421 protein-coding genes, 6 tRNA genes, 7 pseudogenes and 3 riboswitches (2 of these 437 running past the window's edge) are annotated in these 454,927 nt (G+C 71.7%); of the genes and pseudogenes, 164 read left to right on the top strand and 270 right to left on the bottom strand.

The genetic code is table 11. The features are described 5' to 3' along the window. The 5 genes from O7635_RS05045 to O7635_RS05065 all read right to left on the bottom strand — a co-directional run. On the bottom strand, positions 1-1,811 hold the 5' portion of the coding sequence (locus O7635_RS05045; protein ID WP_278079236.1) for a DNA-directed RNA polymerase subunit beta. It extends 1,621 nt beyond the left edge of the window; the window shows 1,811 of its 3,432 coding nt (coding positions 1-1,811); the start codon lies at positions 1,809-1,811; its stop codon lies off the left edge, out of view. Positions 1,812-2,250: 439 nt separating this feature from the next. Next, positions 2,251-2,640, bottom strand: a complete 390-nt coding sequence (rplL, locus tag O7635_RS05050; RefSeq protein ID WP_278079237.1) for a 50S ribosomal protein L7/L12 — start codon at positions 2,638-2,640, stop codon at positions 2,251-2,253. 42 nt (positions 2,641-2,682) lie between these two features. Continuing rightward, positions 2,683-3,237 carry a 50S ribosomal protein L10 gene (rplJ, locus tag O7635_RS05055; RefSeq protein WP_278079238.1) on the bottom strand — a complete coding sequence of 185 codons (555 nt, stop codon included), beginning with the start codon at positions 3,235-3,237 and terminating at the stop codon, positions 2,683-2,685. 238 nt (positions 3,238-3,475) lie between these two features. Further along, positions 3,476-4,132, bottom strand: a complete 657-nt coding sequence (locus tag O7635_RS05060) for a hypothetical protein (protein ID WP_278079239.1) — start codon at positions 4,130-4,132, stop codon at positions 3,476-3,478. Then, the gene (locus O7635_RS05065) at positions 4,132-4,860 is read right to left on the bottom strand and encodes an ABC transporter ATP-binding protein (protein WP_278079240.1); all 729 of its coding nucleotides are present in this window, start codon (positions 4,858-4,860) and stop codon (positions 4,132-4,134) included. The genes O7635_RS05060 and O7635_RS05065 overlap by 1 nt, the downstream gene beginning before the upstream one ends. 108 nt (positions 4,861-4,968) lie before the next feature. On the opposite strand from O7635_RS05065, the gene O7635_RS05070 reads away from it, so the two are divergent. Together O7635_RS05070 and O7635_RS05075 are read left to right on the top strand one after the other, a co-directional pair. Next, a complete protein-coding gene (locus O7635_RS05070) occupies positions 4,969-5,730 on the top strand; it encodes a hypothetical protein (protein ID WP_278079241.1) in 762 nt (253 codons plus the stop codon). Further along, positions 5,727-6,137 carry a GntR family transcriptional regulator gene (locus O7635_RS05075; RefSeq protein WP_278079242.1) on the top strand — a complete coding sequence of 137 codons (411 nt, stop codon included), beginning with the start codon at positions 5,727-5,729 and terminating at the stop codon, positions 6,135-6,137. Before O7635_RS05070 ends, O7635_RS05075 begins: the two co-directional genes overlap by 4 nt. A 234-nt stretch (positions 6,138-6,371) precedes the next feature. Here the strand turns inward: O7635_RS05075 and rplA are convergent, their stop codons facing one another. From rplA to O7635_RS05135, 12 genes are all read right to left on the bottom strand, one after another. Beyond that, positions 6,372-7,079 carry a 50S ribosomal protein L1 gene (gene rplA, locus O7635_RS05080; protein WP_278079243.1) on the bottom strand — a complete coding sequence of 236 codons (708 nt, stop codon included), beginning with the start codon at positions 7,077-7,079 and terminating at the stop codon, positions 6,372-6,374. 64 nt (positions 7,080-7,143) lie between these two features. Next, entirely contained in the window at positions 7,144-7,575 is a 432-nt protein-coding gene (rplK, locus tag O7635_RS05085) for a 50S ribosomal protein L11 (RefSeq protein WP_278079244.1), read from the bottom strand. A gap of 105 nt (positions 7,576-7,680) precedes the next feature. Beyond that, positions 7,681-8,424, bottom strand: a complete 744-nt coding sequence (nusG, locus tag O7635_RS05090) for a transcription termination/antitermination protein NusG (RefSeq protein WP_278079245.1) — start codon at positions 8,422-8,424, stop codon at positions 7,681-7,683. A 42-nt stretch (positions 8,425-8,466) separates the two neighbouring features. Next, positions 8,467-8,850, bottom strand: a complete 384-nt coding sequence (gene secE / locus O7635_RS05095) for a preprotein translocase subunit SecE (protein ID WP_278079246.1) — start codon at positions 8,848-8,850, stop codon at positions 8,467-8,469. Positions 8,851-8,985: 135 nt separating this feature from the next. Next, positions 8,986-9,058: transfer RNA gene (locus tag O7635_RS05100), tRNA-Trp, on the bottom strand. Between the two features lie 81 nt (positions 9,059-9,139). Continuing rightward, complete coding sequence (locus tag O7635_RS05105; RefSeq protein ID WP_278079247.1) at positions 9,140-9,541, bottom strand: MaoC family dehydratase; 402 nt, start codon at positions 9,539-9,541, stop codon at positions 9,140-9,142. Positions 9,542-9,544: 3 nt separating this feature from the next. Then, positions 9,545-9,991: a MaoC family dehydratase N-terminal domain-containing protein gene (locus tag O7635_RS05110; protein ID WP_278079248.1), complete on the bottom strand. Its 447-nt coding sequence runs from the start codon at positions 9,989-9,991 to the stop codon at positions 9,545-9,547. A gap of 95 nt (positions 9,992-10,086) precedes the next feature. Further along, entirely contained in the window at positions 10,087-10,254 is a 168-nt protein-coding gene (gene rpmG, locus O7635_RS05115; RefSeq protein WP_278079249.1) for a 50S ribosomal protein L33, read from the bottom strand. Between the two features lie 105 nt (positions 10,255-10,359). Further along, positions 10,360-10,432, bottom strand: a tRNA-Met gene (locus O7635_RS05120). Positions 10,433-10,445: 13 nt separating this feature from the next. Further along, positions 10,446-10,518 (bottom strand) — tRNA-Thr (locus O7635_RS05125). 92 nt (positions 10,519-10,610) lie between these two features. Beyond that, positions 10,611-13,091, bottom strand: a complete 2,481-nt coding sequence (locus O7635_RS05130; protein WP_278085372.1) for a bifunctional diguanylate cyclase/phosphodiesterase — start codon at positions 13,089-13,091, stop codon at positions 10,611-10,613. Positions 13,092-13,197: 106 nt separating this feature from the next. Continuing rightward, the gene (locus O7635_RS05135) at positions 13,198-13,326 is read right to left on the bottom strand and encodes a hypothetical protein (protein WP_278079250.1); all 129 of its coding nucleotides are present in this window, start codon (positions 13,324-13,326) and stop codon (positions 13,198-13,200) included. A 282-nt stretch (positions 13,327-13,608) separates the two neighbouring features. On the opposite strand from O7635_RS05135, the gene O7635_RS05140 reads away from it, so the two are divergent. After that, positions 13,609-14,070, top strand: a complete 462-nt coding sequence (locus O7635_RS05140; protein ID WP_278079251.1) for a hypothetical protein — start codon at positions 13,609-13,611, stop codon at positions 14,068-14,070. 135 nt (positions 14,071-14,205) lie between these two features. Here the strand turns inward: O7635_RS05140 and O7635_RS05145 are convergent, their stop codons facing one another. Both O7635_RS05145 and O7635_RS05150 read right to left on the bottom strand, forming a co-directional pair. Beyond that, entirely contained in the window at positions 14,206-14,631 is a 426-nt protein-coding gene (locus O7635_RS05145; protein WP_278079252.1) for a VOC family protein, read from the bottom strand. Positions 14,632-14,709: 78 nt separating this feature from the next. Then, positions 14,710-14,793, bottom strand: a tRNA-Tyr gene (locus O7635_RS05150). Between the two features lie 148 nt (positions 14,794-14,941). On the opposite strand from O7635_RS05150, the gene O7635_RS05155 reads away from it, so the two are divergent. Then, positions 14,942-15,439: a YajQ family cyclic di-GMP-binding protein gene (locus O7635_RS05155; RefSeq protein ID WP_278079253.1), complete on the top strand. Its 498-nt coding sequence runs from the start codon at positions 14,942-14,944 to the stop codon at positions 15,437-15,439. Between the two features lie 162 nt (positions 15,440-15,601). Here the strand turns inward: O7635_RS05155 and O7635_RS05160 are convergent. The 17 genes and pseudogenes from O7635_RS05160 to O7635_RS05240 form a co-directional block, all read right to left on the bottom strand. Beyond that, a pseudogene (locus O7635_RS05160) lies at positions 15,602-16,600 on the bottom strand (IS481 family transposase). A 122-nt stretch (positions 16,601-16,722) separates the two neighbouring features. After that, positions 16,723-17,982: an MFS transporter gene (locus O7635_RS05165; protein ID WP_278079254.1), complete on the bottom strand. Its 1,260-nt coding sequence runs from the start codon at positions 17,980-17,982 to the stop codon at positions 16,723-16,725. An 89-nt stretch (positions 17,983-18,071) separates the two neighbouring features. Further along, a complete protein-coding gene (htpX, locus tag O7635_RS05170; RefSeq protein ID WP_278079255.1) occupies positions 18,072-18,959 on the bottom strand; it encodes a zinc metalloprotease HtpX in 888 nt (295 codons plus the stop codon). A gap of 332 nt (positions 18,960-19,291) precedes the next feature. After that, a complete protein-coding gene (locus O7635_RS05175) occupies positions 19,292-20,017 on the bottom strand; it encodes an SRPBCC family protein (protein ID WP_278079256.1) in 726 nt (241 codons plus the stop codon). An 87-nt stretch (positions 20,018-20,104) separates the two neighbouring features. Beyond that, positions 20,105-21,592 carry a proton-conducting transporter membrane subunit gene (locus O7635_RS05180; protein WP_278079257.1) on the bottom strand — a complete coding sequence of 496 codons (1,488 nt, stop codon included), beginning with the start codon at positions 21,590-21,592 and terminating at the stop codon, positions 20,105-20,107. Next, complete coding sequence (locus O7635_RS05185; RefSeq protein ID WP_278079258.1) at positions 21,589-23,106, bottom strand: NADH-quinone oxidoreductase subunit M; 1,518 nt, start codon at positions 23,104-23,106, stop codon at positions 21,589-21,591. Before O7635_RS05185 ends, O7635_RS05180 begins: the two co-directional genes overlap by 4 nt. Further along, positions 23,103-24,962, bottom strand: a complete 1,860-nt coding sequence (locus tag O7635_RS05190) for an NADH-quinone oxidoreductase subunit L (protein WP_278079259.1) — start codon at positions 24,960-24,962, stop codon at positions 23,103-23,105. Before O7635_RS05190 ends, O7635_RS05185 begins: the two co-directional genes overlap by 4 nt. Next, complete coding sequence (nuoK, locus tag O7635_RS05195; RefSeq protein WP_278079260.1) at positions 24,959-25,303, bottom strand: NADH-quinone oxidoreductase subunit NuoK; 345 nt, start codon at positions 25,301-25,303, stop codon at positions 24,959-24,961. Before nuoK (O7635_RS05195) ends, O7635_RS05190 begins: the two co-directional genes overlap by 4 nt. Then, positions 25,300-25,803, bottom strand: a complete 504-nt coding sequence (locus O7635_RS05200; RefSeq protein ID WP_278079261.1) for an NADH-quinone oxidoreductase subunit J — start codon at positions 25,801-25,803, stop codon at positions 25,300-25,302. The genes nuoK (O7635_RS05195) and O7635_RS05200 overlap by 4 nt, the downstream gene beginning before the upstream one ends. A gap of 29 nt (positions 25,804-25,832) precedes the next feature. Further along, a pseudogene (locus O7635_RS05205) lies at positions 25,833-26,339 on the bottom strand (NADH-quinone oxidoreductase subunit I); the annotation flags it as partial. Positions 26,340-26,456: 117 nt separating this feature from the next. Then, positions 26,457-27,206, bottom strand: coding sequence for a hypothetical protein (locus tag O7635_RS05210; RefSeq protein ID WP_278079263.1), 750 nt, complete (start codon positions 27,204-27,206; stop codon positions 26,457-26,459). A 96-nt stretch (positions 27,207-27,302) separates the two neighbouring features. Further along, positions 27,303-28,025, bottom strand: a complete 723-nt coding sequence (locus tag O7635_RS05215; RefSeq protein WP_278079264.1) for a response regulator transcription factor — start codon at positions 28,023-28,025, stop codon at positions 27,303-27,305. Next, positions 27,995-29,125 (bottom strand): hypothetical protein, encoded by a 1,131-nt coding sequence (locus O7635_RS05220; protein WP_278079265.1) that lies wholly within the window; start codon positions 29,123-29,125, stop codon positions 27,995-27,997. The genes O7635_RS05215 and O7635_RS05220 overlap by 31 nt, the downstream gene beginning before the upstream one ends. Beyond that, positions 29,115-30,398 (bottom strand): ATP-binding protein, encoded by a 1,284-nt coding sequence (locus O7635_RS05225; RefSeq protein ID WP_278079266.1) that lies wholly within the window; start codon positions 30,396-30,398, stop codon positions 29,115-29,117. Before O7635_RS05225 ends, O7635_RS05220 begins: the two co-directional genes overlap by 11 nt. 47 nt (positions 30,399-30,445) lie before the next feature. Continuing rightward, complete coding sequence (locus tag O7635_RS05230) at positions 30,446-30,853, bottom strand: ester cyclase (protein ID WP_278079267.1); 408 nt, start codon at positions 30,851-30,853, stop codon at positions 30,446-30,448. Further along, positions 30,850-31,809, bottom strand: a complete 960-nt coding sequence (locus O7635_RS05235; protein ID WP_278079268.1) for a complex I subunit 1 family protein — start codon at positions 31,807-31,809, stop codon at positions 30,850-30,852. Before O7635_RS05235 ends, O7635_RS05230 begins: the two co-directional genes overlap by 4 nt. Further along, the gene (locus O7635_RS05240) at positions 31,809-32,378 is read right to left on the bottom strand and encodes an NADH-quinone oxidoreductase subunit C (protein ID WP_278079269.1); all 570 of its coding nucleotides are present in this window, start codon (positions 32,376-32,378) and stop codon (positions 31,809-31,811) included. The genes O7635_RS05235 and O7635_RS05240 overlap by 1 nt, the downstream gene beginning before the upstream one ends. Before the next feature lie 22 nt (positions 32,379-32,400). On the opposite strand from O7635_RS05240, the gene O7635_RS05245 reads away from it, so the two are divergent. Next, positions 32,401-33,378, top strand: coding sequence for a 2-oxoglutarate and iron-dependent oxygenase domain-containing protein (locus tag O7635_RS05245; RefSeq protein ID WP_278079270.1), 978 nt, complete (start codon positions 32,401-32,403; stop codon positions 33,376-33,378). 14 nt (positions 33,379-33,392) lie between these two features. Here the strand turns inward: O7635_RS05245 and O7635_RS05250 are convergent, their stop codons facing one another. Next, positions 33,393-33,569 (bottom strand): hypothetical protein, encoded by a 177-nt coding sequence (locus tag O7635_RS05250; RefSeq protein ID WP_278079271.1) that lies wholly within the window; start codon positions 33,567-33,569, stop codon positions 33,393-33,395. A gap of 107 nt (positions 33,570-33,676) precedes the next feature. Here O7635_RS05250 and O7635_RS05255 point away from each other — a divergent pair, with 107 nt between their 5' ends. Both O7635_RS05255 and O7635_RS05260 read left to right on the top strand, forming a co-directional pair. After that, the gene (locus O7635_RS05255; RefSeq protein WP_278079272.1) at positions 33,677-34,174 is read left to right on the top strand and encodes a SigE family RNA polymerase sigma factor; all 498 of its coding nucleotides are present in this window, start codon (positions 33,677-33,679) and stop codon (positions 34,172-34,174) included. Further along, positions 34,167-34,922, top strand: a complete 756-nt coding sequence (locus tag O7635_RS05260; RefSeq protein WP_278079273.1) for a hypothetical protein — start codon at positions 34,167-34,169, stop codon at positions 34,920-34,922. The genes O7635_RS05255 and O7635_RS05260 overlap by 8 nt, the downstream gene beginning before the upstream one ends. On the opposite strand, the gene O7635_RS05265 is transcribed toward O7635_RS05260, so the two are convergent. Beyond that, on the bottom strand, positions 34,915-35,829 hold the full coding sequence (locus tag O7635_RS05265; protein WP_278079274.1) for a helix-turn-helix domain-containing GNAT family N-acetyltransferase: 915 nt from the start codon (positions 35,827-35,829) through the stop codon (positions 34,915-34,917). The genes O7635_RS05260 and O7635_RS05265 overlap by 8 nt on opposite strands. A gap of 90 nt (positions 35,830-35,919) precedes the next feature. On the opposite strand from O7635_RS05265, the gene O7635_RS05270 reads away from it, so the two are divergent. After that, the gene (locus O7635_RS05270) at positions 35,920-36,966 is read left to right on the top strand and encodes a glucose 1-dehydrogenase (protein WP_278079275.1); all 1,047 of its coding nucleotides are present in this window, start codon (positions 35,920-35,922) and stop codon (positions 36,964-36,966) included. Here O7635_RS05270 and O7635_RS05275 read toward each other — a convergent pair. Continuing rightward, entirely contained in the window at positions 36,956-38,200 is a 1,245-nt protein-coding gene (locus tag O7635_RS05275) for a glutamate-5-semialdehyde dehydrogenase (RefSeq protein ID WP_278079276.1), read from the bottom strand. The genes O7635_RS05270 and O7635_RS05275 overlap by 11 nt on opposite strands. 24 nt (positions 38,201-38,224) lie before the next feature. Then, complete coding sequence (proB, locus tag O7635_RS05280; protein ID WP_278079277.1) at positions 38,225-39,334, bottom strand: glutamate 5-kinase; 1,110 nt, start codon at positions 39,332-39,334, stop codon at positions 38,225-38,227. A 60-nt stretch (positions 39,335-39,394) separates the two neighbouring features. Between proB and O7635_RS05285 the strand changes: the two genes are divergently transcribed. Further along, positions 39,395-39,706 (top strand): MGMT family protein, encoded by a 312-nt coding sequence (locus O7635_RS05285; protein ID WP_278079278.1) that lies wholly within the window; start codon positions 39,395-39,397, stop codon positions 39,704-39,706. Between the two features lie 47 nt (positions 39,707-39,753). Here O7635_RS05285 and O7635_RS05290 read toward each other — a convergent pair whose 3' ends face one another. Then, complete coding sequence (locus tag O7635_RS05290; RefSeq protein WP_278079279.1) at positions 39,754-41,151, bottom strand: gamma-glutamyltransferase; 1,398 nt, start codon at positions 41,149-41,151, stop codon at positions 39,754-39,756. 146 nt (positions 41,152-41,297) lie between these two features. On the opposite strand from O7635_RS05290, the gene O7635_RS05295 reads away from it, so the two are divergent. The 19 genes from O7635_RS05295 (at position 41,298) to O7635_RS05385 (ending at position 59,164) form a co-directional block, all read left to right on the top strand. Continuing rightward, positions 41,298-42,716, top strand: coding sequence for a recombinase family protein (locus tag O7635_RS05295; RefSeq protein ID WP_278079280.1), 1,419 nt, complete (start codon positions 41,298-41,300; stop codon positions 42,714-42,716). A 233-nt stretch (positions 42,717-42,949) separates the two neighbouring features. After that, positions 42,950-43,141: a hypothetical protein gene (locus O7635_RS05300; protein ID WP_278079281.1), complete on the top strand. Its 192-nt coding sequence runs from the start codon at positions 42,950-42,952 to the stop codon at positions 43,139-43,141. Beyond that, complete coding sequence (locus O7635_RS05305) at positions 43,141-43,404, top strand: hypothetical protein (RefSeq protein WP_278079282.1); 264 nt, start codon at positions 43,141-43,143, stop codon at positions 43,402-43,404. The genes O7635_RS05300 and O7635_RS05305 overlap by 1 nt, the downstream gene beginning before the upstream one ends. Continuing rightward, on the top strand, positions 43,401-43,592 hold the full coding sequence (locus O7635_RS05310; protein ID WP_278079283.1) for a hypothetical protein: 192 nt from the start codon (positions 43,401-43,403) through the stop codon (positions 43,590-43,592). Before O7635_RS05305 ends, O7635_RS05310 begins: the two co-directional genes overlap by 4 nt. Next, positions 43,589-45,685 (top strand): bifunctional DNA primase/polymerase, encoded by a 2,097-nt coding sequence (locus O7635_RS05315; RefSeq protein ID WP_278079284.1) that lies wholly within the window; start codon positions 43,589-43,591, stop codon positions 45,683-45,685. Before O7635_RS05310 ends, O7635_RS05315 begins: the two co-directional genes overlap by 4 nt. Before the next feature lie 592 nt (positions 45,686-46,277). Continuing rightward, entirely contained in the window at positions 46,278-46,706 is a 429-nt protein-coding gene (locus O7635_RS05320; RefSeq protein ID WP_278079285.1) for a hypothetical protein, read from the top strand. After that, the gene (locus tag O7635_RS05325) at positions 46,684-47,439 is read left to right on the top strand and encodes a hypothetical protein (protein WP_278079286.1); all 756 of its coding nucleotides are present in this window, start codon (positions 46,684-46,686) and stop codon (positions 47,437-47,439) included. Before O7635_RS05320 ends, O7635_RS05325 begins: the two co-directional genes overlap by 23 nt. After that, positions 47,360-48,223: a terminase TerL endonuclease subunit gene (locus O7635_RS05330; RefSeq protein ID WP_278079287.1), complete on the top strand. Its 864-nt coding sequence runs from the start codon at positions 47,360-47,362 to the stop codon at positions 48,221-48,223. The genes O7635_RS05325 and O7635_RS05330 overlap by 80 nt, the downstream gene beginning before the upstream one ends. Positions 48,224-48,352: 129 nt before the next feature. Next, a complete protein-coding gene (locus O7635_RS05335; protein WP_278079288.1) occupies positions 48,353-51,379 on the top strand; it encodes a phage portal protein in 3,027 nt (1,008 codons plus the stop codon). Between the two features lie 92 nt (positions 51,380-51,471). Beyond that, positions 51,472-52,068: a hypothetical protein gene (locus O7635_RS05340; protein ID WP_278079289.1), complete on the top strand. Its 597-nt coding sequence runs from the start codon at positions 51,472-51,474 to the stop codon at positions 52,066-52,068. A gap of 20 nt (positions 52,069-52,088) precedes the next feature. After that, complete coding sequence (locus O7635_RS05345) at positions 52,089-52,409, top strand: hypothetical protein (protein ID WP_278079290.1); 321 nt, start codon at positions 52,089-52,091, stop codon at positions 52,407-52,409. 4 nt (positions 52,410-52,413) lie between these two features. Further along, a complete protein-coding gene (locus O7635_RS05350) occupies positions 52,414-52,818 on the top strand; it encodes a hypothetical protein (protein ID WP_278079291.1) in 405 nt (134 codons plus the stop codon). Further along, positions 52,818-53,117, top strand: coding sequence for a hypothetical protein (locus tag O7635_RS05355; protein ID WP_278079292.1), 300 nt, complete (start codon positions 52,818-52,820; stop codon positions 53,115-53,117). Before O7635_RS05350 ends, O7635_RS05355 begins: the two co-directional genes overlap by 1 nt. A 126-nt stretch (positions 53,118-53,243) precedes the next feature. Then, positions 53,244-53,729: a hypothetical protein gene (locus tag O7635_RS05360; RefSeq protein WP_278079293.1), complete on the top strand. Its 486-nt coding sequence runs from the start codon at positions 53,244-53,246 to the stop codon at positions 53,727-53,729. Further along, positions 53,729-55,552, top strand: a complete 1,824-nt coding sequence (locus tag O7635_RS05365; RefSeq protein ID WP_278079294.1) for a hypothetical protein — start codon at positions 53,729-53,731, stop codon at positions 55,550-55,552. The genes O7635_RS05360 and O7635_RS05365 overlap by 1 nt, the downstream gene beginning before the upstream one ends. Beyond that, a complete protein-coding gene (locus tag O7635_RS05370) occupies positions 55,552-56,793 on the top strand; it encodes a hypothetical protein (protein WP_278079295.1) in 1,242 nt (413 codons plus the stop codon). The genes O7635_RS05365 and O7635_RS05370 overlap by 1 nt, the downstream gene beginning before the upstream one ends. Next, positions 56,790-57,875, top strand: coding sequence for a hypothetical protein (locus O7635_RS05375; protein ID WP_278079296.1), 1,086 nt, complete (start codon positions 56,790-56,792; stop codon positions 57,873-57,875). Before O7635_RS05370 ends, O7635_RS05375 begins: the two co-directional genes overlap by 4 nt. Then, the gene (locus tag O7635_RS05380; protein ID WP_278079297.1) at positions 57,872-58,594 is read left to right on the top strand and encodes a hypothetical protein; all 723 of its coding nucleotides are present in this window, start codon (positions 57,872-57,874) and stop codon (positions 58,592-58,594) included. Before O7635_RS05375 ends, O7635_RS05380 begins: the two co-directional genes overlap by 4 nt. Positions 58,595-58,597: 3 nt before the next feature. Then, positions 58,598-59,164: a hypothetical protein gene (locus tag O7635_RS05385; protein ID WP_278079298.1), complete on the top strand. Its 567-nt coding sequence runs from the start codon at positions 58,598-58,600 to the stop codon at positions 59,162-59,164. A gap of 58 nt (positions 59,165-59,222) precedes the next feature. On the opposite strand, the gene O7635_RS05390 is transcribed toward O7635_RS05385, so the two are convergent. Beyond that, positions 59,223-59,444, bottom strand: a complete 222-nt coding sequence (locus tag O7635_RS05390; protein ID WP_278079299.1) for a hypothetical protein — start codon at positions 59,442-59,444, stop codon at positions 59,223-59,225. Positions 59,445-59,458: 14 nt separating this feature from the next. Beyond that, on the bottom strand, positions 59,459-59,611 hold the full coding sequence (locus tag O7635_RS05395) for a hypothetical protein (RefSeq protein WP_278079300.1): 153 nt from the start codon (positions 59,609-59,611) through the stop codon (positions 59,459-59,461). A 161-nt stretch (positions 59,612-59,772) separates the two neighbouring features. On the opposite strand from O7635_RS05395, the gene O7635_RS05400 reads away from it, so the two are divergent. The 6 genes from O7635_RS05400 (at position 59,773) to O7635_RS05425 (ending at position 65,782) form a co-directional block, all read left to right on the top strand. Then, entirely contained in the window at positions 59,773-60,012 is a 240-nt protein-coding gene (locus O7635_RS05400) for a winged helix-turn-helix domain-containing protein (protein ID WP_278079301.1), read from the top strand. 47 nt (positions 60,013-60,059) lie between these two features. Further along, on the top strand, positions 60,060-61,433 hold the full coding sequence (locus O7635_RS05405) for an MFS transporter (protein WP_278079302.1): 1,374 nt from the start codon (positions 60,060-60,062) through the stop codon (positions 61,431-61,433). Positions 61,434-61,443: 10 nt separating this feature from the next. Then, positions 61,444-62,913: an aminotransferase class V-fold PLP-dependent enzyme gene (locus O7635_RS05410; RefSeq protein ID WP_278079303.1), complete on the top strand. Its 1,470-nt coding sequence runs from the start codon at positions 61,444-61,446 to the stop codon at positions 62,911-62,913. 10 nt (positions 62,914-62,923) lie between these two features. Next, positions 62,924-63,457: an NADH-quinone oxidoreductase subunit B gene (locus O7635_RS05415; protein ID WP_278079304.1), complete on the top strand. Its 534-nt coding sequence runs from the start codon at positions 62,924-62,926 to the stop codon at positions 63,455-63,457. A gap of 184 nt (positions 63,458-63,641) precedes the next feature. Further along, positions 63,642-64,430, top strand: coding sequence for an SDR family NAD(P)-dependent oxidoreductase (locus O7635_RS05420; protein ID WP_278079305.1), 789 nt, complete (start codon positions 63,642-63,644; stop codon positions 64,428-64,430). A 38-nt stretch (positions 64,431-64,468) separates the two neighbouring features. After that, complete coding sequence (locus tag O7635_RS05425) at positions 64,469-65,782, top strand: DUF2252 domain-containing protein (RefSeq protein ID WP_278079306.1); 1,314 nt, start codon at positions 64,469-64,471, stop codon at positions 65,780-65,782. On the opposite strand, the gene O7635_RS05430 is transcribed toward O7635_RS05425, so the two are convergent. From O7635_RS05430 to O7635_RS05455, 6 genes are all read right to left on the bottom strand, one after another. Then, positions 65,775-66,596, bottom strand: a complete 822-nt coding sequence (locus O7635_RS05430; protein WP_278079307.1) for a prenyltransferase/squalene oxidase repeat-containing protein — start codon at positions 66,594-66,596, stop codon at positions 65,775-65,777. The genes O7635_RS05425 and O7635_RS05430 overlap by 8 nt on opposite strands. Before the next feature lie 133 nt (positions 66,597-66,729). Further along, on the bottom strand, positions 66,730-67,911 hold the full coding sequence (gene moeZ / locus O7635_RS05435) for an adenylyltransferase/sulfurtransferase MoeZ (RefSeq protein ID WP_278079308.1): 1,182 nt from the start codon (positions 67,909-67,911) through the stop codon (positions 66,730-66,732). A gap of 98 nt (positions 67,912-68,009) precedes the next feature. Then, positions 68,010-68,849, bottom strand: a complete 840-nt coding sequence (locus tag O7635_RS05440) for a DUF3152 domain-containing protein (protein ID WP_278079309.1) — start codon at positions 68,847-68,849, stop codon at positions 68,010-68,012. A gap of 47 nt (positions 68,850-68,896) precedes the next feature. Then, positions 68,897-69,664 carry a DUF3152 domain-containing protein gene (locus O7635_RS05445; protein ID WP_278079310.1) on the bottom strand — a complete coding sequence of 256 codons (768 nt, stop codon included), beginning with the start codon at positions 69,662-69,664 and terminating at the stop codon, positions 68,897-68,899. Between the two features lie 291 nt (positions 69,665-69,955). Continuing rightward, positions 69,956-70,906, bottom strand: coding sequence for an alpha/beta hydrolase (locus tag O7635_RS05450; RefSeq protein ID WP_278079311.1), 951 nt, complete (start codon positions 70,904-70,906; stop codon positions 69,956-69,958). A 31-nt stretch (positions 70,907-70,937) separates the two neighbouring features. Further along, positions 70,938-75,284, bottom strand: a complete 4,347-nt coding sequence (locus O7635_RS05455; RefSeq protein WP_278079312.1) for a hypothetical protein — start codon at positions 75,282-75,284, stop codon at positions 70,938-70,940. A 149-nt stretch (positions 75,285-75,433) separates the two neighbouring features. Between O7635_RS05455 and O7635_RS05460 the strand changes: the two genes are divergently transcribed. Continuing rightward, entirely contained in the window at positions 75,434-76,102 is a 669-nt protein-coding gene (locus O7635_RS05460; RefSeq protein WP_278079313.1) for a TetR/AcrR family transcriptional regulator, read from the top strand. Between the two features lie 92 nt (positions 76,103-76,194). Continuing rightward, positions 76,195-76,419, top strand: a complete 225-nt coding sequence (locus O7635_RS05465) for a DUF3107 domain-containing protein (RefSeq protein WP_278079314.1) — start codon at positions 76,195-76,197, stop codon at positions 76,417-76,419. A gap of 6 nt (positions 76,420-76,425) precedes the next feature. Here the strand turns inward: O7635_RS05465 and O7635_RS05470 are convergent, their stop codons facing one another. Next, positions 76,426-77,100 carry a ferritin-like fold-containing protein gene (locus O7635_RS05470; RefSeq protein WP_278079315.1) on the bottom strand — a complete coding sequence of 225 codons (675 nt, stop codon included), beginning with the start codon at positions 77,098-77,100 and terminating at the stop codon, positions 76,426-76,428. A gap of 250 nt (positions 77,101-77,350) precedes the next feature. Between O7635_RS05470 and O7635_RS05475 the strand changes: the two genes are divergently transcribed. Beyond that, positions 77,351-79,003, top strand: a complete 1,653-nt coding sequence (locus O7635_RS05475; RefSeq protein ID WP_278079316.1) for a DEAD/DEAH box helicase — start codon at positions 77,351-77,353, stop codon at positions 79,001-79,003. 68 nt (positions 79,004-79,071) lie between these two features. Here the strand turns inward: O7635_RS05475 and O7635_RS05480 are convergent, their stop codons facing one another. Then, the gene (locus O7635_RS05480; protein WP_278079317.1) at positions 79,072-79,836 is read right to left on the bottom strand and encodes a hypothetical protein; all 765 of its coding nucleotides are present in this window, start codon (positions 79,834-79,836) and stop codon (positions 79,072-79,074) included. A 1,359-nt stretch (positions 79,837-81,195) separates the two neighbouring features. Continuing rightward, positions 81,196-81,834 (bottom strand): biliverdin-producing heme oxygenase, encoded by a 639-nt coding sequence (locus O7635_RS05485; RefSeq protein WP_278079318.1) that lies wholly within the window; start codon positions 81,832-81,834, stop codon positions 81,196-81,198. Positions 81,835-81,923: 89 nt separating this feature from the next. Here O7635_RS05485 and O7635_RS05490 point away from each other — a divergent pair, with 89 nt between their 5' ends. Together O7635_RS05490 and O7635_RS05495 are read left to right on the top strand one after the other, a co-directional pair. Then, positions 81,924-82,907 (top strand): MBL fold metallo-hydrolase, encoded by a 984-nt coding sequence (locus tag O7635_RS05490; protein WP_278079319.1) that lies wholly within the window; start codon positions 81,924-81,926, stop codon positions 82,905-82,907. Positions 82,908-82,909: 2 nt separating this feature from the next. Further along, on the top strand, positions 82,910-84,052 hold the full coding sequence (locus O7635_RS05495) for an SAM-dependent methyltransferase (RefSeq protein WP_278079320.1): 1,143 nt from the start codon (positions 82,910-82,912) through the stop codon (positions 84,050-84,052). Here O7635_RS05495 and O7635_RS05500 read toward each other — a convergent pair. After that, positions 84,049-84,444, bottom strand: coding sequence for a hypothetical protein (locus tag O7635_RS05500; RefSeq protein ID WP_278079321.1), 396 nt, complete (start codon positions 84,442-84,444; stop codon positions 84,049-84,051). The genes O7635_RS05495 and O7635_RS05500 overlap by 4 nt on opposite strands. A 347-nt stretch (positions 84,445-84,791) precedes the next feature. Between O7635_RS05500 and O7635_RS05505 the strand changes: the two genes are divergently transcribed. Beyond that, complete coding sequence (locus O7635_RS05505) at positions 84,792-85,199, top strand: helix-turn-helix domain-containing protein (protein ID WP_278085373.1); 408 nt, start codon at positions 84,792-84,794, stop codon at positions 85,197-85,199. Between the two features lie 54 nt (positions 85,200-85,253). On the opposite strand, the gene O7635_RS05510 is transcribed toward O7635_RS05505, so the two are convergent. From O7635_RS05510 to O7635_RS05520, 3 genes are read right to left on the bottom strand one after another with little or no spacing between them, the layout of a single operon-like run. Further along, positions 85,254-86,246, bottom strand: a complete 993-nt coding sequence (locus O7635_RS05510; RefSeq protein WP_278079322.1) for a hypothetical protein — start codon at positions 86,244-86,246, stop codon at positions 85,254-85,256. Continuing rightward, the gene (locus O7635_RS05515; protein ID WP_278079323.1) at positions 86,239-86,457 is read right to left on the bottom strand and encodes a heavy-metal-associated domain-containing protein; all 219 of its coding nucleotides are present in this window, start codon (positions 86,455-86,457) and stop codon (positions 86,239-86,241) included. The genes O7635_RS05510 and O7635_RS05515 overlap by 8 nt, the downstream gene beginning before the upstream one ends. Positions 86,458-86,500: 43 nt before the next feature. Then, complete coding sequence (locus tag O7635_RS05520) at positions 86,501-86,812, bottom strand: metal-sensitive transcriptional regulator (RefSeq protein ID WP_278079324.1); 312 nt, start codon at positions 86,810-86,812, stop codon at positions 86,501-86,503. A gap of 88 nt (positions 86,813-86,900) precedes the next feature. Between O7635_RS05520 and O7635_RS05525 the strand changes: the two genes are divergently transcribed. Beyond that, positions 86,901-87,869, top strand: coding sequence for a C40 family peptidase (locus O7635_RS05525; protein WP_278079325.1), 969 nt, complete (start codon positions 86,901-86,903; stop codon positions 87,867-87,869). Here the strand turns inward: O7635_RS05525 and O7635_RS05530 are convergent. The 9 genes from O7635_RS05530 to O7635_RS05570 form a co-directional block, all read right to left on the bottom strand. Continuing rightward, the gene (locus O7635_RS05530) at positions 87,866-89,968 is read right to left on the bottom strand and encodes a DEAD/DEAH box helicase (protein WP_278079326.1); all 2,103 of its coding nucleotides are present in this window, start codon (positions 89,966-89,968) and stop codon (positions 87,866-87,868) included. The two genes, O7635_RS05525 and O7635_RS05530, sit on opposite strands and share 4 nt — an antisense overlap. Positions 89,969-90,008: 40 nt before the next feature. Continuing rightward, positions 90,009-91,601, bottom strand: a complete 1,593-nt coding sequence (locus O7635_RS05535) for an asparagine synthase-related protein (protein WP_278079327.1) — start codon at positions 91,599-91,601, stop codon at positions 90,009-90,011. 9 nt (positions 91,602-91,610) lie between these two features. Next, positions 91,611-92,516: a DUF5715 family protein gene (locus tag O7635_RS05540; RefSeq protein ID WP_278079328.1), complete on the bottom strand. Its 906-nt coding sequence runs from the start codon at positions 92,514-92,516 to the stop codon at positions 91,611-91,613. Positions 92,517-92,654: 138 nt separating this feature from the next. Then, the gene (locus tag O7635_RS05545) at positions 92,655-93,770 is read right to left on the bottom strand and encodes a branched-chain amino acid ABC transporter permease (RefSeq protein ID WP_278079329.1); all 1,116 of its coding nucleotides are present in this window, start codon (positions 93,768-93,770) and stop codon (positions 92,655-92,657) included. Next, a complete protein-coding gene (locus tag O7635_RS05550) occupies positions 93,767-94,657 on the bottom strand; it encodes a branched-chain amino acid ABC transporter permease (protein ID WP_278079330.1) in 891 nt (296 codons plus the stop codon). Before O7635_RS05550 ends, O7635_RS05545 begins: the two co-directional genes overlap by 4 nt. Then, positions 94,657-95,385 carry an ABC transporter ATP-binding protein gene (locus O7635_RS05555; RefSeq protein ID WP_278079331.1) on the bottom strand — a complete coding sequence of 243 codons (729 nt, stop codon included), beginning with the start codon at positions 95,383-95,385 and terminating at the stop codon, positions 94,657-94,659. Before O7635_RS05555 ends, O7635_RS05550 begins: the two co-directional genes overlap by 1 nt. Next, entirely contained in the window at positions 95,382-96,134 is a 753-nt protein-coding gene (locus tag O7635_RS05560) for an ABC transporter ATP-binding protein (protein ID WP_278085374.1), read from the bottom strand. The genes O7635_RS05555 and O7635_RS05560 overlap by 4 nt, the downstream gene beginning before the upstream one ends. A 16-nt stretch (positions 96,135-96,150) precedes the next feature. Then, positions 96,151-97,356: a substrate-binding domain-containing protein gene (locus O7635_RS05565; protein ID WP_278079332.1), complete on the bottom strand. Its 1,206-nt coding sequence runs from the start codon at positions 97,354-97,356 to the stop codon at positions 96,151-96,153. A gap of 120 nt (positions 97,357-97,476) precedes the next feature. Further along, complete coding sequence (locus O7635_RS05570; RefSeq protein WP_278079333.1) at positions 97,477-98,601, bottom strand: glycerophosphodiester phosphodiesterase; 1,125 nt, start codon at positions 98,599-98,601, stop codon at positions 97,477-97,479. A gap of 68 nt (positions 98,602-98,669) precedes the next feature. On the opposite strand from O7635_RS05570, the gene O7635_RS05575 reads away from it, so the two are divergent. Both O7635_RS05575 and O7635_RS05580 read left to right on the top strand, forming a co-directional pair. Then, complete coding sequence (locus tag O7635_RS05575; RefSeq protein WP_278079334.1) at positions 98,670-100,004, top strand: potassium transporter TrkG; 1,335 nt, start codon at positions 98,670-98,672, stop codon at positions 100,002-100,004. Beyond that, positions 99,997-100,665, top strand: a complete 669-nt coding sequence (locus O7635_RS05580) for a TrkA family potassium uptake protein (RefSeq protein ID WP_278079335.1) — start codon at positions 99,997-99,999, stop codon at positions 100,663-100,665. The genes O7635_RS05575 and O7635_RS05580 overlap by 8 nt, the downstream gene beginning before the upstream one ends. On the opposite strand, the gene O7635_RS05585 is transcribed toward O7635_RS05580, so the two are convergent. The 7 genes from O7635_RS05585 to O7635_RS05615 all read right to left on the bottom strand — a co-directional run bounded on the left by O7635_RS05585 (position 100,662) and on the right by O7635_RS05615 (position 109,102). Beyond that, positions 100,662-102,290 carry a serine/threonine-protein kinase gene (locus O7635_RS05585; protein ID WP_278079336.1) on the bottom strand — a complete coding sequence of 543 codons (1,629 nt, stop codon included), beginning with the start codon at positions 102,288-102,290 and terminating at the stop codon, positions 100,662-100,664. The genes O7635_RS05580 and O7635_RS05585 overlap by 4 nt on opposite strands. Before the next feature lie 54 nt (positions 102,291-102,344). Further along, complete coding sequence (locus O7635_RS05590; protein WP_278079337.1) at positions 102,345-103,886, bottom strand: fused MFS/spermidine synthase; 1,542 nt, start codon at positions 103,884-103,886, stop codon at positions 102,345-102,347. Positions 103,887-103,904: 18 nt separating this feature from the next. Further along, complete coding sequence (locus O7635_RS05595) at positions 103,905-104,933, bottom strand: hypothetical protein (protein ID WP_278079338.1); 1,029 nt, start codon at positions 104,931-104,933, stop codon at positions 103,905-103,907. Between the two features lie 99 nt (positions 104,934-105,032). Beyond that, positions 105,033-105,839: an inositol monophosphatase family protein gene (locus tag O7635_RS05600; RefSeq protein WP_278085375.1), complete on the bottom strand. Its 807-nt coding sequence runs from the start codon at positions 105,837-105,839 to the stop codon at positions 105,033-105,035. A 10-nt stretch (positions 105,840-105,849) separates the two neighbouring features. Beyond that, positions 105,850-106,302: a response regulator gene (locus O7635_RS05605; protein WP_278079339.1), complete on the bottom strand. Its 453-nt coding sequence runs from the start codon at positions 106,300-106,302 to the stop codon at positions 105,850-105,852. Continuing rightward, positions 106,299-107,924 carry a sensor histidine kinase gene (locus O7635_RS05610; RefSeq protein WP_278079340.1) on the bottom strand — a complete coding sequence of 542 codons (1,626 nt, stop codon included), beginning with the start codon at positions 107,922-107,924 and terminating at the stop codon, positions 106,299-106,301. Before O7635_RS05610 ends, O7635_RS05605 begins: the two co-directional genes overlap by 4 nt. After that, the gene (locus O7635_RS05615) at positions 107,921-109,102 is read right to left on the bottom strand and encodes a fused response regulator/phosphatase (protein ID WP_278085376.1); all 1,182 of its coding nucleotides are present in this window, start codon (positions 109,100-109,102) and stop codon (positions 107,921-107,923) included. Before O7635_RS05615 ends, O7635_RS05610 begins: the two co-directional genes overlap by 4 nt. 196 nt (positions 109,103-109,298) lie before the next feature. On the opposite strand from O7635_RS05615, the gene O7635_RS05620 reads away from it, so the two are divergent. Continuing rightward, a complete protein-coding gene (locus O7635_RS05620; RefSeq protein WP_278079341.1) occupies positions 109,299-111,692 on the top strand; it encodes a M28 family peptidase in 2,394 nt (797 codons plus the stop codon). A gap of 60 nt (positions 111,693-111,752) precedes the next feature. On the opposite strand, the gene O7635_RS05625 is transcribed toward O7635_RS05620, so the two are convergent. The 4 genes from O7635_RS05625 to O7635_RS05640 form a co-directional block, all read right to left on the bottom strand. Next, positions 111,753-113,027 (bottom strand): hypothetical protein, encoded by a 1,275-nt coding sequence (locus tag O7635_RS05625; RefSeq protein WP_278079342.1) that lies wholly within the window; start codon positions 113,025-113,027, stop codon positions 111,753-111,755. Between the two features lie 78 nt (positions 113,028-113,105). After that, positions 113,106-113,360, bottom strand: coding sequence for a Smr/MutS family protein (locus O7635_RS05630; RefSeq protein WP_278079343.1), 255 nt, complete (start codon positions 113,358-113,360; stop codon positions 113,106-113,108). After that, on the bottom strand, positions 113,357-113,722 hold the full coding sequence (locus tag O7635_RS05635) for a tetratricopeptide repeat protein (RefSeq protein ID WP_278079344.1): 366 nt from the start codon (positions 113,720-113,722) through the stop codon (positions 113,357-113,359). The genes O7635_RS05630 and O7635_RS05635 overlap by 4 nt, the downstream gene beginning before the upstream one ends. 17 nt (positions 113,723-113,739) lie before the next feature. Next, positions 113,740-114,492 carry an ROK family protein gene (locus O7635_RS05640; protein ID WP_278079345.1) on the bottom strand — a complete coding sequence of 251 codons (753 nt, stop codon included), beginning with the start codon at positions 114,490-114,492 and terminating at the stop codon, positions 113,740-113,742. 80 nt (positions 114,493-114,572) lie between these two features. Between O7635_RS05640 and O7635_RS05645 the strand changes: the two genes are divergently transcribed. From O7635_RS05645 to O7635_RS05665, 5 genes are read left to right on the top strand one after another with little or no spacing between them, the layout of a single operon-like run. Next, positions 114,573-116,195 (top strand): ABC-F family ATP-binding cassette domain-containing protein, encoded by a 1,623-nt coding sequence (locus O7635_RS05645; protein WP_278079346.1) that lies wholly within the window; start codon positions 114,573-114,575, stop codon positions 116,193-116,195. Positions 116,196-116,232: 37 nt separating this feature from the next. Then, complete coding sequence (locus O7635_RS05650) at positions 116,233-116,568, top strand: metalloregulator ArsR/SmtB family transcription factor (protein WP_278079347.1); 336 nt, start codon at positions 116,233-116,235, stop codon at positions 116,566-116,568. Positions 116,569-116,622: 54 nt separating this feature from the next. Next, on the top strand, positions 116,623-117,195 hold the full coding sequence (locus O7635_RS05655) for an NAD(P)H-dependent oxidoreductase (protein WP_278079348.1): 573 nt from the start codon (positions 116,623-116,625) through the stop codon (positions 117,193-117,195). 39 nt (positions 117,196-117,234) lie between these two features. Continuing rightward, positions 117,235-118,245: an ATP-binding cassette domain-containing protein gene (locus O7635_RS05660; protein WP_278079349.1), complete on the top strand. Its 1,011-nt coding sequence runs from the start codon at positions 117,235-117,237 to the stop codon at positions 118,243-118,245. Beyond that, a complete protein-coding gene (locus O7635_RS05665) occupies positions 118,242-119,090 on the top strand; it encodes an ABC transporter permease (RefSeq protein WP_278079350.1) in 849 nt (282 codons plus the stop codon). Before O7635_RS05660 ends, O7635_RS05665 begins: the two co-directional genes overlap by 4 nt. A gap of 389 nt (positions 119,091-119,479) precedes the next feature. On the opposite strand, the gene O7635_RS05670 is transcribed toward O7635_RS05665, so the two are convergent. Together O7635_RS05670 and O7635_RS05675 are read right to left on the bottom strand one after the other, a co-directional pair. Further along, on the bottom strand, positions 119,480-122,887 hold the full coding sequence (locus O7635_RS05670; protein WP_278079351.1) for an AAA family ATPase: 3,408 nt from the start codon (positions 122,885-122,887) through the stop codon (positions 119,480-119,482). Between the two features lie 45 nt (positions 122,888-122,932). Beyond that, positions 122,933-124,156: a hypothetical protein gene (locus O7635_RS05675; protein WP_278079352.1), complete on the bottom strand. Its 1,224-nt coding sequence runs from the start codon at positions 124,154-124,156 to the stop codon at positions 122,933-122,935. Between the two features lie 76 nt (positions 124,157-124,232). On the opposite strand from O7635_RS05675, the gene O7635_RS05680 reads away from it, so the two are divergent. The 5 genes from O7635_RS05680 to O7635_RS05700 all read left to right on the top strand — a co-directional run bounded on the left by O7635_RS05680 (position 124,233) and on the right by O7635_RS05700 (position 130,475). After that, positions 124,233-125,522 (top strand): citrate/2-methylcitrate synthase, encoded by a 1,290-nt coding sequence (locus O7635_RS05680; protein ID WP_278079353.1) that lies wholly within the window; start codon positions 124,233-124,235, stop codon positions 125,520-125,522. A gap of 114 nt (positions 125,523-125,636) precedes the next feature. Beyond that, positions 125,637-127,313, top strand: a complete 1,677-nt coding sequence (locus O7635_RS05685; protein ID WP_278079354.1) for an ABC-F family ATP-binding cassette domain-containing protein — start codon at positions 125,637-125,639, stop codon at positions 127,311-127,313. A 91-nt stretch (positions 127,314-127,404) separates the two neighbouring features. Continuing rightward, complete coding sequence (locus O7635_RS05690) at positions 127,405-127,800, top strand: helix-turn-helix domain-containing protein (protein WP_278079355.1); 396 nt, start codon at positions 127,405-127,407, stop codon at positions 127,798-127,800. 58 nt (positions 127,801-127,858) lie between these two features. Further along, the gene (locus tag O7635_RS05695; protein ID WP_278079356.1) at positions 127,859-129,871 is read left to right on the top strand and encodes an FAD-dependent oxidoreductase; all 2,013 of its coding nucleotides are present in this window, start codon (positions 127,859-127,861) and stop codon (positions 129,869-129,871) included. A 10-nt stretch (positions 129,872-129,881) separates the two neighbouring features. Beyond that, the gene (locus tag O7635_RS05700) at positions 129,882-130,475 is read left to right on the top strand and encodes a TetR/AcrR family transcriptional regulator (RefSeq protein ID WP_278079357.1); all 594 of its coding nucleotides are present in this window, start codon (positions 129,882-129,884) and stop codon (positions 130,473-130,475) included. Positions 130,476-130,687: 212 nt separating this feature from the next. Here O7635_RS05700 and O7635_RS05705 read toward each other — a convergent pair whose 3' ends face one another. The 3 genes from O7635_RS05705 to O7635_RS05715 form a co-directional block, all read right to left on the bottom strand. Then, positions 130,688-131,470, bottom strand: a complete 783-nt coding sequence (locus O7635_RS05705; RefSeq protein WP_278079358.1) for an SAM-dependent chlorinase/fluorinase — start codon at positions 131,468-131,470, stop codon at positions 130,688-130,690. A gap of 91 nt (positions 131,471-131,561) precedes the next feature. Then, positions 131,562-133,154, bottom strand: a complete 1,593-nt coding sequence (locus O7635_RS05710) for an MDR family MFS transporter (RefSeq protein WP_278079359.1) — start codon at positions 133,152-133,154, stop codon at positions 131,562-131,564. Continuing rightward, a complete protein-coding gene (locus O7635_RS05715) occupies positions 133,154-133,789 on the bottom strand; it encodes a TetR family transcriptional regulator (protein ID WP_278079360.1) in 636 nt (211 codons plus the stop codon). The genes O7635_RS05710 and O7635_RS05715 overlap by 1 nt, the downstream gene beginning before the upstream one ends. A gap of 152 nt (positions 133,790-133,941) precedes the next feature. Between O7635_RS05715 and O7635_RS05720 the strand changes: the two genes are divergently transcribed. The 3 genes from O7635_RS05720 to O7635_RS05730 are packed head-to-tail and all read left to right on the top strand — an operon-like array spanning position 133,942 to position 135,593. Then, the gene (locus tag O7635_RS05720) at positions 133,942-134,295 is read left to right on the top strand and encodes a hypothetical protein (RefSeq protein WP_278079361.1); all 354 of its coding nucleotides are present in this window, start codon (positions 133,942-133,944) and stop codon (positions 134,293-134,295) included. Positions 134,296-134,326: 31 nt separating this feature from the next. After that, positions 134,327-135,289, top strand: a complete 963-nt coding sequence (locus tag O7635_RS05725; protein WP_278085377.1) for an ATP-dependent DNA ligase — start codon at positions 134,327-134,329, stop codon at positions 135,287-135,289. Position 135,290: 1 nt separating this feature from the next. Then, complete coding sequence (locus tag O7635_RS05730) at positions 135,291-135,593, top strand: DUF1905 domain-containing protein (protein ID WP_278079362.1); 303 nt, start codon at positions 135,291-135,293, stop codon at positions 135,591-135,593. A gap of 54 nt (positions 135,594-135,647) precedes the next feature. Here the strand turns inward: O7635_RS05730 and O7635_RS05735 are convergent, their stop codons facing one another. Continuing rightward, entirely contained in the window at positions 135,648-136,493 is an 846-nt protein-coding gene (locus O7635_RS05735; protein WP_278079363.1) for an aldo/keto reductase, read from the bottom strand. Positions 136,494-136,560: 67 nt separating this feature from the next. Between O7635_RS05735 and O7635_RS05740 the strand changes: the two genes are divergently transcribed. Beyond that, positions 136,561-137,013, top strand: coding sequence for a hypothetical protein (locus tag O7635_RS05740; RefSeq protein ID WP_278079364.1), 453 nt, complete (start codon positions 136,561-136,563; stop codon positions 137,011-137,013). Positions 137,014-137,277: 264 nt separating this feature from the next. On the opposite strand, the gene O7635_RS05745 is transcribed toward O7635_RS05740, so the two are convergent. The 4 genes from O7635_RS05745 to O7635_RS05760 all read right to left on the bottom strand — a co-directional run bounded on the left by O7635_RS05745 (position 137,278) and on the right by O7635_RS05760 (position 140,616). Beyond that, entirely contained in the window at positions 137,278-138,066 is a 789-nt protein-coding gene (locus tag O7635_RS05745) for an aldo/keto reductase (RefSeq protein ID WP_278079365.1), read from the bottom strand. Between the two features lie 918 nt (positions 138,067-138,984). Then, complete coding sequence (locus O7635_RS05750; RefSeq protein ID WP_278079366.1) at positions 138,985-139,521, bottom strand: hypothetical protein; 537 nt, start codon at positions 139,519-139,521, stop codon at positions 138,985-138,987. Between the two features lie 117 nt (positions 139,522-139,638). Then, entirely contained in the window at positions 139,639-140,166 is a 528-nt protein-coding gene (locus tag O7635_RS05755) for a hypothetical protein (protein ID WP_278079367.1), read from the bottom strand. Between the two features lie 36 nt (positions 140,167-140,202). Then, complete coding sequence (locus O7635_RS05760) at positions 140,203-140,616, bottom strand: MerR family transcriptional regulator (RefSeq protein ID WP_278079368.1); 414 nt, start codon at positions 140,614-140,616, stop codon at positions 140,203-140,205. Between the two features lie 54 nt (positions 140,617-140,670). On the opposite strand from O7635_RS05760, the gene O7635_RS05765 reads away from it, so the two are divergent. Together O7635_RS05765 and O7635_RS05770 are read left to right on the top strand one after the other, a co-directional pair. After that, positions 140,671-141,363, top strand: coding sequence for an SDR family NAD(P)-dependent oxidoreductase (locus O7635_RS05765; protein ID WP_278079369.1), 693 nt, complete (start codon positions 140,671-140,673; stop codon positions 141,361-141,363). Positions 141,364-141,888: 525 nt separating this feature from the next. Then, positions 141,889-142,917 carry a hypothetical protein gene (locus tag O7635_RS05770; RefSeq protein ID WP_278079370.1) on the top strand — a complete coding sequence of 343 codons (1,029 nt, stop codon included), beginning with the start codon at positions 141,889-141,891 and terminating at the stop codon, positions 142,915-142,917. Between the two features lie 53 nt (positions 142,918-142,970). Here O7635_RS05770 and ahcY read toward each other — a convergent pair whose 3' ends face one another. The 3 genes from ahcY to O7635_RS05785 all read right to left on the bottom strand — a co-directional run bounded on the left by ahcY (position 142,971) and on the right by O7635_RS05785 (position 146,317). Then, positions 142,971-144,419, bottom strand: a complete 1,449-nt coding sequence (gene ahcY / locus O7635_RS05775; RefSeq protein WP_278079371.1) for an adenosylhomocysteinase — start codon at positions 144,417-144,419, stop codon at positions 142,971-142,973. A 15-nt stretch (positions 144,420-144,434) separates the two neighbouring features. Then, positions 144,435-144,515: riboswitch (S-adenosyl-L-homocysteine riboswitch) on the bottom strand. Between the two features lie 18 nt (positions 144,516-144,533). Beyond that, entirely contained in the window at positions 144,534-145,196 is a 663-nt protein-coding gene (locus O7635_RS05780; RefSeq protein ID WP_278079372.1) for a response regulator transcription factor, read from the bottom strand. Next, positions 145,193-146,317, bottom strand: coding sequence for a sensor histidine kinase (locus O7635_RS05785; RefSeq protein WP_278079373.1), 1,125 nt, complete (start codon positions 146,315-146,317; stop codon positions 145,193-145,195). Before O7635_RS05785 ends, O7635_RS05780 begins: the two co-directional genes overlap by 4 nt. 110 nt (positions 146,318-146,427) lie before the next feature. Here O7635_RS05785 and O7635_RS05790 point away from each other — a divergent pair. Further along, positions 146,428-146,503: transfer RNA gene (locus O7635_RS05790), tRNA-Arg, on the top strand. A 232-nt stretch (positions 146,504-146,735) separates the two neighbouring features. Here O7635_RS05790 and O7635_RS05795 read toward each other — a convergent pair. Beyond that, positions 146,736-147,275, bottom strand: a complete 540-nt coding sequence (locus O7635_RS05795) for a TetR/AcrR family transcriptional regulator (protein ID WP_278079374.1) — start codon at positions 147,273-147,275, stop codon at positions 146,736-146,738. Between the two features lie 72 nt (positions 147,276-147,347). On the opposite strand from O7635_RS05795, the gene O7635_RS05800 reads away from it, so the two are divergent. Both O7635_RS05800 and O7635_RS05805 read left to right on the top strand, forming a co-directional pair. Next, complete coding sequence (locus O7635_RS05800) at positions 147,348-147,812, top strand: nuclear transport factor 2 family protein (protein WP_278079375.1); 465 nt, start codon at positions 147,348-147,350, stop codon at positions 147,810-147,812. A 526-nt stretch (positions 147,813-148,338) separates the two neighbouring features. Beyond that, complete coding sequence (locus O7635_RS05805) at positions 148,339-148,992, top strand: NUDIX domain-containing protein (protein WP_278079376.1); 654 nt, start codon at positions 148,339-148,341, stop codon at positions 148,990-148,992. A gap of 19 nt (positions 148,993-149,011) precedes the next feature. Here the strand turns inward: O7635_RS05805 and O7635_RS05810 are convergent, their stop codons facing one another. Further along, positions 149,012-149,608: a hypothetical protein gene (locus O7635_RS05810; protein WP_278079377.1), complete on the bottom strand. Its 597-nt coding sequence runs from the start codon at positions 149,606-149,608 to the stop codon at positions 149,012-149,014. A 684-nt stretch (positions 149,609-150,292) separates the two neighbouring features. Then, positions 150,293-150,991 carry a VOC family protein gene (locus tag O7635_RS05815; RefSeq protein WP_278079378.1) on the bottom strand — a complete coding sequence of 233 codons (699 nt, stop codon included), beginning with the start codon at positions 150,989-150,991 and terminating at the stop codon, positions 150,293-150,295. Between the two features lie 84 nt (positions 150,992-151,075). Here O7635_RS05815 and O7635_RS05820 point away from each other — a divergent pair, with 84 nt between their 5' ends. From O7635_RS05820 to O7635_RS05845, 6 genes are all read left to right on the top strand, one after another. Continuing rightward, complete coding sequence (locus O7635_RS05820) at positions 151,076-151,423, top strand: hypothetical protein (protein ID WP_278079379.1); 348 nt, start codon at positions 151,076-151,078, stop codon at positions 151,421-151,423. Between the two features lie 122 nt (positions 151,424-151,545). Then, positions 151,546-152,706 (top strand): RNA ligase RtcB family protein, encoded by a 1,161-nt coding sequence (locus O7635_RS05825; RefSeq protein WP_278079380.1) that lies wholly within the window; start codon positions 151,546-151,548, stop codon positions 152,704-152,706. Then, positions 152,703-153,308, top strand: coding sequence for a peptide chain release factor H (gene prfH / locus O7635_RS05830; protein ID WP_278079381.1), 606 nt, complete (start codon positions 152,703-152,705; stop codon positions 153,306-153,308). Before O7635_RS05825 ends, prfH begins: the two co-directional genes overlap by 4 nt. A gap of 39 nt (positions 153,309-153,347) precedes the next feature. After that, entirely contained in the window at positions 153,348-153,683 is a 336-nt protein-coding gene (locus O7635_RS05835; RefSeq protein WP_278079382.1) for a DUF488 family protein, read from the top strand. A 10-nt stretch (positions 153,684-153,693) separates the two neighbouring features. Next, positions 153,694-154,668 carry an asparaginase gene (locus O7635_RS05840; protein ID WP_278079383.1) on the top strand — a complete coding sequence of 325 codons (975 nt, stop codon included), beginning with the start codon at positions 153,694-153,696 and terminating at the stop codon, positions 154,666-154,668. Between the two features lie 76 nt (positions 154,669-154,744). Then, complete coding sequence (locus O7635_RS05845) at positions 154,745-155,896, top strand: hypothetical protein (RefSeq protein ID WP_278079384.1); 1,152 nt, start codon at positions 154,745-154,747, stop codon at positions 155,894-155,896. Positions 155,897-155,941: 45 nt separating this feature from the next. Here the strand turns inward: O7635_RS05845 and O7635_RS05850 are convergent, their stop codons facing one another. The 7 genes from O7635_RS05850 to O7635_RS05880 form a co-directional block, all read right to left on the bottom strand. After that, the gene (locus tag O7635_RS05850; RefSeq protein WP_278079385.1) at positions 155,942-157,951 is read right to left on the bottom strand and encodes a glycosyl hydrolase family 28-related protein; all 2,010 of its coding nucleotides are present in this window, start codon (positions 157,949-157,951) and stop codon (positions 155,942-155,944) included. Positions 157,952-158,211: 260 nt separating this feature from the next. Continuing rightward, the gene (locus O7635_RS05855) at positions 158,212-158,694 is read right to left on the bottom strand and encodes a hypothetical protein (RefSeq protein WP_278079386.1); all 483 of its coding nucleotides are present in this window, start codon (positions 158,692-158,694) and stop codon (positions 158,212-158,214) included. Between the two features lie 10 nt (positions 158,695-158,704). Continuing rightward, complete coding sequence (locus O7635_RS05860; protein WP_278079387.1) at positions 158,705-159,202, bottom strand: hypothetical protein; 498 nt, start codon at positions 159,200-159,202, stop codon at positions 158,705-158,707. Further along, positions 159,195-159,689 carry a hypothetical protein gene (locus tag O7635_RS05865; protein WP_278079388.1) on the bottom strand — a complete coding sequence of 165 codons (495 nt, stop codon included), beginning with the start codon at positions 159,687-159,689 and terminating at the stop codon, positions 159,195-159,197. The genes O7635_RS05860 and O7635_RS05865 overlap by 8 nt, the downstream gene beginning before the upstream one ends. A gap of 3 nt (positions 159,690-159,692) precedes the next feature. Then, entirely contained in the window at positions 159,693-160,022 is a 330-nt protein-coding gene (locus O7635_RS05870; RefSeq protein WP_278079389.1) for a hypothetical protein, read from the bottom strand. 5 nt (positions 160,023-160,027) lie between these two features. Next, positions 160,028-160,420, bottom strand: a complete 393-nt coding sequence (locus O7635_RS05875) for a YbaB/EbfC family nucleoid-associated protein (RefSeq protein WP_278079390.1) — start codon at positions 160,418-160,420, stop codon at positions 160,028-160,030. 106 nt (positions 160,421-160,526) lie between these two features. Next, the gene (locus tag O7635_RS05880) at positions 160,527-162,581 is read right to left on the bottom strand and encodes a phospholipase C, phosphocholine-specific (protein WP_278079391.1); all 2,055 of its coding nucleotides are present in this window, start codon (positions 162,579-162,581) and stop codon (positions 160,527-160,529) included. Positions 162,582-162,717: 136 nt separating this feature from the next. Between O7635_RS05880 and O7635_RS05885 the strand changes: the two genes are divergently transcribed. Together O7635_RS05885 and O7635_RS05890 are read left to right on the top strand one after the other, a co-directional pair. After that, positions 162,718-163,653, top strand: coding sequence for a helix-turn-helix transcriptional regulator (locus O7635_RS05885; RefSeq protein ID WP_278079392.1), 936 nt, complete (start codon positions 162,718-162,720; stop codon positions 163,651-163,653). A gap of 27 nt (positions 163,654-163,680) precedes the next feature. Next, complete coding sequence (locus O7635_RS05890; protein ID WP_278079393.1) at positions 163,681-165,048, top strand: alpha/beta hydrolase; 1,368 nt, start codon at positions 163,681-163,683, stop codon at positions 165,046-165,048. 117 nt (positions 165,049-165,165) lie between these two features. Here the strand turns inward: O7635_RS05890 and O7635_RS05895 are convergent, their stop codons facing one another. Next, positions 165,166-167,379, bottom strand: a complete 2,214-nt coding sequence (locus O7635_RS05895; RefSeq protein WP_347405259.1) for an EAL domain-containing protein — start codon at positions 167,377-167,379, stop codon at positions 165,166-165,168. A 518-nt stretch (positions 167,380-167,897) separates the two neighbouring features. Between O7635_RS05895 and O7635_RS05900 the strand changes: the two genes are divergently transcribed. From O7635_RS05900 to O7635_RS05925, 6 genes are all read left to right on the top strand, one after another. Continuing rightward, positions 167,898-169,505 carry a DUF4331 domain-containing protein gene (locus O7635_RS05900; protein ID WP_278079395.1) on the top strand — a complete coding sequence of 536 codons (1,608 nt, stop codon included), beginning with the start codon at positions 167,898-167,900 and terminating at the stop codon, positions 169,503-169,505. Between the two features lie 64 nt (positions 169,506-169,569). Next, complete coding sequence (locus tag O7635_RS05905; protein WP_278079396.1) at positions 169,570-170,874, top strand: tetratricopeptide repeat protein; 1,305 nt, start codon at positions 169,570-169,572, stop codon at positions 170,872-170,874. Beyond that, entirely contained in the window at positions 170,871-172,217 is a 1,347-nt protein-coding gene (locus O7635_RS05910; protein WP_278079397.1) for a sulfite exporter TauE/SafE family protein, read from the top strand. The genes O7635_RS05905 and O7635_RS05910 overlap by 4 nt, the downstream gene beginning before the upstream one ends. Before the next feature lie 77 nt (positions 172,218-172,294). Then, complete coding sequence (gene sigK, locus O7635_RS05915) at positions 172,295-172,909, top strand: ECF RNA polymerase sigma factor SigK (RefSeq protein WP_278079398.1); 615 nt, start codon at positions 172,295-172,297, stop codon at positions 172,907-172,909. After that, on the top strand, positions 172,906-173,628 hold the full coding sequence (locus O7635_RS05920) for an anti-sigma factor (protein WP_278079399.1): 723 nt from the start codon (positions 172,906-172,908) through the stop codon (positions 173,626-173,628). The genes sigK and O7635_RS05920 overlap by 4 nt, the downstream gene beginning before the upstream one ends. A 27-nt stretch (positions 173,629-173,655) precedes the next feature. Further along, a complete protein-coding gene (locus O7635_RS05925; RefSeq protein ID WP_278079400.1) occupies positions 173,656-174,087 on the top strand; it encodes an HAD family acid phosphatase in 432 nt (143 codons plus the stop codon). Positions 174,088-174,241: 154 nt separating this feature from the next. Here O7635_RS05925 and O7635_RS05930 read toward each other — a convergent pair whose 3' ends face one another. The 6 genes from O7635_RS05930 to O7635_RS05955 all read right to left on the bottom strand — a co-directional run bounded on the left by O7635_RS05930 (position 174,242) and on the right by O7635_RS05955 (position 180,918). After that, positions 174,242-174,655, bottom strand: a complete 414-nt coding sequence (locus O7635_RS05930; protein ID WP_278079401.1) for a hypothetical protein — start codon at positions 174,653-174,655, stop codon at positions 174,242-174,244. Between the two features lie 552 nt (positions 174,656-175,207). Further along, positions 175,208-176,518 carry a histidinol dehydrogenase gene (hisD, locus tag O7635_RS05935; protein ID WP_278079402.1) on the bottom strand — a complete coding sequence of 437 codons (1,311 nt, stop codon included), beginning with the start codon at positions 176,516-176,518 and terminating at the stop codon, positions 175,208-175,210. A 21-nt stretch (positions 176,519-176,539) separates the two neighbouring features. Next, positions 176,540-177,373, bottom strand: a complete 834-nt coding sequence (locus tag O7635_RS05940; RefSeq protein WP_278079403.1) for a PIG-L deacetylase family protein — start codon at positions 177,371-177,373, stop codon at positions 176,540-176,542. A gap of 58 nt (positions 177,374-177,431) precedes the next feature. Continuing rightward, entirely contained in the window at positions 177,432-178,520 is a 1,089-nt protein-coding gene (locus O7635_RS05945) for an alanine racemase (protein ID WP_278079404.1), read from the bottom strand. Further along, positions 178,517-179,350, bottom strand: coding sequence for an amidohydrolase family protein (locus tag O7635_RS05950; protein ID WP_278079405.1), 834 nt, complete (start codon positions 179,348-179,350; stop codon positions 178,517-178,519). Before O7635_RS05950 ends, O7635_RS05945 begins: the two co-directional genes overlap by 4 nt. After that, positions 179,347-180,918: a D-aminoacylase gene (locus tag O7635_RS05955; RefSeq protein ID WP_278079406.1), complete on the bottom strand. Its 1,572-nt coding sequence runs from the start codon at positions 180,916-180,918 to the stop codon at positions 179,347-179,349. The genes O7635_RS05950 and O7635_RS05955 overlap by 4 nt, the downstream gene beginning before the upstream one ends. Before the next feature lie 34 nt (positions 180,919-180,952). Between O7635_RS05955 and O7635_RS05960 the strand changes: the two genes are divergently transcribed. After that, positions 180,953-181,330: a RidA family protein gene (locus O7635_RS05960; protein WP_278079407.1), complete on the top strand. Its 378-nt coding sequence runs from the start codon at positions 180,953-180,955 to the stop codon at positions 181,328-181,330. A gap of 8 nt (positions 181,331-181,338) precedes the next feature. Here O7635_RS05960 and O7635_RS05965 read toward each other — a convergent pair whose 3' ends face one another. The 9 genes from O7635_RS05965 to O7635_RS06005 form a co-directional block, all read right to left on the bottom strand. Beyond that, a complete protein-coding gene (locus O7635_RS05965; protein ID WP_278079408.1) occupies positions 181,339-182,190 on the bottom strand; it encodes an IclR family transcriptional regulator in 852 nt (283 codons plus the stop codon). 11 nt (positions 182,191-182,201) lie between these two features. Next, positions 182,202-183,197: an oligopeptide/dipeptide ABC transporter ATP-binding protein gene (locus tag O7635_RS05970; protein ID WP_278079409.1), complete on the bottom strand. Its 996-nt coding sequence runs from the start codon at positions 183,195-183,197 to the stop codon at positions 182,202-182,204. Further along, the gene (locus tag O7635_RS05975) at positions 183,194-184,228 is read right to left on the bottom strand and encodes an ABC transporter ATP-binding protein (protein WP_278079410.1); all 1,035 of its coding nucleotides are present in this window, start codon (positions 184,226-184,228) and stop codon (positions 183,194-183,196) included. The genes O7635_RS05970 and O7635_RS05975 overlap by 4 nt, the downstream gene beginning before the upstream one ends. Beyond that, positions 184,225-185,103, bottom strand: coding sequence for an ABC transporter permease (locus O7635_RS05980; RefSeq protein ID WP_278079411.1), 879 nt, complete (start codon positions 185,101-185,103; stop codon positions 184,225-184,227). The genes O7635_RS05975 and O7635_RS05980 overlap by 4 nt, the downstream gene beginning before the upstream one ends. Beyond that, positions 185,100-186,059 carry an ABC transporter permease gene (locus O7635_RS05985; RefSeq protein WP_278079412.1) on the bottom strand — a complete coding sequence of 320 codons (960 nt, stop codon included), beginning with the start codon at positions 186,057-186,059 and terminating at the stop codon, positions 185,100-185,102. The genes O7635_RS05980 and O7635_RS05985 overlap by 4 nt, the downstream gene beginning before the upstream one ends. A gap of 81 nt (positions 186,060-186,140) precedes the next feature. After that, the gene (locus O7635_RS05990) at positions 186,141-187,754 is read right to left on the bottom strand and encodes an ABC transporter substrate-binding protein (protein WP_278079413.1); all 1,614 of its coding nucleotides are present in this window, start codon (positions 187,752-187,754) and stop codon (positions 186,141-186,143) included. A 25-nt stretch (positions 187,755-187,779) separates the two neighbouring features. Then, complete coding sequence (locus tag O7635_RS05995) at positions 187,780-188,625, bottom strand: fumarylacetoacetate hydrolase family protein (protein ID WP_278079414.1); 846 nt, start codon at positions 188,623-188,625, stop codon at positions 187,780-187,782. A 6-nt stretch (positions 188,626-188,631) separates the two neighbouring features. Continuing rightward, complete coding sequence (locus tag O7635_RS06000) at positions 188,632-189,504, bottom strand: Gfo/Idh/MocA family oxidoreductase (protein WP_278079415.1); 873 nt, start codon at positions 189,502-189,504, stop codon at positions 188,632-188,634. After that, positions 189,501-190,493: a Gfo/Idh/MocA family oxidoreductase gene (locus tag O7635_RS06005; RefSeq protein ID WP_278079416.1), complete on the bottom strand. Its 993-nt coding sequence runs from the start codon at positions 190,491-190,493 to the stop codon at positions 189,501-189,503. The genes O7635_RS06000 and O7635_RS06005 overlap by 4 nt, the downstream gene beginning before the upstream one ends. 165 nt (positions 190,494-190,658) lie before the next feature. On the opposite strand from O7635_RS06005, the gene O7635_RS06010 reads away from it, so the two are divergent. Beyond that, a complete protein-coding gene (locus tag O7635_RS06010) occupies positions 190,659-191,966 on the top strand; it encodes an aspartate aminotransferase family protein (RefSeq protein ID WP_278079417.1) in 1,308 nt (435 codons plus the stop codon). Positions 191,967-192,021: 55 nt separating this feature from the next. Here O7635_RS06010 and O7635_RS06015 read toward each other — a convergent pair whose 3' ends face one another. The 3 genes from O7635_RS06015 to O7635_RS06025 all read right to left on the bottom strand — a co-directional run bounded on the left by O7635_RS06015 (position 192,022) and on the right by O7635_RS06025 (position 195,699). After that, positions 192,022-193,563, bottom strand: coding sequence for a PQQ-dependent sugar dehydrogenase (locus O7635_RS06015; protein ID WP_278079418.1), 1,542 nt, complete (start codon positions 193,561-193,563; stop codon positions 192,022-192,024). Positions 193,564-193,699: 136 nt separating this feature from the next. After that, the gene (locus tag O7635_RS06020; protein WP_278079419.1) at positions 193,700-194,884 is read right to left on the bottom strand and encodes an MFS transporter; all 1,185 of its coding nucleotides are present in this window, start codon (positions 194,882-194,884) and stop codon (positions 193,700-193,702) included. After that, on the bottom strand, positions 194,884-195,699 hold the full coding sequence (locus tag O7635_RS06025) for an alpha/beta hydrolase (protein WP_278079420.1): 816 nt from the start codon (positions 195,697-195,699) through the stop codon (positions 194,884-194,886). Before O7635_RS06025 ends, O7635_RS06020 begins: the two co-directional genes overlap by 1 nt. A gap of 83 nt (positions 195,700-195,782) precedes the next feature. Here O7635_RS06025 and O7635_RS06030 point away from each other — a divergent pair, with 83 nt between their 5' ends. Further along, the gene (locus O7635_RS06030; protein ID WP_278079421.1) at positions 195,783-198,488 is read left to right on the top strand and encodes a LuxR family transcriptional regulator; all 2,706 of its coding nucleotides are present in this window, start codon (positions 195,783-195,785) and stop codon (positions 198,486-198,488) included. 41 nt (positions 198,489-198,529) lie between these two features. Here the strand turns inward: O7635_RS06030 and O7635_RS06035 are convergent. Continuing rightward, a pseudogene (locus O7635_RS06035) lies at positions 198,530-200,649 on the bottom strand (PhoX family phosphatase). A 162-nt stretch (positions 200,650-200,811) separates the two neighbouring features. On the opposite strand from O7635_RS06035, the gene O7635_RS06040 reads away from it, so the two are divergent. Continuing rightward, positions 200,812-201,225: an RbsD/FucU family protein gene (locus O7635_RS06040; protein ID WP_278079422.1), complete on the top strand. Its 414-nt coding sequence runs from the start codon at positions 200,812-200,814 to the stop codon at positions 201,223-201,225. On the opposite strand, the gene O7635_RS06045 is transcribed toward O7635_RS06040, so the two are convergent. From O7635_RS06045 to O7635_RS06055, 3 genes are read right to left on the bottom strand one after another with little or no spacing between them, the layout of a single operon-like run. After that, positions 201,203-202,072, bottom strand: coding sequence for an alpha/beta hydrolase (locus O7635_RS06045; protein ID WP_278079423.1), 870 nt, complete (start codon positions 202,070-202,072; stop codon positions 201,203-201,205). The two genes, O7635_RS06040 and O7635_RS06045, sit on opposite strands and share 23 nt — an antisense overlap. After that, positions 202,069-202,572 (bottom strand): maleylpyruvate isomerase N-terminal domain-containing protein, encoded by a 504-nt coding sequence (locus tag O7635_RS06050; protein ID WP_278079424.1) that lies wholly within the window; start codon positions 202,570-202,572, stop codon positions 202,069-202,071. The genes O7635_RS06045 and O7635_RS06050 overlap by 4 nt, the downstream gene beginning before the upstream one ends. A gap of 54 nt (positions 202,573-202,626) precedes the next feature. After that, complete coding sequence (locus O7635_RS06055) at positions 202,627-203,625, bottom strand: DUF5937 family protein (protein ID WP_278079425.1); 999 nt, start codon at positions 203,623-203,625, stop codon at positions 202,627-202,629. A 90-nt stretch (positions 203,626-203,715) separates the two neighbouring features. On the opposite strand from O7635_RS06055, the gene O7635_RS06060 reads away from it, so the two are divergent. Continuing rightward, positions 203,716-205,173: an MFS transporter gene (locus O7635_RS06060; RefSeq protein WP_278079426.1), complete on the top strand. Its 1,458-nt coding sequence runs from the start codon at positions 203,716-203,718 to the stop codon at positions 205,171-205,173. 3 nt (positions 205,174-205,176) lie between these two features. Beyond that, positions 205,177-207,132: an amino acid transporter gene (locus O7635_RS06065; protein ID WP_347405260.1), complete on the top strand. Its 1,956-nt coding sequence runs from the start codon at positions 205,177-205,179 to the stop codon at positions 207,130-207,132. On the opposite strand, the gene O7635_RS06070 is transcribed toward O7635_RS06065, so the two are convergent. Further along, positions 207,129-208,553, bottom strand: coding sequence for a hypothetical protein (locus O7635_RS06070; protein ID WP_278079427.1), 1,425 nt, complete (start codon positions 208,551-208,553; stop codon positions 207,129-207,131). The two genes, O7635_RS06065 and O7635_RS06070, sit on opposite strands and share 4 nt — an antisense overlap. Positions 208,554-208,961: 408 nt before the next feature. Between O7635_RS06070 and O7635_RS06075 the strand changes: the two genes are divergently transcribed. The 8 genes from O7635_RS06075 to O7635_RS06110 all read left to right on the top strand — a co-directional run bounded on the left by O7635_RS06075 (position 208,962) and on the right by O7635_RS06110 (position 214,588). After that, the gene (locus O7635_RS06075) at positions 208,962-209,537 is read left to right on the top strand and encodes an RNA 2'-phosphotransferase (protein WP_278079428.1); all 576 of its coding nucleotides are present in this window, start codon (positions 208,962-208,964) and stop codon (positions 209,535-209,537) included. Between the two features lie 22 nt (positions 209,538-209,559). Further along, positions 209,560-209,811 (top strand): hypothetical protein, encoded by a 252-nt coding sequence (locus tag O7635_RS06080; RefSeq protein WP_278079429.1) that lies wholly within the window; start codon positions 209,560-209,562, stop codon positions 209,809-209,811. Positions 209,812-209,999: 188 nt separating this feature from the next. Beyond that, positions 210,000-210,485 carry a MarR family transcriptional regulator gene (locus O7635_RS06085; protein ID WP_278079430.1) on the top strand — a complete coding sequence of 162 codons (486 nt, stop codon included), beginning with the start codon at positions 210,000-210,002 and terminating at the stop codon, positions 210,483-210,485. Next, on the top strand, positions 210,482-210,997 hold the full coding sequence (locus O7635_RS06090; protein ID WP_278079431.1) for a DinB family protein: 516 nt from the start codon (positions 210,482-210,484) through the stop codon (positions 210,995-210,997). Before O7635_RS06085 ends, O7635_RS06090 begins: the two co-directional genes overlap by 4 nt. 36 nt (positions 210,998-211,033) lie before the next feature. Beyond that, on the top strand, positions 211,034-211,309 hold the full coding sequence (locus O7635_RS06095) for a hypothetical protein (RefSeq protein WP_278079432.1): 276 nt from the start codon (positions 211,034-211,036) through the stop codon (positions 211,307-211,309). 22 nt (positions 211,310-211,331) lie between these two features. After that, on the top strand, positions 211,332-212,852 hold the full coding sequence (locus tag O7635_RS06100) for a phospholipid carrier-dependent glycosyltransferase (protein ID WP_278079433.1): 1,521 nt from the start codon (positions 211,332-211,334) through the stop codon (positions 212,850-212,852). A gap of 151 nt (positions 212,853-213,003) precedes the next feature. Then, positions 213,004-213,480, top strand: coding sequence for a SigE family RNA polymerase sigma factor (locus O7635_RS06105; RefSeq protein WP_347405261.1), 477 nt, complete (start codon positions 213,004-213,006; stop codon positions 213,478-213,480). Positions 213,481-213,697: 217 nt separating this feature from the next. Continuing rightward, entirely contained in the window at positions 213,698-214,588 is an 891-nt protein-coding gene (locus O7635_RS06110) for a hypothetical protein (RefSeq protein WP_278079434.1), read from the top strand. 8 nt (positions 214,589-214,596) lie between these two features. On the opposite strand, the gene O7635_RS06115 is transcribed toward O7635_RS06110, so the two are convergent. Both O7635_RS06115 and O7635_RS06120 read right to left on the bottom strand, forming a co-directional pair. Further along, positions 214,597-215,397 carry an IclR family transcriptional regulator C-terminal domain-containing protein gene (locus O7635_RS06115; RefSeq protein WP_278079435.1) on the bottom strand — a complete coding sequence of 267 codons (801 nt, stop codon included), beginning with the start codon at positions 215,395-215,397 and terminating at the stop codon, positions 214,597-214,599. Between the two features lie 3 nt (positions 215,398-215,400). After that, on the bottom strand, positions 215,401-216,825 hold the full coding sequence (locus O7635_RS06120) for an amidohydrolase family protein (RefSeq protein ID WP_278079436.1): 1,425 nt from the start codon (positions 216,823-216,825) through the stop codon (positions 215,401-215,403). A gap of 179 nt (positions 216,826-217,004) precedes the next feature. Between O7635_RS06120 and O7635_RS06125 the strand changes: the two genes are divergently transcribed. The 6 genes from O7635_RS06125 (at position 217,005) to O7635_RS06150 (ending at position 221,400) form a co-directional block, all read left to right on the top strand. Further along, positions 217,005-218,153: a CaiB/BaiF CoA-transferase family protein gene (locus O7635_RS06125; RefSeq protein WP_278079437.1), complete on the top strand. Its 1,149-nt coding sequence runs from the start codon at positions 217,005-217,007 to the stop codon at positions 218,151-218,153. Next, positions 218,135-218,923, top strand: coding sequence for a citryl-CoA lyase (locus tag O7635_RS06130; RefSeq protein ID WP_278079438.1), 789 nt, complete (start codon positions 218,135-218,137; stop codon positions 218,921-218,923). Before O7635_RS06125 ends, O7635_RS06130 begins: the two co-directional genes overlap by 19 nt. A gap of 12 nt (positions 218,924-218,935) precedes the next feature. Further along, positions 218,936-219,799, top strand: coding sequence for an extradiol ring-cleavage dioxygenase (locus O7635_RS06135; protein ID WP_278079439.1), 864 nt, complete (start codon positions 218,936-218,938; stop codon positions 219,797-219,799). Beyond that, positions 219,796-220,158, top strand: coding sequence for a hypothetical protein (locus O7635_RS06140; protein ID WP_278079440.1), 363 nt, complete (start codon positions 219,796-219,798; stop codon positions 220,156-220,158). The genes O7635_RS06135 and O7635_RS06140 overlap by 4 nt, the downstream gene beginning before the upstream one ends. Next, complete coding sequence (locus O7635_RS06145) at positions 220,155-221,123, top strand: zinc-binding alcohol dehydrogenase family protein (protein ID WP_278079441.1); 969 nt, start codon at positions 220,155-220,157, stop codon at positions 221,121-221,123. The genes O7635_RS06140 and O7635_RS06145 overlap by 4 nt, the downstream gene beginning before the upstream one ends. Positions 221,124-221,211: 88 nt before the next feature. Further along, a complete protein-coding gene (locus O7635_RS06150) occupies positions 221,212-221,400 on the top strand; it encodes a hypothetical protein (protein ID WP_278079442.1) in 189 nt (62 codons plus the stop codon). On the opposite strand, the gene O7635_RS06155 is transcribed toward O7635_RS06150, so the two are convergent. The 3 genes from O7635_RS06155 to O7635_RS06165 all read right to left on the bottom strand — a co-directional run bounded on the left by O7635_RS06155 (position 221,397) and on the right by O7635_RS06165 (position 224,048). After that, the gene (locus tag O7635_RS06155; protein ID WP_278079443.1) at positions 221,397-222,002 is read right to left on the bottom strand and encodes a TetR family transcriptional regulator; all 606 of its coding nucleotides are present in this window, start codon (positions 222,000-222,002) and stop codon (positions 221,397-221,399) included. The two genes, O7635_RS06150 and O7635_RS06155, sit on opposite strands and share 4 nt — an antisense overlap. Beyond that, complete coding sequence (locus O7635_RS06160) at positions 221,992-223,533, bottom strand: DHA2 family efflux MFS transporter permease subunit (RefSeq protein ID WP_278079444.1); 1,542 nt, start codon at positions 223,531-223,533, stop codon at positions 221,992-221,994. The genes O7635_RS06155 and O7635_RS06160 overlap by 11 nt, the downstream gene beginning before the upstream one ends. Before the next feature lie 92 nt (positions 223,534-223,625). Continuing rightward, positions 223,626-224,048, bottom strand: a complete 423-nt coding sequence (locus O7635_RS06165; protein WP_278079445.1) for a YccF domain-containing protein — start codon at positions 224,046-224,048, stop codon at positions 223,626-223,628. An 83-nt stretch (positions 224,049-224,131) separates the two neighbouring features. Between O7635_RS06165 and O7635_RS06170 the strand changes: the two genes are divergently transcribed. Further along, the gene (locus O7635_RS06170; protein WP_278079446.1) at positions 224,132-226,246 is read left to right on the top strand and encodes a TRAP transporter fused permease subunit; all 2,115 of its coding nucleotides are present in this window, start codon (positions 224,132-224,134) and stop codon (positions 226,244-226,246) included. Next, complete coding sequence (locus O7635_RS06175) at positions 226,243-227,253, top strand: TAXI family TRAP transporter solute-binding subunit (protein ID WP_278079447.1); 1,011 nt, start codon at positions 226,243-226,245, stop codon at positions 227,251-227,253. The genes O7635_RS06170 and O7635_RS06175 overlap by 4 nt, the downstream gene beginning before the upstream one ends. A gap of 80 nt (positions 227,254-227,333) precedes the next feature. Here O7635_RS06175 and O7635_RS06180 read toward each other — a convergent pair whose 3' ends face one another. The 9 genes from O7635_RS06180 to O7635_RS06220 all read right to left on the bottom strand — a co-directional run bounded on the left by O7635_RS06180 (position 227,334) and on the right by O7635_RS06220 (position 235,956). Further along, positions 227,334-228,740 carry an FAD-binding oxidoreductase gene (locus O7635_RS06180; RefSeq protein ID WP_278079448.1) on the bottom strand — a complete coding sequence of 469 codons (1,407 nt, stop codon included), beginning with the start codon at positions 228,738-228,740 and terminating at the stop codon, positions 227,334-227,336. A 13-nt stretch (positions 228,741-228,753) separates the two neighbouring features. After that, a complete protein-coding gene (locus tag O7635_RS06185; RefSeq protein WP_278079449.1) occupies positions 228,754-229,869 on the bottom strand; it encodes a geranylgeranyl reductase family protein in 1,116 nt (371 codons plus the stop codon). Positions 229,870-229,880: 11 nt separating this feature from the next. After that, positions 229,881-230,831: a YafY family protein gene (locus O7635_RS06190; RefSeq protein ID WP_278079450.1), complete on the bottom strand. Its 951-nt coding sequence runs from the start codon at positions 230,829-230,831 to the stop codon at positions 229,881-229,883. A gap of 22 nt (positions 230,832-230,853) precedes the next feature. Continuing rightward, positions 230,854-231,642, bottom strand: a complete 789-nt coding sequence (gene erm, locus O7635_RS06195; RefSeq protein WP_278079451.1) for a 23S ribosomal RNA methyltransferase Erm — start codon at positions 231,640-231,642, stop codon at positions 230,854-230,856. A gap of 177 nt (positions 231,643-231,819) precedes the next feature. Next, the gene (locus O7635_RS06200) at positions 231,820-232,491 is read right to left on the bottom strand and encodes a FadR/GntR family transcriptional regulator (protein ID WP_278079452.1); all 672 of its coding nucleotides are present in this window, start codon (positions 232,489-232,491) and stop codon (positions 231,820-231,822) included. A 24-nt stretch (positions 232,492-232,515) separates the two neighbouring features. Further along, a complete protein-coding gene (locus O7635_RS06205) occupies positions 232,516-233,364 on the bottom strand; it encodes an amidohydrolase family protein (protein ID WP_278079453.1) in 849 nt (282 codons plus the stop codon). Further along, complete coding sequence (locus O7635_RS06210) at positions 233,361-234,311, bottom strand: aldo/keto reductase (RefSeq protein WP_278079454.1); 951 nt, start codon at positions 234,309-234,311, stop codon at positions 233,361-233,363. The genes O7635_RS06205 and O7635_RS06210 overlap by 4 nt, the downstream gene beginning before the upstream one ends. Further along, positions 234,308-235,060: an SDR family oxidoreductase gene (locus O7635_RS06215; protein WP_278079455.1), complete on the bottom strand. Its 753-nt coding sequence runs from the start codon at positions 235,058-235,060 to the stop codon at positions 234,308-234,310. Before O7635_RS06215 ends, O7635_RS06210 begins: the two co-directional genes overlap by 4 nt. A 32-nt stretch (positions 235,061-235,092) precedes the next feature. Next, complete coding sequence (locus O7635_RS06220) at positions 235,093-235,956, bottom strand: hypothetical protein (protein WP_278079456.1); 864 nt, start codon at positions 235,954-235,956, stop codon at positions 235,093-235,095. 155 nt (positions 235,957-236,111) lie between these two features. Here O7635_RS06220 and O7635_RS06225 point away from each other — a divergent pair, with 155 nt between their 5' ends. Both O7635_RS06225 and cydB read left to right on the top strand, forming a co-directional pair. Then, entirely contained in the window at positions 236,112-237,521 is a 1,410-nt protein-coding gene (locus tag O7635_RS06225; protein WP_278079457.1) for a cytochrome ubiquinol oxidase subunit I, read from the top strand. 13 nt (positions 237,522-237,534) lie between these two features. Beyond that, on the top strand, positions 237,535-238,524 hold the full coding sequence (gene cydB / locus O7635_RS06230; protein ID WP_278079458.1) for a cytochrome d ubiquinol oxidase subunit II: 990 nt from the start codon (positions 237,535-237,537) through the stop codon (positions 238,522-238,524). Here the strand turns inward: cydB and O7635_RS06235 are convergent. Together O7635_RS06235 and O7635_RS06240 are read right to left on the bottom strand one after the other, a co-directional pair. Next, positions 238,511-239,272, bottom strand: a complete 762-nt coding sequence (locus tag O7635_RS06235; protein WP_278079459.1) for a glucose 1-dehydrogenase — start codon at positions 239,270-239,272, stop codon at positions 238,511-238,513. The two genes, cydB and O7635_RS06235, sit on opposite strands and share 14 nt — an antisense overlap. 14 nt (positions 239,273-239,286) lie before the next feature. Continuing rightward, positions 239,287-239,565, bottom strand: a complete 279-nt coding sequence (locus O7635_RS06240; protein WP_278079460.1) for an acylphosphatase — start codon at positions 239,563-239,565, stop codon at positions 239,287-239,289. Positions 239,566-239,603: 38 nt separating this feature from the next. Here O7635_RS06240 and O7635_RS06245 point away from each other — a divergent pair, with 38 nt between their 5' ends. The 3 genes from O7635_RS06245 to O7635_RS06255 are packed head-to-tail and all read left to right on the top strand — an operon-like array spanning position 239,604 to position 243,556. Next, positions 239,604-240,185 carry a class I SAM-dependent methyltransferase gene (locus O7635_RS06245; protein WP_278079461.1) on the top strand — a complete coding sequence of 194 codons (582 nt, stop codon included), beginning with the start codon at positions 239,604-239,606 and terminating at the stop codon, positions 240,183-240,185. After that, positions 240,182-241,480, top strand: a complete 1,299-nt coding sequence (locus tag O7635_RS06250) for an MFS transporter (RefSeq protein ID WP_278079462.1) — start codon at positions 240,182-240,184, stop codon at positions 241,478-241,480. The genes O7635_RS06245 and O7635_RS06250 overlap by 4 nt, the downstream gene beginning before the upstream one ends. A gap of 9 nt (positions 241,481-241,489) precedes the next feature. Then, complete coding sequence (locus O7635_RS06255; protein ID WP_278079463.1) at positions 241,490-243,556, top strand: alpha-galactosidase; 2,067 nt, start codon at positions 241,490-241,492, stop codon at positions 243,554-243,556. Here O7635_RS06255 and O7635_RS06260 read toward each other — a convergent pair. Both O7635_RS06260 and O7635_RS06265 read right to left on the bottom strand, forming a co-directional pair. Continuing rightward, on the bottom strand, positions 243,553-244,197 hold the full coding sequence (locus O7635_RS06260) for a response regulator transcription factor (protein ID WP_278079464.1): 645 nt from the start codon (positions 244,195-244,197) through the stop codon (positions 243,553-243,555). The two genes, O7635_RS06255 and O7635_RS06260, sit on opposite strands and share 4 nt — an antisense overlap. Beyond that, positions 244,185-245,423 (bottom strand): sensor histidine kinase, encoded by a 1,239-nt coding sequence (locus tag O7635_RS06265; RefSeq protein ID WP_278079465.1) that lies wholly within the window; start codon positions 245,421-245,423, stop codon positions 244,185-244,187. The genes O7635_RS06260 and O7635_RS06265 overlap by 13 nt, the downstream gene beginning before the upstream one ends. 109 nt (positions 245,424-245,532) lie before the next feature. Between O7635_RS06265 and O7635_RS06270 the strand changes: the two genes are divergently transcribed. Genes O7635_RS06270 through O7635_RS06280 form a run of 3 tightly spaced genes read left to right on the top strand, consistent with a single transcriptional unit; the run spans position 245,533 to position 248,999 of the window. Next, on the top strand, positions 245,533-246,303 hold the full coding sequence (locus O7635_RS06270; protein WP_278079466.1) for an ABC transporter ATP-binding protein: 771 nt from the start codon (positions 245,533-245,535) through the stop codon (positions 246,301-246,303). Then, a complete protein-coding gene (locus tag O7635_RS06275; protein ID WP_278079467.1) occupies positions 246,303-248,669 on the top strand; it encodes an FtsX-like permease family protein in 2,367 nt (788 codons plus the stop codon). The genes O7635_RS06270 and O7635_RS06275 overlap by 1 nt, the downstream gene beginning before the upstream one ends. 57 nt (positions 248,670-248,726) lie before the next feature. Further along, positions 248,727-248,999, top strand: a complete 273-nt coding sequence (locus O7635_RS06280) for an STAS domain-containing protein (protein ID WP_278079468.1) — start codon at positions 248,727-248,729, stop codon at positions 248,997-248,999. Positions 249,000-249,064: 65 nt separating this feature from the next. On the opposite strand, the gene O7635_RS06285 is transcribed toward O7635_RS06280, so the two are convergent. Together O7635_RS06285 and O7635_RS06290 are read right to left on the bottom strand one after the other, a co-directional pair. Further along, the gene (locus tag O7635_RS06285; protein WP_278079469.1) at positions 249,065-250,666 is read right to left on the bottom strand and encodes an ABC transporter permease; all 1,602 of its coding nucleotides are present in this window, start codon (positions 250,664-250,666) and stop codon (positions 249,065-249,067) included. Then, a complete protein-coding gene (locus tag O7635_RS06290) occupies positions 250,663-251,559 on the bottom strand; it encodes an ABC transporter ATP-binding protein (RefSeq protein ID WP_278079470.1) in 897 nt (298 codons plus the stop codon). Before O7635_RS06290 ends, O7635_RS06285 begins: the two co-directional genes overlap by 4 nt. Before the next feature lie 94 nt (positions 251,560-251,653). Here O7635_RS06290 and O7635_RS06295 point away from each other — a divergent pair, with 94 nt between their 5' ends. After that, a complete protein-coding gene (locus tag O7635_RS06295) occupies positions 251,654-252,151 on the top strand; it encodes a MarR family transcriptional regulator (RefSeq protein ID WP_278079471.1) in 498 nt (165 codons plus the stop codon). 197 nt (positions 252,152-252,348) lie between these two features. Here the strand turns inward: O7635_RS06295 and O7635_RS06300 are convergent, their stop codons facing one another. Further along, complete coding sequence (locus O7635_RS06300; protein WP_278079472.1) at positions 252,349-253,038, bottom strand: TetR/AcrR family transcriptional regulator; 690 nt, start codon at positions 253,036-253,038, stop codon at positions 252,349-252,351. Between the two features lie 111 nt (positions 253,039-253,149). On the opposite strand from O7635_RS06300, the gene O7635_RS06305 reads away from it, so the two are divergent. Continuing rightward, entirely contained in the window at positions 253,150-254,070 is a 921-nt protein-coding gene (locus tag O7635_RS06305) for an NAD-dependent epimerase/dehydratase family protein (RefSeq protein ID WP_278079473.1), read from the top strand. Positions 254,071-255,124: 1,054 nt separating this feature from the next. Here O7635_RS06305 and O7635_RS06310 read toward each other — a convergent pair. The 4 genes from O7635_RS06310 to O7635_RS06325 form a co-directional block, all read right to left on the bottom strand. Continuing rightward, entirely contained in the window at positions 255,125-256,195 is a 1,071-nt protein-coding gene (locus tag O7635_RS06310) for a hypothetical protein (protein ID WP_278079474.1), read from the bottom strand. 77 nt (positions 256,196-256,272) lie between these two features. Then, positions 256,273-256,917: a response regulator transcription factor gene (locus O7635_RS06315; protein WP_278079475.1), complete on the bottom strand. Its 645-nt coding sequence runs from the start codon at positions 256,915-256,917 to the stop codon at positions 256,273-256,275. Further along, the gene (locus O7635_RS06320; RefSeq protein WP_278079476.1) at positions 256,914-258,125 is read right to left on the bottom strand and encodes a histidine kinase; all 1,212 of its coding nucleotides are present in this window, start codon (positions 258,123-258,125) and stop codon (positions 256,914-256,916) included. Before O7635_RS06320 ends, O7635_RS06315 begins: the two co-directional genes overlap by 4 nt. 125 nt (positions 258,126-258,250) lie before the next feature. Then, the gene (locus O7635_RS06325) at positions 258,251-259,129 is read right to left on the bottom strand and encodes a trypsin-like peptidase domain-containing protein (protein ID WP_278079477.1); all 879 of its coding nucleotides are present in this window, start codon (positions 259,127-259,129) and stop codon (positions 258,251-258,253) included. 139 nt (positions 259,130-259,268) lie between these two features. Here O7635_RS06325 and O7635_RS06330 point away from each other — a divergent pair, with 139 nt between their 5' ends. Genes O7635_RS06330 through O7635_RS06350 form a run of 5 tightly spaced genes read left to right on the top strand, consistent with a single transcriptional unit; the run spans position 259,269 to position 264,306 of the window. Continuing rightward, on the top strand, positions 259,269-259,997 hold the full coding sequence (locus O7635_RS06330; protein WP_278079478.1) for a DUF2470 domain-containing protein: 729 nt from the start codon (positions 259,269-259,271) through the stop codon (positions 259,995-259,997). Positions 259,998-260,043: 46 nt separating this feature from the next. Then, a complete protein-coding gene (locus O7635_RS06335) occupies positions 260,044-260,598 on the top strand; it encodes a hypothetical protein (protein WP_278079479.1) in 555 nt (184 codons plus the stop codon). Then, on the top strand, positions 260,595-262,016 hold the full coding sequence (locus O7635_RS06340; protein ID WP_278079480.1) for a PrsW family intramembrane metalloprotease: 1,422 nt from the start codon (positions 260,595-260,597) through the stop codon (positions 262,014-262,016). Before O7635_RS06335 ends, O7635_RS06340 begins: the two co-directional genes overlap by 4 nt. A 14-nt stretch (positions 262,017-262,030) precedes the next feature. Then, on the top strand, positions 262,031-263,272 hold the full coding sequence (locus tag O7635_RS06345; protein WP_278085380.1) for a sigma-70 family RNA polymerase sigma factor: 1,242 nt from the start codon (positions 262,031-262,033) through the stop codon (positions 263,270-263,272). Further along, positions 263,269-264,306, top strand: a complete 1,038-nt coding sequence (locus O7635_RS06350; RefSeq protein WP_278079481.1) for a DNA polymerase IV — start codon at positions 263,269-263,271, stop codon at positions 264,304-264,306. The genes O7635_RS06345 and O7635_RS06350 overlap by 4 nt, the downstream gene beginning before the upstream one ends. On the opposite strand, the gene O7635_RS06355 is transcribed toward O7635_RS06350, so the two are convergent. The 6 genes from O7635_RS06355 to O7635_RS06380 are packed head-to-tail and all read right to left on the bottom strand — an operon-like array spanning position 264,296 to position 270,981. After that, positions 264,296-265,144 carry an LLM class flavin-dependent oxidoreductase gene (locus tag O7635_RS06355; protein ID WP_278079482.1) on the bottom strand — a complete coding sequence of 283 codons (849 nt, stop codon included), beginning with the start codon at positions 265,142-265,144 and terminating at the stop codon, positions 264,296-264,298. The two genes, O7635_RS06350 and O7635_RS06355, sit on opposite strands and share 11 nt — an antisense overlap. Positions 265,145-265,163: 19 nt before the next feature. Next, positions 265,164-265,688: a YbhB/YbcL family Raf kinase inhibitor-like protein gene (locus tag O7635_RS06360; protein ID WP_278079483.1), complete on the bottom strand. Its 525-nt coding sequence runs from the start codon at positions 265,686-265,688 to the stop codon at positions 265,164-265,166. 14 nt (positions 265,689-265,702) lie between these two features. Next, positions 265,703-266,860, bottom strand: a complete 1,158-nt coding sequence (locus O7635_RS06365; protein ID WP_278079484.1) for an AAA family ATPase — start codon at positions 266,858-266,860, stop codon at positions 265,703-265,705. Between the two features lie 9 nt (positions 266,861-266,869). Beyond that, entirely contained in the window at positions 266,870-268,189 is a 1,320-nt protein-coding gene (locus tag O7635_RS06370; protein ID WP_278079485.1) for a maltokinase, read from the bottom strand. Then, positions 268,186-270,003 (bottom strand): maltose alpha-D-glucosyltransferase, encoded by a 1,818-nt coding sequence (gene treS / locus O7635_RS06375; protein WP_278079486.1) that lies wholly within the window; start codon positions 270,001-270,003, stop codon positions 268,186-268,188. The genes O7635_RS06370 and treS overlap by 4 nt, the downstream gene beginning before the upstream one ends. A 60-nt stretch (positions 270,004-270,063) precedes the next feature. Continuing rightward, a complete protein-coding gene (locus O7635_RS06380) occupies positions 270,064-270,981 on the bottom strand; it encodes a glycosyltransferase (RefSeq protein ID WP_278079487.1) in 918 nt (305 codons plus the stop codon). A gap of 278 nt (positions 270,982-271,259) precedes the next feature. On the opposite strand from O7635_RS06380, the gene O7635_RS06385 reads away from it, so the two are divergent. Then, positions 271,260-272,567: an ABC transporter ATP-binding protein gene (locus tag O7635_RS06385; protein ID WP_278079488.1), complete on the top strand. Its 1,308-nt coding sequence runs from the start codon at positions 271,260-271,262 to the stop codon at positions 272,565-272,567. A gap of 55 nt (positions 272,568-272,622) precedes the next feature. Beyond that, positions 272,623-273,549 (top strand): hypothetical protein, encoded by a 927-nt coding sequence (locus tag O7635_RS06390; protein ID WP_278079489.1) that lies wholly within the window; start codon positions 272,623-272,625, stop codon positions 273,547-273,549. A gap of 161 nt (positions 273,550-273,710) precedes the next feature. Here O7635_RS06390 and O7635_RS06395 read toward each other — a convergent pair whose 3' ends face one another. Further along, a complete protein-coding gene (locus O7635_RS06395) occupies positions 273,711-274,295 on the bottom strand; it encodes a MarR family transcriptional regulator (protein ID WP_278079490.1) in 585 nt (194 codons plus the stop codon). Then, complete coding sequence (locus tag O7635_RS06400) at positions 274,292-274,696, bottom strand: DUF3224 domain-containing protein (RefSeq protein ID WP_278079491.1); 405 nt, start codon at positions 274,694-274,696, stop codon at positions 274,292-274,294. Before O7635_RS06400 ends, O7635_RS06395 begins: the two co-directional genes overlap by 4 nt. A gap of 147 nt (positions 274,697-274,843) precedes the next feature. On the opposite strand from O7635_RS06400, the gene O7635_RS06405 reads away from it, so the two are divergent. Genes O7635_RS06405 through O7635_RS06415 form a run of 3 tightly spaced genes read left to right on the top strand, consistent with a single transcriptional unit; the run spans position 274,844 to position 279,455 of the window. Continuing rightward, positions 274,844-276,301, top strand: coding sequence for a multicopper oxidase domain-containing protein (locus O7635_RS06405; RefSeq protein ID WP_278079492.1), 1,458 nt, complete (start codon positions 274,844-274,846; stop codon positions 276,299-276,301). A 23-nt stretch (positions 276,302-276,324) separates the two neighbouring features. Then, positions 276,325-277,077 carry a beta-phosphoglucomutase family hydrolase gene (locus O7635_RS06410; RefSeq protein WP_278079493.1) on the top strand — a complete coding sequence of 251 codons (753 nt, stop codon included), beginning with the start codon at positions 276,325-276,327 and terminating at the stop codon, positions 277,075-277,077. Then, positions 277,074-279,455, top strand: a complete 2,382-nt coding sequence (locus tag O7635_RS06415; protein ID WP_278079494.1) for a glycoside hydrolase family 65 protein — start codon at positions 277,074-277,076, stop codon at positions 279,453-279,455. The genes O7635_RS06410 and O7635_RS06415 overlap by 4 nt, the downstream gene beginning before the upstream one ends. Here O7635_RS06415 and O7635_RS06420 read toward each other — a convergent pair. Then, positions 279,452-280,498, bottom strand: a complete 1,047-nt coding sequence (locus O7635_RS06420; protein WP_278079495.1) for a hypothetical protein — start codon at positions 280,496-280,498, stop codon at positions 279,452-279,454. The genes O7635_RS06415 and O7635_RS06420 overlap by 4 nt on opposite strands. Before the next feature lie 2 nt (positions 280,499-280,500). Then, positions 280,501-280,633, bottom strand: a riboswitch (cyclic di-AMP (ydaO/yuaA leader). Between the two features lie 377 nt (positions 280,634-281,010). Here O7635_RS06420 and O7635_RS06425 point away from each other — a divergent pair. Next, on the top strand, positions 281,011-282,246 hold the full coding sequence (locus O7635_RS06425) for a glutamate-cysteine ligase family protein (protein WP_278079496.1): 1,236 nt from the start codon (positions 281,011-281,013) through the stop codon (positions 282,244-282,246). Between the two features lie 130 nt (positions 282,247-282,376). Here O7635_RS06425 and O7635_RS06430 read toward each other — a convergent pair whose 3' ends face one another. Further along, on the bottom strand, positions 282,377-283,273 hold the full coding sequence (locus O7635_RS06430; protein WP_278079497.1) for a diacylglycerol kinase family protein: 897 nt from the start codon (positions 283,271-283,273) through the stop codon (positions 282,377-282,379). Between the two features lie 11 nt (positions 283,274-283,284). Then, positions 283,285-285,156, bottom strand: a complete 1,872-nt coding sequence (locus tag O7635_RS06435; protein WP_278079498.1) for a glycosyltransferase — start codon at positions 285,154-285,156, stop codon at positions 283,285-283,287. 98 nt (positions 285,157-285,254) lie between these two features. On the opposite strand from O7635_RS06435, the gene O7635_RS06440 reads away from it, so the two are divergent. After that, entirely contained in the window at positions 285,255-286,883 is a 1,629-nt protein-coding gene (locus O7635_RS06440; protein WP_278079499.1) for a glycosyltransferase, read from the top strand. Between the two features lie 8 nt (positions 286,884-286,891). On the opposite strand, the gene O7635_RS06445 is transcribed toward O7635_RS06440, so the two are convergent. The 6 genes from O7635_RS06445 to O7635_RS06470 all read right to left on the bottom strand — a co-directional run bounded on the left by O7635_RS06445 (position 286,892) and on the right by O7635_RS06470 (position 295,719). Further along, on the bottom strand, positions 286,892-288,631 hold the full coding sequence (locus O7635_RS06445; protein WP_278079500.1) for a glycosyltransferase: 1,740 nt from the start codon (positions 288,629-288,631) through the stop codon (positions 286,892-286,894). A 2-nt stretch (positions 288,632-288,633) separates the two neighbouring features. Further along, the gene (locus tag O7635_RS06450; protein WP_278079501.1) at positions 288,634-290,826 is read right to left on the bottom strand and encodes a bifunctional glycosyltransferase/CDP-glycerol:glycerophosphate glycerophosphotransferase; all 2,193 of its coding nucleotides are present in this window, start codon (positions 290,824-290,826) and stop codon (positions 288,634-288,636) included. Next, positions 290,793-292,601 carry a DUF5941 domain-containing protein gene (locus tag O7635_RS06455; RefSeq protein ID WP_278079502.1) on the bottom strand — a complete coding sequence of 603 codons (1,809 nt, stop codon included), beginning with the start codon at positions 292,599-292,601 and terminating at the stop codon, positions 290,793-290,795. Before O7635_RS06455 ends, O7635_RS06450 begins: the two co-directional genes overlap by 34 nt. Further along, on the bottom strand, positions 292,598-293,344 hold the full coding sequence (locus O7635_RS06460; protein ID WP_278079503.1) for an ABC transporter ATP-binding protein: 747 nt from the start codon (positions 293,342-293,344) through the stop codon (positions 292,598-292,600). Before O7635_RS06460 ends, O7635_RS06455 begins: the two co-directional genes overlap by 4 nt. Continuing rightward, positions 293,344-294,162, bottom strand: coding sequence for an ABC transporter permease (locus O7635_RS06465; RefSeq protein ID WP_278079504.1), 819 nt, complete (start codon positions 294,160-294,162; stop codon positions 293,344-293,346). Before O7635_RS06465 ends, O7635_RS06460 begins: the two co-directional genes overlap by 1 nt. Before the next feature lie 189 nt (positions 294,163-294,351). Continuing rightward, complete coding sequence (locus O7635_RS06470) at positions 294,352-295,719, bottom strand: L-serine ammonia-lyase (protein WP_278079505.1); 1,368 nt, start codon at positions 295,717-295,719, stop codon at positions 294,352-294,354. Positions 295,720-295,882: 163 nt separating this feature from the next. Between O7635_RS06470 and O7635_RS06475 the strand changes: the two genes are divergently transcribed. Further along, complete coding sequence (locus O7635_RS06475) at positions 295,883-296,086, top strand: PspC domain-containing protein (protein ID WP_278079506.1); 204 nt, start codon at positions 295,883-295,885, stop codon at positions 296,084-296,086. 51 nt (positions 296,087-296,137) lie between these two features. On the opposite strand, the gene O7635_RS06480 is transcribed toward O7635_RS06475, so the two are convergent. From O7635_RS06480 to pdxH, 7 genes are all read right to left on the bottom strand, one after another. Continuing rightward, positions 296,138-296,878 (bottom strand): DUF4230 domain-containing protein, encoded by a 741-nt coding sequence (locus tag O7635_RS06480; RefSeq protein WP_278079507.1) that lies wholly within the window; start codon positions 296,876-296,878, stop codon positions 296,138-296,140. Between the two features lie 51 nt (positions 296,879-296,929). Next, entirely contained in the window at positions 296,930-298,099 is a 1,170-nt protein-coding gene (locus O7635_RS06485) for an acyl-CoA dehydrogenase family protein (RefSeq protein ID WP_278079508.1), read from the bottom strand. A gap of 10 nt (positions 298,100-298,109) precedes the next feature. Further along, positions 298,110-298,409 (bottom strand): type II toxin-antitoxin system VapB family antitoxin, encoded by a 300-nt coding sequence (locus O7635_RS06490; RefSeq protein ID WP_203707577.1) that lies wholly within the window; start codon positions 298,407-298,409, stop codon positions 298,110-298,112. An 82-nt stretch (positions 298,410-298,491) separates the two neighbouring features. Then, positions 298,492-299,091, bottom strand: a complete 600-nt coding sequence (locus O7635_RS06495; protein WP_278079509.1) for a nitroreductase family protein — start codon at positions 299,089-299,091, stop codon at positions 298,492-298,494. Between the two features lie 34 nt (positions 299,092-299,125). Continuing rightward, positions 299,126-300,055 (bottom strand): aldose 1-epimerase family protein, encoded by a 930-nt coding sequence (locus tag O7635_RS06500; protein ID WP_278079510.1) that lies wholly within the window; start codon positions 300,053-300,055, stop codon positions 299,126-299,128. Then, positions 300,052-301,362: an MFS transporter gene (locus O7635_RS06505; RefSeq protein ID WP_278079511.1), complete on the bottom strand. Its 1,311-nt coding sequence runs from the start codon at positions 301,360-301,362 to the stop codon at positions 300,052-300,054. The genes O7635_RS06500 and O7635_RS06505 overlap by 4 nt, the downstream gene beginning before the upstream one ends. Next, positions 301,359-301,985 (bottom strand): pyridoxamine 5'-phosphate oxidase, encoded by a 627-nt coding sequence (pdxH, locus tag O7635_RS06510; RefSeq protein WP_278085381.1) that lies wholly within the window; start codon positions 301,983-301,985, stop codon positions 301,359-301,361. Before pdxH ends, O7635_RS06505 begins: the two co-directional genes overlap by 4 nt. 202 nt (positions 301,986-302,187) lie before the next feature. Between pdxH and O7635_RS06515 the strand changes: the two genes are divergently transcribed. The 4 genes from O7635_RS06515 (at position 302,188) to O7635_RS06530 (ending at position 306,732) form a co-directional block, all read left to right on the top strand. Beyond that, entirely contained in the window at positions 302,188-303,291 is a 1,104-nt protein-coding gene (locus O7635_RS06515; protein WP_278079512.1) for a citrate synthase 2, read from the top strand. Between the two features lie 126 nt (positions 303,292-303,417). Next, positions 303,418-304,545: a phosphoserine transaminase gene (gene serC, locus O7635_RS06520; RefSeq protein ID WP_278079513.1), complete on the top strand. Its 1,128-nt coding sequence runs from the start codon at positions 303,418-303,420 to the stop codon at positions 304,543-304,545. Positions 304,546-304,670: 125 nt separating this feature from the next. Next, positions 304,671-305,708: a septation protein SepH gene (gene sepH / locus O7635_RS06525; RefSeq protein WP_278079514.1), complete on the top strand. Its 1,038-nt coding sequence runs from the start codon at positions 304,671-304,673 to the stop codon at positions 305,706-305,708. A gap of 37 nt (positions 305,709-305,745) precedes the next feature. After that, a complete protein-coding gene (locus tag O7635_RS06530; RefSeq protein ID WP_278079515.1) occupies positions 305,746-306,732 on the top strand; it encodes an aldo/keto reductase in 987 nt (328 codons plus the stop codon). 282 nt (positions 306,733-307,014) lie between these two features. Here the strand turns inward: O7635_RS06530 and O7635_RS06535 are convergent, their stop codons facing one another. From O7635_RS06535 to O7635_RS06560, 6 genes are all read right to left on the bottom strand, one after another. After that, complete coding sequence (locus O7635_RS06535) at positions 307,015-307,659, bottom strand: 2'-5' RNA ligase family protein (RefSeq protein ID WP_278079516.1); 645 nt, start codon at positions 307,657-307,659, stop codon at positions 307,015-307,017. Then, entirely contained in the window at positions 307,656-308,156 is a 501-nt protein-coding gene (locus O7635_RS06540; RefSeq protein WP_278079517.1) for a hypothetical protein, read from the bottom strand. The genes O7635_RS06535 and O7635_RS06540 overlap by 4 nt, the downstream gene beginning before the upstream one ends. Positions 308,157-308,231: 75 nt before the next feature. Then, positions 308,232-308,978, bottom strand: coding sequence for a maleylpyruvate isomerase family mycothiol-dependent enzyme (locus O7635_RS06545; RefSeq protein WP_278079518.1), 747 nt, complete (start codon positions 308,976-308,978; stop codon positions 308,232-308,234). Positions 308,979-309,016: 38 nt separating this feature from the next. Continuing rightward, complete coding sequence (locus O7635_RS06550) at positions 309,017-310,306, bottom strand: MFS transporter (RefSeq protein ID WP_278079519.1); 1,290 nt, start codon at positions 310,304-310,306, stop codon at positions 309,017-309,019. Positions 310,307-310,373: 67 nt separating this feature from the next. Beyond that, positions 310,374-310,823 (bottom strand): MarR family transcriptional regulator, encoded by a 450-nt coding sequence (locus tag O7635_RS06555; protein ID WP_278079520.1) that lies wholly within the window; start codon positions 310,821-310,823, stop codon positions 310,374-310,376. Positions 310,824-310,876: 53 nt separating this feature from the next. Then, positions 310,877-312,352 carry an NCS2 family permease gene (locus O7635_RS06560; protein WP_278079521.1) on the bottom strand — a complete coding sequence of 492 codons (1,476 nt, stop codon included), beginning with the start codon at positions 312,350-312,352 and terminating at the stop codon, positions 310,877-310,879. Between the two features lie 89 nt (positions 312,353-312,441). Between O7635_RS06560 and O7635_RS06565 the strand changes: the two genes are divergently transcribed. Next, complete coding sequence (locus O7635_RS06565) at positions 312,442-312,708, top strand: DUF2530 domain-containing protein (RefSeq protein WP_278079522.1); 267 nt, start codon at positions 312,442-312,444, stop codon at positions 312,706-312,708. Here the strand turns inward: O7635_RS06565 and O7635_RS06570 are convergent. Further along, complete coding sequence (locus O7635_RS06570) at positions 312,672-313,418, bottom strand: DUF3027 domain-containing protein (protein ID WP_278079523.1); 747 nt, start codon at positions 313,416-313,418, stop codon at positions 312,672-312,674. The two genes, O7635_RS06565 and O7635_RS06570, sit on opposite strands and share 37 nt — an antisense overlap. A 78-nt stretch (positions 313,419-313,496) precedes the next feature. Here O7635_RS06570 and O7635_RS06575 point away from each other — a divergent pair, with 78 nt between their 5' ends. The 3 genes from O7635_RS06575 to O7635_RS06585 are packed head-to-tail and all read left to right on the top strand — an operon-like array spanning position 313,497 to position 316,695. Further along, positions 313,497-315,206 carry an MFS transporter gene (locus tag O7635_RS06575; protein WP_347405262.1) on the top strand — a complete coding sequence of 570 codons (1,710 nt, stop codon included), beginning with the start codon at positions 313,497-313,499 and terminating at the stop codon, positions 315,204-315,206. A 29-nt stretch (positions 315,207-315,235) separates the two neighbouring features. Beyond that, the gene (locus tag O7635_RS06580; protein ID WP_278085382.1) at positions 315,236-315,856 is read left to right on the top strand and encodes a futalosine hydrolase; all 621 of its coding nucleotides are present in this window, start codon (positions 315,236-315,238) and stop codon (positions 315,854-315,856) included. Between the two features lie 5 nt (positions 315,857-315,861). Next, complete coding sequence (locus O7635_RS06585) at positions 315,862-316,695, top strand: 1,4-dihydroxy-6-naphthoate synthase (protein WP_278079524.1); 834 nt, start codon at positions 315,862-315,864, stop codon at positions 316,693-316,695. Here the strand turns inward: O7635_RS06585 and O7635_RS06590 are convergent. Further along, positions 316,656-317,042, bottom strand: coding sequence for a cold shock domain-containing protein (locus O7635_RS06590; RefSeq protein WP_278079525.1), 387 nt, complete (start codon positions 317,040-317,042; stop codon positions 316,656-316,658). The two genes, O7635_RS06585 and O7635_RS06590, sit on opposite strands and share 40 nt — an antisense overlap. Before the next feature lie 35 nt (positions 317,043-317,077). Then, positions 317,078-317,695 carry an HAD hydrolase-like protein gene (locus tag O7635_RS06595; protein ID WP_278085383.1) on the bottom strand — a complete coding sequence of 206 codons (618 nt, stop codon included), beginning with the start codon at positions 317,693-317,695 and terminating at the stop codon, positions 317,078-317,080. Between the two features lie 62 nt (positions 317,696-317,757). Here O7635_RS06595 and O7635_RS06600 point away from each other — a divergent pair, with 62 nt between their 5' ends. Then, positions 317,758-320,175, top strand: a complete 2,418-nt coding sequence (locus O7635_RS06600) for a helicase-associated domain-containing protein (protein ID WP_278079526.1) — start codon at positions 317,758-317,760, stop codon at positions 320,173-320,175. 317 nt (positions 320,176-320,492) lie between these two features. Here O7635_RS06600 and O7635_RS06605 read toward each other — a convergent pair whose 3' ends face one another. The 4 genes from O7635_RS06605 to O7635_RS06620 all read right to left on the bottom strand — a co-directional run bounded on the left by O7635_RS06605 (position 320,493) and on the right by O7635_RS06620 (position 324,260). Continuing rightward, a complete protein-coding gene (locus O7635_RS06605; RefSeq protein WP_278085384.1) occupies positions 320,493-322,373 on the bottom strand; it encodes an ABC transporter permease in 1,881 nt (626 codons plus the stop codon). A gap of 12 nt (positions 322,374-322,385) precedes the next feature. Further along, complete coding sequence (locus O7635_RS06610; protein WP_278085385.1) at positions 322,386-323,120, bottom strand: ABC transporter ATP-binding protein; 735 nt, start codon at positions 323,118-323,120, stop codon at positions 322,386-322,388. A 79-nt stretch (positions 323,121-323,199) separates the two neighbouring features. Further along, positions 323,200-323,415 carry a hypothetical protein gene (locus O7635_RS06615; protein WP_278079527.1) on the bottom strand — a complete coding sequence of 72 codons (216 nt, stop codon included), beginning with the start codon at positions 323,413-323,415 and terminating at the stop codon, positions 323,200-323,202. Between the two features lie 32 nt (positions 323,416-323,447). Further along, positions 323,448-324,260 carry a L,D-transpeptidase family protein gene (locus O7635_RS06620; protein WP_278079528.1) on the bottom strand — a complete coding sequence of 271 codons (813 nt, stop codon included), beginning with the start codon at positions 324,258-324,260 and terminating at the stop codon, positions 323,448-323,450. 165 nt (positions 324,261-324,425) lie between these two features. Here O7635_RS06620 and O7635_RS06625 point away from each other — a divergent pair, with 165 nt between their 5' ends. Both O7635_RS06625 and O7635_RS06630 read left to right on the top strand, forming a co-directional pair. Then, positions 324,426-326,066, top strand: a complete 1,641-nt coding sequence (locus O7635_RS06625; protein WP_278079529.1) for a DNA repair helicase XPB — start codon at positions 324,426-324,428, stop codon at positions 326,064-326,066. Between the two features lie 39 nt (positions 326,067-326,105). After that, the gene (locus O7635_RS06630; protein ID WP_278079530.1) at positions 326,106-329,465 is read left to right on the top strand and encodes a serine protease; all 3,360 of its coding nucleotides are present in this window, start codon (positions 326,106-326,108) and stop codon (positions 329,463-329,465) included. Here the strand turns inward: O7635_RS06630 and O7635_RS06635 are convergent. Both O7635_RS06635 and O7635_RS06640 read right to left on the bottom strand, forming a co-directional pair. Then, a complete protein-coding gene (locus tag O7635_RS06635; protein WP_278079531.1) occupies positions 329,455-329,961 on the bottom strand; it encodes a hypothetical protein in 507 nt (168 codons plus the stop codon). The genes O7635_RS06630 and O7635_RS06635 overlap by 11 nt on opposite strands. Next, on the bottom strand, positions 329,961-330,674 hold the full coding sequence (locus O7635_RS06640; RefSeq protein WP_278079532.1) for a hypothetical protein: 714 nt from the start codon (positions 330,672-330,674) through the stop codon (positions 329,961-329,963). Before O7635_RS06640 ends, O7635_RS06635 begins: the two co-directional genes overlap by 1 nt. A 60-nt stretch (positions 330,675-330,734) precedes the next feature. Here O7635_RS06640 and O7635_RS06645 point away from each other — a divergent pair, with 60 nt between their 5' ends. Both O7635_RS06645 and O7635_RS06650 read left to right on the top strand, forming a co-directional pair. Continuing rightward, positions 330,735-331,163, top strand: coding sequence for a hypothetical protein (locus tag O7635_RS06645; protein ID WP_278079533.1), 429 nt, complete (start codon positions 330,735-330,737; stop codon positions 331,161-331,163). Continuing rightward, positions 331,160-332,005, top strand: a complete 846-nt coding sequence (locus O7635_RS06650) for a pentapeptide repeat-containing protein (RefSeq protein WP_278079534.1) — start codon at positions 331,160-331,162, stop codon at positions 332,003-332,005. Before O7635_RS06645 ends, O7635_RS06650 begins: the two co-directional genes overlap by 4 nt. Here O7635_RS06650 and ligD (O7635_RS06655) read toward each other — a convergent pair. Together ligD (O7635_RS06655) and ligD (O7635_RS06660) are read right to left on the bottom strand one after the other, a co-directional pair. Then, positions 332,002-332,970 (bottom strand): non-homologous end-joining DNA ligase, encoded by a 969-nt coding sequence (ligD, locus tag O7635_RS06655; RefSeq protein WP_278079535.1) that lies wholly within the window; start codon positions 332,968-332,970, stop codon positions 332,002-332,004. The genes O7635_RS06650 and ligD (O7635_RS06655) overlap by 4 nt on opposite strands. Next, positions 332,963-333,907, bottom strand: a complete 945-nt coding sequence (gene ligD, locus O7635_RS06660) for a non-homologous end-joining DNA ligase (protein ID WP_278079536.1) — start codon at positions 333,905-333,907, stop codon at positions 332,963-332,965. The genes ligD (O7635_RS06655) and ligD (O7635_RS06660) overlap by 8 nt, the downstream gene beginning before the upstream one ends. 115 nt (positions 333,908-334,022) lie before the next feature. Between ligD (O7635_RS06660) and O7635_RS06665 the strand changes: the two genes are divergently transcribed. Next, positions 334,023-334,988 carry a Ku protein gene (locus O7635_RS06665; protein ID WP_278079537.1) on the top strand — a complete coding sequence of 322 codons (966 nt, stop codon included), beginning with the start codon at positions 334,023-334,025 and terminating at the stop codon, positions 334,986-334,988. A gap of 4 nt (positions 334,989-334,992) precedes the next feature. On the opposite strand, the gene O7635_RS06670 is transcribed toward O7635_RS06665, so the two are convergent. From O7635_RS06670 to O7635_RS06710, 9 genes are all read right to left on the bottom strand, one after another. Beyond that, the gene (locus O7635_RS06670; protein ID WP_278079538.1) at positions 334,993-335,382 is read right to left on the bottom strand and encodes a type II toxin-antitoxin system VapC family toxin; all 390 of its coding nucleotides are present in this window, start codon (positions 335,380-335,382) and stop codon (positions 334,993-334,995) included. Further along, positions 335,379-335,654 (bottom strand): type II toxin-antitoxin system prevent-host-death family antitoxin, encoded by a 276-nt coding sequence (locus O7635_RS06675; RefSeq protein ID WP_278079539.1) that lies wholly within the window; start codon positions 335,652-335,654, stop codon positions 335,379-335,381. The genes O7635_RS06670 and O7635_RS06675 overlap by 4 nt, the downstream gene beginning before the upstream one ends. Before the next feature lie 33 nt (positions 335,655-335,687). Next, the gene (locus tag O7635_RS06680) at positions 335,688-336,206 is read right to left on the bottom strand and encodes a GNAT family N-acetyltransferase (RefSeq protein ID WP_278079540.1); all 519 of its coding nucleotides are present in this window, start codon (positions 336,204-336,206) and stop codon (positions 335,688-335,690) included. Then, on the bottom strand, positions 336,203-336,490 hold the full coding sequence (locus tag O7635_RS06685) for a DUF1778 domain-containing protein (RefSeq protein ID WP_278079541.1): 288 nt from the start codon (positions 336,488-336,490) through the stop codon (positions 336,203-336,205). Before O7635_RS06685 ends, O7635_RS06680 begins: the two co-directional genes overlap by 4 nt. A 42-nt stretch (positions 336,491-336,532) precedes the next feature. Continuing rightward, positions 336,533-338,152: a long-chain fatty acid--CoA ligase gene (locus tag O7635_RS06690; protein WP_278079542.1), complete on the bottom strand. Its 1,620-nt coding sequence runs from the start codon at positions 338,150-338,152 to the stop codon at positions 336,533-336,535. A gap of 39 nt (positions 338,153-338,191) precedes the next feature. Next, positions 338,192-339,799, bottom strand: a complete 1,608-nt coding sequence (locus tag O7635_RS06695; RefSeq protein WP_278079543.1) for an MDR family MFS transporter — start codon at positions 339,797-339,799, stop codon at positions 338,192-338,194. Between the two features lie 61 nt (positions 339,800-339,860). Continuing rightward, positions 339,861-340,397: a type 1 glutamine amidotransferase domain-containing protein gene (locus tag O7635_RS06700; RefSeq protein WP_278079544.1), complete on the bottom strand. Its 537-nt coding sequence runs from the start codon at positions 340,395-340,397 to the stop codon at positions 339,861-339,863. Between the two features lie 15 nt (positions 340,398-340,412). After that, entirely contained in the window at positions 340,413-340,901 is a 489-nt protein-coding gene (locus O7635_RS06705) for an Hsp20/alpha crystallin family protein (protein WP_278079545.1), read from the bottom strand. A gap of 36 nt (positions 340,902-340,937) precedes the next feature. Then, positions 340,938-341,014: transfer RNA gene (locus O7635_RS06710), tRNA-Thr, on the bottom strand. Positions 341,015-341,184: 170 nt separating this feature from the next. On the opposite strand from O7635_RS06710, the gene O7635_RS06715 reads away from it, so the two are divergent. Next, positions 341,185-342,882 carry a metallophosphoesterase gene (locus O7635_RS06715; RefSeq protein WP_278085386.1) on the top strand — a complete coding sequence of 566 codons (1,698 nt, stop codon included), beginning with the start codon at positions 341,185-341,187 and terminating at the stop codon, positions 342,880-342,882. A 16-nt stretch (positions 342,883-342,898) separates the two neighbouring features. On the opposite strand, the gene ricT is transcribed toward O7635_RS06715, so the two are convergent. Beyond that, positions 342,899-343,738: a regulatory iron-sulfur-containing complex subunit RicT gene (ricT, locus tag O7635_RS06720; RefSeq protein WP_278079546.1), complete on the bottom strand. Its 840-nt coding sequence runs from the start codon at positions 343,736-343,738 to the stop codon at positions 342,899-342,901. A gap of 364 nt (positions 343,739-344,102) precedes the next feature. Between ricT and O7635_RS06725 the strand changes: the two genes are divergently transcribed. Continuing rightward, positions 344,103-344,393, top strand: a complete 291-nt coding sequence (locus tag O7635_RS06725; protein WP_278079547.1) for a hypothetical protein — start codon at positions 344,103-344,105, stop codon at positions 344,391-344,393. Between the two features lie 504 nt (positions 344,394-344,897). Here the strand turns inward: O7635_RS06725 and O7635_RS06730 are convergent. After that, complete coding sequence (locus O7635_RS06730) at positions 344,898-345,629, bottom strand: helix-turn-helix domain-containing protein (RefSeq protein ID WP_278079548.1); 732 nt, start codon at positions 345,627-345,629, stop codon at positions 344,898-344,900. Positions 345,630-345,720: 91 nt separating this feature from the next. Here O7635_RS06730 and folE point away from each other — a divergent pair, with 91 nt between their 5' ends. Next, the gene (folE, locus tag O7635_RS06735; protein ID WP_278079549.1) at positions 345,721-346,314 is read left to right on the top strand and encodes a GTP cyclohydrolase I FolE; all 594 of its coding nucleotides are present in this window, start codon (positions 345,721-345,723) and stop codon (positions 346,312-346,314) included. Between the two features lie 14 nt (positions 346,315-346,328). After that, positions 346,329-347,528: an FAD-dependent oxidoreductase gene (locus O7635_RS06740; protein WP_278079550.1), complete on the top strand. Its 1,200-nt coding sequence runs from the start codon at positions 346,329-346,331 to the stop codon at positions 347,526-347,528. A gap of 67 nt (positions 347,529-347,595) precedes the next feature. On the opposite strand, the gene O7635_RS06745 is transcribed toward O7635_RS06740, so the two are convergent. The 5 genes from O7635_RS06745 to tmk all read right to left on the bottom strand — a co-directional run bounded on the left by O7635_RS06745 (position 347,596) and on the right by tmk (position 352,469). After that, positions 347,596-348,234, bottom strand: a complete 639-nt coding sequence (locus O7635_RS06745) for a hypothetical protein (protein ID WP_278079551.1) — start codon at positions 348,232-348,234, stop codon at positions 347,596-347,598. After that, positions 348,231-348,659 (bottom strand): hypothetical protein, encoded by a 429-nt coding sequence (locus tag O7635_RS06750; protein ID WP_278079552.1) that lies wholly within the window; start codon positions 348,657-348,659, stop codon positions 348,231-348,233. The genes O7635_RS06745 and O7635_RS06750 overlap by 4 nt, the downstream gene beginning before the upstream one ends. Continuing rightward, positions 348,656-348,982 carry a YbaB/EbfC family nucleoid-associated protein gene (locus O7635_RS06755; RefSeq protein WP_278079553.1) on the bottom strand — a complete coding sequence of 109 codons (327 nt, stop codon included), beginning with the start codon at positions 348,980-348,982 and terminating at the stop codon, positions 348,656-348,658. Before O7635_RS06755 ends, O7635_RS06750 begins: the two co-directional genes overlap by 4 nt. A 99-nt stretch (positions 348,983-349,081) precedes the next feature. After that, positions 349,082-350,266: a DNA polymerase III subunit delta' gene (locus O7635_RS06760; RefSeq protein WP_278079554.1), complete on the bottom strand. Its 1,185-nt coding sequence runs from the start codon at positions 350,264-350,266 to the stop codon at positions 349,082-349,084. Beyond that, the gene (gene tmk / locus O7635_RS06765) at positions 350,259-352,469 is read right to left on the bottom strand and encodes a dTMP kinase (protein ID WP_278085387.1); all 2,211 of its coding nucleotides are present in this window, start codon (positions 352,467-352,469) and stop codon (positions 350,259-350,261) included. The genes O7635_RS06760 and tmk overlap by 8 nt, the downstream gene beginning before the upstream one ends. Before the next feature lie 281 nt (positions 352,470-352,750). On the opposite strand from tmk, the gene O7635_RS06770 reads away from it, so the two are divergent. Continuing rightward, positions 352,751-353,956 carry an amino acid deaminase/aldolase gene (locus O7635_RS06770; protein WP_278079555.1) on the top strand — a complete coding sequence of 402 codons (1,206 nt, stop codon included), beginning with the start codon at positions 352,751-352,753 and terminating at the stop codon, positions 353,954-353,956. Here O7635_RS06770 and O7635_RS06775 read toward each other — a convergent pair. Next, the gene (locus O7635_RS06775) at positions 353,953-354,582 is read right to left on the bottom strand and encodes a TetR family transcriptional regulator (RefSeq protein WP_089252532.1); all 630 of its coding nucleotides are present in this window, start codon (positions 354,580-354,582) and stop codon (positions 353,953-353,955) included. The genes O7635_RS06770 and O7635_RS06775 overlap by 4 nt on opposite strands. A gap of 178 nt (positions 354,583-354,760) precedes the next feature. Here O7635_RS06775 and O7635_RS06780 point away from each other — a divergent pair, with 178 nt between their 5' ends. Beyond that, a complete protein-coding gene (locus O7635_RS06780) occupies positions 354,761-356,083 on the top strand; it encodes a D-arabinono-1,4-lactone oxidase (protein WP_278079556.1) in 1,323 nt (440 codons plus the stop codon). On the opposite strand, the gene O7635_RS06785 is transcribed toward O7635_RS06780, so the two are convergent. Beyond that, positions 356,080-356,790 carry a protein phosphatase 2C domain-containing protein gene (locus tag O7635_RS06785; protein WP_278079557.1) on the bottom strand — a complete coding sequence of 237 codons (711 nt, stop codon included), beginning with the start codon at positions 356,788-356,790 and terminating at the stop codon, positions 356,080-356,082. The two genes, O7635_RS06780 and O7635_RS06785, sit on opposite strands and share 4 nt — an antisense overlap. Positions 356,791-356,855: 65 nt before the next feature. Here O7635_RS06785 and O7635_RS06790 point away from each other — a divergent pair, with 65 nt between their 5' ends. Both O7635_RS06790 and O7635_RS06795 read left to right on the top strand, forming a co-directional pair. After that, entirely contained in the window at positions 356,856-357,848 is a 993-nt protein-coding gene (locus O7635_RS06790; protein ID WP_278085388.1) for an AAA family ATPase, read from the top strand. Positions 357,849-357,964: 116 nt separating this feature from the next. Beyond that, positions 357,965-361,072 carry a M14 family metallopeptidase gene (locus O7635_RS06795; RefSeq protein WP_278079558.1) on the top strand — a complete coding sequence of 1,036 codons (3,108 nt, stop codon included), beginning with the start codon at positions 357,965-357,967 and terminating at the stop codon, positions 361,070-361,072. Positions 361,073-361,210: 138 nt separating this feature from the next. On the opposite strand, the gene O7635_RS06800 is transcribed toward O7635_RS06795, so the two are convergent. The 8 genes from O7635_RS06800 to O7635_RS06835 form a co-directional block, all read right to left on the bottom strand. Continuing rightward, positions 361,211-361,573: a DUF1801 domain-containing protein gene (locus tag O7635_RS06800; protein ID WP_278079559.1), complete on the bottom strand. Its 363-nt coding sequence runs from the start codon at positions 361,571-361,573 to the stop codon at positions 361,211-361,213. 26 nt (positions 361,574-361,599) lie between these two features. Further along, positions 361,600-362,400 (bottom strand): GNAT family N-acetyltransferase, encoded by an 801-nt coding sequence (locus tag O7635_RS06805; RefSeq protein WP_278079560.1) that lies wholly within the window; start codon positions 362,398-362,400, stop codon positions 361,600-361,602. A gap of 10 nt (positions 362,401-362,410) precedes the next feature. Beyond that, positions 362,411-365,233 (bottom strand): type I DNA topoisomerase, encoded by a 2,823-nt coding sequence (gene topA / locus O7635_RS06810; protein ID WP_278079561.1) that lies wholly within the window; start codon positions 365,231-365,233, stop codon positions 362,411-362,413. Between the two features lie 186 nt (positions 365,234-365,419). Beyond that, positions 365,420-366,007: a hypothetical protein gene (locus O7635_RS06815; RefSeq protein ID WP_278079562.1), complete on the bottom strand. Its 588-nt coding sequence runs from the start codon at positions 366,005-366,007 to the stop codon at positions 365,420-365,422. Next, the gene (locus O7635_RS06820; RefSeq protein WP_278079563.1) at positions 365,998-366,519 is read right to left on the bottom strand and encodes a hypothetical protein; all 522 of its coding nucleotides are present in this window, start codon (positions 366,517-366,519) and stop codon (positions 365,998-366,000) included. Before O7635_RS06820 ends, O7635_RS06815 begins: the two co-directional genes overlap by 10 nt. A 75-nt stretch (positions 366,520-366,594) precedes the next feature. Then, a complete protein-coding gene (locus O7635_RS06825) occupies positions 366,595-368,967 on the bottom strand; it encodes a sodium-translocating pyrophosphatase (RefSeq protein ID WP_278079564.1) in 2,373 nt (790 codons plus the stop codon). 200 nt (positions 368,968-369,167) lie between these two features. Beyond that, positions 369,168-369,605, bottom strand: a complete 438-nt coding sequence (locus tag O7635_RS06830) for an ATP-binding protein (RefSeq protein ID WP_278079565.1) — start codon at positions 369,603-369,605, stop codon at positions 369,168-369,170. Beyond that, the gene (locus O7635_RS06835; protein ID WP_278079566.1) at positions 369,602-369,949 is read right to left on the bottom strand and encodes an STAS domain-containing protein; all 348 of its coding nucleotides are present in this window, start codon (positions 369,947-369,949) and stop codon (positions 369,602-369,604) included. The genes O7635_RS06830 and O7635_RS06835 overlap by 4 nt, the downstream gene beginning before the upstream one ends. Positions 369,950-370,066: 117 nt before the next feature. Between O7635_RS06835 and O7635_RS06840 the strand changes: the two genes are divergently transcribed. Continuing rightward, positions 370,067-372,643 (top strand): DEAD/DEAH box helicase, encoded by a 2,577-nt coding sequence (locus O7635_RS06840; RefSeq protein WP_278079567.1) that lies wholly within the window; start codon positions 370,067-370,069, stop codon positions 372,641-372,643. Here the strand turns inward: O7635_RS06840 and O7635_RS06845 are convergent. After that, positions 372,606-373,444: pseudogene (locus O7635_RS06845) on the bottom strand (IS5 family transposase). The gene O7635_RS06840 and the pseudogene O7635_RS06845 sit on opposite strands and share 38 nt — an antisense overlap. A gap of 663 nt (positions 373,445-374,107) precedes the next feature. On the opposite strand from O7635_RS06845, the gene O7635_RS06850 reads away from it, so the two are divergent. After that, positions 374,108-375,163, top strand: a complete 1,056-nt coding sequence (locus O7635_RS06850; RefSeq protein ID WP_278079568.1) for an aromatic ring-hydroxylating dioxygenase subunit alpha — start codon at positions 374,108-374,110, stop codon at positions 375,161-375,163. Positions 375,164-375,168: 5 nt separating this feature from the next. Here O7635_RS06850 and O7635_RS06855 read toward each other — a convergent pair whose 3' ends face one another. The 7 genes and pseudogenes from O7635_RS06855 to ssd form a co-directional block, all read right to left on the bottom strand. Then, positions 375,169-375,534 (bottom strand): Rv3654c family TadE-like protein, encoded by a 366-nt coding sequence (locus O7635_RS06855; RefSeq protein WP_278079569.1) that lies wholly within the window; start codon positions 375,532-375,534, stop codon positions 375,169-375,171. 110 nt (positions 375,535-375,644) lie between these two features. Then, a pseudogene (locus O7635_RS06860) lies at positions 375,645-375,992 on the bottom strand (TadE family type IV pilus minor pilin); the annotation flags it as partial. Positions 375,993-376,114: 122 nt separating this feature from the next. Then, positions 376,115-376,282: a DUF4244 domain-containing protein gene (locus O7635_RS06865; RefSeq protein ID WP_278079570.1), complete on the bottom strand. Its 168-nt coding sequence runs from the start codon at positions 376,280-376,282 to the stop codon at positions 376,115-376,117. 21 nt (positions 376,283-376,303) lie between these two features. Next, positions 376,304-376,972, bottom strand: a complete 669-nt coding sequence (locus tag O7635_RS06870; protein WP_278079571.1) for a type II secretion system F family protein — start codon at positions 376,970-376,972, stop codon at positions 376,304-376,306. A 40-nt stretch (positions 376,973-377,012) separates the two neighbouring features. Further along, entirely contained in the window at positions 377,013-377,900 is an 888-nt protein-coding gene (locus O7635_RS06875; protein WP_278079572.1) for a hypothetical protein, read from the bottom strand. An 88-nt stretch (positions 377,901-377,988) separates the two neighbouring features. Then, entirely contained in the window at positions 377,989-379,197 is a 1,209-nt protein-coding gene (locus O7635_RS06880) for a TadA family conjugal transfer-associated ATPase (RefSeq protein ID WP_278085389.1), read from the bottom strand. Positions 379,198-379,202: 5 nt separating this feature from the next. Beyond that, positions 379,203-380,243 carry a septum site-determining protein Ssd gene (gene ssd / locus O7635_RS06885; RefSeq protein WP_278085390.1) on the bottom strand — a complete coding sequence of 347 codons (1,041 nt, stop codon included), beginning with the start codon at positions 380,241-380,243 and terminating at the stop codon, positions 379,203-379,205. Positions 380,244-380,772: 529 nt separating this feature from the next. Between ssd and O7635_RS06890 the strand changes: the two genes are divergently transcribed. Beyond that, positions 380,773-381,573, top strand: a complete 801-nt coding sequence (locus O7635_RS06890; protein WP_278079573.1) for an HAD-IB family hydrolase — start codon at positions 380,773-380,775, stop codon at positions 381,571-381,573. Positions 381,574-381,829: 256 nt separating this feature from the next. On the opposite strand, the gene O7635_RS06895 is transcribed toward O7635_RS06890, so the two are convergent. Beyond that, positions 381,830-382,579 (bottom strand): oxidoreductase, encoded by a 750-nt coding sequence (locus tag O7635_RS06895; RefSeq protein WP_278079574.1) that lies wholly within the window; start codon positions 382,577-382,579, stop codon positions 381,830-381,832. 216 nt (positions 382,580-382,795) lie between these two features. Here O7635_RS06895 and acs point away from each other — a divergent pair, with 216 nt between their 5' ends. The 5 genes from acs to O7635_RS06920 all read left to right on the top strand — a co-directional run bounded on the left by acs (position 382,796) and on the right by O7635_RS06920 (position 390,380). Continuing rightward, a complete protein-coding gene (gene acs, locus O7635_RS06900) occupies positions 382,796-384,760 on the top strand; it encodes an acetate--CoA ligase (protein WP_278079575.1) in 1,965 nt (654 codons plus the stop codon). Between the two features lie 257 nt (positions 384,761-385,017). Continuing rightward, positions 385,018-387,417 (top strand): immune inhibitor A domain-containing protein, encoded by a 2,400-nt coding sequence (locus O7635_RS06905; RefSeq protein ID WP_278085391.1) that lies wholly within the window; start codon positions 385,018-385,020, stop codon positions 387,415-387,417. A 111-nt stretch (positions 387,418-387,528) separates the two neighbouring features. Further along, the gene (locus O7635_RS06910; protein ID WP_278079576.1) at positions 387,529-387,921 is read left to right on the top strand and encodes a hypothetical protein; all 393 of its coding nucleotides are present in this window, start codon (positions 387,529-387,531) and stop codon (positions 387,919-387,921) included. Between the two features lie 72 nt (positions 387,922-387,993). Next, entirely contained in the window at positions 387,994-388,914 is a 921-nt protein-coding gene (locus O7635_RS06915) for a helix-turn-helix transcriptional regulator (protein ID WP_278079577.1), read from the top strand. 107 nt (positions 388,915-389,021) lie between these two features. Further along, entirely contained in the window at positions 389,022-390,380 is a 1,359-nt protein-coding gene (locus O7635_RS06920; RefSeq protein WP_278079578.1) for a vanadium-dependent haloperoxidase, read from the top strand. On the opposite strand, the gene O7635_RS06925 is transcribed toward O7635_RS06920, so the two are convergent. Beyond that, the gene (locus O7635_RS06925) at positions 390,377-391,492 is read right to left on the bottom strand and encodes a C45 family peptidase (RefSeq protein ID WP_278079579.1); all 1,116 of its coding nucleotides are present in this window, start codon (positions 391,490-391,492) and stop codon (positions 390,377-390,379) included. The two genes, O7635_RS06920 and O7635_RS06925, sit on opposite strands and share 4 nt — an antisense overlap. Before the next feature lie 81 nt (positions 391,493-391,573). Between O7635_RS06925 and O7635_RS06930 the strand changes: the two genes are divergently transcribed. Next, entirely contained in the window at positions 391,574-392,494 is a 921-nt protein-coding gene (locus O7635_RS06930) for an alpha/beta hydrolase (protein WP_278079580.1), read from the top strand. A 47-nt stretch (positions 392,495-392,541) separates the two neighbouring features. Here O7635_RS06930 and O7635_RS06935 read toward each other — a convergent pair whose 3' ends face one another. The 6 genes and pseudogenes from O7635_RS06935 to eccB form a co-directional block, all read right to left on the bottom strand. After that, positions 392,542-392,907 (bottom strand): hypothetical protein, encoded by a 366-nt coding sequence (locus O7635_RS06935; protein WP_278079581.1) that lies wholly within the window; start codon positions 392,905-392,907, stop codon positions 392,542-392,544. Next, positions 392,904-393,875: pseudogene (locus O7635_RS06940) on the bottom strand (SseB family protein); the annotation flags it as partial. The pseudogene O7635_RS06940 and the gene O7635_RS06935, both read right to left, overlap by 4 nt. Positions 393,876-397,433: 3,558 nt before the next feature. Beyond that, positions 397,434-397,718 (bottom strand): annotated as a pseudogene (locus O7635_RS06945) (SseB family protein); the annotation flags it as partial. Between the two features lie 488 nt (positions 397,719-398,206). Next, positions 398,207-398,500, bottom strand: a complete 294-nt coding sequence (locus O7635_RS06950; protein WP_278079582.1) for a WXG100 family type VII secretion target — start codon at positions 398,498-398,500, stop codon at positions 398,207-398,209. An 11-nt stretch (positions 398,501-398,511) separates the two neighbouring features. Then, positions 398,512-398,829 (bottom strand): WXG100 family type VII secretion target, encoded by a 318-nt coding sequence (locus O7635_RS06955; RefSeq protein WP_278079583.1) that lies wholly within the window; start codon positions 398,827-398,829, stop codon positions 398,512-398,514. Between the two features lie 132 nt (positions 398,830-398,961). After that, on the bottom strand, positions 398,962-400,305 hold the full coding sequence (gene eccB, locus O7635_RS06960) for a type VII secretion protein EccB (RefSeq protein WP_278079584.1): 1,344 nt from the start codon (positions 400,303-400,305) through the stop codon (positions 398,962-398,964). A 77-nt stretch (positions 400,306-400,382) separates the two neighbouring features. On the opposite strand from eccB, the gene O7635_RS06965 reads away from it, so the two are divergent. From O7635_RS06965 to rarD, 4 genes are all read left to right on the top strand, one after another. Then, a complete protein-coding gene (locus tag O7635_RS06965) occupies positions 400,383-402,488 on the top strand; it encodes a hypothetical protein (RefSeq protein ID WP_278079585.1) in 2,106 nt (701 codons plus the stop codon). Between the two features lie 86 nt (positions 402,489-402,574). Continuing rightward, positions 402,575-402,961 (top strand): phage holin family protein, encoded by a 387-nt coding sequence (locus tag O7635_RS06970; protein ID WP_278079586.1) that lies wholly within the window; start codon positions 402,575-402,577, stop codon positions 402,959-402,961. Between the two features lie 180 nt (positions 402,962-403,141). After that, on the top strand, positions 403,142-403,588 hold the full coding sequence (locus O7635_RS06975; RefSeq protein WP_278085392.1) for a GNAT family N-acetyltransferase: 447 nt from the start codon (positions 403,142-403,144) through the stop codon (positions 403,586-403,588). Continuing rightward, the gene (rarD, locus tag O7635_RS06980; RefSeq protein WP_278079587.1) at positions 403,585-404,499 is read left to right on the top strand and encodes an EamA family transporter RarD; all 915 of its coding nucleotides are present in this window, start codon (positions 403,585-403,587) and stop codon (positions 404,497-404,499) included. The genes O7635_RS06975 and rarD overlap by 4 nt, the downstream gene beginning before the upstream one ends. A 10-nt stretch (positions 404,500-404,509) precedes the next feature. Here rarD and O7635_RS06985 read toward each other — a convergent pair whose 3' ends face one another. The 23 genes from O7635_RS06985 to mqnC form a co-directional block, all read right to left on the bottom strand. Then, positions 404,510-405,235: a zf-HC2 domain-containing protein gene (locus O7635_RS06985; RefSeq protein WP_278079588.1), complete on the bottom strand. Its 726-nt coding sequence runs from the start codon at positions 405,233-405,235 to the stop codon at positions 404,510-404,512. Continuing rightward, complete coding sequence (locus tag O7635_RS06990) at positions 405,232-405,726, bottom strand: sigma-70 family RNA polymerase sigma factor (protein WP_278085393.1); 495 nt, start codon at positions 405,724-405,726, stop codon at positions 405,232-405,234. Before O7635_RS06990 ends, O7635_RS06985 begins: the two co-directional genes overlap by 4 nt. A 95-nt stretch (positions 405,727-405,821) precedes the next feature. After that, complete coding sequence (locus O7635_RS06995) at positions 405,822-406,616, bottom strand: IclR family transcriptional regulator C-terminal domain-containing protein (RefSeq protein ID WP_278079589.1); 795 nt, start codon at positions 406,614-406,616, stop codon at positions 405,822-405,824. 159 nt (positions 406,617-406,775) lie between these two features. Continuing rightward, complete coding sequence (locus tag O7635_RS07000) at positions 406,776-407,792, bottom strand: polyprenyl synthetase family protein (protein WP_278079590.1); 1,017 nt, start codon at positions 407,790-407,792, stop codon at positions 406,776-406,778. 171 nt (positions 407,793-407,963) lie between these two features. After that, positions 407,964-409,526 carry an NADH-quinone oxidoreductase subunit NuoN gene (nuoN, locus tag O7635_RS07005; protein ID WP_278079591.1) on the bottom strand — a complete coding sequence of 521 codons (1,563 nt, stop codon included), beginning with the start codon at positions 409,524-409,526 and terminating at the stop codon, positions 407,964-407,966. Then, entirely contained in the window at positions 409,523-411,058 is a 1,536-nt protein-coding gene (locus O7635_RS07010) for an NADH-quinone oxidoreductase subunit M (protein WP_278085394.1), read from the bottom strand. The genes nuoN and O7635_RS07010 overlap by 4 nt, the downstream gene beginning before the upstream one ends. 2 nt (positions 411,059-411,060) lie before the next feature. Next, the gene (gene nuoL, locus O7635_RS07015) at positions 411,061-412,980 is read right to left on the bottom strand and encodes an NADH-quinone oxidoreductase subunit L (protein WP_278079592.1); all 1,920 of its coding nucleotides are present in this window, start codon (positions 412,978-412,980) and stop codon (positions 411,061-411,063) included. Between the two features lie 13 nt (positions 412,981-412,993). After that, entirely contained in the window at positions 412,994-413,293 is a 300-nt protein-coding gene (gene nuoK / locus O7635_RS07020) for an NADH-quinone oxidoreductase subunit NuoK (protein WP_278079593.1), read from the bottom strand. Then, positions 413,290-414,051: an NADH-quinone oxidoreductase subunit J gene (locus O7635_RS07025; protein WP_278079594.1), complete on the bottom strand. Its 762-nt coding sequence runs from the start codon at positions 414,049-414,051 to the stop codon at positions 413,290-413,292. Before O7635_RS07025 ends, nuoK (O7635_RS07020) begins: the two co-directional genes overlap by 4 nt. Beyond that, entirely contained in the window at positions 414,048-414,629 is a 582-nt protein-coding gene (nuoI, locus tag O7635_RS07030; RefSeq protein ID WP_278079595.1) for an NADH-quinone oxidoreductase subunit NuoI, read from the bottom strand. Before nuoI ends, O7635_RS07025 begins: the two co-directional genes overlap by 4 nt. A 1-nt stretch (position 414,630) precedes the next feature. Continuing rightward, positions 414,631-416,016 (bottom strand): NADH-quinone oxidoreductase subunit NuoH, encoded by a 1,386-nt coding sequence (nuoH, locus tag O7635_RS07035; protein ID WP_278079596.1) that lies wholly within the window; start codon positions 416,014-416,016, stop codon positions 414,631-414,633. Continuing rightward, the gene (locus O7635_RS07040) at positions 416,013-418,451 is read right to left on the bottom strand and encodes an NADH-quinone oxidoreductase subunit G (RefSeq protein WP_278079597.1); all 2,439 of its coding nucleotides are present in this window, start codon (positions 418,449-418,451) and stop codon (positions 416,013-416,015) included. Before O7635_RS07040 ends, nuoH begins: the two co-directional genes overlap by 4 nt. After that, positions 418,451-419,770: an NADH-quinone oxidoreductase subunit NuoF gene (nuoF, locus tag O7635_RS07045; RefSeq protein ID WP_278079598.1), complete on the bottom strand. Its 1,320-nt coding sequence runs from the start codon at positions 419,768-419,770 to the stop codon at positions 418,451-418,453. The genes O7635_RS07040 and nuoF overlap by 1 nt, the downstream gene beginning before the upstream one ends. Beyond that, positions 419,767-420,597 carry an NADH-quinone oxidoreductase subunit NuoE gene (gene nuoE, locus O7635_RS07050; RefSeq protein ID WP_278079599.1) on the bottom strand — a complete coding sequence of 277 codons (831 nt, stop codon included), beginning with the start codon at positions 420,595-420,597 and terminating at the stop codon, positions 419,767-419,769. The genes nuoF and nuoE overlap by 4 nt, the downstream gene beginning before the upstream one ends. Continuing rightward, positions 420,594-421,919 (bottom strand): NADH-quinone oxidoreductase subunit D, encoded by a 1,326-nt coding sequence (locus O7635_RS07055; protein ID WP_278079600.1) that lies wholly within the window; start codon positions 421,917-421,919, stop codon positions 420,594-420,596. The genes nuoE and O7635_RS07055 overlap by 4 nt, the downstream gene beginning before the upstream one ends. Further along, positions 421,916-422,617, bottom strand: coding sequence for an NADH-quinone oxidoreductase subunit C (locus O7635_RS07060; RefSeq protein WP_278085395.1), 702 nt, complete (start codon positions 422,615-422,617; stop codon positions 421,916-421,918). The genes O7635_RS07055 and O7635_RS07060 overlap by 4 nt, the downstream gene beginning before the upstream one ends. Before the next feature lie 128 nt (positions 422,618-422,745). Beyond that, on the bottom strand, positions 422,746-423,420 hold the full coding sequence (locus tag O7635_RS07065) for an NADH-quinone oxidoreductase subunit B (protein ID WP_278079601.1): 675 nt from the start codon (positions 423,418-423,420) through the stop codon (positions 422,746-422,748). Positions 423,421-423,436: 16 nt separating this feature from the next. Continuing rightward, positions 423,437-423,802 (bottom strand): NADH-quinone oxidoreductase subunit A, encoded by a 366-nt coding sequence (locus tag O7635_RS07070; RefSeq protein ID WP_278079602.1) that lies wholly within the window; start codon positions 423,800-423,802, stop codon positions 423,437-423,439. A gap of 105 nt (positions 423,803-423,907) precedes the next feature. Beyond that, positions 423,908-425,188, bottom strand: coding sequence for a geranylgeranyl reductase family protein (locus O7635_RS07075; RefSeq protein ID WP_278079603.1), 1,281 nt, complete (start codon positions 425,186-425,188; stop codon positions 423,908-423,910). Between the two features lie 187 nt (positions 425,189-425,375). Next, on the bottom strand, positions 425,376-426,068 hold the full coding sequence (locus O7635_RS07080) for a demethylmenaquinone methyltransferase (protein ID WP_278079604.1): 693 nt from the start codon (positions 426,066-426,068) through the stop codon (positions 425,376-425,378). Positions 426,069-426,131: 63 nt separating this feature from the next. Beyond that, positions 426,132-427,256, bottom strand: a complete 1,125-nt coding sequence (locus O7635_RS07085; protein WP_278079605.1) for an LPXTG cell wall anchor domain-containing protein — start codon at positions 427,254-427,256, stop codon at positions 426,132-426,134. A 224-nt stretch (positions 427,257-427,480) separates the two neighbouring features. Continuing rightward, entirely contained in the window at positions 427,481-428,647 is a 1,167-nt protein-coding gene (locus tag O7635_RS07090; RefSeq protein ID WP_278079606.1) for a cell wall anchor protein, read from the bottom strand. A gap of 302 nt (positions 428,648-428,949) precedes the next feature. Continuing rightward, positions 428,950-430,140, bottom strand: a complete 1,191-nt coding sequence (gene mqnC, locus O7635_RS07095; protein WP_278079607.1) for a cyclic dehypoxanthinyl futalosine synthase — start codon at positions 430,138-430,140, stop codon at positions 428,950-428,952. A gap of 82 nt (positions 430,141-430,222) precedes the next feature. On the opposite strand from mqnC, the gene O7635_RS38115 reads away from it, so the two are divergent. Further along, a complete protein-coding gene (locus O7635_RS38115; RefSeq protein WP_347405263.1) occupies positions 430,223-434,344 on the top strand; it encodes an SNF2-related protein in 4,122 nt (1,373 codons plus the stop codon). After that, positions 434,344-435,171 (top strand): SWIM zinc finger family protein, encoded by an 828-nt coding sequence (locus tag O7635_RS07110; RefSeq protein WP_278079608.1) that lies wholly within the window; start codon positions 434,344-434,346, stop codon positions 435,169-435,171. Before O7635_RS38115 ends, O7635_RS07110 begins: the two co-directional genes overlap by 1 nt. On the opposite strand, the gene paaE is transcribed toward O7635_RS07110, so the two are convergent. From paaE to paaA, 5 genes are all read right to left on the bottom strand, one after another. After that, on the bottom strand, positions 435,159-436,265 hold the full coding sequence (paaE, locus tag O7635_RS07115; RefSeq protein WP_278079609.1) for a 1,2-phenylacetyl-CoA epoxidase subunit PaaE: 1,107 nt from the start codon (positions 436,263-436,265) through the stop codon (positions 435,159-435,161). The two genes, O7635_RS07110 and paaE, sit on opposite strands and share 13 nt — an antisense overlap. 2 nt (positions 436,266-436,267) lie before the next feature. Continuing rightward, positions 436,268-436,732, bottom strand: a complete 465-nt coding sequence (paaD, locus tag O7635_RS07120) for a 1,2-phenylacetyl-CoA epoxidase subunit PaaD (RefSeq protein ID WP_278085397.1) — start codon at positions 436,730-436,732, stop codon at positions 436,268-436,270. Then, positions 436,726-437,430 carry a 1,2-phenylacetyl-CoA epoxidase subunit PaaC gene (paaC, locus tag O7635_RS07125; RefSeq protein ID WP_278079610.1) on the bottom strand — a complete coding sequence of 235 codons (705 nt, stop codon included), beginning with the start codon at positions 437,428-437,430 and terminating at the stop codon, positions 436,726-436,728. Before paaC ends, paaD begins: the two co-directional genes overlap by 7 nt. Beyond that, entirely contained in the window at positions 437,427-437,708 is a 282-nt protein-coding gene (gene paaB, locus O7635_RS07130) for a 1,2-phenylacetyl-CoA epoxidase subunit PaaB (protein WP_278079611.1), read from the bottom strand. Before paaB ends, paaC begins: the two co-directional genes overlap by 4 nt. A gap of 70 nt (positions 437,709-437,778) precedes the next feature. Continuing rightward, positions 437,779-438,831, bottom strand: coding sequence for a 1,2-phenylacetyl-CoA epoxidase subunit PaaA (paaA, locus tag O7635_RS07135; RefSeq protein ID WP_278079612.1), 1,053 nt, complete (start codon positions 438,829-438,831; stop codon positions 437,779-437,781). Positions 438,832-439,160: 329 nt separating this feature from the next. On the opposite strand from paaA, the gene O7635_RS07140 reads away from it, so the two are divergent. From O7635_RS07140 to O7635_RS07150, 3 genes are all read left to right on the top strand, one after another. Then, positions 439,161-440,126 carry a hypothetical protein gene (locus tag O7635_RS07140; protein WP_278079613.1) on the top strand — a complete coding sequence of 322 codons (966 nt, stop codon included), beginning with the start codon at positions 439,161-439,163 and terminating at the stop codon, positions 440,124-440,126. Positions 440,127-440,130: 4 nt separating this feature from the next. Beyond that, a complete protein-coding gene (locus O7635_RS07145) occupies positions 440,131-441,078 on the top strand; it encodes a serine hydrolase (RefSeq protein WP_278079614.1) in 948 nt (315 codons plus the stop codon). A gap of 148 nt (positions 441,079-441,226) precedes the next feature. After that, positions 441,227-442,108 (top strand): serine hydrolase, encoded by an 882-nt coding sequence (locus tag O7635_RS07150; RefSeq protein ID WP_278079615.1) that lies wholly within the window; start codon positions 441,227-441,229, stop codon positions 442,106-442,108. Here the strand turns inward: O7635_RS07150 and O7635_RS07155 are convergent. Genes O7635_RS07155 through O7635_RS07175 form a run of 5 tightly spaced genes read right to left on the bottom strand, consistent with a single transcriptional unit; the run spans position 442,105 to position 445,558 of the window. Further along, positions 442,105-442,953, bottom strand: coding sequence for a menaquinone biosynthesis protein (locus tag O7635_RS07155; RefSeq protein WP_278079616.1), 849 nt, complete (start codon positions 442,951-442,953; stop codon positions 442,105-442,107). The genes O7635_RS07150 and O7635_RS07155 overlap by 4 nt on opposite strands. 21 nt (positions 442,954-442,974) lie before the next feature. Then, entirely contained in the window at positions 442,975-444,213 is a 1,239-nt protein-coding gene (locus tag O7635_RS07160) for an MFS transporter (protein WP_278079617.1), read from the bottom strand. A gap of 49 nt (positions 444,214-444,262) precedes the next feature. Next, complete coding sequence (locus O7635_RS07165; protein ID WP_278079618.1) at positions 444,263-444,841, bottom strand: winged helix-turn-helix domain-containing protein; 579 nt, start codon at positions 444,839-444,841, stop codon at positions 444,263-444,265. A 40-nt stretch (positions 444,842-444,881) separates the two neighbouring features. Then, positions 444,882-445,199: a helix-turn-helix transcriptional regulator gene (locus tag O7635_RS07170; RefSeq protein WP_278079619.1), complete on the bottom strand. Its 318-nt coding sequence runs from the start codon at positions 445,197-445,199 to the stop codon at positions 444,882-444,884. Next, positions 445,196-445,558, bottom strand: coding sequence for a type II toxin-antitoxin system RelE/ParE family toxin (locus O7635_RS07175; protein ID WP_278079620.1), 363 nt, complete (start codon positions 445,556-445,558; stop codon positions 445,196-445,198). Before O7635_RS07175 ends, O7635_RS07170 begins: the two co-directional genes overlap by 4 nt. Before the next feature lie 194 nt (positions 445,559-445,752). Between O7635_RS07175 and O7635_RS07180 the strand changes: the two genes are divergently transcribed. Next, a complete protein-coding gene (locus O7635_RS07180) occupies positions 445,753-447,822 on the top strand; it encodes an AAA family ATPase (RefSeq protein WP_278079621.1) in 2,070 nt (689 codons plus the stop codon). A 43-nt stretch (positions 447,823-447,865) separates the two neighbouring features. On the opposite strand, the gene O7635_RS07185 is transcribed toward O7635_RS07180, so the two are convergent. From O7635_RS07185 to O7635_RS07210, 6 genes are all read right to left on the bottom strand, one after another. Continuing rightward, complete coding sequence (locus tag O7635_RS07185; RefSeq protein WP_278079622.1) at positions 447,866-448,885, bottom strand: oxidoreductase; 1,020 nt, start codon at positions 448,883-448,885, stop codon at positions 447,866-447,868. A gap of 32 nt (positions 448,886-448,917) precedes the next feature. Further along, on the bottom strand, positions 448,918-449,493 hold the full coding sequence (locus O7635_RS07190) for a hypothetical protein (protein WP_278079623.1): 576 nt from the start codon (positions 449,491-449,493) through the stop codon (positions 448,918-448,920). Positions 449,494-449,560: 67 nt separating this feature from the next. Beyond that, positions 449,561-450,349 carry an ABC transporter ATP-binding protein gene (locus O7635_RS07195; protein ID WP_278079624.1) on the bottom strand — a complete coding sequence of 263 codons (789 nt, stop codon included), beginning with the start codon at positions 450,347-450,349 and terminating at the stop codon, positions 449,561-449,563. Next, positions 450,346-451,389 (bottom strand): iron ABC transporter permease, encoded by a 1,044-nt coding sequence (locus O7635_RS07200; RefSeq protein ID WP_278085398.1) that lies wholly within the window; start codon positions 451,387-451,389, stop codon positions 450,346-450,348. The genes O7635_RS07195 and O7635_RS07200 overlap by 4 nt, the downstream gene beginning before the upstream one ends. Beyond that, positions 451,386-452,330, bottom strand: coding sequence for an ABC transporter substrate-binding protein (locus tag O7635_RS07205; protein WP_278079625.1), 945 nt, complete (start codon positions 452,328-452,330; stop codon positions 451,386-451,388). Before O7635_RS07205 ends, O7635_RS07200 begins: the two co-directional genes overlap by 4 nt. 106 nt (positions 452,331-452,436) lie before the next feature. Then, positions 452,437-452,503, bottom strand: a riboswitch (cobalamin riboswitch). A 125-nt stretch (positions 452,504-452,628) separates the two neighbouring features. Continuing rightward, the gene (locus O7635_RS07210) at positions 452,629-454,500 is read right to left on the bottom strand and encodes a M14 family zinc carboxypeptidase (RefSeq protein ID WP_278079626.1); all 1,872 of its coding nucleotides are present in this window, start codon (positions 454,498-454,500) and stop codon (positions 452,629-452,631) included. Between the two features lie 141 nt (positions 454,501-454,641). On the opposite strand from O7635_RS07210, the gene O7635_RS07215 reads away from it, so the two are divergent. Then, positions 454,642-454,927, top strand: partial view of a hypothetical protein gene (locus O7635_RS07215; RefSeq protein WP_278079627.1) — the 5' portion only. The gene runs 23 nt beyond the window's last position; 286 of the gene's 309 nt are visible here — the first part of the coding sequence; the start codon lies at positions 454,642-454,644; its stop codon lies beyond the right edge, outside the window.

The raw sequence follows: 454,927 nt of genomic DNA on the forward strand, positions 1-454,927 counted from the left end.
ACCGCGGCACGGTATTCCATGCCCGTGCCGACCAGTGGCGACTCGGCCTTGACCAGCGGCACGGCCTGACGCTGCATGTTGGCGCCCATGAGCGCGCGGTTGGCGTCGTCGTGCTCGAGGAACGGGATCATCGCGGTGGCGACCGAGGTCATCTGCCGCGGCGACACGTCCATGTAGTCGACGGCGGCACCGGCCACGAAGTCGACCTCACCGCCCTTTCGACGGACCAGGACGCGGTCGTCGGCGAAGGTGCCGTCGCTGTTGAGAACAGCGTTGGCCTGCGCCTTGACGAACCGGTCTTCCTCGTCGGCCGTCAGGTAGTCGATCTGGTCGGTGACCCGGCCGTCCTCGACCTTGCGGTAGGGCGTCTCGATGAAGCCGAACGGGTTGACCCGCCCGAACGTCGAGAGGGCGCCGATCAGGCCGATGTTGGGGCCTTCCGGCGTCTCGATCGGGCACATCCGGCCGTAGTGGGACGGGTGCACGTCGCGGACCTCGAAGCCCGCCCGCTCACGGGACAGACCACCCGGGCCGAGCGCGCTCAGCCGGCGCCGGTGGGTGAGACCCGCCAGCGGGTTGGTCTGGTCCATGAACTGCGAGAGCTGCGAAGTGCCGAAGAACTCCTTGATCGCCGCCACGACGGGACGGATGTTGATCAGGGTCTGCGGCGTGATCGCCTCGACGTCCTGGGTCGTCATCCGCTCGCGGACGACGCGCTCCATGCGGGACAGGCCGACCCGAACCTGGTTCTGGATCAGCTCGCCAACCGTCCGCAGGCGCCGGTTGCCGAAGTGGTCGATGTCGTCGGCCTCGTAGCCCTCCTCACCGGCGTGCAGCCGGCAGAGGTATTCCACGGTGGCGACGATGTCGTCCTCGGTCAGCGTGCCCTTGTTGATCGGGACGTCGACTTCGAGCTTCTTGTTGAACTTGTATCGACCGACCTTGGCGACGTCGTACCGCTTCGGGTTGAAGAAGAGGTTGTCGAGCAGGGTCTGCGCGTTCTCCCGCGTCGGCGGCTCACCCGGCCGCAGCTTGCGGTAGATGTCGAGCAGCGCCTCGTCGATGCCGGCGATGTGGTCCTTCTCGAGCGTGGTCATCATCAGCTCGGACCAGCCGAACCGCTCACGAATCTGCTCGTTGGTCCAGCCGATCGCCTTCAGCAGGACGGTGACGGCCTGCCGACGCTTGCGGTCGATGCGGACGCCGACGGTGTCGCGCTTGTCGATGTCGAACTCCAGCCAGGCGCCCCGGCTCGGGATCACCTTGACGCTGGAGAGGTCGCGGTCGGAGGTCTTGTCCGGCTGCTTGTCGAAGTAGACACCGGGCGAACGGACGAGCTGGCTCACCACGACGCGCTCGGTGCCGTTGATGATGAACGTGCCCTTGGGCGTCATCATCGGGAAGTCACCCATGAACACGGTCTGGCTCTTGATCTCGCCAGTCGTGTTGTTGGTGAACTCCGCCGTCACGAAGAGCGGTGCGCAGTAGGTCAGGTCCTTCTCCTTGCACTCTTCGATCGAGGCCTTGACCTCGTCGAAGCGGGGCGCGGAGAAGGAAAGGGACATGGTGCCAGAGAAGTCTTCAATCGGACTGATCTCATCGAGAATCTCTGCGAGACCCGAGCGGGCGTGCGGATCATCAGCCGACCGGCCCTGCCACGCCTCGTTGCCGACCAGCCAGTCAAACGACTCGGTCTGGATGGCGAGGAGGTTGGGGACCTCGAGGTGTTCGGTGATCCGGCCGAAGGAAATTCGGCGGGGAGCGAAAGCGCTCGACGTACGACTGGTCTTCGCAGGGCGGGAAGCTGCCAAGATGCGTCCTTCCGAGGACCGGTGTTGCTAAACGGCCGTTGTTCGTGCAGTCCGACGGGCCCTCCCCGCAAACGTCCAGTTGGACATTACGGACAGGGTCAAAGACGGAAGACACGGCAAACTAGCAGTGTAGCCGAATGGCTAACCGCTGTCCAGCCCGTGGCGCAGGAGGCCGCGGAGCGTGTCTCAGGGCGCTGGAAAGGCGCCAAACTGGCCGCTCAGAACGCGTCTTCTGCACCTCAATCAGGTCTGGTGTCCCATACCCAACCGGTGGCTGTTGCAAGCGCGGAAGGTCTTGCTGATGTCAGCGTGCCTGTCAGCACACTCCGCGTCAAGGGTTATGACGCGGGTCGGACCAGGTCTTTGAACTAGATCCGGATCCAGCGTACGCCGACGGGCGGCAACCGTGTCCTGGTCGCCGCCCGTCCGGTGTCCGTACTTACTTCAGGGTGACCTTGGCGCCCTCGGCCTCGAGCTTGGCCTTGGCCTTCTCCGCGGTCTCCTTGTTGGCCTTCTCGACAACGGCCTTCGGCGCGCTCTCGACCAGGTCCTTGGCCTCCTTGAGGCCCAGGCCGGTCAGCTCGCGCACGACCTTGATGACCTGGATCTTCTTGCCGCCGTCCGCGTCGAGGATGACGTCGAACTCGTCCTGCTCCGCGACCTCTTCGGCCGGGGCGGCAGCGCCACCGGCGCCCGCCGCCGCGACGGCCACGGGGGCGGCGGCCTTGACGTCGAAGGTCTCCTCGAACTGCTTCACGAACTCGGAGAGCTCGATCAGCGTCATCTCCTTGAACGCGTCGAGCAGCTCGTCGGTGCTGAGCTTCGCCATGTTTCCTTACCTCTTTTGGTAGATCGTGGGTCGGTGATGCGCTCAGGCCGCGTCGGCGACCGGGGCGCCTTCCTGCTCGCGCTTGTCCTGCAGAGCGGCGACCGTGCGAACGGTCTTCGACAGCGGCGCCTGGAACAGGGCCGCGGCCTTGGCCAGGTTGGCCTTCATGCCGCCGGCCAGCTTGGCCAGCAGCACCTCGCGGGACTCGAGGTCGGCCAGGCGGTTGACCTCAGCGGCCGTGATCGCCTTGCCCTCGAAAACGCCGCCCTTGATGACGAGAAGCGGGTTGGCCTTCGCGAACTCGCGCAGGCTCTTGGCCGCTTCCACGACGTCGCCGGAGACGAAGGTGAGCGCGGTAGGACCGGAGAACAGCTGCTCGAGGCCGTTGATACCTGCCTCCGACGCCGCCCGCTTCGCCAGCGTGTTCTTGGCGACCGAGTAGGTGACCTCCTTGCCGAGCGAGCGCCGCAGCTGGGTCAGCTGCGACACCGTCAGGCCGCGGTACTCGGTCAGCACGGTGGCGCCGGAGCTACGGAACTGCTCGGTGAGCTCGGCGACGGCGGTGGCCTTGTCGGCCCGAACCGGCTTGTCCGCCATGTCCCTCCTTCCAAATGCTCGAAGCTGGTCGGTGCTCGGCTCCGGCAAACGAAAACGCCCCGGCGCAGGGCGCACGGGGCGGGAGGGCGGCTTGCGGCCGCGGGCTCACGATCCGTCCAACCTGCGCGGGCCGCCCGTTGTCTGCAGGGCCTTCGACCGCGCCTCGCGGCGCGATGACCAGCGGTCTCTGGTGGAACTTCGCGGCAAAGGTTACGCGACGCGGCCGGTCGGTGCCAAATCAGCTCCGGGTACGGCGGAACCGGGCATAGCCGGTGATCACCACGGCGGCCCAGAGCGCGGCCTGCACGGTGAGGGCCGGGATGCCGGTGCTGCCCCGGCGGTCGGCCAGGGTGCGGGCGGCGGCCATGAGCGGCGGGGCGAGCCACGGGACCGCCGAGCCGTCGAGACCGAGGACGATCGCCAGCACCGAGCCGGTGACCAGGACGGCTATGCCGTACAGCGTCGATCTGGTGATCGGGCGGCTGGCCAGGGCGCCGAGGCCGACGGCCGCGACCAGGCTGGCGGCGTGGGCCCAGAGGCCCGGGCCGATGCCGGCCGGGTGCTCGATGCCGCCGACCAGCCAGGGCAGCACCATCGCGAGCGCCACCGTCGCGCCACCGACCACGGCCGCGGCGGCCAGGCCGGCGGTCACCTCGCGGCGGAGGCCGACCGCGGTGATCGCGAGCCGGCGCTGGACGTCGGGTTCGGTGTCGAGGAGCAGCTTGACCTGCCAGGCGATGACCGGGAAGAGGGCGACGGCGGAGAAGCCGTAGGCCTCGGCCGCGTCGGACCGGCCGCCGCCGTAGATGGTGCCGACGACGACCAGGGTGCCGAGCAGGCCAGGCAGGGCGCGGCCGCTGCGCAGGAAGGCGGTCAGGCGCATCCGGACCAGCATCAGACCCTCGCCTTCGTACGCACGGCGACGACGTCGTGCCCGTCCGCCCGCAGCGCCTCGGCGGTCGCTTCGGCGGTCGCGGCGGGCACCTGGATCTCGATGATCGCGGTGTCGTCCGGTGTCGCCTCCTGTGCGGTGACCGTGCCGTCGGCGACCGTCACGGTGGTCGCGCCGGGGAGGCGGCCGGTCTCGCCGCGGTGGTCGCTGACCAGCACGATGCCGCCGGCGCCGACCACCTCCGCGACGATCCCGGGCACGAGGTCGCGGGCCGCGGCGTCGAGGCCCTCCCAGGGCTCGTCGAGGACGAGCAGCTTCGGGCCGGGGATCAGGGCCTGGGCCAGGCCGACCTTCTGCGCGGTGCCCTTGGAGAGCTCGGCGAGCCGGGTGCCGCGGTAGGGCTCGAGGCCGAGCCGGTCGACCCAGGCGTCGATGGCGTGCCGGGCCGCTCCTGGGTGGAGCCGGGCCATCGCGGTCAGGTAGCCGGCGACGGTGAACGGCTGGTCGGCTGGGAAGCGCTCGGGCACCCAACCGACCGGCGTGGGTCGATCATGGACGCGGCCACGGCTGGGTCGCAGGACGCCGGCGACCAGTTGGAGCAGCGTCGACTTGCCGACGCCGTTGCGGCCGAGCACGACGACCGTGCCGCCCGGCGGCAGATCGAGACAGATGTCGCGCAGCACCCACCGACCCTGCCGCCCGTAGCGGTAGGAGACCCCGTCCAGACGCACGCCGTGACTCTTCCATGGCCGGCCGGGAAACGGAACCTTTGCATCAAGCGCTTGATACAAGCACTCGTCATTTGTGACAATCGGCCGATACAAATGAGGAGGGCGCGCATGGAGCTGTTCCGATTGGCCGGCCTGATCGCGGGGGTCCTGGCCGCCTGGGTGTTGAGCGTCTGGGGCGAGCCGAACATCGCGCCGGCGCTCGCGGTGCCGGCGCTGGCGGCGTCGCTCGCGGCCGGCCTGTGGCTGGCGGACCGGGCGGTGCCCCGGCCGGCCGGCGCGGGTGTCCGGACCGCCCGCCTCGTCCCGCGCCGCACCCTCGACCTGGTGCCGGCCGGTCCGGCGGCCGGCGTGGTGCTACTGACCGTCGCCCTCGGCGGCCTGCTCGGTGTCACCGGGCCGGCGTCGACGGCGCACACCCGGTCGACGGTCATGCCCAACAACCCGCTCGACGGCCGGCACATCGGCTGCGTCTCGGGCGGCGTCGGGCAGCAGGGACCGTGGCCTGGTTGGTTCTACGCGATCACGATCGGCGCCACGCTGGCTCTGGTCGCGGCCGGCACGGTGGTGGTGCTGCGCCGGCTGGTCACCCGACCGGTCGACGACGCGGACCGCCGGGCGACGGCGAACGGCGTCGTGTCGGCGCTCGGGGTGCTGACCGCGGTGACCCTGGGCGGCTGCGCCTATTTCACCCATTCGATCCTGGGCCAGCCGGGCGTCTGCGAGAGCCCGGTGGCGACGTCCACCCGCCCGTGGCTGCTCGCCCCGATGCTCGTGGCGCTAGCCGCCGGCGGCTACTACGCGGTCCGTCTGGTCCGTCCACCGTCCAACCCGGAGGCCCGCCGCGTCGGCGCGGTCGTCGCGGCCCGATGACCGCCGAGCCGCTGATCACCGTCGACCCGGCCGCGCCGGTGCCGCCCTACGTGCAGATCCGCGACCAGATCGCCGACCTGGTCAGCACCGGTGGACTGACCGCGGGCACCCGCCTGCCGCCGGTGCGCCAGCTGGCGGCCGACCTGGGCCTGGCCGCCGGCACCGTGGCCCGCGCCTACCAGGAGCTGGAGGCCACCGGCCACCTGGAAACCCGCCGCGGCGGTGGCACCCGGGTGGCCGCCCAGGCCGGCGATCGCCGGGACGCCGTGCTCCGGCAACACGCCGCGGACTTCGCCGCCATCATGCGCCGCCTCGGCGTGCCACTCGACGAGGCCTTGACGGCCGTCACCGACGCCTTCGCCGACTCGACCGCGACCGCCGGGCTACCGGGCCGGCGGCCGTCCTGATCGAAGGGGACCGCCGGACCACGGGGCGTCCCGCTCGGACGAGACCGCCGGACCACGGGACGTCCCGCTCGAAGGAGACCGCCGGACCACCGGGCGGCCGACCGTCCTGATCGGAACCGACGGCGGACGCCGAGCTCTGGCGGGAGCGGCGGTCGTGCCCACGACGGGCCCGAGCAATGAAAATCGCCCGTCACCCTCGAACGGAGGGTGACGGGCGATTCTTGGCGCTGAGGGTCAGCTCTCCTCGCGGAGGTTCTTGACCACCTTGGGGTCGACCGGGACGCCCGGGCCCATCGTGGTGGTGAAGGTGACCTTCTTGAGGTAGGTGCCCTTGGCCGCGGACGGCTTGGCCCGGAGGACCTCGTCGAGCACGGCGGCGTAGTTGTCCACCAGCTGCTCCTCGGAGAACGAGGCCTTGCCGATGATCAGGTGCAGGTTGGAGTGCTTGTCGACGCGGAAGGTGATCTTTCCGCCCTTGATGTCCGAGACGGCCTTGGTCACGTCCATGGTGACGGTGCCGGTCTTCGGGTTCGGCATCAGGCCGCGCGGGCCCAGGATCCGCGCGATCCGGCCGATCTTGGCCATCTGGTCCGGCGTGGCGATTGCCGCGTCGAAGTCGAGCCAGCCCTCCTGGATGCGGGCGACCAGGTCGTCGGTGCCGACGGCGTCGGCGCCGGCCGCGGTGGCCTCGTCGGCCTTGGCGCCGGCCGCGAACACGATGACGCGCGCGGTCTTTCCGGTGCCGTGCGGCAGGTTGACCGTGCCGCGGACCATCTGGTCAGCCTTACGCGGGTCGACCCCGAGGCGCATCGCGACCTCGACCGTGGGGTCGAACTTGACCGTGGTGGAACCCTTGGTGAGCTTGACGGCTTCGGCCGGGGTGTAGAGCTTGTCCCGGTCGATCTGCTCGGCCGCCTTGCGGTAACTCTTGCTGCGCTGCATGTCGGTAGATCTCCTGTGGTAGTTGGCGGACCGCCACGTCCAGGGCGGCCCTCCCACGAATAGGTCAGTCGCGGACCGTGATGCCCATCGAGCGGGCGGTGCCGGCGATGATCCGCTCGGCGTGCTCCACGTCGTTGGCGTTGAGGTCGGCCATCTTGCGCTCGGCGATCTCGCGGAGCTGGGCGCGGCTCACCGAGCCGACCTTGGCCGTGTGCGGGGTGCCGGAGCCCTTGGGCACGCCGGCGGCCTTGATCAGCAGGCGCGCGGCGGGCGGGGTCTTCAGCACGAAGCTGAACGAGCGGTCCTCGAAGACGCTGATCTCAGCCGGGACGATGTCGCCCCGCTGCTGCTCGGTCTCCTTGTTGTACTGCTTGCAGAACTCCATGATGTTCACGCCGTGCTGGCCGAGGGCCGGACCGACCGGCGGCGCCGGGGTCGCCTGGCCCGCGGGCAGCTGCAGCGTGAAGGTCTTCACGAGCTTCTTCTTCGGAGGCATGTCACTTCCTGGGCTTCGGGTGGATTCGACCGGCCGATCAGCCGGAGCCCGCGCACGGTCAAGCGCGGCCCCGGCGGGCCGACGTACAAGCGTAACTCAGCGGTTTTAGATCTTCGCGACCTGGTTGAAGTTGAGCTCCACCGGCGTCTCCCGACCGAAGATCGAGACGAGCACCTTGAGCTTCTGCTGGTCGGCGTTGATCTCACTGATCGTCGCGGGCAGCGAGGCGAACGCGCCGTCGGTGACGGTGACGGAGTCGCCGACCTCGAAGTCGAGCACCTTGACCTCGACCTTGGTCTTCTTGGTCTCGGCGGTTTCGACCGCGGGCGCCAGCCACTTGAGCACCTCGTCGAGCGAAAGCGGCGCGGGGCGGTCGGCCCGGTCGGTGGCGCCGACGAAGCCGGTGACACCAGGCGTGTTGCGCACGCAGGAGTACGACTCCGGGGTCAGCTCCATCCGGACCAGGATGTAGCCCGGGAAGACCTTGTTCTGCACCTGGAGCCGCTTGCCGTTCTTGACCTCGACCTCTTCGCGGGTCGGCACCTCGACCTGGAAGATGAACTCCTCCATGTCGAGGCTGGTGATCCGGGTCTCGAGGTTGGTCTTGACCTTGTTCTCGTAGCCGGCGTACGAGTGCACGACGTACCAGTCGCCGGGCGCGTAACGCAGCTTCTGCCGCAGCTCGGCAACCGGGTCGTAGTCTTCGTCGGGCTCGACCAGCGCGGTGTCGCCGGCCTCGTCGCTGGTTTCGGTGTCGTCGGTCGCGGCCTCGATCGAACCGTCGGTGTCCGCCGTGGCCACCGACGACTGCTCGTCGATGATCTCGCCGGTCTCGTCGTACTCAGGCACGCTCATTCACTTCCGTCTGTGTGTGGGTCGGCTCCGCCGCCCTCAGTTGCCGAAGACCGCCAGGACGCCCTTGGCGAAGCCGAGGTCGAGCAGGCCGACGATCGCCAGCATGAACGCGACGAACACGACCACGACGGCCGTGTAGGTCAGCAGCTCCTTGCGGGTCGGCCAGATGACCTTACGCAGCTCGGCGACGACCTCGCGGAAGAACCGGGCGATCCGCCCGAAGAACCCCACGCGACCCGTTTCGGTGCGCTTGGTCTCGCTCTTCTCGCCGGCCTTGGCGACGCGGGAGCGCGTCGCGGTGCCGCCGCGGGAAACCGGCTCGTCCTCATCGGTGGCGTCGTCGTCGACAGCGTCGTCGAACGCCTCGTCGTCAAGGCGGTCGTCGGCGAACTCGTCGTCGCGCCGATTCTTCTCGGCCACTTCGCCCTCCGTCGCGGTCGCGTGGTGCTTCGGTCACCCGACCTTAGCCGCTCGACGGGGCTGGCTGAACGATCGCCGGCAGGGCCCCCTGCTCGGCGAAGCCAATCCCTAGTCAAGCCGGTCAGGCCATGGGCGCAGGGGTGACAGGACTTGAACCTGCAGCCTGCGGTTTTGGAGACCGCTGCTCTGCCAATTGAGCTACACCCCTTTGCGAGGTGCAACCCCACGAGCGCAAGCAGCGTCGCAGGGGTCACGGACCCCACGGCGGACCAGTGTACGGGTAGCCGCCCTACTTTCCCAACCGGGAGGTTCGCACCGTCGCCTTCGCCTGCGACAGCACCTTCTCGCCGCGGCAGGTGGCCGTGATGGCCAGCACGGTGTGACCTTCGTCGGTCGTGCCCTTCACCTCGGCGGACACCTCGACCTCGGTGCCGGTGTCGTCGTCGGGCACCGGCACCGGGCGGCTGAACCGCACCGAGAAGTCGACGACCGCGTCGGGCGCGCCGGCCCATTCGGTGACCGCGCGACCGACCAGCGCCATCGTCAGCATGCCGTGGGCGATCACGCCCGGCAGGCCCACCTTGGTGGCGAACCGCTCGTTCCAGTGGATCGGGTTGAAGTCACCGGACGCGCCCGCGTAGCGGACGAGGTCGGCCCGGGTCACCGGGTAGGTGCGCTTCGGCAGGTCCATCGGTCAGCCCTCCCCACGGATGACGAGCTTCGACCAGGCGGTCGCCACGGGCTGGCCCGCGGTGTCGCTGATGTCGGTGCGCGTGGTGATGAAGTCGTGGCCGCCGCGCGAGATGATCTCCTCGATCGTCTGCACGCCGACGAGCTCGTCGCCCGCCACGATCGGCCGGGTGTAGTGGAAGCGCTGGTCGCCGTGCACGACCCGCGAGTAGTCGATCGCCAGGTCCGGGTCGTCGACGACGTCGTTGTTGGACGCGAACGAGACCACGGTCGGGAACGTCGGTGGCGCGATCACGTCGGCGTAGCCGAGGGCGCGGGCCGCCTCCGGGTCGTGGTAGGCGGCGTCGGTGGCGCCGATCGCCTTCGCGAACTCACGGATCTTCTCGCGGCCGACCAGGTAGGGCGGGGTGGGCGGGTAACTGCGGCCTACGTACGACGGGTCCAGAGGCATGCGCTGATGGTAAGCGCCCGGGGCCGGGTGCAGCACAACGGCCGGCCCGCCGTGTTGGCGGTGCCGGCCGAGTGAAGCCTGAACGGAGCGCTGGGTCAGCGGGTCTCGCGGTGGACCGTGTGGCGGCCGTCGCGCGGGCAGAACTTGCGCAGCTCGATGCGGTCCGGGTCGTTACGCCGGTTCTTCCGCGTGATGTAGTTGCGCTCCTTGCACTCCGTGCACGCCAAAGTGATCTTGGGACGGACGTCGGTCGCCTTGGCCACGGCGGGGTGCCTTCCTCGTAACGGGTGTGAACCTACCGGCCGACCAGATTACCTGGCCGTGCGGTCATTCAGCAAAACGGGCGCCGGTGGCGCCCGAATCAACAGTAGCGGTGGCCGGACTTGAACCGGCGACACAGCGATTATGAGCCGCTTGCTCTGCCAACTGAGCTACACCGCCGCGGGTGGAACAGAGCCCCCTTACGGAATCGAACCGTAGACCTTCTCCTTACCATGGAGACGCTCTGCCGACTGAGCTAAGGGGGCGCGCGATCTAGCTCGCTGACGCGCAGGGGTAAGAGTACACGGCCGTTGTCAGGCCACGAAATCGGGATACGCGTGCCGTCCGGGCGAGTATGTCAGGTGACCGCGCGCAGTCTGCGGACCTCGCCGGCGGCCGTCGAGTCGGCCTCCGTCTGCGCCGCGAACCAGGCCTCGAGCCGCTCGTAGGGCAGTGGACGGCTGAACAGGAAGCCCTGGCCGACCTCGCAACCGATGTCCTGCAACAGCTCCAGCGTCAGCTCGCTCTCGACGCCTTCGGCGACCACCGTGAGGCCGAACTGCTGCGAGAGCGTCACGACCGCGTTGACGATCGCGAGGTCGGCCGGGTCGGTCGCCATGCCCTGCACGAACGAGCGGTCCACCTTGACCTCGTGCACCGGCAACCGGCGGAGGTACGACAGCGACGAGTAGCCGGTGCCGAAGTCGTCCACCGACAGGCGTACGCCGATGTCGCGCAACCGGCGCAACGTGGGCATCGGCCGGTCGGTGCCGTCCAGGACGCCCTCTTCCTTGATCTCGAAGGTCAGCCGGTGCGGGGCGACGCCGTACTCGCCCAGGAGCTCCTGGACACGGGTCGGGAAGTCGGCGTCGATCAGCGTACGGGCGGAGAGGTTGACCGAGATCGACAACGGGTGGTCGGTGGCGGCCCAGTCGCGGCAGCGCTTGAGACCCTCCTTGAGGACGGCCTCGGTGAGCCGGCCGAGCTGCCCGGTGTGCTCGGCGACGGCGACGAAGTCCTCCGGTGGCACGGCGCCGTGGGCCGGGTGCTCCCAGCGGGCGAGGCACTCGACACCGATCAACCGGCGGTCGGTGAGCGTGACCTTGGGCTGGAAGTAGACCTCGATCTGGTCGTCGTCGAGGGCCTGGCGCAGGTCGCCGGCGAGCGAGAGGCGGCGGACCGAGCGCGATTCGAGGCCGGCGTTGAAGAGCTGGATGCTGCCGGGCACGGTCTTGGCCGCGGTGGCGGCGAGATCGGCCCGCTGCAGCAACGTGGCCGCGTCACTCCCGTGATCGGGATGCACGACGATCCCGACGGCGGTCTCGACGTCGACCGTCAGGGAACCGAACACCATTTGATCGCGGATCTGCCGACGCATCTGCGCGCCCAGCGCCTCGGCCGCTTCGGGACTCTCGACCCGCAACGTCACCGCGAACTCGTCGCCGCTGGCCCGCCCGACGAGCGCGCCAGATGGCGCATGCCGACGCAGGCGCCGACCAACCTCGGCGAGGACCTGGTCGCCCGCACCGTGGCCGAGCGACTCGTTGACCTGACGCAGGCCATCCACATCGAACAGAAGCAGCGCGACCTGTTCGCCAGGCGCACGAACGCCCACTGATTCTTCGATCGCTGCGGTGATCCGCCGCCGATTGGGCAGGCCGGTCAGCGAGTCGTGGTTGGCGTCGTGGCGCAGGCGATCAACCAAGCGCGAGTTCTCGACCGCAACGGCCGCATGAGCCGCGATGGTCTCCAGCAACCGCGCGTCGCCGGGACCCAACGTGGCGTTGTCACCCAGCCGGTTGGCCACCTCGAGCGTGCCGATGACCGCCGAGCCTGCCCGCAACGCTACGACGATGGCATCCTTCGACCCCACCGCGGCCAACTCGGCGCGCAAGTCCTCACCGCCGAGGCGGTGACCGATGGCTATCGTCTCCCCGCTCTCCCGAACACGATGACGGATCGAATCGGGCACCCCGGTGAGATCGACCAGCCCCGAGTCGTCGATGCGGGCGCTAAGCAGAATTTCCGGGTAGCGCCCTAGCGCGGGCAACCACAGGGTGGCGTATTCGACTTGGAGCAACCCCCGCACCTGCTGCAACAGGACGTCGGTGAGACGGCCGTCGTGCGGAGTGTCAGCGATGGCGCGGGTCAGGTCATAGATTTCGCTGAGGGTGCGGTGCTGACGCACGAACTGGGTATACGAGCGGTAGGCGGCGACGAAACAGATACCCAGGGCCGCCAACAAGGCAACTGCCCACGGTCCCTGCTGGATGATCACCAGCGTGACGAGACCGATCGTGAGATTGATACCGCTGACGATGTGACCGGGTGTGGCGATCTGCACCAGCGTGCGGGTGGAGATGCGGCCCTGCACGAGGGTGATGACGCCAACCGTCGCGGCCAGCGTGAAGGTCGCGTAGCCGAACACCGCGACGGCGATGACGGCCCACTCGAACGGGCCGGCTTCCTTGGGCATGCCCGGCGCGTGCAAGGGCCCGAACGCGAAGACCAGCAGGCACGCCAGCGCCGTTCCGGCCGCGTTGCTGGCGACGTTGAACCAGAGCTTGACCGGCGATGAACGGTGGACCTGGCGCGAGATGAGGATCGCCAGGACGCGAGCGACGATCAGCGTTAGGGGCGGGACCCAATACAGCGCCAGTACCAGCGGGATCTCTGTTAGAACGATCTTGAACGCTTGACGACGAACCTGGAAGACGAGTGGCGTCAGGTCGGCCGTGACGAACAGACCCAGGAAAAGCAGGCCGAGAAGCCAGCTACCGGCGAAGTCCCTCTGGTTGAGGCAGATGACCAGCGTGACCAGGACAGCGAACAGCGCCATCGGCGCGGTCAGCAGCCAGGCAAGATCTTCTGAGCGACGAACGTTGCTGCGGGCAGCGGTCACCGGTTCACGCTCTCACTATGGGCGCGACGCCGCGCCGTCCCTGTCAGCCCCAGTCGTAACTGAAGGCGGTGAACGCGGACTCGGACGCGACGTTCGACACCACGGAGCCGACACCCGAGACCTCGGCGCGGTCGACGTAGGCGTCGGCCGACGCGACACCTCCTGCGACCAAGGCTCCAAAACCGAGAACGGCAAAGATGGCGGCCCGACCGACCCAACGGCCGAACAAGCGTGCGCGCATCTGGTTGCTCCTGTCACAAGGTGGGGCGGTGGTGAGTAAGAAGATGGTGCCACATCATGCACGGCCAAGCACAGGGCATCAGGCCGGGCCCGAACCATCGGCAGATGAAAACCCAACCAATCGTATGAGCCCAACCTTAGACGTCCCTTTGCAAGGTCGCATTTGTCCAGTGGCCGGCTGACCGTTCCGGTCCACTGCGGTGACAATCCGGTGATGACCGGACGACCCCGAACGGTGGACGCCCCGCCCCCGCGCACCCGCATCCTGGCCGAGTGCGACCGCCGTGGCCGGGATGCGGTGATCGATGGCTGCCTGACCCTGTTGTCCGGTGGGGACGACCGGGACCCCGCTCTCCTGCTGGTACTCGGCGGTCCGGCCACATCGTGGGCACTCGATCCGGAGCAGGGCGGTCCGGGATCTTCGCGCTGGTACTGGGTCCGCGTCTGGGCGGCGCGCGGGTTGCTCTGGGCGTGGGACGAGCGGGCCACATCGACGATCATCACGGCCCTGGCCGACCCGGAATGGCGCGTCCGCGAGATGGCCGCGAAGGTCGTCGCCCGCCATCTGGTCGGTGACGCATTGGCAGCGGTCACTGTGTTGCGAGCGGACCCGGTGCCGCGGGTGCGGGCGGCGGCGCAGCGGGCCGTGGTCGTCCTGACCGCCGCGGGCGCCTGACCACCCACTCGCCAGACTTTGATCTAGAAGATGCGGACATGCTTCTTCTTGCGGATGGCGCACACCCACCGCCAACGCCAGGACCCCAGGCTTCCACGACCGTGTTGGTTCCGCGTTGGACCGACGCGCGTTGCCTCAGGCGGTCGGTGCCGGTCGCGGCGGCCAGTGCCGGTGCTCGTCGTCGCTCGGACTCATCAACCCGATCTGATGCCCGTCCGGATCAGCGACGATCGCGTACCGCGACCCCCAGAACGCGTCGAACGGCACCTGACGGCTCTCGTACCCGGCCTCCGTGATCTTCCGCCACACCGCGTCCACCTCCTCGCGGCTCGGCAACCGGGTGCTGAGCACGCCGCTGCCCGCCGACGCCGGAGGCGAGCCGCTGTTCCACAACGCGACCGACCCGATCTCGTCGAGCTCGACCGACAGCCCGTCCGGGAACGCGAACTCGACATGTGGCCCGGTCGGCTCGCCCACCCACCCGAGCAGGCGATAGAAAGCGAGACTCGCCGCGAGATCGCGCACGAGATAATTCACCTGCGCCGGCACCGGGGGCGTCATTCGCACAGCGTGCCACGAACGCACACACGAAATTGGCCCCCGCCCGCGTTTCCGCTGGTCAGGGGCCGCTCTCAACGCTGGTGGCGGGTGAAGGATTCGAACCTTCGTAGCTTTCGCGACGGATTTACAGTCCGCTCCCATTGGCCGCTCGGGCAACCCGCCAGGGCGTGCCGCCACACCGGATGCGGCAGCGGAAGCAAGGATAGCGGTAGCACCGGCCCGCAACGCAACCGGGTACGGTCGGCATTGTTCGCGCCGCCGTGCCGGCGCGTAAACCGCCAGAACACCGCACCGACGCAGGAGCATGATCATGGCAGCGAACCCGTCCTTCGACGTCGTCAGCAAGGTCGACCACCAGGAGGTCGACAACGCCGTACGCCAGGCCGAGAAGGAACTCTCCACCCGCTTCGACTTCCGCGGCACCGGTGCGGAGATCACCTGGGCGGGCGGCGACGCGGCGGTCAACGTCAGCGCCGAGACCGAGGAGCGCGTCAAGGCCGCCCTCGACGTCTTCAAGGAGAAGCTGGTCAAGCGCAACATCTCGCTCAAGTCGCTGGACGCCGGCGAGCCGCGCCAGTCGGGCAAGACCTACAAGATCGACGCGAAGATCGTGCAGGGCATCGACTCCGAGAAGGCCAAGGCGATCAGCAAGATGATCCGCGACGAGGGCCCGAAGGGCGTCCAGGCCCAGATCCAGGGCGACCAGCTCCGCGTCACCGGCAAGAAGAAGGACGACCTCCAGGCCGTCATCACCCTCCTCAAGGGCGGCGACTTCGGCATCGCCCTGCAGTTCACGAACTACCGCTAGATCAAGAGCCAGAGCCGGTCCCGGGTCCGCCGGCGGCACGACCGTCGCTCCCGCCGGGGACCGCTCGCTCCGCTTCGCTGCCAGGCCCGCGCCTCACAACCTAGAGGCGCGGGCCTCGCGCGGCGTGCCTCATGCGGGGCCGAAGGCTCGCACGCCGGCGCACTAGGTGTGCTGCCCAGCGAGGTTGGTCAACCTGGTGATGGGTGGTAGGCCGCCGATCGCGGTGTGGGGTCGGTGGTGATTGTAGTGATGCAGGAAGGCCGGTAAGGCCTTCCTGCGGGCCTGTTCGCTGGTGTAGAGCCGGGCCAGTGCCCAGCCGTCGGTCATCGTGCGGTGGAACCGTTCGACCTTCCCGTTGGTCTGCGGCCGGTAGGGGCGGGTCTTGCGTGGGCGGATGCCCAGTTGGATGCAGGCGTCGCGCCAGGCGTGGGACTTGTAGGCCGATCCGTTGTCGGACAGGACCCGTTCGACGGTCACACCGCGGGCGGCGAACCACGCCACCGCGTGGCGCAGGACGTCGATGGCGGTGGCTGCCTTCTCGTCGTCGCGGATCTCGGCGTAGGCGACGCGGGAGTGGTCATCGATGACGGTGTGGACGAACGCGGTCCCGACTCTCGGTTCCCATTTCGCGTTACGGACCCCGGTGCGCTGGGCGGTGGCCTCGCGGTTGCGGTCGCCCTGGCGGCGCCCGACGAAACGCCAACCGCCCCCGTCGGGGACGTTCCCGTACTTCTTCACATCGACGTGCAGCATCGCCCCGGGATGATCGTGTTCGTAACGGCGGACAGGTTCCCCGGTGACCCGATCTATGTGGGTCAGCCGGTTGACCCGGCAGCGGACCAGGACCGCCTACACGGTCGAGGCCGCCATCGCCAGCTTGGCGGCGATCTGGACCGGTCCGAGACGGCGTTTCAACCGCAGGTGCACGATCGTGCGGACCAGCGGCTGCGGCGTGCGCGTCGGGCTGCGGTGCGGCCGGCTCGAGCGGTCCTGCATACCGGCCTCACCCGCGGCGTGGTACCGGTCAACCCACCGTTTCGCGGTCCGGTACGACACGTCGAACCGCCGCGCGGCCGCGGCGATCGTCCAGCCCTGCTCGACCACCAGCCGGGCCAGTTTCAGACGTGCTATCGGAGTCAAAGCTGCGTTAGCGTGTGCCACGAGGCCTCCAGTCAACGTGAAGCGGTTCTTCGACAGCTCCACTTCACGACCGGAGGCCTCACCCGTTCAAGACCTAAATCGTCTCGTCACACAACCTTGACCAACCTCCCCGAACAGCACAACTAGGCCGGGTCGGGGGTCAGGGCGTTCTCGAGGCGTAGGTCCGCGTGTTTCTCGGCTCGCCGGATCGGGCCCCTCGCCGGCGCCGCGACCGCCGCGCCCACCGCCACCGCGACCCCCGCGAACACGAACGCCCACGGCGCCCCCGCCCGGTCGACGAGCCACCCCGCCACCGCACCGCCCACGGCCGACGCCGCCACCGACACGGTAACCACCCAGGTATAGGCCTCGTTCAGCATCGACCCGGGCGCGATCCGGCCGACCATCGTGTTCTCGACGGTCAAGCCGGGAGCGATCACGACGCCGCCGAAGACCAGCGCGATGCCGAGGAGGAGTGGCGTAGGCATCACCGCGTACACCGCGAAGGTCGCCGCCAGCAGCGTCAACAGGAAGGCGAACTGGCGGGTCATGTTGGCCGCCGGCCGGCGGGTGCCGAACCAGAAGCCGCCGACCGCGCTGCCGACCGCCCACACCGCGAGCAGGATGCCGGCCAGGCTCTCGGGGTCGGCCACGCCCTCCGCGGCCGCGAACGCCGGCACCGTCACGCCGGTCGCGCCGAATGCCGTGCCGAGGCCGAACACGCAGACCAGCAGCGCCGGGAAGCCGCCGACCCGCAGCGGGCCCAGGCCCTTCGCGTGTGCCGACGGCGGGTGCGGTTGCCAACCCCGCATGACCTTGCCCAGCGCGACCACGACCGTGCCGACGAGGGTGACCACGCCCGCGCCCAGCAGGGCCGCGGTGGCGTCGGCGAACAGGAGGAAACCGGAGACCAGCAGCGGGCCGAGCACGAAGACGAGCTCGAACACCGCGGTCTCGGCGGCGAGGGCGAGGTTGCGCAGCGCGAAGCGACCGGTGGACGGCGCCGTGATGTCGTTCCAGGCGCCGCGAAGGGCGGCGGACAGCGGCGGGTACGTCGCGCCGGCGAGCGCCGTCGTCGCGTAGATGACGCCCAGGCCGTGGCTGTGCGCCAGCACCAGGGCCAGCAGCGCCAGCGGGTGGGCGATGCCGGTGGCCAGCAGAACCGGGGTCGGGCCGATCCGGTCGGCGATCCGGCCGGCGAGCGGGCTGAGCACGGCGCCGGACACCGCGTAGATGCCGCCGGCCACGCCCGCCGGGCCGAAGCGGCCGGTGACGCCCTGCACCACGAGCAGCAGGGCGAGCGGCGTCATGCCGATCCCGAGCCGGCCGATGATGCCGAAGACGAACAGCGCCGGTGCGCCGGGGATCCGCCAGACCACCAGGTACTGCCGAAGCGCTGCCACGAACGAGACACCCCCGTAACGACCGGAAGACCAGCCGAACCTAACGGTCGACTGGTCTTCCGGCCTACTTGTTTACGTGGTGACGCGGGTTACTGGAACTGCACCGGCCCCACCTCGCGCGGGTTGCGCGCCATCTCCTCCAGCCGCCGGACCCGGTCGGCCATCGGCGGGTGGGTGGAGAACAGCTTCGCGATGCCCGCACCGCTGAGCGGGTTGGCGATCATGAGGTGCGCGGTCCGGGTGTACTGGTTGTCAGCCGGCAGCGGCAGCTGCCGCGCGCCGGCGTCGATCTTCCGCAGCGCGCTGGCGAGGGCCAACGGGTCGCGGCTGAGCGCGGCGCCGGAGGCGTCGGCCTGGTACTCCCGGTTGCGGCTGATCGCCAGCTGGATGATCGACGCGGCGAACGGGCCGAGCACCAGCATCGCCAGGAACACCGCCGGGTTCGGGGCGTCGTCATCGTCGCCGCCGCCCAGCGGCACGAACCAGGCCAGGTACGCCAGGAACGTGATCATGCCGCTGATCGCCGCCGCGACGCTGGAGATCAGGATGTCGCGGTTGTAGACGTGCGACAGCTCGTGGCCGATCACCGCCCGCAGCTCGCGGTAGTCGAGGATCTGGGTGATGCCGGTCGTGACGCAGACCGCGGCGTGCTGCGGGTTGCGCCCGGTGGCGAAGGCGTTGGGCTGCATGGTCGGGCTGACATATAGCCGCGGCATCGGCTGCCGGGCGTCCGCGGCCAGCTCCCGCACCATCTGGTAGAGCGCCGGGAACTCCGCCTCGCTGACCGGCTGGGCCCGCATCGACCGCAACGCGATCTTGTCAGACCAGAAGTAGCTGGCACCGTTCATCAACAGCGAGATGATGAGCGCGATGATCAAACCGGACGTGCCGGAAACCGCGAAGCCGATGCCGAGAATGAGCGCTGTGAGCAGGCCAAGAAGCGCGGCCGTCTTGAGGCCGTTGTAATGCCTGTGCAACGCGTCCCTCCTTCAGAACGCGGGTGGGGTGAAACCCGCTGACCAGTGCAACGTCCCCATGCCATCGACCATGCCCGGAGCGGCTGTGAGTTAGCTGAAGGCGAACACCAGAAAACCTCCAAAGACCAACAAAAGCGGACAAAGATTTCCCGAGTCCGCGGTGGTCCGGACCGTCGCTCCCGCCGGGGACCGCTCGCTCCGCTTCGCCGCCAGGCCCGCGCCACCAGACCAGGCGCCGCCGCCGGCGTTAGGAACGGTCCGTTCTTCCGCGGAAAGCGTTGGTAACGGACCGTTCCTTACACCGGTCGAGGTCCGCGCGGGACGGCCCGCCGCTAACGATCGGCGTTCGGCAGCGGCGCGGTGCGCAGCAGGGATCGGACGGTCGAGGAGCGGCGGCCCGTTTCCGCTGATCTCACGTGCACGCGCCGGTCGCGGACGGCGACCGCGACCGCGGGCGCCGCCCGGCGCCACCACCCTCCGCGGCGGCGCACCAGCGCGGTCCAACCGCGCGGATCGACCGGGTCGCCCGGTAGCAGCGCCGTCATCCAACATTCCTGATGTGGGCCGTCGCACGCCTCCACCCAGCGCCCGCGAAGCCGGCGCCCGAGACGGCGCACCAGCGGTCGGGTTCGCTGCACGCGCCGGGCCGAGCCCGTCAGCGACCGCTCGACGTGATCGAAGACGTCTTCGACGGTCGCGTCGTGCAGTGCGACCAGCAACGGACGCAGCAGCGTGAAGGCGCCCTCCGTGGCGACGACCAGGCGATGCCGCACGAGGCAACCGTCACCCCGATCGACGATCTCGAACGCGTGATGGCCGCGCATACCGTGACCTGGCTCGAAGTCGAACCGCACCCGTCGACCGGGCACGTAGTCGGTCACCCGGTAGCGAACCGGACCGTGGCCACCCGCCGCTCCCACGCCGATGGGCTGGTCCAGCCACATCGGCTCCGCCACGTCGGTCCGCCACATGCGGTCATCAGCCGAGCCCAGCGTCGCCAGAAGCGCGCCGACCCGATCAGCCGGCGCCGCGACCACCCGCTCATGAGTGATGATCACTCTTCCAGTATCGCCTCGCGGCCCGCCCGGCGGACCCGACCGCGCGGATCCGGCTCGAGTCGAGGGCCGGCAGGGATGCGTTCAGTGTCAGCGGGCGGACCAGTCCAGGACCAGTTGGGGGGCGAAGCCGATCGCCACCGCGAAGGCGGTGGCGATCAGGAGCACGCCGGCCACCGGCCAGGCCACCGGGCGCGAGGGGCGGTTCAGGGGGTCGGGCGCATAGAGGAGAGCGGCCACCCGGACGTAGTAGGCCAAGCCGATCACCGCGTTCAGGGCGACCACGACCGCGAGCCAACCCGAGGAGCCGGTGAGCAGCGAGCGGACCACGGCGACTTTCGCGAAGAGTCCGGCCAGGCCCGGGGGCAGCCCGGCCAGGCCGATCAGGGCCAGCGCCAGCGCCGCACCGATCCAGCGGTGCCGGCGGGCGGCGCCGCGGTAGGAGTCCAGGCGGCCGCCGTCGGCGGTGGGCTCGCGGAGGGCGACCACGGCCGCGAACGCCGCCAATTCGAGGACCACGAAGAAGACCGTGTAGGCCACCGCCGCGGTGACCGCCGTCGAGGACGCCGCCGGAGTGCGGCCCGAGGCCAGCGCGAGCGCGCCCAGCGGCGCCAGGATGTAGCCCGCCTGGGCCACCGACGACCAGGCCAGCAGCCGGGTCATCCGGATCTGTCGCAGCGCCACCAGGTTGCCGACCGTCATCGTCAGCACGGCCAGCGCCGCCAATAGCGGGCCGGTCACCGCCGGCGGCAGCGCCACCGTCACCACCGCCAGGATGGCGACCACGCCGCCCAGCTTCGACGCCGTCGACAGGTAGGCGGCCACCGGCAGCGGCGCGCCGTCGTAGGTGGCCGGCGCCCACGCGTGGAACGGCACCGCCGCCACCTTGAAGGCCAGCCCCAGCACCAGCAGCGCGATGCCCACCGAGGTCAGCGGCAGGTCCAGGGCGCGCACGGGAGCACCGCCGGCCAGCGAGACGTCGCCCGTCAGGGCGGGAAGCAGGGCGGCCAGGTGGAGGCGGCCGGTCACCGCGTAGAGGATGGCGGCGCCGAGCAGGGAGACCGCCGTCGCGACCACGCTGACCACGAAGAACGTAACCGCGGCCGCCGCGCTCTCCATGGTCTGCCGGCGCAGGCCGACCAGGACGTACAACGGGAGGGTCAGGGTTTCGAGGGCGACGATCAGCGTGATCAGGTCGCCGGCCGCGGCCAGAACCACGCCGCCGGTCATCGAGCACGCCAGCAGGAAGCAATATTCGCCCGTGGGCGCCACGCCCGCCCGCAGCAGCGGCGCCGACAAGCCGAGGACGCCCAGGGTCAGGAAGCCGAAGACGGCGGCGACCAGGGCCGACCGGTTGGTCAGCAGGTAGGAGCAACCGTCCGGCAGGCAGAACGTCGACCTGTCGCCGCCGGCCCCGACGACGATCGCGACCACCGCGGTCGCCAGCGCGCCACCGGCGGCCACCGCGAGCGTCACCACCCGCCGCGCCACGAACAGGTCGGCCAGCAGGACCAGCACCGCCGTACCCGCGGCCAGGTAGCCCGGCAGCAGCGCGACGTTGTCGACCGCCTGGGTCACCGCGTCACCGCCTCGATCAGGGCCTGCACCGGCGCCTCGGACAGGCCGAGCACGAGCGCCGGCACCAGGCCGACGACGAGCGCGAGCACGACCAGCGGCGACCAGGCCACGAGTTCCATGCCGCTGAGCCGGACCGGCGCCGCGGACGAAACCGCGGGTGAGGCCGCGCCGTGGGTGACCTTGCGGAGCAGGCGCAGGAAGTACGCCGCGGTCAGCGCGCCACCGATCGCCGCCAGCACGCCCAGCGTCACCCAGCCGGCGCCGCCCCGTTCGAACGCCGCGACCACCGCGAACGCCTCGCCCCAGAACCCGGCCAGCCCGGGCAGCCCGAGCGACGCGATCGCGGCGAAGGCCAGCAGCCCGGACAGCCACGGCGACCGCTCCCGCAGCCCGCCGAGCACCGCCAGGTCACCCGTGTGGAACCGGTCCTTGACCGCCCCAGCGAGGAAGAACAGCAGGCCGGTGATGATGCCGTGCGCCACGTTGCCGATCAGCGCGGCCTGGATGCCGGTCGCGGTCAACGTCGCGACGCCGAGCAGCACGAAGCCCATGTGGCCCACGCTGGAATAGGCGATCAGCCGCTTGAGCTCGGTCTGCGCGAGGCACACGAGACAGCCGACCAGGATCGCGGCGACGGCCAGGGCCCCCAGCAGCGGCGACGCCCACCGGGCGCCCTCGGGCGCGACGCCGACCGCCACCCGGATCAGCCCGTAGGTGCCCATCTTCAGCAGCACGCCCGCCAGCAGCACGCTCCCCACGGTCGGGGCCTGGGTGTGCGCGTCGGGCAGCCAGGTGTGCAGCGGCCACAGTGGACTCTTCACCGCGAACGCGATCGCCAGCAGCGTAAAGGCGGCGAGCTGGGTGGTGCGGCTCAGCGTGACCGCGCCCGAGGTCAGCGTGACCAGGTCGGCGGTGCCGGCCGCGGCGACCACGGTGAACACGCCGACGAGCAGCAGCACCGAGCCGAACAGGGTGTAGAGGGCGAACTTGCGGGCCGCGTGCCGCCGCTGGTCGCCGCCCCAGCCGGCGATCACCGCGTACATCGGCAGCAGCACGACCTCGAAGAACACGAAGAACAGCACCAGGTCGAGGGCGAGGAACGTGCCGAGCATGCCGACCTCGACGACCAGCAGGAGGGCGACCAGCGTGTTGCCCCGGCCGCCGGACGGCACATGCCAGAGCGTGTAGAGGCAGCAGAGCAGGGTCAACAGCGTGGTCAACACGACCAGGGGGTACGAGACGCCGTCGACGCCGAAATGCAGCCGCAGGTCGAGCGCCGGCACCCAGGACGCGTCGACGGAGGCCCATGGCACGATCGGCGGCGCGTTGACAGTCGGCATGTAGCTGAACCAGGCGCTCGGGTGCGACAGCGCGCCGAGCAGCACGCTCGCCACCAGCGCCAGCGCGGCGAACCCCGCGCCGCACCACCGGCCGGCCCGGTCGGGCAGCAGCGCCGCCCCCACCGCGCCGGCGGCCGGCAGGGCGAGCACCGCGACCAGCAGAGCGTCGCTCATGTCGCACTCCCGTAGAGCGCCGCCGCGAGCCCGAGCACGAGCACGCCGGCCAGCAGCGCCGTCGCCGCGCGCGGCAGCCCGGCCCGGTGCCAGGCCGCCAACCGGTCGCCGGCGTCCGCGGTGCTCTGGCCCGTGCCTTCCACCGCCCCGTCGACCACCCGCTGATCCGTGGCGGACACACCCCGGGCGAGCGCCACGACGGGCCGCACGACCAGCCAGGACTGCACGTTGTCGAGCCAGAACGCGTGGTCGAACGTCGACCGCAACGGGCCGAGATAGCGGGCCGGGTCGGCCGCGGTGTCGCGCCGCCACAGCGCCCACACCAGCCCGACCCCGACCACCAGCATCGCCAGCGGCAGTGCGGTCTCGGCGCCGAGGTGGGCCAGCGACGTCTCCGGCAGGTCGACCACCAGCGGGGTGAGCCGCTCACCGAACCCGTCGGCGAACGCCAGCAACCCGAGCAGCGCGCTGGGCACCGCCAGCACGAGCACCGGCACCGCCATCGGCCACGGCGGCTCGTGGGCCGACTCCGCGCCGGCCGAACGGGGCGCGCCGAAGAACGTCCGCAGCCAGAGGCGGCCCGCGTACCAGGCGGTGACGAGGACCCCGGCGACGCCGACGCCGTAGACCACGCCCGGCAGCCAGCCCGCGTCGGCCGACGACGCCGCGTGCAGCACCGCGTCCTTGCTCCAGAACCCGGCCAGCGGCGGCAGCCCGATCAGCGCGCCGAGCCCGATCGTCATCGCCCAGAACGTCCCCGGCATCCGGCGCCGCAGGCCGCCCATCGCCGACATCGAGTTGCTGCCCACGGCGTGGATCACCGAACCGGCCCCGAGGAACAGCAGCGCCTTGAACGCGGCGTGGGTGAGCAGGTGGAACAGCGCCACCGCGGGCGCGCCGACGGCCAGCGCGGCCGCCATGTAGCCGATCTGCGAGACCGTCGACCAGGCCAGCACCCGTTTGATGTCGTCCTGCGCGGTCGCGGCGAACGCCCCGATCAGCACGGTGATCACGGCCATGACGCCGAGCACCACCAGCGCCGGGTCGCCGAGCACGAACACCGGGTAGAGCCGGGTCACCACGTAGATGCCGGCGGCCACCATCGTGGCCGCGTGGATCAGCGCGGAGATCGGGGTCGGGCCGGCCATCGCGTCGGGCAACCAGGTGTGCAGCGGGAACTGCGCGCTCTTGCCGGCGACCCCGGCCAGCAGCAGGAGCGCGGCCGCGGTGACGGTGGCGGCAGGCAGGCCGGGCAGCGCGACCAGCACCTGCGTGATCCAGAAGCTGCCGGCGTTGACCCCGAGCAGCACGATGCCCAGCAGGAAGCCGATGTCGCCGACCCGGGTGACCAGGAACGCCTTCACCGCCGCCCGGGGCGCCTCGGGCAGCCGCCGGTCGTGGCCGATGAGCAGGTAGGAGCAGATGCCCATGACCTCCCAGCCGACCAGCAGCAGGATCAGGTCGCCGGCCACCACGACCAGCAGCATCGCGGCGGTGAAGAGGCTGACCTGGGCAGCGTACGGCGGGTAGCGGTCGTCGTCGTGCAGGTAGGTCGTCGAGTAGACCTGAACGGCCAGCGCGACCACGCCGACCGCCACCGCCACCAGTGCCGCCGCCTGGTCGATCCGCACACCCGCCGTGACCGACAGGTCGCCGATGCGGACCCAGTCGACGACCGTCTCGAACGGCTCCCCGACCCGCACGGCCAGCAGGATCGCGACCACGAGGGCCCCGGCCGCGCCGGCGATGCCGACGGAAGCCGCCGCGGTCCGGGACCGCAGCGGCAGGAGGAAACCGGAAAGAGCCGCCACCAGGGGTACGACGGGCAGCAGCGGCCCGAGCACGTCGAGGCTCATCGGCCCACCCGGGGTTCGTCGAGCTCGCTGGCCGGCGCGGCGTCGAGCCGCACGGTGTCGACCGCGACGCTGGCCCGCAGCCGGTAGAGCTGGAGCACGATGGCCAGGCCCACGCCCACCTCGGCCGCGGCGAGCACGATCACGAACAGGGCGAACACCTGCCCGCCGTGCGGCAGCGTGGCCCGGACCGTGGTGTCGGCGGTGACCAGGATCAGGTTGACCGCGTTGAGCATCAGCTCGACGGCCATCAGCACCAGCACCGCGTTGCGCCGGCGGAGCACGCCGTAGACGCCGGCGCCGAACAGCAGCGCGGCCACGACGTAGGGGATGACGGGTCTCATCGCCGGCTCCCGATGTCGGGCCGGGACACGATGATGGCGCCGACCAGCGCTGCGAGCAGGAGCACCGAGAGCACCTCGAACGGCAGCACCCAGGAGCGGAACAGCTCGGTGCCGATGGCCTCCGCGGTGCCGGGGGCCGGCAGGTCGACCGACGACCAGCGGAACGCGTCGGCGAACAACGCGGCGAGGCCGAGCCCGGCGCCACCGCCGATCAGCGCGGCCGGCAGGCCCGGCCGGTCGAGGTCGGGCGAGCGGCCGATCGGCGCGCGGGTCAGCATCACCGCGAACAGCAGCAGCACCACGACCGCGCCGACGTAGATCAGCACCTGGACCCAGGCCACCAGCTCGGCGGTGAGCACGAGGAACAGGCCGGCCAGCGCGCCGAGGCAGACCACGAGGTAGAGGCCGGCCCGGACGAGCTGGTCGGTGGTCACCACGAGGACGCCGGAACCCACTGCCACCGCCCCGAGGGCCAGCAGCAGCACGTCGGCGCCGGTCACCTGGGCGCCCTGGAGGGTGGCTCACCGCCGGCGCGCTTGGCCGCGGTCGCCTCCTCCTTGGCCGGTTCGCCGTTGGGGTCGTGCGCGGGCGGCGGCGGGACGGTGTCCATCCACTCCCCGAGCCGGTCCTTGTCGTGCAGCAGGTCGCGGATGTCGTATTCGGCGTACTCGAACTCGGGCGACCAGTAGAGCGCGTCGAACGGGCACGCCTCGATGCAGATCCCGCAGTACATGCACAGTGAGAAGTCGATGTCGAACCGGTCGAGCACGTTGCGCTGCCGGGCCCGGGCGGCGCCCGGCACGACGACCTCTTCCTTGTGCGAGTCGATGTAGATGCACCAGTCGGGGCACTCGCGCGCGCACAACATGCACACCGTGCAGTTCTCGGTGAGGAGGGCGATCACGCCCCGCGAGCGTGGCGGAAGGTCAGGCGCCACGTCCGGGTACTGGTGGGTGTGCGAACGGCGGGTCATCGTCTTCAACGTGACGGCCAGCCCCTTCGCCAGCCCTTCGCCGGGTACGCCCATGCCTGACATCCTGCCGCTAACGCGACGCGAGCGCGAGACCGGATCGATCTATCGGCGGGCGCGCCACGCAAACAGGACGCCCGGATGGGGCGTCCTGTTTGCCGGGGAGGGTTGGTGCCAGCGACCTCAGGCGGGGCCGCCGCCAGTCAGGCCCCATTGCTCTTGGACCGGGGCCGGATGGTAGTAGTCGTCACGGTTGACGAATTCGACCGGCAGGCCGCCCGGGAGGGCGACGCCGCGCTGCGGGTCGGTCAGCTCGTCGAGCAGCAGGGCCGAGCCGGCCCGCAGCTGCAGCGCGTCGCGGTCGCGCGGCGAGAGCTCGACGATGTCGGGGTTGGTCAGGCGGAACCCGGCGATCGACCGGCGGATGCTGAGCGCGAGCTCACGCCCGTCGCCGGCGACGCCGCCGGAGAGCATCAGCGCCGGGCGCCGGTTGGAGCGCATCGAGTCGCAGACGATCAGCACGCCCTGCGGGCCCGGGGCCGGCAGCAGGTGCAACCGCCATGGCCACTGCCAGAGGATCTGGCCGGTGGCCACCCGGGTCCCGCCGCCGAGGGCGGGGCGCCGGCGGGGCCGCGGACCGAACGACACCGAGCGGTGCCGCGGGCCGCCGACCCGGGCGAGGTCCCAGTCGTCGCAGACGTAGGCCAGCCGGCGGTCGGTGATGGTCACGTCCGCGTGCCGCGGCAGCGTCCACCGGCGCTCGGCGTGCCCGCCGGACGCGATCAGGTAACCGGCGACGTTGACCTGGCCACGCCAGAGCGGCTGCTCGCCGGGCTCGAGGACGACGGCGCGGTGCCGGTCGAGGACGGGACCGCTGTCGTCAGTCGGGTCGTCGAACCGGTACGGCTGGATGAAGAAGGGTGTGGCGGTCATCGGGACGGGGCCTCCAGGGTGAGGAACCTGTCACCATGTTGGCTTCGCCGCCACGCTGTGTCATGACAGTCAACCGGGGGTCGGTCGATCGGCGGGTTATTGCGATGGCCGATCGGGTGACGCGTATGACCGGTACGTCCCGATCTCCTCGGGCCGGATCAGCCCGTCCTCGATTGCCCGCGCGAGCAGCGCCGACTTGGTCGCCGCCGGCCGGCCGGCGCGGGCGTACTTGATCCGCGCCCGGTCCACGTACTGCTTGACGGTGTGCTCGCTGATCTGCATGCGCTTGGCCACCGACGCCTTCGACATCGACTGGAACCAGAGCAGCAGCGCCTCACGCTCCTTGTCGGACAGTGCCGGCCGGGTGCTGCGCCGGTCACCGACCATCGCGCCGGCCAGCGACGGCGGCACGTAGGGCCGGTCGGCCGCCGCGGCCAGCACCGTCTCGACGCAGTGGTCGCGCCCCTCGTGCTTGGCCAGGAAGGCGACCGCGCCCGCGTCGAGCACGGCCAGGATCGTCGACGGCTCGTGGTGCTCGGAGTAGACCACCACCCGCTGGCCGGCGGCGCTCAGCTCGCTGACCTTGTCGACCACCATCCGCCCGTGCAGGCGCAGGTCGAGCAGGATCACGTCGGCCGGGCCGGCGGTCAGCACGGCGTCGACGTTGTCACCGGTCGCGACCACCTCCAGCCGCGGGTCCGCGGACAACCAGGAGCGGACGCCTTCGAGTACGACGGGGTGGTCGTCGACGATCGCGACCGCGACCCGTGCGCCTCCCAGCCCGTACGTCATGCCGCCCGCCATCGTGTCTGCGCCCATAGAAGTTCCTCGTCCCGCTCGTACCAGTAATCCACTGTGCCGTTCATGTCCCAGGAGAAGGACTCCTTGGCCGGTCCGGCCGTCGCCGGGGTGGTGAGGCTGACCACCACCTCGTCGGGCTGCGCCACCACCGTCACCCGGGCCCAGTCCCGCGCCGTCGCCAGCGTCGCGGCCAGCGGCTCGGCCAGCCGGCGGCGGATCGCGACGTCGAGCTCGGGCAGCTCGCCCACGGCGATCAGGTCGACCGGCACGCCCTGCCGCTCGGCCACGTCGACGCAGGCGCGCAGCTCGTGCAGCAGCGGGTCGGGCACGTCGTCGGACTCGGCGATCAGGCGCCGGAGCCGGGCGGCGGCCAGCGCGCAGGCCCGCTGGACGTCGGGCTCGGCCGGGTCGGCGCGGCCGGTGGCGAGGTCGTGCAGCAGCGCCCCGGCGGCCTCGGAGACGATCCCGAGCCGCTCCTGGCGTTCCCGTTGGGCCTGCACCGCGCCGAGGCGCTCGGACTCGAGGGCCGCCCGCTGCGCCTCCTGCGCGGCCGCCCCGCGTGCGGTCTCGCGCAGGGCGCCCATCGCGGCGACCAGCGCGATCGGCAGGACACCGGTGCCGTAGATGTACATCACGAACCGGCTGAGGTCGATCGCGCCCTCGCCGTCGGCGCTGGCGTTGACGACGCCGATCAGGCTGACACCGGCGTTGGCGACGAGCACGCCGACGAGCTGGCCGACGCCCTTGTCGTAGAGCAGCAGCACGGCGAACCAGCCGATCGTGCCCCACGCCCAGTTGCCGCTGTGGAAGATCAGGTCGCCGGGGCTGACGGCGATGACCAGCACGTCGACGATCAGCAGCACGGCGAGCAGCGGGTAGACCGGCACCGCGAACCCGTAGAAGAGGCGGGCCGTGGCGAGCACCCCGACAACGATGAACAGCACCCAGCCGGCGGCGGACGCCCACGGCACCGTGTAGTCGGTCCAGGCGCCGGCGATGCCTGGCACGTTGACCGCGAAGTGCCAGCCGAACGCGATGCCCACGGCCGCGAGGCGGCCACCCCGGTCGGCGGTGGTGACCACGGCGGCCCGCGCGGTCAGCAGCCGTTCAGTGGACATCGACCCACTCCAGCTGGATGCGGGTGCCGTTGCCGGGTGCGGTGTCGATCCGGGCGGTGGCCCCGACGGACGCCATCCGCGCCATGATCGACTCGCGGATGCCGTAGCGGTAGGGCGGGATGGCCGCCATGTCGAAGCCGGGGCCCACGTCGATCACCTCGACGACGACGGACTCCCGGGTGCGGTGCAGGCGCAGCCAGGCGACGGCGCCCTCGGCGTGCCGGACCACGTTGGACAGTGCGGCGTCGGCGCTCTCGGCGATCGCGTCGGCCACGGCCGAGGGCACCAGGCACGGCTCGAGCGCCGCGGTCAGCGGGTAGCCCTCGAAGCGCTCGACGATCACCCGGAGCCGCTCGTCGAGGGAGATCTTGGCGCCCGGGTCGAGCGGCGTGCGGCGGGCCGGATCGAAGAGGGTACGCAGATCGCTGGCCGCCCGGGCCCGCAGCATCGCCGACTGGGTGGCGACACCGCCGAGGCCGACCATGGTCAGGGTGGACAGGACCGTGTCGTGCAGGTCGCGGTTCTGCTTGCGCTCGGCCTCGCGGGCGGCCCGCGAGATCACCGCCTCCCGGTGGGTGGCCTGGTAGGCGGTGAAGACGCTGTCGGCCGCGCGGGCGCTGCGCCGCGTCAGGTAGACCAGGCCGGCGGCCATGAACGTCTGCACGACCAGCACGACCGAGTGGCTGATGGCCTCGCCGGTGTCGCCCGCGAGCAGGGCGCCGGTGCAGTACGCGATCGCGATGACGAAGCCGAGCAGCATCCCGTGGACGACCCGCAGCGCGAACTGCGCGGTGATGATCGAGGTGCTGGCCAGCACCGCAACCCAGCTCACGCCGCCGGGCATCACATCCGGCGAGACCAGGACCCGCATCGCGAGGCAGGCGACGATGGTCAGCGCCACGTCGATCAGCACCGTCCGGGCCTGGATGCCGTTGTCGACGGTCTGCCGGTAGAACACGTAGGACCAGATGGTCAGCGCCACGACGGCGATCGCGAGCGGCACCGCCTGGACCGGCGGCTCCCGCACGGCGAGCGCGACCACCGCGACGGCGATGCCGCAGCTGAGGCGGATGGCCGCGGGAAACAGCGCGTAGACCCGGGCCAGGGCGACGCCGGCGGGGTTGAAGGTCGGAGCGGCCGGCGGCGGCTCGGGCAACGGCGCCAGTGGGATCGGTTCGGGCCTCAGCCACGGCCGGTCGGGCGGCCCGGAGTGCGGCCGCCGGAGGCTGTGGTTGGGCACCGACGCACCCAGACGCGTGTCGATGCGGGCCATTCAACCACGCAATGCGAGCGTCCGGTCGCCGCAGGGTTGCCTAAAAATCAGGCAGGAGGCAACATTTCGACGCCTAGCTGCTGGAGCAGCTGGAACAGTTCGTTGACGCTCCAGACGTCGGCGATCAGGCCGTCGGCGTCGAAGCGCAGGAAGGTCGCGCCGGAGTAGCTGACGACCGTGCCGGTCGGGGGGACCGGGCCGAACTGGCCGAGCTGCGTGCCGGCGGCCCGCCAGTGCACGGCCGCCCGGTCGGCGCTGACGACGAGGTCCACGATCTTGTAGCGGAGGTCCGGAAAGGACGCCCGGCGCTCCTGGTGCCAGGCGAGCACGCCGACCGGGCCGCTGGCGCCGAGGCCCGGGCAGTCCGGCGCGATCAGCTCGTACGCCGTGGCCTCGTTGGCGCCGTTCCAGACGTCGGCGATCAGCCGCCGGACGGCGGACTCGTGATCGCTCACAGCGCCACCCGGACGGCGGCGGTGAGCACCAGCTGGCCCAGCGACACGGGCACCAGGACGAGCCAGCACAGCCGCTGGAGCTGGTCCTCGCGCAGCCTCGGGTAGGCGACCCGGAACCAGATCACCACGAACGCGACCGCGAAGATCTTGACCAGGGTCCACAGCCAGCCGAGCTGGTCGTCGAACGGGCCCTTCCAGCCGCCGAGGAACAGCACCGTGGTCAGCGCCGCGATCACCACGATGCCGACGTATTCCGCGAGCAGGAAGAACGCGAACCGCAGGCCGGTGTATTCGGTCATGTAGCCGAACACCAGCTCCGAGTCGGCGATCGGCATGTCGAACGGTGGCCGGCGGATCTCGGCGAGCCCGGCCACGAAGAACACCACCAGCGCCGGCAGCTGCCAGAGCAGCCACCACGGCCGCCAGGCCTCGACGATGCCGGTCAGGCTCAGCGTGCCGGCCGCCATCGCGACGCTGGCCGCGGCGAGCACCATCGGCAGCTCGTAGCCGAGCAGCTGGGCCGCGCCGCGCAGGCCGCCGAGCAGGCTGTATTTGTTGGCCGAGGCCCAGGCCGACATGAGCACCGCGACCACGCCGACGCCGAGCACGGCCAGCACGAAGAACAGGCCGACGTCGAGGTTCTGCCCGACCAGGTCGCCCGGCCCGAGCGGCACGACGAGCAGCACCAGCAGGTAGGGCACCAGCGCGACGAGCGGGGCCAGCCGGAACACGGCACGGTCGGCGGCGGCCGGCGTGACGTCTTCCTTCTGCACGAACTTGATGCCGTCGGCGATCAGCTGGGCCCAGCCGTGGTAGGCGCCCGCGTACATCGGGCCGAGCCGGCCCTGCATGTGCGCCATCACCTTGTGCTCGGTCTGGCCGACGACCAGCGGGAGGACCAGGAACGCGGCGACGACGCCGACCACGCGCACGAGGACCTCGAGCCAGAGTGGCATCAGGCCGGCCCCCATTCACCCGGAGCGGGTACGCCCGGCGGCCGCATCGGAGCCCGCTTGCTGGTGCCGGCCTCGCTCTCCCCCGGCTCCTTGGCGCCCGGCCAGGCCTTGGCGACCCGGGCCGCGAGCACGAACTCCTTGCGCAGCGGATGGCCCTCGAACTCGGGCGGCAGCAGCAGCGGCCGCAGGTCGGCGTGGCCGGCGAAGTCGACGCCGAACATCTCGTGCGTCTCGCGCTCGTGCCAGGCGGCGCCCGGGAAGATCGGCACGACCGTGTCGACCACCGGCTCGGTCCGCGGGACCCGGGTGCGCAGCAGCACGCCGTGCTTGTGGGTGGTCGACCAGAGGTGGGCGACGATCGCGAAGCCCTCGTCGAGCTCGTCGACGGCGGACAGCCAGTCGAAGAAGTCGCAGGCCAGCGCGGCGTCGTCGCGGGCGACCCGAGCCGCCTCGGCCCAGCCGGCGGCCGGCACGTCGACGGTCGCCCGGGCGTGGTCGTTGCCGCCCGAGACGGAGGCCTCGCCGGTGACCAGCTCGGTCAGCCGGGCTCCGATCTCCTCCGGGGTCATGCGGAGATCCTAGGCTTTCGGCATGGCATCCACGAGGCTCCCCGTGATCGATGTAGGTCCACTGCGGTCGGGCACTGACCCGGAGCGCGTGGCCCGGGAGATCGAGTCGGCGTGCCGGGACACCGGGTTCTTCTACGTGACCGGCCACGGCGTGCCGGCCGCGCTGCTGGCCCGGATGGACGCGGCGGCCCGCACGTTCTTCGCGCTGAGCGAGGCCGAGAAGATGGCGATCGCGATGCCGCACGCCGGCCCGGCGTGGCGCGGATATTTCCCGCTCGGCGGCGAGCTGACCGCCGGCCGGCCGGACCGCAAGGAGGGCATCTACTTCGGCGAGGAGCTGGCCGACGGGGACCCGCGGGCGGGGCTGCCGCTGCACGGGCGCAACCTGTTCCCGGCCGCGGTCCCGGAGCTGCGGGCCGCGGTGCTCGACTACGTGACCGCGCTGACCGGGCTCGCCCAGGACGTCATGCGCGGCGTGGCCCGCAGCCTCGACCTGCCGGCCGACTACTTCGCCGCGGGCTACACGCGGGTGCCCACCGTGCTGTTCCGGATCTTCCACTACCCGCCGCAGCCGCCGGACACCGATGAGTGGGGCGTCGGCGAACACACCGACTACGGGCTGCTCACGCTCCTGGCGCAGGACCAGAACGGCGGCCTGTCCGTGCGTACGCCGGGCGGGTGGGTGGATGCGCCGCCGCTGCCCGGGACGTTCGTGTGCAACATCGGCGACATGCTCGAGCGGCTCACCGGCGGGTGGTACCGGTCGACCGTGCACCGGGTGCGCAACGTGAGCGGCAACGAGCGGCTCTCGTACCCGTTCTTCTTCGATCCGGACTTCAGCGCGGAGGTGCCGCCGCTGCCCGGCCGGGCGCGCACGACCGCGACCGGCGAGCCGCGCTGGGACGGCGCGGATCCGGTCGCGTTCACCGGCACCTACGGCGACTACCTGACCGCCAAGGTGGCCAAGGTCTTCCCCGAGCTGTTCGAGGCGACCCGCTAGTCGGTTTCGGGGCGTCAGTCGGTCTCGGGGCGTTCGTCGAGGCGGTGGGTGCGGGCGGGCAGGCGGCCGGTGCGCCGCACCCGCTCCGCCTGCGCGGGGTCGCCGTAGCAGCTGGGGCAGCCCTCGTCGTCGCACGGGTCCTGGACCAGCCGACGGGATTGCGAGCCGTTGATTTGTCGCGATCGCGTCATGGCTCTCAGTTTCACCCCAACAACGCCTCGGTGTCGGCCGAATTACGACAATGAGGCGGGCGGTATCGACCGGCTACTGTGTTAGTGCCGTCCACCCCGGGAGAGCAGTGGCCGACAAGCTCGACTTCGCGGAGTTCTACGCCGCGTGGTTCCGTCCGCTGACGCATCAGCTGTTCGCCCACACGGGCGATCTGGCCGAGGCGCAGGACGTGGTGCAGGAAGCCTTCTGCCGGGCCTGGCCCCGCTGGTCCACACTGGACGACCCTGGCGCCTGGGTGCGGCGGGTGGCGTGGAACCTCGCCACCAGCCGCTGGCGGCGGGCCCGCCGGCTGCTCCACCTGACCCGCGCGGTGCGCGAGGAGCACGCTCCGGGGCCCGGCCCGGACGCGGTGGCGCTGCGGGCGGCGCTGGCCACGCTGCCGGAACGCCAGCGCCAGGCGGTGGTGCTCTACTACCTGGCCGACGTGTCGATCACCGAGATCGCCGAGCTGACCGGCGCCGCCGAGGGCACCGTCAAGTCCTGGCTGCACCGCGGCCGGGCGACGCTGGCGTTGCGGCTGGCCGACGACGACGTCACGACCGGATCGGGGGTGCGCAGTGCTTGACCATCAGCCCTGCGACCGCGTCCGGATCGCGTTCGACGAGCTCACCGACTCGGTCGACCCACACGTCCGCCCGCCCGGCGCCGACTCCGTGCTCGCGACGGTCCGGCGTCGCAGGCAGCGCCGGTTGGCCGGCTCCACGGCCGCCGCGCTCGCCGTCGTCGGTGTGCTCGCGCTGGTCCGGTTGCCGCTGGCCGACCGGCCCACGGTCGACCAGGCCGAGCCGGCGCGACCCGCGGCCACGACCCAGGGACCGCTGCTGCCGCCGTTCGCGCCGCCGACGGCGGTGACGCCGAGCCCGCCGGCCGCCACCGTCACGGTCGTGCCGTCGGACGCGCCGTCCGAAGGTGGCGCGACGCGGACCGCGCCACCGCCGCCGGACCGCCCGACCGACGACGCGGTGGCACCGGCCGCGCCGTGCGTTTCCAAGGTGACCGCCGCGGCCACCGGCGGCACGCTGGTGTTCTCCGCCGGCCCGGTCTGCCCCGGGGCCGGGATCGTCGTGTCCTGGGCGACCTATGAGACGCAACAGGACGGGTCGCAGCAGCTCTTCGCCTCCGGGCGGCGCACGTTGACGCCGGACGATCCCCGCTGGACGGCCACGTTGCGCGAGTCGCCGACCTGCGTCGGACCGTGGTACGCCCTGCGGGCCGACCCGCCCATCCCCGCCACGATCGCCGCCGACGTGGTCGAGCCGTTCCCCGGCGGCACGGTGCTGGCCAGGGAAGACGGCGAGATCTGCCTCAACTGACGAGGTCCATCGACCAGGACTCGTCGATCAGGTCGGCGCCGAACTCGCGGACGGGCTCGGCGCGGTCGAGGTGGAAGCCCGCCCGCTGGTAGATCCGGCGTGCCTCGGCCATCGCCTCGTAGGTGCTCAGCACGATCCGGCGGTAGCCGGCCCGACGGGCGAAGCGCAGACACTCGTCGACGAGGCGCCCGCCGAGCCCGAGCCCGCGGGCGGCCGGCTCGACCAGCAGGACCCGCAGGCGGGCGGTCTCGTCGTCGTCGCGCGCGCACATGATCGAGCCGACCGGCACGCCGTCGGACTCGGCGATCCAGAGCGCCTCGCGGGCCGGGTCGGGGCTGGTGCCGAACTCGCCGACGATCCGGGCGACGTAGGCCTCGAAGCGGGCGTCCCAGCCGTGCGCCGCCGCGTAGAGCTCGCCGTGCCGGCGCACGATCCAGCCCAGGTCGCCGGCGACCGGCGGGCGGAGCACCACGAGCCCGGGCGGCGCCGCCGGGTCGAGCACCTGCTCGATCGCGTCCATCGCGCCGAGCAGCCGGCGGCGCTGGCCGTCGGGCAGCGGTTCGAGCAGCGCGCCGACGTCGGAGCGGGAGCGGGCGTCGAGATCGCGGGCGGCGGCCCGGCCGGCCGCGGTGAGCGACACGACCTGCCGCCGGCCGTCGCTGGCCGATCGGGCCCGCTCGGCGAGCCCGTCGCTCTCGAACCGGCCCAGCACCCGGCTGAGGTAGCCGGCGTCGAGACCCAGCGAGCGCCGCAGGTCGACGACCTCGACCCGGTCGGCCTGCGCGAGCTCGAACAGCACCCGGGCCTCGGCCAGCGAGTAGGGCGTGTCCAGCAGGCTCTCTCCGAGCACGCCGATCACGCGGGTGTAGAAGCGGTTGAAGGCCCGGACGCGCGCGATCGGTTCCATGCCCACCTCAACTAAATCTTTGACTTTGTCAAAGACTAGGCGGGCGCCGTTTCCGCGCGCAATACCGGGGCAGACAGCAAGATGGTTCCTATGCGGGCGCTGACCGTGACACCGGGCACGAAGGACACCCTCCGGCTCGACCAGGACTTCCCCGAGCCCGATCCGCGGGAGGGCGGGCTGCTGGTGGAGGCCGTCGCCGTCGGCGTGTGCGGCACCGACCGAGAGATCATCGCGGCCGACTACGGCGAGGCCCCGCCCGGCGCGGAGCGGCTGGTGATCGGCCACGAGTCGCTCGGCCGGGTGGTCGAGGACCCGTCCGGCCGGCTCGCCAAGGGTGACCTGGTCGCCGGCATCGTCCGGCACCCCGACCCGGTGCCCTGCCCGAACTGCGCGGCCGGGCAGTGGGACATGTGCCGCAACGGTCAGTACACCGAGCACGGCATCAAGGGCCTCGACGGCTTCGCCCGCGACCGGTGGCGGATCGAGCCCGAGCACGCGGTCAGGCTCGACCAGTCGCTCGGGCTGCTCGGCGTGCTGCTCGAACCGACGAGCGTGGTCGCCAAGGCCTGGGAGCTGATCGACCGCTTCATCGAGCGCGACCCGTGGAAGCCGGCGAACGTGCTGATCACCGGGGCCGGCCCGATCGGCCTGCTGGCGGCACTGCTCGGCCAGCAGCGGGGCCTCGACGTGCACGTGCTCGACCTGGCCACCGACGGCCCCAAGCCGCAGCTGACCCATGACCTCGGCGCGACGTACCACAGCAAGCCCGTGCACGAGCTCGGCTTCGAACCCGACCTGGTGCTGGAGTGCACCGGGGCGCCGCCGGTGGTGTTCGGCGTGATGGACGCGGTCGGACCCTGCGGCATCGTCTGCCTGACCGGCGTGTCCACCGGCGGGCACCAGATCCCGGTCGACGCGGGCGCGCTCAACCGGGCCCTGGTGCTGGAGAACAACGTGGTCTTCGGCTCGGTCAACGCCAACGCCCGGCACTGGCAGGCGGGCGCCGAGGCGCTGGCCGCCGCCGACCGCGACTGGCTCGGCCGGCTGATCACCCGCCGGGTGCCGGTCGAGAACTACACCGAGGCGTACGCGGCCCAGGCCGGCGACATCAAGGTCGTCGTGGAGTTCAACCCCTGAGCTGGCCGTCGCCGGTCACGACGTACTTCGTCGAGGTCAGCTCCGGTAGGCCCATCGGGCCGCGGGCGTGCAGCTTCTGCGTCGAGATGCCGATCTCGGCGCCGAAGCCGAACTCGCCGCCGTCGGTGAACCGGGTCGATGCGTTGACCATCACCGCGGCCGCGTCGACCGCCGCGACGAACTCGCGGGCGGCGGCCAGCGACTCGGTGACGATCGCCTCGGTGTGCTGCGTGCCGTAGCGGCGGATGTGGTCGACCGCGGCCGACAGCGACGGCACCACGGCGGCGGAGATGTCGGCCGAGAGGTATTCGGTGGCGAAGTCCTCGTCGGTCGCCGCGACCACGGCGGCGGAGTGCGCGGCCACCTCAGGCGACCCGTGCACGGTCACGCCGGCCTCCGCGAACGTGGCCAGCACCCGGGGCAGGAACGCGTCGGCGACGTCGGCGTGCACCAGCAGCGACTCGGCGGTGTTGCAGGTGGACAGCCGCTGGGTCTTGGAGTTGAGCGCGATGGCCACGGCCTTGTCGAGGTCGGCGGCGGCGTCGACGTAGACGTGGCAGTTGCCGACGCCCGTCTCGATCACCGGCACGGTCGACTCCTCCACCACGGCGCGGATCAGCGACGCGCCGCCGCGCGGGATCAGCACGTCGACCAGCCCGCGGGCGCGCATCAGCTCCTTGACCGAGTCGCGGGACGACGAGTCGAGCAGCTGCACCGCGTCGGCCGGCAGCCCGGCCACCTCGAGCGCCTCGCGGAGGATCTCGACCAGGGCCGCGTTGGAGTTGGCGGCCGAGGACGAGCCGCGCAGCAGCGCCGCGTTGCCCGACTTGAGGCAGATGCCGGCGGCGTCGACGGTGACGTTGGGCCGGCCCTCGTAGATCATGCCGACCACGCCGAACGGGACGCGGATCTGCCGCAGCTCGAGGCCGTTGGGCAGCGTGGAGCCGCGTACCACCTCGCCGACCGGGTCGGGCAGCGCGGCCATCTCGCGCAGGGCGCCGGCAATCGCGCTGACCCGGGGCGCGGTCAGCGCCAGCCGGTCGAGGATCGCGTCGGATAGGCCCGCCGCGCGCCCGGCGGCGAGGTCGGCGGCGTTGGCCTCGAGCACCTCCGGCGCGCGGGCGACCAGCGCGTCGGCCATGCCGAGCAGCGCACGGTCCTTCACCGCCCGCGGCGTCGCCGCGAGCGCCACTGCCGCCACCCGCGCCCGCTCGGCCTGCTCCCGCACGCTCATCCCGTCCTCCTCTGAAAGGAACGCCTACAGCAACACCAGGTCGTCGCGGTGGACGACTTCACGCTCGTAGCCGGGGCCCAGCTCGGCGGCCAGGTCACCGGTGGATCGGCCGAGCAGCGCCGGCAGCTCGACCGCGTCGTAGTTGACCAGCCCGCGGGCGACCGGCTCGCCCGCGCTGTCGACCAGGTCGACCGGGTCGCCGGCGGTGAACACCCCGTCGACGGCGGTGATGCCGGCCGGCAGCAACGACTTACGGCGGGCCACGACGGCCTGCACGGCGCCCGGGTCGAGGTGCAGCCGGCCGCGTGGCGCGGTCGCGTGGGCCAGCCAGAACAGCCGGGCCGCGGGCCGCTGGGCGACCCGGTGGAACAGGGTGCCGACCGGCTCGCCGGCCAGCGCCGCGGCCGCGTGGGGCGCCGCGGTCAGCACGACCGGGATGCCGAAGCCGGTGGCGATCCGGGCCGCCTCGACCTTGGTGACCATGCCGCCGGTGCCGACGCCGGCGCGGCCCGCGCCGCCGATCGTGACGCCGGCCAGGTCGTCCTCGCCGCGTACCTCGTCGATCTTGCGGGTGCCGGGCCTGCGCGGGTCGCCGGTGTAGAGCGCGTCCACATCGGAGAGCAGCACCAGCAGGTCGGCCTGGACCAGGGCGGCGACGAGCGCGGCCAGCCGGTCGTTGTCGCCGAACCGGATCTCGTCGGTGGCCACGGTGTCGTTCTCGTTGACGATCGGCACGGCGCCGAAGTCGAGCAGCTTGCGGAGGGTCCGGTAGGCGTTGCGGTAGTGCGCCCGCCGGGTCACGTCGTCGGCGGTCAACAGCACCTGGCCGACGGTCAGGTCGTGGCGGGCGAACGCGGCTGCGTAGCGCCCGATCAGCAGGCCCTGCCCCACGGAGGCGGCGGCCTGCTGGGTGGCCAGGTCGCGGGGGCGGCGCGGGATGCCGAGTGGGGCGAGACCGGCGGCGATCGCGCCGGACGAGACCAGCACCACCTCGCGGCCGGCGCGGGCGGCGTCGGCCAGCACGTCGGCGAGGGCGTCGACCCGGGCCGCGTCGAGGCCGCCGTCGGCGGTGGTCAGCGACGACGAGCCGATCTTGACGACGATCCGGCGTGCCGTCGTGACTGCTTCGCGCACGGGTCCATTCTGCGCGGTCGGTCACCCAAGATCACTTTTAGATCCCATAGTGTGGCCGGCGTGGACCCGGAGGAGTACGTGGAAGAGGTGCTCGCCGTGGTCGAACGCATCCCGGCGGGGCGGGCGATGTCCTACGGGGCGATCGCGGACTACCTGGCCGACCGCTCGGGCCGGTCCTCCGCCCGGCTCGTTGGTTCGATCATGGCCAAGCACGGCGGCAGCGTGCCCTGGCACCGCGTGGTGGCCGCCAACGGCCGCGTGGTGCCGGGCCACGAGGGAGAAGCCCTCGCGCGGCACGTCGCCGAGGCGACCCCGCTGCGCAACGGCCGCGTCGACCTCTCCCGCGCGGCCTGGTGGCCCGACGAGCGTTAGGAACGGCCCGTTGTTATGCGGAAACCGTTAACAACGGGCCGTTCCTTTCACAGAAGTTGGCCCGTGCCGCCGCGGCGGGGGTCGCCGCCCGCGCCGGCCACGCCGACGGCGCTGACGCCGCCGAAGAAGTGGTTCAGCTCGTCCCACTGCACGATCGTGTAGCCCGCGTCGGCCAGGGCGGCCAGCTCGTCCTCGGGATAGCCGAGCTCCGCGTGCACCGCGTTGTCGACGACGTGGAACCGCGGCCGGGCCACGGCGGTCTCGGTGTCGAGGCCGTCGACCAGCACGCCGAGCAGCGTGTCGACCAGCGCGGTGCGGATCCGGGACGCACCGGCCGAGCCCGCGGCCAGGACCAGGTCGCCGTCGTCGCCGACCACCACCAGCGGGCACATCATCGACTGCATCCGCTGGCCGGGCGCCATGTCCTCGGTGATCAGCTCACCTTCGCCCAGCATCGAGTTGAGGTTGATGCCCAGCCCCGGCAGCCAGACGCCGGCGCCGATGCCGAGCGTCGTGGTGATCACGCAGGCGTTGCCCTCCTCGTCGACCACCGAGACGTTGGTGGTGTCGCCGATCTTGGGCCGGCCGTACTCGCGCAGCGCGTCGGCCACCGCCACCGCCCGCTTGGGGCGGGTCAGCGACTGGATCGGCTCGGGCAGCGCGCTGATCGTCGCGATGGTGCCGTTGAGGTCGGTGCGGGCGTAGACGTTGTGCCCGGCCAGCCGCGCCTGCGCCACCGGCAGCTCGAGCACCTCGTAGGCGGCCAGGTCGGCCGGGCCGATCGCGCCGCCGGCCGCCCGTACGGCCTTGACCAGCAGGTCGCCGTAGCGCCCGGTGTAGAAGATCGCCGGACCGTCCTGGGCCAGCCCGTCGAGGGCCTTGTCGAGCCCCGGGTGGTGCAACGTCTCGCCGCCGCGCAGCAGCCGGCCGCCCGGCGCGTAGATCTCGCCGCCGTCGCTCGGCGTCAGCGCCGGCGCGACGCTGACCAGCGTGCGGGCCTGGGCCTCGGGCAGGGCGACGCCGGCCCGGGCCAGCAGCACGGCCGGCTCGACGACCTCGTGCCAGGGCAGCTTGCCCCACCGCCGGTGCACCTCGCCGCAGCCGGCCGGCACGCCGGGGATGCCGACGCTCGGCCCACCGATCGAGTACGGCATCGGCACGCCACCGAAGGTGACCTCGATCGGCAGCATCGGCTGCGGCGCCACGTCACCGTCGAGGCCCGGGATCGAGCAGAAGAAGTCGAGGCAGGTCACCGTGCGGGTGGCGGCGTCGTAGAACGTCGCGAACCCGCCGCCGCCGATCCCGGTCAGCACGCTCTCGGACGCGGAGCAGGCCAGCACGGCGGCGACCGCCGCGTCGGCGGCCGAGCCACCCGAGGCCAGGATCCGCAGTCCCACCTCGGTGGTTGCCGGATGCCCGGCTGCCACACCGGCTTTCACCGGCATCACCCCTTTTACGGCCGATAATCCCCGCTCGCGCCGCAGCGTAGAGGTAAACCTCCCGCTCGCGCGCCCGGATGGCTAACATCCCGCCTCATGGACGCGCAGCCGGCCCAACCGGCGATCAGTCATTGGTTGGTACTCTACCGACTATGACGACGTTCGCCGGCATCTATGCCCGGATCAGCGACGACCGCGAGGGCCTGGCCCACGGCGTGGACTCCCAGCTCCAGGACGGCCGGGCGCTGTGTGAGCGCGAGGGCCTCGCGATCTACGACACGTACGTGGACAACGACCTGTCCGCCAGCACCAAGGCCCGCCGGGAGCGGCCGGACTACCAACGGCTCCTCGCGGACGCTCGGGCCGGCCGGGTCCAGGTGATCGTCTCGCTGTCCTCCTCCCGGCTCACCCGCACCCCGCGCGAGCACGAAGACCAGATCGAGCTGGCCCAGCGCCACGGCACGCGGTACCTCTTCGGGAAGTCCCCGGCGCTGGACCTGAACACCGCCGACGGTCGGATGGTCGCCCGGATGCTCGCGAGCACCGACGCGGCCGAGGCCGAGCGGACCCAGGAGCGGGTGCGGCGCGAGGCCCGGCGGCGGGCCGAGGCGGGCGAGTTCCACGGCGGCCGGCGCGGCTACGGGATCACCGCCGACGGGACCGGGGTGGTGGAGGACGAGGCCGAGCGGATCCGCGAGTGGGCCGAGCACGTGATGGCCGGCGGCGCGCTGGAGACCCTGGCCCGCCGGCTCAACGACGCGGGCCAGCGGACGCCAGCCGGCGCGACGTGGCGGGCCAACGTGATCCGCCGGACGCTCCTCGCGCCCCGGGTGGCCGGCCTGCGGGTCCTGGACGGCGCGGAGTTCAAGGCCCCGAACCCGGCCATCCTGACCCCGGAGGTGTGGCGCGCGGTCGTCGCCCGGCTCACCGACCCGGCGCGGCGGACCAACCGACGCGGCACCGCGCGGGCCCACCTCGGGATCGGGCTCTACCGGTGCCAGCGGTGCGACGCGCCTGTGCGGACCGACTACCACCGCAACGGCTCGCGCATCTACAAGTGCCGCCAGTGCTCGCGGTCGTGGTCGGCCGAGCGGCTGGACGCCTTCATCCTCAAGGCGGCCGAGGCGGAGCTGGCGCGCGAGGACACCCGTAAGCGGCTCCTCCCCGAGACCGAGGGGCGGGGGGACCTCACGGCCCTGCGGATCGAGGCCGACGCCATCGCTGAAAACCTTGCTGTCATTGCTGTTGACGCCGCGACGGCCAAGAACCCGCGCGTGATCGCGGCCCTGCGCAAGGGGATCGCCGAGGGCGAGGAGCGCTTGGCCGAGATCGAGGCGATCCTGACCGCCGCCGCGAGTACCGATGGCCTGGCCGGGATCCTGCGGGCCAAGGACCCGGTGGCCGCGTTCCGTGCCCTGGACGACCTCGGCCGGCGGCAGACGGTGATCCGGGCACTGATGGAGGTGTGGCTGGGCCAGCCGGTGCGCGGCCGGACCGACCCGGCGGCCTACCTCGGTGGCTCGCGCTGGACCGGTGACACGGCCACGTGGGCGGATCACTGGCAGGGCTGACACTTCACTGTCATGACGGCAAGGAAACCGTTGTGGCACAAGGGGAAGAGCAACTTCCCAGGCGATAGGGGTAGTCACTATCGTTGCTACTACCGCGAGGGTTTCCGGCCTGGGGAACGAGGCTCGCGAGGCTAAGGCGCACAGCGCGCCCCACCGTTCGGCCCCAGAGGGCGAGTCCGGAACCCGGTCAGGTCTCAACCCGGGGAGCGGCACAGAGGGCTTGAGGAGCCGCTGTGTCCGTGCTCACCGGCAAGAATGCCGATCCGGAGTTCCGCAAGGAGCGAGCCAGGCGGGCCGTTGCCGCCTCGCGCTCGATCGAGCGCCACTCCGATGATGAGCTGATCGCCGCTCTGGTCCGCCGTGCGCCGGCCTGGACCGACCAGAAGCGCGCCGAGGTCGTCCGCGCGCTGGGTGGCGGTGCCTGATGACTGACCAGAACGTGAAGAACGGCCCCGGTCCGAAAGCCGAGGCCGCTCCTAGCGAGTTCCCGTTCGCTAGCAACGATTCTACGCCCGCTGGCACCGCGTGTGAACACCTCGCGCGGGCCGAGCACTGGCTCCGGATGGCCGAGGCTCAATGGCTTTCCGACGGCCGGATGAGCGCCGCCGCCGCGCGGATCGCGGAGATCCACATCATGCTCGCGGACCGCGCCGAGATGCGCGACGGATGCACCGGGGGGACCGAATGAGCGAGGACATCCTCAACCAGATCAACGGCCCCGGTGTCCGGGACTACCTGATGCGCCGGCCGTGCACGGCCTGTGGCTGCGCCCTGGGCGTCATCAAGCGCAAGGCCGGCCAGGACGTGGTGCGGTGCCAAGGGTGCAACCGGTACCAGTACTGCGCGCCGCGATCCGAGACGGGGCTCCCAGCATGAGCGACAGCATGACCTGGCGCGAGGCGGCCAAGCTGGCGATGGGCTACGCCCAGGCCGGTATCCCGGCCGGCCCGATTGCGATCTCGTGGGACGCGGAGAAGGGCGGCACCAACAAGCGACCCCTGAACGGCAACGGGCACAACGGGTTTTCCACCGACCCCCGCGTGGTCGCGCAGATGTTCAAGGACGCGCGCCACCGGGGCAAGCCCACCAATGAGGTGTGGGGGGTCGGGCTCCGGCCCGGACCCGCCGGCTACGTCGTGGTTGACGTGGACACCAAGGGCGCGCACGACGGGGATGCGGCGCTCAAGGCGCTGGAGGCCGAACACGGCGCGCTCCCGGACCGCCCGATCGTCAACACCGCGAGCGGCGGTAGGCACGAGTGGTTCAGCAAGGGCGACGCCTATGTGGGCAACCACGGCCTTGCCCCCGGGATCGACATCCGGGGCGATGCCGGCTGGGTGGTCGCGCCAGGCGTGGTGACGCCGTGGGGCTCCTGGGAACTCCAGAACGGCCACCAGCTCACCGACGCGCCGGACTGGGGGTGGCTCTCCACCCGGCTCCAGAGCGAGCGGCCGGCGGAGCGGCCGGACGCGGGTGGCTGGTCCGAGTTGGACCGTACCGCGATGCGTCCGGACGAACTCGCGGCCCTGGAGGCGCTGGAGGCCCTCGGGGGGCACTCGGCGTTCCGGCACTCGGACGGCACGATCCGTGTCACGCGGCCAGGGAAGGACTACGGGACCTCAGCCCAGATCAGTTGGAACGGCCCGGGGGTCGTCCAGGTGTTCAGCTCCGATTGGGATGGTCTGCCCAAGGCCACGTACGACGCCGAGGAGCTGGCCCAGATCGTGGAGCTGAACGCGATGGTCGATGGGGAGTCTGGGGGGACCGAGGTCACCGCGGATTCCGGCCCCTACGCGGATTTCCAGGCGCGACTGACCGCGCTTGGCCTGCCCAAGCCGCTCCGCGAAGAGGTGACCCGCGAGTGGGTACGCGCTGAGGCCCGGCGCACGCTCGCGCGGATGGACGCGCCTGACCCGGCCCCGCCGACCATGGGCACGCTGGCCGCGCTCCTGGCCGAGCCGGACGACGAGGCCCAGTACCGCATCGGGGGCCTGTGGCCGGTCGGCGGCAACGTGGTGCTGGCCGCCCAGCGCAAGGCCGGCAAGACCACGCTGGTGGGCAACCTCACGCGGTGCCTGGTGGACTGGGAGCCGTTCCTGGTGGCCGATGGTGAGGCCCCGGGCGACATCGGCAAGGTGACCCCGCTCATGGACGGTGAGCGCGTCGCGATCCTGGACCTGGAGCTGGACCGCCGGATGATCCGGCGCTGGCTGCGGGACCAGGGCATCACGAACACCGAGGCCGTGCTGGTGGAGTCGTTGCGGGGCCGCGTCGGGGAGTTCGACATCCTGAACCCGACCCGGCGCGCGGCCTGGGCGACGTACCTGGCGGAGCACAACGTCAAGGTCCTGATCCTGGACCCCCTGGCCCCGCTCCTGGCGTTCTACGGTGCGGATGAAAGCTCCAACTCCGAGGTCGCGCCGATCCTCCTCGCCCTGGAGAACCTCAAGGCCGAGGCGGGGATCGAGGAGCTGTTGGTGGTCCACCACATGGGGCACTCGGCAGAGCGCACCCGTGGGGCCTCCAGGCTCCGCGACTGGCCGGACGTGGAGTGGCGGCTCATCTACGACGATCCGGACCAGCCGAACGCGGAGCCCTCGCCGAACGCGGCGCGGTACTTCGTGGCTGCCGGCCGTGACGTGGCGGTGGAGGAGCGCCAGCTCCGCTACAGCCCCGAGCACCGCCGGCTGAGCCTCGCTGAGACCGAGGGGGGTCGTAGGCAGGCCCGCGCGACCAAGGAGGAGGACCGGCTCCTGAAGGCGATCGAGGCGACCCCGGGAGCCGTTGGGACGGACCTGACCAACAAGAGCGGGTCCGCTCAGCGCGCGCTCAAGGCGCTCATCGGTCGGGGGGTGGTCCACACACACAAGGGCGCACGTAGGGCTGTCCACCACGTCCTGAGCGACGGATGCGGGACGCCCATGGAGTGCCCCACGGCCAAGGCGGCCATGGAGGCGAGAGGCCAATGAGGTCAGTGCGCCAGTGCGCCCTAGTGCGCCCGGCGCACTGGCGGAGTAGTAGTGCGCCCGCCCTTATAGGGCGCACTACTCCACTACTCCAGGGCGGGGTGGTGGATGACCAACGAAAGGAGGCGCACTCGATGCGCTACCGACCCCACCGGATCCACGACCTGACCATGTGCGCGCTCATGGTCCTGGCCCTGATCGTCACTCGATAGGTGGTACCCCGTGCCCGGCCACGCCCTCTACGTCAACGCCCACGCGCGGGTGGCGAAAGAGCGTGGCCGGGCACGGACGTACCGATGCGCACACTGCCCACGCCAGGCGGACCACTGGGCCTACGACCACAAGGACCCACACGCGGTCACTGGCCCCACCGCACGAGGACGCATCGTCACGTTCAGCCTGGACCCAGCCCACTACTTGCCGCTCTGTCGCTCGTGCCACATCAAGTTCGATCACAAGAAGGTGCGCGCACCCGGCCAGCCCAAGCCCACGCCGCCGCACAAGATCGCGCAACACTGGTGACTGGTTCTTCCCAGCCAGGACCCCCAATGACCCACGCCCCTGTCGATGTTCGTCCCCCTGAGAGGTTGGAGCGATGCCCAGACGGCCTGTAGGCCCGCTGGAGGAGGCCGTCACGGCCGCCCTGGCCGACGCCCCGACTCAGCCCCGCGACGGCGCTACGCGCGCTCTGGCGGCCGAATACGCCCGCCTCATGGACGACGCCGCGCCGGCAGCGAAGTACGCCGAGCCTCTTCGGGTCCTCGGCGGCCTGGCGCACGACGACGCGGCGGTCAAGGCGCTCCGCGTGATCGAGCTGGCCCTGGCCCAGCACTCGGTGGCGAGCGACCTCGGTCCGAAGCTCCTCGCGGCCATGACGGCGCTCCTGATGACCCCTGCCGCCCGCGTGACGGCGCTCAAGCCCGGTGAGAAGGGGGGTGCCCGCGATGTCCCGAGCAAGCTCAACGCTCTCCGAGACGAGGTTGCCGCTCAGCGTCGAAAGCGTGCGGGGGCGGACGGAGCCTAGGATCGCGACTCCCCCGCTCGTCTCCGGCGCCCCAGGGCCGTGTGGGTGCGGCTGTGCGCTCACGCCCGAGACCTCGTACGGCTTCGCGGCCGACACGTTCGCTCGGGAGATCCTCCTCGCGCCGCTGGACCCGTGGGAGCGGTACGTGGCGATCCACGGCGGGGAGCTGCTGCCCGACGGGTCCCCCCGGTTCGCCACCGTGCTTGTGCTCGTGGCGCGGCAAAACGGCAAGACCCACCTGTTGGTCGTGCTCACCCTCTTCTGGCTATTCATCGAGCGGATCGAGCTGATCCTGGGCACGAGCACGAAGCTCGACTACGCCAAGGAGAGCTGGCTCAAGGCCGCGAAGCTGGCCCGCCGGATCCCGGAGCTGGCCGCCGAGATCCCGTCGCGCGGCGGCATCCGGAAGACCAACGGCGAACAGGAGATGGTGGTCTCGGCCGAGGGCGACGCCGACGACCCGGACGCGGTCCGCTACAAGATCGCGGCCTCGAACAACGAGGGCGGCCGGTCGCTCTCCGTCGGCCGGCTGATCCTGGACGAGTTGCGCGAGCACACCGACTACAGCGCCTGGGGAGGCCAGCGAGCCCACCACGTCGGCGGTCTGGGGCTCCCAGATCTGGGCGCTGAGCAACGCTGGCTCGGACAAGTCCGTGGTGCTCAACGACCTCCGCAAGTCGGCCCTGGCGTTCATCGCGACCGCCGAGGGCGACGACGATCTGGGCATCTTTGAGTGGAGCGCCCCCGAGGGCGCGGACCCCGAGGACCTGGCCGCCCTGGCGATGGCCAATCCCAACCTGGGATACCGCAAGGACGCCAAGAAGCTCCTGGCGAACGCTCGGCGGGCCAAGGAGCGTGGCGGCGCGGCCCTCGCGAGCTTCCGCACCAACCACATGTGCCAATGGGTCAAGCTCGATGACCCGGCGATCGACGCGGGCGCGTGGGAGCGCACGGCGGTCCCCGATGCTCCGATCGAGGGCGCGTCGCGCTGGGCGATGGCGATCGACCTCTCCGCCGACGGCCGGCACGCCGCCGTGGTGGCCGCCTGCCGCCTGCCCGGGGAACGGCTGCGGGTCCAGGTCGCGGACTCCGGCCCGACGGCCGAGGTCCGCAAGCGGTTGCTGGCGACCATCTCCACCGTCAAGCCAGCGAAGTTCGGTTGGCTCCCGTACGGTCCGACGGCCGCCCTGGCCGCCGACCTCAAGGACCGCAAGAGCGTGCGCTCGTGGCCGCCGGCTGGCGTGGAGATCGAGGAGCTGACCGGCGAGGCCGCCGCCGTCTGCATGGGTTTCGCTCAGATGGTGGGCGAGGAGCGGGTGGAGCACCTCCAGGGCGACGAGTTGCTGGACGACCACGTGACCGGTGCCGAGAAGCTCAAGAAGCCCAACGACACGTGGATCTTCAGCCGCAAGGGCGAGGGCTACGTGGACGCGGCGTACGCGGCGGCCGGCGCGGTGCACCTCGCCCGGACGCTGCCCGAGCCGATCGGCAAGCCCCGGCTCCGGGCGGTCGAATGAACCAAGCTGTCATGACTGTCTAGTTAGTACGGTCGGTTCCAGTCGGTTGCCGTCGATTCGTTGTCACACAACGGATCGGCGGCAAACCTGACAATGACAAGACGCGATCTCACCAGCTACATTTGCTGCGTGGCAGGCTTCTGGCGTAAGGCGGGCGAGTGGCTCGGCTTTGTCTCCGAGCCGGACGCCACGTTCTCCAGCACCGCCGAACTCCGGCTGTTCTCCGCGATGCACGCGCTTAAGAGCGGCCAGGGCGTCATCGACCGCGACACCGCACTGTCCGTGCCGGCGGTCCTGCGAGGTCGGAACCTGATCTGCGGCTCGATCTCCACGTTGCCGCTCACGGCCGTGGACGACAGCAACCGCAGGCACCGGGTGGACCTGCTCCAGCAGATCGACCGGTCGGTGAGCAACGTCGCCACGCTCGCGATGACCATCGAAGACTTGATCTTTGACGCCATCGCATGGTGGAGGGTGACCGACTGGGACCCGTTCGGCTTCCCCGCCAAGGCGATGCGGCTCGACCCGGGCACCGTCTCGCTGGTCCCGCCCAAGGGCAAGACCGCCAGCCCGAGCCCGCTCCCATCCGGCATCGACCCGCGATACGGCGTCGTCTGGATCGACGGGAAGCCGGTCAGCGGACGCGACTACATCCGGTTCGACAGCCCGAATCCGGCTCTCCTGACCGCCGCCGCTCGCACGATCCGCCGGGCGTTGCTGCTGGACGAGACCGCCGAGATGTACGCGGACAACCCCCGGCCGCTCGACTACCTCAAGCCGGTGGAGGGCGCGACCAGGCTGTCCAATGACGAGGTTGACGAGTACCTGTCAAAGTGGCAGGACTACCGCAAGCGCCGCACCACAGCGTGGCTGGAGGGCGCGGAGTACGGCGCGGTTGACTCCCCGACTCCGGCGGACCTCACGCTCCCCGACCTCGCCCGCCAGGTACACCTCGAACTCGCGAACGCGATGGGACTGGACCCCGAGGACCTCGGCATCTCCACGACCTCGCGGACGTACCAGAACGCCGTCGATCGCCGCCGCGACCGGATCAACGACACGCTGTCGTCCTACATGCGGGCGATCACCGACACGTTGACCATGCGCATGCCCGGTGACCTCCGCGCGATCTTCGACCTGGACGACTACCTCCGGGCCGACCCCCGCACGCGCGCCGAGGTGGACGAGATCCGAATCAGGACCGGCGTCATCGTCCCGTCAGAGGCCCGCCAGGAAGAGGGATACGCCGACATGACCCCCGCACAGCGCGCGGAGCTGAACGCGTCCCAGCGGGCCGCTGAGCCCCGGCGCGAGCCGCTCCGCGTGGCGGCCACCGTCGGCGCTCCGGCCCTGGAGATGGATGCCCCCGTGAACCTCACGTTCGACAGCGAGGCGTCCGTCCAGGGCGTCGACACCGAGGCCCGCACGATCACCGCGCTGTTGGTCCCGTACGGCGAGGTCGCGAGGAACCGCGGCCGGCTCTGGCGGTTCGAGCGGGGCTCGCTGCGGTTCGTGGACGTGGGCCGCGTCAAGTTGCTCCGCGACCACGACAAGACCCAGGCTCTCGGCCGGGCGGTCCGCATCGAGGAGACCCCCGCCGGCCCGGTCGGCACGTTCCGGGTGGCCTCGGGAGCCGAGGGCGACCGTGCCCTGGCCCTGGCCCAGGAGGGCGTGCTGGACGGGGTTTCCGTCGGCATCGACATGCCGCTGGCGGGCGACTACGCCGCCGACCCGCTCAACAAGGGCGTGACGCTCGTGCGCCGCGCCGACCTCCGCGAGGTGAGCCTCACCGCGCTCCCCGCGTACGACAGCTCTCGCGTGCTATCCGTGGCCGCGAGCCAGGAACAGGAGTCAGACATGCCCGAGGCGACCGAGCCGCAGGCTCCCGCCGCTCCGGTCGCCCCGGAGCAGACCCACACCGTCACCCTGGACAACGGTGACGGAACCGTGACCTACACGAACTCGAACGACCTGGCTCAGTTCCAGGCGTTCCAGGCGTGGCAGGCCACCCAGACCGCCCAGCCGGCCCAGGAGCCGGCGGTGGTCAACGTCAACCGCCAGACCGCCGTGACGACCGTCCGTGAGGCGCTCCCGTACCGGTTCACCTACACGGGCTCGCGCCACGTGTTCGCGGCCGACGCGGAGCACGACTTCTCGTCCGACCTGTTCGCGGCGATCAACAGCAACGGCGCGGACCAGGGCGCGCTCAACCGCGTCAACGGCCTCATCTCGGCCGCGTTCGACGTGGACCGGGCGGACACCGCCGCGCTGAACCCGAACGCCTACCGGCCAGACCTGTGGCAGCCCCAGATGGACTACGCCACGCCGCTCTGGGACATGATCGCCTCGGGCACCACCGACGGCCGGTCGTTCGACGTGCCCAAGTTCAACAGCGCGTCGGGCCTCGTGGGCGCTGCCACTGAGGGCACCGAGCCGTCGCCCGGCTCCTTCACGGTGACCGACCAGACCGTCACCCCGACCCAGGTCTGGGGCAAGGTCGAGATCACCCGGCAGGCCGCGCGGCGCGGCGGTAACCCCCAGCTCTCCGGCATCATCTGGGACCAGATGCTCCGGGAGTACTACGAGGACCGGGAGGCCGCCGTGGCCACGTTCCTCAACACCCTGACCGCCGCGACGGACATCGCGCTGGCCGGCACCCCGGCCAGCACGCCGAGCAACGACGACGACCGGGCCACCGCCGACTCCCTGGAGCAGGCCATCGCGGGTCTCCAGTTCGTTCGGGGTGGCAACCGGTTCCGGGCGTTCGCCGTCCACCAGGACCTGTTCGAGGTGCTGGCCCGGGTGAAGGACGCGAGTGGCCGGCCGCTGTACCCGATGCTGGCTCCGGCCAACGCGAACGGCACCGCCGCCAACCTGTTCCGCACGCTGAACATCGCGGGCACCACCGCCGTCCCGGCGTGGGCGCTCGGTGCCGGCGGCCAGACCACCGCCACCAACTCGTGGCTGTTCGACCCGGCCAAGGTTCGCGGCTGGGCGTCGGCTCCGGAGCGGCTGGACTGGAACTTCGGCGCGACGGTCCAGAGCGGCAACATCGCCCAGCTCGCGCACGTGACCATCGGCATCTACGGCGATGTGGCGTTCGCGAACCTGGACATCAACGGCGTCCGCCAGGTCACGTTCGACCCGTCGGTCTAAGAACTTCCGGGGCGGGGGCCGAAACGGCGCGACTACCCCGCCCCGGGAACCAACCATCCACAACCGACTGACAGCGAGAGGAGGTGATGGTCATGACGGTCCGGGCATGCTCGCCCATAGGGCAGGAGCTACCGGTCAATGGCGTGTGGGTCATCGACGTGGCCGTGCGCGACGCGGACGGCGCGCTGGTCGATGTGGCACCGGTCGTGACCATCACCCTCCCCGCTGGCTCCACGGCCACCCCGACGCCCGAGGCGCTGTCCACGGGCGTCTATCGGGTGCTGCACACGGTGTCCTCCGCCGGCCGGTACATCGCCCGCGCGGTGGCCGCCGGCTACGGCGCGGCCGACTTCGCGGCCCAGGTGGACGGCGTCACCGCCGGCACCGGGATGCCGTCCCCGGCCGACCTCTCCGACTACATGGGGCCGAACAGCCACACGGAAGAGGACATGCAATCGGCGCTGGACGCCGAGGCCGCTTCACAGCGGGCGGTCTGCCGCGTCGGCGCGGTCTACCCGGCCGACCTCCGGGAGGCGCTGCTCCGGCGCGCCGCCCGCAACCTCGCGCTGCGCAGCCTGCCGGCCGCGATGGAGACCGGTGACGGCCAGGTCCCGACGCCGTACCCGATGGGCTACGACCCGGAGATCCGCCGGCTGGAGCGCCCCCACCGAAAGCTGAGGGCGATGTGACCAGCGCATACCGCCAGGCCGTGGCCGACGCCCTGTCCGCCGTGGATGGCGTCACCGGCTACCCCAAGCGGCCCAGCGTGCCCAAGGCAGGCGACGCGTGGCCGCTGGTCGGCTCCCTGGACCACGCCATCGGGTCGCATTTCATGGTCTCGTGGCGCGTGGTGGTCGTCCTTCCCCAGCAGGGCGAGGAGGCGGCTATGGACTTCTTCGACGGCGCGTACGCCGAGATCGTGGACGCCTTGCTCCCCGTAGGTTTCGTGACCCGCATCGAGCCGTTCGCCTTGCCCATCAACAACGGCCAACTGATGGCCGTCGAATTCACTATGAACGAACAGGGGTAGAGCCGTGTCCTCCATCATGTTCCGAGACGCGACGCTCGAAATCGGCGGCGAGACCTACGAGGGTGCCGTCGGCCGGGCGCGTCTCGTCCCGACGACCGAGACCGTGGAGTACCCGACCATCGACGGCGGGAACATCGTCCACAGCGGCGCGCCCCGCTGGCGGTTCGAGATGTCCGCGATCCAGGACTGGGCGCTGGACGGCATCAGCCGTGCCATCAACGACGCCGCCGTCGCCGGGGACAACCTCCCGGTGACGCTCCAGCTCAAGGCCGGCACTGGCCAGCCGGACGCGTCGTTCGTCATGGTCCCTGTGGCCGTGCCGTTCGGTGGCGACCAGGGCCAGATCCTCCAGTGGGAGCAGGACTTCGCGGTCGTGGACCAGCCGACGATCGGGATCGCGAGTTCCTGATGCGGTTCAACGTCGAGGTGACGCCGGACAACGGCGAGCCGTTCATCGTCCTGGCGACATCGCGCGACGTGCGCGCCTGGGAACGGGTCCAGCCGCTGACCGCCAACGGCCGCACCATGACCTGGGCGCACGTGGAGAGGCTCGGCGGCATGCCGGCCGAGGCTATGTACGGCATCGCCTACCAGGCGGCCAAGCGGGCCGGGAAGTTCAACGGCACCGAGGACGAGTTCACGGCCACGACGGACGTGGACCTCGTGGCCATGGACGCCCAGCCGGACCCTACGAGCCCGGGAGCCTGAGCCGCCACCTGCTCTGGGTGGAGTGGAAGACAGGCATCCCGGTGGAAGTGCTGGAACAACGCGACGAGCGGGACATCGTGACGATGCTGGCGATCCGGGGATTGCTGGACGAGTGAGGAGGGCGACATGGCCAAGCGCACGCTGACCGTCAACCTCCACATCACCGGTGCCCGCGAGACCATCCGGGCGTTCGGCAACCTGGGCAAGGACGCCAACAACGAGCTGCGGGCCGCGTCGCTCACGCTCTCGCGCACGCTGGCCGCCCGGATCCAGCTCGCGGCGCGGCGGGAGGGCGGCGCGGCCGGCCTCCTCGCCCGGACCGTCAAGGCCCGCCGGGACCGGGTTCCGGTCGTGGTGGCCGGCGGCTCCACTCGGGTCGGCCGGCACCGCACGGCCGCCGGCCGCATCCTGTTCGCGGCTGAGTTCGGCGCGAACGGCCGCTACGGCTGGTACGGCCGCCCCCGGTACCGGGAGAGCGACGGCCGCCAGTTCAAGCCGCACAGCGGGCAGGAAGGCTATTGGTTCTTCCCCACCGCTCGCGCGTACCAGCCCGAGATCGACGCGGAGTACAACGACACCGTGGACGACCTCCTTCGTAGGTGGGCCGCCTGATGCCGGGTTCAGAGCGCACGATCCGGACCAAGTTCGACGGTGACGCGGACGGCCTGGCCGCCGCCGGCCGGCGCGGTGAGCGGGTCATCAGCGACTTCGATCGCTCCGTGCGCAAGTCGGGTGCGGGCCTCGGAAAGCTGGGTGCCGGCGCGGCCGACGACTTCGTGGGCGCGTTCGGTAACTCGCTGCGCTCCGGCCTTCCTCGCGTCCTCGCCTCCCCGCACGTGACCGCCGGCCTGGCCGGTGTCGGCGTGGCTCTCGCCCCGACCCTGGGAGCGGGGCTTGCGGGCGCTGTGGTGGGCGGTGCGGGCGTCGGCGGCGTCGTCGGTGGTCTGCTCCTGGTCAAGGGGAACCCCGAGGTCCAGAGCGCCGCTCGGGGCCTCAAGGAGGAGATCGGCTCCACGCTGCGGGACGCGGCCCAGCCGTTCGTGCCCGCGACCGTGCAGGCGCTCGACACGGCCCGCCAGGAGTTCCGGGCGGCTGATGGCGACTTCCGCCGCATCTTCGCGGACAGCGCGGAGTACCTGGACCCGCTGGCGTTCGGCGCGGCCCGGGGTGCGCGCCTGGTCGTCTCCGGCATCGCGGACGCGGTGGAGAAGGCCGGCCCGGTGATCCAGGTCTTGGACACCTCGTTCCAGAAGATCGGCGGGGCCGTCGGCAAGGCGTTCTCCACCCTGGCCGACGACGCCGAGGCCGGCGCGTCCGGCGTGGAAGACCTCACCAGCGCGGCGATCCACCTCGTGGAGGCGACCACCCTCGTGGTCGATGGCCTGGCCAAGGCCAAAGGCGCGACTGACGAGTTCGACGCGGGGATTGACCGCGTCCGCTACTACCTGGAGGACGGGGCCAGCAAGAGCCACGCGTTCGCCAAGGGGCTGGACCTCACCGCCGACGGGTTCAAGAAGGGCACCCCCGAGGCCGAGGCGTACCGCCGCGAGACTTTGGGCGTGGCCACCGCCGCAGACCGGGCGCTCCTCGCCCAGGCGGCGCTGACCGACGAACAGCGCGCCGCCCAGGCCGCCGAGAAGCAACTGGCCGAGACCACCAAGATGGTCAGCGACGCGGCCAACCAGGCGACCCTCCAGGCGACGCTCTACGCCTCGGCGGTCAACACGGCCGCCGGTAACGCCCTGTCGGCCGCCGAGGCGAACCTGTCGTTCCGCCAGGCGGTCGAGTCGGCCAAGTCCGCTGTGGACGGCAAGCGAAAGGTGACCCTCGGCGAGGAGCAAGCGCTCCTCGGGTTGGTCCGCGCGGCCAACTCCAGCACCGAGGCGATGGAGGCCAGCGGCGCGACGGCCGAGGAGGCCAGCGCCGCCTACTCGCGCCAGCGGAACCAGCTCATCGCGGTGGCCGAGAAGATGGGCATGTCCCGGGGCGAGGCCCGCCGGTACGTGGACCAGCTCCTCCAGATCCCGAAGAACGTCAACACGAAGGTCAACCTAGACAGCAAGTCCGCGATCACCGGGGCGACCAACGTCCAGCGAGCGATCAACAACATCAAGGGCAAGACGGTTTACGTCAACGTTGCCCGGTCTGGTGAGTACGGGGCCGACGACCAGGGCGCGATGCACGGCCCGAGCCGGCGCGCCGTCGGTGGCCCGGTCTTCTCCGGCCGGGACTACCTCGTGGGCGAGCGCGGCCCGGAGCTGCTCCGCATGGGCGGCGGCGGCTCCGGCACGGTGATCCCCAACGGCTCGATCGGTGGCGGCACCCCCAACGTGACCGTCTACCTCGGCACCGCCCAGATCACCGACATCCTGGACGTGCGGGTGGACCAGGCGAACCGCAGTGCCCGGCACGCCGCGAAGTACGGAGCACGCTGATGCCTGTCGCGATCACCGCCACCGAGCAGAACGTCTACCCGCCTCGGGTCCAGATCGTCGTCACCGGCTTGACCCTGGGCGACAACGTGGAGATCTACCGCGTGGTGGACGGCCGGGACTCCCTGGTCCGGGCCAGCACCCGCGAGGACATCACCGACACCAGCTTGGCCGTCATTGACGCGGAGCTGCCGTTCGGCGTGCCCGTCTCCTACTTCGCGTACGTCAACGGCTCCAAGGCCGTGTTCGGGACCACCCGGAACACCTTCGATGCCACCGCCGAGAGCTGGGCAGGCGAGGGCTCCACGGCCGTCGCCCGCGTGACGACCGCCGGCCTCGTGCACGACGGTGCCGGCTCGCTGCGGGCCACGAAGACGATGGGCTCGGGCCTGGACTCGATCCGCTTCAACGACGCCCAGGGGACGCGGAACCTCTCGGCCGCCGGCCCGACCCTGGCCGTGTGGGCGCTCGTGCCCTCCGGCGCCCCAGGGACCGGTTGGGCGGCGCACATCGAGCTACAGGACAACGCGTTCGCCTGGCACGCGGGCGACGATGTGGGCCTGGTCCCCGGAACGTGGGCTCTGCTCACCCTCAACCCGGACCCGGCGGTCCTGGCCAACTGCCGCTCGATCGGCCTCCAGTTCACCGCGACGGGCGTCAACGGCTCCCAGGCCGTCTACATCGACACCGTCCGCCAGGGCACTGGCCCGATCCAGACCGCGCCGGCCACGTACGCCCTGTCGGGCCACCAGGTGCTCTCGGACGCGATCACCGGCCTGTCCGCCGCCGTGCGGGTGGAGAGCATCGGAGACAAGCTCCTGGACGCTCGGGCCACGGTGTTCCCCGTCGGCGGGCGCAACGTCGTGGTCTCGATGCCGGTCGGCCAGCCCACCTATGAGGTCGTCGTGCACACGGCCACCGCCGAGGCCCGGGAGGCGTTCCGCGAGCTGCTGGCCAACGCGACCTCGGGCATCATCCAGCTACGCCACGGTGGCGGCTTGGACGACGTTGACTCTTACCTGTCAATCCTCACCGCGACCGAGGAGCGGGTCTCCAACCGGGGCGTGGTGGAGGGCCGGCGCTGGACCCTCAAGGCGGCCGAGGTTGACGGCTGGGCGTCCGCCCTGGAGGCGCGCGGCTACACCTATGCCGACCTCGCCAACGCGTACCAGGGCTTGACGTACGCCGATCTGGCGAGCGACTACCCGACGTACCTCGCGCTTATTCAGGCGGACCTCTCATGATCGAGCTGTCGGACACCGCCACGGCGGTCCTGGCCGGGCCGGGCATCGTCCGCTACCTCCGCGTGGAGTCGTGGCTGGGTGACGAGCTGCTGGCCGACGATGTGCCGGTCACCTCGGCCGTGGAGGTCGTGGACCGGGCCGTGGCCGTGCCCGATCGGGTCACCCTGACCGTGCCTCGGCTGGCCGGCGGCCGGTCGTGGGCTCCCGTCGGGGACCGGCACCCGCTCGGCGCGGACGGCCAGCGGCTCAAGGTGTCCCTCGGCGTGGGCGTCGGACCGTCCGGTGTGGAGTGGTTCACGCGCGGCTGGTACGTCATCGATGACGCCCGCAAGCAAGGCGACGCCGTGACGGTGGAGGCCGTGGGTCTGCTCCACCTGATCCACGAGGCCCGCATGGTCACGCCTTTCCAGCCGTCCGGCACCCTGGCCAGCACGTTGCGGGGCCTCGTGGAGCCGGCGCTCACGGTGGACATCGACCCGGCCCTGGTGGACCGCGCGGTGCCGTCGGGGATCAACTGGTCCGAGGACCGCCTCGGCGCGGTCAACGAGGTGTTGGACGCCTGGGCGGCCGAAGCGTACGTGCACGAGGAGGGCTACCTGGCCGTCCTGCCGGCCAACCGGACCCAGGACCCGGTGCTGACCCTGACCAACGGGACCGGCGGCACGGTGATCGAGGCGACCGGGAGCAGCACCCGCGAGGGCGCGTACAACGTGGTCGTGGCCAAGGGGACCGCCGCCGACGGTGGCGAGGTCCAGGGCGTCGTCTACGACACGCTCGGGCCCAAGGCGTACGGCGGGGACTTCAACCCGCTGGCCGTGCCGTTCTTCTTCTTCTCGCCGCTGTTGACGACCAAGGGCGAGTGCCTGGCCGCCGCGACCACGATCCGCGACCGGAAGCGCCGCGAGGCGGGCCGGTCCTTCACCGCCGAGATCGTGCCCCACCCGGGCCTCCAGGCCGGGGACCGGGTGGTCGTGACCACCGACGACTACGCAGACCTCCTGTGCTCGATCGAGGGCCTCAGGCTGCCCTACACCGCCGACGGCGGCGCGATGGGCCTGTCCCTGCGGGAGGTGCTGGAATGAGGCTCGCGACGGCCTTGGGCACCGTCTCCGGCTCCACCGTGTCCGCCTCGGTCAACGGCGAGACGGTCACGATGCAGGTGGCCCGCCAGATCGGCACCATCGCCGCGAACGACGTGCTGGTGGTCGATCAGGTCGGCGCGCTCTGGGTCGTGATGGGGATCCTCTACACGACCGCGCCGGCCGCGCCGGACAACCCCGCCCCGCCGCCCACCAAGCCGACGGTGACGACCGGGAAGACCGTCTTCGCGCCGGTCGAGACCCGCACCTGGCGGGCCTCCACCGGCTGGCGCACTGAGACCACAGACATGTATCAGGGCAACTGGGCGAATTCCTCGTGGGGCAACAACACGGGCGTGGCGTTCTACGGGAACAGCGTGGCCCAGCGGCTCGGCGGCGTGACCGTCACCTCTGCCACGATCCGAGTCAAGCGGCAGTCCAGCGGCGGCATCACGGCCGCCCAGGCGACCACGCTCTACCTGGTCACCCAGAAGACCCGGCCGGGCGGCTCGCCCACGCTCACCTCGTCCACCTCCGGCCCGAGCCTCAAGTGGGGCCAGGAGACCACGTTCACGATCCCCGACTCGTTCGCCCAGGCCATGGTGGACGGCACGGCCGGCGGCCTGGCGATCCACCGGGCCAGCGAGGACCCGTACGTGATCTGGGAGGGCCGTGGCAACTGGGGGCCATCCATGACTATGACTATCAACTGGAGAAGGTGAACCATGCCTCAGACCGCTAGCGGGATCGTCTACCCGACCTCGGCCGACAACGTGGACCCGCCCGGCGACATGCAGGCCATGGCGAACAGCCTGGAGGTCATCGTCTCCGCGCTGCTCACCCCGCCGGCCGTACGGGCCTACAACAACGCGGGCCTGTCGATGGCCAACAACACGCTGACCGTGATCCCGCTCCAGGCTGAGTCCAGCGGCATGAAGACCGTCGCGTCCATGCACTCGACGTCCAGCAACACGTCGCGGCTGGTCGCGCCCGAGAACGGGGTCTACACGCTCTCGGCGATGATCAGCTACGCCGCGAACGCCACCGGCCGGCGGGTCTGCCAGGTCCGGAAGAACGCGGCCGGCTCGGGCCTCGGCGGTACCCAGCTTCACTCGGTCAACATCGGGCCTGGCCCGACCTCGGGCACGGTCGTCACGTTCTCGGATGACATCGCCCTGTCCGCCAACGACTACGTGGAGATGTTCGGGTACCAACTCTCCGGCGGTGCGCTCAGCGTCGATGCCGGTGAGTTCAACACCGCGATGAGCCTGCACCTGGTCCGCTACACGTAGGCCCAGACAGCGAAGAACCCCCCGACGCTCCCGGCGGGGGGTTCTTCGTGCTCGGGGGTCAGAGGGCGTCCGCCGGGTGGTACGGCGCGCTGTAGGGGCTCAGGCCCCGGTTGATCAGGACCCGGAGCGCCCGGCGGAAGCGGGCGCACACCTCGCTGTCGTCGGGCGGACAGTCGGCGCACCGCCAGGGCGTGTCCACGTGCATCCCGACCTCGCGCCGCGCCAGCCAGATGTGGTCCAGGGCGTCCTCGGGGACCCGGAACCATCGGTAAGGGCTCATCGCGGTCATGGCGGCTACCGGGCGTGCGGACCGATGACGCCGACTACGGCCATGAGGATCAGGAATGCGCCCCCGGCGATGACGACGATCGCGCCCTGACCGGGGACGGTCTTCCACCAGTTGGTCGGCTTCTCCTTGGCCGGGGCCTCGGCGAACGGGATCTTCACGGTTCCTCCTTGACGTAGTGGGCACCCCGGGACGCGGCTGGGGGTTTCGGGTCGCGGCACGCCCCGGGGGCATAGCTCGCACTTTACAGGCGGTAGTCCACGGTGGTCCATGGTCTGCCATACCAGAATGTGGCGGCGCGGTCACGGCTACGGTCGGCCTCATGGAGCTGGAGATCGACTACGACGGACCCGTACCGGTCTATCGCCAGCTCGTGAACGCGATCAAGGCCGGCATCGAGTCGGGCGAGTTCGAGCCTGGCCGGCCGATCCCGAGCGTGGCGCGGCTCCAGCAGGAGACCGGACTGGCGCGCGGGACGATCCTCAAGGCCGTAGCGGCCCTGGAGGCCGAGGGCCTGGTGGAGGTCGTGCAGGGTCGCGGTACCTACGTGACGCGGGCTTGACCTTTAACTGTCAAACTCCGGTGACCCCTCACGGAGGACAGACGGTAGTGAACGATCGACCGACCACCCGATCGGGTACCCAGCTCCCCCGCCGGGTGCACGCCGGATACGCCCTCGGTTCGCTGGTGACCGGCGCTTTCGGCACCGTGCCGGGCCTGCTGCTGGCCCCCTACCTCACCGACACGCTCGGCGTGGCGGCCTGGCTCGCCGGCGTGCTCGTGTGGGCCCCGAAGGCCTGGGACGTGCTGGTCAACCCGGTCGCCGGCCGGATCTCCGACCGCACCCGCAGCCGGTGGGGCGCCCGCCGCCCGTACCTCCTGGTGGGTGGTCTGGTGCTCGCCGTGCTGTTCGCGGCGATCTTCGCGGCGCCGTTCGGCTCCGGGCAGGGCGCCTACGTCGCGCTGGCGTTCCTGCTGGCCGCGACGGCGTACGCCTTCTTCCAGGTGCCCTATGTGGCGATGCCGGCCGAGCTGACCGACTCCTACAGCGAGCGGACCCGGCTGCTCACCTGGCGCGTCGCGGTGCTGGCGATCGCCATCCTGGTCTCCGGGGCGATCGCGCCGCTGGTGGTCAACGCCGGCGGCGACGGGATCCCCGGGCACCGCTGGATGGGCGTGTTCGTGGCCGGCCTGATCGTCATCGGCACGATCGCGGTGTTCGCCGGCACCGCCAAGGCGCCGACCGGCACCGTCCTCGAGAGCGAGCCGACGCTGAAGGCCCAGCTCGCGGTCGCCTCCCGCAACCGGCCCTTCCGGCTGCTGCTGATCTGCTTCGTCATCCAGGCGGTCGGCATCGCGATGATCCTCGCGGGAGTGCAGTACTTCGCCGACCACGTGCTCTACTCCCCCGACACCGGCCCGACCATCCTGTTCGCCTGCTTCGTCGGGCCGGCGCTGCTGGTCATGCCCCTCTGGAGCCGGGTGGGCGCCCGCGTCGGCAAGGCCCGGGCGTACGTGCTGGCGTCGCTGCTGTTCGCCGCCGGCGCGGTGCTGCTCGTGCTGGCGCCGGTGCTCCCCGCCGTGCTGATCTACCTGCTGGTCGCGGTCATGGGCGTCGCGTACGCCGGTCAGCAGGTGTTCGGCATGGCCATGCTCCCGGACTGCATCGCATACGACACGGCGCGCACCGGCAAGCGGCAGGCGGGCGTGTTCACGGGGCTGTGGACCGCCGGCGAGACGTTCGGCCTCGCCCTCGGGCCGGGCATCTACCTGCTCGTGCTGCAGGTCTTCGGCTACGTCTCGTCGTCGTCCGGCGAGTCGGCGCCACAGGACGACACCGCGCGACTGGGCGTGCTGCTGGGCTTCACGCTGCTGCCGGGCCTCATCGTGGGGCTGGCGGTGCTGCTGATGCGGGGGTACGACCTGACCGAGGCGAAGCTGCGCTCGGCCACCGACGAGCTGGCCGGGGCGGCGATCAACTAGCGTCTCGGCCATGGTGGAGGCGTTGCCGCGGCACGGGGTGCCGGCTGACCAGGTTCTCGACGAGCTGCGGGCGTTGCGCGCGGCCGACCAGCCCACGCACGGCGGGCGGCTGTTCGCCTACGTCTACGACTCCGGCGTGCCGGGGCTCGACGACCTGGCCAACGCGGCGTACGCGATCTCGGCGTCGGTCAACGGCCTCGACCCGACCGCCTTCCCGTCGCTGCTGGCGATGGAGAACGCGTTGGTCGGCGCGGCTGCCCGGCAGCTCGGCAGCGGGCCCGGCACGGCGGCGCCCGAGGTCGTCGGCAGTGTGACCAGTGGCGGCACCGAGTCGCTGATCCTGGCGGTGAAGGCCGCGCGCGACGGCCGGCCCGACGTGACCGCGCCGCGGATCGTGGTGCCGGTGACCGGGCACGCCGCGTTCGCGAAGGCCGCGCACTACCTCGGCGTGGCGCTCGACGCCGTGCCGGTGTCGCCGTCGACGCTGCGGCCCTCGGTGGACGACATCGCCGCCGCGATCACGCCGGACACCGTGCTCGTGGCCTGCTCGGCGCCGTCGTACGCCCACGGGGTGATCGACCCGGTCGCCGAGATCGCGGCCGTCGCCGCCGCGGCCGGGGTGCGCTGCCACGTCGACGCCTGCTTCGGCGGGTGGACGCTGCCCTACCTGCGCCGGCTCGGTGTCGACCTGCCGGCGTTCGACTTCGCGGTCCCGGGCGTCACCTCGATCTCGGTGGACCTGCACAAGTACGCGTACGCGCCCAAGGGCACCTCCGTGCTGCTGCACAGGGATCCGGCGCTGCGGGCGCCGCAGTACTTCGCGTTCGGCGACTGGCCCGGGTACACGATGATCAACTCGGGCGTGGCGTCGACGCGGTCGGGCGGGCCGATCGCGGCTGCCTACGCGACCCTGCGGCGGATCGGCGACGACGGCTACCTGCGGCTCGCCTCGATCACCCGTGATGCGGTGGCCGGGCTCGCGGCCGCGGTCGAGGCGGTCGACGGGCTGCGGTTGATGGCGCCGGCGATCGGCACGGTTGTCTGCTTCACCGCCACGCCCGGTGGGCCCGACCTGTTCGTGCTGGCCGACGAGCTGACCGCGCGGGGATTCCACACCCAGGCGCAGCTTCGGTACGGAGACCTGCCGGCCAGCATCCACCTGACGGTGACCGCGTCGGTGGCGCCGCACGTGGCCGAGTTCGGGACGGCCCTGACTGATGCGGCCGCGGCGGCCCACGCGCACGGGCCGGCGGCGCTGCCGGCCGAGGTGCTGGCCATGGTCGGGGCGCTCGATCCGGCCGCGCTGACGCCGTCGGTGGTGGCGGGGCTGGCGGCCGGCCTCGGCCTGGGCGGTTCCGGCTCGCCTTTGCCGGCGCGGATGGCGGCGGTCAACACGCTGCTGGACGCGGCGCCCGTACCCGTGCGGGAGCGCCTGCTGGTCGAGTTCCTGGGTCTGCTCCAGCGGCCGGCCTTCGACTAGCCTGGGGATCGTGGAACTGCCCGCCGTGCTCGGAGAGCCGATCCGGTTCGTGCTCAACTGGGGTCGGCGCTACTCACTGTGGGTCTTCAACTTCGGGTTGGCCTGCTGCGCGATCGAGTTCATCGCGAGCAGCATGGGCCGCCACGACTTCATGCGGCTCGGCGTGATCCCGTTCGCGCACGGCCCGCGCCAGGCCGACCTGATGGTCGTCTCGGGCACGGTCACCGACAAGATGGCGCCGGCGATCAAGCGGCTCTACGACCAGATGCCGGAGCCGAAATACGTGATCTCGTTCGGCGCCTGCTCGAACTGCGGCGGCCCCTACTGGGACTCCTACTCGGTGACCAAGGGCGTCGACCAGATCATCCCGGTCGACGTCTACGTGCCGGGCTGCCCGCCACGGCCGGAGGCGCTCATGCACGGCATCCTGCGGCTGCAGGACAAGATCGCCGGCGAGAAGGCCGGCCCCGGTGGGGTGTCGCGTCCGGACCCGCTGGCCCTGACCGCGCCACTCGTGCCGCCACCCAACGGCACCCGCCGCTGATGGCCCGCGCCTCCGACCGGCTCGGCCACCGCTCCTCCGTCGCTCTCCGACCGGCCCAGCCGTCGCTCCCTGCCCGCGTCGCTTCGCGACCGGGTCGGCCGCCCGTCGCGGGCCAAGTCGCTTCGCGACCGGGTCGGCCGCCGCTCGCGGCCCGCGTCGTTCTCGACCGGCCAGGCCCGCGCTGATGGCGCGCGTTCTCATCACCGGTGCGTCCGATGGGCTCGGTCGCGCCCTCGCCCTCGCCCTGGCCGAGCAGGGGCACGAGCTCGTGCTGCACGGCCGGCACGCCGGGCGACTGGCCGAGGTGGCCCGCGCGACCGGCGGCGTGGCGCTGCGCGCCGACCTAGCCGAGCTCGCCGAGGTGCGCCGGCTCGCGGCCGAGGTCACGGACCGCTACGACACCCTCGACGTGCTGGTCAACAACGCGGCGGTCGGCTTCGGGGCGCCCGGCTCGCCACGCGAGCTGACCTCGGACGGCATCGAGCTGCGGTTGGCGGTCAACTATCTGGCGCCCCGCCTCCTCTCGCGGTTGCTCCTGCCCCTGCTGCGCAAGCCCGCGCGGGCGCGCATCGTCAACGTCGCGTCGATCGGGCAGGCCGACATCGACCTCGACGACCTGATGATGGCCGACGGGTACGACGGAATCCGCGCGTACCGCCGGGCGAAGCTGGCCATGATCTGCGACACCTTCGACCTCGCGGCGGAGCTGGCCGGCACCGGCGTCGCGGTCAACTGCCTGCATCCGGCGACGCTGATGCCGACCACGCTCGTGCGGGTCGCCGAGTTCGCCCCCGTCTCGACCCTCGAGCAGGGCCTGCGCGCCACGCTGCGGCTCGTCGTGGACCCGGCGCTCGACGGCGTCACGGGTCGCTACTTCGACGGCGAGCGGGAGGAGCGGGTCCGGGCGCAGGCCTACGACCCGGCGTTCCGGGCCGCGCTGGCCGCCCGGGCCGCCGCCTTGACGGATAGCTGACATGACCATGCTGGCGCCGGAGGTCTAGCGTTCGGCTCATGAACGACGAACGGCGCTCCGGCCAGCTGCTGGACGTGTTGACCACCGAGTTCGGCCAGCTGATGGCCCTCGACCCCGCCGCCTTCCGGCGCAAGTTCCGCAAGATGGCGGCCTCGCCGTTCGCGTTCTACCGGGGCAGCGCCGCGGTGTTCTACGCGGACCTGACGGGCGACTTCGCCGACGACCGGTTCCTCGACGAGCGCACGAGCCGGGTCTGGATCCACGGCGACCTGCACGCCGAGAACTTCGGCACCTACATGAACGGCTCCGGCGAGCTGGTGTTCAACGTCAACGACTTCGACGAGGCGTACGTCGGGCCGTTCTCCTGGGACCTCAAGCGGTTCGCGGCGAGCATCGCGCTGATCGGCTACGCGAAGGCGCTCTCCGACGAGGTGATCAGCGACCTGGTGGGCCGGTTCGCCGACGCCTACCTGACGGAGCTGCGGGCGATCGCGGCCGGCGGCGACGACGCGATCGGCTCGATCACCCTGGCCAACGCCGACGGCGTGCTGCGCACCGTGCTGCAGCAGGCCCGGTTGAGCACCCGCGTGGCGATGCTCGACACGCAGACCACGATCGACAACTACGAGCGCCGGTTCGCGGTCGGCGACGGGGTCTTCGAGGTCGACGAGGCCCGGCGCGCGGCGGTGGTGGAGGCGTTCGACCGCTACCTGGGCACGCTGCCCGAGCAGCTCGCCGCGCACCGCCCGGTGGCCACCCGGATCAAGGACGTGGTGCTGCGCAAGGGCGTCGGGATCGGGTCGGCCGGGCTGCCGTCCTACAACCTGCTGCTCGAGGGGCACACGCAGGCGCTGGAGAACGACGTCGTCATCTACATGAAGCAGGCGCAGGTGCCCGCGGTAGCCCGGCACATCACCGACGGTCGCGTGCACGGCTATTTCCAGCACCAGGGGCACCGGACGGCCGAGTCGCAGCGGGCGCTGCAGGCGCACGCCGACCCGTGGCTCGGCTTCACCGAGCTCGACGGCGTGGGTCAGCTGGTCGCGGAGGTCTCGCCGTACGCCGCCGACCTGGACTGGTCCGACGTCAACGAGCCCGAGGAGCTGGCCGGCGTGGTCGGCGACCTGGGCCGCGCGGTCGCCCGGATGCACTCCGTCGCCGACGACGAGTCGAGCCACGACCTGGTCGACTTCTCCACCGAGGAGGCGATCGTGGCGGCCGTCGACAAGGACGAGCGCGGGTTCGTCGGGCACCTGGTCGAGTTCGCCCACGCGTACGGGGTGCGGGCCCGCGAGGACCACCAGCTCTTCGTCGACCTGTTCCGCAACGACCGCGTGCCCGGCCTCACCTGAACGCGCGGATCGCCGCCAGGGTCGTGTGCACGTCGAAGGCGTCGCCGTCGTCGCTGGCCCAGCCGCCGTCGCTGCGCTGGGTCTCGCCCAGGCGGCGGCGGGCGGCGGCGAGCAGGGTGTCGTCGGTGGACAGGCCGACGCGGCGCAGGGCCGAGGCCATCGCGGTGGTGTCCGACGGCGTCATGTCGCGCACCCGCTCGGTGAGCACCACCTGGATGCGGGCGGACTCGTAGTACATCTCCTGCCGGTACAGCACCGCGGCGCCGAGCCAGCCGGCGGCCAGGAACGACGGCCAGGTGCCGTCGGGGTTGAGCGCGGCCGCGAAGGCGTGGGCGGCGCCCTGGACCACCCCGGCGTACGCCCCGCCCGGTCGGTGGTCGAAGGGGCCCGCGGCCCGGGCGTCGTGGCCGGCGACCGTGAGCCAGAAGCCGGCGTTGGCGGTCAGGTAGAGGCGGGCCTCCGGGTCGCCGGGGGTCGCCCACGGCGGCGCCCAGCCGGACAGCGACGGGTCTTCCTCCCAGGTGCCGTCGGGCCGCTGGCAGGTGGCCAGCCAGTCGAGGGCCCGGCGGGCCGCCGGGCGGCCGAGCGCGCCCAGGTCGTCGAGCTCGGCGAGGCGGAAGCAGGTCGCGTCGACAGACGCGACGCCGCCGCCCCAGATCGCCGGCCAGCCGCCGTCGGGGGCCTGGCCGACCTCGGCGTCCTCGAGGATCTTGGGTTGGGGTGGGGCGCCGATGCGCAGCCAGGACAGGCGGGCGCGGTCGACCGCGTCGCCACGGGCGACCACGAAGCCGATCGCCGCGTCCAGATCCACCACGGCCGACACGGTACCGCCGTGAAGGCGAGACCGCTTCACGCAGTTGGCCAAGGTCAACGACCCGACAGAGTGGTTTAGAACCGAGAAACGACAAAATCCGGGCACCCCGCGGGGTGCCCGGATCTCGCGCGGCTCAGTACGCCGGCAGGCTCGGGTCGATCTGCTTGATCCAGGAGAGCACGCCGCCCTGCAGGTGCACGGCGTCCTTGAAGCCGGCCGCCTTGACCGCCGCCAGCGCCTCGGCCGACCGTACGCCCGACTTGCAGTGGAGCACGATCTGCCGGTCCTGCGGCAGCGCCGACAGCGCCTCGCCGGAAAGGATCTCGCCCTTGGGGATCAGCGTGGAGCCGGGGATCCGGACGATCTCGTACTCGGCCGGCTCGCGCACGTCGACCAGGAAGAAGTCCTTGCCGGCGTCCTGCCACTCCTTGAGCTCCCGGGCGGTGATCGTCGCGTCGACGGTCGCCTCCTGGGCCTCGACGGAGACCGCGCCGCAGAAGTCCTCGTAGTCCTCCATGAGGTCGGTCAGCGTCGCGTTGGGGCCGCAGAGCACGCAGTCCGGGTCCTTACGAACCTTGATCTTGCGGTACGACATCTCCAGCGCGTCGTAGACCGTCAGCCCGCCGACCAGCGGCTCGCCGATGCCGGTGAGCAGCTTGATGGCCTCGGTCACCTGGATCGAGCCGATCGACGCGCAGAGCACGCCGAGCACGCCGCCCTCGGCGCAGGACGGGACCATGCCGGGCGGCGGGGGCTCCGGGTAGAGGCAGCGGTAGCAGGGGCCGTGCTCCGCCCAGAACACCGAGGCCTGGCCGTCGAAGCGGTAGATCGAACCCCACACGTAGGGCTTGCCGAGCAGCACCGCGGCGTCGTTGACCATGTAGCGGGTCGCGAAGTTGTCGGTGCCGTCCACGATCAGGTCGTACTGGGAGAAGATCTCCTTGACGTTGTCGCGGTCGAGCGCCGTGTTGTGGATGACCACGTTGACGTACGGGTTGATCTCCTTGACCGTCGCCGCGGCGGACTCGGCCTTGGGCCGGCCGATGTCGGACTGGCCGTGGATGATCTGCCGCTGCAGGTTGCTCTCGTCGACCGTGTCGAACTCGACGATGCCGAGCGTGCCGACGCCGGCGGCGGCGAGGTACATCAGGGCGGGCGAGCCGAGCCCGCCCGCGCCGACACAGAGCACCCGGGCGTTCTTGAGCCGCTTCTGCCCGGTCACCCCGACGTCCGGGATGATCAGGTGGCGCGAATAGCGGCGGACCTCGTCGACGGTGAGCTCGGCGGCGGGCTCGACGAGCGGGGGCAATGACACGATGAGTCTCCCCGGGGAATCTGATCGGATCGATGTGGTGGTGCCGAGCAATTGTTGCTCGCGACACGCACCGCTGCCATGACCCCCGCCACGGGTGGTCAGGGAATATCCGGGCCCGTGTGGCGCCGGCCGTCGAGATAGGGCCAGCCGTACGGGAGGCAGCCCCGCATGCCCAGCGTCTGCTGCTGCATGACCGGCGCGGCCGCGCCCGGCGACGGGCACGCCTCGTGCCCATGGCCCAGCTCGTGGCCGACCTCGTGGTTGATCGCGTACGCCTGGTACTCGGCCAGCGGCGCCTCGAACTCCGGCACCGCACCGACCCAGCGGTCGGCGTTGATGATCACTTGGCCGGCCAGCTGGCAGGAGGTGTAGGCGTCGGTGTCCAGACCGCCCTCGGCGCACATCCGCTCCGAGGTGCCGGCGCTGGCCAGATAGATGGTGAAGTCGGCCGGCTGGTCGGCGCGGACGCGGCGCATTCGGAGCTCGCCGTCGGCGATCCAGCTGCGGGGGTCGCCGAGCACCTCGTCGACCTTCGCCGCGAACGGCGTGACGTCGAGGCCGATGCCCTTCTCCACCGCGACGTGGAAGCGGCGCAGGTCGCTGCCGCGGCCGAGGGTCGGGCCGCCGGTGCGGGCGGTGCTGAAGGTGCCCTGTCCCTCGTGCGGCGGACTGGGGCGCGGTGGGCTCGGGGTGGGCGCCGTGAAACCCCGGATCGAGCCCGGCGGCGGGGAGCTCGGGTCGGCGGTGCGTTGTCCCTGGCTGTCGCCGGGGGTGCGGCGGGCCTCCTCGACGGCCGCGAGCAGGAACGCGATCGAGATCAGCGCGAGGACGATGGCCGCGACGCGGCGTCTGCGGTCGGGCGGCTCGGTCTGCGGGATTGCTGGATCTGCTGGATCTGCTGGATCACGGAGCGGGGTGCCTGGAATCGGCGTCGCCATGAGGGACCACGATGCCAGAGCATTTGGGACATTGCTCGCTTATCCGCTCAGAGTGGCGGGCCGGTGTTGAGCTTTCCGTCCACGTACGGATAGGGATTGGCCCTGCAGCCGTTGAGGAACAGGGTCTGCTGCATCATCACCGGGGCGGGCTTGCCGCTGCCCGGGCACCGCACGTGCGAGTTGCCGAGCTCGTGACCCGTCTCGTGGTTGACCACATAGGTGCGATAGACGGCCAGCGGGATCTTCGCCTTGACGAAGTGGTCGACCGACATGTTCCAGCGGTCGAGGTTGATGATCACTTTCCCGACCGCGCGACAACTGGTGTACGGCTTGCCGTTCACGTTGGTGTTGGTGCCGCCGCGGGCACACATGTCGTGCGAGGTGGTCGCGGTGGCGAGGTAGATCGTGAAGCTGAAGGGCTCACCCTCGGCCACCCGCTGCAGCCGGACCCGACCGCCGGCCGGCCAGCTCCGCGGGTCGCTGAGCGCCGCGTCGACCTGGTCGCCGAACTTCTCGACGTCCTCGTCGGAGCCGTTCTCCACCGCGATCCGGTACCGCCGCAACGTGCCCGACTTCCCGGCGACCTTCCCGGTCGTCTGGCCGTAGCGGAAGGTGTTGTCACCCTCGGACGGTGGTTTGCCGGCGAGCCGGTAGACGGGCGGCGCGGCCTTGGTGGGCGCGGCCGTGGTCGGCGCCGCGGTCGCCGAGGTGGTGGCGCTGGGTGCGGAGTGCGTGGGCGCGGCCGAGGAGCCACCGCTGCCGCCCCTCAGCGGAAGCCCGAACCACATGAGACCGAGCCCGACGACGAGCGACAACCCGGCGACGGTGAGTATGCGAGCAGTGCCGCGACCACCCCGCGACCGTCGTTTGCGGCTCCGGCCATGGGGGTGAGGATGGCTCGCGTTGATCATTCTGGGCCTTACCCTGCCATACGGACCGGGTCCGTGGTGCCCCTGGTCAGCCCGACGCGCATTCGGGCGCGCTCTCACCGGGCCCCCGACTCAGCCCCGCCCGCCTTGTTCTTCGGCTCGCATTCGGACCGTGACCCACGCGCATCCGGGCATAGCCGCGGTTACTTCCTAGGCGTGGCCGCGAGAGCGCGCCGGTCAGGCCGCGGCGTATTCGTCCAGCAGGGCGGCGACGCCGCGGGCGACGATTCGGGGCACTTCCATCTGGGCGACGTGGCCGACGCCGTCGAGGATCAGGAGGCGGCTGTCGGGGATGGCCTTGGCGACCTGGGGCGGCACCCGGATGTCGACCAGGCGGTCCTGGCGGCCGCCGACGACCAGGGTCGGCGCGGTGATCTGGCTGGCGATCTTCCACATCGAGTTGGCGCCCGGCAGGTAGGCCCGCAGGAAGCTGGTCACCAGGCCGCGCAGCGAGCGCACGTAGGCGTCGGCGTAGTGGGCCGCCTCGTACCGAATCTTGATCTCTTCGATCGCCTCGCGGCGGCGCTGCTCGCTGACCCGGCTGACGTCGTTGAAGCACGACTCGATGACCTGCGCGGCCATCTCCTCGGGGGCGAGGCGGGCCATCATCCACGCGGCTAGCCGGTCGGCTCGCGGGAGGGCGAGCAGCGGGACCACCCGGCCCTGCAGGGATCGGCGCGGGTCGAGGAACGGCATGGCCGGCGAGACCAAAGTGAGCGTGCGGATCAGGTCGGGGCGCAGGCCGGCCACCCGGACGCAGACCGCGCCGCCGAGCGAGTTGCCGAACAGGTGCACCGGGCCGCGGTCGCTGACCTCGATGTAGCGGATCATGCGGTCCGCGAACGCCTTGATCGTGTAGTGCTTGGTCGGGTCGCTACGCCCGAAGCCCGGCAGGTCGACCGCCTGGCCGTCGAGCCGGTCGGCGAGCAGGTCTGCGAGGTCTGTCCAGTTCTGGGATGATCCGCCCAGGCCGTGGACGTAGAGCGCCGGCTCCGCGTCGGGCCGGGTGGCGGGTGTGTCGCGCACGAAGAGCTGCTCGCCGTCGATGACGGCCATCCGCCCGGGCCACGGAGGCGGCATCCGATCCGGGCCGAAGGCCTCGTCGGCGCCGAGGAGAGCGCGCTTCATGAATTTATTGTGCCCGGCATCGGGCCTTTCATCAGTCGGAGAGCAGCGCTTCCAGACGACGATTTACGGCCGCAAGTGTCGCACGTACGACAGCTTGCCGCGGATCCCCCGAAACCAGGGCAGAGCCGGCAAGCTGCTCAACCCACCCGCCACAGACGAGGAGTACGACGACCACCGCGACCTCGCAGTTGCCGAACGGCAGCACGGCCGCGTGCTCCACGAAGCAGCGCCCGCGCTCGTCGGCCCGCGTCGCCGTGCGCAGCAGCTCGTCGACCGCCGAGGCGGCGGAGACGGCACAGAGGCGCAGCACGTAGCCGTCGACCGCCGGCCCCGTCGCCAGCCCGTTGGCCACCTGCTTACCGGCCGCGAGCCGGGTCTCGACGGTAGCGTCCAGGCCGAACGTGCTGACCTGCACATGGTCGATGACCACCCGGGGCCCGGGGTTGGCGCCCGGGTTGAGCGGCCGCGAGGGCGCGGACTCGGTGGTGCTGATCTGCCCACCGGAGTACGCCGTCGCCGCCGCCATCACCGGATGGCCACCCACGCTGCCGATGATGCCCGCGGCGCTGCCCGGCTCGGGGAACCCCGGCGGCGCCGTCTCGGCCGCCGGCCGGGCACCGGCCGCCTGACGCGCGGCGTGCTGCCGGCCGCCGTCCTGGCGGGTCGCGCCTTGGCGCACGCCGTCCTGGCGGCTCGCCCCTTGTGGCGCACCATCCTGGCGAGTCGGCCCTTGAGGCGCGCGATCCTGGCGAGTCGCCCCTTGAGGCGCGCCATCTTGGCGAGTCGGCCCTTGAGGCGCGCGATCCTGACGGATGGTCTCCCGGCGCGGCGCCTCATCGGCGGCGCGATCCTGGTCCGCGCGGTCCGCGCGGACCTCGCTCTGGCGCATCGCAGCCGGCTCACGGCGAGTGGCGTCCAGGCGACTCGTCTCCTGCCGCGCGTCGTCGCTGCCGCTCGAGTCCTGCCGTGCCGTGCGTGCCGGCTCTTGCCGCGTGGCGGCGGGTGTCGCTACCGACCGCGCGCCATCCGCGTCTTGGCGTGACGCCTCTGCACGCGCCGACTCGCCGCGCGGGGCGTCCGCCCGGGACCGGTCCTGCCACGCACCGGCCGGCGCCTGACCCAGCGCGCCCGAGCCCACCGACTCCACGCGCGCGGCGTCACGGGTCCGGTCCTGCCACGCGGTGGCCAAGCCCTGACCCAGCGGCCCAGAACCCGCCGACCCTTCGCGCGCAGCGTCCCTGGTCCGGTCCTGCCACGCGCCAGCCGCGGCCTGGCCCGGCGCGTCAACGCCCGCCGACCCCTCCCGGGGCGCATCCCCACGGGTCCGGTCCTGCCACGCGCCAGCCGAGGCCTGACCCGACGCGTCAACGCCCGCCGACCCCTCCCGCGGCGCATCCCCACGGGTCCGGTCCTGCCACGCGCCAGCCGAGGCCTGACCCGACGCGTCAACGCCCGCCGACCCCTCCCGCGGCGCATCCCCACGACTCGGGTCCTGCCACGCACCAGCCGCGGCCTGGCCCGGCGCGTCAGCCCGCGACGGCTCGTCGGCCGAGGCGGCCTCCCGGGCCCGGTCCTGCCACGCACCGCCAGAGGCCTGGCCCGGCGGGTCAACGACCGCCGACCCTTCGCGCGGCACATCCGCACGGTTCCGGTCCTGCCACGCGCCGGCGGTGCGGGCCGGCTCGTCGGGCGAGGCAGCCGCCCGTGTCCGGTCCTGCCAGGTGCCGCTCGCGCTCGCAGATTCCTGAACGCCCGGGCGCGCCGCGTCCGTCGAAGCCGAATCGCTGTCACCCTGACTCGGTGTGTCCTGGCTCGGCGTCTCGCGGCGGCCGCCGTAGACATGCCCACGCTCGGTGTCATCAGCACCGTGCCGATGGGACGTCGCCGCGCCGTCGGCGGCCTCCGGCGGAGGCACGACGGCCCGCGCCGCCAGATCACGGGTGTCCACACCGGACTGCTGCCCGACGGGCGCCCGGCCGCGATGCGAAGCCGACGGCTCCGCCGCATCCGGCGGCGGCTCGAAGCCCGGCGGCTGCGCCGGGACCGACGGCTTCGGCTCGCTGTCGACCTGGTGCGCGCCCGCCGCGGCGGCGATGGGACGCGCGCTCACGTCTTCACCCGGGGTCGGATCCGCCGGGCGCGGCGGCTGGACCACTGGCTCGGCCGACCGCGGCGCCGCCGGCGGCGGCACGTAGCCGCCGCTGCGGCTGAACCCGGTCGGCGGAGTGTCGCCGCCGATTGGTCCGGACATGCCCGGCAAATTCTGGGGCGCGGCCGCGAGGCCCATGCGCTCCTGCAGGAGGCGGGCCACGTGCCGGCTCACCTCGGCCGCGTCGGCGCCGTCGGACAGATCCAAGCGCAGGCTGTGCGCGCCGGCCGGGGTGGTCCGCACGGAGGCGTCCTTGACCCCGGACACCCCGCGCACCGCGGCGACGATCGCGTCGACGTCGAAGCCGTCCGGCCGTTCCTGCACCTCGGGCGAGTCGGGCCGGCGCAGGTGGGTGGCGATCCGGGCCAGTTGCGGCGGATCGGCCGGCGCGTCCGACGGCGGCTCGGGAATGGTCGGCACGTCCGGCTCGGCCGGTACGCGCTGCGGCAGGCCCGACAACTCGTCGATCATGTCGTCGACCACGGACCGCTGCTCGACCGGCGTGCGGTTGATGCCCCGCCGGGTCAGCGGGATGGGGGCCGGCGGCTCGTCGCCGTGGGCGCCGTTGGTGCCCTCGGTGGCCCGCCGCTCCTCGGCGAACGGCCCGGCCGGCCGCTTCTCGCCGAACCCACCGCCGCCCAGACCGACTCGACCCGGCTCCGGCCGAGCGCCGCCACCCCCGTCGGCATTCGCCTCGCCGCCCGACCCGGCCTCCGCCGCGGGCTCACCGCCGGCCGGCACCCCACCGTCCGCCGACGCGCGCTGATCCGAGCCCGAATCAGCCGGTCCAGCACCCGCGCCGCGGGTCGATACGGCCTCTTCGATGGGGAACCCGCCGCGCGCGACGCCGTCGGCCGGCCTGCCGCCGGAGCCGTCACGCGGCCCGGCCGCGTCATCGCCATGGAAAGCCGCAGGCCCCTCGGGCCGCGCCCGGTTGTCGACGACCGCATCACCGTTGCGACTGGCCAGCCGCAGCGGCGGCCGAGCCTGGACGCCCTCATCCGCGCGCCGACCAGAAAGGTCGGTCGGCCGCTGCGGCCGCGTCGCCTGATCGCCACCGGGGAACGCGCCGGTCAACGACGCGCTCGGCGGCGGCGGCGCCTCACTGCCACCAGGAAACGCCCGGGTCAGCCGGCTCGGCGTCACCGGCGGATCGGTCGGCTGACTGGCCGGAAAGTTGCTGGTCAACCCGGCCGACCGCCGATCGACGACGGGAAAATTGCCGGAAGGGGTACGAGCGTCGGCCCCCCGATCCGGCGGCGGCACGGTGGGATGACTGCCGGTGGTGAACCGGGACTCGTCACCGGACGCCCCAGCGCCGCCGCGGATGTAACCCGGCAACGTGTTGCGTACCCCCGGCTGGTTGGCGCGCCGACTCGGCAGCACCTCGTCCTCGGCAGCTTCCGGACCCGCCGGTGCCGTCGGCCGGGGCGCAGGCATCGAAAGCCGTCCAGCCCCTGACGTCGGCGCGGGCGGCGCCGGCGACCAGGGCCACTCCGGCGCCCAGTCCTGGCGACCGGCGGGCGCAGCCGGAGGCGGCGGCTGACCGCGATCCGCCGGATAGGGATCAGCCTCGGTCGGGGTCCCAGGCGGCGCGCCCTCGGTAGGCGCGCCGGCCGCCACGGACCCGATCGGCGGAAACGATCCCGCGTCGTCCGGACGCGGGCGGAACCGCACGGGAGGCGGCGGGGCCGGCTCGTCGAACCGCGGCGGCGGAGGCGGCGGAGGCGGGAACGCGGACGGGAACGGCCCGGGAACGGCCGCGTCGGGCGGCGCAGGAGCGGGCGGCGGCGTCTGCGCCCAGCCGGGCGCCCACGGCGACGGCGGCTCGGGCAGCGGCTCGTCGGCGGCCGGCGGCGGCGCCCAGCCACGCCAGTCGGGGTTGGCCGCACCGGGTGAGACGGGGGCGGGCGACTGCGGCCAAGGCGGCGGCGTCTGCGAGCCGGTCTGCTGGGTCGGTATCCCCGACCGGGCGGCGTCTTCCAGATCACCCTCATAGGGGTACGGCGGCGCGCTCGCCGAGTGCACCGCACCGGAACCGTTGACCTGCTGCCGTGGCTGCCGGGAGGCCGGCACGACGGGCGTCAGCAGGTTGGCGTAGCGGGAACGCTGCCACCCGGATCGGGCGGCGGACTCCTCGTCGCGGGCGGCCCAGGCGTCACCGTCACGCGCCGCCGGCGGGTTGCCGCCGCCGCCCGGTGCGTCCCCGGGTTGACCTGAATCATCCACCGTGCACTCCTCGGTCGCCCTCGCTGAGGCTACCGTGTGCTCACGGTCGCGATAAGTTGCAATCGCGGTCCAATTCAGCGACCGATGCGATCGGCGCCGATTGGATCCGCACGAACCGGTCGATGTGTCGCGGGATTTCGGAGGTAACCATGGTGGCGGCTTCGGGCGATGCCCAGCCGGACGGACGGCCGACCCGGCTGCCCCGGTCTGCGCGCCGCAAGCAGCTGCTCGCGGCGGCCCAACAGGTGTTCGTCGCGCAGGGCTACCACGCGGCCGCGATGGACGACATCGCCGAGCGGGCCGGCGTCTCCAAGCCGGTGCTCTATCAGCACTTTCCGGGCAAGCTCGAGCTCTACCTGGCGCTGCTCGACAAGCACTGTGACGCGATCGTCGCCAATGTGCGGACGGCGATGGAAGCGACCAACGACAACAAGGAACGGGTACGCGGCGCGGTCACGGCGTACTTCGACTTCGTCGACCACGAAAGTGAGGCGTTCCGCCTGGTCTTCGAGTCGGACCTGCGCAACGAGCCGGCCGTACGCGAACGGGTCGAGCGGGTCGAGCGGGGCTGCATCGCCGCGATCACCGACACCATCATCTCGGACACCGGCGTCAGCAAGTCCCGGGCCGAGCTGCTGGCATCGGGCCTGGTCGGGGCGGCCGAGACCGCGGCGCAGTTCTGGCTGGCCGGCGGTCGGCAGGTCCCCAAGGCCGAGGCCGAGGCGCTGCTGGCGGCCCTGTCGTGGCGCGGCATAGCCAGCTTCCCCCTGCAGGGTGAACCCCAGGAAGGCGCCTGGGCCGAAGGCGAACCCGTCTGACACGCAAGCCGCCGTCGTCGTTCGCGACACGAATCGGATAGCCTTCCCAGCGGCGCCGGTAACGATCGCGCGCCACGACGAGGAGGGCTTCTGTGGAGGTCAAGATCGGCGTGCAGTACGCGCCGCGCGAGCTGGTCATCGAGAGCTCGCAGTCGCCGGCCGAGGTGGAGAAGGCAGTCACCGAGGCGATCGCGAGCGAGGGCACGCTCTCCCTGGTCGACGAGAAGGGCCGCCGGCTGATCATTCCGGTCGACAAGCTGGCCTACGTCGAGATCGCCGAGGCGGCTCGCGGCACCGTCGGTTTCACCGCCCGCTGAGCGCGGCTAGTTGTTGAGGCCCACCGCCGACATGCGGGCGCCGTGGGCGATGGTCATCCGGCGGAACAGGGCCTGAACGGCCGCCTGGTCACCGCCACTCGCGACGATCAAGGTGGTCAGGGCCGCGCGTTGGCCCGCCACCCGGGTCGCCTGCGAGAGCACCTCGCCGACCAGGCGGCGGGCCCACATCGACAGGCGGTGCTTCGTCTTCGGGTCGGCATCGATCGCCGCCCGGATCTCGGTGACCGCGAACTCGTCGTACCTCTTGTCATGAATGACGTCGAGGACGAGCTGGCGGTCCGGGTCGTCGATCAGCTTGGCCATCTCGTGGAAGAAGTCGTCGGCCACGCCGTCGCCGACGTAGGCCTTGGTCAGCGCCTCGAGCCAGTCGCGCGGCTCGGTGGAGTCGTGGTACGCCTGCAACACGTCGACATAGGGCGTCATCGCGACCTCGGGATCGGCGCCGAGCTCGGTCAGCCGGGCCGCCAACCGGCCGTAGTTGGCGATCTCGACGGCGGCCATCTCGCTGAGCGCCGCCCGGTGCCGCAGATCCGGGGCAAATCGGGCGTCGGCCGCCATCCGCTCGAACGCCGACAGCTCGCCGTAGGCCACCATGCCGAGCAGGTCGACCAGGGCTTCCGCCGCAGTCGCGGGCGCCGGCGCCGCAGCTGATCCAGTCACGCCCGCAGGTTACTCCGGGTGGCCGGGCGGCGAGAGTTGCGCCACACGCCTGGCCCCACCGGGCGCATTCGCCTCACGTTCGGCACCGTTGCCTGGGCAATCCGGTAACATGGTCACGTTAGCCGTGGGCGGACTTGACCCCCCGGCACGCGTGTGCGGCCCGCGACTCCTTCGCGTGTGGCCCGCGCGATTCCATATCGCGCCCTACGACACGACGGGGCGCACCACGAGAGGGCACCCCGACAACCACATGAGTGACTTGATCGAACCCGCGGGCGACGCGCTCGTCCCGAACGCGCCGACCCGATCCGACTCCCCCACCTTCGCCGAGCTAGGCGCCCGCCCCGAGACCGTCGAGGCGCTGTCCGCCGCCGGCATCACCCACGCTTTCGCCATCCAGGAGTACGCGCTTCCGATCGCGCTCCGCGGCACCGACCTGATCGGCCAGGCCCCCACCGGCACCGGCAAGACCCTCGGCTTCGGCGTGCCACTGCTGGAGCGGGTCTTCGCGCCGGGCGAGGGCTCCGACGGCGTGCCGCAGGCCCTGGTCGTCGTACCCACGCGTGAACTTGGTCTGCAGGTCGCCAAGGACCTCGCCGCCGCCGGGCGCACCCGCGGCGTCCGGGTCCTGCCGATCTATGGCGGCGTCGCCTACGAGCCGCAGATCGAAGCCCTGAAGAGCGGTGTCGAGATCCTGGTCGGTACGCCCGGCCGGCTGCTCGACCTGGCCAAGCAGAAGCAGCTCCGGCTCGACCGGGTGCACGCGCTGGTCCTCGACGAGGCCGACCGCATGCTCGACCTGGGCTTCCTCGACGACGTCGAGAAGATCCTCGCGATGCTGCCCGAGGACCGGCAGACGATGCTGTTCTCCGCGACCATGCCGGACCCGATCGTGGCACTGTCGCGGCGGTTCCTGCGCCACCCGGTCACGATCCACGCCGGGCACACGGCCGAGACGGGCCCGTCGCCGCAGACGCAGCAGCTGGTCTATCGCACCCACTCGCTCAACAAGAGCGAGGTCGTCGCCCGCATCCTGCAGGCACAGGGCCGGGGCCTGACCATGATCTTCACGCGTACGAAGCGAGCGGCCGACCGGCTGGCCGAGGACCTCGACTTCCGCGGCTTCGCCGTCGCGGCCGTCCACGGCGACCTCGGCCAGGGCGCCCGCGAGCGGGCCCTCCGCGCCTTCCGCGCGGGAAAGATCGACATCCTGGTCGCCACCGACGTCGCGGCCCGCGGCCTGGACGTCTCGGGCGTCACCCACGTGATCAACTACGACTGCCCGGAAGACCAGGACACCTACACGCACCGCATCGGCCGCACAGGCCGCGCCGGCGCCACCGGCGTAGCGGTCACGTTCGTCGACTGGGACGACATGCCGCGCTGGCGGATCATCGACAAGACCCTCGGCCTCGACATGCCGGAGCCGCCGGAGACCTACCACACATCGGCGTGGCTCTACGAGGACCTCGACATCCCGACCGACGTGACGGGCACGCTCCCGACGGCGGAGCGCACCCGCGCCGGCCTGTCGGCGGAGAAGGAAGAGGACCTGGGCGGCGGCCGCCGCCGGGGCCCAGCCGCCCGCACGGAACGCCCGGCCCGCAGCCGCTCCCGCTCCCGCCGCCGCGGCGCGGACTCGCCCGCGGACAGCGGCGACACGGTCGTGGCCGACACGGAGGACACGCAGACGCCGGCGGACCGCCGCCCCCGCCGCCGCCGCCGCGCCGGCCAGGTGGTCTCGGGCGATGCGGCCGCAGCCGCAGCCGCATCCGCCGACGAGCCGTCAGGCGTCGCGGTAGCCGAAGCGGACGGTGCCGACCCAGCCGCCAAGCCACGCACCCGCCGCCGCCGCCGCGCCCGCGGCAACGGCGGCGCCGCAGCCGCCAACACGGAGGCCTGAGCGCCGTAACGAAGCGAGGCAAGGGCAAGCCGCCCTTGCCTCGCTTCGTCTTTGCCGGCCGACCCCGCTCAGCCGCAGGCGTGGCTGTGTGCGAGGTCGACCAAACTGGCCGCTCCTGCCGGGCAAGGTCTCGCGGGCTGACCAATGCCGACCGGGCTGACCGCCTCTACAACGGCCATAGTCCCGGACCGGTCCGCCGTCGCCTCGCCGACCGCCGTCATGAACCGGACAGCAGCCGCCCCCGCGAACGCCGTCACGATGCGGCCCGCGGACGCCAGCCCTACCGCCGACACCAGCGCGACCGCAGCCGGAAACGGGAACGCGCGCGCGAACCGGACCGCCGTCGCGAGCCATACCGGGTTCACGAACCGGACCGCAGTCACGAACGTGACCGCCGTCGCCACCCCGAGGATCGCCGCGAACGGGAACGCCCGCGCAAACCGGACCGCACTCACCAACATGACCGCCCCCGCCACCCCGACCGCCGCCGCTAACCGCTGCGCCCACGCACACCAGACCGCACTCACCAACATGACCGCCCCCGCCACCCCGACCGCCGCCGCTAACCGCTGCGGCCGCGCGAACCGGACCGGCAACACCAGCCGACCGCCGCCGCGAACGGGGAACGCACTCGCGAACGGGCACGTTCTGGCGAACCGGACTGTTGACGCGAGCCCTACCGCCGTCGCGAACCGGACCGCAGTCACGAACCGGACCGCGCTCGCGAACCGGACTGCCGAAACCAGCGCGACAGCCGCCGCGAACGAGAGCGCCCTCGTGAGCCGGACCGCCGTCGCTGGCTGGACCGCTGTCGCCAGCGCGACCGCCGTCACGAACCTGACCGCCGTGGCCGGCACGACCGTCGCCGGCCCCGCCGGCGTGGCCGGCGCGACCGCTGTCGCCAAACGGACCGCTGGCGCGAGCCGGGGCCGCCGTCGTTAGTGGCGTAACAGCTTCGGCAACGATCAGCGGGCCGGGCTGAGAAGTAACTTCGCCTAAGCCCGCCGACTGCGGCCTGGTGGCGGCAACGGCCTCGGTCACCCTCGCGACCGGGCTCACCGTCTCGACCGAAGTAGCGACCTCGACATCAGCCGCGGTGTCGACCGCGCTCGCCCTATCGGCCGGGCTTACCGCTTCCAGCGAAATCGCCGAGCTCGTCGACTCGGGATTTAAGCCACACCGTGGCCTAGGCGCGTGCCGACCTGCCGGGGAAAGCCGAGCGACGTCAGCCTGCGGGGCACTGAGCCATTGTTCCGGACCTCTGCTCTCGCGATTCCGGCGCAGTTTTTCCGCGTGGCGTTGCGCCAAACCCCATGCCCGATGACGTTGATGCGCACGGCGAAAATGCTCTCGCTCTGGGGAGAAGTTGCGGGATCTGGTTCGATCGCGCATAACAGCCAACTCACCGCTGGTGAACAACTGGAGCTGCCGCATATCTCCATTGTCCTCGCTCGAGCCGGCTCGTAATATAGTTGCGAGAGAATTAGGTGTGCCAATCTTAGTATTCCAAAAAGTATCCAGCCGACTTCGAGCAGGCCGTGGCAGTGGGTTGGGATCTGACCGGCCGATCGGCTGCTGCAGCGTTGATCAACCACGTGCGCCATGCGCGTCAAGCCGGCAATCCAAACTGACCAGCCCTTCGGCCCAGCGTGCTATGAGTCGCAGTTGCAACAACCGCCACCATGGCTAACCAGCGTCGAGGTCGCAGTCGTCGCTTCGCTCCCGAAAGTTCGACTACCGGGGCGTTCCGCCGTGCGATGCGCCGAATGGCCTAACTCAGGCCGCGAGATATCCGAAAACGGCGCGGTTGTGGCGGAAGTCAGAAGTAAAGCCCCAGGGTTCCCGGAGGAGACGCCGTTTGTCGCGGAAAGGCCTAGCGCCAGATCGCGACGCTTCCGAAAGAGGCGCCGTTTGTCGCGGAAAGGCCCAGCAACCACAACCGCAAACACTTCCGAAAGAGGCGCCATTTGTCGCGGAAAGGCCCAGCGCCACACCGCAACGCTTCCGAAAGAGGCACCGTTTGTGGCGAAGCGGCCTAGAGCCAGGCCGCAAGGTCATCAAGACGGCGCTTGTGACGGAAAGGTCTAAAGTCAGCCGCGAGGCTTCCGAAGAGGGCGCCGTTATAGCGGAAGAACCAAAGTCAGGACGCGAGGCTTCCGAAGAAGGTGCGGTTGTAGCGGAAAGGCCCACAGTCAGGCCGCGAGGTTTTCGAAGACGGCGCGGTTGTGGTGGAAGGCTTGCTTTACCTCCGAGATGAAGCGGTTCTGCTCCGCAGCCGACCACGGTGCCGCGTCGAGTAGTTCGCGGTAGCGGCGCTTTACCGCGCCAGCCGCCACCCCCGGGAATTCGTAGAAAGACGTGCCCGCGGCGCCCACGCCGTATTCGCGGCGGAGGGCTCGCTTGACCATCTGGCCGCCCGACAGGTCGCCCAGGTAGCGGGTGTAGTGGTGGGCGACGAACGACGGCGCGTCCGTGAAGGCCACCTCCCGTAGCCGCGACAGATAGTCGCGGGTCGCCGGGAGCGGTGAGATCTCCGTGCGCCAGCCCGACCCACGCAGATGGTGCAGATCAGCGCACAGGGCCGGCAATCGGTCAAGGCCGAAGGCGACAAACGACCCCGCCACCGGATCCGAGCGCAGCGCCGCCGCGGCCTGCTCCAGGGTCTCGTAGATGAAATAGTGCTGGCTCGCCAGCCGCGCATAAGCCCCGACGTCCAGGCGCCCCGCCATCAGGTCCGTGACGAACGGCGTTGTCTCGGCCGCCTCGTGGTCGGCGCGGGTCAGGGACCGGACCCGGGCCGCGAGGCCCACCTCCGTGTCGGCGTTGATCATGGCGCCTCCGAACGAGCAGAACCAGCCGGAGCCTGAGCTTAGGTCACCCTAACTTGACGGTCCAGTGGTGTCCCGCCGACGGTGGGTACATGTTCGATCCGAACCGGGTGCGCCGCCGCCTGGAAGCAGCCCGCCGCAGCGCGCGCGACTGGCCGCCCTCCTTCGCCGACCGGCTGACCGCCCCGCTGCCCAGCGGCCGCGACGTCGCGAGAATGGCGCGCGAGAAGCGGCCCGACGCAGCCAGCCGCCGACGCGCCGGGCGCGCGATCGCCCAGCAGCCACAACCAAAGCTCCACGAGCCCGACCCGAACACCACCGCCGTGACCTGGATCGGGCACGCCAGCTTCGTCCTGCAGACCGGCGGCCTCACCATCCTCACCGACCCCGTCTGGTCGCGGCGGATCCCGCCGTTCATCACCCGCTACACCGCCCCGGGCGTGGCCTGGGAAGGCCTGCCGAGGATCGACGCGGTGCTGATCTCCCACAACCATTACGACCACCTCGACGCCCCGACCATCAGCCGGCTGCCCCGCGACACGCCGATGCTCGTACCCGCGAATCTGGGTTGGTGGTTCCGCCGCCGCGGCTTCCGTGACGTGACCGACCTCGACTGGTGGGAGGTCCGGCGGATCGGCCCGGTCACGTTCACGTTCGTCCCGGCGCACCACTGGAGCCGCCGCAGCCTCGCCGACACCAACAAGAGCCTCTGGGGCGGCTGGATCATCGCGGCCGAAGGCCAACCCAAGATCTACTTCGCCGGCGACACCGGGTACGGCAGCCGGTTCGCCGAGATCGCCGACCGCCAGTCCGGCATCGAACTGGCTTTGCTGCCGATCGGGGCGTACGAGCCGCGCTGGTTCATGCGCAACCAGCACATGGACCCCGAGGAGGCCGTCCAGGCGGCCGCCGACCTCGGCGCGCGCCGCGTATCCGGGATGCACTGGGGCACCTTCGTCCTCAGCACCGAGCCGCTGTTGGCGCCGGTGGAGCGGCTCGCCACCGCCTGGCACGCGGCCGGACGTGACGCTGACGACCTGTGGCGGCCGGCGATCGGCGAGACGCGGACAATGTAGGCATGCCCGAAGACCTCTCCACCGCCCTCGCCGAGGTGCGCGGCCTGCTGCTCGACCCCGGCCTCACCCGGGCGGTCGCGGCCGGCCGGCGCCGGGGTGCGACGCCGTCGGTGGTCCGGGCCGAGCTCCGCCCGGTCGCGCTCAAGGCCGGCCGCCGGCTGCAGATCGTCACCAACGACGGCGCCCGCCCGCACACCCGCAACGTCGCCCCGGGTCGCGAGGCCGACGAGGCCGTCGACGCGCTGCTCGCCGAGCCGTTCGGCAACTGGCACGTCGAGAGCGCCGGCACGACCGTGCAGCTGCGGGTGACCAAGAAGGGCGACGCCCAGGTGCACCGCCAGGCCGCCGCGACCACCCCACAGACCCACGACCACGATCGCGTACGCCAGCACCTGCTCGACCCCGGCGACCCGCTCTGGGAGGTGATCGGCGGCACCGCGGCCAAACGCCGCCAGGTCGACGCTTTCCTCCGCGCCCTCGCCGCCACCCTGCCCACCGACGGGCTGCCGCAGCCGTTGCGGGTCGTCGACCTGGGCTGCGGCAACGCCTACCTGACGTTCGCGGCCTACCGCTACCTGACCGCGGTGCGCGGGCTCGAGGTCGAGATGACCGGTGTGGACGTACGCGAGGACCAGCGCGACCGCAACACCCGGCTGGCCGCCCATCTGGGCTACGCGGGCCCGCTGCGGTTCGCCGCCGGCACCATCCTGGACGCGGCGGTCGACCCCGCGCCCCACCTCGTGCTCGCGCTGCACGCCTGCGACACCGCCACCGACGAGGCGCTGCACCGCGCCGTCGGCTGGGGCGCCGAGTGGATCCTGGCCGCGCCCTGCTGCCACCACGACATCGCCGCGCAGCTGCGGCGGCAGCCCGCGCCGGGGCCGTACCAGCTGATCACCGGGCAGGGCATCCTGCGCGAGCGCTTCGCGGACGTCCTCACCGACTCGCTGCGCGCCGCCCTGCTCCGCGAGCGGGGCTACCGGGTCGACGTGACGGAGTTCATCGACTCCGCGCACACGCCGCGAAACCTGCTGCTGCGGGCCCGCCGCACGGGCCAAACCGGGCCGAGCCACGAGTACGAAGAGCTGGTCACCGCCTGGCAGGTGCGCCCGAGGCTGGCGGAGCTCCTCGCCGACCGAGGCTAGCGACGGCGCTCGGGGCCCTCGCGGCTCGGCCAACCGCCGGAGTCGTCCGGCACCGCGCTCGGAAAACGCACGACATTGTCGGAGTCGTCGTCCTGGTGGGCCAGGAACGCGGTGTTCCAGGAAATCTCGACGAGGGTCTTCTTCAGCTCGGCGTGCCGATCGGCGGCGTTGGCCTGCAGGGCGATCCGGATGCCCAGAATCACGCCGACGAGCGTGGTGGTAATCGCGCCGGCGGCCGCGAACAGACCCCAACCGGTGAGCGGCCCATCCTGTATGGCGAGGACGAGCAGCCAGATCCAGAAGGCCAGCGCGAAAATCGCTGCCTTGATGACGAAGAACAGGCTTATGACGCCGGGTCGATAGGGAACCGGGCGGTCTTCTGGTTGGGCCATAGTCGCATCCCGTCGTTCTCCACTCTCGGGGCGTGAGCATAGACGATGGGTAACGGTCTGGTAAGTCACCGGAGTGGGCGCACGCTGACGGTGTGGTGTCCCGCCGACCCCCCGCCGGCGGGACACCACACCGGCACCACGGGCCGAGGGCTCGTGGACGCAACGCGGACGGTGCGCGGTCGGACACTGTGGGGAGGGTCCCACGCACGGGTCCCGGTGCGGTTCTGGACCGACTGTAGGGCAGTCCCGCGGACGGGACTAATAGGCCGAACGGCCCGTTGCATTCTCGGCCCCACGGGTTACCCTTTCCGGTGACGATTCTCGACCGCGGGGAGGGCGACCGGCCGATGGCCACGGATGACTCGCCGCAGGCAGCGTTCGCACGCTTCGTCCGGCGGGCCGTTGACGACGCGAAGAATGCCCGTGGCTGGACGGTCAACGACCTCGCTTCGGAGACCGGCGTCGGTCGATCGACCCTTTTCCGCTGGCTGGCCGGCGACTGGCACGACTATCCCGAGCTCGCCAAGGTGCAAAACTTCTGCGCGGCGCTCGACGTGCCCGTTTCGGCGGCGTTCCGGGCGCTCAACATGCCGGGCCGCGCGCCGGGCACGACCGCCCGGCCGAGCCGGGTCGACAAGGACCTCCAGGTCATTCTCGACCGGCTCACCGACCCGACCGTTTCCGCGGCGGAGAAGCGGCACATCCGCGAAGCGCTGCGCCGCCTCGCCACTCGCCCGATCCGAAAGACGGCTTAGGGCCGACCGACGCGGCCGGGCCCGGCCGCCGCCTGGCGGCGGCCGGACGGGGCACTAGCCGACGTTCACAGTGAACTCGGCCGTGTGCACCTGGCCGGCCACCTGGAAGTCGAAGTACGCCCGGTAGTTGCCCGGGCTCGGCACCGCCAGCCAGAACTTGACCGTTCCCGGCGTCCGCTGCTCGTCGGGGTGGACGTGTAGGTAGCCGAGGTCGTTCTCGCGCAGCACCACGAGATGCCCGAAGGACCCCAGGTAGGGCTGCAGGTCGGTGACCGGGGCGCCGTTGCGGAACACCCGGAACTGCAGCGGCTGGGTCGCGCCGACCGTCGGGGTGCCCTCGTAGGTGACGGTGAACTCGCCCGTCGTCGCCTCGCGCGCCGGGGCGGGCAGCGCCCGGGGCGCGTAGTCGCCGGCCACGACCAGGTCGGCGCCGAGGGTCGCGGCGATCTGGGCGCCGGCCGAGTCGACGATCGTGAAGTCCGCGACCGCTCGCCACAGCCCCGGCTCGCCGAGGGTCAGCGGGATGCTCCAGGTGCCGTCGGCGGCCATCGTCGGGTGCAGGTGCTGATAGCCGGAGAGGTCGCGCCGGGCCACGATCAGGTGGAGCTGCTTCTCGTGGACGACCGCGAACTGGGTGACCGGCTGCCGCTGCGGCCCCTGCACGGTGAACCGGAAGTCGGCCGGCTTGCCCGCGGTGAACGTGGTGGCCGCCGGCACGAGCGTGTAGCCGCTGCCGCTCAGGCTCAGCCCGCCGAGCTCCGCGCCGGCCGTCGCGGTCATGCCGCTGCTGCCGTGGTCGTGCTCGCCGGTGCCGGGCGCGTGCGCGTGGCCGGCGTTGGGATCGGCGGACGGCATCGCCATCCCGCCGGCCGCGGCGGCGCCGTCGGCCGGTTGCGCGTCGCCGCCGGTCAGCTTGCCGAGGCCGAAGCCACCGACCAGCGCGAAGACGAGCCCAGCGACGAACAGGCCGAGCCGCAACCCGGCGCGATCCGGCCCAGGGGGCGCGGCGGCGGCCGGGCGGCTCTTGGTGCGCGCGGCCTCAGGCATCGGCGGCGGCCAGCTCGTAGCCGGCCTCGTCGACCGCGGCCCGCACGTCGCCGGCGGCCAGCGGCGCGTCGCTGGTCACCGCGACCGCACCGGTCGCCAGGTCGATCCGCACGTCGGTGACGCCCGGCAGGGAACGCAGCTCGCCGGTCACCGCGTCGACGCAGTGGGCGCAGGTCATGCCGGTCACGGTGTAGGTGGCGGTGCTGGACACGGGGTTACCTCCGGACGGGGACGGGATCAGGAGCCGGACGGGATCAGGAGCGGACGAGCCGGGCGATCGCTTCCGACGCCTCTTTCACCTTGGCCGACGGGTCGGTGCCGTTCTCGGCGGCCTCCATGACGCAGTGGGCGATGTGCCCCTCGAGCAGCCCCACGGCCACGGCCTGGAGCGCCTTGGTCGCCGCGGAGATCTGGGTCAGCACGTCGATGCAGTAGGTGTCGTCTTCGACCATCCGGTGGACCCCGCGAACCTGACCCTCGATGCGCCGGAGGCGACTCAGCAGGGCCTGCTTGTCGGCGGCGTACCAGTAAGGGCCGTTGCCGGCGGTCTCGTCGTTGACGGTCATGCGCTCGAATATACCCCCCGGGTGTATCCGCGCCTAGTCGGATTTGCCCGCATAGTGGCTTACGCCCCAGCCGACTCGTTAACCGATCGTGCCGATCATCACACGAGGCGCGCACCGCACGTTGACCGCGGCGGCCGCCCTGCTCGCCGTGCTCGGTCCGCTGGCCGCGCCGGCCGCCGCCAACCCGTCCGCCGACGAGGTCAAGAAGCGGCTCAAGAGCGCCACCCACCAGCTCGAGGTGGTCGTCGAGCAATACAACGACCTGAAGTTGGAGGTCAAGCGCGGGCGCGCCGAGGCGGAGCGGCTCCGCACCGGGATCGCGCCGCTGGAGGCGGTCGCGCAGGCCCGCAGCGCCGAGGTGGGCACGATGGCCGCGGCGGCGTACCGGACCGGTCGGGCGGCCAACGTCATCGGGCTGCTGCATTCCGGCTCGCCGCAGGCGCTCGGCAACGGGTTGGCCATGCTGGAAGCCCTCGGCACCCAGCGCGGCCGCGCGATCGAGGCGCTCGAGGCGGCCAACGCCAACGTGGCCGCCGCGCAGGAGTCACTCAACGCGCTCGCCGCCCGCGAGAAGGTCCAGGGCGCGAAGCTGCTGTCGAAGAAGCGGCACATCGAGGGCGAGATCGCGAGGCTCGACGCGCTCCGCTTCGACCTCGGCGTCACGGACCTGCCGCCGGTGCTCGAGGACCCACCGCCGCTGCCGCCGGGCGCCGCGAGCGCCGCGGTCCGGTTCGTCTACGCCCAGCTCGGCAAGCCCTACGTGTGGGGCGCCTCCGGACCCGAGGGCTACGACTGCTCGGGCCTGACGGCGGCCGCCTGGCGGGCCGCCGGCGTCGACCTGCCGCACAACGCCCGAGCCCAGTACGGCGCCGTCGCCCACGTCGGCCGCGGCCAACTGCGCCCCGGCGACCTGGTCTTCTACTACGGCAACATCCAGCACGTCGGGATGTACGTCGGCGCGGGCCGGATCATCCACGCCCCCCAGCACGGCGAGCGCATCAGGTTCGACCGGGTCGACTACCAACCCGTCCACGGGTACGGGCGACCGCGCCGCTAACCGGCCACGCCCAACGCCAACGGCAACACCGACGGGGCGCCCGCCGCCCGCAGGTCGCGCGCGACGATCGTCATCGTCCAGCCGGAGTCGACCAGGTCGTCGACCAGCAGCACCGGGCCGTCCACTGCGGACAGTGCGGCGGCCAGGTCCGGCGGGAGCTGGAACGCTCCGTGCAGGGCGCGTACCCGCTGCGCGCTGTTGCCGCGGGCGCCGCCACCGGACGGCGGCGCCTGCGGGCCCGGCTCGACCAGCCCGAGCAGCGGCAGCCGGCCGATCTCGGCGATCCGGGCGGCCAGCGACCCGACCAGCTGCGGCCGCCGGCGGGACGCGATGCCGACCACCGCCACCGGTCGCCGGGCCCACGGGTCGTCGCCCCGCGACCAGTCCTTGAGCACCTCGACGACCGCCCCGGTGACGTCGTCGGGCAGTGGGCGGTCGGGGGCGTCCGGGCTCAGCAGGTCGCGCAGGCGGCTGCCCCAGCCCAGGTCGGAGAGGCGTCCGACGGCCCGGCCGGGGGCGGCCTGCTCGTCGGCGCTCAGCTTGCCGCGCACCTCGGAGAGGCCGGTCGGCCAGAGCTTCTTGGGCGCGATCCCGACCCCGGCCCGGCCGAGGAACGCCTCCGCGGCGGCCAGGGCCGGCCCGGACACCTCGGCGGGCGCGAACGGCCCGGCGCAGTTGTCGCAGCGCCCGCACGGCGCCGCTCCGGGATCGTCGAGGCTGCGCCGCAGGAACTCCATCCGGCAGCCGGCCGTCGCGACGTAGTCGCGCATGCTCTGCTGCTCGGTCTCGCGAGCGGCGGCGACGCGGCGCAACCGGGCGGTGTCGTAGACCCACGGCTCGCCGGTGGACACCCAGCCGCCGCGAACCCGGCGCACCGCGCCGTCGACATCGAGCACCTTGAGCATCATCTCGAGGCGCGTGCGGCGCAGGTCGACCATCGGCTCCAGCGCCTGGGTCGACAGCGGCCGGCCGGCGGCGTCGAGGGCGTGCAGCACGTCGCGCACCTGCTGCTCGGGCGGGAAGGCCAGCGAGGCGAAGTAGCGCCAGATCGCCGCGTCCTCGCGGCCCGGCAGCAGCAGCACGTCGGCGTTGCGCACGGCCCGGCCGGCCCGGCCGACCTGCTGGTAGTAGGCGATCGGCGAGGGCGGCGCGCCCAGGTGCACGACGAAGCCGAGGTCAGGCTTGTCGAAGCCCATGCCGAGGGCCGACGTGGCGATCAGCGCCTTGAGCTTGTTGTCGAGCAGGTCCTGCTCGGCCTGCTGGCGGGCCGCGTCGTCGGCCTGGCCGGAGTAGGAGGCCACGGGGAAGCCGCGCTGGCGCAGGAAGTCGGCGGTCTCGGTGGCCGCCGCCACGGTCAGCGTGTAGACGATGCCGGAGCCGGGCAGCGTCTCGAGCTGGTCGGCCAGCCAGGCCAGCCGATGCGCCGGCGAGTCGAGCGAGACGACGCCGAGGCGCAGCGAGTCGCGCTCCAGGGAGCCGCGCAGCACCAGCGCGTCGCCGAGCTGGTCGGCCACGTCGTCGGTGACCCGCTGGTTGGCCGTGGCGGTGGTGGCCAGCACGGGCGTGCCGGGCGGCAGCTCGGCCAGGAACGTGCGCAGCCGCCGGTAGTCGGGGCGGAAGTCGTGGCCCCAGTCGGAGACGCAGTGCGCCTCGTCGACCACCAGCAGGCCGGTGGTCGAGGCGAGCTTGGGCAGCACGTTGTCACGGAAGTCGGGGTTGTTGAGCCGCTCGGGACTGATCAGCAGAAGATCGACGCTGCCCGCGACCACGTCGGCGTGGATCGCGTCCCACTCGTCGAGGTTGGCGGAGTTGATCGTGTGGGCCCGGATGCCGGCCCGCTCGGCCGCCTCGACCTGGTTGCGCATCAGCGCGAGCAGCGGGGAGACGATCACGGTGGGCCCGGCGGCGCCGGAGGCTCGGAGCAGCGCGGTGGCGACGAAGTAGACCGCGGACTTGCCCCACCCGGTGCGCTGCACGCAGAGCACCCGCCGCTTCTCCTCGACCAGGGCCGAGATGGCCCGCCACTGGTCGTCGCGCAGCCTCGCGTGCTCCCCCGCGAGCCGGCGCAGGATCTCCTCTGCCCGCTCCCTCACCCGCACAGTTCTACCAGGGAGGGCCCCGAAGAGCCCTCCCACAGCGTCAGTACGGCGCCCGGGCGCCGGTGAACCAGCGCAGCGCCCCCGCGAAGTCGCGGGCGTGCTCCAGCAACGTGTAGTCCTGCCGGACGGCAGCCTCGCGGATCGCCGCGTCGAGGTCGTTGCCGCACTTCATCAGCACATGGTCGAAGTCGCGGCGGAGCGGTTCCAGCAGCCCGTACCCGAAGGAGTGGTGCACCCCGGCGAACCGCGCCTTGTAGAGCCGGGCGCGCTCGTGCAAACCCGACGAGTAGGACATCGGATTCTTGGGCCGCTGCCGGATGTAGTCGGGCAGGATGTCGGCGAACGCCTCCCGCACGATCCACTTCTCCTTGCCGTTGCGCATCTTCAGCGACAGCGGCATCCGCATGGCCAGCTCGACGAGGGCCAGGTCCAGGAACGGCACCCGGGCCTCGACGCCCTGTCCCATGCTGGTGCGGTCGACGCGCTGGAGCTCCGTACGACACAGGTTGCGGATCTTGTGCAGGAACAGCCGGCGGGCCGCGGCCGGGCCGACCTCGTGATACATCGGGTAGCCGCCGAACAGCTCGTCGGAGCCGTCGCCGGTGAGCACCACCTTGACGCCGGTCTCGTGCACCCGGCGGAACAACGGCACCGACACCACCGCGTTGATGATGTCGCCGTACTCGGACAGCTCGCCCATCCGGATCGCTTCCCGGATCTCGCCCATCCGGATGTCCCGGGGCCGCAGCTCGACGACCTCATGGTGTACGCCGAGGTCGCGGGTGAGCCGCTTGGCGTAGTCGAGGTCCGGGCTGCCGGGCGCGCCGACCGTGAAGGCCACGCAGTCGGGGTGCATCTCGCGCACCTGGAGCAGCGTGAGCGAGCTGTCCAGGCCGCCGGAGAGCACGACGCCGACGGTGAGGTCGGTGTCCACGCGTACCCGGATGCTGTCCTGCAGTGCCGCCCGGACCAGCTTCGCCGCCTCGTCCGCGTCCTCGATCGGCACCTGGTCCTCACCGAGCCGGAGCAGGTCGACGTACGGGTTCAGCCGCGGCCCGGTGACCGGGGTGGCCCAGCCGTGGTGGCCGGGCGGCACCTCGGCGATCCGCGCACCGACCGGCACCAGCGCCTTGACCTCCGACGCGATGTGGAGACGGCCGCCGCGGCGGGACCAGTAGAGCGGCTTGACGCCCAACGGGTCGCGGGCCACGAAGACCCGCCCGGTGGCCCGCTCGACGATCGCGAACGCGAACTCGCCGCGCAGCTTGCCGACCGCGGCCTCGCCCCACTCCAGGAACGCCTCGAGGACGACCTCGGTGTCGCTCTCGCTGTGCAGCTCTCGGCCGGCGGCGATCAGCTCCGCCCGCAGCTCGCGATAGTTGAAGACCTCACCGTTGTAGCAGAGGACCCAGGCGTCGTCGGGTGAGACCCACGGCTGCACCGCGCGGTCCCGGTCGACGATCCGCAGTCGCTGGGTGCCGGCGAGCAACCCCGTCGCCGGCCCCCCGCCGATCGTCCGCAAACTCTCCGGCAGCTCCTCCTGGACGTCGCCGCGCGGCGTCAGGGACTCCAGCATCCGCCGGAAGAGCGCGGGGTCGGCATCGTTGCCGACGATGAGCGCGATACCGCACACGGTGTCGGGTCACCTTCTCCCGGTCTCGTACCTGGTGGCGAACTCCCTTTGCAGTTCAGCGACCGCGACGGGGCTGACGCAGACGTGCCAGGCCTGCCCCTCGTCGATCACGTTGACGTCGCCGGCGGCTTGCCGCTCGAGCAGCACCTTCTCCAACGCCGTGCGCGCGGAGAACCGCTCGAACCAGGCCATCTCCACGTCGACGGCCCAGCCCACGCAGTGCGCGCTGGGCGACATCGCGGCGTAGCCGAGGTCGCGCAGGTGCTGCTGGTGGCGGACGCTGCGGGTCATGCTCGTGACCCAGAGCGCCGGCGTGCCGTGCGGCGCCTGCCGCTGGAAGTCGGCGGCGACCTGCCCGAGCAGCGCGATCGTCTCCGGCCGGCTGTAGGTGAACCGCAGGCCGGCCGTCCGCGGCCAGCGGTCCGGCGCGACCCGGCGGGCCAGTGCCCGCGCCGCGCGGGTCGCGAACGTGCGCGGCTGCCGCCGGTAACGGAACGGGAGCAGGCCGGCCCGCCGCAGCTTCTCGATGTCGATCAGGTCGGGCGAGGTGAGCACGTCGTCGGTCGTCGCGAACGGCGTGGTCTGCCCCCACCACATCGCCTCGACCTGGGCCAGCAGGAAGATCCGCACCTGGGCCGCCAGGTCGGCGGCGGAGCTGCGGCTGCTCGGCTTGTAGTTGCGGACCTCGTTGAGCAGCCATTCCACCGTTCCGGTGAGGCCGCGGGGCGTCACCGAGAGCACAGCCGTGAAGTTGGGCTCGACGAGCCGTTCGATGAGAATGGTCTCGGCCTTCGCGGTGTCACCGGGCTCGACGCCCGGTCCACTGTGTCCGGCGAGTTCGATGAGCAGGCTCTCCACGGCTTCGCGATAGGCGACCAGGTCGGGCCCGTTCACCGCGGGCCGTGGCGTAGGCAACCGTTTTCGCTGCTCGTTCTTGACGGCGTTCGCGGGTATCCGAGTCGTCATGTGGGCCCCCCGTCCTTCCCCCGTAACAGGCGGGTATTCCGGATCCGAGCCTAATGACGGTTTCGACCGGAAGAGGGCGAATGACGCTTATGACACCGTTTCACCTTTTCTGCGCGAGTCCAGGGCCGCGCGGAGCGGCGCGACGCGGGACTTGAGGCTGGCGAGGCCGCCGGGGAAGAAGTAGACGGCCAGGATGAAGATGACGCCCAGCACGAACAGCGGCTGGCCGAGCGGGCCCGGCAGGTCGGCGGACAACGACGTCAACCGGTGGTCCAGATACATGTAGAGGATGCCGCCCAGCACCGGACCCCAGCGCGTGCCCGGTCCGCCGAGCACGACCATCACCAGCAGCGAGAGGGTCAGCTCGGAGCTGGTCACGTGCGGCGAGGCGCCGCCGACGACCAGCACGTAGACCACGCCGCCGAGGGCCGCCAGCGCGCCGGCCAGGGTGAAGGCGACGAGCTTGTAGCGATAGGGATCCAGGCCGAGCACGCCTACCCGGCGCTCGTCGTCGCGCAGGCCGGCGAGCACCCGGCCGGTCGGCGAGGCGGCCACCCGGGACACCACGAGCACGACCACGGCCAGGTACGCCAGCGCGAGCCAGTAGAGGTTGACCGTGTTGGCCACACCGAGCAGGAAGTCGGGCAGGCCGTCGGTGGCCAGCGGCAGGCCTTCCTCGCCACCGGTCAGGCCACCGAAGTCCCGGGCCACCAGGATCGCGCCGACCTGGGCGAAGGCGAGCGTCACCATGGCGAACGCGATGCCGGTCGTCCGCAGCGCGATCGCGCCGAGCAGGGCCGCCAGGGTGGCGCTGCCGACCAGCGCGAACAGCGCCGCCGACCACAGCGGCAGGCCCGCCCGGGTGACCAGCACGTCGGTGCCGTAGATGCCGGCCGCGAAATAGAGCGCGTGCCCGAACGAGAGCAGGCCCGTGCGGCCGAACAGGAGGTCGTAGCTGGCCGCCAGCCCGCCGAAGACCAGACAGATCGCGAGCAACTGCAGGTTGCCGTACGAGTTGAACGGGCCGTCGAGGATGCCCGGCACCGGCAGCCGGAAATAGGGCAGGATGGCCGCCACCAGCAGCGCGACCAGCGGGCCGAACGCCAGCAGTCGGCGCCAGCCGGGCTGGGCCGGTGCCGTGTCGAGCTCCGGCGGCGTGGCCGCGGGCGGCGCCTCGGCGCTCACCGGGACAGCCTGGGTCATGCCGTGACCGCCCTTCCGGCGATGCCCTGCGGCCGGACCAGCAGCACGATCGCGAGCAGCGCGACCACGCAGATGTCGCCGAGCCCGGCGGTGCCGTAGTAGTTGACGAACTGCTGCAGCAGGCCGACCGCGACCGCTGCGTAGGCGGAGCCGACCACCGATCCCATCCCGCCGATCACCACGACGATGAACGCGAAGATCAGCAGCGAACCGCCCTGTGCCGGCGACACGGATCCGAAGTAGACACCGCCCAGCGCGCCGGCCAGCGCCGCGGCCGCACCGCCGATCGCGAACACGAGCGTGAACGCCTTGCGCACGTCGATGCCGAGCGCGGTGACCATCTCCCGGTTCTCGACACCGGCCCGGATCACCAGGCCCACGCGGGTGAACCGCAGGAACAGCAGGAGCAGCGCCAGCACGGCGGCGGCGGCCAGCACCAGCAGCAGGGAGGCGTTGGGGATGTTGGCGCCGCCGATGCCGGTGACGCCGCGGGTCCACTCCGGGCGCGGGAACGGCCGCGGGTCGGCGCCCCAGGTCGCCTGGAGCAGCGCGACCCCGGCCAGCGACAGGCCGACGGTGACCAGCACCTGCTCGATCGTCCGGGAGTAGAGCGGCCGGATCAGCACGAGCTCGACCAGGGCCGCGACCACCGCGCCGGCGACCACCCCGAAGGCGGCGGCGAGCACGAAGCCGAACCCGGTCGGCCCGGCGCCCGGCAGATGGCCGGCGGCCCACCAGGTCGCGTACGCGCCGACCGAGAGGAACAGCCCGTGCGCGAAGTTGAGCACGTCGGCCAGCCCGAAGACCAGCGACAGCCCGGACGCCACGAGGAAGTAGAGCGCGGCCAGGCCCAGCCCGGTCAGCGTGAGCAACACGAACGTCGACATCAGGCGTGCACCCCAGCACTTCCGACGCCCAGCAGCGCCTTGGTCAGCTCCGGCTCGCCGAGCAGCCGGTCGGCCGGGCCGGTCCAGGCGACCCGACCGGCGGCGAGGACCACCGCGTCGTTCGCCAGGCGCCGCACCACGGCCAGGTTCTGCTCGACGAGCAGCACCGGCACCTGTTCGGCGACCGCCGCCAGCGCCTCGGCCACCTCCGTCACCACCCTCGGCGCCAGGCCCTTGGTCGGCTCGTCGACCAGCAGGAGCGTGTTGTCGGCGAGCAGCACCCGGCCGATCGCCAGCATCTGCTGCTGCCCGCCGGAGAGGGTGCCGGCCCGCTGCCGGGCCCGCTTCTTCAGTTCGGGAAACAGGTCGAACACGCGGTCGTACGCCGGCGCGGCGCCGGCCCGCTCAGCCAGCCGCAGGTTCTCGGCCACCGTGAGGCCGGCGAACACGCACCGGTCCTCGGGCACGTAGCCGAGGCCGGCCCGGACCAACCGGTGGGTCGGCGTGCGCAGCGCCTCGACGGCGCCGAAGCGCGCGGAGCCCGACACCTCGCCGCCGCGCGGGGTGAGCCCGACCAGCGCCCGCAGGGTGGTGGTCTTGCCGACGCCGTTGCGGCCGAGGAGGGCGGTGACCCCGGTGGGCGCCACGGCGAACGAGACGCCCTGGAGGATGTGCAGCCCCGCGATGCGTACGCTCAGATCGGCGACCCGCAGGATCGGCTCGCTCACAGGCCCTCCCCCAGGTATGCCTCCTGGACGCCCTGGTGCGCCATCACGGCGTCGGGGGTGTCGCAGGCGAGCAGCGCGCCGTGGTGCATGACGGCGATCCGGTCCGCCAGCTCGAGGATCACGTCCATGTGGTGCTCCACCATGAGGACCGACCGGCCAGTGGCTTCCGCACCCCGGGTCAGGCCGCGGATGACCGCGACCAGCTCCGGCACGTCCTCCGCGCTGACACCGGCCATCGGCTCGTCGAGCAGCAGCACGGTGGGCTCCGCGGCGAGCAGCAGCGCGATCTCCAGCTTGCGCTTCTCGCCGTGCGCGAGCGTGCCGGCCAGGGCGTCGCCGCGGCCGGTGAGGCCGACCCGGCCCAGTGCCTGGTCGGCCGCCTCGGCGACGTCGCGGAAGGCGGCCGCCCGGCGCCACAGGGCCAGCGAGCCGCCACGGTGCGCCTGGACGGCGAGCCGCACGTTCTCGCGTACGGACAGCGAGCCGAACACCGACGACGACTGGAACGTGCGACCCAGGCCCCGCCGCGCCCGGCGGTGCGGCGGTAGCCCGGTGACGTCGTCGCCGCCCAGCCAGACCGTGCCCGCGGTCGGCTTGCGCAACCCGCTGACCAGGTTGAACAACGAGGTCTTGCCGGCGCCGTTGGGCCCGATGACGCCGAGGAACTCGCCGGGGGCGAGGGCGATGTCGACACCGTCGACGATCGCCACCTCGCCCACCCGCCAGGTCAGCCCCTGGGTGCGCAGCACCGGCTCGGCCAACTCCTCAGCCCTTCATCGCGGCCGCCGGCGGGGCGACCTCCTCGGGGGTCAGCGTCTTCTCGAGCTTCGCGGTCAGCTGGTCGCCGCTGCCGGTCAGCGTGGCCTGGAACATCGGCTGCAGCAGCGCGTGGTCCTCGGCGCGGACGGTCACCTTGCCCTTGACACCGTCGAAGCTCCAGCCCTCGAGCGCGGTGACCATCTTGTCGACGTCGTCGCCGCCCTCCTGGACCGCGCGGACGACCATCTGGGCCGCCGTGAAGCCGTCGGGGTGGAACAGGTCGAGCGTGCCGCCGACCGCGGTCTTCGCCGCCTGGGCGGCCGCGTTGTCGCTGGCCCCGTCGAAGTAGTGCGACAGGAACGAGATCTTCGAACCGGCCGCGCCGAACGTCGGCCACGAGGCGCGGATGTCGAGACCGGTGACCACCGTGGTGGAGGCGAGGATGCCCTGCTGGTCGAGGGTCTGCCACATCGCCGGGGCGGTGGTGCCGGCCCAGGCGACGAAGAGCAGGTCCGGCTTGGCCGCCTTGAGCTGGCTCGCGAACGGCGTGAAGTCCGTCGCGCTGGCCGGGGCGAGCACGCTGGTCACGGTCGCGCCGGCGCCGCCGATGACCGCCTTGACCGCGGCCTCGTTGCTCTTGCCGAACGCGCTGTCCTGCCCGAAGACCACGACCTTCTTGCCGGCCGCGTCGCCGATGAACGACTTGGCGGTCATCACGTCCTGGTACGACTGCCGGCCCGAGCGGAACGTGTACTTGTTGACCCCGGTGACCGCGTCGGTGGCGGCCGGACCGGAGATGAACAGCACCTTGTTCTGCGCGGCGAGCGGGGCCACCTGCAGCGCGACGCCCGAGGCGGTCGAGCCGGCGATGATCTTGGTGCCCTTGCCGATCAGGTCCTTCACGGCCGAGACGGCCTTGGCCGGGTCACCGGCGTCGTCGACCTCGGTCACCTCGATGACCCGGTCGCCGACCTTGTTGGTCCCGTTGGTGGCGAACGACAGGCCGGCCTTGAAGCCGTCGCTGTACTGCTTGCCGTAGGACGCCAGCGGACCCGTCTGGGAGTGGACGATGCCGACCTTGACCGGCGCGCTGCCCGCGTCGCCGCCCCCGGAGGCCGTCTCCTGCGGGCTGCCGCAGGCCGTGGCGGCGGTCGCCACGGCTATCACTGTGGCGGCGGTGACGAACGCCCGCCGCATCGCCTTTACCGTCATGGCGACACACGGTAGGTGGATCGATGTGACCCGGACCATGTGGCCCACGCCCATATATGTGCCGTGGAGATGTACGGCGGGGCCCCTCGACGTCGCCGAGGGGCCCCGTCGCTCCGAACGCTAGTGGTGCGACCGCTCCGGGCGGGCGGCGCGGGCGGCGACCGCGGTGTCCGGCTGGTCGGTGAACACACCGTCGAGCCCGAGCGAGAAGAACAGCTCGAACTCGGCCGTGATGTCGCCCCGGGCGTTGGGGTCGGTGCCGATCCGGTGGTCGACGGCCAGGAACTGGTTCTCGACCCGGAACGTCCAGGCGTGCACGTCCAGGCCGGCGCGGTGGGCGTCGCGGACCACGTTGGTGGGCGCCAGCAGCTTGCCGGTCGCGTCCCGCGGCACCAGCAGGTTCTTGTTGGCGCCGATGCCGTCCGCGTACGAGGCGATCCAGCGCAGGTTGGTCGGCGTCACGAGGTCCTGGTAGGTCCGCGCGTCGCCGGCGACGACGAAGTCGTAGGGCTTGCCCGCCGCGTCCAGCAGCTGGGCCAGCCGCACGTCCGTCAGCCGGGCCAGCTTGCGCAGGTTGGCCGTCTCGAACGACTGGATGATGACCGGCGAGCTCTTCCTGGTGAGGCCGTTCGCCCGCAGCACGCGGACCAGCGGCTCCTCGAGCGCGAGCCCGATCGACTGGAAGTAGGTCGGGTGCTTGGTCTCCGGGTAGACGCCGATGGTCCGGCCGGTCCGCCTGCTCTCGGCCTTGGCGAGGTCGATGACCTCCTGCAGGGTCGGGATCGGCAGCTGGCCGTCGAAGGCGGTGTTGGTGACCCGCACCAGCGGCAGCCGCTCCTTGGCCCGCAGCGTCTTGAGCTCGGCGAGCGTGAAGTCCTCGGTGAACCAGCCGGTGACCGCGTTGCCGTCGATCGTCTTGGTGGTCCGGCGGCCGGCGAACTCGGTGTGCGCGGCCACGTCGGTGGTTCCGGAGATCTCGTTCTCGTGCCGGGCGACCAGGTGGCCGTCCTTGGTGGACACGAGGTCCGGCTCGATGAAGTCGGCGCCCTGGCGCACGGCCAGGCGGTAGGACTCCAGCGTGTGCTCAGGGCGGTATCCGCTGGCGCCGCGGTGGCCGATCACCAGCGGCTCGCGGTCGCCGCGGCGGCTGTCGGCGGACGCCGCGGCCGGCAGCAGGCCCGGCGCCGCGATCGCGCCCGCGCCCGCGCCGGCCACGGTGAGAGAAAGTGCAGTACGTCGTCGCATGGGCCGCAGTCAATCGACGTCCGACGACGGGGGCTTGACCGCGCGGTGAACGTGGTAAGAAATGCCTGATGCGCCGCTCACTGCAGCACCCCGCCCGGATCGTGCCGTTGGCGTTCCTCGGCGCCGTCGTCATCGGCACGCTGCTGATGATGCTGCCGGCGGCGCGGGTCGAGCCCGGCGCGACGCCGTTCGTGACGGCGCTGTTCACCGCCACCTCCGCGGTCTGCGTGACCGGCCTCGCCGTGGTCGACACCGCCACCTACTGGACCGGCTTCGGTCAGGTGCTGCTCACCGTGCTCAGCCAGATCGGCGGCTTCGGCATCATGGCGCTGGCCACCCTGCTCGCGCTGCTGGTGTCGCAGCGGCTCGGGCTGCGCAGCCGGCTGATGGCCCAGGCCGAGGACTCGTCGTTGAAGATGGGCGACGTACGCGGCCTGCTGTTCCGGATCGCGCTGACCATGGCCGTCTTCGAGGGCGCCATCACCGTGATCGTCGGCGGTCGGTTCTGGCTGGCGTACGACTACCCGCTCGGCAAAGCCGCCTGGTACGGCCTGTTCCACGCGGTGCAGGCGTTCAACAACGCCGGTTTCGCGCTGTTCAGCGACTCGCTGATGGGGTTCGTCGACGATCCGTGGATCTGCCTGCCGCTGACCATCGGCGTGATCGCCGGCAGCATCGGCTTCCCGGTGCTGTTCGAGCTGTTCCGCGAGTTCGGCACGCCCTCGAAATGGTCGACGCACACCCGGCTGACCGTCTTCGGTGGCGTCGTCCTGCTGGTCGTCGGCTTCTTCACGATCCTGGCGCTGGAGTGGGACAACCCCGGCACGCTCGGCCCGCTGGGCGTCGGCGAGAAGATGTTGACCGCGTTCTTCCAGGACGCGATGACCCGCTCCGGGGGGTTCAATACGGTCGACGTGGGCGCCTTCCACAGCGAGACGCTCGCCGTGTCGACCGGGCTGATGTTCATCGGCGGCGGCAGCGCCAGCACCGCCGGCGGCATCAAGCTGACCACGTTCTTCCTGCTCGCCTTCGTGATCCTGGCCGAGCTGCGGGGCGAGCCGGACGTCGTGATCGGCAACCGGCGGATCGCGGAGAGCACCCAGCGCCAGGCGGTGACGGTGGCCCTGCTCGGCGTCGGCCTCGTCGCGGCCGGCACGTTCGCGCTGCTCGAGGCGACCGAGAACGTCGCGTTCGACGCGGCGCTCTTCGAGGTGACGTCGGCGTTCGCCACGGTGGGCCTGTCCACCGGCATCACACCCCAGCTGCCGACCAATGGCCAGTTGGTCCTGGTCGTGCTGATGTTCATCGGCCGGGTGGGGACAATCGCGGTAGGGTCGGCGATTGCCCTCAACACCCAGCGCCGGCTGTACCGATACCCGGAGGAGCGACCCATCGTTGGCTGACAACGGACGTGGCGACGACAGCGTCGTGGTGATCGGGCTCGGCCGGTTCGGCGGCGCCGTGGCCGGCTCGCTGCAGCAGCTCGGTCACGAGGTGCTCGGGGTCGACAACGACCCCAAGCTCGTGCAGGAGTGGTCGGAGCGGCTGACCCACGTGGCCGAGGCCGACTCGACCGACGAGGACGCGCTGCGCCAGCTCGGCGTCGCCGACTTCACCCACGCGGTGGTCGGCATCGGCACGCACATGGAGCAGAGCATCCTGACCGTGCTGGCCCTGGTGGAGATCGGCGTGCCGCACATCTGGGCCAAGGCGATCTCACAGAAGCACGGCAAGATCCTGTCGTCGGTCGGCGCCCACAAGGTGATCTACCCGGAGTCGGCGATGGGCGACCGGGTGGCCCACCTGATCACCAGTCGCATGATCGACTTCATCGAGTTCGACGACGACTTCGCGCTGGCCAAGACCCGTGTGCCGCAGGCGGCGGTCGGCAAGACCCTGGCCGAGCTGGGGTTGCGGGGCAAGCACGGAGTCACCGTGGTCGGCGTCAAGGAGCCGGGCAAGGAGTTCACCTTCGCCACCCCGGACATGGCGATCCCGCAGAACGCGCTGCTGATCGTGTCCGGCACGGTCAGCAAGGTGCAGAAGTTCGCCGCGACGACCTAGTCGTCGTCGTCCTCGTCCTCGTCGTCCTTGCCCTTGTGGCCGCCAGGCCCTGGGCCCTTGCCGCTCGAGTCGTCCTTTGCCTTTTTGGGCGGCGGCTTCGGCGCCGCCTTGGGCTTCGGCTTGGGCACGGCCGGCTGCTTCGCCGTGGTCGACGTGGTGGTCGTGGTGGTGTGGGTGGTCGTGGTCGCCGTCGAGATCTTCGGCACGCAGAACTCGCCGTCGAGCCGGAACTCCACCGGGAACGCGTTGGACCGCGCATAGTTGCCGGTCAGCCGGATGCCGGCCGAGCCACCGGCCGGCACCGCGGCCGATGCCGCCGCCGGTCGCAGCACGACCGCGCTGCCCTTCTGCTCCAGCTTCGCCGAGGCGACCCGGGTCAGCTTCTGGTCGCCGGGAAACGTGAACGCCAGCGCCCAGTCGTCGACCGGCGCACGGCCGGCGTTGACCACGGTCAGGTCCGCGTCGAAGGCCCGGCCGGAGTCACGGCGCAGCGCATAGCGCACCTCGCACGACGGCTTCTCCGCGGCCGCCGCCACGGGCCCGGCCAGCGCAGCCGTGGTCGTGGCGACGGGTTCGCCCCCGCGGCTCGCCGCGAAGCCGATGCCCGCGGCGCCGACCACGACCACCGCCGCCGCGGTGGAGAGCACCTGCCGACGGCGACCGGTCAGCAGCTGGCGGACCCGCGGCCGGGTCGTCGAGGCGGTGACAATGCCTGCGGCGGGCGCCAACCCGCGCGCCGCCCCGCCGACGGGATCGTCGGTCCGTGGCAGGAACGTCGTGCCGCCGGTCTCCACGGCGCCGCCGACGGGCGCGGGTGACACCGGCCGCGGCACGTGCCCGACCGCGGCGGCCAGCACGTCGCGCACCTCGACCGTGGTCGGCCGGGCGGCGGGGGCCTTGGCCAGGCAGCGCAGGCACAGCTCGGCCACCTCGTCCGGCAACCCGTCGATGGCGGGCAACGGCGCCGGCTCGGCGTGGAGGTGCGCCCGGAGCAGTTCGATGCGCGACCGGCCGGGCCAGGGTAGGCGGCCGGTGAGGCACCGGTAGAGCAGCAGGCCCAGCCCGTAGACGTCGGCCGCGGCCGAGACCTGACCGCCGTCGAGCCGCTCGGGCGCGATGTAGGCCGGCGTGCCGAGCAGCGAGCCGTCGGGACCGACCTCCTGCTCGCCGACCACGGCCGAGATGCCGAAGTCGAGGACCTTGGCGCCGACCGGGGTCAGCATGACGTTGCCCGGCGTGACGTCGCGGTGCACGACGCCGCGGGCGTGTGCGGCGGCCAGCGCCGACGCGATCTCGGCGCCGATCGTCACCGCGTCGCGCCACGGCATCGGCGTGGTCACCGCCGACAGGGGCACGCCGTCGACGAGCTCCATCACGACGTACGGGACGCCGCCGGACTCGCCGTAGTCGTAGACGTTGGTGATGTGGGGGTGGCTCAGCCGCGCGGCCGACTGGGCCTCGGTGCGGATGCGGGCGCGGAACGCCCGGTCGTCGGCGAGCGACGGCGCGAGCACCTTGACCGCGACCTGGCGACCGAGCACCTCGTCGTACCCACGCCAGACCACGGACATGCCGCCCGCGCCGAGCCGCTCCACCAGCCGATAACGGCCGCCCACCCCGCCCATGGCCAGTGTCTTGCCCGCTGGGCGGCGCTTCGAACCCGGGAAGGGCTAAATCAGTCAGCCGTTGGCCAGCAGTTGGTCGACCGGCGCGTACTCGTCGGTCAGCGGTTCGGCGTCGCCGACGAAGGCGGCCAGCTCGTCGCCGGTGATGACCCTGGTCGCGCCGCCGTCGTCGTCCTCGGTCAGGCGCATCGCCAGCTGTTCCATCGGCAGCGGCGCCGGCGAGGCCACGATGACGAAGTTGGAGCCCTGCTCGTTGGCCAGCGACCGCTCGGGCGCGATGAGCGCGACGTGCGGGAACTCGGCCTGGACCGTCGCCACCTCGGCCTTGATGAAGCGCAGCGGCGGATAGTCGATGACGTTCTGCGCGTAGATGCCCGTGGGCCGGACCACCCGGCGGATGTCGGCGGCCATCTCCCGGGTGGCGAGGTGCCAGGGCACCACCAGGTGGCCGAACGCGTCGCCGATCACCAGGTCGGCGCTGGCCGTCGCGCGCTGGGCCAGCAGCATCCGCGCGTCGCCCACCTTGGTGGTCAGATCCGGACCCTGGCGTACGCCGAGCTCCTGCTCGTCGAGCTCGACCAGCGCGCCGTCGAGCTCGTAGACCTCGTTGCTCGAGCCGGGTCGGGTGGCGGTGACGTAGCGCGGCATGGTGAACCCGCCGCCGCCGAGGTGCACCGCGTCGATCCGCTGCGTCCCGGGCGCCACCGCGCCGGCCACCGCCCCGAGCCAGCGCGTGTAGGCGAACTCGAGATAGGTCGGGTCGTCGAGGTCGACGAACGAGTGCCGGGCCGAGTTGAGGAACAGGGTGCGGCCACCGTCGCGGGCGGCGTCCTGCTCGACCGCGGCACAGTGGTAGGCCGTCTCGATGTCGCACGGCGTCGGCGCGGCCGCGGACAGCGCCGCGCCGGCCAGGCCGACGACCGCGAGCACCGCGCCCGCCCGGCCGGTGCCGGCCAGGGCGAGCCGGTCGGTGCGCCGCAGGTAAGCGCCGACGGCCACGCCCGACACGCCCAGCGCGACCGCCAGCGCGATCAGGATGACCGAGGTGGGCAGCGCGGCGACCAGGACGAACCCGGTGACCAGCGTCGCGGTGACCGCCCCGAGCGTGCCGACGCTGGACAGCTTGCCGACGACCTGGCCGGTGTTGCGCAGGTCGCCGAGCTGCAGCTTGACCACCAGCGGGGTGACGGCGGAGAGCAGGAAGGCCGGGATGAACACGGCCAGCGCGGTGAGCAGCAGGATCCCGCTGACCGCGCTGCCCCGCAGCGCCTCGCCCGCGTAGCGGACCACCGGCAGCGTCACCGCGGTGGCGATGCCGGCCAGCACCAGCGCGCCCGGCAGCAGCGTGCGCGGGTCGCGCTTGTCGGCGATGCGGCCGCCGGTCCAGGCCCCGTAGGCGATCGCCGCCAGCGCGACGCCGATCACCGAGCTGGTCACCTGGAGCGTCACGCCCAGGTAGGGCCCGACCAGGCGCAACGCGACCGTCTCGAGCACCAGGACGGCGCCGCTCGCGAGGAACACGAGGAACGCGGCGAGACCGCCGGGGAGTGGACGCCGTTCCGTGGCTTCGACCGCCGTCGCGGTGCTCTGGTCCATCCGATCAGGGTACGGGGGTCAAAGCATGGAAAGGTGGACGTGGTTGGTGTGGTCGGCGGCCGGGCTGCCACCGCCGCTGTAGGACTTCCATCCCGTGCCGGGCATCCAGATCCGGCGGTACCAGATGACGTACATGACGCCGAGCGCGTTGGCGTTCTTGATGAAGTAGGACGCCAGGTTGTCGCCGTAGGTCTTGTCGCCGCCGGTCGCGCTGCGGTCCTGGAAGCCGCCGGCGGCGGCCGAGAAGTCGCAGGCCCGGCCCTTGGGATGCTCGCCGCCGCCACCGGAGCGATGGCACGAGGTGTAGCGCTTGAACCCGTCGGACTGCGCCTGGCGCAGCGCGTGCAGCGTGCGCGGCGTGATGCAGCCGCTGGCCGGGGTCGGGTCGTCGACCGAGCACGACTCGGAGGGCCACGAGCCGTCGGAGTTGCGCGGCGCGGGCTTGGCGGCCGGCGAGTTGGGGTTGATGTAGCCGGCGGTGGTCACGCCGCCGCCGACGCTGCGCAGGGCCCGCTCCGCGTCTTCCTTGCGCTTCTTGAGCGTCGCGACCTGCTTCTGCTGCTCGCGGACCTCGGCGTCGAGCGCGGCCTTGGCCTGCTGCGCCGCTTCATGGGCGGCCTCGTAGCCGCGCAGGGCGCCGGCGTCGCGCTGGGTCATCAGGTCGAGGCTCTCGGCCCGGGCCATGAAGTCGTCCGGCGAGTCGCTGCTGAGCAGCGCCGAGATGGCGGTCAGCCGGCCCGTGCGGTAGGACTCGACAGCCAGCGCGCCGACCTGGGTGCGCATGACGTCGGCCCGCAGGTCGAGCTCGCGCACCTCTTTGTTGAGCCGGAACGCGCGCTTGCGCGAGTTGTCGAGCTTGCGCTGCGCCTCGATCTGGCCCTTGGCCGCGGCCTCGAGGGTGTCCCGCAGCTTCTTCTCGTCGTTTTCCTTGGGTGCGGGATTCGGCGCGGCGTGCGCGCCGGTGGGAGCACCGACCGCGACCACCACGGCCGCGAGCAACGCGGCGAGCAGCGCCCGCCACCGGTGTCGCGTAACCGTCCGAGGCACTGCGATTCCCTTCCGTCACAATGGTTCCCCCGCTGGCCGCCGGACAGCGTACCCGATCAGGCGGGCTGCGGGGTTACCGCGAAATGTGGTGACGGAAGGTCACGGGATGAGTGCGCTCGCGACGGTATCCCATGTGGACTCGTCGATGGCCGCCAGCAGGCCCTGGCCGGGTTCCGGCGTGACCGCGTAGTCCGCGCCGTCGAGCCGCCGGACGACGCCGCCGGCCTCGCGCACGAGCAGCGCGCCCGGCGCGTGGTCCCATGGCCAGGTGCGCCAGAACATGGTGAACTGCTGCCCGCCGGCGACCAGGTCCAGGTATTCGCGGCCGGCACAACGCTGACCGGCGGACACCTCGCCCAACCGGGACTGGCCGCGCTCCACCTTGGCCTTGAGGTCCGCCGGGTAGTAGGTAGCGGGCGCGACGCCGCGGAGCTGGTCGGCCGGCAGCGGCGGCGCCGGTTCGACGCGGGCGCCGTCGAGGAACGCACCCTGGCCGGCGACGGCGTGCCCCATCAGGTCGTCGACCGGGTCGTAGATCCACGAGGCGACCAGGCCGGTCTTGTCCAGCAACGCCACCATCAGGCAGAACGGCCCGCTGCCGCTGGCGTAGTTGGCGGTGCCGTCGATCGGGTCGACGATCCACGTCGGTGCGTCGCCGCCCAGCCGCCCGAGCAGCGCCGAGTCGGCCGCGTAGGCCTCCTCGCCGACCACGACCGACCTAGGCAGCAGGTCGAGCAGGCCCGCGGTGAGCACCTCCTCGGACCGGCGGTCGGCGACGGTGACCACCTCGCCGGGGCCCTTCTCGCTGATCTCCGAAGCCTGCAGATGCCGGTAGGACGGCAGGACGACGGTGGCGGCGGTCTCCCGCACCAGCGCGTCGACCTGGGCGCCGAGTTGAGCGTCGATCACGAAATTCCTAGTTGCGAGGGGGCAGCTTGACCACACTGACGAAGAACTCGTCGATCTGGCGTACGACCGAGATGAACCGTTCGAAGTCGACGGGCTTGGTGACGTAGGCGTTGGCGTGCAGCTGGTAGCTGCGCAGGATGTCCTCGTCGGCGGCGGACGTGGTCAGCACCACGACCGGGATCCGGCAGAGGTCGTCGTCCTTCTTGATCTCCGCCAGCACCTCGCGGCCGTCCCGCCGGGGCAGGTTGAGGTCGAGCAGGATCAGGTCGGGCGCGACGGCGTCGGCATATTTGCCCTCGCGGCGCAGGTAGGCCAGCGCCTCGGCGCCGTCGGACACCACGGTCAGCCGGTTGCGCAGCTTGTGCTCCTCGAACGCCTCCTGCGTCATGAGCACGTCGCCGGGGTCGTCCTCGACGAGGAGCACCTCGATGGGGCTCTTGCCGTCGGCTGGAGCCGTCATGCCGCCACTTCCTTTACGCCCGTCGTGTCATGAGTGGGTTCGGCCTGCGCGGGTGCCTGGTCCGCGGCCGGGGTGCCGTCGTCCTCGTCGCCCGGGGCTTCGGCGACCACCGGGAGGGTGAACCGGATGGCCGTGCCCTCGGCGACGTCGGTGTCGACCCAGATCCGCCCACCGTGATATTCGACGATCTTCTTGGCGATCGCCAGCCCGATCCCGGTGCCCGGGTACGCGTCCTTGGAGTGCAGCCGCTGGAAGATGACGAAGATCTTGTCGGCGAACTCGGGCTCGACGCCGATGCCGTTGTCGGCGCAGCTGATCTCCCACTCGTCGCCGATCCGGCGTGCGGAGACCTCGACCCGCGGCGGTACGCCCGGTCGGCGGAACTTGATCGAGTTGCTGACCAGGTTGGTCAGCAGGTTCGTCAGCAGCGCCTCTTCGCCGAGCACCGTGGGCAGGTCGTGGAAGACGAGCTCGCCGCCGGCGTACTCCCGTGCGTTCTCGGTCTGGCTGCTGACCTCGGTCATCACCCGGTCGAGGTCGACCTCGGTGAAGCCGCTGGTGATCCGGCCGATGCGGGAGAACGCCAGCAGATCGTTGATCAGGCGCTGCATGCGCTGGGCTCCGTCGACCGCGAACGCGATGTATTGATCGGCCCGCTCGTCGAGCTGCCCGGCGTAGCGGCGCTGCAGCAGCTGGCAGAAGCTGGCCACCTTGCGCAGCGGCTCCTGCAGGTCGTGGGAGGCGACGTAGGCGAACTGCTCCAGGTCGCGGTTGGACCGGATCAGCTCCTCGGCCTGTCGCTGCAGCTGGCCGTTGACCCACTCGATGCGCTCCCGTGCGGCGCCGACCTCGGCCAGGTCGGCCGCGATCTGCTGGCGCATCGCGTCGATGTCGTCGGCGAGCCGGCTCAGCTCCGGCGGACCGGTGCCGGTGATCTTCCGCTGGTAGTCGCCGGTCCGGACCCCGCGGACCTGGTCGGCGAGCTGGGTGACCGGGCCGATCACCACCCGGTTGAGCGACAGCAGCAGGGCGACGCCGGCCACGATGATCACCGCGGCCGCGACGACCAGCAGGAACACCAGCGTGTTGCCGGTCGAGCGAGCCTTCTCGGCGCCCTCTTCGCGAATTTTGAAGATCATCGACTGCAGCTCGTCGAGCGACGCGCGGATCTCGTCGAACCGGGTGCGGGCCTGCTCGTTGATCGCGGCCTGGGCCGCGGCCTGGTCGGGGGCCGTCAGCACCCGCTCGGCCACGGCCGACCGCCACGCCGCCGCCTGCTCCTGCACCCGGTCGAGCTGGCGACCGATGTCGGGATCGTCGCCGAGCAGCGGCCGCATGCCGGCGACCAGCTGCTTCTCCAGCTCCAGACCGTTGGTGTAGGGCACGAGGTCGCCCCGGTCGAGGCTGACCGCGTAGCCGCGGATGCCGGTCTCCTGGTCGACGAGCGCGGTCTGCAGGCTCTCGGCGTTGGCCCGCAGCGGGCCGGTCTTGTTGAGCAGGGTGTCGAGATGGTTGCGGTTCTGCGCGGCGACGGCGGCCGCGATGACCGCGAGCAGCATGAGGACGACGCCGACCACCGCGGTCAGCGTCACCACCCGACGCCGGAGGGTCCAGTTGTTCACCGGCCACCGCCGGCGCTGACCAGCAGCATCGCCACGTCGTCGGAGAGCGCGCCGCCGTTGCCGTCCTCGGCCCGGCCGACCAGCCAGCCGGGCAGGTCGGCGAGCGGCACGTCGCGGGCCGCCTCGACCAGCTCCACGAGGCCCGGCACGTCGAGCCGTTCGTCGCCCGCCCCCACGCGCCCCTCGATGAGGCCGTCGGTATACATCAGCAGGGACCAGTCATCGCTGTCGAACTCCAGGTCATAGGCCCGCGGTGGGCGAGGCGCGACGCCGAGGAGCAGGCCACCGGGCGCCGGTACGGGTGCGACCCTACCGTTGCTGAACAGCAAAGGCGGCGGATGGCCCGCCAGCCGCACGGTCGCCCGGTTGGCCCGCAGGTCGACCCGGACGGTGGCGACCGTGGTGAACGTCTCGGGCAGCCGCCGCTCGCTGATCAACACCTGCTCCAGGGCGGGCAGCACCGCGTCGTCGGGCACCCGGGCCAGCACCAGCGCCCGCCAGGCGACCCGGAGCATCACGCCGAGCGCGGCCTCGTCGGCGCCGTGGCCGCAGACGTCGCCGACGATCAGGTCCACCCGGTCGGGCGTGCTCTGCACCACGTCGTAGAAGTCGCCGCCGATCAGCGCCGCGTGCCGGCCGGGCCGATAGAAGGGATGCACCCGGATGCGCTCGGTCTCCATCAGCGGCCGGGGCAACAGGCCGCGCTCCAGCCGGGCCGACTCGGCCTGGCGCAGCTCGACCTCGCGCAACCGCAGCGCGTCCTCGTCGGCCCGCTTGCGCTCGACCGCGTAACGCAGCGCCCGGGTCAGCAGGACGCCGTCGACCTGGCCCTTGACCAGGTAGTCCTGCGCGCCCTCGGCGACCGCGACCACGCCCAGGTGCTCGTCCTGGCGGCCGGTGAGCACGCAGACCGCGGCGCCGGCCGAGAGGGCGAGCACCTGGCGGAGGCCGTCGAGCCCCTGCGCGTCGGGCAGGCCGAGATCGAGCAGGATGCAGTCGGCGCCGGCCATCAGTGGGCGCGCCTCAGCGAGGCTCTTCGCGTTGACCAGGTCGACGGCCGCGTCCGCCTCGTCGAGCAACTCGCTGACCAGGAACGCGTCGGCGTCGTCGTCTTCGATGAGCAGGACGTGCAGCCGCTGGGCGGCGGACCGGTCCCGCGGCACGGGCTGGGGCGGCACCGCCGCAGGCGGCGCCGCGACGGCCGCCGCGCGCTGCTCGGTCACGTCACCACCCTCTCGGTTCGGTCCTTGACCCACTGCACTGACCCCGCGAGGTGCAACCGTATGGCACCGTGCACCCACCGTGCCAGGCGGACCCGCCCGGGGTTCAACCCGTGGATCTAAGGTGTTCTCACTTTGCGCGAAGGAGGCCTGGGTGTCCGCTGGAGTTCAGGAGCCGAAGGCGGCCGTCCGGGAGGCCGCTGACAGGGCTTTTGCCCGACCCGCCCGCCGGGCGTTGACCGCCGTGGCCGCGCTCGTCGTGCTCGGCGCGATCGGTGTCATCTCGTTACTCGACATCCGGCCGCCGGCGCCCGCGCCGGCCTCAGCGCCGGCCGACGCCTTCAGCGCCGACCGGGCCGCGGCCCACATCGACACGGTCGCCGCCCGGACCCACGTAGCGGGGAGCGCCGCCAACGACACGGTGCGTGACTATCTCGTGCGTACGCTGTCGGGATTCGGACTGCGCACCTCGGTGCAGGACGCGGTCGGTGGCGAGGCCGGCGACCTCAGCGGGAGCGCGGGCGCGGCGGCCGTGGCGCACGTCCGCAACGTGGTCGCGGAGCTGCCGGGCACCGCCCCGACCGGCACGGTGTTCCTGGTCGCGCACTACGACTCGGTGCAGGTCGGCCCCGGCGGCAACGACGACGGCGCGGGCACGTCGTCGATCCTGGAAACCGCCCGGGCGCTCGCCCAGGGCCCCGCGCCGCGCAACAACGTGGTGTTCGTGCTGACCGACGCCGAGGAGGCGTGCCTGTGCGGCGCGCGTACGTTCGCCGCCTCCCACGCCCAGGCCGCCAACGGTGGCGTCGCGCTCAACCTCGAGGCCCGCGGCAGCACCGGCCCCGTGATCATGTTCGAGACCTCGCGCGACAACGCGAAGCTGGTCGACGTCTTCGCCCGCTCGGCGCCGCACCCGGTCGGCACCTCGTTCGCGGTCGAGGTCTACCGGCTGCTGCCCAACGACACCGACTTCACCGCGTTCCTCGACGAAGGCTTCGTCGGCCTGAACTCCGCCTACATCGACGGCGGCGCCGTCTATCACACGCCGCTGGACACGCCGGCCACCGTCGACCGGCGCACGCTCCAGCAGCACGGCGACAACGCGCTCGGCCTGGTCCGCGCGTTCGGCGCGACGGACCTGGGCGCCCTGAAGGCCGGCGGCGACGCCACGTACTTCCCGGTGCCCGGCACGCTGGTCGTCTACCCGGGCTGGCTGACCTGGCCGCTGGCCGGGCTCGCGCTGCTCGCGGTGCTCGCCCTGGCGGTGCTCACCGTGCGCACCGGCCGGGCCTCGTGGGGTCGGCTGGCCGGCGGCTTCGGCCTGGCCCTGGTGCCGATCGTGGTGGCGCCACTCGCCGCCCAGCTGCTGTGGACGCTGGTCACCGCGATCCGACCGGGGTACGCGTCGCTGCTCGACCCCTACCGCCCCGGCCTGTGGCGCCTCACCGTCGTCCTGCTCGCGGCGACGATCCTGCTCGCCTGGTACGCGCTGCTCCGCCGTCGTCTCGGCCCCGCCGCGCTGGCCGTCGGCGGGCTGGCCTGGCTCGCCGTCCTGGGCCTGGTGCTGGCCGCGCTGACTCCCGGCGGCTCCTACCTGGCCGCGCTGCCGGCGCTCGCCGCCGCCGTCGGTGGCCTGGTCGCGCTCCGGCTCCGCGGCGCCTGGGCGGTCGTCCCCCTCACGGCCGGCGCGGCGGTCGGCGTCGTCATCCTCGCCCCGACCGTGGTGCTGCTCTTCCCGGCGCTCGGCATGGCCATGGGCGGAGTCGGAGCGCTGTTCGCGACGCTGCTCGGCCTGGCCGCCCTGCCGGTGGTCGACCTGCTGCTCCCGGCCGCCGGTGGCCAGCGCGGGTTAGTCGCGCTGCGGGCCCGGCGCCTCGGCCTGGGCGTGCCGGTGCTCGCCCTCGTGGCGACGCTGGCCGTCGGCGGCAGCGCGTTCGCGGTCGACCGCTTCGACCCGGCTCACCCGATTCCGACCCACCTCATGTACGCGCTGGACGCCGACACCGGCCAGGCCCGCTGGGTCAGCAACGAGTCGGCACCCCAGTCCTGGACGGCCGGCTACGTGAAATCGGCCGAGCGCGTCGGCACGGCGTTCCCCGAGCTGGGCGACGAACCGCTGCAGACGGGCCCGGCGACGGCGGCCGACCTGCCACCGTCCACTGTGTCGGTGTTGGCGGACTCTGTTGCGGGCGCCGAACGGACGCTGCGCCTGAAGATCGTTCCTCAGCGCCCGGTCCGGCTGGCCGCCCTGCACGTCTCGGCCGCCGGCGCCGCGGTCTCCCGGGCGAGCGCGGGTGGCTTCGCGGTGCCGGTGGAGGAATCCGGCCCGTGGTCGTTCGGCCTGGTCTTCCACGCCCCGCCGGCGGACGGCTTCGAGGTGGAGCTCGTCCTGCGCCCGACCGGCAACGGCCCGGTCAGCATCCGGGTGGAGGACGGCAGCGATGGCCTCGAGAGCCTGCCGGGCTTCCGCCCACGCCCGCCGGGCGTCGGCGTGGTCGGCAGCCACAGCTCCGAACTGGTCCTGGTGGCCAAGACCCACACCTTCTGACCGCCGCCCGCGCGAAGGCCCCGCGGCCGGTTTCTCGGCGGCGGGGCCTTCCCGGTGGGGTCAGGCGGCGCGGTGGCGGCCGGCCAGGCGTGGGGTGCGGCGGCGTCGGCGGTGGAGCAGGGCCATGCCGAGGGCGGCGATGGCGAAGGCGACGGCGATCGCGGCCAGCCGGTAGACGTTGGCGCCGGCCACCAGCTTGTCGTCGTCGGACCGCAGGGTGACCACCGACGGTGCGCCGCTCGCGTCCGGTCCGGCGGCGGCGCCGTGCTCCGCGGTCGCCACGGGCGCGAGGGTGGCGACGTTCTCGCTGTCGGCCGTCGTCGCCGAGCCCCAGCCGCTGGCGTTGAGGCCGGTCGCCGGGTTGATCTGCGAGGTGACCGGGCTCGCCGTCGGGGTCTCGCCGAGGCTGCCGCTGTCACCGTACGAGCCGGAGTCGCCGTACGAGCCCGAGTCACCGTACGAGCCGGAGTCGCCGTAGGAGCCGTAGGCGCCGCTGTCGCCCACTCCGCCCTCGTAGCCGGGCGCCGGTCCCGGGTCGTAGTACGCGCTGCCGTCGTCGCCGAACACCGCTCCCGGGTCGCTTGGCAACACGCCGCCGTCGTACGCCTGACCGTTGTCGTCGTAACCGCCGTTGCCGAGCACCGTGCCGTCGTCGAGCACCGTGCCGGGCACGACACCGTCGCCGACCGGGCCGTCGGAATAGCCCACCCCGGTGTCGGCGGCGACCGGCGGCGGCGCCGCAGGGACCGGGTCCGCACCGGGCTGGCCGACCGGCGTCGCGCTCGGCGTGGGCGTCGGTGTCGGCGAAGGCGTCGGAGTGGGCGTGGGCGTCGGGGTCGGTGACGGCGGCGCGACGGCCGCCGACACGGGCTCGATCACCGGCGTCGCGGTGCCGCTCGCCGCGGCCGCGGGGCAGGTGTGCGCCAGCCTGACATGGCGGGCCGTACCCGTGATGCCGGCGACCGCCTCGGTCAGCCGCCATCCGCGCTCGACCGCGAGCCAGGCTCGACCCCCCACGATGCCGCCGCCGGCGCCGGGCAGCTCACGGGTCGCCGCGCGCCGGTCGAGCGTGGTGAAGGTCGCCGCGAGGGAGGCGATGTCGCCGGTCCGCGCCCGCTCACCGGGCAGTTCGAAGACCCAGACATCCGCGTCGGCGTACGGGCCGCCGCCCACCTCGGCGGCGCAGTCCTGGCTGCCGAACGTGGCGGCGGTGGTGGGCACGCTGGTCGGCAACACGTTGACGTACATCTCCGCATTGGCCACCGTCGGCAGCGCGAGCCCGAGCCCGCCACCCAACGCCACCGCCAGGACCGCACGCAGCGATCGTCCCCTCATTCCGCTCCCCCGAATCAGACATGAGACGCACCCATGTGCGATCGTGCCCGATTCGCGGACAAAAAGCGGCTTTTTCTCTCACTTCCAGCGAAAATGGACGAACAGCCGCCCGAAGTTCTTCGAGTCCTTCTCGACCCGGTGATAGAGCTGCTTGACGTCCTTCTGGTCGAGGAACCGCAGCACCTTCTTCTTCAGCGCGCCGGACCCCTTGCCGGGGATGATCTCGACGAGGGTGGCCTTCTTGGCCACGGCCTCGTCGATGATCCCGCGGAGCGCCTTGTCGATGTCGGAGCCGCGGTTGTAGATGTCGTGCAGATCGAGCTTGAGCTTCACCGGGGGTTGACCCTCGCCTCGACACGCTCGAGCGCCTGCGCGTACTCCCTGTGGTCAGCGTGCATCGCCGCCGCGATCCGCAGGTGGGTCAGCGCCTCGGTGCTCCGGCCCTGCCGCTCCAGCGTGCGACCCAGCACGTGGTGCGCGTAGTGGTCGCTCGGGTCGCGCTCCACCAGCGCCCGCAGCTGCGCCTCGGCCCGGCCGAGCTGGGCCGTCTGGAAGTAGGCGCGCGCCAGCAGCTGCCGCACCGAGGCGTTGTCGGGCTCGGCCTCGATGATCGGCTCGAGCAGGCGCACCGCCTCGGTCGGGTCACCGGCTTCGAAGAACAGGTTCGCCCGGCGGTACTCCTCCAGGAGATCCATTGCCACCTCCAGCTTCGTCAGGGCCGCCGCAGCGACCACGCGCGCACACCACCGAGGATGCCGGCGGTGTTCGGCACCACGACCACGTCGTCACCCATGCGGGTCAGCTGCTCCGGCCGGATCAGCCGCGAGTTGCCTCCGCCGAGGTAGAGCCGGTCCCAGAGGAAGACCGGCCGCAGGCCCTCGACCACCGTGCGGACCCGCCGCGACCAGAACGCGTCGCCGAGCCGGCGACGTTCGTGCTCACCGATGTACGTGTCGTAACTCATGCCCCAACGCACCGGCGCCTGGGAGAATTCCAGGTGCGGCGCGAGCGCCCCGCCGTCGAAGAGCGCGCAGCCGAGCCCGGTGCCCAGCGTGATCACGAGTTCCAGACCGGCCCCGGCGACCACACCCGCCCCGTGCACCTCGGCGTCGTTGAGCACCAGCACCGGCGTGCCGAACGCCTCGGCGAGCCCGGCCTGCGCGTCGAAGCCGGACCACTCGGTGACCAGGTCAGGGTCCACCTTCGTACGCGGGCCGGATCGGGTCACATAGTGCGGTGTCGCCACCACCACGCCGTGCCGGATCATGCCCGGCATCCCCACGGTGACCCGGTCGGCCGTGGGCAGCCGGGCGCCGAGATCGAGCAGGGTCTTCACGAAGAGCGAGGTCGGCAGGGGGTACGGCGTCGGCACGCGCATCGGTCGGGCCTTCATCGTGCCCGCCTCGTCGAGCACCGAGGCCTTGATCCCGCCGCCCCCGCAGTCGATCGCCAACGTCGTCGCCACCCGCTCAGTCTGCCGGTATCGAGGGCGTCGCACTAAACGGAGCGCAAGATCGACGACTCCCCGGCTACCCTTTAGGCGCCATGACCACGCTGATCGCCAAGGACCTCGCCGCCGGCCACGGCGACAAGCCCCTGTTCGCCGACCTGTCCCTGGTGGTCGCGCCGGGCGACGTGGTGGGCCTGGTCGGCCCCAACGGCGCCGGCAAGTCGACCCTGCTCCGCACGCTCGCGGGGCTCATCCCGGCGGAGCAGGGCACCATCGCGCTCAATCCGCCCACGGCGACCGTCGGCTACCTCCCGCAGGAGCCCGACCGGCGGCCGGGCGAGACGGTGCGGGCGTTCCTGGCCCGGCGGACCGGGGTGGCGGCCGCCCAGGTGGCGCTGGACGCCGCGACCGAGGCGATCACCGCGGGCCGGCCGGGCGCCGACGAGGCGTACACCGTGGCTCTGGATCGATGGCTCGCCCTCGGCGGCGCCGACCTCGACGAGCGGGTCGACGAGATCGACCTCGGCTTCGCCACCGAGCTGCCGATGACCGCGCTCTCCGGCGGGCAGGCGGCCCGGGCGGGGCTGGCTTCGCTGCTGCTCAGCCGCTACGACATCTTCCTGCTCGACGAGCCGACCAACGACCTCGACCTCGCCGGGCTCGACCGCCTCGAGGAGTTCGTCACGGGCCTGCGGGCCGGCACCGTGCTGGTCAGCCACGACCGCGAGTTCCTCGCCCGCACGGTGACCAGCGTGCTCGAGCTCGACCTGCACCAGCAGCAGGTCAACCTGTTCGGCGGCGGCTACCAGTCCTATTTGGACGAGCGCGCGGTCGCCCGGCAGCACGCGCGGGACAACTACGAGGAATACGCGCAGACGAAGGCCAATCTGGAGGCGCGGGCGCGTACCCAGCGCAACTGGATGGAGCACGGGGTCCGCAACGCGCGGCGCAAAAGCAAGGACAACGACAAGATCGGCCGCAAGTTCCGCGCCGAGGCGACGGAGAAGCAGGCCGCCAAGGCCCGCCAGACCGAGCGCCTGATCGAGCGTCTCGACGTGGTCGAGGAGCCGCGCAAGGAGTGGGAGCTGCGGATGACCATCGCCGCGGCGCCCCGGGCCGGCGCCGTCGTGGCCACCCTGCGCGGGGCGACCGTCCACCGTGGAGATTTCACGCTCGGACCGGTCGACCTGCAGATCGACTGGGCCGACCGGGTGGCGATCACCGGGCCCAACGGCTCCGGCAAGTCGACGCTGCTGGCCGCGCTGCTCGGCCGGCTGCCGCTGGACGCGGGCGACGCCCACCTCGGCCCCGGCGTGGTGGTGGGCGAGGTCGACCAGGCCCGCGGCGCGTTCGTGGGCGCCGAGCCGCTGGTCGACGCGTTCCGGGCCGCGGTGCCCGGGATGGCGCCCGAGGAGTCGCGCACGTTGCTCGCCAAGTTCGGCCTGCGCCGCGACCACGTGCTGCGGCCCGCGTCGACGCTGTCGCCCGGTGAGCGCACCCGGGCCGGCCTGGCCCTGCTCCAGGCCCGCGGGGTCAACCTGCTGGTGCTCGACGAGCCGACCAACCACCTCGACCTGCCGGCGATCGAGCAGCTGGAGTCCGCGTTGGAGGGTTACCCGGGCACCTTGTTGCTGGTCACCCACGACCGCCGGATGCTCGACGCCGTCGCGGTCAACCGCCGGCTGGCCGTGGCCGCCGGGCGGGTTTCCGAGCTTTAGGCTTGACTTATATAACCGGCTGCTAGACAGTCGAGGCGTGCACGCGTTCGACGTCCTCGGCGACCCCGTCCGGCGACGGATCCTGGAGCTGCTGGCCGACGGGGAGCTCGCCGCCGGCGAGATCGGCGCGGTCGTCCAGGCGGAGTTCGGCATCTCGCAACCCGCCGTCTCGCAACACCTCCGGGTGCTTCGCGACAACGGCTTCACCACCGTCCGTGCGGTCGGCACCCGCCGGCTCTATGCGGTCGACGCGACCCCGCTCCGAGAGGTTGATGCCTGGTTGGACCGTTATCGCCGCTTCTGGGAGCAGCGGCTGGACGCGCTGGAGACCGAGCTGGCTCGCGGCCGGCGGGAGCGCCGCGAGTCCCGCTAGATCGGATCTAGCGTGGCGTCTCGCGCCTTCCCTGTGAGAGGGGAGGTGGTCACCATGACCCTGGTCGCGGCGCCGTTGCGGTTGGCGGTGATCATCGGGAGCACCCGCGAGGGCCGGGTCGGCGATCGGATCGCCCGCTGGTTCGTGGCACATGCTTCGCGGCGCACCGAGGTTTCGGTCTGCGTCATCGATCTGGCCGAGTTCGCGTTTCCCACCGGCTACCCGGCCCGGGCGACGCCGCAGATGTCGGCGTTCGCCGCCGAGGTCGACCGCGCCGACGCGTTCGTCGTGGTCACCCCGGAGTACAACCACAGCTTTCCCGCCTCGCTCAAGCAGGCGATCGACTTCGCCTACGACGAGTGGCACGCGAAACCGGTCGGCTTCGTGTCGTACGGCTGCCGTTCCGCCGGCCAGCACGCGGTCGACCAGCTCCGCACGGTCTTCACCGCCCTGCACGTGGTGAGCGTGCGCGACGGGGTCGGCGTCGACCTGCTCGACGGCGACGACCTCGAAGCCCGGCTGGCTGAGGAGATCCCGGTGCAGGCCGCCCAGGTGCTGCTCGACCAGCTCTGCTGGTGGGGCCGCACGCTCCGGGACGGCCGCGCCGCCCATCCCTATGTCTCGTGAACCGAACTTGTCTCGTGAACTGATCTGGAGGGAACCATCATGAGCGACCGCCCAACCGGCCCCGCGATCGAGGCTGCGGGCCTGGTCAAGACGTTCGGCGAAACCCGCGCCCTCGACGGCATCGACCTGTCGGTCCCGGCCGGCAGCGTCTACGGCCTGCTCGGGCCCAACGGCGCCGGCAAGACCACGGCCGTCCGGGTGCTGGCCACGCTGACCCGCCCCGACGGCGGCACGGCCCGCGTCTTCGGCCACGACGTGGTCCGCGAGGCCGACGCCGTGCGGAGCAAGGTCAGCATGACCGGCCAGTACGCCTCGGTCGACGAGGACCTGACCGGCCTCGAGAATCTCGTGCTGCTGGGCCGCCTGCTCGGCCACCGCAAGGCGGCCGCCAAGTCCCGCGCCGAGGAGCTGCTGGCCGCGTTCGGGCTGACCGACGCGACGGACCGCCAGGTGAAGAAATACTCAGGTGGCATGCGGCGGCGGATCGACATCGCCGCGAGCATCCTCAACACCCCTGAGCTGCTCTTCCTCGACGAGCCGACCACTGGTCTCGACCCGCGCAGCCGCAGCCAGGTGTGGGAGATCATCCGCGGGGTCGTCGCGCACGGCACGACGGTGCTGCTGACCACGCAGTACCTCGACGAGGCCGACCGGCTGGCGTCCCGGATCGCCGTGGTCGACCACGGCAAGGTGATCGCCGAGGGCACGCCCGGCGAGCTGAAGTCGTCGATCGGCTCCGGCACCGTCCACGTGCGACTGCGCGACGCGGCCACCCGGCCCAAGGCGCAGGAGGTGCTGGCGCGGGCGCTCGGCGCCGCCGTCGAGCCCGAGGCCGACCCGGTCTCGCTCAGCGCGCGGGTCGACGGCTCCGACTTCGAGGCGAGCAACCAGGCCGCGCGGGCGCTGTCCGAGCTGGCCGCCGCCGGCATCGTCGTCGACGACTTCTCACTGGGTCAGCCGAGCCTCGACGAGGTGTTCCTGGCGCTGACCGACCACCCCGCCGTTCCCGCCGCTTCGGCTTCCGACTCTGAGATGGAGACCGTCCGATGAGCACGACCACCTCTTCCGACCTGCAGACCGTCTTCGTCCCGTCGCCCGAGACGCTGGGTGCGGTCCTCGCGCCCGGTGCCCGACCGCCAAGGCCGAGCGCCTGGTCGGCCTCGGTCACGTTCGGCTGGCGGGCGATGCTGAAGATCAAGCACGTACCCGAGCAGCTCTTCGACGTCACCGCCTTCCCGATCATCATGACGCTGATGTTCACCTACCTGTTCGGCGGGGCGCTGGCCGGCAGCACGGGCGCCTACCTGCAGTTCTTCCTGCCCGGCATCATGGTCACCAGCGTCGTGATGATCACGATGTACACCGGCATCGGCCTCAACATCGACATCGAGAAGGGCGTCTTCGACCGCTTCCGTACGCTGCCCGTCTGGCGCCCGTCAGCCCTGGTCGGCATGATCTTCGGCGACGTCCTCCGCTACGTGCTGGCCGCCCTGGTCATCCTCGGCGTAGGCCTGATCCTCGGCTTCCGGCCCGACGGCGGCGTGCTCGGCGTGGCCGCGGGCATCGGCCTGCTGGTCGTCTTCTCGTTCGCGTTCTCCTGGGTCTGGACGATGTTCGGCCTGGTCCTGCGCAGCGAGAAGTCGGTCATGGGCGTCAGCATGCTGGTGCTGTTCCCGCTGACCTTCCTGAGCAACGTCTTCGTGGAGCCCTCGACGATGCCCGGTTGGCTGCAGGCCTTCGTCAAGGTCAACCCGATCACCCACCTCGTGGCCGCGATCCGCTCGGTGATGTCCGGCTCGCCGGACGCCTCGAACATCATGTGGACCCTGCTGTGGAGCGCCGGCTTCGTGGTCGTCTTCGGCTTCCTCACGATGTACCGCTACAACCGCAGGTAGCTGCCTCTTTGACGACGGCCCCCGCGCAGCACGCGCGGGGGCCGTCGCCGTGTCGCGCCTTGTGTATAGCGTCAGGCAGTCGCGGGTAGCGCGGCTCGCGCCCGGCGCGACCGGACGCCTTGCCCGCGACGCCTTTGGCCTTGTCCCACAGGCGTCAGGGCAATCGCCGGGTAGCGACGGATCGCGCCCGGCGCGATCAGACGCCTGGCCCGTCACGCCTTGCCACGGGCCTTGTCCCACAGGCGTGAGGCAGTCGCAGGGTAGCGACGGCTCCTGGCCCACGGTGCCTTGCCACCGGCCCTGTGCCACGGGCGTGAGCCAGTCGCCGTGTAGCGGCGGATCGCGCCCGGCGCGATCGGACGCCTGGCCCGCGAGCCGCCGGCCTAGTCCTACAGGTGCCAGGCGGTCGGTGCGGCCGGCGCGTAGCGGCAGGTGGCGCCCGTCGAGACCGACTCGCGGAAGTGGGTGGCCAGGTCGGGGTGGCGTTCGTCGATCTTCCGCAGGGTGTCGCGGATGCGGGCCGTGACCGTCTTGCGGGCCCGTTCGGCCTCGTCGCCCAGGCGGCGGGTGCGGCCGCCGAGGCCCGCCGCCGCGCGTAGCTCGTCGATCAGCGCCTTCCGCTCACTGTCGAGCGCGGCCAGCTTCGTGTCGTGGCCGCGCTGGGCGGCCAGGTCGATCGCCTCGTCGAGTTGCTCGAGGCGGCGCTTGTAGCGGGCCTTCGCCTCGTCGTCGAGCACCGGATCGCCGCCCAGCCGGCGGGCGGCCACCAGGTCCGGGCCGGCGGCCGGGTCGAGCAGGACCACCGCCGCGATCTCCTCGCCGGGGTGGCTCAGCAGCTCGTGCAGGTCGCGCAGGCCCTTGGCGTCGGGCATGTGCACGATCCGGCCGGCGTAGGCCAGCCGCCAGACGTCGCCCTCCCGCCGGAACTCGCGTGCCGCGTCCGCGACGACGGAGTCGCCCCCTGACCGGCCGCCGATCCGATGCGCGTCAGCGCCGTCTTCGGCACGGCGGTCGACTTGCGCTGGCCTGGCCCGGCCGTCGCCGTCGTGGTCGTCAGTGCTCGCCGGGCCGCGCACTGTCCCCACGGCGGCCGCCGGGTCCGTGTCGCTCCACGGCAGCGTCCAGGCATCGGCCTCGCCGACCGAAACCCCCACGGACGCCGGCCGCACCGCCTGGCCGCCCGGCGCCGTCGAAGCCCCGCCTGCCGCCGCACCCGCCGCGTCCGCCGCGCGAGCCGGCGCCGGCCGGGTGGCCAGCGCGCGGGCTTCGTCGACGACCTGAACCATATCGAGGACGCCGGCCTCACGCTCCACTTCGGACAGCAGCGAGCCCGCAGGCTCACCCCGAGCCTGCAACGTCGCCGCCAACCCGAGGCGGGCCAGCACCGACCACGGCCGCGCGCCCATCCGGTCGGAGGCCGCCGCCGCCCCGGTGAACCCGGCCACCGCCTCATCCCAGCGGCCCTCGGCAGCGTCGACCTTGGCCAGCCAATATTCCACCGGCCCGCTCACGTCGCACCCGTAGAGCGACACCAGCCACTGCCCCACATGCGGCTCGAACGCCGCGCGGGCCCGCGCGCACAGCTCCGGGTCGCGCGTCAGCACCGCCAGCTCGGCCAACAGCCGCAGGAACAGCGGCTCCATCCAGCGCGCAGAGCTGCGGTCACCCGCGTCGCGCTCGGCGAGGTGCCGCAGGCCAGGCCCCGGATCGCCCTGCGCCACCGCGGTCAGCCCGGTCACCAGCGGGTAGTAGGGCGCGTGCGCGGCCGCGCGGACGTCGATGATGCTGGCCGCCTCGGCGAACCGGCCGCGGAGCATGGCGAGCGCCCAGCGTATGTGCTGGCCCATGTAGGCGTTGTCGTCGTGATCGTGGGTGAAGCTGGCCAGCTCGCGCTGCAGCTCCGCGGCCTCGCCGAACTCGCCGCGCAGGGTCGCGATGATGCTCCGGTCGACGGCCGACATCATCCGGGCCATCGCCACGTCGAGTTGCTCGGTCATCGCGTGCAGCGCCTGGAGCTGGGCGTAGTAGCCCTGATCGCCCATCTCGAGCAGCGCCACCCAGCGCAGCGAGGAGGCGAACGCGGCGGTCTGGTGGTCGCCGGAGCGACGGGCAACGGCCTCCATCTCGGTCAGCAGCGTGGCGCGTTCGCGGGCCAACCCGAGACCCCAGATCGAGTCGTGCCGGCTCCACAGGCTGAACGCCAAGGCCTCGTCGTTGTTGCTGGCGCGGGCCTCCGCCTCCGTGCGGGCGATCAGGTCGCCGACGAGCCGCTCGCGCGACAGCTCAGCACCCTCCGAGCCGACGAATCGAGCGTGTGCCTCGCGGAGCAGTGCCAGGATCACGGGCGCGCGGGTGCTGCGCGGGCCGCGGTGCCGCTCAGCTACCAGCGCCACCCGGGCGAGGACGGCCGGCTCGTCGAGGGTGCGGGCGAGGTCGGCGGCCGCGTCGATCTGAGCCCACGCGTCGTCGCGGGACTTGCCGTGGAAGAGCTCCATCGCGAGGTCGAGCCGGACCATCACCGTGCGGGCCGGGTCGACCACCCGCTCCAGCGCGCGGCGGAAGTGGTTGAGCGCCTCCTCGGGCGCGAGCCGGCCGGACGCGTCGCGGGCCGCGGCCACGAGGTGCTCCACCGCGGTGGCGGGGGCAACCACATCACCGGCGGCGTACGCGTGGCGGGCCAGATCGGCCGGGAACAGCCGGCTGCGCAGGGCCGGCGTCTCCTCGACGGCCCGGACGACCGCCGCGTGCCGGTTGCGCCGCTCCTCTTCGGACAGTGCGTCGTAGAGCGTTTCGCGCACCAGGTCGTGCCCGAACGCGAACCGCCCGCCGCCTCGCCCGACCACCAGCCGTGCGGCGATCGCCTGGTCGAGCAGGCGGTCGACCTGTGGCACCGGCGCGAGCAGCACCGCGGCCAGCAGCTGGCGGTGGAACTCGTGCCCGAGCACCGAAGCGGCGGTGAGCAGCTCGACCAGCGACCCGGGCAGCAGGTCGAGCCGGCGGCGCACCGTGTCGCGTACGCCAGGGGGAATTGCCGTCAATGAGCCGTCGGCCCGCCAGAGCCGCGCCGTCTGCTCGACGAAGAACGGGTTGCCGCCGGTGCGCCGGTGCACCTCGGCCACCAGCCCCGCGTCGGGCGCCCGGGCCGCCACCCGCTCGATCAGCGCGCCCACCTCGGCCGGCTCGAGCCCGGTCAGCGTGAGCGTGGTGGCCTTGGCCTGCAGGGGCAGCAGCAGCGGCCGCAGTGGGTGGTCGACGGCTTCGACCTCGACGTCGCGGTAGGTGCCGACGAGCAGGAGCCGCTCGAACCACGTGTGCTGCGCGGCGAACTCGAGCATGCGCAGCGACGCGGGGTCGGCCCAGTGCAGGTCGTCGAAGACCACCATGACCGGCGCGTGCTGGGAGGCGGCGACCAGCGCGGCGGTGACCCCGTCGTAGAGCGTGAACGCCTCGTCGTCGTCGCTCGTCTTGCCGAGCAGCACGGCCAGCGCGCCGCCGCCGGACTCCTGGATCGCCGCCCACTGCTCGGGATCGACCTGCCGGCGCAGCCCGCGCAGCGCCTGCACCCAGGGCCAGTAGCCGGGGGCGCTCTCCGAATCCCAGCAGCGCCCGCCGATCACCGTCACGCCGCGGGCGCGCGCCTGGTCGACCGCCCCGGACACGAGCGTCGTCTTGCCGATGCCGGCCTCGCCGGTGACCAGCACCAACCCGCCGTGGCTATCGGTCACCCGCTCGATTTCGGCACGCAGCAGCCCGGCGGGGTGCTCCCGCCCGATGACCTCCCCCACCCGGGTCCCCATGACCCCTAGACGGTATCGGAAGCCACCGACACATTTAGGTCCGCGTTACGCGAGGAGGCCGGGGTAGAGCAGGGCCAGTTGATGCGGGTACGCGGCGATGAGGCGGAGTTCGTCGTCGGTGAGCGGCCGGCCCGTGGCGGCGTTGCACAGCTGCACCAGCTTGAAGGTCAACTCCGGCTCCGCGACCTCGATGCCCAGCCCGTCGATGACGTGCCGGAAGCCGGCCATGCCGCCGTACTCCCCCGTCAGCACGACCCGACCCGTCTGCGCGTGCCAGTCGGTCGGGAAGGGGCCGAGCACCTCCTCGTCGTACAACTCGTAGTTGCGATGGTCTTTGAGCGCCCCGTCGGCGTGGATGCCGGACTCGTGCGCGAAGGCGTTGCGCCCGACGCCGGGCTGGTTGATGGGCAAGGGCTGACCGAAGGCGTACGCCGCCCAGAACGCGAAGCGCCGCGCCCACGTGAGGTCGAGCGGGTCACCGATCTCCACCCGGTCCTCGACGCCGAAGCCGTTGCGCAGCGCGAGGATCGTCGAGACCAGGTCGGCGTTGCCGGAACGCTCGCCGATCCCGTTGACACAGGTGTTGATCCAGGCGTCCTGGCCGGCCTCGAGGTCGCCGAGCGCGCCGGCCACGGAGTTGGCCACCGCCATGCCGAGGTCGTTGTGGCAGTGGGTCTCGACCGGCATGCCGACGGTGCTGGCCAGCTTGGCGAAGCGCTCCCCGATCCGGCCCGGGGTGTCGCCGCCGATCGTGTCGCAGTAGCGCACCCGGTCCGCCCCAGCCTCCTTGGCCGCCAGCGCGAACTCGGTGAGGAACGCGAAGTCGGTCCGCGACCCGTCCTCGGCGTTGACGCCGACGGTGGCGACGCCCGCCTGCTTGGCCGCCCGCACGGCACCGACCATCTCCGCGATCACCGCCGCGCGGTCGAACCTGCCCTTGAACTTGTTGCGCAGCATCTGGTCGCTGGTCGAGATCGACAAGTTGTAGTGCCGGAGCCCCAGCGGCGCGGCCTTCTCCACGTCGCCGGCCACCGCCCTGGTCCAGCCGGAGAGCCGCAGGTCCCCGAACGCGCCGGCCTCGGCCAGCGCCACCTGCGCCCGCACATAGGGCACCTCGTGGAAGAGGAACGGGAAGCCGATCTCGGACTGCGCGACGCCGAGCTTGCCCAGGTAGAAGTTGACCATCGTCTTGCCGAACTTGGACAGCCCGGTCCGAGCCGTCTGCACGCCGTCCCGGTTGGTGACGTCGAGGAAATGGATGCGTGGCATAACCTCAGGTTGACACTGAAGGTTGCGTGCGGTCAACGTTGACTAAAATCAACATGCGAAGTTGTACGGAGGCACGATGGAGCAGCTCAGCGGGTGGTTGACCGCGTCCGAGGCGGCGGAGCGGCTAGGTGTGAAGCCAGCCACGCTCTATGCCTATGTGAGCCGCGGTGTGCTCGCCCGACGCCGCTCCCCCGAGGGCCAGAGCCTGTTCGACCCGGCGGAGGTGGAGCGGCTCGCCCGCCGGGGCCGGCCTCGACGTGCACCGAACGCCTCCGAGGTGGTGATCGAGTCAGGCATCACGGCGCTCGGCCCCGACCGCCCGTTCTACCGCGGGCGCGATGCGCTGGAGCTGGCCGCGTCGGCGTCCTTCGAAGCGGTGGCCGAGGGGTTGTGGACCGGGGACTTCGCGGCCGGTCCGCAGGCGTGGCGGGCGAGTGAGGCGGCGTTGCGGGCCGGGCGGGCGGCGAGCGCCGCACTGCCGCCGAACGTCCTCCTCCTCGACCGCATCCAAGCGATCGTGCCGGCGCTGGCGGCCACGGACCCGCTACGCGGAAACCTCGACCCGTCCGCGGTCGTCGCCGTCGGCCACACCCTGGTCGCCGGCATCGTCGACTGCCTGCCACCGCGGCTGGGGGATGAGAGCGGCGCTCACAACGAGAGCAGCGCTCGCGGGAGCAACCTTCGCCTTGCGGTCGGCAGCGGGACCGGCGGACCTGGGCCGCTGGGCGACGGGCCGGCGGATGGCAGCATCGCGGCCCGGCTGGGATGGCGGTTGGGGGCGGAGAACCGGTTCATCGACGGTGTGCGGGCCGCATTGGTGCTGTTGGCTGACCATGAGCTCGCGGCGTCGACGTTGGCGGCGCGGGTGGCGGCCTCGGTGCGTGCGGATCCTTACGCGGTGGTCGCGACCGGGCTCGCGACCGTGAGCGGCGCACTGCACGGCGGCGCCTCGCTCGGCGCCGAGGCGCTCCTCGACGCGATCGCGGACCCGGCGGACGCCGACGCGGCCATCGGCTTGCGGCTGCGCCGGGGCGAGCGGATTCCCGGCTTCGGCCATGCCGTCTACAAGTCCGGCGACGGCCGTGCCGGCGCGCTGCTGAACCGGATCAGCGCCCTCGCACCGGACCACCCTGTGCTCGCCAAGGCCGACGCGCTGCTCGACGCGGCCCGCCGCCGCCGCCTGCCGGAACCCAACATCGACTTCGCGCTCGCCACCCTGACCCGGGCGGCCGGGCTGCCCACCGGCGCCGGGGAGGCGATCTTCGCGATCGCGCGCATCGCCGGCTGGCTGGCGCACGCGATGGAGGAGTACGAGCGGCGTACCCCGCTCCGCCTCCGCGCCGTCTACATCGGACCCACTGGATAAACCGTTGGGTTGACCGGTTGAGTCGCGGTACCCTCGATCACCCACGCGCTGAGAGGGGCAGGCCGATGCGGATCTGAGGTTGTCGACGCTTTCCGACAACCCTGGAGGACCGCTATGTCTTCTGCCATCCTGCTCTCCGACCTCACCTTCGCCTGGCCGGACGGCGAGCCCGTGTTCGACGGACTCGACCTGGTCGTCAACCCGGGCCGCACCGCGCTGATCGGCGCCAACGGCTCCGGCAAATCCACCCTGTTACGCCTGGTCACCGGCACGATCAGCCCGACCCGCGGCACCGTACGCGTCGAGGGCCCGCTCGGCTACCTGCCCCAGGACCTGACGCTCGACGCCACCCGCCCGGTCGACGACGTGCTCGGCGTCGCGGCGACCCGGCGCGCCTTGGCCGCCGTCGAACGCGGCGACACCGACCCGAGCCTCTGGGCGACGATCGGCGACGACTGGGACGTCGACGACCGCGCCCGGGAGACGCTCGACCGGCTCGGCCTCGGCCACATCGACCTCGACCGTCCGGTCGGCGCGCTCTCCGGTGGTGAAGCGGTTCTGCTCGGGCTGGCCGGGCAACTGCTGCGCCGGCCGCGCGTACTCGTGCTCGACGAACCCACCAACAACCTCGACCGCGCCGCGCGGGAGCGGCTCTATGCGATGGTCACCGCCTGGACCGGCGTCCTCCTGCTCGTCACCCACGACCGCGAGCTGCTCGAACTCGTCGACCAGATAGCCGAACTCCGCGACGGCACGATGCGGCTGTTCGGCGGCACGTTCAGCGAGTACGAAGCCGCGCTCGCGGTCGAGCAGGAGGCCGCGCAACGGGCGGTCCGGGCGGCCGAGGGCGACCTGCGCCGCCAACGGCGCGAGCTCGACGACGCACACGTCAAGCTCGCCCGCCGGATCCGCTACGGCCAGAAGATGTGGGACACCAAACGCGAGCCGAAGGCCATCATGGCCCAGCGCCGGCGGCAGGCGCAGGTGTCGGCGGGAAAGCACCGCGGCCTGCACGAGGAACGGCTCGCGGACGCACAGGAGCGGCTGGCCTCGGCCGAGGAGGCGGTCCGCGACGACGCGACGATCCGCGTCGACCTGCCGGCAACCGCCGTGCCGCCGGCCCGGCGGGTCCTCACGGTCCGCGAAGCCGTGCTCCGCACGTCGGCCCCTTCGTGGGCGACCCGGGGCGCACCTTCGGTGGCGGTGCGAGACGCGCGGTTCCCGCGGGCGTCGAGCATCAGCTTCGACGTCTACGGACCTGAGCGGATCGCGCTGCTCGGTGTCAACGGCTCTGGCAAGACCACCCTCCTCGCGGCGCTCGCCGGCCGGCTGCCGGTGTCATCCGGTGAGGTCGACGTCGCGGTGCCGGTGCGGCTGTTGCCGCAACGACTCGACGTACTCGATGACGAACTGTCGATCGTGGCCAATGTGCATCGGCTCGCGCCGGCGGCAGGTGAGAACGCGATCCGGGCGCGGCTGGCCCGGTTCCTGTTCCGCGGCGCGCGGGCCGAGCGGCCGGTCGGCACGTTGTCGGGCGGCGAGCGGTTCCGGGCCACGCTGGCGGCGCTGATGCTGGCCGAGCCCGCGCCGCAGTTGCTGCTGCTGGACGAGCCGACCAACAACCTCGACCTGGCCAGCGTACGACAGCTGGGTGAGGCGCTGGCCGCGTACCAGGGCGCTCTGGTGGTGGCCAGCCACGACCTGCCGTTCCTGCGCGGCCTGGGCATCACACGCTGGTTGCGGCTCGACGGTGGCGAGCTGAGCGAATCGGGGCCGCCCTTGGGAGCTTAACCGGTCAGGGCGGTTCTTCGCCGGGGCGGGACGACGTCCGGTCCCGGCGGAGCGCCGCCATGATGAACCGGATAAGCCCTAAGGTGACGGGGTGGTGCGGTTTCGAATCAGCGAGGCGGCCGAGTTGCTCGGCGTCAGCCCCGACACGGTGCGCCGGTGGATCGACGCCGGCAAGCTGCCCGCGGGCCGCGACGAGCACGGGCATCGGCTGATCGACGGAACCGACCTCGCCGCCTTCGCGCGGGCCCAGCACGAGCAGGCCGAAGGCGGCGACACCTCGGCCCGCAACCGGCTCCGCGGCATCGTCACCGCCGTGGTCAAGGACGCGGTGATGGCCCAGGTCGACATCCAGGCCGGCCCGTTCCGGATCGTCTCGCTGATGAGCCGCGAAGCGGTCGACGAGCTCGACCTGCGCGTCGGTTCCGTCGCGACGGCCGTCATCAAATCGACGACCGTCGTAGTGGAGAAGGCGCCTGCACGGCGTTAGAGTCATCGATTAACCAGGAGCGGCGGCGCGCTCCCACCCCGATCGGGAGGAGAGCCTCGTGCCGTCCGTTTCTCGTCGTACCCTGCTGCGCGTTGGCGGCGCAGCCATCGCCGTCAGTGGCTTAACCGGTTTTGCTCCGGCCGCGCTCGCCGCGGCGGTGGTGTCCGCCGACCTCGTCGTCTACGGTGCCACCTCGGGCGGGTTGGTGGCCGCGATCCAGGCCCGCCGCATGGGCCGCACCGCCCTCGTCCTGGAGCCGTCGACCCACCTGGGCGGGCTGACCACCGGCGGGCTGGGCCAGACCGACAGCGGCACTGCCGCGTCCATCAAGGGCATCGCGGGCGAGTTCTATCGACGGATCCACGGGAAATACGCGGGTACGCCCGTCACGCCGACCTCGCCGGCCCGGTTCACCTTCGAGCCGCACGTCGCCCGCACGGTGTTCGACGAGATGCTGGCCGAGGCCGGTGTACCGGTTTACCTCGGCGTGCGGCTGGCCTCGGTCACCAAGTCCGGCAACCGGTTGGTCGAGGTCGCCGGCGACAACGGGCAGGCATACCGGGGCGCGATGTTCGTCGACGCGTCCTACGAGGGCGACCTGATGCACCGCGCCGGCGTCGCCTGGACCGTCGGCCGGGAGAGCAACGCCACCTACGGCGAGACCATCAACGGCGTCCAGCTCCGAAGTGGACACCAGTTCAACTTCGCGGTCTCGCCGTACGCGGTGGCCGGGAACCCGTCGTCCGGCCTGCTCCCGGGCATTTCGGCGACGCCGGTCGCGCCGGCCGGCACCGGGGACAACCTGATCCAGGCATACAACTACCGCATGTGCCTGACCCAGGCGGCGTCCCGCATCCCGTTCCCGAAACCCGCGGGCTACGACCCGATTCGCTACGAGCTTCTGCTGCGCTACGTGCAGGCCGGCTGGAACGGACCGTTCTTCACCACGCACGGCGTCGGCAACGGGAAGACCGACTCCAACAACAACGGCGCGTTCTCGACCGACTTCATCGGGGCCAACTACGCTTACCCGACCGCGTCGTACGCCGCGCGCGACAGCATCGCCGCCGAGCACCGTGCGTACCAGCAGGGCCTGATGTGGTTCCTGGCCAACGATCCCCGGCTGCCCGCCTCGATCCGCACCGCGACGGCGGCCTGGGGTCTGGCGGCCGACGAGTTCACCACCACGGGTGGCTGGCCGCCGCAGCTCTACGTCCGCGAGGCCCGGCGAATGGTGTCGGCGCACGTGATGACCGAGCGCAACTGCCGCGGCCAGGAGGCGGTGCCGGATCCGGTCGGGCTGGCGAGTTACACAATGGACTCCCACAACTGCCAGCGCGTCGTCGTCAACGGCGTGGTTAAGAACGAGGGCGACGTCCAGATCGGGGTGCCGGGCCCCTACGGCATCAGCTACCGCTCGATCGTGCCGGTCGAGTCACAGTGCGCGAACCTCCTCGTGCCGGTGTGCCTGGCGGCCAGCCACATCGCGTACGGCTCGATCCGGATGGAACCGGTCTTCATGATCCTCGGCCAATCGGCGGCGACCGCGGCGATCCTGGCCCTGAGTGCTTCTTCGTCGGTGCAACAGGTGGCGTACGCGAACCTGCGTGCCCGCTTGCTCGCCGACGGTCAGCTGCTGCAGTGGCCGCCGCCGCCCGCCGCGGGCGAGGTGATCGTCGACAGCCACGACGCTTCGGTGACCCGGGCAGGCACGTGGGTGTCGAGCACGTCGATCGGCGGCTACTGGGGCCGCGACTACGAGCACGACGGCAACACGGCCAAGGGGGTTAACCGGTTACGCTTCCGGCCCACGCTGCCGTCGGCCGGCACCTACACGGTCTACCTGCGGTGGACGGCGGACCCGAACCGGGCCAGCAACGTGCCGATCGACATCGTCCACGCCGGCGGCCTGACCACCCGGACGGTCGACCAGCGTGGCAGCGGCGGGCAATGGGTGCCGGTGGGCGCCTACTCGTTCGCCGCGGGCACCGGTGGCAGCCTCCTGGTTCGCACGGAGAACACGAACGGCTACGTCGTCGCCGACGCGGCCCGGTGGGTGCTGACGCCGTAGTCTGGCCGCCATGGCGGGTGGGGCGCGGAAGGAGCGGGCTGCGCAGACGCGCGCGGCGCTGCTCGACGCGGCGCGCACGCTGTTCGCGGAGCGCGGCTACCTCAACACGAAGATCACCGACATCACCGCGGCGGCCGGTCGGGCAACCGGTTCGTTCTACGAGCATTTCGCCAGCAAGGAGGAGCTGCTGCAGGCGCTGCTGGCCGACCTGGACAGCGCCGCCGACCAGCGGGTCGACCGAGACCATCCCCGCGACCACGACCTGACGGACCGGGCCCAACTCCGTGAGCATCTGGCCATCGCCTGGACGGTGATGACCGAACACCGGCCGGTGACGGTGGCGCTGTTCCAGTCGATGGTCGCGGAGGACCCGGCCTCCGGCCGGGCCTGGCTGGACCTGGTGAACCGGTCCACCACGCTGCGCGAGCACCTGGAGCACCTACGGGAGCGCGGCCATCGCCTCCCCGGCGATCCGGAACTGATCGCCGCCGCCATGGCCGCGCTCCTGGGCACCCTGAACTACGCGCAACCACCCACCGACCCAGACGCCGTCGTCGACGCCCTCACCGACCTGCTGCTGCACGGGCTGGCCGGCCCGCACTGAACCGGTCAAGCGCGAGCCATCCGGCCGCACACACCTCGACGGCGAACCCGGACAGGACTCCGCCACACGCACCGCGCGAAGCTATCCGGCCGCCCCTACCTCGACGGCGGTCCCGAACACGGCTTCGCCACGCGCACCACGCGGAGCTATCCGGCCGCCCACACCACGACGGCGGACCCGGACACGGCCTCTGCCACACGGACCGCGCGAAGCTATCCGGCCGCCCTCACCTCGACGGCAGTTCCGGCCGCGGGGTTTCCGAAGATCTCGGCCGCACTGCCGCCGCGGGCGAAGAGTTCGTAGCTGGTGCGGTCACCGCCCCCACCCCCACGTGGCCAACCGGAGCTGCCGGGCGCGAACGACAACTCCCCCGCCGGCACGGTGAACACGCCGTCCGCCACCACCGCCTCGGCCTCCGCGGAGCCGATGCGGACCCGGACCCGGCTGCCGGGTGGGGCGGGCGCCTCGTACCAGCTGGTCTTGATGTTGCCGTAGCCATCCACATAGGCAACGCTGCGCTGTGGCGCGGCCCCGACCGCGACCACTTCCCTGAGCAGCGAATCGTCACCGCGCACCAACCGCGCCACCGCGTCGGGGAACAGGTCGCGCGACCGGAACTGTGACCCCTCGGCCGGCACGTCGACCGCGCGGAAGACCACGCGTTCGTCGGCCACGAACGACAGGCTCGCGCCGGCGGCCACGCCGACGATCAGCACGCCGGACGGCAGCCGGGCGGCCAGGAGGCGCTCGCCTGCGTTGGACTCGCGCGGCGCGTCCTCGTCTGCCCGCGGCGCCACGTTGGCGTAGAGGATCCGGTCCGCCGGGCCCGCGCCGAACGCCAGCTGCGCCACGCAGAAGCCGGCGCTGACCGTGTCGAACGGCGGCACCGGGATCGCGAACACGTCCGCCTCGGGGAGGAGGCTCGCGAAGCGTTGCCGTACCTCGGCGAAGGCAAGATCACCCACCCCGTAGTCGGCCACCACCGTCAACAGCATCCGGCGCCCCCAAGAGAGAGAAAGTTTCCCTCAGGCAAGAATATGCGAAAGGCCCCTGTCGCGCCGCGACAAGGGCCTTTCCGCAGCGAACTCAGTGGATAGCAGCCGTCTCCTGCGCCAGCCGCTCGTCACCGCTCAATGTGGACAGCGGCTTCTCCTTGATGAAGATCACCGCGATCACGGCGAGGAACGCGATCGGCGCGCCGATCAGGAACAGTTCCGCGGTGGCCGACCCGTACACGTCGGCGATGATCTGGCGAACCGGTTCAGGAACGTCCGCCAGATCCGGGACCTCCGCGGTGCCCGAGCCGCCACCCGCGGCGACGCCCAGCTTCTCGGTCAGCCCGCTGGTCACCTTGTTGGCCAGCACCGCGCCCAGGGCGCTCACCCCGATCGCGCCGCCCATGCTGCGGAAGAACGTCAGCACCGACGTGGCCGCGCCGAGCTCGTTGGCCGGCACGTCGTTCTGCGCGGCCAGCACCAGGTTCTGCATGAGCATGCCGACGCCGACGCCGAGCACGGCCATGTAGACCGAGATGAGCACGACGCTCGTGTCCGCGCCGATTGTGCCGAGCAGCAGCATGCCGACCGTCATAGTCAGCGCGCCACCAACGAGGTAGCCCTTCCACCTGCCGGTCTTGGTGATGAGCTGACCGGCGACGGTCGACGAGACCAGCAGGCCGAAGATCAGCGGCAGGCTCATCAGACCGGCGACCGTCGGCGACTTGCCAAGGGAAACCTGGAAGTACTGCGCCAGGAAGACCGTCCCACCGAACATGGCCACGCCTACGAGGACAGAGGCCACAGTGGTGAGTGAGACGGTGCGGTTGCGGAAGATGGTGAGCGGGATGATGGGCTCCGCGGCCCGCGACTCGACGAACACCGCCAGCGCCAGGATCACCAGGCCGCCGACCACGAGCGCGGCGGTCTGCCACGAGGCCCACTCGAACTTGCTGCCGGCCAGCGTCGACCAGATGAGCAAAGTGGACACACCCGCGGTGATCAGCAGAGCACCGAGCCAGTCAATCTTCACTTCCCGGCGTACGACGGGAAGGTGCAGTGTCTTCTGCAGCAGGAAGATGGACAGCAGGGTGAACGGCACGCCCAACAGGAAGCACCAGCGCCAGCCCAGCCAGCTCGTGTCGACCAGCACGCCGCCGATCAGCGGCCCGGCGATCGTGCCGACGCCGAAGACAGCGCCGAAGATGCCGGAGTAGCGGCCAAGCTCACGCGGCGGGATCATCGCCGCCATCACGATCATCGCCAGCGCGGTCATGCCGCCCGCGCCGATGCCCTGCACGACGCGGCTGACGATCAGCACCTCGACGTTGGGCGTGAAGCCGGCGATCAGCGATCCGGCGACGAACAGCAGCAGCGACAACTGGATCAGGAGCTTGCGGCTGTAGAGGTCGGCCATCTTGCCCCACAGCGGCACGGTGGCGGTCATCGCGAGCAGCTCGGTGGTGACGATCCAGGTGTAGACGGACTGGCTGCCGTCGAGGTCGGCGATGATGCGCGGCAGCGCGTTGCCGACGATGGTCGACGCGAGGATCGACACGAACAGCCCGACCATCAGTCCGGACAAGGCTTGCAGCACCTCGCGGCGGGACATCCGCGCGGGTGTGCCGTCTGCGCTGGGCGGCTCGGCCGGGATCGGTTCGGACGAGGTGGTGACGTCGGTCATCAAGTGTCCTTAGTGGAGGGATGTGGTGGTGGCTCGGCCAGGCCGCTGGCGACCATGTCGAACGCCTCGTCGACGAGCTTGGCGAGGGTGGTGGGGTGGGCGCCGGGATCGTCGCTCGCCCAGCGCATGAAGGCGACCCGGAACGCGGCGCCGGTGACGGCGGCCGCGACGGACGGGAAGGCGTGGTCGTGGGGCAGGCCGAGCCGGTCGGCGACGGCCATGGCGACCGCCTGCTCCGACTCGACGCTCGTGGCCAGCAGCCGGGGCAGGAGCGTCGGGTTCTCCGCGACCACCCGCATCCGCAGGCCGAGCGCCTCGCGGTGGTCCTCCATCTGATGGATCACCGGGACGAACGCGAGCCGCAGGGCCTCGAAGAGCCCGATGTGCGGCGGAAGTGACCGGAACAGGTCCAGGGTGCGGCCGATCTCGGCCTCGTCGGCGAGAACTGCCTCGTCCTTGCTGGCGAAGTAGTTGAAGAAGGTCCGCGACGAGACGTCGCACGCCTCGCTGATCTGCTCGACCGTGACGTTTTCGAGCCCGTGCTCGGCCACCAACCGGAGGGCGGCGGCAGCCAGCGCGGCGCGGGTGGCCAGCTTCTTCCGGTCGCGTCGGCCGAGGGCGGGTGCGGAGCTCACCACCTGATGGTACGCGTGGATCTTGCACAACACGAAAAGTTTTATTCTGTGAAGCCGGGCACAGATCAGGAGCGCGTCAAAAGCCGCCGGGGCGCCGTAGCGAGGATGTCAAGATCGTGGATCTGCGCTTACGCCCGCGCTGAGCTGGGCGCATGGCAACAACTCGGCACCCGGCGACCCCCAGGGTGACCCCCGGCATCGAGCTGGGAATCGGCTCTGTCGCGGCCGTCGTACTCACAATCATGCTGGCTTCGGCGCCCGTGCCTCTCGGCCTGGCCGGCCTCGCGATCGCGACCATCGCGGGCGCGGCGGTCATCCCGGACTGGCGCTACAGCTTGGGCCTCGCGGTGATCGCGTACTTCCTGTTCGTCGGTTTCATCGCCGGCGACATGGGTGTGCTGAGCTGGCGGGGTCACGATGCCGTGTGGCAACTCTTCACCTTCGGCCTCGCGTACGCCGCCGGGCTCGTCCTGCGCTGGCTGCTGCACTCACCGCCGCCGGACTGAACCGTTCAAGCTGGCGGGCGATCGTGAAAACATAGGGCGCATGGCTGGTGAAGAGCGCGACGGGGTGCCGCTGACCAACCTCGACCAGGAGCTGTTCGACGGCGTCGGCGCCACCAAACGCGACCTCGTGGACTACCTCGACGCGGTGCACGAGCGGATGGTGCCCGCGCTGCGCGACCGACCGCTGTCGGTGATGCGCGTGCGGCCCGGCCAGCCGCCGTTCATGCAGAAGAACCTGCCCAAGTACACGCCGGAATGGGTTGCCCGGGCCGATGTGTGGGCCGACCGGTCGCGGCGGATGGTCAGCTACGCGCTCTGCAACGACCGCCGCACGCTGATCTGGTTCGCCAACCAGCGGGCGGTCGAATACCACCCGGGCCTTTCGGTGAGCCAGGACTGGGCACATCCGACCCACCTGATCCTCGACCTCGACCCGCCCGAGGGCGGCCCGTTCCGGCTGGCGGCCCAGGCGGCGTTGCTGGTGCGCGAGGTGCTGACGGCGTGCGGGATGGCCGGTGCCGCCAAGACCAGCGGGGCCAAGGGCGCGCACGTGTTCGTACCCTTGGCGTCTGGTCAGGCCCACGACGACGTGGCGGCGGCGACACGGGCGATCGCGGCGCGGGCCGAGCGCCTCGACCCGGCGCTGGCGACCACCGCGTTCATCGTCGAACAGCGCGAGGGCAAGGTCTTCCTGGACTCGACGCGGGCAGGTGGGGCGACGGTGGTGTCGGCGTACTCGCCGCGGTTGCGGCCTGGCGTGCCCGTCTCGTTCCCCTTGCCGTGGGACGCGTTGGAGTCGGCGACGCCTGGTGATTACACGGTTCACACGGCCGCGGCGGCGCTGGGTTCTTCGGATCCGTGGGCCTCGTTGATGCCTGCGCCGCAACGGCTGGATCCGAGTCTCGTCGAAGAGGGCCACACGATTCCGATCGCCCGCGTGGTGGCGATGCACGAGGGCAAGCGCCGGGCCCGCGAACGCCGTGCGGAGTCCTGAGGTGCGGTTCGCTTTCGACGCGGAGCTGTGGGAGTGGGACGCCCGGCGTGACGACAGCTGGGTGTTCGTGACGGTGCCGGCCGAGGCGTCCGCCGAGATCCGCGACCGCACCGCGGGCGTCCGCCGTGGGTTCGGCTCCGTGCGGGTCCGCGTGTCGATCGGTGGCAGCGGTTGGCGGACGTCGGTCTTTCCTGACAGCGCGAGTGGGTGTTACGTGTTGCCGTTGAAGCGCGCGGTCCGGCGGGCGGAGGGTCTCGACGTCGGCTCGGTCGCCAGGGTGGCGGTGGAGATCATCGAAACCTGATCCGCTCCGGGGGTGTGCCCGCCGATTACGGGAACACCCCCGGATCGTGGCGGGTCAGACTCGGGTGAGGCTGGCGATCTCGGCCTGCGACAACTTCAGGTCGAGGGCGGCCAGGTTCTCGTCGAGGTGGCCGAGGTCGCCCGTACCCGGAATCGGCAGCATCGCCGGCGACCGGCCGAGGAGCCAGGCGAGCACGACCTGACGTGCCGACGCGGAATGCCGCTCGGCGATCTCGTGGACCGTCGGGTTCTTGTCGAGGTCCTGGATGGGCGCCCAGGGCAGGAACACCATCGACTCCTGCTCGCACAGGTCGACGATGCTCTCCGAGAACCGGTCATCGACGTTGTAGCGGTTCTGGATCGAGACGATCGGTGTCAACCGCTGCGCGGCGCGGATCTGCTCCTCGCTGACGTTCGACAGACCGATATGCCGGATCTTGCCCTCGTCCTTGAGCTTGACCAGTTCAGCGATCGAGTCTTCCAATGGCACGTTCGGATCGGGCCGGTGGAACTGGTAGAGCGGGATCTGGTCGAGCTTGAGCCGGCGCAGCGAGCCCTCGCACACCTCGCGCAGGTGCTCGGGGCGCCCGTCGGCCGGCCAGGGCACAAACGGCTCGGGTCGGAGCAGGCCACCCTTGGTAGCGATGACCAGATCATCCGGGTACGGGTGAAGCGCTTCAGCAATCAGCTCCTCGCTCACGTTCGGCCCGTACGAGTCCGCCGTGTCGATGAAGTTGATGCCCGCGTCGACCACGCGGCGCAGCACCGCGATGGCTTGTTTCTTGTCGGCCGGCGGCCCCCAGATGCCCGGCCCGGTGACGCGCATGGCGCCGAACCCGAACCGGTTGACGGTGAGATCCCCACCGACGTCGATCGTCCCCGCGGAGCTGGCGTTGGGCATGGTCCAGACACTCCAATCCGATGCCTCTTCGTGTTCTGGACTCTAGCTCCGCGCATAAGGTGTCCAAATGATCCTGGATTCCGACGACGAACGCGCTCTCGCCGCGAACCTCTTCAACCGCGTCTGGGACCTCCTGGAGCGTGCCGACCGCACCCAGACTGACGACGACACGATGCTGCACATGGCCCACGCCAGCCGACACCACTGGGGCCAGGCCGGTGAACCGGTCAACCTGGTCCGCGGTGAATGGCAGTGCTCCCGCGTCTATGCCGTGCTCGGGCGAGCTGAACCGGCCAACCACCACGCCCGACGCTGCCTGCACCTGTGCGAAGAGAACGGAATCGGCGGCTTCGACCTGGCGTACGCCTACGAAGCCCTGGCCCGCGCCGCATCCCTGTCCAACGACCCAGCCGCGGCGGGCTTCCTACAACAGGCGCGCTCCTGCCTGACGGACATCCCGGACGACGACGACCGCGAGTTGGTAGAGGCCGATCTGCGATCGCTGGAAGGCAGAGTGTGACGCCCGACCACTCGAGCGGATGCAGCTGAATTTGGGCCAGCTGCCGTTCCGCGATAGTTAAGCCGGGCGACCCAGCCCAGACCGCACGCACCTCGGTCAGCCGGGCCACCCGGCCCAGACCACACGCACCGCGGTCAAGCCCGGCGTACCCGGCCCAGGCCGCGCTGCCCGCGCGGAGCACCGAAAATCGGTCAGCACGCACGCGCCGTGGTCAACGACATGCGATCGGCGCGCGCGAGTGGGCGCAAAACTCGATAGCGGCCCTCAGCCGCCGAGCCGGGTCAGGACGGCGACTTCAGCCGACGTCAGGTTGAGGTCGACTGCGGCCAAGTTGTCGTCCAGGTGGGCCGGGTCGCTGGTGCCGGCGATCGGGAGCATTGCCGGCGATCGGGCAAGCAGCCAGGCCAGCGCGACCTGGCGCGGCGAGGCCGAATGGCGGTCGGCGATCTCTTGGATCGTCGGGTTGTCCGTGCCCTGGATCGGCGCCCAAGGGATGAACACCATCTGCTCCTGCTCGCACAGGTCCACGATGGTCTCGGACGACCGGTCGTCGACGTTGTAGCGGTTCTGGATCGACACGATCGGCACCATCTGCTGGGCGACGCGGATCTGCTCCTCGCTCACATTGGACAGTCCGACGTGCTGCACCTTGCCCTGCTCCTTGAGCTGCACGACGCCGCGCATGCTTTCCTCGAACGGGACCTTCGGATCGGGTTTGTGGAACTGGAACAGCGGGATCTGCTCGAGCCGCAACCGCCGCATGGAGGCCTCGCACGCCTCGACGATGTGCTCGGGCCGCCCGTCCTTGGGCCAGAACCCGTCCGGCTCGCCATCGTCTGGACCGGTGCGGTACATGCCGGCCTTGGTGGCGATAACCAGGTTGTCCGGGTACGGGTAAAGCGCTTCAGCAATCAGCTCTTCACTGACGTTGGGCCCGTACGAGTCCGCCGTGTCAATGAAGTTGATGTCTTCCTCAACGGCCCGCCGCAACACGGCGATGGCATCATCCCTGTTCGCAGGCGGGCCCCAGATCCCCGGCCCGGTGATCCGCATAGCTCCAAACCCGAACCGGTTAACCGTCAGATCCCCGCCGACGTCGATCGTCCCTGCAGTAGTGGCCGACACCATGTCCCCCGCGCCTCCAATCCCAGACGCGCCGCGGCGCGCCCCCGTTAGCCGCTCTCTGGAGCCTAGCTCCACCAGACCGGTACGCCCTCTTTAGCGAATCCCGAGGCTTCTGAGGGATTTGTGATTGAGCTAGACCAAGCGCCGCCATGGCGGACGGATCGAGCGCTCGACAACGCGCGGCGCAGTCTCACGTTGCCAGTACCCTCCAGTCGAGAGCCGACGCGGCATCCCACCGCTTCGCGAAACGGCGCCCTCGGACAATGCGATGTGCCCGCCAATCGCAAGCCAACGCGCGACGCCCCAACGCTTGGCAACGCGGCACGCTCGCGCGCTGCGATGCGGCGGCCAGGCGCCGACCCAAACGCGGCGCCATCACTTCGGAAGGAGGGCGCGGTCGGATCCTGCGGCGCACCGGCCAATCGCCGGTCCGCGCGAGTTACCTCACCACTTCGCGACGCGACGCGCTCAGACGCGCGATGCGCCGGCCAATCGCGGGCCAACGCGCGACGCCCCACCGCTTGGCAACGCGGCACGCTCGGGCGCTGCGATGCGCCGGCCAGGCGGCGACCCAAGCGCGGCGCCATCACTTCGGAAGGAAGGCGCGGTCGGATCCTGCGGCGCGCCGGCCAATCGCCGGCCTGCGCGAAGCGCTTCAGCATTTCGCGACGCGGCGCGCTCGGACGCTGCAGTGGCCAACCGAGGCACGCGCGGCGCCCAGCACTTGGCGACGCGGCGCGCTCGGACGCTTCGGTGAGCCGGCCAATCGCTGGCCTGCGCGAAACGCTGCAGCACTTCGCGACGCGCTCGGACGCTGCAGTGGCCAACCAAGGCCCGCGCGGCGCCTTAGCGCTTGCCGACCCGGCGCGGTCGGACGCTTCGGTGGGCTGGCCAGTCGAGGGACAGCGCCCCGCCGATCGGGACGGCACGCCAGCGTTTCTCCGCGAGATGGAGAGCCGCGACCGCGGCGCGCGTTGCTTCAAGGGGCGGGGCGTCCTCTGGGCGGGTCGCGAACCACTGCGCCGTCAGCTTGTTCAGGTTGGTGGTCGGCTCGGCCGCGGCGGCCTCGACGAAGCCGCCGATGAGCTCGGCCCGCTGGATGCGATCCCGGTACTCGCGGATGAGCATCGCCGACCGTTCCGCCGCGTGCGGCGGGCGTCGGCCGGACTGGTGGGTCATGCTCTTGAACACGACCCCGCCGGCGATCGCGCCCCAGATCCCATCGGCGATGCGCATGGCGTCTTCGACCGTGAAGTGGACCAGGTCGTGCGGGACCTCGGCGGTGATGGGCCCAGCGTTCATCCGGTAGACGACGCCGTCGTCGCGCTCGATCAGGATCGAGCCCCAGGTATGGTCTTCCAGCCGCTCGAATGTCACCCGCACCAAATCAGCGTGACCCACGCTTGAGCGGGCCTCAACCGGTTAATGCTCGGAGACGGCACGCCAACGCGCGGCGCTTGCGGCCTGACCACTACAGCTGAAGAGACTCAGGCGGCGGTCTTAACCGGTTGAGGGACGTCGGCGGGTCAGGCCGCGGTCGCGGGCCAGGCGCGACAGGATGGCGCGGCTGCTCAGGGCGGTTCCACCCAGGGCGACCATCCCCACCCCCAGATCGACCGAGAGGCGGCCCTGTTTCGCCCAGTAGACGTCCTTCAAATCCAACAGGAGGGCGAACTCGTCGACGATCAATGCCAACCCCGACCCATAGACGACGCCGGTCAATGGGTGGCGGCGTTTGCGTTCGCAGCCGGCTACCGCCAGGGCGCCTACGGCGCTGACCATGCCGATTCCCCACATGTAGTGGTGGAAATGGACACCACCGACGCTGAGGTTGTGGAAGCGGGTGCCGCCCTGACGGATGCTGTAGGTGATCGCGCGGACAGCGCCGAACGTCACCGAGAAACCCAACCACGACCACAGGACAGAGCGGTCCTGCGGTTCGAGCTCCTCCCGGTACGCGCGACGGACCTCGGCGGGCGTCGGCACCGCGGCTTTCGACTTCGAGGGGCGGTCGGAGCCTTCGGCCATGCGGTCAACGTACCGCCGGATCAGGCGTTTTCGGGGTCAATCGCCCGAAGGCTCCCTGCTTCCGGACCACAGGTCGGCTGCGGTGCCCTCGGCCAGGCGCTTCTCGTATACGCGGACCTTGTAGCTGATCATGCTCAGGCCGACCGACAGCGCCGCCATCTGGGACTCGATACGTTCCTGGTGCGCGCGGAGCAGGGCCAGGCGCTCGGGCTCGTTGCCGGCGCCTTCGCGCACCAGGTCCGCGTACTTGCGGATCGCCTCGAGGGGCATCCCCGATTCGCGCAGTCGGGCGCACAGCTCGACCCAGCCGATGTCGTCGTCCGAGAAAACCCGCCGGCCGCCCGGGTCGCGCACGATCGGCCCGACGAACAGCCCTTCCCGCTCGTAGAACCGCAAAGCGTGCACGCTGAGCCCGGTGCGGGCGGCGACCTCGCCGATGCCGTACGCCATGACCGGAGGTTAGCGCTTGAGCTAGAGCCCGCTCTAGGTCATATGGTCCGCGGCATGACAGTCACCCTGATCACCGGAGGATCCGCGGGCATCGGCGCCGCAACCGCGCGGCAGCTGCTTGCCCTCGGTCAGCGCGTCGCGGTTACGGGCCGCCGGGCCGACAAGCTGAACCGGTTCGCTGACGACAACCCCGAGGCGCTGACGCTCGTCTCCGACAGCGGGGTGCCCGCCGAGGTGCAGGCGGCCGTGGACAGCACGGTGGGCAAGTTCGGGCGGTTGGACAACATCGTCGCCAACGCCGGGTACGCCACCCACGACGGCCTCGACGACGGCGACCCCGACGGCTGGCGCGACATGGTGCTGACCAACGTCCTCGGCCCGGCGGCGCTGATCCGGGCCGCGCTCCCCCATCTCGCCGCCGCCCGCGGCCGCATCGTCCTGGTCGGCAGCGTCGCGGGCCTGCTGCACACGCCGGGCAACATCTACGGTGCGACGAAGTGGGCCTTAACCGGTTTGGCCGGCAATACGCGGCAACTGGTGAGCGCGAAGGGGATCGGCGTCACGCTCGTTTCGCCCGGCGGCACGGAGACGGACTTCTTCGGGCCGATCGGCGGACCGCCGGCGGACCGGCCTGGCGGCTACCTGACCGCGGACCAGGTCGCGGCCAGCATTGTGTGGGCGCTGAACCAGCCCGAGGGCGTGGACATCAGCACGATCACCATGCGCCGAATCGGTTCACCTGTCTGACCATCGTCGGCCTTGCCGGCGGCCAGGCTTGGACACGCGTGGTGTGGCGCTCCGTCGCGTCGGCAATGGGAGGGTTTGACTCGAGTTGGTGCACCGGCGCGATGTCCGGCTGACCACGCGCATAAGAGGCGACAACGCTGCGACCATCACCCACGGACGGCGCGGCCATCGCGGCGCGGAAGTTGCGGCCATCGCAGAAAACGGCCGCTAGGCCGTCGCGACGCGGGCGGCGCCGCACGGGCAGCACGGCACGGGCAGCACGGCACAGGCAGCACGGCACAGGCAGCACGCCACAGGCAGCACGGCACAGGCAGCACGGCACAGGCAGCACGGCACAGGCAGCACGGCACAGGCAGCACGGCACAGGCAGCACGGCACAGGCAGCACGGCACAGGCAGCACGGCACAGGCAGCACGGCACAGGCAGCACGGCACAGGCAGCACGGCACAGGCAGCACGGCAACCGCCGCAAGAGGCGCGCGGCCGTCGACGGAAGGGCTGGGCGGCCGACCCGTACCATTCCCCGATGCGATGGAACCGCAAGCAATCCCTGGCCGACCTGTGCACGGCGCTGGCGGAGGCGATCGACCAGCACGACGAGGGCGCCGCGAGGAAGGCGTTCAAGGCCATCGTCAAAGAAGCCGCCCGTGCCGAGCCCGCCCAGCTGACCGAGGCGCTGCACGCGCTCCGGCCAGGATTGGCCCGGGTCCCGCTCGGCCACGGCGCAAACATGGCCGCCCTCGCCGGCGGCCTGGTCGAAGCCGGCGCCGACCCGACCGCCGCCCTCGACGTGCTGGCGGAACGGGTCGCGGTCGGCCTGGAGCAAGCGGCCCGCTTCCCGGAGCTCGCCGACGCGGACGCCGCGGAACCAACAGACAGCGCCACCGCGAAGGCGATCGTCGAGCGCGTCGCGGCCGCCGGCAACCTCGACATGGACGAGGCCTCGGCGGTGACCCAGTCGTGGTTCACCGTCAACGAATGGATCCCGGCGCTCCTGCTCCCGTTGCAGCAGAAGGCCGGCCGCGCCGCGCTCCCACAGCGGCAGCGACTGATCGAGGCGGCATCCGTCGCACCTGACCGGATCGACGCGGCACAGTGGTTGCTCGGGCTGCTACTCGTGCTCGACGACGAGCCGCTCGTCGTCATCGATCGGGCTTCCGGCAAGGTCTTCGAGGTCACCATCAGCGGCGTCGGCGACAACTTCCAGCTGCACACCCTGCTCGCGCACCTGCTGATCGGCGGCGGCCACCTCCCGGGTACGCCACCGCAGCCGGACTGGGTCGCCGCCGCCACTGACGGGCCGCTGGAGCCGGCGGGGCCGATCCACGGCCAGTTCAACCTCGTCGACGCGGGCGGAAAGTGGATCTGGAACGAGGGCCGGCCCGTCGACATCGAGCCCGTCGCCGGCCGGCGGATCGTCGTGCTGGACCCACCGCCGTACGAGCGGTCGTGGAATGTCGGTCGGGTCTATCCGTTGATGCGCCCGGAGATCCGGCTCGACGCGGTCGCCCAGGAAGCGCAGGACTGGCTTCGGCTCATCAGCCCGGCCAAGTAGGAGCGAACGGCCCGGGTCCACAAGGGACCCGGGCCGCCGCGAACAGCAGACGATCAGTACCGGTAGTGCTCCGGCTTGTAGGGACCCTCGACGTGCACGCCGAGGTACTCCGCCTGCTTCTTGGACAGCTCGGTCAACCGCACGCCGAGCGCGTCCAGGTGCAGCCGGGCCACCTTCTCGTCGAGGTGCTTGGGCAGCACGTAGACGCCGGTGGCGTACTCGCCCTGCCAGAGTTCGAGCTGCGCCAGCACCTGGTTGGCGAACGAGCTCGACATCACGAAGCTCGGGTGCCCGGTCGCGTTGCCCAGGTTCATCAGCCGGCCCTCGGAGAGCACCAGGATCGCGTGCCCGTCCGGGAAGCGCCACTCGTGCACCTGCGGCTTGACCTCGGTCTTGACGACGCCGGGTACGCGGGCCAGACCGGCCATGTCGATCTCGTTGTCAAAGTGCCCGACGTTGCCGACGATCGCGTTGTGCTTCATCCGCGCCATGTGGTCGGCGCTGATGATGTCGACGCCGCCGGTCGTGGTGATGAAGATGTCGGCCGTCTCGACCACGTCGTCCAGTCGCACGACCTGCAGGCCGTCCATCGCCGCCTGCAGCGCGCAGATCGGGTCGATCTCGGTGACGACGACGCGGGCGCCCTGGCCCCGCAACGCCTCCGCCGAGCCCTTGCCGACGTCGCCGTAGCCGCAGACCACGGCCAGCTTGCCGCCCAGCATCACGTCGGTGGCCCGGTTGAGGCCGTCGGTCAGCGAGTGGCGGATGCCGTACTTGTTGTCGAACTTGGACTTCGTGACCGAGTCGTTGACGTTGATGGCCGGGAACAGCAGGGTCCCCGCCCGAGCCAGCTCGTAGAGCCGCGTTACGCCGGTCGTGGTCTCCTCGGAGACGCCGCGCATGCCGGCCGCGATCCGGGTGAACCGCTGGCCGTCCTCGGCGATGCTGGTCCGGAGGGTCTCCAGGATCAGCCGGTACTCCTCGTGATCGTCCTCTGTGGCCGCCGGCACCATGCCCGCCGCCTCGAACTCGACACCCTTGTGCACCAGCAGCGTGGCGTCGCCGCCGTCGTCGACGATCAGGTTCGGGCCCTGCCCGTCGCCGAAGTCGAACAGTCGCATGGTGCACCACCAGTACTCGGCCAGCGTCTCGCCCTTCCAGGCGAACACCGGCGTGCCGGCGGGTGCGTCAACCGTCCCGTTAGGACCGACGACGACCGCGGCCGCCGCTTCATCCTGAGTGGAGAAGATGTTGCAGGAGACCCAGCGGACATCGGCGCCGAGCGCGACGAGCGTCTCGATCAGCACCGCCGTCTGCACGGTCATGTGCAGCGAGCCCGCGATCCGGGCGCCGCGCAGCGGCTGCTGGTCGGCGAACTCGCGGCGGAGCGCCATCAGGCCGGGCATCTCGTGTTCGGCCAAGCGGATCTGGTGCCGGCCGAAGGTGGCGAGGTCGAGGTCGCGCACGGCGAACTCGACACCGTTGACGGTCTGGGCGTGCATTTAGGCACCTCCCGTGATCAGGAGGCGCCCTTGGGAATCAAAGGGCCTGACCGAGCGTGGCGGACCCGGTGGTCCGTCGCAGCGCCTCTCGGCCGGCCCATCCACCATAACGCGTCACCGGAATGTGGTCACAAGTCCCATTTCATAAGCCATGATCACCAGGTGTACGCGGTCCCGCGCGTCCAGCTTCGTGAACAGCCGCGCGACGTGCGTCTTCGCCGTGGCCACGCTGATCACCAGCCGCTCGGCGATCTCCGTGTTGGAGAGCCCCTGCCCGACCAGCGTCAACACCTCCCGCTCACGCTCGGTGATGCCCTCCACCGGGATGACCTTCGCCGGCGTGGCCGGGCGGCCCGCGAACTCGGCGATCAGTCGGCGGGTGACGCTGGGTGCGATCAGCCCGTCACCGGCGGCGACCACCCGCACGGCGTCGAGAATGTCGTCGAGCGCCATGTCCTTGACCAGGAACCCGCCGGCCCCGGCCCGAAGGGCGCCGTAGACGTTGTCGTCGTCGTCGAACGTGGTCAACATGATCACGTGGGCGGGCGAGCCGCCTTCGACGATCATGCGAGTGGCGGCGATGCCGTCCATGACCGGCATCCGGATGTCCATCACCACGACGTCTGGGGCCAGTTCCCGGGTGAGGTGGACGGCCTGGACGCCGGTGCCGGCCTCCCCGACCACGGTCAGGTCCGGGGTATCCGAGATCAACACCCGCAGCCCGGCCCGGACGAGGGGCTGGTCGTCGGCGAGCAGCACCCGAATACGTTCCGTCATGGCGCGTCCGCCGGGATCGGGAGGACGGCGCGGACCTCGAAGCCGCCCTCGGCGCGCGGGCCGGCGGTCAGCTCGCCGCCGAGGAGGGCGGCCCGCTCGCGCATGCCGGGCAGGCCGTAGCCGGTGCCCGCGTCGGTGCCGCCCCGGCCGGCGTCGCTTACGACGATGGTGAGTACGTCTAGTGCGTACTCGATGATGATCGTGCAGTTGGTGGTCTGAGCGTGCCGCACGACGTTGGTGAGCGCCTCCTGGATGATCCGGTAGGCGGCGACGTCGATGTCGGCCGGCAACGCCCGCTGCTCCCCCGAAATCCGCACCTCGGCCCGGACGCCGGCGGCTTCGGTGGCGGTCACCAGCTGCCCGAGCTCGGCCAGGCCCGGCGTGGCGGCCGGCGCGTCGTCGCTGCGCCGGAGCGCGACCAGGGTGCGGCGGAGCCCGGCGAGCGTCTCCCGGCTGGCGGTCTCGATCGTGTCGAGCGCCTTGCGGGCCTCCTCGGGCTGCGTCTCGATCACCCGTCGCCCGACGCCGGCCTGGATGGCGATCACGCCGATGCTGTGCGCGACCTGATCATGGAGGTCCCGCGCGATCTGGAGGCGCTCCTTGGTGACCGCCTCGGCGGCGGCCCGGCTGAGCAGGGCAGAGTTGTAGTCGCGCCGCTGCCGGACGGCGGTGCCCGCGAGCCAGGCGACCACCACGCCGAGGAGCAGGGCGATCACGACATTGACATAGTCAGCGCCGCCGTCGAGGTAGAGCGCCGCCGCGGCGACCTGGGCGACCAGGGCGGTCACCGCCGCGCCACCGGCGGCCAGCCGCGACCGGGTGGCGGCCAGGTAGGCGACCGCCACGTCGAGCACCACTGCCTGGAGACCGCCGACGAGCCCGGTCGGCCCCAGCGGCGCGAGGCCGACCACGCCGAACAGCAGCAGGACGAACCCGACCAGAGGCCACCGCGGCAGCAGAATCGCGGGCAACCCGAGCACGACGACGGGCAGCGCGATCGCCGGGCCGGTCAGGGGATCATTGAGGCTGACAACGGCAAGAGCGAGAGCAAGGGGGTACGCGGCCAGGGCGACCCACGACAGAGCGGCCGAGGATCCCCGGTGCGCGACGGTGGCGGTCATGCGGTCGATGGTAGGTATCCGCAGGTGAGAGCGAGTCGGCCCGCGGATGTAAGACCCGGGGCTGACATGCGGGAACCACGACCGCCCAAGTCGGTACACTCTTCACTCGCGCCCTCGTAGCTCAGGGGATAGAGCATCGGTTTCCTAAACCGTGTGTCGCAGGTTCGAATCCTGCCGGGGGCACCATCTCCTCTCTCGCGCGCGAGAGAGGAGATGGTGCTGATTCCCCCCTGGGGCTCGAGCCCCAGACCCCACGGCGGTCGGCGCCGTCGCTACACAGGCCTCGACGTGAGACCGCTGCCCCGGGGGTCTCGTGCTCGTCGGCGGGCGACGCCCGCGGGCAACCAGCCGGCGCACCCACCGCAACATCCGCTCATGCCGATGAGCGTGCATGTGCTCATGTCTGGACTGGCCGGAATTATCGGATGGCGAAGCCGTCCAGGATGACCTCGACAGCGCGATCGAGCACGGCCGCCGGAACCGGCGTCGCTGCGGCGGTCTGGGCCAGGCCGCGGATTAGCAAGTAGAGCTCCTCGACACCGACGTCCGGCCGGACGCTGCCGGCGGCCTGGGCGCGGCGCAGCGCCGTGTCGACCGCCGACTTGAGTTCGGACGACACCGCGACGATGGCCGGGGGGGCATCGCCGCCCAGCATTGAGGCCAGCGTGAGCTTGCTGGCGCCTCTCTGGATCATCTCGTGGATCAGCGTGGACAGCGCCGCAGACGGGTCGGGCGCGCTGGCTGCGGCCCGGGTGCGGTCGAGTAGGCCGGTGAAGTGCCGCACCAGGGCGGCCTCGACCAACGCCTCCTTGGTCGGGAAGTGCCGGAACACGGTGGCGATACCGACGCCGGCCAGCCGCGCCACCTCTTCGGTCGAGCCGGCCTCGCCACGCGTGCCGAAGACGTGGTCGGCGGCGCTGAGGATGCGCTCGCGGTTCTCCCGTGCATCCTGGCGCATGCGAGCACTTTAACCGAAGTGCCGACTTCGCTACAGTAAACGGAGTCCAGACTTCGCTGAAGGGCAGGGACCATGCGTACACCCGAGGAGACCGTCCGCACCGTGGCCGCCGGGGTCTGCCGCATCATGCGCGGCGGCCTCACTACGGCCGAAGAGGTGGCACAGTTCGACGAACTGGCCGCCTGTTACGCCGAGCACACCGACGTGCGGCACCCCCTCAACCCGCTCGGCGACACCCCGCTGCGCAGCCGGGCCGCGCTGCGCGAACACTTCTCCGCCGGCACCCGCCCCACCGGCGTCCAGCGCTACGACGTCGTTGACGACCACGTGCACACGACGGCCGATCCCGAAGTCGTGATCTTCGAGTTCCGGTACGCCGGCATGGTCGACGGCCGCCCCTTCACGATGCCGTGCATCTTCGTCGTGCGGGTCTGCGACGGCGAGATCGTCGAGTCCCGCGACTACGTCGACCACGTAGCCGGTGCCCGCGCGTTCGGCCGCCTGCCCGCTCTGGCCGCCGCACTGACCACCGATTGATCGCCACACCGGCCGGGCGCGGCGCGATCATACGATCAGGTGCGCGGCCCGGTGCATCGACGCCCGGTACCGGCGACGTCTGCGATTGCAGATCTGATGCGATCAAAGCCGAAGGCTCACAGCGCGCACCGGCCGCGCCTGTCCTCAGGTGGAGGCCGGAACCACGGCACGCACTGATCTGCCGCGGACAACGGGTGCTGGGCAGGATGACGGTCGCGTTTGGTCAAGCCGAGCCATGAACCGGCGACACCTGACAGCGGCGGCGAAACTCCCCCCGCCAACGCTCCACCTGCTCGTCGTCATGCAGAAAGGCACCGCCCAGGTCGGGCGCATCGATTCCATGGAGAAGGTCGAGCGCCCACCAGACCACTTCGTCAAGGACCAGGCGATCGGCTGGGGGCCTGTGCCATTGAGCGGCCCACCGGTCTGCTTGGTCACGGGTGCGTGTGCCGTCCAGCACGGCGGTTAACCACTCATCAATCTCTTCCCGCGTCGGCGGAAGCTCCTGCCCTACCACTCTTTCAGCATGCCGCACGTCACTGTCGCCGCACTGATTTGCCGCGAACCGCTCGTCACGCTTGGAGGGCCGACCGGCCCTCGCGCCGCACGACTGCTGTTGGATGTCCTTATGGCTGACCAGTCGCCGCTCTCGGCGGACGAATTGCTGGACATCGTGGACGAGCACGACCGGGTGGTTGGGCAGGCGCCGCGCAAGGAGGCGTACGCCCACAGATTGCGGCACCGCTGCGTGTTCGTGCTAGCACGAGACGCGCAGGGGCGCGTCTTCGTGCACCGCCGCACCGCACGGAAGCTCGTCTTCCCATCGCTGTACGACATGTTCGTCGGCGGCGTGGTCGGCACGGGCGAATCGTACGACGAGGCAGCACTGCGCGAGGCCGAGGAGGAGTTGGGAGTGCCGGGGCTGCCCGCGCCCGTACCGCTGTTCAAATTCCTCTACGAGACCCCCGAGCACGCATGGTGGTCCGCTGTCTACGAGATACGGTGTGCGTTGCCGGTCGACCCACAGGCCGAGGAGGTCGCCTGGCACGCGTTCCTCACCGTCGAGGAGTTGGAACGGCGGCTCACCGAATGGACCTGGGTGCCGGACGGCATGGACGCGTACCGCCGGCTGTTAGCGTGGCGAACCAACCAGGCCGAGCAGCGTGTGCATCTTCGATAATCACAAAAACCCACCATCTTCATCGATCGCCCAGGAAACCTCCCTCACACCAGAGGGTTGCTTGGCGGGTACGTCGGAAGTACGACCAGCCAGCGAGGGGGAGCGCCACCATCCACGCCAGGAAGATGGGCAGGCCGACCAGCGCGCCGGTGATCGTGAACGGATCAGCGGGGCTCGCCTCGGCGATGGCACGGGGAATCTGGACGGGAAGGGTGAGTGCGTAGCCGATCATCAGAGCGGAGCCGAGCACGGTCGGTGTAAGCGGGAACCATGCTGGAACCCGGCGTCCGCCGAGCAGTGGTATCCAGTGTGGATAGACGAGCCCCCAAGGGCTGATGAGGCCCAGTGAGAGTATGCCCCCGAGAATGGCGAGCAGCATCAGCACGGCAAGGTAGAACCCTCCGGCGGGTATGCCCAAGATGCCGTCCGGAAGACTCTCCGTGCCGTTGCTGCGGCCGTGGTACCAGGCGTCGAAGCTCTTCGGGTGAGCGAGAAAGGGTATCCCGAAGATCCAGGGTAGATGCAGGGGCACGAAACCGAGGATGGGTGCCATCCAGCCGACCGTTCCAGCGATTCGCGCCCATCGGGGCGGGCCAGCAACTTCGATGTCGTCCATGGACGTGAGTCTTCGCGTAGTGGCGCCGGGCCACCTCCCCCCGAGGAGGGAGCCTCCTCCCCCGCCGCGGTGGTGATTCAGCGGTCTGACCGGCCGGGAAAGGCTGGATGGACACGCTGCTGCGTCCGCAGGTATTTGCGCACCTCCTTCGGCAAGATCACGTGCGCTCTTCTGCCGCGCGTCGCGCGCTCCGCAACGTCAGTCTCTCCTTCAGGTCGACGGCCGGCGTCGATGCGATCACGTCCCTACTCTCGGGGGTGCTGACGCCACGACTCAGCGAAGATCAACCACTGTGGAGGCGTTGACGACCGGCAAGCGCTCACCTCGGAAGCACCGGCCGCCGCGTACCGCAGCCTGCGGGCCGCATCTCGGCTCACCGCCGCTCGGCGAAGGCGGCCAGCCGGTCGCCGACCGGGCATATTCGCGGGCGATGCCCGCCGAACACCTCACCGCCGTCGCGTACGTAACGCAGCCTCGCATTGCACCGTCCACACCATGGAGACACACGTCAGAGTTCGGGACCTGTGCCTCGCCCGGCTCGGACCGCGCCGGCGTGCCGTACTCGTCTGTTGCGACCTGTCCCTCGATCGTCCAAGCCAGCACCTCGTCGGTTCGTGACGCCGGTGCCGACCGCCACGCCACCCAACGAGGTGGCGCGCAGCCGGGGGCGCCAGTCGCGGGGCTTCAGCGGTTCGCGGCCGAAACGTCGACGCAGATGATTCCCTGGTTGCCGTCCTGGTCGGCGATCACCGTGAGCGCGGGCGCGTCGCTGTCGTCGACGACGGTCCCGCCCGCGGCGACGGCGGCGGCGATCCGTTGCTCGGCCACCTCGGGCGCCACATAGACCTCGACGTGGAACCGCTGATTCGAGGTCTCGTCGGCGTCCCCGAACCACAGGTTCGGCACCCGCCCGGTGGCGTCCCGGATCTCGTCGCTGGGGGAACCGTGGCCCTGGGACTCGGCCTTGCCCGTCAGCAGGGCCGCCCACACCGGGGCGATGGTCGCGGACCGCGCCGTGTCGAGGCCGAGCTCGATCATGCTGACCGCGCCCGGGTCCGCGTCGACCTTGTGGTCGGCGGCGATCTCGGTGATCCGCCGCGCGAGGTCGATGTCCTGCTGGGTCACCCACTGGACGACGTGTTCGGTGCCCTCGCCGTCGCGGTAGATGGCGTCGTCGCTGACCAGCTTGAGGTCGACGTAGCCCTTGCCGATCGACACACTCGGATGATGGTTGAGCGCGTCGCCCGCCTCGCCGACCGCAGCCACGAACCGCGCGGCGGCGCCGAAGTCGTCGACCACATAGCGGGCATGCAGTCCCTGGGCCAGCTTGCGCCAGTCGGTCAGATTGGCTTCGGCGATCTTGTCGCCCCTCAGCATGTCCATAGACGGGGACCTTAGTTCACCGCACGTGGTACGGAGACCCGCGGACAGTGACGTGGCCGGCCGGATCGAGTTATGGAGGACTGGGTGACGCGGCGATGGCTGTTCGGTTTGGCCCTGGCGCTGGTGGCCGCGTGCGGGCTCTGGTTGTGGGCGGTCGGGCCACCGTTCAGCAAGGGGGCGCCCGATCCCGAGCTCGAGGTACGCAACGAGCAGGCGGCGCCGTTGACGATCGAGGTGTCGACCGGCGGCGAGAAGCGGCGGTTCGTGGCGCCGGCCGGCGGCGACTTGGGCATCCGGGTCGACGACGAGTGCGACTCCAGCAAGGTGACGGCGCTGACCGCCGGCCGGGTGGTGGCCCGCCTCGACGACCCGTTCTGCGCGGCGAAGACCTGGACCGTCCACGCCGACGGCACAACGGAGTTGACCGGTTAATCAGTTGCCCACCGCGGCGTCTTCGCTGACAGTTGATCCATGACGTTCTGACGGGCAGCACCCTCAACAGCCGCGCACCGCGCGCTTCCCCGTTACCTCCTTCCCGTGAAGAGAGAGCGTCCGTGTCTTCCGCGCATCTCCAGGCGACCGTGACCGTGTTCGCCTCGTCCCGCAGTTGGATCGAGTCCGACGCCGTCGACCAGTGTCGGCACGTGGCCGGGCTCGCCGGCATGCTGCACGTCGCCGGCATGCCCGATCTGCATCCCGGCAAGGGTGCGCCGATCGGCGCCGCCATGCTGTCGACCGTGCTCTACCCGCACCTGGTCGGCTCCGACATCGGGTGCGGCATCGCCGTGTTCCCCGTCGCCCTCAAGCGCGCCGTGCCCGAGCAGCTGGCGCGGCGCTTCCCCGACCTCGACCAGCCGCTGGATCCCGAGGAGGAGGACGACATTCCCGGCGGGTACGTCGAGAGCCTCGGCACCGTCGGCCGTGGCAACCACTTCGCCGAGCTGGCCCGGATCCACACGGTCCTCGAACCGGCCCACGCCGACCGGCTCGGGCTCGCGAAGAACAGCCTCGTGCTGATCGTCCACAGTGGCTCCCGGGGCTTCGGCGAGCGGATCCTGCGCGCCCACACCGAGCGCCACGGCGCGGGCCCGGCGCCCGACCCGGCGGCCTATCTGGCCCAGCACGACCTGGCCGTGCGATGGGGCTCGCTGAACCGGCGGCTGATCGCCGAGCGGGTGCTGCGGGCCATCGGCGCGCCGGTGACCGACCCCATCGTGGACCTGAGCCACAACCTGGTCGAGGTACGCGAAGACGGCGCCTACCTGCATCGCAAGGGCGCTGCTCCGGGCGACGGGCGGGACGTGCTCATCGCCGGCACGCGCGGCACCCTCTCGTACCTCGTCGCCGCGCACGCCGGCCCCGAGGCCAACCACTCGGTCGCGCACGGGGCCGGGCGCAAGATGTCGCGGGCCGACGCGCTGCGCCGTGGCAAAGCCAAGCACACCGTCGAGGAGCTGCGCCGCACCCCGCTGGGCTCCGTCGTCGTCTGCGGCGACCGCCAGTTGCTGTTCGAGGAGGCGCCGACCGCTTACAAGCGGATCGAGCAGGTGGTCGGCGACCTGGCCGAGCACGGACTGGCCACCCCGATCGCGACGACGGCGCCGCTGGTCACCTACAAGACCGCCGAGCGGCTCGCCGGTCGGCGGCGGGCCGCCGGTCAGGCGCACCCGGATGCCGGCGGCGGCGAGCCGGCGTTCGAGCGGTGGCGGTCATGACGCACCTGCTCATCTCGGCCGGTCGCGGTCCACAGGAGTGCGCCTGGGCAGTGGCCCAGCTGACGGTCCGCCTCGAGCGGGAGGCGGCGCGGCGGCGGCTCACCACTGAACGGGTCCAGGTGGTGCCCGCCGATCGACCGGGCACATACCGGTCGATCATCATCCGGATCTCCGGCGCGGAGGTTGACCGGTTCATCGCCGGCTGGACCGGCACGCTGTGCTGGCAGGCGCCGAGCCCGTACCGCCCCGGCACCAACCGCAAGAACTGGTACGTGGTCGCCCGGCCTTGCGATCTCGACCGCGCCCGCACGGCGTTCGACGAGGCCGACGTCGAGATCGTCGCGTGCCGAACGGGCGGCCCGGGCGGTCAGCACCGCAACAAGGCCAGCACCGCGGTGCGGGCCACCCACCGACCGTCCGGCGCCGTCGTGGTGGTCGACACGGAGCGCCAGTTCAGCCAGAACCGCCGGCTGGCGCTGTGCCAGCTCCGCGACCGCCTGGCCCGCGCCGACGACTCGGTGAACCGGTCCAGCGACACGGCGCTCTGGCACATCCACGACGAGCTGGTGCGCGGCGACCCGGTGCGGGTCGAACGGCCGTGATGAGCCACGCCCCGCGGCCGTCCCGCATAGGTTCAAGGCATGCGGTTGCGGCGGGTGTACGACGAGATCGAGCCCGGCGACGGCACGCGCGTGCTGGTCGACCGGGTGTGGCCGCGTGGAGTGGCCAAGGGCAGCTTCGACGAGTGGATCAAGGACGTGGCCCCGTCCACTGAACTGCGTAAGTGGTTCGGCCACGACCCGGCCAAGTTCGGCGAGTTCCGCAAGCGCTATCTGGCCGAGCTCAAGGACCCGGAGCAGGCGGCGGCGCTGAACCGGATCAGGGAGCTCGAGAAGGCCGGCCCCCTGACGATCCTCACCGCCACCAAGGACGTCGAACACAGCCACGCCGAGGTGCTCGCTTCGCTACTGAGTTAAGTTCGGCCCCATGGGCAACGTCGCGGTTTTCACGCTGGGCGGCACGATCGCGATGACCGCGGCGCCCGGCGGGGGTGGTGTCGTCCCGGCCCTCGGCGCCGCCGACCTGATCGCGGCCGTGCCCGGCCTCGCGGACTCCGGCATCAGCCTCGACGTGACCGACTTCCGCCGTCTGCCCGGCGCCGGCCTCGGCTTCGCCGATCTGGTCGCGCTGACCCACGCCGCGGGCGACAAGGACGTGGACGGCGTCGTCGTCACCCAGGGCACGGACACGATCGAGGAGACCGCGTTCGCCCTCGACCTGTTGTGGACCAACGAGATGCCGCTCGTCGTCACCGGCGCCATGCGCAACCCGACCATGGCCGGCGCCGACGGCCCGGCCAACCTGCTGGCCGCCGCGAGGGTGGCGGCCTCGCCGGCGGCACGCGGGCTGGGCTGCCTGGTCGTGCTCGGCGACGAGATCCACGCCGCCCGCTGGGTTCGCAAGACCCACACGATCAGCCCGGCGGCGTTCCGGTCGCCGGACACCGGGCCGGTGGGACTGGTCGCCGAGGGCCGTGCCCGCATCCTCAACCGGCCCTTTCGGCACGACGTCGGACGACTCGATCCGACGGTCCGGAATCCCCGCACCGCGGTGCTTCCGGTCGTCCTCGGCGACGACGGCGAGACGCTGCGCCGGGCGGGCGATGGCCTGGACGGCCTCGTCGTCGCCGCCTTCGGCGTGGGCCACGTGCCGGCCGCCACTGTGGACACGCTGACCGAGATCGCCGCGCGCATCCCGACCGTGCTCGCGTCCCGGATCGGGGCGGGCCCGGTGCTGACCCACACCTACGGCTACCCCGGCGCGGAGGCCGACCTGCTCTCGCGCGGGCTGATCCCGGCCGGCGCGCTCGACCCTTACAAGGCGCGGGTTCTCCTGCATCTGTTGCTCGCATCGGGCCGGGACCGCGCCAGCATCATCGACGCCTTCGCGACCACCGCCTAGCGACACCCGATCGGGTATCGCCCGGACCGGCGACAGGTATATCCAGGTCAGGCCGGTCTCCATACGGTGACATGTCATGACCGCAGAAGCTGGGCCGGTCGGTGGGCCCGTGCGGTCCGGCTGGCGTGAGTCGACGCTGACCCGGGCCCGCGAGCTCGCGGCCCTCGCCGACTGGGTGAAGGCCGCCGGCCAGCAGCCCGGCAGCGGCGAACCGTTCGGCCCCGACGGCGAGCTGCTGCTGTCGTCGGTGCACGCCCACCTGGCGGCCGTGCGGGAGGCGGTCACCCAGGCGCCGTTGGATCCGCCGCGGCGGTGGTCGCGTCCGCGTACCGGTGGGCAGATCGAACGCGCCCGCAGCAACCTCGACGCGGCCGAGGCGCTGCTGCTCGACATCGCGCCAGCCTGGTATCTCGTCGGCGCCATCCCCAGTCTGCTCGGCCACGCGCAGCGGCACCTGGTCGCCGCCGATCCGCGCCGCCTCGAGATAGAGCGGATCGCCTCGTCGCTCGGGATCGCCAACCCGCAGGTGACCGTCACGCCGGCCGAGAAGCTGGCCATCGTGCGGCAGGAACGCGGCACGATCGCGGCTGTGACGCGCGCGGCGAGCTCCGCCGCGCTGCGGGAGATGGTGCGGGTGCGCACCTTCCGCAACGTCGTCGTCGTGTCGACGGCGGTGATGGCCGTGCTGGTGGTGGCGATCGCCGTGATCGGCTTCCGCAAGCCGGAGATGATTCCGATCTGCTTCGCGCCCGAGGACGGCGGTCAGGCGATGGTCGTGTGCCCGACCGCCCAGTCCGCCCCGTTCCCGGCGACCGCGCTGGCCAGCCCGGCGCCGGAGGTCACGATTGACGAAGCCACATTGGACACCGTACGGGGATGGGATCTGTTGCTGGTGCTCCTGATCGGTCTGGTCGCGGCGTCGGTGGCGGCGGCCGCGGCGGTCCGCGGCATCCGTGGCTCGTCCGAGCGGTTCGGGGTGCCGGTCGCGCTGGCGGTGCTGAAGTTGCCGACCGGCGCGCTCACGGCTTTCCTCGGCCTGCTGCTCCTGCGCGGCCAGTTCATTCCGGGTTTGAGCGCGCTGGACAGCTCGGCGCAGATCCTGGCCTGGGCACTGGTCTTCGGGTACGCGCAGCAGCTGTTCACCCGGCTCGTCGACCAGCAGGGCCACGCGGTGCTCGACTCCGTGCGCGGCGCGAGCGCGAGCCAGCCCACCGCCACGCCGCCGTAGCGGGCGGACGCCGTTGCCGCGGCGCCCGCCCGCACGGGTGTCAGATCACCACTGCGACGGCGGCGGCGGCACCACGACCGGCGGGCGGTCGTCGCAGGTGATCGTGTTGGGCAGCTCCCACGCCGCCATCCACGGGCCGGTCGTCCCGCCACCGTCGTTGCCGCCGAGGTCGGTGACGCTGAACTCGGAGCCGGTGGGCGGGAAGTTGAACGAACCGCAGTTGTTGATGCCGACGGCGCCCACGTTGCGGGCGTCGACGTTCTCGAACGACGCGCCGCCCTTGACCCGGGCGCTGAGCACCGAGGTGCCGGTGCCGTCGACGCGTACGTCCTTGAAGTGCACGTTCGTGATCGAGTAAAGGTCCTTCACAGACCATTCACTGACCATCATGATCGCGTTGTACGTGCTGTCGAGGTAGTGGTCGCCGGTCACCCGGATGTCCGCGTCGATGTTCTTCTCCAACGCGTAGATCCAGATGGCGCCGAGCCCGATGTTCCAGTTGAGCTCGTACGTGCCGGCGCGCACCACGGTGTTGTCGGTGATGGACAGCTTGCCCGCGAACGGCTCCGCGCCGAACCGCGAGCCGACCTGGATGCCGCTGCCCTCACGAATCGGGTCGGCGATCAGGTTGCGGGACACGGTGTTGTCGGTGCCGCCATAGATGGCGATGCCGTTGGCCAGCGTCGGTGTCTGCACGGTGTTGCGGTCGAAGACGTTGTTGGCGTTGGCCGTCTTCTCCGACCACATCGCCAGCCCGTCGTCACCGGTGTTGCGCACGAAGTTGTTGCGCACCAGCGAGTTGGTCACTCCGATGTGGAAGTTGAGCGCGTCCGCGATCTGGTCGACGATGATGCTGTCGGTCACGCGTACGTTGTTCATCGGTCCGTCGAACCAGAGCCCGACCTTGGTGTGGCGGATGTGCAGCTCGGAGATGGTCGAGTCGCTCATCGCGCCACCGATGCCGTTGACCTGGTCGGTGTCGATCCGCTCGCGCACGTCGCCCTCGATCGCGAAGCCCGACAGGTGCACGTTGCGGCTGCCGCCGTCGGCCGCGTCCTTGCCGTAGAAGCCGACTCCGGTGTGGATGGAGCCGTCCGGCGCCGGCGGGTCGAGGGCGACCTCCTTACCCTTGATCTTCGTGTACCAGTTGCCCGCGCCCTCGATCGTCACGTTGTCGACGATGATGTGGCGGTTGACCTGGTAGGTGCCCGGCGGCACGTAGACCTTGAGCCGAGCGAGCCGCGCGAGCGCGATCGCCTTCTCGAAAGCGTTGGCCGAGTCCCGCTTGCCGGTGGGGTCGGCGCCGAACAGGAGCACATTGGACGCCAGCAGGTTGACGTGCGGCGCGCCGACCAGCTCGGAGTCGAGCAGGTCGATGACGGTCCACGCCGCGTTGGTGCCCTGCGGCGCGGTGAGCCGCACCTTGGCGCCCGCCTGGTAGGTGCGGCCGAGCAGCAGCCGCTGCTCGTCGTAGAAGTGCATCGGCCGGAACGGCTTGCTGATGACCGGCGTGGGCGTGGTGGCCGCCGGCACGCAGGAGCACTCGGTGATCCACCAGTCCGGGTGCAGCAGGTCGGCCTGCGGGTCGTTGGTGAACGGATACTGGTTGTAGAGCCACGCGTACTCGGACGTGAGCGTCATGGTCTTCTTGCTGCCGCCGTTGACGGTGACGTGCAGCGGCGCCTGGATCCCGCCCCCGTTGGGCGCGTCCGGAATGCTGTAGCGCACGGTGATCGCGTTGGCCGCGGCCGGCAGCGTGAACTCGACGTGCTGTCCAGGTTGGAGCTTCACCGCGGTGCGCCCGGACGCTTCCGCCGGAAGCGTGTACGCGGTGCGGTCAGGGCCGATCACGGCGCCGTTGGTGGCGGCGTTCTCGGCCTCCTGCTCGAGGAAGTTGACGGCGGCGCCCCGGCCGGCGACGAGCGCCGGGTCGAGCGCCGCGCGGGTGACGACGGGCGCCGTGCCGGCCTGCGCCGGACCCGCGAAGCCGGCGAAGCCGAGCCCGACCGCGGCAACGGTCGCGACGGCCAGCCAACGAGGTGGTGTCCGTGACATCAAGGACTCGTTTCTGTAGCCAGGTAGGGAGATGGGGACCCTGACCTTAGAGCCATCGATGCCGATTACACAAGCGCCTGTCGATGATTTGCAGTGACTTGTTTGCTGCTTGCGGAATGCGGGTCAGTTTCTTGCGGCGAGGTGCGGGGAACGGGTAGTCGAAATCGAATGGTTCGTTGGTTTTCGAGTCGCGGTAGACCCATTCGGTCGCCGCGCAGGCGCGGTGGTCAACGTCCGCAGGTCCCGCATGGCTTCGTCCGTCAATCGCGGGGGCCGGCCAGCGACGGGAACGGGTACTCGAACTGGAACTTCTCACCGGTCTTCGAGTCGCGGTACTGCCAGTCGGCGGGGCCGGTCTGCCTCGCTGTCGACCCTCGCGTGTACCCGCGCAGCCGGCCGTAGGTGACGAGGATGCCGCCGAAGTTGGGCCCGAACCAGAGTTCGACCTGATCCCGATCCGGACCGAGCGATTTCTGCTTGATGTACTGCACCACCATGCCGCCCGGACCCTTGCCCTGGTAGAAGTCCGTGATGCTCTGGTAGGCGGCGTAGTCACCGGGCACGCGCTGAAATTCCGCGTCCTCGAACACGAACGCCGCGAACTCGCGAACGCTGCCGGGCGAGGTGAACGGGTAGTCGACCACGAAGACCACCGTCCGCGCGTGCGCGTCGTATCGATAGGTGAAGACGAAAGACTCCATGACGTTGTTGAGCGCGTCCTGCGGCTCGCGCATCAGTTCCACTGGAGTCTCCTCACGGCCACGGACCCTCATACATAAGGTGGGTCAGATCCTGGACCTCCGGGTGGTTCCAGGGCACCAGGTTGCCATCGGTATCGAGGAAAAGCTTACCTTCGGGACCGTCACCGGGCGTCGACTGCGACGACTGCCAGCGCAGGTAACCGTTGGCCTGGCGAGACCACTTGTTGGCAGTCGGCGGCTCTCCTGTGGGACGCATGAAGCGCAGGCGTTCCACTCCATTCTCGTCGAGCCAGATGAAGCCCTCGTTCTCCCTTGTCGGGACCTCTCGCCAGTTGCTCGGGCGCTGCCGCCGCAGCGATCGGATGGACTGGCCGCGCAGGGAGCGCACCGGGAACGGCGTCGCGCCCGGGTGGCGGAGGCGGTTGCCGGGTAGGCCCAGGTTGGTCAGGTCGTGGCCCGGGCGCAGGAGGTCGCCGATCGGGCCGAATACGCCGCGGGCGAAGCCGCCTCTTCCCTGCCGTTTCAGGCGGCGGAGCTTGCCCTTAACCATTGAGCAGCGCGTCCATCGCGAGCCCGAACAGTTGGTCGAGCACCAGCGATGTGATCATCTTGAAGATCGGGATCTGGGCGAGCGAGGCGCCGAACGTCACCGCGGCCGTGGCGATCGCCTGGGCGATCTGGATGGCCAGGATGACCAGCTGGACGATCACATTGATCTTCAGGGCGAGTACGACCGTCGCGGCGACCATCAGGCCCAGCCCCACGCCCTGGGCGGCGGTCGCGCCGTCGGCAAGGTTGTTGACCGGGGCGTCTTGACCGGTAAAGCGACCCTCGAACGCCATGATCGCCTGGCCCGAGTTGGCGGCGAGCACCGCTGCCCCGTGGCCCTGCGCCGCGGCGGTGATGGTCTGGACCGTGCCGCTCAGCTCCAGCCAGTGCTGGGCCATCTCGAACAGCTTCTCCTCGTCGGCTTCCGGCCAGGTGTAGCCGAGCAGGCCGAGCAGGGAGACCAGTTCGCCGGGGAGCTGCAGGCCCATCGGTCAGCCACCACCGAGCAGGCTCTGCAGGCGCGCCATGCTGTCGGCGATCTCAGTCTCGGCGGCCTCGAAGTTGTCCGCCATCATGTGCAGGCCGTGCGCGAACTGGCCCAGCAGCTCGCCGTTGCTCTCGAAGCAGCTCATCGCCAGGTCGTGGATGCCCAGATAGAGCTCGCCGATGAGCATGCCGACCTCGTCACCGCCCCATGGTTCGCCGAAGCCCGCGATCGTCGACTCGAACCGCTCCAAGGCGTCCGCGAACTGGTCGACCACGTCGTCGAGGCCGGTCGCGCTGGCCCGCAGCGCCGCAGGTTCGACCTGGAAGCCCTCCATCCCGCCTACCCCCGCTGCTTGAGCACCGCCATGACGTCGCTGATCGACTGCGTGTAGCGCGCCATCTGCCGGACGCTCTGGTTCTGCAGCTCGTCGAGTTGTTGGGCCAACCTCGCGGGGTCGGGCAATGCGGCCGCGTCCGTTGCCGCGGTCGCGTCGGCGTCACGCAGGGCCGCATTAACCGCTTCACGCAGTTGATCTGCGAACGCCGCAGCTGGCAGTCGCATCGCACGCGGGTCGACGACTACGTCGGACAGCCGGCCGCCCTCGACGGTCACCTCGATGAGGCCGTCCGCGGCCAGGCCCGTCCCGTGTGCCGCACCCGCCACCGCGGCGGTCGCGTCGTTCAGCGCCTGCCGGGCCGCGCTGAGTGTCTGATCGAAGTCCCTCGAGGTCATGCCTACCTCCACCGACATCGATGTCCGATCGTAGCGACGGCATCACCGTCCGAACAAGACAAAGGGGCAGGGGTACGTGACCCCTGCCCCCTCGATGTCGTTCAGGTCAGACCAGGCCGCCCATGGCCGGGTCGGTGAAGCTGTCCTCGCCGTTCTCCAGGTGACCGGCGATGCGCTGCACGACCGCCTCGTCCACCGACACGGTCAGGTCGTACCAGCCGTGGTTGTGCTTCAGCGACCACTTCTTGCGCTCCCGCTCGCCCGGCCGCAGCGACAGCGTCACCGGCCTGCCGCGGTAGCCGTCGCGGACCGTGACCGAGCGGCCCTGCCGGCCGTTGTTGGCGAACGTGAGCTCGAGCTCCAGGTGTCGCTCGTCGTAGTCGGCGGTCACCAATAGGCCGGTGCCGCCCGCGAAGCGGCGGAAGAAGCCGTTCGGTCCGTGCACCGAGACGTCGGCGTCGGCGGCCCACGTGTCGGTCAGGCGCTTGCCGGGCTCAACCGTGTAAGTACGCGGCACCGCCGTGCTGCCGGGCTCGCGGGTGTGGAAGACCGCCGCCGCGGCGCCCGTGTTGCGGAACTCGAGACGCAGCGCCGAGCGGTCGCGGTCGGCCGCGACATCCAGTGCGTAGGGCAGCGCGCGGGCCGGCTTGACGCCCTTCTCCTGGCGGGGCACCGCCTGGTCGGCCGGCGGCACCGGGACCTGGTCGGGGAACCGGATCAGGTTGTCGGGCTTGAAGTCGTCGGTGTCGGGTAGCTTGATCGAGCTTGACCGGTTCGGCGTCTTGAAGTCGAACGCCGACGTCAGGTCGCCGACGACCGCGCGGCGCCACGGGGTGATGTTGGATTCGACCAGGTCACGGTTGTGGCGGGCGAAACGCGCCTCCATGAACCGGATCAGCGACGTGTGATCGAAGAGCTCGGAGTTGACCCAGCCGCCCCGGGTCCACGGCGACACGATGATCATCGGGACCCGCATGCCCAGGCCGTACGGGCCGGGGCGGTTGCCGGCGTCGCCCGGGAAGATCTCGTTGACGGTCGACACCGTCGACAGGCCGTGCTCGCGGGTCTGCGGCGGCGTCGCCGGCGGCAGGTGGTCGAAGAAGCCGCCCTCCTCGTCGTACGTGACGAACAGCGCCATCTTGCTCCACACCTCGGGGTTCGAGGCGAGGATGTCGACGACCTGCGACACGTACCAGGCGCCGAAGCCGGGTTCCCAGTTCGGGTGTTCCGTGTAGGCCTCCGGCGCGACGATCCACGACACCTGGGGCAGGCGGTTGTGCTCCACGTCGGACCGCAGGTCGGCCAGCAGCTTGAGCGGATCACGGCCGACCTTGTTGACCTCGGTGCCCTGCTTGGCCTTGTCTGCCAGCGGCGTGCCCGGCTGCGCGTTCTGGTACTGGTGGAAGTAGAGCAGCGAGTTGTCGCCGTAGTTGCCGATGTAGGGGTCGCTGGTCCAGCCCCAGAACCCCGCCGCGGTCAGCCCGAGCCCGATGTCCTGGTAGATCTTCCACGAGATCCCGTTGCGCTCCAGGCGTTCCGGGTAGGTCGACCAGTCGTACCCGGCCTCGGCGTTCGTGATGACCGGGCCGCCGGCCTTGCCGTCGTTGCCGACCCAGCCGGACCACATGTGGTAGCGGTTCGGGTCGGTCGGGCCGAGCAGCGAGCAGTGGTAGTTGTCGCAGACGGTGAACGCGTCCGCGAGCGCGAACTGGTAGGGCAGGTCGCCGCGGATGTGGTAGGTCATCGCGCTGACGCCCTTGTTGGGCACCCACTGGTCGTGCCGTCCGTCGTTCCAGGCCCGGTGCCCGTCGTTCCAGCCGTGCGGCGGGTCGGGCAGGAAGGTCTGGCCGAGGTCGGGCACGTCCGGTCGGAACGGCAGCAGCTCGCCGGCGCCGTTCGGCTGGTGGAACACGCTCTTGCCGGACGGGAGCGTGATCGGGTGCGGGTCGGCGAACCCGCGTACGCCGCGCATGGTGCCGAAGTAGTGGTCGAAGGACCGGTTCTCCTGCATCAGGAAGATGACGTGTTCGACGTCGGCCAGTGAACCGGTTTTGTTGTTGGCCGGGATCGCGACGGCCTTGTCGAGGCCGGCCGGGAGTGCCGCGCCTACCGCCGGTGCTCCGACCATCTTGAGGAATGAACGGCGATCGAGTGCGCCCATGGCTCTGCCCTCCCCCTGGGGGTACGTGTTGGCGTTGGGGAAGTTAGGCGCGCCAGGTGGACGCGAGGTGACCGTCGCACGGCGGTCGCGGTGCCAGGTGACAACGTTCGCGGCGGCCGGACGCGTGTACGAAGGTATGCCCGACCAACATGTGCGACGGCGGCCCGACGGCAGCGTGCAGGGCACCTGGCACTTCCTCGCCAGCCCGTGCGGCCTGCCGTGTTACGCCGTGCGCTGCCTCGAGGACGGACGGTCGTTCAGCGCGCCCATTGTGGAGGAGACGGGCCGGATCATCCTCGGCCGCTCGGGCGGATACCTGCGCCGCGTCAACGAGCGCGAGGCCTTCGCGGATCGCACGTCGGCGCTGGTCATCCGGCCCGGCGACGAGATGCGGGTGGCGCACCCGATCGGCTGCGGCGACACCTACACGGTGGTCGAGCTGTCGGCGAGCGGGCTGGCCCGCTGGACGAGCGACGAGCGCTGGCTGGCCGGGCCCACGTGGGACGGCGTCGTCGACGACCGCGTCGACCTGGAACATCGGGGGCTCGACGCGGCCAGCCGGCGGGGCATGGACGAGTTCGAGGCCGCCGAGCGGACGATGCGGCTGGTCGCGACCGTGTTGGACGTGTCGCGGGAGCGCGCCGGGGAGGACGACCTCGACCGAGCGGTCGGTCGCCGGCCCGCGACCGAGGCGGCCCACCGGAAGCTGGCCTACCGCGCCCGTGAGGTGCTGGTCGAGGAGGGTTTCACGCTCGGTCTCGAGGAGGTGGCGGCCCGGGTCAGCTGCTCGCCGCACCACCTGAGCCGGGTGTTCCACCGGGTCACCGGCCAGAGCCTGACGGCCTACCGGCACCGGCTGCGGCTGCAGGCGGTGCTGGAGGCGATGACCGAGGGCGACCGCGACCTGCGGACGATCGCCGCGACGTACGGGTTCGCCGACCAGGCTCACCTGAACCGGGTCATCCGCCAGCGGTTGGGCCGGTCGCCGTCGGCCGTCCGGGCCTTCCTGGCCGGGGACGCCGAACCGAGCACGGATGTCCAACGCCCGCCGGCGGTGCCGCCACGAGCATGACACTCATCCCTGCACGAGGAGGAAACGATGAGGGTACGACCGTTGCTCGCCGCGACGCTCGTCCTGTTAACCGGTTTGGTCGCCGGCACGCCGTCTGCGGCCGCCACCCGCGACGGACCACGGCTGACCAACTCGCGGCCCTGCCCGGCCGTCACCGACTTCACCTGCTCCGACTTGATCGTTCCGCTTGACCGGTCAAGGCGCGTCCGCGGCGACCTGACCCTGAACGTCGCGGTGGCGGGCAACACCACCGCACCCCGCGGCACCCTGCTGTTCCTGACCGGCGGCCCCGGGCAGCCCGGCGTCAGCTTCGTCCCGACGATCCGGCAACGGCTGGCGCCGCTGCTGGACGACTACCGGCTGGTGATGATCGACCAGCGGGGCACCGGACCGAACGGCATCGACTGCCCGAAGCTCCAGGCCGAGGTCGGCTCGTCGGACATCACCGCGCCGTCGCCCGGGGCGGTGCAGGAGTGCGCCGACCTGCTGGGGTCGACCCGGAACTTCTACACGACCGCGGACACGGTGGCCGACCTGGAGGACCTGCGCACGGCGTTGCGGGCGCCGCGGTGGACGCTCGACGGTGTGTCGTACGGGTCGTTCGTGGCGATCCACTACGGGCTCACTTATCCGCACCGGGTGGACCGGCTGGTGCTCGACTCGGTGGTCCCGCAGCGCGGGGTGCCGGCGCTCTATCGCGAGTCGTTGGCGCGGAGCGCGTACGTGCTGCGGACCGCCTGCGCCGAGCAGAACTGCGGCTTCGACCCCGCGGCGGACCTGGCCACCGTGGTGAACCGGTACAGCAACGGCGTCGGCGTGTTCAACCTGCTGGTGATCGCGTCCATCGTGGATCCGAAGCTGACGGCCGCGAACTTCTTCCCCGTGCTGCAGTTCCTGCACCTGGCCGCGCACGGTGAGACAGGCCCGCTCGACCAGGCGGTGGAGGCGCTGCTGCGCGACGGGTCGCCGTACGAGGCGTTCAGCTCTGGCCTGCACGCGGCGACGTTCTGCGCCGACGTCGACGAGCTGCCGTGGGGCAGCCCGCGCGCGCCGCTGGCCGGCCGCGAGCGCGCCACGGCCCACGTGATCGCGAAACTGCCGGCGCGGTCGACGTGGCCGTTCCCGACGGAGGTGGCGGGCGAGCAGGGGATCATCCAGACCTGCGAATCGTGGCCGTCGAGCCGCCCGAACCCCACGCCGCCGCTGCGCCGGCTCACCATGCCGGTGCTGCTCCTGGCCGGAGACCGCGACCTGTCGACGCCGCTGGCATGGGCACAGGAACAGGCCCGCCAGACGCCACAAGGTGAGCTGGTCGTAGTGCCCGGCATGGGCCACTCGATCCAGGGCCGCAATCCCATCGGCGACGCCGCGGTCCAGGACTTCCTGCTCCGCTGACCGACCCAGGTCCGCGCGGGCTCGGCTCCGCACCTCACAAGCCGGGCCCGCGCGGACTTACCCGACGACACAAGCCAGCCCGCGGCAACCACACGAGCCGGGTCCGCAGGGAAGCTGTCAGGCGGTTCGGCGGAGGGGGTTTCGGCCGCGGTCTCCTCGTACCAGGGATGCGATGTGCTCCCGCATCTCCTGACCGATCTCTCGCTTGATCGTCGAGGCCGGCCTTTCGCCGGTGACGTAGCCCTGCACGTGCCGGATCCCGATCCCGTAGATCTGCTCGAGAGTGATCGGCGAATCGTCCTCGACACCCTCGACGACGACACTGCGCGCGGCCGGGGCGTAGCCCATCTTCAGCGGGTGCCGGGCCACGTCGGCCACCAGCGCCAGCTCCTGATGGGCCAGCGGGTGCCGCAGCAACGCCCTGTCGACCTTGATCTGGGTGAGCGGAAGCTCCGCCATGCGTGAGACCGACGAATGGCCGACGCCGAAGTCGTCGACGGCGAACCGGATGTCGAGGCGGCCGGCGATCTCCACCAGCCGCTGGTGGAAGTAGGCCAGCGAGTCGTCGCCCCAGCTCTCGTAGATGCGTGGTGCGATCGGGTCCTGCTCCGAGATCTCCAGGGTGACCGCGCCCGGGCGCAGGCCGGCGCCGGCGATCGTCCGCTCGATCGCATCCACATAGGAGTCGTCCAGCAGCGAGCGGACCGCGACGTTGATCGACACGGGGCGTGGCACGCCGGAGTCGCCGTGGCAGCGGCGGTGCGCGTCGTCGTACGCCTGGATCGCTTTGTGCAGGATGGCCTGATCGCGCTCCACCACGAACCGGTCGCCCCAGACGTGGGCGTGGCGGATCAGGTCGACGGGCGCGCGGGAGTCGGCGGGGTCGAGCCGGGCCAGCGCCTCGTAGCTGTGGATCTCGACGTTTCTGGCCAACCTGTCGATGGTGACGATCGGCTGGAAGACCATGGCGAACGAGCCCACCACCGCGCGGTAGAGCTCGTAGCAGCGGTCGTAGAGCCGCGACGGCAGGCGACCGAAGCTCGTCCGGAGCGCGGTGAGCACCTCGATCTCGCCTTCTTCGACCGGCCCGCCGACGTTCGTACGCCAGATCGTCTCCAGGATCTTGACCAGCGGCTCACCGATCTCGAGGAGCGCCGGAGCGGGGTTGACGACGACCAGTTCGAGCGAGGTCGCCGAGCCGTGGCGCAACGGCACACACAGCACCCGCCCCGCCGACGTGCCGTCCAGCACGCGACCCCGCAACGCCGACGAGGCCGCGCCGCGCAGCAACTGGTGCAGGTCGTCCTCGTGGAAGTGCGTGGTCGCGGTGATCGTCTGGAACCCGGAGGTCGTGTATTCGAGCACCGCGGCGGCGTCCGCCTCCATCGCGGCGCGCAGCAGCTCGGTCTTGTCGTGCAGCGGCGGCGGCTGGCGACCGGCCGCGCCGAACGCGCCGGTGGTCGACGAGGCCGGGCCGCGGGCCGACGCGGCGCGCGGGTACACCCGGCTCAGCAGCTCGAGGATCGCGCCGGCGGCTCGTTCGAGAGGGTTCGCGAGCTCGACCACCCGCACGTCGGCCGGCAGCGGGTCCACCATGGACGCCGCGGCGCCGGCGGCGGCGAGCCCCGGCCGGGTGAGCACGGTCGTGGCGCCCCGGGACTGCACGAACTGGCCCGGCGAGGGGTCGATGTCCTGCCCAACGACGTAGTCCGCCATGCGCGCGAAGGTCACGCGACCCTCGTCGTCCGCCGCGCGACCGCTGAGCGCGTCGATGATGTGTTTGGTCACGACACCATGGCCGAACGTCGCGGATTCTCGCGCGCTGCCATTTTTCGGTGAGGCCGTCAACACGCTGTGTTGTTTCGAATGCCGCCCACCGATCGCCATCATCTCGATCTGCTCGGTGCGCGCCTCGAGGAACGATCCGGCGCGACAACAATCGAGTACGAGGAACGCGGCGCCGTTGAACCGGTCGAGCACCTCATTGCGCAGGAAGGCCATTCGCAGACCCTCGTCCGGATGGGCGCGCAACGCGGCCCGGGGCAGATCCGGCGTCACCAGATAGTCGTCGGCCACTCCGTTCCAGTCCGCGGTCAGCGCATGGCCGGCGAAATAGATGAGGAGCGTGTCGGACCTGGTCGAGTCGACCGCGACCGTACGCAGCAGGCTGCGCAAACTCTGCGCGTCCGCCTCGGCGCCGACGCGGAGGTGGGCGTCCGCGGGCTCGAACGTGCCGGTGACGGAATCGGTCAGCAACCGGTGCAGGGCGCGCGCGTCGCTCTCGGCGTAGCGCAGGCTGGGCAGCGAAGCGTCGAGTCCGCAATCATCCACGCCGATGATTACGGCAACGCGTCGACCGCCCATGGGCACCGCCTCCACGGCCGGCCATTCGACCTGGGCAGCAGTCGAATGGCGTCACGAGTATCAGCTATTTCCGTGCAGTTACGCGCCGTTTCTTTCTCGTTGCTCTCCGCGCCGGCCACCGTTTCCAATGGCCAGAGGACATCGTGCCGGAGACGCCGACACGAAAACAACTCAAGGCGATAGTGACGAGACGCCAGCAAGCGATCTGCAACGTGGCGGACAACCAGTGCGACGGCGCGGTATGCCGGCTTTGGCCGGTTCGACGTGTCCTAAGTGCACGATAAGCGCGAGAAGCCGGCATCGCCGGACATTCGGGCCTTCGCAGATGCTGCCAACACCTCCGACCAGCCGTAACGGGATCGGGCCCGGCTATTCGGAGCGGATCCCGGACCGGATGGGTCGGTGACGGCAACCCGACTCCGCCCCATCCGAGGCCGCTGTCTGAGCCGAAGTCCTCGCGCAGGCACCCTGACGGGAGGACAGAGATGACCAGGAAACCCCGCGCGGTTCTCGCGGCACTCGCCGTGACCGGGATCGCGCTGGCCACGCTCGGGCCGCAGTCGTCGGTGGCGTCCAGTCACCGCGAGGCGCCGCTGATCGCCAGCGACCCAGCCGCCGACAACACCGACCTGTACGCCTTCGTGAGCCCCGAGCGGCCCGACTACGTGACGCTGATCGCCAACTGGATCCCGTTCGAGGAGCCCAACGGCGGACCGAACTTCTATCCGTTCGCGACCGACGCGGCGTACAACATCAATGTCGACAACGACGGCGACGCGCGCGCGGACGCCGTGTTCCGCTACACGTTCCGCAGCATCGACAAGCGGCGCGGCTCCACGTTCCTCTACAACAACGGGCCGGTCGACTCCTTCGACGACCCGAACCTGTTGTTCAAGCAGACCTACACGCTCGAGACGTCGTTCGACGGCGGCCCGTTCCGCACCAGGATCAGCGCCGCGCCCGTCGCGCCGTCGCGGATCGGCAACGCCTCGATGCCGGACTACCAGAGGCTCCGCGACGAGGCCACGGTCCAGCTGCCGGGCGGCTGGAAGCTGTTCGCCGGCCAGGCCGACGACCCCTTCTTCCTCGACCTGCGGGTGTTCGACCTGCTCTACGGCGGCGACCTGAGCGAGACCGGGCAGGACACCCTGGCCGGCTACAACGTCAACACGATCGCGCTGCAGGTGCCGTTCAAGGACGTGGCGCTGCGCGGCGACGCCAACCGCAACCCGGTCATCGGCGTCTGGACCACCACCGATCGAGCCAAGGTACGGGTGACCGGCCAGAGCACCAACGGCATCCGGGGCGAGCGCGTGCAGGTCTCGCGGCTCGGCAACCCACTGGTCAACGAGGTCGTCGTGCCGGCGAACCTCAAGGACGCCTTCAACTCCATCTCGCCCGACAAGGACGCCGGCATCCCGGCCGTCGTCAAGCGGGTCACCGACCCCGAGCTACCGAAGCTGATCGAGGCGATCTACGGCGTGCCCGCCCCGAAGACGCCACGCAACGACCTGGTCGAGATCTTCCTGACCGGCATCACCACCAAGGCGGACGGCCCGATCAAGGCCGACCTGAACTCGCAGCTCAACAACAAGGACGTCAACCCGAGGCGGTTCCGGCCCGCCGAGATGCTCCGGCTCAACCTCGGCGTGCCCGTGGCCGACCAGCCCGACCGGCTCGGCGTGCTCGGCGGCGACCTGCAGGGCTTCCCGAACGGGCGGCGCCTGACCGACGACGCGGTCGACATCTCGATCCAGGCGGTCGAGGGCGCGGCGCAGACCGGCCAGCTCGTCGACGCGCTCGCCGCGGGCGACAAGGTGGACGCCAACGACAATCAGTTCGGCGACCAGTTCCCGTACGTGGCACTGCCCAACGTGGATGCGGTGAACGGCGGCCGAAGCAGCGTGGCCGTCAGCCCTGACACCACCGATGTCGACTCGCCGGCGCCGCGGCTCTCACCGGCCGCCGCGGCCGCGTCGGACGACGGAATGGGCAACGGGTCGGTGCTGCTGGTCGCGGTCATCGGCACGCTGCTGCTGGCGCTGGTCCTCGTGACCTGGTGGTTCCGCCGGCGACGGCCGGAAGCCAGCTAGTGCCGTCCAGGGGCGCGTCCCGCCGTGGGGCGCGCCCCGCTCCTCCGCGTGGAAGGAACCCGACATGCGTCATCCTCTTCGGACACTCGCGGTGGTCGCCGTCGCCACCGTCGCGCTGCTCGGCCTCGGCGCGGTGGTGGGCTTCCGATCACCCGCTCAGGCGCCGCAGCCCGCGGCCGTCCAGGTCATGCCGGACCGGCTGGCCCCCGCCATCACCCGTGCCCAGGACCGGCTGCGCGCGCTGCCACGGGACCACGGAACGTGGGCCGCGCTCGGGCTCGCGTACGTCGAGCAGGCCCGGGTGACCGCCGACCCCAGCCTCTATCCCAAGGCGGAAGGCGCGCTGGAGCGGTCGTTGGCGGTGCGGCCCAAGGAGAACTCCGCCGCGCTGGTCGGCATGGGCGCCCTGGCCAACGCCCGTCACGAGTTCGCGGCCGCCCGGCGGTTCGCGACCGACGCGCTGCGGGCCAACCCCTACGACGCCGACGCGTACGCGGTGCTGGCCGACGCGCACACCCAGCTCGGCGAGCCCGCGGCGGCGACGAGCGCGATCCAGCGGATGCTCGACCTGCGACCCGGGCTTGCCGCGTACGCCCGCGCCTCCTATGACCTCGAACAGCGCGGCCAGGTGGCCGAGGCGACCGCGCTGATGCGGCGGGCACTGGACGCCGCCGCCGACCCGGCCGACATCGCGTTCTGCCGCAACCAGCTCGGCGACCTCGCCTGGTCCGCCGGCGACGTGCCGGGTGCGGCGGCCGAGTACGCGGCCGGCGTCGAGGCCGATCCGTCCTATCTGGCGCTGCTGCGTGGCCGCGCCCGGGTCGCCGCCGCCCGCGGTGACCTGGCCGCCGCGGTCACCGACGCCGGCACGGTCGCCGCCCGCACGCCGACGCCCGACACCCTGCTCGAGTACGCCGCACTGCTCCGGCTCGCCGCTCGGCCCACCGAAGCGGAGCGGCAGCTGGCCCTGGCCGAGGCGGCGCACACGCTGTTCGTCGCCAACGGCGGGCGCGACGACCTGACCGGCGCGCAGCTCGCTCTGGCCCGGGGCGACGCCGCGACCGCGGTGCGGCTGGCGACGGCGGAATGGCGGCGACGGCCGTTCGCGGACGTGGCCGACGTGCTGGGCTGGTCGCTGCACACGGCCGGCCGGGACGACGAGGCGCTGCCGCTGCTGCGGAAGGCGGTCGCCGCGTCGCCACGGCACGCCGGTTACGCGTACCACCTCGGAATGACGCTCCTGTCGACCGGTGACGTGGCCGGCGCACGGGAGGCGCTCCGCCGGGTGCGCACGGCCAACCCCTATTTCTCGCCCATCGACGGGCCGACGGCGGCCCGGGCACTGTCCGCATTGGAGGCGTTGTCGTGAGACGGGCACTGGTTGTGTTGGGTCTGGCCCTGTGCGGGTTCCTCGTGCTGCCGGTCGCGCCGGCCGCCGCGCATCCGTTGGGCAACTTCTCGGTCAACCGGTACGCCGGGCTGACGCTGCATCCCTACCGGGTCGACGCGGTCGTGGTGGCCGACGTGGCCGAGCTGCCGACGCTGCAGGATCCGGCGCCGTCGTGCGCTGAGGCTGCCGGGGCGCTGACGGTCTCCGTGGCCCGCAGCCGTCTGGAGTGGACCGTTGACTCATCGTCTTTGGCGCTCACCGACGGGGCCGGCGGGTTGAAGACAAGCCGGCTCGAGTGCCGGCTGACCGCGCCGGCTGCGTTGGGTGCGGGTCCGGCGGCGGTCACTGTGGACAACGGCTTCCGGGCCGACCGGATCGGGTGGCGGGAGCTGGCGGCGACGGGCATCGGGGTGCGGCTCGACGGGTCCTCCGTGCCGGGGGCGACGATCAGTGACGAGTTGCGGCGGTACCCGGACGATCTGCTGTCGTCGCCGCCGGACGTACGCTCGGCGTCGTTCACCGCCGTGCCGGATCGCGCGGCCGCCGCGGCCGCCGCGGCGCCGGCACGCGCTTCGGGCGCCGGGTTGGCCGGGCCGCTGGCCGGTGCCGAGCGGTGGCTGGACTCGGTCGTCGGCGGCGCGCGACTCACCCCGCTCGTCGGGTTGCTGGCCGTGCTGCTGGCGCTGGTGCTCGGCGCGGCGCACGCGGCGCTGCCGGGGCACGGCAAGACGGTGATGGCGGCGTACCTGGCCGGCCGGGCCGGTCGGCCGCGCGACGCCGTGGCCGTGGGTGCGACGGTGACGCTGACGCACACCGGCGGGGTGATCGCGCTCGGGTTGTTGCTGACCACGTTTGCGGGCGTCGCCGGTGAGTCGGTGTTGGGCTGGCTCGGGGTGGCGAGCGGGGTGCTGGTGGCGGCGATCGGATTGGGCGCGCTGCTGTCGGCGCTGCGCCGGCGGCGGGCGCACCACCACGCGCATGCCCACGGGCATGAACACAGCCACGGCCCCGGTCGGTGGGGCATCGCGGGCCTCGGCGTCGCTGGCGGCCTGGTGCCCAGCCCGTCGGCGCTCGTCGTGCTGCTGGGCGCGATCGCGCTGGGCCGCACCGCGTTCGGGATCCTCCTGGTCTTCGCCTATGGCCTGGGGATGGCCGCCACCTTGACGGCCGCGGGCCTGTTGTTGATCCGGGTGCGGGACCGGTTCGCCGGCCGGCTGCGGTTGCTGGAGCGGTGGCGCCGGGCCTGGCCGCCGGCGACCGCCGCGCTGATCGTCGTCGTGGGGCTCGGCCTGGCCGGACGCGCGTTATCCACAATCGCCTGAACGGGGTGGCGACCATGACCGCGAGCGCGGAATCATTCCCCCGCAGGACGCACAACCGGCACCGGCGAGGAGGTCTCATGCGCGAGCACGGCGATCCGCCGCGCGACCGGCTGACCGCGGTCGAGACCCCGACCGACGAGCGGTCGGTGGCCGACCGGCTGCTGGTCGCGGTCGGCCGGGGCGACGAGGCGGCCTTCCGGCAGCTCTACGAGCTGGTCGCGGCCCGGGTGTTCGGGCTGGCCCGGCAGGTGCTGCGCGACCCGGCGCAGGCGGAAGAGGTGGCGCAGGAGGTGCTGGTCGAGGTGTGGCGCACGGCCGCGCGGTTCGAGCCGGCGCGCGGCTCGGCGACCGCGTGGGTGTTCACCATCGCGCACCGGCGGGCGGTCGACCGGGTGCGCTCCGAGCAGGCGGCCAGCGACCGCGTGCAGAAGGCGGGCTCGTGGTCGGCGCAGACGCCTTACGACGAGGTGTCGGGCGAGGTCGAGGAACGGCTCGAGCGGCAACAGGTGCGGCGCTGCCTCGACGACCTCACCTCGCTACAACGCGAGTCGATCACGCTGGCCTACTACGGCGGCCGAAGCTATCGCGAGGTGGCCCAGCTGCTCGACGTCAGCCTGCCCACCATCAAGACGCGCATGCGCGACGGCCTGATCCGCCTGCGCGACTGCCTGGGTGTGGAGGTGCCGACATGAGCGGCGAAGACGTGCACGCGCTGTCCGGCGCCTACGTGCTCGACGGGCTGACCGACATCGAGCGCGCCGCGTTCCGCCGCCACCTGGCCAGCTGCGCGACGTGCGCGATCGAGGTCGCCGAGCTCCAGGAGACGGCGGCCCGCCTGGCCGACGGCGCCTGGTCGGTTCCGCCGCCCGCACTCCGCGACAAGGTCTTCGCCGAAGTCTCCCGCACCCGCCAGGAGGCGCCGATCCCGGCCAAACCGGTCGCCCGCCCCCAACGCTCGCGCCGCCTGGTCACCGCGGCGGCGGCCGTGCTCCTGGCCGCGGCGGCCGCGACCGGCACGTTCGCGGTCCAGGAACGCCGCCTCGACGAGCAACGCGTCCAGGCCCAGGCCGAGTCGGCCCGCATCACCGAGGTCCTCGCCGCCCCCGACGCCGTGCTCCGCTCGGCCACCCTGACCAGCGGGGGCCGTCTGACCGCGGTCACCTCGGCCACGCGGGACGAGACCGTCCTGACCCTCACCGCCGACCGCCCGGCCGGCGCGGACCGCACCTACCAGCTGTGGATGCTCGACGGCACGACCGCCACCAACGCCGGCGTGCTCGCACCCGACGTCACGACCACCACCCAACTGATCTCGGGCACAGCGGCGGCGGACGGCTTCGCGGTGAGCATCGAACCCGCCGGCGGCTCCCCCACCCCCACCCAACCCGTCGGGCAGGTGACGGTGGCCTGAGACGTCTATTGCGCGATCATGCAGAGCATGACCGAACGCAGCCGCCCCCGCGCCGTGCTGGTCGACGTCGACGGCACGCTCGCCATCCGTGGCAAGCGCTCGCCCTACGACTGGACCCGCGTCGGCGAGGACCAGCCCAACCCCGCCGTGGTTGAGCTCGTCCAGACCATCGCCGCCGCGGGCCGCCACCGCATCGTCGTGATCTCCGGCCGCAAGGAACAGTCACGCCGCCAAACGGAGATGTGGCTCGACGCCCAGGGCATCGACTGGGTCGACCTCTACCTCCGCGCCGACCACGACGACCGCCCAGACCACCAGACGAAAGCGGACCTCTACCGCCGCTTCGTCGCACCCCGCTACGAGGTCGCCTTCGTCATCGACGACCGCGCCGCCGTCGTCCGCATGTGGCGCAACACCTTCCACCTGACGGTCTGCCAGGTAGCCGACGGAAACTTCTAAGACCGATCCGGACTCGGGTCCGCGACGGTCGCGACCGTCGCTCCCGCCAGACACCGCTCCGCTGCCACCCCCGCGCCCGGTCACCCTCACCCCAACCCGCACCGCTCGCAACCTCGAGGCCAGCCGGCCCCGCGAGGTCACCCTGGCGGGCAACTCAGCTCTCGGGCGTCCGCAACGACTCCCACGTCGCCACGAGCGCCGGATCGGGCGGGATCCTGACATCCTGCGGCCGGGTGACCGCGTCGTCCTGAGGGTCGTAGATCGTGAGTGCGTGCCACTGGGCGAGTTCGTCGATCAGGCTCAGCGCCGCGTCGCCGCACTGGGAATAGCTCAGCTGCATGCTGACGTGATCGATGCCCACATCCAGCGGCATCGACATCCACGGCGAGTCCTCGCCGTGGGGCGGCGAGTCGGGATACCGCGACCGCAGGCTCTCGTAGAAGCCAACGATCCGGTCATCCAACTCGCCTTCGACGTGGCTGCCGCTATGGCAACGCCGCACCATCGCACGCACCTGCTCGTCGGGCGCGTTGGGATCGATCGCCACCACCACAAGGCTGAAACTCACGAGCACATGCTCCCGGACCGGACCTCATCAGTCGAGGAGATCAGCACCACGCGAACCGCAAGGCCGCACTGGGTTCAAGGCCGGCCGCTGCGGTGAGGCCCCGCGTTCGTGGCCATGCATTCGGCACAACGACCCGCCCCGATCGCGCGGGCCGCTCGCTCCCGGCCTAGTGGATCAAATTCGGCGAAGCCAGCATGCAGTGGTACACCGGCGTCGGGGATGTCCGTGGCGACGCGGGACCCTACGCGTGCCGACCCACCAGGCCCGGTCGGCGGCGGTCGGCCCCGTCGGGCCCAGGACCGATACGCGCCGGCCTCCCCGGCGCCTTCGCGCCGCCGGAGCGACGACGTGCTTCGCCGGCGGTACACGCTTTGGCATGTGCGTACATGCGGAAGCATGTGCGGTCGACGGGAAGCACCCGCAAGCGGGAGCCGCGTTGATGTGCAACGGACAAGCAGGTGCGACGGCGCAGCCAGCGCCGCTTCAGCAGCGCGGGTTGGGAGCACCGGGTGCAGGGCACGAGAGTTCCCAGCCCCGCACCCGCAGTGCGAATCAAGAAGCGGTGGGTGCCCAGGGAAGGGGGTCGCCCGCGTACTTGTGGGCGCGGACGTCGCCGGAGCGGGCGTGGCCCTCGAAGAGTTCCACTCGGGCCGCTCGGCCGCACAGGCGGCCCAGGTCGACGCTTGCTTCGCGGTTGGTGACTTCCTGGTAGGTGACCGTTTTCAGGTACTTGCCGACCCACAGGCCGCCCGTGTAGCGGGCCGCGCCGCGTGTCGGCAGCGTGTGGTTCGTGCCGATGACCTTGTCGCCGTAGGAGACGCAGGTTTCCTCACCCAGGAACAGGGCGCCGTAGTTGCGCATCGCGGTCAGCGCGTCCCGCGGGGACGCGGTCAGGACCTGGACGTGTTCCGACGCGTACTCGTCGGCCAGCGCGAAAGCCTCCGCCAGGTCCGCGACCACCGCCACCTCGCCGTGGTCGCGCCAGGCCGGCGCCGCGAAGTCGCGGGTGGGCATGCCCGGCAGGATCTGCTCGATCAGGGCCATGACCTCGCGGGCCAGGGGCTCCGAGTCCGTGATCAGGATGGCGGGCGAGTCCGGACCGTGTTCGGCCTGGCTGAGCAGGTCGACCGCGACCACGAACGGGTCCGCGGCGCCGTCGGCGATCACGAGGATCTCGGTCGGGCCGGCGAACAGGTCGATGCCCACCTCACCGAAGAGCTGCCGCTTCGCCTCCGCCACGTAGGCGTTGCCCGGGCCGGCCAGCAGGTCGACCTTGCCGATGGTCTCCGTGCCGAGGGCCATCGCGGCCACCGCCTGGGTGCCGCCCAGCAGGTAGATCTCGTCGGCGCCGGCCAGGTGCAGCGCGGCGATCGTGGCCGCGGGGATCTCGCCGCGGATCGGGGGCGTGCAGGACGCCACCCGGGCGACGCCGGCCACCTTGGCGGTCACGACCGTCATGTGGGCCGACGCGACCAGCGGATAGCGGCCACCCGGCACATAGGCGCCGGCCGCCGACACCGGGATGTTCTTCTGGCCCAGGAACACGCCCGGGGACACCTCGGCCTCGAAGTCCCGCAGGGAGTCCTTCTGCCGCTGCGCGAAGTCGCGTACCCGGGCCTGCACGGTTTTGATGTCGGCGATCGCCTGCTCCGGCACGGTCGCGACGATCTGCTCGATCTCCGCGTCGCCGAGCCGGAACGACTCGGGCGACCAGTTGTCGAACTTCTCGGAGTACTCCCGGACCGCCGCGTCGCCGCGGGCGCGGAGGTCCGCGATCACGGCCGCGACCGTTTCGCGTACACCGCGGGATTGGGCGTCGTCGTGGGTCACCGGGGGTGCCGACTTGAGATAGCGCGCCGCCATGGCCACCAACCTCCAACAGATCTAGAGCGGGTACGTCGCCCGCAGGTCGAGCCGGCTGTACGTGATGTGCCGGGTCAGCACGTCCTCGCTGCGCGCCGCCTCGGTGACCGGCAGCAGCGTGTGCGTCTCGTTGTTCATGCGATAGAACGCCTCGGCGAAATTGACGCCCGCCACCCGGCCGTTCTCACCGTTGTTGGCCTCGATGAGCTTGCGCGCGAACAGGCCCGAGTAGCCCTGGCTGTCGAAGCAGTCCATCGCGGCGACCTTCTTGCCGACGACGTCGGTGATGTCGATGTAGACGTCGTTGCGCATGCCGTAGAGGCTCAGCCCGTCGCCGGCGATCACCGGCAGCGAGGTGAAGAAGACCTGCTTGACGTGGAACTCGGCGCGGTCGTCGAGGTTGCGCAGGAAGGCGCCGGCGCGACCGAGCGCCGCCAGCACCGTCACGGTGGCGACCGTGTGCATGTTGGCGGCCGCCACCGGGTTGACCGGGTAGTCGCAGATCACCACGTCCGGCCGCTCGATCGCGAGTTGTTCGGCGACCTGGTCGACCACGTCCTCGCGGAGGGCCGCGTAGTTGTCGTCGAGGTCCAGCGTGATCACCTTCGAGATGCCGATGATCTCGGCGGCCCGCTCCAGCTCGCCCTTCTTGTGGGCGACGATGTCGTCCAGAGCGGCGTCGGTGATCGACGCGTCCGGCTGGTCCTTGCGCCACTCCTCCGCGTAGCGGTTGGCGTGGATGCGCCCGCCGTGCGTGAGGATCAGCGCGACCACCTCGTCACCCGCGGCCGCGTGCCGGGCCAGGGTGCCGCCGCAGTTCGTGATCGTGTCCGCCGGATGGGCGTAGATGGTCATGACCTTCATGGTTGTCCAGCGAACGTGAAACGCCGTTCCATGTCAATAAGGAGCGAGGTCAGTAGCGGGCGGAGATTTCCCACCGCTCGACCGCCACGTCGCCGCGCACCGCGTACAGGTGGCTCCACATGTTGGTCGTGCCGCAGGCATGGTTGGGCACCAGCCGCACCAGGTCGCCCACCGCCAGCGGGACCTCGCCGCCGTCGGACAGGAACCCGTGCTCCTCGTTGGCTTCCGGGAACGTGACGTCCGCCCGGTCGAGCACCACGCCCACGCCACCGGCCGCGGCGATCGTGTCGGAGCTCATCGCCTTGATGCCGGCGTCGATGATCGGCCTACCGGCCCGCTGCACGGACGCCACGCGGGCCAGCACCGTCTGCGCGCACTGGTCCAGCGAGCAGCTGCCGAGCCGCGTCTGGTTGCCGTCGAAGTAGACGTAGGTGCCCGGTCGGCCCTCGGTGATGCCGGGCACGAACGGCGCCGAGGTCGCGCCCGGCGTCGACCCGACCGAGACGACCTCGACCGGCAGTCCGGCGGCCCGCAGCGCATCGGCGACCGACACCAGCAGCGTCCCGGCCGCCGCGCCGGCCTGCTCCAGGTCCGGTCGCGAGGCCAGCACCGAGATGTGTCCCTCGTGGGTCAGCACTCCGCGCAGCCGCAGGCCGGGCAGCGCCGCGATCGCGGTGGCCGTCGCGACGGCCGACGCCGGCTCGACGCCGAGCCGGGCGTGCCCGGTGTTGATCTCCAGCACGAACGGCACGGTGACCCCGGCCGTCACGGCCGCCGCCGACAGCGGCCGCGCGGCCTCCACCGAGTCGAGCGACACGGTCAGCCCGCCGCCGTGCTGCGCGATCGAGTCGACCACGAACGCCACCTTGCGGGGCCCGATCGGGATGTGCGCCCAGAGCAGGTCGCCGACGCCGCGCGACTGCAGCCAGGCCACCTCGGCGGCGGTCGAGCAGGTGAAGCCGATCGCGCCCGCGTCGAGCTGCCGGCGGGCGACCTCCCAGCACTTGGAGGTCTTGATGTGGGGGCGCAGCGCGACGCCCGCAGCCGCGAACGCCCCGGCCATCGCGGCGATGTTGCGCTCGAGCCGGTCGAGGTCGACCAGCAGCGCCGGGGTCGGCAGCGCGGACAGCGGGATCATGCGAGCCCCAGTGCTTCGCGCGGGTCGCCGTCGAGCAGCCACTCGATGGTCTCCGGCTTGATCGCCGGCAGTCCCGACGGACGCATCGACGCCAGCGACCGCAGACCGGCCACCGCCTCGCCCGGCGTCCACATCGGATAGTCGGAGCCGAACAGGAGCTTCGAGGTGACGCCCCACTCCTGGGCCCGGACGAGCGCCATGAACCCGTCGAGCGGCCGGGCCCACGAGGCCGACACGTCGCCGAAGACGTTGCGGGCCTTCCGCAGCACGACGATCGTCTCGCGCTGCCACGGGTGGCCGAGGTGGGCGATGATCTGCTTGAGGTCGGGGTGGCGGCGGGCCACGTCGTCGACCAGCAGCGGGTTGGTCAGCTCCAGGCGGCCCTCCGGACTGGGCGTGGTGCCCATGTGCCAGAGCACGATCAGCCCGGCCTCGGTCGCCGCCCGGAAGAACGGGTCGTGCGCCTCGTCGCGCGGGTCGAAGTGGGCCAGCACCGGGTAGAGCTTGATGCCGCGCAGCCCGCGCGCGATGCCGTCGGCCAACTGATCCAGCACGTCGGCGTCGGACAGGTCGAGCGCCATGAAGCCGATCGTGTTGGTCGAGGTCTGCGCGCAGAACTGCTCGACGTACTCGTTGGGTGTGATCACGCCGGCCCGGGTGGCTCGCATGCCGAACACGAACGCCAGGTCGACGCCGGCCGCGGCCATCGCCTCGTCGTACTGCTCGGGCGTGCGGTCCGCGTACTCGTGGCCGTAGACGGGCTGCCAGTTGCGATGCCACTCGCAACCCCAGTGTTCGGCCAGATGGCAATGGGTGTGTACGTCGATCATGTCGAGCCCTTCAGGATCAAACCAGCGCGTGCGCCGGTGTGTGCTCCCCCGTCGATGGTGACCACGCCGTTGACCAGCACCAGGTCGATGCCGGCGGCGAACTGGTGCGGCGCCGTGAAGGTGGCCCGGTCGGCCAGCCGGTCCGGGTCGAAGACCACCACGTCGGCCGGGGCGCCTGGGCGGAGCACGCCGCGGTCGCGCAGCCCGACCCGGGCCGCCGGGGCCGACGTGCAGCGCCGCACCGCGTCCGGCAGGTCGGTGGCGTACTGCCGGAGATAGCGCGGAAACGTGCCGTAGCTGCGGGGATGCGGGACGCCCGCGCCGGTCGCGCCGCCCGGGTCGAGCGCGAGCCCGTCGGAGGCCACCACGGCCGCCGGGTGGCCGAGCACCGCGCGCAGATCGTCCTCGCTGCGACCGCCGGCCGTCATCAGCACCCCGTTGCCGAGCTCCGCCAGCAGGTCGAGCGTGATCTCGGCGCCGTCGACGCCGGCCGTCTCCGCGAGCCCGGCAATCGTCCGCCCCACCACCGGGTCCGGCACGGGCCGGTTGGTCCAGCTCAGCGTCAGCTCGTCCCAGCCCGTCGGCCGGTCGACCCAGGCCGCCCGCACCTCGGCCCGCACCGACGGGTCGCGCAGCCGCGGCGCCCAGACCAGCGGGCCGCCCTCCTGGATGTGCGCGGGGAGCAGCTGCGAGAGCGGCGCGTTGCCGTGCAGGTAGGGATAGATGTCGACGCCGATGTCGCAGCCGTCGGCGTTGGCCTCGTCGACCAGGTCGAGCGCCCGCCGCACCGCGCCCCAGTTGCGCCGGCCGACGGCGGCCAGATGCGAGATCTGCGTACGCACGCCCGTTTCCCGAGCGACCCCCACCGCCTGGGCGACCGAGTCCAGCAGGTCGTCGTCGTAGTTCCGCACGTGCCAGGTGAAGACCCGATCCCGCGCGGCCACCACCGAAGCCAGTGCGAGCAGTTCGGCGTCGCGCACGTAGGGCAGCGGCGCGTAGACGAGCCCGGTGGAGAGCCCGACCGCGCCGGCGTCGAGCGCCGCGCCGAGCAGCCCGCACATCCGGTCGATCTCGTCCGGGCCGGCCGGTTGGTCGCCGAAGCCCACCACGGACGCGTGCAGCGCCAGATGACCGACCAGCGTCGCCACGTTGAGGCCGGGGCCCGCCGCGCCGAGCACGGCCAGATAGCCCGCGAGATCCGGCCACGACCAGTCGACCGCGGGATCCAGGTCGAGATAGGCGACCGCCTGCCGGATCGGTTCGAGCGCCGCGCCCGGCGCCACCGGCCCGACGCCCAGGCCGCAGTTGCCGACCACCTCGGTGGTCACGCCCTGGTGCACCTTGCTCAGCCCGCGCGGGTCCGACAGCAGCGTCAGGTCGGAGTGGGTGTGGATGTCGACGAAACCCGGGCACACGACGAGCCCCGTGACGTCGTGCACCACCGGCGCCGAGAAGCCGGAACCGATGGCCACGATCCGCCCCGAGCGCATCAGGACGTCGGCCTCGATGCCCGGCCGGCCCGAGCCGTCGATCACCAGCCCGCCGGAAAGCAGCAGCTCCTCAGCCATGGGCAACCCACATGGAATGTGGTTCCATGTGCCAATGATCGAGAGGTTCCACCCCGAAGGGGTCCCCGCACCCGTAGTCCCGCTGTCGACCGCCACCAAGGCCGGCGACTTCGTCTTCGTCTCCGGCCAGGTGGCGACGGACGCCGAGAACAAGGTTTACATCGGCGACTTCACCCGCGAGGTCGACGGCGCACTGGACAATGTGGAGGCCGCCCTGGCCGCCGCCGGCGCGCGCCCCGACCAGATCGTGAAGATCGGCGCGTTCCTGTCCAACGCGATCCTGTTCGCGCCGTTCAACGAGGTCTACCGTCGCCGCTTCCCGGAGGCGCCGCCGGCCCGCACCACGGTGGTGGTCGCCTTCGGCCACCCCGACGTGCGCGTCGAGATCGAGGCGATCGCCTACGTGGGTTAGGGCCTGACTCATGAGCGACCGGCGACCCGGAGGGAACGGTGCACGATGCGCAGCGCCGTGACGAAGTCCGGGTCGTCGGTCACGGCCTTGGCCACCTCGTCGAGGGCCGCGACGTAGGCGTGCTGCCGGGCCGTGCTGAACTCGCCCGCCGGCCCGGACACGCTGACCGCGGCGAGGCAGTCGCCGTCGACCCGCACCGGCACCGCCACGCACCGCAGGCCCACGCTGCGCTCGTTGTCGTCGAGCGCGAACCCCCGCCGGGACACCTTCTTGAGGTCCTTGCGCAGGTCGGCCAGGGTGACCAGGGTGTTCTCGGTAAACGCGGGGAACGGCTCGGCCGGCACCGCCGCGGGCAGTTGCGCGTCGGGCAGCTCCGAGAGCAGCACCTTGCCCAGCCCCGTGGCGTAGGTGTGGTCGCGGGCGCCGAGCGCCGTGGTGAACCGCAGCGGCCGGTCCGGCTCGGCCACGCAGATGTGCAGCACCTGGTCGCCGTCGAGCACGCCCAGGTTGGCCGTCTGCCCGGTGCTGGCCGCGACGGGCTGGAGGTAGCGCTCGGCGACCACCGTCAGGTCCAGCGTGGACACGTACGCCGCCGCCAGCCGCTGGACCTTGTGCCCGAGCCGGTAGGACGGACGGTCGTCGACGCGGACCAAATATTCCATCTCGGACAGCACCGCCAGCAGGCGCACCAGCGTGCTCTTGGGCAACGCCGTCGACTCGCTAAACTCGGTGAGCGTCAACGGCTCCGGGGCCGCGGCCAGCATCTCCAGCAGCGCGAGGCCGCGGGCGAGCGCGTTGGCGTGGTAGTTCGCCGACGCCGGCTTGGCGTCGTCGACGGAGGTGCGGGGTGCTCTCGGCATTGTGGACTCTCCTACGCGCCGCCGACGGTGGCTGGAACCTCGGGGAAGTGGCATGCGCTCGGATGCCCGACGCCGATCCGGTCGATCAACGCGGGCGCTTCCTGCGCGCACACATCCTGAGCCTTCCAGCACCGGGTGCGGAACCGACAACCGGACGGTGGGTTACTCGGACTGGGTACGTCTCCGGCCAGCGTGATCCGCTCACGCTCGTCCCGTCCGGTCGGGTCCGGCACCGGGATCGCCGACAGCAGCGCCTGGGTGTAGGGGTGGGTGGGCGCGGTGAAGATGTCGGCCCGGGTGCCGGTTTCCACGATGGAACCCAGGTACATCACCGCGACCCGGTGCGAGATGTGCCGCACCACCGACAGGTTGTGCGAGATGAACACGTACGCGAGCCCGAGCCGGTCCTGCAGCCCACGGAGCTGGTTGATGACCTGGGCCTGCACCGAGACGTCCAGCGCGCTGACCGGCTCGTCGAGCACCAGCAGCCGCGGGTCCAGGGCGAGCGCCCGGGCCAGCCCGATGCGCTGCCGCTGCCCGCCCGAGAACTCGTGCGAGTAGCGCCGGGAGTGCTCCGGCCGCAGCCCGACCAGCTCCAGTAGCTCGCGGACCCGGTCGGCGCCCCCGTCGGCGTAGCGGCCCTGCACCCGCAACGGCTCGGCGACGATCTCCTGGACGGTCATCCGCGGCGACAGCGACGCGTAGGGGTCCTGGAACATGATCTGGATCGCCCGCCGCTTGGCCCGCAGTTCGCGCTGTGACAGCGTGGCCAGGTCGGCGCCCTCGAACATGATCTTCCCGGCGGTCGGCTCGAGCAGCCGGACCAGCAACCGCCCGGTCGTCGACTTGCCGCAGCCGGACTCACCGACCAGGCTCAGCGTCTCGCCGGTGTCCAGCTCGAGGTCGACACCGTCGACGGCCCGGATCTCGCCGACCTGCCGCCGGAACACGCCGCGCCGGATCGGGAAGTGCTTGCTGAGCCCTTCGACCTTGAGCAGGTTCGTCATGAGGTCACCGCCAGCTCCTCGTGGAAATGACAGGCGCTCCGCCGGCCTCCACCGATCTCGAACAACGGCGGCCGGTCGGTCTCGCAGACCTCCCGTGCCATCGGGCACCGGGGATGGAACGCGCACCCGGCCGGCGGATCGGCCATATTGGGCGGGTTGCCGGGGATCGGGTCGAGCTGGTCGACGTCGACGTCCATCCGCGGCAGGCTGGCCAACAGCCCCTTCGTGTAGGGGTGCCGCGGCTCCGCGAACAGCTCCCCGACGCCCGCGGTCTCGACGACCCGGCCGGCGTACATGACCACCACGCGGTCGGCCAGCTCGGCCACGATGCCCAGGTCGTGGGTGATCAGGATGGTCGCCGCCCCGGTCTCCGCCTGCGCCTTCTTGAGCAGCGCGAGCACCTGGGCCTGGATCGTCACGTCGAGCGCCGTGGTCGGCTCGTCCGCGATGATCAGATCCGGGTCGTTGGCGATCGCCATCGCGATCATCGCGCGCTGGCGCATGCCGCCGGAGAACTCGTGTGGGTACTGCTTGACCCGCTGCGCCGGGTCGGGCACGCCGACCAGCCGGAGCAGCTCGATCGCCCGTTGCCACGCGGCCTTCTTGTCGGGCTTGCGCTGGTGCAGCACCACCGCTTCGGCCACCTGCGCCCCGACCGACATCACCGGGTTCAGGGCGGTCATCGGGTCCTGGAAGATCATCCCGACCGGACCACCGCGGATCTTGCGAAGTTCCGAGGCGGAGAGCGTACGCAGGTCGGTGTCCCGGAAAGCGATCGCGTCGGCCTTGACCGTCGCCGCCTTGCCGAGCAGCCGCAGCACGGACATCGCGGTCACGGTCTTGCCCGACCCGGATTCGCCGACGATCGCGACGATCTCACCCGGCGCCACCGCCAGACTGACGTCGGTAACGGCGTGCACGACCCCGTCCGCGGTGCGGAACTCCACGCTCAACCCGTCAATGCGAAGCAACGGTCCGTTGCTGACGCTTTCCGCATAGGAACGGCCCGTTCCTAACGTCTGGCCGCTCATGACGCCGACCTCGGGTCGACCGCGTCGCGCAGGCCGTCGCCGATGAAGTTGACGGCCAGCACCGTCAGCGCCACCGCGATGCCCGGCGACAGCCAGAGCCACGGCTCGCTGCGGATCACCGTCAGGCTCTGCGCGTCGGTGAGCATGTTGCCCCAGCTCGCCGCCGGCGGCTGCACGCCCAGGCCGAGGAACGACAGCGTGGCCTCCAGGGCGATCGCCTGCGCGACCGCGAGCGTGGCGACGACGCTGACCGGGGGCAGCGCTGCCGGGATGATGTGCTTGCGCATCAACCACAGTGGACCGGCGCCGGTGGCCCGGGAGGCGAGCACGAACTCCTGCTCGCGCAGGGAGAGCGTGACACCGCGAACGATCCGGCCGCAGACCGGCCACTGGAAGAGCCCGATCGCGATCACCATGGTCAGCACGCTGGGGCCGAGGATGCCGGCCACCACGACGATGACGACGAGCGACGGGAACGACAGGAACACGTCGGCCAGCCGCATCACCAGCCCGTCGACCCAGCCGCCGAGCAGGCCCGCGATCGCGCCGAGCAGCGTGCCGACGACCACCGCGATGGCGGCCGAGGCGATGCCGACGCCGAGCGAGATCCGGCCGGCGAAGAGCAGGCGGGACAGCACGTCGCGGCCGGTCGAGTCGGTGCCCAGCAGGTGGTCGCCGGACGGGCCGGAGCGGGCGTTGAGCAGGTCGATCGCGTTGGGGTCGTGGCCGGACAGCGGCCGCGCGAAGATGGCGGCGAGCACGACCAGCAGGATGAACACGATGCTGACCAGCGCCGCGGGATGCTTGCGGAAGCGGCGCAGGGCGGCCGCGGCCGGTGAGCGCCCGGCCGGCGCCGCGACCGTGGTTGCGGTCATCGCAGCCTCACTCTCGGGTCGACGACGGTGTAGAGCACGTCGGCGAGCAGGTTCGACGCCAGCACCAGGATCGCGATCAGCAGGGCGAACCCGACGATCACCGAATAGTCGTGCTGGTTGACCGAGCTGACCGCGAGCTGGCCCATGCCCGGCCAGGCGAAGACCTGCTCGATGACCACCGCGCCGGCGAGCAGCTGCGGCAGGTTGGTGGCGATGACGGTGAGCACGGGGATCAGCGAGTTGCGGAACGCGTGGCGGAGCACGACCCGGCGCGGCGGGGCGCCCTTGGCGTTGGCGGTGCGCACGTAGTCGGCGTTCAACTCGGTGATCATGCTGCTGCGCACGTACCGCATGAATGGTCCGGAGTTGCCGAAGCCGAGGATGACGGCCGGCAGCACGAGATGGTGCAGGGTGTTCAGCAGGCTCGGGTTGGTCGGATCGGAGATGCCCGACGACGGGAACCACTGGAACTTCAGCGTGAACACGTAGATCACGATGAGCGCCACGAAGAACACCGGAATGGAGACGGAGCCCAGGCTGACCACGGTCGCGCCGTAGTCGAGCCACGAGTTGCGCCGGCGGGCGGCCAGGATGCCGAGCGGGAACGCGATCAGCAGCGAGATCAGCAGGCCGACGCCCATCAGCTCGACGGTCGGACCGACCCGCTCGCCCAGCACCTCGGTGACCGGACGCCCGTTGAGCAGCGAGTAGCCGAGGTCGCCCTGCAGCGCGTTGGTCAGCCAGTGCCAGTACTGCACCGGCAGCGACTGGTCGAGACCCAGCTCCGCGCGCTTCTGCGCGATGAACTCGGCGCTGCCGGAGTTCAGCTGGTCGGCCGGGATCTGCATGGCGATCGGGTCACCCGGCGTCTTGTGGACGAGAGCGAAGATCGCGATGGTGATCAGGAAGAACACCAGCACGTTGATCGACAGTCGCCGGACCAGGAAAGCGGCCAACGCCAACCCTCCTCTCGAACTCGTTGGGCGGACCATGATCGGGCCGGTCGCCGTTGACCGGCCCGATCATGGCGCTGTGGGTCAGCCAGTGATCGTCCAGCTCGCCGGGTCCCAGAACAAGGTGTCCTGCGAACCGGGGGCCTGGAAGCCCTGCACCTTCTTGTTGACGGCCCAGAGGCCGTACGGCGAGTAGAGCCACATCAGGTCGGCCTGCTCGTTCTCGAGCTTCGCGGCCTGGTCGTAGAGCGCCTTGCGCTGCGCCTCGTCGGCGGTCGAGTTGGCCTCCGCCATCAACGTGTCCAGCTGCTCGTTGCAGAAGAAGTTGATGTTGCCGCCGGCCGGGTAGGCGTTGGCGCAGGCGGTGATGCCGTTGATCGTCGACGAGTCCACCGCGTAGTTGCCGCCGCCGTAGAGGACCATGTCGTAGGTCTTCTCGGTGTAGGTCTTCGGGATCTCCGCGGCCTGGATGTTGACCAGCTTGACCTTCACGCCGACGGCCGCCAGCTGGTTCTGCACGATGGTCGAGGTGGCGTCCCGGTCCCGCTGCCCGTGCACCCACTGCAGCTGGATCTCGCGGTTGCTGTCCCAGCCCGCCTCGGCCAGCAGCTGCTTGGCCTTCTCGACGTCCTGGGCATAGTCGTTGAGGCCCGCCGGCTCGTTGGCCTTGGCGAAGTTCGAGAGCCGGACCTCGGCCTTGCCCGCGAGCACGGTCTCGACGATCTGCTTGCGGTCGAGGGCGTAGAGGAACGCCTGGCGAACCTTGACGTCCTTGAAGTACGGCTTCGACTGGTTGAGCGCAATCCGCACGAAACCGGCGCCCGGCTTCTCCTGCGTGGTCACGTTCTGGAAGCCGGCCACGGTCTCGAGGTCGGTCGGCGAGTACGACGCGATGTCGATGCCGCCGTTGCCGAGCTGGGCCGTGGCGTTGTCGGACGTCATCGGCTTGAGGTAGACGTCCTTGATCTTCGCCGGGTTGCGGTAGTTGCTGTTGGCCGTGACGTGCACGTACTGGTTCGTCTTGTACTCGACGAAGGTGTACGGGCCCATGCCGACCGTCGGCTTGCGGAAGAACGCGTTCTTGGCGACCGACTCCGGCGCGTCCTTGCCCAGGATGTGCTCAGGCAGGATCCACACGGTGCCGATCAGGGCCAGCAGGCCGAAGTTCGGCTTGGCGGCCTTGATGACGAACGTGTTGTCGTCGGGGGCGGAGAAGCCGGAGATGCTCGACGCCTTGCCGGAGGTGAAGTCGGTGACGCCCGCGACACCGGCGTAGTTGCCGGCGGTCGTGCTGGTGGTCTTGGGGTTCGCCATCAGGTTGTAGGTGAACAGCACGTCCTTAGAGGTGAACGGCGTGCCGTCACTCCACTTCTGGCCCGCGCGGAGCTTGAAGGTGAACGTCGTGGCGTCCGGCGACACCTCGTAGCTCTCGGCCAGCCGCGGCTGGAGCTTGTAACTGGGGTCGACGCCGAGCAGGCCTTCGTAGATGAAGGACATGACCTGGCCGTCGGGGCCGCTGACCGGCGCGAGCGGGCTGAACACGCCCGCCGGCTCCTGGTAGAGGTACATGTTGAGGGCGCGGCTCGCGGCGTTGCCCGTGTTGCCGCTGGAGTCGGTCGACGGCCCGGTGCAGCCGGCGACCGCGAGGGTGGCGACGGTCAGCCCGACGACTGCCGCTCGTATCCGGTTTCTGAACATGGTGGACCTCTCAGTGGGGGGTGTCTTAAGCCACCGTGTTGCGGAGTTGGCCCAGCTGGCCGACGACGACGGTCATCACGTCGCCGGCCGTCAGGAACTCACCCGTCGCGGCGCCCACGCCGGACGGCGTACCGGTGAGGATCACGTCACCGGGCTCGAGGGTCATCAGTCGTGACGCGTGCGCTACCAGCTCCGCCACGCTGAAGATCATGTCCTTTGTAGAACCTGATTGCTTCGTCACCCCGTTGACGTCGAGGTGAATCGAGAGGGCTTGCGGGTCGGGCACCTCGTCGGCGGTGACCAGCCAGGGTCCGAGCGGCGCGAAGCCGTCGAGCCACTTGCCGGCCAGCCAGTCGAAGAACCAGACCATCTTGTCGTCGGTGTCCCGCGGGAAGCCGTAGTCGACCGAGCGGGCCGAGACGTCGTTGGAGGTCATGTAACCGGCGACCGCGTCGAGCGCGTCCGCCTCGGCGATGTCGCGCACCCGGCGGCCGATCACGACCGCCAGCTCCGCCTCCCAGTCGACCTCGGTGCTGACCGACGGGAACGGGATCGCCGCGCCCGGGCCGACGATGGAGGTCGGCGGCTTGAGGAACAGCCGCGGGCTGAGCCGCGACTTTTCCAGGGGCTCGCCACCGGTCTCGGTGACGTGGTCCTGGTAGTTGGCGGCCGCGGCGAGCAGCTTGCCGGGCCGCAGCAGCGGGGCCAGCAGCTCGACGTCGGCCAGCGCGATGTCGAGCCGTTCCGTGTCGCCGGTCCGCCCGGCCAGGTAACCCTCGAGGTCACCGTCGCCGAACTCGAGCACCCGGTCGTCGTCGGTCAACCGGCCGTGTCGGACCTCGCCGGCGCGGCGGTAGGTGACGAGTCGCATCGTTGCTCACTCCCCTGTCTCGACCGGCGCACCGGTCTCCAGCGACCGCTGCGCGGCCTCGATCACGCGCTGCGCCTGCACCGCGTCGTGCGGGCCGAGCGCCGCCCGGCCGGTGGCGATGCCCGCCGCCAGCACGTCGAGCAGCACGTCGACCGTTCCCGGGCCGGTCCACACAGGACCGTTCGTGTCAGTGGTGCGGACCTGCAGCGCGGGCTTGCGGACGTCGACGGCGAGCACGCCGTGGGATCCGCTGATCCGGTAGCGGTGCACCGCGAGGCCACCCGGCGGAACGTCGCGCAGCGCCGGCACCCGGCCGCAGACGACCGTGCTGGTGACGCCGTGGTCGTGGTCGAGCAGCAGGGTGACCAGGTCCGGCGAGCCGGTCGCGTGCACCCGGCGGACCTCGAGGCCGAGCAGCGCCCGCAGCACGTCGACCGGGTAGAGGCCGAAGTTGACCAGCTCTCCGCTCGGCGCCGGGTCGCCGCCCGCCACCACGAAGTCGCACTGCACGTTCCACGGCAGGCCGACCCGACCGGCCCGGACCGCGCCGATGGCACTGCGGAGCGCGGCGTTGAAGCGTTGATGGTGCGCCGGCACGACGACCACGCCGTGCTCGGCGGCCAGCCGCTCGATCTCCTCCGCCTCGGCCAGCGTCGCCGCCAGCGGCTTGTCGGCCAGCACGTGCTTGCCGGCCCGCACGGCGTCGGCGACGGCCTTGCCCCGCTCGGCCAGTGGCAGCGCGATGCTCCAGACGTCGGCGTCGTCGGGGTTGTCGACGAGCGCGAACGCGCTGTGCCGCTGGAAGGCCGGCGCGTACATGGAGCTCTGGTGGTCCTGGGTGCCGATGCCGGCGTTGCCGACCAGTGCCACGCGGATCATGCCGCCACCGCCACGGGCTGGCCGGTCGCGATGGACTCCTCGACCGCGACGCCGAGGCGGACCGCCCGCACCGCGTCGGCGACCGGCATCGCCGGCGGCGCTCCACCGATCGCGTCGAGCCAGGCACCGAGTTGAGCGGCGAAGCCGTTGCCGCCGGCGGCCGGCAGCGCGGCCGTGCCACTCTCGCCGAACACCAGGGACGCCTCGCCGTCCCAGCCCTGCTCGACGATTCCCGCCGTGCCGGTCACCAGCAGCTCACGCTGCGCGATCGAACCCGGGCGGTGGGCCCGGCTCATCTCGCAGACCGCGGTCGTGCCGTCGGCGTAGGTCACCACCATCTCCAGGTAGTCGTAGATGCGCAGCTCCGCCGCGGTCTGCTTGCGGCCGCGGGCGAAGACGGTCGCCGGCTCGGCGCCGAGCCACCAGGTGGCCAGATCGAGCAGGTGTACGCCGTTGTGCAGCGCGTGCCCGCCCGACCGCGCGGGGTCACCGACCCACGCGCTCCAGTCGGGCCAGATCCAGCCGCCGAGAATGGCCAGGCGGACCAACTTCGGGCGCCCGATCGCGCCGGAGTCGATGGTCGCCTTGACCGCCCGGCCGTAGTCGTAGAAGCGGTGCGTGTGCGCGGCGACCAGCACCCGGCCGGCCTCGTCGAACGCGGCCGCCAGGCTTTCGGCGTCGGCGACCGTGGTGGCCAACGGCTTCTCCACCAACAGGTGCTTGCCGGCCGCGGCCACCCGCAGCCCGATCGGCGCGTGGGTGTCGTTGGGAGTGCAGAGGATGACCGCGTCGACGCCCGGCCAGGCGAGCGCGGTGTCGAGGTCGGTTGCTTGCCGGATGCCGCCCTGCTTGCGGGCGAACGCCGCGGCGCGGCCCGGGTCGGCGTCGACGATCCCGACGAGCTCGGCCCGCGGGTCGGCACCGATCGCACCGCTGTGCGCGTCGGCGATGAAGCCGGCGCCCACCAGCACGATCCCGGTCCGATCCATCGGCGTGACCTCCCCAGGCACGGAACGATGTTTCATGTTCGGTCATCCTGTGGTCGGCGGGGAGCCCTGTCAAGGTCGCATGTGTAAAACATGGAACGCCTTGCCATGTCGATGAGGGTTGTTCTAGCGTCGGCTCCGCCAGCCCAACTGGATACGAGGTCGCTCATGTCAACCCCTCCGTCGTCCCAAGACTCACCGCGCGGCAAGGCGATCGCGGACGCCGCCGCGGCCGTCATCCCCGGTGGCGTCAACTCGTCGACCCGCTACATCGGCACGCCGTACGCGTTCGTCGCCGCCGACGGCGCCTACCTGACCGACGCCGACGGCCGGCGCTACCTCGACTACCACGCCGCGTTCGGCGCGATCCTGCTCGGCCACAACGCGCCGGTCGTCAACGACGCCATCCGCGGCGCGCTCGGCGGCGTCGACCTGACCGGCATCGGCGTCACCGAGGCCGAGGTGCGCCTCGCCCAACGGATCGTCGAGGTCATCCCGTCCGCCGAGTCGATGATCGCCACGATGAGCGGGTCGGAGGCGACCGCGCAGGCGATCCGGCTGGCCCGCGCGGTCACCGACCGGGACCTGATCATCAAGTTCCAGGGCGGGTTCCACGGCTGGCACGACGCGGTGGCCCGCAACGTCATCTCGACCGCCGACAAGGCGTACGGCCGGGATCCGCTCTCCAAGGGCATCCTCGACCAGGCGGTCGACGCCACCCTGATCGCGGAGTTCAACGACCTCGACTCGGTCGCCGCGCTCTTCGACGCGCACCGCGACCGGATCGCCGCCGTCATCCTCGAGCCGATCCCGCACAACGTCGGCGCGCTGCTGCCCACGACCGAGTTCGTCGAGGGCCTGCGCAAGCTGACCGAACAGCATGGCGCGCTGCTCATCTTCGACGAGGTGATCACCGGCTTCCGGCACGCGCTCGGCGGCTACCAGCAGGTGATCGGCGTGACCCCGGACCTGACGACGTTCGGCAAGGGGATGGCCAACGGCTTCCCGGTCGGCGGCGTGGCCGGACGGCGCGACCTGATGGAGCACTTCAACGGGCAGACCGGCGACGTGCTGATGGCGGGCACGTTCAACGGCAACCCGCTCGGCTGCCACGCGGCCCTGGCCACCATCGACTACCTGGCCGCGAACCCGGACTTCTACACGCGTACGCACGCCCTGGGCGAACGGATGCGGTCAGGTCTGCGCGGCATCCTCGCGGAACTGGGCATCGAGGCCACGGTCGCGGGCTTCGGCGGCGTCTTCGCGGTCTACTTCCTGGCCGGCCCGGCGCTCGGCTACCGCGACCTGTTGCGCAATGACAACGCGGCCTACGTGGCCTTCCACCGCGGCATGACCGACCGCGGCTTCCTCATGCTCCCGATGGCCCTGAAGCGCAACCACATCTCGGGCGTCCACACGGAGGAAGAGGTCGACCGCACCCTCGAAGCGGCCCGCGAGGTGCTCAAGAGCCTGTAGGAACGGGCACCGCCCCGGGTCCGCGTGGACCCGGGGCGGTGACGTCGGCGACCGCTCAGCTTGCCGCGCAGGCGGTGCCGTTCAGGCGGAAGTCGGTCGGGCGGGCGGTGCCGGTGCCGTTGGCCAGGAAGCCGAAGTTGGCGCTGGCGCCCGTCGGCAGGTTGCCGTTCCAGCTGTCGTTGCGGGCGGTCACGGCGCGGCCGGACTGGCTGACCCGAGCGCCCCACGCGCTGGTGATCCGCTGGTTGCCGCCGAACGTCCAGGTCAGCGTCCACGAGCTGACCGCCGGGCCGCGGTTGATGACCCGGACGTTGCCCAGCAGCAGGCCGGCGATGGCGTTCGCGCCGTAGCTGACGGAGCAGGCGGTCGCGGGCGTGGTCACCGTCGGTGTCGCGGTCGGCGTCGTCGTGGGATCCGTCGTCGGCGTCGCGGTCGGGGTCGTCGTGGGATCGGTCGTCGGATCGGTCGTCGGTGTCACGGTCGGCGTGGCCGTTGGCGTGGGGCTCGGGCTCGGCAGCGTCACCGAGAAGCGGAAGACCCGGTCGTCGCTGGGCGTCGGGTTGCCCCGGCCGTCACGGTTGCTGGTCGCCACCCAGAGCGACCCGTCCGGCCCGCGTTCCACGGTCCGCAGGCGGCCGAACCGGCTGTTGAGCGCGGCGGTCGGCGTACCCGCGCCGCCGTTGCCGTCCAGTGGCACGACCCAGAGCCGGTTGCCGCGCAGCGCCGCCACGAACAGGCTGTCGCCGATGATGGCCGCGCCGCTCGGCGAGGCCTCCGCGGGGGACCAGGTGACGATCGGGTTGCGGTACGCCGTGTTGGCCGAGTTGCCCTCCACCACCGGCCAGCCGTAGTTGCCGCCCGGGACGATCCGGTTGACCTCGTCCCAGGTGTTCTGGCCGAACTCGGTCGCGTAGAGCCGCCCGGCGTCGTCCCAGGCGAGGCCCTGCACGTTGCGGTGACCGAGGCTGTAGACCAGCGAGCCGGCCGTCGGGTTGTCGGCCGGCACGCCGCCGTCCGGCCGGATCCGCAGGATCTTCCCGTTGAGGCTGCCCGGGTTCTGCGCCCGGCTGGTGACGCCGGCGTCGCCGACCCCGGCGTAGAGCATGCCGTCGGGGCCGAACGCGATCCGGCCGCCGTTGTGCACGTTGGCCTTGGCGATCCCGGTGACGATCGGCGTCTGCGCCGACATGTTCGCCAGCGTGAAGCGCACGATCCGGTTGTCGGTGGCCGCCGTGTAGTAGGCGTAGACCAGGTTGTCGGTGGCGTAGGTCGGCGACACCACCAGGCCGAGCAGGCCGCCCTCGCCGCCGGGCACGACGCCCGGCACCGAGCCGACGATCTGCGTCGGCAGGCCGGGCCGGACCCGCAGGATCTGGGCGCGGTCGCGCTCGGCGACCAGCGCCGTGCCGTCGGGCAGGTAGGTCATTCCCCAGGGCACCCGCAGGTTGCTCGCGGCCGTGGTCGGGTTGGTGAAGTCGACGGTCGGTGCGACGCGGCTCGTTCCGGTGGCCGGTCGATCCACCGCGACGGCGATCCCGGCGACGCTCAAGGCGACAGCCAGGACCGCGGTGGCCGCGACGATCACGGGTTTCCGCATGGACATCTCCTGTGGCAAAAGGGGTCCCTGATGTCGTCACGGTGCCAATTCGCCACGGGCAGGTTACGGCCAGATAGGACATTTAACGCAAAATAGTGAATTGGCTCGAACCGACCCCGACTCCGCTTCAGGTCGGCTAACGCGCGAGCGCCGGTCGCGCGCCCAGCCGCGCCTGAGCGACCAGCGCGACGAGTCCGGCGGCCGCCACCAGCGCCGCGTAGCCGACGGTGACCGGCAGCAGGCCGACCGGCCCGATCAGCTCACCGGCGAGGATGGCCGGGAGGCCGAAGGACACGTACGAGACGAGGTAGACGGCCGCGAACAGCCCGGCGCGCTCCCGCTCGGCCGCCAACGGGCTGAGCGCGCGCAACGCGCCGGAGAACGACGGGCCCAGGCCGACGCCGCACACCGCACCGGCCACCCACAGCAGCGGGAACAGGTCGGCCCAGGCCGCGGCGGCCAGCAGCGCGGCGCCGACCAGCACGAACGCGGCGCCGATGGTCTGCGTCGCACGGGCCGTGCGGCGGCCGAGCACGGTCGCGGTGACCGCCGCGGCGGCGAGCGCGACGGCCACGACCGCACCGTGCACCACGCCGTCGTCGTTGGCGAAGACACCACGGACGATCGTCGGCGCCAGGCCCAGGAACAGCGCGGCCAGCGCCCACGAGGCGACCAGCACGGGCGTCACCGCGGCGAACTCGGGGCGGATGCGTGGCGGTACGCGCACGTGCGGCACCAGCGAGCGGCGGGCGCCGGGCCGGCGGGCCACCGTCTCCGGCGACCGCGCGACCAACGCGATCGACGCCACCGTGAGCCCGGCCAGCACCACGAACGCGAGCCGGGTCGGGTTGCCGCTGTGCTCCACGGCGACCCCGGTCAGCAGCGCGCCCACCCCGAGGCCGACCGGCGGCGCGACGGCGCCCACGATCGCGCCGGCCCGGCGGTGCCGCGGTGGGGCCAACTCGACGATCGACGCGGTGAACGCGCTCGTCGCCGCGCCGGTGCCGACGCCCTGCACCACCCGGGCGGCGCACACCCACCAGATGTCGGTCGCGAACACGAACATCAGCATCGCGGCCAGTTGGACGGTCAGCGCGCCCAGCAGCACCGGCCGGCGGCCGACGTGGTCGGAGAGCGAGCCGACCAGCAGCAGGGCGGCCAGCACCGCGAACGCGTACACCCCGAACGCGAAGGTGACCAGCCAGGGCGCGAAGGCCCAGCGGTCGGCCAGGTCCACCAGCAGCGGTGTCGGCGCGCCGGCCGCGACGAACAGCACGGCGAACGCGGCGGCGGAGCCCGCGAACGCCGCCCGCCGGCTCATCAGGGCGCGACACCGAGATAGGACCCGTCCACCCAGTCGCTGACGATGCCGGCGTAGTTGCCCGGCTGCTCCTCCCACACGGCGTGCCCGCCCTCCAGCACGTCGAGACGGCTGGCCGGCAGCTTCGCGTTGAGCACCTCGGCGTCGCGGGCCAGGCCATAGGGGTCCGCGCGGCCGGCGATGATCTGCACCGGCGTCCGGATCGTCGCCAGCAGCGGGTCGAGCGCCGCCAGATCCTCGGGGTACGACCGGAGGTAGGCCAGCGAGCCGGCGAGCCGGTCACCGGAGTACGAGGCGGCATAGTCCTCGCGGATCTCGCGGGGCAGGTCGTCGCCGACGAAACCGGCCACCACCCGCCGGCCGTCCGGCTGCCCGACGTCGTCCTGGACCAGCGTGCGCAGCGGCCCCGTCACCGTCAGCGGATGGGTGGCCGCACCGCCGCCGACCACGACGCTGCGGAACAGGTCGGGCTGTGCGGCCGCCGCGAACAGCAGCGCGGCCGTGCCGACGTCGGGGCCGACCGCGTGTGGCTGCTCGAGGCCGAAGTGGTCGACGAGGTGCGTGATGAACTCACCCATCACGCGCGGCGACATCAGCTCCGCCCGCCCCTCGGAGCGGCCGAAGCCCGGCAGGTCCACCGCGATGACGGGGTGGTCGGCGGCCAACGCCGGCCAGGTCGGCGCGTACGCGTAGAGGCTTTCCGGCCACGGGCTCAGCAGCAGCAGGGTGTCCGCTTCGCGGTCGTCCCGGCCCACGGGGCTCGCGACGTACCGGATGCCCAGATCGTCGATGACGTCGAACCGTTCCTCGTCCATGCAGCCAGCAGAGCGCGCCCGCCCATCCCCCGAATCACCTGAATACGTGAGCGCCGCTCGCTAGGTTGTGGAAGGTGGCACGGGTGGTTCTGCGTGGACGTTCGGCGGCGATGTCGGCGGCGATGCCGGCGCTGCGCCGGGCCGCGCGACACGGCCAGAGCGGCATCGTGGTGGTCACCGGCGAGGCCGGAATCGGAAAGACCGCCGTACTCGACGCGATCGGCGCACAGGCCGGGCAGATGGGCTTTCGCACCGGCGTCGGCAAGGCCGACGAGATCGGCCGCGTCTCGCCCGGTGCGCCGGTGCTGCTGGCGCTGCGCAGCGGGCGCGATCCGCTGCTCGACCCGGCCGCGCTGGCCGAGCTCGACGGCCTCGCCGACCATCCGTTGGTGCTGATCGACCGGGTCGGCACGCGGCTGGAGCGGGTGGCCCGGCTGGCGCCGGTGCTGATCGAGATCGACGACGTGCAGTGGGCCGACCAGCTGAGCCGGCTCGCGCTGCGGGTGCTGCCCGATCGGCTGGCCGGCAACCCGGTGGTGTGGCTGTTCGCCACCCGCGACCCGACCGACGAGCTCGTGACCGCGTCGACCGCCGTGCGCACGGAGATCATCCCGCTCGGGCCGCTCGCGCCCACCGACGTCGCCGCGATCGCGCGGGACCGGCTGGGCCACCCTGCGAGCCCCGCCACCCAGCGGATGCTCGACGGCGTGGGTGGCAATCCCTTCCTCGTGAACCAGATCCTCGACGGCGTGTCCCACGGCGACGCGGACGGCGTGCCGCCGGCCGGTTTCGTGCGCGCGGTGGAGGCGGCGCTGGACGCGTTGCCGGACCGGACGGTGGTGCTGCTCGCCGCGGTGCTCGGCCGGTCGTTCGCGATCGACGAGGCGCAGCGGATCGTCCCGACGGTGGGCACCGCCGACGTCGACGCCGCGGTGGCGTCCGGTCTGCTGGCCCGCGACGGGCACCGGCTGCGTTTCCGGCACGACCTGGTGCGCGAGACTGTCTACGCCGGACTGTCCACATCGGCCCGCCAGGAGCTGCACCGGCGCTGCGCGCGCTATCTGCTGTCGTCGGGGCGCGACGCGCTGGCCGCCGCGCCGCACGCCCAGGCCGCGGCGACGCCCGGCGACGAGGAGAGTGCGGCGATCCTCTGCGAGGCCGCGGACAAGGCGGTCACCGCGCTCCCGGACACCGCCGGCGACCTGATCCTCCAGGCCTTCGCGCTGGTGCGGCCGGCACAGGGGTCGTGGGTCGGCATCGGCGAGCGGTGCGTCGACGTGCTGCACCGGGTGCAGCGCTGTGCGGACGCGGTGCGGGTGGCCGACGCCGTGCTGGCCCGGACGGGCGACGCCGAGACCTACGGCCGGATCCAGGTGCTCGCGGCGCAGTCGCTCTGGCAGATCGGCCGGCCGGCGGAGTCGGTGGCCCGCATCGACGACGCGCTCGCGGCACCCGGCGTCTCACCGGGTCTGCAGGCCCGGCTGCGGGCGGCCCGCGCCTTGGCGTTGACCCGCACGGAGCCCGCCCGCCGGGCCCGCGCGGCCGCCGAGTCCGCGTTGGCCGACGCGCGGCAGGTCCGCGACCATCCCGCGACGATGCTCGCCCTGCAGGCGATGGGCGAGCTGGCCCGCAACAGCGGCCACCACGCCGAGTCGCTGGCCTACTTCCGCGAGCTGCGGTCGGTCAGCGACACGACCTATCTCGCCGAGGAGATCGTCGAACTGCAACTGCTCGACCGGTACGTGGACTCGGGCAGGCTGCTGGAGGCGGCGCACCGCGACGACCGGGGTGGCGTCGAAGCGACCCTGCCTTCGGTGACCGCGGCCCAGATGTGGCAGGACTTCAACCTCGGCCGGCTCGACGACGCCGAGGCCGGCGCCCGCACGCTGATCACCGTCGGCCGCGAGATCGGCGACCACAAGCACGAGCTGGACGCCGAGCTGGTGTTCGGCGCGGTCGCGGTGCTGCGCGGCGAGCTCGCCGACGCGGCCAACCGGCTGGCGCCCGCGAGCGACGAGGGACCCGCCGACGAGTCCGTGCGCCGGCCGGGCGTGACGCTGATGGAGGGCTGGCTCGCCGCCAGCGACGGGCGCTCGGACGACGCGCGCAAGATCCTGGCGCCGCTGCTCTACGAGGCCCGCGACGCCCGCGCGGACTGGCCGTGGTGGCCGGGCTGGATGCGGGTTTTCGTGCGGGTCGGTCGGGCCACCGGCGACGAGCGGTTCACCGGAGAGGCCCTGGCGATCGCCGCCGAGGGCGCCGCCCGCAACCCGGGCGTCGCCAGCTTCGAGGGTGTCTCGCTGGCGCTGCGCGGCCTGGTGCGGCACGACCTGGCCGCCCTGACGCAGGCCAACCAGGTGCTCGCGCGCAGCCCACGGCCCATGCTGCGGGGCAACGCCGCCGAGGACCGCGGCCGGATGCTGCTGGCCTACGGCAAGCGCGCGGAGGGCATCGCCGAGCTGGACCGGGCCTGGTCGATCTACCACGGGATCGGCGCCAAGGCCGCGGTGATCACCGTGCAGAAGGTCATGCGCAAGGCCGGCGCCCGCCGCGCCCGGTGGGAGACCGGCGCCGCGCGGCCGCAGCAGGGTTGGGCGGCGCTGACCGACGCCGAGGTCAAGGTGGCCGAGCTGATCAGCGACGGGCACACCAACAAGGCCGCCGCGCGCCTGCTCAACCTCTCGCCCAACACGGTCAGCACCCACCTGCGGTCGATCTTCACGAAACTGGACGTGCAGTCGCGGGTGCAGCTCACCAACGCGGTGCACGCCCTGCGCCCGGAAAGCTGAAAGGGCCGCCTCCGCGGGACGGCCCTTTCGCAACGACTGGCTCAGGAGCCGACGTTCTTGTTCCAGACGCTCCAGGTGACCGCGATGCCAGGCTTGGCGAAGTCGCCGTCGGGCCAGTTGGAGGCCGGGTTCGACACCGAGGCGCCGGAGATCTCACCCGGGTGCTGCACCGCGACGAACACGCTCTTGTTGTCGTCGGTGATCCACGGGCCGCAGGTCTCGGCGCCGTAGGGGACGCTCAGGAACTGCTTGAGGTGCCCCGCCTCGGGACCCTCCAGCGGCACCGCGAACAGGCCGTCGTTGCTGCCGAGCGCGTTGCCGTCGGTGGAGATCCAGAGGTTGCCGGCGCCGTCGAACGCGACGTTGTCGGGGCAGGAGATCGGCGAGACCTTGGTCTTGTCGTACCCCATGAAGTACGTCGACGGGTCGGTCGGGTCGCCGCAGACCATCGGGATCCGCCAGGTGAACGTCGTGCCGGTGTGGTCGTCGTCGTCCTCGGTGATCTCGAGGATGTGCCCGTGCTTGTTGGCGTTGCGCGGGTTGGCCTCGTCGGCGGCCGGGTTGGTGCCGACGCCCCGGTTGGTGTTGTTGGTCAGCGCGACGTAGATCTTGCGGTTGACCGGGTTCGGCTCGACGTCCTCCGGCCGGTCCATCTTGGTCGCGCCCACCTTGTCACCGGCCAGCCGGGTGAAGACCAGCACCTCGTCGACGGTCATCCCCTCGACCTGCGACTTCCCGTCCTTGACCAGCGGGATCCAGGTGCCGGTGCCGTTGAAGGCGCCGTCGGTCGGCAGCTTGCCGGTGCCGTCGATCTCGGTGGCCGAGGTGTAGCCGAGCTTGGCCACGTAGAGCGTGCCCGACTCCAGGACGGTCAGGTTGTGCTTGCGGGCCTCGGGCGTGTTGCGGCCGTCGACCTTCTTGTCCGAGACGAACTTGTAGAGGTAGTCGAACCGCTCGTCGTCGCCCATGTAGGCGACGGCCTTCGCGTCCCTGGACTTGATGATGTTGGCGCCCTCGTGCTTGACCCGGCCCATCGCGGTGTGCTTGCGCGGGGTCGAGCCCGGGGTGAACGGGTCGAACTCGACGATCCAGCCGAAGCGGTTGGCCTCGTTGGGGTTCTTGGTCAGGTCGAAGCGCTCGTCGGCCCGCTCCCACTTGCGGCTGCCCGACGGGTAGCGGTTGGTGGTGTCGATGCCGTACCGGTTGAACCGGGCCTTGGCGTCGCCGGTCGACGTCTCGGCGCCGACGAAGTACTGGTTGAAGTTCTCCTCGCCGGACAGGATCGTGCCCCACGGCGTGACGCCTCCGGCGCAGTTGTTGAGCGTACCGATCACGTCGGTGCCGGTCGGGTCGGCGGCGGTCTTCAGCAGGTCGCTGCCGGCGGCGGGGCCGGTCAGCTTGAAGTGTGTGGTCAGGGCGGTGACGCGCCGGTTGTAGGGGCGCTTGCCGCTGTCGACCAGCACGTACTGGCCGGTCTTGCCGACCCGCTCGATCTCCACGACCGACATGCCGTGCGCGGCCATCGCGATCTTGACCTGCTCCACGGTGAGCGCGTCCTGGCTGACGAAGTTCGGGAACATCAGGTCTTCGTTGGTGTACTCGTGGTTGCACACCAGCAGGGCGCGCGTGCCCTTCTTGTCCAATGGCAGCACGGCGACGAAGTCGTTGTTGTAGCCGAACTGCTTGAGCTGGGCGGCCAGCGTCTGGTTGCGCACGTTGAACTCGGGGGCGCCCGGGACGACCTCGTCGCCCCAGCGGATCACCACGTGGTGGTCGTAGCCGTTGGGCACCACCAGCGCGTCGACCCGGTTCGGGGCGACGGCCTTGAAGGTCAGGTTGGTGGTCTGCTCGGTCAGGATGCCGAACTCGCCGACCGGCGGCACGGCGGGCGCGGGCTCGCCGGCGGCCAGCGCCGGGCTCGCGCTCAGCACGCCGCGCCGCCGAGGCCGAGGGCGACAGCGCCGACGGCGCCGGTGCGCAGCACACCGCGGCGGGAGACCTCGCTCTTGACGAGGTCGCCGAAGTACTCGTTATCGGAACCATTCGGCACCGGGTGGTCGCACGCGTTTCCGCAGCGGTACAGGCAGGTCATGCGGTCACGACCGTGCGAAACCTTCGCCACGCCGACGATTGGCAACTGGCGGCGGATCTGGTCCGTCATTCGGGCTCTCCTCGAACCGTCGACAAATCTCTTCGTCAGGACAGCCGCACGCTAAACAGAGCAGGTAAACGCGAAAAAACCGCAATGTGAACCGCGGACGTGAAGCCGCAGGTAAGGGTGTCCTTACTAGACGGCGAGGTGGCCGGCCATGATGATCCGCGCATGCTCAAATCCACACTGCTCCATCCCGGCATCAGCTCCGCGCTCGGTCGCGCGGGACACGGGTCGACCGTCCTCATTTCAGACGGGAACTACCCCCATTCCACGGGTACGAAGGCGGGCGCCGAACTCGTATTCCTGAATCTGCGGCCGGGGCTCGTCGCGGTCGACGACATCCTCGCCACGGTGCTGACCGCTGTGCCGGTCGAGTCGGCGTTCGTGATGCGGCCGGAGGCGGGTCCGGAACCCGACATCTTCCCGGTGTTCCGGCAGCACCTCGCGCCGGTGGAGCTCACGGCGCTCGACCGGTTCGCGTTCTACGACAAGGCGCGCGAGCCGGACCTCGCCCTGGCCATCGCCAGCGGCGACACCCGGCTCTACGCCAACGTCATCCTCACCGTGGGCGTGGTGAGCTGAGAAACTCCGCGATCACGCCGATCGCGTGGTCGCCGGCGGAGAGCACACCGCAGAAGTTGAGGAAGGCGTGCGGGGTGTCCGCGTACTCCACGTAGTCGGCGTCGTCGAGGCAGCGCGCGTAGGCCAGCGCCTGCTCGCGCAGCGGATCGCGGCCCGCGGCGACCAGCAGGGTCGGCGGCAGCCCGGCCAGCCACTCCGCCCGCAGCGGCGCGGCGTAGACCGGCGGCGGTCCGGTCAGGTACTGCCGGTCCGCCCAGGACGGCAGGGCCGGCACGTCGAGCACGGGATAGCAGAGCACCTGCCGGTCGAGCCGGGGGCCGCCCTGGTCGCGGGCCCGCAGCGTGGCCCCGGCGACCAGGGCGCCGCCGGCGCTCTGCCCGCCCGCCGCGAACCGGCCGTCGCCGCCCAACACCCGGCCGTGGGCGGCCAGCCAGCACATCGCGTCGTAGGTGTCGTCGAGCGCGGCCGGGTACGGGTGCTCCGGCGCGAGCCGATACTCCAGCGAGACCACGGTGCGGCCCGACCGCCGGGCGAGCCCGGAGCAGGTGTGGTCGAGGTCGGCCACCGTACCGCCGACGAAGCCGCCGCCGTGCAGCCAGAGCAACAGCGGCCGAGGCCCGGGCTCGGCCTGGTAGACGCGCGCCAGGGTCGGCCCGCCGCCGAGCGGCAGGTGGAGGTCCGCCACGTGCACCGTCGGGTCCGGCGCGCCGGCGAGGCGCAGGTCGACCGGCTCGGCCCGGTCGGCTAGCAGGGTGGCCAGGTCGTCGAGGTCGTCGGCCGCGCCGACGACGGTGAAGCCGTCGGCCTCCGCGGCGAACCCCGGCTCGGCCACGATCCGCCGGTTCACCGCGCGCCCACCGGCACCGCGTCGAGGTGGACGGCGGCGTGCCAGAAGGCCGGTTGCCCTGGCACGGTGAAGACGTGGTGCGCCAGCGGCCCGCGCCGGTGCCACGCCGCGTCGTCGTACGTGGCCAGCTGGTCCAGGAGCGCCTCGTGGGTGCGGTTCAGCCGGTCCAGCAGCAGCGCCGCGGGCAGCTCCCGGCCCCCGGCGACGCCGGCCCGGTTGAGCGCGCCGCCCGCCTCCGGCGTCTCGAACTGGGCGTCCAGGCTCCAGTGGTCGCGGCCGTGGTCCGCCTCGGTCAGCACCGCGAGGTTGATCTCGTTCCACATGAGAACGTGGGCGAGCAGGTCGTGCAACGACGCGCAGAAGTCGCCGAGCGGCCCGTTGGTCGTGGCGTGGTCGCGGGCCAGCGCGTCGGCGTCCAGCCCGTCGACGGCGGCGAGCAGCAGGTCGTGATCGGCGCGCAGGCGGTCGACGGCCGCGCCCCGGTCGATCGGTTCGGTCATGTCGCCGACCCAACCACCGGCCTTCGCTGCCGCCGAGCGGGCTGACGGATCTCGTCAGTCAGCGGAGCAGCAGCTTGACCAGGTCGCCGCCGAGCGCCTCGACGGCGGCCGCGTCCAGCTCGTACTGGACGAACCGGCCGCGCCGGGTGGCCCGCGCGACCCCGGCCGCCGCGAGCGCGCGGAGGTGGCGGTTGACCAGCGTCGGGTCGACGTGCCAGAGCTCGGCGATCTCACGGCGGTACGCGGCTCCGTGGCGATGGCCCGGGCCATCTCCAGCCGGCCGGGGTTGGCCAGCGCCTCGAGCCGGCGCAGCAGGTCGCGGGCGGGCACGACGGGCGGGCCGGGCGTCGCGGGGTGGATCAGCACCAGTGGGCGGCCGGGGACGTCGGCGACGTACAGATGTGGGTGGATCAAGGTGCTGGGCACCACCACCAGGCCGCGGCGGGACACGTCGTGCCGGCGACTCTGGATCTTGGCGATCTGGATCCCGGCGCCGCCGGCCGTGACCGACGGGTCCAGCGTGGTCAAGGCCGCCGCCGGGCCGACGGCGGCCAGGTCGTGCGCGAACCGGCGGGCGCGGGCGGCGAGCACCGGGCGCACCAGCGGCCAGCGCGCGCCGAACCAGGTCTCCCAGCTCTCGACCAGGAACTCCAGGAACTCGGCCACCGCCGGTCCCGGCCGCTCGACCAGGGCCTCGACCCGCTCGCCGACGCCGCGGGCCCGGGCGAACCGGAGCGCGGCGGCAGGGTCGCCGGCCGGGGAGATCGGCCGGAGCAGCTGGGCCGCCAGCCGGTGCGGCGGGAGCGCCCGCAGCTGGTCCAGCTGGGCGTCGAAGGCGTCGTCGGCGCCCCAGATCGTGACGAACGGGGTCGCCCGGATCGCCCGGGTGGTGAACGCCCACGTCCGCATCGAGCGGCGCAGCGCCGCGCTCGGCGCCGGCAGGTCGACCGCGTGGTGGCCCGGGTCGCCGACCGCGTGCAGCGCGGAGCCCAGCTCGGACAACGGGGACACCGCGGCCGAGACGCTGCTCAGGCCGACAACCGCGACTGGCATGACGATCACCGATCGTAGTCCGGCGGCGCGCGCCGGCCCGGGGGTACGTTGGGTCACGGGTGCGTTACACGGGGGGACGGCGCTGAGCGAATGAGCGCGAGCAGGGTCGGTGAAACGCAGAAATCGGGGACGGTCCAAGGCTCCGGCCTGGCGGAGATCGTCGACGCGTTACGGGTCCGCCCGTTCCGCCGGTTGTTCCTGGTGCTCGGGCTCTCCGCGCTGGGCGATTGGCTGGGGCTGCTGGCCGGCGCCGCGTTCGCCTCGTCGCAGGTGTCCGGCGCGACCGCCAAGGGCGCCGCGTTCGGCTCCGTGATCGCGGTTCAACTCCTACCGGCGTTCATCCTCGGCCCGATCTCCGGCGTGATCGCCGACCGCTTCGACCGCCGCTACACGATGGTCGTATCCGACGTCGTGCGGTTCGTGCTGTTCGCCTCGATCCCGATCGTGGGCTACATCGTCGACAGCCCCGTGCGGGTCGTCACCTACACCGCCGTCGCGTTGTTCCTGGCCCAGGCCGCGTCGCAGATCTGGACCCCGGCCAAGGAGGCGGCGGTGCCCAACCTGCTGCCCCGCTCCCGGTTGGAGGCGGCCAACCAGCTCACCCTGGCCACCACGTACGGGGTCACGCCCATCCTGGCCGCCCTGATCTTCAGCGGCATGGCCCGGCTGCCGCGCCCCGGTGGCGTCGGCCCGGCCGACTACGCGCTGCTGTTCGACGCACTCACGTTCCTCGCCTCGGCGTTCGTGGTGGCGTTCTTCGCCAAGGAGATGTCGGGGCGCACCGCCCGGCCGGCCGCGGTAGCGCACCAGCCGGAGGAACATTCGGTGCCCGGGCGGCAGGCGCTGCGGGACCTGCTCGACGGTGGGCGGTTCATCGTCCGCACGCGGCTGGTCCGGGGCATCGTGATCGGGGTGCTGGGCGCGTTCGCCGGCGCCGGGGTGGTGATCGGCACCGCCAACTTCTACTCCCGGTCGCTCGGGGGCGGCGACGCCACGTTCGGCATCCTGTTCGCCGCGATCTTCGCGGGCTTTGGCGTCGGCATCGCCGGCGGGCCCGCCCTGGTCGGCACGCTCTCCCGACGGCGCTGGTTCGCGCTGTCCATCGTGCTGGCCGGGGTGGCGGTGATCGGACTGTCCGTCGCGCCCCGCCTGTCACTCGCGGTGCTCGGCTGCGTCATCACCGGCGCCGCGGCCGGAATGGCGTTCCTCTCGGGCCTCACCCTGGTCGGCGGTGACATCGCGGACGACGTACGCGGCCGGGTCGTGGCCTTCATCCAGTCGGCCGTGCGGATCGTGCTGCTGCTGTCGATCGCGCTGTCCAGCCTGATCGTCGGCCTAGGCGCGTCCCGGGACCTCGACCTCGGGCCCGTCGACATCCACCTGTCCACCACCCGGCTGCTGCTGTTCGTGATCGGCGCGGCGGGCATCGCGGTGGGCATCGTGGCGTTCCGGCAGATCGACGACCGGCCGGGCGTGCCGGTCTGGAAGGACATCTGGCGGGGTGTACGCCGCCGGCCGCTCTCCGACACCGCCAAGAAGCGTCCCTGAGCCGTGTCGGCCACCCCACCCCTGGTCACCGCGCAACGCAGATTCTCCGACTGGTTCCTGCGTGGCGCGCAGCGCCGCGTGCTGCCGCCACCCGGACCGCTGGCCCGGCCGGAGCCCCAGGAGCGCCGGCACAGCTGGTGGCGGGTGATGTGCCTGACCGGCCTCGACTACTTCTCGACGCTGGGCTACCAGCCGGGCATCGCGGCGCTGGCCGCCGGCGTGCTCGCCCCGCTGGCCACGATCGTGCTGGTGCTGGTCACGCTCTTCGGCGCGCTGCCGGTCTATCGCCGGGTGGCCCGCGAGAGCCCGCACGGCGCCGGCTCGCTGGCGATGCTGGCCAAGATGCTCTCGTTCTGGAAGGGCAAGCTGGTCGTCCTGGTGCTGCTCGGCTTCGTTGCGACCGACTTCATCATCACGATGACGCTGTCGGCGGCGGACGCCACGGCGCACATCGACGAGAACCCGTTCTGGCCGGACGCCCTGCGCGGGCACGACGTGCTGATCACATTGGTGCTGCTGGCGGTCCTCGGAGCGGTGTTCCTCAAGGGCTTCTCCGAGGCCATCGGGATCGCCGTGGTGGTGGTTGGTGTCTACCTGGCGCTCAACGTGGTGGTGATGGTCGACGGCCTGATCCGCGTGGCGACTCATCCGACGCTGACCAGCGACTGGTGGACGGCGCTGACCACGATGCACGGGAGCCCACTGGCGGTGATCGGGATGGCGGTGATCGTCTTCCCGCGGTTGGCGCTGGGCCTGTCCGGCTTCGAGACCGGTGTGGCGGTGATGCCGCACATCAAGGGCGCGCCGTCCGACACCGAACAGCGGCCGGCGGGCCGGATCCGGGGCACGCGGAAGCTGCTCACCACGGCGGCCGTGACGATGAGCGTCTTCCTCATCACGAGCAGCATCATCACCACCGTGTTGATCCCCGCCAACGCGTTCGACCCGGGCGGCGCCGCCAACGGTCGGGCCCTCGCGTTCCTGGCGCACGAGAACCTCGGCGCGACGTTCGGCACCGTCTACGACCTGTCGACGATCTTCATCCTCTGGTTCGCCGGGGCGTCCGCGATGGCAGGGCTGCTGAACCTGGTGCCGCGGTACCTGCCGCGCTTCGGGATGGCGCCGAACTGGGCGACCGCCGTACGCCCGCTGGTCGTCGTCTTCACCCTGATCGCGTTCTTCATCACCTGGCTGTTCGACGCCGACGTGACCGCGCAGGGCGGCGCGTACGCCACGGGCGTGCTGGTGTTGATCACCTCAGCGGCGATAGCCGTGACCCTGTCCAGCCGGCGTCACCGGCAACGCAAGCAGACGCTGGCGTTCGGGCTGATCTCGTTGGTGTTCGTCTACACGACCATCGACAACATCGTCGAGCGCCCGGACGGCGTCAAGATCGCGGGGAGCTTCATCGGCGCCATGATCATTACTTCGATCCTGTCGCGGCTCTATCGGGCGTTCGAATTGCGGTTCACCAGCGTGCAGTTCGACGAGGTGGGCCAGCAGCTGCTCGAGGACTGCAAGGGCACGGTGGTGCGGATCATCGCGAACCATCCGGACGCCGGCGACGCCCAGGAATATCTGGCCAAGCTGCGCCGGATCGTCGACGAGGACGTGCTGCCCGACGTGCACGACGTGATGTTCGCCGAGGTGACCGTCACCGACCCGTCGGAGTTCGAGTCGGACCTGCGGGTACGCGGCCAGATCCGGCACGGCCGCTACCGGGTGTTCGCGATGGAGAGCCCCAACGTGTCGACGGCGCTGGCCGCGCTGCTCCTGGAGATCCAGGCGACGACGGGCCAGCGGCCGCACATCTATTTCCAGTGGACGGAGGGGAACCCCGCGTCGAACTTCCTGCGCTACCTGGCCTTCGGTCAGGGGGAGGTGGCGCCGGTGACGCGGGAGATCCTCCGGGAGCACGAGCCGGACCGGATGAAGCGGCCGCACGTGCACGTCGGTTAGGCGCCTACTTTCTGCTTCGTGTACGCGAGGCAGCGCTTCGACACGTCCTTCCAGTCGCGGCCGAGGATCGTCGGGCTCTCCGCCTCGGACGGGCGGCCGTTGCGCAGCACCTGGTCGGCGAAGCGCATCAGCTTCTCGTGCCCGTACTGGTCCGCGATGCACCGCGTCGTGTAGTAGCCCACGCCGTAGGCGGCGTCGATCTGCCACTCGGGCGCGTCGTTCTCGGGGACGAGCTTCTCCAGGTTGCCGGTGAACAGGTTGGCCCGCACCAGGCGGCGGGTGGTCAGCTTCCGGTCGTACGCGCTGACCGGGCGGCCGTCCCATTCCACGTACTCCGCGATGCCCTCGGTGAGCCACCAGTTCTCGCCGTTGTAGTCGCGGTAGTCGCGGCCCGCCAGCGTCGCCACGTGGCCCATCTCGTGCTTCATGATGGACTCGGCGTAGCCGCCGTCGATCTCGGCCGCCCGCAGCACGATGTCGGAGCGCTCCGCGCTGGCCGGCACGGCGAACCCGATGGCCCAGTCCTCGGTGCCGCCGAACCACTTCTTCCAGTCGCTCGGGCCCGCCAGGTAGATGAGGTAGCGGTCGGGCTTGCGGCCGAGCACGTACCGGTCGGCGATCTTCGCGGCCCGCTCGGCGGCAGGCAGGAACGCGCGGGCGCGGCCCTGCAGGGCCTTGGGCGCGGCGACGATGGCCCGGGTCCCGACCGCGGCGGTCAGCGTGGAGACCTCCCACGGTTGCGGGCCGCGGACGTCCCGCACGAGCGAGAACTTGACGAGGCGGTAGCCGTCCTTCGAGTCCCGCCACGCGGTGTCGACGAGCATCTTGTCGGGCTCGCAGCGCGCGACGACGAAGCAATGCTTGATCGCGACGGTCACGCCCCACTCGGAGTAGCCGCCGACCAGCTTGTCGTCGAACGGTCCACTGTCGGCGGTCAACTCGAGCGCCGTGGCCTTGATGGCGCGCAGCGACCGGAATCGCCGCTCGAGCTCCGCGCGGAGTTTCTTGTCGGCGACCGGGGCGAGAAAGCCGTTGAGATCGCCGGCCCGGAACGCCTTGCTCATGTCGGCCAGCGACTCGTAGATGCGGGCCTTGGCCCAGCCGAACTTCACGTGCGGCGGATCGCCCGGTTTCGGCGAGGCCGCCGGGCCGGCGGCCTCGCGGGTGGCGGGCGTGGTGGCGGTCGGTGCGGCGGTGGCGGCGGTGGCGGGCTCGTCGCCGTCTCGGCCGCCGAACACCAGGAACGCCGGCACGGCGACCAGGACCAGCACCAGGATGATCACCAGTCCGACGAGCAGGCCACGCTTGGGCTTCGGCGCCGCCGGATCCGGCGGCAGCCCGACGCCCGGCGGCATGGCGGGTGGCGGCATGGCGGGTGGCGGCATGGCGCCGGGTGGCGGCATGGCGCCGGGTGGCGGCATGGCGCCGGGTGGTGCCGCAGCCGGTGGCTGCGCGCCCGCAGCCGGTCCTGGGCCCGCAGGCGCGGCGGCGAAGGGAGCCGGGCTCGTGTCGGGCACCGCTGGTCCCGCAAATGGCGTGGCGCCCGCGGGAGCAGCCGGCGGGCCGGCGAAGGGCGCCGGGCCTGTGCCGGGCACCGCTGGTCCCGCGAGTGGCGCGGTGGCGGGCGGTGGGCCGGCGAAGGCGGCGGGCGGCGGTGTGGGCGGCGCCGGTGGGTCCGGTGCCGCTGGGTTCGCGGGCGCGGCCGCGGCGTTGGTCGGATCGATGTCCCCGTATGCCACGCCCCGACACGCTACGGGGCGGCCGCCCGTATTTGATCATCCGTTCGGTTGGGGACCTCTTGTGCTGAGCCGGCAGGACAGAATGGTGGTGTGGATGCCGATCTCGTGCGGGTGAGCAAGCGACTCTCCCTGGTCCTGCGGCACCGGCCCGGCAGTGTCGGTGTCACGCTCGACCCGCAGGGCTGGGTCCCCGTCGACACGCTGCTCGCCGCCCTGGCCGCGCACGGCTCCCCGATCACCCGCGCCCAGCTCGACGCCGTCGTGGCCGGCAACGACAAGCAGCGCTTCGCGATTCGGGAGGACGACGGCGGACGCGCGCTCATCCGGGCCAGCCAGGGGCATTCCATCGGCGTGGATCTCGGGCTCGTCGACCAGTCGCCGCCCGCGGTGCTGTTCCACGGGACCTCCGCCGAGTCGGTGCCGTCGATCCTGCGCAGCGGGCTGGTGAAGGGGCGGCGGCACGCCGTGCACCTGTCGGTCGATCTGCCGACCGCGCGCCGGGTCGGTGACCGCAGGCGTGGGGCGACCGCGCTGCTGAGCGTCGACGCCGCGGCCATGGAGGCGGCCGGGCATCGCTTCCAGCGCAGCGCCAACGGCGTCTGGCTGACGGCCCACGTTCCCCCGACGTTCATCCGCCGGCTCGACGCGGAACCGCCGGGCGAGTGACAGCCCTCATTACCATCCAGGCGTGTTCCTGGTGTGGGGCGACAACACCCTGGCGCGTCGGCTCGCCAGCGAACTGATCGACACCTACGGCGTGCCCGTCACCGTCATCGTCCGGGACGCCGACGCCGACCACGCGCCCGACAGCGGCGCCCCGGACCGGCGACCGGTAGTGGTCGTGGCCGCCCGGCTCACCCCGGACGTGCTCACCCGGGCCGGCGCGTCTCATCGCCGTCCGCACGGCCCGCATCGGCCAGACACTGTGGACAATTCCTGAGCGCCGCCGGCTGGTCCGCACCGACCGCCTGATCGTCGTCGCCACCCGCGCCGGCCTCGCCGGGCTGCTCGCCCGCACCCAGCCCAACCCGGACGCGCCGCCGCTGCCCGAACCCGAGCCACTGCGCCTGCTCACCCACCGAAGCCGGCCCCGCGACAGCACGTAACCACCCTCCGTACGCTGGCCTGATGAGCACGGTCGACGCCCGGCGGCAGCAGGCGCACGCGATCACGATGGCCCTGCGCGAGCTGCGGGTGCAGTTGTCGTTGCTCAACCATCAGATCGCCGGCCAGGTCGAGCTCAAGGACATCGACGTCGACTGCTTCGAGCTGGTCAGCCGCGAGGGCCCGCTGAGCCCGACCGCGCTCGCCCGCCGGGCCGGCCTGCACCCCGCGACCATGACCGGCGTGCTCGACCGGCTCGAACGCGGCGGCTGGGTCACCCGCGAGCGCGACGCGACCGACCGGCGCGCGGTCTCCGTGCACGCCGTACGCGGTCGGGCCGCCGAACTGGTCCGCCTATACGCTGGGCTCGGCCGGGAGATCGAACAGCTCTGCGCCGGCCACGACGAGGCGGAGCTGGCGCTGGTCGCCGACCTGCTCCGCCGCACGATCCAGGCCGGCCGGCTGGCCACCGACGGTCTGGCCGCCAACCGGGCCAGTGCGACGACATGACCGACCTGCAGGACCCCCGCATCGGCCCACGGGCCACCGCCGACGAGCGCGAGATGCTCCGCACCTTCCTCGACTACCACCGGGCCACGCTGGCCTGGAAGTGCGCCGGCCTCGGCGACGACGACCTGCGCCGCCGCTCGATGCCGCCGTCCACGCTCACGCTGCTGGGGCTGGTCCGGCACATGGCCGAGGTCGAGCGCGCCTGGTTCCGGCGGGTGATCGCCGGCGAGGACATCCCGCTCGTCTGGTCGCCCGACGGTGACTTCCAGGTGGCGTACGACGCGAGCCACTCGACCCGTTCCGAGGCGTTCGCGGCCTGGGAGGCGGAGGTGGCCCGGTCCCGTGAGATCGAGCAGGCGGCGGCCTCGCTCGACGTCACCGGCTACAGCAAGAGCTGGCAGGAGGACGTCTCGCTGCGCATGGTGATGCTTCACATGATCCACGAGTACGCACGCCACAACGGCCACGCCGACTTCCTGCGCGAGGGCATCGACGGCGTCACCGGAGCGTAATTGCGATTAGCACAGGCGTTCGATAGCCTGTCGATCGTGGAACTGGTCGGACGATGGTGGAACGGCGACCGCAACACCAGCACGCGACGCGACATCTGGCTCCATCGCGATGCCGACGCGGGCTGGCTGGTGCGGGCCCGCGCCGGTGACAAGGACCGCGACGTGACCTGGCCGGCCTTCCACGAGGAGTGGGCGGCCCGGGCCTGGGTCGACCGGCTGATGGCCGCGTCGACCGGCGGCCGCGGCATCTGGAAAGACCTGACCAAGGTCGTCCGCAAGCCACCCGAGGGCGGCTGGTCCGCGCGGGTCTAGCTCGGGCCCATATGATCGCGCGGTGCGCGCGGCGGCCGAAGTCACCCAGCGCCGCCTCGCGCCCGTCGACCCGCGCGGCAGCGTCTCCTCCTGGTATGCGACGGGCTTCGTCGTGCTCGTCGCCGCCGTCCTGCGGTTGCACGGCCTGGCCCGGCCGCAGGGCAAGCTGTTCGACGAGACCTACTACGCCAAAGACGGCTGGGGCCTGCTCACCAAGGGCGTCGAGTGGAACTACCGCGACGACGCGCCGGCCTTTGTCGTGCACCCGCCGCTCGGAAAGTGGCTGATCGCGCTCGGCGAGTGGGCGTTCGGCTACTACGACATCGACGGCAACCAGCACCTGACCGGCCACCTGGTCGACGCGCCGCCCGAGTTCGGCTGGCGGTTCTCCGCCGCCGTCGCCGGCACGGTCTCGGTGCTGCTGCTGGTGCGCATCACCCGCCGGCTCTTCGGCTCGACGGTGCTGGCCTGCGCGGCTGGGCTGCTCCTCGCCCTCGACGGCTTCCACCTGGTGCTGTCCCGGCTGGCGATGCTCGACATCTTCCTGCTGCTGTTCGTGCTCGCCACGTTCGGCGCCCTGCTGGTCGACCGCGACCAGCGCCGCCGGCTACGCCTGCGCAGCCTCGACAACCCGGTCACCGGCGTGCCCTGGTGGCGCCTGGTCGCCGCGGTCCTGTTCGGCTGCGCGGTCGCCACCAAGTGGAGCGCGCTCTTCTTCCTGCCGGTGTTCGCCCTGCTCGTGCTCTGGTGGGAGGCCGGCGCGCGACGCTCGGCCGGGTTGGCCCATCCGTGGCGGGACACGCTGCGCCGCGAGACCGGTTGGCTGGTGCTCTGTGGCGGCATCATCGTCGCGGTCTACCTGGCGTCGTGGTCCGGCTGGCTGCTCACCGACGACGGCTACTTCCGGCACTGGCGGGCCGACTCCGGCCGCTCCGAGTTGCCCGTCATCGGCGCGCTGCAGAACCTGATCCACTACCACCAGCAGGCGTTCGGCTTCCACTCAACGTTGCAGGACAAGCATCCGAGCCAGTCCTGGCCGTGGCAGTGGCTGCTGCTGGGCAAGCCGACGACGGTCCATCTCGCGTACCCCGGTGGTCCCTGGGGTCAAGCGCCCGTCTCCGAGATCATGTTGCTCGGCACCCCGCTGCTCTGGTGGTCGTTCCTGCCGGCGCTGGCCGGCACGGCCTGGCTGGGGGTCGCCCGCCGCGACTGGCGCCCGGGCGCGATCCTGCTGCTCGCCGGGGCCGGCCTGCTGCCGTGGTTCTACTACGCCGTCGACGCGCACCGGGTCATGTTCAACTTCTACACCGCCCCGGCGCTGCCCTTCCTGATCCTGGCGGTCGTCTACGTGCTCGGCGCCATGATCGGCCCACCCGGTCCGGAAAACGCCGACCGCCGCCTGATCGGCGCGGTCGCGGCGGGCGCCTACGTCGTGCTGGTCGTGTTCTGCTTCGCCTACTTCTACAAGGTGTTCGTCGGCGAGTTCCTGCCGTTCACGGACTGGGCCGACCGCCTCTGGCTCGGCAACCGCTGGCACCCGTAGGGTCCGCAACCACGACGGGGGTCGACGCGTGTAGTCCCCGATCGGCCGGCCACACCGGACGGCCGCGATCGGGGAGGATGCGAGGACGGTGGTTTCCTTGCAAGACGGGGGCGATCTCGATCTGGTGCCCGGGTTCGGTCCACCAGCGCAGGTGAGCTTCGAAGAGTTCTACGCGGCACACTTCCAGTCGCTGACCATCCAGCTCTACGCGTACACCCGGGATCTGGCCGGAGCGCAGGACGTCGTGCAGGAGGCGTTCTGCCGGGCGCTGGCACGCTGGCAGCGGCTCACGGACTACGACGATCCGTCCGCCTGGGTGCGGCGGGTCGCCTGGAACCTGGCCACCAGCCGGTGGCGCCGCACCCGCACGGCGGCGCTGTTCGCCCGGCAGCAGCGGCCGGAGCACGTCGCCGAGCCCAGCCCGGATCGGGTCGCCCTGGCCCGCGCGCTGGCCACGCTGAAGCCCGACCATCGCCGCGCGGTGATCCTGCACTACCTGGCCGACCTGCCCATTGCGGAGATCGCCCGGCAGGAGAACGTCTCCGACAACACGGTGAAGTCGTGGCTGCATCGCGGTCGCGCCGCGCTCGCCGCCCAACTGCGCGAAGAGGAGCAGGACCGTGCCTGAGTTCGATGACGACGCACGCCTCTCCGGGGCCTTCGCCGAGTTCCGCGGCGAGGTGGCGCCCTACGTCTCTCCGCCCGGGGCCGCCGCGGCCCATCGCTGGGTCCGCCGGAGGCGGCGCATGGGCGCGGCCTCCATCGCGGTCGGCGCGGTGCTCTTCGTCGGCGGACCCGCCGTCGGTTTCGCCGCCGCGCACGACGACGAACGGCCGCGACCGCCGATGCCGACCGAGCTGCCCACGCCGCCCGCGCCGGCCCTGACCCCGACGCCGCCCGAGCCGACCGAGCAGCCCGCTCCGACCGAATCCAGCACGCCGCCCGAGCTACCTCCCGTCGGCGGCGACGTGTTCTACATGGATACGTGGGGGAGGGTCTACCTCAACGGTCGCCAGTACCCCGGCGGTGACCGGGCCAACGTCACGGTGTCGCCGGACGGCAAGCGGTTGATGTGGGTCGAGGACAACCATCTCATGACGTCCGACGTGGATGGCGCCAACCGCCGCCGGGTGATCGACGAAGTGGATGAGCCACTGTGTGGCAATCCCGCGTGGGGCGGTGACTCGACCCGTCTGCTGGTCATCCGCTACCCCAGTTCGGGACCCGAATTGATCATCTTGGACCGGACCGGCGCGGCCGACGATCTCGGCGAGCCGAGGGGCTGTCACTACCAATGGTCGGCGGACGGCGAGCGGATCGCCTACCTGCACGGCGACATCAGCGGTGTCACCGTGCAGGACACCTTCGGGGGCGACAAGGTGGTGTTGGACCGGGACGACGTGGACGGCCGGTTCTACGTCGGCCTAAACGCCATCTCGGCCGACGGCAGCCGCGTCTGCGTCATCCTCGCCGGTCCAGACACTCCCGGAGGGGACGCCGGGCGAGCGCTGAACTGCAACACGATCATGGACGTGGCGACGAAGAAGGTGGTCGACCTGCCGTTCGACGGCCGCCTGTCCAACGCGATCTTCCTCGCCGACGGCGGGATGCTGGCCCGCGTCAGGAGCGGAAACGGATCCGAACTCGTGCGTCTGGACGTGAACGACCGGATCGTCGCCCGCAGCGTCGAGTCGAAGGCGAACGCCAACCGCTCGCTGCTCGCCTACACGCCGTAGGGCCTAGGCTAGGGCGCGGTCACCGCCAAGGGGACCGCGCCCAGCAGGGCCCAGTCGTGGCTGATGTCGGCCGCGCACCGGAGCAGGGCGGGCAGGTGCTCCTCGGTCAGCCGCTCGACCGACGTCTCGGCCGCGTGCACCGTCACGTTGATCGCCGCCACCACCGTGCCGTCGCCGTCGCGGACCGGGGTGGCCACCGAGCGGATGCCGGGCGCCAGGTCCTGGTCGGCCAGCGCCCAGCCCTTCGCGCGTACCTCCCGCAAGGACCGGTCGAGTTCTTCCCGGCTCGGCTGCCAGCGCGGCGTGATGCCCGAGCGCGACGGCTCCGCCAGCACCGCGGACAGCGCTGCGGGCGGGAGCGCGGCCAGCAGCACCTTCCCCATCGAGGTCGGCGGGGCCGGGAAGCGGGTGCCGATGGTGACCGCGAGCGTCACGATCTTGGGTACCGCCACCCGGGCCACGTAGACGATGTCGCTGCCGTCGAGCTGGGCCATCGAGGTGGACTCGTTGGTCTGCGCGACCAGCCGCTCCATGTGCGGGCGGGCCACGTCCCACATGCTCAACGAGTTGACGTACGCCATGCCCAGCTCGAGCACCCGCGGCGTCAGCGCGTAGCCGCGGTCGGCGGCCCGCACGTAGCCCAGCTCCTCGAGCGTCAGCAGGATCCGCCGCACGGTCGGCCGGGCCAGCCCGGTCGCGCCCGCGAGGTCGCTGAGCGTGCGCACGGGCTGGCCGGCCGGGAACGAGCGGAGCACGTCGAGCCCCCGGGCCAGCGCTTCGATGAAGTCAGGTCCGGACTCGCGTGGCATCCCTCAATGCTTCCACTGTGCGGAGCCGGCGTCGTAGTCGGTGTACTGGTAGGGGTTGTCCGTCACCTTGGTCTCCGGCACGTCCGGGTTCATGCCCTTCGCCCAGGCCTCTTCACCCATGTCGCCGACCAGGTAGTCGATCGTCTCGGTGATCTTCGCCCGCGCCGTCGCCAGGTCGGCGTCGACCAGCGCGCCACCGCGCTTCACCACCCGGCCGTCGACCACGACCGTGTCGACGTCGCCGCGCTGCGCCTGGAACGCCACATGCCCGTACGGGTGCAGGATCGGGAACATCACCGGCGACCGCTCGTTCCTGATGAGCACGACGTCGGCCTTCTTGCCCGGCTCCAGGCTGCCGACCAGCGAGTCCAGCCCGAGCGCCCGGGCGCCGCCCATCGTCGCCCACTCGACGACCTGCTCGGCCCGCAGATGGCAGTGGGTGACCGTGTCCTGGCGACCGTGTGCCTCCAGGTGCTCGCGGGACCGGTCGGCACCCAACGTGGAGCGCATCGCCGAGAACAGGTCGCCGCTCCACCACACGCTGGTGTCCATCGACAGCGAGACCGGGATGTCGTGGTGTCGCAGCTGCCAGGTGGGCGGGTAGCCCTGGCCGGCGCTCTGCTCGCTCTCCGTGGAGACCGAGACCGAGCCGCCGGTCGCCGCGATCCGGTTGTACGAGTCGCGGGTGAGCGTCGCCGCGTGCACGTAGATATTCCGCGGGGTCATGAACCCGTTCTCGTGCATGAGCCGGATGCCGTCGTCGTTGGTGGCGCCCCACACGCCCGCGTGGGTGGTGACCGGCGCGCCGAGCTCGCGGGCCACCTCGAAGGCCGCCTTCTCCGGGAACTCGGGGTCGCCGGTGACGTCGAAGGCCATCTGGAAGCCGAGCATGTCGCCCTTGCCGTGCAACCGGCGGCTCACGAAGTCGCGGAACTCCGGCGCGGCCGACCAGTCCCACGGTCCCTGCTGGATGTTGCCGTAGGCGAGGACGAACCGACCGGGTACGGCTTCCAGCGCGTCGACCGCGGCCTCGGCGTGCTCGACCGTCTGCAGCCCGTGCGACCAGTCGACCGTGGTGGTCACGCCGGCGTCCAGCGCCTCCAGCGCACCGAGCAGGTTGCCGGCGTAGATGTCCTGGGGCCGGAACCGCCGGCCGGACTCGAGGTAGTACCAGACGAAGTACTGGGTCAGCGTCCAGTCGGCGCCGTAGCCGCGCATCGCGGTCTGCCACATGTGCCGGTGCGTGTCGATCATGCCTGGCATGACGATGCCGCCGCCGGCGTCGATCTCCTCGGTGCCTTCGGGCGCGGTGAGCCCGGTGCCGATCTCGGCGATCTTGTTGTCGACCACCAGCACGTCCGCATCGCGGAGCACGGTGTGGCGGTTATCCATGGTGATCACGAGGCCGTTGCGAAACAGGACGCTCATTCGCCGTCACTCCTATCGGACAGTAGTCCGCCTAGCGGCCAGCCAGGACGACGCGATTGTGAGCCGGCGCACACGTAAACGTCAAGGGTCAGAGCTGTTGCGCAAACGCCGCACCGTTGACCAGGATGGGATGAGCGGACGTTCGTCCGTTCAGCGGACAACGCGAGGGGAGCTGGCCCGTGGCGGAGCACGGCGGACCACTGCAGGGCATCCTGGTGGCCGACTTCTCCCGGATCCTGGCCGGCCCGTACGCGACGATGCTGCTCGCCGACCTCGGCGCCGACGTGATCAAGGTCGAAGGTCCGGGTGGCGACGACACCCGCACCTGGATGCCGCCGGTCCGCGACGGCATCGCGACCTACTACCTCGGCATCAACCGCAACAAGCGGTCGATCGCGCTGGACCTGCGCGACGCCGACGACCTGGCCGCGGCCCAGGAGCTGGCCCGGCGGGCCGACGTGATGATCGAGAACTTCAAGCCGGGCGGGCTGGCCCGCTTCGGCCTCGACTACGACTCGGTCGCGGCCGCCAACGCCGGCATCGTCTACGCGTCGATCAGCGGGTTCGGCTCCGGCGCCGGCGCCTCGATCCCCGGCTACGACCTGATGGTGCAGGCCATCTCCGGCCTGATGAGCCTGACCGGCGACCCGGACGGGCCGCCGTACCGGGCCGGCATCTCGGTCTTCGACGTGATGGCCGGGCTGCACGCGAACATCGGCATCCTGGCGGCGCTGCACCACCGGGCCGCGTCCGGCCGGGGCCAGCACGTCGAGGTCAACCTGCTGTCGTCGGCACTGTCGGGGCTGGTCAACCACAGCAGCGCGGTGGTCGCCGGCGACACGGTGCCGTTCCGGATGGGCAACGCGCACCCGAGCCTGTTCCCCTACGAGCCGCTGCCCACGGCCGACGGCGAGCTGATCGTGATCGCCGGCAACGACGGCCAGTTCCGCAAGCTCTGTCAGGTGCTCGGCGTGCCGGACCTGGTCGACGACCGGCGTTTCGGCCGCAACCAGGACCGCACGGCCAACCGCGACGCGCTGCGGCCGTTGCTGGTCGAGCGGCTGCGCGCCCGCACCAAGGACGAGTGGTTCCGCGACCTGATCGCCGCCGGGATCCCCTGTGCCCCGATCAACACCCTCGACCGCGGCGTCGCGTACGCGCAGGAGCTGGGCTTGAACCCGGTGGTCGAGGTCGGCGACGGCACGGCCGCGGTGCCCGGCGTGCGCAACCCGATCACCTTCTCGGCGACGCCGCCGCGCTACGACCTGCCGCCGCCCGGGCTCGACGAACACGGTGAGGAGATCCGCGCATGGCTGACGAAGAGCTGAGCTTCCCCACCGCGATCGGCACGTCCGACGCGGACCGCATCTCGCTGCTCGGCCAGGACCTGGCCGCCGACCTGATGGGTAAGGTCGGCTTCGGTGAGCTGGCGTTCTGGCTCGTCACCAGGCGCCGGCCGACGCCGGCCGAGACCCGGGTGTTCGAGACCGTGCTCGTCGCGCTGGCGGACCACGGCTTCACGCCGACGGCGATCGCGGCCCGGCTGACCTATCTGAGCGCGCCCGAGTCGATCCAGGGCGCCCTGGCCGCGGGACTGCTGGGCGGTGGCTCCCGGTTCCTCGGTGTGACCGAGGACTGTGGACGGTTCCTGGCCGAGACGCTGCGCGGCGTGGGGACGCCGACCACCGACGCGGGCTTCGACGAGCTGGCCCGGGCGGCGGTCAGCGAGGCGCGGGCGGCCAAGCGGTTCGTGCCCGGGCTCGGGCATCCGGTGCACAAGGTGGAGGATCCGCGCACCCCGGTGCTGATCGGCATCGCTCGCGAGGAAGGGCTGGAGGGACCGCACCTGCGGCTGTTCCAGGCGATCGGCCGGGTGCACCCGGAGATCCTCGGCCGCACGTTGCCGCTCAACGGCGCCGGTGTCGCCGGCGCGGCGCTGGCCGACCTCGGGTTGCCGATCGACCTGCTGCGCGGCTTCGCGCTGCTGGCCCGGGCCGCCGGCCTGCTCGGCCACCTCGCCGAGGAGCGGCGTGACCCGATCGGCATGGACGTCTACCTGACCGTCGACCGGCACGCGAGGTACGTGCCACAGGACTGAGAAAGGAGCGGCATGGCCACAGTCGTCGCGGTCATCGCCTCCACCCATCACCCGTTCTACTACCGCGCGAGCACCGCGACGGGCGATGACCGGCCACCCTTCGCCGACGAATGGACCCGCAAGATACTGGGCTTCCGGGAGACGCTGACCCGCGCCGACCCGGACGTGCTGGTGATGGTCGGCTCCGACCACTTCCACCAGCTCTGGCTCGACAACATGCCACAGTTCCTCGTGGGCAAGGCGCCTTTCTACGACGCCAACTGGCACAACGAGGAGCGCGAGTTCGGCCTGCCACGGATGCTGCTGAAAGGCCAGGAGGACCTCTCCGGCCACATCCTGCGCGAGGGCCTCGACGCCGGGTTCGACCTGGCCTTCAGCAACGAGCTGCGGATCGACCACAGCATCACCTGCCCGATCATCACGCTGCGGCCCGAGGCGGACCTGCCGATCGTGCCCATCTACACCAACATCTTCGCGCCGCCGTTGCCGCAGCCGAAGCGGTTCGTCCAATTCGGACAGACGATCCGCGAGCTGGTCGAGGCCTGGCCGAGCGACCTGCGGGTGGCGATCGTCGGCACCGGCCACCTGTCGCTTGAGCTCGGCGGTCCGCGGCAGTTCGGCCCGCACGGGCCCGACCCGGAGTTCGACGCCAAGGCGGTGGAGTGGATCGCCAACGGCGACCTCGACAGCTGCCTGGCCGAGGTGACGCTGGACAGCCTGCACGCGCCGGGCAACGCGACCCACGGCTTCATGGACTTCATGCTGATGATGGGCGTCGCCGGGGCCGGCGCGAAGGCCGACTACGTCGACTCGCTCGACCTGTTCCACACCATGGAGGCCTACTTCACCTGGTATCCGAACGGAGCGCCGGCATGAGCAAATACCTGCTGGACAAGTTCCTCTACACGGTCGACCGGGATCCGGAGCTGGTGGAGCGCTACCGGGAGGATCCGGTCGGCACCGTCACCTGGTGGGAGGCCGAGCGCGCCAACGCGTTGCTCAACTGCCACAGCGGCGAGGCGACCACGTGGCTGCGCTTCGAGGCCGCCGAGCGCGCAGCACTGTCCACCCACGACTATGTGAAGCTGTTCGAGCTGGGCGCGCACCCGTTCCTCACGCTGACGCTGTTCATCGCGATGTTCGAGCGGGACTACACCGAGCCGCTGGCCTTCCAGAAGGAGTACGCCGTCCGGCTCGCCCACTTCGACCTGCCCTACCCCGACATCGCGACATGAGCGCCATGCGGGCCGCCGTCGTCGACCCCGCGGGCCGGCCGCCGCGGGTGGTCGACCGCGCCGTGCCGCCGGCCGGCGAAGGACAGCTCCGGGTCGCGGTCACCGCGGCGCCCATCACCCCGCTCGACCTGCTCTGCGCGTCCGGCACCTCCTATTTCGGGGCGCCCGCGTGCCCGTACGTGCCGGGTGTGCAAGGTGTCGGCCGGCTCGACGACGGCACACCGGTCTGGTTCCCCACCGACGCGGGCATGAAGCCGGGCGACGGCAGCATGGCCGGGCACGCGGTCGTGCCGGCCGAGGGCGTGGCCCGGCTGCCCGACGGCGTCGACCACCGGTTGGTCGCGGCGTTGGGGCTGTCGGCGGTCGCGGCCTGGCACGCGCTGACCGAGTGCGGCGGGTTGACCGCGGGCGAGCAGGTGCTGGTGCTCGGCGCGGGCGGCGTGGTCGGCCAGGCGGCGATCCAGATCGCCAAGTTGCACGGCGCGCGCCGGGTGATCGCGGCCGCCCGCTCGACCGCCGCGCAGGAACGAGCCCACCGCGCGGGCGCCGACACGGTCATCGAGGTGCGCCCGGACGACGACGTCACCGCGCTGGCCCGGCGCCTGGGCGACGGCGCGGACGGGCCGGTCGACCTGGTGCTCGACCCGATCTTCGGTGTCCCGGGCGCGGCAGCGCTGCGCACGCTGCGGATGGGAGGCCGACTGGTCAACCTGGGCAGCGCGGCCGCCGAGACCGCGCCTCTGGACTCGGCCACGCTGCGCAGCCGCTCGCTGCGCGTGCTCGGCTACACCAACAACGAGCTCAGCCCGGCCCGCAAGGCGGCGACGATCAGCGAGATCGCCGCGCACGCCGCCGCGGGCCGGCTCACCGTCGCCTACGAGGAGGTCCCGCTCGACGCGGTCTCCGACGCCTGGGAGCGCCAGGCCGCGGGCCTCGTACCCGGCCGGATCGTCCTGACGATCTAGCCGCTCGGGCGCGGCCGGACCGATTCCCCCGTGCGGTCCGGCCGCGCCCTCCCGTTTCGGACTCCGTCCGGCGGGTAGGGCAGCACTCATGATTGATGCCGACCTGCTGGACCGCGTCTTCTTCGGCGAGGACCGGCTGTCCAGCGACGAGATCCACCGGCGGGTGCTCGCGCTGGAACCGCCCGCCGAGGTGCTGATCGCGTTCGACAACCTGCCCGAGGGCGAATACAGCGTCGACGAGGTGGCCGAGATCGTCGGCGCCGAAGAGCCGGCCTAAGCGCGGGGCTTGATGGCGAAGGGGAAGCCCGCTTCGAAGTAGTCGAGCGCGCGGTCCATCCGCTCGATCGAGAACGCGTGCTCGATGCCGTTGGCGCCCATGATGGCGCCGACGACCGCCCCGGCGAAGGCCCGCGCCTCCAGGTCGTCGGCCGGCCGGCCGGTCCGGTGGGCGACGCCCTCGGCGAGCATCTGGATGGTGCGCTGGAGCTCGTCGAGCATGGCCGCCCGCAGCTCCGGCACCGACCGGATCAGCTGCTGCCGGGCCAGCTCCCGCGCGAGCTGCTCGGGGGTCATCGACGCGAAGACCTGCTCCATGGAGCGCCGCAGGGCGGTGAGCACCGGCAGGTCGGCCGGCTGCTCCTCGAACGAGCGGATCATGATCGGGTCGTAGTCGTCGACCAGGACGAGCTGTTCCTTCGACGGGAAGTAGCGGAAGAACGTGCTGGGCGAGATGTCAGCGGCCTCGGCGATCTGCTCGACGGTCGTCTCGCCGTAGCCCTTCTCGGTGAACAGTCGCATGGCCTGCTCGCGGATGGTGGCCCGGGTCCGCAGCTTCTTGCGCTCGCGGAGCCCGAGCCCCATCTCTGCTTCAGCCGGCATGTAGCGATTCTGTCACCGGAGCCGGCCCGGTCGCCGGCAACGCCTCCGGCGGCGTCGGCGGCGGCGCGGCGGGTCGCCGGGGCAGCAGCCAGAACGCGATGACGGCGGCCAGCGCGCACAGGGCCATGCAGACCCACAGCGTCTGGTTCATCCCACCGACGAACGCGCTGCGCACGGTGTCCAGCAACGCGAGGTCGCCGCGCTGGCCGGCCACCGCCACCCCGGCCGCGACGCTGTCGGAGACCCGGTGCACCGCGGCGCGGCCGAGGCCGGACTGGTAACCGGCGCTGAGCACCGTGCCGAGCACGGCGACGCCGATGGTGCCGCCGGCCTGGCGCAGCGCCTGTATCACCGCGGAGCCCGAGCCGGCGCGCTCGACCGACAGCGCGTCCATCGCGGCGCCCATGGTGGCCGGCATCGCCAGGCCCATCCCCGCGCCGAGGAGGGCGATCCACGTGGCCGTCCACCCGTACCCCGTGTCGGCCGTGGTCTGGGCCCCGAGGCCGAGCGCGAGCGTGAGCAGCAGGAAGCCGGCGCCGATCAGCGCACCGGAGCCGAGCTTCGCGGCCACCCGACCGCCGACCCGGGTGCCGACCAGCAGGCCGCCGATCATCGGCAGCAGGCGCACGCCGGTGCCGAGCGCGCTCACCCCACCGACCGCCTGGAGGAACTGCGGCACGAGGAAGAGCAGGCCGAACATCGCGAAGTTGATCACGGTGGCCAGCCCGGACCCGAGGGTGAAGCCGCGGCTGCGGAACAGGGCCAGGTCGATCAGCGGGTACGCCGCCCGCCGCTGCCGCACGACGAACAGCGCGAGCAGGGCGAACCCCGCGGCCACCAGACCCCAGTCGAAGGCGTCCGACCAGCTGTCCTCGCCGATCCGGATGAAGCCGTAGGTGAGCCCGAGCAGGCCGGCCGAGGAGAGCACGATGCCGGGCAGGTCGATCGGGCGCTCCTGGTTGCCCCGCGACTCCGGCACGAACAGGGCGACCGCCAGCACGCCGATCAGCACCAGCGGCACGTTGATCAGGAAGATCGAGCCCCACCAGAAGTGCTCGAGCAGCCACCCGCCGAGGATCGGGCCGAGCGGCAGGCCGATCGCCGTCGAGGTGACCCAGATGGTCAGCGCCCGGCCCCGCTCGCGGCTGTCCGGGAAGAGCACCGGCAGGACCGCCATGGAGAGCGGCATCATGATCGCCGCGCCCAGGCCGAGCGCCGCCCGAGCGGCGATCAACGTCTCGGCACTCCCGGCGTACGCGCAGAGGACGGACGCGGCGCCGAACAGCACCAGCGCGCCCAGCAGGAACCGCTTGCGGCCGAACCGGTCACCGAGCGAGCCGGCCGGCAGCAGCACCGCCGCCAACACCAGCGTGTAGGCCGAGGCGAACCACTGGAGCTGGGCGTTCGACGCGTCGAGGTCGACCGCCAGGGTCGGCACCGCCACGGTGAGCACCGTGGTGTCGAGGCCGATGGTGAGCATCGCGATGGCCAGCGCCCCCAGCGCCAGCCACCTGGAACGAGACGTCGGCAAGCCGACCACCCCCGAATGTAGAAGCTAATCTCATGTGAGAGTAGCTCCTACATTCGAGGTGCTGTCAACTTCTAGTGACTCTCAGGTTCTACTCAGGCTGGCGACACCCGCGGCGTGGTCCACGCCGGCGCCTGGTCGTCGATCTCGACGATCTCGCGGCCGAGCGGCCAGAACGCGGCCGGCACCAGCTTGAAGTTGGCGATGCCGAACGGGATGCCGATGATCGTCAGGCACAGCGCGATGCCCTGCGTGATGTGCCCGAGCGCCAGCCACCAACCGGCCACGATCGCCCAGATCACGTTGCCGACGTCGCTCGCGACGCCTGAGGTCGGCCGGGTGACCAGCGTGCGCCCGAAGGGCCAGAGTGAGTAGTTGGCCAGCCGCAGCGCGGCCACACCGAACGGAATCGTGACGATCAGCACGAAACAGATCAACGCCGCCAGCCCGTAGAGCAGAGCCAGCACGATCCCGCTCCCGAAGATCAGCCAGAGGACGTTCAGAATAAAGCGGATCATCCTCTCATCATGCGCTCCTTACCGCGGCTTACGGACGTGCATCGAAATCTGAGGATCGATCGATGGAGTAGTAGGGTCCGGTCATGTCGGATGCACAACCGCCGATCAATCGCCCGACACTGACGTCCACTGTGGATGAGGCCGCCGACGTGCCGGCCTTCGACGACGAGGAGCGGCCGGCCCGGGTGCTCACCGGCCGGATCGGCTGGGGCGTCGCGGTCGTCGCCTTCGCGGTCGCCGTGCTCGTGCTGGTGCAGGTCTTCCGGCCACTGCCGCAGGGCAGCCAGTACTACCTGATCATCTTCCTGGCCGGCACGCTGCCGCTGGTCTTCCTCGCCTACCGCAGCGGGGTGCCGCTGCCGGCCCGCTGGCGCCGCCCCGACCGCGACCGGCCGACGGTCGCCGACTGGGTGCTGGCCGTGCTGGCGGTGGGTGTCTGCCTCTATCCCGTGCTCGGCGGCTACAACGCCTTCCTCGACCGGCAGGGCCTGCTCGCGCCGACCGACGTCGCGATGGGCGCGGTGCTGCTCATCCTCGTGGTCGAGGCCTGCCGCCGGACCACCGGGTGGGTGCTCCCGCTGGTCTGCATCCTCTTCCTGGCGTACGGCTACTACGGCGGCCTGCTGCCGCAGAGCTGGTCGATCGCCCACGCCGGCCTCGACTTCGACCAGATCGTCGACGCGCTCTACAACTCGGGCAGCGGGTTCTACGGCACGCCGCTCGACGTCGCCGCGTCCTACGTCGTGCTGTTCACCATCTACGGCGCCGTCCTCGACCTCTCCGGCGCCGGCCGCTTCTTCGTCGACCTGTCGGTGGCGGCGTTCCGCCGCTCGCGCAGCGCCGCCGGCCGCACCGCGGTCGCGTCCGGCTTCCTGCTCGGCACGGTATCGGGCTCGGGCACCGCGACCGCCGTCAGCGTCGGCGCGGTCACCTGGCCGATCCTGCGCCGCGCGGGCTACCCGCCGGAGCAGGCGGGCGGCATGCTCGCGGCGGCCGGCGTCGGCGCCATCCTCTCGCCACCCACCCTCGGCGCGGCCGCGTTCATCGTCGCGGAATACCTCGGCGTCTCCTACCTCGTCGTCCTCGGCTGGGCGATGATCCCGACGGTCCTCTACTACCTCGGCATCCTGCTCGCGGTCGAGATCGACGCCCGGCGGTTCCGGGTGCGCGCGGTCGACCTCGAGGTGCCGTCGGCCTGGCGGTTGCTGGCCCGGTTCGGCTACCACTTCTCCTCGCTGGTCGCGATCGTGGTGCTGCTGGCGGTCGGGGTCAGCGCCACGCGCTCCGTCGTCTACGCGACCGCGCTGGCGTTCCTGCTGTCCTTCCTGGACCGCAAGGGGTGGCTGACCCCGCGCCGGCTGTTCGAGGCGCTCTCCGTCGGCGTCCGGGGCGTGCTGCCGGTCGCGGCGGTCTGTGCGGCCGCCGGCATCATCACCGCGATCACCACCAAGACCGGCCTCGGCGCCCAGCTCGCGTCGCTGCTGGTGCGCACCGCGGAGGCGATGGCCGACAACCGCACCGCGGTGCTGGCCCTGACCGTGGTCTTCGCGGCGATCGCACTCGCGCTGCTCGGCCTGGCCGTGCCGGTCACGGCGTCGTTCATCATCGGCTGGGTCATCATCGGCCCGGCCCTGCTCGCCCTCGACGTGCCAGCCCCGGCCGCCGCGATGTTCGTCTTCTACTACTCGGTCCTGTCGGAGGTCACGCCACCGACCGCGCTCGCGGCCGTGGGCGCGTCGGCCATCACCGGCGGCCGCACCGTGCCCACGATGTGGCAGGCCCTGAAGTACGCGCTGCCCGCCTTCCTGGTGCCGATCGCCTTCGTGCTCACCGACTCCGGCGAATACCTCCTGGCCCGCGGCCCCTGGCTGGGCATCGTCTGGACCACGGCCGCGGCCTGCGCGGCCGTCGCGGCCCTGGCGGTGGCGACCGGCGGCTGGCTGCTCGGCGTCGGCCGGGCGACGGCGATCCCCCGCGTGCTGGCCGCCCTGGCCGGCCTCCTGCTCCTCTACCTGCACCCCATCACGATCGCGATCGCGGTGGCGCTGCTCCTGGTCGCGGCCGTCCTGGTCTGGTGGCGCCGCCGATCCGACCCTGCCGCCACCGTTCCGGCGGCGCGCCAAGCCCCGACGCCGGCAGCGCCCACGCCGGACGCACAGACCTCCCCACCCTCGTCCCTCGAGAAGGAGTCCACATGAGACGTTCGACCAGAGTCTGGTCCGCCGCCCTCGTCGTCGGCCTCGGTGTCGCGCTGGCCGGGTGTGGTGGGCGGCAGGACGTCGCCGGCACCGACACCGGCGGCGACGTGACCTGCGAGGTGCCCGGCGAGACCCGGATCGGCATCGCGACCGGCAACTCGACCGGCGTCTACTTCGCGCTCGGCAACGCGTACGCCGAGCAGCTGTCGGCCGCGACCAACGGCAAGGTGCAGGGCACCGCGTCGGAGACCGGCGCGTCCGTGCAGAACATCCAGCAGCTGGTGGCCGGCACCTATCAGGTGGCGTTCTCGCTGGCCGACACGGCCGCCGACGCGGTGCAGGGCAAAGGCAGCTTCACCGGCCCGCAGCCGGTGCAGGCGCTGGCCCGGATCTACACCAACTACACGCAGGTGGTCGTGCGCAAGGACGCCGGGATCACGACGGTCGCCGACATGCGTGGCAAGGCGGTCTCCACCGGCTCGCCCCGCTCGGGCACCGAGGTGATCGCCAACCGCCTGCTCCAGTCCGCCGGCCTCGACCCGACCAAGGACGTCAAGGCCCAGCGGCTCGACCTGCAGAAGACCGTCGACGGCATGAAGGACGGCTCGATCGACGCGATGTTCTGGTCCGGTGGCCTGCCGACGCCCGGCATCACCGACCTGTTCACGACGGCCAAGGACCAGGTGGCGTTCGTCGACATCACGCCGCTCCTGCCGGAAATGAACAAGATCAGCCCGGCGTACGAGGAAGGCTCGGTCCCGGCGGCCACCTACGCGCTGCCGGCCGACGCCAAGACCATCGTCGTGCCCAACCTGCTGCTGGTGAAGGACGACCTCGACGCCAACGTGGCATGCGTGCTGACCAAGGCCCTCTTCGACCGCAAGACGCAGCTGGAGCAGGCCAACGCGGCCGCCAAGGAGATCAGCCTCGACACCGCCCGCCAGACCGACCCGGTCACGCTGCACCGCGGCGCCGACAAGGCCCTGACGGACCTCGGCGCCAAGTGACAAGGAACGGTCCGTTGTTAACGCCACGCGTTAACAACGGGCCGTTCCTATGCGAAAAGCGTTAGGAACGGCCCGTTCCTTCAGGCGAGCGCGCCGGCGCGGAAGCCGAACACGCCGTCCGGGTCGTAGGCCCGGACGGCGTCGCGCAACCGGTCGGCGTTCTCGCCGAAGTACGCCCGCGCCGGGTTGTCGAGCTCCGGATCCGGGAAGTTCGGGTAGACGCCGCCGGTGCCGGCCGGGTGGGTCAGCTGCCAGGCCCGGTCGAGCCAGTCGCGGGCGGCGATCCGGTCGTCGGCGCTCGCCTCCGCGTCGACCGCCACGCCGTGCTTGAGCAGGAACCGGGCGGTGCGGTGCGGAAACGCGGTGGCGTCCCGCGGGACCCGGTTGTAAGCCCCGGCCCACGGCGTGAAGTCGAGCTCGCGCTCCTCGCCCGGGCGACGGTCGGTGCTCAACAGCGCGACGAGCCCCGCGACCATGTCGCCGTCGAGCGGCTGGGCGAAGAACTCCGACCGGCTGTGCCCGTGCGCGTCCGCCCGCCGGGGCACGCCGTGCACGTCGAGATCGGCCAGCAGCCGCTTGGTCTCGCGGTGGGACGCCCGCTGATGGGTCTGGGTCGCGGCGGGCTCGCCGACCCGGTCGACGAACTCCTCGAGCAGCGCGACGTCGGCCTCCTCGGTGCCGTGGGCCGCGCCGAAGACGCTGGTGACCGGCAGCAGCGCCGGGTCGGCCGCGGTCGACACCACCAGGCTCGCCGCCATCGTGTCGGGCGCCGCGGGCGCCCAGGACTGCCAGGCGGCCAGCACGGCCGGCAGGTGCTCGGGCTCCCAGGTGAAGTGGAACGACGTCATCGCCGGCGCCGGTACGGACGCGAAGACGAGCGAGGTGACCACGCCGATCGTGCCGTTGCCGCCGCCGCGCAACGCCCAGAACAGCTCGGGCTCGAGCTCCTCGTCGCAGTCGACGATCCGGCCGTCGGCGAGCACCACCCGGGCGGCCCGCAGGGCGTCGCAGGTGAGCCCGTGCGCCCGGCCCAGCACGCCGAGCCCGCCGCCGAGGGTGAGCCCGGCGACGCCGACGGTGGGCCCGCAGCCCGCCGGAATCGTCACGCCGGACGGCGCGAGCGCGTCGTAGATGTCGCCGAGCCGCGCCCCCGCGCCGACCCGCACGAGCGGGCCCGCGCCGTTGCCACCGCCATCCAGGAAGGACACTCCGGAGATCCGGCTGAGGTCGAGCACGATGCCCTCGGTGGACGAGGCGCCCTCGAACGAGTGGCCACCGCCGCGCACCGCGAACGGCAGGCCGACGGCCCGCGCGAACGAGAGGGCGACCGCGACGTCGGCGTCGGCCGCGCACTGCACGAGGGCCTGCGGCCGCAGGTGGTGGAAGCGGGCGACGGCCGGGCGGCGGACCGCTTCGTAACCGGGATCCGCGGGCAGCACCACCTCGCCCCGGATGCTGTTGCGCAACGCCGACCAGTCGGGCTCCACGGTCACCTCCGCGTCAACTGAGCAGGGCCAGCGCGACCTTCACGGGTAGCTTCTCGATGAGCGCATCGAACGTGGTCTCGCCACGGCACCACCGCCGGAACATACGCCAACCGGGCGGGCTCGCCAAGACCGCATGGAACGCCCAGGGGCGCTTGGTAAAAGTCGCCATCAACCGCCGTCCGGCCCGCATTTCGGCACCAAGCGCCGCGTCGATGGCGGCCGGATAGCCGTCGAGGTCGCCGCGACCGGCGTGCCGGCCGGCAATCGCGCCGGACCGGGTGGCGTAGCTGATGCCCTCGCGGGTCCACGGTTCGAGCAGACCGGCGGCGTCACCCGCGACGATCACCCGCTCGCGGCGCAACGGGGACTCGGGCGCGCGGACGCGGGTGAGGTGGCCGGAGTCCTCGACGGGCGTGATCCCGTCGAGCCCGACCCGCGCGACGAACGCCTTGAGGTAGGCCCGGGTCCGCTCGCCACTGCCGCGTGCCGCGATCACGCCGACCGTCAGCACGTCGTCCTTCGGGAACACCCAGCCGTACGAGCCCGGGATCGGGCCCCAGTCGAGCAACACCCGGCCACGCCACTGTGGACGGAGCGCGGCCGGGATCGGCACCTCCACCTCGAGGCCGAGGTCGACCTGGTCGTAGTCCACACCGACGTGCCGCGCCGTGACGCCCGAGGAGCCGTCGGCGCCGACCACGGCCGCGGCGCGCACCTCGCTGCCGTCGGCCATTCGCAGGCGTACGCCGCCGGGATCCTGCTCGATGCCCCGCACACCGACGCCCTGGCGCACCTCCGCGCCCGCGTCGGTCGCCGCGGCCCGCAGCCGGTCGTCGAACTCCGCGCGCCGCACCAGCGCGAGCACCGGCCCGTCGTCCGCCTGCCGGACGAACTCCCGCCGCCCGTCGAGGGTGACGACCATCGTGTCGGTCCGGTCCGCCGCCGGGATCACGATGCGGCCGTCGACCTGCCCGATGCTGGTGCCGATCAGGCCCCCGCCGCAGGTCTTGTAGCGCGGGTGCACCGCCTTCTCCACGACCAGTGTGCGGGCGCCCGCCCGCGCCGCCTCATAGGCGGCGGAGAGGCCGGCCGGGCCGCCGCCGACGATCGCCACGTCCCACGCCGTCATGATCGAAAAGTTTAGCCGCCCGTCGCCCGGGCGATCCGCGCGCCGACCCGACGCAGGTGGTCGACGAGTTCGGCGGGCTCGTGCACGGTGAAGTCGCAGCCGAGGGTGGCGAGCCGGAAGGCCAGCCAGTCGACGGTGTCGGCCGGGCTGGTCCACCGGCAGGAGGCGCCGTCGAGTGGCTCCAGCGTGCCCGCCGCGTCGCCGAGCCGGGCCGCCGCCTGCTCCGCGGGCACCTGTAGGGTGGCGACGGCGGCGTAGACCGGGGCCAGGTCGTGCAACTCGCTGGTCACGAACGCGGCGGCGTCGTCGAGAGGCAGCTCCCGCGGCGGCACCCGTACGCCGGTCGGTTTGGTGTTGTCGATCCGGTCGGCGCGGAAGGTCCGCCAGTCCTGGCGCTCGGTGTCGTAGCCCACCAGGTACCAGCGGCGCCCGGTCATCACGAGCCGGTGTGGCTCGACGAGCCGCTGGGTCGCGATGCCGTCCTGGTCGCGGTAGTCGAAGTAGACCCGCTCGTTGCCGGCGGTCACGATGGCGAGCGCGGTGAGCTGCTCCGGGTCGACCAGGTCGGTCTCGGTCGGCGCGGTGGCGGTGGTCAGCACACCGACCCGCTGCCGCAGCCGGGCCGGCAACACCTGCTGGAGCTTGGCCAGCGCGCGCACCGAGGCGTCGGCGATGCCCGCGATCGGCTGCCGGGCGGTGGTGCGCAGCCCGACCGCGACCGCGACGGCCTCGTCGTCGTCGAGCAGCAGCGGCGGCATGGCGGCCCCCGCGCCGAGCCGGTAGCCGCCGCCGACGCCCATCGTCGCCTCGACGGGATAGCCGAGCTCGCGCAGCCGCTCGATGTCGCGGCGCACCGTGCGCTGGCTGACGCCGAGCCGCTCGGCGAGCTCGCTCCCGGGCCACTCCCGCGGCGTCTGGAGCAGGGACAACAGGCGGAGTAGTCGACCTGGCGTGTCCGTCACGGCACTTATCATGCCCTATCAATTAGGACCGTTGGTGGCCTCGTTTGGCTGTCCACAGCGCTGCCCACTGCTCGGCGGTGAGGTCGCGGGGCAACGCGGTGGGCGACAGCCGGTTGGCGCGGAGCCACTCGCGAGCGACCGGAGCGGGTACGCCGGCCGAGCGGGTCAGGATCTCGCGCAGCCCGTAGCCCCGGCCGGTGAAGACCGCGTGCACGAAACGCTGGTAGGGCTCGCGTTCGGTGACCAGCGGCGTGTCCCGGCGGTGGGCCACCAGGAGCCCGCCGTCGACGGTCGGCATCGGCCGGAAGGCGCGTTTGGACACTCGGGAGTGGACGGTGAAGTCGAACCACGGCCACATCCGTGCGGTCAGCAGGCTGGCGCCGCCGATGCCGGCCCGCCGCCGGGCCACCTCCCACTGCACCAGCAGCACGGCCGTGCGCCAGTGCGGGGCGGCCAGCAACCAGCGCAGCGTGGCGGTGGTGATGTGGAACGGCACGTTGCCGACGACGACGCCCGGCCGGCCGGTGAGCCGGTGGAACAGGATGTCCTCGTTGACGACGGTGACGTGGGCCGGCGTCTGCTCGGCCAGCCGCTTGGCGCGGCGCGGGTCGACCTCGACCGCGGTCAGCGGGCGGCCGAGCCGGCTCAACGGCCGGGTCAGCGCGCCGTCACCGGGGCCGATCTCGAGGATCGGCCCGTCGGTCGCGGCGACGAGGCGGGTGACGTCGGTGATCACCGACCGGTCGACGAGGAAGTTCTGGCCCAGCTCGTGGCGGCCCCCGCTGGGTTGGCCCCGAAAGTGGCGAGACATGTGCGTGCTCCGCGGGTGGGATTCGGAGCCGGGCAGCACGAAGGGGCCGCACCGGCAGCGGACCGGACGCGGCGGAGCTGAGCAGAGGAAGGTCGGATCAGCTCGCCGCTAGGCGATGCGGATCCGAATCGACATTGCTCCCATGAGGCCGAACCTATCAGCGCGGGCAAGCGCTTTTCAGAGCACGCGGCGCAGCCACTCCTCGACGCCCGCGATGTGCACCGTCGCCCAGGAGCGGGCCAGCTCCGGCTGGCGGCTGGCGATCGCGTCGACGATCGCCTGGTGCTGCTCGCGGGTGCGGGCGGCGGCACCCTCCTGGGTGAGGCCACGCCAGATGCGGGCCCGCATGGTCGGCCCGGACAGCCCGTCGACCAGGGAGGCGAGCACCGCGTTGTCGGTGCCGACCGCGATCTGCCGGTGGAACTCGATGTCGTTGGCGACGAGGGCCTCGATCGTCGGCTCGTCGCCCAGGTCGTCGAGGATCAACTGGAGCTTGTCGATGTCGTCGTCGAGCATCCGGTCGGCGGCCAGCGCGGCCGCGGCGGGCTCGAGCACCCGGCGCACCTCGAGGAACTGCAGCACGGTGTCGTCCTGGTGGAAGTCGACCACGAAGCTCAGCGCGTCGAGCAGCATCTTTGGCTCGAGGCTCGTCACGTAGGTGCCGTCGCCCTGCCGCACGTCGAGCACGCGGATCATCGACAGCGCCCGGACGGCCTCGCGCAGCGAGTTGCGCGACAGCCCCAGCCGCTCGGCGAGGTCGGCCTCCTTGGGCAGCCGCGCACCCGGGCCGAGCTCCCCGGACACGATCATGCCCTTGATCTTGTCGATCGCCTCGTCGGTCAGTGCCATTCCGCCCACCCTCCGCGATGAAATCTACGCGGGCAGCCGGTAGACGTGCGTCGCCGTGTCGCCCAGAATGGCTGCCCGTTCGGTGGCGGACAGGTCGCCGAGCGCGTCGCGCATGGCTGACCGGACCGCGCCGTAGCCGCCGGCCAGCAGACACACCGGCCAGTCCGAGCCGAGCATCAGCCGGTCGGGGCCGAAGACCGAGACCGCTTCCGTGACGTACGGGCGCAGGTCGTCGACCGTCCACCGGTGCCAGTCGGCCTCGGTGACCAGGCCGGACACCTTGGCGGTGACGTTGGGGCAGGCGGCCAGCGGCGCGATCGCGGCCCGCCATTCCGCCAGGCCCTCGGCGCCGGCGCGGATCCGTGGCTTGCCCAGGTGGTCGAGCACGAAGTCGACCTCGGGCAGCGCCGCCGCGACCCGGGCGGCGGACGGCAGCTGGTCGACCCGCACGACGAGGTCGAAGACCAGCCCGGCGGCCCCGATGACGGCCAGGCCGGCGCGCACGTCGGCGCGGTCCAGGTAGTCCCGCTCCTCGCCCTGCACCTGGGCGCGGACGCCGACCAGCCGCTCGCCACCGGGCAGCGCGCGGTAGCCGGCCAGGGTGGCCGCCAGGTCGGGCGCCGCCGGATCGGCCCAGGCGACCACGCCCGCGATCGCCGGAGTGGCGGCGGCGTGGCCGAGCAGCACGGCGGCCTCGGCCGTGTCGCACCGGCCGCCCTCGACCAGCACCGACCGCTCCACCCCGGCCGCCGCGAGCTCGGCGGTGAGCATCTCCGGGGTGAACGTGCGGTTGATCGGCTCCAGCCCGGGCTCGTCGAGCCACGTGTAGCCGGTGCCGGCCGCCCACAGGTGGTGGTGGGCGTCGACGATCACGGCCGGGCCCGCGGGTCGAGCAACCCGGCGTCGACCAGCGCCGGCCACAGCGCGGCCGGCGGCGGCGTGCCGAACAGCTCGGCGTTGCGCCGCACCTGCTCCGGCGAGTCGGCGCCGACGATCACCGAGCGGACCAGCGGGTGGCTCCCGGCGAACGCCAGCGCGGCGGCCGGCAGCGTGGTGCCGTGCGCGGCGCAGACATCGGCGATGGCGGCCGCGCGGGCGACCACCTCGGCCGGCGCGGGCCCGTATTCATAAGGCAGGCCGGCGTGCGGCCGCTCGACGGCGAGCAGCCCGCTGTTGAAGACGCCGGCGTTGAGCACCGCGGTGCCCGCCGCCGCGCAGGCCGGCAGGATCGCGTCGAGCGCGCGCTGTTCGAGCAGCGTGTAGCGGCCGGCGACGATGATCTCGTCGGGCCCGCACTCGGCGACGAACCGGGCCAGGAACGCGGCGTCCTTGGAGCCGGTGCCGATCGCGCCGACCACGCCCTGGTCGCGCAGCTCCCGCAGCGCCGGGTAGCCCTCGCCGATCGCCTGGTCGGCGTGGTCCTCCGGGTCGTGCAGCAGCACGAGGTCGACCCGGTCGAGGCCGAGCCGATCGAGGCTCTCGTCGAGGCAGCGGCGCACACCGTCCCGGCTGAAGTCCCAGACCCGCCGGTGGGTCGCCGGCACCGCGAAGCCGCCGTCGTCGAGCCGGTCGCCGCCGCCCGGCACCGGCTCCAGCATCCGGCCGACCTTGGTGCTGACCTTGTAGTCCGCCCGGGGCCGACCCGCCAGAGCGGCGCCCAGCCGGCGCTCGGAGAGGCCGAGTCCGTAGTGCGGCGCGGTGTCGAAGTAGCGGATGCCCGCGTCCCACGCCGCGTCGACCGTCGCGGCCGCCCGCTCGTCGTCGATCGCGTGGTAGAGGTTGCCCAACGACGCGCAACCCAGCGCCAACGACGCGGTCATGAGGTCGGCCGCAGGCGCAGGCCGTGCAGGCCGCCGTCGACGTCGAGCGCCGTGCCGGTGGTCGCGCTGGCCAGCGGGCTGGCCAGGTAGCCGATCGCGGCGGCCACCTCCTCGGCGGAGACCAGCCGGCCGCTGGGCTGGCGGGCCTGCAGCGCGGCGAACTCGGCGTCCGGGTCGGCGGCGGCCGACAGCAAGCGGCGCACCCAGGGCGTGTCGGCCGTGCCCGGCGTGACGCAGTTGACCCGGATGCCCTCGCGGATGTGGTCGGCGGCCATCGCGAGCGTCAGCGACAGCACCGCGCCCTTGCTGGCGCTGTAGAGCGCCCTGTTGGGCAGGCCCGCGATCGCGGCGATGGAGCAGGTGTTGACGACCGCGGCGTGGGCGGAGGCGCGCAGGTGCGGCAGCGCGGCCCGGGTGACCCGCACGATGCCCAGCACGTTGACGTCGAGCACCCGGTGCCACTCGTCGTCGTCGTTGTCGGCGACCGTGCCGGCCGCGCCGATGCCGGCGTTGTTGACCAGGATGTCGATGCCGCTCAGCCGCTCGACCGCCGCCGCGATGCCGGCCCGCACCGCGGCGTCGTCGCGCACGTCGGCGACCACGCCGTGCAGGCCGGGGTCGATGCCGTCGACCTTGAGGTCGAAGCACGCCACCCGGGCGCCGCGATCGGCCAGATGTCGCGCGGTGGCCAGGCCGATCCCCGAACCGCCGCCGGTGACCACGGCCCGCAGGCCGTCGAACTCACCCATCACTGCCTCCCGCTCCACATCGGGCCATCAGGTTACGTGTTGACCAGCCGGCCGAGCCCGGGCCGGGTGGGCCGGGCCGCCGGGCCGGAGAAGCGGGCGTGGATCCCGAAGAGGCCGCCGAGGATCGCCTCCAGCTCGGCCGGGCCGGGCCGGGCGGCGCCGGCCAGGAGAGCAAGCGCGCGATCCGGTCGACCCAACCGGCACAGGGCGTACCCGAGGGCGCCCGGCGGTTCGTCGGTCAGCTCGCGGCGGGCGTATTCGACGAGTCCGGCCCGCTGGCGGAGGTCGAGGAACTCGGGCATCTCGACGGCGACGGCGTAAAACGCGGAGCGTGATTCATCGGGTGTTTCGGCGCCCTGCCACCGCCCGTCGCCGGCGTAGCGGGCCAGTACGGCGCGGGCTTGATCCGCCGCCGCGAGTTCGACCGGATCCGCGCACTCGCCGAGCCGGCGCAGCAGGGCCGCATAGGAGCGCGCCCGCCCGACCTGGATCGCCTCCGCCGACACCGGGCCGGCGGAGGCGTCGGCCATGGCCCGCAGGTGGTCGAGGACGGTGGCGCCGCCGGCCTTCTCGGCCAGCAGGTCCGCGTCACCCGTGAGCACCACGTAGGCCTCCACGGCCCGGAAGTCACCGGCCCCGCGGGCCAGGTCGACCAGCAAGCGGGCACGGGTGGGCACCGGGTCCAGCAGGGCCGCGGCGCGCGGACCGGCCGCGCCGCGAAGGGCCTGCCACGCGGCCGCGTAGTAGGCCCGAGCGAGCGCGTCAGGGGCGTCGAGCAGGGTCGGCAGGTGACCGGAGAAGACGTCGTTGCCGGGCGTGAAGGCGGCCGGCCAGCGGTCGCGCGGCCCGTCCTCCTGGCCCGCGACGAGTTCGATCGACGGCACGCCCTCCGGCACGAGGCGACGATAGTAATGGATACATCCGATGTCAACGGACTGGACAGCCGCACGCACCCGGTGTTAGCGCCTGGAAGCGGAGTGATACATCCGACAACTACCCGCTCTACGACGTCCCGTAGTATTACTACCGGCCGTAGTAAATGGGGGTTCGCATGGACGCGCTCGACGTCGCGCGGTGGCAGTTCGGGGTCACCACGGTCTACCACTTCCTCTTCGTGCCGCTGACCATCGGGCTCGGCCCGCTGGTCGCCACCTTGCAAACGCTCTGGCACCGCACCGGCAACCCGCGCTACCTGCGGCTGACCCACTTCTACGGGAAGCTGTTCCTGATCAACTTCGCGATGGGCGTGGTCACCGGGATCGTGCAGGAGTTCCAGTTCGGGATGAACTGGAGCGACTACTCGCGGTTCGTCGGCGACGTCTTCGGCGCGCCGCTGGCGATGGAGGCGCTGCTCGCGTTCTTCCTGGAGTCGACGTTCCTCGGCCTCTGGATCTTCGGCTGGGAGAAGCTGCCGAAGCGCGTCCACCTGGCCACCATCTGGACCGCCGCGCTGGGCAGCGTGCTGTCCATGTTCTTCATCCTGGCCGCGAACTCCTGGATGCAGAACCCGGTCGGCTTCCGGATGAACCCCGACACCGGCCGCCCGGAGCTCACCGACATCTGGGCCGTGCTCACCAACAAGGTCGCCCTGATCACCTTCCCGCATACGCTGGCCGCCGCGTTCCTGGTCGCCGGCGCGCTGCTGGTCGCGGTCTCGCTCTGGCACGTCACCCGGCGGCCGGAGTCCGACGCGTCCGAGCACCGGTTCGCCCTGAAGCTCGGCGCCTGGGTCACGCTGGTATCCAGCGCCGCGCTGGTCTTCACCGGCGACATCCAGGGCAAGATCATGACCGAGGTCCAGCCGATGAAGATGGCCGCGGCCGAGGCGCTCTACCAGTCCGAACAGCCCGCGTCGTTCTCCGTGCTGACCATCGGCACCCTCGACGGCAGCCGCGAGGTGTTCGCCCTCAAGCTGCCCTACCTGCTCTCGTTCCTGGCCACCGGCGACCCGAAGGGCGCGGTGGAGGGCATCAACGACCTCCAGGCCAGGTACGCCGCCGAGTACGGACCCGGCAGCTACTCGCCGATCGTCCCGGTCACCTACTGGAGCTTCCGGGTGATGATCACGCTCGGCCTGCTCGCGGCCGCCATCGCGCTGCTGGTGCTCTGGTCACAGCGCCGCGGCCGCACACCGCACAACAAGTGGCTGCTGCGGGCCGGCCTGATCCTGCCGCTGCTGCCGCTCGGCGCGAGCACTTCGGGCTGGATCTTCACCGAGATGGGGCGGCAGCCGTGGATCGTCTTCGGCGAACTGCTGACCCGCAACGGGGTGTCCCGCAGCGTCTCGCTGACCGAGGTCCTCACCTCGTTCCTCGCCTTCACGCTCATCTACGCGATCCTCGCCCTCATCGAGGGCAAACTGCTGCTCCGGTACGCCAAGGCGGGCCTGCCACCGCCGAAGGAGCAGGCGCCGGAGTCGTCCGACGCCGACGACGACGTGCCCGCGCTGGCCGCCTACTAGACGGGAGACCACAGTGGACCTGAGCACCTTCTGGTTCGGCGCGATCGCCTTCCTGTTCGTCGGTTACTTCGTGCTGGAGGGCTTCGACTTCGGCGTCGGCGTGCTGATGCGCACGTTCGCCCGCGACGACGCCGAGCGGCGCCAGCTCCTCGGCACCATCGGCCCGGTCTGGGACGGCAACGAGGTCTGGCTGATCACCGGCGCGGGCGCGATGTTCGCCGCCTTCCCGCACTGGTACGCCAGCGTGTTCTCCGGCTTCTACCTGCCGATGCTGGTGATCCTGTTGGCGCTGATCGTGCGCGGGGTGGCCTTCGAGTTCCGCGGCAAGCGCGACGACGCCCGCTGGCGGGCCCGCTGGGACGTGGCCATCCTGTGTGGATCGTTGCTGCCCGCGCTGCTCTGGGGCCTGATCTTCGCCAACATCGTGCGCGGCGTGCCGCTCGCGGCCGACCACGACTACGCGGGCGGGCTGGTCGACCTGCTCAACCCGTTCGCGCTGCTGGGCGCGGCCGCGTTCGGTGCGGTGTTCGTGCTGCACGGCGCGGTGTTCGTGGCGCTGAAGACCACCGGCGACGTGCGCGTGCGGGCCAACCGGCTGGCGTCCCGGTTCGGGCCGCTCGCGGTCGCGCTGCTGCTCGGCTTCCTGGCCTGGCTGCTGCTGCTGCGGCGGGACCCCACCGCGGTCGCGCTGGCGGGCGCCGCCGGCCTCGCCGGGGTGGCCGCGCTGGGCGCCAACCGGGCCGGGCGGGAGGGCTGGGCGTTCGCCGGCACGGCGGCCGCGATCGGGCTCACCGTGGTCGCGCTGTTCGCCTCGCTGCACCCGGCCGTGCTGCCGTCGACCGCGAACCCGGCCGGCACGCTGACGGTCGCCAACGCGGCCGCCAGCGCGTACTCCTTGAAGATCATGACCGTGGTGGCCGGGGTGTTCCTGCCGTTGGTGCTGCTCTACCAGGGCTGGACCTACTGGGTCTTCCGCCGCCGGTTGTCGCTCACGCGATCGTGACTCCGCCGTCGACGACCAGGGTGGCGCCGGTGATGTAGCCGGCGGCGGGCGACGCGAGGAAGACCACGGTGGCGGCGAACTCCGTCGGGTCGCCGGCCCGGGCGGCGGGCACCCGCGACACGACCTGCTCGTAGTAGCCGGGCGGGTACTGGTCGGTCATCTCCGAGGGGAAGAAGCCGGGCGCGATCGCGTTGACGCGGATGCCCTTGCGGGTCGTCCACTGGGCGGCGAGGTCGCGGGTGAGGCCGAGGAGGCCGGCCTTGGCGCTCGCGTACGCCGCCTGCGGCAGCCCGGCCGTGACGATGCCGAGGACGCTGGAGATGTTGACGATCGCACCGCCGTCCGTCATGTGCGCCGCGGCGGCCTGGGCCATCCAGTAGGCGCCCATCAGGTTGACGTCGAGCACCTGCCGATATTGCTCCGGCGTCTCCCGCGAGGCCGGCACCGCGGTGCCGACGCCGGCGTTGTTGACCAGGATGTCGAGCCGGCCGAACCGCTCGGTGGCCGCGGCCGCCACGGCCTTGCAGGCCTCGGGATCGGCGACGTCGGCCGGCACGGCGTGCGCCTTGCCACCGGCCTGCTCGACCAAGGCCACGGTCTGGGCCAGCCGGTCGACGCGGCGGGCGGCGACCACCACGTCGGCGCCGGCCTCGGCCAACCCGACGGCCGTGGCGAGGCCGAGCCCGGAGGACGCGCCGGTGACGATCGCGACCTTGCCGTCGAGCCGGAACTGGTCGAGGACGCCCATGTCTCTCCCTGTCGTCAGTGTGGCGTGGGCCGCACGGTGAACGCGTCGTCGCCGGCCAGCGGCTCGTCGCTCACGGTGGTGTCGTAGACGACGGCGTCGGGCGGCCCGTTGCGAGTCCATTTCACCATGCGCTCGACCGCTTCCGGCGCGCCCTCGAAGGCCGCCTCGACCGTGCCGTCGGGCAGGTTGCGGACCCAGCCGGTGACACCCGCCGCCAGCGCCTCCCGCCGGCAGCTGTCCCGGAAGAACACGCCCTGCACCCGGCCGGACACCACCACGCGACGTCTGATCATCTGCTTATTGTCGGACGCGGGAGATAGCTTTGGCGGCGATGGACGCTGACTCGTGGGACCGTCGCTACGCCGAGACCGAGCTGGTCTGGAGCGCCGAACCCAACCGATTCGTCGCCGATGAGCTCGGCGACCTCCCGCCCGGCACCGCGGTCGACCTGGCCGCCGGGGAGGGGCGCAACGCGCTCTGGCTGGCCGGCCTGGGCTGGCGGGTGACCGCCGTCGACTTCTCCGCCGTGGCGCTCGACAAGGGCCGGCGCATCGCCCGGGCCCGCGACCTCGACGTCACCTGGGTGCGGGCCGACCTGGCCGACTACCAGCCGGCGCCGGCCGACCTGGTGCTGATCGCCTACCTGCACGTGCCGCCGGCGCTCTGGCAGCGGGTGCTGCGGGCGGCGGTCGGCGCGGTCGCGCCGGGCGGCACGCTGCTGCTGGTCGGCCACGACGCGACCAACCTCACCGAGGGCACCGGCGGCCCGCAGGATCTGGAGCGGCTCTGGTCGGTCGACGACATCGTGCCGGCCCTCGACGGGCTGACGGTGGAGCGGGCCGAGTGGGTGCGCCGGCCGGTGGGCGGGCGCGACGCGATCGACACGCTCGTCCGGGCCCGGCGGCCCGCATGACCGCGACCCCGGCCTCGATCAAACGGATCTACTACGTGCTGACGGTCGGCAACACCCTCGCCGCGTCATTGATCTGGGGCATCAACACGATCTTCCTGCTCGACGCCGGGCTCAACAACCTCGAGGCGTTCGCCGCCAACGCGTTCTTCACGGCCGGCATGGTGCTCTTCGAGGTGCCGACCGGCATCGTCGCCGACCTGCGCGGCCGGCGGGCGTCGTTCCTCCTGGGCACGCTGACCCTGGCCGTCACCACGGCGCTCTACGTGCTGCTCTGGCACGTCCACGCGCCGTTCTGGCAGTGGGCGGTGGTCTCCGCGCTGCTCGGCCTCGGCTTCACCTTCTTCTCCGGCGCCACCGAGGCGTGGCTGGTCGACGCGCTGACCGCGACCGGCTACGACGGGCCGCTCGACGCCGTCTTCGGCCGGGCCCAGGTCGCGTCCGGCGCGGCGATGCTGACCGGCTCGGTCGGCGGCGGCTACCTCGCGCAGCTGACCAACCTCGGCATCCCGTTCGTGGTGCGGGCCGGGGTGCTCGCGGTAATGTTCGTGGTGGCCGCGGTGGTGATGCGCGACCTCGGTTTCACGCCCAACCGCGAGGGCCGCCCGGTGGCCGAGATCCGCCGCATCGTCCGCGACTCGGTCGACTACGGCTGGCGGGTCCCGTCGGTCCGCTACCTGATGCTGGCGGCGCCGTTCGTCGGTGGCGTCGGCGTCTACATCTTCTACGCGCTGCAGCCCTACCTGCTCGAGCTGTGGGGCGACCCGCAAGCCTACGGGGTGGCCGGCCTGGTCGCCGCGCTGCTGGCCGCCGCCCAGAGCGCCGGCGGCTTCCTCACCACCCGCATCCGGGGCCTGTTCCGCCTGCGCACGTCGGCCCTGATCGCCGCGGAGGCGCTCAGCGTGCTGGCCATCCTGCTGATCGGCCTGGTCACCGACTTCTGGGTGGTGCTGGTCCTGATCATGTTGTGGGGGCTGCTCTCCGCCGCCACCACACCGATCCGCCAGGCGCTGGTCAACGCGTTGATCCCGTCCCGCCAGCGAGCCACCATCCTGTCCTTCGACTCCCTGATGAGCTCCACCGGCGGCGTCGTCTCGCAACCCATCCTGGGCCGCGTCGCCGACGTCTGGAGCTACCCGGCGTCCTACGTGGTGAGCGGCGTCATCTCGGCCTTCGCCCTGCCGTTCCTGGTCCTCACCCGGGCCCAGCGCGCCCCGGAAGACGCCGCCGTCACCACCACCGAGCCGCCGCCCGCGCCCGAGCAGACCAAGACAGCCGTCGACGCCACCACGCCGTAGGCTGAGTCGATGACCGAGCCCGTCGTGTTGGCCGCCGCGGGCGCGGCCGTCGTCCTCGATGTCGCCGGCCCTGGCCTGCCCCGCGTCGTGCACTGGGGCGCCGATCCCGGGCCGCTCGACGACGCCGGCCTGCGTGCCCTGGTCATCGCCGCCGGCGGCGACGTGCCCTCCACGGTCGGCGGGCCGATCCAGCCGGTCGGGAGCATGCCGCTGGTGCCGACCCAGTGGGACGGCTACGCCGGGCGCCCCGGTGTCAGCGGTGAGCCCTGGCCCTACCTGCGGCTGGCCCTCGCCGGCCCGGTGCGGGTAACCGACAGCGAGGTCGTCGCGGAGGCCGTCGACGAGGCCGCCGGCGTGCGGGTGCGCGTCGCGCTCCAGCTCGACCCGCACGGGGTCGTGCACCTGCGGCACACGCTGACCAACGTCGGCACCGACGCCTGGACCCTCGCCACGCTGCGCACCGTGTTGCCGATCCCCGAGCAGGCCACCGAGGTGCTCGACTTCACCGGGCGCTGGGGTCTCGAGCGGGTGCCGCAGCGCCGCCCGCTCGGCAACGGCACCCATGCCCGGGAAAGCCGGCGCGGGCGCACCGGGCACGACGCGACGCCCCTGCTGATCGCCGGCACCCCCGGTTTCGGCTTCGCGTCCGGCCAGGTCTGGGGTGTCCACATCGGATGGAGCGGTGGCCACGAGGAATACGCCGAGCGCATCTCCGGCGCCACGGCCGTCCTCGGCGGCGGCGAGCTCGTGGAGCCCGGCGAGCTGCGGCTGGCGCCGGGCGCGAGCTACACCACGCCGACCGGCTACTTCGCCTGGTCCGGCGACGGGCTCGACGGGCTCGGCGACCGGCTGCACCGCATGATCCGCAGCCGGCCGAGCCATCCGCGCACCGATCGACCGCTCACGCTCAACGTCTGGGAAGCCGTCTACTTCGACCACGACCTCGATCGGCTCACGAAGCTCGCCGACCTGGCCGCGGGCGTCGGCGTCGAGCGGTTCGTGCTCGACGACGGCTGGTTCCCGGGCCGGCGCGACGACACCGCCGGGCTCGGCGACTGGGTGGTCGACGAAGGCGTCTGGCCCGCCGGGCTGCACCCGCTGGTCGACCTCGTCCACGGCCACGGCATGCAGTTCGGGCTCTGGTTCGAGCCGGAGATGGTCAACCCCGACTCGCGGCTCGCCCGCGAGCATCCGGAGTGGACGCTCGCGAGTCCCGGCCGACTGCCCCGCGAGCACCGCAACCAGCACGTGCTCGACGTCGGCCGGCCCGAGGTCGCCGACTACCTGTTCGAGCGGATCGACGCGCTGGTCACCGAATACCGGCTCGACTACCTCAAGTGGGACCACAACCGCGACCTGCTGGAGGCCGCCCGCGACGGCGTGGGCCGGGTGCACCGCCAGACCGCGGCCGTCTACGCGCTGCTCGACCGGCTGCGCGAGCGCCACCCCGGCCTCGAGATCGAGTCCTGTGCCTCCGGCGGCGGGCGGGTCGACCTGGGCATCCTGGCCCGCACCGACCGCGTCTGGACCTCTGACTCCAACGACGCGCTCGACCGCCAACACATCCAGCGCTGGACCGGCCTGCTGCTCCCGCCGGAGCTGATGGGCAGCCACGTCGGCCCGAGCCCGGCCCACACCACCGGCCGCAGTGCCGACCTGCCCTTCCGCACGGCGACCGCGCTCCTCGGCCATGCCGGCATCGAGTGGGACATCAGCACCTGCACCGACGACGAGCTCGACCACCTGCGCGACTGGGCCGCTCTCTACAAACGGCTCCGCCGCGTCATCCACAGTGGACGAGCGGTGCACGGCGACGTCTACGGCGTCGTCACCGACGAGGCCGGCGTCTTCGTGCACACGCAGCTCGACAACCCCGCGGAGATGCGCCCGCGCCGGGTCCGGCTGCCCGGCCTCGCCCCGGACCGCCGTTACTTGGTGACCCAGTGCTGGGGTGGTGACGCGGAACTCCCCGCCGGCGGCGTCACCCTCACCGGCCGCGCCCTCGCCACGGTCGGCATCCAGCTGCCCTGGCTCCGCCCCCAGCAGGCCGTCGTCCTCGAAGCCCGCGCGGTCTAACCGCGCAGAAAGGCCAGCACGGCCAGCACCCGCCGGTGGTCGTCGGCCGCCGGTGGCAGGTCGAGCTTGGCCAGGATGCTGGCGATGTGCTTGGCCACCGCCGCCTCCGAGACCACCAGCGCGCGGGCGATGGCGGCGTTCGAGCGGCCCTCGGCCATCAGCGCCAGCACCTCGCGCTCCCGCGGGGTCAGCCGGGTCAGCGGGTCCCGGCGCCGGCCGAGCAGCTGCGCCACCACCTCCGGGTCCACCGCGGCGCCGCCCGAGGCGACCCGGACCAGCGCGTCCATGAACTCCTCGACCCGGCCCACCCGGTGCTTCAGCAGGTAGCCCACACCCCGGCCGCCGCCGCTGTCGAGCAGCTCCGCGGCATACGTCGGTTGCACGTACTGGCTGAGCACCAGGACCGGCAGGCCGGGGTGGGCGTTCCGCAGCGCGACCGCCGCCCGCAGGCCCTCGTCGGTGAAGCCCGGCGGCATCCGCACGTCGGTGACCACCACGTCCGGCCGGTCGTGCGCCACCGCCGTGGTCAGCGCGCCGGCGTCACCGACCGAGGCGATCACCTGGTGGCCGAACCGCTCGACGATCCCGACCAGGCCCTCGCGCAGCAGCACCGCGTCTTCGGCGACGGCTATCCGGAGCACGGCAGCTCCGCCCTGACCAGCGTCGGGCCGCCCGGCGGGCTCGACAGCAGCAGCCGGCCGCCGGCCACCGCGACCCGGTCGGCGAGACCGGCCAGCCCGGTGCCACCGGCCAGATCGGCGCCGCCGACACCGTTGTCGCGTACCTCGACGAGCAGGGTGTCGACGTGCAGCCGGGCGTGCACCGCCGCCTCGGTCGCGCCGCTGTGCTTGGCCACGTTGGTCAGCGTCTCGCTGACGACGAAGTGCGCGGTCACCTCGACCGGTTGCGGCAACCGCCGAGGCAGCGCGACGTCGACCACGACCGGCACCGGCGACCGGTCGGCCAGGTCGCCGATCGACGCCGGCAGCCCGCGATCGGTCAACACCTGCGGGTGTACGCCGCGGATCAGCTCGCGGATCTCGTCGTGCGCCCGCTCGGCCTCGTCCTGGGCGGCGGTGAGGTGCTTGGCGGCCGGCGAGTCGTCGGGCACCTCGAGCCGGGCCAGGCCGATCGCCATGCTGAGCGCGACAAGCCGTTGCTGTGCGCCGTCGTGCAGGTCGCGTTCGATGCGGCGCCGTTCCACGTCGAAGGCGTCGACCAGCCGGGCCCGCGACCGGGTCACCTCGACGAGTTGGGCGCCGAGCTCCGCGTCGCGCGGCGACAGGATGGCCCGGGCGAGCGCGGCGCGGGCGCCGGCCCAGACCGTGACCGGGTAGGCCGCGAACGGCAGCAGCATGAGTCCCGCGACCGTGAAGAGGGCCTCCACGTACACCGGCTCGCCATCCTGGAAGAACGGCGTGACGATCAGCGAGATCGGGATGCCCAGCACGAGACCGAGCATCAGCGCGTCGATCCACCAGAGGGCGCCGAGCGAGACCACGGTGTAGCCGAGCTCGCGCCAGGTGGCCGGCTCCCGCAACCGCGTGCGGACCCAGGCGATCCGGCCTCGGCGCTCCGGGCGGCGGTGCGGATCGGGCAGCGGGTCCTGGTCGACCAGGCGCAGCCGCCACCGCTCGAAGCGGCCGACCGCCACCCCGGAGAGCGCGACGGCCAGGAACGCGACCAGCCCGACCAGGGCCAGGGCGAGCAGCGCGCCGGCCAGCAGCAGGCCGATCAGGGCGCCGGCGGTGAGGGCGCCCAGCAGCACACCGGAGGCCAGGTAGGCGACGGACCGCCACGGCCACGAGGACGCGAGGAAGCCCAGCGGGCGTTCACTCACGGCCTGGAAGGCGGTCCGGGCGGTCACCAGGCGACCGTACCCGGCGATCCGGCCGCCGACGGTAGCGCCAGGTATACCCCCGGTTGTCGCCTCCGCACCCATGTGCCGGCGCCCTGCCGCCGGTTGGCTTTCAGGCATGACGATGACGACAGGTGCGCGGCAGGCCGAGGCGGTCACGCTGCGGTCGGTGCGACGCACGTACGGCACCGGTGGCGCGGCGGTGACCGCGCTGGACGGTGTGTCGGTGAGCTTCCGGTCCGGCAGCTTCACCGCGGTGATGGGCCCGTCCGGCTCCGGTAAGTCGACCCTCCTGCACTGCGCCGCCGGCCTGGACCGGCCGACTGAGGGCGCCGTGGCGGTGGGCGGGGTCGACCTCGGCGAGCTGTCCGAGCACCGGCTCACCACCCTGCGCCGCGACCTGGTCGGTTTCGTCTTCCAGGAGTTCAACCTCGTCTCGGCGCTCACCGCCGCCCAGAACGTGGCGCTGCCGCTGCGGCTGGCCGGCCGCCGGCCCGCGCCGGCCGACGTCGCGGCCGCGCTCGCCTCCGTGGGCCTGGCGGACCGGGGCCGGCACCGGCCGAGCGAGCTGTCCGGCGGCCAGCAACAGCGGGTGGCGATCGCCCGCGCCCTGGTCACCCGGCCGGCGGTGGTGTTCGCCGACGAGCCCACCGGCGCCCTCGACCTGCGCTCGTCGCGGCAGGTGCTGGGCCTGCTGCGGGACGCCGTGCACGCGCACGGGCAGACGGTCGTGATGGTCACCCACGACCCATTGGCGGCGGCGTACGCGGACCGCGTCCTGTTCCTGGCCGACGGTCACCTGGTGGACGAGCTGACCGCGCCCGGTTCGCCCGGCGACCCCGGCTTCGCCGCCGAGGTGGCCGCCCGCATGGCCCGGCTGGAGGCGTGATGCTGGCGTGGTCGACCGTCCGCGAGCGGTGGACGGCTTTCGTGGGCTCGTTCGTGGCCCTCTGTCTCGGTGTCGCCGTGCTGACCGCCTCGCTGGTGGTCTTCGTCTCCGCCCAACCGGCCGTGCCCGAGCGGCTGGCCGGCGCGGCGGTGGTCGTCCAGTCGCCGGCGGGCGGCCAGGACGCCGAGTCCTACGTCGAGTACGTGCCCTGGTCCGCCTCCCGGGCCGCGGAGCTGGCGGACGCGCTGGCGGCGGTGCCCGGGGTCGCCGCCGCCGTGCCGGACCGCTCGTTCTATGCGCAGCTGGTCCGCGACGGGCGGCCACTCGGCGACCCGGAGGCCGGCGATCCGCTCGGGCACGGCTGGTCGACGGCCGCGCTGGCCCCTTATCCGCTGGTGGCTGGTGCCGCGCCGACCGGGGCGGACGAGGTGGTCCTCGACGCCGGCTACGGGTTGACCGTCGGGTCCGGGGCGACCGTGCTGACCGCCACCGGACCGCGCTCGATGCGGGTGTCGGGCGTCGTCGACGGGCCCGGGATCTACGTGTCCGACGCGTCGGCGGTCGCGCTGGCGCCCGGCGTACGCGCGATCGGGCTGGTCCTGTCCCCCGACGCTGCTCCGTCGACCGTGGCCGCCGCCGCGCGGACCGTGGTTGGCGGGGCCGGCACCGTGGTGTCCGGCGACGCGCGCACCGCGCTGGAACCCGAGGCGGTCAGCCGGATCCGCTGGCTCGGCACCCAACTGCTGACCGTGATGGTGCTGCTGGCCGCGTTCGCGACCGTGTTCGTGATGGCGTCGACCGCGGCGCTCAACGCCTACCAGCGGCGGCGGGAGCTGGCCCTGTTGCGGGCGATCGGCGCGACCCCGCGGCAGACTCGCCGCCTGCTGCTCGGTGAGGCGCTCGTGGTCGGCGTCGTGTCGGCCGCGGTCGGCGCCGTGCTGGGCGTGCTCGCGGCGCCGGTGCTCGGCGACCTGCTGGTGCGGGCCGAGCTCGAGCCGGCCGGGTTCGCGCCGCGACCGTCGCTGCTCGGTGTCGGACCGGCCGTGCTCACCGGTGTCGTGGTGGCCGTCGCCGGGGCGTGGGCGGCGGCCCGCCGGGCGGCTCGGGTGCGGCCGCTGGAGGCGTTGCGCGAGGCCGCGATCGACCGGCGGGCGATGACCCTGCCGCGCTGGCTGTTCGGCGGCCTGTCCGGAGTCGTCGGCATGGCGCTCGCGGTGCTCACCCCGGCGGTCGACGACGGCTCGGCGATGACCACGGCGATCTTCTCCGCGCTGGCGCTGATCGTGGCCATCACGCTGCTCGCGCCGGTGGTCATCCCGCCGGTGCTGCGGGTGCTGACGGCCCCGCTGCGCCGGTCGGCCACGGGTGAGGTGGTGCGGGAGAGCGCCGGCGCGGCCGTGCGGCGGACCGCGGCGACGGCCGGGCCCATCCTGCTCACGGTCGGGTTCGCGATGTTGATCCTCGGCATGGTCAAGACGATGTCGCCGGCGCTCGGCGGGGAGGACGCGCGAGCGCTCTCGGTGGACGCGGTGGTCACGGCCGACGGGGCGCCGGGGCTGTCCGACGCGGCGGTGGCGGGACTGCCGGGGACTGTGCTGTCTGGACTGTCCACTCAGGTCTTCGCGGACGGGTCCGAGCCGCTGGACGCGCTCGGGGTCGTGCCCGGCGCGGTGCCGGTGCCGGGTGTGCGTGGTGACGCGGTCGTGGTCGCGGACCCGCGCTGGCGGGCCGGCGACGAGCTGCGGCTGACGTTCGCCGACGGCGAGTCCGTGTCGCTGCGGGTGGACGCGTCGGTCGCCCCGTCGGCGCTGCCGTCGCCGCTGTTGCTGCCACGGGACCTGGTGCGGGCGCACGACCCGTCGGCGCTGACCTCGACCGCGTACGTCCGGGGCGCTTCGCCGGCGGCCGTGCCACCTGGGCTGGGAGTGTTGGCCCAGGACCCGCTGGCGTACTCGTCGAACGACGACGAGGACCAGCTGGTGTGGCTGTTCGTGCTGGTGATGGTGGGGATGTCGGCCGGCTACACGAGCATCGCGGTGGCCAACACGCTGGTCATGGCCACCGGCGACCGCCGCCGCGACTTCCGCGTGCTGCGGCTGTCGGGCGCGACCGACCGCCAGATCCTGCGGATGGTCGGCACCGAGACCGGGCTGGTGGTGCTGTTCGGCACGGCCGTCGGCATGCTTGTCGCGTTGCCCGCGCTGGCCGGCATCCGGGCGGCGCTGGCCGGGCAGACCGGCGCCGACGTGCGGCTGATCGTGCCGTGGGCGGAGCTCGGTGTCGTGGTCGTCGTGTGCGCCGGCCTGGCCCTCGGCGCGGCCCTCCTGGCGACCCGCCGCGCACTGCACCGCGCGCAACCGCGATGATGTCCGTGGGTGACGGTGGTCTCGGCGGGGAGACCGCGGTCCCCGCCGGAGGTGCGTATGCAGCCGTACGTGCTGACCCTCGGCCCGACGATCCGGCGCGGCGAGATCCTTGGGCTGTGCGAGCGGTTGGCCGAGCTGGGCCGCCCGGTGCGGGTGGTGGTCTGCGTGCGCGCGGTGACGAACCCCGACATGCTGACCGTCGAGGCGCTCGCCCGGATCTGCCTGACGGCCCGCCGGCACGACTGCGAGGTGAGCGTGCGGGGTCTCGACGAACGGCTCTGCCAGCTCATCATCCTCACCGGCCTGGACTGCGTGGTCCCGCTGGACTGACCGAGCGTTAGGAAGGGACCCTTCCTATGCGGAAAGCGTTAGGAAGGGTCCGTTCCACACAACGGCTAGCCGCCGTTGGCGAGGTCGCGGCGGCGGAAGCCGGCGAAGCCGGCGGCGGTCAGCACCGCCGCCAGAGCGACCAGCCACACCAACGGCGTCGCGGTCACCTCACCGCCCGGCAGCTTGGGCAGGTGGGTGAAGGGCGACAGGTCGAGCGCCCACTGACTGAGCTGCAGGACCGCGCCCAGCTGGCCCAGCAGCAGGAAGAAGGCCAGCACCGCCCAGCCGAGGCTCGTCAGCCGCGGCAGCAGGCCGAACAGCACCACGACGACCGCGACCGTGAACCAGACGGCCGGGACCTGGGCGAGGCCCGCCCCGACGACGCGGCCGATCGAGCCGGCGCTCTCCCCCGATGCCGACACGTAGCCGGTGCCGATGAACAGCCCCGCCACGGCCAGCCCGAGCGCCGGACCGACGAACGCGAACAGCATGTGCCCGGCCGCCCAGCGCCTCCGACCGACCGCGGCCGCCAGCACCGGTTCGGCGCGCAGCGCGGTCTCCTCGGCCCGGGCCCGCAACGCGGCCTGCACGCCCTGCGCCGCCGCACCGATGCCGATGATGGCCATGCCGCTGCCGATCACCATGTCGCCGATGGTCGCGCCGCCGCCGAGCCGGGCGATCGCGTCGCCGAGCTCCGGGCTGTCCTGGATCGCGTCGACCGCGGCGTCGGCGGCCGAGCCGAGGAACAGGCCGAGGACCGCGTACCCGATGAGCCAGCCGAACAGCGTCGAACGCTGCAGCCGCCACGCGAGGCCGAGCGGCGAGCCGAGGGCGCGCGAGGCCCGCGCCGGTCCGGGCCGCGGCGCGATCAGACCGGCGTCGAGGTCACGAGCGGCATTCAGCCGGTACGCGACCGCGCCGAGCACCGCGATCACCGCCAGCACGACCGCCGCGATCCACCAGCGTTCGTCCGCGTACGGGCGCAGGCGCTGCAGGAAACCGATCGGCGATGCCCACGACAGGGGCGAGTCGAGGTCACCGCCGGCGTCGCCGACCATGCGGAGCAGCAGCGAGCCGATCAGGATCGCGCCGCTTATCCACCGGGCCGTGCGGGCGCTCTGGGTGAGCTGGGCGACCAGGCCGGCGATGGTGCCGAACAGCACGCAGGCCAGGAAGTACTGCAGGCCGAGGGCGACCGAGCCGGTGGCGTCGGCGCCGGCGGCCGCGGTGCCGGCCGCGGTGCCGGCCGCGGTGAGGACCCCGACGACGGTCGCGGCGAGCAGGCCGACCAGCATCGCGGCGGCGAGCCCGGCCTGGCGACCAACCACTGTGGAGCCGAGCAGCTCGCGGCGGCCCTGCTCCTCCTCGGCGCGGCTGTGCCGGATGACCACGAACGCACTGGCCAGGGCGACGATCAGCAGCACGATGCTCGACCGCCAGGCGGTGAGGCCGCCGAGGTTGGGTGCCCAGATCGGGCCGTACACCGCGGTCAATGACGGGCTCGACATCGACGCGGCGAACTTCTGCAGCTCGGCCGGGTCGGGATAGAGGTTGGCGAAGCTGCTCGCCACCAGCGCCGGGAAGAGCCCCAGCAGGATCGTCCACAGTGGCAGGACAACCCGGTCGCGGCGCAGCGCCAGCCGGAAGAGCTGCCAGGTGCCGGTCACGCTACAGCCTCTTCTTTTTTGTAGTGGCGGAGGAACAGCTCCTCCAGCGTCGGTGGCTGGCTGGTCAGCCCGCGCACGCCGACGGCGGTCAGCGCGCGCAGCACGGTGTCGAGCTCGGCGTTGTCGACCTGGAACCGCACGCGCTCGCCCTCGACCACCACGTCGTGCACGCCGGCCAGGGCGCCGATCCCGTTGGGCGAGCCGGCCAGTTCGGCATGAATGGACGTACGCGTCAAATGGCGCAGCTCGCTCAGCGTGCCGGACTCGACCGTGCGGCCGGCGCGGATGATGCTCACCCGGTCGCACAGCGCCTCGGCCTCGGCCAGGATGTGACTGGAGAGCAGCACCGTGCGCCCGGCGCCGCGCTCCTCGTTGACGCAGGTCTGGAACACCGACTCCATCAGCGGGTCGAGGCCGGAGGTGGGCTCGTCGAGCACCAGCAGCTCGGCGTCGGAGGCGAGGGCGGCGACCAGCGCCACCTTCTGCCGGTTGCCCTTCGAGTACGTGCGGCCCTTCTTACGCGGGTCGAGCTCGAAGCGCGCGATCAGCTCGTCGCGGCGCTTGGTGTCCAGACCGCCGCGGAGCCGGCCGAGCAGGTCGATGACCTCGCCGCCGGTCAGGTTGGGCCACAGCGTGACGTCGCCGGGCACATAGGCGAGGCGGCGGTGCAACGACACCGCGTCGCGCCAGGGGTCTCCCCCGAACAGGGTGACGGTGCCACCATCGGCCTTGAGTAGGCCGAGCAGCACGCGGATCGCGGTGGACTTGCCCGCCCCGTTCGGGCCGAGGAAGCCGTGCACCTCTCCGCGGCGCACCTCGAGGTCGAGACCGTCGAGGGCGCGGGTCCGGCCGAAGCTCTTGACGAGCCCCTTGACCGAAATGACGTTCTCCATATTTTGGAAGCTACACTTGCTTCACAAAGTTGTGAAGTTTGTTTCGCGTCAAGAGCGCGTCAAGATAGATCTTTGATCAGAGGAGGTGCGCGACATGGCTGGAGAACGCGACGAGGCCGCCCTACGGCAGTACGTCGAGGACATGGCCCGGCTCTACGCCGACTGGGGCTTCCCCCGGATGGCGGCCCGCGTGCTCATGCAGCTGATGGCCTCCGACACCGGATATCTCACCGCCAAGGAGCTCAGTGACAGCCTGGAGATCAGCCCGGCCGCGGTCTCCCAGTCGGTGCGCTATCTGCAGCACCTGGGGCTGGTCGAGCGCTCGGCGGTCCCTGGCTCCCGGCGCGATCGCTACGGCCTGCCCGACGACGCCTGGTACATGGGCTCGATCATCAAGGGCAACCTCTTCTCGGCGATCGCGAAGCTGTCCGAGAACGGCACGGCGGCAGCGGGCGGTCGCGCGACACCGGCCGGCGACCGGATCGCGGGGATGGGCGACTTCTACAGCTTCATCCAGAGCGAGCTCGGCTCCCTGCTGGAGCGCTATCTGAAGCACCGCGAGGCGATCAGGCAGGAGATGCGCGAGGACTAGGCGCGGTCCGAGGATTGGACGGGTGATCGGCCGAGTCCAGCCGGCGCCCGGGCATTCGCCGCGGTGTCCAGGCGCGATCTGCGCCAGACCTCAGGTGTTCCGGCGCTACGCCCGGCAGACGCCTGGGTCAACTCATGGTGTTGGTCGCCACTCGGCCGTCCGGCGGAGCGGCGGGACCGTCGCCGGATAGCACCGACTCAGACATCGGGTAGGCCGTTGTAGAGGGCCTGTGCGCGCATCTGGTGGTCGAAGAATGGGCCCGGCTCGTCAACCGTGTTGTTGAGCTGGCCGAAAAGTTCGAAGCTGACGAAGCCGAACAGCTGGAGCCAGGTGCCCAAGGCCCGGGCCAGCGCGGGCAGCGGGACGCTCGGCGCCATCACCTCGCCGATGCGAGCCATGTCTTCCGTCAGCGTCATCGGCAACACCTCGGCTCGGTGCAGCAGGCCGAGGTGGGCGGCGTCCTCGAAGACGCCGCAGAAGACCCGGACCGCGCGGGTGGCCGCGGCGACCGTGTCCGTCGGGGCGGCGTAGCCCGGCACCGGGCTTCCGTAGATCAGGGCGTACTCGTGCGGGTTGGCCCGTGCCCAGTCCCGGACCGCGTGGCAGACGGCGAGGAAGCGGCCGATCAGGTGCCGGCGGTCCTCGGCGGCCTCGGCCGCCTCGACCGACGCGCCCAGCGCGTTGTAGGCGTCCAGGATCAGCGCGGTGAGCAGCTCGTCGCGGCTCGGGAAGTAGCGGTAGATCGCCGACGAGACCACGCCGAGGTCACGCGCCACCGCCCGCAGCGAGAGATTGGCGCCGTCGGTGGCCAGGTGCCGCCGGGCGATCGTCTTGATCTCGTCGGTCATCTCCGCCCGCAGCCGGGCGCGCATCGAGGTCGCCTTCACGAGAACAGTGTCGCATACCGAGAGCACTGCTCTTGACAGAGCGCACCACTTCCGCGACTATTGCTCTTGTCAGAGAGCAGTGCTCTCCCAACACCTCAGCTGGAGGAAGCCATGCACGTCATCGTCGGCGCCGGAGCTGTCGGCAGCGGCATCGCCCGCCAACTCGCCGAAGCGGGCGAGCAGGTGCGCCTGATCACCCGCAGCGGCAGCGGCCCGGTCGACCCGCGGATCGAGCGGGTCGCCGCCAACGCGAGCGACGCCGCCGCCCTGACCCGCCTGAGCCGGGACGCGGTCGCGATCTACAACTGCGCCAACCCGCCCTACCACACGTGGCCCACCGACTGGCCGCCGATGGCGGAGGCGCTGCTCGCGGCGGCAGAGGCCAGCGGAGCGCCGCTGGCGATCACCGGAAACCTCTACGTCTACGGCCCGGTGAACCGGCCGATGACCGAGGACATGCCGCTGGCGACCCCGACGGTCAAAGGCCGGGTCCGCATCAAGATGTGGGAGGACGCGGTCGCGGCCTACCGCTCGGGCCGGATCAGCGGTGTCACGGAGGTGCGGGGTTCCGACTACATCAGCCCGCGCTACTCGGTCATCGAGCTGGCGATGCCGGGCCTGCGGGCCGGCAAAACGATCTGGCTGCCGGGCCCGCTCGACAACCCGCACACCTTCACCTACACGGGCGACATGGCCGCGGCGCTGATCGCGCTGGCCCGTGACCCGCGCGCCTGGGGCCAGGCCTGGCACGTGCCGTCCCCGGCGCCGATGACGCTGCGCCAGGTGGTCACGAAGCTGGCCGAGGTGGGCGGCTTTCCGCTTCCGCGGCTACGCAGCTACCCGAAGACCGCCATCCGGGCCGCCGGCCTGTTCGACCGCCGGACGCGGGAGTTCGTCGAGATGAGCTACCAGTGGGACCGCCCGTTCGTCCTCGACAGCACCCGGACGGAGGCCACCTTCGGCCTGTCGGCCACCAACGTCGACGACGCCATCCGCGCCTCCATGCCAGAGCCCGACCCGATCGCCGCATGACCGCGACCCCCGGCCTTTCCGAACGGCGGCAAGGACGTCCGGCCGAGCCGGAAGGAACCGGCCGCCGGTTGAGGGACACAAGCGCGAACCCCAGCCACTTGCGAAACGGCCGCAAGGACGTCGGGCCAAGCCCGAAGGGGACCGGCCGGCGGGGTGAGGGACACAAGCACGAACCCGAGCCACTTCCCAAACGGGCGCAAGGACGTCGGGCCAAGCCCGAAGGGGACCGGCCGGCGGGGTGAGGGACACAAGCACGAACCCGAGCCACTTCCCAAACGGCCGCAAGGACGTCGGGCCAAGCCCGAAGGGGACCGGCCGCCGGCCGAGAGACACAAGCACCAACCCCAGCCACCTCCGAAACGGCCACAAAGACCTCCAGCCGAGCCGAAAAGAACCGGCCGCCGGCCGAGAGACACAAGCACCAACCCCAGCCACCTCCGAAACGGCCACAAAGACCTCCAGCCGAGCCGAAAAGAACCGGCCGCCGGCCGAGAGACACAAGCACCAACCCCAGCCACCTCCGAAACGGCCACAAAGACCTCCAGCCGAGCCGAAAAGAACCGGCCGCCGGCCGAGAGACACAAGCACCAACCCCAGCCACCTCCGAAACGGCCACAAAGACCTCCAGCCGAGCCGAAAAGAACCGGCCGCCGGTCCAGAGACACAAGCACCAACCCCAGCCACCTCCGAAACGGCCACAAAGACCTCCAGCCGAGCCGAAAAGAACCGGCCGCCGGTCCAGAGACACAAGCACCAACCCCAGCCACCTCCGAAACGGCCACAAAGACCTCCAGCCGAGCCGAAAAGAACCGGCCGCCAGCCGAGAGACACAAGCACCAACCCCAGCCACCTCCGAAACGGCCACAAAGACCTCCGGCCGAGCCGGAAGAGATCGGCTGCAAAGTGAGGGACACGAGCGCGAGACCCGGAAGGCCATCGACGTCGCCGAGCGCGACGCGGCCGATGCCTGCGTAGGGAAGCGGGATGGCCGGTCCCGGTCAGGTCCAGGGCCAGCCATCCAGAGCGGTTGCCGCCGACGGAAGGTGACGCGTCATCAATTGGCGAGTCGGGCCGGGCGGTCGGTGATCGGTCGGACGTTCGGAACATCGTCGGCCGGGACGTCTGCGGCAGGGTCGGTCGTTGCGGCAGTGGGGGCCGTGCGGCGGCGGTGGTAGGCGTAGGTCGCGAGAAGGAGCGTGACGCTCCACAGTGGCCACAGCGCCATCGGGAGGAAGGCGAGGTCGCCGCTGGTGATGTCGCGGAGGACGTTCGGGTCCGAGAGGAAGCTGGCGCTGGCGGCGGCTACCGCTACCGCGACCATCGTGGCGGGGATGGTGGCCAGGCGGATCGGGACCCGGCGGCCGGCCAGACCGATCATCCAGCGCGGGAAGCGTTCGCCCCACGGGCGCACGAGGCCGATGGTGAGCCAGGCGCCGACCAGCGCGAAACCGCCCAATCCCGTGGCGATGAGCGCGAAGTCGCCGTCCGCGATCATCTCCTTGTCGCTGCCGAACAGGTGGGCGAGCGCCCAGCCCAGGCGGCTCGCGGCGTACGCGGCGGGGGCCGCGGCCGCGGCGTAGGTGACGGCCGTGCCCCAGCGGACCGGGCCGTCCCGGTGCGCCGACGAGGTGGTGCGGCGCTGCCACACCAGCAGCGACCAGGCCAGGAGCACGCCCGTGCCGATCGCCGCCACCTCGTTGGCGGTGGTCCAGTTGAAGATGACGCCGTAGTCCAGGTCCGGAGGCCAGCCGAACGGGGCGCCGATCAGGAGGGCCGGGGTGTAGCCGGCGATCGCCAGCACGTGGGCGCCGGGCACCAGGACGACCAGCGCCGCCGCGACCGTCCAGCCCAGGCCGAGCAGGATCGCCCGCACCCCGCGCGGTGGGTGGACCGCCTGCCGGCCCGCCGTCGCCAGCGCCAGGACGCCGGCCCCGAGCAGCGCCACCGCGAAGACCGCCGCGCCGATGTCGACCGGGACCGCGCGCAGCGGATGCAGATCGTCCGACGGGTTGTTGGCGCCGAAGGGATACCCGGAGCCGGTCACCGTCCAGACCAAGGCGACCGCGCCGTACGCCAGGGCGCACGCGGCGGCCAGATAGCCGACCTTGCCAGCAGAGTTCGTCATGCCCTTCACGGTCGTCCGGACCGAGCCCCGCGGACTCCCCGCGCGGGGTGGACCACCTCCCCCACGTGGGGGAACGCTCAGCCGGTGGGGCTGACGAAGCCTGACTCGTACGCCAGGATGACGGCCTGGACCCGGTCCCGGGCGCCGAGCTTCGCGAGCACGTTGCCCACGTGGGTCTTGACCGTCTCCGCGCCCACCACCAGCCGCTCGGCAATCTCCGCATTGGACAGTCCCGTGGCCATCAAGCGCAAAACCTCCGCCTCGCGGGCGGTGAGCCGCTCCAGGCCCCCGGAGGTGCGGCCGCCCCGACCGGCCACCAGCCGCCGGATCGCCGCCGGGAACAGCAGCGAGTCGCCCCGGGCGACCAGCCGGATCGCGTCGACCACCTCGGCCGGCCGGGCCCGTTTCAGCAGGAAGCCGCTCGCCCCGGCGCGCAGCGCGTCGTAGACGTAGTCGTCGTTCTCGAACGTCGTCACCACGATCACCCGGGGCGGCGCGGCCGCCGTGGAGACCAGGTGCCGGGTCGCCTGGATGCCGTCGACGTCGGGCATCCGCACGTCCATCAGCACCACGTCGGGCCGGTGCCGGGCCACCAGCGGCGGCACCTCGGCGCCGTCGGACGCCTCGGCGACCACGGTCAGGTCGGGTTCGGCGTCGATGACCGTACGCAGACCGACCCGCACCAAGGCGTCGTCGTCGACGATCAGCACCCGCAGCGTCATGATCCTCCAATCGGCAGCCGCACCGCCACCGTGAACCGCCCGTCAGCGGTGCCCACCGTCATCCGCCCGCCCAGCACGTCGACCCGCTCCCGCATCCCGGCGAGCCCACGCCCGGAGGGGTCAGGCGCGCCGGAGCGGGTCACCGGGTTGGCGACGTCGATCCGCAACGACCGGTCGGCCACCGCGATGTGCACCGTCACCGGCACCGGTCCCGCGTGCCGCACCGCGTTGGTCAGCGCTTCCTGCACGATCCGGTAGCCCTCCCGGGACACGGCCGCCGGCACTGTCGCGAGTGGACCGTCGCGGGTGAGCGAGACGCGCAGCCCGGCTCCGGTCACGTCGGCGACGATCCGGTCGACGTCGGCGAGCGTACGCTGCGGCGGCGCCGGCCGGCGATCGGCGTGCTCGGCCGCGCGCAGCAGGCCCAGCACGTGGTCGAGGTCCTCCATCGCGGCCCGGCCGGTCTCCTCGATCGCCACCAGCGCCTGCCGGACGAACTCCGGGTCGTGCGACGCGCGCTGCGCGGCCGCGGCCTGCAACGTGGTGACCGTGAGCGCGTGCCCGACCGAGTCGTGCAGCTCGCGGGCCAGCCGGGCGCGTTCGACGAGCCGGTCCGCCCGGGCCTCCAGCGACGCGATCCGCGCGGCCGGCGACGGCCCCAGCAGCACCGGCGCGACGACGGCGGCGAGCGAGCCGAGCCCGGCCACCGCGTAGACCAGCACCACCAGCAGCACCACCCCGACGGCGGTCATCGCGGCCGGCGACGAGCCGGCGAGCGGCAGCCCGTCGATGCGACCGCCGAACGGCTGAGTCACGTAGGCCAGCGCCATCGGCAGGGCCGTGAACAGCGCGACCCCGACCACGCCGCCGAACGCCAGATGGGCGCCGAACCAGAGCGCCCCGCGCAGCGTCGTCTCCCGGTCACCGCCGCCCGGCGCCGGCTCGGGCAGGTCGACGCCGAGCAGCACGCGGGCCGCGACGATCTCGACGGCGCGCGTGCCGCCGAGGAACGCCGGGGTCACCGCGATGACCGCGCCGATCAGCAACAGCACCCAGACGGCGACCTGGGGCAGCGTGTCGTCGGTGAGCATGGTGGCGAAGACGACGCCGAGCAGCACGTAAGGCAGGAGTAGGACGCCACCGAGCAGCAGGTGGACGCCGCGCCGGTAGGTCGAGGCCCGGACCAGCGGCGCCAGGAGGCGGGTCACGCACAAGATTGTCCCGACCTCCGCAACCCCGCCGCCACCGCTGCTCTGCAGCCATATACGCAACACCCCAGCCGCGAGGTGTTGCGTATATGGCTGCAGAGCAAGGGGGCAAGGGCAAAGAGCGCTCAGCCAAGGATCGACTGCGCTTCGTCGATCGGGATCGCGAAGCCGATGCCGATCGAGCCGCCGCCCTGCGAGGTCGAGGCGTTGGCCACGTTGATCGCGATGACCTGCCCGGCCGCGTCGACCAACGGGCCGCCCGAGTTGCCCGAGTTGATCGGCGCGTCGGTCTGGATCAGGCCGAAGAGGTTGAGGTCCTGGGCATCCCGGTCGAGCGCCGAGACGATGCCGGAGGTGACGGTGCCGGAGAGGCCGAGCGGGCTGCCGAAGGCGAGCACCGTGTCGCCGACCTGCACGTTGTCGCTGTCGCCGAGCGTCGCGGGCGTCAGGCCGGAGGCGTCGGAGACCTGGATCAGCGCCAGGTCGTGACCCGGGTCGGTACGCAGGATCTGGGCGGGCAGCGTACGGCCGTCGGACAGCTGCACGGTCGCCCCGCCGGTGGCCTGCGCGACCACGTGGTTGTTGGTCAGGATCCGGCCCTGGTCGTCGACGATCACGCCGGAGCCTTCGACGGTCCCGCCCGGCACCTGCACCATGATCGTGACGACGCTGGGTGACGTGCGGGCGGCGACCGAGGCGAGCGTCGCCGACTGGGTGGACACGGTGGTCGCGTCGGTCGCGGCGGCCGTGCTGGCGACGGCGGCGGGCCGGTCGGTCTGGGCGCCGATCACGCCGCCGGCCACCCCACCTCCGAGCACGAGCACGAGCGCGCCGGCGGCGATGGCGACCCGCCGCCCGCCGCGCCGCGGGCCGCCGGAGGGGGACGGAGACGGGGACGGGCCACTGGGGACCCACGGCGGCACCGGACCGCCAGGACCGTTGGGGCCGCCAGCGGGCGGCCAGGGAGACGACGGGGTTTCGGTGCGGCTCAGCAAATCGGTCATGCGTCCACCGTGCGTCGCATATCTAGCCCGGACCTGAGGCTGGCCTGCGACTTTCCTGAACGCCCGGGCGAGCGACAGAGCTTGAGAATTAGGTGAGCCTAACTTAAGTTGTCGGTACGCATCCCCGAGGAGGCACAACATGCGGCCGACGGCGGCAGAGGTGGCGCGCACGCTGGCGAGCGGCCGTCTGGAAGGCACGGCCCACGTCCGCGGCTATCCCGGCCGGGTGAAGGTCCGGCACGCCACGCCGGCGGACGGCCACCCGCTCCTGCTCGTCTCGCAGGGCACCGAGCAAGCGACCGCGCTGACCACCGGCCCGATGGTGCTCAGCGTCGACGACATCCCGCCCGTGCCGTGCGCGCCGAGCCGCGGCCGGCTCTGGCTGACCGGCGAAGCCCACCGGCTCGACAAGGGCGAGGCCCGCACCGCCGCCGACGCGTACGCCCAGGTCAGTCCGCTCGGTGATCTGCTCGACGTCGGTCGCGGCCCGGAGCTGCTCCGCATCGTCCCGACCGAGGTCCGGCTGGCCAACGGCCGCCGCCTGGTCGAGGTCGACCCGGCCGACTTCCTGGCCGCCGCGCCCGACCCGCTCGCCACCGACGAGGGCCGCCTGCTGCACGACCTCAACGACCACCACCTGAGCCAGCTCGTCGACCTGGTCGAACGGGTCAGCGGCCGGGCCGCGCCGGCGGAGTGCCGGGCGCTGCGCCTCGACCGCTACGGACTGACGGTCGGCTCCAACGGCGGCGCCGGTCCCCGGCTGCGGCTCGGCTTCGAGCGCCCGGTCGCCTCCGTCTGCGAGCTGACCCACCTGATCCACGCGCTGCTGGCCGGCGGCGAGGTGGCCGCACGCCAGGGCCCGTCCTAGCGAGGCGGATCGTGCGCCCGGCGCGGAGATCACCCACAATGTGCTGATGGCGGGCGAGCGGACTGCGTGGCGGCGCAACCTCGTCGGCTCCCTGGCGGTCGTCGCCGGCGTCCTCGCCCTCTCGCTCGGTGTGCCCGCGATCGACGACGCCCTGCCCAACGCCACCGTCTCCAGCACGGAGCCGCTCGAGTTCGCCACCGACGCCAGCGTGGTGCCGCCGCCCGACGCCACGGTGGTCGCCGAGCAGACCTCCCCTGACCAGGGCGTGGTCACGATGGCGGTCGACGGCGTGCGCTACCGGTTGACGGCCGAGAGCTTCCCGGGCACGCTGCAGCAGCTCGCCGACCGGATCCGCGCCGAGGTGCGCAACATCGCCGGCATCCAGGCCGTCTCCGACGACCAGTCGGTCACCTCCGACAGCGGCATCCCGGGCCTGCAGGCCACCTTCGTCGCCGAGAACCGCACCGGTTGGTACACGGTCTATCTCCGCGCCGGCACCGCCGTCACCGCGGTCGTCGACGGCAACGACGCGGGCGTCACCGAACACCGCGAAGAACTGGAGACGAGCGTACGCACGGTCACCATCGAGGTGACGGCATGAGCATTCAAGCGGCCAGCCCACCACCGACCCCTGGCACCCGGCGGGTCTTCCCGTCCTGGGCCGCCGCGGCCCGCTGGCCGGCGGTCTGGTTCTTCGTCGCGCTGAGCATCGCCGGCGTCGTCATCCTCGGCATCTCGTTCGGCCCGGCGATCGCCGGGGCGCCGGCCGCGTTCGTGCTCGCGGTGATCCTTTTCGCGATACACGGCGCCGTGTTCGTGACGATCATCCGGGCGGTCGACTGGCTCGAGCCGGAGCCCCGCTGGCTGTTCGCGGCCGCGATGATCTGGGGCGGCTTCGTGGCCAGCGCCAACGCCTTGCGGGCCAACACCGCGCTCGAGTCGATCCTGGTCAAGGTGACGTCGCTGGGCTTCGTGCGCGACTGGGCCGCGGCGATCGAGGGGCCGACCGACGAGGAGATCCTCAAGACGCTCGGCATCGTGATGATCGTGCTGCTGGCCCGCCGGCAGATCAACAGCGTGCTCGACGGCGTGGTCTACGGCGCCTTCGTTGGCCTGGGTTTCCAGGAGATCGAGAACATCACCTACAGCCTCAACGCGGTCGCCGCCGCGGGCACCGACAGCCTCGGCCCGGTGCTGCAGACGTTCGTGGTGCGCGGGCTGCTGGCCGGGCTGTGGAGCCACACCGTCTACAGCGCGATCGCGGGCGCGGGTGTCGCGTACGCCGTGTTGCATCGGGAACGCTCCTGGTTCAACCGCATCGGTGTCGCGCTCGGCGCCCTCGCCCTGGCGTGGCTGATGCATTTCCTGTGGAACTCGCCGGCCGCCGCAAGCTTGACCGACAACGCCGGGACGTACGGCATCCTGCTGGTCCTCTTCATCAAGGGCCTGCTGATCCTCGGCACGTTCCTGATCCTGTTGCACTTCTTCCGCAAGGACGAGTACGAGGGCATCGCCGGCCCGCTGGAGAGCATGCGCAACCCCTGGATCGCCAGCCACAACGAGATCGCCGCGTTGCGGGGCTGGCGCAGCCGGGGCCGGGCCCGGTGGAACGCCTACGTCTACGGCGGGATGCGGGCCTACAGCCGGGTCCGGCGGCTCCAGCGCGCCCAGGCCGACCTCGCCGTCGACATGCGGGACAACGGCGAGGCGGGGTACGCCGCCCGCCTGCCCGAGCTGCAACGCGCCCGCTACGGCGTCCACCAGCTCGGGATCACCGACGCCGACGCGCTGCACCCGACCACCATCGCCGGCTGGATCTCGTTCGTCCTCGCCTTCGCCGTGCTGATCAACCCGATCTTCCTGGTCCTCCCGCTCGGCTTCCTCGTATTCGGCGTCGCCCGGGCCCGCTCCACCCGGCAACGGGCCGACCCGCGCCTGCGTACCGCCGCGATCCTGGCCCTGATCTTTGCCCTGGCCTACGTGGTGAGCGTGATCGCGCGGGCCGCCACGCTCGTGTGACCGGTCGTAGGCTTCTGGTCGTGGGCACGGAAGACCTGCTCAGAGAGCTGGCGCCGCAGGTGCTGGGCGCGCTGGTGCGCCGCTACGGCCATTTCGACACGGCCGAGGACGCGGTGCAGGAGGGGCTGCTCGCGGCGGCCACCCAATGGCCGGCCGACGGCGTGCCCGACGACCCGCGGGCCTGGCTGATCCGGGTCGCCTCGCGGCGGCTGATCGACCAGCTGCGCAGCGACGAGTCGCGCCGGCTCCGCGAGGAGAACGAGTTCGTCCGGGACCCGGCGGCCACCCGGGTCGCCCCGCCGGCCGACGAGCGGGAGAGCGGCGACGACTCGCTCGTGCTGCTGTTCCTCTGCTGCCACCCCGCGATCGCGGTGCCCGCCCAGGTGGCGCTCACGCTGCGGGCGGTCGGCGGCCTGACCACCGGCGAGATCGCCAGCGCGTTCCTGGTGCCCGAGCCGACCATGGGCCAGCGGATCAGCCGGGCCAAGCAGAAGATCAAGTCGTCGGGTGTCGGCTTCGAGATGCCGCCGCCCGAGTCCCGCGGGGCCCGCCTCGACGCCGTGCTCCAGGTGCTCTATTTGATCTTCAACGAGGGCTACACGAGCTCGTCCGGGCCGCGGTTGGCCCGCGTCGAACTGTCGGCCGAGGCCATCCGGCTCGCCCGCATGCTGCACCGGCTGCTGCCCGACGACGGCGAGGCGGCCGGCCTGCTGGCGCTGATGCTGCTCACCGACGCCCGCCGGCCGGCCCGCACGGGCGCCGACGGCGAGCTCATCCCGCTCGACGAGCAGGACCGGTCGCGCTGGGACCAGGCCGCGATCGCCGAGGGCGTCGCCCTGGTGTCCGGCGCGCTGGCCCGCACGCGGCCCGGCGCCTACCAGCTCCAGGCCGCGATCGCCGCCGTGCACGACGAGGCACCGACCGCCGCCGACACCGACTGGGCCCAGGTGCTGGCCCTCTACGAGCTGCTGGAGAAGGTCTCCGACAGCCCGATGGTGACGCTCAACAAGGCCGTGGCGGTGGCCATGGTGCAGGGGCCGCGGGCCGGGCTCGACCTGCTGGCCACGCTCGACGGCGACGACCGTGTGGCCCGCCACCACCGGCTCGCCGCGGTCCGCGCCCACCTGCTCGAACTGGCCGGCGACGCGCCGGGCGCCGCGGCCGCCTACCAGGTCGCCGCCGACCGGACGCTCAGCGAGCCCGAGCAGCGCTACCTGCGCTCGCGCGCCCACCGGCTGGCGGCCACGACGCCATGACCGGCTGGATCCTGCACGTCGACATGGACCAGTTCGTGGCCGCCGTGGAGATCCTGCGCCGGCCGGAGCTGCGCGGCCGGCCGGTGGTGGTCGGCGGCGCGGGCGACCCGACGGCCCGGCGGCAGGTGGTGTCGACGGCGTCGTACGAGGCCCGCGCCTTCGGTGTCCACTCCGGAATGCCGCTGCGCCGGGCCGCCCAGCTCTGCCCCGAGGCGGTCTTCCTGCCGACCGACCCGGCCGCCTACAGCGAGGCCTCGCAGCGGGTGATGGCCGTGCTGCGCCGGTTCCCGGTCGACGTCGAGGTCTGGGGCTGGGACGAGGCGTTCGCCGGCGGCGACATCACCGATCCGCAGGCGCTGGCCGCCGAGATGAAGGCGGCGGTGTTCGCGGAGACCGGGCTGTCCTGTGCGATCGGCATCGGCGAGAACAAGCAGCAGGCGAAGATCGCGGCCCGGTTCGCCAAGCCCGGCGGGATCCACACGCTCACGACCGCGACCTGGATGGCCGTGATGGGCGAGCGGCCGGCGGCCGACCTGTGGGGCATCGGCCCCAAGACGGCCCGCAAGCTCGACGAGCTCGGCCTGCACACGGTCGCCCAGCTGGCCGCCACGCCCGTGGACGCGCTGGTCGAGCGGTTCGGCCCGCGCCAGGCGGCCTGGCTGCCGGTGGCGGCCGCCGGCGGCGGTGACACGGCGATCAGCACGGAGCCGTGGGTGGCCCGCTCGCGGAGCAAGGAGAACACGTACGCCGAGGACCTGTCGGAGCTGGCCGAGATCTCCCGCGAGGTCGGTGCGATGGCCCGCGCGCTGACGGCCGAGGTGGTCGCCGACGGGCGCGAGATCACCCACGTGGCGGTGAAGGTGCGCTACGTCAGCTTCTTCACGCCGACCCGGGAGATGAAGCTGCGGGCCGGGCCGACCACCGACCCCGAAGTGGTCGAGCAGGCGGCCGTGAGCCTGCTGACCAAGTTCGAATGGCGGCGGCCCGTACGCCTGCTCGGGGTGCGGGTGAACCTGGCGATGCCTACGGAGTGACCACCTCGGCGAGGCGGTCGACCTGGTCGAGCGTGGCCACCGTCGGGTCGAGGTAGAGCTCGGTGACGCCCGCGGCCGCGAAGCCGTCGACGGCCTCGCGGATCGCCTCGGGCGTGCGCAGGGCGTTGGCCGCGACCCACTCGGCGTTGTCGCCCATGAAGCCGTAGTAGTCGCGCAGGTACGCCCGCGAGGGCTCCTCGGCGTCAGCGCCCAGCGAGTAGTAGGCCAGAGCCGTGATCCGGGGCTCGCCCGGCCGGCCCGCCTCCTGCCAGGCGCCGCGCACCCGGGCCGCGTACTCGGCCGCCTGGGCCGGCGGGGCCCCGCCGATCGCGCCGCCCGCGCCCCACCTCACCAGGCGGCGGAACGCGGCGTCGCTGCCGCCGCCGATGATCACCGGGATCGCGCCCCCGTTGACCGGGGCCGGCGCGTGGGCCGGGTCGCCCGACCAGATGCGGTGGATGCGGTCGAGCGTGCGGTCGAACTCGCGGCCGCGCCGGGAGAAAGGGCGCTCGACCGCCTCGAAGTCGTCCTCCCGGTTGCCCGGGGCCAGGCCCAGCGTCAGGCGACCGCCGGAGACCTGGTCGACGGTGGCCGCGGTCTTGGCCAGCAGCGCCGCCGGATAGAGCGAGCCCAGCAGGATGTTGGTGTAGAGCCCGATCCGCTCGGTCACGGCCGCCGCTGCCGCCAGCGCGGTCAGCGAGTCGTGGTTGGGATAGGCGACCCGGTCGATCGTGGCCAGCCCCGCGAAGCCCTTCTCCTCCGCCCGCCGCGCCCACGCGACGAGGGTGGCGCCGGGTGTGCCCGGCACGGTGTTGGGCAGTCCAATGCCGATCTTCACCCGGCGCTCCCCTTTCCGGTCAGGCGATCTGGTAGGTGGGCCGGATCGTCGCGCGGGCCAGCGTGTGGAACGTCAGGTTGAAGCCGACGACCGCGGGCGAGACATCCGGGGTGACGTCGAGCTGCTCGACGTCGACCGCGTGCACGGTGAACAGGTAGCGGTGCGGGTAGTCGCCCTTCGGCGGCGCCGCACCGCCGTATTCCTTGGTGCCGTAGTCGTTGCGCACCGCGAACGCGCCGGCCGGCGGCTGCGCGCCCTGGGCCAGCGAGGTCACCGAGACCGGCACGTTGACCAGCACCCAGTGCCAGAAGCCGCTGTGCGTCGGCGCGTCCGGGTCGTAGCAGGTGACCACGAAGCTATTGGTCTCGGCCGGGAAGCCGGACCACGACAGCTGCGGCGACTTCCCGCCACCGCCCACGCTGGGGTCGGCGAAGGTGTCGGCCATCTGCTCGCCGTCGGTCACGTCCTCGCTGGTCAGCGTGAACGAGGGGACGGACGGCAGGTGGTCGTAGGTGTCCGGCGGAGCGTTTCGTTCGAGACTCATGGGTTCATCCTTTCTCAGCGCTTCGGCCAGTGCCACGGCGGCTCGTCGAGCCGGTTCTGCCCGACGACCTGGGTTTCCCCGTGCTCCTTCGTCAACTCCACCGTCTGCAGGTCGGTGTCGTCGGCGTGGGTGTCCAGGGCGGACGCGAGCGCCCGCGAATGGGTGACCAGGACGATCTGCATCCGCTGCGCCGCGCCGGCGATCAACGCCGCGAGCGGGCGGATCAGGTCGGGGTGCAGGCTGTTCTCCGGCTCGTTGAGCACGAGCAGCTCCGGCGGCCGGGGCGTGAGCAGCGCCGCCACCCAGGCCAGGTAGCGCAGCGTGCCGTCGGAGAGCTCCGCGGCGTCCAGCGGGCGGAGCATGCCGGGCTGGGTCAGCGTCAGCGCGAACCGGCCCGCGTGCGCGTCGATGCCCAGCTGGCTGCCCGGGAAGGCCAGGTCGACGGCGGCTTCGAGGGCAGCGCCGTCGCCGATCTCCCGGATCGTCTCCAGCGCCGGCGCGAGGTCGGCGCCGTCGTGGCCGAGCACGGGCGTGCGGGTGCCGACCTGCGCCGCCCGCATCGGGGCGTCCGCGTCGGTGCGCACCTGGTCGTAGAAGCGCCAGGACCGGATCCGCTCGCGCAACAGCATCAGGTCGGGCGCCAGCTCCGGGTCGACGAACTCGGCGAGCATGCTGTCGTACGGGCGCAGCTTGAGCCTGGTCGCCTGCCACGAGCCGGCCGGGCCGCGTACGCCGACCGCCGAATTGGTCCGCTCGGTCAGCCGGGTGCTCGGCCGCAGCACCGGGCCCGCCCACGTGCACTCGCTCTTGATCTCCGGGTCGAGCCCGAACAGTGTCGGCCCGGCCACCTGCGGCAGCCCGAGGTCGATCGCGTAGCCGAACTCGTCGCCGGCGAAGCCCAGCCGCAGCGCGACCCGCTTCGTGCGCACGGTGCCCTGCACGGGCTGGCGGCCCACCGTCTCGGGGCCGGCCCACAGGGTCGACGGCAGCCCGCCCTCGCGGGCCAGGGCGGCGACCGCGCCGTTGCGGGACGCGGCCGCCAGCAGCCGCAGCGACCGGTAGAGGCTCGACTTGCCGCTGCCGTTGGCCCCGGTCACCACGTTGAGCCGGCGCAGCGGCAGGATCAGCCGGCGCAGCGATCGGTAGTTCTCCACCGCGAGCGTGACCAGCACCCGATCACGCTAGCTCAACAGCCGGGCCACCGAGCGCAGCGAGATCGGCAACCAGCTGGGGCGGAACCGTGCTTCGTACGCCGCCTCGTAGATGGCCTTGTCGAGCTCGAAGGCACCGAGCAGCTCCGGCCGCGACCGTGGGTCCTCGCCCGCCACGCTCGCGTAGCCGTCGAGGAAGCTCTCCCGGTTGAGGTCGGCCCACTCGCGCGCCCGGTAGACCACCTGGGCGTCGTCGGGCTGGTCGACGATCAGGTGGTGCGGCGCATATTCGAAGGAGCGCAGCATGCCGGCCACGTCGCGCAGCGGCGAGTCGGGCCGGCGGCGCTCGTCGATCGGCTGGCCCGGCTCGCCCTCGAAGTCGATCAGCAGCCAGTGCTTGGGCGTCCGCAACACCTGGCCCAGGTGGAGGTCACCGTGCACCCGGTGGACGGTCATCCGCGCGCCGCCGACCGACCGGAACGCCTCGGTCGCTCTGTCCACATAGGGCTCCAGGGCGGGCACCGTGGCGACGGCCTGGGCGAGGCGGTTCAGCATCCGGTCGACCGGGAAGTCGACCGTCTCGGTGCCCAGCTCCTGGGCCAGCGTGCGGTGCACCACCGCGACCGCCTCGCCGAGCCGGTAGGACTCGCCGGAGAAGTCGCCGCCGACCTCGTCGGCCGCCAGGTCCGCCTCGGCGAACAGGTCGCGCACGCTGGTGGTGGCCATCGCCCAGCCTTCGGCCGAGTTCTCCGCATAGGCGGTCAGCATGGCCAGCGAGACGGGCTCGCCGCGCTCGTCGGTGCTCTCCACGGCGCCGAGCAGCTGCGCCACGTTGGGGCAGCCGGCCCGGGCGAGCACCCGGTTGAGCTCGACGTCGGGGTTGACGCCCGCCACCACCCGGCGGAACACCTTGAGGATGGCCGAGCGGTCGTAGACGACGCTGGTGTTGCTCTGCTCGGTGTCGGCGACCCGGGCCGGCGCTTCGAGCGGGAGCTTGGCCTCCGGTTCGCGCCGGAACAGCAGCCGGCCGACCACCGCGTCCTGGTCGATGAACTCCAGCAGGGCCCGGGCGGCCGGCTCGTCGTAGAGCGCGTCGAAGCCGGAGCGGTCGGCCTCGTGGTCGACGCCGATCGTGGCCGCGCCGGTGAACTCGGGGCGCGGCTCGACGTCCCAGGAGACGTAGACCTGGTAGCGCTCGGTGCCGCCGTCGTCGTAGGTGACGTCGAGCAGCATGTGGTCGAGCGACTCGCGGAGGGCGGTGACCGCGACGGGCGTGACACTGTGGAGGGTCCGGCCGCGTCCGGCGTACCACCGCTGATGCGGCAGCCAGTCGGCGAACGGCAAAGTCATGACTCCTCCATGTTCTGTTCGGCAGCCCGGGCTGGGTCGTCCTCATCGGACGGTGGGGTGAGCTGGAACCAGTAGAACCCGTGCCCGGGAAGGGTCAGCAGGTAGGGTAGCTGCCCGATGCGCGGGAACAGCACGCGTCCGGTCAACTCGATCGGCGAATAGCCCGACCACGCCTGCAGGTTGAGCTCGATGGGTTGGGGGAAACGGGACAGGTTGTTGACGCAGAGCACCACGTCGTCCTCGTGGTGTCGCAGGTAGGCCAGGACCGCCGGGTTGGAGCCGCCGAGCTCCTGGAAGGTGCCGACGGCGAACGAGTCGTGGCGCCGCCGCACCGACAGCATCAGTCGCGTCCAGTTGAGCAACGATGTCGAGCTGTCGCGTTGTGCCTCGACATTCACTGATTGGTAACCGTAGATCGGATCCTGGTTGACGGGCAAGTAGATCCGGCCCGGGGTCGAGGTGGAGAAGCCGGCGTTGCGGTCGGGGGTCCACTGCATCGGCGTACGCACGCCGTCGCGGTCACCGAGCCAGATGTTGTCGCCCATGCCGATCTCGTCGCCGTAGTAGAGCACCGGCGAGCCGGGCAGCGAGAGCAGCAGCGCGGTGAACAGCTCGAGCTGGTTGCGGTCGTTCTCCAGCAAGGGCGCCAGCCGGCGGCGGATGCCGATGTTGGCCTTCATCCGCGGGTCCTTGGCGTACTCGGTGTACATGTAGTCGCGCTCTTCGTCGGTGACCATCTCGAGCGTGAGCTCGTCGTGGTTGCGCAGGAAGATGCCCCACTGGCAGTTGGCCGGGATGGCCGGCGTGTTGGCCAGGATCTCGGAGATCGGGAAGCGCGACTCGCGGCGGACGGCCATGAAGATGCGCGGCATCAGCGGGAAGTGGAACGCCATGTGGCACTCGTCGCCGCCGGACTCGGTGTCGCCGAAGTAGGCCACCACGTCGGCGGGCCACTGGTTGGCCTCGGCCAGCAGCACCCGGCCGGGGAACTCGTCGTCGATCACCTTGCGGCAGTGCCGCAGGAAGGCGTGCGTCTCCGGGAGGTTCTCGCAGTTGGTGCCCTCCGCCTCGAACAGGTAGGGCACGGCGTCCAGCCGGAAGCCGTCGATGCCCAGGTCGAGCCAGAACCGCAGCACGTCGAGCATCGCGTTCTGCACGGCCGGGTTGGCGTAGTTGAGGTCGGGCTGGTGCGAGAAGAACCGGTGCCAGTAGAACTGCCTCCGCACCGGGTCGAAGGTCCAGTTGGACTCCTCGGTGTCGACGAAGATGATCCGCGCGTCCTGGTAGCGGTCGTCGCTGTCGCTCCAGACATAGAAGTCGCCGTACGGGCCGTCGGGGTCCCGCCGCGACTCCTGGAACCAGGGGTGCTGGTCCGAGGTGTGGTTCATGACCAGGTCGGTGATCACCCGGATGCCGCGCTTGTGTGCCGCGTCGAGCAGGGCCACGAAGTCGTCGACGGTGCCGAACTCCGGCAGCACCTTGTAGAAGTCGCGGATGTCGTAGCCGCCGTCGCGCAGCGGAGAGTCGTAGAACGGCGGTAACCAGATGCAGTCGATGCCCAGCCAGGCCAGGTAGTCGAGTTGGTCGATCAGTCCACGGAGATCGCCGGAGCCGTCACTGTCGGAGTCGGCGAACGCCCGCACCAGAACCTCGTAGAACACCGCACGCTGGAACCAGGTCGCGTCGACCGGGACGTTTCGGGCGTGGTGGAAGTCGTCTGAGGTCGGGTGCTCGACAATGCCGCGCTCGACGTGACTGCCCTCGGCTGGATCCGGTGGCTGCACCGAAAGCGTTCCAGCCGTCACGTCAGTCATGGTGTCCACGCTAATGCCGAATTCGCTTCGCCACAGGGTGACGGGGCGGGTGGGGCAGGATCAGCGCAGCTGTTCGGGCACGACCGCGGGCCGGCCGCTGACCAGGGCCTTGCGCTCCCGCAACAGCTTGCGGGTGGCGTAACGGTGGTTGCGGTCACGGGCCGAGCGGGCCGCCTCGCCGAGCGTGATCGCCGCCCAGAAGGCGGTGGCGGCGGCCCGGCCGTGCCGCATCGCGTGGAGCCGGACCCGGTTGGCCATCATGATGCCCCACAGGGCGGGCACGTTGCGGGCGTCGCCGCCGTTGTGCACCGCCTCGGCGTCGGGCACGAACGCCAGCCGGAAGCCGTGGTCGGCGGCCCGCAGGGCGAACTCCGTCTCCTCGCTGTAGAGGAAGAAGGACTCGTCCCAGGGCCCCGTGGCGGTCAGGCAGGCGCGGCTGAACATGGTGACGGCGCCGGTGGCCCAGTCGGCCCGGGTGCCCCGCGCGTAGCCGGCCGGGTCGGCGATGAGCTCGCCCCGGCCGAGCCGGCTGGCCCGGTTGCCGCCCAGAACCGCCTCGGCGACCGCCCGGCCGACCGTGGGCCGGCGGCGCAGCGAGGTCTTGTAGGCCCCGTCGCGGCCGATCAGCCGGGGCACCGCGATGCCCACGCCCGGCTCGGCCAGCGCGGCCAGCAGGCGGGCGGCGCACCCCGGCCGCAGCCGGGTGGTCGGGCTGAGCACGAGCACGGCGTCGGCCGCGGGGTCGGCGGCGACGACCGCGTTGGCCGCCGCGGCGAAGCCCCGGTTGCTGTCGAGCTGGATCAGGGTCGCGTCGGGCGCCAGATCCTTGGCGACCGTCAGCGTGTCGTCGAAGGAGCCGCTGTCGACGACGACGAGCCGCCAGTCGTCGACGCCGGCCAGGCCGGCCGGCAGCGCGGCCAGCAGCGGCGGCAGGTTGGCCGCGCTGCGGTAGGTGAGCACCCCCACCGTCAGTCGCATCGCCGCCCCCTCGCTCATCTGCTCCTGAGAAGGCTGAGGCTAGCGGAGCCTGGCCAGCTTGTCCGGTCCCTTGACAAACGGCGATCTTCCTGATGGGCGGGCCGCCATGATCAGCGGTTCGCGCGCGCCCGGCTACCGCCCGTCGGCCGAGCAACCATCGCGGTCAATGGAGGTAGTCGAATTGTCACAGGGTGAACATGGCACGTTTACCCGATGGGATATTCGAGTAACTCTCGTCACAGTCATTGGTCGGGGAACCGACCTTGGGGAGGGAGACGGTGACCACCGTCGCGCTCAAAGACGTGACCAAGATCTTTCAGGATGGAACGGTCGCGGTCGACAACGTCAGTCTCGACGTCAACGATGGCGAGTTCATGGTGCTGCTCGGCCCGTCGGGCTGCGGCAAGTCCACCGTGCTCCGCATGGTCGCGGGCCTCGAGGACCCGACCACGGGCGCCATCATGCTCGACGGCGAGCTCGCCAACGACCTGCCACCACGCGAGCGCCGGATCGCGATGGTGTTCCAGGACTTCGCGCTCTACCCGCACATGTCCGTCGGCGACAACATCGGCTTCCCGTTGCGCCTCTCCGGGGTCGAGCAGATGGCGCGCGGCGAGCGGGTGGCCGACGTCGCCAGCGCGCTCGGCATCGGCGACGTGCTCGCCCGCAAGCCCAACCAGCTCTCCGGCGGCCAGCGCCAGCGGGTCGCGATGGGCCGGGCGATCGTCCGCCGGCCCGGGCTGTTCCTGATGGACGAGCCGCTGTCCAACCTCGACAGTGGCCTGCGGGCCGAGCTGCGGGCCGAGATCTCGGGTCTGGTGCGGGAGCTCGGCGTCAGCACGATCTACGTGACCCACGACCAGGCCGAGGCGCTCACCATGGCCGACCGGGTCGCCATCATGCGCCGCGGCGTGCTGCAGGACGTCGGCACACCCACCCAGGTGTACGGACGGCCGGCCACCCTCTACGTCGCCGCCTTCCTCGGCAGCCCGCGGATGAACCTGCTCGAGGCGTCGGTCTACGTCCACCTCGACCGCTACGTCACGCTCAACCTCGGCGACCAGGCGCTCTATCTGCCCTGGGACGACATCCGGGCGCGGGCGGTCGCGCACTACCACGGCGAGCGGATCGTGGTCGGCCTGCGGGCCGAGGCCCTGACACCGGTCGCGCCCAACTCGCCGGGCGACGTGCTGCAGGGCCGCATCCGCTACCTCGAGCACCACGGCCACGAGTCGCTGGCGTTCCTCGACATCGGCGCGACGGCCGTGGTCGTCGACGAGATGGGCCAGGCGCCGGCCGAGCAGGCCCAGGAGGGTGGTCCGCTGCGCCGGTTCGGCCACGCCGTGCAGCGCCTCACCAGCCGGGCCACGAGCGCGGCGGCGGTGCCGGACGCCGGTGGGTCGCGCGGCCGCACCAGCGTGCTGACCGACCCGGGCCGGCATCACCGTCGCCCGGCCGAGCTGGCGGTGCGGCTGGCGCCGTACCCGAACGTGCAGCCGGGCACCGCCCTTTCGGTCTCCGTACGCCTCGACGCCCTGCACTTTTTCGACGATCGCGGTGACCGCATCGATGTGGGGTGGCGCTGACCACACCCGGTCGTCTAGCGTCTGTCGCCACGTGAGTCCAGAGAGGATGGCGACCGTGCCGGCAAACAGCCCCGGGCTGCTGATCATCGAGCGGATCCTGCGGGACCGCGGCAGCATCTGGCAGCAGATCGTCGAAGAGCGCGACCTCAACCGGCTCACCGTGCAGATGCTGGCGAGCTCGGCCATCGCCCTGGCCATCTACGGCGCGGTGCTGGGTTTCTTCAACGGCCCCTTGATGGCGCTCACCTCGGCGATCAAGCTGCCGCTGCTGTTCCTGGTCACCCTCGCCATCTGCCTGCCCACGCTCTACCTGTTCAACCTGGTCTTCGGCGCCCGGCTGTCGGTCAAGCAGGCGGTCTCGTTGGTGATGGTGGCCATCACGGTGACCGCGATGCTGGCCGTGGCCTTCGCCCCGATCGCGCTGTTCTTCCTGATCACCGCTGACGACTACGGCTTCTTCAAGCTGCTCAACGTCGCGATCCTGGCCCTCTCGGCGATCGTGGGCCTCCGCTTCCTCACGGGCGGCATGCAGGTCCTGCACGCGCACGGTCTGCTCACCCCGGCCAAGACGGAGCCCGAGCCGGCGCTGGTCGCCGCTCCTTCTCCCGCGGTTGAGGAGAAGGAGCCCGCGGTGGTCGGCGCTCCGGCCGCCAACGGCGACGGTGCGGCGGCCCCGGCCGCGGTGCCCGCCACGACCCCGCCGCCGCCGGTGCTGGTCGCCCGGCCGGGGCCGGACGGCCGGGTCTGGGACCCGGCCGTGGGCCGCTACGTGCTGGCCCGCCGCCCCGTCGGCGTCGCCACCGAACGCCCGGCCAGCATGACGCTGCTCTACATCTGGATCCTGCTGTTCGGCTTCGTGGGCACCCAGCTGGCCTGGACCCTCCGCCCGTTCTTCGGCAACCCGGACTCCCCGTTCGCCCTGTTCCGCGAGATCGAGGGCAACTTCTACGCGGAAATCATCCGCACGATCGCCAACCTGTAGCCGGCCGGGCCGGCGGGCGCGAAGCGGCCTCGGGCGTGCAAGACGGGCCGGTCCCCCGGGCCCGCTTCCACGGGTAGGGAGCTAAGGCAGACGAGCCACCGGCTCCGGGGCGGCAAGGCCGCTCAGCCGCGTCGGGCGGCCCACTCCCGCGGGAAGCTGGCTCAGGCGCGTGGATCGGGTTGGTCGCGGCGGGTGGCGGCGGCGCCGTATTTTGCGGCGGCGGCGTTGGCGGTTTGGCATTGGCCCGTGTCGCGGCCGCAGGCCGTGAGGTCGCAGAGGCGGCACAGCCAGGCGCCGCCTTCCTTCTCCTCGACGACGCCGGCCATCATGCGGCCGATCAGGTTGTCCAGAGTGGAGCGTTCGGTGGCGGACAGGGCGCCCAACGCCGACCGGAGTGTCGCCGCGCGCGCCGCGGACAGGCGGGTCGCGGCGGCGCGGCCCGCTGGGGTCAGGGCGACCGAACGCGAGCGACCGTCGCCGCCCGGGCCGCGGGTGACCAGGCCCGCCTCCGCCAGGCGGTCGACCAGGCGCACCGCGCCTGACGGGGTGAGGCCCAGGACCCGGCGCAGCTGGTCGATCGACGGGCGGTCGAGGAAGTGCAGCAGCGCGGACAGGGCCGCGGCCGCGGTCGGGTTGCCGGCCGCGCCGCCCTCGCCGGCGGCCGTCACCGCGGCGGCGGTGCGGTCGGCCATCGCGAGGGCGAACGCGCCCAGCAGGTTGGCCTGATGGTCGAGCGGGTCGGTCACGCCAGCTCGTAGCGGATGGTCAACGGCATGTGCGGGTAGTCGGCGTGGGTCGAGGCGCTCTCCGCCTCGCCGCTGATGCCGGCCAGGTCGCCGGTGCCGGAGCCCGGGACGATCGCCGTCACCCCGCGGGCCGTCGTGCCGTCGTAGGTGCCGGTGCCCTGCAGCACGAAGCTGCCGGACCGGCCGCCCAGCGTGCCGACGATCTCCATGATGGACACGTATTCGCTGGTGCCGTCGGCGCGGTAGTAGAGCAGCGACTCGAACGAGCCACGCTCCAGGCCGTCGCCGGTGCCGGCGAGCGTGACCTCGGCGCGGGAGAACTTGCGGCCGTCGTCGAACTCGCGGTAGGGCTTCTCGTCCCACGAGGTGATCTCGAGCTTGGTCTCCAGGATCTCGGTCATGCCCTCAACATATGTGTGACTCAATCACATGTCAAACCCTACGGGTCGCCCGGACCGGTCCCCCAAACCCTCGCCGCGGCATGGACGCCACCAGCAATAGGGAGGCAGCCTACATGTAGAGACCCAACCACCAAGGGGGACCGAAAGATGCGGCGCAGAAGCCTGCTAGCCGGAGCACTCGGCGGCGCGTTCCTGATCAGCACGAGCGGCGCGCTCTCCGCCTGCGCCACCGTCGACACCGTCGGCAAGGTCGACTTCACCCGCCCGCTGCTGATCCCGCTCCTCGCGGAGTCCCGCATCGACGACGCCGGCCGGCGGGTCTTCAACCTGCACGCCCAGCGCGGCCGGCGCGACTTCGGCGTCGAGGGGCCCACCCGGACGCTCGGCTTCAACGGCGACTACCTCGGCCCGACGCTGCGCGCCCGGCGCGGCGAGCACGTCATGGTCAACGTGGTCAACGACCTCACCGAGAAGACCAGCGTGCACTGGCACGGCATGCACCTGCCGGCCCGCATGGACGGCGGCCCGCACCAACCGGTGCGCCCGGGGGCCACCTGGTCGCCTGATTGGACGGTGGACCAGCCGGCGGCCACCCTCTGGTACCACCCGCACCCCCACGGCCACACGCGCGAGCACGTCAACCAGGGCCTGGCCGGCCTGTTCATCCTCGACGACGACGATCCCGCGCAGCGCGTGCTGCCCCACGAGTACGGCGTCGACGACATACCGGTGATCGTCCAGGACAAGTCGCTGCACAAGGACGAGATCCGCGACCACGACAGCGGAGACCTGCTGCTGGTCAACGGGACCTACGCGCCGTGCCTCGACGTCCGGACCGACCGGGTCCGCCTGCGCTTACTGAACGCGTCGGTCTCCCGCACGTACGCCTTCGGTCTCGCCGACCAGCGCCAGATCCAACTGGTCGCCACCGACGGCGGCCTGCTGCCCGCACCGGCGACCGTCACGACGATCCGCCTGTCGCCCGGCGAACGCGCCGAGGTCGTCGTCCCGATGCGCGCCACCGAGCGGACGGTGCTGCGCAGCTTCCCGCCCGCCGGCGGCCGGGGCATCGACGGCGGGAAGGACCAGTTCGACGTGCTGGAGCTGCGGGCGGCGGGGCGGCTGCGCAGCGCCGGCGCGGTGCCGGCCACACTCGGCGCGATGACCAGGCTCGACCCCGCGAACGCCACCGTCACACGCGAGTTCCGGCTCAGCGGCACCAATATCAATGGCGACAAGATGGACCTCGACCGGATCGACCTCGTGGCCGAGAAAGGCGCCACCGAGATTTGGACCGTGCGCAACACCGACGGCCAGCGACACAACTTCCACGTGCACGACGTGCAGTTCCAGGTGTTGTCGGTCGACGGCGGCCGGCCACCCGCGGATCTCGAGGGCTGGAAGGACACCGTCTTCCTGCCGCCGAAAAGCGAGATCACATTGATCCTGCGGTTCGCCGACTACGCCGACCCGACCATGCCGTACATGTATCACTGTCACCTCCTGATGCACGAAGACAAGGGGATGATGGGACAGTTCGTGGTGGTCGAACCGGGGCAGTCGGCAGGGCCGATCGGAGGGGTGGGCGGCCACGAGCACCGGTAGGTGGGTTCGACTAGATTTGACCCGTGCTGGGGCTACCCGATCACGTGACCGCCTGCCTTTTCGACATGGACGGCGTACTCACGCAGACCGCGACCGTTCACAACGCGGCGTGGACCGAGACTTTCGATGATTTTCTTCGCCGGCGCAGCGACCGGACCGGCGAGCCGTTCACGGCATTCGACCCCCGTTCCGACTATCCCAAATTCGTCGACGGCCGCACCCGGGCCGACGGCGTGCGGACGTTTCTCGCGTCCCGCGGCATAACCCTTCCCGAGGGCGAGCCGGACGACCCGCCGGAGGCGGACACCGTCAACGGCGTCGGCAACCGCAAGAACGAGGTGCTGCTGCGCCGGATCCGGGAAGACGGCGTCGCGGTCTACGACGGCTCGGTCGCGTACCTGCGCGCCGCCCGCCAAGCCGGCCTCAAGACGGCGGTCGTCTCGGCCAGCGCCAACACCCCGGACATCCTGAAGATCACTGGGCTCGGTGAGCTGCTCCAGGCCCGGGTCGACGGCAACGTCGCGCGGGCCGAGAAGCTGCCCGGCAAGCCCAAGCCGGACACCTTCCTGCGCGGCGCCGAGCTGCTGGGCGTCGACCCCGCCGACGCGGCCGTCTTCGAGGACGCACTCGCCGGGGTGGAGGCGGGCCGGGCGGGCAACTTCGGCATCGTCATCGGCGTTGACCGGGTGGGTGGCAGCCACGGCGCCGACCTGAAGACACACGGCGCCGACGTCGTCGTGCGCGACCTTTCTGAGCTGCTGGAGGGCACGGCATGATCCGCGAGCGGGCCTATCCGGTCGAGGCCTGGCACGTCCGGGAGACGAGGCTCGACCTCGACGTGCTGGCGCAGGCCGAGTCGGTCTTCGCGCTCGGCAACGGGCACATCGGGATGCGCGGCAACCTCGACGAGGGCGAGCCGCACGGCCTTCCCGGCACCTATCTCAACTCGTTCTACGAGCTGCGCCCGCTGCCCTACGCCGAGGCCGGCTACGGCTTCCCCGAGTCGGGCCAGACCGTGGTCAACGTGACCAACGGCAAGCTGATCCGGCTGCTGGTCGACGACGAGCCGTTCGACGTGCGCTACGGCGAGCTCGACGCGCACTCCCGCGTGCTCGACCTGCGAGCCGGCACGCTCGACCGGACGGTGCACTGGCGTTCGCCGGCGGGCCGGGCGGTCAAGGTGCGCAGCACCCGGCTCGTCTCGTTCACCCAGCGCTCGATCGCCGCGATCCGCTACGAGGTCGAGGCCGTCGACGAGCCGCTGCGGCTGATCGTGCAGTCGGAGCTCGTGGCCAACGAGGAGCTGCCCGGGCAGAGCCGGGACCCGCGGGTCGCCGCCGTGCTCGAACGTCCACTGCAGATCGAGGAGCGGGTCACCGACAAGACCCGCGGCCTGCTGATCCACCGCACCAAGCGGAGCGGCCTGCGGGTCGGCGCCGCGATGCAGCACGAGGTCGACGGTCCGGCCAAGACCAACATCAACACCGAGTCGCACGACGACTGGGCCCGCACCACGATCGCCTGCGTGCTCAAGCCGGGCGAGAAGCTGGTCGTGGTCAAGCTGCTGGCCTACGGCTGGTCCAGCCGGCGCTCGCTGCCCGCGATCCGCGACCAGGTCAGCGCCGCGCTGGCGGCCGCCGAGTTCTCCGGCTGGGACGGCCTGGTCCGCGAGCAGAAGGAATACCTCGACACGTTCTGGGACGCGGCCGACGTCAAGGTCGAGGGCGACTCCGAGGTGCAGCAGGCGGTCCGGTTCGGGCTGTTCCACGTGCTGCAGGCCGGCGCCCGGGCCGAGCTGCGGCCGATCGCGGCCAAGGGGCTGACCGGGCCCGGCTACGACGGCCACGTCTTCTGGGACACCGAGATGTTCGCGCTCCCCGTGCTGACGTACACCCAGCCGGTGGCGGTGGCGCACGCCCTGCGCTGGCGGCACGCGACCCTGGACATGGCCCGCGATCGGGCCAAGCAGCTGGGCCTGCGCGGCGCCGCGTTCCCGTGGCGGACGATCCGCGGCCAGGAGTGTTCGGGCTACTGGCCGGCGGGCACGGCCGGTTTCCACGTCAACGCCGGTATCGCCGACGCGGTGCGCCGCTACGTGCAGGCCACCGGCGACGCCGACTTCGAGCGCGAGATCGGCCTGGAGCTGCTGGTCGAGACCGCCCGGCTGTGGCACTCGCTCGGCCACCACGACCGGCACGGCAAGTTCCACATCGACGGCGTGACCGGTCCCGACGAATACACCGCGGTCAAGAACGACAACATCTACACCAACCTGATGGCGCGGCGGAACATGATCGAGGCCGCCGAGTGCGTCAACCGGCACAGCGAGCGGGCGTGGCGGCTGGGCGTCGACGACGAGGAGACCGCCGCCTGGCGGGACGCGGCCGCCAACATGCACATCCCGTACGACGAAGAGCTCGGTGTGCACCCGCAGGTCGAGGGCTTCACCCGCTACCAGGAGTGGGACTTCGACAACACGCCGCCGGAGAACTACCCGCTGCTGCTCAACTACCCGTACTTCGACCTCTACCGGCGCCAGGTGGTCAAGCAGTCCGACCTCGTGCTGGCGATGCACTGGTGCGGCGACGCGTTCTCCGACGAGCAGAAACTGCGCAACTTCGACTACTACGAGCGGCGTACGGTCCGCGACTCGTCGTTGTCGGCGTGCACGCAGGCCGTGGTCGCGGCCGAGGTGGGCTACCTCGAGCTGGCCCACGACTACCTCGGCGAGGCCGCGCTGATGGACCTGCACGACATCCACAACAACACCCGGGAGGGGCTGCACATCGCCGCCCTCGCCGGCGCCTGGCTCGGCCTGGTCGCCGGGTTCGGCGGCATGCGCGACCACGAGGAGCAGCTCACGTTCATGCCGCGCCTGCCGGCCCGGATCAGCCGGTTGGAGTTCGCTCTCATGTGGAAGGGCAAGCGGCTGCGGGTCGACGTGCGGCAGCACGAGGCGATCTATTCGCTGCGGGACGGCGAGCCCGACGATGCCAGCATCGACCTCAGCCACCATGGCGAGCCGATCACGGTGACCTGCGAGAAGGAGGTGCGGGTCAAGATCCCGCAGCTCGATCCGCACCGCCGGCAGCCGCGCCAGCCCGCGGGTCGGGCCCCGGCCCGCAGGCCGGTGCCCGACACCAGGCGGCGCTAGAGAAGCGACAAGTGGACGTGGTTGGTGTGGTCGCTGGACGGGTCGCCATGGGCGCCGCTGTAGGACTTCCAGGTGCCCGTCGACGGTAGCCACACCTGCCGGTACCAGATGACGTAGAGGATCCCCAGCTTGTCGGCGTTCTTCACCAGGAACGCCGCCAGGTTGTTGCCGTAGAACCGGGCGTCGCCCTGGGCGTCCCCGCTGCCGAAGTCGTTGGTCTTGAACACCGAGAAGTCGCAGGCGCGCCCCTTCGGATGCTCGAAGGGGCCGCCGTCCCGGTGACACGAGACGAACCGCTTGAAGCCCAGCCGCTGGGTCTCCTTGAGCGCGAACAGCGTGCGCGGCGTGATGCACCCGTTGGTCGTCGGGTCGTCCACACTGCACGACTGCGCCGGGAACGAGCCGTCCGAGGCACGCGGCGACTGCCGGGCGACGGGCTGGTTCACGTACGCGTTGCCGTTCACCGTCCGACCGCCGGCGAGCTTGAACGCCTTCTCCACATCGGACTTCTGCTTGGCCATCACGGCCAGCTGGGCCGACTCGCGCTTGGTCTCCAGGTCGAGCTGGGCCTTGGCCGCCGCGGCCTGGCGCTGGTTGTCGGCGAGCTCGGCCAACCGCTCGTTGTCGTACGCCGACAGCATCTCGAGGGTCTCGGCCTTGTCCAGGAACTCGTTCTCGTCCCGGCTGTTGAGCAACATGAGCGCCGGACCGATCCGGCCGTTCATGTAGTTGTGCCGGGCGATCTCGGCGGCCTGCGGCGCCAGCGCGGCCCGGCGCACTTCGAGCCGGGCCATCTCCTTGTTGAGCGCGTCCTGCTTCTTGCGGGAGTCGGTGACCGCGTTCTTCGCCTCGACAAAGGCGCGACTGGTGCGCTCGATGGCCTCGTCGATCAGTTCGTTCTTTCCGCCTTCGCGGGGCGGTGAGGGGGTGGGGTTGGGTGCGGCGACCGCTGCCGGGGCGAGGCCGATGCCCACCAGCAGCGTTACGGTGCCGACCAGGGCGGCGCGCCGGGCGAGAGCGCGCGTGCGTCCTTTGCGCGTCATTCACGTTCCTTCGGTAGGGCCGCCTACCGGGTTAGCTGACGGGTTCGGGGCGGAACAACCCCTACCGCTGTCGCGGACTCACCCCAGGAACACGGGTCCCCGGCTCGCCTCTCGGCGATTAGGCGGCAACTGCGCCGGGGTCACCGGGGGGATGATCCGGCGGAAGCCGGAGCCAGCTTAACCGATCCCGACCTATTCTTCGCAAGGATCGGATGCCTCTTCCTTTGCCCTGGAATGCGTTACGTACCAACGACTTTCGGTGACGTAAGGAGCGCTTAAGAAAGGGCACGGGAAAACGTGAAAGAAGGCGTACGCAACCGCCGGTGTCAGCCGAACGTGTGGTCAATCGGGTGTTCATTTCGAGTTGGCCGGTTCCGCTGGACAAGGAGGCTCGCGGGGCCGCTAATGGAGTCACCCCGACCGGGTTACCGGCCGGCACACCACCCCACCCCAACGGCGCCGCCGGCGACTCCTGCCGACGGCGGCAGATAACCGCACTCATCGGAGGCGCCGTGGACGACATCGCCGTCCTCACGGAGCAAGCGGCGGAGACCTATGTCGCCGCCGCGGGATTTCGGGTCGGCCCGATCGGCCGGGTCGGCGTCGAGCTGGAATATCCCGTGCGCGACCCGCGCGCGCCGCTGGCGCGCCCGTCGATCGCCCGGTTGACCGCGGCCACCGCCGGCCTGGGCTCCTTGCCCGGCGGCGGCCAGATCACCATCGAGCCAGGCGGCCAGCTGGAGATCTCGTCAGCGGTCGGCGCGTCCCTGTCCGACTGCGTGTCGGCCGCCCGCACCGACCTCGCCATCGTGCGGTCGGCGCTGTCCGCCGAGGGCCTGGTGCTGGACGGCACCGGTCTCGACGCGCACCGCCGGCCCGAGCTGGTCACGACGCACCCGCGCTACGTCGCGCTCGCCGAATACCACGCCCGGTCGGGCGGCAAAGGGCTGGCGGTCATGTGCAACTCCGCCAGCGTGCAGGTCTGCCTGGACGCCGGCGACGACTCCGACGGCTGGGCCGGCTACCGGATGCGCTGGTGGCTGGCCGACGCGATCGGCCCGGTCCTGCTGGCGGCGTTCGCCAACTCGCCCCACGCCGTACGCGGCACCCGCTGGGTCTCCTACCGCCAGGCGCTGCGCTTCGGCACGGACGCGAGCCGCACCCGCGCGCCGCGAGCGGGCGGCGAGCCCCGGTCCGACTGGGCCCGCTACGCGCTGCGCGCCAACGTCGCCATGGTCGCGGGGCCGGAACCCTGGCTGGTGCCGACCGGCCTGACGATGCGGTCCTGGCTGCGGGGGCATGGTCCGCGCCCCGCCACCCTGGAGGATCTGGAGCGCCACCTGGGCACCCTTGTGCCACCGGTACGCCCGCGCGGCTACCTCGAGTTCCGCATGATCGACCAGCAGCCCGGCGACGGCTGGGTGGTGCCGCTGGCGGTGGTGACGGCGTTGCTCGACGACCCGCTCGCCGCCGACGCGGCGGCCGCGGCCACCGAGCACCTGCGCTCACCGCTGCGCCGGCACCGCGACTGGGTGGCCGCGGCCCGCACGGGCCTGCGCGACCCCGCCCTGGCGTCGGCCGCGCTGAGCTGCTTCACGGCGGCGGCCGCCGCCCTGGACCGCCGCGGCGCGGGCCCGCGCATCCAGCAGGCGGTGGAGACGTTCATCGAACGCTACGTGGCGCGCGGCGCCTGCCCCGCCGACGACCCGGTCCCGCCGGCCACCTTCACGGAGCCCGCCCTCGGCTGACAACCCACCCTGCGCCAGCCCAGCCCTCGCTGGACCGTCGCGCCCCGCCCCACCCCGGGCTGCCGGCGTTAGCAACGGGCCGTTCCTATGCGGAAAGCGTTAGCAACGGGCCGTTCCTTCGCGTGAGGCGTCAGGGGCGGTCCTCGGGGAGGCAGAGGGTGACGGCGGCCGGGACCGCGCGGGCCTTCAGCTTCTTGGCCGCGCTGCGGGCGCCGCCGTCGATCTCGTAGGTCAGCGGCTCCGCCAGCTTCACCCGAATCTTCTGGCCCGCCGTGATCTTGATGAAGGGCGATCCTTCGGAGCGTCCCGTGGCCATCCGGCCGAGGGTGCGGGCCCATTCCAGGGCGCCCTCGGCCGTGGCGACGCCGACCTCCAGCAGGCCGTCGTGCGGGCTGGCGTCGTCGAACGCGCGGATGCCGCCGGTGATCGTGCCGACGTTGCCGAAGAGGACGCAGCTGGCCTCGCCGCTGTACCACTCGTTGCCGTCGACCGTCACGGTCATCGGGACGGCGCCGTCGCGGACGTGGCGTACGCCGGTCCAGGCGTAGGCCACCCGGCCCAGCCGGTCCTTCAGGCCACGGTCGGCGTCGCGGATCAGCTCCCCGTCGAACCCCGCGCCGGCCATCACCGCGAAGTGCTCACCATTGATCTTGCCCAGGTCGAGCGACCGCCGCCGGCCGTGCAGGCCGATCTCGAGCGCGGCCGCCAGGTCCTCCGGGATGCCCAGATTGCCGGCCAGCAGGTTGGCGGTGCCGGCCGGCAGGATGGCCAGCGGCACGTCGGCCGCGCCCGCCTGGGCCAGCGCGTCGACCGTGCGCTGCACCATGCCGTCGCCGCCCCACACGAAGATCAGTTCGGCGCCGTCCTTGAGCGCGGCCCGCACCCGCTTGGGCGCCTTGCGGCTCTTGGGCACCTCGTGCCAGATCGGGTCGGCGATGCCCGCGTCCGCCAGCCGGTGGCGCAGCTCCGGCAGCCCGCCACCGAAACTCTTCTTGCGGTGCGCGACCACCGCGACCTTGCCTGCCATGGCCGGTTCATTTACCCAAGCGACGCTACGCCCACACGATCGGTGCCGAACTCCTCGTGCCGCGGCACCCCGGGCCATTGCGCGCCGGTGTTGCGCAGGAAGTACTCGAGCCCGGGCTCCCAGGTGTGCCCGCTCGAATGACGGTGATAGATGTAGCCGAGCGGATGCGTGCGATAGATCAGCCCGCCCGATCGCCCCACGCGCTCGATCAGTCCACGGTCGATCGACCGCGGCACCGGCCGCCAGCCACCGATCTCCTCAAGGTCGCCCCGGCTGATCAGCATCGTGCCGCCGGCCACCACGCGCGCATAGTGCTCGGCCTGCCCGTTGGCCCGGCGCACCGTGGTGTCCAGCGCGTGCAGGTGCACGAACTCGGCCGCCTTGCCGACCAGCGTCGCCCCCGAGACCAGCCGCGCCAGGACCAGATCCCAGACATGTTCCGGCCCGTACGTGTCGTCGTCGTCGAACTTGGTGATCAGGCTGCCCCGGGCCCGCGCGGTGGCCCGCCCGATCGCCTCGCCGAACCCGTACCCCTGCTCCGGGCCGATGCTGACCAGCTCCACCGGCCGGCTGCAGCGCGCCACCTGCCCGAGCAGCTCCGCCGTCGGACGCGCGCCGTGCAGGCACAGCACGATCTCGAGGTCCGGATAGGTCTGCCGCTCGATCGCCGCGAGCGCCGGCGTCACGTGGTCCAGCCGCCGGGTGACCAGCAGCACGCTCACCGGCGGCGGGCTGACCAGGGCGGGAAACGTGTCACCGGCCAGCCGGGGCAGCGCGAATGCGGTGGCGTGCTGGCGCAGGGCGGCCCGGCGCTGGCGTACGGCCCGCACCTCCCACTCGAAGTCGTCCCGGGGCAGGTCGTCGACCACCAGCGGCTGCAGCTCGGGCGCGAGGTGGGCGGCCACCGGCGGGCGCAGGCCGGGCGCGTGCACGAGCACTCCGGCCGCGGCCAGCCGGACCAGCACGGCCGCCTCGCCCTGTGGGTATCCGCACGGCGCCGTCAGACACCGGACCAGCCCGATCTCGCCGAGCACGGCGACGTCGTCCGGCGTGAGCCGATGGTCGTCCAACCGCCCGCGAAGCAGCGGGCCGTCGGGGCCGTCGATCCGCCACGTGTGCTCCGTGAAGACCAGGTCGGCCACGGGCGCCCGCCGGCCGAACGGTCCGTAGCGGCCGATCCCGGCGGCGTGCTCCGCGTCGACCAGCACTGTCGCGCCGACGCCCGCGTTGCCGGCCCGGATCACGCCGCCGTACAACGCCAGTGGGTCCGCCTCGCCGGCCGGTGGGAGCGCCGTGCCGTCGGGGCTGAGCACGAGGTCGTGCGGGCGGATCTCGTCGTCGGTCGGCAGCGCGCCGTTGACCACCGCGACGTTGGCGGCTGCCCCGACCCACGGCGGCGCGACCTCCTGCGCGGTGATGTCGGCGGACACCGCGCGCGGCAGTGGCCGGACGGAGCTCAGCACGGGCAGCACCGCCGTCAGCAGGGCCCGCAGCGGGGCCGGGCGACCGACCTCGAGCGCCACGGTCGCCCGGCCCGCCCCGCTCGCGGGCAGCCGGGTGCGGGTCGCCACCAGGTGCGGGACGGGACCCAGCCGGCCCGACCAGGCGCCGTACGGGTTCTGCCAGCTCTCGACGAACACTGTCAACCGCCGCACCAGCGTGCCAGCGGCTGGGTGGTCGAGCAGGCCACGCAAGTCGGCCAGCGAGGCGGCGCCGACGCACATCGCGGCGACCCGGACCCCGGCCCGCAACGGTCCGGGCGGTGGGTCCGGCGCGTCCACGATCAGCAGTGGCGCGCGCAGCATCAGGGCGGGCCAGCGGCGGGCGCGCCGCGCGCGCGGTCCCGCCCAGATCCGCCAGCGAAAGAAGCGGTCCGCCGGCACGCGACGCTCCCGTCGGGTCAAGCCGGCCGCCCCCGCTGGCCGGCACATTTAACGTAGCGTCCAGGCGGGTGTGATGTGGCCTGGATACACTCACGTGCGTGCCGACCCCGAACGACGCAGCCGAACCGGTCCGGATCTTCCGCAACGACTGGAGCGTTCTGCAGCCGCCGGAGATCGGCAGCTGGACCCCGACGCGGACCGTTTCCGTGGTCATTCCGGCCTACAACTGCCAGGAGTCGCTCAACCTGACGCTGGCCTCGCTGGCCCACCAGACCTACCCCGAAGAGCTGCTCGAGGTCGTGATCGCCGACGACACCAGCGAGCCGCCGCTCGAGCTGCCGAAGATCCGGCCGGGCAACTGCCGGATCGTCCGCGTGGCCGACCACTCGTCGGGCTGGGGGCGGGCCAACGCGCTGCACGTCGGCGCCACCAACAGCACCGGTGAGATCATCCACTGGCTCGACGCCGACATGGTCGTGTTCCCGGAGCACGTCGAGGCGCAGGTCCGCTGGCACCACGTCAGCGACGAGGTGGTCACCCTCGGCTACAAGCGGTTCACCACCGGCTGGAGCACGCCCGAGGAGATCGCCGAGCGCTGCGCCGCCGGCACCATCGACGCGCTCTTCGCGCACAACGACACCGAGCCGCACGACTACGTCGAGAAGATCATCGACGACACCGACCAGCTCCGGGCCGGCGACCACCTCAACTTCCGCGCCCACGTCGGCGCGACCGCGGCCCTGACCCGCCGGATGTACGACGAGACCGGTGGCCTCGACACCACCCTGCGGCTCGGCGAGGACACCGAGTTCGGCTTCCGGCTGACCCAGGCCGGGGCCGCCTTCGTGCCCGAGCCCAAGGCCGGCAGCTGGCACATGGGCCCGACCAACATGATGCAGCGCGGCGAGCAGCTGCGGCGCTACAACCGCCCGTTCCTGGCCGACCTGATGCCGCAGCCCCGCTGGCTGCGCTCGGTCGGCAACCGCAGCTGGAAGGTGCCGCTGGTCACCGCCGTGGTGCGGGCCGAGGGCAACTACGAGCTGGTCAAGACCTGTGTCGACCTGCTGCTGATGAGCGACCTGACCGACCTGCGGGTGATGCTGGTCGGCGACTGGGGCGCCCTGTCCGACGAACGCATGTCGGTGCTCAAGGACCCGCACCTCGACCTGCGGCTGGTGGAGGCCACCTACCGCCACGAGCCCCGGGTGGCGCTGGTCTCGGAGGCGCCGGACGACGTCTACCCGTCGCCCTACCTGCTGCGGGTGCCGACCAGCGCCGGCGTCGACGCCAACACCGTGCGCCGCCTGGTCCGGCTGGCCGACGAGTGGCAGGTCGGCCTGGTCCGGGTGCTGCCCCCCAAGGCCGCCTCGCCCGACAACGCGCTGGCGCTGTGGCGCACCGCGGCGCTGCGCCGGGCCGCGCGCTGCAAGGGCCCCGACGAGTCCTGGGAGAAGGCGGTCCTGTCGGTGGCCGGCGAACGCTGGGTCAGCGCCCGCGACTTCGCCGTGGCCAACCTGTCGGAGTGGGCCGAGGAAGACCTGGTGTCGCCGAAGCCCCGCCTGGTGGCCCGGCCCACGCTGGGCAACAAGGTCAGCTTCTTCGGCGTCGACACCATCCCGGTCGGCGGCGCGCGGTCGCTGGCGCTGGCCGCCAGGTTCGTCGCCCTCCGCGCCGCGAGCGGCGCCCGCCGCCGCCTCAACAACAAGCTCGGCCGCCAGCCGGAGTAACGCTCAGCTCAGTTCAGCGCGGTCACGCGCAGCACGCCGCGCGGATCGGCGTCGACCACCACCGGCCCGGCCTCGGCCGGCACCACCCGCGGCCCCGCCAGCAACGGCGTGGTCCCGATCGCGGCCCGCCAGGTCGCCGGCGGCTCCCCCGGCACGCCCGGGCGCCCGATCGCGGTGACCAGATCAGCGAACGGCACCCGGACCATCCACTTCGGACCGGCGACGACCACCGGGTACGCCAGCGACGGCACGCCCGCCGCCCGCTCCAGCCGCAGCAGGGTGCCCGGCGCCAGCTCACCGAACCCGTCGACGTAGAGATCGTCGGAGTCCGCGCCGGCTTCGACGACGAAAACGTCCGGTCGGTCCACCACCAACCGCAGCACCCCGCCGCGCACCACCGGCGCCAGCAGCGTCTCCGCGTCGACCCAGCGCGACGGCAGCGAGATCGGTTCAGTGGCCCGCAACAGGGCCCGCGCGCCGTCCCGGGCGGGCGCGACGTTGACCGTCCACTCCCCCGGCCGCCAACCTTCCCGGCCCCGCAGCCGCGTCGGCCGCAACAGGCAGGCGCCGCGCGCCGCCGGTTGGGCCACCACGCGATTGCCCGGCGCCGCCTCACGCAGCCAGAGCAGGGCCAGCGGCAGCCGCTCGTCAGCCAGGTCGATCCGCAGCCGATTGCCGGCCCAGCTCACCGCCGTGGCGCGCACGGCCGGCTCGGCCGGATCCCGCCACGCCGCCATGCCACCGACACCGACACCGGCACCGGCACCGGCACCGGCACCGGCGGCAGCCCCCGCCCGCACCGCACGCACGAGCTCGACGACCCCGTCGACGTCACCGTCCCGGGTCAGCCGCCAGGCCGCGGCGAGCCGCGAACGCAACCGATCGAGCGCGGAAGCATCCACATCGGACAGGAACGCGGACGCCAGCTTGAGGAACCGCGACCGGTACGCGTCGTCGACGTCCGGCAGCACCTCCAGCACGAGTCGCAGGTCGCTCTGCAGCGCGGTCTCGGCGTACCAGTTTGCGAAGTCCGGATCCGCCAACGACCGGCGCGCGGAGACGACGGCCGCGAACCGGTCGTCGAGGTTGCGCTGCTCGGCCATCCGCTGGCTGATCGACGCGTCGCCGGCCGGCCGCTGCCGCCAGTAGTAGACCGGCAGGTCGATCACGTCGACCCGGCGCGCCCGCCCGTAGAGCGGCACGGTCACCGGGATGTCCTCGTAGAGCACGCCCTCCGGGAACCGCGTGTCGCCCCAGAACGACCGGCGCCAGACCTTGTTGCAGGCGAGCCGGTCGTAGACCAGGTATCGGTGCTCGCGCGGGTCGACGGAGAGGCGGGTCTGCCGGTGCGTGCCCCGGTGCAGCGGCGACGGGCTCAGCTCGCCGTCGGTCAGCAGCGCCACGTTGCCGCTGGCGAAGTCCGAGCCGGTCTGCTCGAGCGCGTTGACGAGCACCTCGAAGGCGTACGGCGGAAGCACGTCGTCGGCGTCCACGAACGCGAGGTAGTCGCCCGTGGCCAGCGCCGCCCCCGCGTTCCGGGCCGCACCGAGGCCGGCGTTGGCCTGGTGCACCACCCGGAACCGCGGATCCCGCGCCGCCCACGCGTCCGCGAGCGCACCGCTGCCGTCGGTCGACCCGTCGTCGACCAGCACGACGTCGAGGTCGCGATGGGTCTGCGCCGCCAGCGATTCGAGGCAAATGTCCAACCAGCGGGCAACGTTGTGCACCGGCACCACGACCGTCAGCATGATCAGCCCCGGAAGACCGTCTCGACCACGCGTGCGGCGGCGCGGCCGTCTTCGAGCGAGCAGAACTTGCGGCGGAACTCGGCCCGGGCCTTGGTCGCGGCGTCGTTGTCGAACGCACCCGAACGGAACGTGTCGAGCAAGTCGTCGAGCGTCAGCGCGACCGCGCCCGGCGGCTCGGCGACGACGTCGAAGTAGACACCGCGGATCATCCGGTACGCGTCCCAGTCCGGCGCGTAGATCACGATCGGCCGGTCGAGCACGGCGTAGTCGAACATGACCGACGAGTAGTCGGTGACCAACACGTCGGCGGCCAGGTAGAGGTCCTCCACCGACGGGTACGCCGAGACGTCCCGCACGCCGGGCAGGTCCACCGGATCCGGGGCGGCGCCGGACCGGTCGTGGAAGTAGTGGCTGCGCATCAGCAGCACGGCAGCCGACCCGGCCGCCGCCCGCACCCGCTCTGGGTCGAACGGCGGGTGGTAGCCGGGCAGGTGCTCCCGGTGCGTCGCCGCGTAGAGCACGACCCGCTGGCCCGGCTCGATGCCCAGCTTCTCGCGGACCGCCGCCACCTCGTCCGGGGTGGCCAGCGCGAGCCGGTCGTTGCGCGGGTAGCCGGTCTCCAGCGTGCGGTAGTGGCACGGGTACGCGCGCTCCCACATCTGCGTGGTGAACGCGTTGGCGGTGATGCTGTAGTCCCAGCGGTCGGCGCGGCGCATCTGGCCGGCGAAGTCCGGGTCCTGCACGCCGCCCGGGTAGTCGCGCTGGTCGAGCCCCATCACCTTGAGCGGGGTGCCGTGGTGGGTCATCACGTGCGTGGCGCCCTCGCGCTTGACCACGTAGTTGGGCCAGTTGACGTTGTTGACCAAATACGTCGCCTGGGCCAGGGCCTGGAAATAGGCGCGGGTGCCGGCGATCACGTACGGCACACCCGGCGGTAACGTGTCGACCTTGTCGCGGCGGACCACCCAGACCCCGCGTACGCCCGGCGCCAGCTCCTTGGCCTTCTCGTAGATCGCGGCGGGGTTGCAGGCGTAGCCGCGGTACCAGTAGGCCGCGAAGAGCGCCAGGTGCGGATCACGCGGCCGGCGCAGCTCGGCGTGGTAGTAGGCACGCAGCGCCGCGGCCCGACCGAGCCGGGCGGCCTTCTTGCCCCGGCGGGCGGTGCGGACCGCGACGGCGCTGGTCGCCTTGGCGTCCTGGGCGCGGCGGAAGCCGAAGCGCAGCGCCTGGAACGTCCGGTGCCGGCCGCCGGCCACCAGGCGGTGCTTGATCCCGTCCATGCCGCCGGGCACCGGGTAGCCACCGGGCGGCAGGTAGCGGTGGTAGTGGGCGGTCATCTCGGCGAAGAACCGCCCGCGCATCTCGTCGGGCAGCCGGTCGTCGTTGCCGCGGACGATCAGGAAGTGCCAGAGCATGCGGCGGAACAGCAGAGCGCGCAGTTGCTCGGCGCCGGGACGGCTGTCGTCGAACGTGTCGAAGACCTCGGCCCAGTTCGTGAAGATCGCGAAGTGCCCCTCGCCGACCGTACGGGTGGCCGCGCCGACCCGCCGCTGCCGGTAGTGCACGCCGACCTGGTCGAGCAGGGTGATCCGGTCGGCCGCCATCAGCACGCGGTAGGTGAACGGGACGTCCTCGTACCAGCCGGTCTTGAACTCGAAGCCGGTGGCCAGCAGCAACGAGCGCCGAATGATCTTGTTCCATGGGGTGTGCAGGATCTCGATCGCCTGCGGCCACTCGTGCAGCACGAACACCTCGGGCGCCGCCGCGAAGCGGTTCTGCGACCGGTCGATCGTGCCGTCCCAGTGCTCGCGCACGTGGTCGACCACGACGACGTCGGGGTCGACGTGGGCGATCCGGGCGGCCACCGCGGCCACGATGCCGTCCGACAGGTAGTCGTCGCTGTCGACGAACCAGACGTAGTCACCGGTGGCGACGGAGAGGCCCCGGTTGCGGGCCGGGCCCTGGCCGGCGTTGTGCTCCACGGTCAGCACGGTGACCCGGGGGTCGCGGGCCGCGTACTCGGCGAGGATGTCGGCGCTGCCGTCGGTCGACTTGTCGTCGATCGCGATCAACTCGATCGGGACCGACTGGTCCGCGAGGATGGAGTCGAGGCATTGCCGCAGGTAGGAACGGACGTTGAAGACCGGAACGATGAAGCTGATCAAAGGGCTGCCGCCGCCGCCCGATTCCGCCACCAGATCACACTGCCCAACACGAAGGTAAACAACAGGTAAGCAGCGATCGTAACCGTCGTGGCTGAAGCCTGCCCGAAAGCACAGCCGAGACCGAGCACCAGCACCCGGCCGTCCCAGCCCAGACCCCACCGGTGCAGCCAGCCGCCCGCCTCGCGTTTCTCCAGCTTGGCGGTGAGGTCGTAGTGCCAGAGCGCGAGCGCGAACAGCAGCAGGAACGTGCCCCAGGCCGGCACGTCGAAGCCGACGCCGACGGCGATCACGAAGAGGTATTCCGCGGCCCGCAGGGCGGCCGGGACCAGGAAGTCCAGTGGCCGGTCGTGCGGCGCGGCGGACGGCAGCGCCCCGACCAGCAGGGCGACGGCGGCGCTCAGCGTCACCGCGCGCAGGTCGGCACCGCCCAGCCCGGCGTAGGCGCCGGCCAGGAACAGCGCGCCGACCAGCACCCCGGCGGCCGCGCCGGCCAGCGGACGGGCGACGCGGGCGTGGCCCAGCAGGCGCGCGATCGGGCCGTCGTCGCGCTGCTCGGCGGCCGCGACACCGGCGAACGCCGAGACCCGCATGCCACGGGCGCGCAGGGTACGCAACGCCAACGTGTAGGCGAACGCCAGCACGATCCCGGCCAGCACGCCGATCAGCGCGATCCGCGGCCCGAACAGCGCGCCGAGCAGCGCCATGGCCGCCCACCGCTCGCCGATCGGGAACGCCGCGGTGCGCTTGAGCCAGTAGGCCGGCGAGCCCGTGTCGCCCCGGACCCGGGCCGAGACGGCGCCGAGCCGGCCGGCCACGCCACCGCCGCTCGCGGCGGCGGTCGCCACCGGCTGCCGGGCCGCCACGTCGTGCAGGGTGCCGTACCAGGTGTCGGTCATGTGCCGCACGGTCTGCAGGGCGATCGCGGCGATGGCCAGCGGCCACGCGCCGGTCAGCCCGGCGGCCTCGGCCCCGACCGCGAGGCCGGCGTAGACGAGATACTCCTTCGCGCGGTCGGCGATCGTGTCGAGCCAGCCGCCGAACACGCTGAAGTTGCGCGTGTAGCGGGCCAACTGACCGTCGACGCAGTCGAGCACGAAGCCGAGGTAGAGCAGGATGCCGCCGAGCAGCCAGGCCGGCCGCCCGCCGCCGTAGGCGAACAGCGCGGCGGCGGCCGCGACGACCACCACCGACACCGCGGTGACCTGGCTCGGCGTCAGCCGCATCCGGGCCGCCAGCCGGGTGACGTGCGGCGACCACGGGCTGACGAAATAGCTGGTGAAGAAGTCGTCCTGCTCCTTGACCGCGAGCCGCAGCTCGGCCCGGTCGGAGTCGACCGCGGCCACGGCCGCCAGCGCGGCGGGGATCTCCGCGGGGTCCGCGACGCGGCGGGCCACCAGCAGGCGCACCCGCTGCGCGCTCACCGTGGCGCCGGCCGCCAGCAGGTCGGCGATCACCGGACCCGTGGGCGCGCCGGCCAGCGCCGGCAGGTCGGCGACGCCGACCCGGACCAGCCCGCCGAAGACCCCGGTCGGCTGCCCGGGCACGAGCTGGCCGCGCTCCTCCCGGACGGGCTCCCCCGGACCGTCGGCCAGCGCCAGCGCGACCGTGCCGGCGCCCGGCGCGGTGGCCACGTGCCGGATCACCGCGTCGTGGGCGACGAGGTCACCGGAGCAGATCAACACCGGCTCCGCGAGGTCGGCCGGGAGCGTGTCCCGGACCTCGCGGGCGCCGGCGGCGCGGAGTTGCGTGGCGAGCCGATCCGTCAGCGCCGGATCGGGACCCGGCAGGAGGACGGCTACGGTCACGCGCGGACCACCGAGTTGTAGGCGTCGAGGGCGTCGTGCACGGTGCCGTCCGTGATCAGCTTGCCCTCGTTGAAGTAGAGGCCCCGGTTGCAGAACCGGGTCAGGTCGGGCTCGTTGTGCGAGACCAGCACCAGCGTGCGGCCCTCGGCGAGCAGCCGCTCGATGGTGGCGTAGCACTTCTTGCGGAACTCGGCGTCACCGACGGCCATGACCTCGTCGACCAGCAGGATCGGGTGGGTCAGCTGGGCGATCACCGAGAAGCCGAGCCGGACCTTCATGCCCGACGAGTAGTGCCGCACCGGGGTGTCGATCGCCTTGCTCACCTGGTCGCCGGCGAAGTCGACGATCTCGTCGAAGTGCTTCTTCAGGAAGTTGCCGGACAGGCCGTGCAGCGAGCCGACCAGGTGCACGTTCTCCCGGCCGGTGAGGTCGTTGGAGAAGCCCGCGGAGAGCTCGAGCAGCGGCGCGACCCGGCCCCGCACGGTGATCCGGCCCTCGTCGGGGATCAGCACGCCGGCGATCAGCCGCAGCAGCGTGCTCTTGCCCGTGCCGTTGCGGCCGATGATGCCGAGCGCGTCACCGGCGTTGACCTGGAAGTTGACATCGCGCAGGGGCCAGAACTCGCCCGGGTTGGGCTGGCGCCCGCCGCGGTGGATGAACATCTCGCGGATCCGCAGCTGCCGCCGCCGGTTGCGGACGAACCGCACGCCGAGGCCCTCGGCCTCGATGATCGGGGTGGTCATCACAGCTCCTTGAGCACGGCGGGTTCGAGGCGGCGGAACACCCACCAGCCGCCGACCAACAGGACGAGGCTGACACCGGTGGTGACGGCGAGCAGCGGGGCGCTCGGGAACATCTCCGGGTACCAGACGGCGTGGTAGAGCTCCATGATGCCGACCAGCGGGTTGAGCTCGTAGGCGTCCTTGACCCAGCCGGGCATGTCCGCGTTGCGGACCATGGCCAACGGATAGATGATCGGCGTCGCGTAGAACAGCACCCGCAGGCCGAGCCGCATCAGCTTCTCGACGTCGCGGAGCAGCACGTTGAGCGACGAGAGCAGCAGCGCCAGGCCGGTCAGGAAGACGGTCTGCATGATCACCGCGAGGGGCAGCGCGAGGAGCTGCCAGTCGAAGTGCAGCTCGCCGAAGACGATGGCCAGGATGATCAGGATCGGCAGGCCGGCGAGGAACTCGGCGAACCGGCCGAGCACCCGACCGATCGGGAAGACCTGGCGGGCCACCTTCATCGTGGTGATCAAGCGGGCCTGGCCGGTGAGCGCGCTGGTCGCCTCGCCCATCGCGGCGTTCGCCCACGACCAGGCGAAAATCCCGGTGATGAGGAACAGCGGGTACGAGTTGTTCGCGTCACCGAGATGGCGGTCGGAACCCGTGCCGTAGAGGACACCGAAGACGAACCAGTAGATCGCGGCGACGCCGAGCGGCTCGATCAGTGACCACAGGTAACCAAGGAAGGACTGCTGGTATTTCACCGCGAGATCGCGTCGGACCAGCAGCCCCAAGGCGTTGCGGTTTTCCCACAACGTCACCACGCTCGATGTCACAGCCGCCTCCACCTGCGTTTCTCACCCGATGAGCAACCCATCGGCGGTCAGCTGCGAACGTCTGCGCGGGCTGCCATAGCGACGCGCGCGTCGCGGCGGCTGCGAACGCCGACGCGGGCCGCTGACGCGCCATAGGTTAGCAGCCAGTAAAACTGTCTCAGAACCGCAGCGGTACGCCGGTGGCCAAGATCAGCATTCGATGACGTTGACCGCCAGACCGCCCCGGGCCGTTTCCTTGTATTTGACCTTCATGTCCGCGCCGGTCTCCCGCATGGTCTTGATGACCTTGTCCAGCGAGACGTGGTGCACACCGTCGCCGCGCAGCGCGAGCCGGGCCGCGGTGATCGCCTTGATGCTGGCCACGGCGTTGCGCTCGATGCACGGGATCTGCACGAGACCGCCCACCGGGTCGCAGGTCAGGCCCAGGTTGTGCTCCATGCCGATCTCGGCGGCATTCTCCACCTGCTCCGGCGTGCCGCCCAGCGCCTCGGCCAGGCCGGCGGCGGCCATCGAGCAGGCCGAGCCGACCTCGCCCTGGCAACCGACCTCGGCGCCGGAGATCGAGGCGTTCTCCTTGAAGAGCACGCCGATCGCCGCGGCGGCCAGCAGGAACCGGACCACACCGTCGGCGGTCGCCTCGGGCACGAACCGGGTGTAGTAGTGCAGAACGGCCGGGATGATGCCGGCGGCGCCGTTGGTGGGCGCGGTGACGACCCGGCCGCCGGCCGCGTTCTCCTCGTTGACGGCCAGCGCGAAAAGGGTCACCCAGTCCATCACCCGCAACGGGTCCCCGGCCAGCTCGGAGCGGAGCTTGCGGTGCAGCTCGGCGGCCCGGCGGCGGACCTTGAGCCCGCCGGGCAGCGTGCCGTCCCGCTCGCAGCCGCGCTCGACGCACTCGCGCATGACCCGCCAGATGTCCAGCAGGCCAACGCGTACCTCCTGCTCGGTGCGCCACGACAGCTCGTTGGCGAGCATCACGTCGGAGATCGAGCCACCGGCCTCGGCCGTGCGGGCCAGCAGCTCCGCGCCGGTGCTGAACGGGTAGCGGACCGGGGTCGTGTCCGGCTTGATCCGGTCGGCGCCGGCCGCCTCCTCGTCGACGACGAACCCGCCGCCGACCGAGTAGTAGGTGCGCTCGCGCAGCGTCCCACCGGCCGCGTCGAAGGCCGCGAACGTCATGCCGTTGGGGTGGTAGGGCAGGGAGCGGCGGCGGTGCAGGACCACGTCCTCCGCCGGGTCGAAGTCGACCTCGTGCCGGCCGAGCAGGGCCAGCCGCCGGCCTTCGGCGGTACGCGTGATCAGCTTGGGCACCGCGTCGGTGTCGACCTCTTCGGGCGTCTCGCCGGCCAGGCCGAGCACGACGGCCCGGTCGCTGCCGTGCCCGTGGCCGGTGGCGCCGAGCGAGCCGAACAGCTCGGCCCGGACCCGGGCGGTGTCCCGCAGCAGGTCGTCGCCGGCCAGGCCGGCCACGAACGTGCGCGCCGCCCGCATGGGGCCGACCGTGTGCGAACTCGACGGTCCGATACCGACCGAGAACAGGTCGAAAGCGCTGATCACCGGGGTGCTCCATTCTCCCTGCCGCCGCGGGCGAGCATACGCGCGCAATCGGGGTAATCCCTACGGGAAGCGGGTGGCCGGAATCCCTCCACGGACCGAGGGCGGCCTGGCTGCCTGTTTCTACCGTTGTATCAGGACCGATTGACGGGAAAGGGACTTACAGATGAGCGCCAGACTCGTTCGCCCCCGTGACGACCGATGGATCGCCGGCGTGTGCAGCGGCCTCGCCCGCCGCTTCGGGATGCGCCCCAACACGATGCGCCTGCTGTTCTTGATCTCCTGCCTGCTGCCGGGCCCGCAGGTGCTCGCGTACATCGTGCTCTGGGTCCTGATGCCCGACGAGCGCCGCTACCCCGCGCACGCCTGACCGACAACGGCGAAGGGGGCCCCGCATCGACGCGGGGCCCCCTTCGCGTCGTCACGGCGTCGTGTAGGTGATGGTGACGGTCGTGTAGCCGAGGGAGCGGAGCATGCCCTCGAGCATCGTCTTGGTGTTGGCCCGGGCCCGCTCCTGCAGGCCGCTGTCGACCGCGGCCGCCTTGATCTTCTCTTCGGCGAGCGTGTAGATCTCCTGCTGCTGGTTGGGGTCGCGCTTGATCAGGTCACCCAACCGGTTGGCCAGCCCGCGCTCCTCGGCGAAGACGTAGCTGTCCTGCGTGTTGAGGTTGACCTCGCCGAGCTGCGGCGCGGGCAGCTTGACCTCGACCGACTTGCCGTCGGGCGACTCGACGATCGCGCCCTCGGCCAGCTGGCCGAAGTCGACGTAGGCCTCGACCGTGCCCACCCCGACGAACAAGGTGCGCTCGTTGAGCAGGAACTCGGGGATGTTGTCGCGGCTCGTCTGCTTGTCGACGATGACCTGGAAGTTGCCTTCCGCCGCGACGTAGCGGCTCAGGTCCTGGATCGACTTGAGCAGTGGCGGCTGGCTGCGGTCGGTCGTCTCCTGGGCGAACGGGTTGCGCCAGTTCGGCAGCAGGTCGGCCGCCTTGAGCGCGAAGCCGCCGGCGACCAGCACGACGACGATCGCGGCCAGCCAGATGAGACCGCGCCACCGGGGTGGCCGGCTCGGCTCCTGGTCGTAGGCCGGATCGGCGGGCTGTCGCTCGTCGGTCCTGGTGTTGACCTCGGGGTACTCGCGGGTGGGCTCCGTCTCGGTCATATGTCCACCTCACCGTCCTTCTGCGAACAGTTTCCCCGATGGCCGCCACCGCTAAACGAAGGCGGACACCCCTGTCAACTTCTGGCCGACGACCAGCTGGTGCACCTCGCTCGTGCCCTCGTAGGTGAGCACGCTCTCGAGGTTGTTGGCGTGCCGCAGCACCGGGTACTCGCCGCTGATCCCGTTGGCGCCGAGGATCGTGCGGCACTGCCGGGCGATGGCGATGGCCTCGCGCACGTTGTTGAGCTTGCCGACGCTGACCTGCTCCGGCCGCAGCCGGCCGGCGTCGGCCAGCGCGCCCAGATGCAGCGCCAGCAGGTAACCCTTCTGCAGCTCCACCGCCATGTCGGCGAGCTTGGCCTGGGTGAGCTGGAAGCCGGCGATCGGGCGGCCGAACTGCTCGCGGTCGACCGCGTAGGCGATCGCCGTCTCGAGGCAGTCGCGGGCCGCGCCGAGCGCGCCCCAGACGATGCCGAAGCGCGCCTCGGTGAGGCACGACAGCGGGGCCTTGAGCCCTTCGGCGCCGGGCAGCTGGGCGTCGCCGGGCAGCCGCACGTCGTCGAGCACGATCTCGCCGGTCGACGAGGCGCGCAGCGACATCTTGTGCTTGATCTCCCGGGCCGTGACCCCGGGCGTGTCCATCGGCACCGCGAACCCGCGGATGCCCTCGTCGGTGCGGGCCCAGACCACGGCCACGTCGGCGACCGGCGCGTTGGTGATCCACATCTTGCCGCCGGTCAGCATCCAGTCGGTGCCGTCGCGGCGGGCCCGGGTGGTCATCCCGGCCGGGTCGGAGCCGTGGTCGGGCTCGGTCAGGCCGAAACAGCCGATCGCCTCGCCGGTCGCCATCGGCGGGAGCCACCGCTGCCGCTGCTCCTCGGAGCCGTAGCGGTGGATCGCGAACATGGCCAGCGAACCCTGCACGGAGACCAGCGAGCGGACGCCCGAGTCACCGGCCTCGAGCTCCAGGCAGGCCAGGCCGTACGCGGTGGCGCTGGCCCCGGCGCAGCCGTAGCCGGTCAGGTGCATGCCGAGCAGGCCGAGCTTGCCGAACTCGGCGGCCAGCTCGCGGACCGGCACGCGGCCCTCCTCGTACCAGGTGGCGACGTGCGGCCGGACGCGCTCGTCGACCACCTGACGCACGACGGCGCGCATGTCGCGGTCGTCGGCGGAAAGATTGCCGTCGAGGTCCAGCAGTTCCAGCGGGGCGACGCGGTCCATGCCGCTCACCCTATTCGGTGGGCAGCACCAGCACCCGGGCGTGGATCTGGTTGCGCTGCTGGAGCGCCGCCCGCAGCGCCCGGTGCAGGCCGTCCTCGAGATAAAGGCCGCCGTGCCACTGCACGACGTGCGGGAACAGGTCGCCGTAGAACGTCGAGTCCTCGGCCAGCAGCTTGTCGAGGGCGAGCTCGCGCTTGGTGGTGATGAGCTGGTCGAGCCGCAGCGGCCGCGGCGGGATCTCCGACCACTGCTTGAGGGTCAAGCCGTGCTCCGGGTAGGGGCGGCCGTCACGCACCGACTTGAAGATCACGCGCCGCTCCTCTCTCGGCTAGGTGGCGCTCCGCCAGCTGGCTCAGCCTATCGACCCGCGCAACGATAAGGCTCCTGGCCGATCACCAGCGTCCCCGGTGCACCACCTGATCAACAGGACGCCGGCCTCTTTTCAGTGACGGCGACCGCCGATCGGGTGCCCGGTAGCCGACCGTAACTGCCCCGATCGGAGTCATTTCCGCGGGCACGTCGAAGGCCGCGCGGTAGGTGTCGACGCATTGCCCGGGGATACCGAAGAAGCAGGCGCCGAGCCCCTCGTCAACGGCCGTGAGCAGCATCAGCAGCGCCGCCATGCCCGTGTCGATGTCCCAGTACGGCACCGGCCAGCGGCCCGGGTCGCGGTCGGTCCAGCCCTTGTCTGGCTCGGCGTAACGGTCGAGGTAGGCGGACCGGTTGGAGTGCGGCACCACGATCAGCGGCGCCCGGCGCATGCCCGCGAGCCAGCCGGTGGGCGCCCAGCCGTCCGGGGTCGTGGCGGCCCAGAACGCGTCGCGGTCGGCCGGCTCGTCGAGCACCAGGAAGCCCCAGCCCTGGGAGAAGCCCGCCGACGGCGCGCGGATCGCGTGGTCGAGCAGGCGGTCGACGACGGCGGGCGGCACCGGCCGGTCGGGGTCGTAGTTGCGCACCATCCGCCGCTTGCGCACGACGTCGCCGAACTCCATCCCAAGCCTCCCCGCTGGCTGGTTGAGCAACCTATCAGCCGGCCCGCGAGACCTGGACCCCCCAGCTCGCCGACCAGGTGTCGCCCGGCGCCAGCACGACGACGTCGTGGCCCGACCGGAACGCGTCCGGCGGGCAGGTCTGCGGCTCGATCGCCATGGCCCGCCGGTGGCGGTCGCCGTGCAGCGTGTCGGAGGTGAACACCACCCACCACTTGAACTGCTCGCCGGCCCACACCCGCAGCGTCCGGTCGCCGTCGGAGATGACCACCGCCGAGGTGCCGTCCGGGTCACGGTCGAGGTCGCCGAACGCGTTGTCGAGCACCTGGGCGCCGAGCCGCCGCGGCACGGTGAAGTCGTGGTCGCCACCGCTGACCTTGGCCGCGCCGATCGGGAGCAGGCGGGCGTCGAAGAGCACCCGGCTGCGGCCCGGCACGGTCACCATGAGGTCGTCGAGGGCGGTGCCGGGCAGCCGGAAGTACGGGTGGGCGGCCAGGCCGAACGGCGCGGCGTCGGCCCCGATGTTGGTCACCTCGTGGTCGATGCGCAGCCCGTCCGGGCCGAGGCTGTAGCGGGTGCGCAGGTTGAGCTGCCACGGGTAGCCGACCTGGGCCGGCAGGTCGCACTCGACCAGCACCGCGCTGTCGGTGTGCTCGACCAGCCGCCAGCGCTGCCAGGCGACCAGGCCGTGGATGGCGTTGTGCCGGGCGGGCTCGGTGATCGGCAGCTGCTGCGCCTCGCCGGCGAAGGTGTAGCGGCCGTCGCGGATCCGGCTCGGCCACGGCGCCAGGATCTGGCCCGAGCTGCCCGGTGGCAGCTCGTCCTCGGCGTACCCGTCGAGGTAGTCGACCCCGCCGGCGCGATAGGCGCGCAGCCCACCGCCGACCTCCACCACGACGGCCTCCTGGCCGTCGGCGGCGATCGTCCACTGTGTTCCGGACTTGGGCGGGGCGGTGCGGTTGGTCATGGGCCGGACGATATCGGTTCCGGCGCGGCGGCGGGCCGCGGGTCCGGCTCGGGGTCCGGGCTGCGATAGCGGGTGAGCGCCGGGAAGACCAGCGCGAGCGCGATCGCGAGGCCCGCCGCGACGAACCCGCCACCGCTGAACGCGACCCCGGCGCCCCAGATCGCGGCGGTGCCGCCGGCCCGCAGGTCGCCCAGCCGCGGCCCGCCGGCGACCACGACGGTCATCACGCCCTGCAGCCGGCCGCGCAGGTGGTCGGGCGCGTAGACCAGCAGGATCGAGTGCCGGAAGACGGCGCTGACCAGGTCGGCCGCGCCGGCCAGGGCCAGCACCACCACCATCAGCCACAGGCTGTGCGCGAAGCCGGCCAGGCCGACCAGCGCGCCCCAGGCGACGACCGCGCCGACCAGCGCCAGGCCTTGCCGCCGGACCCGGCCGATCCAGCCGGAGGTGAGCCCGCCGAGCACCGAGCCGATCGCGATCGCGCTGAACAGCCAGCCGACCGCCGCCCCACCACCGAACCGCTCGGCCGAGATCTCGGGGAAAAGCGCCCGCGGCATGGCGATCGTCATCGCGATGATGTCGATGGCGAAGGAGAGCAGGAGCACCGGCGCACCGGCCAGGTAGCGGAAGCCCTCGACCACGCTGCGCAGCCCGGCCGTGACCGCCTGGCCGGCCGCGGGCGGGATCGGCGGCAGCCGCAGGGTCGACCACAGGCCGACGGTGAACAGCAGCGCGTCGACGCCGTACGCGATGGGCAGCGCGGTGTGCAGGTCCCAGCTCGCGAGGATCACGCCGACGCTGAGCGGGCCGAGCACCACGGCGGCCTCGCCGGTCGTGAACGAGAGCGTGTTCGCGGAGGGCACGAGGTTGGCCGGCACCAGCCGCGGGATGATCGCGTTGCGCGTCGGGTTGGTCACCGCGAACGCGCACGACTGCACGGCGGTGAAGACCAGCAGCAGCCACGGGTTGTCCCACTGCGCCAGCGACTGCACCAGGAAGCCGAGGGTGCCCAGCCACATCACCAGGGAGCCCGCGATCAGCAGCCGGCGGCGGTCCATCGCGTCGGCCAGCGCGCCACCCCAGAGCCCGAAGACCAGCAGGGGTACGAGCGCCGCGATGCCGAGCAGGCCCACCCAGAGCGACTTCTCGGTCAGCGCGTACATCTCGACGGGCACGGCCACGGCGGTGAACTGGTAGCCGTAGTTGGAGAAGGCGGTGCCGAGCCACATCCGGCGGTAGCTGGGCGTGGCGAGCGGTCGGAGGTCGATGGCCCAGCGGCGGCGCGGCTTGTCAGGGGCGTCGGTCACGGTGCCAGGCGTTCGATGATCCACTCTCCTTGGTCGGTCCGACGGTAACGCAGCCGGTCGTGCAGCCGGCCTCCTCGCCCCTGCCAGAACTCGACCGTCTCGGGCACCACCCGCAGGCCGCCCCAGTGCGGCGGCGCCGGGATGGCCGACTCCTCGGGGAACCGGCGCTCGGTGGCCGCGTACCGCTCGTCGAGCGCTTCGCGGTCCGGCAGCACCCGGGACTGTGGGCTCGCCCACGCCGCGATCTGCGAGGGGCGCGGCCGGCTCGCGAAGTAGGTCTCCGTCTCCACCCGGTCGACCTCGACGACCTCGCCCCGCACGGCGACCTGCCGCATGATCGGGTGCCAGGGGAAGAGCAGCGCGGCGTACGGGTTGGCCCGCAGCTCACCGCCCTTGCGCGACTCGTAGTTGGTGTAGAACACGAAGCCGCGCGCATCGACGCCCTTGAGCAGCACGGTCCGCGAGCTCGGCCGCCCGCTCGTGTCGGCGGTCGAGAGCACCATCGCGTTGGGCTCGGGCAGCTGCGCCGTCATGGCGTCGGCGAACCACCGGTCGAACTGCTCCGGCCAGCCCGGCGCGAGGTCGGCGACGTCCAGCCCTTGGGTGGCGTAGTCCCGGCGCATGCGCGCCAGGTCGGGTGTGTCTCCGGTCACGTCCTCATCCTCGTGCACGCGTTAAGCGGTGATATGCGGTGTTCGGCGGCGCTCCGAGTTGCGGGCTGTGCTCGCGCACGCGGAGACCCAGCAGGCAAGATGACACGAATACGAAACCTGAGTGGTAGCTAAGGCGCCGAAATGTTGCGGGGCGCATAGGCGGGAGGGCGAAATGTCCGACTTCAAGCCGGGGTTGGAGGGCGTCGTCGCCTTCGAGACCACGATCGCCGAGCCCGACAAGGAAGGTGGCGCGCTGCGCTACCGCGGTGTCGACATCGAAGATCTCATCGGCCAGGTCAGCTTCGGCAACGTGTGGGCGTTGCTCGTCGACGGCCGGTTCGGGCCCGGGCTGCCGCCGGCCGAGCCGTTCCCGGTGCCGGTGCACTCGGGCGACATCCGGGTCGACGTGCAGTCGGCGGTGGCGATGCTCGCGCCGTACTGGGGGCTGTCGCAGCTGCTCGACATCAACGACGCCCAGGCCCGCGAGGACCTGGCCCGGGTGTCGGTGACCGCGCTGTCCTTCGTCGCGCAGTCGGCCCGCGGGCTGGGCCTGCCGGCCGTGCCGCAGAAGGAGATCGACAAGGCGGCCACGATCGTCGAGCGGTTCATGAAGCGCTGGCGCGGCGACCCGGACCCGCGGCACGTCAAGGCCGTCGACGCCTACTTCATCTCGGCCGCCGAGCACGGCATGAACGCCTCCACCTTCACCTGCCGGGTGGTCGCCTCGACCGGCGCCGACGCCGCGGCCTGCATCTCCTCCGGCATCGGGGCGCTGTCCGGCCCGCTGCACGGCGGCGCGCCGTCGCGCGTACTCGGGATGATCGAGGCCGTCGAGCGCAGCGGCGACGCGGAGGGCTACGTCAAGGGCGTACTCGACCGCGGCGAGCGGCTGATGGGCTTCGGGCACCGCGTCTACCGGGCCGAGGACCCGCGCGCCCGCGTGCTGCGGCGCACCGCCAAGGAGCTCGGCGCGCCGCGCTTCGAGGTGGCCGAGGCGCTGGAGAAGGCCGCCCTCGAAGAGCTGCAGGCCCGCCGGCCCGACCGGGTGCTGGCCACCAACGTCGAGTTCTGGTCGGCCGTGGTGCTGGACTTCGCCGAGGTGCCGCCGCACATGTTCACCTCGATGTTCACCTGCGCCCGCACCGCCGGCTGGAGCGCGCACATCATGGAGCAGAAGGCGCTGCAGCGGCTGGTCCGCCCGTCGGCCAACTACGTCGGCCCGGGCCCGCGCAAGCCCACCGAGGTCGAAGGCTGGGACCAGATACCGCACGAGTGACCGGTGTGGGTGGGCTCACGCCCTGGGTCATGAGACTGCGGGGCGTGGGCGGTCGTTGGGATGAAAGTATGAAAGTTCGGCAGCGCCGCCGGCTTTCCATCCCGTGCGCGACCAAAGGATCTATTCGTGGCTGACGTGACCAGCATCCGGATTCCTGACGAGATCAAGCCCGCCGACGGACGGTTCGGCTGCGGCCCGTCCAAGGTTCGGCCGGAGGCGGTCTCCGCCCTCAGCCAGGTCGCCACGAGTTACCTCGGCACGTCCCACCGGCAGAAGACGGTCCGCGACCAGGTCAAGCGCCTCCGCGAAGGCATCGCCCAGTTCTTCGCGCTGCCCGAGGGCTACGAGGTGATCATCTCGAACGGCGGCACGACCGCCTTCTGGGAGGTCGCGACGTTCGGCCTCATCCAGGACAAGGCCCAGTTTGCCAGCTTCGGCGAGTTCGGCGCCAAGTTCGCCGCCTCGGCCAAGGCCGCGCCGTTCCTCTCGGACCCGACCGTGCGCAAGGCCGAGCCGGGCAGCGCGCCGGGCCTGGTCGCCGAGGCCGGTGTCGACGTCTACGGCACGCCCCACAACGAGACCTCGACCGGCGTCGCCGTGCCGATCAGGCGGGTCCCCGGCGCCGACCCGGGCGCGCTCCTGCTGGTCGACGCCACCTCCGGCGCCGGCGGGCTTGAGGTCGACCCGCGCGAGGCCGACGTCTACTACTTCGCGCCGCAGAAGGCGTTCGCCTCCGACGGCGGCCTGTGGATCGCCCTCATGTCGCCGGCCGCGCTGGCCCGGGCGCAGGAGGTCAAGCAGTCGGGCCGCTACATCCCGGCGTTCCTCGACCTGGTGACGGCGATCGACAACTCGCGCCTCGAGCAGACCTACAACACGCCGGCCCTGGCCACGATCTTCCTGGCCGCCGAGCAGACCGACTGGATGAACGCGCACGGCGGCCTCTCCTGGGCGGCCAAGCGCACCGCGGAGAGCGCCGGCGTGATCTACGGCTGGGCCGAGCGCTCGTCGGTGGCCACCCCGTTCGTGTCGGACCCCGGCCTGCGCTCCAACGTGGTCGCCACGATCGACTTCGTGGACGAGGTCGACGCCGGCGCCATCGCCAAGGCGCTGCGGGCCAGCGGCATCGTCGACACGGAGCCCTACCGCAAGCTCGGCCGCAACCAGCTGCGGGTGGCGCTCTTCCCGGCCATCGAGCCCTCCGACGTCGAGGCCCTGACCGCCTCGATCGACTACGTTCTCGAGCGGCTCTAACGTTTCTTCGCCCGACACCCCGGCGTGCCTAGCGGTGCGCCGGGGTGGTAGTGGGCTACCGTGTGGCGAAGCGTCTCGACTGTGGTCGGGATCGTCGGCCAGCTCAGCGGGACGGAGGCAACGCGATGCGGCCTGTACGCTTCGTCGCCCTCTCCGAGGACGGCCAGGCAATGGTGCTCGCCGACGAGGTGGGCCGCCTCCTGGCGCTCCCACTCGACGAGCGGATCAACGGTGTGCTGCACGGCGACACCGCGTCCGCGGCGGTCAGCGGAGCCGGCCACTTCGGTGACCAGGCGCCGTCCCTTTCTCCACGCGACATCCAGGCCCGCATCCGCAGCGGCGACTCGGCCGACGAGGTCGCCCGCATCGCCGGTGTGCCGGTCGACCGCGTGCTGCGCTACGCCGGCCCGGTGCTCCAGGAGCGGGCGATGCTCGCCCAGCACGCCCGACGCACCCGCCTGAAGACGTCCGAGAAGGGCGCGCCCCTGGCCGAGGTGGTCGACGCCCGGCTGGGCCAGCACGGCATCGACGCCGAGAAGATCTCCTGGGACGCCTACCGCCGCGACGACGGCACGTGGCGCATCGTCGCCACCTGGCCGTCCGGCAAGGCCACCGCCCAGGCCATGTGGGACCTCGACCGGGCCCGCCAGGTCGTCACCCCACACGACGACATGGCGCAATACCTGTGCACCGAGCGCCCGCAGCCGCTGCTCGGCCAGGAGCCGGTGACGCCCGAACGCGGCGGCCACGCGCTGCCCGGCCCGTCCCGCACGGAGCCGGCCCGCGGCGGCCACGGCCTGCCGTCCGCTCCGACCGAGCCCCGAGCCCCACGCGACGCGATCCGCGCCGGCCGCGACGCCCTGCTCGCCTCGCTCGACCGCCCGCTCACCCCGCCCGGCCGCGGCCTCGACGCGGGCCCGTCCGAGCCGCGCCGCGGTGGCGCGGCCGCGCTGCTCGGTGGCGGCGCCGGTTCGGCGTTCGACGACGACGCCGACCTCCCCAAGGAGGTCCCGGCCGTGCCGTCGCTCGCGGTGCTCCGCCCGCGGCGCACCGCCGGCAACGGCGGCACCGAGCAGAACGACCCGGCGGGCAAGCCGCGCAAGCGCCTGCCGAGTTGGGACGACGTGCTCTTCGGCAGCGCGCCGCAGCGCGAGTCCTCCTGAGTTTCGCCCGCCGCCCACCGGTGGCAGGGTGGGCTTCATGGAATACACGAACCTGGGCCGCACGGGCCTGAAGGTGAGCCGGCTCTGCCTGGGCACGATGAACTTCGGCCCGGAGACCAACGAGGCCGACAGCTTCGCCATCATGGACCGCGCGCTCGACCTCGGCGTCAACTTCTTCGACACCGCCAACGTCTACGGCTGGAAGCTGGGCGAAGGCGTCACCGAGCAGATCATCGGCCGCTGGCTGGCCCAGGGCGGCGGCCGCCGCGACAAGGTCGTGCTCGCCACCAAGGTCTACGGCCGCATGGGCGAATGGCCCAACGAGCAGGGCCTGTCGGCCCGGCACATCGTGCGGGCCTGCGAGGACTCGCTGCGCCGCCTGCAGACCGACACGATCGACCTCTACCAGATGCACCACGTCTCCCGCACGACGCCGTGGGAGGAGATCTGGCAGGCGATGGAGACCTTGGTCGCCCAGGGCAAGGTCGTCTACGTCGGATCGTCCAACTTCGCCGGCTGGCACCTGGCCCAGGCCCAGGAGTCGGCAGCGCGCCGCAACTTCTTCGGCCTGGTCTCGGAACAATGCCTCTACAACCTGGTGGCGCGCGGGCCAGAGCTCGAGCTCATACCCGCGGCGCAGCACTACGGCATCGGCATCATCCCCTGGTCGCCGCTGCACGGCGGCCTGCTCAGCGGCGTGCTCCGCAAGATGGCCGCGGGCCAGGCCAGCCGCGGGAAGGAAGGGCGCGCGGCGGAAGACCTGGAAAACTACCGCGAGTCGATCGAGGCCTACGAGAAACTCTGCGCCGACCTGGGCCACGACCCAAGCGAAGTCGCCCTGGCGTGGTTGCTCTCACGCCCGGGCGTCACGGCCCCGATCATCGGGCCACGGACGATGCAACAACTCGACTCAGCAGCGGCAGCAGTCGAGGTCGAACTGGACAAGAAGACCCTGGCGAAGCTGGACGAGCTCTTCCCAGCCCAGGGCAAGGGTGGTCCAGCTCCAGAAGCCTGGGCTTGGTAAAGGGCGGGTCCCCTTGCCGGGCGTAGCCCGGTGATCAAGGTTTCCGGCCGGTGACAAGGTGGAGCGCCCAACGGACGAACGACCTTGTCGCCGGCCGGAAACCTTGATTGCTTTTCGCGAAGGCCGGCAAGGGGACCCGCCCGCCCTTCCCTACGTGGGTCTCTGCAGTCCGGGTCGGGGGGTTGGGGGCAGCGCCCCCAACGTTCTCGGGGCTCTGCCCCGAACCCCGGTCCTCCTCAGGAATCTCCTCGTCGGACACAGTCAAGGGCACCAAGGTCCGCCTTAGAGCAGCCAGTTTGTCAGGCGTTCATAGGTCGGGTTCGGACCCAGATGGCTGCGCATCAGGAAGAGTTCGCGGACCGGCCAGGTCGGGCCTTTGTAGGCGTTGAGGGCGTCCCGGTCGTGGTCCAGGTCCGCGCGCGGGATGCGGTTTCCCGGTCTGGCGATCGTCAGGTGCGGCTTCCATGGTCGCTCGTCGTAGGGGAAGCGCGCTCTCTTCAGCTCTCGCCGCAGTGCACTGTGCAACGTCCGCATCGGCTCGATGTCGCCGGTCACGCCGATCCACATCAGCGTGAACGCGCCCCGGCCGAACCGACCACCGCCGGACAGCGCCAACTCAGGTGGGGATTTGGGGTCAGTCGCCGCGCATTGGGCGCCGTGGCCGGTCGACGCGGTCCGACGCTCCGCGCGACGGGCCGCCGTGGCCACTTGCTGGAAATAGCGCTCCACGCCCCGCCCGACCGCCTCCTCGACGTCCGTGAGGCGCTCGTCGGCCACATCGCCCAGGAAGGCCAGCGTCAGGTGATAGGTCTCCGGGCGCGCCAGCCGGGTGTTGACCTCGGCCGTCCCGATTCGCAGGCCGCGCACGAACGCGGCCAGGTCAGCCACCGCTTCCTCGGGCGGGTAGGCGGCGACGAACAGCCTCACCGCTGCTCGCGGCGCTCGGCGTCCGCGGTCGGCAGCGTCATTCCCGCGGCCTGCAGCTCGCCCTCGACCCGGACTCGCTCGATCTCGAGGTCGACGCCGACCAGCTCGGTCAGGTGCTCCTCGACCGACAGGCAGCCGCAGGCCAGGCGGAGCTGCTCGTCATAGGCCCGCAGCACCGCGGTCTGCCAGACCTGGGAGCGCTGCGCGACGCCGAGTCGTTGGCGGCCGAGGCGGTCGAGGTCGGCGGCGATCTGCTCGATGGCCGGGCGGTCCGGCTCGCCGGGGTCGGCGAGCTCGATCTCGGCGGCGACCGGGCCCATCGAGCGGTCGAGGCGGTTGATGTCGCGGCGTTCGCGGCGGACCAAGCGGGCTTCGCGGACGGCGCGGGCGGCCCGCTCGAACAGTTCGTCGGCGCAGACGATCGCGGCGACGATGGCGGGCAGACACAGAAGCGTCAGGATCGCCACCGCCAGCACGAGGGTGTGCGGGATCGCCACTCTTCGACGCTATGCGGCTCTGGCAGCGACCGCCACCGATTTGGGTTTCATTTGGTGCACCGACCGGTCAAACCGTCACTGGGTGGCGGCTTCGAGGAGGGCGCGGAGGCGGGCCACCGCAGCCGCATCTCCGTCCACCCGGACCGCGTTGTCGCCCAGCCGCCGCCAGAGCCACAGCAGCACGTCGTGGGGTGCGCCGGACACCTGGGCGACGGCCTGGCCGGCCGTGTCGGGCGCGATGTCGACGCTGCCGTGGTGAAGCCGGACCAGCCAGCGCGCGCCGCCGGCACTGACCAGCACCGACTTGTTGCCGTCGGCGCGCAGCAGGTCGCCGAAATCTTCGGGCCAGTTGCGGGTGGCGTAGGACAGGAACACCTCGAGCACCTCGGCGATGCCGTCGTCGGCCAGCTCGGCCGGGATCGGCGAGATGGGGAAGCCGGCGGCCAGCTCGGCGTCGACGCGGTGGATCACCGTCTCCTGTGCCATCCGGCGGACCCAGAAGCCGACGGTCTGATCCGGCTCGTACCACGTCGGGCACGGCTGGTCGTCGGGGCGCTCGGCGAACTCGGCGACGAGCTCGGCGTGGGCCCGGTCGAGCAGCGCCAGCGACTTCTCGCCGGTCGGCTCCGGCGGCCAGGCCTCGGGCAGCTTGCCCAGCCGCATGGTCTCGACCTTGTGCAGGTAGACGTGGGCGACGTGGTCGACCAGGGCGTCGACCGTCCACCCCGGACAGGACGGCACCGGCGCGGAGAGGTCGACGGCGGCCGCGCGCAGGTCGGCGAAGTCGGCCTCGAGGGACCGGAGGAACACGTCGCGGGTCATGCCGCACAGCAAACCAGATCGGTGTGACAGAACGCGCGTCAGACCCGCTCGGCCACCGCCGGCACGACGTGGACGCGCGGCACCGGGCGCAGGCGCATCCGCAGCCGGCTGCCGCTGTGCCGCAGCTGCACGACGAGCGACAGCGTGGTCGCCGCCAGCGCCACAATCCCGCCCAGCCAGATCGCGGCGCCGGGCCCGGCGTGGTCGGCCAGCCAGCCCACCAGCGGCCCCGAGACCGGGTTGAGCCCCATGAAGACAAACACCCAGAGGGCCATGACCCGCCCGCGGTACGCGGCGTCGGTGCCGAGCTGGATCCGCTGGTTGGCCGCCTGCGCGAAGAAGACCATGAAGAACCCGGTGGGTACGAGCGCGACGACGACCAGCCAGTAGAGGGGCAGCACGCCGACCACGATGGCGAGCGCGCTGAACACGATCGCCGACGTGATCACGGTGTAGGCCGAGGGGCGGGCGCGCCGGGTGCCGCCGACCAGGGCGCCGACCAGGGCGCCCAGGCCGACCGCGGTGGTGAACAGGCCGAACGACGCGGCGCCGGTGTTGAAGCCGTTCTTGGCCAGCGCCTGCAGCGTCACGGGGAAGTTGAACAGCGTGAAGGCCAGCGTGCTCATCAGCACCATCGGCAGCATGAGGTCGGGCCGGCGCAGCACGTAGCGCAGGCCGTCGACCACCTTCGCCGGCTCGCGGTTCGCCGCCGGCGTGAGGTCGGAGCGGTAGAGCTCGGCCGGCCGCATCCGGCCCAGGCAGAGCAGCGGTCCGGCAGCCAGGACGGCGCTGAGCACGAAGACCGGCCCGACGTCGAACAGCGCGATGGCGACACCGGCGATCGACGGCCCGATCACCCGTGCGCTGTTGAAGGTGGCCGCGGACAGGCCGAGCGCGTTGGGCAGCAGCGAGGTCTCGACGAGCTCCGAGACGAACGACTGGCGCACCGGCGTCTCGACGGCGCTGGCCACACCGAGCAGGAGGGCGAACACGTAGACGTGCCAGAGCTGGGCCGCGCCGGCCACCACCAGGAGGCTGAACAGCACGCACAGCACGGTCCAGGCGGCGTTGGCGACGAGCAGGATCCTGCGCTTGTCGTAGCGGTCGGCGAGCCGGCCGGAGATCAGCGTGAGCGCGAGCACGGGGGTGAACTGCAGGGCGGTCACGATGCCCAGCTGCGCGGCCGTGCCGCCCAGCTCGAACACCAGCCAGTCCTGGGTGGTGAACATCATCCAGACGCCGATCAGCTTGACCAGCTGACCGATCGCGAAGAGCCGGTAGTTCCGCACCTGGAGCGACTGGAACGTCGTGTTGAGCCGGGCCCGCAAGACTGTTGCGCCTCCTAGAGAGATCCGCGTACGCGTCATCCACGCAGGACGAAGCGACGCGGCCGGCTCAGGCGCGCGCGACTTTTTGCAGGATCTCCGCGGCCCGGCGGAGCGTCTCCCGCTCCTCCGGGGTCAGCGCGGCGAGTCGAGGGGCCAGCCACTCGTCACGGGCCCGCTCGTGCTGGGCGAGGATGGCCCGACCCGCCTCGGTGGCGGCCAGGATCACCTGGCGCCCGTCGGTCGGATGCGGGGTCCGCTGCACCAGCCCGCGCTCCTCCAGCTTGGCGACGATCTTGGTCATCGTCGGCGGCTGGACTCGTTCGACGTCGGCGAGTTCCCGGGGGGACAGCGCGCCGGCCAGCTGGAGGCTGGTCAGGGCGGAGAGCTGGGTAACCGTGAGATCGCCGACCGGGCGGGTCTGCCTGACCCGCCTGTTGAACCGGGTGATCGCGTCGCGCAGAGATGAGGCGAGCTGCGCCACCGAGACGCGTTTTGCCGTCACCGTCCGCTCCGTCACGATCCTTAGCCTAACTAATGAGCCGGGCTAACAACCAGCGAGTATGGCCCCGGTCACGAGATCAGCGTCTCGATGGGACCCCGCAGGAAGTAGACCACGAACAGGGCGGCGACGGCGTACAACAGGGGGTGAACCTCGCGGGCCTTGCCCTTGGCCAGCTTGATCAGGACGTACGAGACGATGCCGGCCCCGATGCCGTTGGAGATGGAGTAGGTGAACGGCATCAGCACGATGGTCAGGAAGGCCGGCACCGCGATCTCGTAGTCGGTCCAGTCGATGCTGCGCACCGCGGTCATCATCAGGAAGCCGACGATCACCAGGGCGGCCGACGCGGCCTCGAACGGCACGACGGTGACCAGCGGCGCGATGAACATGGCCAGCAGGAACAGGCCGCCGGTGACCAGGTTGGCCACGCCGGTGCGGGCACCCTCGGCGACGCCGGACGCGCTCTCGATGTAGGACGTGTTGCTGGAGACGCTGGCCGCGCCGCCGGCCGCGGCCGCGACGGAGTCGACGAGCAGGATCTCCCGCGTACGCGGTGGCATGCCGCTCTCGTCGAGCAGGCCGCCCTCCTGGCCGACCGCGACCATCGTGCCCATCGTGTCGAAGAAGTCCGTAATCAGCAGCGTGAACACGAACATCAGCACGATCAGCCAGCCGGCGCTCGACCACGAGTCGAGCACGTTGAACTTGCCCAGCAGCGACAGGTCGGGCAGGTCGACGATGGTGTCCGGCAGCTTGGGCACATTGAGCGACCAGCCGCTCGGGTTGGGCTTGCCGTCGACGAACGACGGACCGATCTTGCCGATCGCCTCGACGATGATCGCCAGCACGGTGGCCGACAGGATGCCGATCAAGATGGCGCCGCGGACCCGGCGCACGAACAGGATGATCGTCAACAGCAGGGCGAACACGAAGACGAGCGCCGGCCAGGTGACCAGGCGGCCGTTGATGCCGAGCCCGACAGGGACGGTGGTGCCGGCGGCGTCCGGGATGCGGCGCACGAAGCCCGCGTCGACGAGACCGATGATCGTGAGGAAGAGGCCGATGCCGACGCCGATGGCCGCCTTGAGCTGGGTCGGCACCGAGCGGAAGATGGTCTCCCGCAGGCCGGTCAGCACCAAAATGGCGATCAGCACACCCTCGATGACCACGAGGCCCATCGCGTCGGCCCAGGTCATCTGGGGCGCGATCTCGTAGGCCACCATCGCGTTGACGCCGAGGCCGGCGGCCAGCGCCAGCGGGAAGCGGGCGACCACGCCCATCAGGATCGTCATCACGCCGGCGACCAGCGCGGTCGCGGCGGCGATGGCGGCCACCGCCAGCTGCGCGCCGGTGGCGTCGGTGGCGCTGCCGAGGATCAGCGGGTTCAGCACCACGATGTAGGCCATCGTGAAGAAGGTCGCGAAGCCGCCGCGGACCTCCTGGCCGATGGAGGATCCACGGTCGCTGATGGAGAAGTAGCGGTCGAAGCCGCTGCGCGGGTGGTCGGGCGTCGTTGCCCGTGGCGTGGTCGGTGCCTCGGTCATGGCGGGCTCCACGGAGATCATCGATATGACCTGGGCATATTGCCACAGCCGGTGTTTCACCGAAAGATCTTCCTGGTTACCCTTTTCGAGTGGCTGACCAGCAACAACCACGGGTGGCGCCGCTCGACCCGCCGATGACGCCGTTCGCGGTGGGCGGGATGGTGGTCTGGGCCGTCGTCGGCCTCGTCGTGCTCGCCTTTTTCCGCGATGGGCGCGAAAACTGGCTGTGGACCTGCCTGGCGGGCTTCCTGCTCGGCCTGCCCGGCCTCGCGGTCATGATCCGGCACGACGCCAACCGCCGGCGCCGGCTGGCCGCGGCTCAGTCGTCGACCGACTCGACCTCGCCGTCGTCGTAGACCGTCGGCAGCTCGTCAGGCGCTGCGGCGGGAGTCTCGGCGAGCGCCTCGGAGTGCGCGCCGCAGCCGTGGTCGGCGCTGACCGCCCGGCCGTCGTCGGGGGCGAACATGTTGCCGCACACCCCGAACGCCTGGCGCAGCGCACCGGCCAGCGGCAGATAGAAGCCACAGCTCAGGCAGCGGGCGGCGGCGGGCGCGGCGGTGGAGATGGCGGCCTCGGGGCCGTGGTCGCCGTCGTACCACCGCTGGGCGGTCTCCTCGCGACCCTCCTTGGACATCACCCGCGGGCGGCCGAGGCCGAGCTCCCAGGCCACCTCGTCGACCGCCGGGTCGTCGGAGAGCGTGTAGCCCGGCACCAGCCGGTCGTCGTCGGCCGGGGTCAGCAGCAGGTCGCCGACACCGAGGTCACCGGGCTGGAGCCGGTCCTGCCAGGGGACCCAGCTCGGGGCGAGCAACGCGTCGGGGCCGGGCAGCAGCACGGTCTCGCAGACGGTCACGTGCTTGCTGCGTGAGACGCGGGTCACCGTGACGCCCCAGCGCCAACCCCGATATCCGGGGGTTTCGCAGGCAAAGTAGTGGGTGACCAGCCGCTCGCCCTCGGCGACGGCCTCGAGGTGGGGACCCACCTCGGAGGGGTCGACCTCGGTGACCGCCGCCCGCGCGAGGTCGACGGCCGCGGCACAGACCTGGTCGAGCTTCGCGGATCGCACGGCGGCACTCCTGGTCACCCGGACATTCTTCACTACGCGTGTGGGCCTCCGACACCGGGATGGGAGAGGATGGGGCGCATGCCGTTGATACGCCGCACGGGGTCGACGCTCGGCCGGTTCGTCGGCTCGACCGTCAAGGGCGGCCGGCTCGTGAGCCGGGGTGTCCGCCGCGGCGTCGGCACCGCCCGCTCCAAGGGCGCCCGGGGCGAAACCGGCATGATGCGCCTGTTCGACCTGCACGCGGCCTCCTGTGCCGGCGACACGTTGATCACCATCGGCCTGGCCGGCACCATCTTCTTCGACGTCCCCCTCGGCGAGGCCCGCACCAAGGTCGCGCTCTACCTGCTCGTCACGATGATCCCGTTCGCCCTGCTGGCGCCCGTGGTCGGCCCGCTGCTCGACCACTTCCGCCACGGCCGGCGTTGGGCCCTGGCCGCCACGTTCCTCGGCCGGGCCTTCCTGGTCTGGGCGGTGGCCGACAACACCGACTCCCTGGCCCTCTATCCGGCGGCGTTCGGGGTGCTCGCGCTTTCCCGGGCGTACGGCGTGGCCAGATCCGCGGCCGTCCCCCGGCTCCTGCCCGAAGGGCTCGGCCTGTCCCAGGCGGGCGCCCGGGCCAGCATCTACGGCACAGTGGCGGGCGCGATCGCCGCGCCGATCGGCGTCGCCGCGTTCGCCATCGGCCCCCAGTGGCCCCTGCGCATCGCCGCCGTGATCTTCCTGGTCGGCATGGTGATCTCGCTGCGGCTGCCCGGCCGAGCCGACGCCGACCCGCCGGAGCAGGTGCCGAGGCCGATAGCGGCCATCTTCGGCGCGCTGCGCCGCAACGGCGACCGGCCGCTCTCCGGGCGCCTGGTGATCGCGACGCTGATCGGCAGCGCCACGCTCCGCGCGTTCTACGGCTTCCTGCTGCTCTTCCTGGCCTTCGCGGTCAAGGGCGGCTATCTCGACACGACGCTGTTCGGCCGCGACCTCAGCGACGGGATGGCGCTGTCCGTGATGGGCGCCGCGCTCGGCGTCGGCACGTTCCTGGCCACGGCGCTGGGCACCCGGCTGCGCATCCACCGGCCGGTCGCCCTGCAGTCCAGCGGCCTGATCATCGTGGCCGGCCTGGCCGTGCTCACCACGATCGGCTTCTCGCTGGCCATGGTGGCGCTGCTTTGCCTGGTCACGGCCGTGATGAGCGGCATCGCCAAGCTGTCCGGCGACGCGACGATCCAGGAGCGCGTGCCGGAGCGGCTGCGGGCCAGCGCGTTCGCGCACTCCGAGACCGTGCTGATGCTGGCGTTCGTCGCGGGTGGCGGGCTCGGCCTGATCCCGGTCACCGGCCGGGTCGGCATCGGGCTGCTGGCCGGCCTCGCCGCGCTCGTCGCCCTGCGCTCGGTGCTGGTCGCCGGCCGGTTGCGCAAGGAACGGCTGCACGGCCGGTTCGACGTGGAGGCGACCCCGGACGACCCGGAGCCGGTGCCCGCGTCGCAGGACGGCCGGCCCGCCGCGCCGCACGGGCCACGCGCCGAGCCGCGGGCTCCGGCCACGGGTCAGCCGCCGCGGCCGCGCGCCGAGGCGCCCACCGCCGAGTTCCCCAGGTCGAGCCGGCGTGGCTGGTGGCGGCGGTCGCGGCCCGAGCGCCCGGACGCCACCAAGCCGATGCCGGCCGCCGCCGAACAGGCCGACGGCACCACCCAGACCGTGGTGGCGCCGCCGGGCTACCACGTCTATCGCCCGAGCAACCCGGTCGACGGCCCCGGCGAGGACCCCTGGCGCGACACCGCCGGCCCACCGGCGTGACCGGCGGCACCGCCGCCCGCGGAGCGCGTCTGCTGTTGGTGACGGCTGTCGAGGCCGAGGCTGATGCCGTTCGGGGCGGGCTCGACGGGCGGGTCGCCGTCGCGGCCGTGGGTGTCGGGCCGGCCGCGGCCGCTGCCGGCACCGCTCGGCTGCTGGCGCTGGCGGAGGCGGGCGGTCGCCCGTACCACGGGGTGATCTGCCTGGGGATCGGCGGCGGGATCGCGGGTCGCGTCGAGATCGGTGGCGTGGCGATCGCGACGCGCAGCGTGGCCGCCGACCTGGGTGCCGAGACGCCCGACGGGTTCCTGTCGATCGACGACCTCGGCTTCGGATCGGCCCGGGTCGACGCGGACGCCGGTCTGGTCGCCCGCCTGCGCGCGGCGCTGCCCGACGCGGTCGCCGGCACGGTGCTGACCGTGAGCACCGTCACGGGCACGGCCGCGTCAACCGAGGCGCTCGTCACCCGTTTCCCGGACGCGGTGGCCGAGGGCATGGAGGGCTACGGTGTCGCGTGCGCGGCCGCCGGCCTGCCGTTCGCCGAGGTCAGGACGATCTCCAACCTGGTCGGTCCGCGCGACCGGTCGGCCTGGCGCATCCCCGCGGCGCTCGCCGCCCTGACCGGGGTGGGCCGGACGCTGGGGTTAGCGTGACAGGCATGGCGCTCTCGCTGGCCTTCTCGCCGTGCCCCAACGACACGTTCGTCTTCTACGCGCTGGCGCACGGCCTGGTGCCGGGTGCGCCGCCGGTCGAGGTGACCTACGCCGACGTCGACGTGACCAACACGGCCGCCGAAAAGGGCGCGTTCGACCTGGTCAAGGTCAGTTACGCGGCGCTGCCGTGGCTGATGGACGACTACGAGCTGCTGCCCTGCGGCGGGGCGCTCGGCCGGGGCTGTGGGCCGCTCGTGCTGACCCGGCGGGACGGCCCGCGCGACCTCGACGGCGCCCGGGTCGCGGTGCCCGGCGACCGGACCACGGCGTACCTGCTGTTCCGGCTCTGGGCCACAGGGCAGCAGCCGGCGGCGATCGACGTCGTGCCGTTCCACGAGATCATGCCCGCGGTCGCGGCCGGGACCTACGACGCCGGCCTGGTCATCCACGAGGCCCGGTTCACCTATCCGCGGCACGGGCTGACCGCGCTGGTCGACCTCGGCGAATGGTGGGAGGGCGACACGGGACTGCCGATCCCGCTGGGAGCGATCCTGGCCAAGCGCGGCACCGTCGACCCGGCGGCCGCGACCGAGTGGGTACGCGACTCCGTGCGCCAGGCCTGGGCCGACCCTTCGGCGAGCCGCGCCTACGTGCTCGCCCACGCCCAGGAGATGGAGCAGGCCGTGGTCGACCAGCACATCGCGCTCTATGTCAACGAGTTCACCGAGGACCTCGGCGCCGAGGGCCGCAAAGCCATCGACGCCCTCCTCGGCCGCGCCGCCGCTGCGGGGCTCGTTCCTCAGATCTCCAGTTCGCGGGCGACCGCGTGGAGCAGCTGAGCGACCTGCTGGGCCGTCTTCTTGTCAGGGAACCGGCCGCGGCGCAGGTCGGGCTGGACCCGGGCCTCGAGCACCTTGATCATGTCTTCGACCATGCCCTGCAGCTCTTCGGCGGGGCGGCGGCGGAGCTCGGCCACCGACGGCGGGGCCTCGAGCAGCTTGACGCCGAGCGCCTGCGCGCCCTTGCGGCTGTCGACCACGCCGAACTCGATGCGCTGGCCACCCTTGAGGTCGGTGACGCCGGCTGGCAGCGCGCCCTTGGGCAGGAACACGTCGCCACCCTCGTCACTGGTGACGAACCCGTATCCCTTGGTCGCGTCGAACCACTTCACTCGCCCGGTCGGCACTGCAACCTCACTGAATCGCACCTGACTTGCTGACGTCACAAGGCTAGCTGGAGCAAGCCCGGAAGCGCCGCCGAGAATTCCCGGAGATCGGTCAGAACCAACCGGGCGCCGGCCGTCTCCAGCTCTTCGGCGGAACACGGGCCGGTGGGGACACCGACGCCAGGGACGCCGGCGGTACGGGCGGCCACCATGTCGGCGACGTGGTCTCCCACGTAGACCCCGCAGCCGTGCGCGGTGATCGCCGTCGCCTTGCCCTCGGCGAACAGGTCGCCGGCGACCGCGTCCACGGCGAGGCCGAGCTGGCGCAGGTGCAGCTCGGCCAACCGGCCCAGCTTCGACGTGACCACCACCACACGGCCGCCGAGCTCGTGCACGGCGTCGACGGCGGCCCGGGCGCCCGGCAGCAGGACGGTCGGTTCGATGGCGTGCACCTCGTACAGCGCGCGGTAGGTCGTGACCGCTTCCTCGAGCTCGGCCGGCGGGAACCAGTTGGCCAGCTCGGTCCGCAGCGGTGGGCCGAGCCGCGCGATCGCGGCCTGGTCATCCACATAGGTCCCGGTGACGGCGGTCAGCTCGCGGAAGGTGGCGGCGATGCCGGCGCGGGTGTCGGCGAGGGTCATGTCGAAGTCGAAGCCGACCGCTGGGGTGGTGATCACCTGCCCGATAGTCGCACACGCTCGGCGCACGCTGGCCGGCCGTATAGCGTGGGAAGGCGATGACCACCATGCTTGTCGACCATCTCCGGTCGCTGCCCGACGAGACGCTCGCGGCGTTGCTGCGCATGCGTCCCGATCTGGTCGTCCCCGTGCCGTCCGACCTCAACGCGCTCGCCCTGCGCGCCCAGTCGCGGATGTCGATCGCGCGCGTGCTCGACGGCTTCGACCGGTTCACGCTGGAAATCCTCGACGCGGCCCGGCTGAGCCGTGGGAGCGACGACGGCACGACGAGCATCGAGGCGATCTTCAACCTGGCGTCCGGGGTCGACCGCCAGCTCACCCGGGCGGCGATCGACCGGCTGCGCGCCAGGTTCGTGCTCTACGGGCCGGAGAACGCGCTGGCCATCGCGACCGGCGTCGACGAGGTGTCCTCGCCGTACCCGGTGGGTCTCGGCCGGCCCGCCGCCCTGCTCGACGCGTCCGCCGCGGAGCTCGTGGCCGACCCGGCCCGGCTGCGCCGCACCGTGCTGGCCGCGCCGCCGCAGGCCCGGGCCGTGCTCGACCGGCTCGCCGCCGGGCCGCCGGTCGGCACGTTGGCCGGCGGTGGGGACGCCGGCTCCCCGGTGCGCTGGCTGGTCGACAACGCGCTGCTCGTGGCCGTGCCCACCGGCGGCTTCGAGCTCCCGCGCGAGGTCGGCCTGCTGCTGCGCCGCGAGACCGGCCCGCTCGGCACGCTGCACCCGGCCCCGCCGGCGCTGGGTGCGGCCGCCCGCGAGCCCAAGGCCGCCGACTCGGCCGGCGCCGGCCAGGCGATGGACGCGGTGCGGCACACCGAGGCGCTGCTGCTGGCGCTCGAGGCCGAGCCGGCCACCGTGCTGCGCTCCGGCGGGCTCGGCGTGCGCGAGCTGCGCCGGCTGGCCCGGTCCGCCGGTGTCGACGACGGGATCGCGGCCACGCTGCTGGAGGCCGCGTACGCCGCCGGTCTGGTCGGTGAGGCCGAGGCGCACGCCGCGCCGGTCGGCCGGCCCGCGCCCGAGACCCAGGTGCTGCCGACCGCCCGCTTCGACGCCTGGCGGGCCTCGTCGATCGCGCGGCGCTGGACCGACCTCGCGACGGCCTGGCTCACCATGACCCGCCAGCCCGGCCTGGTCGGGCAGCGCGACGAGCGGGACCGACCGATCACCGTGCTGGCGCCCGAGGTCGAGCGGTCCGGGGCGCCCGCGACCCGGCGCACGGTGCTGGGCATCCTGGCCGGCCAGCCACCGGGCACCGCGCCGACCGCCGACGAGCTGCTAGCCCGCCTCGACTGGGAGGCGCCGCGGCGCACCCGGGGGCGGGAGGGCGCTTATCGCGAGGTGCTCACCGAGGCCGCGCTGCTCGGCGTCACCGGCCTGGGCGCGCTGACGGCACCGGGCCGGGCGTTGCTCGCGGACGACGCCGCCGAGCTGGGCCACGACGAGCGGGCCGCGGCCGACCCGCTCGGCATGCGGGCCGAGGGCGACCGGGCACCCGACGATCCGCCGAGCGCGATCAAGGTGCTCGACGCGCTGCTGCCCGCGCCGGTCGACCATTTCCTGCTGCAGGCCGACCTGAGCGTCGTCGTGCCCGGGCCGCCGGAGCCGGAGTTGGCCGCCGAGCTCGAGGTGGTCGCGGAACCCGAGTCGGCCGGCGGCGCCAGCGTCTATCGGGTGACCCCGGAGGCGGTGCGGCACGCGCTCGACACCGGCTTCGCGGCCGACGATTTGCACGCCCTGTTCCGCCGCCGGTCGCGCACGCCGGTGCCGCAGGCGCTGACCTACATGATCGATGACGTGGCCCGCCGCCACGGCGGCCTGCGCGTCGGCGGGGCCGGCTCCTACCTGCGCAGCGACGACGAGGCGCTGGTGGCCGAAGTGCTCGCCGACCGGCGGCTGGCCACGCTGGGGCTGCGCAAGCTGGCGCCGACGGTGCTGGTCACGCCGATGCCCAGCAACCGGCTCCTCCAGGAGCTGCGGGAGGCCGGCTACGCACCGGTGCCCGAGGACGCGACCGGCGCGACCGTACGCAGCCGGGCCAAGGTGCGCCGCGCGCCGGCCCGCGGCACCGGGTTGGCCCGGCTCGGCGCGGCCGGCGCGGTCGACGCGATCGCCGGCGTCCAGCTGACCCCGCCGCGGCTGCTCGGCATCGTGGAGTCGATTCGGCGTGGAGACGCGGCGGCCCGCACCGCCCGCCGGGCGCCGGCGGCGGTCCGCCGCACCGGCAACGGCTCGGGCCCGGTAGCGGTGCAGACCCACACCCAGGCGCTGGCGGTGCTGCAACAGGCGATCCGCGACAAGGCGCTGGTCTGGGTCGGCTACGTCGACGCCCACGGCGCCACCATGTCGCGCCTGGTTCGCCCGGTCTCGATCGGCGCGGGCTATCTGCGGGCCGAGGACGAGCGCACCGAGATGCTGCACACCTTCGCCCTCCACCGCATCAGCGCCGCCGTCCTCGACTAGCTCGCGCTGCGCGACCCAGCCACCGCGGACCCGGCCACCGCGCGGACCCAGCCACCGCGCGGACCCAGCCACCGCGAACCCGGCCACCGCGGGGACCCAGCCACCGCGCGGGCCCGGCCACCGCAGACCCGGCCGACGCGCGGAACCCAGCCACCGCAGACCCGGCCACCGCGGACCCAGCCACCGCGCGGACCCGGCCAACGCGCGGACCCAGCCACCGCGGACACGGTCAACGCGCGGACCCAGCCAACGCGCGGACCCGGCCACCGCGCGGGCCCGGCCGCGGTTCGGCGGCCGGGCACCGAAGCGGGTTGGCGTCAGTCGCGGGCCGCGACCAGGCGGATCGCGGGGGTGCGGGTGGCCGACAGCGTGGTGAGCACGCTGGTCAGGCCGACCACCACCACGCTGAGCGCGACCACACCGCCGAGCATCGTCCAGGGAACACTCACGACGCTCACGCCGACCAGGTCCTTGACCGCGGACGCCATCCCCAGCACGCTGCCCGTCGCGGCCAGCACCCCCAGCAGCACGCCGATCGCGACCACGGCCAGCGACTCCGCCAGCGCCGAGACCACCACCTGGCCCCGGGTCAGGCCGGTGACGCGGGCGGCCGCGAACTCGGCCCGGCGGTCGGACGCGGCGATCACCACCGCGTTGGCCATCGCGATCACCGTGTAGACCATCGCCATGCCGATCAGGGCCACCATGATGTGGTCGCTGATCTCCTGTTGCTCGGAGCTGTAGGCGTCGACCCACTGCGCGGCCGTCGACACCTGGCCGAGCCCGGCGAGGCCGGCCGCCGCCGCGGCCGGATCGTCCGCCCGCACCACGTAGTCGCGGGGTCCGGCCGGCATCAGGTCGGCCGGCAGCAACGCGGCCGGGCCGGCCAACGTCTCGGGCAGCAACGCGACCACCCGCAGCTCCGCCGGGCCGCCCTCGATGCGCACCGGCACGTGGTCGCCGACCCGCCAACCGGTGGCCGCGCTCGGCGTCAACGCGATCGTCGCGCCGTGCAGGTCGGCCAGCGCACCGGCAGTCGGCGTCACCCGGTGAGTCTCCACATAGGCAGCCGGATCGACGGCGATGCCGTTGGTGGACTCCCACTCGAGACCGTCCTCGTCGGCCTCGCCGATCTCGAAGCCGACCGGCGCCTCCTCGGAGACGGCGGCCACGCCCGGCACCGCGGCGACCTGCTCACCCAGCGGCCGGTCGGCGGCGAGCACGTAATCGGCCCGCAGGTCGCGGACGATCTCGCCCCGGCCGGCCTCCGACAGCGTGCCGGTCATGCCGGCCATGCCGACGACGAAGGCCACCAGCACCATGATCGGGGCGGCGGTGGAGGCGCTGCGGCGTACGCCGGTGCGCAGGTTGGCGTGCGCGAGCCCGCCCAGCCGGCCCCGGAACAGCGCCCCGAACGGCGCCGCGACCAGCGGGACGACCAGCGGCGCGAACAGCGCGAACGCGGTGACCAGGGTGAACGTGGCGTTGACGGACAGCGGCAGCGCCCCGTCACCGCCGACGGCCGGCACCAGGATCAGCAGCGCGATGCTGCCGGCGAGGAAGAACAGGCCGAACACCCAGCGGGACGCGGTCATCACCTTCGCGGCCGCCCCGAGGTCGCGCAGCGCCTCCAGCGGGCGCACCCGGGACGCCCGGCGCGACGCGGCCAGCACGCCGAGCACCGCCACCCCGATGCCGGTGCCCACCGACACCCAGACGATCCAGGAGCGCCACTCGCCGGTGAAGCCGGGCGGCGCGAGCTCGAACGAGGTCAGCATCCGACCCTGCAGCCGCATCACGGGCAGGCCGAGAACCACGCCGAGGGCGGAGCCGATCACGCCGAGCAGCAGCGCCTCGCCGACCAGCAGCGTGCGCACCTGGCCGCGGCCCGCGCCGGTCAGCCGGAGCAGGGCCAGGTCACGGCGCCGCTGCGCCACGGTGAACGCGAACGTGGAGCTCACGACGAAGATCGCCACGAAGAAGGCGAGGCCGAGGGTCATGCCGAGCAGCGTGATCGCCGCCGTGTAGCCGTCGTTGATCGCGCGGGCCTCGGCCGCCGGCAGCCCGGGCGGCGCCTTCGCGGTGGCCGCCGAGACCAGTGTCAGCAGCGACGACTGCACCAGCGCGACACCCAGGCAGACCGTGATGATCGCGCCGAGGAAGACCGGCCAGCGGTCGCGGAACGTACGCAACGCCATCAGCAGCACGGCTCAGCCCTCCCATCGGGCGAGCCGGTCGGCGACCTGCCGGGTGGTCGGCCGGTCCAGCGTGTCGACCACCCGCCCGTCGCCGAGGAAGACCACCCGGTCGGCGCTCGCGGCGGCGGCCGGATCGTGGGTGACCATGACGATCGTCTGCCCGCTGCCGTCGACCATCGCCCGCAGCATGCGCAGCACCGTGCGCGCGGACGTGGTGTCGAGGGCGCCGGTCGGCTCGTCGGCGAAGAGCACCGCCGGCTTGGTGACCATCGCGCGGGCGATCGCGACCCGCTGCTGCTGGCCGCCGGACAGCTCGGCCGGGCGGTGCCGCACGCGGTCGCCGAGGCCGACGGCGTCGAGCACGTCGCGCACCTCGCGCCGGCGCGGTCGACGGCCGGCGAGCCGCAGCGGCATCGCCACGTTCTGCTCGGCGGTCAGCGCGCCGATGAGGTTGAAACTCTGGAAGACGAAGCCCACGACGGTACGGCGCAGCCGGGTCAGCTCGGCATCGGAGGCGTCGGTGATGTCCTGGCCGGCGATGGCGACCCGGCCGGCCGAGACCCGCTCGAGCCCGGCGGCGCAGTGCAGCAGCGTCGACTTGCCGGACCCGGAGGGGCCCATCACCGCCGTCCACGAGCCCGCCGGAAACGAGATGTCCACATTGTCCAGTGCGCGCACGGTCGCGGTCCGCGCCCCGTACACCCGGGTGACTCCCTGAAGTTCGACCGCCGACGCGGTCGTGACCATCGTGTCCACGCCACCAATTCCACCGGTCGGAGCGCCGCGAATCAGTCACGCGGACCGGCCTCTTGGGGGTAGGGCTGACCTAACCGCGGGCGCGCCGGATGCTGCCGACGATCGAAATGATCAGCAGCGTGGCGAAGCCGGTGCCGGCGGACTCGCCGATCGAGTTGATCAGGCCTTGCCGCTGCACCAGCCAGCCGTAGAGGAACCAGGCGAGGAGCAGCACGGCGATCAACGCGTACGAGACGACGGTCAGCCGGGAGACCGGCGCCGCCTGGTCGGGCTCATCGATGGCCATTCACAAAGCGTGACATCGATCCGCCTCGGCGGCTAGGTGCCGGGGCGCCGCCCGTACACGTGGACCGGGGTGCCGTTCTTGCCCATGTCCCACAGTTTGCGGGCGTCGGACGGGAGCAGGTTGACGCAGCCGTGCGAGCCGATCGCCATGTTGTGGATGTAGGTGGTGGTCTCGTGGAAGCCCATCCCTGCGGTGAAGTGCTGCCAGTAGGGCAACCACACCTCGTACGGGTCGGACCACTCCTTGATGTTGCGGAAGTTGACCTTGTAGTTGCCGGCCGGGGTCTGGAAGCCGCCCGCCATGCCGGTGCGGGTCACCGTCGGCCCGAGCACCACCTTGCCGCCGCGGATGGCCAGCACGGTCTGGTTGGTCAGGTCGACGCAGAAGGTGAGCCCCGAGCCGGCGCGGCACTTTCGCGGGTCGGTGGCGGCGATGCGCTTCGCCACACTGGCGGTGGTCGGCCCGGCGCGGCCCTCGGCCGGCTGGATGCCGAAGCGCCGCTGGAACGCCTTGATCGCCTTGCAGTCCGCAGCCGACTGCTTGCCGTCGATGACGATCGTCCCGAACGTGCCCAGGTCGGCGAGCGCGGTCTCGACCTCGCGCTGCCGCTCACCCGTTGGGCACCCGGCCGGCTTGGGCTTCGGCTTCGCCGCGGGCTTGGGCTTTTGGGTGGTTTGGCGGGGTTTAGGAGTCGGTGTGGTCGGGTCCGGCGGGCCGCTCGCCCCCGTTCCGCCCGTCGCGCTCACCGGCACCGGCTCCCCGCCCGTCGCCGTTGGTTGCGACGGCGCGAACGTGCACGCGCCGGCACCGACCACCGTGACGACAGCGACGGCAACGAGACGCATGGTCGTTGAGCGCACACCGTGCATCGAGCCCTCCCCAGAGCTGTCGTCGCTACATAGACGTACGGCAACCCGGGATGGTTGCGGATCCCTTCACCTTTTCTTCGGGCACCCAGCTTCCGTGCAACACTGGAGGGTCGCCTTCCAGACCTTTCGGGGAGTGCCCGCGTGAACGACGGCCCGTTGATCGTCCAGTCCGACAAGACCCTGCTGCTCGAGGTCGACCACCCCGACGCGCTCGCCTGCCGGATGGCCATCGCGCCGTTCGCCGAGCTCGAACGCTCCCCCGAACACGTGCACACCTATCGGCTGACCCCGCTCGGCCTGTGGAACGCGCGCGCCGCCGGCCACGACGCCGAGGGCGTGGTCGACGCGCTGATCAAATATTCCCGCTACCCGGTGCCGCACGCGCTGCTGGTCGACGTCGCCGAGACGATGGACCGCTACGGCCGGCTGCAGCTGGTCAACCACCCCACCCACGGCCTCGTGCTGCATGCCACCGACCGGGTGGTGCTGATCGAGGTGGCCAAGAGCAAGAAGCTGGCCGGGATGCTCGGCGCCAAGCTCGACGACGACACCATGGTCGTGCACCCGTCGGAGCGGGGCCGGCTCAAGCAGGCGCTGCTCAAGCTCGGTTGGCCGGCGGAAGACCTGGCCGGCTACGTCGACGGCGAGGCGCACCAGATCGACCTCGCCCAGGACGGCTGGCACCTGCGGTCCTACCAGGAAGAGGCGGTGCAGTCGTTCTGGGCCGGCGGCTCGGGCGTCGTGGTGCTCCCCTGTGGCGCCGGCAAGACGCTGGTCGGCGCGGCCGCGATGGCCGAGGCCAAGGCGACCACGCTGATCCTGGTCACCAACACCGTCGCGGGGCGGCAGTGGAAGCGGGAGCTGATCGCCCGCACGTCGCTGACCGAGGAGGAGATCGGCGAATACTCGGGCGAGCGCAAGGAGATCCGCCCGGTCACGATCGCCACCTACCAGGTGCTGACCACGCGGCGCGGCGGCCAGTTCAGCCACCTCGACCTGTTCGGCGCCCGCGACTGGGGTCTGGTCATCTACGACGAGGTGCACCTGCTGCCCGCGCCGATCTTCCGGTTCACCGCCGACCTCCAGGCCCGCCGGCGGCTCGGCCTGACCGCGACCCTGGTCCGCGAGGACGGCCGCGAGGGCGACGTGTTCTCGCTGATCGGCCCGAAGCGCTACGACGCCCCGTGGAAGGACATCGAGGCCCAGGGCTGGATCGCCCCAGCCGAGTGCACCGAGGTGCGGGTCACCCTCACCGACGAGGAGCGCATGTCGTACGCGACGGCGGAGACCGACGAGCGCTACCGGGCCGCCGCGACGGCGCGCACCAAGCTGCCGGTCGTGCGCGCGCTGGTCGACAAGCACAAGGGCGACCAGATCCTGGTGATCGGGGCCTACATCGAGCAGCTGCACCAGATCGGCGACTACCTCGACGCGCCGATCGTGCAGGGCGCCACCACCAACAAGGAGCGCGAGCGGCTCTTCGACGCGTTCCGCTCCGGCGAGATCCCGACGCTGGTCATCTCGAAGGTCGGCAACTTCTCCATCGACCTGCCCGAGGCGGCGGTGGCGATCCAGGTGTCGGGCACGTTCGGCTCCCGGCAGGAAGAGGCGCAGCGGCTGGGCCGGGTGCTGCGCCCCAAGTCCGACGGGCGGCAGGCGCACTTCTACACCGTGGTGTCCCGCGACACGATCGACACCGAGTACGCCGCCCACCGGCAGCGATTCCTGGCCGAGCAAGGCTACGCCTACACGATCGTGGACGCCGACGACGTGCTCGCCTGATATCGACAACGGGCGGGCCGGCTCGCCAGAATCACTGGCGTGCGGATACCGCCGGACGCCGGCGCCGAGGCCCGCGACTGCGCGGTGATGGTGCTCGGCGCCGACGGCACGTTCCTGGGCAGCGGCTTCTTCATGGCGCTGCGGATCGTGGTGACCTGCGCGCACGTGGTCGAGGACGCCGGTGACACGGTCCAGGTGAGCTGGGGCGGGCGGATCGTGCCGGCCCGGGTGCTCGTGCGGGCGCCCCGGTCGCGCGGCGCCGGCGCGTCCTACCCGTTCCCCGACATCGCGTTCCTCGGCGTCGACGTGCTCGACAACCGCTACGCCCACATCGAGCCGGCCTACCTGGGCAACGACGTCAAACAGCTGGCGGTGTACGGCTTCAGCCGGTGGACGCCGGAACCCGACCCCGCGGCGGACAGCGTGCTGGTCGACGTGATCGGTGACAGCGGCGCCTACAAGAAGGTCGACGCCCGCCACATCGTGCCCGGGCTCAGCGGCGCGCCGATGGTCGACGACACCGGCCAGGTGCGCGGCATGCTCAAGGCCGGTCGGATGCGGCTCGGCGAGTCGGGCGCGATGATCCGCGGCAACATCATCCTGAGCACCTACACCGAGCACCGGTCGGTGCTGGGCGAGCACCGACGGGCCCGGCCGCCGCTCCACCGGCCGGCCCGCGGGACGCCGTTGCACCGCATGCTGCGCGCGCAGCGCGAGGTGGCCAAGCGGTATCCGTACAAGCTGGCGCAGTTGACCCGCCGGGCCGCGCCACCGCTGTCGACCGTCTATGTCGAGCAGCGCACCGAGTCGTGGAGCATCGGGAGCGAGCCCGAGGTCATCCGGCCGGCCGAGATGCTCCGCCGGCACCGCAACGTGCTCGTGGTCAGCGGGCCCGGCGGCGGCAAGTCGACCCTGCTGCTGCAGCTCGTGGCCGACTGCGCACAGTGGTGGTTGCGCGACGAGCCGGCCGGGCCCGACGACGAGCCGGAGATCGGCCGGGTGGTCGCGGTCCGCACGACCGCCGCCGACCTGCTCGGCGCCCGGTCGTGGAGCGACTCGCTGGCGCTGTCGGTCAACAGCGACCTGGCCGGCTTCCAGGACGGCGGCGTCACCGCGGAGATGTTCCGGACGGCGCCGGCCCGGGGCGCCGAGTGGCTGGTCATGGTCGACGGGCTCGACGAGGTGATCGACCGCGACGAGCGGCGCCGACTCGTCGAGATGCTGGCCCAGCGGGTCGCGGAGTACGGCTCGGAGGCGCGGTTCGTGGTCGCCAGCCGGGTGCTCGACGACCGCGAGTTCGCCCGGCTGCGGGCCAGCCTGGGCGCCGACCGGCTGCTCCGGCTCGGCGAATACGACCTGCGCCCGTTCGACCGCCCGGCACTCCGGCAGTTCGCCACCAACTGGTTCCGCCCACCGGGTGGCGAGCCGTCGCCGATCGAGCCGGACGAGTTCCTCGACAGCATCCGCCGCAGCGGCCTCGGCACGCTCGTGCAGGTCCCGCTGATCGCCACGATCGCCGCCGTCGTGCACGAGGAACAGCCCGGCGGCGAGCTGCCGATCGACCGCACCGGCCTCTACGAGGTCTTCGTGACCACGCTGCTCACCCAGCGCCAGCAGCGCTCGACCAGCCGGCAGCTCTTCCTCGACCAGCTCGCGCCGCTCGGCCGGGGCGCGGTCGAGTACGGCGACTTCCTGTTCGACAAGCGGCTCGACTGCCTGAGCCACCTGGCCCTGGAACGGCTGCGCGGCGACCGCCGGCCGCTGCTGTCGCTGGCCGGCGAGTGGGTCGCGGCGCAGTCGACCACCCCGCCGCTCGGCGTGGGCCCCGGCCACCTGCGCGAGCTGCTGCTCAGCACCGGCCTGCTGGTCGCGCACGGCGACCAGCTCGAGTTCATCCACCAGAGCTTCGCCGAATACCTGGCGTCGCGGCTGATCGTGCCCGACTTCAGCTCGGCCGCGTGGCCGCACCGCGTCGCCGAGCAGGGCCTCGACAGCCTGGGCATGTTCACGTTCGCCGGCTGGGTGCGGGCAGGCAACGACTCCGTGCCGGTGGTCGAGTCGATCCTCCAGTCGGCCGGCACCCGGGGCCGCCCGGCCCTGCCCGCGGTGGCCGGCGTCATCGAGGACGGCGGCGCGCTGGTCCGCGGCGCCGGGCCGGCCGTGGTCGGGCTGGTCACCCAGGCGATCCGGCGGATGGGCGAGCTGGGTGACCAGGAGGCGCAGACGCTCAACCGGGCGCTGCGCGCGGTGCTGCAGCGAACCAGCAACAGCAGCATCGTGATCGACCTCGCGCTCGACCGGCAGCTGCCGGTGCCGCAGCGGATCGAGGCCGCGCGGGTGCTGATGACCGACGGCACGGCCGCCGACCGGGAGGTGGGGCTGGGCTCGGCGGTGGACCTCGCCTACGAGCGGCCGATGTCCGACGAGGACCGGCTCTGGGCGCAGCGGACGCTGGCCGAGGTCGGCGGGCCGGACGAGCGGCCGCACGCCGTGCAGCGCATGGTCCAGACCGTCGAGACCAGCAACAGCGAGGCGGTACGCGTACGCGCGCTGACCCTCCTGGCCCGGCTCGGGGAGCTACCCGCGGCGTCGGCCGCGCTGGTGCGGCGCAGCCTCGACCCGCGCCTGTCGATCACCGAGCGGCTCAACGCCCTCGAAGTCCTCGGGATTTTGGTCAGCAGTGCGGACCCGGCGGAGCCGATGGCGCCCGCCGGCAGCCACGCGGGCCGGATCGACGTCGACAGCGTCATCTGGCCCGAGCCCGGTGGCGCGGCGACGCCGGGATTGGCCGAGCAGCTCGACCGGTTCACCGACGCGATCACCGGCGCGCTGGAGATCGTGGGCGGACTCGATCCGGCCAGTGTGAGCCCGCTCGTCGAGCTCGTCATGCGCGACCGCAGCCTGGGCTGGGCGCGGCGGGTCCGGCTGGCCAGCACGCTCCGCCCGGCCCATCCCGAGCTGGCCGCGCGGGCCATGCGGGTGCTGGCGAACGACCGCGAGGAGTCGCCGGCCAATCGCGCGCTGTCGGTGTGGCTGTTCGCCGAGCCGGCCGAGCAGCCCGCCGCCCTGGCCCGGCTGCGCTCCTGGTTGGACGATCCCGCCCAACCCGGCGAGCTGCGCCGGGCCGCGCTGACGCAGTTGGCCCGGCTGTCACCGGCGGAGTTCGCGGAGTCCGTGGCCGGCGACGGGTCGTACCCGGTGTTCCTGCGCACCGCCGCGGCTCAGGCGGTGGCCGACGACGACCGGCCGGCGGCGCTGCGGCTGCTCACCGACCTGGCGGCGGAGCTGCCCCGCTGGCGCCGGCTGCCCGTGCTCGGCCCACGGCTGGTCGTACGCCTGCAGATCTGGGGCGACCGGATGTCCACACTGGTGAGTGACCTGACCCGAGCTAACGGGTGACGTCGCGCCACCAGTCGCCGACCGTCGACTGCCACGCGGTCACCGGCGCCGCGCAGCTCGCGCCCGCGTGCCGGTCGCACCAGCCGTGGTTCCACCAGGCGAGCACCGCGGCCGCGACGAGCAGCACCACCCAGCCGCGCAGCCAGGCCAGCCGCCATACCTGCCGGCCGAGGCCACGCAACCAGCGCTGCACGGTCGGGATCGCGCCGACCGTCAGGTCACCGACCGCGTAGAGCAGGCGCGGTGGCGGGCGGCGGGCGAGCCGGAACGGCTGCGCGGCCAGGAACTCCAGGGTCAGTGCGCCGATCCCGACCACGCCCACCGCCAGCACCGCGAGCGGGGCGACCACCTGGTCGAGCAGCACCGGGAGGACCCGGCGGAACAGCAGCGCGACGACCAGATAGAGGGCGACCAGCAACAGCGGCACCAGGGCCCACCGGTCGTAGGAGCCCAGCCGGTCCCCGGCCCAGTCGACCGCCTGGTCGGCCTGGTCCATCACCGGTCGACACCGTCGTCGGTGGCGCGCGCCTCGAGGCGGGCCAGCAGGGCGACGTAGCGGCGCAGCGCGGCGCTGACCACCCCGTCGTCGACGTGCTCCTGCGTCGCGTCGAGCCCCGCGCGGGCCAGCTCGGCGTCGTTGCGCAGCTCGACCAGCGGATCGACACCGCCGTCGTCGGGGTCGGCCGTGAACAGCTCCCGGATCAGCTGCCGGCGCGGGCCGCCGGCGAAGACCCGGGCCCGCAGCTGCTCGGCGGCCAGGCCCTCGGCCAGGGTGAGCCGCGCCGGCAGACGGCCGCGGACGGCGGACTCGAGCTCGGCCGGGCTGCGGCTGTCGGCGAAGGCGGCGGCGATCGCGAGCTCGACCCGCTGCCGGCAGCGGCGCGGGGCGTCGGTGATCCGGTTGGCCACGACCGCGCGGGGGTCGATCACGCGCCAGGCGCCGTGCACCTCGACGGACGCGCGTACGCCGTGCGGGTTGTCGACCGGACAGGTCAGCCGCAGCGGATGGCTGGTGACGTCGACCTCGTATCGCACCCGGGGGCCGCGCCACCACAGCTCGCCCGCGGTGTAGCCGTTGGGCGGCGCGGAGAGCCGGCCGGACCGGCTGCGGTAGACCAGCACCGTGCCCGGAACCGCCGGCCGGCGGGGGCGCAACGGCAGCCGGCGGCACTCCTCGACGTAGAGGATCGGGTTTTCGGCGCCTTCCAACCTCGCTCCACGGTGGAGAGAATCGGCAGTGCCGACAGGCTATCCAACGCAGGAGGTGGCGTGCAGACCGACGATTCGAGCGAACTTCTCGGCACGACCGTCCGGTCCGCCGACGGGCGACCGGTCGGGCGGGTGACGGCGACCCACGTCAGCGGCCGGCAGCCGATGCTGGTGCAGCTCTCGGGAGGCGAGCCGGGCTCGGAGCGGATCGTGCCGGTCGGCTCGGCCACCCGGGACGCCGACGGTCTCGTGCTGCCCTACCCCGCGGCGCAGGTCGCGGCCGGTCCCACGGTCACACCGGACGCCGTGCTCTCGGTGGGCGAGGCCGCGTTCGTCTTCGGCTACTACGGCGAGGGCACGGTGTCGGCGCCGGGGCACGCGATCACCGATCGGGCGGACGAGGTCGGCGACGTGGGCGACCAGGATCCCGAGGTGCGCCGGCTTCCCCCGATCGTGGTCATCCGGCCGCGCCTGGACGAGCCCCGGTGACCGCGCCGGTCGAGCCGGTGGACCCGTTCGACCAGGCCAACCAGCGGGTACGCGACGCGGCCAAGTGGCTCATCGCGAGCGCGGCCGCGGTCGGGGCGACGCTGATCGCCGGCAGCCAGCTGTCCAACATCGGCCTGCTCCCGTTCGGCTGGCCGACCTCGGTGGCGAACGCGCGACTGTGGCTGGCCGTACTCGGCGCCGTGTTGGGTCTGGCCGCGGTCGTGTTCGCGATCTGGTCGGCGGTGCGGATCCTGCTGCCCCGCTACGTGCTGATCGGTGACCTCGTGACGGCGTGGGTCGACCGGCGGCATCCACTCTGGCCGGTCGTCGCGTTCTTCCAGGCCCATCCCAAGTATCTGCAGGGGTTCGCGACGCCGGCCGAACTCGTCGAGCGGCGGACGGCGACGATCGCCACCTACGAGCGGGGTGGCGACGCGACGGTGGAGGCCGAGATCCGCGACCTCGACGCGCGGATCGTGGCGATCGAGGACATGGCCACGCACGAGGCGCTCAACGACGCGTTCCGGGCGGCGCTGCGCCGGATGGTGGGCGCGGTCAGCGTGGCCGCGCTGGGCATCGTGCTGTTCGCCTGGGCCAGCAACCCGCCGCCCGCGACCCCGTCGGCCGACCTGCGCAACGCGCGGTTGACCGGCGCGTTCCTGCGCGACGCCGACCTGCGTGACGCGAAGCTCGACGGGGCCGACCTGAGCGGCGCGGACCTGACCGGCGCCGACCTGACGGGTGCGTCGATCGCCGGGGTGACGTGGTCGCGGACGACCTGTCCGGACGGTTCGGTCAGCGACGATGTGGGTGGCACGTGCGCGGGGCACCTGGCGCCTTAGCGCACTCTTCCTGCCGAGGGGCGTTCCGGGACGCGGGGGCCGGTGGCGGGCGGGCTCTTGGGGACGCGCGGGCCCTTTTCGAGGAGCGGGGCCAGCAGGTCGCCGAACTCGTCGATCCGTTCCAGCACCTCGGGGGCGGTGAACTGGCGCACCGCGCCGTCCTCGACCTCGTCCCAGGTCAGCGGGGTGGAGACGGTGGGCGTCGGTTGGGCCCGCAGTGAGTAGGGGGCGACCGTGGTCTTGGCCGCGTTGTTCTGGCTCCAGTCGATGAACACCTTGCCGGGACGGAGGTTCTTCGCCATCTTCGAGGTGATCTCGCGCGGGTGAACCTTCTCCAGCTCTTCGGCGACCACCTTCGCGTACCCGGTGACGATCTCAGCGGGTTGCGCCCCGGCGATCGGGCAGCACAGCTGCATGCCCTTCTTGCCGGAGGTCTTCGGGTAGCTGTCGATGCCGTCCTCGGCCAGCCGTTCGCGCAGCAGCACCGCGACCGCCGCGCACTCGGCCAGGCCCGCCGGTGCGCCCGGGTCGAGGTCGACGACCAGCAGGTCGGGCTTGGGCTCCTTGGTGCGGCCGATGCGCCACTGTGGAGTGTGCAGTTCGAGGCCGGCCATGTTGGCCACCCAGACCAGCGTGGGCAGGTCGTCGCAGACCACGAAGTCGATGGTCTCGCGGTCCTTGCTGGAGCCGGGCGTCGGGAGGTTCTTGAGCCGCACCCACTTGGGCGTGCCGCCCGGCGCGTTCTTCTCGAAGAACGACGGCCCGTCGACCCCGTTGGGATAGCGGATCCGGGTCAGCGCCCGGTCGCGCAGGTGCGGCAGCAGGATCGGGCCGATCTGCGTGTAGTAGTGGATCACCTCGCCCTTGGTGAAGCCGGCGGCGGGATAGAGCACCTTGTCCAGGTTGGACAGCTCCACCTCCTGGCCCTCGACATCGACCCGGATCCGGGTGGGCTGCTTAGCCATCGGTCACGTCCTCCGCCGTCAGGTCGGGGCGCAGCCGGAGGTACCGCGGGAAGCGAAGGCGTCCGTCGGGCGTCCGCTGGCCATATCGCACTTCTAGCACGATGTCGGGCTTTACCCAGATAGCTCCGCGCGCATCCTCCCGGGGCACCGCCTGCGCGCCCGTGACGAACGGGCTCGACTTGGTGACCCGCGGTTGGAGCACCTCCAGCAGGGCGCGTTCGGAAGCGGCGCTGATGCCACCGCCGACCCGGCCGCGGAACGCCAGCCCGTCGTCGGTGGGCGTACCGACCAGCAGCCCGCCGATCTTGCGTACGCCCGGGCGCCAGCCGCCGATCACGAACTCGGCGGTGCTCTCCAACTTGACCTTGACCCAGTCGGGTGTACGCACGCCCGCGCGGTAGAGCGAATGGTCGCGCTTGGCCACGACGCCCTCGAGCTGGTATTCCTCGGCGGCGGCCAGGGTCGCCTCGCCGTCGGTGAAGGTCGGCGGCACGGTCCAGCGGGCAGCGGCGAGACCGAGCGACTCCAGCGCGGCCCGGCGTTCGGCCCAAGGGCGGCCGGTCAGGTCCTCGCCGTCGAGCCGGAGCAGGTCGAAGATCATGTAGGTGATGGGGAGGCTGGCCGCCAGTCGGGCCGCCCGGGCCTTCTCACGGACGTGCATGCGCTCGGCCAGCAGCGTGAACGACGGCACACCCTTCTCGTCGAAGACCACGACCTCGCCGTCGAACAGGGCATCGCGGGTGGTCTCGGCCAGCCCGGCCAACTCCGGGTAGGCGGCCGTGATCTCCGCGCCGGAACGGGCCCACATGCGGCGCCGGCCGGCGGAAATATCGGCGATCGCGCGTACGCCGTCCCATTTGAACTCGTAGATCCAGCCGGCACCGGCCGGCAGGTCACCTGTGGTGGCCAGCATGGGTCTGATCGGTGCGCCCGGCACGCAGCTAAGGGTATGCGCAAGGCGTGCTGGTCAGAAGCTTGCAACGGTGCGAGCATGGTCGGTGACCGGGCTGCTATCCGGCGGCGGGGGTTTCCGGCAGCACGATGGGAGCGACATGCGCGCAATCTGGAAGGGCGCCGTATCGTTCGGCTTGGTGTCGATCGCGGTTCGGCTCTATTCGGCGACCGAGGAAAAGGACATCCGGTTCCACCAGGTGCACCGGGAGGACGGCGGCCGGATCCGCTACAAGCGCACCTGTTCCGTCTGCGGTGAAGAGGTCACCTACGACGACATCGCCAAGGGCTACGACATCGGCGGCGGCGAGATGGTCATCCTGAGCGACGAGGACTTCGCCGACCTGCCGCTGACCACCTCCCGGTCGATCGACGTGCTGGAGTTCGTCCCCGCCGAGCAGGTCGACCCGATCCTCTACAACAAGGCCTACTTCATGGAGCCCGAGGGCACGGCGACCAAGCCGTACGTCCTGCTCCGTGATGCCCTATCCGACTCCGAGCGGGTGGCGATCGTCAAGGTCGCCCTCCGCCAGCGGGAGCAGCTGGCCACCCTGCGCGTCCGCGACGGCGTGCTGCTGCTCAACACCATGTTGTGGCCCGACGAGATCCGCAAGGCCGACTTCGGCTTCCTCGACGAGGACATCTCGGTCCGCCCGCCGGAGCTCGCCATGGCGAGTTCGCTGATCGACTCGATGGCCGGCAACTTCGTCCCGGACGCCTTCACCGACGACTACCGGGCGGCCCTGCAGGAGGTCATCGACGCCAAGGTCGAGGGTCGCGAGATCGTCCAGCCGGAGGAGCAGGAAGAGACCCCGTCCGCGGCGGTCGACCTGATGGCGGCGCTGAAGGCGTCGGTCGAGCGGGCCCGCGCGGCCCGCGGCGAGGCCCCGGCCGATGACGACGACGGCGAGGCCCGCCCGGCCACCCCGATCACGGCGGCCAAGAAGGCCACGAAGAAGGCCGCGCCCGCGAAGAAGGCCGCGGCGCCGGCCAAGAAGACCGCGGCCAAGAAGGCGGAACCGGCGGCGAAGAAGACAGCCAAGAAAACCACCCGCAAGTCGGCGTAGCCGATCAGGCAGGCGCGATCACCGGCAGGCCGCGGGCTTTGGCCGCATCGAGAAGCTTCTTGTCGTAGCTGACGAACCAGGTCAACACATGGCGAAGGCTTTCGGCCGTGGCCAGATGCAGTGCGTCCAAGGAGCGCAGCCCCGCCCCTGGCAGGGCTGCCGCCGCGTCGAGCAGTTCGTCTGTGAGCGGGCGCTGGTGAATGGTCGCCAGCACCGCTCGCAGCGCGGGGATGGCTGTCGGGTTCGTCCGCTGCAGAGCGCGGTGCGACTCCGTTCGCGCGAGCGCTGACGACGCCAACGGTCGCGCGTTGGCTTCGAGCCAGACGCGCAGGGCCACCGTCTCCGGCTCGCGATGCGCCAGCTTCACCACGGCAGAGCTGTCGAGGTAGATCACAGCCGTTCCTGGCGCTGGTCGGAAACGGCCTGCCCGGCATCCCCCTCACCGTCGACCGGCGTCACGGCTAGCAGCGCGGCCACACCGCCAGGGTTGCTGGCCGGCGTCAACACTCCAGTGCGGATCAACTCGTCGACGGCGGGATCGCCGGTTGAGGGCAACGGCACGAGCATCGCGATCGGCCGGTCGTGTTCCGTGATCACGACCGTCTCACCGGCAGCGGCCCGGTGGATCACCTTGGAAGTGTTCCGCGTGACCTCGCGGATGCCCATGATTGTCATGCCAAAATGTTATCACTTTCGACCTCAGCTCAAGGCGCGGCGGAGGTCTTTCATCAGCAGGAGAAGGTGCATCGGGTCGGTAGGGCTTGGCTCGAACTTGGCCAGGCGCTGGTAGAAGTCGCGGGCCGACTCCGACTCGCAGTGGATCAGCACTGCGCGGACGCCGATGACCTCCGACGCGCCCGCGATGCGGCGCAGCGCGTCGACGACCAGGGCCCGGCCGACGCCGACGCCCTGGACCGTGCGGTCCACCGCGAGCCGGGTCAGCAACACGACCGGCTGGTGATAGCGGCCGGTGCCCCGCATCATGCGCTGCGACGCCGCCGCCGGGGCGACACTGCCCGCCGCCAACGCGTAGTAGCCGACGACCCGGTCCTCCAGGTCGTCGGCGCCGCGCACGACATAGACCCGGGACAGCCCCGCCCGATGTGCCTGCAGCGCATGGTCGACCAGCCAGTCGGACTGCGCCGGCGACCCGCAGTCGAACCCGTGCACGACGTGCGCCGCCGTCAACGGCTCGACTGGACCGAACCGGAAGGTCACCCGTCGTCTCCTGACCTGTCCGGGTCGAGCACGGTGGGCGCGGACAAGAGCTCCCGGAGGCCGGAGACCTCGGCGGCCGGCCGGTCGAGGGCCTCGTCGAAGGCACGCCAAGCGGTCTCGTCGAGCACGAACGCCCGCCGGTCGGCTAGGACGCTCGCGGCCGCCTCGGTCGCAGCGCTGAGCACGAAGGTCGACACGGTCGACCCGGTGGCCTCGCTCGCCGCCTCGAGCAGGGCCTTCTGCTCGGGATCGAGACGTAGGTGCAGCCGCTCCGCCTTGCTCATGCCATCGAGCGTACGCACAACGTACGCCAGGAACAACTGGTTTCAGCTCAGCGTGTGGATCTCCAGGGAGCCGCCGGCGTAGTCGGCGCGGACGCGCTTCTTGTCGAACTTGCCCACCGAGGTCTTGGGGACCGCCTCGATGAAGCTCCAGCGTTCTGGGAGCTGCCACTTCGGCACCCGGTCGGCCAGGAAGGCCCGCAGCTCGTCGGGTGTCGCCGTCGTGCCCTCGCGGAGCACCACCGTGGCCAGCGGGCGTTCGTCCCAGCGGTCGTCCGGCACCCCGACCACGCACGCCTCCAGCACCGACGGGTGGGCCATCAGGGCGTTCTCCAGGTCGACCGACGAGATCCATTCGCCGCCGGACTTGATGACGTCCTTCGCGCGGTCGGTCAGCGTCAGGAAGCCGTCGGGTGAGAGCGTGCCGACGTCGCCCGTGCGGAGCCAGCCGTCGCGGAACTTCTCCGGGTCCGGCTCCTCCTCGCCCAGGTAGTGGGCCGTGACCCACGGGCCGCGGACCTCGAGCTCACCGACCGCCTCGCCGTCGGCCGGGGCCTCCTCGCCCAGCGGGCCGATGATCCGGGCCTGCACGCCGGCCGGGAACCGACCCTGGGAGTAGCGGTAGTTCCACTCCTCCTCGCCGGTCGCGCCGGCCGGTGGGCGGGACACCGAACCCAGCGGCGACATCTCGGTCATGCCCCAGGCGTGCACGATCTGGATGCCGAAGCGCTCGGCGTACGCGTTCATCAGCGCGGGCGGGCATGCCGAGCCACCGACGATGGCCTCGCGGAGCGCCGAACCGGGCGCCAGGTGGTCGAGGACGTCGTTCCAGATCGTCGGCACCGCGCCGGCCTTGGTGGGCTGCAGCGCCGCGATCATCGCCGCGATCGGCTCGCCCTGCAGGAAGCGGTCCGGCATGATCAGCGACGCGCCCGACATGAACGCGGCGAACGGGATGCCCCACGACATCGCGTGGAACATCGGCACGATGGCCAGCTCGCGGTCGGTGGAGCCAAGACCGAACGCCTCCGGCATGCACACCTCCATGGAGTGCAGCCAGATGGAGCGATGCGAGTACGCGACGCCCTTCGGGTTGCCCGTGGTGCCCGACGTGTAGCAGAGGGCCGCCGCGTCGCGCTCGTCGACCTCGGGCCAGTCGTAGGTGGTCGGCTTGCCGGCGACCAGCTCGTCCCAGTGGTGGATGGTGACCCGGCCGGCCAGCGGGGCGGGGTCGCCACCGCCGACCACCACGACATGCTCCACGGTGGACATCTGCGGCAGCACCTTGGCCAGCAACGGGATCAGCGTCGTGTCGACGATGACGACCCGGTCCTGCGCGTGGTTGGCGATGTAGGCCACCTGGTCCGGGAACAGCCGGATGTTGAGCGTGTGCAGCACCGCGCCCATGCTCGGTACGGCGAAGTAGGCCACCAGGTGCTCGTTGTTGTTCCACATGAACGTGGCGACCCGCTGGTCGCCGGTCACGCCCAGGTCGTCACGGAGGGCGTGGGCGAGCTGGGCGGCCGTGGCGCCGACTTCGGCGTAGGTCATCCGGCGCGGCTCACCGCCGGTCCAGGTGACGACCTCGGAGGCGCCGTGCACGGTCGCGCCGTGGTCGAGGATGCGGGAGACGAGCAGGGGGGCGTCCATCATCGTGCTGCGCATACCCACAACCTAGTGGCGCAGCTCACACCCGGCCACAGGTCAGATGAGGGTTTCCGTGCGAGCTTCCATCGCCTCGGGCGACTGGGCCTGCGCGGGCACCGGCGCGCCGCGCAGCTCGCGGTCCGGCATGAGCACCGTGACGACCACCGCCACGAGCGCGATCAGACCGGCGACGAGGAAGACGGTGTGCAGCGAGTCGACGAACGACACCTGGACCGCATCGCGTACGGCGTCGGGCAGGGCCAAGATCTTCGACGGCTCGTTGATCGAGATGCTGCTGGTGCCGAGCGAGGACTGGGCCGCCGCGGCCTGCTCCGGGGGCAACGCGGCGATCGCGCCGGGCACCCGGGCAGTGGTTTCCGTGGCCAGCCGGCTGCTCAGGATCGCGCCGAGGATCGCCACGCCGAACGAGCCGCCGAGGGAGCGGAAGAAGGTGGCGGCACTCGTACCCGCGCCCAGGTCCCGCAGGTCGACCGCGTTCTGCACGGCCATCACCAGCGACTGCATGGACAGGCCGAGGCCCACCCCGATCACGATCATGAAGGTGAACGCGACACCGAGCGGCGTACCGACGTGCAGTTGGGTGAAGAGCAGGATGCCGAGGCCGAGCAGGGCCGAGCCGGCCACCGGGAACCACTTGTAGCGGCCGATCCGGCTCATCGCCCGGCCGGCGAGCACCGAGGTGACGATGATGCCGGCCATCATCGGCAGCATCAGCAGGCCGCTCTCCGTCGGCGACGCGCCCTTGACGATCTGCAGGTAGAGCGGGATGAAGATGATCGAGCCGAACATCGCCAGGCCGAGGATGAAGCCGGCGCCGTTGGCCAGCGCGAAGGTTGGCCGACGGAACAGCTTGAGCGGCAGGATCGGCTCGGCCGCCCGGCTCTCCTGCAGCAGGAACAGCAGCGAGAAGACGGCGCCGATCGCGAACAGGGCGATGATCGTGCTCGAGCCCCAGGCGTACTCCGATCCGCCCCAGCTCAGTGCCAGCAGGAGCGCGCTGACGCCGACCACCAGCAGGCCCGCGCCCAGCCAGTCGATCTTGTGCTGGCGCTTGCGGAACGGGATCAACCGCATCACGCGGTACGCGACGATGATGGCGACGATCGCCAGCGGCACGTTGATGTAGAAGATCCACCGCCAGTTGGTCTCGGCGAAGTAGCCGCCGGCCAGCGGACCGGCCACCGAGGCCAAACCGAACACCGCGCCGAAGAGGCCCTGGTAGCGGCCGCGCTCCCGGGCCGAGACCACGTCCGAGATGATCGTGAAGGCCAGCGTCATCAGACCGCCGGCGCCGAGGCCCTGGATCGCCCGGGTGAGGATCAGCTCGGTCATGTTCTGCGACAGGCCGGCCAGCAACGAGCCGACCAGGAACGTGCCGATCGAGAACAGGAAGACGGGCCGGCGGCCGATCAGGTCGGAGATCTTGCCGTAGAGCGGGGTCGACGCCGTGGACGCCAGCAGGTAGGCCGTGACCACCCACGAGTAGTGGTTGATCCCGCCCAGCTCACCGACGATGGTCGGCAGCGCGGTGCCCACGATCGTCTGGTCGAGGGCGGCCAGCAACATGCCCAGCATCAGGCCGGACATGAGCAGGAGGATCTGCTTGTGGCTCAGTTGGGGGCGGGCGGGGGCGTCGGTGCTCATTGCGCAAGTCTGTGCACGTGCTAGCTGCATATGCCATGAAATGTGCAGCGCGCCACTGCCCCTACGCCGAGGCGAACTTCTCCACGATCGTCTTGTTGAAGGCGGGGATGTCGCTCGGGTTGCGGCTGGAGATCAGGTTGCCGTCGACGACGACCTCCTGGTCGACCCAGTTGGCGCCGGCGTTGACCAGGTCGGTGCGCACACTCGGGTACGAGGTGATGGTGCGCCCCTTGACCACGCCGGCCTCGACCAGTGTCCACGGGCCGTGGCAGATCACGGCGATCGGCTTGCCGGCCTCGGCGAACGCCTTGACGAAGGCCACGGCGCCCTGGTCCATCCGCAGCTTGTCGGGGTTCTGCACGCCGCCGGGCAGCACGAGCGCGTCGTAGTCGGCCGCGTTCGCGCCACTCACCTCGCGGTCGACCGGGTAGGTCTTCGACTTCTCGTCGTGGTCCATCGACTGGATCGAGCCGCTCTTGATGGAGATCAGTTCAGCGGTGGCACCGGCCTTCTCGACCGCGTCGCGGGGCTCGGCGTACTCGGCCTCCTCGACACCGTCGGTGGCCAGAAAAGCGATCCGCTTGCCATCGAGTTGCATGGTCGCGGTTCCTCCTTAGGTCGGGTCGGGCTTGTGCATCTCCCGTGCGGCGTCGGGGTCGGCCGGCGACGGCGTGCTCTCCACCGCGCTGCGGCCACCGCCGAGGGTGATGGTGCGGCGGCCCGCGCGCACCACCCGGGGGAGGGCGATGGTCAACAGGCCGTGGTCCATCACCGCGTCGACCTTGTCGGGGTTGACGTCGGCCGGCAGCGCAACCCGGTACTCGAAGGCCCGGGTCGTGCGACCGACCGCCGGGGTCTGTGTGACCTCCGCTTCGGTGCGGGCCCGGATGACGACCTCGCGGACGTCGACGTCGAGCGCCACCTCTTCGGGAGCCACGCCGGGCAGCCGAGCGGTGATCGTGAAGGACTCGTCGGTCTGCTCGAGGTCGATGTCCTGGGTCACCCCGCGGCCGCCGAAGTTGGACCCGACGAGCCGGCCGAGCTCGGACCGGAGAGACTGCAGTTCCGCGAAGGGATCCCAACGCCGTTCGGGACTGTTCATACACATTCGCTACCCCTGCGCGGGGTCACGAAACCTTGGAGCCGCCTGACGGAATCGAACCGTCGACCTACGCATTACGAGTGCGTCGCTCTGACCGACTGAGCTAAGGCGGCGTGCCGGCGTGCGGCTCAGCAAGCATACGGCACCGTTACGGGTGTCACGCCACCGGTCGGACTCCCGATCGACGACTGTGCCTCGCGGTCGGGTCGCCGTTAGGCTCCCGCACGTGACGGATGATGCCACCGTTTCGCCCCCCGTCCAGCGTGTCCCGCAGGCCGAGTCGCTGCCCACCCGCCGACCCCGCCCGCGGTCCATGGATCCGATCGAGCTGGGCTTCACGCCCCGCCCGCCGGTGCCGTGGCTGGGACCGCTGCTGCTGATCAGCACCGGGGTGCGCACCCTGCTGGCCATCCTGTTCGGCGCCTACCTCGACAAGCGCGAGCTGCAGAACGCCCTGCCCGGTGACGTGATCGACGAGCCGGGCACCGACGGCGAGCTGTGGCTCGACTACGTCGCCGACCTGGGCGACGGGTTCAACTCGACCTACTCGGTGGCCTATCTGTTGGCCCAGCCGGAGCTCGAGCTCGACGGCCGGCCGCTGCCCCGCGGCCAGGTGCTGGTGATGGGTGGCGACCAGGTCTATCCGACCGCGAGCGCCCCGGCCTACGAGGACCGTTGCAAGGGCCCCTACACGGCGGCGATGCCGTGCCCACCCTCGTCGGCGCCCCAACCCACGTTGTACGCGGTGCCCGGCAACCACGACTGGTACGACGGCCTGACCGCGTTCCTCCGGCTGTTCGCCCGACAGCGGGACGCCTCGCTCGGCGGGTGGCGCACCAAGCAGTCCCGGTCCTACTTCGCGACGAAGCTGCCGGCCGGGTGGTGGCTGCTGGCGCTCGACGAGCAGTTCGGCGCGTACGTCGACGACCCGCAACTCAACTACTTCGAAGCGGCGGCGCGGCAGTTCGGGCCGGACGACAAGATCATTCTGGCGGTGCCCGAGCCGTCGTGGGTCAAGGCGGCGATCGAGAAGAGCCCCGAGGCGTACGACGCGGTCGACTACTTCATCCGCACGATCATCGCGCCGACCGGGGCGCGGGTGCGCCTCATGCTCTCCGGCGACCTGCACCACTACGCCCGCTACAGCGGCACGGACCGGGAACTGATCACCTGCGGCGGTGGCGGGGCCTACATGTATCCGACCCATCAGCTGCCCGAGGAGATTCCGGTGCCGCCGCCGGACACGCTGGCCCGCAAGTCCAGCCAGCCCCGGCCGTACCGCCTCGCGGCCACCTATCCCGACGCCCCGACGTCGCGCCGCCTCGGCTGGGGCATCTTCGGCCGGCTGCCGACGCGCAACGCGGGCTTCGCGACCTTGATCGGCGCCCTGCAGACGATGCTGATGCTGGCGATGGCCGGCATCGCGACGCAGCAGCGCGACGAGACCGGCCTGCGCCTGTTCAGCATCCCGCTCATCATGATCATGGTCGTGGTGCTGCTGGGCGCCTGGTTCTTCGCCAAGCCCCCCACCGCGACCGGCAAACGCTCGTGGCGCCACATCTTCCTGGGTGGGGGTCATGGGTTGGCCCAGGTCGGGTTGGCCGTGCTCGGCACGTGGCTCTGGCTGATGACCCCGTTCCCGGACTGGCCGTGGCCGTTGTCGTTCATCGCCGCGGTCGTCATCTACGGCCCGCTGGCCGGCTTGGCCGGCGCCCAGGTGGTCGCGCTCTACCTGCTGATCGCGGGCCAGTTCGGGATCAACATCAACGAGTTGTACGCCGGCCAGGGCATCGACGACGTCAAGAGCTTCCTGCGGATGCACATCGGGGCCGACGGCGCGCTGACCGTCTATCCGGTCGCGATCGACCGCATCTGCCGCGAGTGGCGCCCGAACCCCACCGCGCCCGACGACCGCCCATGGCTGGAGCCGGCGCAGTCCCTGTCGGTCCGCCTGGCCGACCAGCCGTTCGTGCTGCGCTGACGCACGCTGCGGCTAGCTAGGCGTTGTTGTATTGCGCGTCGTGGGCCTTGCGGGGGCCGCAGACGCTGGCGCGGCTGCAGGAGCAGCGGGAGCCGTCGGCGTCCATGCGGACCACGACGGAGTCGCGGGGCACGCTGTGCGCCACCACGCGGCCGTCACCCTCCGGTGTGGTCACCCGGGTCCCGACCGCGGGCGCGTTGGCCTGGAAGCTCTGGTAGAGCGGGTGCTCGTACTTCAGGCAGCACATGAGGCGGCCGCACGCGCCGGAGATGCGTAGCGGGTTCAGCGGCAGGTCCTGGTCCTTGGCCATCCGGATCGTGACCGGCTCGAAGTCGGTGAGGAACGTGGCGCAGCACAGATCGCGGCCGCAGGAGCCGATGCCGCCCTGCACGCGCGCGGAGTCGCGGGCGGAGAGCTGGCGCAGCTCGACCCGGCAGTGCAGCGTCGCGCCGAGGTCGCGGACCAGCGACCGGAAGTCGACCCGGTGCGGCGCGGTGAAGTAGATCGTCGTGCGGGCGCTCGCGCCGGCAGCGTCGAGCACGTGGTCGACGGCGACGACCTTCATCGGCAGGCCGTGCTCGCGGATCAGCTTCTTCGCCGCCGCCTTGGCCTCGGCCTTGCGTTTGCGCTGGGTGTCGTCGCGCTTGAGGTCGGCGTCAGTGGCCATGCCGGCCAGCTTCGGGAACCCCGATGTGTCGTCGTCGACCCATTGGGCGGCCCAGACGCACTCTGCCACCTCAGGCCCGTCGTCGGTCGGGACGAGCACCCGGTCGCCGACCGCGGGGGTCAGGTCGACGGGGTCGAGGTAGTAGAGCCGGCCGTAACGGTTGAAACTGACCGCGCACAGCATGCCCATAGCCGTCACCTTACGTCGGCCAGTGTGGCGTACACGACCATGCGACTTTCGGACGAATTGCATTGTCCGTACGAATGGGACGTTCGTCAGGGGCGCAACCCGGCATTCGGGCCGTCGTTGGCCGTGGTGCGTCAAGCTTCGGGGGTCGGCACACTCGGGTCGTGCCGGCCCCCGATTCGTATCGACATCGGTCGCCAGAAGGTTGAAACCGACGTCGATCCGACGACAAGCCGGGACCGGTTGGCGTTGAGTGGAACCACAAGCCTGCGGGGGGTGCAGGAAACGGCCACGGCGTCGCAGCTGGAGCGGAACGCTCCCGAGCGCGACGCCGTCGCCGTTTACGTACGTCGGGCACAATGCATCGATGACCGACACTGCGCCCCGCACGGGCGGCTGGCGAACCTGGCTCCGCTTCCCGTTCGACAACTGGCCGAGCCGCGCCTACCTGCTCCTCGTCGCGGCCGCAGTGGTGTTCTTCCTGGTCGACCGCGCAGTCACCGGCCCGGACGCGTCCTTCGCCGCGATCTACATGATCATTTTGACGGCGCCGATCTCCCTGCTGGCGACCCTGCCGCTGGTCGGGGTGTTGGTCGGCGCCCTGGTCAACGCCACGGTCATCGGCGCCCTCACGCACCTGGCCAAAAACCGCCGTTGACGCACCCGCTCGGCGGGCGGGGGGTCACCTCGCGCGAGCGCACATGCTTTGGCATGTACGCACATGCCAAAACGCGTCGGCTCGCTGAACAACCTTCCGGCGAGGGACGCGACGGCCAAGCCGGCTGCGCCTGCCGGGTCGGCGCCACTGGGGCCTATCCGGTGGATCAGGGTGGTGCTCCGGCGAGGTCCAGGCGGCGTGCGTAATGAGGGGTCGGATACCGGTGTCGTATCCGGCCCTCCCCACGTGCGGTCGGTCGCCGCCTGGGCCCGCCGGAGCGCCGCCATGATCCACCGGATGGGCCCTAGCCCGGTGCCTTGGCACCGCAGCCGCCGCAGCCCGGTCGGCGCCGCCAATCCGATCGGCCTTGGCACCGCAGGCAGCGCCAGCCGAACCTGCAAGGCGGACCCCGTCGCTCCTTCTCACCGCCGGCAGCGCCAACCTCGTCGCGCTGCCATGCCGGCGGCTCTTCGGTGCCTCGAGCGGCACCAACCGCATCGGCCGCTAGTCCCGCGGTTCCTTGGCGCCGCGGGCGGCGCCGGTGGGGTCGGCTCGGAACTCTACGCAGCACTGACCCGGGCGGGGTGACAGCACCGCGTCGATGCCGGCGGTTTCCAGGCCCGTGAGCAGGCCGCTGAGGTAGGCGTGGTTGATGCCGCACACGACCTCGGGCGAGCGGGCGGCCAGCGCGTGGAACGGGCAGTTGAGCAGGCGCATCTCGGTCGGTGCCGGGCGGTGCGGCTCGAAGCCCGTGCGTTCCAGAACCGACTCGCACAGCGACAGCGAGCGTTCCGGGCCGAGGCGGCCCGGCCTCGTGCGCGCGCGTTCGTCGGCGCCGGCCTCGAGGCCGCGGCGGTGGGCCGTGCGCAGGGCGGCATCGCGGGGGTCCTCGCCGGGCTCGTGGTCGAGCACCGCCTCCAGCAGGATCTCCGCGATCATGTCGGGCCGCCGCTCCGGGATGCTGACGCGGATGTCAGCCTCCGCCGGCTCGTAGACCTTCGGTTTGCGACCGGGCCCTATGCGCGCGCTGCCCGGCCGGGTCCGCAGCAGGCCCGCCGCGACGAGTTTGTCGAGGTGGAAGGCGGCCAGCTTCACCGAGATGCCCGCTTCGGCGGCGGCCTCTTCGCGGGTCACGGGCCGGCGCACGCGGCGGATGAACGCGTACATCCGGCTGCGCTGCTCGTCGGCCAGCACCGCTACGGCCGCGACAGGCGTCCGGTCGTCGGGCGAGGTCACCCCACAAGCATAACGCCAACTATCGCTGTCGTCTTGACTCCAAAAGCTCGTTTCACTAATACTTGTTAGTGAAATTGCGGGAGGAGACACCATGTCGATCGAGCTACTCGCGGACCGCGACACCGAAGTCGGTGTCGACCTGGCCGCCGCCGCGGAAGCGGCCGACCAGTTCCTGCGCGCCCTCGGGGTCGACACCGACACCGAGAGCATGCGCCGGACGCCGCACCGGATGGCCCACGCGTACGCCGAGCTGTTCACTCCCCGCCCGTTCGACCTGACGACGTTTCCCAACGACGAGGGCTACGACGAGCTCGTGCTGGCCCGCCGCATCCCGGTGCGCTCGGTCTGTGAGCACCACCTGCTGCCGTTCGTCGGCACCGCGCACGTGGGCTACCTGCCCGGCGCCCGGATCCTCGGCCTGTCCAAGCTCGCCCGCGTCGTCGAGCACTTCGCCTGCCGCCCGCAGGTGCAGGAACGCCTCACCAAGCAGATCGCCGACTGGCTGCACGACCAGCTCGACCCCAAGGGCGTCGGCGTGGTCATCGAGGCGGAGCACACCTGCATGACGCTGCGCGGCGTACGGGCGACCGGCTCGTCCACCATCACCTCCACCCTGCTGGGTTCGCTGCGCCACGACCCACGGTCGCGGGGCGAGTTCCTCGCGCTCGCCGGGGTCGCCAACTGACGGAAGGAACGGCCATGGACGCGCACGTGATCGTCGGAGCGGGTCTCGCCGGCGCCAAGACGGCACAGGCCCTGCGCGACGAGGGCTACACCGGCCCGCTCGTGTTGATCGGCGAGGAGCACGAACGCCCCTATGAACGACCCCCGCTGTCCAAGGGCTACCTGCTGGGCAAGGACGAGCGGGAGCAGATCTACGTTCACCCACCACAGTGGTACGCCGAGCACGACGTCGACCTGCTCCTCGGCACCCGGGTCACCGCCCTCGACCCCGGCGCGCACCGGCTGACGCTCGCCGACGGCAGCCGGCTGGCGTACGCGAAGCTGCTGTTGACCACCGGCTCCTCGCCGCGCGTGCTGCCGGATGCGCCGGGAGTCCGCTATCTGCGGCGGGCCGAGGAGAGCGACCGCCTGAAGGCCGACTTCGCGCCGGGCGCCCGGATCGTCGTCGTCGGCGGTGGCTGGATCGGCCTGGAGGCCGCCGCGGCCGCCCGCCTCGCCGGTGCGGACGTCACCGTCCTGGAGTCGGCGGACCTCCCGTTGCTGCGTGTGCTCGGCCCGGAGGTGGCCACGGTCTTCGCGGACCTGCACCGCGACCACGGCGTCCACCTGGTGACCGGCGCCCGGATAGCCGGTGTCGATGCGGACGGCGTGCGGCTCGCCGACGGCACCCGGATCGCCGCCGACGCGGTGCTGGTCGGCATCGGGGTCACCCCCAACACCGAGCTCGCGGCGGCCGCGGGGCTGACGGTCGACAACGGCATCGTCACCGACGAGCACCTGCGCGCTTCGGCCGCCGACGTCTACGCGGCGGGTGACGTGGCCAACGCGTACCACCCGTTCCTGGGCCGGCGCATCCGCGTCGAGCACTGGGCCAACGCGCTCAACCAGCCGGTCGCGGCGGCGCGGTCGATGCTCGGGCAGGACGCCGCCTACGACCGGCTGCCCTACTTCTTCACCGACCAGTACGACCTGGGCATGGAATACACCGGCCACGTCGAGCCGGACGGTTACGACCAGGTCGTCTTCCGCGGCGACACCAAGGCCGGCGAGTTCATCGCCTTCTGGTTGGCCGGCGGCCGGGTGCTGGCCGGCATGAACGTCAACGTCTGGGACGTCACGGATCCCATCCAGCGGCTGATCCGCTCGCGGGCGGTGATCGATCCGGCCGAGCTGGCAGACCCGGACGTACCCCTGGATTCGCTCCTCAGCTCATGACCACCAGCTTGCCGGTCGGGTGGCCTGGTGGCCGGCGACCTGGGACCCGCCTGAGGCGCCGCGGTCGCTAGAACGTGAGGCGGGTGACGCGTTCGTAGCTCGCCGGTGGGAGCGGGCCGGTCGGCCGCCGACCGCCCGTGGGGCGCGGCTGGTCGAGAAGCGTCTCGCCGTCGGTGATGGCGGCGTCGAGGGCGGTCAGCACGCGGGTGGCGATGGCGGCCGCGGCGCCCGCGGCGGCGTCGCCGCCGAGTATCACCGCCACGGCTTCGGCGCTGCCGAGGGCGCTGGCCAGGGCCGCCGCTAGGCGCGCTCGGGTGCGGGAGGTCCAGGCCGCGATCTCGTCGGCCAGCCGGGCGGTCGCCGCGGCTTTGTCGGCCGCCTCGCCGAGGCCGGCGGCCAGCGCGGCCGCGTGGGCGGCGAACGCCTCGCCGGCCGGGCCCTCCCAGGCCACCGGCGCGGTCACCGTCGCGCGGGCGTCGGCGAAGGTGGCCGATCGGGCCCGCACCGCGTCGGCCGCCGCCTCGAACGGGCCGGGCCGCAGCGAGACGGCGAGCGCCGCCACGGCTTCGCCGGGCAGGGCCCGCACTCGCCGCAGGAGTGGCCAGACCGGATCGTCGTCGGGCGCGCCGAAGCGGGCGAGCAGATCGTCGACCCGCGCGAGCAGGTCACCACCCGGTCCGGCCAGATGGTCGAGCGCGTCGCTCACGCCTGATCACCACCGGCCTCGCTCGCGCGGCGGGCAGTCGATTCCTCGACGCCGGCGTAGCCGGCACCGGCGGAACGCAGGGCGGCGGCCGTCTCGGTCAGCCGCGCGGCGAGGGACGCCGCCGCCCGGGCATGGTCGAACTCGGCGGCCTCCCAGCGCCCGTGGAGCGACCGGCCCAGCGCGCCCAGCGCGCCCGGTAGGTTGCCGCCGAACGCGGTCGGTCCGAGCTCGCCCGCCACCGCGCCGCGCAGGCCGGCGGGCGCCACGCCGCGCAGGCCGGCGGGCCCCGCACCGCGCAGACCGGCGGGCCCTGCACCGCGCAAACCGGCGGGTGCCGCGCCGCTCAGGTCGGCGGGTGCCGCGTCGCCCAGGTCGGCGGCGAGGGCGTCCAGGTGGTCGGCGGTGCGGGAGAGCGGCGACGTCACGACTCCCCCAGCGGCGGATAGTCGGCGAAGGTCTCGGCGCGTAGTTTGTCGCGGGCCCAGCGCGCCGCGTCGGTGGCCGCCGCGATCGTTGTCGTCAGTGACACCGACAGGTCGCGGTTGCCGCGGCCCGCGAGCGAACCCACCACGCGCACCGCCGTCACCTCCCCCGCTGCCGTCACCACCACCTCGACGAGGCCGTCGGGTGAGCGGACCGTCACCTCGGTCGCGCGCACGGCCTTGTCGAACTCGTCACGCAAGGACTCGATGCGGCGGTAGCGCGCGATGGCCTCTTCGACCCAGGCTTCGTCGATCTCGCGCGGCATTCGGCTCCCTCACCGACGGTGTCGCGACCACCACTACATGTTGTCCAGGCATCGAACCGTACCGCTGCCCGGCACCGCAAGAAAGGCCCTGTGGATAACTCAGCGCCAGAGGGAGAGCATCATCGCCTCGACGGCGATGCGGGGTTTGACGTTCGCCTCGATCGCGGTGCGGCATTCGAGCACCGCCTCCAGGCGGCGCAGGGCGTCGTCGGGGGTCCACTTGCGGGCGGCCGCCTCGGCCAGCGGCGAGGCGTCGGTGTGCACCGGCGCGACCGGCGCCGACATCGTGCGGACCAGCACGTCGCGGTAGAACCCGGCCAGGTCGACCAACGCGCGGTCGAGCGCGTCGCGCTGCGCCCGGGTGGCCCGGGACTTCTGTTTGCGCTCGAGGTCCTTCAGCTGACCGGCGGCCCCGCGGAGGGCGCCGGAGGCGCCGCGGCCGGTGCCGCCCGCGCCGAGCGCCGTCTCCAGCGCGGTCCGTTCGGTGGCGTCCATCTCGGACACCGCCGCCTCGGCCTCGGCCTCGGCTGCCTCGATCAGCGCCGACGCCGCGTCGAAGCACGCGCCGACGTTGGTCAGCCGGCGTGGCACGGCCAGCACCGCCTCGCGGCGCCGGCGGGCGTCGGCGTCGCGGGCCAACCGGCGCGCCCGGCCGACGTGACCCTGGGCCGCCGCGGCCGCCCACGCCGCCGTGTCGGGCTCGACGCTGTCGCGGGACACCAGCACGGACGCCACCGCGGCGGCGGGCGGCTGGCGCAGCGTGACCACCCGGCAGCGGGACCGGATCGTCACGGAGATGTCGTCGGGGTGGGTCGAGGGGGTGCAGAGCAGGAAGACCGTACGCGGCGGCGGCTCCTCGATCGCCTTCAGCAGCGCGTTGCCGGCCTGCTCGGTGAGCCGGTCGGCGTCCTCGATGACCACGACCTGCCAGCGCCCGCCGGTCGGGGCGCTCGCGGCCCGCAGCACCAGTGCCCGCATGTCGTTGACGCCGATCGACAACCCGTCGGGGGTGACCATCCGCACGTCGGCGTGGGTGCCGCTGAGCGTGGTGTGGCAGCCGGTGCACTCGCCGCAGCCGACGCCGGTGGCGCACTGCAGCGCCGCGGCCAGCGCGCGGGCGGCGACCGAGCGGCCGGAGCCCGGCGGGCCGGTGAAGATCCAGGCATGGGTCATCGCCGCGCCGCTGCCCGAGCCGTCGAGGATGGCCACCGCACCCGCCGCCGCCCGGCGCAGGGTGTCGACGGCCTCCTCCTGGCCGACCAGGTCGGCGAAGACGTCAGCCACGTGGTTCGAGCTCCCGATCCGGCGGTCCACTGCGCTGACGGGTCTCCACCAGCGCCGACGGTCGGCCGTTGTCTGGTTCGTCCGGTTCCTCGGAGGACGAGGGTGCCGGCTCGCCCCGCCTGGCCGCGTCGGCTATCGAGGCTATCTCCTGCTCCGACAGCTCTGGCTCCGTCGAGGTGTCGGGCTGCTTGGCGGGGCCGGGATGCTCCGGGCCGGGGTCGCCGAGCATCGGCTGCACCCGCTCGAACACCGCCAGCGCGATCTCGTCGGTCGGCCGCGTGCCGTCGAGCACCAGGTAGCGGCGGGGGTCGGCGGCGGCCAGGTCGAGGAACGCGTAGCGCACCCGCTCGTGGAACGTCAGCGACTCGGTCTCGAGCCGGTCGTGCGGGCCGCGGGACGCGGCTCGGGCCAGGCCCACCGACGGGTCGACGTCGAGCAGCACGACCAGGTCGGGCTTGAGGCCGCCGGTCGCCCAGGACGACAGCCAGGACACCTCTTCGACCGGCAGCGTACGGCCGGCGCCCTGGTAGGCCAGCGACGAGTCGACGTAGCGGTCGCTGATCACCACGGCGCCCCGGGCCAGCGCCGGGCGCACGACGGCGGCGACGTGGTGGGCGCGGTCGGCGGCGTACAACAGGGCTTCGGATCGGGGTGAGAGGTCGGTGTCGCCGTCGAGCACCATCTCGCGGATCCGCCGGCCGGCGTCGGTGGCGCCCGGCTCCCGCGTGACGACCACGTCGCGGCCCTCGGCCCGCAGCGCGTCGGCCAGCGCGTTGACCTGGGTCGACTTGCCGCTGCCCTCGCCGCCCTCGAACACGACGAAGACGCCCCGCCAGGCCGACGGCTCGGCGGCCGACAGTGGCCGGCCGCGCATCGAGCCCCACAGGTCGGCCAGCACGCCGACGCCGGGTTTGTCGTCCATCTGCTTGAAGGCGCTGATCCCGGACAGGATGCCGGCGACGCCGGCGGCCAGCAGGAGCAGCCGGGTCGAGGAGATCGAGATGCCCAGCGACGCGACGTCCAGGGTGCGCGAACCGCCGACGCCGACCAGCAGGCTGGACAGCGCGATCGCGATCATCAGGACGACCCGGGTGCCGGTCTGCACGACCGCGAACACCCGGCCGCGCACCTCGTCGGCGACCTCCTGGCCGAGCAGCGTGATGCCGGCCAGGAAGGCCATGCCGGCGCCGGCGCCGACGAGCACCGCGCCGACGATCGCCATCGACAGGTGGATCGAGGCGGCGAGCACGATCACCGAGGCGGCGGCCAGCACGATGCTCATGCCGAACCAGCGCCGCCGCGACAGGTCCTTGATGATCGCCGGGCCGAGGCCGATGCCGACCGAGAGCCCGACGAAGAGGAACGCGAAGAGCAGGTAGAACGCGGCGTCACCGGCGTCGAGCGACTGGGTGAAGAAGCGGGCCGTGCCGATCACCACACCGCCGCCCGCGAACGCGCCGAAGATGCCCAGCACGAGACCGCGGACCAGTGGTGAGTTGCCGATGAACTTCCAGCCGTCGACGAACTGCCGCAGCATGCTGGTGTTCTCGCGGTCCTGCGGCGAGGTGCGGCCGCTGATCTCCTTGATGCCGTAGAAGACGACGATCGCGGTGGCCAGCCGGGAGAACGCGTTGAACCAGAGCGCGAGCTGGGCCGGCTCGGCCCAGTCGGCCGGCGCGGCGCCGGTGATGCCCCGGACGCTCGCGTCGAGCGCCGCGAGCCCGATGGCCGCGAGCACCGGCGTCAGGCCGTACGTCGTGATCAGGGTCAGCTGGTTGGAGACCTCGAGGCGGGACTTGGGGATCAGGTTGGGGACCGCGGCCTCCTTGGCCGGGATCCAGATCAGCGTGATCGCCTCGATGATGAAGGTGGCGATCGCCGCCCAACCCACGACCAGCCCGCCCGAGAAGCCGAGCAGGGCGACCAGGGGGATCGACGCGAACAGCACGAACCGCAGCAGGTCGCAGATGACCATGGTGTAGCGGCGGTCGAACCGGTCGGCCAGCACGCCGGCCACGGGGCCGAGAAGAAGTGCGGGCAGCAGGCGTACGGCGATCACGCCACCGAACGCGAGCCCCTTGGCGGTGTCGCCGCTGACCTGGGCCGAGGCGAAGATCGAGGTGGCCAGCAGGCCGAGCCAGTCACCGAGCGACGCGACGCCGAGGACGAGCCAGAGCCGGCGGAACGGCCGGATGCGCAGCACGGCCCGCAGCGCACCGACCCCGGAGAGGTCGACCTGCTGCGAACGGTTGGTGGTGTTCGGTGCCGTGCGCGGAGTGTCGGCGGGCCGCTCGAGCTCTTCGCCGCTGACGTTCGTGTCGATGGCCGTACCTCCGCGTGCCGGCCCATCGCTGGGCTCCCCCGGATCCACACTTTAGCGGCGTGGACGTGTGCGCCCACCCCGACATAACCCCTAAGGTCCACGGACTTCCCGCAGTACGCGAGGGTGTTTCGCATTGCCGCACCACCAGCTACGGTGCAGGTGTGTCCGGTAAAACCACCGAAACCTCGCAAAGAGCCACGCTCGACAAGGCGACCGCGGACCTCGACCCGCCGTTCGCCGTCGTCGACCTGGCCGCGTTCGACGCCAACGCGAAAGCCCTGGTGGGACGCGCGCAGGGCAAGCCGCTGCGGGTCGCGAGCAAGTCCGTGCGCTGCCGCGACCTGCTCACCCGCGTGCTCGCGACGCCGGGCTGGCACGGCGTGCTCGCCTACACCCTCGCCGAGGCCAACTGGCTGGTCCGCGAAGGTGTCACCGAGGACGCGGTCGTCGCCTATCCGACGGCCGACCGGGCGGCCCTGCGTGACCTGGCCCACGACGACCGGCTGCGGGCCGGCGTCACCCTGATGGTGGACAGCGCCGAACAGCTCGACGCGATCCAGGCGGTCACCGGCCAGGTCGAGATCCGGCTGTGCCTCGATCTGGACGCGTCCTACCGGGTCGCCGGCGGCCGGGTCCACCTCGGCGTGTTCCGCTCACCGGTGCACGCTCCAGGCCAGGCGCGCGCGCTCGCCGAGACGATCGCCAAGCGCCCGAACGTCCGGCTCGTCGGGATCATGTCGTACGAGGCCCAGATCGCCGGCCTCGGCGACGCGCCACCCGGCCGGCGCGCCCGGGGTCTCGCGATCCGGGCCATGCAGCGCCGCTCGTGGCGGGAGCTGCTGGCCCGGCGCGGCGCCGCGGTGGACGCCGTCCGGGAGGTCGCCGACCTGGAGTTCGTCAACGGCGGCGGCACCGGCAGCGTGCGGCTGACCGGCGCCGACCCGTCGGTCACCGAGATCACCGCCGGTTCGGGGCTCTACGGGCCGACGCTGTTCGACGCGTACACCGCCTGGCGCCCGACCCCGGCCGCGTTCTTCGCGCAACCGGTGGTCCGGCGGCCGGGCGCCGGTGTGGTCACCGTGCTCGGCGGCGGCTGGATCGCGTCCGGCCCGACCGAGCCGAGCCGGCAGCCGACGCCCTGGCTGCCCGGTGGCCTCGAGCTGATCGGCACCGAGGGCGCGGGCGAGGTGCAGACTCCGCTGCGCGGCCCGGCCGCCGACTCCTTGCGGGTCGGCGACCGGGTCTGGTTCCGGCACGCGAAGGCCGGCGAGCTCTGCGAGCACGTCAACGAGCTGCACCTGGTCGACGGCGACGCCGTCACGGCGACAGTCGCCACCTACCGCGGCGAAGGCAAGGCCTTCCTCTAGACCGAGACGTGGCGGTGCAGGTATTCGCGGATCAGCGCCTTGGCCTCCGCGAGCACCTGCTCGTCACCGTCGGTGCGGCGGCGGAAGGCCAGCTTGATCAGCGCGTCGGCCGCCTCGACGGCGATCTCCAGCGCGAACCGCAGCCGCGGCTCGTCGGCCACGTGGAACTGCTCGACGAGCAGCCGGGCGAGCTGCTCGGCGATGACCGCGTTGTTGTCGCGTTCCTCGTCGAGCAGGTGCACGTCGACGACGTCGCCGAAGTGCAGGGTCCGGAAGCCGGGCACGGTGCGGTGCATCTCGATGTATTCGTCGATGCCGGCGTCGACGCCTTCCCACCAGTCGGCGAACGTGCCGCTGCCGAACCGGTTGGCCAGCCGCTCCAGGTAGGCCTCCATGTTGCGCAGCGTGAGCGCCTGGACGATGGCCCGCTTGTCCGGGAAGAACTGGTAGACGGAACCGATGGCCACCTCGGCGCGCTCGGCGAGCAATGTGGTCGTCAGGCCCTCGTAGCCGACCTCGTCGACGATCTCGGCGCACGCATCGAGCATCCGCTGAACGCGGGCCACACTGCGGCCTTGCACCGGCACCCGGCGCAGCGGGCCCGTGGTGACGGCTGATGTCGTCATGCCTCACCACTTCCTTCCTCTTTCGGCCCCGCGCGGGGGGAACGTTACTCGGCTCAACGAGCAACCCGGATGAGAGGTATTCAGCAGAAGGGCGGTATTTGCGCCGAGTCTGTTCGTGACGCTCTTACGCGCGAGCCCGGATACTGATATGAAGGCTGTTCATATTATGGAGGGCGCCGTGACCGCGAGTCGAGCCGCCACGACCAGCGTGACGCAGTGGCGCAACTGGGCGGGCAACCAGCAGGCCTCCGCGCGCGTGGCCCGCCCGCACAGCCTCGAGGAGCTCGCCTCGATCATCGGCGCCGCGGCGGCCGGCGGCGAGCGCGTCAAGGCGGTCGGCTCCGGCCACTCCTTCACCGACATCGCGGTCACGGACGGCGTACGCGTCGACCTGGGCGCATTGCCCGGCCCGGTCGACGTCGACCGCGAACACCGTCGGGTGACCGTGCCCGCCGGGATGACCCTCGCGACGCTCAACGCGCTGCTCGCCACGCACGGGCTGGCCCTGCCCAACCTGGGCGACATCGACGCGCAGACCATCGCCGGCGCGATCTCCACCGGGACACACGGCACCGGGGCGGCGTACGGCTGCCTGTCCACGTTCGTGGTCGGTCTGACCCTGGTCACCGGCGCCGGCGAGGTGGTGCGCTCCGACGCGGAGGCCGCGCCCGAGGTGTTCGGCGCCGCCCGGGTCGGCCTCGGCGCGCTCGGCGTGCTGACCGAGGTGACCCTGCAGTGCGTCGACGCGTTCACCCTGCGGGCCCACGAGCGCCCCGGGCGGCTGGCCGACGTGCTGACCGACTGGCCGGCGCTGGTGGCCGACAACGACCACTGCGACCTCTACTGGTTCCCCTACACCGACCGGGTCCAGGTCAAGACCAACAACCGGGTGCCGGCCGACGACCGCCCGCTGCCCGGCTGGCGTGGCTGGCTCGACGACGACTTCCTCGCCAACACGGTGTTCGCCGGCGCCTGCCGCCTCGGGCGGGCGGTCCCGGCGGCGGTCGGCCCGATCAACGCGGTCTCTGCCCGGGCGCTCACCGAGCGGGTCTACACCGGCCGGTCGGACGCCGTCTTCTGCACGCCGCGGCGGGTGCGGTTCACCGAGATGGAGTACGGCCTGCCCCGCGACGCGTTCCCGACGATGCTCGGCGAGCTGCCGCGGCTGGTCGAGGCGCTGCCGTTCAAGGTGCAGTTCCCGGTCGAGGTGCGGTTCACGGCGGCCGACGACATCCCGCTGTCGCACGGCTACGGGCGCGACTCGGTCTACGTCGCGGTGCACCAGTTCGCCGGCGCACCTTACGAGCCCTACTTCCGGGCCGTCGAGAACCTCGCCCGTGACCTCGGCGGGCGGCCGCACTGGGGCAAGCTGCACTACCGCGACGCGGAATCGCTGCGCCCGGTCTACCCACGGTTCGACGAGTTCGTCGCGCTGCGCGACCGGCTGGACCCGCATCGGGTCTTCGCCAACGCGTACACCGAGCGGGTCCTGGGCTCCTAACCCGCCACCACGGCGTCGGCGACGACCACGGTGACGTTGTCGAACGTGCCCGCCGCGAGCGCCAGCGCGACCAGTTCCTCCGCACACGCCCGCGGGTCGCGGATCTCCCGCAGCGTCTTGCCGATCGTCGCGTCCTCGACGTAGTCGGAGAGCCCGTCGCTGCACAGCAACAGCCGGTCGCCCGGCTCGAGCGGCAGCAGCGCGGTCGCCGGGCGGTAGGTCTCGCCCTGCACAGCCTGGGTGATCACCGAGCGGCGCGGGTGGGCCCGGGCTTCCTCGGCGGTCAGCGCGCCCCGGTCGACCAGCAACTGGACGAAGGTGTCGTCGCGGGTCAACCGCACCATGTCGGTCGCGCCGGCGGCCAGCAGGTAGCCCCGCGAGTCACCCACGTGCAGCAGCCCGAGCTGGTCATCGTGCAACAGCCCGGCCGTCACGGTGGTCCCGGCGCCCTGCCCCTCCGCCGCGATCCGGGCGTTGGCCTCCTCGACCGCGGTGACCAGCGCCCCCGCCGGGTCGGTGGTCTCCGCCTCTTCGAGGGCGCGCAGCGTCTCGATCACGATCTCGCTGGCCATCTCCCCGGCCGGCATGCCACCCACGCCGTCGGCGATCACCACCAGGCGGCGGCCGGCGAACGCGGCGTCCTCGTTGTTGGGCCGCGCCGGGCCGACGTCGGTCACGGTCACGGCGCGCAAGATCAGGCGGGGCATGGGTACGAGCATGCCAAACCCGTCGATCGCAGTCTCTACGCAGTATTTCGTAGGGTGTGTGCGTGATGCCGGTGACGCTGGTCGGTCGAGCGCGGGAACGCGCCGAGCTGGCCGCTGCGTGGACCGCCATCTCCGGCGGCACCGGCCCGCAGGTGGCCGTGGTGACCGGCGAGCCCGGCACGGGCAAGAGCGCGCTGGTCGCGGCCGTGCTCGGCGAGCTGGCGCCGGCGCCCGTGACCGTGCTCGCCGGCCAGGCCCGGATCCACTCGCCGGCGCCCTACGACTGGCTGGCCGCCGTGCTCAGCGGCCGCGACACCCGGGGCCTGCGCGTTCCGGCGCCGGCGCTGGCCTGGTTGGCCCAGCACGACGCGGCGCCGGTCGAGCGGTTCGCGCCGGGCGCGCTGCTGCGGGTGGCCACCCGGGTGGTCCGCGCGCTGGTCGGCGACGGCCCGGCCGTGCTGGTGGTCGAGGACCTGCACGCGCTCGACCCGGCCAGTCTCAATCTGGTCGCCGAGCTGGCCGCCGCGCCGGGGTTGCCGGCCCTGCTGCTGGTGACCAGCCGGCCGAGCGCCGACCCGCTGGTCGCCCGCACCCTGGCCCGGCTGACCGGGACACCCGGCGCCATCCGGCAACATCTCGGACCCCTGCGGCCCGACGACGTCGCCGGGGTGCTGGCCCAGGTCTACCCGGGCCGGGAGGTCACGCCGGCCGCGGCGCGCGAGGTCTGGCAGCGCACCGGGGGCAACGCGTACCGGCTGACCGAGCTCGTCGCGACCACCGCGCCGGACGACGTGCCGGCCCTGCTGCGTGCGGCGGCCCCGGGCGGCGAGCCGCCGGCGGAGCTGACCGCCCGCGAGGTCGAGGTGCTCGTCTGCCTGCGCGACGGCATGGCCAACAAGCAGATCGCCCGCGTGCTGGGCATCTCCGTGCGGACGGTCACCGTGCACGTCTCCAATCTGCTGCGCAAGACCGGCACCACGTCGCGCACCGAAGCCGCCCTCTGGGCCGTCCGCCACACTCCTTCGGCTCCGTCGTTGACCCCGCGTAGCCACCCGTAAACCGTAGGGATCCGTCAAGGGTCGACATCCATTGACCGGCGCCTACGCAGTCGGCAGGCTCCACATTGGTGCTCTTCGACGTGGAGGAGCCCCTTTGTCATGAGCGAGGGGGATGGATGAGATCGAGACGATGGCTGGCGGCGGCAACCGCCGCCACGCTGGTCGCCGCGTTCGCGGCGTCGCCGGCCCGGGCCCAGGCACCCGGGCAGGGTGACCGGCTCGAGGTATACGTGGGCACGGTGACGCCGACCCAGCTCGACGAGCTACGCGCGGCGGGGCTCGACGCCGAGGAGGTCACCGTCGGGGCCGACGGGGCCAACACCAAGGTCGAGGCCGTGCTGAGCAAGCGGGAGGCCGACCGCCTCGCCGACCAGGGCGTCAAGCTCGGCGTCAAGAAGATCCGTGGCAAGGCCGCCTCGCAGGTGCTGCGCGAGCAGGCAGCGGCCGGCTGGGAGGCGTTCCGGCCCTACGACGCGCCGGGCGGCATCCGCGACGAGCTGTTCGCCACCGCCGCGCGCTACCCGAAGCTGACCGAGGTGGTCAACTTCGGCAAGACGCACCAGGGCAAGACGATGACCGCGGTCCGCGTCACCAAGAACGCCAAGAACGTACGCGACGGCGCGCGGCCGGCGACCCTCTACATGGGAGCGCAGCACGCCCGCGAGTGGATCACCGTCGAGATGACCCGCCGCCTGCTGCACTACGTGCTCGACAACTACGGCAAGGACCCGGCGATCACCGCGCTGGTCGACAAGACCGAGCTGTGGTTCGTGCCGGTGGCCAACCCCGACGGCTACGACTACACCTTCACCCCCGACAACCGGCTGTGGCGCAAGAACCTGCGCGACAACGACGGCGACGGCCAGATCACCAGCGTCGACGGCGTCGACCCCAACCGCAACTTCGACTACAAGTGGGGTTACGACAACGAGGGCTCGTCGCCGAACCCCACCAGTGACACCTACCGCGGCCCGGCGCCCAACTCGGAGCCCGAGAGCCGCGCGCTGGACAGCCTCTACCGCAAGATCCGCCCCGAGTTCTTCATCAACTACCACTCGGCGGCCGAGCTCCTGCTCTACGGCGTCGGTTGGCAGGTGAGCACGCCGTCTCCGGACGACGTGGTTCAGCAGGCGATGGTCGGCGACGACGCGCACCCGGCGGTGCCGGGCTACGACCCCGACCTGTCCGCCGAGCTCTACACCACCAACGGCGACACGGACTCCTACCTGTCCAACCGGTACGGCGGCCTGGGCTTCACGCCGGAGATGAGCACCTGCGCCGCGGCGGCCAACTCGGTGCCCGACGACGAGTGGGTGGCCGAGGACTGCGTCAGCGACTTCATCTTCCCGGACGACGAAGAGCTGATCCAGGCGGAGTTCGAGAAGAACATCCCGTTCGCGATCGCCACCGGCCAGTCCGCGCTCGACCCGGACAACCCCGTGTCCGCGGTGGGCCGCAGCACACCGGACTTCGTCGTCGACAAGTTCGACGTCTCCTACGGCACGAAGCAGCCGGTCGCGGCGATCATCCGCCGGGCACTGCGAGACGTCCGGATGCACTACACCGTCAACGGCGGCCGCCCGCGCACCAGCGGGGTCAGGGAGTGGCGGGGCGGTGAGCGCTACGGCGACGAGAACGACGAGTGGTACGCCGAGATGCGCGGCACCGTCAACAGTGCCAAGAAGGGCGACCGGGTCGAGGTCTGGTTCACCGGCCGCAAGCCCGGCACGGGCGTCGTGGCCAGCGAGCACTTCACCTACACCGTGTCGCAGGACATCGGCGGCGAGGTGCTGGTGCTGGCGGCCGAGGACGTGACCGGCCTGAGCCCGGCCCAGGAGGGCACCTCGGCCAAGTACGCCGACGAGATGCAGGCCGCGCTGACCGCCGCCGGGCGCAGCAGCGACGTCTACGACTTCGACACCCAGGGCCGCAAGGCACCGCACCACCTGGGCGTGCTGTCGCACTACAAGGCCGTCGTCTGGGAGACCGGCGACGACATCATCCCGCGGGCGCCGGGTCAGGTCGGCGGCACGGCGACCAAGTCGGCGCTGGAGACCGAGCTCGCGGTCCGCGACTACGTCAACGAGGGCGGCAAGCTCTTCCTGACCGGCAAGTACGCCATGTACGCGCAGGGCATCAACGGCTCGTACTACTACGAGCCCGACTTCCCGGCGCAGCCCGAGTGCACGGACCCGCACGACCCGCCGTGCCTGCCGCTGTTCAACGACTTCCAGCAGTACTACCTCGGGGCGTACGCGTACATCGACGGCTCGGGTTCTGACGAGGAGGGCAACCCGCAGCCGCTCGCCGGCCGCAGTGGCCGGTTCACCGGCTTCGAGGGCACGCTCAACGCGCCGGGCTCGGCGGAGAACCAGGACCACACCGCGTCGTTCCTGGCGACGTCGAGCATCCTGCCGGAGGACGAGTTCCCGTGGTTCGGGCCGAGCTCGGCCCCGGTCGGCTGGGTCCGCCCGGGCGCGCCGCCGTTCGACCCCTACGAGGGCGACTACTACGCCTTCAGCGGGCGCGGTGACGAGGCCTACAAGCGGCTGGGTCGCACGGTGGACCTGACCGGGAAGACCTCGGGCGAGCTGCGGTTCTTCACGTCGTACGACATCGAGACGAACTGGGACTTCATGTTCGTCGAGGCGCACGTCGTGGGCACTGACGAGTGGACGACGCTGCCGGACGTCAACGGCAAGACCGGCACCGACCCGGGTGACAGCTGCGCGGCCAACTCGCCGGGCCGGCTGCACCCGCAGCTCTACCACTACGTCACCTTCAACGCCACCGACCAGCCGTGCGGCAACACCGGCACGACGGGCGCGTGGCACGCCGCCACCGGCTCGTCGGGCGGCTGGAAGGAATGGGTGGCCGACCTGACGCCGTACGCCGGCAAGCAGGTCGAGCTGTCGATCACGTACATGACCGACTGGGGCACCGAGGGCCTGGCCGTGTTCGTCGACGACGTCCGCGTCCTCGCCGACGGCGCCGAGGTCGCGTCGACCGGGTTCGAGACGGACCTGGGCGGCTTCACGGTGCTCGGGCCGCCCGAGGGCTCGGGCCCGAACGTGACCGACTGGACCCGCACGCAGCTCGGCTTCGAAGAAGGCGCCGTGATCACCACCCGCGACACCGTCTACACGGGCTTCGGCTTCGAGGGCATGGCCCCGGCACAGCGCGACGACCTGGTCAAGCGCGCGTTGCGCCACCTGCTCGGCTGACACCGGGCACAACGGACGCGGCCGGCTTCTCGATCCCAGGGAAGCCGGCCGCACCCGTTATGGAACACGGGTCGGCCGGCGTTCAGGGGGCTTCGGGGGCAGGTCCGGACGTTTGGTCCGCGGGCTGGTCCGGTGCGGCTAATCCGTTGGGGCTCGGCGCTGGTCGAGCATCACGCGGACGACGCGGGTGATCAGGTCCCAGGGGATCGGTTCGGACCAGCGGAACTGCAGAGCGTCCTTGGCCCCGCGGTACGGCGCCACGGCGCGCTCGAAGTCGTCGTCGGCCCGCGGGGCCGGGTAGAGCGACACGAACTTCTTCCAGGCCGCGTAGTAGACCAGCACCTTGCCGTCGACCGTGACCGCGGGGATGTTGTAGCTGATCTTTTCGCCAGTGGACGGCAGCGCGTCGAGCACCGTACGCCGCAGCCGTTGGGTGATCTCCTGTTGCTCGGCGGGCAGCGCGGCGATGTAGTCGTCGACAGACGCGAACTTGGCGGCCATGGAGCCAGGATGCCCGACGACGCGGCTCAGAACTCGTAGATCTGCCGGTCCTCGACGGGCCGGTAGCCGATCTTCTGGTAGATCGAGTTGCTGGTCGGGTTGGCCAGGTCGGTGAAGAGCACCACCTCGTGCGGCCGGGCGGAGGCGCTGATCGCGGCCGTCACCGCCGAACCATAGCCGTGCCCGCGGTGCTCCCGCGGCGTGTAGACCGGGCCGACCCGCACCACGCCACCGGACGGCTGGCGGGCCCCGGCCAGCGCGACCGCGGCGCCGCCGACCTCCCAGAGTTGGTAGCCGCCGTAGCTCAGGCCGTTGTCGACGGTCTCGACCGCCGACGAGAGGGGCTCGTGCAACTCCTCGGCGCACACGATGAGCCACTCGACCAGCAGCTCACGATCGGCAGGGCCGGCGACCCGGGCCCGGCCCGGCACGTCGGGCTGGACGAGCGCGCCGAGCCGGTAGAGCCGGGATCGGACGCCGGGGCGGGCGGTGGCGCCCGTGCGGGCGGTCCAGGCCGCGGCGAACGCCTTCGCGGCCTCGTCGGTCGCGTTGACGCCCGGCACGCCGTCGAGCACGCCGGCCAGCTCGGTCGCCGCGGCGACGGTGGCCGTGCCGCCGAGCAGCAGCTGGCGGGGCGGTGTCCAGACGAAGGCGCTGCCGTCGGGGTGCCAGCCGAACACCGGGCCGTCGTCGCCGAAGGCGCCGGGGCCGATGTCGGCGACGGCCCGGGACACGGTCAGCAGCAGCGTGTTCTCAACCGGGCGGGCGAGCAGCAGATCGCCCGCTGCCGACTGGAACTCGTCGACGTCCGAGGTGATGGACCACATCGGAGAGACGCTACTCGGACGCCTTCTTCGCCGCACTCGCCTTCTTCGGGGCGGCCTTCTTGGCTGAGGTCGTCTTCTTCGCGGCCGTCGCTTTCTTGGCCGTCGTCTTCTTGGCGGCAGTCGCCTTCTTGCCGGTGCCGGTCGCCTTGGTGGCCGCCTTCTTCGCCGCCTTCTTGCGCGGCGCCGGGCCCTTCGCCCGCTTCTCGGCCAGCATCTCGGAGGCCTGCTCGATCGAGAGCGTCTCGGGCGACATGCCCCGGCGCAGCGACGCGTTGACCTCGCCGTCGGTCACGTAGGGCCCGAACCGGCCGTCCTTGATCACCAGTGGCTTCTCGGTCAGCGGGTCGTTGCCCATCTCGCGCAGCGGCGGCGCGGCGGCGCGGCGCTGACGGGTCTTCGGCGCCGCGAGCAGCGCCTTGGCCTCGTCGAGGGTGACCGTGAAGAGCTTCTCCTCGGAGTCCAGCGAGCGGAACTCGTCGCCCTTCTTCACGTAGGGCCCGTAGCGGCCCGACGCGGCCAGGATCTCGGCGCCGTCGTCGTCCTTGCCGACCACCCGGGGCAGCGAGAGCAGCCGCAGCGCCTCGTCGAGCGAGAGCGTCTCCGGGGAGTGCGACTTGAACAGCGACGCGTTGCGCTCGCCGCTGGACACGTAGGGCCCGTAGCGGCCGGACTTGAGCACGATGTCTTCGCCGGTCTCCGGGTGGGTGCCCAGCGAACGCTCGCCGCCACCGCCCAGGAACAGCTCGTTGACCTTTTCCGGCGTCAGCTCGTCGGGCGCCAGGCCGTCCGGGATGGACGCCCGGTCGTCGTGGTCGCCGCCCTCGGCGCCGTTGCCGTTGCCGTTGGCCGCCGCGTGGTCGACGCCGCGCTGCAGGTAGGGGCCGTAGCGACCGACCCGGACCACGATGTCGCGGCCCTCGTCGTCACGGAACAGCGGGATCGAGTTGACGCTGCGCGCGTCGATCTCGCTGAGGTTGTCGGTGACCAGCCGCTTGAGGCCGCCCGCGGCCGCGATCGTGCCGTCGGCCGAGACGTCGCTGCCGAAATAGAACGAGGTCAGGAAGTCGGCCGCGGCCATGTCGCCGCCGGCGATCTCGTCGAGCTCGTTTTCCATGGCGGCGGTGAAGTTGTAGTCGACCAGCCGGGGGTAGTGCCCCTCCAGCAGGCCGACCACCGCGAACGCGAGGAACGACGGGATCAGCGCCTGGCCGCGCTTGGACACGTAGCCGCGGTCCTGGATGGTCGCCATGATCGACGCGTAGGTCGACGGGCGGCCGATGCCCAGCTCTTCGAGCTGCTTGACCAGCGAGGCCTCGGTGTAGCGGGCCGGCGGCTGGGTCGAGTGGCCCAGCGCCTCGAGCTGCTCGGCGGTCAGCGGCTGGTCCTTGACCAGGTTGGGCAGCCGGCGCTCGGCGTCCTCGGCCTCGGCCGACTCGTCGTCGGACGACTCGACGTAGGCCCGCAGGAAGCCGGGGTCGGTGATGGTCTTGCCGGTCGCCGCGAAGTCGGCCTCTTCGCCGGTGTTGGAGACGGCCCGGATCCGGATCGACACCGACATGCCGACCGCGTCGGTCATCTGGGAGGCGATCGTGCGGCGCCAGATCAGCTCGTAGAGCTTGAACTCCTCGGCGGAGAGCTCGTTGGCCAGCTCGCCCGGGGTGCGGAAGTGGTCGCCGGCGGGCCGGATGGCCTCGTGCGCCTCCTGGGCGTTCTTGACCTTGCCCGTGTAGCGGCGCGGCTCCGGCGGCACGCTGCCCTGGCCGTAGAGGTCGGCGATCTGGCGGCGGGCGGCGGCGATGGCGGTCTCGGACAGGTTGACCGAGTCCGTACGCATATAGGTGATGTAGCCGTTCTCGTAGAGCCGTTGCGCGGTGCGCATCGTCTGCTGTGACGAGAAACGCAGCTTGCGGGCCGCCTCCTGCTGGAGCGTCGAGGTGATGAACGGCGCGTAGGGCCGGCGCCGGTAGGGCTTCTCCTCGACCCGGGTCACAGTGAACGGCCGCCCGTCGAGGCGAGCGGCCAACCCACGGGCGCCGTCGGCGTCGAGGTGCACCACCGCAGCTCCCGGCCGCACCCGTCCCGTCGTGGGCTCGAAGTCCTTGCCGGTGGCGACCCGGTCGCCGTCGAGGGCGATCAGGTTGGCGGTGAAGGTGCGGGGACCCTCCTTGGCGGCCGCGGCGTCGACCGCGAGCGTCGCCTGGATGTCCCAGTAGTCGGCCGAGCGGAACGCCATGCGCTGCCGCTCGCGCTCGACCACGATGCGGGTCGCGACGGACTGCACGCGGCCGGCGGACAGCCGGGGCATGACCTTCTTCCAGAGGACGGGCGACACCTCGTAGCCGTAGAGCCGGTCGAGGATGCGCCGCGCCTCCTGGGCGTCGACCAGGTCGCGGTCGATGTCGCGCGGGTTGGCCACGGCGGCCTGGATCGCCTGCCGGGTGATCTCGTGGAAGACCATCCGCTTGACCGGGACCTTGGGCTTGAGCGTCTCCACCAGGTGCCAGGCGATCGCCTCGCCCTCGCGGTCCTCATCGGTCGCGAGGAAGACCTCGTCGACCTCCTTGGCCAGCTTGGTCAGCTTGGTGATCTGCTGCTTGCGGTCGGCGGACACGACGTAGAGGGCGGCGAAGCCGTTGTCGACGTCGACGCCGAGCCGGGCCCAGGGCTCCTTCTTGTATTTGGCCGGCACGTCCGCGGCGTTGCGCGGCAGGTCACGGACGTGACCCAGGCTGGCCTCCACCACGTACCCCGGGCCGAGATAGCCCGAGATCGTCTTGGCCTTCGCCGGTGACTCGACGATGACCAGACGGGTGCTCCTGGCGTTGCTCGGCACTGCGCTCCCTCACAAGTTCGTGGATGTCCAAGGTAACGCGCGGCACGGCGGAGAGGTCGCGATACGCCAGCCGAGCCATACCATGGCTCTGCGTCACCGGGGACGGCGACACCGTACACCCAGGTCGAAGGGTGACGGGTGCCACCGCACCGGAACCGGTGTCGATCGAACAGCTGAACAACGCGTTCACCCTGGCCAGCATTCCTGCGGCGCGGGAGTTGGACGATCTCCGACAAGTTCCGCCAACCGGGCCAGCCGGCGGCGGCCCGTCACCCGGTAGGCCGGGCCGCCGGCGCGCGGACCGAGCAGCGCGGCGGGCAGGCCGACGGCGGCGAGGGCGGCGCCGACCTGGTCCCACTGGCCCTCGTCGTTGGCGCCGAGCCGGAGCGCGTATCCGGCGTCGTCCGGTGCCCCCGCCGCTGCCACCCAAAGGCGGAGCCTTCGCCCATCGAGGAAGAAACCGGGCGGGGGACGCTTGACGGCGCCGCGGAGCCACGCGACGCCGAGGGTGGCCAGCGCCGTGGAGTAAGAGGTACGCACCCCGAGATGCCCGTCCACCTCGGTCGGCGACCAGGTCGGCGCCAGGCCGCGCAAGGTCAGCTCCGCCACGAGCACGTGCACCCGCCAGCCGGCGTCGACGACCACCGACACCCGCGCGGTCCCGCCCATCCGCACGACCTGGCCCGGCCCGGCGAGCAGGCCCGCCAGGTCTCCCGGCGTGGGTTCGCGGGCCTCGACGCCGAACAGCGAGAGCTGCCGCGGCGTCAGCGACACTCCGGGACCTCGTCGAAGGCGCGCGCCAGCTCCGGCGAGTTGAGCTTGCTGGTGTCCAGCGCGCTGGCGTCGTACTCCTTGTTGAGGGTCTCGACCGCCGTGCCGACGCCGTCGTAGAACGACGGGCCGGTGTCGAGGCCCTCGATCGCCCGCTTGGCCTTGCCGTAGGCGTCGCGCACCCCGGCCAGCGACCCGACGAAACCCTCGGCCACCGTCTCGCCCTGCTCGACGTCGGGCACGCCGGCCTGTTCGACCGAGGCGCGCGCCGTCTCGCTCGCCCGCTCGGCGCCGTCGAGCAACCGCACGAGGTTCTCCTTCGCCTGCGCGGGAGCGGTCTTGGCGGTCATCTGCTGCTCGGTGCTCGAGGCGAGACTGTCGATCTCTTCCCGCCAGGGGCTCAGTGCCGCGCAGACGTCCGCCGCCCAGACCTGTGGGCCCGGTTGGTCACCGCCGCAGCCGGCCAACGCCAGCACGACGAAAACGGCGGACAGGACTGCGCGAGGGGTACGCATGCCGTGCAGCATAAGAGCAACGGCCCCCGGCCGACGCGCCTGCGTCAACCGGGGGCCGTAGTCCGCCAGGGCGGATCAGACGTTCACCCGCTCCGTCTCGGACGCGCCCGTGCCCTCATCGGCTTTTCCCGAATCGGCCTCCGAGATGGCCACCGGCTTGCGCTTGCTGAACAGCACCGCGCCGACGATGACCGCGACCGCGACGACGGCGATGCCGACCCGCAGACCGGTGTTGGCGTCGTCGCCGACGCTGAACGTGATGACGGCCGGGGCGATCAGCAGCGCGACCAGGTTCATCACCTTGATCAGCGGGTTGATCGCCGGGCCGGCGGTGTCCTTGAACGGGTCACCGACGGTGTCGCCGATGACGGTCGCGGCGTGCGCCTCGGAGCCCTTGCCGCCGTAGTGGCCGTCCTCGACCAGCTTCTTCGCGTTGTCCCAGGCGCCACCGGAGTTGGCCAGGAACACGGCCATCAGCGTGCCCGCGCCGATCGCACCGGCCAGGTAGGAGGCCAGCGCGCCGGCACCGAGGCCGAAGCCGACGGCGATCGGCGCGAGGATCGCCAGCAGACCCGGGGTGAGCAGCTCGCGCTGCGCGTCGCGGGTGCAGATGTCGACGACCTTGCCGTACTCGGGCCGCTGGGTGCGGTCCATGATGCCCGGGAACTCCCGGAACTGGCGACGGACCTCGACCACCACGGCGCCGGCGGACCGGGCCACCGCGTTGATCGCCAGACCGGAGAAGAGGAACACCACCGCGGCGCCGACGATCAGGCCGACCAGGTTCCGCGGGTTGCTGATGTTCAGCAGGTTGAGGATGTAGTTGTCGACGTCCGCGATGCCCGCGTCGGTCAGCGACGTCGCCACCGAGCTCGTGTACGAGCCGAACAGCGCGGTCGCGGCGAGGACGGCCGTAGCGATCGCGATGCCCTTGGTGATGGCCTTCGTGGTGTTGCCGACCGCGTCGAGCTCGGTCAGCGTCTTCGCGCCGGCCTCGTCGATGTCGCCGGACATCTCGGCGATGCCCTGCGCGTTGTCGGAGATCGGGCCGAAGGTGTCCATCGCGACGATGACGCCGACCGTGGTCAGCAGGCCGATGCCGGCCAGCGCGACCGCGAACAGCGACAGGATCAGCGAACCGCCACCCAGCAGGAACGCGCCGAACACGCCGGCGCCGATCAGCAGCGCGGAGTAGACGGCCGACTCGAGACCCACACTGATGCCGGCGAGCACGACGGTGGCCGCACCGGTCTGCGAGCTCTTGCCGATGTCCTGCACCGGACGCCGCTCGACCTCGGTGAAGTAGCCGGTCAGCGCCTGGATGGCGGCGGCCAGCACGATGCCGATGACGACGGCGCCGATCGCGACCCAGCGCGGGTCGCGGGTGATGCCGGCGATCTCGGGCGACACGCCGTTGAACTCGGCGAACGACGGCTTGAGGTAGAACCAGGAGACGACCGCGACCGCGACCGCGGAGATCGCCGCCGAGATGTAGAACGCGCGGTTGATCGCCTGCAGGCCGTTGCGGTCGCTCGCGCGCAGCCGGGTGATGAACACGCCGACGATCGCGATGATCGCGCCGATGGCCGAGACGATCAGGGGGAACACCAGGCCGTCCTCGCCGAACGCGGCCCGGCCCAGGATCAGGGCGGCGACCAGGGTCACGGCGTACGACTCGAACAGGTCGGCCGCCATGCCGGCGCAGTCACCGACGTTGTCGCCCACGTTGTCGGCGATCGTCGCCGCGTTGCGCGGGTCGTCCTCCGGGATGCCCTGCTCGACCTTGCCGACCAGGTCGGCGCCGACGTCGGCGGCCTTGGTGAAGATGCCGCCGCCGACCCGCATGAACATGGCGAGCAGCGCGGCGCCGAAGCCGAAGCCCTCGAGCACCGTCGGGGCGTCGCCCTTGTAGAGCAGCACGACGACGGTCGCGCCGACCAGGCCGAGGCCGACGGTCAGGAAGCCGACGACACCGCCCGTGCGGAATGCGATCTGCATCGCCTTCTCACGGCCGCCCTCGGCCTCGCGGGCCGCGGCCGCGACGCGCAGGTTGGCGCGGGTCGCCAGCGCCATGCCGGCGCCACCGATGAACGCGCTGAACGCCGCGCCGACGATGAAGAACAGCGAGCGCCCGAGCTTGACCAGCGTCTCGTTGCCGTCCGCGCCGTGCACCGGCAGCACGTAGAGCAGGATCACCGCGATCACAACGAAGATCGCAAGCGTTCTGAACTGGCGGCGCAGGTATGCGGAAGCGCCCTCCTGCACAGCGCCGGCGATGTCCTGCATATTGGTGGTGCCCTTACCGGTCGCCAGAACCGCCCGCCGCAGCGTGGCCGCGAAGCCAAGCGCCACCAGGGCGATGACCAAGGCGACGATCACGTACGAGAAGTTCGCACCAGTAAGGGACAGCCCGCCGCCATCGGCGGCCAAGGTCCCGGTCCCGGACATCTATGTCCTCCAATAACCGACCAACGCGTCCCGCCGGAGGACTAACCCGGCCTTGGGACGTCTCCCTGTGGAGAGCAACGACGCACCGACCTGGCGGATGGCGAGGTCAGGGCGTTAGCTGATAACCCGCGTACTCTAGCCGCACACAGTGTTGACATTCACATCGGCGCGGGGTTGTCGCGCACAAAACGTGATCTCTGCTAGCGCCCGACCGGCCAGACCATGCGTACTTCGGTGCCGATGCCGTCGTCGACGGGACGCACCTGGAGATCTTCGACGAACCCCGCGAGCAGGGCGAACCCGACACCGACGGTCAGCGCCTCGTCGGTCAGCGACTCGTTGGCGAGCTCGTCCGGGGGCAACGCGGCGATGCCGAGACCAGCCTCGATCGGCGCGCGGTCGATGACCCGGACGATGTAGCTGCCGCCGTCGGACATCTCGACCAGCACGAGATCGGTCAGCCCGTACTGCCGGTGCAGCGCGACCGCCCGCGTGCACGCCTCGCCGATCGCGAGCCGCACCTCGTCGAGCAGTTCCTCGGCGACACCGGCGCGCCGGGCCACCGCCACGCCGACCAGGCGGGCGGTCCGGACGTGCACCGGAGCCGGGGAGAACGAGAGACGAACCGTCGCCATCACGCGGCCGGACCGGCCTCGGTCGCCGCTTCGACGGTCGCGAACAGGGGGAAGACCTGGTCGAGGGCGGTGATCCGGAAGATCTTCAGCAGCGGTTCCTTGTCACACACGAGGCTGAGGCCGCCGCCGGCCTGGCGTAGCCGCTTGAGCGCGCCGACGAGCACCCCCAACCCGGTGGAGTCGAGGAAGTCGACCCGGCCGAGGTCGACGACGATCTGGGTCGCCCCGGCGTCGGTCAGCTCGATCAGGCGCTCACGCAGGCGGGGTGCCGTGTAGACGTCGACCTCGCCGCCGACCTCCAGCACGGTGTGCTCGCCCTGGGTCCGGGTCGAGAGCGACAGCTCCATCGAACGCCTCCCGCGGTCGTCTGGGTTTCCCTGCGATCTAACCATCGACACGCTGTGTACGCAGCGAGGACCTGACCCGGCGTCGACTGATCAGTACATCAGTGCGAGAGTGCTTGCATGACCACCGCGGTTGGGGCGCCGGCATCCGTGCTCGCCGGCCTGCTGACCCGGCCGCCGGTCACGCATGTCGAAGAGGTGGCGGCCCGGGTCGGCGACACCGTGCCATGGCCGTCGTGGGTGCCACCCTCCGTGATCTCCGCGTACGCGGACCGGGGCGTTCCTTCGCCGTGGCGGCATCAGGCGGCGGCGGCGACGCTGGCGTTCGAGGGTCAGCACGTGGTGGTCGCGACGGGCACCGCTTCCGGGAAGTCGCTCGCCTATCAGCTGCCGGCGTTGTCCCGCCTGGTGCTCGATCCGCGGGCCACGGCGCTTTATCTCGCGCCGACCAAGGCGTTGGCCGCGGACCAGTTACGGTCCGTGGCCGCTTTGGACGTGGAGGGCGTACGCCCGGCGTGTTATGACGGCGACACGCCGCGAGCGGAACGGGAGTGGATCCGCCAGCACTCGCGTTTCGTCCTGACAAATCCCGACATGTTGCACCGCAGCATCCTGCCGGGGCATGCCGCCTGGGGCACCTTCCTGCGGCGGCTCGCGTTCGTGGTGGTCGACGAGTGCCACACCTACCGGGGTGTGTTCGGCTCGCACGTCGCCCACGTGTTGCGGCGGCTGCGGCGGGCGGCGGCGCGCTACGGACGCAGCCCGGTGTTCGTGCTGGCGTCCGCGACGGCCGGTGACCCCGAGACGGCCGCGGCCCGGCTGACCGGGCTGCGGGTCGAGGCGGTGACCGAGGACGCGTCGCCGCGGGGTGGCGTGACGTTCGCGTTGTGGGAGCCGCCGCTGGAGTCGGCGTCCTCGTCGGCCACGGTGCGGCGGTCCGCTGTGCGGGAGACGGCGTCGTTGCTGACCGACACGGTCGCCGCCGGGGTGCGGACCGTCGCGTTCGTCCGGTCGCGGCGCGGCGCGGAGACGGTGGCGACGGTGGCCCGGCGCTCGTTGGAGGAGATCTCACCGTCGCTGGCCTCGCGGGTGGCGGCCTATCGGGCCGGCTACCTGCGCGAGGAGCGGCGGGCGCTGGAAGAGGGCTTGCTGTCCGGCTCGCTGCTCGGTCTGGCGTCGACCAACGCGCTGGAGTTGGGCGTCGACCTGGTCGGCCTCGACGCGGTGCTGATCTGCGGCTACCCCGGCACGCGGGCGTCGCTGTGGCAGCAGGCGGGCCGAGCGGGCCGCGCCGGCGGCGACGCGCTGGCCGTGCTGGTGGCCCGCGACGACCCGCTGGACACCTATCTCGTGCACCACCCGGAGGCGCTGTTCGGCCACCCGGTCGAGGCCACGGTCCTCGACCCGTCCAACCCCTATGTGCTGGGCCCCCAACTGTGCTGCGCGGCGGCCGAGGGCCCGCTGACCCAGGCTGATCTCTCGCTGTTCGGCCCGGCCGCGGCGCCGGTGCTGGAGGAGCTCGTGGCCGCCGGCCTGCTGCGCCGCCGCCCGTCGGGCTGGTATTGGCGTCCCTACAAGCGCCCCGAGGTCGACCTGCGCGGCAGCGGCGGCCAACCGATCTGCATCGTCGAGTCGGCCACCGGCCGGCTGTTGGGAATGACCGACGCGGGCTCGTCCCACTTCATGCTCCACGAGGGCGCGGTCTATCTGCACCAGGGCGCGTCTTTCGTCGTGGACTCCCTGGACTTCGACGACGGCTGCGCGCTGGTGCACGCGGACGAGCCGGACTACACGACCCACGCCCGCGACGTGACGACGCTGTCGGTGGCCGGGGTCGGTTCGTCGGTGCAGGCGGGCCCGGTCGAGATGCACCTGGGCGAGGTCGACGTGACGAGCCAGGTGGTCTCCTACCAACGGCGCCGACTCGGCTCGGGCGAGGTGATCGACACTCGACCGCTGGACCTGCCGCCGCGCGAGCTGCGTACGGTCGCGGTCTGGTTCACGGTCTCCCCGACCGCCCTCGCCGCCTGCGGAGTGGCCGAAGCGGACATCCCGGGCGCCCTGCACGCAGCCGAACACGCGGCGATCGGCTTGCTGCCGCTGGTCGCGACCTGCGACCGCTGGGACATCGGCGGCATCTCGACGGCCGCACACCCGGACACCGGCCTACCGACGGTCTTCGTCTACGACGGCCACCCGGGCGGCGCCGGCTTCGCGGAACGCGCCTACGCCGCCGCGTCGTCCTGGCTGCAGGCGACCCGCGACGTGATCGCCGAATGCGCGTGCGAGGTCGGATGTCCGTCGTGCGTCCAGTCACCGAAGTGCGGCAACGGCAACAACCCACTGGCCAAGGCGGAAGCGGTCAAGCTCCTGGACGTGGTCCTGACCAACCTCGCAGCCGAGCACCCGCCGGTCGCGGAGGATCCTGGGGTGGCCTCCGCCGTCGATGGCGCGCTTGTAGCTCCGCCGACGACCGACCGGCACCCGGATGCGGCTGCCGTTGCAGCGAACGCGGCGAAGGACGCGGGCGCTGAGCCGGCCGCGGTGAGCCCAGCCGGCAACGCTGGCTCCAAGCCTGCGGTCGCGGCTGGCGGGCCAGCCGGCAACGCCGGCTCCGGGCCCACGGTCGCGGCTGGCGGGCTAGGTCGCGTCTCTCGGATCATGGCCGGGTCCAGAGCAGGATTCCGGCCAAGGTAAGCGCGGCCTGGTAGTGCACGGCGAGTTTGTCGGTGCGCATGGCCAGGCCGCGCCATTGTTTAAGCCGGTTGATACATCGCTCGGCCACGTTGCGTTGCCGGTACGCCTGCGGGTCGAAGGCCGGTGGGCGGCCGCCTCGGCTGCCCCGCCGCCGGCGGTGCGATTTTTGATCGTCCGGTTGCGGGATCGTCGCGGCGATGCCGCGCTGGCGCAGCCAGCCGCGGATGGCCCGTGACGAGTACGCCTTGTCGGCCAGCACCCGCATCGGGCGTTGGCGGGGTCGTCCAGGGCCCCGGCGGGGCACCGCGATGGCGTCCATGACGGCGGTGAACTGTGGTGCGTCACCGGCCTGCCCCGCGGTGACGAGCAGGCTCATCGGCCGGCACCCGGAATCGGCGGCGAGGTGGACCTTCGTGCTCAGACCGCCACGCGAGCGGCCGAGGCCGTGGTCGTCGGGCTCACCGACGCGTGGGTGTCTTTTCCCGGCCGTAGCCCGGCCGCGTGCTGGTGCGCACGCACGACGGTCGAGTCCACCGCGGCGACGAGCCAGTCCATCTCCCCGGCGGCGTCCGCGTCGGCCTGCACCGCCGTCAGCAACCGTTGCCACGTGCCGTCGAGAGTCCAGCGGCGAAACCGCGAGTACGCGCCTTTCCACGACCCGAACTCGGTCGGCAGGTCCCGCCACGGTGACCCGGTGCGGTATTTCCACGCGATCGCCTCGATCACCTCACGGTGATCCGCCCACCGGCCACCGCGCTGCGGCGACCGGTCCGGCAGATACGGCTCCAACCGCGCCCACATGTCATCAGTGATCCATCGACGAACCGGCACCCTGGACCAACGAGTCAGTGATCCGAGAGACGCGCCCTAGCCGGCAACGCTGGCTCCGGGCCCACGGTCGCGGCTGGCGGGTCAGCCGGCAACGCCGGCTCGGAGCAGGTGGCGAGTGCGAAGGTCCCCGGGGCGTCGACCGGCGTTCGGCGCAGGCGTGGTTCGGCCGCCGCGAAGCGCGCCGGAGCCCACACCGCTCACACGACCGACCCGGCGGCCGCTGCCGCGGATGCTGGCGCCGCGGCGCCGCGCGTGCCGAAGGCGCGGGCCAAGTTGGCTCAGCCGTCGACCGAGCCGACCACCGAGCCAACCGCCGAGCCGCCGCCGACCGAGGCCGTCGGCGCCGATGAGGCGGCGCGGCCGGCAGCGACGACGCCCAAGCGTCGGCGGGCCAAACGCACGACCGCCGTCGCACCGGTAAGCCGGCATGAGAGCTCCGTCGAAGACGACTCGGCCGACGACGCGCCAGCGGCTGGCGCGGCGCGGCCGTCGTTGGCGTTGCGGCCGGCCGGGGACGCGGCGGCCTGACCGGTTCCCGGCGGCCCGCCGACCGGTGATGATGGCGGGATGGTGCCCGCGCCCATCGAACCTTCAGCGCTCGAATCCGCCCTCCGTCCGTTCGGCGAGTCGACGATGCTTCCCGCGGTCGCCTACCTCAGCGACGACGTGCTGGCCTGGGAACGCCGGCACCTGTTCGCCGGCTCGTGGGTCGCGTTGGGTCGCACGACCGCTCTGGCCGCGCCCGGCAACCAACGCGCCGTCACCGTAGGCGATGTCGGCGTGCTGCTGACGTTCGACGGCGGCGGACCGCGGGCGTTCGCCAACGTCTGCCGCCACCGCGGGCACGAGCTGCTGGCCGCCGGCGAGACCGCGGACCGACCGGCGGTGCTCTGCCCGTACCACGGCTGGTCCTATGCCCTGGACGGCCACGTACGGACCGCGCCCCGGATGGGCCCCTCCTTCGACGCCGACGCGTACGGCCTCGTCGAACTGCCGGCCGTCGACTGGCACGGCTGGCTGTTCGTCAACGCGACCGGCACGGCCCGGCCGTTCACCGAGCACGTCGGGGCGATGGCCCGCCACGTCGCGCCGTACCGACCGGAGGCGCTGGTCGGCAAGGCCCGCCACGAGTACGAGGCGGCCGCCAACTGGAAGCTCCTCGTGGAGAACTACCACGAGTGCTACCACTGCCCGCTGATCCACCCTGAACTCTGCGCCGTCTCGCCGCCGAGCTCCGGCAGCAACTGGCGCGAGCCGGGCGCCTGGGTCGGCGGCTCGATGGACCTGCGCGACCACGCGGAAACGATGTCGCTGGACGGCCGTTCCCACGGCGTCGCACTGGCCGGTGTCGACCCGCGGCTGGTCCGCTACCTCGGCCTCTTCCCCAATCTGCTCGTCTCGCTGCATCCCGACTACGTCATGACCCACCTCCTCGAACCCCTGTCACCACAGCGCACCCGGGTCACCTGCGAGTGGCTGTTCCCGGACGAGGTCGCCGACCCCGCGTACGCCGTCGAGTTCTGGGATCTCACCAACCGCCAGGACTGGGCGGCCTGCGAGTCCGTCCAACGTGGAGTATCGTCACCTCACTTCGTGCCGGGACCGCTGGCGCCCAACGAGAACGCGGTCTACGACTGGGTGTCGCTCGTCGCCCGCGTTTACCGCGACCCGGCGGCCGAGCTCTCCTGACGTGCTCACGACGGCCAGCCGACCGGCCCAGCCCGAGCCCGCGCCGTCGCGGCCCGCAGCACACCGCCTGGTGGCAGCCGGACGATGACCTCCACGGCCACCACGATCTCGAAGCCGTGGACGACGCAGCTGGTCACCCGACCGCCGTTGGCGCCGGCGATCTCGCCGGCACGGGCGCACGCGGCCGCCGGTCCTTCCAGCGTGCGGGCCGCACCGGCGAGCGCGCCGAAGTCGGCCGCCGTCTGCGCGCGATGCCGACCGACCGCGGCCACGCCGACCGCCGCGCACGCCATGCCGAGCAGCACGAACGCCAACCCGACGGCCAGCACCCACACCGTCGCCGCGCCGCTGTCGCGGGGCCGAGCGCTCACCCCGGGAGATCGTCGCCACACCATCGCCGCGCCATCGTCGTGAGGCCGTGGACTCGCCCCGGGAGATCGTCCCCACAACGTCGCCGCGCCGCCGTCGCGATGCCGAGCACTCACCATGAAAGATCGGCCTCCTCGGGTTCGCGGGCAGCCACCGCGGTCGCCGACACCTCGATCGGCGGCAGGCGCGTGCCGGCGACGCGGGCCGGTGCGCGCACCGTTGCGGTGACGGTGTCGCCGCTGATCTCGACGGTGACGGTGGCGCCGTCGGGCGCGACGTGCGTTGCCGACAGTCCGCCGGCCTGGCCTCGGGCGGCGGCCAGCGCCGCGTCGCGGGCGGCGTCAGCGCACTGCAGTTTGGTTTGGGTGGCCGCGACCGCGGCGACGCCGACGAAGAGCAGCAGCACCAACGCCGGTGTGGCGGCTGCCATCTCTGCCGTTGTCGAACCGCGGTCGCGGCCACGGCCCGTCCACCGCGACCACGTCCGGTCGCGCCGGCCCCGGAGGACTCCCGGCGGCGTCGGAGGTTCACCGCACGGGAGTCGACGCGCCGGTACGGGTCGCATGCGACGGGCCCTGGCCATCAGCCGAGCGCTCGGCTGATGACCGCGGCAAGCGCGGCGGTTATCTTGTCGGATCCGACGACTTTCAGCAGCGTGGCAGCGAAGGCGACGGCGGCGAGGGTGCCGACGGCGTACTCCGCGGTCGTCATGCCCGCGTCGTCGCGCAGCCCGTTGAGGAGTTTGCGCACGGTGTGACTCCTTTCAGTCGGTCAGAGGACGTCGCCGAGAAGAGCGACGATCACCGGTACGAGACCGGCGAGGATGAAGGCCGGCAGGAAACAGAAGCCGAGTGGGAGTACGACAAGCACGCCGGCCCTGCGCGCCGCCGCCTCCAGGGCCGCGGCCCGGTCGGCGCGTAGGTCGTCGGCCAAGCGGGTGAGCGCCCCCGCGAGCGCGGACCCGCTCGCCGACGATCGGATGGCGGCCGCGGCGATCCGGCTGCCGCCCGGCATCCCAGCAATATGGCTCCAGGCCTCGTCGGGGTCGGCGCCCAACCGCAGCGAGCGACCCACCGTGGTCAGCCGTTCCCGCAGCGGTCCGCCGAGCGCTTCGGCGACGCCGAGTACCGCCACGTCGACCGGCGCGCCGGCACGGAGCGCGGCGGCGATCAGGTCAGCGCAGATCGGCGCGTCGGCCGTCTCGCGCAGTCGCCGCTCCTTCGCCTCGGGCGGTTCGAGGCGTCCGAGGATCCGGTGCGCGGCGAAGGCCGCCGGTGGTGCCAGCCCGAGCCCCCACCAGCCGTCGACGACCAGGGCCGTCGCGGCCGCAGTGGCCAAGGCGCCGAGCTTCGCCACGTCAGGACGCTTGCGCTGCTTGGGCACGCCCGCGATGCGCGCCAGCCGGCGCCGCGCAGCCGAAGCCCGCCTCAACGGCGCCATGACGCGGCCTCCTTGCCGAGCTGGGCCACCTGGATGGTGGTCATGACGGCCTCGGTTGGAGGCGTTGCGACCAGAGCAGGCCGAGGATCTGCAGACCGATCGCACCGAAGGCGCAAACGGCGCCGAGTGGGGTGTGCAGCAACATCTCGAGCGGATTCGTGCCGATGGCATAGCCCATTGCCAGCCCGCCGATGGGGAGCGCGGCGAGCAGGACGGCGGTCGCCTGGGTTCCGGCTGTCTGCGCCAGCGCCGCCGCACGGGCGCGATCGCCGGCGCGGGCGTCGGCCTCGATGCGGTCGATCAGGTCCGCGAGCGGAGCTCCGGTGCGTTCGGCCAAGGTCACCGCCGCCGCGGCCAGCTCAGCCAGATCCACACCGCGCCGCGCGGACGCGGCATCCGACCGCGACGGAGCCGGATCGGTGATCAAGGCCAGATTCACGCCGTGCGGCGCGGAGGCCGCGCTGGCTCCCGCGGCGGGATCGGTTGCGATGATGCTTGCCGCTTGGGCCGCGGCCTGGACCGGCAGGCCGGCTCGAAGGTCAGCCGCCAAGCCGGTCAATCTGTCGAGCTGGGCCGACCGCTCGGCCCGGCGCGCAGCCTCGCCGCGCCGCTCACGGATGAAGGACACCGCGACCGCGCCGTAGGCGCCGAGCCCGATCGCCGCGACCACCCCGCCGACGAACCAACCCGGCAGAGCCGCAAGACCGAAGGACAGCGAGAGCGCCCGCCACCGCGGCCCGGCAAGGATCATCGCGGCAAGTCGCGACGCGAGAGCATGCCGTCGACGGACCGACGCCGGCCGCGAAGCCGACCTCGACGCCGAGAGCACCGCGAGCTGCCGCCGCCGCAGCCGGCGGGAACGCCGGACGACGACGAGTAGAACCGCGACCAGAGACAGCGCGACACCACCGAGAATCGCGATGGTCATCGCGCACCGCCCCAGCACCGCACGCCGAGCGGTGGGCGGAGACCAGGCACGCGAATTGCGCGACGCCGGCCAAGCCGTCGGACCGCGTTCATCGGGCACCCGGCCAGAGCAGTTCCGGGACGCGGACGCCGCGGGCGGCCAACAGGGAGCCCAGGTCCGGGGCCGCGACTCCTATGCCGGTCGAGCGTTCCCACACCGGTCGCACTGTCACGAACCGGTCCGGTCCCTCGGCGGCGACCAGGCCGACTGTTTCCAGCACCCGCCCCGACATCGAGCGCCGCATCTGCAGGACGACCTGCAGCGCCGCCGTCACCTGGGCGTGCAGCGCCAGCCGGGGCAAACCGCCCAGCAACCCCAAAGCCTCGAGCCGCGCCGGGACGTCGGCGATCGCGTTGGCGTGCAGCGTCCCCGCGCCGCCCTCGTGGCCTGTGTTCAGCGCCCGCAACAGGTCGACGATCTCGGCGCCGCGGCACTCGCCTACGACCAGGCGGTCCGGGCGCATCCGGAGCGCCTGGCGGACCAGGTCGGTCATCTCGACCTCGCCTTCGCCCTCCACGTTGGACACTCGGCACTGCAGGCTGACCACGTGCGGATGGGCCGGGCGCAGCTCGGTCGCGTCCTCCACCAGCACGATCCGCTCGTCGCGCGGGACCAGCTCGATCAGCGTGTTGAGCAACGTGGTCTTGCCGGAGCCGGTGCCACCGACCACCAGATACGCCAGGCGGGCCGCCACCACCGCCGCCAGCAGATCGGCCACCGGCGCCGGGACCGTGCGGCAGGTCACCAGGTCGGCGAGGGTGAACGGGCGGCGCCGGAACGTACGCAGCGAGAGGTAGGGCCCGCCCGTCGCCACCGGCGGCAGCACCGCGTGCAACCGGGTGCCGTCGGGCAGGATCGCGTCCGCGTAGGGCGAACCGTCGTCGAGGCGTCGCCCCGTCGCCCCCACCAGCCGTTGCGCGAGCCGCCGGGCCGCCTCGGGCGACGGCAGCCCGACCCGCTCCCGCCGCAACCCGCTCCCGCGGTCGACCCACACCTCCGTCGCGTTGACCAGCACGTCGGTGACCTCCGGGTCGGCCAGCAACGGCCCGAGCGGACCGGCGCCGACCAGGTCGTCGTGCACCCGGGTCGCCAACCGCAGCACGTCGCGATCGCCGAGCGCCGGGCCGCCGGTCTCCCGCACCGCGGCAACGACGGCGGCCGGGCTGACCTCGTCGCGCCCCGCCGCGAACCGCCGGCGGACCCGCCCGGCCAGGTCGGCCGACGAGTGCCCGAACGGCGGCGGATTCGCCGGCAACACCGCCGTCACGCCGCCACCTCCCCGGTCGCGTCGAACAGCGAACCCAGCACCTCGCGACACAACGCGACCAGCGGCCCCCTGCCCGCCGCGGCCGGTGCCTGGCCGTGCTCGAGCCCGCGCGCCAGGCCCGGCTCGGGCGCCAACAGGCCGGCCAACGGGAAGCCGACGGACCGCGCCACCTCGGCCGCCGACAGGTTCCCGGGCGCGGGCCCGCGGACCACGACCGAGACCGACGCGCAGTGCAGCGCCACCGCCTTGGCCAGCTGGGTCGCCGCCGCGGTCGCGCGGAGCTCGGCCGGCACCACCAGCAAGGCCAGGTCGGCGCCCTGCAGCGCCGCCACGGCCGCGTCGTCGAGCCGGCGGGGCAGGTCGACCACCACGACGTCGCGGGCCCGGCGGCCGGCGTCGAGCACGGCGGCCATCGCGGCGGCCGGCAGGGGCAGTGGCTCGCCGCGGTCGAACGAGACCATCACCAGGTCGCCGCGCTGCGGCAGCGAGCGGACCAGGGCCAGCGGGTCGAGCGCACCCTCGGCACCGGCCAGGCCGGGCCAGCGCAGCCCGTCGACGCCCTCCCAGCCGAGGATGAGATCGAGGCCGCCGCCGAACGGGTCGGCGTCGACCAGCAACGTCCGCCGGCCATCGCGGGCTGCCGTCACCGCCAGGGCGCCGGCCAGCACGCTTGCGCCGGCCCCACCGCGACCGCCGAGCACCGCGACCACCCGACCGGCGCCATCGGCTGGCGACAGTGCGCTGAACCGCCGCAAAAGCCACTCTTCAGCCTCGGGTAGCCGCACGACATATTCGGCGCCGAGTGACTCGGCCGGCGACGCCACGGCGCCCGGCCCACAACCGGCCAGGACCACCCGCTGGCGACGCGGCAGGCGCGCCCCGAGGCAGGGGCCGGCCTGATCAGCGCCGACCACGACCAGGGGCGCCCGGGACCAGCGTGGTCGCGCGGCCGCCGGGTCGGGCGCGACGTCGACCTCGGTGCCGGCCGCCGCCGCGATGCGCAGCAGCTCCTCCAGCAGGTCGGCATCGGCCGTCACGACCAGCGGCAGCCGGAATCCGGGCCGAACGGGAGCGGGCATCGCGGGGCCTCCACGAGATGGAAGGGACGGGAAATGACCCGCCAACCTTCGCCGCCGGACCGAGTCAGCGGCGGACCCAAGCGAAACCCTGTGGATAACCCAGAACCTGTGGACAACCACCCAGCGCAGCAGACGATCAGCTACGGGCCACAGAGGACGGACGAAAAACGACGACCCCCGTCGGGGGGAGACGGGGGTCGCCTGAGGTTCGGCTCCGGGGGGGTCGAGCCGAACCCACTCAGCGGTCACGGGGGGTGCAACCGCCGAGGGTCGGAAACACGACTCGAAATCGTGTCTCAACTAGCATGCCTGATATGCGCGGTGCGCGTCGAGTGGCGTTTGCCCCAACTCGCACGACACGCCGAGGGAGATCCGTGACATCCGTCGCCGTGTCCCCAGGGCGGTACCAAGTTGTACCAGGCTGTGCGGTAGTTGTCGTGCCCCGGGCGGGGCAGCGCGTTTCGCTCCGCACATTAGACTTTCGATCGTGGGCCGAAGTGCCGCGTTTTTCGACCTGGACAAGACCGTCATCGCCAAGTCAAGTGCCTTGGCGTTCGGTCGACCGTTCTATCGTGACGGCCTCATCACGCGCCGTGACGTCGTCAAGTCGGCGTATGCCCAGTTGATGTTCCGTCTCGGCGGCACCGACGACCAGTCGATGGCGCGGATCCGTGACTACTTGGCTACCCTCTGCAAGGGCTGGCCGGTCGACCAGGTCGGTCAGATCGTCACCGAGACCCTGCACGAGCTCATCAACCCCTACATCTACGCCGAGGCCGCCGCCCTGATCGACGAGCACCAGGCGGCCGGCCGCGACGTCGTGCTGGTCTCCGCCTCCGGCGAGGAGATCGTCAAGCCGATCGGCGCTCTGCTCGGCATCACCGACGTGATCGCCACCCGGATGGGCGTCACCGACGGCCGCTACAACGGCGAGGTCGAGTTCTACGCCGCCGGTTCGGCCAAGGTCGACGCGGTCACCTCGCTGGCCAAGGAGCGCGGCTACGACCTGGCCGACTGCTACGCCTACTCCGACTCGACCTCCGACATCCCGCTCCTCGAGTGCGTCGGCCACCCCAGCGCCGTCAACCCCGGCCGGGTCCTGCGTCGCCTCGCCGCCGACAACGGCTGGCCGGTGCTCGAGTTCCGCCACCCGATCCCGATCGGCCGGCGACTCCGCGAACGCCCGGCCGTCCCGGTCGCCGCCGCCGCGATCGGCGTCGGTGTCGGCGTAGCGATCGGCATCGCCTGGTACGGCCGCCACCGCCGCACCCGCCCAGCCCCGGCCTGACACGCCAGAACGCGAGCAGCCCGTAACCACACCCGAACGCGCCGCCACGAAGCCTTCCGATCAAGCGGTCATCGGCGTAGAAATGGGGATGCGGACACCGAGCGATCGGGCTCCGTGCACGGCCACCGGGCACCCACGCGCGACCAGCCGCGGCAGGCACGTCCCGGCGGATCAACCGGCCCCGAAAGGGCCCAAGACCGCCGACGACGACTCAGGTGCACGCTTGGTAACCCGGCCGGACGTGAGTGACGGCGCCTCAGCCTTGAGGCGCCGTCCACGTCTGTTCGGCCACCTCGGTCAACGACTCGGCGCCCAACGACACTGCCACGAAGCAGTGCCGCAACCACGACCGCACTCCGTCCGGCGTGCCGGTCGCGAACGCGCCAGCCGCACCCACGTACTCCGGCTCCCGGGCCAGATGCCCCACCTCGGGCGCGATCAGCCCACGCGGGTCGAAGCCCGACGACATCAGCGTCAACCGGGCAGCCGCCCGCGCCACCACGCCCGGAGCACCGGCAAAGGGCTGCAGAGCCAACAACTCACCGTGTACGACCGCCGCCAGCACCAGTGGCGGCGCCGACGTCCCACCGGCGACCAACGCGGCCAGCGCGTCCAACCGCGGGCCGGCGGCGGCCGAAACGGGGTGCCCGAGTGAGGACGCAGGCACGGAACCTCGCGCCGCCAGCACGTGCAACCGCGCCAGCACCTGCCGCGGCGCCCTGTGCCACGTGTCGACCAGCGTCGGCAGCGCCGCCGCCACCCGCAGGCACCCCTGCACCACCGGGTCGGTCACGACCCCGGCGCGGACCTGCTCGCGATCGTGCGCGTACCCCGCCAAAGCCGCCGACGCGACCGCGGACCGCAGGCTCACCTCGGCCGCGACCGCCCCACCCTGCCGGCGCAACGCGCGATGCCGCATCGCGGCGTCGGCGGCCTCCCGGGCGGTGGTGACGGCGTCCTGCACGTCGGCGAGCGCCAGCAGCGGCGCGAGCGGGTCAGCGAGCACGAGGCAACGCTAGCGGAGCGTACTGAGGCTGCGCGAAACAGCGCGCTGATGGCAAGATTCGAACAAGTACGGACGCCGTCTGCGCGGCCGGCGCGCGTGCGGGTTCACTCGGCGCGTGCTCCGCCCCACCGAGCCCTCCCAGCCCAGGCGGCCCGGACACTAGATTTCTCCACAAGCCCGAAACAGACCCCGAACCCCGGCGCAGGGAGCGTGACGATGAGCGAGACCTTGGCGAACTTGCTACAGGAGAATCGACGTTTCGAACCACCGGCCGCGCTCGCCGAGGCAGCCAATGTCAAGGCGGACGCCTACGCGGAGGCCGACAGCGACCGGCTGGCCTACTGGGCCACGCAGGCGAAGCGGCTCCACTGGGCCAAGGAGTGGGACCAGGTCCTCGACTGGACGAACCCGCCGTTCGCGAAGTGGTTCGTCGGCGGCGAGCTCAACGTGGCCTACAACTGCCTCGACCGGCACGTGGCGGCCGGCAACGGCGACAAGGTCGCGATCCACTGGGAGGGCGAGCCGGGCGACACCCGTACCCTCACCTATTCCGACCTGCACAAGCTGACCTGCCAGGCGGCCAACGCGCTGACCGACCTCGGCGTCACGGCCGGCGACCGGGTCGCGATCTACCTGCCGATGATCCCCGAGGCCGCGGTGGCGATGCTGGCCTGTGCCCGGATCGGCGCCACCCACAGCGTGGTGTTCGGCGGCTTCTCGGCCGACGCGCTGTCGGGCCGCATCCAGGACGCCAGCGCCAAGGTGGTGATCACCGCCGACGGCGGCTACCGGCGCGGCAAGCCGTCGGGGCTCAAGACGATCGTCGACGAGGCGGTCGCGCAGTGCCCGACGATCGAGCACGTGCTGGTCGTCCGCCGCACCGAGCAGGACGTGGCCTGGGGCGACAAGGACCTGTGGTGGCACGAGACCGTCGAGACGGCCAGTGCCGAGCACGAGGCGCAGCCGTTCGACGCCGAGCACCCGCTGTTCATCCTCTACACCAGCGGCACGACGGCCAAGCCCAAGGGCATCCTGCACACGTCGGGCGGCTACCTGACGCAGGCCTCGTACACCCATCATGCGGTGTTCGACCTGAAGCCGGAGACCGACGTCTACTGGTGCACGGCCGACATCGGCTGGGTGACCGGCCACTCCTACATCGTCTACGGGCCGCTCTCCAACGGCGCGACCCAGGTGATGTACGAGGGCACGCCGGACACTCCCCACAAAGGACGGTTCTGGGACATCGTCGACAAGTACGGCGTAACCATCCTTTACACGGCCCCGACGTTGATCCGCACGATGATGAAGTGGGGCGACGAGTTCCCGGCAGCGGCGAACCTGTCGTCACTGCGCGTGCTCGGCTCGGTCGGTGAGCCGATCAACCCCGAGGCCTGGATGTGGTACCGCAAGAACATCGGCCACGACAACACCCCCGTCGTCGACACGTGGTGGCAGACGGAGACCGGCGCCATCATGATCTCCCCGTTGCCGGGCGACACCGCGGCCAAGCCGGGCAGCGCGATGCGGCCGTTGCCGGGCATCAGCGCAGACGTGGTCGACGACGAGGGCAAGACCGTGCCCAACGGCGGTGGCGGTTTCCTCGTGCTGCGCGAGCCGTGGCCGTCGATGCTGCGCACCATCTGGGGCGACGACCAGCGCTTCATCGACACCTACTGGAGCCGGTTCGAGGGCATGTACTTCGCCGGCGACGGCGCCAAGAAGGACTCCGACGGTGACCTGTGGCTGCTGGGCCGGGTTGACGACGTGATGCTGGTGTCGGGCCACAACATCTCCACCACCGAGGTCGAGTCGGCGCTGGTGTCGCACCCGTCGGTGGCCGAGGCCGCGGTGGTCGGCGCGACCGACCCCACCACCGGCCAGGCGATCGTCGCGTTCACGATCCCGCGCGGCTCGGTCGACAGCTCGGGCGAGGCCGGCGAGGCGCTGATCAAGGAACTGCGCGACCACGTGGCGAAGACGCTCGGCCCGATCGCCAAGCCGCGGCAGATCATGCTCGTACCCGAACTGCCCAAGACCCGGTCCGGAAAGATCATGCGGCGGCTGTTGCGGGACGTGGCCGAGCACCGGTCGCTCGGCGATGTGACCACATTGCAAGATTCGACGGTGATGGATCTCATTTCGGACGGCATGAAAACGTCCAAATCAGACGACGACTAGTCATTAGTACCAGTTGGCGGCGGGCGAACCCGGTTCCGGGTTCGCCCGCTTTCGCATGCTGGTCGCGGGCGTCTATGTGACGGTGAGTGCGCTCGCCGCCAAGATTTTTGAAATAAATCGACGCGCCCCGCTTCCCTCCGGCCTCAGTAATGCTTAGTTTCCTCTTTGGTCCCTCATTAGGGACCAGATCGTCCGTCCCCGTTACCCCCCGAGGACGGCTCCCTCACACCGGAGGTATCCACGTGCGCAAAGTCGCAGTGGGGCTGCTTGGTCTGTCGCTGGCCGCGACGACCAGCTTCGCGCTGAGCGGTGCGGCGCTCGGCCAGTCGCCGTCGGCGGCGGCGAAGGCCCCCACGCTGTCCGAGCCGAACCTGGTCTCGGACGAGCTACCCAACCCGCTCGAGTCGAAGCGTCGCGAGCTTCGCGACAACGCGATTCAGGACGTCATCGCCGGCAAGACCACGCCGCAGATGGTCAACGGCAGCAAGGTCGTCAAGGTGGGCCAGCGTGACCTGAGCCGGGCCGCTCAGCAGCGCAGCGGCAAGGCCAAGGTCGACCAGTACGTCGAACTGCAGCGGGAGAAGACCGACAAGATCTTCGTGGTCCTGGCGGAGTTCGGCAACGAGCGGCACCCGAGCTACCCCGATCAGGACACCGCGCCCAACGTCGCGGGTCCGACGACGTTCGAGGGTCCGCTGCACAACCAGATCCCGGCGCCGAACCGCGCTGTCGACAACTCCACTGTCTGGCAGCCGGACTACAGCCAGGAGCACTACGAGAAGCTCTACTTCGGCACCGGCAAGAACGACGAGTCGCTCAAGCAGTACTACGAGAAGCAGTCCTCGGGCCGTTACACCGTTGACGGTGTGGTGACCGACTGGGTCAAGGTGCCCTACAACGAGGCCCGCTACGGTCGCTCCAACGGCTACCCATGCGGTGGCAACGTCTGCTCCAACACCTGGGCGCTGATCCGCGACGCGGCCAACGCCTGGTACGCCGACCAGCTCGCCAAGGGCCGGCCAGCAGCCGAGGTGAACGCCGATCTGAAGAGCTTCGACGAGTGGGACCGCTACGACCACGACGGCGACGGCAACTTCAACGAGTCAGACGGCTACATCGACCACTTCCAGATCGTCCACGCCGGCGGCGACCAGGCCGACGGTGACCCGCACCAGGGCGAGGACGCCATCTGGAGCCACCGCTGGGCGGCCTTCCAAGGCACCGGCGAGGGTCCGGCCGACTTCCCGATCGGTGGTGCGCAGATCGGCACCAGTGGCGTGTGGATCTACGACTACACGATCCAGCCGGAAAACGGTGGTCGCAGCGTCTTCTACCACGAGTACGCGCACGACCTGGGCCTGCCGGACGACTACGACTCGGCCGGCGACAACGCCAACGAGTACTGGACGTTGATGGCCCAGAGCCGGCTCGGCGCCAAGGGTGAGCCGTTCATCGGCGACCGCGGCGGCGACCTCGGCGCCTGGAACAAGCTGCAGCTCGGCTGGCTGGACTACCACGTTCTCCCGGCCGGTCAGAAGAAGACCATGGAGCTCGGCCCGGAGGAATACAACTCCGACAAGCCACAGGCGCTGGTCGTGCCGCTCGGCCTCAAGGACGTCAGCCACGAGGTGGGCGCCCCGGCCGACGGCAGCTACCAGTGGTGGAGCGGCGACGCGGACGACCTGACGAACTCGGCGGCGCACACGCTGACGCGTCAGGTCGCGCTGCCGGCCGGCACTTCCACGCTGACCTTCAAGGCCCGCTGGGACATCGAGGACTGCGGCCCGGACCCGTGCGACTACGCGTACGTCGAGGTCGACTCGGGCAACGGGGTGTGGACGCCGATCAAGGGCAACATCACCACGGCCACCGAGGCCGAGGGTGGCGCGGGCATCGACGGCATCCAGCAGAACTGGACGGACGCCGTGTTCGACCTGTCGGCGTTCGCCGGCAAGACGATCGGCCTGCGGTTCCGTTACGAGACCGACCCGGCACAGCGCGGCAACGACACCCCGCTCGGCAACACGCTGCCCAACGGTCTCTTCGTCGACAAGGTGACGATCACCAACGGCGCTACCACGGTGTTCGCCGACGGTGACGCGGCCGGCAACATGGGCTGGACGGTGGACGGCTTCCAGAACATCCAGTCGTCGTTCATCACCCAGCACCCGCACTACTACATCGCGGGTTGGCGGACGTACGTCAGCTTCGACAAGTACCTCCAGTACGGCCCGTACTACTTCAACCGGCCGACCGAGGACCGGGTCGACCACTTCCCGTACCAGACCGGTCTGCTGATCTCCTACTGGGACACCTCCCAGTCGGACAACCAGGTCAGCGACCACCCGGGTGAGGGCCTCAACCTGTACATCGACGCCCGTCCCGAAACCCTGTGGCGCCTCGACGGCCAGCCGTGGCGCACCCGGGTCCAGATCTACGACGCGCCGTTCAGCCTCCGCAAGGCCGACTCCTTCACCCTGCACCACGAGGACCAGGCCATGTACGTGCGCGGGCCGGCGGCCAACCCGCTCTTCGACGACACCGACGACTACTTCGACGAGAACCTGCCGAACCACGGCGTCAAGCTGCCGGCAGTCGGAGTGAAGATCAAGGTGCTCGAGGAGAACGGCACCTCGGTCAAGATCAGGGTCTCCTGACCTTCCCGGGTACGCCCTAGCACCGCGCGCCCCCCGCATCACCTCGGTGGTGCGGGGGGCGTTCCCTTTCCGGAACCACCGGTGACGCCGTAGCGTCAAAGGAGGGTGCACGTGAGACGCCGCGCCGCCGCTCTGTTGCTGGTGACCGCTCTGGCGGTGGCCGGGTGTGGCGCGCAGGACCAGAGCGGAGGGAATGCCGCCATGCCGACGCCGACGCCGACGGGCTCAGGGCCGTCGTCCGCGCAGCCGCCGCCCAAGGTCGGGCCGAGCACGCCGAGTGACTACATCCCCGGTGACAAGATCGCCGGCCGGGTGGTCAAGGGCGGCACGGGGCCCTGCTACGCCCTGGTGACCGACGACGGTCGCCGCTACGCCCTCTGGAGCGACCGGGGCCTGCGGCTCGACGAGGGCACCTACATCACGGCCGTGGTGGAGGAGCTCAAGGTGAAGATCTCGTGTGGTGAAGGCATCCACAAGGCACTGGTGTCCTTCAACGGACAGTGACCAGCTGATCTACCCATTGACACCGATCATCTCCCGACGGAGCATTTCCGCAGGAACTCCAACGGGGGAATCATGGATGTCTTCCTGTCCGATGACGCGCGCCTGCTCTACGAACGGTTACTTGCCGGCGAGGTGGGCCACGAGCACAGCGACGCGGTCGACGAGCTTCTCGAGAACGGTCTGGTCCGGCACGAGGGGGCGACCGGCCCGCTGACCGCGGCGCCGCCGGGGATCGCGCTTCGTCGCCTGTTGGCCGGGCGGCAACGCCAACTGCTCGACTCGCTCACCCTGCTCGGCGACCACTACGCCCACCTCGAGCTGCTCGAGAAGCGGTTCCCGGCCGTGCCCAGCGCGGGCGGCGAGACCGAGGTGCTGCGGGGCCCGGCCGAGATAGCCGCGCACTGGCACGAGCTGAGCGCGACCGGAGCACTCTTCACCGTGCGCTCCACGCCGGGGCACTCGCCGGTCGAGCAACGGTGGGCCGCGGCCAGACTGCTGAGCCAACTCGCAACGCCGGCGCGCTTTCGCACCGTCTGCAGCAGTGACGCGCTCGAGCAGCCCGCCGCGCGGGCCGAGGCTGAGCGCCTCGTGCAGTTGGGCAGCCAGCTACGGGTGTTCCCGGCGGTGCCCGGCGAGCTGCTGATGAGCGACGCGGGCGCGCTGCTGCTCGTCGGTGGGTCGCGCTCGCCGGAGCCGGTCGCCATGCTGGTGCGCTCGCCGGGCGTGGTGACCGCGCTGAGGCACTACTTCGACCTGCTGTGGAGCCGCTCGGTGCCCTTTGGGCTGCGGCACGGCGACGCCGACCCGCCGTCGCCGGTGCAGACGCAGGTGCTGCGGCTCGCCGCGGCCGGCCTCAAGGACGAGGCCATCGCCCGCAGTCTGGGTCGCAGCACGCGATGGGTCCGCCGGCATTTCGAGGCATTGGAAGAACGCCTGGGCGCGACCAATCGCTTCACGCTCGGGGTCGCGGCCGCGCGGCGCGGTTGGGTCTGAGCGTCCGCTTCCGGCCAGCGTCCACTCTGCCCTCCCGGTGAGCGGCGGCATTGAACAAAGATCGACTCATCTCGATCAGCTCTGCCACCACCACCACGGAGGCTCCCTTGACGTCTCGTCTGTCCCGACGCCGGTTGTTGACCACCGCCGGCGCCACACTGGTCGCGGTGGGCGGTGCGACAACCCTCGCCCGCACGCCGGCGCTCGCCGTCGAACCCGGTTTCGACAAGGTGCTCTACTGGAACCGCATCCTGCTCAACGCCTACCGGGGCGCCGTCGGCAACCCCGCCGCGTCACCGACGGTGCTCAGCCGGGCCGGCGCGATGATGCACCTGGCCATCTACGACGCGTACAACTCGTTCAGCAGCCTGGGAGCACCGTATCTGGGCCGTTACTCGCGGATCCCCAACTTCAACTACGACCGCAACCAGAACGTCAACTGGGCCGCCTATCGGGTGCTCAAGGCGGTTTTCCCGACCCGGAACTTCGACCAGGCGCTCGCGGACTCCAACGTGTTCCCGCCCATCGGCGAGCCGGGCCCGGAAGGTTACAGCACCAGCATCGGTGAAGACGCCGCGGTGGCCATCCTCAACAACCGGGCCAACGACGGTTCGACCAACACCACGCCCTACACGCCGAGCACCGCCCCGGGGCAGTGGCGACCGACCGGATCGGGCGACGCCAAGACGCCGAACTGGGGCCTGGTGCGACCGTTCTCGCTGACCTCCGGCGCGCAGTTCCGGCCGCCGCTGCCGGGCGGGTTCGCCACCGTCACCGCGATGCTGCAGAGCGCCGCCTACAAGGCGCAGTTCGACGAGGTACGCGACCTCGGGCGCGACGTGGGCTCCACGCGCACGACGGAGCAGACCAACATCGCCTTCTTCTGGGCCAACGATCTCGACGGCACCTACAAGCCGCCGGGTCAGCACTTCCACCACACCGCCCAGATCTCCCAGACGCGCAAGTTGTCGGAGGGGCAGAACGCCAAGCTCTTCGCGCTGCTCGCGATGGGGATGGCCGACGCGGGCATCGCGGCGTGGGACGCCAAATATCAGACGGCGATCGACCTTTGGCGGCCCGAGACGGGCATCCGGGAGGCGGCCGGCGACGGCAACCCCAACACCGCCCCGATCAGCACCTGGAAGCCGCTGTCGGTGATGCGCGACAACGTGACCCGGTTCTCGCCCAACTTCCCCGCGTACATTTCGGGGCACGCCACTTTCGGCGCGGTCTGGGCCGGGATCCTGCGGCGCTACTTCAACAGCGACAGCCTGCCGGAGGTGCTGACCACCGAGGACCCGCACGCGGTCGGGGTGACCCGGGCGCCCGGCACGTTCACCGCCGCGGCGCGGGAGGACGGGCGCAGCCGGATCTATCTCGGCGTGCACTGGCAGTGGGACGCGGACCAGGGCTACAACACCGGCGAGGCGATCGCGAACCAGGTGTTCAACAGCCGCCTGCGCTAAGGGTTTTCGGCGGGCAGCTCGAGCCAGGTCAGCTCATGGTGGCACGGTGGGCCTTCGGCGATCCCGATCCGGCGGTCGTCGAGGTCCATCACCACCGTGTAGACGGTCTCCGAGCGATCGGCGTACGCGTCCAGCTCGTCGACGTGGCGGCAGATCGCATTGGGGTGGCTCTGGTGGTCGCGGAGGATCTCGAGCAGGTCGTCGTCGGTCAGCTTGCCCTGCTCGGCGGCTGCGGTCAGGAGGCGGCGGGCCCGGGCGCCCCGGAACAGGGTGGAGCCGCCGAAGTCGTTGACAGTGTCGCGTACACCCGGCAGCGCGGTTTCCAGGTGGTTGGCGTGGGCCAGCACGCCGCCCTCCGGGTGCAGCCAGCCCGCGACGCCCGGCACGAGCTCGAGGTCGATCAGCTCGCCGCCGGCCGGGCCGGACTGGCCGAGCAGCAGGTTGAGGCTCGCGTTGCGTGGCGCGGGGACGACCTTCTTGAGGGCGCGGCCGAGCGTGTCGGACTCGAGGGCGGCGCGGAGCACCACGTGGTACGGGATGCCCGGGTTGTCGTTACTGGCGCCGTCGCGGTCGGTGCCCAGCATGTTAACGCAGATGCCCAGGCCAGCCGAGTTGAGGCCGGTCTTGGCGAGCATGCCGGCCTCGGTGAGGGCGACGACCCGGTGGCCGCGCTCGTCGGTGGTGCTCAGCAGGACCATCGCGTGGCGCTGGTCGGGGTGCCAGTCCCAGTTCTGGGCGAGCAGGGTGTGGCCGGTGGCGGTGTGGGTGCCGAGCGCGCCGAGCACCGTGCAGGCGCCGGTCGCGCCGTCCGGCGGCGTGCCGTAGATCAACTCGGTGCGGGCGTTGACCGCGTAGAGGTCGCCGGTGGTGACGCCGGCACCCTCGGCGGTGCCGTCGAGCATCTCGGCGATCCGGGGGAAGAGGCGGCGGGTCTGGGCGCGGAAGGTTTCTCCCGCGGCTTCGGTCACGTCGGCGGTCAGGCCCACGGCGCGGAAGCGGCCCGCGTAAAGGTCCAGGTTGGCGGCGATCTGGTCGCGCGCGGCCCGTCCGTACGCGAAGCCAATCTCACCGGGCGTGCCGCTGACGTCGACGTAAGGTACGGGCAGTGTCATGGCCCTGACACTAATCCCTAGGAGTCCCCTCCGGGAGATCTCCGGAGCCGCTCGCGGGCGTCCCTGACCTAGGCTGGCCGGGTGGAACAGGTGGTGGACGAGACAAGTGTCCTGGTCGACGGGCCGTGGACGCACCGGTCGGTGGGGGCCAACGGCAACCGCTTCCACGTCGTGGAGGCCGGCACCGGGCCGCTCGTGCTGTTCCTGCACGGCTTCCCGGAGTTCTGGTGGGCGTGGCACGAGATGCTGCCCGCCGTCGCCGACGCCGGTTTCCGGGCGGTGGCGGTCGACATGCGGGGGTACGGGGCGAGCGACAAGCCACCGCGCGGGTACGACGGGTTCACGATGGCGGCCGACGTCGCCGGGCTGATCCGGGCGCTCGGCGAGCGGCAGGCGACGATCGTCGGCGCCGGGTTCGGCGGGATGGTCGGATGGGCGGCCGCGGCGTTCCACCCCAAGATGGTGCGGCGGTTGGTGGTGCTGGGGGCGGCCCACCCGCTTCGGTTGCGGGCCGCGATCTTCTCGGACCCGCGCGGGCAGTTCAACGCCGCGACGCCGACGCTGCGGTTCCAGATCCCGCGCTACGAGCACGTGCTCGTCCGCGACGAGGCGGCGATGGTCGGCGAGTTCCTGCGGCGGTGGTCGGGGCCTTCGTGGCCGGCGACGCCCGGGTTCGCCGACTATGCGCAGCGGTGCCGCGAGGCGATGCGGATCCCGCAGGCGGCGTTCTGCGCGCTGGAGGGTTACCGGTGGGCGTTCCGGTCAGTGCTGCGGCTGCACGGATATCGGTTCGTCAAGCAGATGCAGACGCCGCTGACGACGCCGACACTTCAGCTGCACGGCGCGCTCGACACCGCGGTGCTGCCACGGACGGCGCAGGGGTCAGGGCGTTACGTCGTCGCGCCGTACGAGTGGCGGTTGTTGGACGGGGTTGGCCACTATCCGCATCTCGAGGCGCCGGATCTGGTGCTGGGCGAGGTGCTGCGGTGGGCGAAGTCCTGATGTGATCGGTGTTGCCGCTGCCGCTGCCGCTGCCGCTGCCGTTGTCGCTAGGCGCGGTGTTCGCGGAGGTCGCTGACCTCGTTGGCCGGGGCCCAGCCCTGGTAGACGCCGAAGTCGAACGCTTCTAAGCCGAGCGCTTCGGCGATGGGGGCGCGACCGCCGGTGTATTCGACGCGCAGCCAGCCGTCGTGTTCGGCGAGGACGATGAACGGCTCGCCCTTCCACATGCACGTCGTGCGCACGTAGGCCAGCTCGTCGACCTCGGCGGTCGGGACGACGCGGACGTGCCGCCCGGCGCGTACCTCGGTGAAGCCGTCACCCGGATCCGGTTGGTAGATGCGGATTTCGTCGCCGGCGGGGCTGGCGTCGTATTCGCGACCCTGCCAGCGGGCCACGTAGCCGTCGCGCATCATTGGCCACCGCCGTCCCTGACCCAGCCCGGGGCGTCTGCGTCCAGGGTGGCGACGACCTGCTCGGTGCCGTCGGGGCGGATCAGCCAGAGCTGCGCCCCGTGGGGTAGTCGAGCACTGTCCACTTTGAACTCGGCGATGACGTCGCTGCCCTCGCCTGGCGCGAAGCCGTTGCCGCGGAAGGGTGCCCGCTCGATGACCCAACCCTCCATGGCCCGCATGGCGTTCTCGTTCTGGCCGCCGTAGGGGATGCGGTAGAGGCTCGGCCGGTAGGCGGGCCAGCGCAGGACGTAGACCTCGGTGGCGTCGGCGCTGAAAGGGCTGTTGGCGTAACCGAGGCCGAGCGCGGTGAAGAGTTGGGCCGGGGTGCGCAGGTGCGCGACCTCGGTGGTGCGGTGCACGAAGCCCGAGACCCGGTCGTAGCCCCGCTCCAGGTAGTAGTCGACCTGACTCGGCGCGATCGTCTTCTGCATCATCGTCGGCATTGCGGGGTCGACCGCCGGTGCCGCGGGCGCAGGGGCCGGGGCCTCTTGAGCGGGCTCGGCCGCGACCGCGGGCTCGTCGTCGCCGGCGCCGAGGCCGAACTCGGCGGCCCAACTCGCCAGCGCCACGATCTGCGCGCCGGGCAGCTTGGCGCCGACGGGGGTGCCCGGGTTGACGGCGAACGACCAGTCTTCCTGCGGCCAACTGTTGATCAGCCTGACGAACTTGACGGTGACGGTGTCCTGGCCCTTGTCGAGATGCTCGGCCATCCGCTCGGCGGACGTGAACACGACGACGTAGCGGTCGCCGTCGATCGTCTCGGTGCGCCAGACGAAGCCGTCGCTGCCGGGTTGCGCGCCCGCCTTGGACTCCGGCGAGACGGGGAGGAGCACCTTCGCGAGCAGCAATGTGGACAGGAAGGTGTCGGTGCTGCCCTCGCCGGCTGCGGTGAGCAGGCTTTCCTCGACGTCGTTGGCGGGTTGGAAGTCCGCCGGAACGGCGCCAGGGGTGAACACGGGCGCTTCCTGCTGCGGCGCGGGCTGGTCCAACCAGGACGGTGCGGCCGTGCCGGTGCTCGGGGTTGGGTCGATCCATCCGCCGGGCTGTGGGGTCGCGACCGGGTTCTCGGCGGTGCTCGCCGAGCTCTGGTGCCAGGCAGCTGGCTGGGTGGCCGGGCTCGCCGCCGTGGGCTGGCCCTCTTCGGCCCAGCGCTCCCCCGCTGTGGGGTTCGGGCTCGGGGCGCGGCCCTCCCACCGAGTTCCGGTGGGCTGCTGGTCCGGCGCTTGCGGCTGGCGGTTGGACCACAGGTCGGTGGCGTGTGATCCGGAAGCGATGGCGGCGGCCCGACCCTTGGCGGGCGCCGCTGCCGCGGGTTCGCTCGTCGTCGGTTTCTGTGCGGCCTCGGGTTGCGGCGTCGCGTCCGCGCTACCGGCCCGTAGTTCGTCGGCCGGGATGGCCTCACCTGGGTCTGACGGGGCGGCCGGCGGTTGCCCAGGAGAGTCGCTTCCGGCGGGCTTGCGCTCCGACCACAGGTCGTCGACGGCGTTCGGCGTTGGGCGATCAGCGGGTCCGCCCGCAGTGCCGGCGGCCGGCGACCATAGGTTGACGGCAGCCGGATCCGTGGCGCTGGAGGTCAGCGGTGGCATGCGCTCGGACCACAGATCGGCACCGGAGTCCGGTTGAGCGGCACGCTCGGCCCCCGGCTCCCGCCCGGACCATAGGTCGGTCGCCCGCGGCGCCGCGCGATCCGCGCTGTCCTGCGCAGCGGCTGCCTGCCACAGGTCGACTCCCCCGTCGGAAGCCGGCCGGTCCTGCGTTGCTCTCGAGTCAGCGGGCCGCGAAGTCGAGCCCGCGTCAGCTGTGGCCCGGTCGATGGGCGAACCCAGCCCGCGCTCGGCCACCGGAGATTCAGCCGCGACGCTTGGGGGCCGCTCCGCCGCCAGGTCCGCGGCCCGAGGGTCTTCACCGTCGACGTTGCGCTGGCCAGACCACAGGTCTGTCGCGCGGGCCGTACCGGTGGCCCGCGTCTCCTCGGCTCCGGCCTTGCGCTCCGACCACAGATCGGTCGCGCGCGACTCCGGCTGGGTGGGCGCGGGTTCGTCGGACCTCGGTGCCGTCGGTGGCTGACCGGACCACAGATCGGTCGCCCGAGGGGTCGCCGGCGCGAGGGGCGTCTGACTCGGGCTCGGCGCTGCTGCCGCCTGGTCAGGTGTGGCCGAGGTAAGACCCGACCCCGCTGCGGACGGCGTCAGACCTTGGCCCGGCGCAGACGGCGAGCCCGACCCGGAGAACAACAGCCCTTCAGTCCCGGTAGGCGAGATCGAGTCCGAGGGCGGGACAGACTGCGCCAAGCCCTGACCCGCCGCGGAGGCCGAGCCCTGACCCGCCGCGGACGCCGAACCCTGACTCGCCGCGCGCGGCGCTGAGCCCTGATCCGCCGCGTGCGGCGCCGAGCCCTGATCCGCCGCGTGCGGCGCCGAGCCCTGATCCGCCGCGGCCTGGCCCGTCGCGGACGGCGCCGAGCCCCGATCCGCCGCGGCCTGGCCCGTTGCGGACGGCGCCGAGCCCTGATCCGCCGCGGCCTGACCCGTCGCGGACGGCGCCGAGCCCTGATCCGCCGCGGCCTGGCCCGTCGCGGGCGGCGCCGACGCCTGGCCAGCCGCGGGCGGCAGCGAGCCGGTGCCTTGGGAAGTCATGCGCGAATCCGCCGCAAGGGCATCGGCACCGAACGTTCCGGACGGCCGCCGACCCGACCAGAGATCGGTCGCGCGCCCGCCGCCGGCATGCGTCGGCTCGGTCCCGCTGGGAGCAGCGGGCGTCCGACTGGCCCATAGGTCTGTGGCCCGCCCACCTGGCTGCCCAGGCGAGCCTGCTTGGGCCCGCCGGGGCGCCGGGTCAGGGGCGCGCTCAGCGCCTGGACCCACCACGGAGCCTGACGCGGGCTGCCGGGCCCCGTCCGCGGCCTCAGCACCGCGATCGGTCCAGAACTGGGCTGCCGCAGACTCGGCAGCCGCCTGCTCACGGATCACCGGCTCCCTGGGGCTGGCCTGATCCGAACGCGACGCATCAGCCGCTCCCGGCCAACCTGACGTCGACGGCCCCGCGCCAAGATCCGACCACCGTTGGGCCGCAGCCGCCGAACGGTCGGGCCAGCCCTGGGCCGGGTCGATGCCTGTGCTGCTGCCAGAGGTATCAGCCTGATGCGCAGGCCAGCCTTGAGCCGATTCGGCGCCGGGACCGTCGGCCTGACGCGCAGGCCAACCCTGAGGGGCATCGGCGCCGAGACCGTCCCCTTGGCGTGGAGACCGACCCTGAGCCGAACCAGCGCCGGGACCCTCCGTCTGACGCGCCGGCCAACCCTGAGCCGAATCAGCGCCGAGACCGTCCCCTCGGCGTGCAGGCCGGCCCTGAGCCGAATCAGAGCCGAGACCGTCCCCTTGGCGCGCAGGCCAGCCCTGAGCCGAATCAGAGCCGAGACCGTCCCCTTGGCGCGCAGGCCAGCCCCGAGCCGAATCAACGCCCGGACTGTCAACCTGGCGGGAGGGCCAGCCCTGCGCCGGCGCTCGGGGTGCGTCGGACGGCGGGACCGTCGGTGGGGCGGGCGCGGCCGCCGCCGGCCAGGCCGGTGCGGGGCGGGGCGGCAGCGGAGCGTCGGACCAACCCAAGCCGGAGTCGGCCCCGCCGGATACGGGCTGGGCCGGGGCGCCGGCACCGTTGGGCGTACCCGCCGATGGTCCGGTTTCTCTCGGCACGCTGGCCGCAGCGCCGTTGGTGGGCGACCAGTTCGTCTGGCGCTGGTCGTCGGCGGGCGGCCGGCCGAAACGGCCGGCACCGCGGCCGGGCTCGGGCTGGTCGCCGCCACCGAAGAAGCCCCCGCCCGAGGTGGGTCTGGCGAGGGGACGTGGGGGACGCGGTGGTGCGTCGCCGAGCCGCCCCGGCGGGTTGGAGCGGGCCGGGTCGTCGCGGAACGGCGACCTCGGCCGCATCGCCGGGGCTGGACGCTCGACGGGCTCCGGCGTCTGGTGGGGCGGCTGCGGATCGGGCGGCTGGTTGCCGCGAACGACCGGCGGCGGCCAGGCTGACGTCTCGTTGTTGGCCGCGGTCGCGGGCTGCCGGCCGTATCCGTTGTCGGCCGGCGCCTGCGGATAGGGCGTCGCGTCGGTGACCTGCGGCGGCGGGACCGGGCCGAACGGTGTCGGCGCGGGTGAAGCCGACTGGTTGTCGGCCGGCGGCACGCCACCGCGGCGCCGGGCCGAAGCGATGGGCGAGTCGTAGCCGGGCGGTCGCGCCGGGCGGTGCCGTTGCGGCGGTTCGATGCTGTCGGGTTCGAGGACCGGCCCGGTCGCCGCCGCGGCCCGGTCGACGAACGGCGGCTCGACGATCTCGCCTTGCACCACCTGCCCTGGCACGGACGCCCGCGCGCGGGCACGCGCGGCGGACTCCGCCCGGTCGAGGCGGGCGCGCGCGCCCATGGTGCGGCCGGGAAGGCGCACGTCGCCGCGGGCCAGCTGGGCCACGAACCAGGCCGGCAGGTAGCCCTCGATCGGTAGGCCCGGGTTGACCGCGAGCCACCATTCGAGGTTGGGCCAGGTCGAGGCCAGGTCGTGGTAGGGCATCTTCCGCGCCGACCCGGCGTTGTCGGCCAGGCAGATGCGCAGAGCGTCACCGGACGTGAAGGCGAGGACGTGCGTGCGGCCGTTGGTGGTCCAGGTGCCCCACCCGACCTGGGCGCGGCCGGCCAGGGCATCGGACGACACGGGCAGGAGAAGCTCGGACCGGGCCAGGATGCGGAAGTAGAGTTCCTGGTCTCCGGCCCGTAGCGCGTCTCGCATCGCGGCCTCGACCTCGGTGGCCGGTTCCCAGTCGGTCACGGCCACCCCCTTCCCGGACAGGCCAGACGCATCGCGTACAACCTACAAGGTGTCGGCTAGATCACGATGTAGGGACGTCACGGGTGGTGTCACCGCGGCCGCCGTCGATACCGTCCGGAGTCGGACCCGCGGGTAGACCCGAAAGGTGCTCGACGACCGCCGGTTGCGCACCACGTCCCTTCGCGACCGTAGTCGCCGCCGCCTTCTCCCCCTGCCAATCGTCATCTTGCCAGTTGCCCTTGCATCCGTCACCGCCCGTCGACCGCACGGCCGGGACGCCCCCACCGCGCCGGCCGCCCCCGATCCGCTGGACCGCGACCGACACCGGCGTGACGGTAGCGGTAGTTGACCGTGGAGTGGACACGGATCACCCGTAACTCCGCGACCGGGTGACAATCGGCACGGACTTTCTGGACACCACTGACGCACGACCGGCGTACGCCGTCGTCTCACTGGAACAGGTTGGCGTTTCTCCTTTCCGTGCTGAGGTAGTCGGACGCGGAATCGTCGAGCGCGCGCTTGATGTCGCGGAGCATGGACTGCAGATCCGCCGAGGCGGCGCGCCACCGGGACTGGCGCTGGTCGTAGGCCTGTCTGGCCTCGCCGTCCCAGGTGGCGACCAGCGGCGCGGCGTCCCGCTCGAGCTGGCCTAGCTGGGTGTCGAGGGTGTTGAGGGCCTTCTGGATGTCGGCGCTGGCCTGCCGCAGGGCCGGGAAGTTGACGACCAGGATGTCGTCGCGCATCACGTCTCTCCTTACAACGGCAGCTGGATGCCGCGGCTGGTGGTGGCGATCCGGCTGGCCGCCTCGGTGTCGGTGGCCTCGTATTGCGTGCCGGCGCTGCGGATGGCGCCGGCCGTCTCGCGCAGGGCGCGCTGCATCGCCCCCTGGTCCTGCGACCACTGCTGCTTGACCTGCTCGAACGAGCGGCCGCCGGCGCCACGCCAGGCGGTCTGCAGGACCGCGAGCTCGGCCATCAGACTCGTCAACATGCTCTGTAGCGACTGGTCGACCTGCTCGAACCTGGCCGCGGTCTGCTGCATCACCGCCGCCTGTGCCTGCGTCTGGGACACCCGGACGTCACCCCGCTCTCGCGTCGAAGTTGGCGAATGTCTCGCATGCCGTCGCTGACGCTAGACCGTCGGGGCACACGTTCGGTAGCCCCGAAAACACCGCCTGTGGACAACTCCTGCCTGTGGATAACCTCAAGCCGGCTCCCGTGCCCGGGCAGGATCGAGTGATGCACCCGACTCCACCAGCGCCACCATCGCCGCCGGCAGGCGCGCCGGTCGCACGCCGCCATAGCCCAGCATGGCCAGCGTCTCGGCACCGACGACCTCATGACGGCGGCCCAGGTCCGTGACGACGTTGACGGCTCCGTCGGTGGCGCCGGGCGACCCGACGGCCGTGACCACGGCAGCCCGTCCCGGCGGCACCACCACGTAGTCCGCCCCGGCACCGCGCCGCGATCTGGCGGCATCCGCGACATCGGGCACGTCGGCGTCGACGACGACGTTGGCGACACCGCGTTCGTCGCGCACGACCGCGCACAGGGCGCCGGTGAACGGACCGACCAACGAGGGGGTCGACGTGGGTACGGGTCCGTCAGGCGCCAAGGCCGCCGCCTTCCGGGTGGCCGCGAACCGGCCCTGGCTGAGGTCGGTCGGGCGGTCCTGGCGGTTGGCGGTCAGCAGCAGGTCGGCCTGGACCTGGGTGATGCTGGCGAGTCCGTTCCGCACGGCTACGGCGTACTGCCGATCGCCGCCCTGACTCGTCACGACGAACACCTCGCCAATGCGGGCCGCGGGCACTTCGGTGGACGGGTCGCCGGTGTCGAGGATGGGCGGCACGGTGATGTCTGCGCCGGCGGGTAGCGCGGAGAGGAACGCCGGGGCCGTGGGCAGCGGTTTCGCGGTCGTCCAGCCCAGGGCGGTCAGGGTGAGCCGCGGGTCGCGCAACAGATGGCGATGGTTCTGCCAGACGAGATGCAGGGAGCCGTCCGGATGTTCGGCCAGCACCGCGCGGTCCTCGAGCCGCGTGCCTCCGCTGCTCGCGGCGCCGACAAGCAGGGCAGAGGCCGCGCCGGGCAGGTTGCACACCGTCCATGGTGGACCGGTGACGCGGTTGGCCGCCGGCAGCGAGTCGGGCGCCTCGGTGATGCCCAACGTCGTGCCGCGTGGCACGCCCTCGATCGAGCGGCGGGAGACGAGCACCGTCTTGGGCTGCGCCGCGCCGACCGCGAGCAGTGCCGACGCGTAATTGACCATGAGGTGCAGCTTGCCGTCGCGATAGACGTAGCGGGCCCCGGACTCGCGCTCGACGATCACCGCCGAGGTGTCGCGCCACGCGGTGCCGCCGCCGCCCACCAGCACGCCATAAACGACGAATCCGCCCAAGGCGATGGCCGCCACCAGCAATCCGGCCAACGTCGCACCGGCAGTCCGGCGAAAGGGTGGCTGTGCCGGGTCAGTCTCATGCATGACCAACGCGGAGACCACCCGCTGCACGGTGAACTGGTGCGACTGCAGCTGGTCCTGCCGCGACGGCATCGGGGCTCCCTTGTGGGCAGTGACAGTTTCAGGTTGCGGCGCGTAATCGCGCCGAATACGGAGGGGAGGCTACCGCGATGACATCGACGATGGTGGACCCCTCCGGAAAGGTGGCACAGTCATCTCCACATTGGAGTCGCTTGCGCGTCGGCCAGGTCGTGGTCGCCCAGGCCGCGATGGCGGGCGTGCTCGCCACCCTTGACCGTGGTCCGCTGCTGCTCGGCACCGCTTGCGCGCTGGGCGCGGTGACGGTCGTGGCGGCTTTGGCCCGTGTACGCGGACGCTGGCTGTTCGTCTGGCTCGGCATCGGCCTCCGCTATGCGACCCGTCGCCGGCTGCTTCCCGCGCCTTCGGCTGACCGCGGCCTGATGCGTTTCGTCGCGCCCGACGTGGCATTGACCGACGACGGCGCCTTCGTCGACGCCGACGGTCTGCTCGTGGTGTTCGAGCTGGACGAGCCTGTCGTCGCCTCCGATCCGACCCAGCTGCCTGATCTGGGTGATCTATTGGTGGGTCACCGGGGGCCGCCGCGCGCGCGGATCGAGCTGCTGATCAGTGCTGAAGGTCAGGGCGCGGTGCCGGCACTACGACGGGTCTTCGTCGTGCTGCGCGTGAACGGTCCACCCGACTGGTCCGACGGAGACCTGCGTCCAACCTTGACCGGGTTGGCGCGACGCGTGGCCAGGCGGATCGGGCCGCACCATCGGCTCGACCGTGAGAGCGCCCTGGCGACGGTGGCCGAGCTGCTTCGTCATGACGGCCGCCACGGGGTCGAGGAACGCTGGTCCTTCGTGGTTATCGGCGGGCTGCGCCAGGCGATCTATTGGTTGGCCGGGCACGAGTCGCAACACGCATGCGGGGTCGCGGCCCGGCTGCTCACCATCCCTGCCGCTGCGGTCGTTCTGGCCGTCAGTCACGACAGGCTCGTGGTGCGCCTCGCCTGCGAATCACCGGAGCGGCTCGAACACGCCGACAGGGCGCTTCACCAGTTGGCAGCGGCGGAGCAGCTACGGGTGGAGCGACTCGACGGCGAGCATCTCGTGGCGACGACCCAGACTCTTCCTTTCAGTGGCCATTCAGGCTCGCTAGGCCTACCGAGCGGTCCGACAATCGGGCTCGGCGGCACTGGGTCGGTGGGGTTCGGGTTCGTGGGTCGTGGATTGGCCAGGCACGGGCCGAGCGGACACGGACCAAGCGGACACGGACCAAGCGGACACGGACCAAGCGGGCACGGACCAAGCGGGCACGGCGCAGGCGGGCACGGCGCAGGCGGGCACGGCGCAGGCGGGGTCCGATCTGAGCGTCAGGCGGCTTCATCGTCGCCTTCTGACCGCCGGTCGAGGCCGAGCCCGCGACCCCGCCGGGCTCCGCCCGTGGAGTGGCTGCCGGAGGCGCCCGCACGGCCGCCGAGTGGGTTGCTCCCGCCCGCAGGGATGGTGCTCGGTCGGGACCGGCACGGATCCTGGGTGGTTGCTAGGGCGTTTCGGCCGGCCGGCACACGGATCCTGGTCGTTGGGGGGCTCGGGGCTGGGCAGCTGATCGCCCTGCGCGCGCTGGCGTCGGGCGCTCGGATCGACGTGCGCACGCGTCGGTGGGGCGCTTGGAACGAGCTCGCGCAGGCGATCGCCGCGCCGGTCGACAGCATGAGGGTGATACCCGACGCGGCGCCGGTCCATCGGTGGGTCACGGCCGGTGACCTGCCGAGGGCAGGGCGGCCTTCGCTCACGATCCTCGACATCGCAGCCGCGAAGGTGAGCACCCCGGCCGCGGTCAGTGCCGTCGGCACCGCGCTGCTCTCTCGGGAAGCGCCTCGCGCCACGGCGACCCGGCGGCATGTGCTCGAAGTTGGTCGTGAAGACCAGCCGAGCGAAGAACAAGCGGTGGGCGGGGGTGACGACGCCGCGCAGCGGGCGCGGTGGCAGACCGTGCTCACCTTGCGCGATGACGTGGTGGACGCCGACGCGGCGCTGCTGCGGGAGGCGGACGTGGTGGTGCTTCAGGCGCTACGGCCGGAGGGGGCGGCGGCCGCGGCGGCGTCGCTCGGGCTGGCGGACGGCTCCACCGGCTGGCTCAGCCAGATGCCCGACGACGTGATCGCGGTCGTCAGTAGCGGCCGGCTGCAATGGGCGAGGATGGGGGTGACGCCGGCGGAGCGGTTCGCGATGGGGATGCGCACCGAATGACGTCAATGCGTCGCACGCCGTGAGCAGGGCGGAAAACTCATGGTGAGGGGGCGACTGGCGGCGATCTCCATGGCACTATGCCGCGCATGGGTTTCATGAAAGGCGTTCTTGTCAGGCTGCTCGCCACGGCGTTCGCGTTCTGGCTGGCGACCCTGATCATTCCCGGCATCACGCTGGACACGGACTCGACCGGTGAGGTGGTGCTTACCGTTCTGCTGGTCGCCGTGATCTTCGGTGTGGTCAACGCCGTGCTTCAGCCGATCATCAAGACGCTCGGGTGCGGGCTCTACATCCTGACGCTCGGCTTGATCGCCATCGTGGTGAACGCGCTGCTCTTCCTGTTGACCGGCTGGATCGCCGAGCAGGTGGACCTGCCGTTCGACGTCGAGAACTTCTGGCCCGCCGCCGTGCTCGGCGCGCTGTTCGTGAGCCTCGTCACCTGGGTGCTCGGCTTGATCTTCGACCGCGACTGAACCACCGCGCAAAAGCAGTGAAAGCGGTCCCTGGCGGGGCCGCAGGCACGACATTGGCCCGCGACCGCAGATCGGTCGCGGGCTAACGTCGGCTGCGTGGATACGACCACACGGGACGCCGCGCGCCCGACCACCGAACAGGGCAACCGCACCGACCCGGAAGCCACCCACAATGCCGCCGTGGCCAACACCGCGGGTGAGCAGACCCGGGACGGCTACCAGCTCTCGAGCGACCCCAAGCGGATCGACGTCGACCGGGTCTATGCCTGGCTGTCGACCGACAGCTACTGGGCCGCCAACCGCCCCCGGGACATCGTCGAGCGCTCCCTCGCCAACTCCCTCGTCCTGGGCATCTACCGCGACGACAACCAGGTCGCCTTCGCGCGCATCGTCACCGACCACGCCACCTTCGGCTGGCTCTGCGACGTCTACGTCGACCGCGACGAACGCGGCCACGGCCTCGGCACCTGGCTCGCCGAGGCCGCCCGCGACCTCCTCGAAGAGTCCGGCGTCCTGCGGATCATCCTCGCCACCTTGGACGCACACGGCGTCTACGAGAAGGCGGGCTTCGTCCCCGTCGCCAGGCCGGACCGCTGGATGGAGATCGACCGGCGGAACACCCCATGACGGATCTGCGCAAGGGCTACCTGTTCGGCCTGGGCGCGTACCTCCTGTGGGGGTTCATGCCCGTCTACATCAAACAACTGAAACAGGCCGGCTCCATCGAGATCCTCGCCCACCGCGTCGTCTGGTCCGTCGTCCTGGTCGCCCTGCTCCTGCTCGCGATGCGCCGCACCAAGCAGGTCAAGGCCCTCCTCCAACGCCCCAAAGCGCTGGCCGCCATCGCGTTCGCCGCGACTCTCTTGGCGATCAACTGGTGGATGTACATCTACGGCGTCAACAGCGACCGCGTCGTCGAGACGGCTCTCGGCTACTTCATCAACCCGCTGGTCACCGTGGTCCTCGGCGTGACGGTGCTCAGCGAGCGACTGCGCCCGCTGCAGTGGGTCGCCGTCGGCATCGGCGCCGCCGCCGTCGCGGTGCTGACCATCGACTACGGCCGCCTGCCCTACATCGCGCTGACGCTGGCGGTCAGCTTCGGCGGGTACGGCCTCGTGAAGAAGCGCCTGCGGCTCGGTGCGGCCGAGGGGCTGCTGGTCGAGTCCGGCGTGCTGGCGATCCCGTGCCTCGCCTACCTAATCTGGCTGACCAGCACCCCGGACAGCACGTTCGGCGACGAGCCGCACACCACCGTCCTGCTGGTGCTGGCCGGCGCCGTCACCGCCGTACCGCTGCTGTTCTTCGCCGGCGCCGCCAACCGGATCCCGCTGACGGCGCTCGGCATCCTGCAATATCTAACGCCGATCATGCAGCTCGCCCTCGGCGTCTTCCTCTATCACGAACCCATGCCACCGGCCCGGCTCGCCGGCTTCGCGCTGGTCTGGCTGGCGCTGATCGTCTTCACCGCCGACGGCCTCCGCTCCGCCCGCCGCACGGCGAAAGCCACGCAACAAGCACGGGAACTGGCCAGAACCTAGGGCACAGAACCTAGGGCACGTCGTACGCCAGCAGCGGCGTCCCGTCGTACCGCGTCAGCTCCAACCGCACCAGCTCGCGCCCGGTGAACCGCGTCGCCCCGTTGAGCGAAACCGTCTCCCCCGCGCCGGCCATCCACGAGCCGACCTGTTCCTTGGCCCCGTCGGCACCGTGCGCGACCAGGCGGAACGTCCACGACTTGGTGCGGTCGCCACCGGACTTGTAGGTGCACCGCATGCTGATCTCGGTGCCCCAGTTGGTCCCGTGCATCCCGACCTCGGCGGTCACCGGCACCTGCCCGTCGACCGGCTGCATCGACACCAGCGTGTCCGCGGACTGCCCGCCCCGCCCGGCGACCTGCCCGGCCCCCGACCGACCACCGAACCAGCCCGCGTCGTAGCCGGACACCCCGACCCCGACGACGGCCGCCAGCGCGGCGGCCACGAGCGCGGCGCCCGCGTACCGCCGGCGCCGCACCCGGCGGACCCGGCGGCGCTCGGCGCCCACGGCGGTGAGCAGCGCCGGCATGCGGTCCGGCGGCGGCCCCGTCACCGACAGGTCGAGCGCGTCGGGGTCGGCCAGCCGCCCGAGCAGCCCGGGCAGCACGGCGATCTCCGCGACCGCCTCGCGGCAGGACGGGCAACCACCCAGGTGCCGTTCGTACTCGGCGCGCTCACTGGGCGACAGGGCCCCGAGAACGTATGCGCCGTCGTCGAGCGCGTGCGGGCAGTGCGTCACTGGGTCACCCCCATCTCTTCCAGTACGAGCCGCAGCGAGCGCAGCGCGTAGTGCGTGCGCGACTTGACCGTGCCCGGTGGCACGCCCAGCCGGGCGGCCGCCTCGGCGACGGATCGCCCTTGGTAGAAGCATTCGACGAGGACGTCGCGATGGGCGGGCGACAACCGGCCCAGCGCCTCGGCGACGGTCCACGCCTCGACCGCCCGGTCGGCCTCGTCGACCTCGGGCGGCGGCTCGGGCAGGTCGTCAGTCACCACCTCGCCGACCCGCGACGTGCGCCGGCGCCACGCGTCGATGGCGAGGTGTCGGGCGGTCGTGAACAGCCACGCCCGCACGGAGCCGCGTTCGGGGTCGAGCGCCTCGGGATGGCGCCAGGCCCGCAGCAGCGTTTCCTGCACCAGGTCTTCGGCCCGCTGCCGGTCGCCGCTCACGAGCCGCAGCGCGTGCGCGAAGAGCGCGTCGCCGTGCTCGTCGTTGAGCGCGCGCAACAGCTCAGCGTCGTCGTCGGCCAAGCTCCGGCCTCCCCTGGTCTGGTGGTCGACCAACCGTCAACCAACCCTGTGCACGCACAGGTGACGGGAGCGGTTCAGCCGTTTCCGTTGTCGGGTGCGCCCAGTGCGTCGGAGACCGTCCGCGCCACCGCGAGCAGCTTCGCCCGCACCACGCGAGCCGAGGTCATCATCTCTGCCGCCGGCAACGCGCAGGCAAGCACCACCCGGCGTTCCATGTCGCGGTCGGGCGAGACGATGACGGCCGCGCAGGCGACGCCGGGTCGGTATTGGCCCATCTCGAGGTGCATGCCCCGCCGCTCGCCGGCGGCCAGGTCGCTCTCGAACGCCTCGGTCGTCGTCAGCGTCTGCGGGGTGAACGGCCGCATGCCGTATTCCCGGAGGTAGCGGAACCGCTGATCGGGCGTCAGCGTGGCCAGCAGGGCCTTGCCGAGCGCCGTCGCGTGCGCGCCCTCGTCGAAGCCGGGAACCATCTCCTCCAGGTACGGTGACCGCGGGCCCTCCGCTGCCGCGGTGATCGCAACCTGGCCGCCGACGAAGCGGCCGAGATAGTGGCTGTAGCCGCTGTCGACGGCCGCCTTGCGCAGCGCATCACCGACCGCGGGTGGGCCCCGGAACGCCGCGACGAGCTCGCGATAGCGGTCGGCGACTTCGAGCCCCACGATGTAGGTGCCGTCCTCCCGGCGGATGACGTAGCCCTCGTAGGCCAGCGTCCGCACGAGGTGATAGGTCGTCGCGACGGTCAGCTCGCAGCGCCGGGCGACCTGTTTGACGGTGAGTCCCTTCGGGGCCCGACCCACTGCCTCCAGCACGCGTAGGGCGCGGGACACACTGCGGATCAGATCCGATGGTTCTGCCAGAGGGTCGCGCACACCCACCTCCGCGGGCCGGGGCTTACACCATATGAAAAAGCTCCCGTCCGCGAAATGCCTGTTGGTATCGAGAACGCCAAATTTCTCGACACGGAGCGTCGATGCGCCCGATACGCGGAGTTCATCCGCCCGCGAGTGTCGGCGACTTGACGAAGACGATCAGCCGGTGCGGTCGGCGATGAAGTCGCACAGGGACTCGAGCGCCGCCCGGGTGGCGTTGTCGGGCAGCGGCGCCAGCCGTTCCCGCGCCTCCTCGGCGTAGCTGCGCACCGTCTCCCGGGCCTGCTTCATCGCGACCGACTCGCGCAGCAGGCAGAGCGCCTCGGCGTGCAGGGCGTCGTCGGTCACCGGGCCGGCGGCCAGGATCTCGCGGAGCCGGGTCGCGGCGGCGTCGCTGTCCTCGGAGGCGAGCGCGTAGAGCACCGGCAGGGTCGGCACGCCCTCGCGGAGGTCGGTGCCGGGCGTCTTGCCGCTCTGCTCCGACTCGGACGCGATGTCGAGCAGGTCGTCGGAGAGCTGGAACGCGATGCCCATCTTCTCGCCGTAGCGGGCCAGCGCCTCGATCTGCTCCGGCGAGGCGCCGCCGAACATGCCGCCGAACCGGGCGGACGTGGCGATCAGCGAGCCGGTCTTCTCGGCCAGCACGTGCAGGTAGTGGTCGACCGGGTCCACACCGGACCGCGGGCCGACCGTCTCGGCGATCTGGCCGTGCACGAGCCGGGCGAACGTGCGGGCCTGCAGCCGCACCGCGTCGGTGCCGAGGTCGGCGGCGATGTCGGCCGCCCGGGCGAACAGGTAGTCGCCGACCAGGATGGCCACCGAGTTGGTCCAGCGCGAGTTGGCGCTGCGGACCCCGCGCCGCACGGGCGCCTCGTCCATCACGTCGTCGTGGTAGAGCGTCGCGAGGTGGGTCAGCTCCATCACCACCGCGGCCGGCACCACCATCGGGGCCGTCGGGTCGCCGAACTGGGCGCCGAGCGCGACCAGCAACGGCCGGAACCGCTTCCCGCCCGCCTCGACGAGATGCCGCGCCGCTTCCGTGACCATCGGGTCGGCACTCGTCACGCAACTGCGCAACTCGTCTTCGACCGCGGCCAGGACCGCACGCGCCGACGCCTCGACCTCTGGATCGACGAAGTCGAGCCCGATCGAGGTCAGCTCCTCAGCCCCCCTCACCACGTAACCCACGATGCCACACCGCGAAATCGACTCAGCGTGGGGATAGGCACCGCCACCACCGCAAATGCCGGAAAGGGGGCCGCGAAAGCGACCCCCGACCGGCAAACTCCCCAATTTCGGGAATTGGATCTGCGCCGACCAGCGGTCCAGGCGCCGGGGAAACACGAGTTATCGGATGAACTGCCCAGCCGTGTCGGACAGGTTGAGCAGTGGCGCCGGGGCCACACCGAGCACCAGTGTGGCCGCCACGCCGATCATCAGGGCGGCCGCGGTCAGCGCGCCCGGCACGGCGATCGTCGGGGTCGTCTCACCAGGCTCGGACAGCCACATCATGACCACCACGCGCAGGTACGGGAACGCCAGCACCATGCTGGTGATCACACCCGCGATGACGAGCCAGGTCTGCCCACCGTCCAACGCCGCCCCGAACACCGCGAACTTGCTGATGAAGCCGCTGGTCAACGGGATGCCGGCGAAGGCCAGCAGGAGGAAGGTGAAGACGCCCGCGAACACCGGCGACCGGCGGCCCAGCCCGGCCCAGCGGGACAGGTGGGTCGCCTCCCCGTCGGCGTCGCGCACCAGGGTGACGACCGCGAACGCCGCGATCACCGTGAAGCCGTAGGCGACCAGGTAGAACATCGTGCTGGAAATGCCCTCGCGCACACCGGCGAGCACACCGACCAGGAGATAGCCGGCGTTGGCGATCGACGAGTACGCGAGCAGCCGCTTGAGGTCGGTCTGCGTCACCGAGAGCACCGAGCCGACCAGCATGGTCAGGATCGCGATCGCACCGAGCACCGGGGTGAAGTCCCACTTGGCGCCCTCGAAGGCGACGTAGAGCACCCGCAGCAGGGCGCCGAACGCGGCCACCTTGGTGCACGCCGCCATGAAGCCCGTGATCGGGGTCGGGGCGCCCTGGTAGACGTCGGGCGTCCAGACGTGGAACGGCGCCGCGGTCGCCTTGAACAGCAGGCCGATCGCGATCATGGCCAGGCCGGCGAAGAGCAGCGCCCGGTTGGCCGGCGACGAGGTCGCGGCCGCGTGGATGGTGGCGAAGTCGACGCCACCGGCCTGCCGGCCCGGGGCCGCCTGCACCGACGACGTGTAGCCGTAGACCAGCGCCACACCGAACAGGAAGAAGGCGGAGGCGTACGCGCCGAGCATGAAGTACTTGAGCGCGGCCTCCTGGCTGACCAGGCGCCGGCGGCGGGCCAGCGCGCACATCAGGTAGAGCGGCAGCGAGAGCACCTCGAGCGCGATGAACATCGTCAGGAGGTCGTTGGCCGAGACGAAGAGCATCATGCCGCCGATGGCGAACATGCTCAGCGGGTAGACCTCGGTCGCCCCGTCGGCGCGGGCCGCCTGGCGGCGGTCGTCCTCGGAGCCGACGGTGATCGCCGCCTGCGCGACGAACGGGCCGCCGCGCTCCAGCGACCGCTCACCGATCATCAGCACCGCCATCACGGCCAGCACGATGATCGAGCCCTGCAGGAACAACGCCGGGCCGTCGACCGCGATCGCCTGGCCGGCGGTCACCACCCGCTTGTCGGCCTGGGTGATCAGCACGACCAGCGCCGCCACGAGGCCGGCCAGCGCCAGCACGAGCTGGGTCAGGTAGCGGCCGCGCTTGGGCACGAGGGCCTCGACCAGCACGCCGGCCGCCGCCACACCGAACACGATGAGCATCGGCGCTATCGCGGCGTAGTCGAACGCCGGGAACTTGATCGTCATTTGACTGCTGCCTCCGTGGTGGTGCCGGAGATGGGCGCCGGATCCGACTTGCCCACGTCTTGCATCGTCGCCTGGACGGCGGGGTTGATCACGTCGGTGACCGGCTTCGGGTAGAAGCCCAGGAACAGGATCAGCAGGATCAGCGGCGCGACCACGAGCTTCTCGCGCACGTTGAGGTCACGCCGCATGCCCGGCTCGTCGACCAGCGCCGGGTTGAGCGTGCCCTGCGTCGTCCGCTGGATCATCCAGAGCACGTACGCCGCCGCCAGGATGATGCCCACCGTCGCGATCACGGCCACCGGCTTGTTGACGGTGAAGGTGCCGATCAGGACCAGGAACTCCGAGACGAACGGGGCCGTGCCGGGCAGGGCCAGCGAGGCGAGACCGGCGAAGAAGAGCACGCCGGCCAGCACCGGCACCAGCTTGCCGGCACCGCCGAAGTCACGGATGTTGGCCGAGTTGCGGCGGGCGACCAGCATGCCGACCACGAGGAACAGCAGGCCGGTGGCCAGGCCGTGGTTGAGCATGTAGAGCACGGCGCCCGTGCCGGCCTGGGTGGTGAAAGCGAAGATGCCGACGCCGATGAAGCCGAAGTGGGCGATCGACGTGTAGGACACCAGCCGCTTGAGGTCGTTCTGGCCGATCGCCAGCAGCGCGGCGTAGATGATGCCGATCACCGCCAGCGCGATCGCCCACGGCGCGAACCAGCGCGACGCCTCCGGGAACAGCGGGAGGCAGTAGCGCAGGATGCCGAACGTGCCGACCTTGTCGAGCACGCCGACCAGCAGGGCGGCCGCGCCCGCGGGCGCCGCGCCACCGGCGTCCGGCAGCCAGGTGTGGAACGGGAAGAACGGCGCCTTGATCGCGAAGGCGATGAAGAAGCCGAGGAACAGCCAGCGGCCGGTGTTGGTGGCGAAGTCGCTGTTGGTCAGTGCCACCCAGTCGAACGTGTGGCCGCCGACCACCCACAGGCCGATCACCGCGGCCAGCATGAACAGGCCGCCGACCAGCGAGTAGAGGAAGAACTTGACCGCCGCGTACTGCCGCTGGTGTCCGCCGAAGCTGCCGATGAGGAAGTACATCGGGACGAGCATGACCTCGAAGAACACGTAGAACAGGAAGACGTCGGCGGCCGCGAAGACGCCGATCATCGTGCACTCGAGGACCAGCAGCAGCGCGAAGTAGGTCGGGATGCTCCGCCGGCTCTTGTCGGCGTCGTGCCACGACGCCAGGATCACGATCGGCACCAGCACCGTGACCAGCAACAACATGACCAGTGCGATGCCGTCGGCGGCGAAGGTGAACCGGGCGTCCCAGGTCGGGATCCACTGGTACGACTCGCGCAGCTGGAGCCGCTCGCCGCCGGGATCGAACGCGATCCACATGACCACCGACAGCACGAAGACCAGCAGCGACCAGCCGAGCGCGACCAGCTTGGCCATCTCGGGCCGGGACTTGGGCAGGCACCAGACGACGAGCGCGCCGAGGAGCGGCAGCCCGGTCAGGACTGTGAGGAACGGGAAGTCCTGCATCGTCAGCTCAGCCATCCCATCTGCACAGCGAGGAACGCGGCGACCACGAGCAGTGCGCCGGTCAGCATGGACATCGCATAGGACCGGACGAAGCCGGTCTGCAGCCGGCGCAGGCGACCGGAGCCGCCGCCGACCGCGGCCGCGAGCCCGTTGACCGCGCCGTCGATGCCCCGGTTGTCGAGGAACACGAGCGCGCGGGTCAGGAAGATGCCGGGCTTCTCGAAGACGATCTCGTTGAAGGCGTCGGCGTAGAGGTTGCGCCGCGCGGCCGTGACGACCACGCCGGCCGGCTGCTCGGCCAGCGCGGTGCCGCGCCGGAAGAGCAGGTAGGCCAGGCCGATGCCGGCGAACGTGAGCACCAGCGAGAGCGTGGTGATCACCGCGTGCGACATCACCGCCTCCGGATGACCGGCCTCGTGCGGCAGCGGCGGCTCGAGCCACTTCGCGACCGGGCTGGCCATCAGGCCGCCGGCGATCGCCGAGCCGATCGCGAGCAGCACCAGCGGCCCGACCATGATCGGTGGCGACTCGTGCGGGTGGTCGATGTCCTCGGTCCACCGCTTCGGGCCGAGGAACGTCAGCACCCAGAGACGCGTCATGTAGAACGCGGTGAGCCCGGCGCCGAGCAGCGCGGCCCAGCCGTACAGCCAGGCGGTCCAGCCCTCGCGCTCGAAGGCCGCGACGATGATCGGTTCCTTGGTGAAGAAGCCGGAGAAGCCGGGGAAGCCGACGATGGCCAGCCAGCCCGCGGTGAACGTGCCGAACGTCCAGGGCATCAGCTTCCACAGCCCGCCGAAGCGGCGGATGTCGACCTGGTCCTTCATGCCGTGCATGACCGAGCCGGCGCCGAGGAACATGTTGGCCTTGAAGAAGCCGTGGGCGAGCAGGTGGATGATCGCCAGCGCGTACGCGCCGCCGCCCAGGCCCACGCCGAGGAACATGTAGCCGATCTGGGAGACCGTCGACCAGGCCAGCACGCGCTTGATGTCGTCCTTGGCCGCGCCGATGATGCAGCCGATCAGCAGCGTCAGCGCGCCGACGCTGACCACGACGGTCTGCAGCACCTCGTTGGCCGAGAAGATCGCGTTGGACCGGGCGATCAGGTAGACGCCCGCGGTGACCATCGTGGCCGCGTGGATGAGGGCGGAGACCGGGGTCGGGCCCTCCATCGCGTCGGGCAACCACGCCTGCAGCGGGAACTGGCCGGACTTGCCGGTCGCGCCGAGCAGGAGCAGCAGGCCCATCAGCAGCACGACGGTCGACGACAGCCCGCCGACGCCGTTGAACACGTCGGCGTAGTTGGTCGAGCCGAGGTAGGCGAACATCGTGAAGATCGCGATGACCAGGCCGGCGTCGCCGACTCGGTTCATCAGGAACGCCTTCTTGCCCGCGGTGGCGGCCGAGGGACGCGTGTACCAGAACGAGATCAGCAGGTACGACGCGAGGCCGACACCCTCCCAGCCGAGGTAGAGCATCACGTAGTTGTTGCCGAGGACCAGCAGCAACATCGCGGCGGCGAAGAGGTTGAAGTAGCCGAAGAACGTGTGCCGGCGCTCGTCGTGCGCCATGTAGCCGACCGCGTACAGGTGGATCAGGAAACCCACGCCGGTGATCAGCAGGCAGAAGACGGCGGACAGCGGGTCGAACAGCAGACCGATGTCAACCTTGAGGTTGCCGACCGAGATGAACTCCCACAGGTTGCGCTCCACCGCCCGGTTGGGCTGGTCGCGCAGCGAGAAGAAGTAGATCAGGGTCAGCACGAAGCCGGCGCCGATGGCGGCCGTGCCGAGCCAGTGCGCGAACTTCGCGCTGCGGCGGCCCAGCAGCAGGATGACCGCCGAGCTCACCAGCGGGATGGCGATGAGCAGCCACACGCTGCCCAGTACGCCCGTCGCGTGGGCGTACTCGATCGTCTGTTCCACGAATGCGGCCCCTCTAGTACTTCAGCAGGTTCGCGTCGTCGACGCTCGCCGAGCGCCGCGTTCGGAAGATCGACATGATGATCGCCAGACCGACCACGACCTCGGCGGCGGCGACGACCATGACGAAGAACGCGATGATCTGGCCGTTGAGGTTGCCGTTGATCCGGCTGAACGTGACCAGGGTGAGGTTGGCGGAGTTCAGCATCAGCTCGATGCACATGAACAGCACGATCGCGTTACGCCTGATCAACACGCCGACGGCGCCGATCGTGAACAGGATGCCGGCCAGCACCAGGTAGTAGCTCGGGTTCATTTCTCGGTGCCCTTCGGGGCGGTTTCGCGCGGGCTGAGCTCACGCGTCGGGAGGATCTCAGGAATGCTGCGCGGGCTGAGCGTGCCGTCCGGCAGCCGCCCGGGGGTGGCGACCGAGTCGGAGGTGGCGTACACGCCAGGACCCGGCTTCGGCGCCGGGTAGCTGCCGGGGCGGAACCGCAGCCGCATCATGTCCGGCTGCCCGAGCCGCTCGCTCTTGGGCCGGTGGATGTGCGCCAGCACCATCGCGCCGACCGCCGCGGTGATCAGCAGCGCGGAGGTCACCTCGAACGCGAAGACGTAGTTGGTGAACAGCAGCGCCGCGATGCCCTGCACGTTGCCGTCGCGGTTGGCCGCCTCGAGCCCGACCGCCTGCGTGTCGCCGACCGCGCGGGCGACCAGCGTGCCGACCAGCCCGGCGAAGCCGAGGCCGACCAGCGTCGCCGTGACGCGCTGGCCGCGCAACGTCTCGATCAGCGAGTCGGACGCGTCCCGCCCGACCAGCATCAGCACGAACAGGAACAGCATCATGATCGCGCCGGTGTAGACGATGATCTGCACCATGCCGATGAACGGGCCCGCCTGCACGACGTAGAACACGCCGAGGCAGAGCATGGTCACCACCAGCCAGAGCGCGGAGTGCACGGCGTTGCGGGCCACCACCATGCCGATCGCGCCGAGCAGCGCGAGCGGGGCGAGGATCCAGAACGTGACCGCCTCGCCGGTGGTCACGGTGGCCGCGAGCGCGATGTTGGTCATGACGCTTCTCCAGTCGCGTCCTTCGTACCCGTCTCCGACCACGGGGCCCGCTCGGCGCCGGCCGAGGTGCCGGGGTTGGTGAGCGCGCCGACGTAGTAGTCCTTCTCGGTGTCACCCAGCCGCATCGGGTGCGGCGGCTGCTCCATGCCCTGCAGCAGCGGCGCCAGGAGCTGCTCCTTGGTGAAGATCAGGTCCTGGCGGGAGTCGCGGGCGAGCTCGTACTCGTTCGACATCGTCAGCGAGCGGGTCGGGCAGGCCTCGATGCACAGACCGCAGAAGATGCACCGCGCATAGTTGATCTGGTACGTGCTGGCATAGCGCTCGCCCGGCGAGAAGCGCTGCTCCTCGGTGTTGTCGCCACCCTCGACGTAGATGGCGTCGGCCGGGCAGGCCCAGGCGCAGAGCTCGCACCCGATGCACTTCTCCAGCCCGTCCGGGTGCCGGTTGAGGATGTGCCGGCCGTGGTAGCGCGGTGCCGCCGGAGCCGGCTCGAACGGGTAGTCCGTCGTCACGATCTTGCGGAACATGTGCGAGAACGTGACGCCGAAGCCCTTGAACGTGCCCGTGATGGCGCCCATCTCAGCCTTCCTTCTCTTCGGTCGAGGTGGCGTCGATGACCGGTCCGCCGCCTACGTTGGCCGGCTGCCGTTCCGCCACGCCGCGCCGGGCCCGCGGGCTCGGCGGCACCACGAGGTCCATCGGCGGGAGCGGGAAGCTGCCCTGCGGCCGCTGGTTGACCTGCTCCTGCAGCGACACCTGCGGTTGCTTGCGGCGGTCCGGCCAGAGCAGCGTGATCAGCAGGATGACCAGCAGCGCGCCGCCGATGATGCCCCAGCGCACCGCCTGGCTGTCTTCCTTCTGCAGCACCCGGATGCCGGCCAGCGCGAGGATCCAGACCAGGTTGATCGGCAGCAGGACGCGCCAGCCGAGCCGCATGAACTGGTCGTAGCGCAGCCGGGGCAGCGTGCCGCGGAGCCAGACGAAGACGAAGACCAGCAGGATGACCTTGGCGAAGAACCAGATCATGCCGAACCAGCCCTCGTTGGCGCCGGACCAGATGCTGATCGGCCAGGGTGCCCGCCAACCGCCGAGGAACAGCGTCGTGGCGACCGCGGAGACGGTCACCATGTTGACGTATTCCGCCAGCATGAACAGCGCGAACTTGAGCGAGCTGTATTCGGTCATGAAGCCGGCGACCAGTTCGGACTCCGCCTCGGGCAGGTCGAACGGCGCGCGGTTGGTCTCACCGACGGCCGAGATGAAGTAGATGATGAAGCTCGGCAGCAGCAGGATCGCGTACCAGCCCGGTGCGAAGAGGTCGAAGCCGCCGACCGAGACGCTGCGGTCGCTGCCGGCCTGCGCCGCGACGATGCCACTGGTCGACATCGTGCCCGCGGTCATGAACACCGCGACGATCGACAGCCCCATGGCGACCTCGTACGAGATCATCTGGGCGCTCGACCGCAGACCACCGAGCAGCGGGTAGGTGGAGCCGGAGGCCCAACCACCGAGCACGATGCCGTAGATGCCCATCGACGACGCGGCCAGGATGACCAGCACCGCCACGGAGACGTCGGTGACCTGCAGCGGCGTCTGGTGGCCGAAGATGCTGACCATCGGGCCGAACGGGATGACCGCCAGCGCCGTCACCGCGCAGATCACCGAGATGGTCGGCGCGAAGAAGTAGACGACCTTGTCGGCCGCCTTCGGCAGGATGTCTTCCTTGAAGGCCATCTTGAGGCCGTCGGCCAGCGTCTGCAGCAGGCCGAACGGGCCGACCTGGTTGGGGCCCGGCCGCACCTGCATGAAGCCGACCACGCGGCGCTCGAACCAGACGCCGAGCAGCGTGGCCAGCACCGCGAAGACGAACGCGAACACGATCTTGATGAGCATGATCCACCAGGGATCGTGCCCGAAGTCGGAGAGCGTCGGGTCCTGCGCGAGGTAGACCGCAGGGGTCGTCATCGGGCTCCTCCAGCCGAGATCGAGACGACCGCACCGGAGGTGACGCCCAGCGTCCGCCGGGTGGTCGATCCGGGCGAGTTGGTGGGCAGCCAGACCACGCCGGCCGGCATGTCGGTGATCATCGCCGGAAGCGTCACCGCGCCGCGGCCCGTGCCGACCGTGACCGCCTCGCCGTCGGCGACGCCGATGCGCTCGGCGGTCGCCTTGTCGAGCCGGACCACCGGCGGGCGGGCCGTGCCGGCCAGCTCCTCGTCGCCGTCGAGCAGGCTGCCCAGGTCGATGAGCTGGTGCCAGGTCGCCAGCACCGCCTCACCGTCGCCGGGCTCCACCACGTCGGCGGGCTCGGCCACCGGCGGCTGCGGGCGGTCGGCCCGGGTCACCGGCAGGCCGCCCAGCTCGCGGCGGACCGTGTTGACGTCGCCGGTGCCGAGCGGGACGCCCAGCGCGGCGGAGAGCGCGTCCAGCACGCGACCGTCGTTCATCGAGTCGGTGTGCAGCACGGCCTCGAAGGTGCGCAGCCGGCCTTCCCAGTCGAGGAAGCTGCCGGCCTTCTCGGCCACCGGGGCGACCGGGAAGACGACGTCGGCGCGGCGGCTGACCGCGCTGCGCCGGACCTCGAGGCTGACCAGGAACGGCACCGCGTCGAGGGCCTGCTCGGCCAGTCGCGGGTCGGCCAGGTCGGCGGGGTCGACGCCGGCGACCACCAGCGCGCCGAGGCGGCCGCCGGCGGCGGCCACGATCATCGCGTCGGTGTCGCGACCGGGCGTGCTGGGGATGACCCCGGCCGCCAGGTCCCAGGCGCCGGCCAGCTCGGCCCGGGCCGCCGCGTCGGAGGCGAGGCGTCCGCCGGGGAGCAGGTTGGGCAGGCAGCCCGCGTCGACGGCGCCGCGGTCACCCGCGCGCCGCGGCACCCAGGCCAGCTTCGCGCCGGTGCGCTCGGCCAGGGCCGCGGCGGCCGACAGGCCACCGGGCACCGCGGCCAGCCGCTCGCCGACGATCAGCAGCGCGCCTGGCGCCTTGAGCGCCTCGGCGACCACGTCGTGCTCGGCCAGCACGCGCGCCTCCTCGCCCGGGATTATCCGGGCGACCTTGGCGCCGAGCTTCTCGAGCCCGCGGGTCACGTACGGCGAGAGCGCGTAGACCGGCAGCTTGCGCTTGGTGAACTGCTTGCGCAGCCGGAGGAAGAGGATCGGCGACTCCTCTTCGGGCTCGATGCCGACGAGCACCACGGCCGGGGCCTGGTCGATGTCGGCGTAGGTGACGTCCGTCGTGCCGACCACCGAGGAGGCCAGGAACTCGGTCTCCTCCGCGGACAGCGGCCGGGCCCGGAAGTCGATGTCGTTGGTGTTGAGGGCGACCCGGGCGAACTTGGCGTACGCGTACGCGTCCTCGACGGTCAGCCGGCCGCCGGTCAGCACACCGACGCCGTGCGCGCCGTCACGGGCCTTGCGCAGCCCTTCGGCGGCTACGCGCAGCGCCTCGCTCCAGGACGCCTCGCGCAGCTCGCCGGAGTCCGCGTCGCGGACCAGCGGGTGGGTGAGCCGGTCGAAGGCCGTGGCGTAGCGGAAGCCCCACCGGCCCTTGTCGCAGTTCCACTCCTCGTTGACCGCCGGGTCGTCGCCGGCCAGCCGGCGCAGCACCTTGCCGCGCCGGTGGTCGGTGCGCTGGGAGCAGCCCGAGGCGCAGTGCTCGCAGACGGACGGGCTCGACACCAGGTCGAACGGCCGCGAGCGGAAACGGTATTGCGCGCCGGTCAGCGCGCCCACCGGGCAGATCTGCACGGTGTTGCCGCTGAAGTAGGAGTTGAAGGGAACGTCGCCTTCGCCTTCTTCACCGGCAGCGGCGTCGTAGACCTCGTCGCGGTAGACGTTGATCTCCTCGGCGCTGCTGCGGTTCATCAGGTCGATGAACTTGTCGCCGGCGATCTCCTCGGAGAACCGGGTGCAGCGCTGGCACAGGACGCACCGCTCGCGGTCGAGCAGCACCTGCGAGGAGATGTTGATCGGCTTCGGGTATTCCCGCTTGTGCTCGTGGAACCGCGAGTCGGCCCGGCCGGTCGACATCGCCTGGTTCTGCAGCGGGCACTCGCCGCCCTTGTCGCACATCGGGCAGTCGAGCGGGTGGTTGATCAGGAGCAGCTCCATGATGCCCTCCTGCGCCTTCTTGGCGACCGGAGAGGTGAGCTGCGTCTTGACCACCATGCCGTCGGCGATCGGCTGGGTGCAGGAGGCGACCGGCTTGCGCTGCCCCTCGACCTCGACCAGACACTGCCGGCAGGCGCCCGCGGGCGCCAGCAGCGGGTGGTCGCAGAACCGCGGGATCGCGATGCCGAGCTGCTCGGCCACGCGGATCAGCAGCGTGCCCTTCGGCGCGGTCACCTCGACGCCGTCGATGGTCAGGGTGACCTCGTCGGCCTTCTTCGCTACGTCGGTCATCAGTGCGCCCCCACGAGAGCCTTCTCCGACAGCCGGGGAGCTGTCCGGCCCTCGATGTAGTCGAGGTAGTCCTGCTTGAAGTACTGCAACGAGGACGTCACCGGGCTCGTCGCGCCGTCGCCCAGGCCGCAGAACGAGCGGCCCAGGATGTTGTCACAGGTGTCCAGCAGCGTGTCGAGGTCCTCGTGGGTGCCCTGACCGGACAGGATCCGCTGGTAGACCCGGACCATCCAGTAGTTGCCCTCGCGGCACGGGGTGCACTTGCCGCACGACTCGTGGTGGTAGAACTCCAGCCACCGGTAGGTCGCGTAGACCGGGCAGTCCTGGTCGGAGAAGATCTGCGTCGCCGTGGTGCCGAGGATGCTGCCCGCGCCCGCGACGCCCTCGAAGTCGAGCGGCACGTCCAGGTGGTCGGCGGTGAGCAGCGGGGTCGACGACCCACCCGGGGTCCAGAAGCGCAACTCGTGACCGGGCTGCATGCCGCCGGCCAGCTCGATCAGCTCGCGCAGCGTGATGCCCATCGAGCACTCGTACTGGCCGGGGTTGGCGATCCGGCCCGACAGCGAGTAGATCATCGGACCCGACGACTTCTCGGTGCCCATCGTCCGCCACCAGTCGGCGCCACCGAGCACGATGTACGGGACGCTGGCGATCGTGCCGACGTTGTTGACGACGGTCGGCGAGGCGTAGAGGCCGTGCGTCGCCGGGAACGGCGGGCGCAGCCGGGGCTGGCCGCGGAAGCCCTCGAGCGAGTCGAGCAGCGCGGTCTCCTCGCCACAGATGTAGGCGCCGGCGCCGCTGTGCACCACCACGTCCAGGTTGAACCCGGACTTGAGGATGTTCTGCCCGAGGTAGCCCTTGTCGTAGGCCTCGACGACCGCGTTGCGCAGCCGGCGGGCGGCCTGGACGGCCTCGCCGCGAATGTAGATGTAGGCCCGCTCGGCCCGGATCGCGTAGCTGGCGATGATCACGCCTTCGAGCAGCGAGTGCGGGTCGTGGCTCATCAGCGGCAGGTCCTTGCAGGTGCCCGGCTCGCCCTCGTCGGCGTTGACGACCAGGTAGTGCGGCTTGCCGTCGCCCTGCGGTATGAAGCCCCATTTGAGGCCCGTCGGGAAGCCGGCGCCGCCGCGCCCGCGCAGGCCCGAGTCCTTGATGAGCTGGATCAGGTCGTCGGGGTGCGCCTTGAGCGCCTTCTTCAGCGCCGCGTAGCCGTCGAGCTGCTCGTAGGTCTTCATCGTCCAGGCGTTGGGCGACAGCCAGCGCTTGGTCAGGACCGGGGTGAGCTTCTCGAGGACTTCCCGCCGCGGAGTGGTGGTCACTTGTTCGCCTCCTTGGCGCCGCGCAGCTTGTCTTCCTGCGGCTTCGGCGCGTCGCCGGCCGGCTTCGCGTCGCTCGCCGGCTTGTTGGCCGCCGCACCTGCCTGCGCCGCCGGCTTGCCGGAGCCGGCGTCGTCCTTCTTCTTGATCGGGGTGTCGGGGTCGAAGCCCGCGACCGCGATGCCGTGCTCCTGGGCCAGCCGCAGGCCGCGCAGTGTGGCGTCGCCCGCCACGCCGTCGCCGACCGCGCCGTCCCGGGTGTCCGGGAAGCCGGCCAGCTGCAGCGACATCTCCTTGAGCGTGCAGAGCCGGGCGCCGCGGCTGGGCTGCGGGCGGTTGCCCTGGCGCAGGTCGTCGACGAGCTCGACGGCGCCACCGGGGGTGACGTTGTCGAAGAAGTCGTAGTTGACCGTCAGCACCGGGCCGTAGTCGCAGGCCGCCAGGCACTCGGCGTGCTCCAGGGTGATCGACCCGTCGCCGGTGGTCTCGTCGTGCCCGACGCCCAGGTGCTCGCTGAGGGTGTCGTAGACCTCCTGGCCGCCCAGCACGTTGCACATCGTGTTGGTGCAGACGCTGACCAGGTAGTCACCGGTCGGCCGGCGCTTGTACATCGTGTAGAACGACGCGACGGCGCCGACCTGGGCCTTGTTGATGCCGAGCACCTCGGCGCAGAACTCCACGCCGGCCGGCGACACGTGGCCCTCGACCGACTGCACCAGGTGCAGCAGGGGCAGCAGCGCCGACCGCGTGCGGTCGGCCGGGTAGCGGGACAGGATCTCCCGCGCCCGCTGCCGGATCTCCTCGTCGAAGACCGTCGTTGGCGTCGTCATCGGTCACACCCACCCATCACCGGGTCCAGCGAGGCGCCACCGGCGATCACGTCGGCGATCAGGCCGCCTTCGGAGATCGCCGGAATCGCCTGCAGGTTGATGAAGCTGGGCTCGCGGAAGTGCACCCGGTAGGGGCGGGTGCCGCCGTCGGACACCGCGTGGGCGCCCAGCTCGCCGCGCGGGCCCTCGATCGCCACGTAGACCTGGCCGGGCGGCACCCGGAAGCCCTCGGTGACGAGCTTGAAGTGGTGGATCAGCGACTCCATCGACTGACCCATGATCTTGGCGACGTGCTCCAGCGAGTTGCCGAGGCCGTCGACGCCGAGCGCGAGCTGCGCCGGCCAGGCGATCTTCTTGTCGGAGACCATGATCGGGCCCGGCCGGAGCCGGTCGACGGCCTGCTCGACAATCTTCAGCGACTCGCGCATCTCGGCGAGCCGCACCTGGTAGCGACCCCAGACGTCGGCGTCGTTGGAGGTCGGCACGTCGAACTCGTAGGTCTCGTAGCCGCAGTAGGGCATGGTCTTGCGCAGGTCCCACGGCAGGCCCGCGGAGCGCAGCACCGGACCGGTGATGCCCAGCGACAGGCAGCCGGTCACGTCGAGCACCGCGACGCCCTGGGTCCGCTCGGTCCAGATCGGCTGGCCCGAGAGCAGGTCCTCGTATTCCTTGAGCTTCTTCGGCATGACCTTCAGGAACTCGCGGATCTTGGCGATCGCGCTGTCCGGCACGTCCTGAGCGACGCCGCCCGGGCGCACATAGGCCATGTTCATCCGCAGGCCGGTGACCATCTCGAAGATCTCGAGGATGTACTCGCGCTCGCGGAAGCCGTACAACATGATCGAGATGGCGCCCAGCTCCATGCCGGTGGTGGCCAGCCAGACCAGGTGCGACGAGATCCGGTTGAGCTCCATCATCAGCACGCGGATCGTGTTGGCGCGCTCGGTGATCTCGTCCTCGATGCCGAGCAGCTTCTCGACCGCCAGGCTGTAGGCGGTCTCGTTGAAGATCGGCGCGAGGTAGTCCATCCGGGTCACGAACGTCGTGCCCTGCACCCAGTTGCGGTATTCGAGGTTCTTCTCGATGCCGGTGTGCAGGTAGCCGATGACCGAGCGGGCCTCGCGGACCGTCTCGCCCTCGAGCTCCAGGATCAGCCGCAGCACGCCGTGCGTCGACGGGTGCTGCGGGCCCATGTTGACGATGATGCGTTCGTCGCTGACCGGGTCGGTGCCGCTGACGACGGTGTCCCAGTCGCCGCCCGTGACGGTGAAGACCTTGCCCTCGGACGTCTCGCGCTCCGGGGCGTAACTCGGATTGGTCACTGGTAGCTCCTCCGCCGGTCGGGCGGTGGGATCTCGGCGCCCTTGTATTCCACCGGGACCCCGCCGAGCGGGTAGTCCTTGCGTTGCGGGTGGCCCTCCCAGTCGTCCGGCATGAGAATCCGGGTGAGGCTGGGGTGGCCGTCGAAGACGACCCCGAACATGTCGAAGGTCTCCCGCTCCTGCCAGTCGGCGGTCGGGTAGACCTGGGTCACGGTCGGGACGTGCGGGTTCTCCGCGCTGACCGCGACCTCCAGCCGCACGCGCCGGCGGTAGGTCATCGAGGCCAGGTGGTAGGTGACGTGCAGCCGGCGCTCGTCGGCGCCGAGATAGTCCACACCGGACACCGAGGAGCAGAGCTCGAAGCGCAGCGACTCGTCGTCGCGCATCGTGCGGGCGACGTCGGCGATCCGCTCGGGCTTGATGTGCAGCGTCAGCTCGTTGCGGTCGACGATCACCTTCTCGATGGCGTCGTCGAGGCCCGGGAACGCCTCCTCGAGCGCGTCGTAGACGTCGTCGAAGTAGCTGCCGTACGGGCGCTCGCTGCCACCGACCCCGACCCGCCGGCGGACGAGGCCGCCGAAGCCGGAGGTGTCACCGGAGCCGTGGATGCCGAACATGCCACGACCGGCCACAGAGGACGGCGGCTGCTCCGCCGGGGCGCCGGTGTGCGCGCCGACCGGAGTGGCCTGGACGGGCACGCCCCCACCGGGCTTGGCGCTCGGCGGGCTCGGGTCCTGGTTGGTGGGGTTCTTCGACTCGTCCGCCGGCTCAGGCCGGTCCCGATGTTCCTTCGGGTCCGCCACCGGGTCCTTGTCGGGGCTCGTGGTCACCACCGCCCACCTCCCTGGAGGTGCCGTTCCTGGTTCATCCAGTTCTCGATCCGCAACTGTTCCTCGCGGCCCTCACGGACCGCCTGCGTCCACTCGGCCCGCCGAGCCTTGTCGTTGCGGTAGGACGAGGGCATCGAGCCGTAGGGAACGACCGGCACGTCACCGCGCTCCTTGCGCTGCTCGAGCATCCGGCGACCGTTGGGGCCGAGCGGCTCGTGCATGATCTTCTCGCGCAGCTTGAGGATCGCGTCGATCAGCATCTCGGGCCGCGGCGGGCAGCCGGGCAGGTACATGTCGACCGGGACGACGTGGTCGACGCCCTGCACGATCGCGTAGTTGTTGAACATGCCGCCGCTGCTCGCGCAGACGCCCATCGAGAGCACCCAGCGCGGCTCCGCCATCTGGTCGTAGATCTGCCGGAGCACCGGCGCCATCTTCTGCGACACCCGGCCGGCGACGATCATCAGGTCGGCCTGGCGGGGCGAGGCGCGGAACACCTCCATGCCCCAGCGGCCCATGTCGTAGTGCGGGCCGCCGGCCGCCATCATCTCGATCGCGCAGCAGGCGAGGCCGAACGTCGCGCCCCAGACCGACGACTTGCGGGACCAGTTGACCAGCTTCTCCACGGAGGTGAGCAGGACGCCCGCGGGGAGCTTCTCTTCGATACCCATGCTGGCGTGCCTCCCTTCAGTCCCAGTCCAGGCCGCCGCGACGCCAGACGTAGGCGTAGGCGATGAACACGGTGCCGATGAACATGACCATCTCGACGAACCCGAAGAGCCCGAGCTGGTCGAAGCTCACGGCCCACGGGTAGAGGAAGATGATCTCGATGTCGAAGACGATGAACAGCATCGCCGTCAGGTAGAACTTGATCGGGAACCGGCCGCCGCCGACGGGCTGCGGACTCGGTTCGATGCCGCACTCGTATGCGTCGAGCTTGGCCCGGTTGTACCGGCGCGGGCCGGCGATCCGGGCCGACGCGACGGAGAACAGCGCGAAGAAGGCAGCCAGGGCGAACAGCCCCAGGATCGGTGCGTACGGCGAGAGCGTCATGGTGTTCCCCTGCTCGTCCTTTCCTGCCCTCTGTCGAGAATCAGCGTCTGAGTATTCACCGTTGTGTTGGTCCGCGCCCGGCGGGGTCGCGACCGTCCAGTGCCCTCATACCGCCGGCACAACCCTGGTCATCGCGTTGATGACCCGGTCCATCGCGTCGCCACCGCGCGGATCCGTCAGGTTGGCCAGCAGTTTGAGAACGAACCGCATCAGCGTCGGGTGCGGCATTCCGTGCTTGGTGGCGATACGCATGATCTGCGGATTGCCGATGAGCTTCACGAAGATGTTGCCGAGCCGGTAGTAGCCGCCGTAACGGGCTTTCAGCTCGGCCGGGTAGGCCATCAGCGCGCGCTCGCGGTCGGCGCCCGTGCGGGCCAGCGCCTGCGCGACCACCTCCGCCGCGAGCTCGCCGGACTCCATCGCGTACGCGATGCCTTCGCCGTTGAAGGGGTTGACCATGCCGCCGGAGTCGCCGACCAGCAGCACGCCGCGGGTGTAGTGCGGGACGCGGTTGAAGCCCATCGGCAGCGCGGCGCCGAGAATCGGCCCGTCGGCGTTGGCCTCGTCGTTCATGCCCCACTCGGGCGGCGTCGCGCCGAGCCACTCGGTGAGCATGCGGCGGTAGTTGGTCTTGCCGAACGCGGCCGACGAGTTGAGCACGCCGAGGCCGACGTTGACCCGGCCGTCGCCCATGCCGAAGATCCAGCCGTAGCCGGGCAGCAGCCGGTCGCCGCCCTCCTTGCTGCGCAGCTCGAGCCAGGACTCGAGATAGTCGTCGGCGTGCTTGGCCGGCGACTGGTAGTAGCGGCGGACGGCCACGCCGATCGGCCGGTCCTCGCGCTTGGCCAGGCCCATCGCGAGCGGGAAGCGGCCGGAGACCCCGTCGGCGGAGATGACCAGCGGGGCGCGGAACTCCCTTGGCTCCCCTTCGACCTCGGCGGTGACACCCAGGACCCGGCCGGTGTCCGCGCGGACCGGGCCGGTGACGGTGACTCCGGTGCGCAGGTCGGCGCCGGCCTTGACGGCCTGGCGGGCGAGCAGGTCGTCGAAGTCGAGGCGGGTGCGCACAAGGCCGTAGTTGGGGTAGCTGGCCAGGTCGGGCCAGTCCAGCTCGAGCCGGACGCCGCCGCCGATGACCCGCAGGCCCTTGTTGGGCAGCCAGCCCTGCTCCTCGAACGAGCCGTCGGCGGTCAGGCCCAGCTTGATGAGCTGCTTGACCGCCCGCGGGGTCAGCCCGTCGCCGCAGACCTTCTCGCGCGGGAACTGCGACTTCTCGAGGACCAGCACGCGTACGCCGTGGCGGGCCAGGTGGTAGGCGGTCGTCGAGCCACCCGGGCCAGCGCCGACGACGATGACGTCGGCGTCGTTCTCCCTGCTGGCGGCCACCACGCATCTCCCTCGGTTGCCGGTCTCTTCGCTCCTGGCGGGGCTCGTGAAATGCTTCACAAGCTCAACGGGTGGAGTCTAGAACCGGGGATACTGCGGCCGGCTAGTTAGGTATGCCTAAGCCCCGAGGTCACACCGAGTTGTTGATCGATGTCCGTTTCCATAGTCGGTCATCCCGGCACATTCGTCACAGCCGGGTGGCGCGGTGCAGCGCCACGATTCCGGCAGACAGGTTTCGCCAGGCCACAGCACCCCATCCGGCCTGCTGGATGCGGGCCGCGAGATCGCGCTGGTTGGGCCACAGCTGGATCGACTCGGCGAGGTAGACGTAGGCGTCCGGGTTGCTCGAGACCCGCCGGGCCACTGCTGGCAGTGACCGCATCAGATACGAAAGGTAAACGGTGCGGAAGGTGAAGTTGGTCGGGTGGCTGAACTCACAGACCACCAGGCGCCCGCCGGGCCTGGTCACCCGAGCCAACTCGCGCAACGCGGCCCGGGTGTCGACCACGTTGCGCAAGGCGAACGAGATCGTCACCGCGTCGAAGGTGGCGTCGGGAAACGGGAGCGCCAACGCGTCGCCGGCCAGCAGCGGGACGGTCGGGCGGGTGTGCCGGCCGGCGCGGAGCATCCCGACGGACAGGTCGGCGCCGACCGCGTAGGCCCCAGACCGGGCCAGTTCCTCGGTGGACACTCCGGTGCCGGCGCCGACGTCGAGCACCTTGTCGCCAGGCTTCAGGTCGAGCGCCGCCCGGGTGGCCCGGCGCCAGCCGCGATCCTGCCCGAACGAGAGGACGGTGTTGGTCAGGTCGTACCGCTCGGCCACGCCGTCGAACATCTCGGCGACTTCGTGCGGCTGCTTGTCCAGGTTCGCGCGCGTCACCGGGCCACTCTATGGAACGGCCCGCCCCCGACGTGGGAGCGGGCCGGTCCAGCGTGGTGGGGATCAGGCGTCCGGGGTCACCGTGACGATCCGGCGCCGCCGCGCGAGGAAGAACAGCAGCGCGCCGGCGATGACGACCGCGCCGCCGACGCCGCCGAGGATGCCGGCCGCGGGGCCGGTCACCGGCAGGCCGCCGCCGCTGCCACCCGGCTCGGCGACGAAGACGCCGAACTCGTCGGTGTTGTCGGTCTTGTCGATGTCCTTGAAGTTCTCCGGCAGGTCGGCCGCCTTGGGCGAGCGGACGGTCGGCGGGTTCTCGACCTCGACCTCGTCGATCGCCGCGACGGTCACCGAGCCGTGCAGAGTGGCCGGGGCCGGCGCGTTCTCGTCAACCTTGATCGCCCAGTAGAACCGCGAGTTGAACTCGTCCTCCGGCGCGAACGGCTTCAGCGTGAAGTCGGTGTAGTCGCAGGTCGCGACGCGCTTGTCGGCGCTGAAGTCGCACTCCGGCTCCGGCTCGGTGAACGTGACGTGCTGCGGCAGCGAAACCTTGAAGGCCAGGCCCTTCGCGGTCATGTCGCCGAGGTTGAGCACCTCGGCATAGACCCGGGACTCGCCACCGGGCGCGACGGGCTCCTCGGTGTAACCCTTGGTCTCGGGGTCGAAGCCGTAGACGTCGGGCGACCAGACGCGCAGGTCGGCGCCGCTGTCCTCGCTGACCACGACGTCGGCCGTGGCGCTGTTGTTCTTGCTGTTCTCGTCGGTGCCGTCGTGCTCGATCGTCACCGTGACGGTGCCGGCCTTGCCGGTCGCGCCGTCCTTCTTCACCAGCGGGAAGTCCCAGTCGTACTCGGCACCGGCGGTGATGGTGTCGGAGACCAGGCCACACAGGATCTTGCCGTTCTCGGGCTCGCCGCAGGCGCCGCCGACCAACTCGACCTTGGTGGTGTCGAGCTTGCTCACGTCGATCGTGACGAGGATGCCGCGGGCGTCGCTCGGGCCGGCGTTCGACAGCGACACCGCGGCGAACTTGCCCTGGGCGTTGGCCGCGATCGTGGTGCCCTCGAGCTTGATGCCGAGGTCGGCGGTGTCGTCAGCCAAAGCGGGCGCGGCGAACGCGGTGGACGCCGCGACAGCCGCTGCCGCGGCCACGCCCGCGCGAAGCAGGGCGCGGTTGCGAAGCTTCATCAAAGTCCCCCGTGGGATGGGAAGGAACGGGATATGCCGGGGGACACTAGCGGGCACATTGATCACGCGGATGCCCATCGTGACCTGCGGGGCTAAGAAAACCTAAAGGTCGGCGGACATCGACCGAACGGGCGACTCCCAGGCAGCTCACAGTGATCACACAGTGACGTGGAACGCGGCGAGGGCGGGGCTTGCGCCCCGCCCTCGCCGTGCTGCTCGATGGGTTACTCGGCCGTGAAGGTCCGCCGGCGACGCATCGCCAGGAGCAGGACCACGCCCGCCGCGAGGATCGCGGCGCCGGCGCCGGCGATCAGGGCCGTCTGCGGGCCGGTGACCGGGAGGCCGCCGCCACCGCCGCCGGGGTTGCCCGGGTTGCCGGGCTCGCCCGGCTCGGTCGGTTCCTGCGTCGGGGCCGCGCCGACGAAGATGTCGAAGCGCGCCTGGTTGTCAGCCTCGTCGGCGTCGACCAGGTTCTTGCGCTGGGCCTGGGTGGCCTGGCGAGCCTCGTCGTCCGACTCCTCGGGGTCGGTCGCGCCCGGCTCGAGCGCCCGGGCGTCGATGATGCCGTCGGTGAGCACGCCCGCGGCCGCGTCGTCCGCGACCTTGACGGTGATCTCGGGCAGCAGGACCTCGCCCGGCTTGAGCACGACCTCGTCGTCCTCGCAGATGATGCCGTTGACGTCTTCCCACGGGAAGCAGTTCTCCGGCGCGGACGCGATGGTGGCGCCGGCGGGGAGCTTCACCGAATAGGCCAGACCGACGACCCGCTTGCTCCCGTGGTTGAAGATGGCCGAGTCGAGCGGCGCGGTGCCACCGGCCGGGACCGGGGTGCGGGTCTCCTCGCCGGCCTCGTCGCCGTCGGGGACCACCTCGGCGTAGATGTCCTGGGCCCACACGGTCAGGTCGTAGGTCTTCGGCTCGACGGTCACGTCGACGTCGGCGGAGTTGTTCTCCTCGTTGGTGTCACCGGGGACGATCGCGGTGATGGAGAAGTAGCCGCCGGTGCCCTTCCGGCCGTTGGCGTTGAACAGCGGGATACCGATGACCACGTCCTGGCCGGCCGCGATGTCGCCGATCGGGCAGGCGTACGCGGCCTTGCCGCTCTTCGTGCAACCGTCCGGCGTGACATAGCCGACCTTGCCGGTCAGGTTGGACAGGTCGAGCTTGACCGACACGTCCTTGGCGCCGGCGTTGCCGAAGTTGCGCAACTCGACCTGGAACGGCTTGGCCTTCGCCTCTTTGACGCCCTTGGCGAGGTGCAGGCTGATGGGGGTGACGGCGACATCGGGGCCGTCGGCGGCATATGCCGGCCCGGCCATTGCGACGAGGCCGACCGCGAGAACGGTGGCGGCACCGGCGCGGATGGCCGCGGCGCGCAAACGCGAGTTCATCTGTTCCTCATGGGGTTGTTGTTGCCGATGTGACAGATGTGAACAGCGCACGTTAACCCCCGCCGGCCAGCCGCGCCAGACCGAGATCGGATAGAAAAACGCCGAGGCGGGATGGTTTCCCATCCCGCCTCGGCTCTATATGTACGACCGCCTGGCGGTCGGCGTCTCATGAGCAGGTTCGTGGTCGCGGGTGACGCGACGCCACGGACGCTATCCATCGCCGAAAAGCGCTCGCTAGCAGGCGGCACGATTCGTGTGCTGACCGTTGCCGAAATGTTGCCGAAGTTGCCGATGAAACGATTTCAGCGGCTCTCGACGAGCGGAAGCTCCCTGCCGGCCCCGCCACCGGGCAGCGCGATCGAGGAGAAGTGGGAGACCACCCGCTCGTCGGTCGGGTCGTCGGCTGGCGTCCGGTGCACCCGCAGATGCCGGTAGAGGGTGTCCCGCTGCGCCGGGATCCGGCCGGCGGACCGGATCATCCAGATCAGCTCGTGCAAGTTGGACCGGTGCCGCGCGCCCGCGGAGGAGATGACGTTCTCCTCCAACATGATCGAGCCGAGGTCGTCGACACCCATGTGCAGCGCCAGCTGGCCCACGTCCTTGCCGGTGGTCAACCAGGACGCCTGCAGGTGCGGCACGGTCTCGAAGAACAACCGGGCCACCGCGATCAGCCGCAGGTATTCGAGCGTCGTGGCCTGCGTACGTCCCTTGAGGTGGTTGTTCTCCGGTTGGTAGGTCCACGGGATGAAGGCGCGGAAGCCGTGGGTGCGGTCCTGCACGTCGCGGATCATCCGCAGGTGCTCGATGCGCTCGGCGTTGGTCTCGCCGGTGCCCATCATCATCGTCGCGGTGCTCTCGAGGCCGAGACCGTGCGCGATCTCCATGACCTCGAGCCAGCGGGCGCCGGACTCCTTGAGGGGCGCGATCGCCCGCCGCGGCCGGTCGGGCAGCATCTCCGCCCCGGCGCCGGCGATCGAGTCGAGACCGGCGGCCTTGATCCGCGAGATCGCCTCGTCGAGCGAGACCCCGGAGACCTTGGCCATGTGCAGGATCTCGGACGGCCCGATCGAGTGGATGGCCAGCTGCGGATAGGCGGCCTTGACCGAGCTGAACAGCTCTTCGTAATAGTCGACGCCGTAGTCCGGGTGGTGCCCGCCCTGGAGCATCACCTGCGTCGCGCCGAGCTCGACCGCCTCGCCGCACCGGCGCAGGATCTCCTCGGTCGGGTGGGTCCAGGCCTCGGCGTGCTTCGGCGCCCGGAAGAAGGCGCAGAACTTGCAGGCCGTCACGCAGACGTTGGTGTAGTTGATGTTGCGGTCGATCAGGTAGGTGACGATCCCGTCCGGGTAGCGCCGCCGGCGCACCGCGTCGGCCGCCTCGCCCAGCGCGTGAAACGGCGCCTCGGTGTAGAGCAGCAACGCCTCCTCGGCGGTGATCCGCCCGCCGTCGGCGCCACGCTGCAGAACGTCGTCGATCTCCCGCCGCATGTCCACGGACCGAGCCTAGCCCGCGCCGGACCAGCGGCTGGTGGTACCGGCGCGGGTAGTGTCGTTCGTCGCGATAGGGGGTGTCGGGTTGCAGGTGGTGCACGCCGTCTGGACCGGGGGTCGGCTGGCGCTGTGGGGCGAGACCGCGCCGCCGGAGGTGGCCGGTGAGCTGGTCACGCTGACCCTGCGGCTGCCGAGCGCCGGCGGTCACCGGCTGCCCGCGGACGGTGACGTGCCCGCCGATGCCGTGCTCGCGGAATGGCCGGTGCCCGCGCGCGTGCTCGACCCGGCCGCCGCCCTCGACCTGCTCGACTCCCTCGACGCGGACGTCGGCTGGACGCCCGGGGAAGATCTGCGTTTCGTCGGCGTCGTGGCCGGGTATGCGCGCGCGCTGGCGCGTCGCGGGCGGCTACTCCCCCAGCTGGTCGCCGAGGAAGGCCTCCCCACCGCCCGATGGCGTCCGGTCGTCACCGGCCGCGACGCGACAGCCTTCCGCGAGCTGGCGGCGGCCATGCCGGCGGCGGTACGCGCGGCCGACGCGGCCCCACCCGGCGAGGTCCTGCGCGGCCTGCTCGACGGTTTCGTCGATGCCGCGGCGCGGCAGGCGATGCCGGAGCGGCTCCTGCTCGGCCACCGCCCGGGCCCGAAGGCGCCGGTCGCCGACCGCTGGATGCTGGCCCTGACGGCGACCGACCCGACGATCACCGTCACCGCCGCGCAACGACCGGAGCTGGCCGCGCTGCGCACCGCGCTCGACGCCTGGCAGCGGGCCGCCCACCAGGCCAACGAGCCGGTCCGCGTGTGCTTCCGGTTGGTCGAGCCGCTGCCGACCACCGACCGCTGGGACCTCGAGTTCGCGCTGCAGTCGGTCGACGACCCGTCGTTGTACGTACCCGCCGAGGTGATCTGGGCCGGCCAGCGCGTTCCCGGCCTGCCGCCGCGGCCCGACGAGACCCTCCTGGCCGGGCTGGGCCGGGCGGTGCGGTTGTTCCCGCCGCTCGACGAGGCGCTGCGCGAGGCCCAGCCGACGGAGAGCCGCCTGGACACGGCGGCGGCGTTCACCTTCCTCCGCCAGGCCGCGCCGCTGCTGCAGGCCGCGGGCTACGGGGTGCAGCTGCCCGCCTGGGCCGGTCGCAAGAGCCTGGGCCTGAAGCTGACCACCCGGGCCAAGGCCTCGCCTGGCGGCAAGGCGCTCGTAGGCGGCGGCGTCGGCCGGGACGAGCTGGTGGACTTCAAGGTGGACCTCCTGGTCGGCGACGAGGAGATCAGCGCCGACGACCTGCACGACCTGGCCCGGCTGAAGGTGCCGCTGCTGCGGGTCAAGGGCCGCTGGGTGGAGCTCGACGACCGCCAGCTGACGGCGGCGATCCGGGCGGTGGAGCAACATCGCGCGGGCGAGATGACGGTGGCGGAGGTGCTCGGCCAGGTCGCGGCGGGCGGCGAGGAGGACCTGCCGCTGGTCCAGGTCGACGCGGACGGCTGGCTGGGCGACCTCCTCTCCGGCGACGCGGACCAACGCCTGCGCCCGACCACGACCCCGGATGCCTTCCAGGGCACTCTGCGCCCGTACCAGGAGCGCGGCCTGTCCTGGCTGGACTTCCTCACCCGCCTGGGCATCGGCGGCATCCTCGCGGACGACATGGGGCTTGGTAAGTGCATCGGTCCCGACTCGCCGGTCTTCCTCAACGGAACGTTGGTAAGGGCCGAAGACTCCTGGCGGCGGTTCACGGACGGCACCGGCACGGTTGACGACGAAGGCGGCGAATGGCGAACGCCGAGCAAGCCGCTGCTGACCAACGCCCTCGACTCGCAAGGGCAGATGGTGGCCGCGCAGGTTACCCAGCTCTATCGCCAACGGATCTCCGAGAAGGTCCGGCGGGTAACCCTTGACGACGGCAGCCACTTGTTGGTTACCCGTCGGCACCGACTGCGCGGCGTTGAGGAGTGGACCCGCGACTTCGCCGTGGGCGACCTACTCTGCGTGCCAGGGCGCATCGAATGGTCAGGCGATCCAGTCGACCACAACCTCGTGCGGCTTCTTGCCTGGCAGATCAGCGAAGGCGACGAGTCACGCAACGGAACGCTGCGGATCACACAGAAGGATCCGGCGATCCTGGATGACCTCGTCGAGACCATCCATGCGGTCGGTGAGAAGTTCCAGATCAAAATGAACGCTCCGCGCGTGTTCGTCGATCGACGCTGTCATGTCCTGCGAATGTGCAGCGCCGAATACGCCTCGCTGCTTCGCGCCCAGGGCTACGCGTGGGGCCGTCGCTCGGCGGAGAAACGCATACCGGACGTGGTGATGTCGGCGGACGAGGCCGCCGTGACGCTGTTTCTTCGCGAGTTCTTCAGCGCCGAGGGGTCCGTGAGCTCGCGCATGCGCATTGTGGAGATCTCGTCGGCGTCGAGTTGGCTGATGGACCAGCTCGTGACACTGCTCCGGCGCTTCGGGATCTGGATGCGCGTTACGACCAAGATGAAGGCCGCCGCGAACGGTGCTCGTGTGCTTCGTCCGTACCGGATCGGCGTGATCGGTGGCAGCAGCCTTCGTCGCTTCAGCGCCCTCGTCGGCTTCAGCGACAGGGTGAAGCAGGCGAAACTGGAGGCAATCTGTGTGCCTAAGGTCAACACGAACGTTGATGGCGTGCCAGGGCATGATCTCCTCCAGGCGGCCCACACGTTGAGCAGGTGGACCGCGCAGACGTTGGAGGCATACGCGACGCTCGACCACGCCGCGCTGACTCAGCTGCGACAACGTCTTCACCGGCGAGCCAGCCAGCAGGTTTTCTATGCCCGGGTGACCAGCGTCGAGGAGGTCGACTACGAGGGCGACGTCTACGACTTCGAGGTAGCTGGTGAGCACAACTTCGTGGCCGGCGGGATTCTCTGCCACAACACAGCCCAGACGCTGTCGTTGCTGGTGGCCGAGCGGGAGCGGGGGGCGGTCGGGCCGACCTTGTTGGTGTGTCCCATGTCGTTGGTGAGCAACTGGCGCAAGGAGGCCGAGAAGTTCGCGCCCTCGCTCGACGTCTACGTGCACCACGGCGCGACGCGGGATCCAGCGCGGCTCGGACACAGCGATCTGGTGATCACCACGTACGGCACCGCGTTGCGGGATCTCGATGCCCTGCGGGCCGTCGAGTGGGGGCGGGTCGTGTGTGACGAGGCGCAGGCCATCAAGAACGCCGGGACGCGGCAGTCGCAGGCCGTGCGGGCGATTCCGGCGCGGACCCGGCTCGCGCTGACCGGCACGCCCGTCGAGAACCACCTCGCCGAGCTCTGGTCCATCATGGACTTTGCCAACCCCGGGCTGCTCGGGCCGGCCAAGACGTTCAAGCGGCGCTACCAGGAGCCGATCGAGGTGCGGCAGGACGAGGACGCCGCGGCCGCGTTGAAGCGGGCCACCGGGCCGTTCGTGCTGCGGCGACTCAAGACCGACAAGAACATCATCTCGGACCTGCCGGAGAAGCTCGAGATGAAGGTCTGGTGCCCGCTGACGACCGAGCAGGCGGCGCTCTACCAGGCCGTCGTCGACGACATGCTCAACAAGATCGGGTCCAGCGCGGGCATCGAGCGGCGGGGCAACGTGCTGGCCGCGATGACCCGGCTGAAGCAGGTTTGCAACCACCCGGCGCACCTGCTGCGCGACGGGTCCACACTGGCCGGTCGCTCCGGCAAGCTGGCCCGGTTGCAGGAGCTCGCCGAGGAGATCGTCGAAGAGGGCGACAAGGGCCTGGTTTTCACGCAGTACGCCGAGTTCGGCACGCTGCTGCAACCGTATCTGGCCGCGCACCTCGACCGGCCGGTGCTATGGCTCCATGGTGGACTGTCGAAGCAGCGCCGGGACGAGCTGGTCGACCGGTTCCAGAACGACCCCGAGCCGATGATCTTACTGCTCTCGCTCAAGGCGGCCGGCACGGGTCTCAACCTGACCGCGGCCAACCACGTCATCCACGTCGACCGGTGGTGGAACCCGGCCGTCGAGGACCAGGCGACCGACCGCGCGTACCGGATCGGGCAGGCGCGCAACGTGCAGGTCCGGAAGTTCATCTGCACCGGCACCATCGAGGAGCGGGTCGACGAGATGATCGAGCGCAAGAAGGCGTTGGCGCAGAAGGTCGTCGGCACCGGCGAGGAGTGGCTGACCGAGCTGTCGACCGAGGAGCTGCGCGACCTGTTCGCGCTCGACCCCAAGGCGGTGGGCTGATGCCGGTGGGTCCGGACGGCTGGTTCGACGGCGGCAAGGCGATCAAGGTCGAGGGCGGCATCAAGGCCCGCTCGCGCCGCGGCCGGATCGGCGAGGAGTGGTGGTCCCGGCGGTTCATCGACATCCTCGAGAGCATCTGCGACAAGGGCCGGCTCGACCGGGGCCGGCGGTACGCGCGCGCTGGCCAGGTGCTCAACCTGGACCTCGAGCCGGGCCGGGTGGCGGCCCGCGTCCAGGGTTCGCGGACGGAGCCGTACGCGGTCGAGGTGACGATCCCCGTCTTCGACGAGACCGACTGGGCCCGGGTCGAACAGGCCTTGGCTCACCAGGCGGTGTTCCGGGCGAAGCTGCTGGCCGGCGAGATGCCGATCCAGATCGTTGCGGTCTTCGATGACCTCGGGCTCCCACTGTTCCCGGCCGAGCTCGACATGAAGTGCACCTGCCCCGACTGGGGGTTCCCGTGCAAACACCTGTCCGCGGTGCTCTACCTGCTGGCCGAGGCGTTCGACGACGACCCGTTCCTGGTGCTGGCCTGGCGTGGGCGGGCCCGCGACGACCTGCTCGGCGCGCTGCGCGGCCCAGCCGTCGAAGCGACGCCCGCCGATCCGCTCGACGTGCCCGACCGACCGCTCGCCGTCGACGACTTCTATCGCCCCGGGCGGTCGCTGGCCCGGCTCAAGGAGCTGACCGGCGGGCCGGCCGCGCCGCCGGAGCTGCTGCTGCGGGTGCTCGACCCACCGCCGGTCAAGGTGCGACACATCCCGCTGGTCGACCTCCTGCGGCCGGCCTACCGGGCGCTGGCGGAGACCGACGATCAGCCGTCGTAGTCGACGACCAGCTTGTCGGTGACCGGGCTCGACTGGCAGGTGAGCACGTAGCCCCGCTCGACCTCGTCGGGTTCCAGCGCGTAGTTGCGGGCCATGGTGACCTCGCCCTCGACGATCCGGGCCCGACAGGTCGAGCAGACCCCGCCCTTGCACGCGAACGGCAGCTCGGAGCGGACCCGCAGCGCCGCGTCGAGGACGCGTTCGTCGCGGTGCATCCGCAGGGTCGACACCCGGCCGTCGAGCAGCACGGAGACCTCGACCGGCCCGTCGTCGCCCGCGGTGCCCGCGCGCCGCGGCGGCTCCGGCACGTCGTCGACGTGGAACAGCTCGGTGCGCACGGCCCCGGCCGGCACGCCGCGGCCGGCCAGCACGTTGCGGGCGTCGGTGACCAGCCCGTAGGGCCCGCACAGGAACCACTCGTCGACCACGTCGGCCGGCACGAGCACGTCGAGCAGGCGGGCCAGCCGGTCGGCGTCGATCCGGCCGGAGAGCAGCTCCGACTCACCCGGTTCCTGGGAGAGCACGTGCACCACGTGCAGCCGGGCGGCGTAGCGGTCCTTGAGGTCGCCCAGCTCGTCGGCGAACATCACGCTGCGCGCGAACCGGTTGCCGTAGAGCAGGGTGAACCGGCTCCGCTCCTCGACCGCGAGCGCGGTGGCCACCAGCGACAGCACCGGCGTGATGCCGGAGCCGGCGGCGATCGCGCCGTAGTGCCGCTGCCGGCCCGCCTCGAACTCCGAGGTGAACTTGCCCAACGGCGGCAGCACGTCGATCGCGTCGCCGCGGCGCAGGGCGCCGGCCGCGTAGCTGGAGAAGACGCCGCCGGGGATCTCCTTGACGCCGATCCGCAGCACGCCGGCGCCCGCAAGCTCCGCCGGCGTCGAGCAGATCGAGTACGAGCGCCGGGCGTCACCGTCGTCGACCTTGCGCACGGTGAGGTGCTGGCCGGCCCGGAACGCGAACTGCTCGCGCAGCTCCGGCGGCACGGCGAAGGTGATCGCGACCGCGTCGTCGGTGAGCCGGTCGACCGCCGCGACGGGCAGCGGGTGGAACACCGGGCGCCGGCGGATGGGCTTGCTGATCGTCACGCTCATCGTCAGTACGCCTTCATCGCGTCGAACGGCTCGCCACAGGCGCGGCACCGCCACAGCGCCTTGCACGCCGTGGACCCGAACCGGCTCAGCTGCTCGGTGTCGGGCGAGCCGCACAGCGTGCACCGCACGGCTATCGACAGGGTGACCGGCCGGGCCGGCCCGGGCGGCGCGACGCCGGCGGCGGCGAGCTTGGCCCGCCCGTCCGGCGAGATCCAGTCGGTGCTCCAGGCCGGTGCGAAGACGGTGCGGACCTCGTGGTCGGCGTGGCCGGCGGCGCGCAGGGCGGCGCCGATGTCGGCCCGGATCACATCCATCGCGGGGCAGCCGGTGTAGGTGGGCGTAATGGTGACGGTGACGTGACCGCGCTCGTCGGTCTCGACGGCGCGGAGGATGCCCAGCTCGTCGATCGTGACCACGCGCAGCTCGGGGTCGACGACCGCGGCCACCGCGGCCCGCGCGGTCACCAGCGGGCTCCCGGGTGGTCGCGGTGCAGCTGCTGCATCTCGGCGAGCAGCTCGACCAGGTGCTTGCGCTCGCCGGTGGGCTCGTCGACGGCCGGCGGCACGGTCAGCGTCGCCCGGCCGAGCACACCTTCCACTGTGGACGACCACGGTCCGCGGATCGTGTCCAGCTCGACCGGGCCGTCGGCGCCCTTGAACAGCCCGTCGACGTAGGGCCACAGCGTGTCGAAGGCGCCCTGCATGCGCCGGTGCGACTCGTCGGTGCCGTCACCCAGCCGCAGTGTCCACAGTGTGCTGTGGTCGAGGTGGTACGCCGACTCCTTGCGGGCCTTGGCGGCGATGGCGGCCAGCCGCTCGTCGCCGCCGGCGGCCAGGGCCTCGTAGAGCGGCAGCTGGAACGCGGAGAGCAGCAACAGCTTGGCGATCACGTGCGCGAAGTCGGGCTCGGGCTGTTCGACCAGCCGGCAGTTGCGGAAAGCGGCCGCGTCGCGGCGGTAGGCCAGCGCGTCCTCGTCGCGGCCCGCGCCCTCCAGGTCGCCGGCGTAGGTCAGCAGCAACCGCGCCGCGCCGAGCTGGTCGAGCGCGATGTTGGCCAGCGCGACGTCTTCTTCCATCTCCGGCCCGGCGGCGTACCACGCGCCGAACCGCTGGGCGGTGATCAGCGCGTCGTCGCCCAGCCGCAGCAGGTAGTCCACGGTCGTCACAGGTGCTTCGCTCCGTCGGGCACGGCGTAGAACGTCGGGTGGCGGTAGACCTTGTCGGCGGCCGGGTCGAAGAAGGCGTCCTTCTCGTCGGGGCTCGACGCGGTGATCGCGTCGGCCGGGACGACCCAGATCGAGACGCCCTCCTCGCGGCGGGTGTAGACGTCACGGGCGTTGCGCAACGCCATCGCCGCGTCCGGCGCGTGCAAGCTGCCGACATGCGTGTGCGACAACCCCCGCCGGGGCCGCACGAACACTTCGAACAAGGGTTCACCGTTCATGCGCCTGCCTCGCTTCGCTCAGAGAAGCGCGACCCGGCTGCTGAGCCGACTGATTCGGTCGCAAGCTCCCTCATGCCGCCACCGTCTCCTGTTGCTTGGCGGCGTACGCCGCAGCTGCTTCGCGTACCCAGGCGCCGTCGGAGTGGGCCCGGCGCCGGTGCGCCATCCGCTCCGCGTTGCACGGGCCGTCGCCCTTGATCACCCGCATCAGCTCGTCGTAGTCGGGCGCGGTGAAGTCGTGCTCCTGCCGCTCCTCGTTCCAGCGCAGCTCCGGGTCGGGGATGCGCAGGCCGAGCACGCCGGCCTGCTGGACGCACATGTCGACGAAGCGCTGCCGCAGGTCGTCGTTGGAGAAGCGCTTGATCTTCCAGGCCATCGACTGCGCGGAGTGGGTGGAGTCGGTGTCGGGCGGGCCGAACATGGCCAGCGAGGGATACCACCAGCGGTCGACGGCGTCCTGGGCCATCGCGTGCTGCTCGGGGGTGCCGTGCGAGAGGGTGTGCAGAATCTCGTAGCCCTGCCGCTGGTGGAAGGACTCCTCCTTGCAGATCCTGATCATCGCGCGGGCGTAGGGCCCGTAGGAGCAGCGGCACAGCGGCACCTGGTTGACGATCGCCGCGCCATCGACGAGCCAGCCGATCGCGCCGATGTCGGCCCACGTCAACGTCGGGTAGTTGAAGATCGAGCTGTATTTCTGGCGGCCGTCGATGAGCATCTCGACCAGCTCCTCGCGGGTGACGCCGAGCGTTTCGGCGGCCGCGTAGAGATAAAGGCCGTGACCGGCCTCGTCCTGCACCTTGGCCAGCAGGATGGCCTTGCGCTTGAGCGAGGGGGCGCGAGTGATCCAGCTGCCTTCCGGCTGCATCCCGATGATTTCGGAATGCGCGTGTTGGGCGATTTGTCGGACCAGCCCGCGCCGATAGGCGTCGGGCATCCAGTCGCGTGGCTCGATCTTCTGGTCGGCCGCGATCACCGCGTCGAAGTAGTCCTGCAGAGCCGCCGGATCGCCTTCGACCCGACCCTGGTGCGCGGCGGCGCGCAACGCCGCCTCGGCGGCCTCGACCTGCCCGAGGAGACCACCGTCGGACCCGGCATCCGGGCCGGCGAAGTCATTCCCGTACATGCCTACAGTGTTACAGCTTCCTGACACTCAAGCCAGCACCTGTAACAAACCCGTGGCACGGCGTTACTCCGAGTGAGCGAATCTGTGCCGTCCGCACGGACTGATTCCACTGTGGACAATGAATCGCATCACCCGCATTCCTATGTTTTCCTTAAGTTGCATCGCCAAACGCGTCGGAAACGGGACGATTTCGGGCTGCTTGCGGAAATTCCACCCGTGCAATGGCGTCACCACCGGTCGTAGACTTCACCGCGGTAGATCGCCAACCCCCCGGCGGTCCGTTACCGAGAGCCGCCCCCCGGCCTGAAATCAACCGGAGATCACCCCTCATGCGTCCTCGCGTGGTTCTGGTGCTCGCCCTCGCCGCACTGCTGCTCGGCGGCGTACTGCTGGTGCCCGCCGCCTACGGCCAGCTCAAGGGCGACGACGGTGCCACCGCGACCACGGCCGTGGCGGCCACCGCCACGATCCCGCCCAAGGTCGTCGAGCCACCCCAGCCGACGCTGGCGCCGCAGCCGGTCTCCGTGAAGGTCGACGGCTTCTATTCGTGGGCGCTGATGGACCTCAAGAGCGGCAAGATCTCCGGCTCCAAGAACAGCGCGACCCAGACCAGCTCGACCGAGTCGATGATCAAGACGTGGATCGTCTCCGATTTCCTGCGCCAGCGCGACGAGGACGGCAGGCCGGTCTCCTCCTACGAGAAGACGATGGTGCAGCGCGCGATCCGCAACAGCGACGACGACGCGGCGGGGTCGCTCAACAAACTCGGCGGCGGAACCACGCAGACGAAGCGCATGATCAGCTGGTGCGGGCTCAAGAACACCCACCTCGGCACCGTGCCCGGATACGTCGGCTGGTGGAGCTTCACCGAGATGTCCGCGCAGGACGTGACCCGGCTCGGCAAGTGCATCCAGTCGGGCAAGGCGGCCGGCAAGAAATACACGCCGCTGGTGCTCAGCGAGATGACCAAGGTGCAGGGCACGGTCGCGCAGCAGCAGAAGACGTCGGGCGGCGGGCGCTGGGGCATCATCGACGGCCTGCCCAAGGAGATCGTCGCGAAGCAGGGCCCGATCAGCATCAAGAACGGCTGGACCGCGCTGGTGTACGACGGCGACTGGCACATCAGTTGCATGGCCATCAGCAAGGAGTGGGTGCTGGCGGTGCAGACCCGCTACCCCGCCTCCCAGGGCCTGGCCTACGGCGCCAAGGTCTGCCAGAACACCGCCACGCAGCTGGTGACGCCCAAGGTCGGCGCCGCCCTGCAGCTCCCCTCGTCCGCAGGCACCCAGGGCTGACCCGTTGAGCACTCCCCCCAAGCGGCGCCGGGCCCGGCGCGCCACCACCGTCATCGCTCTCGTCGTCGTCCTCGCCGCCCTCGGCATCGCCGGCATGCGCCTCTGGCCCGGCTCGCCGCTGGCCGCCCGGGCCGCGGCGCGCTGGGAGAACCCGCCCGACCTGACCGGCGCGACCGGCGACCCCGAGTCGTCCCGCGCACCGTCGCGGGAGCCGGCGCCCGCGCCCGAGAAGACCCTCGACCCGCTGCCGGTCAGGGCGACGGACATCAAGATCGACCACACCGGCTGGTACTCCTGGGCGCTGCTCGACACGCGTACGGGTGAGATGTCCGGTCCGGCCGACCGCACCGAGCTGAGCACCACCGCCTCGTTGATCAAGTCGTGGATCGGCGCCGACTTCCTGCGCCGGTCGGCCGAGCAGGGCAAGACGCCCAGCGACTCCCGGATGGCCCAGGTCAAGACGATGATCCGGGACAGCGACAACACCGCGGCGCAGTCGCTCTACGAGGCCAACGGCGGCTCGCCGTCGATCAAGCGGCTGATCTCGATGTGCAAGCTAAAGGACAGCAAGGTGGCGGCCGACGGCGGCTGGAGCCGGACACTGCTCTCGCCCGCCGACATCACCCGGCTCGGCGCCTGCATCGCCGACGGCACGGCGGCCGGCCCGAAATACACCAACTACCTGCTCGGCGAAATGCGCCAGGTGCGCGGCACCGGCGACTTCGGCCCGCGCAAGGCGTTCCCGGCGACCGAGCAGAAGAAGATCGCCATCAAGAACGGCTGGGTCGACCGGCAGCGCGAGCAGGAGTACCACGTCAGCTGCATGGCCATCGGCGACGGCTGGGTGATCGGCGTGATGACCAAGTACGACATCAGCAAGGGCTACACGTACGGCGCCGACATCTGCGAGCAGGTGGGCGAGCAGCTCCGGGCCGCGGCGGCGGACCGCTAGAAGTCCAGGTGCGGGCCCTTTCGGGTCGTTAACCTTACGCCAGGACCTCGCACAACGCGATGGACTGCCACACCCATCGGTCCGGCGACACCTGGGGCTTACCTTGCGCACTAGCCATCGGCGTCGCCGGAGCCGACGCGCCACGACAGTGATCATTGCCGTCGTCGTGCTCGCCTGCGCGGGCGTCGGCGTCGCCGCTTCGGGTTTCGGCCTGTCTTCGCTGACCGTCCGCTCGGCCACCCGGGCCCGCAGCGCGCCCCAGGTCGGCGCGGCCAACCGCGCGCCGGAGGCCGCCGCGCGGGCGGCCACCACGCAGGCGCCGAGCCTCCCCCCGTTGCCGGTGAAGCCCACCGAGATCAACATCAACCACAGCGGCTGGTTCTCGTGGGCGCTGCAGGACACGCGTACCGGTGAGATCTTCGGCCCTGCCGATCGCACCGGGCTGAGCACCACCGCGTCGCTGATCAAGGCGTGGATCGGGGCGGATTTCCTGCGCCGCGCGGCGCAACGCGGTCAGGCGCCGAGCGACGAGGACATGGAACAGCTCGACTCGATGATCCGTGACAGCGACAACGAGGCCGCGTCGGCGCTGCACGACGCCAACGGCGGCGAGGAGTCGATCAGGCGGTTGATCGCGACCTGCGGGCTGCGGGAGGCCCGGCTCGCCGACGACGGCGGCTGGAGTCGCACCCTGCTCTCCCCGGCCGACATCACCCGGCTGGGCGCGTGCATCGCCGACGGTCGGGCGGCCGGGCCGACCTGGACCGACTTCCTGCTCGACGAGCTGCGCGCGGTCCGCGACTCCGGCGACTTCGGCATCCGCCAGGCGTTCCCGGAGGACCAGCGGCACGCGATCGCGGTCAAGAACGGCTGGGTCGAGCGCGAGGAGGAGCACGAGTTCCACGTCAGCTGCATGGCCATCGGCGACGGCTGGGTGATCGGCGTGATGGCCCGCTACGAGATCGACAAAGGCGTCGAGTACGGCGCCGCCATCTGCGAGTACGTCGGCAAGCGCCTCCGCGAGGGCTAGTCCGTGTAGAAGACCGGGCCGGTGGGCGGGAGCGCGGGGACTTCGCCGGCGGCGGCGGCGCGGCGGGCGAACTCGCGCAGGCCGGCGACCTGGCGCTCGCCGAGCGAGAAGTCGAGCAGCCGGAAGTACGTGGCCAGCGTGTCCGCGTCGAACGGCTCCCAGCGGGCCGCGGCCGTCGCCACCTCGTCGAGTTCCGACAGCGACAGCTCGCGCGAGCGCAGGAACGCCTCGTGCACCTCTTTGACCTGGCCCGGGTGGCGTTCGGCGAAGTCCCGGCGGGCGGCCCAGACCGCGAACACCATCGGCAGCCCGGTCCACTCCTTCCAGGCCTGGCCGAGGTCGGTGACGGTGAGGCCGCGGGTCGGCGCCTCGTAGAGGGCGCGCAGGGCCGCGTCGCCGATCAGCACGGCGGCGTCGGCCTCGAGCAGCATCTGGGTCAGCTCGGGCGGGCAGCGGAAGTATTCCGGCCGCACGCCGTGCCGCTGGTCGAGCAGCATCTGGGCGAGCAGCACGCCGGTGCGCGAGGTCGAGCCGAGGGCCACGCGGCGCCCGTCGAGCTCGGTCAGCGGCCGGGTGGAGACGATGTTGACGGAGAGCACCGGGCCGTCGCTGCCGACCGCGAGATCGGGCAGCAGGACCAGCTCGTCGGCGTGCCGCAGATATTCGACCAGCGTGATCGGGCCGACGTCGAGGTCACCGGCGACCAGCGCTTCGCTGAGCTTCTCCGGCGTGTCCTTGTGCAGGTCGACGTCGAGGAGCGCACCGGAGCGCATCAGGCCCCAGTAGATCGGAAGACAGTTCAGGAACTGGATGTGGCCGACGCGGGGTCTGCGAATCTCCGTCATGGTGATCCCACCGTATCCCGGTCAGTGGGACACCGCTGGGGCGACCACTCCGGATGTGACGCGTTCGCGGCGGATGGCCCGGGCGACCGGCAGCGCCGCGGCCAGCACCGCGAGGACCCCGGCGAGGCCGAAAGCGAACACCAGGGCACGCGGGGAGAAGGGGCCCAGCAGGGCGCCGGCCACCACGTACCCGAACATGGCGCCGCCGTTGGCCGCCGCGTTGAGGGCCGCGTACCCCCGGCCTCGGGATCGTTCCGGCACCCGCCGGGCGATGAGGATCGTGCTGAACACGCCGAGACCGCCGTTGAGCAGGCCGCCGGCCAGCCAGAGCAGCACGACCAGCCAGACGCCGGGCGCCGCCGCGCTGATCAGCACGGGGACGCAGGTGGCGCCGAGCAGCACGAGCACGGCCCGGGTCAGCCCGCTGTCGTCGTCGAACCGACGCACGGCCTTGGCGAACATCCACGCGCCGGCCGCCATCCCGGCCGTCCACGAGGCGGTGACCAGGCCGAATGCGGAGGTGGAGGCGCCGAGGGTCTCGCGTACGAAGAAGACCTCGATGACGTTGACGCCGCCCACGCCGGCGACCACCGCGCCGAAGGCTAGGAAGGTCGCGAGCAGGAGGCCGTCGCCGCGCAGGCGCCACGGCGTCTCCGGCATCGCGGTGGCCGCGGCGGCGGTGACCCCACCACGGCGGGTACGCAGCAGCAGCCCCGCGACCGCGACGGCCAGGTAGGTCGCGGCGTCGATGAGCAACGGCGGCCGGGTGCCGAACGCGCCGACCAGGAAGCCGGCGGCCGCCGGGCCGAGCAGCGTGCCGATCATCGAGGCGGTCTGTCCGATCGCGCTGGCCTTGGGCAGGTCGTCGCGGGTGACCATCGAGGGCACCAGCGCCGCGAAGGTCGGGTTGGAGATGCCGAGGCCGGCCGCCAGCACGGCGACCAAGGCGATGAGCATGACCGGCGAGGACACGAAGGCCATCGCGGTGCAGACCGCCGCCTGGGCGAGTCCGACGGAGACCAGGAGCGCCCGGCTGTCGAACCGGTCGGCCAGCCGGCCGGCGAGCGGGGCAAGGGCGACCAGCGGCAGGGTGGCGGCGATCCACAGCCCGGACACCGCGAGCCCGCCGGCCCCCCGGTCCTGCAGGGCGAGCGCGAGCGTGGTGGCCGCGAGCGCGTCGCCCGCCATCGAGAGGGCGCGCGACCCGGCCGTGATGTAGACGTCGCTCCAGCGCGACTCACCCGCAGATGCGAAGGACATACTTCGAAAATATTCCTTCACATCTGCAGGCGCAAGCCCCCAGAACCCATCAGTCGTCGGGGAAGACGGCGAAGTGGACCCGCGCGGTACGCGCCCCCTCCGGCACGGCGTCCTTGCGGTCCCGCACGCGGAGCGGCGCGATCAGCCGTTGCACCTGCTCAAACAGCTCCTTGAGCTCCTCCGCCGTGACGATGACGGTCGAGGTGTTGTAACCGGCGGCGTCGTGCCACTCCGGTTGCTCGCCGCGCGCCCGCGCCAGGAAGGCCCGCAGGCGGGCGTAGTCGCGGTCGACGTACATGCCGACGAGCTCGTCCTCGGCCGCCTGCGTGTCGGCGTCGGCGTCGCGCTCGAGGTCGATGCCCCAGGAGTGCACGGGGCTCTGCCAGACCCGCTCCCGCCCGTCACCGCGACTCGGCGCCTGCTCGATCATGCCGACCTTGGCCAGCTCCCGGAGGTGGTAGCTGGTCGCGCTCGGCGACAGCCCCACGATCTCCGCGAGCTCGGTCGCCGTCCGCCCCTCCCCGGTGACGTTCAGATCCTCGATGATCGCCACCCGCGCCGGATGCGCCAGCGCCCGCAACACCTTCGGATCCGAAATCCGGCGCCGCTCCTGCCCGACATCGGTCATACGCACATCGTCCCACCGCCGTCGGCAGGCTCCGGGTGGGCTAGGCGATGGCCGCGATATCGCCGTCATCGAAGTAAATGGCCTGTTGTAGTCGGCCACCGAGTGCGGCCGCGAACCGAGCGACGACGTCCTGGCCCGAAATCTGCCCCTGCTCGATCTGCGACACCCGGCCCTTCGTCACGCCCATCCGCTCCGCCACCTGCCGCTGTGTGAACCCCCGGGCGCGGCGGATCTCCGCCAGCCGCCGCCCGACCACCTCGGCCAGCAACTCTTCCTTGCCCGCCGCGACGGCGGCCTCGCCACCAGCCCGCCGCACCTGCTCACCGCGGACGTCTTCCCACCGCACGTAGCTGCTCATCCGGCGCCCTCCTGCTCCGCGCGTTCCTTCAAATAGCTCTCGTACCGTTGCTCGGCCAACGGGATGGCCTCGTCGTACCAGCTTTTCCAGCGTCCCGCCTTGTCGCCCGCCACCAACAGGATGCTCGACCGCCATGGGTCGAAGATGAACAAAATGCGCGTGGTGCCTGGACGTAGCTCCTTCACGTTGGCCAGAGACGAACCGGCGATGGTGTCGACGAGCGGCCGGCCCAGCCCTGGCCCGATCTCGGCCAGCAGATCAATCGCCTGCACCACACGGGCGTGCGCCACGGCGTCCAATCCGTTGACCCACTCCATCACCTCGTTGACCACGTAGACGTCCCACTCGTCCGCGACCACACGCTCAAGTTTAGCAATCGCTATACCTAATAGCGATATTCGGTGGAGCTGGTTCGAGGGTGGGCGTAGCGTGGAGCGCCGCTGCGCTGGAGGCGTGGCTACCGGGCACTGCCGGCACCGTGGGGCGACCGCGGAGTTCCGGGCGGCCCAGGTCTTCCCGAGTCGCACTGACAAACCGCCGGAAGGTTCCTCGGATGACCCTGCCCGCTGATCATGTCGTGAACACCGATGCCACCCTGCCCGCGACCGACCTCGAGACCGATCTCGACGGCGAGCGCGACCACCTCGCCGCCTCCCGGAAAGCCCTGCGGCGGATGCGCGACCGCGCCGAGGCGCTGTTCAGCACCGGCGGCAACGTCGCCGGTGACGCCTACACCGCCGAAACCCTCGGGCGTACGCTGGCCCGCCGCGTCGCTGAGCTCGCCGACGACCCGGACACCCCACTGTTCTTCGGGCGGCTCGACTTCGGTCACGGGCCCGCGGCCGAGGACCACGCCGGGCACCGCTACCACGTCGGGCGCCGGCACGTCACCGATGACGACGGCGAGCCGATGGTGCTCGACTGGCGCGCCCCGGTGTCGCGGGCGTTCTATCGGGCCAGCGCCCGCGACCCGCAGGGCATCGCCGTGCGCCGCCGGTTCGGATTCAGTGGCGGGCTGCTGACCAGCTTCGAGGACGAGCACCTCGACCGCGGCGAGGAGTTGGGCACCGCGAGCCAGATCCTGACCGCCGAGATCGAGCGGCCCCGCGTCGGGCCGATGCGCGACATCGTCGCCACCATCCAGCCCGAGCAGGACGAGCTCGTCCGGGCCGACCTCGACACGTCGATCTGCGTGCAGGGCGCCCCCGGCACCGGCAAGACCGCGGTCGGTCTGCACCGCGCCGCCTACCTCCTTTACCTGCACCGGGAGCGGCTGCGCCGGTCCGGCGTCCTGGTCGTCGGTCCCAACCGGGCGTTCCTTTCCTACATCTCCGCCGTCCTGCCCGCCCTGGGTGAGGTCGAGGTCGAGCAGGCGACGGTCGACGACCTGCTCGCCGCCGTGCCCGTCCGCGCTCAGGAGACCCCGGCCGCCGCCGCGGTCAAGCACGACGCCCGGATGGCCGCCGTCCTGGCCGCGGCCCTCGACGCCCACATCGCCGCGCCGACCGAGCCGATCACCGTGCCCGACGGCTCCTACCGTTGGCGGATCGGCGCCGAGGTGCTCCGCCGGCTGGTCGACGACGTACGCCGTGAGGGCCTCCCCTATGCCACCGCCCGCGAGCGGATCCAGGCCCGGGTGGTCAGCCTGCTGCAACGCCAGTCGGAGGCGCGCCGCGGCGACTCACCCGGCGACGGCTGGCTGCGCCGGATGGGCAAGGCCAAGCCGGTCACCGAGTTCCTCGACCAGGTGTGGCCGGCGCTGACGCCCGAAGGCCTGGTCGCCGAGATCCTCACCGACCCGCCGGCGGGCATCCTGACCGACGCCGAACGCGACCTGATCCGCTGGCCGTCCGCACCGCGGTCGCTCAGGTCGGCCAAGTGGACCGCCGCCGACCTGGTGCTGATCGACGAGGCCGCCGGGCTGATCGAGCGTCGGCCGAGCTTCGGTCACGTGGTCGTCGACGAGGCCCAGGACCTCTCCGCGATGCAGGCCCGCGCGATCGCCCGGCGCAGCGAGCACGGCTCGATCACGCTGCTCGGCGACCTCGCCCAGGGCACCGCCCCGTGGGCCGCCGCCGACTGGCGCGACACCCTGCGCCATCTGGGCAAACCCGACGCGGCCGTGGTCCCGCTGACCATCGGCTTCCGCGTGCCGGCCGCGGTGGTCGCGTTCGCCAACCGCCTGCTGCCCGCGCTGGCCGTCGACGTGCCGGCGGCCCGCTCCCTGCGCCACGACGGCGGCCTGACGATCGACCAGGTCGCTGACCTCGACGCCGCGACGGTGGCCGAGGTGCACGCCGCCCTGAAGCACGACGGGTCGGTCGGCGTGATCGCGGCCGACCCGGCGGTGGCCGGCGTCCGGGCCGCACTGGCCGCGGCCGGCATCGAGTCCGCGACCGCCGACGACGTCGAGTCGCAGGAGCGCGTCACGGTGGTCCCGGCCTCGGTCGTCAAGGGCCTCGAGTACGACCACGTGGTCGTCGTCGAACCGGCCGCCATCGTCGCCGCGGAACCCCGGGGCCTACACCGCCTCTACGTCGTGCTGACCCGAGCCGTCAGCCGCCTGGCCGTGCTCCACACGGACCCGCTCCCCACCCCGCTGCAAGGAACGGTCCGTTCCTAACGCTTTCCGCAGAGGAACGGCCCGTTCCTAACGCCGGAGGCGTCTACCAGCGCAAGCGCGCGACGCGGCCCTGCTCGCCGGAGGCGAAGCAGACCGCGAGGCCGGCGCACTCGACCGCGTCGAAGCTGCCCGAGTCGAACAGCGACCAGTGGCGCCCGCCGTCGAAGGAGATGTCGCTGCCGGTCGGGCCGACCGCGAGCACCGGGCCGAGGCGGGTCATCCAGGCCGCGCCGGAGCGGTATTCGCCGGGCTCGCGCGGCGCGGGCGTCCACGTGCGGCCGCCGTCGCGGGTCACGGCGGCGCCGTCGGGGGCCGCGGTCGGGGCCGCGTAGTCGCCGCCGACGGCGACACCGTGGTCGCGGTCGCGGAACGCGAGCGAGTAGATGCCGGCCGACGGGCCGCTCGGCACCGGGGTGTCGGTGACCCGCCACGTCCGGCCGAGGTCGTCGCTGCGGAAGACCCGGGCCGTCGCGCCGCCGCCGGTGGCGAAGTAGGCCCGGCCGCCGGCCGCGACCAGGCAGGTGCCGCTGGCGGCGAACGCGAACTCGCCCGGCAGCGCGTCCGGCATGCCGGCGCTCGGCAGCACCGACCACGAGCGGCCGGCGTCCGACGTGGCCAGGATGCGGAACTTGCCGCCGACCGGGTCCGAGAGCGCCAGGCCGTGCCGTTCGTCGAGGAAGGTCAGGCAGTCGTAGAACGCCGCCGGGTCCGTGTTGCGGAACGACTCCGTCCAGGTGCGGCCGCCGTCGGCGGTGCGGTAGAGCCGGGATTCCTCGCCCGAGCCGATGGAGAGCGCGACCGCCCGGCGGGCGTCGAAGGCCTCGATGTCGCGGAACTGCAGCGCCGCCGTGTCCGGCGGGCCGACCGACGACCAGGTGCGACCGCCGTTGACCGTACGCAGGACCGTGCCTTCACTGCCGCTGGCCCACACGGTGCTCGCGCTGACCACGGACAGGCCGCGCAGCCGGGCGGTGCTGCCGGTCGGTGACAACTCCCACGACGGCGACGGGGTGTGGGTGAACCCCGTCGAGACGGCCAGCACGCCGAGTGAGACGGCGGCCATCGACGCTCTCCGCATCCACATGCCGACCGAACTTACCCGGAATCAGCGCCTATGGATATAGATCGTCGTTTCCACACCCGGTCGGCCAGCTCGCTCAGGCGTTCCAGGGCCTTGCCGCGCGAGCCGAGCGCGCAGAGGCTGCCGAGGATCACCTTCTTGTCGCGGTCGGCCGGTCGCAGGTCGCCGAGAATCCGTTTGGCACCGTCGGCCCCGAAGCCGCGGCTCCAGCCGTTGCTGTCGAAGAAGTGGATGCGCTCGATGGCCTCCTTGAGGGCCGGGCTGCGGGTGTCCGCCGTGACCTCGCCGGTCGTGAGGTCGACGGCCTTGGTCTCCATCGCCCAGCCGATCAGTGGCGTCGCGCCGGACTCCACGGCGGCGAACGCCCCGTGCCGGGCGGCCTGGATCGAGCGGGACACGTCGTCGTAGTCAGGCAGGTAGGCCAGCACGGCGTGCCGGGGCCCGGCGCTGCCGTTCGCGGGGGCGAAGGGCTGCAGGGCGTGGGCGCGGGCCTGCTCGCGCACCCACGCGGCCGCGAGTTCCGCGGCGTCGTCGAGAGGGGTGTGGTCGTCGATAGGCACCCATGCGGTGCGGTGCGGAAGAACGCTCACAAACTCCGACGGTAACCACGAAACCCGTCGAAGCTCACGAATGACTCGCAACCATCTTGGACAATCTTCACTGACCGGATGGACTAGCGCGGACCGGCACGACTAGTGGGCCGTCCGCCCCGTCCACCACGCGTACGCGGGCCCGGTAGAACTTCGACAGGATCTCCTCGGTCAGCACCTCGCGCGGCGGTCCCGCGGCGACCACCTGGCCGTCGGCCAGCAGCACCAACCGGTCCGCGTACCCGCCGGCGATCGACAGGTCGTGCATCGTGGCCAGCACGGTCAGGCCCTGGTCGCGGCGCAGCGTGTCGACCAGCTCCAGCACCTCCTGCTGGTGCCCGATGTCGAGCGCGCTGGTCGGCTCGTCGAGCAGCAGCAGCGACGGCTCCTGGGCGAGCGCCCGCGCCAGGAACACCCGCTGGCGCTCGCCACCGGACAGGGTCTCCAGCTCGCGGTCGCCGAAGCCGGCCAGGTCGAGCCGGTCCAGCAGCGCGGTCACTGCGGCCAGGTCGGTGGCCGATTCCCGGCCGAGCAGCGAGACAAACGGCGTGCGGCCGAGCAGGACATAGTCGAAGACCGACATTCCCGGCGGTACGACCGGCGACTGCGCGACCGTGGCCACCGTGCGGGCCCGGGCGCGCCGGCGGAGCCGGTCGATCGGCGTGCCCAGCAACGCGACCGCGCCGCCGGCCGGCAGCAGGCCGCCGATCGCCCGCAGCAGCGTCGACTTGCCGGCGCCGTTGGGGCCGATCACCGCGACCCACTCGCCGGCTGCGACGGTCAGGTCGACGCCGCGCAGGATCGGCGAGCGGCCGAGGGTGACGTGCAGGTCGCGTACCTCGATCGCGTTGGTCATGTGATCACCCGCTTGGCGGTGCGCAGCACGAGCACGAAGAACGGGCCGCCGACGAACGCGGTGACGACGCCGATCGGGATCTCGGCCGGCGCGGCGAAGGTGCGGCCGGCGAGGTCGGCGAGCGCCAGGAAGGCGGCGCCGAACAGCATCGACAGCGGCAGGATCGCGCGATAGCTGCTGCCGGCCAGCATCCGCACGATGTGCGGCACGACGATGCCGACGAAGCCGATCAGACCCGAGACCGAGACCGCGGCGGCCGTGCCGAGCGAGGCGGCCGCGATCAGGATGTAGCGGGACCGTTGCGGGTGCAGGCCCAGGCCGCTGGCCTCGTCGTCGCCGACCGACAGCACGTCCAGCTCGCGGCGCAGGGCGAGCACGACGACGGAGGTGACCACGGCGTACGGGAGCAGCAGCCGCACCTCGTGCCAGCCGTTGGTGGCCAGCCGCCCGAGCAGCCATGAGTAGATCGCCCGGATGTCGTCGGCGTTGCGCTGCATGAGATAGGTCTGCCCGGCGGCGAGGAAGGCGGACACCGCCACGCCGGCCAGAATCAGCGAAGCCGGCGTGCGGTCGCGGCCGGCGACACCGAGCAGATAGGTGAGCGCGACCGCGATCAGGGCGCCGGCGAACGCGGCCAGCGGCACGCTCGCCGGCAACGAGCCGATGTCGGTGCCGCGGAACGCCACGACCGCCGTCACCGCGAGCCCGGCCCCGGCCGCCGCGCCCAGCAGGTAGGGGTCGGCCAGCGGGTTGCGGAACGCGCCCTGGTAGCAGCCACCGGCCAGGGCCAGCATCGCGCCGGCGAGCAGGCCCAGCACCACCCGGGGCAGCCGCAGCTGGAGCACGATGGCGGCCTCGCGCTCTGACAGTCCACTGTGGATGTCGACGCCGGGGATCAGGTCGAGCAGCTCGGCCGCGACCCCGCCGGGCGGCAGCGACACCGGGCCGAACGCCAGCCCGGCGATGGCCGCGGCCACGACGGCGACGACGCCGCCGACGAGCCACGGCCACCGTACGCCGGGGATTTTCGAGGTTTTCAGGCCGGCACCTTCGACACGGCGTCGACGATCTGGCGGAGCAGGTCGACGGTGCGGGGGCCCCAGCGCGAGGCGATGTCGTCGTTGAGCTCGACGATCTGCCCCGACTTGACGGCCGTGATGCCCGACCAGCCGGGCCGGGCCTTGACCGAGGCGGCGTTCTGCTTGCAGCACACCGTGTCGGCCAGGAAGATCATGTCGGGGTCGGCCTTGACCAGCGACTCGGCGGACAGCTGCGGATAGCCGCCCTTGCTGCCGTCGGTGTCGGCCGGATCCGCGACGTTCTCCAGACCCAGCTGGGCGAAGAGCGAGCCGACGAAGGTCTTGGACGTCAGGGAGTAGAGCTCGGGCCCGAGCTCGTAGTAGTAGGTCAGCTTCGTCGCCCGCTGCGGCACGTCGGCGACCAGCTTGTCGACCTCCTCCCGCATCCGCTTGGCGAGGTCCTCGGCGGCGGGCCGGTTGCCGGTCAGCGCGCCGATGTCGGTGATCTGCTGGTAGGTGTCGTCGAGCGTCTTGCCGGCCGCGGCCACGTACACCGGGATCTGCAGTTGTTTGAGCTGGGCGACCACGTTGTTCATGTCGTTGGAGAGCACGACCAGGTCGGGCTGCTTCTCCGCGATCGCCTCGGCGTTGGGCTGGAAGGCCGACAAGTCGGACTTGGGGGCTTCGGCCGGGAAGTTGGACTGGTCGTCGACCGCGACCACCTGCGACCCGGCGCCGATCGCGAAGAGCACCTCGGTCGCGGTCGGCGACAGCGCGACGATCTTCGTGGGCTTCGCGGCGACGGTGAGGTCGCCGATGGTGACGGGGAAGTCGGCGGTGGCGCCGGCGGTCTGGGTCGGCGGGGTGCCACCGTTCTCGGTGCCGCCGCCGGAGCCGCAGCCGGCCAGGGCCAGGGCCGCGCCGAGCGCGGCGGCGACGACGAATCGGACGCGATATCGCATGGATGCCTCCTGTCGGTCGAGGTCTGGTGCTTCGCCGACAGGGCTTGCGGCCCGCCCGCGAGGCGCCCTTCCTCGAGAGCGCTGGTTCGCGACCGGCGACAGGCGACCTGGCTCGTCCCCCGCGTTTCGGCGGAGGCATCACAGTTGCGGGACAGCGCCGGGTTCACACCGGCTTCGCTGCGGACGGTCGTGAGCACGGTAACGCACTGGTCACCATGGTCGGGAGGGCGATTCACCTCCCGTTAGTTACGCCACCGGCGCCCCGCTGGTGGCGGGGCGCCGGCGACGGTCGGTTGCGTCAGCTCTGCGTGATCCGGACGTCGTCGACGCCCGCCTCCAGCAGCGAGGCCGTCGACGTGTCGGCCGCCTCGATCAGGATCCGGACCGACTGCCCGGCGTACGCGGACAGGTTGGCGTTGGCCACCGCCCAGGCGCCGTTGCGGTTGCTGGCCGCGCCGGCCTGGCTGAACACGGTCGTCGTGCCGCCGTTGTGCACGACGCTGACCCGGAAGTAGTCGGCGGAGGACGAGTTCGAGCCGTGTGCCAGGTACCACGACAGGCTCAGCGTCAGGGTGCCGCTGGCCGGGAGTGTGATGGCCGGCGAGCGGACGCTGGTCGCGCCGCCGTCGACGTCGAAGTCACCGGCGCTCGTGCCGGCCGCCGCGCCCGTGACCAGGTCGTTGGTGCCGCTCACGGTCGTGCCGAGTTGCTTGGCGCCGCTGGACGTGGTCGCCGCCGGGTCACCCCGGACCCACTGGCCGCTGGTGGCGGTGTCGGTGCCGGAGGGGTTGGTGGTCCAGCCCGTGGCGGACTCGAAGGTGTCGGAGTAGACGGTCGTGCCGCCACCGCCGCCGCAGTACTGTGCCTGCTTGCCGATCACCTTGTAGGGGCAGTCGGCGGTCTCGGAGAGGATCAGCACGGCTTCCCGGTTGCGGCTCGTCTGGGCCGGGATGACCTCGTCGGGCGGGTAGAAGCCGCCGCCGCTGGCCGAGCCCGGATACATCTCGAAGGTGTAGGCCCAGATCTTGTGGACCGCCCACATCCAGTCGAGGCTGTCACCGTCGGTGATGTAGAGGTCCGACGACTGCTCCGGCGTGTAGCCGTTCGTCGCCGCCATCTGCTGGCCGAGCGTGGCGAACGTGTTGTAGTCGTCCGTCGTCATCCCGGTCGCCGTGTTGGCGGTCGTGTAGCCATAGGGCCAGAGCACCAGCTGCGAGTACGTGTGGAAGTCGATGTTGGCCTTGATCTGCTGCTGGCCGCCGACGACCCGGCTGTTGACGAAGTCGCGCAGGCGTTGGGTCTCGGGTGCGCTGAACGGCGACGGGCCACGGTACGTCTCGGAGCTGGTCGAGCCCGACGAGCCCCCGCAGCAGCCCCAGTTGTAGCCCCAGTTGCGGTTGAGGTCGGTGCCCACATTGGACGAGCCGGAGTTGGGCTGCCGGTTCTTGCGCCAGCTGCGGTAGGAGCCGGTGGCGATGTCGTACTCGCTGCCGTCGGGGTTGACGGTCGGCACGATCCAGATCTCCCGGCTGTTGACGATGTTGGTGATCCGGGAGTCGCTGCCGTAGTTGTCGGTGAACAGGTTGAGCAGGTAGATGGCCATCTCGACGGTCAGGTGCTCGCGCGCGTGCTGCTGCGAGTTGAACAGGATCTCCGGCTCGGCCTCGTCGAGGTTGACGTTGTCAGAGATCTTGATGAGCATCAGGTCGCGGCCCTCGTACGAGCTGCCGATCGAAAGCTTGCGGGCGATCGACGGGTGGTCGGCGACGACCTGGTTGACCACCGCGGTCAGCTCCGCGTAGTCGTGGTAGGCGGAGTCCGCGGGCGGGAACGCGAGCGTGGTCGTCCCGTCGCCGCGGGCCGGCGGAGGCGCGGCCTTCTCGAGCGTGAAGCCCAGCCGCTGGATGGCGGCGGCCTCGGCGGGCGTGGCGGTGATGTTGAGGACCCCGTGCTCGACGTAGTCGATCGAGGCGCCGGTCCCGGCGACCGCGTTGCGGTCAGCGAGGGTCTTGGGGCCGAGCACGCGGTATTCGGCCGAGGTGGACGCCGCCGCACCACCGGGCGCGGGCTTGTGCGCCGCCACGGGATTCGCCGAGGCGACGAGCAGGCCGACGATGGCGGTGCTGACCAGTGCGGTCAACGCCCGGCGCCGGCCCAGACGGATGGCCATGCATGACCTCCAGGGGGTTGGTGGAGGAACGATGGTCGAACCTCACCACCCGATGCATGGTCATATCAATATGGGTCTTTGCGCGGATCCATGCCAAGCTGATCATCCCACCGAAAGTATGTTCGCCATCGGAGCGCATCGATGAAACTTCCCGCCGCCCTGCTCGCGGTCGTTATGGTCGCCGTGGGTTCCGGTTGCGCGCGGCCCGGCAGCATTCCCGATGCCTATGCGCTCGGGGTGGCCCGGATCGGCGAGCGCTATCACGTGTTGGCGCCGCTGTGTGCCGGTGAGGCGGTCGCGGCCGTCCAGGTTGTCGACGACGGGCGCACCGTCGACGGGAGCGGCGCCGCGGAGTCCACGCAGGACACCTGGTGGCAGGTCGAGAATCCGGTCGCGGAGGGTGTCGAGGGCGGGTCCATTCCGCTCG

The organism is Asanoa sp. WMMD1127 (assembly GCF_029626225.1).
Taxonomy (GTDB): Bacteria; Actinomycetota; Actinomycetes; order Mycobacteriales; family Micromonosporaceae; genus Asanoa.

What these genes read in the sequence shown, in the direction of transcription:
- rplL (WP_278079237.1), bottom strand. Translation starts at nt 2,640, where the DNA reads ATGGCGAAGCTCAGCACCGACGAGCTGCTCGACGCGTTCAAGGAGATG.
- rplJ (WP_278079238.1), bottom strand. Translation starts at nt 3,237, where the DNA reads ATGGCGGACAAGCCGGTTCGGGCCGACAAGGCCACCGCCGTCGCCGAG.
- O7635_RS05060 (WP_278079239.1), bottom strand. Translation starts at nt 4,132, where the DNA reads ATGCTGGTCCGGATGCGCCTGACCGCCTTCCTGCGCAGCGGCCGCGCC.
- O7635_RS05070 (WP_278079241.1), top strand. Translation starts at nt 4,969, where the DNA reads ATGGAGCTGTTCCGATTGGCCGGCCTGATCGCGGGGGTCCTGGCCGCC.
- O7635_RS05075 (WP_278079242.1), top strand. Translation starts at nt 5,727, where the DNA reads ATGACCGCCGAGCCGCTGATCACCGTCGACCCGGCCGCGCCGGTGCCG.
- rplA (WP_278079243.1), bottom strand. Translation starts at nt 7,079, where the DNA reads ATGCAGCGCAGCAAGAGTTACCGCAAGGCGGCCGAGCAGATCGACCGG.
- rplK (WP_278079244.1), bottom strand. Translation starts at nt 7,575, where the DNA reads ATGCCTCCGAAGAAGAAGCTCGTGAAGACCTTCACGCTGCAGCTGCCC.
- O7635_RS05105 (WP_278079247.1), bottom strand. Translation starts at nt 9,541, where the DNA reads ATGGACCTGCCGAAGCGCACCTACCCGGTGACCCGGGCCGACCTCGTC.
- O7635_RS05110 (WP_278079248.1), bottom strand. Translation starts at nt 9,991, where the DNA reads ATGCCTCTGGACCCGTCGTACGTAGGCCGCAGTTACCCGCCCACCCCG.
- O7635_RS05130 (WP_278085372.1), bottom strand. Translation starts at nt 13,091, where the DNA reads ATGGCGCTGTTCGCTGTCCTGGTCACGCTGGTCATCTGCCTCAACCAG.
- O7635_RS05140 (WP_278079251.1), top strand. Translation starts at nt 13,609, where the DNA reads ATGACCGGACGACCCCGAACGGTGGACGCCCCGCCCCCGCGCACCCGC.
- O7635_RS05145 (WP_278079252.1), bottom strand. Translation starts at nt 14,631, where the DNA reads ATGACGCCCCCGGTGCCGGCGCAGGTGAATTATCTCGTGCGCGATCTC.
- O7635_RS05155 (WP_278079253.1), top strand. Translation starts at nt 14,942, where the DNA reads ATGGCAGCGAACCCGTCCTTCGACGTCGTCAGCAAGGTCGACCACCAG.
- O7635_RS05185 (WP_278079258.1), bottom strand. Translation starts at nt 23,106, where the DNA reads ATGAGCGACGCTCTGCTGGTCGCGGTGCTCGCCCTGCCGGCCGCCGGC.
- O7635_RS05190 (WP_278079259.1), bottom strand. Translation starts at nt 24,962, where the DNA reads ATGAGCCTCGACGTGCTCGGGCCGCTGCTGCCCGTCGTACCCCTGGTG.
- nuoK (WP_278079260.1), bottom strand. Translation starts at nt 25,303, where the DNA reads ATGAGACCCGTCATCCCCTACGTCGTGGCCGCGCTGCTGTTCGGCGCC.
- O7635_RS05210 (WP_278079263.1), bottom strand. Translation starts at nt 27,206, where the DNA reads ATGACCGCCACACCCTTCTTCATCCAGCCGTACCGGTTCGACGACCCG.
- O7635_RS05215 (WP_278079264.1), bottom strand. Translation starts at nt 28,025, where the DNA reads ATGGGCGCAGACACGATGGCGGGCGGCATGACGTACGGGCTGGGAGGC.
- O7635_RS05220 (WP_278079265.1), bottom strand. Translation starts at nt 29,125, where the DNA reads ATGTCCACTGAACGGCTGCTGACCGCGCGGGCCGCCGTGGTCACCACC.
- O7635_RS05225 (WP_278079266.1), bottom strand. Translation starts at nt 30,398, where the DNA reads ATGGCCCGCATCGACACGCGTCTGGGTGCGTCGGTGCCCAACCACAGC.
- O7635_RS05235 (WP_278079268.1), bottom strand. Translation starts at nt 31,809, where the DNA reads ATGCCACTCTGGCTCGAGGTCCTCGTGCGCGTGGTCGGCGTCGTCGCC.
- O7635_RS05240 (WP_278079269.1), bottom strand. Translation starts at nt 32,378, where the DNA reads ATGACCCCGGAGGAGATCGGAGCCCGGCTGACCGAGCTGGTCACCGGC.
- O7635_RS05245 (WP_278079270.1), top strand. Translation starts at nt 32,401, where the DNA reads ATGGCATCCACGAGGCTCCCCGTGATCGATGTAGGTCCACTGCGGTCG.
- O7635_RS05250 (WP_278079271.1), bottom strand. Translation starts at nt 33,569, where the DNA reads ATGACGCGATCGCGACAAATCAACGGCTCGCAATCCCGTCGGCTGGTC.
- O7635_RS05265 (WP_278079274.1), bottom strand. Translation starts at nt 35,829, where the DNA reads ATGGAACCGATCGCGCGCGTCCGGGCCTTCAACCGCTTCTACACCCGC.
- O7635_RS05270 (WP_278079275.1), top strand. Translation starts at nt 35,920, where the DNA reads ATGCGGGCGCTGACCGTGACACCGGGCACGAAGGACACCCTCCGGCTC.
- O7635_RS05275 (WP_278079276.1), bottom strand. Translation starts at nt 38,200, where the DNA reads ATGAGCGTGCGGGAGCAGGCCGAGCGGGCGCGGGTGGCGGCAGTGGCG.
- O7635_RS05290 (WP_278079279.1), bottom strand. Translation starts at nt 41,151, where the DNA reads ATGCCGGTGAAAGCCGGTGTGGCAGCCGGGCATCCGGCAACCACCGAG.
- O7635_RS05295 (WP_278079280.1), top strand. Translation starts at nt 41,298, where the DNA reads ATGACGACGTTCGCCGGCATCTATGCCCGGATCAGCGACGACCGCGAG.
- O7635_RS05305 (WP_278079282.1), top strand. Translation starts at nt 43,141, where the DNA reads ATGACTGACCAGAACGTGAAGAACGGCCCCGGTCCGAAAGCCGAGGCC.
- O7635_RS05310 (WP_278079283.1), top strand. Translation starts at nt 43,401, where the DNA reads ATGAGCGAGGACATCCTCAACCAGATCAACGGCCCCGGTGTCCGGGAC.
- O7635_RS05315 (WP_278079284.1), top strand. Translation starts at nt 43,589, where the DNA reads ATGAGCGACAGCATGACCTGGCGCGAGGCGGCCAAGCTGGCGATGGGC.
- O7635_RS05320 (WP_278079285.1), top strand. Translation starts at nt 46,278, where the DNA reads ATGCCCAGACGGCCTGTAGGCCCGCTGGAGGAGGCCGTCACGGCCGCC.
- O7635_RS05340 (WP_278079289.1), top strand. Translation starts at nt 51,472, where the DNA reads ATGACGGTCCGGGCATGCTCGCCCATAGGGCAGGAGCTACCGGTCAAT.
- O7635_RS05355 (WP_278079292.1), top strand. Translation starts at nt 52,818, where the DNA reads ATGCGGTTCAACGTCGAGGTGACGCCGGACAACGGCGAGCCGTTCATC.
- O7635_RS05360 (WP_278079293.1), top strand. Translation starts at nt 53,244, where the DNA reads ATGGCCAAGCGCACGCTGACCGTCAACCTCCACATCACCGGTGCCCGC.
- O7635_RS05365 (WP_278079294.1), top strand. Translation starts at nt 53,729, where the DNA reads ATGCCGGGTTCAGAGCGCACGATCCGGACCAAGTTCGACGGTGACGCG.
- O7635_RS05370 (WP_278079295.1), top strand. Translation starts at nt 55,552, where the DNA reads ATGCCTGTCGCGATCACCGCCACCGAGCAGAACGTCTACCCGCCTCGG.
- O7635_RS05375 (WP_278079296.1), top strand. Translation starts at nt 56,790, where the DNA reads ATGATCGAGCTGTCGGACACCGCCACGGCGGTCCTGGCCGGGCCGGGC.
- O7635_RS05380 (WP_278079297.1), top strand. Translation starts at nt 57,872, where the DNA reads ATGAGGCTCGCGACGGCCTTGGGCACCGTCTCCGGCTCCACCGTGTCC.
- O7635_RS05385 (WP_278079298.1), top strand. Translation starts at nt 58,598, where the DNA reads ATGCCTCAGACCGCTAGCGGGATCGTCTACCCGACCTCGGCCGACAAC.
- O7635_RS05390 (WP_278079299.1), bottom strand. Translation starts at nt 59,444, where the DNA reads ATGAGCCCTTACCGATGGTTCCGGGTCCCCGAGGACGCCCTGGACCAC.
- O7635_RS05400 (WP_278079301.1), top strand. Translation starts at nt 59,773, where the DNA reads ATGGAGCTGGAGATCGACTACGACGGACCCGTACCGGTCTATCGCCAG.
- O7635_RS05410 (WP_278079303.1), top strand. Translation starts at nt 61,444, where the DNA reads ATGGTGGAGGCGTTGCCGCGGCACGGGGTGCCGGCTGACCAGGTTCTC.
- O7635_RS05420 (WP_278079305.1), top strand. Translation starts at nt 63,642, where the DNA reads ATGGCGCGCGTTCTCATCACCGGTGCGTCCGATGGGCTCGGTCGCGCC.
- O7635_RS05425 (WP_278079306.1), top strand. Translation starts at nt 64,469, where the DNA reads ATGAACGACGAACGGCGCTCCGGCCAGCTGCTGGACGTGTTGACCACC.
- O7635_RS05440 (WP_278079309.1), bottom strand. Translation starts at nt 68,849, where the DNA reads ATGGCGACGCCGATTCCAGGCACCCCGCTCCGTGATCCAGCAGATCCA.
- O7635_RS05450 (WP_278079311.1), bottom strand. Translation starts at nt 70,906, where the DNA reads ATGAAGCGCGCTCTCCTCGGCGCCGACGAGGCCTTCGGCCCGGATCGG.
- O7635_RS05460 (WP_278079313.1), top strand. Translation starts at nt 75,434, where the DNA reads ATGGTGGCGGCTTCGGGCGATGCCCAGCCGGACGGACGGCCGACCCGG.
- O7635_RS05475 (WP_278079316.1), top strand. Translation starts at nt 77,351, where the DNA reads ATGAGTGACTTGATCGAACCCGCGGGCGACGCGCTCGTCCCGAACGCG.
- O7635_RS05485 (WP_278079318.1), bottom strand. Translation starts at nt 81,834, where the DNA reads ATGATCAACGCCGACACGGAGGTGGGCCTCGCGGCCCGGGTCCGGTCC.
- O7635_RS05490 (WP_278079319.1), top strand. Translation starts at nt 81,924, where the DNA reads ATGTTCGATCCGAACCGGGTGCGCCGCCGCCTGGAAGCAGCCCGCCGC.
- O7635_RS05495 (WP_278079320.1), top strand. Translation starts at nt 82,910, where the DNA reads ATGCCCGAAGACCTCTCCACCGCCCTCGCCGAGGTGCGCGGCCTGCTG.
- O7635_RS05500 (WP_278079321.1), bottom strand. Translation starts at nt 84,444, where the DNA reads ATGGCCCAACCAGAAGACCGCCCGGTTCCCTATCGACCCGGCGTCATA.
- O7635_RS05505 (WP_278085373.1), top strand. Translation starts at nt 84,792, where the DNA reads ATGGCCACGGATGACTCGCCGCAGGCAGCGTTCGCACGCTTCGTCCGG.
- O7635_RS05510 (WP_278079322.1), bottom strand. Translation starts at nt 86,246, where the DNA reads ATGCCTGAGGCCGCGCGCACCAAGAGCCGCCCGGCCGCCGCCGCGCCC.
- O7635_RS05520 (WP_278079324.1), bottom strand. Translation starts at nt 86,812, where the DNA reads ATGACCGTCAACGACGAGACCGCCGGCAACGGCCCTTACTGGTACGCC.
- O7635_RS05545 (WP_278079329.1), bottom strand. Translation starts at nt 93,770, where the DNA reads ATGACCCAGGCTGTCCCGGTGAGCGCCGAGGCGCCGCCCGCGGCCACG.
- O7635_RS05550 (WP_278079330.1), bottom strand. Translation starts at nt 94,657, where the DNA reads ATGTCGACGTTCGTGTTGCTCACGCTGACCGGGCTGGGCCTGGCCGCG.
- O7635_RS05565 (WP_278079332.1), bottom strand. Translation starts at nt 97,356, where the DNA reads ATGACGGTAAAGGCGATGCGGCGGGCGTTCGTCACCGCCGCCACAGTG.
- O7635_RS05570 (WP_278079333.1), bottom strand. Translation starts at nt 98,601, where the DNA reads ATGCGACGACGTACTGCACTTTCTCTCACCGTGGCCGGCGCGGGCGCG.
- O7635_RS05575 (WP_278079334.1), top strand. Translation starts at nt 98,670, where the DNA reads ATGCGCCGCTCACTGCAGCACCCCGCCCGGATCGTGCCGTTGGCGTTC.
- O7635_RS05585 (WP_278079336.1), bottom strand. Translation starts at nt 102,290, where the DNA reads ATGGGCGGGGTGGGCGGCCGTTATCGGCTGGTGGAGCGGCTCGGCGCG.
- O7635_RS05590 (WP_278079337.1), bottom strand. Translation starts at nt 103,886, where the DNA reads ATGGACCAGAGCACCGCGACGGCGGTCGAAGCCACGGAACGGCGTCCA.
- O7635_RS05605 (WP_278079339.1), bottom strand. Translation starts at nt 106,302, where the DNA reads ATGACGGCTCCAGCCGACGGCAAGAGCCCCATCGAGGTGCTCCTCGTC.
- O7635_RS05625 (WP_278079342.1), bottom strand. Translation starts at nt 113,027, where the DNA reads ATGAGGGGACGATCGCTGCGTGCGGTCCTGGCGGTGGCGTTGGGTGGC.
- O7635_RS05635 (WP_278079344.1), bottom strand. Translation starts at nt 113,722, where the DNA reads ATGGATCTCCTGGAGGAGTACCGCCGGGCGAACCTGTTCTTCGAAGCC.
- O7635_RS05645 (WP_278079346.1), top strand. Translation starts at nt 114,573, where the DNA reads ATGACCACGCTGATCGCCAAGGACCTCGCCGCCGGCCACGGCGACAAG.
- O7635_RS05655 (WP_278079348.1), top strand. Translation starts at nt 116,623, where the DNA reads ATGACCCTGGTCGCGGCGCCGTTGCGGTTGGCGGTGATCATCGGGAGC.
- O7635_RS05660 (WP_278079349.1), top strand. Translation starts at nt 117,235, where the DNA reads ATGAGCGACCGCCCAACCGGCCCCGCGATCGAGGCTGCGGGCCTGGTC.
- O7635_RS05665 (WP_278079350.1), top strand. Translation starts at nt 118,242, where the DNA reads ATGAGCACGACCACCTCTTCCGACCTGCAGACCGTCTTCGTCCCGTCG.
- O7635_RS05670 (WP_278079351.1), bottom strand. Translation starts at nt 122,887, where the DNA reads ATGGGGACCCGGGTGGGGGAGGTCATCGGGCGGGAGCACCCCGCCGGG.
- O7635_RS05675 (WP_278079352.1), bottom strand. Translation starts at nt 124,156, where the DNA reads ATGCCACGCATCCATTTCCTCGACGTCACCAACCGGGACGGCGTGCAG.
- O7635_RS05680 (WP_278079353.1), top strand. Translation starts at nt 124,233, where the DNA reads ATGGAGCAGCTCAGCGGGTGGTTGACCGCGTCCGAGGCGGCGGAGCGG.
- O7635_RS05685 (WP_278079354.1), top strand. Translation starts at nt 125,637, where the DNA reads ATGTCTTCTGCCATCCTGCTCTCCGACCTCACCTTCGCCTGGCCGGAC.
- O7635_RS05700 (WP_278079357.1), top strand. Translation starts at nt 129,882, where the DNA reads ATGGCGGGTGGGGCGCGGAAGGAGCGGGCTGCGCAGACGCGCGCGGCG.
- O7635_RS05705 (WP_278079358.1), bottom strand. Translation starts at nt 131,470, where the DNA reads ATGCTGTTGACGGTGGTGGCCGACTACGGGGTGGGTGATCTTGCCTTC.
- O7635_RS05710 (WP_278079359.1), bottom strand. Translation starts at nt 133,154, where the DNA reads ATGACCGACGTCACCACCTCGTCCGAACCGATCCCGGCCGAGCCGCCC.
- O7635_RS05720 (WP_278079361.1), top strand. Translation starts at nt 133,942, where the DNA reads ATGGCAACAACTCGGCACCCGGCGACCCCCAGGGTGACCCCCGGCATC.
- O7635_RS05735 (WP_278079363.1), bottom strand. Translation starts at nt 136,493, where the DNA reads ATGCCCAACGCCAGCTCCGCGGGGACGATCGACGTCGGTGGGGATCTC.
- O7635_RS05740 (WP_278079364.1), top strand. Translation starts at nt 136,561, where the DNA reads ATGATCCTGGATTCCGACGACGAACGCGCTCTCGCCGCGAACCTCTTC.
- O7635_RS05745 (WP_278079365.1), bottom strand. Translation starts at nt 138,066, where the DNA reads ATGCGGATCACCGGGCCGGGGATCTGGGGCCCGCCTGCGAACAGGGAT.
- O7635_RS05755 (WP_278079367.1), bottom strand. Translation starts at nt 140,166, where the DNA reads ATGGCCGAAGGCTCCGACCGCCCCTCGAAGTCGAAAGCCGCGGTGCCG.
- O7635_RS05760 (WP_278079368.1), bottom strand. Translation starts at nt 140,616, where the DNA reads ATGGCGTACGGCATCGGCGAGGTCGCCGCCCGCACCGGGCTCAGCGTG.
- O7635_RS05765 (WP_278079369.1), top strand. Translation starts at nt 140,671, where the DNA reads ATGACAGTCACCCTGATCACCGGAGGATCCGCGGGCATCGGCGCCGCA.
- O7635_RS05770 (WP_278079370.1), top strand. Translation starts at nt 141,889, where the DNA reads ATGCGATGGAACCGCAAGCAATCCCTGGCCGACCTGTGCACGGCGCTG.
- ahcY (WP_278079371.1), bottom strand. Translation starts at nt 144,419, where the DNA reads ATGCACGCCCAGACCGTCAACGGTGTCGAGTTCGCCGTGCGCGACCTC.
- O7635_RS05780 (WP_278079372.1), bottom strand. Translation starts at nt 145,196, where the DNA reads ATGACGGAACGTATTCGGGTGCTGCTCGCCGACGACCAGCCCCTCGTC.
- O7635_RS05785 (WP_278079373.1), bottom strand. Translation starts at nt 146,317, where the DNA reads ATGACCGCCACCGTCGCGCACCGGGGATCCTCGGCCGCTCTGTCGTGG.
- O7635_RS05795 (WP_278079374.1), bottom strand. Translation starts at nt 147,275, where the DNA reads ATGCGCCAGGATGCACGGGAGAACCGCGAGCGCATCCTCAGCGCCGCC.
- O7635_RS05800 (WP_278079375.1), top strand. Translation starts at nt 147,348, where the DNA reads ATGCGTACACCCGAGGAGACCGTCCGCACCGTGGCCGCCGGGGTCTGC.
- O7635_RS05805 (WP_278079376.1), top strand. Translation starts at nt 148,339, where the DNA reads ATGCCGCACGTCACTGTCGCCGCACTGATTTGCCGCGAACCGCTCGTC.
- O7635_RS05810 (WP_278079377.1), bottom strand. Translation starts at nt 149,608, where the DNA reads ATGGACGACATCGAAGTTGCTGGCCCGCCCCGATGGGCGCGAATCGCT.
- O7635_RS05815 (WP_278079378.1), bottom strand. Translation starts at nt 150,991, where the DNA reads ATGGACATGCTGAGGGGCGACAAGATCGCCGAAGCCAATCTGACCGAC.
- prfH (WP_278079381.1), top strand. Translation starts at nt 152,703, where the DNA reads ATGACGCACCTGCTCATCTCGGCCGGTCGCGGTCCACAGGAGTGCGCC.
- O7635_RS05835 (WP_278079382.1), top strand. Translation starts at nt 153,348, where the DNA reads ATGCGGTTGCGGCGGGTGTACGACGAGATCGAGCCCGGCGACGGCACG.
- O7635_RS05840 (WP_278079383.1), top strand. Translation starts at nt 153,694, where the DNA reads ATGGGCAACGTCGCGGTTTTCACGCTGGGCGGCACGATCGCGATGACC.
- O7635_RS05845 (WP_278079384.1), top strand. Translation starts at nt 154,745, where the DNA reads ATGACCGCAGAAGCTGGGCCGGTCGGTGGGCCCGTGCGGTCCGGCTGG.
- O7635_RS05850 (WP_278079385.1), bottom strand. Translation starts at nt 157,951, where the DNA reads ATGTCACGGACACCACCTCGTTGGCTGGCCGTCGCGACCGTTGCCGCG.
- O7635_RS05860 (WP_278079387.1), bottom strand. Translation starts at nt 159,202, where the DNA reads ATGGTTAAGGGCAAGCTCCGCCGCCTGAAACGGCAGGGAAGAGGCGGC.
- O7635_RS05865 (WP_278079388.1), bottom strand. Translation starts at nt 159,689, where the DNA reads ATGGGCCTGCAGCTCCCCGGCGAACTGGTCTCCCTGCTCGGCCTGCTC.
- O7635_RS05870 (WP_278079389.1), bottom strand. Translation starts at nt 160,022, where the DNA reads ATGGAGGGCTTCCAGGTCGAACCTGCGGCGCTGCGGGCCAGCGCGACC.
- O7635_RS05875 (WP_278079390.1), bottom strand. Translation starts at nt 160,420, where the DNA reads ATGACCTCGAGGGACTTCGATCAGACACTCAGCGCGGCCCGGCAGGCG.
- O7635_RS05880 (WP_278079391.1), bottom strand. Translation starts at nt 162,581, where the DNA reads ATGGGCGCACTCGATCGCCGTTCATTCCTCAAGATGGTCGGAGCACCG.
- O7635_RS05885 (WP_278079392.1), top strand. Translation starts at nt 162,718, where the DNA reads ATGCCCGACCAACATGTGCGACGGCGGCCCGACGGCAGCGTGCAGGGC.
- O7635_RS05890 (WP_278079393.1), top strand. Translation starts at nt 163,681, where the DNA reads ATGAGGGTACGACCGTTGCTCGCCGCGACGCTCGTCCTGTTAACCGGT.
- O7635_RS05900 (WP_278079395.1), top strand. Translation starts at nt 167,898, where the DNA reads ATGACCAGGAAACCCCGCGCGGTTCTCGCGGCACTCGCCGTGACCGGG.
- O7635_RS05905 (WP_278079396.1), top strand. Translation starts at nt 169,570, where the DNA reads ATGCGTCATCCTCTTCGGACACTCGCGGTGGTCGCCGTCGCCACCGTC.
- sigK (WP_278079398.1), top strand. Translation starts at nt 172,295, where the DNA reads ATGCGCGAGCACGGCGATCCGCCGCGCGACCGGCTGACCGCGGTCGAG.
- O7635_RS05920 (WP_278079399.1), top strand. Translation starts at nt 172,906, where the DNA reads ATGAGCGGCGAAGACGTGCACGCGCTGTCCGGCGCCTACGTGCTCGAC.
- O7635_RS05925 (WP_278079400.1), top strand. Translation starts at nt 173,656, where the DNA reads ATGACCGAACGCAGCCGCCCCCGCGCCGTGCTGGTCGACGTCGACGGC.
- hisD (WP_278079402.1), bottom strand. Translation starts at nt 176,518, where the DNA reads ATGGCGGCGCGCTATCTCAAGTCGGCACCCCCGGTGACCCACGACGAC.
- O7635_RS05940 (WP_278079403.1), bottom strand. Translation starts at nt 177,373, where the DNA reads ATGACCATCTACGCCCATCCGGCGGACACGATCACGAACTGCGGCGGC.
- O7635_RS05945 (WP_278079404.1), bottom strand. Translation starts at nt 178,520, where the DNA reads ATGATCCCGCTGTCCGCGCTGCCGACCCCGGCGCTGCTGGTCGACCTC.
- O7635_RS05950 (WP_278079405.1), bottom strand. Translation starts at nt 179,350, where the DNA reads ATGATCGACGTACACACCCATTGCCATCTGGCCGAACACTGGGGTTGC.
- O7635_RS05955 (WP_278079406.1), bottom strand. Translation starts at nt 180,918, where the DNA reads ATGGCTGAGGAGCTGCTGCTTTCCGGCGGGCTGGTGATCGACGGCTCG.
- O7635_RS05960 (WP_278079407.1), top strand. Translation starts at nt 180,953, where the DNA reads ATGATCGAGAGGTTCCACCCCGAAGGGGTCCCCGCACCCGTAGTCCCG.
- O7635_RS05965 (WP_278079408.1), bottom strand. Translation starts at nt 182,190, where the DNA reads ATGCCGAGAGCACCCCGCACCTCCGTCGACGACGCCAAGCCGGCGTCG.
- O7635_RS05970 (WP_278079409.1), bottom strand. Translation starts at nt 183,197, where the DNA reads ATGACGAACCTGCTCAAGGTCGAAGGGCTCAGCAAGCACTTCCCGATC.
- O7635_RS05975 (WP_278079410.1), bottom strand. Translation starts at nt 184,228, where the DNA reads ATGAGCGGCCAGACGTTAGGAACGGGCCGTTCCTATGCGGAAAGCGTC.
- O7635_RS05980 (WP_278079411.1), bottom strand. Translation starts at nt 185,103, where the DNA reads ATGACCGCAACCACGGTCGCGGCGCCGGCCGGGCGCTCACCGGCCGCG.
- O7635_RS05990 (WP_278079413.1), bottom strand. Translation starts at nt 187,754, where the DNA reads ATGTTCAGAAACCGGATACGAGCGGCAGTCGTCGGGCTGACCGTCGCC.
- O7635_RS05995 (WP_278079414.1), bottom strand. Translation starts at nt 188,625, where the DNA reads ATGCGACTCGTCACCTACCGCCGCGCCGGCGAGGTCCGACACGGCCGG.
- O7635_RS06000 (WP_278079415.1), bottom strand. Translation starts at nt 189,504, where the DNA reads ATGATCCGCGTGGCACTGGTCGGCAACGCCGGCATCGGCACCCAGGAC.
- O7635_RS06005 (WP_278079416.1), bottom strand. Translation starts at nt 190,493, where the DNA reads ATGGATCGGACCGGGATCGTGCTGGTGGGCGCCGGCTTCATCGCCGAC.
- O7635_RS06010 (WP_278079417.1), top strand. Translation starts at nt 190,659, where the DNA reads ATGTCAACCCCTCCGTCGTCCCAAGACTCACCGCGCGGCAAGGCGATC.
- O7635_RS06015 (WP_278079418.1), bottom strand. Translation starts at nt 193,563, where the DNA reads ATGCGGAAACCCGTGATCGTCGCGGCCACCGCGGTCCTGGCTGTCGCC.
- O7635_RS06020 (WP_278079419.1), bottom strand. Translation starts at nt 194,884, where the DNA reads ATGAGCCGGCGGGCGGCGTTCGCGGGCTCCGCCGCCGCGTTCGCCGTG.
- O7635_RS06025 (WP_278079420.1), bottom strand. Translation starts at nt 195,699, where the DNA reads ATGGACGAGGAACGGTTCGACGTCATCGACGATCTGGGCATCCGGTAC.
- O7635_RS06040 (WP_278079422.1), top strand. Translation starts at nt 200,812, where the DNA reads ATGCTCAAATCCACACTGCTCCATCCCGGCATCAGCTCCGCGCTCGGT.
- O7635_RS06050 (WP_278079424.1), bottom strand. Translation starts at nt 202,572, where the DNA reads ATGACCGAACCGATCGACCGGGGCGCGGCCGTCGACCGCCTGCGCGCC.
- O7635_RS06055 (WP_278079425.1), bottom strand. Translation starts at nt 203,625, where the DNA reads ATGCCAGTCGCGGTTGTCGGCCTGAGCAGCGTCTCGGCCGCGGTGTCC.
- O7635_RS06060 (WP_278079426.1), top strand. Translation starts at nt 203,716, where the DNA reads ATGAGCGCGAGCAGGGTCGGTGAAACGCAGAAATCGGGGACGGTCCAA.
- O7635_RS06070 (WP_278079427.1), bottom strand. Translation starts at nt 208,553, where the DNA reads ATGCCGCCACCCGGCGCCATGCCGCCACCCGGCGCCATGCCGCCACCC.
- O7635_RS06085 (WP_278079430.1), top strand. Translation starts at nt 210,000, where the DNA reads ATGAGCACGGTCGACGCCCGGCGGCAGCAGGCGCACGCGATCACGATG.
- O7635_RS06090 (WP_278079431.1), top strand. Translation starts at nt 210,482, where the DNA reads ATGACCGACCTGCAGGACCCCCGCATCGGCCCACGGGCCACCGCCGAC.
- O7635_RS06110 (WP_278079434.1), top strand. Translation starts at nt 213,698, where the DNA reads ATGCCGACCGAGCTGCCCACGCCGCCCGCGCCGGCCCTGACCCCGACG.
- O7635_RS06115 (WP_278079435.1), bottom strand. Translation starts at nt 215,397, where the DNA reads ATGCCACGCGAGTCCGGACCTGACTTCATCGAAGCGCTGGCCCGGGGG.
- O7635_RS06120 (WP_278079436.1), bottom strand. Translation starts at nt 216,825, where the DNA reads ATGAGCGTCCTGTTTCGCAACGGCCTCGTGATCACCATGGATAACCGC.
- O7635_RS06130 (WP_278079438.1), top strand. Translation starts at nt 218,135, where the DNA reads ATGGCTGACGAAGAGCTGAGCTTCCCCACCGCGATCGGCACGTCCGAC.
- O7635_RS06135 (WP_278079439.1), top strand. Translation starts at nt 218,936, where the DNA reads ATGGCCACAGTCGTCGCGGTCATCGCCTCCACCCATCACCCGTTCTAC.
- O7635_RS06140 (WP_278079440.1), top strand. Translation starts at nt 219,796, where the DNA reads ATGAGCAAATACCTGCTGGACAAGTTCCTCTACACGGTCGACCGGGAT.
- O7635_RS06145 (WP_278079441.1), top strand. Translation starts at nt 220,155, where the DNA reads ATGAGCGCCATGCGGGCCGCCGTCGTCGACCCCGCGGGCCGGCCGCCG.
- O7635_RS06150 (WP_278079442.1), top strand. Translation starts at nt 221,212, where the DNA reads ATGATTGATGCCGACCTGCTGGACCGCGTCTTCTTCGGCGAGGACCGG.
- O7635_RS06155 (WP_278079443.1), bottom strand. Translation starts at nt 222,002, where the DNA reads ATGCCGGCTGAAGCAGAGATGGGGCTCGGGCTCCGCGAGCGCAAGAAG.
- O7635_RS06165 (WP_278079445.1), bottom strand. Translation starts at nt 224,048, where the DNA reads ATGATCCGCTTTATTCTGAACGTCCTCTGGCTGATCTTCGGGAGCGGG.
- O7635_RS06170 (WP_278079446.1), top strand. Translation starts at nt 224,132, where the DNA reads ATGTCGGATGCACAACCGCCGATCAATCGCCCGACACTGACGTCCACT.
- O7635_RS06175 (WP_278079447.1), top strand. Translation starts at nt 226,243, where the DNA reads ATGAGACGTTCGACCAGAGTCTGGTCCGCCGCCCTCGTCGTCGGCCTC.
- O7635_RS06185 (WP_278079449.1), bottom strand. Translation starts at nt 229,869, where the DNA reads ATGACGGCGTGGGACGTGGCGATCGTCGGCGGCGGCCCGGCCGGCCTC.
- erm (WP_278079451.1), bottom strand. Translation starts at nt 231,642, where the DNA reads ATGTCTCGCCACTTTCGGGGCCAACCCAGCGGGGGCCGCCACGAGCTG.
- O7635_RS06200 (WP_278079452.1), bottom strand. Translation starts at nt 232,491, where the DNA reads ATGGCACTGACCGACGAGGCGATCGACAAGATCAAGGGCATGATCGTG.
- O7635_RS06210 (WP_278079454.1), bottom strand. Translation starts at nt 234,311, where the DNA reads ATGACCGCGTCGTTGGCGCTGGGTTGCGCGTCGTTGGGCAACCTCTAC.
- O7635_RS06215 (WP_278079455.1), bottom strand. Translation starts at nt 235,060, where the DNA reads ATGGGTGAGTTCGACGGCCTGCGGGCCGTGGTCACCGGCGGCGGTTCG.
- O7635_RS06225 (WP_278079457.1), top strand. Translation starts at nt 236,112, where the DNA reads ATGGACGCGCTCGACGTCGCGCGGTGGCAGTTCGGGGTCACCACGGTC.
- O7635_RS06235 (WP_278079459.1), bottom strand. Translation starts at nt 239,272, where the DNA reads ATGGGCGTCCTCGACCAGTTCCGGCTCGACGGCAAGGTCGCGATCGTC.
- O7635_RS06240 (WP_278079460.1), bottom strand. Translation starts at nt 239,565, where the DNA reads ATGATCAGACGTCGCGTGGTGGTGTCCGGCCGGGTGCAGGGCGTGTTC.
- O7635_RS06245 (WP_278079461.1), top strand. Translation starts at nt 239,604, where the DNA reads ATGGACGCTGACTCGTGGGACCGTCGCTACGCCGAGACCGAGCTGGTC.
- O7635_RS06250 (WP_278079462.1), top strand. Translation starts at nt 240,182, where the DNA reads ATGACCGCGACCCCGGCCTCGATCAAACGGATCTACTACGTGCTGACG.
- O7635_RS06255 (WP_278079463.1), top strand. Translation starts at nt 241,490, where the DNA reads ATGACCGAGCCCGTCGTGTTGGCCGCCGCGGGCGCGGCCGTCGTCCTC.
- O7635_RS06270 (WP_278079466.1), top strand. Translation starts at nt 245,533, where the DNA reads ATGACGATGACGACAGGTGCGCGGCAGGCCGAGGCGGTCACGCTGCGG.
- O7635_RS06275 (WP_278079467.1), top strand. Translation starts at nt 246,303, where the DNA reads ATGCTGGCGTGGTCGACCGTCCGCGAGCGGTGGACGGCTTTCGTGGGC.
- O7635_RS06280 (WP_278079468.1), top strand. Translation starts at nt 248,727, where the DNA reads ATGCAGCCGTACGTGCTGACCCTCGGCCCGACGATCCGGCGCGGCGAG.
- O7635_RS06290 (WP_278079470.1), bottom strand. Translation starts at nt 251,559, where the DNA reads ATGGAGAACGTCATTTCGGTCAAGGGGCTCGTCAAGAGCTTCGGCCGG.
- O7635_RS06295 (WP_278079471.1), top strand. Translation starts at nt 251,654, where the DNA reads ATGGCTGGAGAACGCGACGAGGCCGCCCTACGGCAGTACGTCGAGGAC.
- O7635_RS06305 (WP_278079473.1), top strand. Translation starts at nt 253,150, where the DNA reads ATGCACGTCATCGTCGGCGCCGGAGCTGTCGGCAGCGGCATCGCCCGC.
- O7635_RS06310 (WP_278079474.1), bottom strand. Translation starts at nt 256,195, where the DNA reads ATGACGAACTCTGCTGGCAAGGTCGGCTATCTGGCCGCCGCGTGCGCC.
- O7635_RS06315 (WP_278079475.1), bottom strand. Translation starts at nt 256,917, where the DNA reads ATGACGCTGCGGGTGCTGATCGTCGACGACGACGCCTTGGTGCGGGTC.
- O7635_RS06325 (WP_278079477.1), bottom strand. Translation starts at nt 259,129, where the DNA reads ATGACCGATTTGCTGAGCCGCACCGAAACCCCGTCGTCTCCCTGGCCG.
- O7635_RS06330 (WP_278079478.1), top strand. Translation starts at nt 259,269, where the DNA reads ATGCGGCCGACGGCGGCAGAGGTGGCGCGCACGCTGGCGAGCGGCCGT.
- O7635_RS06335 (WP_278079479.1), top strand. Translation starts at nt 260,044, where the DNA reads ATGGCGGGCGAGCGGACTGCGTGGCGGCGCAACCTCGTCGGCTCCCTG.
- O7635_RS06340 (WP_278079480.1), top strand. Translation starts at nt 260,595, where the DNA reads ATGAGCATTCAAGCGGCCAGCCCACCACCGACCCCTGGCACCCGGCGG.
- O7635_RS06350 (WP_278079481.1), top strand. Translation starts at nt 263,269, where the DNA reads ATGACCGGCTGGATCCTGCACGTCGACATGGACCAGTTCGTGGCCGCC.
- O7635_RS06360 (WP_278079483.1), bottom strand. Translation starts at nt 265,688, where the DNA reads ATGAGTCTCGAACGAAACGCTCCGCCGGACACCTACGACCACCTGCCG.
- O7635_RS06370 (WP_278079485.1), bottom strand. Translation starts at nt 268,189, where the DNA reads ATGACTTTGCCGTTCGCCGACTGGCTGCCGCATCAGCGGTGGTACGCC.
- treS (WP_278079486.1), bottom strand. Translation starts at nt 270,003, where the DNA reads ATGACTGACGTGACGGCTGGAACGCTTTCGGTGCAGCCACCGGATCCA.
- O7635_RS06380 (WP_278079487.1), bottom strand. Translation starts at nt 270,981, where the DNA reads ATGCGACTGACGGTGGGGGTGCTCACCTACCGCAGCGCGGCCAACCTG.
- O7635_RS06400 (WP_278079491.1), bottom strand. Translation starts at nt 274,696, where the DNA reads ATGACCGAGATCCTGGAGACCAAGCTCGAGATCACCTCGTGGGACGAG.
- O7635_RS06405 (WP_278079492.1), top strand. Translation starts at nt 274,844, where the DNA reads ATGCGGCGCAGAAGCCTGCTAGCCGGAGCACTCGGCGGCGCGTTCCTG.
- O7635_RS06415 (WP_278079494.1), top strand. Translation starts at nt 277,074, where the DNA reads ATGATCCGCGAGCGGGCCTATCCGGTCGAGGCCTGGCACGTCCGGGAG.
- O7635_RS06420 (WP_278079495.1), bottom strand. Translation starts at nt 280,498, where the DNA reads ATGACGCGCAAAGGACGCACGCGCGCTCTCGCCCGGCGCGCCGCCCTG.
- O7635_RS06430 (WP_278079497.1), bottom strand. Translation starts at nt 283,273, where the DNA reads ATGGCAGGCAAGGTCGCGGTGGTCGCGCACCGCAAGAAGAGTTTCGGT.
- O7635_RS06445 (WP_278079500.1), bottom strand. Translation starts at nt 288,631, where the DNA reads ATGCTGACGGTCGTGGTGCCGGTGCACAACGTTGCCCGCTGGTTGGAC.
- O7635_RS06460 (WP_278079503.1), bottom strand. Translation starts at nt 293,344, where the DNA reads ATGACCACCCCGATCATCGAGGCCGAGGGCCTCGGCGTGCGGTTCGTC.
- O7635_RS06475 (WP_278079506.1), top strand. Translation starts at nt 295,883, where the DNA reads ATGAGCGCCAGACTCGTTCGCCCCCGTGACGACCGATGGATCGCCGGC.
- O7635_RS06480 (WP_278079507.1), bottom strand. Translation starts at nt 296,878, where the DNA reads ATGACCGAGACGGAGCCCACCCGCGAGTACCCCGAGGTCAACACCAGG.
- O7635_RS06485 (WP_278079508.1), bottom strand. Translation starts at nt 298,099, where the DNA reads ATGGACCGCGTCGCCCCGCTGGAACTGCTGGACCTCGACGGCAATCTT.
- O7635_RS06495 (WP_278079509.1), bottom strand. Translation starts at nt 299,091, where the DNA reads ATGGAGTTCGGCGACGTCGTGCGCAAGCGGCGGATGGTGCGCAACTAC.
- O7635_RS06500 (WP_278079510.1), bottom strand. Translation starts at nt 300,055, where the DNA reads ATGACCAACCGCACCGCCCCGCCCAAGTCCGGAACACAGTGGACGATC.
- pdxH (WP_278085381.1), bottom strand. Translation starts at nt 301,985, where the DNA reads ATGCGCCGGGACTACGCCACCCAAGGGCTGGACGTCGCCGACCTCGCG.
- O7635_RS06515 (WP_278079512.1), top strand. Translation starts at nt 302,188, where the DNA reads ATGTCCGACTTCAAGCCGGGGTTGGAGGGCGTCGTCGCCTTCGAGACC.
- sepH (WP_278079514.1), top strand. Translation starts at nt 304,671, where the DNA reads ATGCGGCCTGTACGCTTCGTCGCCCTCTCCGAGGACGGCCAGGCAATG.
- O7635_RS06530 (WP_278079515.1), top strand. Translation starts at nt 305,746, where the DNA reads ATGGAATACACGAACCTGGGCCGCACGGGCCTGAAGGTGAGCCGGCTC.
- O7635_RS06545 (WP_278079518.1), bottom strand. Translation starts at nt 308,978, where the DNA reads ATGACCCGCGACGTGTTCCTCCGGTCCCTCGAGGCCGACTTCGCCGAC.
- O7635_RS06560 (WP_278079521.1), bottom strand. Translation starts at nt 312,352, where the DNA reads ATGACCGAGGCACCGACCACGCCACGGGCAACGACGCCCGACCACCCG.
- O7635_RS06575 (WP_347405262.1), top strand. Translation starts at nt 313,497, where the DNA reads ATGCCGTTGATACGCCGCACGGGGTCGACGCTCGGCCGGTTCGTCGGC.
- O7635_RS06585 (WP_278079524.1), top strand. Translation starts at nt 315,862, where the DNA reads ATGGCGCTCTCGCTGGCCTTCTCGCCGTGCCCCAACGACACGTTCGTC.
- O7635_RS06600 (WP_278079526.1), top strand. Translation starts at nt 317,758, where the DNA reads ATGACCACCATGCTTGTCGACCATCTCCGGTCGCTGCCCGACGAGACG.
- O7635_RS06605 (WP_278085384.1), bottom strand. Translation starts at nt 322,373, where the DNA reads ATGGCGTTGCGTACGTTCCGCGACCGCTGGCCGGTCTTCCTCGGCGCG.
- O7635_RS06610 (WP_278085385.1), bottom strand. Translation starts at nt 323,120, where the DNA reads ATGGTCACGACCGCGTCGGCGGTCGAACTTCAGGGAGTCACCCGGGTG.
- O7635_RS06615 (WP_278079527.1), bottom strand. Translation starts at nt 323,415, where the DNA reads ATGGCCATCGATGAGCCCGACCAGGCGGCGCCGGTCTCCCGGCTGACC.
- O7635_RS06620 (WP_278079528.1), bottom strand. Translation starts at nt 324,260, where the DNA reads ATGCGTCTCGTTGCCGTCGCTGTCGTCACGGTGGTCGGTGCCGGCGCG.
- O7635_RS06635 (WP_278079531.1), bottom strand. Translation starts at nt 329,961, where the DNA reads ATGGACCAGGCCGACCAGGCGGTCGACTGGGCCGGGGACCGGCTGGGC.
- ligD (WP_278079535.1), bottom strand. Translation starts at nt 332,970, where the DNA reads ATGGCTAAGCAGCCCACCCGGATCCGGGTCGATGTCGAGGGCCAGGAG.
- O7635_RS06665 (WP_278079537.1), top strand. Translation starts at nt 334,023, where the DNA reads ATGCGCGCAATCTGGAAGGGCGCCGTATCGTTCGGCTTGGTGTCGATC.
- O7635_RS06675 (WP_278079539.1), bottom strand. Translation starts at nt 335,654, where the DNA reads ATGGGCATCCGCGAGGTCACGCGGAACACTTCCAAGGTGATCCACCGG.
- O7635_RS06685 (WP_278079541.1), bottom strand. Translation starts at nt 336,490, where the DNA reads ATGAGCAAGGCGGAGCGGCTGCACCTACGTCTCGATCCCGAGCAGAAG.
- O7635_RS06690 (WP_278079542.1), bottom strand. Translation starts at nt 338,152, where the DNA reads ATGCGCAGCACGATGATGGACGCCCCCCTGCTCGTCTCCCGCATCCTC.
- O7635_RS06695 (WP_278079543.1), bottom strand. Translation starts at nt 339,799, where the DNA reads ATGAGCACCGACGCCCCCGCCCGCCCCCAACTGAGCCACAAGCAGATC.
- O7635_RS06700 (WP_278079544.1), bottom strand. Translation starts at nt 340,397, where the DNA reads ATGCAACTCGATGGCAAGCGGATCGCTTTTCTGGCCACCGACGGTGTC.
- O7635_RS06705 (WP_278079545.1), bottom strand. Translation starts at nt 340,901, where the DNA reads ATGAACAGTCCCGAACGGCGTTGGGATCCCTTCGCGGAACTGCAGTCT.
- ricT (WP_278079546.1), bottom strand. Translation starts at nt 343,738, where the DNA reads ATGGGCATGCTGTGCGCGGTCAGTTTCAACCGTTACGGCCGGCTCTAC.
- O7635_RS06725 (WP_278079547.1), top strand. Translation starts at nt 344,103, where the DNA reads ATGACCGACACTGCGCCCCGCACGGGCGGCTGGCGAACCTGGCTCCGC.
- folE (WP_278079549.1), top strand. Translation starts at nt 345,721, where the DNA reads ATGTCGATCGAGCTACTCGCGGACCGCGACACCGAAGTCGGTGTCGAC.
- O7635_RS06740 (WP_278079550.1), top strand. Translation starts at nt 346,329, where the DNA reads ATGGACGCGCACGTGATCGTCGGAGCGGGTCTCGCCGGCGCCAAGACG.
- O7635_RS06755 (WP_278079553.1), bottom strand. Translation starts at nt 348,982, where the DNA reads ATGCCGCGCGAGATCGACGAAGCCTGGGTCGAAGAGGCCATCGCGCGC.
- O7635_RS06775 (WP_089252532.1), bottom strand. Translation starts at nt 354,582, where the DNA reads ATGACGACATCAGCCGTCACCACGGGCCCGCTGCGCCGGGTGCCGGTG.
- O7635_RS06785 (WP_278079557.1), bottom strand. Translation starts at nt 356,790, where the DNA reads ATGCCCCGCCTGATCTTGCGCGCCGTGACCGTGACCGACGTCGGCCCG.
- O7635_RS06790 (WP_278085388.1), top strand. Translation starts at nt 356,856, where the DNA reads ATGCCGGTGACGCTGGTCGGTCGAGCGCGGGAACGCGCCGAGCTGGCC.
- O7635_RS06795 (WP_278079558.1), top strand. Translation starts at nt 357,965, where the DNA reads ATGAGATCGAGACGATGGCTGGCGGCGGCAACCGCCGCCACGCTGGTC.
- O7635_RS06800 (WP_278079559.1), bottom strand. Translation starts at nt 361,573, where the DNA reads ATGGCCGCCAAGTTCGCGTCTGTCGACGACTACATCGCCGCGCTGCCC.
- O7635_RS06805 (WP_278079560.1), bottom strand. Translation starts at nt 362,400, where the DNA reads ATGTGGTCCATCACCTCGGACGTCGACGAGTTCCAGTCGGCAGCGGGC.
- O7635_RS06820 (WP_278079563.1), bottom strand. Translation starts at nt 366,519, where the DNA reads ATGCGTACCCCTCGCGCAGTCCTGTCCGCCGTTTTCGTCGTGCTGGCG.
- O7635_RS06825 (WP_278079564.1), bottom strand. Translation starts at nt 368,967, where the DNA reads ATGTCCGGGACCGGGACCTTGGCCGCCGATGGCGGCGGGCTGTCCCTT.
- O7635_RS06835 (WP_278079566.1), bottom strand. Translation starts at nt 369,949, where the DNA reads ATGGAGCTGTCGCTCTCGACCCGGACCCAGGGCGAGCACACCGTGCTG.
- O7635_RS06840 (WP_278079567.1), top strand. Translation starts at nt 370,067, where the DNA reads ATGACCACCGCGGTTGGGGCGCCGGCATCCGTGCTCGCCGGCCTGCTG.
- O7635_RS06850 (WP_278079568.1), top strand. Translation starts at nt 374,108, where the DNA reads ATGCTTCCCGCGGTCGCCTACCTCAGCGACGACGTGCTGGCCTGGGAA.
- O7635_RS06870 (WP_278079571.1), bottom strand. Translation starts at nt 376,972, where the DNA reads ATGGCGCCGTTGAGGCGGGCTTCGGCTGCGCGGCGCCGGCTGGCGCGC.
- O7635_RS06875 (WP_278079572.1), bottom strand. Translation starts at nt 377,900, where the DNA reads ATGACCATCGCGATTCTCGGTGGTGTCGCGCTGTCTCTGGTCGCGGTT.
- acs (WP_278079575.1), top strand. Translation starts at nt 382,796, where the DNA reads ATGAGCGAGACCTTGGCGAACTTGCTACAGGAGAATCGACGTTTCGAA.
- O7635_RS06915 (WP_278079577.1), top strand. Translation starts at nt 387,994, where the DNA reads ATGGATGTCTTCCTGTCCGATGACGCGCGCCTGCTCTACGAACGGTTA.
- O7635_RS06925 (WP_278079579.1), bottom strand. Translation starts at nt 391,492, where the DNA reads ATGACACTGCCCGTACCTTACGTCGACGTCAGCGGCACGCCCGGTGAG.
- O7635_RS06935 (WP_278079581.1), bottom strand. Translation starts at nt 392,907, where the DNA reads ATGATGCGCGACGGCTACGTGGCCCGCTGGCAGGGTCGCGAATACGAC.
- O7635_RS06950 (WP_278079582.1), bottom strand. Translation starts at nt 398,500, where the DNA reads ATGCGCGACGACATCCTGGTCGTCAACTTCCCGGCCCTGCGGCAGGCC.
- eccB (WP_278079584.1), bottom strand. Translation starts at nt 400,305, where the DNA reads ATGCCGTCGCGGCAGGACCAGCTGCAGTCGCACCAGTTCACCGTGCAG.
- O7635_RS06965 (WP_278079585.1), top strand. Translation starts at nt 400,383, where the DNA reads ATGACATCGACGATGGTGGACCCCTCCGGAAAGGTGGCACAGTCATCT.
- O7635_RS06970 (WP_278079586.1), top strand. Translation starts at nt 402,575, where the DNA reads ATGGGTTTCATGAAAGGCGTTCTTGTCAGGCTGCTCGCCACGGCGTTC.
- rarD (WP_278079587.1), top strand. Translation starts at nt 403,585, where the DNA reads ATGACGGATCTGCGCAAGGGCTACCTGTTCGGCCTGGGCGCGTACCTC.
- nuoN (WP_278079591.1), bottom strand. Translation starts at nt 409,526, where the DNA reads ATGACGATCAAGTTCCCGGCGTTCGACTACGCCGCGATAGCGCCGATG.
- O7635_RS07010 (WP_278085394.1), bottom strand. Translation starts at nt 411,058, where the DNA reads ATGCAGGACTTCCCGTTCCTCACAGTCCTGACCGGGCTGCCGCTCCTC.
- nuoK (WP_278079593.1), bottom strand. Translation starts at nt 413,293, where the DNA reads ATGAACCCGAGCTACTACCTGGTGCTGGCCGGCATCCTGTTCACGATC.
- O7635_RS07025 (WP_278079594.1), bottom strand. Translation starts at nt 414,051, where the DNA reads ATGACCAACATCGCGCTCGCGGCCACCGTGACCACCGGCGAGGCGGTC.
- nuoI (WP_278079595.1), bottom strand. Translation starts at nt 414,629, where the DNA reads ATGGGCGCCATCACGGGCACGTTCAAGGGCTTCGGCGTCACGTTCTCG.
- nuoH (WP_278079596.1), bottom strand. Translation starts at nt 416,016, where the DNA reads ATGACGACCCCTGCGGTCTACCTCGCGCAGGACCCGACGCTCTCCGAC.
- O7635_RS07040 (WP_278079597.1), bottom strand. Translation starts at nt 418,451, where the DNA reads ATGACCGACGTAGCGAAGAAGGCCGACGAGGTCACCCTGACCATCGAC.
- nuoE (WP_278079599.1), bottom strand. Translation starts at nt 420,597, where the DNA reads ATGACGACGCCAACGACGGTCTTCGACGAGGAGATCCGGCAGCGGGCG.
- O7635_RS07065 (WP_278079601.1), bottom strand. Translation starts at nt 423,420, where the DNA reads ATGGGTATCGAAGAGAAGCTCCCCGCGGGCGTCCTGCTCACCTCCGTG.
- O7635_RS07070 (WP_278079602.1), bottom strand. Translation starts at nt 423,802, where the DNA reads ATGACGCTCTCGCCGTACGCACCGATCCTGGGGCTGTTCGCCCTGGCT.
- O7635_RS07085 (WP_278079605.1), bottom strand. Translation starts at nt 427,256, where the DNA reads ATGAAGCTTCGCAACCGCGCCCTGCTTCGCGCGGGCGTGGCCGCGGCA.
- O7635_RS07090 (WP_278079606.1), bottom strand. Translation starts at nt 428,647, where the DNA reads ATGAACTCGCGTTTGCGCGCCGCGGCCATCCGCGCCGGTGCCGCCACC.
- O7635_RS07110 (WP_278079608.1), top strand. Translation starts at nt 434,344, where the DNA reads ATGCCGGTGGGTCCGGACGGCTGGTTCGACGGCGGCAAGGCGATCAAG.
- paaE (WP_278079609.1), bottom strand. Translation starts at nt 436,265, where the DNA reads ATGAGCGTGACGATCAGCAAGCCCATCCGCCGGCGCCCGGTGTTCCAC.
- paaB (WP_278079611.1), bottom strand. Translation starts at nt 437,708, where the DNA reads ATGAACGGTGAACCCTTGTTCGAAGTGTTCGTGCGGCCCCGGCGGGGG.
- paaA (WP_278079612.1), bottom strand. Translation starts at nt 438,831, where the DNA reads ATGTACGGGAATGACTTCGCCGGCCCGGATGCCGGGTCCGACGGTGGT.
- O7635_RS07140 (WP_278079613.1), top strand. Translation starts at nt 439,161, where the DNA reads ATGCGTCCTCGCGTGGTTCTGGTGCTCGCCCTCGCCGCACTGCTGCTC.
- O7635_RS07155 (WP_278079616.1), bottom strand. Translation starts at nt 442,953, where the DNA reads ATGACGGAGATTCGCAGACCCCGCGTCGGCCACATCCAGTTCCTGAAC.
- O7635_RS07160 (WP_278079617.1), bottom strand. Translation starts at nt 444,213, where the DNA reads ATGTCCTTCGCATCTGCGGGTGAGTCGCGCTGGAGCGACGTCTACATC.
- O7635_RS07165 (WP_278079618.1), bottom strand. Translation starts at nt 444,841, where the DNA reads ATGACCGATGTCGGGCAGGAGCGGCGCCGGATTTCGGATCCGAAGGTG.
- O7635_RS07170 (WP_278079619.1), bottom strand. Translation starts at nt 445,199, where the DNA reads ATGAGCAGCTACGTGCGGTGGGAAGACGTCCGCGGTGAGCAGGTGCGG.
- O7635_RS07180 (WP_278079621.1), top strand. Translation starts at nt 445,753, where the DNA reads ATGACCCTGCCCGCTGATCATGTCGTGAACACCGATGCCACCCTGCCC.
- O7635_RS07185 (WP_278079622.1), bottom strand. Translation starts at nt 448,885, where the DNA reads ATGGCCGCCGTCTCACTCGGCGTGCTGGCCGTCTCGACGGGGTTCACC.
- O7635_RS07195 (WP_278079624.1), bottom strand. Translation starts at nt 450,349, where the DNA reads ATGACCAACGCGATCGAGGTACGCGACCTGCACGTCACCCTCGGCCGC.
- O7635_RS07205 (WP_278079625.1), bottom strand. Translation starts at nt 452,330, where the DNA reads ATGCGATATCGCGTCCGATTCGTCGTCGCCGCCGCGCTCGGCGCGGCC.
- O7635_RS07210 (WP_278079626.1), bottom strand. Translation starts at nt 454,500, where the DNA reads ATGGCCATCCGTCTGGGCCGGCGCCGGGCGTTGACCGCACTGGTCAGC.